Annotated in this window: 321 protein-coding genes, 2 tRNA genes, 1 other RNA gene, 17 pseudogenes and 1 other annotated feature; of the genes and pseudogenes, 171 read left to right on the forward strand and 170 right to left on the reverse strand. The window is 52.9% G+C overall.

The genetic code is table 11. The annotated features are described in order from the left end of the window. The first annotated feature begins 90 nt into the window (after positions 1-90). On the forward strand, positions 91-411 hold the full coding sequence (locus ACQE3Y_RS11085) for a helix-turn-helix domain-containing protein (RefSeq protein WP_426981675.1): 321 nt from the start codon (positions 91-93) through the stop codon (positions 409-411). A gap of 88 nt (positions 412-499) precedes the next feature. On the opposite strand, the gene ACQE3Y_RS11090 is transcribed toward ACQE3Y_RS11085, so the two are convergent. Together ACQE3Y_RS11090 and ACQE3Y_RS11095 are read right to left on the reverse strand one after the other, a co-directional pair. Further along, positions 500-1,138 (reverse strand): hypothetical protein, encoded by a 639-nt coding sequence (locus ACQE3Y_RS11090; protein ID WP_426981676.1) that lies wholly within the window; start codon positions 1,136-1,138, stop codon positions 500-502. A 165-nt stretch (positions 1,139-1,303) separates the two neighbouring features. Then, positions 1,304-1,499 (reverse strand): annotated as a pseudogene (locus ACQE3Y_RS11095) (hypothetical protein); the annotation flags it as partial. 284 nt (positions 1,500-1,783) lie between these two features. Here ACQE3Y_RS11095 and ACQE3Y_RS11100 point away from each other — a divergent pair. Beyond that, positions 1,784-2,560 (forward strand): HamA C-terminal domain-containing protein, encoded by a 777-nt coding sequence (locus ACQE3Y_RS11100; protein ID WP_426981677.1) that lies wholly within the window; start codon positions 1,784-1,786, stop codon positions 2,558-2,560. Beyond that, the gene (locus ACQE3Y_RS11105; RefSeq protein ID WP_426981678.1) at positions 2,547-6,047 is read left to right on the forward strand and encodes a DEAD/DEAH box helicase; all 3,501 of its coding nucleotides are present in this window, start codon (positions 2,547-2,549) and stop codon (positions 6,045-6,047) included. The genes ACQE3Y_RS11100 and ACQE3Y_RS11105 overlap by 14 nt, the downstream gene beginning before the upstream one ends. 329 nt (positions 6,048-6,376) lie before the next feature. Here the strand turns inward: ACQE3Y_RS11105 and ACQE3Y_RS11110 are convergent, their stop codons facing one another. The 8 genes and pseudogenes from ACQE3Y_RS11110 to ACQE3Y_RS11145 form a co-directional block, all read right to left on the reverse strand. Continuing rightward, positions 6,377-7,141, reverse strand: coding sequence for a hypothetical protein (locus ACQE3Y_RS11110; RefSeq protein WP_426981679.1), 765 nt, complete (start codon positions 7,139-7,141; stop codon positions 6,377-6,379). Positions 7,142-7,174: 33 nt separating this feature from the next. Beyond that, a complete protein-coding gene (locus ACQE3Y_RS11115; RefSeq protein WP_426981680.1) occupies positions 7,175-7,351 on the reverse strand; it encodes a hypothetical protein in 177 nt (58 codons plus the stop codon). A gap of 11 nt (positions 7,352-7,362) precedes the next feature. Then, positions 7,363-7,573 (reverse strand): annotated as a pseudogene (locus ACQE3Y_RS11120) (helix-turn-helix transcriptional regulator). A 378-nt stretch (positions 7,574-7,951) separates the two neighbouring features. Continuing rightward, positions 7,952-8,929 (reverse strand): hypothetical protein, encoded by a 978-nt coding sequence (locus ACQE3Y_RS11125; RefSeq protein ID WP_426981681.1) that lies wholly within the window; start codon positions 8,927-8,929, stop codon positions 7,952-7,954. Positions 8,930-8,932: 3 nt separating this feature from the next. After that, positions 8,933-10,864, reverse strand: coding sequence for a hypothetical protein (locus ACQE3Y_RS11130; RefSeq protein ID WP_426981682.1), 1,932 nt, complete (start codon positions 10,862-10,864; stop codon positions 8,933-8,935). Position 10,865: 1 nt separating this feature from the next. Continuing rightward, the gene (locus ACQE3Y_RS11135) at positions 10,866-13,064 is read right to left on the reverse strand and encodes a hypothetical protein (protein WP_426981683.1); all 2,199 of its coding nucleotides are present in this window, start codon (positions 13,062-13,064) and stop codon (positions 10,866-10,868) included. Positions 13,065-13,489: 425 nt separating this feature from the next. Next, positions 13,490-13,879, reverse strand: coding sequence for a hypothetical protein (locus ACQE3Y_RS11140; protein WP_426981684.1), 390 nt, complete (start codon positions 13,877-13,879; stop codon positions 13,490-13,492). Positions 13,880-14,024: 145 nt separating this feature from the next. Next, positions 14,025-14,450, reverse strand: coding sequence for a hypothetical protein (locus tag ACQE3Y_RS11145; protein ID WP_426981685.1), 426 nt, complete (start codon positions 14,448-14,450; stop codon positions 14,025-14,027). Between the two features lie 713 nt (positions 14,451-15,163). On the opposite strand from ACQE3Y_RS11145, the gene ACQE3Y_RS11150 reads away from it, so the two are divergent. The 5 genes from ACQE3Y_RS11150 to ACQE3Y_RS11170 all read left to right on the forward strand — a co-directional run bounded on the left by ACQE3Y_RS11150 (position 15,164) and on the right by ACQE3Y_RS11170 (position 19,787). After that, positions 15,164-16,270 (forward strand): hypothetical protein, encoded by a 1,107-nt coding sequence (locus ACQE3Y_RS11150; protein WP_426981686.1) that lies wholly within the window; start codon positions 15,164-15,166, stop codon positions 16,268-16,270. Positions 16,271-16,308: 38 nt separating this feature from the next. Then, positions 16,309-16,857: a winged helix-turn-helix domain-containing protein gene (locus ACQE3Y_RS11155; RefSeq protein ID WP_426981687.1), complete on the forward strand. Its 549-nt coding sequence runs from the start codon at positions 16,309-16,311 to the stop codon at positions 16,855-16,857. A 133-nt stretch (positions 16,858-16,990) separates the two neighbouring features. Further along, positions 16,991-18,079 (forward strand): multiubiquitin domain-containing protein, encoded by a 1,089-nt coding sequence (locus tag ACQE3Y_RS11160; RefSeq protein WP_426981688.1) that lies wholly within the window; start codon positions 16,991-16,993, stop codon positions 18,077-18,079. Next, complete coding sequence (locus tag ACQE3Y_RS11165) at positions 18,076-19,446, forward strand: ThiF family adenylyltransferase (protein ID WP_426981689.1); 1,371 nt, start codon at positions 18,076-18,078, stop codon at positions 19,444-19,446. Before ACQE3Y_RS11160 ends, ACQE3Y_RS11165 begins: the two co-directional genes overlap by 4 nt. Then, complete coding sequence (locus tag ACQE3Y_RS11170) at positions 19,446-19,787, forward strand: DUF6527 family protein (RefSeq protein WP_426981690.1); 342 nt, start codon at positions 19,446-19,448, stop codon at positions 19,785-19,787. Before ACQE3Y_RS11165 ends, ACQE3Y_RS11170 begins: the two co-directional genes overlap by 1 nt. A 510-nt stretch (positions 19,788-20,297) precedes the next feature. Here the strand turns inward: ACQE3Y_RS11170 and ACQE3Y_RS11175 are convergent. The 8 genes and pseudogenes from ACQE3Y_RS11175 to ACQE3Y_RS11210 all read right to left on the reverse strand — a co-directional run bounded on the left by ACQE3Y_RS11175 (position 20,298) and on the right by ACQE3Y_RS11210 (position 29,227). Further along, complete coding sequence (locus tag ACQE3Y_RS11175) at positions 20,298-22,787, reverse strand: hypothetical protein (protein WP_426981691.1); 2,490 nt, start codon at positions 22,785-22,787, stop codon at positions 20,298-20,300. Between the two features lie 553 nt (positions 22,788-23,340). Continuing rightward, positions 23,341-24,582, reverse strand: a pseudogene (locus tag ACQE3Y_RS11180) (VWA domain-containing protein); the annotation flags it as partial. Between the two features lie 71 nt (positions 24,583-24,653). Continuing rightward, entirely contained in the window at positions 24,654-25,229 is a 576-nt protein-coding gene (locus ACQE3Y_RS11185) for a TerD family protein (protein ID WP_426972614.1), read from the reverse strand. Between the two features lie 75 nt (positions 25,230-25,304). Beyond that, positions 25,305-25,883, reverse strand: a complete 579-nt coding sequence (locus ACQE3Y_RS11190; RefSeq protein ID WP_426972612.1) for a TerD family protein — start codon at positions 25,881-25,883, stop codon at positions 25,305-25,307. Between the two features lie 58 nt (positions 25,884-25,941). After that, positions 25,942-26,985 carry a TerC/Alx family metal homeostasis membrane protein gene (locus ACQE3Y_RS11195; RefSeq protein WP_426972610.1) on the reverse strand — a complete coding sequence of 348 codons (1,044 nt, stop codon included), beginning with the start codon at positions 26,983-26,985 and terminating at the stop codon, positions 25,942-25,944. A gap of 34 nt (positions 26,986-27,019) precedes the next feature. Next, on the reverse strand, positions 27,020-27,475 hold the full coding sequence (locus tag ACQE3Y_RS11200; RefSeq protein ID WP_426973069.1) for a tellurite resistance TerB family protein: 456 nt from the start codon (positions 27,473-27,475) through the stop codon (positions 27,020-27,022). A 13-nt stretch (positions 27,476-27,488) separates the two neighbouring features. Continuing rightward, complete coding sequence (locus ACQE3Y_RS11205; protein WP_426981692.1) at positions 27,489-28,649, reverse strand: TerD family protein; 1,161 nt, start codon at positions 28,647-28,649, stop codon at positions 27,489-27,491. Beyond that, positions 28,649-29,227 carry a TerD family protein gene (locus ACQE3Y_RS11210; protein ID WP_426973067.1) on the reverse strand — a complete coding sequence of 193 codons (579 nt, stop codon included), beginning with the start codon at positions 29,225-29,227 and terminating at the stop codon, positions 28,649-28,651. Before ACQE3Y_RS11210 ends, ACQE3Y_RS11205 begins: the two co-directional genes overlap by 1 nt. A gap of 308 nt (positions 29,228-29,535) precedes the next feature. Between ACQE3Y_RS11210 and ACQE3Y_RS11215 the strand changes: the two genes are divergently transcribed. The 6 genes from ACQE3Y_RS11215 to ACQE3Y_RS11240 all read left to right on the forward strand — a co-directional run bounded on the left by ACQE3Y_RS11215 (position 29,536) and on the right by ACQE3Y_RS11240 (position 35,047). Next, positions 29,536-30,627: an ATP-grasp domain-containing protein gene (locus ACQE3Y_RS11215; RefSeq protein WP_426981693.1), complete on the forward strand. Its 1,092-nt coding sequence runs from the start codon at positions 29,536-29,538 to the stop codon at positions 30,625-30,627. Between the two features lie 9 nt (positions 30,628-30,636). Next, positions 30,637-31,770, forward strand: a complete 1,134-nt coding sequence (locus ACQE3Y_RS11220) for a phosphoribosyltransferase domain-containing protein (protein ID WP_426981694.1) — start codon at positions 30,637-30,639, stop codon at positions 31,768-31,770. Continuing rightward, complete coding sequence (locus ACQE3Y_RS11225; protein ID WP_426972604.1) at positions 31,763-32,545, forward strand: hypothetical protein; 783 nt, start codon at positions 31,763-31,765, stop codon at positions 32,543-32,545. The genes ACQE3Y_RS11220 and ACQE3Y_RS11225 overlap by 8 nt, the downstream gene beginning before the upstream one ends. Continuing rightward, on the forward strand, positions 32,542-33,627 hold the full coding sequence (locus ACQE3Y_RS11230; protein WP_426981695.1) for a cysteine protease StiP family protein: 1,086 nt from the start codon (positions 32,542-32,544) through the stop codon (positions 33,625-33,627). Before ACQE3Y_RS11225 ends, ACQE3Y_RS11230 begins: the two co-directional genes overlap by 4 nt. 2 nt (positions 33,628-33,629) lie before the next feature. Then, positions 33,630-34,571, forward strand: a complete 942-nt coding sequence (locus ACQE3Y_RS11235) for an HpcH/HpaI aldolase/citrate lyase family protein (RefSeq protein ID WP_426972601.1) — start codon at positions 33,630-33,632, stop codon at positions 34,569-34,571. 95 nt (positions 34,572-34,666) lie between these two features. Beyond that, entirely contained in the window at positions 34,667-35,047 is a 381-nt protein-coding gene (locus ACQE3Y_RS11240; RefSeq protein WP_426972599.1) for a tellurium resistance protein TerW, read from the forward strand. A 125-nt stretch (positions 35,048-35,172) separates the two neighbouring features. Here ACQE3Y_RS11240 and mqo read toward each other — a convergent pair whose 3' ends face one another. After that, positions 35,173-36,822 (reverse strand): malate dehydrogenase (quinone), encoded by a 1,650-nt coding sequence (gene mqo / locus ACQE3Y_RS11245; protein WP_426972597.1) that lies wholly within the window; start codon positions 36,820-36,822, stop codon positions 35,173-35,175. A 161-nt stretch (positions 36,823-36,983) separates the two neighbouring features. Here mqo and ACQE3Y_RS11250 point away from each other — a divergent pair, with 161 nt between their 5' ends. Both ACQE3Y_RS11250 and dcuR read left to right on the forward strand, forming a co-directional pair. Further along, positions 36,984-38,615 (forward strand): sensor histidine kinase, encoded by a 1,632-nt coding sequence (locus ACQE3Y_RS11250; protein WP_426972595.1) that lies wholly within the window; start codon positions 36,984-36,986, stop codon positions 38,613-38,615. Beyond that, the gene (gene dcuR, locus ACQE3Y_RS11255; RefSeq protein WP_426972593.1) at positions 38,612-39,328 is read left to right on the forward strand and encodes a two-component system response regulator DcuR; all 717 of its coding nucleotides are present in this window, start codon (positions 38,612-38,614) and stop codon (positions 39,326-39,328) included. The genes ACQE3Y_RS11250 and dcuR overlap by 4 nt, the downstream gene beginning before the upstream one ends. 38 nt (positions 39,329-39,366) lie before the next feature. Here the strand turns inward: dcuR and ACQE3Y_RS11260 are convergent, their stop codons facing one another. After that, complete coding sequence (locus ACQE3Y_RS11260; RefSeq protein ID WP_426981696.1) at positions 39,367-40,389, reverse strand: LLM class flavin-dependent oxidoreductase; 1,023 nt, start codon at positions 40,387-40,389, stop codon at positions 39,367-39,369. 244 nt (positions 40,390-40,633) lie between these two features. Between ACQE3Y_RS11260 and tyrP the strand changes: the two genes are divergently transcribed. Both tyrP and ACQE3Y_RS11270 read left to right on the forward strand, forming a co-directional pair. Then, positions 40,634-41,845, forward strand: a complete 1,212-nt coding sequence (gene tyrP, locus ACQE3Y_RS11265) for a tyrosine transporter TyrP (RefSeq protein ID WP_426981697.1) — start codon at positions 40,634-40,636, stop codon at positions 41,843-41,845. Positions 41,846-41,940: 95 nt separating this feature from the next. Next, a complete protein-coding gene (locus ACQE3Y_RS11270) occupies positions 41,941-42,543 on the forward strand; it encodes a hypothetical protein (RefSeq protein ID WP_426981698.1) in 603 nt (200 codons plus the stop codon). A 60-nt stretch (positions 42,544-42,603) separates the two neighbouring features. Here the strand turns inward: ACQE3Y_RS11270 and ACQE3Y_RS11275 are convergent, their stop codons facing one another. From ACQE3Y_RS11275 to araJ, 8 genes are all read right to left on the reverse strand, one after another. Continuing rightward, positions 42,604-43,344, reverse strand: a complete 741-nt coding sequence (locus tag ACQE3Y_RS11275) for a nitroreductase family protein (RefSeq protein WP_426972586.1) — start codon at positions 43,342-43,344, stop codon at positions 42,604-42,606. A gap of 149 nt (positions 43,345-43,493) precedes the next feature. Next, on the reverse strand, positions 43,494-45,194 hold the full coding sequence (locus ACQE3Y_RS11280; RefSeq protein WP_426981811.1) for a tannase/feruloyl esterase family alpha/beta hydrolase: 1,701 nt from the start codon (positions 45,192-45,194) through the stop codon (positions 43,494-43,496). Positions 45,195-45,693: 499 nt separating this feature from the next. Beyond that, positions 45,694-46,371 (reverse strand): respiratory nitrate reductase subunit gamma, encoded by a 678-nt coding sequence (narI, locus tag ACQE3Y_RS11285; RefSeq protein ID WP_426972584.1) that lies wholly within the window; start codon positions 46,369-46,371, stop codon positions 45,694-45,696. Beyond that, positions 46,371-47,066: a nitrate reductase molybdenum cofactor assembly chaperone gene (gene narJ, locus ACQE3Y_RS11290; protein WP_426981699.1), complete on the reverse strand. Its 696-nt coding sequence runs from the start codon at positions 47,064-47,066 to the stop codon at positions 46,371-46,373. Before narJ ends, narI begins: the two co-directional genes overlap by 1 nt. Then, positions 47,066-48,598, reverse strand: a complete 1,533-nt coding sequence (gene narH, locus ACQE3Y_RS11295) for a nitrate reductase subunit beta (RefSeq protein ID WP_426972580.1) — start codon at positions 48,596-48,598, stop codon at positions 47,066-47,068. Before narH ends, narJ begins: the two co-directional genes overlap by 1 nt. Continuing rightward, positions 48,595-52,335, reverse strand: coding sequence for a nitrate reductase subunit alpha (locus ACQE3Y_RS11300; protein ID WP_426981700.1), 3,741 nt, complete (start codon positions 52,333-52,335; stop codon positions 48,595-48,597). The genes narH and ACQE3Y_RS11300 overlap by 4 nt, the downstream gene beginning before the upstream one ends. A gap of 84 nt (positions 52,336-52,419) precedes the next feature. Then, a complete protein-coding gene (gene narU, locus ACQE3Y_RS11305) occupies positions 52,420-53,802 on the reverse strand; it encodes a nitrate/nitrite transporter NarU (RefSeq protein WP_426981701.1) in 1,383 nt (460 codons plus the stop codon). Between the two features lie 411 nt (positions 53,803-54,213). Next, positions 54,214-55,392 (reverse strand): MFS transporter AraJ, encoded by a 1,179-nt coding sequence (araJ, locus tag ACQE3Y_RS11310; RefSeq protein ID WP_426981702.1) that lies wholly within the window; start codon positions 55,390-55,392, stop codon positions 54,214-54,216. Positions 55,393-55,504: 112 nt separating this feature from the next. Here araJ and ACQE3Y_RS11315 point away from each other — a divergent pair, with 112 nt between their 5' ends. Further along, positions 55,505-56,074 (forward strand): flavin reductase family protein, encoded by a 570-nt coding sequence (locus ACQE3Y_RS11315; protein ID WP_426981703.1) that lies wholly within the window; start codon positions 55,505-55,507, stop codon positions 56,072-56,074. Positions 56,075-56,132: 58 nt separating this feature from the next. Here ACQE3Y_RS11315 and ACQE3Y_RS11320 read toward each other — a convergent pair whose 3' ends face one another. Next, positions 56,133-58,478, reverse strand: coding sequence for a membrane-bound PQQ-dependent dehydrogenase, glucose/quinate/shikimate family (locus tag ACQE3Y_RS11320; protein WP_426981704.1), 2,346 nt, complete (start codon positions 58,476-58,478; stop codon positions 56,133-56,135). Between the two features lie 639 nt (positions 58,479-59,117). On the opposite strand from ACQE3Y_RS11320, the pseudogene ACQE3Y_RS11325 reads away from it, so the two are divergent. Further along, a pseudogene (locus ACQE3Y_RS11325) lies at positions 59,118-59,432 on the forward strand (MFS transporter); the annotation flags it as partial. Between the two features lie 151 nt (positions 59,433-59,583). Here the strand turns inward: ACQE3Y_RS11325 and ACQE3Y_RS11330 are convergent. Both ACQE3Y_RS11330 and ACQE3Y_RS11335 read right to left on the reverse strand, forming a co-directional pair. After that, positions 59,584-60,048 (reverse strand): hypothetical protein, encoded by a 465-nt coding sequence (locus tag ACQE3Y_RS11330; protein WP_426972571.1) that lies wholly within the window; start codon positions 60,046-60,048, stop codon positions 59,584-59,586. Positions 60,049-60,256: 208 nt separating this feature from the next. Beyond that, positions 60,257-61,927: a methyl-accepting chemotaxis protein gene (locus ACQE3Y_RS11335; protein WP_426981705.1), complete on the reverse strand. Its 1,671-nt coding sequence runs from the start codon at positions 61,925-61,927 to the stop codon at positions 60,257-60,259. A 527-nt stretch (positions 61,928-62,454) separates the two neighbouring features. On the opposite strand from ACQE3Y_RS11335, the gene ahpC reads away from it, so the two are divergent. Together ahpC and ahpF are read left to right on the forward strand one after the other, a co-directional pair. Further along, positions 62,455-63,018: an alkyl hydroperoxide reductase subunit C gene (gene ahpC / locus ACQE3Y_RS11340; protein ID WP_085071716.1), complete on the forward strand. Its 564-nt coding sequence runs from the start codon at positions 62,455-62,457 to the stop codon at positions 63,016-63,018. A gap of 65 nt (positions 63,019-63,083) precedes the next feature. Further along, on the forward strand, positions 63,084-64,652 hold the full coding sequence (ahpF, locus tag ACQE3Y_RS11345) for an alkyl hydroperoxide reductase subunit F (protein ID WP_426981706.1): 1,569 nt from the start codon (positions 63,084-63,086) through the stop codon (positions 64,650-64,652). A 58-nt stretch (positions 64,653-64,710) separates the two neighbouring features. Here the strand turns inward: ahpF and ACQE3Y_RS11350 are convergent, their stop codons facing one another. From ACQE3Y_RS11350 to ACQE3Y_RS11360, 3 genes are read right to left on the reverse strand one after another with little or no spacing between them, the layout of a single operon-like run. Beyond that, positions 64,711-65,145 carry a thiol-disulfide oxidoreductase DCC family protein gene (locus ACQE3Y_RS11350; protein ID WP_426972567.1) on the reverse strand — a complete coding sequence of 145 codons (435 nt, stop codon included), beginning with the start codon at positions 65,143-65,145 and terminating at the stop codon, positions 64,711-64,713. Then, complete coding sequence (locus ACQE3Y_RS11355) at positions 65,138-65,527, reverse strand: hypothetical protein (RefSeq protein ID WP_250649968.1); 390 nt, start codon at positions 65,525-65,527, stop codon at positions 65,138-65,140. Before ACQE3Y_RS11355 ends, ACQE3Y_RS11350 begins: the two co-directional genes overlap by 8 nt. Before the next feature lie 56 nt (positions 65,528-65,583). Next, complete coding sequence (locus ACQE3Y_RS11360) at positions 65,584-66,411, reverse strand: arylamine N-acetyltransferase family protein (RefSeq protein WP_426972566.1); 828 nt, start codon at positions 66,409-66,411, stop codon at positions 65,584-65,586. A 666-nt stretch (positions 66,412-67,077) separates the two neighbouring features. Here ACQE3Y_RS11360 and ACQE3Y_RS11365 point away from each other — a divergent pair. Beyond that, positions 67,078-67,425 carry a hypothetical protein gene (locus tag ACQE3Y_RS11365; RefSeq protein ID WP_426981707.1) on the forward strand — a complete coding sequence of 116 codons (348 nt, stop codon included), beginning with the start codon at positions 67,078-67,080 and terminating at the stop codon, positions 67,423-67,425. A gap of 45 nt (positions 67,426-67,470) precedes the next feature. Here the strand turns inward: ACQE3Y_RS11365 and ACQE3Y_RS11370 are convergent, their stop codons facing one another. Continuing rightward, a complete protein-coding gene (locus ACQE3Y_RS11370; protein WP_426981708.1) occupies positions 67,471-68,340 on the reverse strand; it encodes an NAD(P)-dependent oxidoreductase in 870 nt (289 codons plus the stop codon). A 238-nt stretch (positions 68,341-68,578) separates the two neighbouring features. Here ACQE3Y_RS11370 and pqqU point away from each other — a divergent pair, with 238 nt between their 5' ends. Continuing rightward, positions 68,579-70,705: a TonB-dependent receptor PqqU gene (pqqU, locus tag ACQE3Y_RS11375; protein WP_426981709.1), complete on the forward strand. Its 2,127-nt coding sequence runs from the start codon at positions 68,579-68,581 to the stop codon at positions 70,703-70,705. Positions 70,706-70,713: 8 nt separating this feature from the next. On the opposite strand, the gene ACQE3Y_RS11380 is transcribed toward pqqU, so the two are convergent. Then, positions 70,714-71,280, reverse strand: a complete 567-nt coding sequence (locus tag ACQE3Y_RS11380) for a helix-turn-helix domain-containing protein (RefSeq protein ID WP_426981710.1) — start codon at positions 71,278-71,280, stop codon at positions 70,714-70,716. Between the two features lie 80 nt (positions 71,281-71,360). Here ACQE3Y_RS11380 and ACQE3Y_RS11385 point away from each other — a divergent pair, with 80 nt between their 5' ends. After that, positions 71,361-72,539, forward strand: a complete 1,179-nt coding sequence (locus ACQE3Y_RS11385) for a benzoate/H(+) symporter BenE family transporter (protein WP_426981711.1) — start codon at positions 71,361-71,363, stop codon at positions 72,537-72,539. Between the two features lie 309 nt (positions 72,540-72,848). On the opposite strand, the gene ACQE3Y_RS11390 is transcribed toward ACQE3Y_RS11385, so the two are convergent. Beyond that, positions 72,849-73,031 (reverse strand): general stress protein, encoded by a 183-nt coding sequence (locus tag ACQE3Y_RS11390; protein ID WP_038626107.1) that lies wholly within the window; start codon positions 73,029-73,031, stop codon positions 72,849-72,851. Between the two features lie 294 nt (positions 73,032-73,325). Beyond that, positions 73,326-73,643 carry a hypothetical protein gene (locus ACQE3Y_RS11395; protein WP_426981712.1) on the reverse strand — a complete coding sequence of 106 codons (318 nt, stop codon included), beginning with the start codon at positions 73,641-73,643 and terminating at the stop codon, positions 73,326-73,328. A 43-nt stretch (positions 73,644-73,686) separates the two neighbouring features. On the opposite strand from ACQE3Y_RS11395, the gene ACQE3Y_RS11400 reads away from it, so the two are divergent. Genes ACQE3Y_RS11400 through ACQE3Y_RS11410 form a run of 3 tightly spaced genes read left to right on the forward strand, consistent with a single transcriptional unit; the run spans position 73,687 to position 80,434 of the window. Continuing rightward, positions 73,687-75,051, forward strand: coding sequence for an SrfA family protein (locus ACQE3Y_RS11400; protein ID WP_426981713.1), 1,365 nt, complete (start codon positions 73,687-73,689; stop codon positions 75,049-75,051). 2 nt (positions 75,052-75,053) lie between these two features. Next, positions 75,054-78,029, forward strand: a complete 2,976-nt coding sequence (locus ACQE3Y_RS11405; RefSeq protein WP_426972551.1) for a virulence factor SrfB — start codon at positions 75,054-75,056, stop codon at positions 78,027-78,029. Beyond that, entirely contained in the window at positions 78,026-80,434 is a 2,409-nt protein-coding gene (locus ACQE3Y_RS11410) for a virulence factor SrfC family protein (protein WP_426972550.1), read from the forward strand. The genes ACQE3Y_RS11405 and ACQE3Y_RS11410 overlap by 4 nt, the downstream gene beginning before the upstream one ends. A gap of 35 nt (positions 80,435-80,469) precedes the next feature. On the opposite strand, the gene ACQE3Y_RS11415 is transcribed toward ACQE3Y_RS11410, so the two are convergent. From ACQE3Y_RS11415 to ACQE3Y_RS11425, 3 genes are all read right to left on the reverse strand, one after another. Further along, the gene (locus tag ACQE3Y_RS11415) at positions 80,470-80,742 is read right to left on the reverse strand and encodes a barstar family protein (RefSeq protein ID WP_157130247.1); all 273 of its coding nucleotides are present in this window, start codon (positions 80,740-80,742) and stop codon (positions 80,470-80,472) included. 118 nt (positions 80,743-80,860) lie between these two features. Continuing rightward, positions 80,861-82,189 (reverse strand): glycoside hydrolase family 28 protein, encoded by a 1,329-nt coding sequence (locus ACQE3Y_RS11420; RefSeq protein WP_426981714.1) that lies wholly within the window; start codon positions 82,187-82,189, stop codon positions 80,861-80,863. Positions 82,190-82,326: 137 nt separating this feature from the next. After that, the gene (locus tag ACQE3Y_RS11425; RefSeq protein WP_085071702.1) at positions 82,327-82,680 is read right to left on the reverse strand and encodes a helix-turn-helix domain-containing protein; all 354 of its coding nucleotides are present in this window, start codon (positions 82,678-82,680) and stop codon (positions 82,327-82,329) included. A gap of 467 nt (positions 82,681-83,147) precedes the next feature. Between ACQE3Y_RS11425 and ACQE3Y_RS11430 the strand changes: the two genes are divergently transcribed. The 3 genes and pseudogenes from ACQE3Y_RS11430 to ACQE3Y_RS11440 all read left to right on the forward strand — a co-directional run bounded on the left by ACQE3Y_RS11430 (position 83,148) and on the right by ACQE3Y_RS11440 (position 84,354). Beyond that, the gene (locus ACQE3Y_RS11430; RefSeq protein WP_426981715.1) at positions 83,148-83,393 is read left to right on the forward strand and encodes an AAA family ATPase; all 246 of its coding nucleotides are present in this window, start codon (positions 83,148-83,150) and stop codon (positions 83,391-83,393) included. Positions 83,394-83,460: 67 nt separating this feature from the next. Then, positions 83,461-83,881 (forward strand): annotated as a pseudogene (locus tag ACQE3Y_RS11435) (bleomycin resistance protein). A gap of 179 nt (positions 83,882-84,060) precedes the next feature. Beyond that, positions 84,061-84,354 (forward strand): metallophosphoesterase family protein, encoded by a 294-nt coding sequence (locus ACQE3Y_RS11440; protein WP_426972545.1) that lies wholly within the window; start codon positions 84,061-84,063, stop codon positions 84,352-84,354. A 470-nt stretch (positions 84,355-84,824) separates the two neighbouring features. On the opposite strand, the gene ACQE3Y_RS11445 is transcribed toward ACQE3Y_RS11440, so the two are convergent. The 3 genes from ACQE3Y_RS11445 to ACQE3Y_RS11455 all read right to left on the reverse strand — a co-directional run bounded on the left by ACQE3Y_RS11445 (position 84,825) and on the right by ACQE3Y_RS11455 (position 87,570). Further along, entirely contained in the window at positions 84,825-85,310 is a 486-nt protein-coding gene (locus ACQE3Y_RS11445; protein ID WP_426972544.1) for an RrF2 family transcriptional regulator, read from the reverse strand. 191 nt (positions 85,311-85,501) lie between these two features. Beyond that, entirely contained in the window at positions 85,502-86,656 is a 1,155-nt protein-coding gene (locus ACQE3Y_RS11450) for an MFS transporter (RefSeq protein WP_426973064.1), read from the reverse strand. A gap of 53 nt (positions 86,657-86,709) precedes the next feature. Further along, positions 86,710-87,570: a helix-turn-helix transcriptional regulator gene (locus ACQE3Y_RS11455; RefSeq protein ID WP_426981716.1), complete on the reverse strand. Its 861-nt coding sequence runs from the start codon at positions 87,568-87,570 to the stop codon at positions 86,710-86,712. Positions 87,571-87,686: 116 nt separating this feature from the next. On the opposite strand from ACQE3Y_RS11455, the gene ACQE3Y_RS11460 reads away from it, so the two are divergent. The 3 genes from ACQE3Y_RS11460 to ACQE3Y_RS11470 all read left to right on the forward strand — a co-directional run bounded on the left by ACQE3Y_RS11460 (position 87,687) and on the right by ACQE3Y_RS11470 (position 91,146). Further along, a complete protein-coding gene (locus ACQE3Y_RS11460; protein ID WP_426981717.1) occupies positions 87,687-89,108 on the forward strand; it encodes an MFS transporter in 1,422 nt (473 codons plus the stop codon). 276 nt (positions 89,109-89,384) lie between these two features. After that, positions 89,385-89,723 carry a hypothetical protein gene (locus ACQE3Y_RS11465; RefSeq protein ID WP_426972541.1) on the forward strand — a complete coding sequence of 113 codons (339 nt, stop codon included), beginning with the start codon at positions 89,385-89,387 and terminating at the stop codon, positions 89,721-89,723. A gap of 241 nt (positions 89,724-89,964) precedes the next feature. Further along, the gene (locus ACQE3Y_RS11470; RefSeq protein WP_426972540.1) at positions 89,965-91,146 is read left to right on the forward strand and encodes a sugar transporter; all 1,182 of its coding nucleotides are present in this window, start codon (positions 89,965-89,967) and stop codon (positions 91,144-91,146) included. A 72-nt stretch (positions 91,147-91,218) separates the two neighbouring features. Here ACQE3Y_RS11470 and rhaM read toward each other — a convergent pair whose 3' ends face one another. From rhaM to rhaB, 4 genes are read right to left on the reverse strand one after another with little or no spacing between them, the layout of a single operon-like run. Beyond that, the gene (gene rhaM, locus ACQE3Y_RS11475; protein ID WP_426972539.1) at positions 91,219-91,533 is read right to left on the reverse strand and encodes an L-rhamnose mutarotase; all 315 of its coding nucleotides are present in this window, start codon (positions 91,531-91,533) and stop codon (positions 91,219-91,221) included. Beyond that, a complete protein-coding gene (gene rhaD / locus ACQE3Y_RS11480) occupies positions 91,523-92,365 on the reverse strand; it encodes a rhamnulose-1-phosphate aldolase (protein ID WP_085071694.1) in 843 nt (280 codons plus the stop codon). The genes rhaM and rhaD overlap by 11 nt, the downstream gene beginning before the upstream one ends. 11 nt (positions 92,366-92,376) lie before the next feature. Further along, positions 92,377-93,633: an L-rhamnose isomerase gene (locus ACQE3Y_RS11485; RefSeq protein WP_426981718.1), complete on the reverse strand. Its 1,257-nt coding sequence runs from the start codon at positions 93,631-93,633 to the stop codon at positions 92,377-92,379. Beyond that, positions 93,630-95,102 (reverse strand): rhamnulokinase, encoded by a 1,473-nt coding sequence (gene rhaB, locus ACQE3Y_RS11490; RefSeq protein WP_426981719.1) that lies wholly within the window; start codon positions 95,100-95,102, stop codon positions 93,630-93,632. The genes ACQE3Y_RS11485 and rhaB overlap by 4 nt, the downstream gene beginning before the upstream one ends. A 298-nt stretch (positions 95,103-95,400) precedes the next feature. On the opposite strand from rhaB, the gene rhaS reads away from it, so the two are divergent. Both rhaS and rhaR read left to right on the forward strand, forming a co-directional pair. Then, on the forward strand, positions 95,401-96,225 hold the full coding sequence (gene rhaS / locus ACQE3Y_RS11495) for an HTH-type transcriptional activator RhaS (RefSeq protein ID WP_085071691.1): 825 nt from the start codon (positions 95,401-95,403) through the stop codon (positions 96,223-96,225). Positions 96,226-96,237: 12 nt separating this feature from the next. Further along, complete coding sequence (gene rhaR / locus ACQE3Y_RS11500; protein ID WP_426972533.1) at positions 96,238-97,107, forward strand: HTH-type transcriptional activator RhaR; 870 nt, start codon at positions 96,238-96,240, stop codon at positions 97,105-97,107. Positions 97,108-97,221: 114 nt separating this feature from the next. On the opposite strand, the gene rhaT is transcribed toward rhaR, so the two are convergent. Continuing rightward, the gene (gene rhaT, locus ACQE3Y_RS11505) at positions 97,222-98,256 is read right to left on the reverse strand and encodes an L-rhamnose/proton symporter RhaT (RefSeq protein ID WP_250649991.1); all 1,035 of its coding nucleotides are present in this window, start codon (positions 98,254-98,256) and stop codon (positions 97,222-97,224) included. A gap of 397 nt (positions 98,257-98,653) precedes the next feature. On the opposite strand from rhaT, the gene aldA reads away from it, so the two are divergent. Further along, the gene (gene aldA / locus ACQE3Y_RS11510) at positions 98,654-100,090 is read left to right on the forward strand and encodes an aldehyde dehydrogenase (protein WP_426981720.1); all 1,437 of its coding nucleotides are present in this window, start codon (positions 98,654-98,656) and stop codon (positions 100,088-100,090) included. Positions 100,091-100,230: 140 nt separating this feature from the next. Here the strand turns inward: aldA and ACQE3Y_RS11515 are convergent, their stop codons facing one another. From ACQE3Y_RS11515 to ACQE3Y_RS11535, 5 genes are all read right to left on the reverse strand, one after another. Then, positions 100,231-101,154 (reverse strand): LacI family DNA-binding transcriptional regulator, encoded by a 924-nt coding sequence (locus ACQE3Y_RS11515; RefSeq protein ID WP_426981721.1) that lies wholly within the window; start codon positions 101,152-101,154, stop codon positions 100,231-100,233. A gap of 20 nt (positions 101,155-101,174) precedes the next feature. Further along, a complete protein-coding gene (locus ACQE3Y_RS11520; RefSeq protein ID WP_426981722.1) occupies positions 101,175-102,569 on the reverse strand; it encodes a glycoside hydrolase family 1 protein in 1,395 nt (464 codons plus the stop codon). Positions 102,570-102,580: 11 nt separating this feature from the next. Continuing rightward, complete coding sequence (locus ACQE3Y_RS11525; RefSeq protein ID WP_426972527.1) at positions 102,581-103,909, reverse strand: PTS sugar transporter subunit IIC; 1,329 nt, start codon at positions 103,907-103,909, stop codon at positions 102,581-102,583. Then, positions 103,909-104,229, reverse strand: coding sequence for a PTS sugar transporter subunit IIB (locus ACQE3Y_RS11530; protein WP_426972526.1), 321 nt, complete (start codon positions 104,227-104,229; stop codon positions 103,909-103,911). The genes ACQE3Y_RS11525 and ACQE3Y_RS11530 overlap by 1 nt, the downstream gene beginning before the upstream one ends. Positions 104,230-104,479: 250 nt before the next feature. Then, the gene (locus ACQE3Y_RS11535) at positions 104,480-106,066 is read right to left on the reverse strand and encodes an ABC transporter substrate-binding protein (protein ID WP_426981723.1); all 1,587 of its coding nucleotides are present in this window, start codon (positions 106,064-106,066) and stop codon (positions 104,480-104,482) included. Between the two features lie 124 nt (positions 106,067-106,190). Between ACQE3Y_RS11535 and pepT the strand changes: the two genes are divergently transcribed. Further along, entirely contained in the window at positions 106,191-107,417 is a 1,227-nt protein-coding gene (gene pepT / locus ACQE3Y_RS11540) for a peptidase T (protein ID WP_426981724.1), read from the forward strand. Between the two features lie 64 nt (positions 107,418-107,481). Here pepT and ACQE3Y_RS11545 read toward each other — a convergent pair whose 3' ends face one another. After that, a complete protein-coding gene (locus tag ACQE3Y_RS11545) occupies positions 107,482-108,264 on the reverse strand; it encodes a transporter substrate-binding domain-containing protein (protein ID WP_426981725.1) in 783 nt (260 codons plus the stop codon). An 18-nt stretch (positions 108,265-108,282) separates the two neighbouring features. Further along, positions 108,283-109,452 carry a methionine aminotransferase gene (locus tag ACQE3Y_RS11550; RefSeq protein WP_426981726.1) on the reverse strand — a complete coding sequence of 390 codons (1,170 nt, stop codon included), beginning with the start codon at positions 109,450-109,452 and terminating at the stop codon, positions 108,283-108,285. A 128-nt stretch (positions 109,453-109,580) separates the two neighbouring features. Here ACQE3Y_RS11550 and ACQE3Y_RS11555 point away from each other — a divergent pair, with 128 nt between their 5' ends. Further along, on the forward strand, positions 109,581-110,450 hold the full coding sequence (locus ACQE3Y_RS11555; protein ID WP_426972521.1) for a LysR substrate-binding domain-containing protein: 870 nt from the start codon (positions 109,581-109,583) through the stop codon (positions 110,448-110,450). Between the two features lie 18 nt (positions 110,451-110,468). On the opposite strand, the gene ACQE3Y_RS11560 is transcribed toward ACQE3Y_RS11555, so the two are convergent. The 4 genes from ACQE3Y_RS11560 to ACQE3Y_RS11575 form a co-directional block, all read right to left on the reverse strand. Further along, the gene (locus ACQE3Y_RS11560) at positions 110,469-112,136 is read right to left on the reverse strand and encodes a methyl-accepting chemotaxis protein (protein ID WP_426981727.1); all 1,668 of its coding nucleotides are present in this window, start codon (positions 112,134-112,136) and stop codon (positions 110,469-110,471) included. Between the two features lie 237 nt (positions 112,137-112,373). Then, positions 112,374-113,891: a carboxylesterase/lipase family protein gene (locus tag ACQE3Y_RS11565; RefSeq protein ID WP_426981728.1), complete on the reverse strand. Its 1,518-nt coding sequence runs from the start codon at positions 113,889-113,891 to the stop codon at positions 112,374-112,376. A 286-nt stretch (positions 113,892-114,177) separates the two neighbouring features. Next, the gene (hglS, locus tag ACQE3Y_RS11570) at positions 114,178-115,515 is read right to left on the reverse strand and encodes a 2-oxoadipate dioxygenase/decarboxylase HglS (RefSeq protein ID WP_426972516.1); all 1,338 of its coding nucleotides are present in this window, start codon (positions 115,513-115,515) and stop codon (positions 114,178-114,180) included. Positions 115,516-115,656: 141 nt separating this feature from the next. Then, on the reverse strand, positions 115,657-116,967 hold the full coding sequence (locus tag ACQE3Y_RS11575) for an MFS transporter (protein ID WP_426981812.1): 1,311 nt from the start codon (positions 116,965-116,967) through the stop codon (positions 115,657-115,659). Positions 116,968-117,285: 318 nt separating this feature from the next. Between ACQE3Y_RS11575 and ACQE3Y_RS11580 the strand changes: the two genes are divergently transcribed. Then, the gene (locus tag ACQE3Y_RS11580) at positions 117,286-118,209 is read left to right on the forward strand and encodes a LysR substrate-binding domain-containing protein (protein ID WP_426972514.1); all 924 of its coding nucleotides are present in this window, start codon (positions 117,286-117,288) and stop codon (positions 118,207-118,209) included. A gap of 63 nt (positions 118,210-118,272) precedes the next feature. On the opposite strand, the gene smrA is transcribed toward ACQE3Y_RS11580, so the two are convergent. Then, on the reverse strand, positions 118,273-118,836 hold the full coding sequence (smrA, locus tag ACQE3Y_RS11585; protein ID WP_426972513.1) for a DNA endonuclease SmrA: 564 nt from the start codon (positions 118,834-118,836) through the stop codon (positions 118,273-118,275). Between the two features lie 395 nt (positions 118,837-119,231). On the opposite strand from smrA, the gene ACQE3Y_RS11590 reads away from it, so the two are divergent. From ACQE3Y_RS11590 to ACQE3Y_RS11605, 4 genes are all read left to right on the forward strand, one after another. Then, on the forward strand, positions 119,232-119,984 hold the full coding sequence (locus ACQE3Y_RS11590; RefSeq protein ID WP_085071672.1) for an FNR family transcription factor: 753 nt from the start codon (positions 119,232-119,234) through the stop codon (positions 119,982-119,984). Positions 119,985-120,102: 118 nt separating this feature from the next. Further along, a complete protein-coding gene (gene uspE, locus ACQE3Y_RS11595) occupies positions 120,103-121,053 on the forward strand; it encodes a universal stress protein UspE (protein WP_426981729.1) in 951 nt (316 codons plus the stop codon). A gap of 281 nt (positions 121,054-121,334) precedes the next feature. Next, complete coding sequence (locus ACQE3Y_RS11600) at positions 121,335-121,679, forward strand: hypothetical protein (protein ID WP_426972511.1); 345 nt, start codon at positions 121,335-121,337, stop codon at positions 121,677-121,679. Beyond that, on the forward strand, positions 121,679-122,269 hold the full coding sequence (locus ACQE3Y_RS11605) for a hypothetical protein (protein ID WP_426972509.1): 591 nt from the start codon (positions 121,679-121,681) through the stop codon (positions 122,267-122,269). The genes ACQE3Y_RS11600 and ACQE3Y_RS11605 overlap by 1 nt, the downstream gene beginning before the upstream one ends. 127 nt (positions 122,270-122,396) lie before the next feature. On the opposite strand, the gene pntB is transcribed toward ACQE3Y_RS11605, so the two are convergent. Together pntB and pntA are read right to left on the reverse strand one after the other, a co-directional pair. Beyond that, on the reverse strand, positions 122,397-123,788 hold the full coding sequence (pntB, locus tag ACQE3Y_RS11610) for a Re/Si-specific NAD(P)(+) transhydrogenase subunit beta (RefSeq protein ID WP_426981730.1): 1,392 nt from the start codon (positions 123,786-123,788) through the stop codon (positions 122,397-122,399). 11 nt (positions 123,789-123,799) lie between these two features. Further along, complete coding sequence (gene pntA, locus ACQE3Y_RS11615; protein ID WP_426981731.1) at positions 123,800-125,329, reverse strand: Re/Si-specific NAD(P)(+) transhydrogenase subunit alpha; 1,530 nt, start codon at positions 125,327-125,329, stop codon at positions 123,800-123,802. 513 nt (positions 125,330-125,842) lie between these two features. Between pntA and ydgH the strand changes: the two genes are divergently transcribed. Then, complete coding sequence (gene ydgH, locus ACQE3Y_RS11620; protein ID WP_426972504.1) at positions 125,843-126,796, forward strand: DUF1471 family protein YdgH; 954 nt, start codon at positions 125,843-125,845, stop codon at positions 126,794-126,796. A 211-nt stretch (positions 126,797-127,007) separates the two neighbouring features. Then, positions 127,008-128,399, forward strand: a complete 1,392-nt coding sequence (locus tag ACQE3Y_RS11625) for a basic amino acid/polyamine antiporter (protein ID WP_426972502.1) — start codon at positions 127,008-127,010, stop codon at positions 128,397-128,399. On the opposite strand, the gene ACQE3Y_RS11630 is transcribed toward ACQE3Y_RS11625, so the two are convergent. Then, on the reverse strand, positions 128,400-128,813 hold the full coding sequence (locus ACQE3Y_RS11630; protein WP_426972500.1) for a hypothetical protein: 414 nt from the start codon (positions 128,811-128,813) through the stop codon (positions 128,400-128,402). A gap of 177 nt (positions 128,814-128,990) precedes the next feature. On the opposite strand from ACQE3Y_RS11630, the gene rstA reads away from it, so the two are divergent. From rstA to ACQE3Y_RS11655, 5 genes and pseudogenes are all read left to right on the forward strand, one after another. Next, positions 128,991-129,713, forward strand: coding sequence for a two-component system response regulator RstA (gene rstA, locus ACQE3Y_RS11635; RefSeq protein WP_426981732.1), 723 nt, complete (start codon positions 128,991-128,993; stop codon positions 129,711-129,713). After that, on the forward strand, positions 129,713-131,020 hold the full coding sequence (gene rstB / locus ACQE3Y_RS11640) for a two-component system sensor histidine kinase RstB (protein ID WP_426972498.1): 1,308 nt from the start codon (positions 129,713-129,715) through the stop codon (positions 131,018-131,020). Before rstA ends, rstB begins: the two co-directional genes overlap by 1 nt. 14 nt (positions 131,021-131,034) lie before the next feature. Beyond that, positions 131,035-132,525: a carboxypeptidase M32 gene (locus tag ACQE3Y_RS11645; protein WP_426981733.1), complete on the forward strand. Its 1,491-nt coding sequence runs from the start codon at positions 131,035-131,037 to the stop codon at positions 132,523-132,525. Positions 132,526-132,692: 167 nt separating this feature from the next. Beyond that, positions 132,693-132,971: pseudogene (gene asr, locus ACQE3Y_RS11650) on the forward strand (acid resistance repetitive basic protein Asr); the annotation flags it as partial. A 353-nt stretch (positions 132,972-133,324) separates the two neighbouring features. Further along, positions 133,325-134,140, forward strand: a complete 816-nt coding sequence (locus tag ACQE3Y_RS11655) for a trypsin-like serine peptidase (protein ID WP_426972495.1) — start codon at positions 133,325-133,327, stop codon at positions 134,138-134,140. Between the two features lie 18 nt (positions 134,141-134,158). Here ACQE3Y_RS11655 and hrpA read toward each other — a convergent pair whose 3' ends face one another. Beyond that, a complete protein-coding gene (hrpA, locus tag ACQE3Y_RS11660; protein ID WP_426981734.1) occupies positions 134,159-138,061 on the reverse strand; it encodes an ATP-dependent RNA helicase HrpA in 3,903 nt (1,300 codons plus the stop codon). A 254-nt stretch (positions 138,062-138,315) separates the two neighbouring features. Between hrpA and ACQE3Y_RS11665 the strand changes: the two genes are divergently transcribed. Beyond that, positions 138,316-138,915, forward strand: coding sequence for an FMN-dependent NADH-azoreductase (locus tag ACQE3Y_RS11665; protein WP_426972492.1), 600 nt, complete (start codon positions 138,316-138,318; stop codon positions 138,913-138,915). Between the two features lie 76 nt (positions 138,916-138,991). On the opposite strand, the gene ACQE3Y_RS11670 is transcribed toward ACQE3Y_RS11665, so the two are convergent. Genes ACQE3Y_RS11670 through ACQE3Y_RS11680 form a run of 3 tightly spaced genes read right to left on the reverse strand, consistent with a single transcriptional unit; the run spans position 138,992 to position 142,129 of the window. Then, positions 138,992-139,315, reverse strand: a complete 324-nt coding sequence (locus ACQE3Y_RS11670; RefSeq protein ID WP_426973061.1) for a YdbL family protein — start codon at positions 139,313-139,315, stop codon at positions 138,992-138,994. Positions 139,316-139,326: 11 nt separating this feature from the next. After that, entirely contained in the window at positions 139,327-139,512 is a 186-nt protein-coding gene (locus tag ACQE3Y_RS11675) for a YnbE family lipoprotein (protein WP_085071656.1), read from the reverse strand. After that, positions 139,502-142,129 (reverse strand): YdbH family protein, encoded by a 2,628-nt coding sequence (locus ACQE3Y_RS11680; protein WP_426981813.1) that lies wholly within the window; start codon positions 142,127-142,129, stop codon positions 139,502-139,504. Before ACQE3Y_RS11680 ends, ACQE3Y_RS11675 begins: the two co-directional genes overlap by 11 nt. Before the next feature lie 184 nt (positions 142,130-142,313). Here ACQE3Y_RS11680 and ACQE3Y_RS11685 point away from each other — a divergent pair, with 184 nt between their 5' ends. After that, positions 142,314-143,306: a 2-hydroxyacid dehydrogenase gene (locus ACQE3Y_RS11685; protein WP_085071654.1), complete on the forward strand. Its 993-nt coding sequence runs from the start codon at positions 142,314-142,316 to the stop codon at positions 143,304-143,306. Positions 143,307-143,342: 36 nt separating this feature from the next. Here the strand turns inward: ACQE3Y_RS11685 and ACQE3Y_RS11690 are convergent, their stop codons facing one another. Next, positions 143,343-143,615, reverse strand: a complete 273-nt coding sequence (locus ACQE3Y_RS11690; protein WP_426981735.1) for a putative hemolysin — start codon at positions 143,613-143,615, stop codon at positions 143,343-143,345. A 331-nt stretch (positions 143,616-143,946) separates the two neighbouring features. Between ACQE3Y_RS11690 and ACQE3Y_RS11695 the strand changes: the two genes are divergently transcribed. The 3 genes and pseudogenes from ACQE3Y_RS11695 (at position 143,947) to ttcA (ending at position 147,295) form a co-directional block, all read left to right on the forward strand. Next, the gene (locus tag ACQE3Y_RS11695; protein WP_426972490.1) at positions 143,947-145,938 is read left to right on the forward strand and encodes a BCCT family transporter; all 1,992 of its coding nucleotides are present in this window, start codon (positions 143,947-143,949) and stop codon (positions 145,936-145,938) included. A 164-nt stretch (positions 145,939-146,102) separates the two neighbouring features. After that, positions 146,103-146,315 (forward strand): annotated as a pseudogene (locus ACQE3Y_RS11700) (site-specific integrase); the annotation flags it as partial. 44 nt (positions 146,316-146,359) lie between these two features. Then, entirely contained in the window at positions 146,360-147,295 is a 936-nt protein-coding gene (ttcA, locus tag ACQE3Y_RS11705; protein WP_426972488.1) for a tRNA 2-thiocytidine(32) synthetase TtcA, read from the forward strand. Positions 147,296-147,348: 53 nt separating this feature from the next. On the opposite strand, the gene ACQE3Y_RS11710 is transcribed toward ttcA, so the two are convergent. The 3 genes from ACQE3Y_RS11710 to ACQE3Y_RS11720 all read right to left on the reverse strand — a co-directional run bounded on the left by ACQE3Y_RS11710 (position 147,349) and on the right by ACQE3Y_RS11720 (position 150,555). After that, complete coding sequence (locus ACQE3Y_RS11710; protein ID WP_426981736.1) at positions 147,349-147,504, reverse strand: hypothetical protein; 156 nt, start codon at positions 147,502-147,504, stop codon at positions 147,349-147,351. Positions 147,505-147,776: 272 nt separating this feature from the next. Next, positions 147,777-148,760 carry a zinc transporter ZntB gene (gene zntB / locus ACQE3Y_RS11715; RefSeq protein WP_085072352.1) on the reverse strand — a complete coding sequence of 328 codons (984 nt, stop codon included), beginning with the start codon at positions 148,758-148,760 and terminating at the stop codon, positions 147,777-147,779. 178 nt (positions 148,761-148,938) lie between these two features. Then, on the reverse strand, positions 148,939-150,555 hold the full coding sequence (locus ACQE3Y_RS11720; protein WP_426981737.1) for a peptide ABC transporter substrate-binding protein: 1,617 nt from the start codon (positions 150,553-150,555) through the stop codon (positions 148,939-148,941). Positions 150,556-150,709: 154 nt separating this feature from the next. Between ACQE3Y_RS11720 and mpaA the strand changes: the two genes are divergently transcribed. Then, positions 150,710-151,435, forward strand: coding sequence for a murein tripeptide amidase MpaA (mpaA, locus tag ACQE3Y_RS11725; protein ID WP_426981814.1), 726 nt, complete (start codon positions 150,710-150,712; stop codon positions 151,433-151,435). On the opposite strand, the gene ycjG is transcribed toward mpaA, so the two are convergent. Beyond that, positions 151,432-152,409, reverse strand: a complete 978-nt coding sequence (gene ycjG / locus ACQE3Y_RS11730; protein ID WP_426981738.1) for an L-Ala-D/L-Glu epimerase — start codon at positions 152,407-152,409, stop codon at positions 151,432-151,434. The genes mpaA and ycjG overlap by 4 nt on opposite strands. A gap of 175 nt (positions 152,410-152,584) precedes the next feature. On the opposite strand from ycjG, the gene tpx reads away from it, so the two are divergent. The 4 genes and pseudogenes from tpx (at position 152,585) to ACQE3Y_RS11750 (ending at position 155,144) form a co-directional block, all read left to right on the forward strand. Next, on the forward strand, positions 152,585-153,088 hold the full coding sequence (gene tpx / locus ACQE3Y_RS11735) for a thiol peroxidase (RefSeq protein ID WP_426972484.1): 504 nt from the start codon (positions 152,585-152,587) through the stop codon (positions 153,086-153,088). A 240-nt stretch (positions 153,089-153,328) separates the two neighbouring features. Then, a pseudogene (locus ACQE3Y_RS11740) lies at positions 153,329-154,177 on the forward strand (DUF3289 family protein). Continuing rightward, the gene (locus ACQE3Y_RS11745; protein WP_426981739.1) at positions 154,164-154,640 is read left to right on the forward strand and encodes a DUF943 family protein; all 477 of its coding nucleotides are present in this window, start codon (positions 154,164-154,166) and stop codon (positions 154,638-154,640) included. The pseudogene ACQE3Y_RS11740 and the gene ACQE3Y_RS11745 overlap by 14 nt, the downstream one beginning before the upstream one ends. A 42-nt stretch (positions 154,641-154,682) precedes the next feature. Then, positions 154,683-155,144 (forward strand): DUF943 family protein, encoded by a 462-nt coding sequence (locus ACQE3Y_RS11750; RefSeq protein ID WP_426981740.1) that lies wholly within the window; start codon positions 154,683-154,685, stop codon positions 155,142-155,144. Between the two features lie 93 nt (positions 155,145-155,237). On the opposite strand, the gene tyrR is transcribed toward ACQE3Y_RS11750, so the two are convergent. The 7 genes from tyrR to pspA all read right to left on the reverse strand — a co-directional run bounded on the left by tyrR (position 155,238) and on the right by pspA (position 161,256). Continuing rightward, positions 155,238-156,803 (reverse strand): transcriptional regulator TyrR, encoded by a 1,566-nt coding sequence (gene tyrR, locus ACQE3Y_RS11755; protein ID WP_426972481.1) that lies wholly within the window; start codon positions 156,801-156,803, stop codon positions 155,238-155,240. A 286-nt stretch (positions 156,804-157,089) separates the two neighbouring features. Continuing rightward, entirely contained in the window at positions 157,090-158,121 is a 1,032-nt protein-coding gene (locus tag ACQE3Y_RS11760) for a TIGR01620 family protein (protein ID WP_426972480.1), read from the reverse strand. Next, a complete protein-coding gene (locus ACQE3Y_RS11765; protein ID WP_426981741.1) occupies positions 158,118-159,515 on the reverse strand; it encodes a YcjX family protein in 1,398 nt (465 codons plus the stop codon). Before ACQE3Y_RS11765 ends, ACQE3Y_RS11760 begins: the two co-directional genes overlap by 4 nt. Positions 159,516-159,647: 132 nt before the next feature. Further along, complete coding sequence (gene pspD / locus ACQE3Y_RS11770) at positions 159,648-159,863, reverse strand: phage shock protein PspD (protein ID WP_250650026.1); 216 nt, start codon at positions 159,861-159,863, stop codon at positions 159,648-159,650. A 55-nt stretch (positions 159,864-159,918) separates the two neighbouring features. After that, positions 159,919-160,281, reverse strand: coding sequence for an envelope stress response membrane protein PspC (pspC, locus tag ACQE3Y_RS11775; RefSeq protein WP_250650027.1), 363 nt, complete (start codon positions 160,279-160,281; stop codon positions 159,919-159,921). After that, positions 160,278-160,502 carry an envelope stress response membrane protein PspB gene (gene pspB, locus ACQE3Y_RS11780; protein ID WP_250650028.1) on the reverse strand — a complete coding sequence of 75 codons (225 nt, stop codon included), beginning with the start codon at positions 160,500-160,502 and terminating at the stop codon, positions 160,278-160,280. Before pspB ends, pspC begins: the two co-directional genes overlap by 4 nt. Before the next feature lie 88 nt (positions 160,503-160,590). Further along, positions 160,591-161,256 (reverse strand): phage shock protein PspA, encoded by a 666-nt coding sequence (gene pspA / locus ACQE3Y_RS11785; protein ID WP_085071637.1) that lies wholly within the window; start codon positions 161,254-161,256, stop codon positions 160,591-160,593. A 163-nt stretch (positions 161,257-161,419) separates the two neighbouring features. Here pspA and pspF point away from each other — a divergent pair, with 163 nt between their 5' ends. Next, on the forward strand, positions 161,420-162,475 hold the full coding sequence (gene pspF, locus ACQE3Y_RS11790) for a phage shock protein operon transcriptional activator (protein ID WP_426981742.1): 1,056 nt from the start codon (positions 161,420-161,422) through the stop codon (positions 162,473-162,475). 12 nt (positions 162,476-162,487) lie between these two features. On the opposite strand, the gene ACQE3Y_RS11795 is transcribed toward pspF, so the two are convergent. Together ACQE3Y_RS11795 and uraH are read right to left on the reverse strand one after the other, a co-directional pair. Next, on the reverse strand, positions 162,488-163,519 hold the full coding sequence (locus tag ACQE3Y_RS11795) for an acyltransferase family protein (RefSeq protein WP_426972475.1): 1,032 nt from the start codon (positions 163,517-163,519) through the stop codon (positions 162,488-162,490). Between the two features lie 301 nt (positions 163,520-163,820). After that, entirely contained in the window at positions 163,821-164,231 is a 411-nt protein-coding gene (uraH, locus tag ACQE3Y_RS11800) for a hydroxyisourate hydrolase (protein WP_250650032.1), read from the reverse strand. Between the two features lie 384 nt (positions 164,232-164,615). Between uraH and sapA the strand changes: the two genes are divergently transcribed. The 7 genes from sapA to ACQE3Y_RS11835 all read left to right on the forward strand — a co-directional run bounded on the left by sapA (position 164,616) and on the right by ACQE3Y_RS11835 (position 172,170). Then, positions 164,616-166,244: an ABC transporter substrate-binding protein SapA gene (gene sapA, locus ACQE3Y_RS11805; protein ID WP_426972472.1), complete on the forward strand. Its 1,629-nt coding sequence runs from the start codon at positions 164,616-164,618 to the stop codon at positions 166,242-166,244. Beyond that, positions 166,241-167,203 carry a putrescine export ABC transporter permease SapB gene (gene sapB / locus ACQE3Y_RS11810; RefSeq protein ID WP_426981743.1) on the forward strand — a complete coding sequence of 321 codons (963 nt, stop codon included), beginning with the start codon at positions 166,241-166,243 and terminating at the stop codon, positions 167,201-167,203. The genes sapA and sapB overlap by 4 nt, the downstream gene beginning before the upstream one ends. After that, complete coding sequence (gene sapC, locus ACQE3Y_RS11815) at positions 167,193-168,083, forward strand: putrescine export ABC transporter permease SapC (protein ID WP_426972469.1); 891 nt, start codon at positions 167,193-167,195, stop codon at positions 168,081-168,083. The genes sapB and sapC overlap by 11 nt, the downstream gene beginning before the upstream one ends. Further along, positions 168,083-169,075, forward strand: a complete 993-nt coding sequence (gene sapD, locus ACQE3Y_RS11820; protein ID WP_426972468.1) for a putrescine export ABC transporter ATP-binding protein SapD — start codon at positions 168,083-168,085, stop codon at positions 169,073-169,075. Before sapC ends, sapD begins: the two co-directional genes overlap by 1 nt. Continuing rightward, on the forward strand, positions 169,075-169,887 hold the full coding sequence (sapF, locus tag ACQE3Y_RS11825) for a putrescine export ABC transporter ATP-binding protein SapF (protein WP_426972467.1): 813 nt from the start codon (positions 169,075-169,077) through the stop codon (positions 169,885-169,887). The genes sapD and sapF overlap by 1 nt, the downstream gene beginning before the upstream one ends. Before the next feature lie 158 nt (positions 169,888-170,045). Then, entirely contained in the window at positions 170,046-170,834 is a 789-nt protein-coding gene (gene fabI / locus ACQE3Y_RS11830; RefSeq protein WP_085071628.1) for an enoyl-ACP reductase FabI, read from the forward strand. A 199-nt stretch (positions 170,835-171,033) separates the two neighbouring features. Then, positions 171,034-172,170, forward strand: a complete 1,137-nt coding sequence (locus ACQE3Y_RS11835) for a CMD domain-containing protein (RefSeq protein ID WP_426981744.1) — start codon at positions 171,034-171,036, stop codon at positions 172,168-172,170. Here ACQE3Y_RS11835 and ACQE3Y_RS11840 read toward each other — a convergent pair. Further along, positions 172,167-173,066, reverse strand: a complete 900-nt coding sequence (locus tag ACQE3Y_RS11840) for a LysR family transcriptional regulator (RefSeq protein ID WP_085071626.1) — start codon at positions 173,064-173,066, stop codon at positions 172,167-172,169. The genes ACQE3Y_RS11835 and ACQE3Y_RS11840 overlap by 4 nt on opposite strands. A gap of 247 nt (positions 173,067-173,313) precedes the next feature. On the opposite strand from ACQE3Y_RS11840, the pseudogene ACQE3Y_RS11845 reads away from it, so the two are divergent. Continuing rightward, positions 173,314-173,691 (forward strand): annotated as a pseudogene (locus ACQE3Y_RS11845) (IS3 family transposase); the annotation flags it as partial. 86 nt (positions 173,692-173,777) lie between these two features. On the opposite strand, the gene ACQE3Y_RS11850 reads toward ACQE3Y_RS11845, so the two are convergent. The 3 genes from ACQE3Y_RS11850 to ACQE3Y_RS11860 form a co-directional block, all read right to left on the reverse strand. Further along, the gene (locus tag ACQE3Y_RS11850; protein WP_426981745.1) at positions 173,778-174,743 is read right to left on the reverse strand and encodes a chemotaxis protein; all 966 of its coding nucleotides are present in this window, start codon (positions 174,741-174,743) and stop codon (positions 173,778-173,780) included. Positions 174,744-175,026: 283 nt separating this feature from the next. Continuing rightward, positions 175,027-175,236: a hypothetical protein gene (locus ACQE3Y_RS11855; protein ID WP_426972461.1), complete on the reverse strand. Its 210-nt coding sequence runs from the start codon at positions 175,234-175,236 to the stop codon at positions 175,027-175,029. A 396-nt stretch (positions 175,237-175,632) separates the two neighbouring features. Beyond that, positions 175,633-177,225 (reverse strand): PTS transporter subunit EIIC, encoded by a 1,593-nt coding sequence (locus ACQE3Y_RS11860; RefSeq protein WP_426981746.1) that lies wholly within the window; start codon positions 177,223-177,225, stop codon positions 175,633-175,635. Positions 177,226-177,470: 245 nt separating this feature from the next. Between ACQE3Y_RS11860 and ACQE3Y_RS11865 the strand changes: the two genes are divergently transcribed. From ACQE3Y_RS11865 to pdeR, 5 genes are all read left to right on the forward strand, one after another. Continuing rightward, on the forward strand, positions 177,471-179,777 hold the full coding sequence (locus ACQE3Y_RS11865) for an FdhF/YdeP family oxidoreductase (RefSeq protein ID WP_426981747.1): 2,307 nt from the start codon (positions 177,471-177,473) through the stop codon (positions 179,775-179,777). A 124-nt stretch (positions 179,778-179,901) separates the two neighbouring features. Then, positions 179,902-181,833 carry an exoribonuclease II gene (locus ACQE3Y_RS11870; RefSeq protein ID WP_426981748.1) on the forward strand — a complete coding sequence of 644 codons (1,932 nt, stop codon included), beginning with the start codon at positions 179,902-179,904 and terminating at the stop codon, positions 181,831-181,833. Between the two features lie 202 nt (positions 181,834-182,035). Next, the gene (locus ACQE3Y_RS11875) at positions 182,036-184,102 is read left to right on the forward strand and encodes a carbon starvation CstA family protein (protein ID WP_426981749.1); all 2,067 of its coding nucleotides are present in this window, start codon (positions 182,036-182,038) and stop codon (positions 184,100-184,102) included. Continuing rightward, complete coding sequence (locus ACQE3Y_RS11880; protein WP_426972453.1) at positions 184,095-184,388, forward strand: YbdD/YjiX family protein; 294 nt, start codon at positions 184,095-184,097, stop codon at positions 184,386-184,388. The genes ACQE3Y_RS11875 and ACQE3Y_RS11880 overlap by 8 nt, the downstream gene beginning before the upstream one ends. 221 nt (positions 184,389-184,609) lie before the next feature. Further along, positions 184,610-186,595, forward strand: a complete 1,986-nt coding sequence (gene pdeR / locus ACQE3Y_RS11885; protein ID WP_250650040.1) for a cyclic di-GMP phosphodiesterase — start codon at positions 184,610-184,612, stop codon at positions 186,593-186,595. A gap of 6 nt (positions 186,596-186,601) precedes the next feature. Here pdeR and ACQE3Y_RS11890 read toward each other — a convergent pair whose 3' ends face one another. The 3 genes from ACQE3Y_RS11890 to araD all read right to left on the reverse strand — a co-directional run bounded on the left by ACQE3Y_RS11890 (position 186,602) and on the right by araD (position 189,462). Continuing rightward, positions 186,602-187,468, reverse strand: a complete 867-nt coding sequence (locus ACQE3Y_RS11890; RefSeq protein WP_426981750.1) for a crotonase/enoyl-CoA hydratase family protein — start codon at positions 187,466-187,468, stop codon at positions 186,602-186,604. 140 nt (positions 187,469-187,608) lie between these two features. After that, entirely contained in the window at positions 187,609-188,592 is a 984-nt protein-coding gene (gene kdgT / locus ACQE3Y_RS11895) for a 2-keto-3-deoxygluconate transporter (protein WP_426981751.1), read from the reverse strand. Between the two features lie 168 nt (positions 188,593-188,760). Beyond that, positions 188,761-189,462, reverse strand: coding sequence for an L-ribulose-5-phosphate 4-epimerase (gene araD, locus ACQE3Y_RS11900; protein WP_426972448.1), 702 nt, complete (start codon positions 189,460-189,462; stop codon positions 188,761-188,763). Between the two features lie 396 nt (positions 189,463-189,858). Here araD and osmB point away from each other — a divergent pair, with 396 nt between their 5' ends. Continuing rightward, positions 189,859-190,074, forward strand: coding sequence for an osmotically-inducible lipoprotein OsmB (osmB, locus tag ACQE3Y_RS11905; protein WP_103058444.1), 216 nt, complete (start codon positions 189,859-189,861; stop codon positions 190,072-190,074). Between the two features lie 81 nt (positions 190,075-190,155). Here the strand turns inward: osmB and yciH are convergent, their stop codons facing one another. The 5 genes from yciH to pgpB all read right to left on the reverse strand — a co-directional run bounded on the left by yciH (position 190,156) and on the right by pgpB (position 193,828). Next, positions 190,156-190,479 (reverse strand): stress response translation initiation inhibitor YciH, encoded by a 324-nt coding sequence (gene yciH, locus ACQE3Y_RS11910; RefSeq protein WP_426981752.1) that lies wholly within the window; start codon positions 190,477-190,479, stop codon positions 190,156-190,158. Then, the gene (gene pyrF / locus ACQE3Y_RS11915) at positions 190,476-191,198 is read right to left on the reverse strand and encodes an orotidine-5'-phosphate decarboxylase (protein WP_426972446.1); all 723 of its coding nucleotides are present in this window, start codon (positions 191,196-191,198) and stop codon (positions 190,476-190,478) included. The genes yciH and pyrF overlap by 4 nt, the downstream gene beginning before the upstream one ends. Before the next feature lie 234 nt (positions 191,199-191,432). Continuing rightward, positions 191,433-192,602 carry a lipopolysaccharide assembly protein LapB gene (lapB, locus tag ACQE3Y_RS11920; protein ID WP_426972444.1) on the reverse strand — a complete coding sequence of 390 codons (1,170 nt, stop codon included), beginning with the start codon at positions 192,600-192,602 and terminating at the stop codon, positions 191,433-191,435. A gap of 6 nt (positions 192,603-192,608) precedes the next feature. Next, positions 192,609-192,914: a LapA family protein gene (locus tag ACQE3Y_RS11925; RefSeq protein WP_085071610.1), complete on the reverse strand. Its 306-nt coding sequence runs from the start codon at positions 192,912-192,914 to the stop codon at positions 192,609-192,611. Positions 192,915-193,057: 143 nt separating this feature from the next. Further along, the gene (pgpB, locus tag ACQE3Y_RS11930) at positions 193,058-193,828 is read right to left on the reverse strand and encodes a phosphatidylglycerophosphatase B (RefSeq protein ID WP_426972442.1); all 771 of its coding nucleotides are present in this window, start codon (positions 193,826-193,828) and stop codon (positions 193,058-193,060) included. A gap of 232 nt (positions 193,829-194,060) precedes the next feature. Here pgpB and ribA point away from each other — a divergent pair, with 232 nt between their 5' ends. Then, entirely contained in the window at positions 194,061-194,654 is a 594-nt protein-coding gene (gene ribA / locus ACQE3Y_RS11935) for a GTP cyclohydrolase II (RefSeq protein WP_426972441.1), read from the forward strand. Between the two features lie 58 nt (positions 194,655-194,712). Here ribA and acnA read toward each other — a convergent pair whose 3' ends face one another. From acnA to topA, 5 genes are all read right to left on the reverse strand, one after another. After that, on the reverse strand, positions 194,713-197,388 hold the full coding sequence (acnA, locus tag ACQE3Y_RS11940; RefSeq protein ID WP_426972440.1) for an aconitate hydratase AcnA: 2,676 nt from the start codon (positions 197,386-197,388) through the stop codon (positions 194,713-194,715). 518 nt (positions 197,389-197,906) lie between these two features. Next, on the reverse strand, positions 197,907-198,071 hold the full coding sequence (locus ACQE3Y_RS11945; RefSeq protein ID WP_250650048.1) for a hypothetical protein: 165 nt from the start codon (positions 198,069-198,071) through the stop codon (positions 197,907-197,909). Positions 198,072-198,073: 2 nt separating this feature from the next. Further along, a complete protein-coding gene (locus ACQE3Y_RS11950) occupies positions 198,074-198,235 on the reverse strand; it encodes a YmiA family putative membrane protein (RefSeq protein ID WP_085071606.1) in 162 nt (53 codons plus the stop codon). A gap of 497 nt (positions 198,236-198,732) precedes the next feature. Further along, on the reverse strand, positions 198,733-199,707 hold the full coding sequence (gene cysB, locus ACQE3Y_RS11955; RefSeq protein ID WP_085071605.1) for an HTH-type transcriptional regulator CysB: 975 nt from the start codon (positions 199,705-199,707) through the stop codon (positions 198,733-198,735). A 277-nt stretch (positions 199,708-199,984) separates the two neighbouring features. Beyond that, complete coding sequence (gene topA / locus ACQE3Y_RS11960) at positions 199,985-202,573, reverse strand: type I DNA topoisomerase (protein ID WP_426981753.1); 2,589 nt, start codon at positions 202,571-202,573, stop codon at positions 199,985-199,987. Between the two features lie 404 nt (positions 202,574-202,977). On the opposite strand from topA, the gene ACQE3Y_RS11965 reads away from it, so the two are divergent. After that, complete coding sequence (locus ACQE3Y_RS11965; protein ID WP_426981754.1) at positions 202,978-203,229, forward strand: DUF2498 family protein; 252 nt, start codon at positions 202,978-202,980, stop codon at positions 203,227-203,229. 27 nt (positions 203,230-203,256) lie between these two features. Here ACQE3Y_RS11965 and sohB read toward each other — a convergent pair whose 3' ends face one another. Next, positions 203,257-204,306, reverse strand: a complete 1,050-nt coding sequence (sohB, locus tag ACQE3Y_RS11970; RefSeq protein ID WP_426972437.1) for a protease SohB — start codon at positions 204,304-204,306, stop codon at positions 203,257-203,259. A 194-nt stretch (positions 204,307-204,500) separates the two neighbouring features. On the opposite strand from sohB, the gene ACQE3Y_RS11975 reads away from it, so the two are divergent. Then, positions 204,501-205,262 carry a YciK family oxidoreductase gene (locus ACQE3Y_RS11975; RefSeq protein ID WP_426972436.1) on the forward strand — a complete coding sequence of 254 codons (762 nt, stop codon included), beginning with the start codon at positions 204,501-204,503 and terminating at the stop codon, positions 205,260-205,262. Beyond that, on the forward strand, positions 205,262-205,855 hold the full coding sequence (gene cobO / locus ACQE3Y_RS11980) for a cob(I)yrinic acid a,c-diamide adenosyltransferase (RefSeq protein WP_250650053.1): 594 nt from the start codon (positions 205,262-205,264) through the stop codon (positions 205,853-205,855). Before ACQE3Y_RS11975 ends, cobO begins: the two co-directional genes overlap by 1 nt. A gap of 54 nt (positions 205,856-205,909) precedes the next feature. On the opposite strand, the gene rluB is transcribed toward cobO, so the two are convergent. From rluB to rnm, 3 genes are all read right to left on the reverse strand, one after another. Next, on the reverse strand, positions 205,910-206,794 hold the full coding sequence (rluB, locus tag ACQE3Y_RS11985; protein ID WP_426972435.1) for a 23S rRNA pseudouridine(2605) synthase RluB: 885 nt from the start codon (positions 206,792-206,794) through the stop codon (positions 205,910-205,912). Positions 206,795-207,062: 268 nt separating this feature from the next. Next, a complete protein-coding gene (locus ACQE3Y_RS11990; protein WP_250650054.1) occupies positions 207,063-207,683 on the reverse strand; it encodes an L-threonylcarbamoyladenylate synthase in 621 nt (206 codons plus the stop codon). Between the two features lie 13 nt (positions 207,684-207,696). After that, the gene (gene rnm / locus ACQE3Y_RS11995; RefSeq protein ID WP_250650055.1) at positions 207,697-208,581 is read right to left on the reverse strand and encodes an RNase RNM; all 885 of its coding nucleotides are present in this window, start codon (positions 208,579-208,581) and stop codon (positions 207,697-207,699) included. 148 nt (positions 208,582-208,729) lie between these two features. Continuing rightward, positions 208,730-208,826: a sequence feature (Trp leader region), on the forward strand. Positions 208,827-208,848: 22 nt separating this feature from the next. On the opposite strand from rnm, the gene ACQE3Y_RS12000 reads away from it, so the two are divergent. The 7 genes from ACQE3Y_RS12000 to ACQE3Y_RS12030 all read left to right on the forward strand — a co-directional run bounded on the left by ACQE3Y_RS12000 (position 208,849) and on the right by ACQE3Y_RS12030 (position 215,860). After that, positions 208,849-210,411, forward strand: a complete 1,563-nt coding sequence (locus ACQE3Y_RS12000; protein ID WP_426972434.1) for an anthranilate synthase component 1 — start codon at positions 208,849-208,851, stop codon at positions 210,409-210,411. Continuing rightward, on the forward strand, positions 210,411-210,989 hold the full coding sequence (locus ACQE3Y_RS12005) for a glutamine amidotransferase-related protein (protein ID WP_250650057.1): 579 nt from the start codon (positions 210,411-210,413) through the stop codon (positions 210,987-210,989). Before ACQE3Y_RS12000 ends, ACQE3Y_RS12005 begins: the two co-directional genes overlap by 1 nt. A gap of 15 nt (positions 210,990-211,004) precedes the next feature. Next, complete coding sequence (gene trpD, locus ACQE3Y_RS12010) at positions 211,005-212,003, forward strand: anthranilate phosphoribosyltransferase (RefSeq protein ID WP_426981755.1); 999 nt, start codon at positions 211,005-211,007, stop codon at positions 212,001-212,003. A 2-nt stretch (positions 212,004-212,005) separates the two neighbouring features. Beyond that, a complete protein-coding gene (gene trpCF, locus ACQE3Y_RS12015; protein WP_426981756.1) occupies positions 212,006-213,364 on the forward strand; it encodes a bifunctional indole-3-glycerol-phosphate synthase TrpC/phosphoribosylanthranilate isomerase TrpF in 1,359 nt (452 codons plus the stop codon). A gap of 45 nt (positions 213,365-213,409) precedes the next feature. Continuing rightward, positions 213,410-214,600, forward strand: coding sequence for a tryptophan synthase subunit beta (trpB, locus tag ACQE3Y_RS12020; RefSeq protein WP_426981757.1), 1,191 nt, complete (start codon positions 213,410-213,412; stop codon positions 214,598-214,600). Continuing rightward, positions 214,600-215,403 carry a tryptophan synthase subunit alpha gene (gene trpA, locus ACQE3Y_RS12025; RefSeq protein ID WP_426972430.1) on the forward strand — a complete coding sequence of 268 codons (804 nt, stop codon included), beginning with the start codon at positions 214,600-214,602 and terminating at the stop codon, positions 215,401-215,403. The genes trpB and trpA overlap by 1 nt, the downstream gene beginning before the upstream one ends. A gap of 142 nt (positions 215,404-215,545) precedes the next feature. After that, positions 215,546-215,860: a BON domain-containing protein gene (locus tag ACQE3Y_RS12030; RefSeq protein WP_250650062.1), complete on the forward strand. Its 315-nt coding sequence runs from the start codon at positions 215,546-215,548 to the stop codon at positions 215,858-215,860. Between the two features lie 50 nt (positions 215,861-215,910). Here ACQE3Y_RS12030 and ompW read toward each other — a convergent pair whose 3' ends face one another. Then, entirely contained in the window at positions 215,911-216,543 is a 633-nt protein-coding gene (gene ompW / locus ACQE3Y_RS12035; protein ID WP_426981758.1) for an outer membrane protein OmpW, read from the reverse strand. Between the two features lie 267 nt (positions 216,544-216,810). Here ompW and ACQE3Y_RS12040 point away from each other — a divergent pair, with 267 nt between their 5' ends. From ACQE3Y_RS12040 to yciA, 4 genes are all read left to right on the forward strand, one after another. Continuing rightward, a complete protein-coding gene (locus tag ACQE3Y_RS12040; RefSeq protein ID WP_426981759.1) occupies positions 216,811-217,230 on the forward strand; it encodes a YkgJ family cysteine cluster protein in 420 nt (139 codons plus the stop codon). Between the two features lie 25 nt (positions 217,231-217,255). Then, the gene (locus ACQE3Y_RS12045) at positions 217,256-217,993 is read left to right on the forward strand and encodes a YciC family protein (RefSeq protein WP_426981760.1); all 738 of its coding nucleotides are present in this window, start codon (positions 217,256-217,258) and stop codon (positions 217,991-217,993) included. Positions 217,994-218,055: 62 nt separating this feature from the next. Next, the gene (locus tag ACQE3Y_RS12050; RefSeq protein WP_085072349.1) at positions 218,056-218,592 is read left to right on the forward strand and encodes a septation protein A; all 537 of its coding nucleotides are present in this window, start codon (positions 218,056-218,058) and stop codon (positions 218,590-218,592) included. Between the two features lie 60 nt (positions 218,593-218,652). Beyond that, the gene (yciA, locus tag ACQE3Y_RS12055; protein WP_426981761.1) at positions 218,653-219,081 is read left to right on the forward strand and encodes an acyl-CoA thioester hydrolase YciA; all 429 of its coding nucleotides are present in this window, start codon (positions 218,653-218,655) and stop codon (positions 219,079-219,081) included. A 69-nt stretch (positions 219,082-219,150) separates the two neighbouring features. On the opposite strand, the gene tonB is transcribed toward yciA, so the two are convergent. After that, positions 219,151-219,897: a TonB system transport protein TonB gene (gene tonB, locus ACQE3Y_RS12060; RefSeq protein WP_426981762.1), complete on the reverse strand. Its 747-nt coding sequence runs from the start codon at positions 219,895-219,897 to the stop codon at positions 219,151-219,153. A gap of 207 nt (positions 219,898-220,104) precedes the next feature. On the opposite strand from tonB, the gene ACQE3Y_RS12065 reads away from it, so the two are divergent. Beyond that, complete coding sequence (locus ACQE3Y_RS12065) at positions 220,105-220,401, forward strand: YciI family protein (RefSeq protein ID WP_426972418.1); 297 nt, start codon at positions 220,105-220,107, stop codon at positions 220,399-220,401. Positions 220,402-220,485: 84 nt separating this feature from the next. On the opposite strand, the gene ACQE3Y_RS12070 is transcribed toward ACQE3Y_RS12065, so the two are convergent. Then, positions 220,486-220,659 carry a YciY family protein gene (locus tag ACQE3Y_RS12070; protein ID WP_250650067.1) on the reverse strand — a complete coding sequence of 58 codons (174 nt, stop codon included), beginning with the start codon at positions 220,657-220,659 and terminating at the stop codon, positions 220,486-220,488. Between the two features lie 155 nt (positions 220,660-220,814). On the opposite strand from ACQE3Y_RS12070, the gene cls reads away from it, so the two are divergent. Both cls and ACQE3Y_RS12080 read left to right on the forward strand, forming a co-directional pair. Further along, positions 220,815-222,275 carry a cardiolipin synthase gene (gene cls / locus ACQE3Y_RS12075; RefSeq protein ID WP_426972417.1) on the forward strand — a complete coding sequence of 487 codons (1,461 nt, stop codon included), beginning with the start codon at positions 220,815-220,817 and terminating at the stop codon, positions 222,273-222,275. Between the two features lie 46 nt (positions 222,276-222,321). Then, a complete protein-coding gene (locus tag ACQE3Y_RS12080) occupies positions 222,322-222,645 on the forward strand; it encodes an HI1450 family dsDNA-mimic protein (RefSeq protein WP_085071582.1) in 324 nt (107 codons plus the stop codon). Between the two features lie 56 nt (positions 222,646-222,701). On the opposite strand, the gene oppF is transcribed toward ACQE3Y_RS12080, so the two are convergent. The 7 genes from oppF to ACQE3Y_RS12115 all read right to left on the reverse strand — a co-directional run bounded on the left by oppF (position 222,702) and on the right by ACQE3Y_RS12115 (position 231,357). Continuing rightward, positions 222,702-223,703: a murein tripeptide/oligopeptide ABC transporter ATP binding protein OppF gene (gene oppF / locus ACQE3Y_RS12085; RefSeq protein WP_426981763.1), complete on the reverse strand. Its 1,002-nt coding sequence runs from the start codon at positions 223,701-223,703 to the stop codon at positions 222,702-222,704. Next, on the reverse strand, positions 223,700-224,713 hold the full coding sequence (locus tag ACQE3Y_RS12090) for an ABC transporter ATP-binding protein (protein WP_426981764.1): 1,014 nt from the start codon (positions 224,711-224,713) through the stop codon (positions 223,700-223,702). Before ACQE3Y_RS12090 ends, oppF begins: the two co-directional genes overlap by 4 nt. An 11-nt stretch (positions 224,714-224,724) precedes the next feature. After that, positions 224,725-225,633: an oligopeptide ABC transporter permease OppC gene (gene oppC / locus ACQE3Y_RS12095; protein WP_250650071.1), complete on the reverse strand. Its 909-nt coding sequence runs from the start codon at positions 225,631-225,633 to the stop codon at positions 224,725-224,727. Positions 225,634-225,647: 14 nt separating this feature from the next. After that, positions 225,648-226,568, reverse strand: coding sequence for an oligopeptide ABC transporter permease OppB (oppB, locus tag ACQE3Y_RS12100; RefSeq protein WP_085071578.1), 921 nt, complete (start codon positions 226,566-226,568; stop codon positions 225,648-225,650). Between the two features lie 88 nt (positions 226,569-226,656). Then, positions 226,657-228,297, reverse strand: a complete 1,641-nt coding sequence (gene oppA / locus ACQE3Y_RS12105; RefSeq protein WP_426981765.1) for an oligopeptide ABC transporter substrate-binding protein OppA — start codon at positions 228,295-228,297, stop codon at positions 226,657-226,659. Positions 228,298-228,464: 167 nt separating this feature from the next. Further along, a complete protein-coding gene (locus tag ACQE3Y_RS12110) occupies positions 228,465-230,090 on the reverse strand; it encodes an ABC transporter substrate-binding protein (protein ID WP_426981766.1) in 1,626 nt (541 codons plus the stop codon). Between the two features lie 619 nt (positions 230,091-230,709). Beyond that, complete coding sequence (locus ACQE3Y_RS12115; RefSeq protein ID WP_426972413.1) at positions 230,710-231,357, reverse strand: YchE family NAAT transporter; 648 nt, start codon at positions 231,355-231,357, stop codon at positions 230,710-230,712. A gap of 470 nt (positions 231,358-231,827) precedes the next feature. Here ACQE3Y_RS12115 and adhE point away from each other — a divergent pair, with 470 nt between their 5' ends. Continuing rightward, positions 231,828-234,515, forward strand: coding sequence for a bifunctional acetaldehyde-CoA/alcohol dehydrogenase (gene adhE, locus ACQE3Y_RS12120; RefSeq protein ID WP_426972412.1), 2,688 nt, complete (start codon positions 231,828-231,830; stop codon positions 234,513-234,515). A gap of 159 nt (positions 234,516-234,674) precedes the next feature. Here adhE and tdk read toward each other — a convergent pair whose 3' ends face one another. After that, complete coding sequence (gene tdk / locus ACQE3Y_RS12125) at positions 234,675-235,280, reverse strand: thymidine kinase (RefSeq protein ID WP_426981767.1); 606 nt, start codon at positions 235,278-235,280, stop codon at positions 234,675-234,677. A gap of 509 nt (positions 235,281-235,789) precedes the next feature. Between tdk and hns the strand changes: the two genes are divergently transcribed. Then, on the forward strand, positions 235,790-236,197 hold the full coding sequence (hns, locus tag ACQE3Y_RS12130; RefSeq protein WP_085071573.1) for a histone-like nucleoid-structuring protein H-NS: 408 nt from the start codon (positions 235,790-235,792) through the stop codon (positions 236,195-236,197). Between the two features lie 131 nt (positions 236,198-236,328). Here the strand turns inward: hns and ACQE3Y_RS12135 are convergent, their stop codons facing one another. From ACQE3Y_RS12135 to rssA, 5 genes are all read right to left on the reverse strand, one after another. Beyond that, positions 236,329-237,333: an NAD-dependent epimerase gene (locus tag ACQE3Y_RS12135; RefSeq protein ID WP_426981768.1), complete on the reverse strand. Its 1,005-nt coding sequence runs from the start codon at positions 237,331-237,333 to the stop codon at positions 236,329-236,331. A 14-nt stretch (positions 237,334-237,347) separates the two neighbouring features. Continuing rightward, positions 237,348-238,688 (reverse strand): UDP-glucose dehydrogenase family protein, encoded by a 1,341-nt coding sequence (locus tag ACQE3Y_RS12140; protein WP_426972410.1) that lies wholly within the window; start codon positions 238,686-238,688, stop codon positions 237,348-237,350. A gap of 24 nt (positions 238,689-238,712) precedes the next feature. After that, the gene (galU, locus tag ACQE3Y_RS12145; RefSeq protein WP_250650074.1) at positions 238,713-239,621 is read right to left on the reverse strand and encodes a UTP--glucose-1-phosphate uridylyltransferase GalU; all 909 of its coding nucleotides are present in this window, start codon (positions 239,619-239,621) and stop codon (positions 238,713-238,715) included. 194 nt (positions 239,622-239,815) lie between these two features. Beyond that, positions 239,816-240,829 carry a two-component system response regulator RssB gene (gene rssB / locus ACQE3Y_RS12150; RefSeq protein WP_426981769.1) on the reverse strand — a complete coding sequence of 338 codons (1,014 nt, stop codon included), beginning with the start codon at positions 240,827-240,829 and terminating at the stop codon, positions 239,816-239,818. A 100-nt stretch (positions 240,830-240,929) separates the two neighbouring features. Beyond that, a complete protein-coding gene (gene rssA, locus ACQE3Y_RS12155; protein ID WP_426972408.1) occupies positions 240,930-241,829 on the reverse strand; it encodes a patatin-like phospholipase RssA in 900 nt (299 codons plus the stop codon). Between the two features lie 109 nt (positions 241,830-241,938). Between rssA and ACQE3Y_RS12160 the strand changes: the two genes are divergently transcribed. The 6 genes from ACQE3Y_RS12160 to xthA all read left to right on the forward strand — a co-directional run bounded on the left by ACQE3Y_RS12160 (position 241,939) and on the right by xthA (position 244,914). Beyond that, positions 241,939-242,397 carry a YchJ family protein gene (locus tag ACQE3Y_RS12160; RefSeq protein ID WP_085071567.1) on the forward strand — a complete coding sequence of 153 codons (459 nt, stop codon included), beginning with the start codon at positions 241,939-241,941 and terminating at the stop codon, positions 242,395-242,397. Between the two features lie 53 nt (positions 242,398-242,450). Next, entirely contained in the window at positions 242,451-243,299 is an 849-nt protein-coding gene (purU, locus tag ACQE3Y_RS12165) for a formyltetrahydrofolate deformylase (protein ID WP_085071566.1), read from the forward strand. Positions 243,300-243,448: 149 nt separating this feature from the next. Next, positions 243,449-243,533 (forward strand) — tRNA-Tyr (locus tag ACQE3Y_RS12170). Positions 243,534-243,663: 130 nt separating this feature from the next. Beyond that, positions 243,664-243,748 (forward strand) — tRNA-Tyr (locus tag ACQE3Y_RS12175). 43 nt (positions 243,749-243,791) lie between these two features. After that, a non-coding RNA gene (locus ACQE3Y_RS12180) (RtT sRNA) lies at positions 243,792-243,916 on the forward strand. Between the two features lie 191 nt (positions 243,917-244,107). Beyond that, complete coding sequence (gene xthA / locus ACQE3Y_RS12185; RefSeq protein ID WP_085071565.1) at positions 244,108-244,914, forward strand: exodeoxyribonuclease III; 807 nt, start codon at positions 244,108-244,110, stop codon at positions 244,912-244,914. 37 nt (positions 244,915-244,951) lie between these two features. On the opposite strand, the gene ACQE3Y_RS12190 is transcribed toward xthA, so the two are convergent. The 3 genes from ACQE3Y_RS12190 to ACQE3Y_RS12200 form a co-directional block, all read right to left on the reverse strand. Next, positions 244,952-245,263: a YnjH family protein gene (locus ACQE3Y_RS12190; RefSeq protein ID WP_085071564.1), complete on the reverse strand. Its 312-nt coding sequence runs from the start codon at positions 245,261-245,263 to the stop codon at positions 244,952-244,954. Beyond that, a complete protein-coding gene (locus ACQE3Y_RS12195; RefSeq protein ID WP_426972407.1) occupies positions 245,263-247,179 on the reverse strand; it encodes a DNA topoisomerase III in 1,917 nt (638 codons plus the stop codon). The genes ACQE3Y_RS12190 and ACQE3Y_RS12195 overlap by 1 nt, the downstream gene beginning before the upstream one ends. Positions 247,180-247,368: 189 nt before the next feature. Continuing rightward, positions 247,369-247,920: an NAD(P)H nitroreductase gene (locus tag ACQE3Y_RS12200; protein WP_085071562.1), complete on the reverse strand. Its 552-nt coding sequence runs from the start codon at positions 247,918-247,920 to the stop codon at positions 247,369-247,371. A gap of 172 nt (positions 247,921-248,092) precedes the next feature. On the opposite strand from ACQE3Y_RS12200, the gene sppA reads away from it, so the two are divergent. The 3 genes from sppA (at position 248,093) to pncA (ending at position 251,685) form a co-directional block, all read left to right on the forward strand. After that, positions 248,093-249,949, forward strand: coding sequence for a signal peptide peptidase SppA (gene sppA / locus ACQE3Y_RS12205; protein ID WP_426972406.1), 1,857 nt, complete (start codon positions 248,093-248,095; stop codon positions 249,947-249,949). A gap of 93 nt (positions 249,950-250,042) precedes the next feature. Beyond that, positions 250,043-251,059 (forward strand): asparaginase, encoded by a 1,017-nt coding sequence (ansA, locus tag ACQE3Y_RS12210; RefSeq protein WP_250650079.1) that lies wholly within the window; start codon positions 250,043-250,045, stop codon positions 251,057-251,059. Positions 251,060-251,073: 14 nt separating this feature from the next. Continuing rightward, positions 251,074-251,685, forward strand: coding sequence for a bifunctional nicotinamidase/pyrazinamidase (pncA, locus tag ACQE3Y_RS12215; protein WP_426972405.1), 612 nt, complete (start codon positions 251,074-251,076; stop codon positions 251,683-251,685). A 30-nt stretch (positions 251,686-251,715) separates the two neighbouring features. Here pncA and ACQE3Y_RS12220 read toward each other — a convergent pair whose 3' ends face one another. After that, entirely contained in the window at positions 251,716-251,997 is a 282-nt protein-coding gene (locus ACQE3Y_RS12220) for a YeaC family protein (protein WP_426972403.1), read from the reverse strand. Positions 251,998-252,001: 4 nt separating this feature from the next. Further along, positions 252,002-252,412 carry a peptide-methionine (R)-S-oxide reductase MsrB gene (gene msrB, locus ACQE3Y_RS12225; protein WP_085072347.1) on the reverse strand — a complete coding sequence of 137 codons (411 nt, stop codon included), beginning with the start codon at positions 252,410-252,412 and terminating at the stop codon, positions 252,002-252,004. A 342-nt stretch (positions 252,413-252,754) separates the two neighbouring features. Here msrB and gapA point away from each other — a divergent pair, with 342 nt between their 5' ends. Then, positions 252,755-253,753 (forward strand): glyceraldehyde-3-phosphate dehydrogenase, encoded by a 999-nt coding sequence (gene gapA, locus ACQE3Y_RS12230; RefSeq protein ID WP_250650083.1) that lies wholly within the window; start codon positions 252,755-252,757, stop codon positions 253,751-253,753. A gap of 77 nt (positions 253,754-253,830) precedes the next feature. Further along, positions 253,831-254,709 carry a D-hexose-6-phosphate mutarotase gene (locus ACQE3Y_RS12235; protein WP_426972402.1) on the forward strand — a complete coding sequence of 293 codons (879 nt, stop codon included), beginning with the start codon at positions 253,831-253,833 and terminating at the stop codon, positions 254,707-254,709. Between the two features lie 72 nt (positions 254,710-254,781). Here the strand turns inward: ACQE3Y_RS12235 and ACQE3Y_RS12240 are convergent, their stop codons facing one another. Beyond that, on the reverse strand, positions 254,782-255,633 hold the full coding sequence (locus ACQE3Y_RS12240; RefSeq protein WP_426972401.1) for an aldo/keto reductase: 852 nt from the start codon (positions 255,631-255,633) through the stop codon (positions 254,782-254,784). 76 nt (positions 255,634-255,709) lie between these two features. Further along, complete coding sequence (locus ACQE3Y_RS12245; RefSeq protein ID WP_426981770.1) at positions 255,710-256,459, reverse strand: MipA/OmpV family protein; 750 nt, start codon at positions 256,457-256,459, stop codon at positions 255,710-255,712. A 423-nt stretch (positions 256,460-256,882) separates the two neighbouring features. Here ACQE3Y_RS12245 and yeaG point away from each other — a divergent pair, with 423 nt between their 5' ends. Further along, positions 256,883-258,817, forward strand: coding sequence for a protein kinase YeaG (gene yeaG / locus ACQE3Y_RS12250; RefSeq protein ID WP_085071542.1), 1,935 nt, complete (start codon positions 256,883-256,885; stop codon positions 258,815-258,817). A gap of 93 nt (positions 258,818-258,910) precedes the next feature. Then, positions 258,911-260,191 carry a YeaH/YhbH family protein gene (locus ACQE3Y_RS12255; protein ID WP_085071541.1) on the forward strand — a complete coding sequence of 427 codons (1,281 nt, stop codon included), beginning with the start codon at positions 258,911-258,913 and terminating at the stop codon, positions 260,189-260,191. Positions 260,192-260,269: 78 nt separating this feature from the next. Here the strand turns inward: ACQE3Y_RS12255 and ACQE3Y_RS12260 are convergent, their stop codons facing one another. Further along, a complete protein-coding gene (locus ACQE3Y_RS12260; protein ID WP_426981771.1) occupies positions 260,270-260,791 on the reverse strand; it encodes a hypothetical protein in 522 nt (173 codons plus the stop codon). 495 nt (positions 260,792-261,286) lie between these two features. After that, positions 261,287-261,997 (reverse strand): phage antirepressor KilAC domain-containing protein, encoded by a 711-nt coding sequence (locus ACQE3Y_RS12265; RefSeq protein WP_250650089.1) that lies wholly within the window; start codon positions 261,995-261,997, stop codon positions 261,287-261,289. Between the two features lie 244 nt (positions 261,998-262,241). Here ACQE3Y_RS12265 and ACQE3Y_RS12270 point away from each other — a divergent pair, with 244 nt between their 5' ends. From ACQE3Y_RS12270 to ACQE3Y_RS12280, 3 genes are all read left to right on the forward strand, one after another. Further along, positions 262,242-263,969 (forward strand): potassium/proton antiporter, encoded by a 1,728-nt coding sequence (locus ACQE3Y_RS12270; RefSeq protein WP_426972395.1) that lies wholly within the window; start codon positions 262,242-262,244, stop codon positions 263,967-263,969. 78 nt (positions 263,970-264,047) lie between these two features. Further along, positions 264,048-264,281, forward strand: a complete 234-nt coding sequence (locus ACQE3Y_RS12275) for a DUF1480 family protein (RefSeq protein WP_085071537.1) — start codon at positions 264,048-264,050, stop codon at positions 264,279-264,281. A 114-nt stretch (positions 264,282-264,395) separates the two neighbouring features. Continuing rightward, positions 264,396-265,586 carry a multidrug effflux MFS transporter gene (locus tag ACQE3Y_RS12280; RefSeq protein ID WP_426972394.1) on the forward strand — a complete coding sequence of 397 codons (1,191 nt, stop codon included), beginning with the start codon at positions 264,396-264,398 and terminating at the stop codon, positions 265,584-265,586. Position 265,587: 1 nt separating this feature from the next. Here ACQE3Y_RS12280 and dadX read toward each other — a convergent pair whose 3' ends face one another. Next, on the reverse strand, positions 265,588-266,658 hold the full coding sequence (dadX, locus tag ACQE3Y_RS12285; protein ID WP_426972393.1) for a catabolic alanine racemase DadX: 1,071 nt from the start codon (positions 266,656-266,658) through the stop codon (positions 265,588-265,590). Between the two features lie 19 nt (positions 266,659-266,677). Beyond that, entirely contained in the window at positions 266,678-267,982 is a 1,305-nt protein-coding gene (locus tag ACQE3Y_RS12290) for a D-amino acid dehydrogenase (protein WP_426972392.1), read from the reverse strand. Between the two features lie 505 nt (positions 267,983-268,487). Between ACQE3Y_RS12290 and ACQE3Y_RS12295 the strand changes: the two genes are divergently transcribed. Next, entirely contained in the window at positions 268,488-270,023 is a 1,536-nt protein-coding gene (locus ACQE3Y_RS12295; RefSeq protein WP_426972390.1) for a SpoVR family protein, read from the forward strand. A gap of 58 nt (positions 270,024-270,081) precedes the next feature. On the opposite strand, the gene fadR is transcribed toward ACQE3Y_RS12295, so the two are convergent. Further along, on the reverse strand, positions 270,082-270,798 hold the full coding sequence (fadR, locus tag ACQE3Y_RS12300; protein ID WP_085071531.1) for a fatty acid metabolism transcriptional regulator FadR: 717 nt from the start codon (positions 270,796-270,798) through the stop codon (positions 270,082-270,084). 214 nt (positions 270,799-271,012) lie between these two features. Here fadR and nhaB point away from each other — a divergent pair, with 214 nt between their 5' ends. Continuing rightward, on the forward strand, positions 271,013-272,557 hold the full coding sequence (gene nhaB, locus ACQE3Y_RS12305; protein WP_426981772.1) for a sodium/proton antiporter NhaB: 1,545 nt from the start codon (positions 271,013-271,015) through the stop codon (positions 272,555-272,557). 128 nt (positions 272,558-272,685) lie between these two features. Continuing rightward, positions 272,686-273,216: a disulfide bond formation protein DsbB gene (gene dsbB, locus ACQE3Y_RS12310; RefSeq protein ID WP_085071529.1), complete on the forward strand. Its 531-nt coding sequence runs from the start codon at positions 272,686-272,688 to the stop codon at positions 273,214-273,216. A 16-nt stretch (positions 273,217-273,232) separates the two neighbouring features. On the opposite strand, the gene ACQE3Y_RS12315 is transcribed toward dsbB, so the two are convergent. From ACQE3Y_RS12315 to ACQE3Y_RS12330, 4 genes are all read right to left on the reverse strand, one after another. Further along, a complete protein-coding gene (locus ACQE3Y_RS12315; protein ID WP_085071528.1) occupies positions 273,233-273,679 on the reverse strand; it encodes a YcgN family cysteine cluster protein in 447 nt (148 codons plus the stop codon). A 60-nt stretch (positions 273,680-273,739) separates the two neighbouring features. Beyond that, on the reverse strand, positions 273,740-274,399 hold the full coding sequence (locus ACQE3Y_RS12320) for a fumarylacetoacetate hydrolase family protein (RefSeq protein ID WP_426981773.1): 660 nt from the start codon (positions 274,397-274,399) through the stop codon (positions 273,740-273,742). A gap of 47 nt (positions 274,400-274,446) precedes the next feature. After that, positions 274,447-275,541 carry a lytic murein transglycosylase gene (locus ACQE3Y_RS12325; protein WP_426981774.1) on the reverse strand — a complete coding sequence of 365 codons (1,095 nt, stop codon included), beginning with the start codon at positions 275,539-275,541 and terminating at the stop codon, positions 274,447-274,449. Between the two features lie 85 nt (positions 275,542-275,626). Next, on the reverse strand, positions 275,627-275,902 hold the full coding sequence (locus ACQE3Y_RS12330) for a YcgL domain-containing protein (RefSeq protein ID WP_426981775.1): 276 nt from the start codon (positions 275,900-275,902) through the stop codon (positions 275,627-275,629). A gap of 160 nt (positions 275,903-276,062) precedes the next feature. On the opposite strand from ACQE3Y_RS12330, the gene minC reads away from it, so the two are divergent. The 3 genes from minC to minE are packed head-to-tail and all read left to right on the forward strand — an operon-like array spanning position 276,063 to position 277,878. After that, a complete protein-coding gene (gene minC, locus ACQE3Y_RS12335) occupies positions 276,063-276,761 on the forward strand; it encodes a septum site-determining protein MinC (RefSeq protein WP_250650098.1) in 699 nt (232 codons plus the stop codon). Between the two features lie 31 nt (positions 276,762-276,792). Continuing rightward, the gene (gene minD, locus ACQE3Y_RS12340) at positions 276,793-277,605 is read left to right on the forward strand and encodes a septum site-determining protein MinD (RefSeq protein WP_085071523.1); all 813 of its coding nucleotides are present in this window, start codon (positions 276,793-276,795) and stop codon (positions 277,603-277,605) included. Positions 277,606-277,608: 3 nt separating this feature from the next. Beyond that, entirely contained in the window at positions 277,609-277,878 is a 270-nt protein-coding gene (gene minE, locus ACQE3Y_RS12345) for a cell division topological specificity factor MinE (RefSeq protein WP_085071522.1), read from the forward strand. 54 nt (positions 277,879-277,932) lie between these two features. Here minE and rnd read toward each other — a convergent pair whose 3' ends face one another. The 5 genes from rnd to ACQE3Y_RS12370 all read right to left on the reverse strand — a co-directional run bounded on the left by rnd (position 277,933) and on the right by ACQE3Y_RS12370 (position 284,371). Next, complete coding sequence (gene rnd, locus ACQE3Y_RS12350) at positions 277,933-279,060, reverse strand: ribonuclease D (protein ID WP_426972385.1); 1,128 nt, start codon at positions 279,058-279,060, stop codon at positions 277,933-277,935. Between the two features lie 108 nt (positions 279,061-279,168). Continuing rightward, entirely contained in the window at positions 279,169-280,848 is a 1,680-nt protein-coding gene (gene fadD, locus ACQE3Y_RS12355; RefSeq protein ID WP_426981776.1) for a long-chain-fatty-acid--CoA ligase FadD, read from the reverse strand. Between the two features lie 203 nt (positions 280,849-281,051). Beyond that, a complete protein-coding gene (locus tag ACQE3Y_RS12360) occupies positions 281,052-281,642 on the reverse strand; it encodes a Slp family lipoprotein (RefSeq protein ID WP_426981777.1) in 591 nt (196 codons plus the stop codon). A 59-nt stretch (positions 281,643-281,701) separates the two neighbouring features. Continuing rightward, positions 281,702-282,403 (reverse strand): tRNA (adenosine(37)-N6)-threonylcarbamoyltransferase complex dimerization subunit type 1 TsaB, encoded by a 702-nt coding sequence (gene tsaB / locus ACQE3Y_RS12365; protein WP_426972380.1) that lies wholly within the window; start codon positions 282,401-282,403, stop codon positions 281,702-281,704. A gap of 57 nt (positions 282,404-282,460) precedes the next feature. After that, positions 282,461-284,371, reverse strand: a complete 1,911-nt coding sequence (locus ACQE3Y_RS12370) for an ATP-dependent DNA helicase (protein WP_426981778.1) — start codon at positions 284,369-284,371, stop codon at positions 282,461-282,463. Positions 284,372-284,523: 152 nt separating this feature from the next. Between ACQE3Y_RS12370 and ACQE3Y_RS12375 the strand changes: the two genes are divergently transcribed. Next, complete coding sequence (locus ACQE3Y_RS12375) at positions 284,524-284,877, forward strand: RidA family protein (protein WP_085071517.1); 354 nt, start codon at positions 284,524-284,526, stop codon at positions 284,875-284,877. Here ACQE3Y_RS12375 and ACQE3Y_RS12380 read toward each other — a convergent pair whose 3' ends face one another. Further along, the gene (locus ACQE3Y_RS12380) at positions 284,878-285,066 is read right to left on the reverse strand and encodes a YoaH family protein (protein WP_085071516.1); all 189 of its coding nucleotides are present in this window, start codon (positions 285,064-285,066) and stop codon (positions 284,878-284,880) included. It abuts the gene before it with no gap. 159 nt (positions 285,067-285,225) lie between these two features. On the opposite strand from ACQE3Y_RS12380, the gene pabB reads away from it, so the two are divergent. The 4 genes from pabB (at position 285,226) to ACQE3Y_RS12400 (ending at position 290,663) form a co-directional block, all read left to right on the forward strand. Next, complete coding sequence (gene pabB, locus ACQE3Y_RS12385; protein WP_426981815.1) at positions 285,226-286,608, forward strand: aminodeoxychorismate synthase component 1; 1,383 nt, start codon at positions 285,226-285,228, stop codon at positions 286,606-286,608. Beyond that, positions 286,583-287,170: a CoA pyrophosphatase gene (locus ACQE3Y_RS12390; RefSeq protein ID WP_426981816.1), complete on the forward strand. Its 588-nt coding sequence runs from the start codon at positions 286,583-286,585 to the stop codon at positions 287,168-287,170. Before pabB ends, ACQE3Y_RS12390 begins: the two co-directional genes overlap by 26 nt. 267 nt (positions 287,171-287,437) lie before the next feature. Continuing rightward, a complete protein-coding gene (locus ACQE3Y_RS12395) occupies positions 287,438-288,802 on the forward strand; it encodes an L-serine ammonia-lyase (RefSeq protein WP_085071514.1) in 1,365 nt (454 codons plus the stop codon). Positions 288,803-289,100: 298 nt separating this feature from the next. Continuing rightward, the gene (locus tag ACQE3Y_RS12400; protein ID WP_426972377.1) at positions 289,101-290,663 is read left to right on the forward strand and encodes an EAL domain-containing protein; all 1,563 of its coding nucleotides are present in this window, start codon (positions 289,101-289,103) and stop codon (positions 290,661-290,663) included. A 30-nt stretch (positions 290,664-290,693) separates the two neighbouring features. Here ACQE3Y_RS12400 and ACQE3Y_RS12405 read toward each other — a convergent pair whose 3' ends face one another. Further along, positions 290,694-292,259 (reverse strand): TerC family protein, encoded by a 1,566-nt coding sequence (locus tag ACQE3Y_RS12405; protein ID WP_426972375.1) that lies wholly within the window; start codon positions 292,257-292,259, stop codon positions 290,694-290,696. Positions 292,260-292,779: 520 nt separating this feature from the next. On the opposite strand from ACQE3Y_RS12405, the gene manX reads away from it, so the two are divergent. From manX to mntP, 5 genes are all read left to right on the forward strand, one after another. Then, complete coding sequence (manX, locus tag ACQE3Y_RS12410) at positions 292,780-293,742, forward strand: PTS mannose transporter subunit IIAB (RefSeq protein WP_426972373.1); 963 nt, start codon at positions 292,780-292,782, stop codon at positions 293,740-293,742. A gap of 65 nt (positions 293,743-293,807) precedes the next feature. After that, complete coding sequence (locus tag ACQE3Y_RS12415; protein ID WP_085071510.1) at positions 293,808-294,614, forward strand: PTS mannose/fructose/sorbose transporter subunit IIC; 807 nt, start codon at positions 293,808-293,810, stop codon at positions 294,612-294,614. Positions 294,615-294,625: 11 nt separating this feature from the next. Then, positions 294,626-295,474, forward strand: a complete 849-nt coding sequence (locus ACQE3Y_RS12420; RefSeq protein ID WP_426972372.1) for a PTS mannose transporter subunit IID — start codon at positions 294,626-294,628, stop codon at positions 295,472-295,474. An 85-nt stretch (positions 295,475-295,559) separates the two neighbouring features. Continuing rightward, the gene (locus ACQE3Y_RS12425; protein WP_426972370.1) at positions 295,560-296,018 is read left to right on the forward strand and encodes a DUF986 family protein; all 459 of its coding nucleotides are present in this window, start codon (positions 295,560-295,562) and stop codon (positions 296,016-296,018) included. Positions 296,019-296,399: 381 nt separating this feature from the next. Next, positions 296,400-296,969: a manganese efflux pump MntP gene (gene mntP, locus ACQE3Y_RS12430; RefSeq protein WP_085072344.1), complete on the forward strand. Its 570-nt coding sequence runs from the start codon at positions 296,400-296,402 to the stop codon at positions 296,967-296,969. A gap of 9 nt (positions 296,970-296,978) precedes the next feature. On the opposite strand, the gene rlmA is transcribed toward mntP, so the two are convergent. From rlmA to ACQE3Y_RS12455, 5 genes are all read right to left on the reverse strand, one after another. After that, positions 296,979-297,785, reverse strand: a complete 807-nt coding sequence (gene rlmA / locus ACQE3Y_RS12435; RefSeq protein ID WP_426972369.1) for a 23S rRNA (guanine(745)-N(1))-methyltransferase — start codon at positions 297,783-297,785, stop codon at positions 296,979-296,981. A gap of 162 nt (positions 297,786-297,947) precedes the next feature. Then, the gene (cspE, locus tag ACQE3Y_RS12440) at positions 297,948-298,157 is read right to left on the reverse strand and encodes a transcription antiterminator/RNA stability regulator CspE (RefSeq protein ID WP_004386688.1); all 210 of its coding nucleotides are present in this window, start codon (positions 298,155-298,157) and stop codon (positions 297,948-297,950) included. Continuing rightward, positions 298,144-298,311, reverse strand: a complete 168-nt coding sequence (locus tag ACQE3Y_RS12445) for a DUF2627 domain-containing protein (protein ID WP_103058347.1) — start codon at positions 298,309-298,311, stop codon at positions 298,144-298,146. Before ACQE3Y_RS12445 ends, cspE begins: the two co-directional genes overlap by 14 nt. 536 nt (positions 298,312-298,847) lie before the next feature. Beyond that, the gene (locus tag ACQE3Y_RS12450) at positions 298,848-299,852 is read right to left on the reverse strand and encodes an MBL fold metallo-hydrolase (RefSeq protein ID WP_426981779.1); all 1,005 of its coding nucleotides are present in this window, start codon (positions 299,850-299,852) and stop codon (positions 298,848-298,850) included. Positions 299,853-299,880: 28 nt separating this feature from the next. Next, positions 299,881-300,147, reverse strand: a complete 267-nt coding sequence (locus tag ACQE3Y_RS12455; protein WP_426972367.1) for a YebO family protein — start codon at positions 300,145-300,147, stop codon at positions 299,881-299,883. A gap of 180 nt (positions 300,148-300,327) precedes the next feature. On the opposite strand from ACQE3Y_RS12455, the gene ACQE3Y_RS12460 reads away from it, so the two are divergent. After that, a complete protein-coding gene (locus ACQE3Y_RS12460; RefSeq protein ID WP_085071504.1) occupies positions 300,328-300,570 on the forward strand; it encodes a YobH family protein in 243 nt (80 codons plus the stop codon). A 48-nt stretch (positions 300,571-300,618) separates the two neighbouring features. Here the strand turns inward: ACQE3Y_RS12460 and kdgR are convergent, their stop codons facing one another. Then, positions 300,619-301,410 (reverse strand): DNA-binding transcriptional regulator KdgR, encoded by a 792-nt coding sequence (gene kdgR, locus ACQE3Y_RS12465; RefSeq protein WP_085071503.1) that lies wholly within the window; start codon positions 301,408-301,410, stop codon positions 300,619-300,621. A gap of 188 nt (positions 301,411-301,598) precedes the next feature. On the opposite strand from kdgR, the gene ACQE3Y_RS12470 reads away from it, so the two are divergent. Beyond that, positions 301,599-302,981 (forward strand): MFS transporter, encoded by a 1,383-nt coding sequence (locus tag ACQE3Y_RS12470; protein WP_426981780.1) that lies wholly within the window; start codon positions 301,599-301,601, stop codon positions 302,979-302,981. A 96-nt stretch (positions 302,982-303,077) separates the two neighbouring features. Here ACQE3Y_RS12470 and htpX read toward each other — a convergent pair whose 3' ends face one another. The 4 genes from htpX to ACQE3Y_RS12490 all read right to left on the reverse strand — a co-directional run bounded on the left by htpX (position 303,078) and on the right by ACQE3Y_RS12490 (position 307,549). Further along, positions 303,078-303,959, reverse strand: a complete 882-nt coding sequence (gene htpX / locus ACQE3Y_RS12475; RefSeq protein ID WP_085071501.1) for a protease HtpX — start codon at positions 303,957-303,959, stop codon at positions 303,078-303,080. Between the two features lie 238 nt (positions 303,960-304,197). After that, complete coding sequence (prc, locus tag ACQE3Y_RS12480; protein WP_426972364.1) at positions 304,198-306,243, reverse strand: carboxy terminal-processing peptidase; 2,046 nt, start codon at positions 306,241-306,243, stop codon at positions 304,198-304,200. A gap of 19 nt (positions 306,244-306,262) precedes the next feature. Beyond that, positions 306,263-306,952 carry an RNA chaperone ProQ gene (gene proQ, locus ACQE3Y_RS12485; RefSeq protein WP_250650115.1) on the reverse strand — a complete coding sequence of 230 codons (690 nt, stop codon included), beginning with the start codon at positions 306,950-306,952 and terminating at the stop codon, positions 306,263-306,265. Positions 306,953-307,048: 96 nt separating this feature from the next. After that, positions 307,049-307,549, reverse strand: coding sequence for a GAF domain-containing protein (locus ACQE3Y_RS12490; protein WP_085071498.1), 501 nt, complete (start codon positions 307,547-307,549; stop codon positions 307,049-307,051). 218 nt (positions 307,550-307,767) lie between these two features. On the opposite strand from ACQE3Y_RS12490, the gene yebS reads away from it, so the two are divergent. The 3 genes from yebS to rsmF all read left to right on the forward strand — a co-directional run bounded on the left by yebS (position 307,768) and on the right by rsmF (position 313,155). Then, positions 307,768-309,009, forward strand: coding sequence for a membrane integrity lipid transport subunit YebS (gene yebS, locus ACQE3Y_RS12495; RefSeq protein ID WP_426972360.1), 1,242 nt, complete (start codon positions 307,768-307,770; stop codon positions 309,007-309,009). Beyond that, positions 308,975-311,611, forward strand: coding sequence for an MlaD family protein (locus tag ACQE3Y_RS12500; protein WP_426981781.1), 2,637 nt, complete (start codon positions 308,975-308,977; stop codon positions 311,609-311,611). The genes yebS and ACQE3Y_RS12500 overlap by 35 nt, the downstream gene beginning before the upstream one ends. Positions 311,612-311,715: 104 nt before the next feature. Beyond that, positions 311,716-313,155 carry a 16S rRNA (cytosine(1407)-C(5))-methyltransferase RsmF gene (gene rsmF / locus ACQE3Y_RS12505; RefSeq protein WP_426981782.1) on the forward strand — a complete coding sequence of 480 codons (1,440 nt, stop codon included), beginning with the start codon at positions 311,716-311,718 and terminating at the stop codon, positions 313,153-313,155. A gap of 18 nt (positions 313,156-313,173) precedes the next feature. Here rsmF and ACQE3Y_RS12510 read toward each other — a convergent pair whose 3' ends face one another. Next, a complete protein-coding gene (locus ACQE3Y_RS12510) occupies positions 313,174-313,821 on the reverse strand; it encodes a metallophosphoesterase (protein WP_426972354.1) in 648 nt (215 codons plus the stop codon). A gap of 234 nt (positions 313,822-314,055) precedes the next feature. Next, complete coding sequence (locus tag ACQE3Y_RS12515) at positions 314,056-314,937, reverse strand: alpha/beta fold hydrolase (protein ID WP_426972353.1); 882 nt, start codon at positions 314,935-314,937, stop codon at positions 314,056-314,058. Between the two features lie 204 nt (positions 314,938-315,141). On the opposite strand from ACQE3Y_RS12515, the gene ACQE3Y_RS12520 reads away from it, so the two are divergent. From ACQE3Y_RS12520 to ACQE3Y_RS12540, 5 genes are all read left to right on the forward strand, one after another. After that, positions 315,142-315,840 carry a CTP synthase C-terminal region-related (seleno)protein gene (locus ACQE3Y_RS12520; RefSeq protein ID WP_426972352.1) on the forward strand — a complete coding sequence of 233 codons (699 nt, stop codon included), beginning with the start codon at positions 315,142-315,144 and terminating at the stop codon, positions 315,838-315,840. 570 nt (positions 315,841-316,410) lie between these two features. Then, on the forward strand, positions 316,411-316,659 hold the full coding sequence (locus ACQE3Y_RS12525) for a CsbD family protein (RefSeq protein ID WP_250650120.1): 249 nt from the start codon (positions 316,411-316,413) through the stop codon (positions 316,657-316,659). 313 nt (positions 316,660-316,972) lie between these two features. After that, entirely contained in the window at positions 316,973-318,184 is a 1,212-nt protein-coding gene (locus ACQE3Y_RS12530; protein WP_426981783.1) for a diguanylate phosphodiesterase, read from the forward strand. 516 nt (positions 318,185-318,700) lie between these two features. Then, positions 318,701-318,889, forward strand: coding sequence for a hypothetical protein (locus ACQE3Y_RS12535; protein WP_426972350.1), 189 nt, complete (start codon positions 318,701-318,703; stop codon positions 318,887-318,889). A 228-nt stretch (positions 318,890-319,117) separates the two neighbouring features. After that, entirely contained in the window at positions 319,118-320,533 is a 1,416-nt protein-coding gene (locus ACQE3Y_RS12540) for a hypothetical protein (protein ID WP_426981784.1), read from the forward strand. Between the two features lie 194 nt (positions 320,534-320,727). Here the strand turns inward: ACQE3Y_RS12540 and ACQE3Y_RS12545 are convergent. Further along, a pseudogene (locus tag ACQE3Y_RS12545) lies at positions 320,728-320,826 on the reverse strand (general stress protein); the annotation flags it as partial. 250 nt (positions 320,827-321,076) lie between these two features. On the opposite strand from ACQE3Y_RS12545, the gene ACQE3Y_RS12550 reads away from it, so the two are divergent. After that, complete coding sequence (locus tag ACQE3Y_RS12550; protein WP_085071486.1) at positions 321,077-321,337, forward strand: hypothetical protein; 261 nt, start codon at positions 321,077-321,079, stop codon at positions 321,335-321,337. 356 nt (positions 321,338-321,693) lie between these two features. On the opposite strand, the gene ACQE3Y_RS12555 is transcribed toward ACQE3Y_RS12550, so the two are convergent. Then, positions 321,694-322,227, reverse strand: a complete 534-nt coding sequence (locus ACQE3Y_RS12555; RefSeq protein WP_426972348.1) for a hypothetical protein — start codon at positions 322,225-322,227, stop codon at positions 321,694-321,696. A 520-nt stretch (positions 322,228-322,747) separates the two neighbouring features. After that, on the reverse strand, positions 322,748-322,921 hold the full coding sequence (locus tag ACQE3Y_RS12560) for a hypothetical protein (protein ID WP_250650125.1): 174 nt from the start codon (positions 322,919-322,921) through the stop codon (positions 322,748-322,750). A 283-nt stretch (positions 322,922-323,204) separates the two neighbouring features. On the opposite strand from ACQE3Y_RS12560, the pseudogene ACQE3Y_RS12565 reads away from it, so the two are divergent. Next, positions 323,205-323,306: pseudogene (locus ACQE3Y_RS12565) on the forward strand (transposase); the annotation flags it as partial. On the opposite strand, the gene ACQE3Y_RS12570 reads toward ACQE3Y_RS12565, so the two are convergent. The 3 genes from ACQE3Y_RS12570 to ACQE3Y_RS12580 are packed head-to-tail and all read right to left on the reverse strand — an operon-like array spanning position 323,306 to position 324,672. Further along, entirely contained in the window at positions 323,306-323,731 is a 426-nt protein-coding gene (locus ACQE3Y_RS12570) for a cupin domain-containing protein (RefSeq protein WP_426972346.1), read from the reverse strand. The pseudogene ACQE3Y_RS12565 and the gene ACQE3Y_RS12570 overlap by 1 nt on opposite strands. A gap of 12 nt (positions 323,732-323,743) precedes the next feature. Beyond that, positions 323,744-324,376 (reverse strand): glutaredoxin 2, encoded by a 633-nt coding sequence (gene grxB, locus ACQE3Y_RS12575; protein WP_426972344.1) that lies wholly within the window; start codon positions 324,374-324,376, stop codon positions 323,744-323,746. Beyond that, on the reverse strand, positions 324,373-324,672 hold the full coding sequence (locus tag ACQE3Y_RS12580; RefSeq protein WP_426972342.1) for a putative quinol monooxygenase: 300 nt from the start codon (positions 324,670-324,672) through the stop codon (positions 324,373-324,375). The genes grxB and ACQE3Y_RS12580 overlap by 4 nt, the downstream gene beginning before the upstream one ends. A gap of 99 nt (positions 324,673-324,771) precedes the next feature. Between ACQE3Y_RS12580 and ACQE3Y_RS12585 the strand changes: the two genes are divergently transcribed. Then, positions 324,772-325,362, forward strand: a complete 591-nt coding sequence (locus ACQE3Y_RS12585; protein ID WP_426972341.1) for a TetR/AcrR family transcriptional regulator — start codon at positions 324,772-324,774, stop codon at positions 325,360-325,362. Here ACQE3Y_RS12585 and ACQE3Y_RS12590 read toward each other — a convergent pair. From ACQE3Y_RS12590 to ACQE3Y_RS12605, 4 genes and pseudogenes are all read right to left on the reverse strand, one after another. Beyond that, positions 325,359-326,890, reverse strand: a pseudogene (locus tag ACQE3Y_RS12590) (Tn3 family transposase); the annotation flags it as partial. The gene ACQE3Y_RS12585 and the pseudogene ACQE3Y_RS12590 sit on opposite strands and share 4 nt — an antisense overlap. 33 nt (positions 326,891-326,923) lie before the next feature. Then, positions 326,924-327,172, reverse strand: a pseudogene (locus ACQE3Y_RS12595) (transposase); the annotation flags it as partial. Positions 327,173-327,215: 43 nt separating this feature from the next. Next, the gene (locus tag ACQE3Y_RS12600) at positions 327,216-327,536 is read right to left on the reverse strand and encodes a DUF1493 family protein (RefSeq protein ID WP_426981785.1); all 321 of its coding nucleotides are present in this window, start codon (positions 327,534-327,536) and stop codon (positions 327,216-327,218) included. An 11-nt stretch (positions 327,537-327,547) separates the two neighbouring features. Beyond that, complete coding sequence (locus tag ACQE3Y_RS12605; RefSeq protein ID WP_426972337.1) at positions 327,548-327,988, reverse strand: STM2901 family protein; 441 nt, start codon at positions 327,986-327,988, stop codon at positions 327,548-327,550. Between the two features lie 96 nt (positions 327,989-328,084). Between ACQE3Y_RS12605 and ACQE3Y_RS12610 the strand changes: the two are divergent. Continuing rightward, a pseudogene (locus ACQE3Y_RS12610) lies at positions 328,085-328,273 on the forward strand (phage tail protein); the annotation flags it as partial. A 41-nt stretch (positions 328,274-328,314) separates the two neighbouring features. Next, positions 328,315-329,066: pseudogene (locus tag ACQE3Y_RS12615) on the forward strand (contractile injection system protein, VgrG/Pvc8 family); the annotation flags it as partial. Between the two features lie 121 nt (positions 329,067-329,187). Here ACQE3Y_RS12615 and ACQE3Y_RS12620 read toward each other — a convergent pair. After that, positions 329,188-329,475: a hypothetical protein gene (locus ACQE3Y_RS12620; protein WP_426972335.1), complete on the reverse strand. Its 288-nt coding sequence runs from the start codon at positions 329,473-329,475 to the stop codon at positions 329,188-329,190. 59 nt (positions 329,476-329,534) lie between these two features. Between ACQE3Y_RS12620 and ACQE3Y_RS12625 the strand changes: the two are divergent. Further along, positions 329,535-329,729: pseudogene (locus ACQE3Y_RS12625) on the forward strand (tyrosine-type recombinase/integrase); the annotation flags it as partial. 216 nt (positions 329,730-329,945) lie between these two features. On the opposite strand, the gene ACQE3Y_RS12630 reads toward ACQE3Y_RS12625, so the two are convergent. Then, a complete protein-coding gene (locus ACQE3Y_RS12630; RefSeq protein ID WP_426981786.1) occupies positions 329,946-331,154 on the reverse strand; it encodes an HNH endonuclease in 1,209 nt (402 codons plus the stop codon). A gap of 115 nt (positions 331,155-331,269) precedes the next feature. Then, complete coding sequence (locus tag ACQE3Y_RS12635; protein ID WP_426981817.1) at positions 331,270-332,112, reverse strand: phage repressor protein CI; 843 nt, start codon at positions 332,110-332,112, stop codon at positions 331,270-331,272. A gap of 114 nt (positions 332,113-332,226) precedes the next feature. On the opposite strand from ACQE3Y_RS12635, the gene ACQE3Y_RS12640 reads away from it, so the two are divergent. The 11 genes from ACQE3Y_RS12640 to ACQE3Y_RS12690 all read left to right on the forward strand — a co-directional run bounded on the left by ACQE3Y_RS12640 (position 332,227) and on the right by ACQE3Y_RS12690 (position 343,293). After that, positions 332,227-332,628 carry a hypothetical protein gene (locus ACQE3Y_RS12640; RefSeq protein ID WP_426981787.1) on the forward strand — a complete coding sequence of 134 codons (402 nt, stop codon included), beginning with the start codon at positions 332,227-332,229 and terminating at the stop codon, positions 332,626-332,628. 31 nt (positions 332,629-332,659) lie between these two features. Further along, positions 332,660-333,169: a phage regulatory CII family protein gene (locus tag ACQE3Y_RS12645; protein ID WP_426981788.1), complete on the forward strand. Its 510-nt coding sequence runs from the start codon at positions 332,660-332,662 to the stop codon at positions 333,167-333,169. 7 nt (positions 333,170-333,176) lie between these two features. Continuing rightward, a complete protein-coding gene (locus tag ACQE3Y_RS12650; RefSeq protein WP_426981789.1) occupies positions 333,177-333,371 on the forward strand; it encodes a phage filamentation protein Fil family protein in 195 nt (64 codons plus the stop codon). Between the two features lie 49 nt (positions 333,372-333,420). Then, positions 333,421-333,747, forward strand: a complete 327-nt coding sequence (locus tag ACQE3Y_RS12655; RefSeq protein ID WP_084970546.1) for a hypothetical protein — start codon at positions 333,421-333,423, stop codon at positions 333,745-333,747. 69 nt (positions 333,748-333,816) lie between these two features. Then, a complete protein-coding gene (locus tag ACQE3Y_RS12660) occupies positions 333,817-334,044 on the forward strand; it encodes a DUF2732 family protein (RefSeq protein WP_426981790.1) in 228 nt (75 codons plus the stop codon). Then, complete coding sequence (locus tag ACQE3Y_RS12665) at positions 334,044-334,268, forward strand: TraR/DksA family transcriptional regulator (RefSeq protein ID WP_426972325.1); 225 nt, start codon at positions 334,044-334,046, stop codon at positions 334,266-334,268. Before ACQE3Y_RS12660 ends, ACQE3Y_RS12665 begins: the two co-directional genes overlap by 1 nt. Next, complete coding sequence (locus tag ACQE3Y_RS12670; RefSeq protein ID WP_426981791.1) at positions 334,268-336,502, forward strand: replication endonuclease; 2,235 nt, start codon at positions 334,268-334,270, stop codon at positions 336,500-336,502. Before ACQE3Y_RS12665 ends, ACQE3Y_RS12670 begins: the two co-directional genes overlap by 1 nt. A gap of 109 nt (positions 336,503-336,611) precedes the next feature. Then, entirely contained in the window at positions 336,612-336,791 is a 180-nt protein-coding gene (locus ACQE3Y_RS12675) for a hypothetical protein (protein WP_084970531.1), read from the forward strand. A gap of 535 nt (positions 336,792-337,326) precedes the next feature. Next, a complete protein-coding gene (locus tag ACQE3Y_RS12680) occupies positions 337,327-338,538 on the forward strand; it encodes a DNA cytosine methyltransferase (RefSeq protein WP_426981792.1) in 1,212 nt (403 codons plus the stop codon). After that, positions 338,535-341,504 carry an ATP-binding protein gene (locus ACQE3Y_RS12685; RefSeq protein ID WP_426981793.1) on the forward strand — a complete coding sequence of 990 codons (2,970 nt, stop codon included), beginning with the start codon at positions 338,535-338,537 and terminating at the stop codon, positions 341,502-341,504. The genes ACQE3Y_RS12680 and ACQE3Y_RS12685 overlap by 4 nt, the downstream gene beginning before the upstream one ends. Beyond that, positions 341,497-343,293, forward strand: a complete 1,797-nt coding sequence (locus ACQE3Y_RS12690) for a response regulator receiver domain (RefSeq protein WP_426981794.1) — start codon at positions 341,497-341,499, stop codon at positions 343,291-343,293. Before ACQE3Y_RS12685 ends, ACQE3Y_RS12690 begins: the two co-directional genes overlap by 8 nt. 339 nt (positions 343,294-343,632) lie before the next feature. Here the strand turns inward: ACQE3Y_RS12690 and ACQE3Y_RS12695 are convergent, their stop codons facing one another. Together ACQE3Y_RS12695 and ACQE3Y_RS12700 are read right to left on the reverse strand one after the other, a co-directional pair. Beyond that, the gene (locus tag ACQE3Y_RS12695; RefSeq protein WP_426981795.1) at positions 343,633-344,679 is read right to left on the reverse strand and encodes a phage portal protein; all 1,047 of its coding nucleotides are present in this window, start codon (positions 344,677-344,679) and stop codon (positions 343,633-343,635) included. Further along, complete coding sequence (locus ACQE3Y_RS12700) at positions 344,679-346,442, reverse strand: terminase ATPase subunit family protein (protein ID WP_426981796.1); 1,764 nt, start codon at positions 346,440-346,442, stop codon at positions 344,679-344,681. Before ACQE3Y_RS12700 ends, ACQE3Y_RS12695 begins: the two co-directional genes overlap by 1 nt. A 145-nt stretch (positions 346,443-346,587) precedes the next feature. Here ACQE3Y_RS12700 and ACQE3Y_RS12705 point away from each other — a divergent pair, with 145 nt between their 5' ends. From ACQE3Y_RS12705 to ACQE3Y_RS12755, 11 genes and pseudogenes are all read left to right on the forward strand, one after another. Continuing rightward, positions 346,588-347,436 carry a GPO family capsid scaffolding protein gene (locus tag ACQE3Y_RS12705; RefSeq protein WP_426981797.1) on the forward strand — a complete coding sequence of 283 codons (849 nt, stop codon included), beginning with the start codon at positions 346,588-346,590 and terminating at the stop codon, positions 347,434-347,436. 50 nt (positions 347,437-347,486) lie between these two features. After that, positions 347,487-348,587, forward strand: a complete 1,101-nt coding sequence (locus ACQE3Y_RS12710) for a phage major capsid protein, P2 family (RefSeq protein ID WP_426981798.1) — start codon at positions 347,487-347,489, stop codon at positions 348,585-348,587. Positions 348,588-348,590: 3 nt separating this feature from the next. Then, positions 348,591-349,259: a phage terminase small subunit gene (gpM, locus tag ACQE3Y_RS12715; RefSeq protein WP_426981799.1), complete on the forward strand. Its 669-nt coding sequence runs from the start codon at positions 348,591-348,593 to the stop codon at positions 349,257-349,259. A 92-nt stretch (positions 349,260-349,351) separates the two neighbouring features. After that, complete coding sequence (locus tag ACQE3Y_RS12720) at positions 349,352-349,816, forward strand: head completion/stabilization protein (RefSeq protein WP_426981800.1); 465 nt, start codon at positions 349,352-349,354, stop codon at positions 349,814-349,816. Next, positions 349,816-350,019 (forward strand): tail protein X, encoded by a 204-nt coding sequence (locus ACQE3Y_RS12725; protein ID WP_426981818.1) that lies wholly within the window; start codon positions 349,816-349,818, stop codon positions 350,017-350,019. Before ACQE3Y_RS12720 ends, ACQE3Y_RS12725 begins: the two co-directional genes overlap by 1 nt. 5 nt (positions 350,020-350,024) lie before the next feature. Further along, complete coding sequence (locus tag ACQE3Y_RS12730; RefSeq protein WP_426981801.1) at positions 350,025-350,249, forward strand: HP1 family phage holin; 225 nt, start codon at positions 350,025-350,027, stop codon at positions 350,247-350,249. Then, on the forward strand, positions 350,233-350,742 hold the full coding sequence (locus ACQE3Y_RS12735) for a lysozyme (protein WP_426981819.1): 510 nt from the start codon (positions 350,233-350,235) through the stop codon (positions 350,740-350,742). The genes ACQE3Y_RS12730 and ACQE3Y_RS12735 overlap by 17 nt, the downstream gene beginning before the upstream one ends. After that, a pseudogene (locus tag ACQE3Y_RS12740) lies at positions 350,742-351,074 on the forward strand (Rz-like lysis system protein LysB); the annotation flags it as partial. The gene ACQE3Y_RS12735 and the pseudogene ACQE3Y_RS12740, both read left to right, overlap by 1 nt. Next, a complete protein-coding gene (gene lysC, locus ACQE3Y_RS12745) occupies positions 350,998-351,318 on the forward strand; it encodes an Rz1-like lysis system protein LysC (RefSeq protein WP_426981802.1) in 321 nt (106 codons plus the stop codon). The pseudogene ACQE3Y_RS12740 and the gene lysC, both read left to right, overlap by 77 nt. Continuing rightward, the gene (locus tag ACQE3Y_RS12750; RefSeq protein ID WP_426981803.1) at positions 351,251-351,718 is read left to right on the forward strand and encodes a phage tail protein; all 468 of its coding nucleotides are present in this window, start codon (positions 351,251-351,253) and stop codon (positions 351,716-351,718) included. The genes lysC and ACQE3Y_RS12750 overlap by 68 nt, the downstream gene beginning before the upstream one ends. Next, complete coding sequence (locus ACQE3Y_RS12755; protein WP_426981804.1) at positions 351,715-352,167, forward strand: phage virion morphogenesis protein; 453 nt, start codon at positions 351,715-351,717, stop codon at positions 352,165-352,167. The genes ACQE3Y_RS12750 and ACQE3Y_RS12755 overlap by 4 nt, the downstream gene beginning before the upstream one ends. Here ACQE3Y_RS12755 and ACQE3Y_RS12760 read toward each other — a convergent pair. Beyond that, complete coding sequence (locus tag ACQE3Y_RS12760) at positions 352,153-353,061, reverse strand: FRG domain-containing protein (RefSeq protein WP_426981805.1); 909 nt, start codon at positions 353,059-353,061, stop codon at positions 352,153-352,155. The two genes, ACQE3Y_RS12755 and ACQE3Y_RS12760, sit on opposite strands and share 15 nt — an antisense overlap. A gap of 87 nt (positions 353,062-353,148) precedes the next feature. On the opposite strand from ACQE3Y_RS12760, the gene ACQE3Y_RS12765 reads away from it, so the two are divergent. The 5 genes from ACQE3Y_RS12765 to ACQE3Y_RS12785 form a co-directional block, all read left to right on the forward strand. Further along, positions 353,149-353,733 carry a phage baseplate assembly protein V gene (locus ACQE3Y_RS12765; protein WP_426981806.1) on the forward strand — a complete coding sequence of 195 codons (585 nt, stop codon included), beginning with the start codon at positions 353,149-353,151 and terminating at the stop codon, positions 353,731-353,733. Next, a complete protein-coding gene (locus tag ACQE3Y_RS12770) occupies positions 353,730-354,080 on the forward strand; it encodes a GPW/gp25 family protein (protein WP_426981807.1) in 351 nt (116 codons plus the stop codon). Before ACQE3Y_RS12765 ends, ACQE3Y_RS12770 begins: the two co-directional genes overlap by 4 nt. Positions 354,081-354,084: 4 nt before the next feature. Then, positions 354,085-354,993 (forward strand): baseplate assembly protein, encoded by a 909-nt coding sequence (locus tag ACQE3Y_RS12775; protein ID WP_426981808.1) that lies wholly within the window; start codon positions 354,085-354,087, stop codon positions 354,991-354,993. Beyond that, on the forward strand, positions 354,986-355,594 hold the full coding sequence (locus ACQE3Y_RS12780; protein ID WP_426981809.1) for a phage tail protein I: 609 nt from the start codon (positions 354,986-354,988) through the stop codon (positions 355,592-355,594). Before ACQE3Y_RS12775 ends, ACQE3Y_RS12780 begins: the two co-directional genes overlap by 8 nt. Continuing rightward, positions 355,591-356,537: phage tail protein (locus ACQE3Y_RS12785; protein WP_426981810.1), on the forward strand; the 947-nt coding region annotated here is incomplete at its 3' end. The genes ACQE3Y_RS12780 and ACQE3Y_RS12785, both read left to right, overlap by 4 nt.

Raw genomic sequence — 356,537 nt, forward strand, 5'->3', positions numbered from 1 at the left:
CACGATCAACAACCTGTTTGACTGCTTCAATTTTAAACTCTTCGGGATAACGCTTACCGCTCATGGGCACCTCTCTTCAAGTCATTTTAAATGACTCTGAAGTGTCTGTTAAACCTGTGGCGATTCATCCCGGTCAGACTTCTTAGCCAGTTACGGCCACTTTTAATTGGTTTTCGTAAATCAAAAGGATTAACTCAAAGAGAATTATCCGCTAGGTTGGGTGTCACTCAGCAGACTTATGCTCGCCTTGAGGCAAACCCTTCAAAAGCAAGTTTTCAGCGCCTGTACAACGTGTTAAATATTTTGGGAGTGGAGATTTCGCTTAGTTCTGAACCTATTTCAACTTATACAAAGGCTTCAAATTTGGTTGAAAAGGAGTTTGATTCACCGGCAAGGCGTGAAGAATGGTGATAGTAGCCAGGCTATTTGATAGGGCTGTACGTCAGGCACTGCCCCTAAGGAAGGTGCGATTTGTGAGCAAGGGCGCTTTGCATCGGGGTTAGCGGACCGTCAATATGGGAGTTAGCGAGCACACAACCAGCCGCGAAGATCCCCGCGTCATAGCGACATAGAGGTGTCGTGCATCCATCTCTTCCGGGGATGTGATGACTGCCACCTCTCCTTCCAGCCCCCTTAGCAACAATGTGCTGCCGATTACACGCCGGGCCAGCGGTCGACTCTCGTGGCGATTGCGTTCTCGCTCATTTACCGTGGAGTCTGCAAAAGTGTAGCCTCCGGCAGCAGCCGACTGCAGGGCACGCAAACAACAGCGCAATACCTCTGGCCGATAGACCCGCGCATTGTCCTGACGAGTCAGAAGGCGCAACGCCTCTGCGGCCAGCATAAAACCTGGTCTCTCTGCAAATGCCACTAACGCTGCTTCGGCAACCGTCGGCGGGTTGCGGGCTCGCCCTCTTCGTAGCGTTTCTAGGCGGGGCAGCAATGCTGCGGGGCCAACCTGGGTCATGACGCCTGCGGCAAACTGCACCAGGCGCGTCAACGCATCCGCAGCTTCCAGGTTAAACGCTTCACCAAAGTCGGTAAGGTCGACCAAATCGACGGCTTCGACGGTCGTTGCCCCCGGGATCTGGCTGGCCATCTGCTGACGCCCGCGGGTGTCGTAGCTGTTTCCAATCACCAGTACCTGCCCGTTCGCGGTGACCGCGCGCGTCAGGGCGGCAGTAAGACGCTGCTAAACAGCGGTTTCTGCCTGTAACAGGGGCTTGCTTTAGGGCTAATGAAGTTGCTGATTTTGATGCCTTGTCGGCAGGAGAGTGCATTGATGGATTATCAATCTCACATACCTTTACCGTCTTACCCTTTTTCAGATCGGGCAGAGCGGGAATTGCAGGCGCAGTACCTTTCGCAAGTGCCTTCCAGTAACCGGCAAGCGGCCTGGGTATCCGCATTTCGCTGCATCGTTTTGCCAGTAACTCAGTACTGATGTCATACAACACAGCTATACATTCCGCGGGCTCGCACCAGACCAAGTGGTACAGCGTTTCCCGATCCTAGGGCAAAGTCTGCGCGGCATCGTGTGGATTCATCTCTGACATTGCGTCTCCCCTCCTATGGGTACATTATCAGGAATCTTTGCCTGTTGGTGATTGAAAGAAATATGAGCTGCTTCCCATTGATTGGCGCGACTGAAACTGAGCGGGAAGAGATTGACGCCATTTTGCAAGATACGTGGGAAAGCGCTGAGGATGGATTCTTTCAATAAGCCGATTTCGAATCGGGAAAATCTTGACGTGATCAGAACTGATTGATAGGGAGAAACGCCGTGGGGCTATATGAGAAGTGGTGTGAATCCATTAAAGAAAATGATGAACGCAAGTATTACTGGACGTATGTCGAGAAGGACGGCGGCCGCGATGATATCCGCGAGGACCTTGCTGAGACCATTCGCTCGCACTACGAACGACTTGAACGCATCGCCGATGACGTAGGGCGACTAGGATACAAGGTTGCTGCCAAGATCCTCCGCGAGGCAATGCCTAATACCCCGAAGGGCCGCTCTGGCGACCTCGGCGAAATCCTTGCGACTGAACTAGTTGAGGAAGAAATCGGTCTGCGGGTACCCGTGCGCCGGCTCCGTTACAAGGACGGCCGTAACATGGCCATGCGCGGCGATGACTTCATCGGCGCGGGCTACCAAGGCAATAAGCTCTGGCTGCTAAAAGGTGAAGCTAAAAGTAACCAGAAGCTTGGCAAAACCACGGTCACCGCCGCCCGCAAGGTCCTCGACCGCGACAATGGCCGCTGCACGCCTGACTCGCTGCTGTTCGTCGCCAATCGCCTGCTGGAGAGCAACGACGCTGGCGATAACGCACTGGGTCGCGACCTTCGTGACGAAGTGGGTCTTAAGTCTATGCCAGCCGATCGCATCGACCACATGCTCTTCACCGTGTCGGGTAACGGCCCTCACGCTTCCCTGAAAGAGAACCTTGAAGCCGCTGGAGTCAACAGGGACCATTACGTCGTGAACATTCACGTCGAAGACCATCAGGATTTCATTGCGGCAATGTACCTAGAGGCGGAAGATCTTGGAGACGACTGAAGAATTAAGCACCTTCCTGACGGCCGCTACAGTTGACGGTATTCTCGGGCGCCTCCTCTATCGCGGTGCAGCTTGGTCGTTGATGCGCAAGAATGGCGTATTGCCGCAAAACGCTCCGCCGCTTGGCGCAACCATCGAAACAGATCTTGCCGAGCACGGTTTTGCCCTGCTTCGAGGCGCAATGGCACTGCGGGCTCAGGCTGGTGCTTCGGAACTCACTGGCAAGGCCTTTGAGCGCGCAGCCAACGCCTTCGAAGCCCTCGTGCGTAATGGTGATCCAGAGTCGCCTGATCGCGGATTCCGCCGCACCATTGCTGCTGCATCCTACCATCTAGCCGGCTTCTCGGCCGTCGCCTTTTCAATCTTCAACGAGATAGAGGAAGACCTTAACGTCTCACCCGGGGAAATAGCGATCCGACACCTGATACTGCGCGATCTCGATCAACTTCGCGGCTTCGTTCGCGACTGGTTGAATGATGGGGCTCACGGCGATGAGCAGATCGCGGCGGCCCTGCAGGGCGGAGACGCTGACGTCGACGAAGCACTGTCGACAATTCTCAATACGACGATCTGCCGTGCCCTGGCATTTTTCGACTTCGCGCTTGAGACGGGCGAGGTTGAGTCGTTCGAAGCCGCGCGAGGGTTCCTTACCACCGCTGTCGGGCTTGCCGACAACGCTGAGAACGTCCCGCTGTGGTGGATCTCGAACCTCTGCCGTCACCTGATCGACGACTTGTGGCAACACTCACTACACCAGAATTTGCCGACTGAGCCACCCGAGGGTGCGGAGGAAAAATATCCCGACCTGCGGCGGTTGTTTATATCTTCCCTTTACGCCCGCAAGACCTCAGAAGTGGAGCTATGGCCATCGCAGCGCGAAGCCGCCCAGCGCTCCACAGACGTCACGGACGATCTGGTCGTCGCCCTGCCGACCAGCGCGGGCAAAACACGGGTGGCAGAGATTGCCGCGTTAATGACCCTATCCTCCGCACGCCGGGTGCTAATCGTCACACCGCTGCGCGCTCTTTCGGCCCAGACCGAACGAACTTTCAGGAAGACCTTCGCGCCCCTAGGGTTTGGTGTCTCTTCTCTCTACGGCGCCAGCGGCCTTTCGGCCGGTGATGAAGACGCCCTCCGCACACGGGAGATCATCATTGCGACGCCCGAAAAACTCGACTTCGCGCTGAGAAGCGACCAGACGTTGATTGACGATGTCGGCCTGATCGTCCTCGACGAAGGCCACATGATCGGTCCTAGTGAGCGCGAAATCCGCTATGAGACGCTCGTGCAGCGTCTACTTCGGCGCACGGATGCGGCAGAGCGCCGAATAGTTTGCCTTTCCGCGATCCTGCCAAGCGGCGACGAACTCGACGACCTTACCGCATGGATTCGTTCCGACGAACCCGGGGAGCCTGTGCGTTCCGACTGGCGCCCAACGCGCCAGAGATTCGGCGCGCTTACCTGGCGAGGTAAGGACGCGTTGCTACGGCTCGATCTAGACGACGATGGCCCCTTCCTTGACAAATTCGTCGCGGAAAAACCAGCGCTCGGGAAGGAGAAGAAGCCCTATCCACGCAAGAACTCGCACCTCGCTCTGTTCGCGGCATGGGAGTTCGCGAGCCAGGGCAAGCGCACCTTGATCTTCTCTACCCAAGCAAACTGGGTCGAGAGCTACGGCAAACAAGTCGTGGAGCTCTGCAAGCGCGGCTATCTGGACTCGTTGCTGGAAGACGAGGCTCCAATCGCCCGCGCCCTAGAAGTCGGCAAGGAATGGTTGGGCGAGGATCACCCAGCCGTGGCCAGCCTGAAGGTGGGCGTTGCCATTCATCACGGCCGACTGCCGAGCCCGTTCCTACGCGAACTGGAACTGCTTCTATCCGAAGGAGCGCTAAAGGTCATTGTCGCTTCGCCGACGCTCTCGCAGGGCCTCAATCTCAACGCTGCCGTGCTGCTTGTGCCCGCGCTATATCGCGCCTCAGAGAAGATCAAAGGCGAGGAGTTCGCGAACGTGGCCGGCCGCGCCGGACGTGCATTCGTCGATGTCGAGGGGCTGATCGTCCATGTCATGTTCGACAAAATCAAATGGCGAAAGAAGGAATGGAGGGAACTGGTCGCCTCTGCCAAGGCCAGGACGCTTAAAAGCGGCCTTATTCAGATCGTTGCCGAAATCCTTGAGCGTCTATCACGCGAGGGCGTCTTGGATATAGATGACGCCTGGGAATATCTCGCCAACGCCCGCGAGGCTTGGAGGTCACCTGAAGAAGAAGCAGTGGTAGCAGAACGACTGGCAGCCGCAGTGGAATACGACGCTTCCACCGACGATGAAGACGAGACGGATGACGAGGAGGAAACCATCGACGAGGAGCCCCTGTCTCAGCTCGTCGAACGCCTCGACGCCACCGTATTCGGTCTGATCGAAGCCCTAGACGCTGATCGCGCCGATCTACCTAAACTTCTAGACGAGGCGCTCAGGGGGTCACTCTGGGCTCGCCAAATTGCTCGGGAGAACGAGGATGTCGCTTCCCTGCACCGGAAGGTATTCGAAGCACGCGCTGCTCTCATCTGGAAAGCTACCACCCCCCCTACGCGACGCGGGCATTTCGCGATGGGAGTAGGGCTCGAAGCTGGCCTCCTCATCGACGCTATGGCGGACGAGTTGGCCGAACTCATCGACAGGGCAGACAGTGCAGCGTTGAGCGGCGACATCAACGAACTCGCCGATGCTCTCGGCGGACTCGGCGAACGCCTGCTGTTCATGCGGCCTTTCATCCCTGACAAGGCGAACGCGCTGCCGCCGAACTGGAAAGCTATCCTACGTAGTTGGGTGTCCGGGGAAGAAGTCTCCAAGATCGGTCCGCAGAACATGCGGGCGGTCGAAGATGCCTTCACCTATCGGCTAGTCTGGGCGCTAGAAGCCGTCCGCACCCGGCGCATGTCCTTCGGCTGGTCGCCGGATACGGTGGCGGGCGCCGCTGCGGCTGCGGTCGAAACCGGTGTCCCCCAGTTCATGATGGCGATGCTGATCCGCGCAGGCCTGCCGTCACGGCGCGCGGCAATGGCGGCCATCGAAGATGCTGAACCAGTCTTCGTCACGCCCGCAGAAATGCGGGCTTGGCTTGAATCCGACGAGATTACGGCCAAAACCGACGCAGGCGACTGGCCAACACCCGACACCTCCGCGTTATGGGCCCGCTTCCGAACCGAAGCTCTCAGCGGAGGCATCCAGAAATGGTCCGTCGAACGCTATAAGCGCCTACTCGATACCGAGTCCTCCCCGCCCGCTGGCCTCTATCGAATCCTCACCGACGAAGGGGACGCGCGGACTTGGCTGACAACCCCCGACTACCAGCGGATCGCCGTCTTCAAGAAGCCAGCGGTTGATCCCAAGCCCAGTCTATTCTCGGGACAGTTGCCGGGCAAAACCCGGCTCGTGGATGCTCTACGCGTCGGCCGCGGAAAGTTGCGTTGGCCGACTGCCGACGTCTAAAAGGGAACGGTCAAGATGCTGTATGCCTGGATCGACGAACAGAAGCGCGCACCTGTCGCGAAGGGAGAGTGAATAAACTGCCATGACTGTGGCGACATGCTAACCGCCGTTTTCGAACGTTCAGGAAGCACTAAGAAAACATTCGTTTCGAACATGAATTGATTGAGGAAATTAACAAAGCTGCTGGTCCTGGGCAGTTCAGCTCATGGGTAAAAGAAGCTAGCTGGGAAAACTAGCTAAAATAGAGATGGAGTCGACAGGGAGTAAAAAGTAAAGAATGTTCTTTCCCTGTAATAAAAGAAGCTAAGTAGTGTTTTCTAAAACACCTCTTATCTCTTCTTTTTAGGCTTAATGTGAAGTTTAATATCATTTAGCTTCTGAAATCCATTTTCAATCGCTAAAATCACAGCCGAAACGTAAATATACATTTCTTTTGCTGAGTCAACGTCTATATTATCAATTATCTCATCATCATCTCTACCATGCGCAATGGTGTTTCTAACAAGTGTATAATCGCTTAACAGTGAATTTAACTTAGAGAAAGTTTCATGGGTTGTTAATCCAGGCACTGTATCATATGCTTTTTTAAACTTATCTGAAAACCGCTCATCGGTATCTTGACCGTATATTTTTTGATTTATATAACTCTCTAATGCCGCATATGACATAAAACAGGACATTTTGAAATTATTCTCATTGAGTAATGCGTATGCTTCTATGAGTAGCTCAAAGTAAAAAGGCTGGTGGTTTTTAGCCCCTACAATGTTTAACTCGCAAACAACTTCATCTGAGTTTCCATGATCCATACCCGTAGAGCAATATGAACCGCTATAAATAATCTTGCTTAAATTATTATCTATAGCATCAATTTCCATCGCCGATATATATGGCGGATTATTACCATCCATGTGAAATATGCAATCATCAAATTCAGATAGATTTTCTTTGTGAGGGTTGCTCGCGAAGTATGAATTAATAAAGTCATCAGAATTCAATGAGTTTATATTAGAAAAAGCCGCTTTGGTTGCAGGGCAAACAGAATTTATCTTTTGTTTTATTTCATCCAAAACAAAAATCTTGTTCACAATCTCCACTTCAAAAACCTTAAAGAAATCGTAATCAAATCCTCAATTTCCTTTGAAGTAATAGTTCTTTTCTGCATAGCCATCATAACCATTGGAGTATGAATAATCGGGATCGACAGATGTAGTATAAAACAACCTATATTTCTTTATAATACCCAAAGATGAATTCACCAAGTCAATATCATCACGTAAAGCATCATACATTTCATTAATTTTCATTTCACACCTTATTAAATTAACCACTCACCTCTAATCCAAGCTTGCATTTCAGATAGACGATAATCAGTAGCACCAATTTTAATACGTTTGGGGAACTTACCTTCCTTCCCAAGCTTACAGCGTGAGCTGCTCGCAAGAGTAGTCAGCCCGACAATCTTTCTCACGAATCATACGGTCATTGTTAGAAATGTTCTCAAGACCCTTTTTATCAACAACAGCCATTTTTTCATATTAGCCAGCCTTTTGTTTGAGGATTGTCACTTTTGACTCAACGCATGAGATGTTATTGAGGTATGTCGTCCAGAGCTCTAGCGCTTCCAGTTTCTTCACCATAAATTTACTTCGGTTGTAAATACCCGCCACATCGGGTAATGCAAGGCCTAACTGATCTGTTCCCTATTTATTCATACAGGCAGAGGCTAGCAACGTCGGCTTCAGACACAAAGCGTACAGTCTAAAACACCGTAAGGTCTGTTCAGAGCGATCTGCGGACATAGCTAACAGCATTCAACGGGGAGCAAGTCACAAGGCTGTCTAACCTTATACACAACTCAAAAAATAATGGCTCTGTCGCGTTAGACGCCACGCAATTTCGCCCTGTCAGGGAGTTAAATTTTTCCAGATGTCATAGCCGATATAAGCTAGCGTTGAGGTAGCAAACAGGGCAAAAATGATGACAACGTAGCGGAATCTACCCTGACTTGCGGCAATTTGCGCCTCCAGATAGCTCTTTTGCTGGCTCACTGCCTCGGTCAACGCCTGCTGGCTGGTTTGCAGAGACTCAATTGCCTGGGTTAGTGGGGTCAAATGCTGCACCAATGCTGCCGGGACGTCGGAAGACAACGTTTCAAGGCTGCTTAACACTTGCCTCCGATCGCTTTCCTGCCGTTCCGCGAGCATGGTTCGCGTCGTTTGCACTCCTTGGCACACGCCCTTGAGCTGCTGGTCAAGTTCGCTTATCGACTGCTTTATTTGCTGCTGGGCCTGCATGATACTTTCCAGCCGTTCAGCCAACCGCTGGTCACGCTCTCGCGTCGACTGTTGCTCGCTGGCATTCGCAGCGCAGGTTTCCTCCAGGAAGCGGTTAGCATTCAGCAGTTGCTGCAATAAGGCCTCAGCACTGTCGATACCCGTTTGCTGATACTGCTGTATTGCTGCCTTGACACTCTCATTTTGCTGGCCAAGAACATACGACAGTTTTTCAAAGACCTCACCGGTCGCGGCTTTCAGCTGGCTATCATAGTGTGCCGATTGTTGGCTAAGCGCGGCACTAATATTCTGTTTTTTTTCTTCAACCTGCGTCGAAATAAAATCTCTCAGCTTACTTATCGCCCCAGGGACATCGTCGTCTTGCAGCTCACGTAACGATTTTTTCAGTGGATTAATGATTTCTTCGGTGTTTGCACCTACCGCATTAATGGCATCATTGATTTCTTCAACCTTATCTTTGGTGTCCAGAACCTCTGTGTTGAGTTTTTTTAACGAACTCTCAAGGGGATTGAGCGGCTCCTTGAGTATTTTTACCATTAACTCGGCGAGCGATTTTTCTTTATTTTTTATTTCACTGGTCACGTTCATGTCTTATCCAGAATACTTTTCAGTTAAATTCATTAAATCTTCCCGCTGATTTTTCAACGCAACGCAGGAGAAAACTTGTAATAACGCATCACAATCATCACGTTCCTGAAAGACTGAATCCAGACGCGTACTTAATGTTTTGAGATACTCTTCATCAAGAAAGTGAACAAACTGCTCGCAGCGGACAAGATCCTCTTGTGATTCAACAGCAATTCTCTTTAACTCGTCTTCGCACGATACGGCCTGTTGCTTAAGTGAGATCTGTTTCTGAAGGGATTTATTCTGCTCTACCCGCAACTCATCGAGAATTACCCCATCTTTGGTGAGTTCGCTTTTGTATTGATTATGGACGTTCTCTGCGGCAGCCATCCATTGTGAGGTCCACAACCGAATGACTTCCACTTTGGCATTATCAGCGGCATGGATGACACTGTTTTTATCCGATAAATAATTCGCAGAACTAAGATAGGTGTCGATCCAGTAGTCATTGAGCCTATAGCGAATAGCATTGAAGTTTTCATCAAGAATATCCTGAACCGCCTGTCTCGTAGGTTCAACTTTGTTGCGGGCCACTTTTTGCCAGTAGACCGTCTTATTTTTCACATCCAGCTGGATATTCTTAATTTTAGAGCAATAGTCGGCGATCATGCTATGTAATGTGGTACATTTTTCACTGCTGTAACTTCCCTTCAATTTAAAGCTTGCGGCCTCTTCCGCAGCTTTATCGATAAGCCGTCGGCTGACAGGTAAAGCGTTATCTTTTAATAACCTCTCCGTTTTTTTTAATTTCTGCTGCGTCTGAGTAATAGCGTTTTTCCAAAACGTCAGTTTATCTTTTGTCTCTTGTTGCTGTTTTTTTAGCCCCAGCAGTTCTCTTTCGATTGCCGCCGTTTTTTCCTCCTGGATATATTTAACGCTGAGGTGGGTATCCAGGGTACTTCGCAGCCGTCCGAGTGGGCTTGTCGATGTTGCAATTTGTTCCAACAGTTCGCTACGCAAGTGGCTGACCATGGGGGCAACCCGGGCGTAAAGGGCGGTATCGTTTTCGGCCATACTCAGCCAACTGCTGCCAAACTCGAGCGGAAAGTAGAGGTTCCGATCTTTCGCCGCGTCGCTCAGGTTGCTAAAGCGTTCAATCTGTTCAATAAGGCGCTGACGTAACTGCGCGATATCGATAGCCGGATCGTTGCGAATCAGCGTCTTCACCGACTGCGCTGAGTAAGAATAGGTCGTCACGATACGAAACCGATGCGGCATCGCCTGCCAGTCCTCAATACCCGGCAGGGTGATAACCTGTGGCTGCAGGAAGCTCAAATCGTCGCCACGACCAATCAGCAGGACCAAATCAGCGAAGGGAAGATAGGTCTTCGCCATGTGATTTACATGCTTTTGCTCTTCCATATTGGCGGGATTATCACCAGGCAGATCCAGAATACGCACGCCGGGCGCTCCCGAAGTTTTTATCCTGAAAAAACGCCTCGGAATATGCACAATACAGGGAGAATCAACAACCAGTTCACCCCGTTCCATCTGCTTTCTGAGCTGCGCTAAGGTCTCTGTCATATCGTCGTCAGAGGCAAACCAGTGCGTTTTCGATTGCACAAACAATCCCCAGCGCTGGTCCGTTGAACGACGATATTCCATGGCGGTGGCGGTGGATGATTTTCCGGCTTCCCGCCCGCCGCGTAGCACGTGCGATAGCGTTGCCATCTGCTGCAGATCGATATCCATCAGGTCGAGCAGTAAGGTGGTTTTGCCGACCTGCGTCTTACCAAATATGACCACGTACGGTTCGGCATCGCTTTCCTTAAGTTGTATCCTTTCCTGAACGTCATGACTTAATGTCTTAATCAGCCGATCGTAGGCGCGAAAAGCCCACTCCGACTGCCGTGACTCTAACCGCTGCCAATAATCAATAACTTTCCCGGACGTCATCTCACTCACCACGGCTGGTGATTAATACTTGCAGGCCCGTAGCCGATGAACCCAGCTCATTGCGCAGGTCGTCGATAAGGGCATTCACATCGGCGATGGCTTTCGCGAGCCGATCCTTGCGCATCAGCATTTCGTCCATGTGATAACGCGCACGTAACGTTTCGCTAATCCGCTTACGCGCCGCGCTCATCGTGTCATCGAATTGATTGCGTAAATGCTCAATATGGTGGTCATGAACACTGGCAAGCATGACGTGTGCCTGGCTGCTCGCTTTTTTCTCAAAAGTACGCATTCGCGTTATTGCAGACGCGGTCACGTAGGCCGCCGCCACAACGGCTGTTACCGCAACGGCAGCAGGATGCATCATCACCGGTGCGGGGGGAAGAGGTGAACCCGTCGGGTCAGCAGAAGGCTTATCCTGGCCAAAGAGCGTGCCGAGGATATCGGAATCGCCATCGCTGACAACGTCAATCGCCAGCACCGCGGCCAGTGATTTTATTGCGGTCTTGCCAAGATCAACCCCTGCGTTGAGAGTTTGAACCCCTTTTGCCGCGACGTTACCCGCGGATGTCTCGCCATCGTCCTGCTCAAGCGTGACGTAGGGCCGCAGCTCTTTGCAAATCTCAGGCATGGCGTACACAAGGCGGGTGTACTCTAGCGAGAGCACCGGGATCAATTCCACGCTCTTCCTCAGCTGTTTATTCACCACTGGAATGTTTTCCGCATTCGACGTGGCACCATGATTTAGCAACATTTTGATATTACTTATTTTTTCTGCATCCAGCTGTTCGTGTTGCACGGGCTGCCCGGCGCTATTCATATAGCCAAGTGCTACCAGCTTCTCCAGCTTCGGTGATGCAGGCAAGTTTGGGCGATCGTTGCCGTTTGGAATGGGCTTGAGTTTCGCCGCCGTCAATTGTTGCAGACTGTTCACATAGTCGTCGAAGAAATCAGCTGATGCGTCCTGCCATGAATCCTGAACCAGTTGCTGCAATTTGCCTTTTGTCTCACTGGTGGTATCAAATGCATTCGATATCCAGTTGGCAAATCCCTCATGCTCCTTGACCAGCCTACGGTCCATATTAGCCTTCGCCGCCTCAAAAGTTTTAGCGATGCACATTTTTACCTTTTTGGTATGCTCCTCCCGCAATTCCTGCACGGCAGTGTCAAACACTTCCAGAGCTTCGGCCAGCACCTGGCTGCCATCGTCCTGGCCGCCTTTATCACTGTGGTAATACAGACGTGACTGGGTGCGGATCATATTCATGACGCGCGGCAGATCCTTACTAACAATCCCAGTAAGGTGGGTTAACTGGAGATAACGGTTGGTTTGTCCGGAAAAGTTAAGGTCGTCAATGGCCCGACGAAGGTGCGGCATCCATTCTGTTACGTATTCCGGATCGTCGGTGCCGGTTAAAATAATGTTGTTATCGGCATATTCGGCAGCGACATTGAAGGTTTCGGCCGCGCTTTTTCTTAATTCAGCTTGACGTTGCGGATTGTGGCGAAACGCTTCTGTCTTGGAGATAACAATATAAGGTTTACAATTCTTAAGCTCTTTTTCCAGCATATCTTTGACGATTTCGAGCTGCTGCTGGTTTGCCAGTCGCGTCTCATCGGTCACGATAATACAACCGCCTGCCGCTATCATCGCCTGACGCATCAGTTCTTGCCACTCACGATTTTCACGCTCTTGTTTTTCATAACCAGGAAGCAGTAACCAGGCCTGGTTATTGCGGGTAAAATAACGCTGCGGTACCTTCAGTATCGGCAGTAAATCCCCGGCATCAGGATCGCAGACCGCGCGCTGAAACTCGTTGACGTCGACGCCGATATCATCCAGCGTCAAACCATTTCCAGTTTCGACCAGGCGGCGGACATAACCCTGCGCTACTTTAGTCTCACGACTCTCGAGGATCAGTACCGGCATTTTCTCGCCGCGTCCTTCATTACTGCGTAACCAGCCGCTATTGTCATGATGCAGGTTATACAGGCTCGCCATCAGCGTCGTTTTACCCGCCCCTTGCGAGCCGCCTATCGCCACGATCCAGGTATCGGCGAGCACCTCAGCAAGCAGCAGTCGTCGCATGACCTCAAGTAATTTTTCATCAAGCTCCTCACCGTCAAGTGCGGAACAGGCCCCACGTAAACGACGCAAAGCATTATTCAGAGCCTTGAGCTGAATTTCAGGTGATTCCATTGGCATTTCTTATCCTCAGCAGGTCTTAATTATCCATCCTTATCGGTCGGCCCGTAGCCTGGTACGATAAGAACGACGGCGGTTGGTTTTGAAGTTGGAGTGAGTAACGTCCCTTTCAAAGAACCTTTTGTCCCAGCAGCATCCACGACAGTTTCGGAAAAGGTCACCGGCACAGCCACCAGTCGTACAAATGTACACGCGCTTAAAAAAGCAATGTAAGCGGTAATATGTATCGGTGATGTTCCTGTAATAATTAGCGCACCAGTCAATTTATATTAAAAATATGACCTGCTCTTCATGGATTAATACATCAGCGGCGTTAGTAAAGTCCGCTCCTGGCACACGTCAAAGGTCTCATCCGCATAGTCAAATGCGCCCTGAAGGGACCAGTCGCTCACAGGCTATAATTAGAAGCTTGTGTGTAGTCACTTTAGTTGCTTCAACGGATAAGAATTGGAGCTGCTGGAACCGTCGCTGTAGGCCTCAGTAATAATGATTTTTTTACCCTCAACAGCATATCTGACCGTGCTGTCTGCAGGATCATCCCGCCAGCGACCGGTGCTGTCAGGATTGTCAGATGCCCACATCACTTGATTGCCGATAAGTTTGCACTTGATGGCCCAGCGGGTTCCATCGTTCTGTCGGATATAATGTACGTAAGCAATACCTGACTCGACTTTATCCAGCCGCATGATTTTGAGGTCACGATCGAACATTGCCGCAGAAACAGCCTTGCAAACCTGACCCACCGTCACTTCAGAAGCCAGTACCGGAGCAGCAAACACGAGCGGAACAAGAAGCAGCAGTTTCTTCATATGGATCCATCCTTTTAGTTATGTTCTTGAATAACGCTTATCGTATATTTCGGCAACCTGAAGCATTTCTTGACGAATATTTAGCATTAGGATGACAGGACTGACTAATAAAATCCCTGGTGTAATCTCACGCACTCCCTGACGGTTAGCCCTGCTCCTGCTGTACATCCTTAGCGTGGTACGCGAACAAAACATCGGGCATGAGGCCCGTTTTCTCTATGGTTGCCAGCACGGACTGCGTTGAAGCCTCAGCGATAACCTTCATCGCTTCATCACGAATTTCGACATACGCTGGGTCTTCATGGGGCACGAAGGGCTCAAGGAGGTGGGCGATGGCTTTACCGTTAACAGAAAGGCTGAACGTGCCAGCGGCACGATCCACATTCCAGATGTAGATGAGTGGCCATAAACCCAGTTCGTCGCATTCGGCCTCACTGCGGATCCCCGGCAGATACACAGGCATTGACAGCTTTTCATCACTCAGCGTCAGCGCGATAAACTGCTGCGCCGTCAGTCGGGAACCCTGCCCGGGCGCAGCGTCAGGTTTTTTCTTTTTAAAGAATCCGAACATGGTCTTTCCTTGTTTATGATGAATCGGAGGGATAGTCACTGTCTTACAGAGCGGATGAATCAGAGCGTCACGGACCACAGCGCAGACTCGCGGTAACTCTCATTCGGCAAAAGTGATTTTTACACATTTCATGTCACCAGAAACGAGAATTACTTATCGCTTTTCCTGGCAAGATAGCCATGATGATGGCCAACACATTGCTAGCGTGGATGCTGGCACTATCACGAAGAAACGAGGGAGATTCCTTCGATTACATATGCAGCATTATTGGTTGCCGTTTTATTGGGAAGTGGAGTCGTCACTTTTCTTAACGTCCTTCTGCCCTCTTCCGCCAGATCGAACCTCATAAAGTTGTTTAGAAATCAGCAGGTATTCAATGGCAGGCCATGCTGTGGTTCACGCTGCATTTCAAAGGCGTCACCAACATCAGCAAATGCTCCGGACAAAGACGCGCTGTTCATGTGGGCCAGATGCCCAAACGTCCTCTTCCTGCTACTAACCAATCCTGTCATGCATCCATTTGATATGGCCGCTTTGAGCGAGAAGCGGAAGTTGAATTAACAGTATGTCGTTTACGAAAACGTAATCAGTTCTACAGGGGGAAAGAATTCTTAGAAGTTAATGTATTTTTTATGAAAAACGGCTTAAATGGTGATAGTTTAACATGAAAATCATCAGGTTTTACTAACACCTTTCTTTAAGGAATTTGTCGAGTGCTGTTCGATATACAGAAAATCAAAGAGCTGCTTCGTGAATATCCCGGCCTGACAGGTAAGCAGATATCTAAAAAACTAGGGTACAGCGATAAATCTGCCCTAAATTCATTTTTATACAGCCATGTAGAGGGTTTAAAACAGGTCGAATGGAAATGGTATGTTGAAGATGAATACGTTTTGGTTCTGGATGCAGACACCTGGATCGATGAAAACATTTTTGAAGCTAATTTATCGGCTGCGGGATGTTTGTTGGGGGCTTCAGCAAAAAGGTGCAGAATAAGCTTCCCGGAGAGGTGCTGGATTTTATTGACGGCGGGAGCGAGAATTATTGCTCTGTCAAATCAGGCTGCCATTTCTGGAAAATCTATTGAGCTCGATTTCAGTAAATGTCCTTCAACGGAAAGCTATCTGAACCGGTTAGGTTTTTTTGATCATTTGCATCCTGATGTGGCAGTTAAGCCTGAGAGGCCAATGGAATCAAGGGCGAAACGCTACCGGGGAAACAGTGATAATCTGGTTGAGATTGCTTCTATTAACCTAGATGATTTTGATAATTCTATCCCAGAAAAGTTGACTAAGCAGTTTGCACACCATGCAGGCCAGAAATATTACATGGCTGTGTTTACCATTTTTTCTGAGCTTATTGGTAATGTTCGAGATCACAGTGAGACCCCGATTCCTGGGTTTGCGGCGTTGCAGTTATATCGGGGAAAGCGACGCCATATCCAGACTGTAATTTCAGATAGCGGTTTAGGTATCGCAGCAACGTTGAAACGCAATCTTAAGAAACATTACCCTGAAATTTTCGAAAAACTGAGATCATTAAACGAAGATGCTGATTTATTTCTGGTTACCCTCGCACTGAAAAAAGGTGGGCTAAGCCAGTTTGGATCTGCACCTGATGAGGCCGCACGTGGACTGGGTCTGAAACGTTCTCAGGATCTGGCCGCAAAATATGATGCTATTGTCCTGGTTCGTCAACCTGACTTCGAACTAAGAATCACTTATAAAGATGGTGTACTCACAGAAATTACCACGAAAAAAGGGCTGGCATTGATTAAGGGCACCCAAGTTTGTTTTGATTTTTTCCTGGGCTATGATTAATATCTTCTCCTTAAATTAACCATAAGAAGCAGGGTTGTATGAAAGTCAAACTGCTGGAACTCACTGATAATAATAACCATCCATTTGGAAATGTTTTGGGACGGGAAGTGTTTAAGCGACTTCAAAATGTTGTTGACTCGCACCCTGGCTGCAAGTCTTTTGAAATTTCGCTTGAAGGTATTGTTGCCACCGATTCCTCTTTTCCACGGGAAAGTGTAATTGCACTTGCAAAACAGCTTTGTGGAGAAAAATACTTCTTTATCACCGATGTAAGTTCTGCAGATCTCATTGATAACTGGGACTATGCTGCAATTGCAAAGCAGCAGTCTTTGATTGTGGTGTTGGCTGACGGAGTGCGGATCATAGGCCCAGAAGCGAAAAATTCGACAAAGGCATTGCTCGATGTCGTACTAAGTCGTGATGGCGCCAGTACCGCAAATGTTGCTAAGTCCCTCAACATATCTGTTCAGAATGCGAGTACAAGGCTTAAAAAGCTTGTCAGTGAAGGGGTTATCATGCGGTCGGAAGTGTCCTCACCAACAGGTGGCATTGAGTTTATCTACACAGGTCCAAATATTTCCGATTAAACAGGTTGATTTAACCAGAGTGAGCGATGTATAGTCATCACAGTGGACAGTTTATTTTATTGCCACCTGGTTAAACAGCTTTATTTAATGAGATTTCACGGCATTGCCACTGTAGAAAACTCCGGAGGTATTTATGCAAGACATTCAATCACAACATGCCCACCGCCGCTTCATTGAGGTGGCAGACGAAACTCTCGTTTACCGTCAGGTAGCTGTGGAGAACAGTACGCCCAACGGTTCACAGATTTCAGCTGCATCAGGGTTTAAACCTGATCAGATGCCTGTTGTGCTGATGTTGCTTCCAAATGGTTCTCTGGAAGACATCCGACCTGACGAAGTTGTAGATCTTGGTTCTGAGGTTCGCCGCTTTATTGTTGTTGAATCAGACCGCACCTACTTTTTTACAATTGATGGTGCACGTTTGGAGTGGCCATGTCGCTTAATTAGCGGGTATAGCATCCGTAAGCTTGGCGGCATCGGTGACAATAAAAAACTGCTACTGGAGCGTGAGGACGAAGCTGATCTCGAAGTCCAGAATGAACAGATTGTCGATCTCAATGGGGAGGGTATTGAGCGCTTCATCAGCAGGAAGGCAACGTGGAAGCTTAATGTTCAGGGTAAGGAATTTACATTTGATACTCCGACTGTTGTCATCCGCGATGCTGTTATACGTGCAGGGCTGAATCCCAATCAGGCATGGCATATTTTTCTCAAAGTTGAAGGGCAGCCGAAGGTTGAGAAGCATATTGATGATGTCATCGATTTGCGTACGCCAGGAATTGAGAAGCTGCGCCTCACACCGAAAGATGTAAACAATGGCGAAGAGGCCCGTGTCACTCGTCGTGAGTTTACTCTGCTCCCCGCCGATGAACACTATCTTGATGAAATGAGGTATTCGTGGGAAACCAGCCTGGACGGCAATGCTCGCTGGCTGATTATTTACGGTTTTGAACTACCGGACGGATATAACCATCATCAGGTAAATTTAGCACTTTCGATTACTTCTGGTTATCCCGTAAATATGCTGGATATGTTTTACGTCTATCCCCCACTCGCACGGGCCAATGGCGTTAGCATCCCGGCTACAGAAGCTACGGTGGTTATTGATCGTTTTGCGTACCAGCGATGGTCCCGCCATCGCTCATGGGATCCTGAAACCGATTCTGTTATCTCTCAGTTGGCCATGGCAGATGGTTGTCTGCAAAAAGAGGTGGAGCAATGAGCGGAGGAAGCCGTCTAATACTGACGCAGGAACTCCATACCACCCTCCAGAAACATCTGTTTCCCGGAGACGGAAAAGAGGCTGCTGCAATCCTGGTTTGTAACCGTTATGAAGGTACTCGTCTGAAGCTGCTGGCTAAGGAACTCATTCTTGTTCCATATGAAGAGTGCAAATCTAGGACGCGAGATTTCATTTCCTGGCCAGGCAGCTACCTGGAGAAGGCCATTGATGCTGCTGAAGAAACATCAATGTCTATCATCCTTGTACATTCGCATCCCGGCGGTTTTCTTGCTTTCTCTAATATGGATGATGCAAGTGATGTGCAGACAATGTTGTCGCTTTCTCAGGGCGTTGACGCAATTCACGGTTCGGCAATTATGATTCCTGCGGGGAATATGCGTGCACGGCTCTACCGGGAGGGGAAGTACTCTGAGAATGTAGAGCTGGTAACCGTCGCGGGTGATGATATTCACTACTGGTGGGATGGTATAACTGAGCCACGGCATCAACCGATAGCTTTTACATCGGGTATGACGGACACTTTTAAGAAACTAACCGCAGCAATCATTGGTGTATCTGGTACAGGGTCGATTGTGGCGGAACAGGTCGCAAGACTAGGGTTTGGCGAAATTCTTCTTATTGATCATGACCATATAGAAAAGAAAAATCTGAATCGCATCCTCAACTCAAGCCTTGAGGATGCGTTAAACGGCCGCCCAAAGGTTGATATGTTCGCGCAAGCTATCCGGAGTTTTCGGGGAAAAGATATTGCCCGTCCCATTCAAAATACCATTTTCTCCCGGCAAGCCGTTCTTGCTGTGGCAAACGTAGACGTGATTTTTTGCTGCGTTGATACCTACCAGGCGCGAATGATCGCAGATCGTATTGCTTCGTCTTTTTTAATCCCACTGCTTGATGTCGGCGTAAAAATACCAACGCATGTCGATCCTGAAGATGGCCGAAAAATTACGGATGTAACGGGACGGATTGACTATGTTAAACCCGGTGGCTCTACGTTATCTGATCGCCATGTATACACGTCTGAGCTTATTTATCGGGAAAACCTGAGTGCGGAGGAGTATGAAGATCAGGTTGAAAGAGGTTACATCACGGGGTTTCAGGAAGAGGCTCCCGCAGTAATAACCCTGAACATGCGGGCGGCGTCAGCCTGTGTATCGGAATTTATCGCCAGGTGTTTCCCTTTTCGTGAATACCCTAACATGGGATATGCCCGAACATTATTCAGCCTTGCTGGTGTTGAAGAGGACTATACCGATGAAAGTGCAATAACTAGGGCACTTAATCCCCGGTTAGCAGTTGGAGGGAAAGAACCTCTTTTGAGTATTCCTGAATTGGGGGATAAGTAATGTCTGTTTTCAATAAAGTTATCTATTATTTTTTACGCAAGTTTGAGTACTTACTTCCGGCGCGGCGGCTGATGATCGTTAATGAAGATTCTTTGCCGAATAAGATGCCTCTACGGTCCATCATCCTTGCTAGAGATGGTGATGAAGATTGGTGTATTGGGTTTAAATGCCCCTGTGGATGTGGCCGCACTATTGAGTTGCTGGTTATAGATGAAGCCAGCCCTCGATGGGATTACTGTCTGGACAATAAAAAGTTACCTTCACTACATCCCTCTGTATGGTTAAAAGATGGCTGTCAGTCTCATTTCTGGATAAAAAAAGGGAGAGTTATCTGGGTATGATTATGCCCCTGATGCGGGGCTCAACTTTTCGATTCGGACCTAATGGTTCTGAAAATCTCTGCATAATGTCCGCTTCTGGCACAAAGCGGACTAACTAACGGATCTGAAGGTCCGCTGTGAGCGATAAGCGGGCCTAAATAAAAATGTGATATTAATCACGAAATCAGAAAGGCAGGCTCATGAACAAACAATCGCAATTTTGTATAAATTATGGCCCAATTTTCACACAGTTATGAACTCAAACTGAGTTCATAACTGTGTGATTTTGATTGTTTCATGAATAAAGTTATTTTAATACAGGATATTGCAAAATTTTTTGATTATAGATTTAGTTATGTAGCACCCGTAAACCCAGAATAGTTAAATTGAATGTTGTAATGCTTATGCAACCTCTACATCCAGCGTTATTGTGCCCTTGCTCTTCACTCACCCATCCAGATGGATATGCTTTTCACTATTTGATAAAGCAAATGGTCAGGAGCAGAAAAATTCCCACTCCTGACCGATCAATCACACAATGCGGGTATCCAGATTATGCTGAACCAAAAATTCTGCCAACGTATTCTCTATAACCGGCAGATTTGACGATCCACTCGCCCTGTCCTGCGTAACGGGATCCCAGATTTCGCTGACCGCTTCCGCCAGCGAAATCTGCGCTTCCATTGGCATCGTTATGCTTGCCTGCGATAACTCTGCTTCTTGATTTTCATTGGCCAGCAATTGCATGATGTCCTGCTCGTAGCTCGCCTGCATCCCTAAAGTATCCAGCGTCAGCGCATCGGCCGTATCGGCCTTATCTACCAGCAGTGACTGCACTGCCGTCACTTCGCGTCCAAAGGCATCATTGGTTCGCACATAGACCGTATTTGATCCCTCCTCCAGCCGCGCCAGGTCCGCAGGTGTAAGCGTAAAGCTCCACGCTGACCCTTCCGGGATCGTGTAATACATACTCTCACCAATAATCATTTCAATCTCACTGCCGGGAGAAAACGTGCCTTGAAGTGTCCCACTAATCGTAAGCGGACTAAGCGCCTCTTCCGGCGTCAGGATTTGGTCTTCGCTAATGGGCGACATGGTGATACTGGACCTCGGAGGAGCCTGAATCTGCACAAGTTCAGAGGCGCTGACGTCCTGCTCCCACTCTGTGGTCACCCGTACTTCAATCAGTTCGCTGTTATTCGTCAGCGCCTGTAAATCCGCAGCGGGGAAAACTATCGACCAGTCATCATCGCTGGAGGTCACCGTAGAGTATTCCTTTTCGCCGAGCTTAACCGTAATGGTCTGCCCTCGCTGGATATGCTGAGAGGTTCCGGTTATCAACTGATAAACCTGGCTTTCCGCATAGGAAAGCACGTTATCACCGGTAAAGGGATCGATAGTAATTTGAGGCTGGGGTTTGTCGACGTTAATGATCTGGACGCTGGTCGCTGTCTCACCGAGATCGGCCAGGCTGGCCAGCAGCGTCGCGCTTCCTAACTTCAGATCATGAAGGTCGATCCGGGAAATATTAAGATTCCAGTAACCGCCATCCTGTACCTGGGTAGTGTAATGTTCGCCATTGAGGGTGACCGTCACTATTTTACCGCTTGCCGCATTGTAAGCCCTGCCGCTAATCAGGAGATCCTGATAGTTCTCCAGCGCATTAAGCACGCTATCATCAGCGAGTGGATCAAGCGTGACCCGCGCCGAGTAGTTGTTCCCCAGGCCTGCAGTAACATCAATAACTTTATTATTGGTGTAAATATCGCCGCTTTCACTCAAGGCCTGAGCGCGTAACAGTACATTACCCTCCGGCAGCGCCAACATATCCGCGCTGGGGATCACAGCACTCCAGGCCCCTTCACTGGTTATCGTGGCATTATAGCTTTTACCGTTTAACATTACGGTTAACTGGAGCCAGTCATTATCGATTTCATCCAGCATGCCGGATATAACCTGATCGACACGCTTCTCTCTGCCATTAAAATTGCTGTCTCCACTGACGTCATCAATGGTAATAGGCTGGTAAGGGGGAAAACGATCAACAATGAAATCGGCAATATCAGAGCTATAACGATAAAATTCATCATAGGTGTTTACATAAGCGTAATTATCGCCTTCATTCAGGCTTTGTACTTCACTTTGCGTTAGCGTGACTTCCCAGGTACCATCTTCCTGAATGAGTGCGTAGTGGTAAATGTCGTTTATGACGACCTCAACGGTGTTTCCAGTGGTAATCCCCTCGCTGGTACCGTTCACCTTTAACCACCCTAGCGCTTCATTGGCGTCAACAATATTATCTCCTGTGATGGGGTTAAGCGTTAAGCTTCCTCCCTCCGTTACGCTGTGCGCCACTATAAGCTGCTGTGAGGTTACTGCGGTTTCCGTCAGATCGGCCACAGAAGCCAGTAGCGATACTCTGCCATCTGGTAGCGCCTGAAGATCCTCATTGGGTAGCGTGATACGCCAGAATCCCCCCGGCTGCACCTGCGCGGTGTAGTCCTGATCATTAATCGTTACCGTGACCGTTTTTCCGCTGGCAACGTTATAGGTGCGGCCAGTAAATGAAAGGTCTTCTCCCGCGACGATGGCATCACGGATGGCATAGTCACCAACGGTATTGATCTCAATGCGGGCAGAATATTCATTGCCGGGTCCAGCCTGGACAGTAATTTCTTTCGCTGCGAACCGCTGGTTACCCTCTAAATCGCTAACCACTGCGGAGATCACGCCATCACCGGCAGGAAATAACGAGACATCACGGGAAGGGAGATTTACGCTCCAGACGCGGTCATTACCAACGGTGGTATGCCAGCGTTGGCCAAACGCCTCAATATCAACTCTTTCACCCACGGCGATATCCGCAGAGACGCGGCCAGAGATAAGCTGCTCAACCTGCTTTTCCCGGCCGTTAAGCAGGCCGTCACCGGAAAAGCTATCTATAGTAATCGGCGGTGCCGCCTGAATGGCGCTGGTAACCAGGCCACTCTCGCTGCGAAGATTAGAACTGTCTGAAGACATAATAAACTCCTTATACACCAGAGGGTTATATAACGCGCACGAAACAGTGCCGTAGCAGCACTACAGCGTTCGTTTGCGACATTAGCGTTAAGGTTTCCACAAGGGCGGAAACTTTCACTGGTGTATACCAGGATCAATCACGTCCCGGAACAGGATAAAAGTGTGATAGCGCTCGTAACGCCATACTTTTTTCTTCTACAGCTATAAGTAATAACGATGCCATTGTCGTTGATTAAATTTTATGCACTCGATTAGAGAAATTAATTACTCGCCGAAAACAATGGGCTTTAGATCCGATTATAATCGGCAAAATCTTTAAATAAGCTGGAGAGACATTGTTTTTATTTATATCGAACTAAGACTGGAAAAGGAAAATTCTTACTGGTTTATTATTGGCTGGACTTGAAAAAAAGGCATTGCCCCGCCCGGCCAGAATATGATTTTGTGATAACGACTGCACTTCCTCTTACTCACTGGAGATAATAAGAACGCCGCGATAAAGCAGACTGCTCGCGCGGAGCTAACGAGCCCGGCCTGAAGGCCGGTGCTCATATTAACGCAGAATACGTTTTGCTTTTGCTGTATCGATCCACTCTCTGAATTCAATCAACAGTTGATCGTAGAGCGTCTCATCGCTGACCTGTTCATAATCATCAACGGGGAAAAAATGAGTATTATCAACAAGTCTGTCGGAAAATTTATCCAGTGATTCAAGGATGCCATAATTTGAGCCACCCAGACCGAGGAATTTGTAAAACACCGGCAAGTTTGCCGATTCACGCAATTTGTCCTTGATCAGGCGCGTCTTACTGATTCCACCGTCAGTAATGAACACGACATACACAGGCAGCGTTGAGTCCTTAAATTCTTTATTAACAGCGTCCAGCACAGGCGGTTCATTGTTCGTACCGCCCAGCCCCGGCAGCACTTCCCACATGCTGCGCTTGCCCTCATTACGGATGCGATCGATATAGCCCTCAATATTATCCAGCGTCACATCGTCATAGCGCTTGAACTTTTCCCCAAAAGCCCAGACGGGCATCACGCCGTCATCATCAAACTGCACGGCCAGCGCCGTAACGCGTTCAAGAACCGCCTGCACATTACCCCGCCTGAATTGCCCCGACATTGAACCAGAAGCATCAAGAACAAAGGCCACCTGCGCCTTCACTTCTTTTAACCGGTGTTTTTCCAGACTAACGGTTATGGGTTTCGCCAGACTGACTAGCTTCGGTGCTTTAGAAAGCTTTTTCTCAAGGCTGACTGTGGGTACCGGGGCCGGTTCGGGATTTGATACATCCACGCCAAAATGCAACGCCAGCGGATGTAATCCGCCATTAAAGCCCTGACCAACAGCACGAAGTTTCCACATACCGTTATGTCTGTAAATATGTGCGACAATCAACGCCTTCTCTGTTCGTCCTGCAATTGGGATCGGAAACGTATGTCCGTCACACATAAGTTTCAGTTCCTGAAGGCCATCCAGCGTATCTTTCCCGTCAATAACAACCGTCACGGCAATTTTATTAACCGTAACAGGGACGCCTGCCAAATTAATTCTAAAGATGGCTTCACCTGGTCTGCTCTCCATCACCACGCTTTGATTTGCGTTTTGTGGCTGATTGAAGAAAATCATATCCAGATCGCCTGAAACCTTTTCATCGGCATCCAGCAAAAAGGCGGAAGCATCTATATCACTACAAAAATCATTTCGCTGGAGGTAGGTGAGTTTTACTTCGATATCGTTCACATGAATAGCTGTATTCTGACCGGGAGCCAGTTCCATATCCTTCCCCTTTGTTAACCCTGCTCACGCAGGCAAAAAAAAGCCCCTTCACAGGGAAGAGGCTTGAAATTTGCTCTCGCTTAAACAGAGACGCCATGCTGTGCAGCCAGCGCTGCCAGGCCACCCGCAAAACCCTGCCCAACGGCCTTGAATTTCCACTCACCGTTGTGACGATACAACTCACCGAAGATCATCGCCGTTTCAGTGCTGGCATCTTCAGACAGATCGTAGCGAGCGATTTCGGTATTATTGTCTTCGTTAACGATACGGATGTAGGCGTTAGATACCATACCGAAGTTTTGCTTACGGGTTTCCGCATCGTAAATGGTTACTGCGAAGACCGCTTTTTGCACGTCAGCCGGTACGGTAGAGAGCGAGATTTTAACCTGCTCATCATCGCCCGCACCTTCACCGGTACGGTTGTCGCCCTGATGGACAACTGAACCATCCGGGCTGGTGCTGTTATTAAAGAAAACAAAGTGCTGGTCGGAAAGCACTTTACCTTCCGCGCCTACCAGGAACACCGACGCATCCAGATCGAATGACTGTCCGTCAGTGACGCGCGCATCCCAGCCAAGACCTACAATCGCTTTGGTCATGGTAGGTGCTTCTTTGGACAGGTTTACGTTACCGCCTTTAGTCAGATTAACTGCCATTATGAAATCCTCTTTGCTTTGGTCTGTTGCCCCGATAATGTGGGCGTAAGTTACTGCGTAAATGCGAAACGCGTTTTATGACGCGTTGATACCATACTGGGCGCACACGGATGCCAGTCCACCAGCATAGCCCTGGCCTACGGCACGGAACTTCCACTCACCGGCATGACGATACAGCTCACCGAACAGCATCGCGGTTTCGGTGCTGGCATCTTCGGAGAGATCATAACGTGCGGCTTCAACGTTTGTATCGTTGTTTACCAGGCGAATAAAGGCGTTGGCGACCTGGCCGAACGACTGACGACGAGCTGCAGCATCGTGAATGGTGACCACAAAAACAATTTTGGTCACCTCCTGCGGAACACGATTCAGTTCGATCACCAGGGATTCATCATCACCTTCACCCTCGCCCGTACGGTTGTCCCCGGTATGGGTAACGGAACCGTCTGAAGATTTCAGATTGTTATAGAAAATGAAGTCGTTATCACCGCGAACCTTGCCTGCGTCGGTCAACAGAAAAGCGGATGCGTCCAGGTCGAAATCCTGACCGTCAGTAGAACGCGTATCCCAGCCCAGACCGATCTTCACGTTTTTCAGTGACGGATCCACTTTAGCCAGGGATACGTTACCGCCTTTAGAGAGAGTCACTGCCATGTTGTTTTCCTCAAATCGTCGTGATGCATACTCGGTATGCTTTGATTAACGACGCGGCTTAGCCGCGTTCTTCGTCATTCTGCTCTTCTTTACCCGGGAAAAGCAGGCTTGCAATAATGCCCAGTACCAGAACCCCCATTACCACATAAAGGCTGGCGGTCGCACTGATTGAATAACCGTGATGGAAGAAGTGATCTGTTGCGTTCAGGCCCAGTTTCACCGCGATGAAAAAGAGCAGGACAATAACCGCTTTTTCCAGATGAACGAGATATTGCTTAAGCCCTTCCAGTACGAAATACAGGGTACGCAGACCAAGAATAGCGAACATCATTGCGCTGTATACAATCAGTGGCTCACGGCTGACCGCGATAACGGCTGGCACAGAGTCGAACGCAAACATCACATCTGAAAGCTCAACGACAGCTAAACAAAGCAGCATTGGGGTGGCGTAACGTCCCGCTTTGGTCAGGCGGCCAACCTGAACGTCGGCGTTTTCGGGTTTAGCCAGCTCCGCATCAACCTCTTTCTGGCTCAGCACAAATGCGCTGCCTTTGAGTTTTGGCCAAATTGGATAGAAGCGTTTCACCATTCGGTAAGCAAAGTGCTGAGAGTAATCCTCGATCTCGTCACCGTCATCGCCGCTTTTCAGCATCATTACTGCTGTCCAGCCAACAATAAGGGCAAACACAACCTCAACCCAAGGGCCAAGCGCAAGCAGACTGGTGCCGATGGCGACAAAAATACCACGGAACACAATCGCCCCGATGATGCCCCAATACAGCACGCGGTGGCGGTAATTGTTCGGAATAGCAAACCACGAGAAAATAGCCATCATGACAAACAGGTTGTCTACTGAAAGCACTTTTTCAAGCGCGTAACCGGTAACGAACAGACTCGCGACTTCCGCACCATGATGAACGTACAGGAAGCCCGCAAAAGCAAGCGCCATCAGGATCCAGAAAACCGACCATGCAGCGGCGCTTTTCAGGGAGATAGGCTTGTCATGACGGTGCATAAACAAATCGATGAAAATGGCACCAACTGAAAGCAGTAAAAACACCGCGACCGTTTCTATCGGGAACCCAATGTGGGTGGATTGCATGTGATCAACTCCAGAGACTTAAAATTATTACCCGTTAAAGGCCAAATTCGCTTGTCTGGAAGCCCAGGGCTTCGATAATTTCGCGCGCATTCGCTTTTTCGGTTTCATCAAAATTGCCGTCGCTTTTGGCAACGGCGATACCTACGCGTACAGCCAGTTGTGCCTGTTCCGGCTTGTTTTTTAATGCCAGAATGTATTTCATGGTTTCGCCCTTCCCAACTTCCAGATCGAAAGAAAAGGATGTCACCAGTTTTTCGAAAAATGTAATCACTTCTGTTGTATCGAAAATGCTGAGTTCAGGCGAAGCACGAAGAAAGCCCATCATTTTTTGCTTTTCTTCTGTGCTCACGCCATCGCTCGAAACTGCAATGCGTGCGCAGACGGCAACCGTACCTTCCAGAAAGGCGCGATTTTTATATCGGCCTACCTGTTTAGTTAGCTCATCGCGACCCGCGTTAAATTTCTCTTTAAGCGTATTAAAAAAACTCATGTTTACCCCCAGGTTACTTTGAACCCGCTTTCCAGTTAAATCCCCAGCCAAAAGCCTGATCAAGCTCCTGGTGACCGCTGAAATAGCGATTGATACGTTCTACACGGATTGCGCCACCTTCGTTTATCAGACGTGCAATGGCGCACATATTTTGACGGTTGTTCCCTTCCGTCATAAAAGTTTCCACAGGGGGCTGATCCGGAACGTGGATAGTAACGGAACCGTCCGTGCTCTCCCAGCTCGGCACGCCCTCATAGATGAAAGCGAAGATCAGCACTTCACGAATGTGCTTCCATTCAGTACCGTTGATATATATCCATTCGCCGTTACTGACTGCACCGGTACGATCGTCCCCCTGAAGCTCTACATAGGGTTCATCACGCACGCTGCCAAATTTGTTGCCAAGCGCCTGAACAATAGTGCGATAGCCGTTTGACAGTTCAACATACGCGGCAAGGTCAAGATCGATGCCTTTATTGTTATTGAACATGCTTTTGAAAAAGCCACCGTTGTTATTGCCCACGCGCTGATTCCAGTTAAGGTTCACGCGGATCTGGCCGTAATCATCCTTCTTTTTAAGGCTAATAGACGGCTTTTCTTTGGTAAGGCTCACCTTGCTGAGATTCACCGTAGGGGAAGACGTTGGCGTTGGCGTTGGCGTCGAACGAGCTGATGGCGCATCGGCAACATCCACACCAAAATGCTCGGCCAGCGGTTTCAACCCGCCATTGAAGCCCTGTGACACAAAGCGGAACTTCCATTCCCCGTTACGACGATACAGCTCACCCAGAATAAGCGCGGCTTCAGTGCGACCAGCCAAGTCAACATCACAGAGAAGGATGGCATTGCCGTTCGCTTCTACCTGTATGGCAAGATGCTCGACCTGAGAGACGTTTTTGCCGGCGTCACACGTAGCCGTAAAAGCAATTTTCTGAACGTCAGATCGCAGCTGCGGCAGGCTGACGGTAAACATGGTTTCGTTACCGGATGAAGAGTAACGAACGGTGCTATCGTCATTTTCACGTTGACCGTAGAAAACCATATCCAGATCGCCGCGTACCTTACCGGTGTCGTACAAACGGAAAGAGGAAACATCAATGGGGGTGCCAGCGGAAATCCGCACCACCAGCGACTGGTTGGGAACGGGGGCATTGCCCCCCGGCATCAGGTTCATTAGCGTGCTACCGCTTTAATGTCGGACGCCATGTCCTGAATGGTACGACCACGCGATGCATTACCGTGGGCGGTAAAATTCCACTCACCGCCGTTGCGGTGCAGGGACGCAATGATGACCGCCGTGTGAGAGCCTTGTTCAGTCAGCGTGTACCTGGCAAGCTCTTTACCCTGCTGATCAACCACACGACAGAAAGCATTTTCTACATCATTGAAAGACTGGCCGGTAAAGCTGTTCACCGTCAGAACCAGATGCTCAACGTTAGCAGGCAGGCGGGACAGATCAGCTATAATGGTTTCATCATCGCCATCGCCCTCACCCGTGCGGTTATCACCGCTGTGCTTCACGGAGCCATCATTAGACTGCATCTGGCGGAACCAGACGGTATCCAGCACGTTACCGGCATTATCGAGCAGCACGCAGCTGGCATCGAGGTCAATGCTGTCACCACCGCCGAGAAGTTTGCCAAACAGTCCCTTTTTTTTAGCAGGATCCCAGCCAAGGCCGAAACGAATTTGTGAAATCGCGCTGCTGGATTTAGCCAGCGAAATCGTCTGATTCTTACTGAGAGATACCATCATGTCCCCTTACTGATAGGTGTTTTGCCGTAGTAAAAATTGCCGATTAATTTCAAAGCTATGAAATCATAACATGACGTTTTTATAGTGCAAGAAAACAATCATCATATGACAACTTTCTATTTATATATGTATGAATAAAAGGGTAAAATAAGTTAAATTTGCGTTATGGAAGTTATTGCAATTCAAGGAAATCACACATTTGTTACAACGCTCAGTTAATAATCATATTATGATTGATAAAAGTTGTGCTTATGCCTACACTTGACCCTCTTGTGTTTTTAACGTGACGTAAGGACTTCGACAGAATGGTTAGACCTGCTGCTGTTTGGTTTATGGAAGGTGTTTCATCACAGAAAGATATACTTAAGCAGGTCAAACAGGCCCGCACTGAGGGAGACTATGTCTTCACCCTGATTGCTTCTCATCGTAATGAGCGGCCTGAAATCCTTTCTGAAGCTGACTTTTCATATATCGAACCCGCCGACAATGATGATCTGTTGTCTTTCATTACCAGCGTATGTGAGAAACACAATGTGGTTGCCATTCATGCAGGCAAGCGTGGCTGGCTGATGGAAAAAATGCGGGCGGATATTGAAACACTTGGCGTTAAGTTAACGACCGGCGCTTGTCACGTAGATACTTTTGAGCTGGCTGATAACAAAACGCTGTTCAGCGAACAGATGTTTTGCGCAGGGCTTGCTTCCGTTAAGTCAATTCAGGTTCAGACGCCTGAAGAAGTGTCCGATGCCATTTCCAGCCTGGAGTCCAAAGGGCTGCTTCCCTGTATTAAGCCCGTTCGTGGCATATATGGTATGGGTTTCTGGGTGCTGAAACGTAGCGTTAAGCAACTTGCGTTTTTTAATAATCCTGAGCATCGCCATATGCATCCCGACATCCTTCTTACTGCTTTGCGCAGCGCTGTAGCTGCGCAAGAAGAATTGCCGTTACAGATTGTGATGCCTTATCTGCCTGGCCCGGAGCGCTCAACAGATATGCTGGTTGAAAAAGGCCGTGTCATTGCCGCAGTGGCAAGACGCAAAGTCGGGTCAGTGCAGGCATTTGAAAATGAGGGTGCTGCATTTCAACTGGCACAGGCATGTGCACACAGACTGGGGGCTGACGGCCTGATCAATATACAGACGCGGGACAATGACCAGGGCGAACCGGTGCTGCTCGAAGCGAATCTTCGGCCTTCTGGTGGCATTGGATACACTGCCTTTAGCGGTATAAATCTGCCCGGCCTGTTTGCCTTGCGCCAGCTGGGCTTGTTAAACGACAGCGAAACGTCTGAGAAGCTGGGGTTATTCAAATCTCTACAGGTCATTTCCACTCACAATGTCAAACCGCTGCCGGTCGTTGAGATCAGCACGCCAGACAATGTTTCATCTGAGGTTTAAGGCAGAGATATGTCACAGTCAAAACAGCAGATTTATCAACGAGAACTGGCAAGCGGTACGTTAACGGTTAAAACCACCAGCGACGTATGTCTGGACACCTTATTTGACATTGCTGAGCGCAGAAATCCCAGGCGGGCTTTTTTATTTGTCAGCAAGGTATTGGGACGTCATATCCCTGTTTCTCCCACCGTGATGAACAAAAGCTACGTTAATCTTGCCGCGGGTATGCCAGCCGATCTGCCTGAACCCGTACTGTTTATCGGCATGGCCGAAACGGCCGTTGGCCTCGCAGCCGGTGTCTTCCGCGAGGCCAGTAAGTGCATTGCACAATCGGTTTTCCTTACCAGCACCCGACATCCTGTAGACGGTGATTTGCTGTGCGAATTTAAAGAAGATCACAGCCATGCCACCGATCATCTTATCTACCATCCTGAAGATGCAACGCTGCGTGAGCGTGCGAAAAATGCCCGAACGCTGGTGTTGATTGATGATGAAGCCACAACGGGTAAAACGTTCCTTAACCTTCTCCAGGCATTACGTGATGCCGGCCTGGACACCCTGACTCGCGTTGTCACCGTGACGCTTACCGACTGGAGTGGAGACGCTATCTCACAGAATTGCCCTCTGCCTGTTGATGTCGTGTCGCTGGTTAAAGGTAGCTGGAGCTGGACACCTTGCCCGGACGCGCCGGTACCGGTGATGCCCTCTGTAAACGTCACGGCACGCGGGTCTGCTTCGCTCGCTAAACGTCAGGACTGGGGACGACTTGGAATGCATGAAACATCGTGCAATCTGGGGGATGCATTACGCACCGAGAAAGGAGAAAGAATTCTGGTTATTGGTTCCGGAGAGTTCGTCTGGCAGCCTTTCCTGCTCGCTGAGCGTCTGGAGAACGACGGCGCTGAGGTTCGATTTGGTTCGCTTACCCGATCGCCTATAGCCATCGGTATGGCGATAAAATCTGTCATCGCGTTTACAGACAACTATGGGTTAGGCATCCCTAACTTCATTTATAACATTGCTCACCACACTTACGACCGAGTGATTGTGTGTGTGGAAACGCCGGTTGATACAGTTTGTCCGGAGCTGCTCGCCCAACTCAGAAAAATCTCCCCCCGCGTAGAGGTTATCAGTTATGAATAAGCCCGTTGCCCTGTGTGACCTTGACGACACCCTTTTTCAGACCAGACGCAAAATGCTCAATGAAATGCACCTGGAGCCTGTTCGTATTGGTGCATACGATCGTGAACGCCAGCCCAGAAGCTTTATGTCAACTGAGCAGGCGATGCTGGTTGACTGGCTTCTCTCTACCGCTGAGCTTATTCCTGTCACGGCGCGTGGGACGGAAGAAACCGCCCGCGTCGCCGTGCCCTTCACATCATGGAAAGTGATGACGCATGGTGCGGTAATCGCTAATCCGGACGGCACGGTTAACCGGGAATGGCAGGATATTATCATGTCCGGACTTGCCACCATGCATGACCGGCTGGTGAGCTACCGGCAGATGCTGAGCGACAAGCTGGCTGAAGCGGGTATTGATGCATGGTGCAGGATGAATGTTGAATATAACGGCACGCCGGTTTATTTCGTCATGAAACACAGGGACAGCACGAAAATTCAGACGCTTTATGATTTCAATAAGGTGATGATGCAACAGCTTGATACCGAAGGCTTTTACATTCATTCGAACGGGAATAACATCGCCTGGATCCCGGCTGGCGTGCAGAAGGGACTGGCCGTGGAATGGTTACTGAAAAAACTGCGGGATGAGCGAGGGGCGTTTCCGGTTTTGGGGCTGGGAGACAGTTTAAGCGATCACACGTTCATGAAGCACTGCCACTGGTTTGGGATGCCTTCCCGCAGTCAGTTTGCAGAGGCCATTAACGAAAGATTGTTTCGTGAGGATAAGACAATATGACGGGCAAGACACTTAAACCGTTTCATGGCACTTACCTTCCTTCTGATATTCAGTTTCTGCTGGAACCGGTAGAGATCGAAATGACTTCAGTGGAAGAAAAAGAGCGACTGATCCAGTCCGGACAGAAGCATTATTCCGATATGTTGAGCCAGGAGCCGGCCCCGACCCCGGCCCATCTTGAGTTGTTTGGTAAGGCTCTGGACGTTGGCGCGGGCAGAATGGCGCGCGAAGTTATCGCATTGGCCAAAGGACTGACAGAACAGGTTCAGGCTCGCCCTGTTATTCTGGTGAGTCTGGTGCGCGCAGGCGTGCCGCTAGGCGTGATGCTTCAACGCGCCATCACGGATATGGGGTATCTCTCTTTTCATTACGGCATCAGTATTATCCGTGACCGCGGTATCGATACTGAGGCGCTCGCTGTGATCGAAGCCCGTCACGGTACTGATGGGATTGTCTTTGTGGACGGCTGGACGGGAAAAGGCACCATCACCGGTCAGTTGACGGAAAGTCTTAAAAACCGTCCCGGTTATCCTGAAATGCCGCGCCTGGCTGTCCTTGCCGATCCTGCTGGCTGCGCATGGATAGCGGCCTCAGATAATGACTGGCTCATCCCTTTTGGCATTATGGGCGCTCCCGTTTCCGGCATGGTATCCCGATCCATATGGACTGAAACCGGCTTCCACGGCTGCGTTTTTTGTGAGCACCTGCGTGAATATGAGTGCAGCACCCTGTTGGTGGACACCGTTGATCAGTTCCGAAAGCAGATTAATGTCGGTACCGTGCCCGCTGCCCTTCCCTTCTCAACCCAATGCCATAACCAGTCCGGCATCAGCCAGAAGGTCATACAAAAGCTGGCAGAGAAATTCCACATAGCGAACATCAACCGGATTAAGCCAGGTATTGCGGAAGCGACTCGGGCGGTTTTGCGCCGCGTTCCGGATCATGTCCTGGTGAGTAATAAAGCCGATCATGATGTCTCTCTGCTGCTTTATCTGGCTGAACAGAAAGGGATCACGGTTGAAGAAGTTGGCGATACTATTGGGTTTTACCGCGCCGTAACCATCATCAAAAAGGTGGCCTGATCATGAAAAAATGCATTTCCCCTTTCATGCTGGGTGCAACCCTCTATATGCCTGCCACGCGTAGCGACCTTGCTGAAATCATTCTGCACGGAAAAATACCCGAACTCCGCTCGCTGGTTGTCTGCCTGGAGGATGCGGTAAGCGAATCCGATCTTGAACCGGCCTTAATGAATCTCGACGCGCTGCTTCAGGAGCTGAGTGAAAACGTCGGCCCCGATGAGGCCGCTCAACGTCCTCTTGTTTTTATCCGTCCGCGTCAAGAAGAGATGGCAGCGATGCTCGTCAGCAAATATAAACTGACCGGTATTGATGGTTTTGTTTTGCCAAAGTTTACCCACGCTAACTTATCCTGCTGGTGGCAAATTCTCGGGTCAACCCATCTCGCGATGATGCCAACGCTTGAAACGCGAGAGGTCTTTGACGTGAATGCGATGAACGCGCTTGCCATTGCGCTGGAGCAGCATCCCGCGCGGGAGAGAATCGTTGCTCTTCGTATCGGTGGGAACGATTTGATGAGTGTGATTTCAATGCGACGCCCGAAAAATCTGACGCTTTACGACGGGCCTATGGGATATGTAGTGAAAATGCTGGTTGCGGTTTTTGCGCCTCGCGGTTTTTCACTGACTGCGCCAGTTTGTGAACAGATCGACAATATCGAACTGCTGGAGCGGGAGCTGGCGCTGGATATCGCCCACGGCTTAGTGGGTAAGACAGCGATTCACCCTTCGCATCTTGAACTGATTCATCGTGGTCTGATGGTTGAAAAAGAGGAATATGAAGATGCGCTGCGCATTCTTAACTCAACCCAGGCTGTGTTTAAATCTCAGGGAGCAATGTGTGAACCGGCGACGCACTGGCGCTGGGCGACATCGGTCCTTGAGCGCTCGAAGCATTGTGGAATTGTGAAACAGTTTGACAATGTGTTTTTTGCCACGCGCCAGTAGGTGCGTGCTTATTATCACTATGGTGTGTTATGTCCCTGAGCGCTAAACAGTACAGACAATACAAACTGATCGTTTTATTAAGCACGGGAAAACCCGTGAGTAAGGATGCGCTGTTTCAGGAAATAGACTGTTCCGAACCTACATTTATTCGCGATTTAAGGGACATCAGAGAAGAATTTCATGCCGAAATAAAGTTTCACAAAGCCAGCGCTAAATACCAGATGATCGGGGCAGGTGCGATTACGCCCAAGCTTGTAAAATACATGCGCGAGGCGATGACCATGCGTGAGCAGTCCAGGTCATCAACAACCGGTCAGAGTGTTGTGCTGGACAAGGAAGGAAAAAAACCGGTCTCTCTGTCGCTGCGTTTTTCCGTGCTCCGCAAAATAGAGACGTATGGCTATCGCAACGGAATGAACCGCAGCCAGGTCGTTGAATGGCTCGTGGAAAACCACTTTGGCAGTAAGAAAAAATAGCTGAAGATCGGTAGTGGGTCGTATAAAGCGGGCAATAAAAAGGCGGGGTTTTAAACCCGCCTTTTTATTGCCATACCAGGGAATGCAAAGCTTACTTATTGATGCACTCGCCTGTTAAGCTCGCCTTACAGAGCCATATTATACTGCGGCTCTGACGCTTTTGACGTCTCTGCTGCCGGTGCTTCAGCGGATTTACCTGCCATATTAATCACCGGCGGTTTAGTCAGTTGCAGAGTAGCTGCCGTGTCGTTCCACACCTGCTGTGCCAGCGCAGGATCGTCGTTCAGTTTCTTGCCGTAGCTCGGCACAACCTTACGAATTTTTTCCTGCCATTCCGCAGATTTGAACTGCTCCGGGAAGAGTTGCTTAACCACATCCAGCGCAATCGGAGCTGCAGTTGATGCGCCCGGGGAAGCACCTAACAATGCCGCTACCGTTTTCTGCTGATCGGTCACAATTTCGGTTCCCAGTTTCAGCACGCCGCCCTTCTCTTCATCTTTCTTGATGATCTGTACACGTTGACCTGCCTGGATCAGTTTCCAGTCTTCTTTCTTCGCGTTGGGATAATACTCTTTCAGCGCGGCGAAACGGTCTTCTTCACTCAGCATAACCTGACCGACCAGGTATTTAACCAGATCAAAGTTATCCATGCCCACGTTTGTCATCGGAATAACATTCTTGGTAGTGGTGGTGCTCAGCAGATCAAACAGTGAACCATTTTTCAGGAACTTGGTTGAGAACGTTGCGAACGGTCCAAACAGGACAACCTTTTTGCCATCCAGATAACGGGAATCCAGATGCGGCACAGACATTGGCGGTGCACCAACGGAAGCCTGGCCATACACTTTCTGGTTATGACGTTGCGCAATTTCCGGGTTTTCCGTTACCAGGAATGAGCCGCCGACCGGGAAGCCTGCATACTTATCTGCTTCAGGAATGCCGGTTTCTTGCAGCAGCTTCAGAGCCCCGCCACCAGCGCCGATAAAGACATATTTGGCGTCAACGCTACGCGTTTCACCATTTTTGGCGTCTTTGATGGTGACATGCCATGAATTATCGCTGTTACGTTTGAAATCGGTAACTTCAGAAGAAGTTTCCAGCTTGAAGTTATCATTCTTCTTCAGGCTGCCAATCAACTGACGGGTAATTTCACCATAGTTAACATCGGTACCGACCGGCGTCCAGGTTGCGGCTATTTTCTGCTTCGGATCGCGGCCTTCCATAATCAGCGGAGACCATTGCGCAATCTGCTTAGGATCGGTAGAGAATTTCATGCCCTGGAACAAAACGGTTTTTTGCAGAGCCTGATAACGACGGCTCAGGTAATCAACGTTTTTATCGCCCCAGACAAAACTCATATGGTCAGTGGAGTTAATAAATGAGTGCGGATTATTCAGCACGCCCTTTTTAACTTGTGCAGTCCAGAACTGACGGGAAATCATAAAAGCTTCGTTGATTTCTAAAGCTTTCTTAACTTCGATTGAACCATCCGGACGCTCTGGCGTATAGTTCAGCTCCATATTTGCTGAATGGCCGGTACCCGCATTGTTCCAGCCATTGGATGATTCCAGCGCGACACCGTCAAGTTTTTCAACCATGATCTGTTTCCAGTCAGGCTGAAGTTCTTCAAGGAAAGTGCCTAATGAGGCGCTCATGATGCCGCCGCCGATCAGTAAAACATCGGTTTTCTCTGGTGCAGTTTCAGCATGCGCTGCAGAAGTTACTAGCAGAGCCAAAAGGGAAAGCGAAGGCAGTACTTTTGTTGATTTAATCATGCTTAGTCTTCAATATGTCGCAGTTATGGTTAAAAAAAGCTGATTAACTTTAAATTATTGTTACTTAATAGTTGATTTATTTTTAGTTATTTAATTAAAAAAACAGCACCGCCTGTTACTTTAGTTACTAAATGCGCTACGCTAAGAACCTTATTACCTTAATGAACCTGTCACCACAGCCAAAGCCCGCGCCTAAGCGTCCAATGAAACTCAGTACCCTGGCCATGTTAATGATGGGCGGGGTCATATTTACGGTGCTGTTAAGCGTTCATCTGCTCTACTTTATTCAAATTGACAACTTCACGCATGATCATGTGAAAGACAAGGCGCTTGCCGTAGCGCGAACGCTGGCCGAAGATCCACAAATTCAACACAGCCTTACCCTGCCCGCTAACGATGGCGTCATTCAGTCCATTGCTCAGGCGGCAAAAAAGCGCAATGACTTACTGTTTGTCACCGTTACCGATATGAACGGTATACGTTACTCACATCCCAACCGCGCCTTAATTAATAAACGTTTTATTGGCGAAGACCTGCAACCGGCGCTGGCCGGGCATGAAAACGTTGCGTTCAATCAGGGGACGCTGGTAAAAGCATTGCGCGTATTCACCCCGGTATTTAACACCCGGCATCAGCAAATCGGTGTCGTGGCGATTGGGATTTCACTCAGCGATGTTACGGCGCAAGTCAGTAAAAGCCGCTGGAACATTTTCTGGACCACTTTGTTAGGCGGCACAGTGGGATTATTGGGCGTCTTGATGCTGGTCAGGCGCCTGAAAACAATTCTGCTTGGTCTGGAGCCGCATGAAATCTCCAGCCTGTTTGAACAGCGGCAGGCCATTCTTGACTCGGTAAAAGAGGGCGTGATTGCGGTTGATGCCCATGCGCGCGTGACGCTGATCAACCAGGCAGCGCAGCAGTTATTGCGCAAAACAGCCATCGAAGCACCGCTCAGTGGCGATCGGATCCCGGAAAACTCGCTGATGTTAAGCCACCTGCGGGAAGCCCTGCATGACGGTAAGGCGCGACATGATGAAGAACTTAACGTGCGCGGGCGCATTATGATTAGCAATACCGTGCCGGTTCGCAGCCGAAAGCGTATTATCGGCGCGGTGTGTACCTTCCGTGATAAAACGGAAATCAGTCAGCTGATGTTGCGCCTGGACGGCATGGTAAACTATGTCGATGCGTTACGTGAACGCTCCCATGAGTTCATGAATAAGCTGCACGTCATTCTCGGCCTGCTGCATATGAAAAATTATGCGCAGATGGAAGCCTATATTTTAAAAACGGCAAATAATTACCAGACGGAAATTGGGTCGCTGCAGCAACGCATTAAATCACCGGTAATGACGGGATTTCTGTTAAGTAAAATCAACCGCGCCTCAGATAAAGGACATCGCTTGATTCTCAACGATGCCAGTTATTTGCCGGATAGCGGCAGTGAGGAACAGGTTGCGGCGCTGATTATTATTCTGGGAAATTTGATTGAAAATGCGCTGGAAGCGTTAGATCAGCAGCAGGAAGGTGAAATTCATCTGTTGCTGCATTACCAGAATGGGTGGCTATCCTGCGAAGTCAGTGATGACGGTCCTGGCATTCCTGCCGCCCTGGAAAAATCTATTTTCGAAAAAGGCTTTTCTTCAAAAGGCGACGATCGGGGAATGGGTTTGTTCCTGGTTAAACAACAAACAGAAACGCTTGGCGGAAATATCAGCGTCGAATCTGAACCGGGTATCTATACCCAATTTTTTGTACAGCTCCCCTGGGGCAAAGGAAATCAGGCTTTATGATGAATGTGTTAGTGGTCGACGATGATGCTATGGTCGCTGAACTTAACCGTTGCTATATAGAACAGATCCCAGGGCTAACCTGTTGTGGTATCGCGTCAACCTTACAACAGGCAAAAGAGCGATTACTCCAGACCGAGCCGCCGGTTGATCTGATCCTGCTCGATATCTATATGCAGCAGGAAAACGGGCTCGATTTACTGTCAGAATTGCGCAATTCTCACTATCCCGTTGATGTCATCATTATCTCTTCCGCGGCAGATGCGGCAACGATTAAAACCTCGCTTAACTATGGCGTGGTTGATTACCTGATCAAGCCCTTCCAGTTCTCGCGTTTTGAAGAAGCGCTAACCCACTGGCGACAAAAAAGATCGCAGATGGATAATCAACAATATTATCAGCAGGCGGAACTCGACCGCATCATTCATGGCCGCTCACCAACCACCAGTGAGCAGCAACGCCTGCCTAAAGGGTTAACGCCGCAAACCTTACGCACTCTGTGTCAGTGGATTGATGCCCATCCGGACACGGAGTTCTCTACCGATGAATTAGCCGCAGAAGTCAATATCTCGCGTGTATCCTGCCGTAAATATCTGATCTGGCTGGCGGAAATTAAAATTCTTTTCACCACCATTCATTACGGCGCCACCGGCAGGCCGGTTTATCGTTATCGTTTGCAGGCGGAATATCACTCCCTGCTGAAACATTACTGTTAACAGACGTGGCCGGTAAGGGTTCCTCCTTACCGGCCTGCTTAGCGCCAGCCCAGTTCAGGCGCGACCTGAGTTAACACTGCTTCCAGCACGTGCGCGCAATAATCCACGCCCAGCTGATTGGGAATGGTTAGCAGCAGCGTATCCGCTTCGGCAATTGCTTCATCCTGCTTCAGCTGCGCGATTAGCGTCTCTGGCTCTGCGGCGTAACTGCGGCCAAAAATTGCCCGCGTTTTCTCATCCAGATAACCGACCTGATCGCCTTCCTGACGGCTGGCACCAAAATAAGCGCGATCCTTTTCATTCACTAGAGGAAAGATACTGCGGCTTACCGAAACCCGTGGCTTGCGCGCATGCCCCGCTTCCAGCCAGGCGGCGCGATAGGCGCGGATCTGCTTCGCCTGTTGAATATGAAACGCCTCACCGGTTTCATCATCTTTCAGCGTGGAGCTTTGCAAATGCATTCCCAGCCTGGCCGCCCAGATTGCCGTGGCGTTGGATCCCGATCCCCACCAGATACGCTCACGCAGGCCTTCAGAAAAAGGTTCTGGTCGTAACAGGCCTGGCGGATTGGCAAACATTGGCTGCGGATTGGGTTTAGCGAACCCTTCACCGCGCAGCACATCAAGCAGCACTTCGGTATGGCGTCTGCCCATGTCCGCGTCGCTTTCACCCTCCTGCGGCTGATAGCCGAAATAGCGCCAGCCATCAATTACCTGCTCTGGCGACCCCCTGCTGATGCCCAGCTGTAAACGTCCGCCGCTGATTAAATCGGTGACGCCCGCCTCTTCCGCCATATAGAACGGATTCTCATAGCGCATATCGATCACGCCGGTACCGATCTCAATACGCCGGGTACGGGCACCAACCGCTGCCAGCAAGGGAAACGGCGCGCTAAGCTGGCGGGCAAAATGATGTACGCGGAAATAAGCGCCGTCTGCGCCTAAATCTTCAGCCGCTTCGGCCAGCGCGATCGATTGCTGCAGGGCATTAGCGGCGGTACGCGTTGCCGACTGGAACGACGGCCCCCAATGACCAAATGAGAGAAACCCGATTTTTTTCATGCTGTTGCCTTTTATAAAAATGCAGGATACCCGGCACGATTAATACCGGCTTTTTATCTGTTAACTGTAGCGGCCCGGTAGCCGGAAAGCATCTCCCTGCACCAGCAATCAGCCATTTTTATCGGGTAAAAAATGCTGTACAGCGGCAAGAAGAATATCTGTAAGCAAGATTTGACGCTCTGTAAAGATTACCTTACTCTGCGCGCATCGTGATGTAAGCGGAACCGTACATTCAGGGGAAAGCGTGAAGAACCGTAATTTGGGCAGTATTTTTATCGTGGCCGGTACCACCATTGGTGCCGGTATGTTGGCCATGCCGCTGGCCGCTGCGGGTATCGGCCCCGGCGTGACTCTGCTGCTGTTGATAGGGCTTTGGGCTCTGATGTGTTATACCGCGCTGCTGCTGGTTGAAGTCTATCAACACGCATCGGCGGATACCGGACTGGGCACGCTAACGCGCCGTTATCTGGGTCGTCCCGGTCAGTGGCTGACCGGTTTTAGCATGCTGTTTTTGCTCTATGCGCTGACCGCCGCCTATATCAGCGGCGCGGGCGAACTGCTGGCAGCCAGCCTGAGTCAGTGGTTCTCTACGGAAATTTCCGCCAGCAGCGGCGTGCTGCTGTTTACGTTGATTGCCGGCGGCATCGTTTGTGTTGGCACGCAGATGGTGGATATGTTTAACCGTGTGCTGTTCAGCGCCAAGATAATTTTGCTGGTGGTCATGCTGGGCCTGATGATGCCGCATATTCATCAAACCAATCTGCTGACGCTTCCGCTGGAGAAAGGCCTGGTGCTGGCCGCTATCCCGGTTATCTTTACCTCTTTTGGTTTTCACGGCAGCGTGCCCAGCATTATCAGCTACCTGAACGGCGATCTGCGTAAGCTGCGCTGGGTGTTTATCATCGGCAGCGCCATTCCGCTGGTGGCCTATATCTTCTGGCAGCTGGCGACGCTGGGCGCCATCGACCAAAGCGCTTTCAGCGCCCTGCTCGCCAGCCATGCCGGGCTGAACGGTCTGCTGCAGGCGATTCGTCAAATTGTGGCTTCGCCGCACGTTGAGCTGGCGGTACATCTGTTTGCCGATCTGGCGCTGGCAACATCCTTTTTAGGCGTGTCGCTGGGCCTGTTTGATTATCTGGCGGATATCTGTAAGCGTAACGCCAGCGTTACAGGGCGTATGCAAAGCGGGCTAATGACCTTTCTGCCGCCGCTGCTGTTCGCCCTTTTCTATCCGCAGGGTTTTGTGCTGGCGCTTGGCTATGCAGGCGTGGCGTTGGCGGTGCTGGCGCTGATTATTCCCGCTCTGCTGGTATGGCGTAGCCGTCAGCAGCACAGCGCGGCGAGTTATCAGGTCGTGGGCGGCAGGCCATTGCTGCTACTGGTGTTTCTCTGCGGTATCGGCGTTATCGTTATTCAGCTATTGATTGCCCTGGGCTGGCTGCCGGAAGTGGGATGACATCAATCGGACATTAACGTTATTCCGCTGTTCTGATCTATTGCAAGATTAACCCGGATATAACCTGCCTCAGAGGCAACCGTTAAAGGAATAACATGCTGACTAAAAAATTTAAACACCATTTTGCCTGGTGCCACACTGTAGAACAGTCGATCCGGCATGCCGATGTAAAAGCTCTGGATGCCACCCGGGAGCAGCTGATGGATAAGATGGGACAGCCGTTTGGCATGCATACGCGCGGCGTGCCCTTGATCATTGCCACATTATCGCTGTTGCTGGGGTTTGCTATGGTGCAGATCCGTTTATGGGAGCTATTGTTCAGCGGATTTTCCGCCGGCCCACACAATCTGTTTTTTGGCATTTTACCCACGGCGCTGATCTTTGCTGTTGTGCTGAGCGTGACGGTTTACTTCATTGCCCAGGGATATATGGCGGCCGTCAGCCTGTTTTTAAGCATGGCGAAAACGATCCTGATTCTGGATCTGCTCTATTTTGTTTTGTCGCTGTATGACTTTATGCTAAACAAGCCTTATGCGGGAGCGCAACTTATCAGCGCACTACTCGGCATCCTATTTATTATTCTGGCTTTTCTCACTGTCAATGCCCCCTCTTTCAGGGTCATGCTGACCTTGATGTTACATAACCGTATCTGGCGCAGACAGCTACAGTTAAAACGTCAGGCGCTAACCCGGCGCTGAAACAAAACGGGCCAGACGGCCCGTTTTGTTTTCAAAAGGAATAACCTCAGCCCGGCGGGCTTATTTATCTTTGCCGAAGCCCTGCTTTAACAGTGCCGGCAGTACGTTCGGGAAGTAGATGTTTTTATAGTAGTTGGCTACGGTCTGGCTCCAGTTTTCGCCGCCGTCGCGCTTGATATCACGCCAGTGCTGCTCCAGTTCGTGGTTAAACTGACCAATCTTCTCCACCAGGCCTTCCGTCTGATATTTCTCTTCATGACGGAAAGTGGACATCGGCAGGCGCGGCTTGAGATCGGCAGGACGATCAACATAGCCCAGCGCCAGGCCCACCAGCGGGAAGGTCAGCGGCGGCAGCTCAAACAGTTCAATAAACTCTGCCGGGCTTCTTCTCATCCCACCAATCGGCACCACGCCCAGCCCCTGCGCACGCGCGGCGGCCATTGCCGATGCCAGGGCAATCCCGACGTCGGTGCTGCCGGAAACAATGCTTTCAATACTTTCATGCGCGATCTGCTGCTCATCGATCAGGCTCATCGCCTCGCGCGTCTTATGCATATCCAGAACAAAAGTGATAAACACCGGTGCCTGCGCGATCCACGGCTGACCGCCTGCCAGCTCGGCGATTTTAGCTTTGGTGGCTTTGTCACGCGTAACGATCACAGAGACCTGCTGTGAATGAACAGAGGTCGGCGCCCGATAAGCAGACAAAATAATATTATCCAGAACGGCATCCGAAACGGGTTTATCAAGATAGCTGCGATCGCTGCGGTGATTAATAAATGTGTCAATAACCGGATTCATTATATTTCCCTTGTTATAAATATCTGGCGCAGTGTAGAGGAGCGCAACATTAGCGGCTTCGCACTCTGTGCCGCCTGATATTTTCAATTTGCCTTCCCTGTCGCAGGATTTGCCGCCCTGATGCTCAGACATCGCGGCGGTTTTGTGGCCTATTTTTCTGCTAACTTCCCGTCACGCACCTGATACATTTTTTGATTATCGGGTCCGATAAAATCACTGGCCGGCTTGCCGATAATCAGCCGATCATAGGCGCTGGATTTTACGGGCTTATAGTTTTCCGCCTTATTCACCGCCCCTTTACCGGTATAGCGGGCAATATAAGGATAGGGCCAGACGGGGCGCGTCGATGTTACGGCAGCGGCCGGTGTTGCATAAGGCTGACTGGGTCTCTGTAAACCATGAAATTGTTTCTCTGCCGAAGCGCCTGGCTCAGGCGGCATTCCCTGGGGTTCTACCGATGCAGCCAGTTTGCCGGTAATGATTTTTTCCGGTGCCTGCCCTTGCTCAGTCCAGCTTATCAGCGGCGTCAGAAGATCGATCTGATCGTATCCTTCGCCATTGCCACAGTGCGCAACGCCCGGCAACAGGAAGAGACGCAGGAACTGATTAACCGCAGCTGCGCCAAGGGTTTTCTCAACGCCGCGATAATAGGCGATGGAAAATGCCGGACTAATGGAATCATCGGCCAGACCGTGCCAGATAATCAGTTTTCCGCCCCGCTGCTGGTAACGATGTAAATTGGTATTCGCTGCGTTGTACAGCGGTGCCAGCTCAGCGACTGCCGCAAAATTATGGCTGTTAAGCGGGAAATCCTTTATTGAGGTAAGAGTGCGTTTTCCGCCAGTCAGCAGCACCGACTGCAGCGCAGGCAGTACCATCATTTCGGACATAGAATGGCCCGATGCCGAGTCAGGAACGGGCCAGCGCAGCTCCGATCCCAACGGCAGACCGGCTGGAACAAACTGATTGCCAGCGCTGTCGTGCGCGCCACGATAGAGATTTTCTGCCACGGTAATCTCTTCGCGGGTCAGGCAGTCTGATTTATCCTGCTGTTTTTCATCACACTGTTTTACCCAGTTTGCTGAGAAGGTGCAGGCATAAGGATTTTGCAAGATACCATCGTCCACCCCTGACAGCGTAGGGCAATGTTGCAGAACCGCCCGATGCAGAACAGGCAAACGATCCTTTAACAGAATAGCGCTGCCGTCCGGACGTAAGTTCGCCGCCACATTCCAGCCATGATAAAAGGAGTTCTGGAACTGGAAAAATGCCGCAGGCGCGCCGGCAGAAATACCGTCGAAATCCTCCGGATACCGCTGGGCCTCCATTAGCGCTTCACGACCACCATCGGAACAGCCCATAAAATAGGCATACTTGGGCTGTTGACCATAATAGGCAGCAACGAGTGCTTTGCTCAGCCTGGCGGTCAGGTGATTGGCACGCCAGGCAAAATCGATACGTTTTTGCGGATCTTCGGCCCAGCTGGCGTCCATCATGCTGCCGCTGTGCCCCATATTGGTGGCGGCAACCGTAAACGCGCCGTTGGTGGCAGGCGTACAGCCGCTGGCATTAGAGAGCGTAAGATTAATATTGCCGCACAGCCCGCCGCAGCCCACCTGCAGAAAGCGCTGCGTCCACTTCTCCGTCGGCAGCGCCACTTCTATGCCGATCGCTGGCGCAATGGTTGCGGCTACCTTACAGAAGCTTCCCTTTTCTGTTTGTATTACTGAGGCAGAAGTTATGGTCACCGGCGCGCCCACCTTCTCGCTCAGTGAAAGCGTGCTTAACTGCGCACAAGCCATTACTGGCTTAATAACCGGAAGATTTTCCGCCGCGCCTGCAGGCATCATTGCCAGCCATAGCCAACCACAAGCCAGCACCAGTGCCGCCTGATAGCCTTTCTTTACCCACTGTGCCATTTTCATATCCAGTTTATCTGTTTGTCTCGATTTCGCGATCTGACGGTTCTCTCTTTGCCCTGTCTGGCAAAAGCGATGGAGGAGATAAATAGCATTTTTTTCACGGCTACGTCGGACGGAAATGTGAAGAAAACGTCAGGATTGAGCCAGCAAAGCGGAAAAGCATAGTCAGGCAGAAAGAGACAACGAGGGGAAAAGTAAGCATCAGGCCACTTTTTCTTGATAAATTTTTGTTATCAACCACTTAATTACCACCCCGTATTCAGTACCAGTGATAACTGGACAAAAAATAACCATACAGGCGGTGTGGACATTGATTTTCCGGTAATCTTGACTAACTTTATTTACGAGTTCCTGTGTAACCCTTTGCTGTAGACGCCTTTCGTCGTCCGGCACCGCTCATTGCCACGGTGCCGGATTTTTTTATGCCCTAGCGACGAGCCCGTACCAGTTGATAGCGGCGAGTGAAGTATTCAAACGGCGCACTCCAGACATGTACCAGGCGGGTAAAGGGAAAGATCAGGAAAATCGTCATCCCCAGCACCAGATGGACGCGATAGATCCACTCGACGCCATCCAGCCAGGTTGAAGCGTTACCCTGGAATGTCACCACTGACTGTGCCCAGCCTACCAGTTTCATCATCCCTACACCGTCCAGATGGCGTAACGAGAACAGAATCGACGTCAGTCCAAGGATCAGCTGGATCATTAAAATACCCAAAATCACAATATCGGCCCGGCTTGAGGTCGCCCGTACGCGAGGATTAAACATGCGTCGCTTCAGCAGCATCAGGCCGCCAACCAACGCCATCAGACCAAATACCCCGCCCGCCGCCATCGCCAGTTTCTGCTTGGTGGCAATGGCCAAAAAAGGCTCATACACCCAGTGTGGCGTCAGCAACCCGAACAGATGACCAAAGAAAATGCCGATAATGCCGATGTGGAACAGGTTAGAGGCCAGGCGGAAATTCTTTTTATCCAGGATCTGGCTGGAACCTGCGCGCCAGGTGTACTGCCCATAGTCATAGCGTAACCAGCTGCCGATCAGAAACACCGTCCCGCACAGATAGGGATAAATCTCGAAAAAGAAGATGTTCAGATAGTGCATTATTTCGATCCTCCGGCTGACAAATCCAGATATTGCGGGATGGGCTGCTGTTGAAAACGCTGCTGATGCGCTTTCTCCAGCGAGGCGTCGCACGCCTGCGCCCGATCGTCGATAAACTTGATCTGCGCTTCTTCCCAGACGGCATCCAGAGCCTGACGGGTATCATCGCGAGGCTCTTTGCTCACCTGTCCGGCCACGCTGCTGCTGCGCAACGGGCTGCCTGCCCAGATTAATAAGGAATCAAACAGCTGGCTAAAGGCGCTGGCACGCTGTTGCAGCCGCCCACCAATCAGCGCCAGGATTGGAGCCACATCCTGCACGCCCTGACGCGCCGCCGCCTCTGGCTGCTGGCTGAGATATTCAAGATAGAGCGGCAGATAGTCCGGCAGCTCACGACAGTCGAGTAGCAGCCCCGCCTGCTCATACTGCGCCAGCAGATCCACCATCGCCTGACCGCGATCGCGTGATTCGCCATGTACATGTTCAAACAGCAACAGCGAGGTGGCGCAGCCGCGATCGAAAGTTTCACACCACTCCGACTGCCGATCCAGCAGCTCGCCGCTAAGCCAGCGGGTTACAAATGGCTGCAGCATTGGCGTCTGCTGCGCCACCAGCGCGTTCAGTTCATCCTTCTCCTGCCACAGCGCCTTATCCGGATATTCCAGCAGCAGCGCCACTACTTTTAGCATCAGCATTATTCCCCCTCCGCCCGGTGCGTAATGTTAATGGCGTCGATACGACGGCTGTTGAACAGGTTGAATTTGCTGTCGCTGCCGTGGCAGCCGTCGCCAAAGGTAAAGCCGCAGCCGTTGCGCTCCGGGAAGGCATCAGCCGCCAATTCGCGGTGGCTGGTGGGGATCACAAACCGGTCTTCATAGTTGGCAATCGCCAGATAGCGGTACATCTCTTCCACCTGCGCCACGCTGAGTCCGACCTGTTCGATGGCGCGGGTATCGGTCTCACCCTCCACCGTTTGCGCGCGTTTATAGTGGCGCATCGCCATCATTCTTTTTAGCGCCCGCAGCACCGGTGCGGTATCGCCCGCGCTCAACAGGTTTGCCAGGTACTGCACCGGAATACGCAGGGTTTCTACCGCCGGCAGCGCGCCATCCATTGGCAGCGCGCCCGCATCAGCCACCGACTGAATCGGCGACAGCGGTGGTACATACCAGACCATCGGCAGCGTGCGATATTCAGGATGCAGCGGCAGCGCCAGCTTCCAGTCCATCGCCAGCTTCCAGACCGGCGATTTCTGCGCCGCATCCAGTACGTTCTCCGGAATGCCCTGCGCCAGCGCTTCGGCAATGACTTCCGGGTCATTGGGATCGAGAAACACATCAAGCTGACGCTCATAGAGATCGGTTTCATTTTCTGCGCTGGCGGCCTCAGCGATGCGGTCGGCATCATACAGCACCACGCCGAGATAGCGAATGCGTCCGACGCAGGTTTCTGAGCAGACGGTTGGCATGCCCGACTCGATACGTGGATAACAGAAGATGCACTTTTCTGATTTCCCGCTCTTCCAGTTAAAGTAGATTTTTTTATAGGGGCAGCCGCTGATGCATAAGCGCCAGCCACGACAGCGGTCCTGGTCAATCAGTACGATGCCATCTTCTTCGCGTTTATAGATTGCGCCGCTGGGACAGGTCGCCACACAGCTGGGGTTCAGACAGTGTTCGCACAGGCGCGGCAGGTACATCATAAAGGTGTTTTCAAACTGGCCGTACATCTCCTTTTGCATCGCCACAAAGTTGCTGTCCTGAGATCGCAGGCTGAACTCGCCGCCCAGGATCTCTTCCCAGTTTGGCCCCCACTCTATTTTCTTCATGCGTTTGCCGCTGATCAGCGAACGCGGGCGGGCAATCGGCTGATGTTTGCCTTCTTTGGCGTTATGCAGATGCTGATAATCAAAACTGAACGGCTCATAGTAGTCATCAATGCCCGGCACCTCCGGGTTAGCGAAAATCTTGGCCATTACGCCCGCTTTGCCGCCAAGCCGCGGCTCCAGCTTGCCGTTGATTTTACGGATCCAGCCGCCCTTCCATTTATCCTGATCTTCCCAGGCTTTTGGGTAGCCGATGCCCGGTTTGGTTTCAACGTTATTGAACCAGGCGTACTCCATGCCTTCACGTCCGGTCCAGACGTTTTTACAGGTAATGGAGCAGGTATGACAGCCGATGCATTTGTCGAGATTCATCACCATCCCGACCTGTGAACGTATTTTCATTGCGCTTCCCCCTGCACCTGGTCCTGGCCTTCGCCATCCAGCCAGTTAATGTTTTTCATTTTACGGATCATGATGAACTCGTCGCGATTAGAGCCGACGGTGCCGTAGTAGTTAAAGCTGTAGGCCAGATGCGCATAGCCGCCGATCATATGGGTCGGTTTCGGACAGATGCGGGTAACGGAGTTATGAAAACCGCCACGGATGCCGGTAACCTCCGAGCCGGGAATATTGGTGATGCGCTCCTGCGCGTGGTACATCATGGTAGATCCAGGCTTCACGCGCTGGCTGACCACCGCACGGCAGGTCAACGCGCCGTTGGCGTTAAACACCTCTACCCAGTCGTTGTCTTTGATCTGCAGCTCACGCGCATCCTCTTCGCTCATCCAGATAATCGGCCCGCCGCGCGACATGGTCAGCATCAGCAGGTTTTCGCTGTAGGTAGAGTGAATGCCCCATTTCTGGTGCGGCGTCAGGAAGTTCAGCGCTTTTTCCGGATAGCCGTTTGAAGGGATATGCTGTAGCTGAGTGACGCTGCGCGTATCAATGGGCGGACGGTAGGAAACCAGGCTTTCGCCAAAGGCGCGCATCCAGGGATGATCCTGATACAGCTGCTGTCGCCCGGAAAGCGTGCGCCACGGGATCAGCTCATGCACGTTGGTATAGCTGGAATTATAAGAAACATGCTCATCCTCCAGACCGGACCAGGTGGGACTGGAGATGATCTTACGCGGCTGTGCCTGAATATCGCGGAAGCGGATTTTTTCCTCTTCTTTGCGTCGCGCCAGATGGGTATGCTCGCGCCCAGTGATTTCGCCCAGCGCTTCCCAGGCTTTTACCGCCACCTGACCGTTGGTTTCCGGTGCCAGCGTCAGGATCATTTCCGCCGCATCGATGGCGCTGTTGATCATCGGCTGCCCTTTCGCCGGCCCCTCCGCCTTGACGTAATTCAGCTTGCGCAGCAGCTCAACCTCATTTGCCGTATGCCAGTTAATGCCTTTGCCACCGTTACCGATGGTTTCCAGCAGCGGACCCACGGAGGTAAAGCGCTCCCAGGTGGCCGGATAGTCGCGCTCAACCGTAATAATATTGGGTGCGGTTTTGCCGGGGATCAGATCGCACTCGCCTTTATGCCACTCCTGGATTTCATAGGGCTGTGCCAGCTCAGCGGGCGAGTCGTGCTGAATTGGCTGTAGCACCACATCGGTCTCCTGACCGAGATGGCCAACACAGAGGTCAGAAAACGTTTTGGCGATATCTTTGTAGATTTCCCAGTCGGAGCGCGACTCCCAGACCGGATCCACAGCGGCGGAGAGCGGATGAATAAACGGATGCATATCCGTGGTGTTCATATCATCCTTCTCATACCAGGACGCGGTCGGCAACACCACATCCGAATAGAGACAGGTGGTGGACATGCGAAAATCGAGCGTCACCAGCAGATCCAGCTTGCCTTCCAGCGCTTTGGTTTGCCACTCCACCTCTTCCGGGATCGCATCGCCTTTGCCGATGCACTCTTCGCCCTGAATGCCGCTGTCGGTGCCGAGCAGGTATTTCAGCAGATATTCATGCCCCTTACCGGAGGAGCCGAGCAGATTAGAGCGCCAGATAAACAGGTTGCGCGGGTGGTTATTACCGTCGTCGGGTTGTTCACAGGCGAAGCGCAGCTTGCCGCTTTTCAGCGCGTCAACGGTATAGTCAACCGGTGACTGGCCCGCCTCTTTTGCCAGTGCAGCGATGCGCAACGGGTTAGTATTTAGCTGCGGCGCTGAAGGTAGCCAGCCCATGCGTTCGGCGCGTACGTTGAAATCGATCAGCTGGCCGGTGAATTTTTGCTTTTGGGCAATAGGTGATAACAGCTCGCTGATGCTCAGTTTCTCAAAGCGCCACTGGCTGGCGTGCGCGTAAAACCAGGAGGTGCTGTTCATCTGACGCGGCGGCCGCGTCCAGTCCAGCGCAAACGCCAGCGGCATCCAGCCGGTTTGCGGCCGCAGCTTTTCCTGACCAACATAGTGTGCCCAGCCGCCGCCGGTTTGTCCCACGCAGCCGCAAAACACCAGCATATTGATCAGGCCACGGTAGTTCATATCCATGTGATACCAGTGGTTGAGACCGGCTCCCACAATGATCATCGACCGTCCGCGCGTTTTATGGGCGGTCCCGGCAAATTCGCGGGCGATATGCTCCAGGTTTTTGCGCGGCACGCCGCTGATCTGCTCAGCCCAGGCAGGCGTGTAGGCTTTGATCTCATCATAGCTTTGCGCGCAGTTGGCATCATCCAGACCGCGATCCAGCCCATAATTCGCCAGCATCAGATCGTATACCGTGACCACGCGTCCGATGGTGCCATCCGCCAGCGTAATTTGCTTAACCGGCAGCTGGTGCAGCAGGATGGGATCTTGCTTAACGTGGCGGAAGTTGGGGCTTTCATTACCGCCATAGTAGGGAAACGCCACCGGAACCACTTCATCACGATCGTCAATCAACGACAGGCGCAGCGCGACTTCGCTGCCTGCTGCCTGTGGCTCAAGGTTCCACTTCCCTTTTTCGCCCCAGCGGAAACCGATTGATCCGTTAGGCACCACCATCTCACCGCTCTCACTCAGGGCGACGGTTTTCCAGTCGGGGTTGTTGGCCTCGCCCAGCGCATCGGTGATATCGGCGGCGCGCAGCAGGCGGCCAGAGGTGTAATAGCCGCTCTCTTCCGGCTCCAGCAGCACCAGCATCGGCATATCGGTATAGCGCCGCGCATAGTTGAGGAAATAGTCGCTGGGGTTTTCCAGATGGAACTCTTTCAGGATCACATGCCCCATCGCCATCGCCAGCGCGCTATCGGTCCCCTGTTTTGGTGACAGCCACTGGTCACACAGCTTGGCGACCTCTGAATAGTCAGGGCTGATGGCGATGGTTTTGGTGCCTTTATAGCGCACCTCGGTAAAGAAGTGGGCATCTGGCGTGCGGGTCTGCGGTACGTTCGAACCCCAGGCGATGATATAGCTGGAGTTGTACCAGTCGGCGGATTCCGGCACGTCGGTCTGCTCGCCCCAGGTCATCGGCGACGCGGGCGGCAGATCGCAGTACCAGTCATAAAAACTCAGGCTGGTGCCGCCGATCAGCGAAAGATAGCGCGTTCCGGCTGCGTAAGAGATCATCGACATGGCCGGGATCGGCGAAAAACCGGCCACGCGATCGGGGCCGCAGTGTTTGATGGTCCAGATATTGGCGGCGGCGATCAGCGTATTCAGCTCTTTCCAGTCGGAGCGGATAAAGCCGCCGTGTCCGCGCGCCTGTTTATAGCTGCGGCTTTTTTCGGGATCGGTGACGATAGCGTTCCAGGCCAGTACCGGATCGCCGTGCTGCGCCAGCGCCTCGCGCCACAACTCCACCAGCCGTCGGCGCACCAGCGGATACTTTAGCCGGTTGGCGCTGTAGATATACCAGGAGTAGCTGGCGCCGCGTGGGCAGCCGCGCGGTTCATGATTGGGCAAATCGGGGCGGGTGCGTGGATAGTCGGTCTGCTGCGTTTCCCAGGTGACCAGACCATTTTTGACATAAATCTTCCAGCTACAGGAGCCGGTACAGTTTACGCCGTGGGTGGAACGTACAATTTTGTCGTACTGCCAGCGCTGGCGATAGCTGTCCTCCCAGTCGCGGTTGCTGTTCATCAACTGCCCGTGTCCATCCGAGAAGGTGTCGCTTTTCTGGCGAAAATAGCGAAACTTGTCCACTAGCTTACTCATTACCCACTCCTGGCAGAGAGTTTCCCTGCGGTTACATGGCTCAAATTACATAACCTGAAAAACAGATCGAAGAAGATGCCGTGCTTAGTCTTTAGTAAAGCGGCGCCCGTAAACCAGCCAGGTCACCAATGTGCAGACAACGTAGAAGACCAGGAAAACTTTCATCGCTCCGACCGGCGAGCCGGTCATCGCCAGCGATGTGCCGAAGGCTTTTGGAATAAAGAAACCGCCGATAGCGCCGATGGCGGAGATAAAACCCAGCGCAGCGGCGGTCTCGGTCACCGCCACATGTTGCGCCTGCGCTTCAGTGCCGCCAGCCGCCAGCACGCGTTTGCGCGTCAGGGTGCGGAAAATCACGGCGATCATCTGAAAGGTTGAGCCGCTGCCCAGGCCAGCGGTGAGAAACAGACCCATAAACACGGCGTAAAAGGCAGTAAAACTGCCGGTGCCGTGTCCTGGCAGCGTCGAAAACAGCAGCAGCGTAAACAGAGCCATCAGCATAAAGTTCACCAGCGTGACGCGAATGCCGCCGAGCTTATCGGAGATAATGCCCCCAGCCGAACGCGCCAGCGCGCCTAAAAATGGCCCAAAAAAGGCCAGTTTCAGGATATCGACATCGGGAAACTGCGTTTTTGCCAGCATGCCAAAACCCGCTGAAAAGCCGATAAAAGAGCCAAAGGTTGCCAGATAGAGCAGGCTCAGCAGCCACATATGGCCGCGCTTCAGTACCGTAAGCTGCTCGCGTAGCGACGCCTGCGTGCCTGCCAGCGTATCCATACAGAACCAGGCGGCCAGTACCGCGATCATCAGCAGCGGCACCCACAGCCACGCGGCATTAGCCAGCCACAAACGGCTGCCGTCCGGCTGCTCTACGCCATGAACGCCCAGAAAGGTAAAAATCGGTAGCGAGATCACCACAGGCGTCAGCAGCTGCATCACGCTGACGCCCAAATTGCCCAGCCCGCCGTTAATGCCCAGCGCGCTGCCCTGACGTGCCCGGGGAAAGAAAAAACTGATATTGCCCATGCTGGAGGCGAAATTCGCCCCGGCAAAGCCGCACAGCAGCGAGATTACAATAAATACGCCGTAAGAGGTGTCAGGATTTTGTATGGCGAAACCCAGCCAGGCGCAGGGAATAATCAGAATGGCGGTGCTGATCACCGTCCACTGCCGACCACCAAACAGCGGCACTGCAAAGGAGTAAGGTACGCGCAGAATCGCTCCGGAAAGTGAAGGCAGCGCGGTAAGCAGAAACAGCTGATCGGTCGTGAAATGAAAGCCAACTTTATTAAGGTTTACCGCTACGGCGCTGAACAGCATCCAGACGCAGAAGGCTAACAGCAAAGCAAAAACAGATGTCCATAAATTACGTTGCGCGATTTTTTTGCCGGTTTTCTCCCAGTAGCGCGGATTTTCGGCATCCCAGCCGCACAGCGCGGCATGCGTCGATTTCTCATGTGTGGCCATATTCACGTTCCATGGTAAGAATCAATGAAGGCGGACTGAAGCAAAGCGACAAATCCCCGTAAGCGTAGTCGGGTTATTTAGAGTGATCAATAATCAATCAGTAATTATGATTAGGGTAATAATCAGGCATGAAGGTAAAATTTACGTAGTTAAAACAAGAAACTAAAAATGAGACTCTTGTCTACCTCTAAAGAATTAATCGCCCCGCTTTGGGCATAAGGAAAAAGGAATGGTACGCAGCGGGCCGGTTTACCGCGCTGACCATTTCCTTGAAAAATGAAGGGATTTTATAGGGGGTAGCAATGGCTTATTTCCCACGAACGCACTGCATATAATTGTGGATTGACAGGGAACTGACTAACAACTTAGCGTGGCCCTGCCGCTGTTGTTTACTTGAACAATGTCACATTTTTAGCCTGTAACTTTCGCTCCAGAACAAAATACCGGACGGGATTTTAAACGCCGGTAGAGAAGCAGCGACAGCATGGCCGATAACGACAGCAGCGCGGCGGGCAGAGCCACATAGTTATAGGGAAAATGGGTGGTAAGCATGGCTCCGCCGCAGAAGGCGCCTAGGGCGCTACCAAGGTTAAACGCGATTTGCCCGCCCGCCGCGCCCAGCATCTCACCGCCTTTGGCATTTTGTAGCAGAAGAATTTGCAACGGCGCAGAGAGCGCAAACAGTCCGGCGCAGATAATAAACGCCAGGCTGAGCGAGGCGATATTCTGATAAGCGAAAAACAGAGTTAACGTTAACGCGACGGCAATCGTGAAGTTCGTTATCGCTGCAATGCGCAGCGGCGAAAATCGGCTGGATAACCTCCCGCTTACTATATTGCCCAGTACCATGCCCAGCCCTGCCAGCATCATAATCAGCGGCATCACCTGGTCGGAAAAGCCAGAGACGTAGATCATCACCGGCTTGATGTAGCTGAACCAGGCAAATACCCCGGCGTTGCTGCACAGGGTAGCCAGAAAAATCAGCCACGGCGCGGCTGATTTCAGGAAGTGGAACTGTTCGCTGAGTTTGGTTGGCGCGTTATCAGAAATATCAGGTATCCAAAAAACAATAGAAGTGATTACCGCGATATTAAAAACAGAGATCAGCAGGAAAGTTGATCGCCAGCTAAATTCATGGCTCAGCAATGTGCCCAGCGGAATGCCAATCAGGTTCGCCAGCGTCATTCCGGATACCATGCCTGCTACCGCTGCGGTCACTTTACCCGGCCTTATTACCCGGGTCAGGATAATCGCGCCGACGCCAAAGAATGCGCCGTGCGGAAAGCCGGAAATCAGGCGAGCAATAATCAGCATGGTATAGGAAGAGGAAAAGGTGAAGATAGCGTTGCCAGTAATGCACAGCGCCGCCAAAAATAGCAGAATCGTTTTCAACGAGAACTTATGGGAGATAACGGCAATCACCGGCGCGCCGATAACCACGCCGAGCGCATAAAATGAGATCATATGACCTGCGGAAGATACCGGGATGTCTATATCACGAGCCAGTTCGGTCAGTATGCCCATAATTCCGAATTCGGCCATGCCGAGTCCGAATGTTCCCAGCGCCAGGGAAATAATCACTTTGTTCATACTGCTAACCCTCGAGCTTTTTTTTATGGTGTCACGAATGGAGTTAACAGAGCATTCACTATTCTCGTGATGTTATTAATAAACCTGCTAATAAAAAATCTTAAGGTAAAGGATGTCATATTTTCAGCCCGTAGCGCTTAACCATGCCAGCCGTCTGCTTAATCACGGGATCACCAGCTTCGATGCTGCCTCCGGCAGACGTAATGTTATGGCCGCGGCCTGGTCAACGCCGGTTGAGTTTGTCCCGGCGCGTATTGCTATTGTGGTGGATAAAGGCACCTGGTCGCGAGAAATCATTGAGCAGAACCAGGCATTTGCTATCTGCGTACCTACCGCTGCCATTGCTGATTTAACCTGGGCGGTTGGCAGCGTTTCCGGACGCGATAAGAATAAGTTTGAACACTACAATATTGAGGCTAAGCGTGGACCCGAGCTCGGCCTGCCGGTGATCGAACAGGGCTGTGCCGCCTGGCTGGAATGCCGACTGCTGCCGGAAACCCAGGCGCAGCAGCAGTACGATACCTTATTTGGAGAAGTGGTCGCTGCCGCCGCCGATACGCGTATTTTTAACCAGGGCCGCTGGCAGTTCTCAGCCGAACATCCTGAGCATCATACGCTGCATCATTTAGGCGCCGGAAGCTTTGTTACCAGCGGGCCGCTGATACAGGCAAAGCCGCTCTGATCTTTCAGCCATAAAAAAAGCGCCCTTGCAGGCGCTTTTTACTTTTGCTTCGCGTTAGTTATTTCAGGCGGAACGCCACTACGCTGTCTCCGGCTTTGGTACCCAGCGAACCGTGGCCGCCTGCGGCGATCACCACATACTGTTTGCCATCGCTGCCCTGCCAGGTCGACGGCGTAGCCTGCGCGCCAGCGCTCAGCTCGGTCTGCCACAGCAGTTCGCCAGTATTGATATCATAGGCGCGGAAGAAGTTATCCGCCGTCGCGCCGTGGAATACCACATCGCCTGCCGTCACCAGCGGACCGCCATGCGCCACCATTCCCATCGGGAAACCGATCGGGAAACGCCCCGGCAGGAAGCTGGTGTTGAGGTTTTTCGTGGTGCCCACGCGGCGCAGCCATTCGGTTTTACCGGTTTTCAGATCCACGCCAACCATACGTCCCCACGGCGGGGCGATACAAGGAATGCCCAGATCGGAAGCCAGCTGCTGAATATGAATGGCATAGTCGCCGTGGAAGTTCTCATTCCAGTAAGGCTGTCCATCCTGAGTGAACATACGTTTCGTAGCCGTTTCCGGCGTACGCTTGATCAGCGTATATTTATAAGCCAGGCGCACCGGCGAAGCGATCAGGATCTGTCGCTCTGGATCAACCGCCACGGAACCCCAGTTAAACACGCCGATATTACCCGGGAATATGATAGAACCCTGCTCGGTAGAAGGCGTCCAGGGATTACCGTCATAGCGCAGCGATTTAAAATCGATACGGCAGGCCATCTGATCGAACGGCGTAATGCCCCACATCGATTTTTCAGTCAGCGGCTCCGGCAGGAAGTTCAGGCTGGAAACCGGCTGGGTCGCGGCAAATTTCTCACCGTCAACGCCATCGGTCGAAACCGGTACCTGCCTGACGGGATAAACCGGCTCGCCGGTCAGACGATTAAGAACAAAAAGGTTGCCGGTTTTGGTCGGCAGGATCACCACCGGCTGTTTGCTACCCTGATAATCGATATCAAGCAGTGACGGCTGCGACGGGTTATCGCGATCCCACAGGTCGTGGTTAGAGCTCTGGAAACGCCATTTAAAGGTGCCGGTCTGCAGATCCAGCGCCACCAGCGCATCGCGGAACTTCTCGGTATTGCTGTTGGCATCGCGCTCGATACCCAGCTCATCCGGCGAGGCATTGCCAAACGGCACATAAACCAGGCCGTTATGCAGATCGGCGCTCAGAGTACCCCAGGCGATCGGCGTATCGTAAGGATAGTTTTGGTTAGCGGCAATCGGCTGGGTTTGCGTTGGGTTGGCAGGATCGAAATTCCATACCAGGCGACCACTCTGCACATCATAGGCACGAATCACGCCAGATGGGTTGCCCTTATCAAAACCGTTATCCATGACCGAGCCGCCAACAATCACCAGATTGCCCGCTACCAGCGGTGCGGCGGTCTGCATCAGCGCATGCGGACGGATTTCGCCCATATTGGCGCGCAGATCCACAATGCCGTCCTGGCCGAAATCGGCGCATCGCTTGCCGGTATCCGCATCCAGCGCCACCAGTTTGGCATCGGTGGTAGCATTAAAGATACGCTTGCGGCAGATTGCCGGCGCATTACCCTGCGGCTGAGCGGCGCTGGCTTCATAGTAGCTAACGCCACGGCAGGTCTGGTGCTGCTGCAGATAAGAGCGATTCTTTTGCGGCACATATTTCCATTTCAGCTTGCCGGTTTCCGGCACCAGCGCATGGATTTCATTATGCGGCGTACAGAAATAGAGCGTGTTATTTGCCTTGAGCGGCGTCGCTTCAAAGGTATATTCGCTGGCATCATCGCTTTGACGCAGATCGCCGGTGTGATAAGTCCAGGCAACCTCCAGATTATTCACGTTTTGCTTATTAATCTGGTTCAGAGCTGAAAAGCGCAGGCCGTTGTTAGTGCCACCGTAAGCGACCCAGTCATCGTGTGCGACGGCGGCACTGCTGGGCTGGCGGGCATTGGTAATTTTACCTTCCTGCGGCAGCGGATCGTAGAACATCAGGCCAATTACCACCGCGATAATAATAATCAGCGTAGACCCCAGGAACGGATGAAACTTACGTCCGGTCAGCGGACGTACCACCCACGGCATCGCCAGCCAGACACCGATCAGGCCGAGGACATCGCCACGCGGGATCCACTGCCATTTATCGAAGCCCACCTCATAAATAATCCAGAACAACGTAATCCACAATAAAACGGCACAGGCGGTTAAGGCGATTTTCTTATTCATCGCCAGGGTAATGGCGATAATCAATAGCCCGATGGCCATGACTGCGTAAAATGGGCTTCCCCCAAGCAGTAACAGCCTGCCGCCCATATAAAGCATAGCTATGCCGATCAGGGCGATAACTATCCCGGTAATTTTGTTAATCATGTTTCCCTCATAACAATTTACAAAAATTGAAAGTAAAACTAAAAAACATTACATCAAATCAACACAATTTTAACTTTGAAGCACAGGCATTAAAATCCCACAAAATCTTATCTGTTAAGAGCATTTAATGATTTTCCCGGTGAAAGATCGATCTCGCTTGCGCCTGCCGCTTCCAGCCATACATTGAAATTAATAAATTAGCGAAAATAATAAGACAGGCTGTAAAGCATAGAAAAGAATTGCCACGTAATGCTAAAAAAGTTGGCTTTCAGCGGGCGGGCTCTCTGATAAGGAAGGTTTTTTTGCCTGATAAAACGGCTGCGGGAAAGCGAGAGATGCAGGCAATTAATCAATTGCCGCAATAGTGTGCGCATCCCTGCGAATGGCACCATCCCTCTTCTTACAATGAACAACCTCTATGATTTTACACATCCTCCCTGGTACGCCCCGGCTGTTTGGCGCTGGCGAGTAATCTGCGCCCTGACTGCGCCCCTTTTTGGCTGACCGCTTCTGCACTAAAAAGATCTGGATCGTGGCGGGGGGCCTCTGGTCGATACTGGAAATTACCATCGCCAGGGCAGGCGAGATGGGAATGGCGCTGGTGGGCGAATTAGTTATTTGCTGCTGCTGATTGGCAGCTGTTTTCTGGCGATCCCGTGGATGCCCTCCGCCAGTACAGTTATTTTGATGATGACGCTGGGCAATACGCTGAATGCGTTGGTCAATAATGTCTACTGGTCAGTGGTGATTGACGTTACGCCGCACGCCAGCGTGGGCGCTTATAGCGGCATTACGCTGGCAATAGCAAACCTGGCATCGATCATTTCGCCCATGCTAAGCGGTGGGCTGGCGCAATATCAGGGTTATAACGCGATCTTTACCGCTACCGCGCTGATTGTTTTCGCCAGTATGCTGGAAATGTCGCTGCTGCAACCAGAAAAAAGCTGGTTATGACTGGGCGGGAGCCAGTGCCCGTTAGCCGGGTAACCACCTCTTAATTAACCGCGCCGCACAGACCCGCGCGTCAGCACAGAAAAAGCAGGCACTCGTTCCACCATGAATGGGAAGAATACCTGCTCTGTTTCTGTTTTATCGCACCGGGATATTATTTTTTCTGGTTAAGGTAATCGGTCAGGAAATGCTGTGCATTGCCATAGGATGAAAGTGATTCGCTGTAGTTAATGCGGTAAGGCTGCTTCTCATCGGGCAAATAAAGTTCGCCTGAATCCCTGCCAAAGACATTTAACACCACAAAACGATTACCATTAACCGTAAGTGAATAGCTGATCTTTTTATCACTCTTTTGCACATCCATTATCTGAATGCGTTGACTCCAGGGATGATCGATATTTGTGATCTGTACCAGTGCTTTATTATCCTGGCGCGGACCGTAGCGCAATATCCAGACCTGAACGCCCTCTTCGCCCTGCCAGGCCATCACTTTTTCAGCAACTTCTGGACGGGAAAATGATGCATTCTGAGAGGCTATTTTATCCTGCGCAATCACCTGGCTGGACAAGGGTATAAATGCCAGCACAGCCAGCATAAAAGCAATATTTATTTTTTTCACCGACAAACTCCTTTTTTGTTTCGGGGCGGGGAAAATAATAATCAATAAATATCTGTCGTCAATGGGGTTTATATAAATTAGCGACACTGGCCGTTAAAGCGGCGCGCGGATTTATTTCGAATGTATATAATTGGCATGTTTTTATTAGTGGATTAATTAAATAAAACCGGCCATGAAAGGCCGGCTTAAATTAATTATTCTTTTAATGTCAGAACGCTTCCCATCCCTCTGTCGTGGAATTCTGTTTCGGACGCGCAGGCACAGAATATGCAACCTTTACAACCGATTTTTTTACGGCTTCTTGTGACAACGTCACGCCTGTGGCAAGACGAAAGGTCGCTACCATCTGGTTCAGATGTCGGGCCTGATCTTCCAGCTGGCTGGCCGCCGAAGATGACTCTTCAACCAGCGAGGCGTTTTGCTGCGTGACCTGATCCAGTTCGACCACCGCAATGCCTACCTGGCTGATGCCACGGCTTTGCTCTTCAGAAGCAGAGGAAATTTCATCCATAATATCGCGCACCTGCTTAACCCCAACCACGATGGCTTCCATCGACTCTTCAGCGGCAACCGCCAGCTTTGTGCCTTTTTCCACACGTGAAGAGGACTCATCAATCAGCCCTTTAATATCTTTGGCCGCTGCCGCGCTGCGCTGGGCCAGATTGCGCACCTCTCCCGCTACCACTGCAAAGCCGCGCCCGTTTTCTCCGGCGCGTGCCGCCTCTACTGCAGCATTCAATGCCAGGATATTGGTCTGGAAGGCGATGCTTTCGATCACGCCGGTGATCTCAGCGATTTTCTTTGCGCTTTCTTCCAGGTCGTAAATGGTCTTGATTACCCCATCAACAATATCTCCGCCTTTCTCAGCGGTCTCTGACGCCGATAACGCCAGTTTGGATGCCTGCAGCGCATTATCCGCATTCTGTTTTACGGTAGCGGTGATCTGTTCCATGCTGGCTGCCGTCTGTTCCAGTGAAGCGGCCTGCTGTTCCGTACGCGATGAGAGATCGGCATTGCCTGCGGCAATCTCGCTAACGCCGGTAAGAATGGTTTCAGAGCCGCTGCGCACGTTGCTGACGGTATTGACCAGCGCCTGTTGCATACGCGCCAGGCCATTATGCAGTCGCCCCATTTCAGTACGCGCCAGCGGATCTATTTTTACCGGCTGCGTGAGATCGCCATGTTCAATCGCATTAATATGGTTAAGCGCGGCGGTGAGCGGCTGCAACAGCACGCGCTGCAGCACACGCCAGCTAAGCGCAACGCAGGCTAATACCAGTAGCATCACGCCTGTCAGCAACACTTTCATTCGCTGGAAATGTTGGCTGCTGTCCTCAGCGGCCTGGCTGGTCAGATAATTGACCGCGCTGCGCCAGCGCTCGTAATCTTCCAGCATCGCCTGCTGTTTCGGCGCGGCATTAATGGCAAACATTGCGGCCAGGCTGTGCGTATCCGCCGTGTCCATGAGTTGCTGCAACAGCGTCGAGTAAGCTTTATAGCTGGCGTTAAGTTCAGCAGTCAGATGCGGGTCAAGCTGTTTCAACGGCGCGCCAGACTGATATTCCTGATACCAGCGCTCCGCCTCCTGCAGCTGTTGGCGTCCATGCTGGATCATCCCCGGCACTTTTGCGCTGGCTGGGCCTTCCTGCTGGATCCAAATAACGATACGGTTAGCATCGGAGCGCACCGCATTCAGCGCATACCAGGCGTTGGTCAGCGCAGTGACCTTGTCATTGGCCGTGGTGGCAGTAAGGAAATTTTCCTTGTCATTGCTGAGTGAATTAAGAAACAGTCCGCCGGAAGCGAATTGCAGCAGGCCAAACAGAGCGATACAGCAAATCAGAAAGGTGGATGTTTTAATACGGCTAAAAAAGGACATAGCTCCCTCAAATAAAGTGATAAACATCACATTTATCGGCAACTTTACCGGTAACATTAGCATCATTGCTTAATCATCAGGCAGTTGAAAAGGCGGATTATGCTGTAACCTGTTGCTGTAAGAGATGGTGGTTACGAGAGAGTACAAAACCCGGTTAGATTATCCGTTAATCTGACGATCACCACGGGCTATTGATCCCTGGTTTATTTATGCATTTTGATCGGGCTGGATTGTCTGGTCATGAACAACGTATGATGACGCCGGTCATGCAGTGTTGTTACCCTGCTGGCCCAAACAGGGAAACCCTGTATAAATCAAACGCAGCGTAATGGCTATCTGTCAGAGCCGCTAACCTGTTGCAGCGCCTGAGCTACCGAAGCACATAGGATTGAGGGCAGAATTTGTCCATAATAAGTAATGCCTTAGCTGTTGTTAGGTTTTACTTATTGATTCAATAATGGATACGCATTAGATCTCAATCACATTTTTCGGTAACTTTCACGCTAACCAATATGAAGGAGTAACTGATGTCTATCATTAACACCAAAATCAAACCGTTCAAAAACAGCGCGTTCAAAAACGGTGAGTTCATCGAAGTGACTGAGAAAGACGTTGAAGGTAAATGGAGCGTATTCTTCTTTTACCCGGCTGACTTCACCTTCGTTTGCCCGACTGAACTGGGTGACGTGGCTGACCACTACGCAGAATTCCAGAAAATGGGCGTAGACATTTACTCTGTTTCTACTGATACCCACTTCACGCACAAAGCCTGGCACGGCAGCTCTGAAACCATCGCGAAAATCCAGTACGCGATGATCGGCGACCCGACCGGCGCGCTGACCCGTAACTTCGACATCATGCGCGAAGATCAGGGTCTGGCTGACCGTGGTACCTTCATCGTTGACCCGGAAGGTATCATCCAGGCAGTAGAGATCACTGCTGAAGGCATCGGCCGTGACGCCTCTGACCTGCTGCGTAAAGTGAAGGCAGCTCAGTACGTTGCCAGCCACCCGGGCGAAGTGTGCCCTGCAAAATGGAAAGAAGGCGAAGCAACACTGGCTCCGTCTCTGGACCTGGTTGGCAAAATCTAAGTTAGCCTCGCTCTTTATATTTTCATCGGGTGCTGCGGCACCCGATTTTTTGCCTGGAGACCCTCATGCTCGACACCACGATGAAAAACCAACTCAAGGCCTATCTTGAGAAATTAACCAAGCCTGTTGAGTTAATCGCGACGCTGGATGACAGCGCCAAGTCCGCTGAAATCAAAGCGTTGCTGACTGAGATTGCTGAGCTGTCTGAAAAAGTCACGTTCCGTGAAGACAACACCCTGCCGGAGCGTAAACCCTCATTCCTGATTACTAACCCAGGCAACACTACCGGCCCGCGTTTTGCCGGTTCGCCGCTGGGTCACGAATTTACTTCGCTGGTGCTGGCACTGCTGCAGACCGGCGGACATCCGTCAAAAGAGACACAGGCGCTGCTGGATCAGATCCGCCAGCTGGATGACGACCTGCATTTTGAAACCTATTACTCGCTTTCCTGCCATAACTGCCCTGACGTGGTACAGGCGCTGAACCTGATGGCGATTCTGAATCCGCGCATCAGCCATACGGCGATCGACGGCGGCGTATTCCAGAGCGAAATCCAGGATCGCAATGTGATGGGCGTTCCTGCAGTGTTCCTGAACGGTAAAGAGTTTGGTCAGGGTCGCATGAGTCTGGCGGAGATCGTCAGCAAAGTGGACGTTAACGCAGATAAACGCGCGGCGGAAGAGCTGAATAAGCGTGACGCTTACGACGTGCTGATTGTCGGCAGCGGCCCGGCGGGCGCAGCGGCAGCGATTTACTCAGCGCGTAAAGGCATTCGTACTGCTCTGCTGGGCGAACGTTTTGGTGGACAGGTGCTGGATACGGTGGATATCGAAAACTATATCTCCGTACCGAAAACCGAAGGTTCTAAACTGGCCGGCGCGCTGAAAGCGCACGTAAGCGAATATGCTATCGATGTTATCGACAGCCAGAGCGCCAGCAAGCTGATCCCGGCCAGCGTTGAAGGCGGCTTGCATACCATTAAAACCGCCTCCGGCGCTGAGCTGAAATCACGCAGCATTATCGTGGCGACTGGCGCACGCTGGCGTAACATGAACGTGCCGGGCGAAGAGCAGTACCGCACCCGTGGCGTTACCTACTGCCCACACTGCGACGGCCCGCTGTACAAAGGCAAACGCGTTGCGGTTATTGGCGGCGGTAACTCCGGCGTTGAAGCGGCGATCGATCTGGCAGGCATCGTTGAACACGTTACCCTGCTGGAATTTGCCCCAGCGATGAAAGCGGATGCCGTGCTGCAGGAAAAAGTACGCAGCCTGCAGAACGTGGACATTATTCTTAATGCGCAAACGCTGGAAGTGAAAGGCGACGGCAGCAAGCTGACCAGCCTGGAATACAAAGACCGCGTAAACGACACGGTTCATCAGCTGGACGTTGCCGGTATTTTCGTGCAGATTGGTTTGCTGCCGAACACCACCTGGCTGGATGGCACCATTGAGCGCAACCAGATGGGCGAAATTATGATCGACGCAAAATGCGAAACCAGCGTAAAAGGCATCTTTGCTGCCGGTGACTGCACCACTGTACCGTACAAGCAGATCATCATCGCCAGCGGCGAAGGCGCAAAAGCCTCACTGAGCGCGTTTGATTACCTGATCCGTACTCAGCCGGTCGGCTAAGGCCCACCCGCAAAAAAAAGCAGCGGCATCTTCGGATGCCGTTTTTTTTGCCCGGAGTTCAGCGGTCGAGAAAGCGTTGCGGATGATCCGCGATGAGAGACTGGACATTGTCGTAGCGCCCAAAGAGACGGTAGCGATTGCTGGCGATCAAATCATAGCAGCGGTTGCTGAGGGTCGCAGGCAGCAGACGCAACAGCGCCAGGATACGCCACGGCCAGGGCAGCCCGGCCATGACACGAAATATTGCTTCCGCGCGCAGATAAACTTTCCCCTGCCTAATCAGCACAATCGTACTGATGTTTTCTGTAGAGAGCCCTGCCCAGCGCAGTAGCGCTTTGCCCTGCTCGCTCTGCACCGCCGCCAGCCTCACCGTACGATATTTATCGTAGCGTAGCAGGAAATTCACCCACCCGTTACAGAGCCGGCAGGTGCCGTCATACAGTACTACCTGCTCGTCAGGTGAAATCAATGGCGGTGCGGCGCGATCACTCATTGCGGATGCCAGGATCCTCATCGCTAATCGACACAGGATCTTCATCTTCGGTGCCGCTATCCAGCTCATGCAGGCTAATCAGCTGTACCGGCGCATCTTCCAGCCTGTCCAGCCAGCGTTCGCTCACGTCCGGCAGGCTGGTAAACTGCCCGTCAAGAAACAAGAAATCGAGCTGCTCACCCAAATCTTCCAGTAATTCTTCTGGCGCGCTGTAGTTTTCGCCATGCAGATCGCTGCCATCAATTTGATACCCGATCAGCCCATCATGTACGTTCGCCTGGCCCAGTTCGATAACGTGGCCATCGATATTCTGCGCCAGTATGGTACCGTCGCAGTAGAAAAGGTTATAGGGCATTAAGTCCTGGTTACGATTATCGGGCATAACTCCTCCTGTATGGCATTCAGGTTGATAAGTATAGCCAGGCTCTGCAAGGACGCTTATTGTGTGTTGTCCAGCCGCGTCATCGCCTCGATAAACGCCTCTTCGCTCACGCCATACAGCGAATGCTTAACCCCAAGGCGGAACGCATCCTGCAACAGCTGATAAAGCGCGCGCAGATCATCCAGCGTGCGCCGCTCCGGCTGCGCGCCATAGCGGCTAAAACGTCGGTTCTCCAGCGACAGCTGACCGCCGTCCGGCAGATAACGTGCCGCCAGCAGATGATGCCGAAAGTGCGAGTGCGGCCAGGTCGAGACGAAATGATTGGCCATCAGGTAATCGGAAGGATACTGCGTCACCAGATCGAAGCGATAGAGCGGCAGCCACTCCTGGTTACGCCGCTGGCACAGCAGCCACTCTTCACCCAGCGACTGCAATTGATATTCGCCGTGCGGCGTGGTCTGCACCCGATCTGCCTGCAGGCGAATCGGCGCGCTCAGCGTCGGGCCGCCAAAGCCTACATCGGCAATCCAGAAGTCCTCTTCCAGTTGCACCAGCAGCAACATATGGGTACGCGGCGGCACAGACGGCGGCTGGGCAATCACGACTCTGGCCGCCAGCCCGCGTGCATCGAACCCCATCTGCTGCAGCGCCAGCAGAAACAGCGCGTTCTGCTCATAGCAGTAACCACCACGCCGCGCTACGACCAGCTTCTCCTGAATTGCTTCGGTTTCAAGGTGAATCGGGCGATCAAGAAGCACATCCAGGTTTTCAAAGGGTATAGCGCATACGTGCGCCTGATGCAGCTGTGCCAGCGTCGTTAATGAAGGGCGCGTCGCGCCGGTAAAACCGATACGCGCCAGATAAGCGTGAAGATCAAACGGCATAATTTCTTCCTGGTGAAAACGATGCTTATCTTATAGCTGATTTCTGGCGCGGGGTTTGATGCCAGGTGCGCGAGGCATCCATTCATTTTATTTGACTAATCTCACGCTGTTTTTTAACAGCTGACGCGCTCGCCAACAACTTATAATCATTTCGTCGTCGTCCGCGTTGTCGGCCAGGCCGCCCAAACGCGAACAGAGCGCATCGTAACTCAATGCCCGCCTTTCCTGTGCTAACGCTACGACAGCCCGACCCACTAACGCCAAAAACTCGGAGTCATGCTCTACATCTTCAGATAACCAGGACAATTTTTTTTCCCTCCTTCGGTGAAAAAAGACCCCTTAACTATGAACGCTCAAAAAATTTGGGGATCCCTGTAATCGATTTCTGAGACTTATCTCACGTTGAAGATTGTCAAGGCGCAGCGGCGGCTGGGCAAAGCGCTTAGATAAATCTATAACATTTTAATAACCTACCTGCGGTTAATAAAAAAGAGGCAAAAATGAAATGGCGTTCTGGCGTCCAGCATGGATTGAATTTGTACAGAAGCTGTTCCGCCAGGCTTTCGCGGCAGCAGCCTGTCAGCGTCGCGAGCAGCGCCTCCGCTCCGTAAAAACATATCTCAGCTATGCTTAAGTAACGATTTAACAAGGCAAAAAGGAGCAAGAATGAAAAAGCGACTGGCGATACTGCTGTTGATGGCAAGCTGCGGCGTGGCACAGGCAGCAGACGAAGCAAGCAGCGAAGCGCAATCCTATATTGCGGGACTCTGCACCATCACCGGTGAACAGCAAGCGGCGGACGCATCACAGGAAGAGTATGTGCAGAAGCTTAAAGATATGGTGATGCGCGGTTCGGCTCCTTATGGCATGGACACGCCTGAATTTAATCAGGACGAAGCGGAAAAGGTAGCGGATGCTTATAGCAAACTGCCTGACGAGGTGAAAAAAAGTAATCTTAAAGATGTCGCCGCCTGTAAAAAAGCAACGCTGGCGCAGTATCAAAAAGCAGAGTAAATGGGTTAACAGAGCGGGCTACGGCCCGCTTCTGCCGGACAGGCTTTACTCTTTGCCAGTCAAAAAACGATAAATCACCGCAAGATCCTGCTCGCCATAGCCCGCTTCCACGGCCTGCTGCCAGAGCTGAGCAATATGCTGAAGTCCCGGCATCGACTGATCTTCCGCCGCGCTCAGCGCCAGCTGCGCATCTTTAAGCGCCCAGACCAGCTGCATTTGGGGCGTATAGTCGCCGCCCCTGATGGTCTCCAGCTTTACCTTTGCATAGGGCGCTGCTAACGGCCCGCCTTCCAGCACCGACCAGAGTTCGTCAGGAGTAAAACCAAACTGTTGCGCCAGACTGGTGCTTTCCGCCAGCCCCTGCATCATGCTAATCAGCCAGGCGTTTACCACCAGTTTCATTCGCGAACCGGCGCCCGCTTCACCCAACCAACGCGCGCCCTTGCTGATAGCAGCAAACACAGGCTCCAGGCGCGCCGCACGCTGCCGATCGCCGCTGGCCAGCACCAGAATCTGCGCATTTTCGGCAGGCGCTTTGGTGCCGGAAACCGGCGCATCGATATAGACCACATCCGGGCGCGCCGCGACCAGCTGAGAAATAAGTTTGTCGGTGGCTTCCACACCGATGGTGCCCATCTGGCAGAAGATAGCGTTGGGCTTTAACGCTGGCATTATTTGTTGCAGAACGCGTTCGGTGGTTGCGCCGTCTGACAGCATCGCCAACACAACTTCAGCCTGTTCTGCCGCCTGCTGCGGCTCATCACACAGCTGCATGCCCGCTGCCGCCAGATCCTCACCGCGTGCCCGGGTGCGGTTCCAGCCTGCTACCTGAAATTCTTTCTTTACCAGGTTAGCAGCGAAAGCATGCCCCATGGCGCCTAATCCCAATACCGCTACCGCGGGACGTTGATTCATGGTGTAAATCCTTCTGGTTAAATGTCGGTTAATACTGACCTGGGTCTTGATAATAGTCTCGTTTTATATCAGCCAGATTATTAGCTGTTTTCTGCGGCATTCCGGCGGTTTATGCGTGATTTGTCACCGCTGGCCTGAAATATTTTATTAGCGCTTTTTGCAAAATATGACCGGGCTGCCAGGCTTAAACGCAGATGTTACGGAACGTTATCAATTATTTCTGCCGCAGGACGCCTTTATGAAAATCATCCTTCCTCCCTCTTCTGCCCGCTTTATAGCAGCACCCACCCTGCTGGTTTTTAGCTGCATCTGCGCAGCGGCCAGCGATAAATCGACCCTGGTGGTGAGCGCCTCCCCTGGCGGCCTTTCCGAACTGGACACGCCAGCTGCCGTGAGCGTGATCAACGGCGACGATCTGCGTCTGGCCGCGCCGCGCGTTAATCTGTCGGAGAATCTCTCCGGCCTTCCTGGCGTACAAATCCAGAACAGACAGAACTATGCGCAGGATTTGCAGATTTCGATTCGCGGGTTTGGCTCGCGCTCTACCTATGGCGTGCGCGGTATGCGTATTTATGTGGATGGCATCCCGGCAACGATGCCGGACGGTCAGGGCCAAACGTCTAATATCGATCTCAATTCGGTGGATCGCGTGGAAGTGCTGCGTGGTCCCTTTTCCGCGCTCTACGGCAACGCCTCGGGCGGCGTAATCAACATTGAGACCCTAAAAGGCAGTCAGCCCGCCAGCATTGAGGCCAGTAGCTATTATGGCAGCTTCGGTAGCTGGCGCTACGGCCTGAAGGCACAGGGCGCAACCGGCGATGGCAGTCAGGTGGGTGATGTTGATTATGCGGTTTCCACAACCCGTTTTAGCACTCACGGTTACCGCGATCACAGCAGCGCGCAAAAGAATCTCGGCAACGCGCGGCTGGGGGTGCGTATTGATGATGTCAGTACCTTAACGCTGCTGTTTAACAGCGTGGATATCAAAGCCCAGGACGCTGGCGGCCTGACCAACACAGAATGGCACGATAACCCGCGCCAGTCTCCGCGCGCGGAAGAGTACAATACGCGCAAAACAACAAAGCAAACGCAGGCCGGGCTGCGCTATGAACGTCAGATAAGCGAAAAAGATGACTTCCGCCTGATGGCGTGGGCGGGCGAACGTGAAACGGTGCAGTATCAGTCGATCCCGCGCGCGCCGCAGCTAAAACCGACCCATGCCGGCGGCGTAATTGATTTAACCCGTCACTATCAGGGTATCGATGTGCGCTGGACGCATCGTGACGCCATCGGCGCGATCCCCGTAACGCTCACCGGCGGGATTGATTACGAAACCATGAGCGAACGTCGCAAAGGCTATGAAAACTTCATTATGCAAAACGGCACGCCAGCTTTTGGTCATAAGGGCGACCTGCGCCGCAACGAGCGCAACCTGATGTGGAACCTCGATCCCTATTTGCAGACCTCCTGGCAACTTACGCCTGAGCTGACGCTGGATGCGGGGGTGCGTTTCAGCACGGTGAATTTTGATGATAATGATCACTACATCACCGCTGACAACGGCGACGATAGCGGCGAAGCGCGCTATCACCGCTGGCTGCCTGCCGCCGCGCTGAAATATGCGCTGACGGATGCCTGGAATATCTACACCTCTGCCGGACGCGGTTTCGAGTCGCCGACCATTACCGAACTTTCCTATCGCAACGATGACCAGGGCGGTCTGAATAACCTCCTGCAACCCTCAACCAGCGATACGCTGGAGATTGGTAGCAAAACCCGTATTGGCAACGGTCTGTTCAGCGCCGCACTCTTCCAGACCGATACCAAAAATGAAATTGTTGTCGCCAACAGCGAAGGCGGACGCAGCAGCTATAAAAATGCCGGGCAGACGCGGCGACGCGGTCTGGAGCTGGCGCTCGATCAGCAGTTTGCCCTTGACTGGCGACTGCGGCTCTCCTGGACACTGCTGGATGCCACCTATCGCGACAACAGCAGCAGCGCCAAAAATCCGGTGACGCGCGGCAATCGTCTGCCCGGCATTGCCCGCAATATGGCCTGGGCGGCGCTGGAATATGCGCCAGAAACCGGCTGGTACGGCGGTGCCGAGCTGCGTTACATGGGGGAGATTCAGGCCAACGACAGCAACAGTGAACAGGCTCCGGCCTATGCGGTGACCGCGCTGAACGGCGGCTATAAGTACCGCGCCGGGAACTGGGTACTGGATCTGTTTGGCCGCGTTGATAATCTGTTTGACCGCCGCTATGTGGGTTCGGTGATTGTTAATGAAGGCAATGGCCGCTACTTCGAACCAGCGCCAGGACGTAATTACGGCGTGGGCGCTTCGCTGAGCTGGGAATTTAATTAATTCTGCGTTTAGCCCGCACGCGGATAATGTATCAGGTCGTGGATTAACGCTGGCCGGTCGCTGCTATTGCGGTAGGCGTGCGGCACGTCGGCGTTAAAACGCAGCACTTCGCCCTGCTTCAACAGATGCCATTGCTGTGCAACCCGCACCTCCAGCGTACCGGCAATCACCACCACATGTTCTGTTACCCCTGGCGCGTGGGGAGCCGACTCGCTAAACGCACCGGCGGAAAAAGTAATCCCCAGCAGATCGAACCCCAGCAACGGATCGAAATCAGCCAGCGGCCTGACCTGCATCTGTGCATTGCGTTGCTGAAACGGCGGCCGTTCACCGTCGCGATAGTGCGTTACCTCCGCTGGCGCTTCAGGCGGCGTGATAAACAGCGAAAACGGCACGGCAAAGCCGGTGGCGATTTTCCACAGCGTGGCAACCGTAGGGCTTGATTCGCCGCGTTCAATTTGCCCCAGCATCGCCTTACTGACGCCGCTGTGTTCTGCTGCCTGCGTCAGGCTCCACTGGCGCTGCACACGTAAGGCTTTTAGCGTTTGAGCGAGGTGTTGCGTGAGTGCCTGCATCCTTTTCCTCCCGAATGTTATCTTGTGCGCTATAACGCACAATGCTACTGTGTGCGTTATAGCGCACAGGAGAGAATACTATGTTATCGGTGCCGCATGCACGTCAAATTGCTTTCCCGGCTGCGATCGCCGGGTTTATCGCAACGCTTATTGGCTACGCCAGCTCAGCGGCGATTATTTATCAGGCTGCCGCCGCTGCCGGTGTCAGTGCGGATGAGATCGGTGGTTGGTTTACCGCGCTGGGCCTGGCGATGGGCATCAGCTCCCTTGGCTTTTCTCTCTGGTATCGCCAGCCGATCCTTACTGCCTGGTCAACCCCTGGCGCCGCCATGCTGGCAACCAGTCTTGACGGCGTTACGTTGTCACAAACTATTGGCGTTTTTATCTTTACCAATTTGTTAATTGTGCTGTGCGGCATTACCGGGCTGTTTGCCCGCTTAATGAAAGTGATCCCTCAGGCGATTACCGCCGCCATGCTGGCCGGGATTTTATTGCGCTTTGGTCTGCAGGCCTTCGGCGCGCTGCCCACCGATCTGCTGTTATGCGGAATAATGTGTGTTAGCTGGCTGCTGGCGCGTCGGCTGCTGCCGCGTTATGCGATTATTATCACTCTGCTGGCAGGCCTGTTGGTGACGCTGGCGCGCGGCGATCTGCATTTGGCCCAGCCATTGCTGACGCTGCGCTGGCCATCGTTTACTATGCCGTCATTCTCCCTGTCAACGCTACTGGGCGTTGGGTTGCCTTTTTTCCTGGTGACCATGGCCTCGCAAAATGCGCCGGGCATCGCTACGCTGCAGGCGCATGGCTATAACGCGCCGGTTTCACCATTAATTGGCTGGAGCGGCATGATTGCCCTGCTGCTGTCGCCTTTCGGCGGCTTTTCCGTTTGTCTTGCCGCCATTACCGCCGCTATCTGTATGAGTGAGGAAGTGCATCCCGATCGCACTAAGCGCTGGCTGGCTGCAGCCTGCGCCGGCATTTTTTATCTGCTGGCGGGCCTGTTTGGCGGTGCCGTGGGCCTGCTGTTGACCGCCCTGCCGATGGCGCTGATTCATATCCTTGCCGGGCTAGCGCTATTGAACACGCTGACCAGCAGTATTCAGCGAGCGCTGCATCAGGAAGAGACACGCGATGCGGCTATGGTTACCTTTTTAGTGACCGCTTCCGGCATTTCGCTGGCAGGCACAGGCGCGCCATTCTGGGGTTTATTAACAGGAATGCTGGTATGGCTGATATTATCAGCTCATCGGCTTCGCTAATAAGAACAAGCGTTTGTTTAACGTGCGCGTTCAGAGGTAATGGAAATAGCTGTACAGGTTTTTTATTTCTTGTACAGGTATGGGCGTTTGCCGCTTGGTCATCACTTGCTTGCCGGATGAACAAACAATTAAATTACCTGTGGGTTATTACCCTGCGAAATATTCATCAGGGAAACAATAATTGAATAAGCTGATTAACCAGAAAGAGTGAGTTAATAGCAAAACAGCCGGGATAAAAAAACACTCCGACATAATTACAAAAATTATGTCGGAGTGAAGAGGCGTAAAAAATTGGAATTGCCGTGGGCGTTACTCTGCTGGTTTACGCCCTCCGCCATGGCTGTTCTGGCCGCCTTTGCGCCCAGCTTCTGAAGCTTTCTGCGGGTTATTCTTGAAGTTGCCCCCGCTACGCTGACCGCCTTTTTTGCCAGCCTCGGAGGCACGCTGCCGATCGTTTGCGAAATTACCTGCACCACCACGATACTGAGTCATAACAATTCCTCTTTTCTTAACATTAAAGGGGGCAACTCACTCTCCCAGTGGGAGATAAGTAAGCGTAACAACGTTATTAAATGTAGAAGCTCAGTAACGAAGTGCAACTATTTCACCTTCCCTTAAAAGCGCCTCCGTCTGATAAAACTGCTCAGCCTGCAATTGTTTTAATTAATAATTAATCCATAAATACATAATAAGAATTGCTGTTTAAGATTTTTCCTAAAATGAGCACAATTAAGCTTGCGTCTGATTTTTTTAGATAATTTCCACTTTGTTAACATTCATCTATAGTTACTCAGGGACAGGGAGAGAGCATGTTGATAAAAAGGTTGCGCTGCGAAAAGGCGTACCGCGAGAGAGAATTGTTTCTGGTGAGGATGGCGAATACGATCTCTTGCTCTTGTTGATCAACGCGCCCCGGCTGTTATGGTGATCAACTGGGCGTTTTTCAGGCAATGACAGTGCCTCCTGATGCCTTATTTTACAGCCACCTGTCGAATTTTCTGTGCTGCTTGCCTTTGCAAGGGGAATATCAATCAAATACGCGCTCTTTTCCGGCGTTTGATTTATCTCATGTAAAGATAAGATCATTCGAATAGCAGATACCATACGATTTTCTGCCTCTGGCAGCGTCAAATAAGGGCCCTTACAGGTGGCAAAAACATTTTTACGCAGTGGGAATTTGGATGCCGTACTTGCTTTAGGTGAGAATGGTCAGCCGGTTTACCTTTCTGCGCTTCAGTTGCGCGAAACTCTGCGCCTGCGCAAGCAGCAAAAACTTGCCGATTGTCTGGCGATCCCGCAGACCAACGAACGCGGCGACCGGCTGGACTGGTACGCCCCTTTTAATGGCCGGGTAAAATCCTGGCTTAACGCCAGCGAAAGCGAGCGTCGTCAGGCGCTGGCCGAGCTGGAAAGCTATCAACAAACGCTGACTGCCATGAGCCAACGCGCGCTCAGCGCGGACAAGCCAGCACTTAAACTCTTCGGCGCTCTGCTTAGCAAAGCCTTCCAGTTTCCCGATCGTCAATATGTTTATCTGGTAAATGGTCGCCCGGTGCTGACTTTCTGGGGCTTTGTCGATCTGGATAAGCGTTCACGCAGCGATGCGCTTGATTGCCTGCGCAGTTCGCTTCAGCCTGAGCCGATCTCCGATGCTCCTTTGATTAGCACACCTGTGGCTGAGATTTTACCGCTGCCGCCAAAAGCTGAACCCGAACCCGAACCCGAACCTGAACCGGCAGCGCAACCGGTAGCCCCCGCCGCCTCCATTAGCGCTTATCAGGCAATTAATGAACTGCATGAGGAAGAAGAACCCTCGGTCGAGCCGCAGCCGGTACCTACACCGAAGCGTTCGCGTCGTCTGCTGTGGGTCGCTGCGCCGCTGGGGCTGGCTATCGCCGCTGCGCTGGCGTTTACCTTCTGGCCTGCTCAACCGGAGCCTGTCACTGCCGAATCAGCCAAAACAGCAGAGACACTGCCAGCGATCAAACCGCGCGTGGTGATCCCGGCGGCCACCCAGGCACAAACTCTTGCGCTGCATAAAACCCTGCCGCTCAGCAACGCGGCGGTGGTGCCCGCGCAGCCGGAAACGCCTGTGTTACCGGATCCCGCGCCGGTTACCGCGCCGGCGGCCAAAGATGATCTGGTGATGCCGACCAACGCAGTACGAAACGGTTCGGTTGCATTCCTTGACGGTAACTGGCGCGTTTCGTTACAGCTTCGCAATATGCCTGGTTTCAAAGCGCCTACCGTGCGTTATCAGTTCCGCGACGGTAAAGGCTCCGCAACCCTTGTTCAGGGCAATGGCACCCGCTGTAAGGCAGAAGCCACCGCTGGCCTGATGAGCTCAGGCAATCTGATTATCAACAGCCGCTATACCGCCCGGTGCGCGAACGGTACGCGTTATAAAATGCCGCAGCTGGTGTGTAAACAAGGGGATGGCGCCGCCGTGTGTGAAGCGCAGTTTGGCAGCGATGCCGCATTTCCAATGACGATCAAGCGTGAGAGTAAATAAGAATGCTGGCGCCCATCACCGATTTTAAACAAAAAATTACCCTGATTGCCGAAAGCGGTATTCAGTTTCTTGATTTTGCTATTGCCGTTCAGGAGAGCCAGTCGCGTAAATTTGTACGCCAGACGGCGAACGGCCCGCTGCTGCGCATTACGCATGATGCCGCCAGCGGCCGTTTTTTGCTGCCGCTGGAAGATGGCGCTGCGCCAGAGGTGGTGAAGCCAGAATGCAGCACCACTCAGGAGCAATCGCTGAACCTGCTTAACGGGATTTGGCTGCCTGTACCGGTTCTGCGCTGCGCTCCGCCGCGCCAGTTTATCGGCGGCCCGGAAAACTGGGCGCGCATGCAGATTGCCGCGCTGGATAAACCGGATGTGGAAGGCCATACCCATCGCGTGATCCTGGCATTTGATACCCAAACTGCGGCTGACGACAGCGATCAGGCGCAGCTGGCCCTGACCCCTTCTGACGCCAATAACGGCGTGGGCTTTGCCCTTGCCTGGCAAAACTATGAACTCGGCGACTTCCTCGACCTGACCTGGGTTGACGGCTGGCTACGTGAAGTTTTTACCCAGCGTGCCACTGAGCTGGAGTCGCGTCACGACAGCGACATTAAAATGGCGCTACGCGAATTTGAATATCAGGCGCACTACCTGAACCTGCTTGAACTGCTGGGCACCCAGCTGGCGCTGACCGATATTCGTGTTCTTACCGCCACGCTGCAGGAGCCGGTCGTGAATGTCGATCTGATCCTCGACGTTGGCAACTCCCATACCTGCGGCATTTTGGTGGAAGATCATCCCGACGAAGTCAACGGCCTGAAGCAGACCTACGAACTGCAGCTGCGCGACCTTTCGCAACCGCACCGGGTGTATAACGAAATGTTCGACAGCCGGGTTGAATTCGCGGAAGCGCATTTCGGCAAAAAGAACTTTTCCGTGGAGAGCGGGCGTGAAGAGGCATTTGTCTGGCCTTCATTAACCCGCGTGGGCCGCGAAGCGAGCCGTATGGCGCTGCAGCGTGCCGGAACCGAAGGAACCACCGGTATTTCCAGTCCGCGTCGTTATTTGTGGGATGAAGCCCGTTACGCCGCAGGCTGGCGCTTTAATCACGCCGATCGCGCGGGCGCAGAGCCGCAGGCGATCGCAGAACCGCTGATGACCCTGATTAACGATGAAGGCGAGCCGCTGTGGCAGATCGAGGAAGATGAGCGGCTGCCGGTGTTTTCAGCGCACTACAGCCGCAGCTCCCTGATGACCTTTATGCTAAGCGAACTGCTGGCTCAGGCGATGATGCAGATGAACAGCGCCGCTCAGCGGCAGAAAATGCCGCACAGCTATGCGCCGCGTCAGCTGCGTCACATTATTCTTACCCTGCCCTCAGCGATGCCGAAGCCAGAGCGGGAGATTTTCCGCAGCCGTATGCAGGATGCGATTGGTCTGGTATGGAAAGCGATGGGCTGGCATCCCGCCGATGCGCCGTTTGACAGCCTGAGCGATAAAGCACTCAGCAGCCGTCCGGTGCCCGATGTGCAGATGGAGTGGGATGAAGCCACCTGTGGACAGATGGTTTACCTGTTCAATGAAACCCAGGTTAACTTTGCTGGTCGCGCGGAAGCCTTTTTCGCCAGCATGGCGCGCCCCGATCGTCTGCGCGACGCCAATGAGCCTGCCGGTAAAACGCTGCGTATCGCCTCCATTGATATCGGCGGCGGCACCACAGACCTGGCGATTACCCATTACGCGCTGGACGACGGTCAGGGCAACAACGTAAAAATCAACCCGCGCCTGCTGTTCCGTGAAGGCTTTAAGGTGGCTGGCGATGATATTTTGTTGGATGTGATCCAGCTTTATGTCCTGCCTGCGCTGCATTCCTCCCTGAAACAGGCCGGACTGGGTAACCCTGATATACTGCTGGATAAGCTGTTCGGCTATGACGGGCGCATGGATGGTTTTTCCACGCTGCGTCAACAGGCGACGCTGCAACTCTTTATCCCGCTGGCACAGGCGATTCTTGAACGCTATGAGAGCTATGATCCGCTGGATGTCAGCGCGGAGATCGAAGCGCTGTATGGCGAACTGCTGACGCAGCGTCCCGGCGCGGCGGTGCTTGATTATATTAATGGCGAGGTGCAGCGCGCGCTTGGCGGCCAGCTGGCGTTTGATATTTTGCAGGTGCCGCTGGTGGTAAGCCTCAGCAAGCTGCACGGCGAATTTTTGTCGCACCGGATGGCAATTGTGCCTGCGCTGCGCTCGATGGCAGAGGTGATTTCACTTTACAGCTGTGATGTACTGCTGTTGACCGGTCGCCCTTCCCGTTTCCCTGGCGTGCAGGCGCTGTTCCGTCATCTGCAGCCGCTACCGGGCAGCCGCATTCTGTCGCTGGAGGGCTATCACACCAGCGACTGGTATCCGTTTAACAAAATGGGCCGTATTGATAACCCGAAATCAACTGCGGCGGTGGGCGCAATGCTCTGCCTGCTGGCTCTGGATTTACGTTTGTCGAGCTTCTGGTTTAAGGCCGGTGATTTCCAGCCTTACTCCACTATTCGCTATCTCGGGATGCTGGATGATAACCATGCGTTGTCCAGTGAAAACGTCTGCTACAGCGAAATCGACCTGGATGACCCCAGCTGGACGCCCGATCGCAAAAGCAGTTTCCAGATCCGTGGCAATGTTTGCCTGGGCTTCCGTCAGCTGGATAATGACCGCTGGCTGGCGTCGCCGCTATACAGTCTGACTATTAATGATGCGCAGCTGGCGCGTAAGGTCGCTGGCGACAGCGTACTGCGTGTAAAGCTGGCGGTGGAGCCTGGCACCCAGTCAGGATCGCCGGAGCGCTTTGTGCTGGCTGATGCCCGGCTGGATGACGGTACGCGCGTACCGCTTTCCCAGCTCAGCCTGAAACTGAATACATTGTCCGCCAGTGGCAATGCCAATGCCCAATACTGGATCGACAGCGGGAGCGTATTTAAGAAATGACAGCCTTTACGCTGAAACAGCAGGTTTCTTCGTTCAGCCAGCAGTTAGTGGAAATGAACGAAGGCATCGACCTCGCCCTTTCATGGATCGATGCACAGCGCGTGCAGTCGCCGCGCCTGGATATAGAGGCAGATGGCCTGAAACTCGCTCTGCGCCGGGGTAAATATCGGCTGCGCCAGATGCAAAAGACGCAGCCTGACGAAAACACGCTCGGCTTTTATGGACTTTCACAGGCGGGAAAAGCCTCGCTGCTGCAGGCGCTGGTAGGCGATGTTCAGGGAAAGTTAACCGCCAGTTTTGGCGGTAAAGCCCTTAACTATCTCACGCATATCAATCCCGGCAATCAGGATTATGGCATGGCAACACGCTTCAGCCACTGCCGCGAGCCAGAAGATGCCAGCCGGCCCCTGTGCTTAACGCTGTTAAGCGAAGCGGAAATGACGCGCATGGTGCTGATGGCCGCCTTTCAGCAGCCGCAGGGCGAACCGGAAGCGAAACAGCTTGAGGCGCGGCTGGAACATTTGCAGCGTCTGCGTCAACCGCAGCCGGTTAAAGGCGCTGCCAGCGATGAGCTGGTTGCGCTGTGGGATTTTTGCCGACGTCATGATGCAGGTCGTGCCGCGCTACTCAACCGCCATTTCTGGCCGCAGGCCTGTGAACTGGCACCGCTGCTCAGCGTGGACGACCGCGCCCAACTGTTCGCGTTACTGTGGAATGATGATGAAACCCTGACCGCGCTGTGGCGACAGCTGGCGCATACTCTGCATGCGTTACAGCATGCGCCATACGTACTGGCGCCGCTTTCGCTGCTGGTTGATGACTCACTGCTACCGGCCGAGCTGCTGTTCAGTACCGCCGCCACGCCAAACCATGCCACGCGCCGTGCGGAAGTGGTGCCCTGGCTGGCTGGACGCGCCGCCAGCCCGGTCACGCTGTCACTGACGGAACTGCAGTTGCTGACGCTGGAAGTGCAGATCCCATTATCTACTCCGCCGCGTCAGGCCCTGTTCGATCAGGTGGATGTGGTAGATATTCCCGGCTACGGCGTTGCACTGGATGAAGATACGCGCCAGGAGCAGGCGCAGGCTGCTCAACGCGATCCGCTGCTGGCACGGCTGATGCAGGCCAGGCGCGCGCTGTTTCTTGAGTTTTATGGTGAACGTCATGGTCTGGATCTGTTGCTGGTATCTACTGCCGCCAGCCAGCGCCATGACGCCAGTTTCGTTGCACGCATGTTAACGCAGTGGCTGAAAACCATGCGTCTCGGTGAAGGCGAACAGCAAAGCGGTCATAAGCCAGTGCTGGTATGGTCGGTAACCCGTTTCGATGGCCGTTATGTGCAGTCAGCGAATATCGACGAAGCGGTACAGCGCCAAACGGGCACCGCTGGCAGCGACTGGGGATCGATGCTGGCGCAGGATGCGGGCGGCATTGAGCGTATGGCAAGCTGGCTGCAAAACGAGATCAAACCGGAAAAAAAACAACAGCGCATGCAGGAACAGACGCAGCGTCTGAGCCGCGAGCTTAGCGATCGCCTGTTGGCCAGTTGGGCGCAGCCGGTTGACGATGTACAGCAGAAACAGCAGATTGCCGATGATCTGTTAAAAGCGCTGCAAACCCGTACCGGCCTGCACGGCGAATTACTGGAGCGATTACAACCCTCGCGTGAGCAGCTGCGCACGCTCTATTTGTTGCCGCAGCAGCAGGCCGCCGCCGGAGCGCATGCCACGCCAGCCGCGCCCAATTTACCGGGCAGCCATTTTGGCATTGGCTTTGAATTCGACCTGTTCAGCAATCAGCCAGAACCGGCGCTGGATGGTGAAAGCGAAGAACCGGTATTGGATAACGACAGCCTGTTTGCTCATAACGTGCAGCGCTACTGGATCTACCATTTGCGCAGCCTGCCGGATAACGATGGTCTGCTCTCGTTGTTGGGCGTAAGCAAAACAACGTTGCAAATGTTAACAGAGGAGCTGATCACCGCCAGTTTCCGCCTGGATATCGCAGGCAGCCTGTTACGCACGTTAACCGAGCATGAAGCCACCAACGCGCCGCGCGAAGGCAAGGTGGATCGTCAGGTTTCACGAGCGTTGACGGTGCTGGGAGACTTTGTCGCCTGGCTCGGCTTCCTGAAGCGCGACGCGGCGGAACGGCCCGACAGCCGCGTGAATCGCGGCCAGAAGATTTTTGCCCAACCGCAAACGCCTGCTGTGACTTTTGGCAGCACGCAGCGTCTGACGCGCCTTTCCGCTGCGCCAGCCAATACTACCGCCTTTTATATTTATGACTGGCTGGTTGGCCTGAATACGCTGATTGTAGAGAACAACGGCTATGCGGGCGGCAGTGAGATTGCCGATAGCGCACGACTGCCGTTAAAGCAGGCGCTGAAGCTCATCCGCGCCTAAAGATCCTGCAGGGCAACGCTGCCCTGCAGTTTTTATTACCCGCAAACCTGAACCCGCTGCACAATAAACTCCCCCTGTAATTCGCGCGCCGCCTCTTCCAGCAGCTCGATAATCGCCGCCAGATCTGCACGCTGCTGTACAGAAGGTAAATGATAAAGCCACGCGCGCGCCGGTAGCCGTAATTCGCCCGTCAGCATATCCCATAGCGCATCGATGCTGGCGCCTGGTTTTCCGGCGATGCCGCTCTGCTCAGTAAAGCAGCGGTAAAACTCTTCGCCGCTGCGGATTGCTAAAAAATCGAAGTGCATTTCCAGCACAGATGACTCCACGCAGTGAAATTGCGGTTATGGTCGGTTGTCAGATAGATTAGCCCATCGCACAGATAAAGTGCCCGCCTTCCGGCTGAAAACTTCTTCTTTTTTTATTCTAATCAAGCTCAACGATAAGCTGCGGATTCCAGCCTGGCGGCAGCGGATCTGGCCGATGAATGGCTATCTGACTGAGCGACAGCGCCGTGACGCCCTGGGCAAACAACCCTGGCATCCCGCCAGGCCAGGCCTCCACGCCCCAGGGGCGGTCCGTTGCGGGATTAATGGCATAGGCATTATCCAGCCCCATGCCGGTCGGGTTCGCCGGATTGCAGGGTGGCCGAATATCATACCAGCCCTGCTCCGGATGCTCGCTGGGAAGCTGGTCGATTAACACGTGATCGAAGCTGATACGATGCAGCGCGCCGGGCGTTTCACAGTGCAGATTAATCGCCCCCTGCGTGGTACCGGTAAGATGGCTGAACTGTACCCAGGCAATTTCCCCGGGCGTAACCTCAGGATGACGCGGACGAACCGAGATAAATACCGGATCGGCTTTGCCCCAGTGAACCGGCGGCGCATAGACGCAATTAAAGGTGATATGGCTAAAAGAGAGACGGCGAAAGCGCCCGCCGTCGCGACTCAGCAACCCGATGCCGCGGTTTGAATCGATGATAGTGCAGCCGGTCACCACGACATCTTCAATATCATCCCAGGTTTCCGTGCCGATCTTTAGCGCGCAGCTGTTGGAGCGCAGAATGGTGCCGGTAATGGTAATGTGCGCCGCCGGACCGCGCAGCGGCGTCGGCTTGTGGGTGGTTTTGATGCAGATGCCATCGTCCGCCGCGCTAAAATAGCTGTCGCTGATGTGAACATAGCGGCAGCTATCGATATCCAGCGCATCGGTGTTCGCCATCGTCAGATCGTTATCAACGCAGAGGCGGCTAATCCTGACCTGCTCGCAGCTCACCAGATGGATTGTCCACACAGGTGCCTGCTCAATGGTAAAATCCTGTAGCGTGACCTGACGGCAGGCTTCCAGTACCAGTATGCGTGGCCGTTGCGCCAGCGGCAAACGGTAGCCCATCTCATCTGCATGCGCAGCAAACCAGGCGCTGGCATTGCCATCTATGCGCCCTTTTCCTTCAATGGTGATATTTTTCTGACCGTACGCATACAGCAACGCCCGCGAGGAGCATTCCGCCTGGCTCTGTGTCTGCGTGGTATAATCTTCTGCCCGACAGCTGGCGATTAACGTTGCCCCAGCGGCAAGATGCAGCGTGAAATTTGCGGGAAGCGTCAGAGAGCCAATCAGGTATGGTCCGGGAGGAACATACAGTGTGCCGCCGCCCTGGGCGGAAATGTCATTAATAGCGCGTTGAAAATGGGCGGTGTCGGCTGTTACGCCATCGGCTGCGGGATGATAATCATCCAGTGAAATAAGCATCGGTGCGTTTCCGGAAAAAACGATGCGTTAATCCCAACACAGATTATATTGAAATGCCATTTCAGCATTGGCTGAATAAAAAGGAAATGTGAGATGTTTCACAACGCGGGCCGGAACGATCCGGCCCTGGCGATCGCTCAGCTCTGTAGTGATTTACCGTGCTGCTGAACCACGCTGCGACGCCATGCGCCAGGTGCCTGGCCGAACTGACGTTTAAAGCTGCGGTTAAAAGATTGCTGAGAATCGAAACCCAAAGAGATCGCTACGTTAAGGATCGGTTCATTGCTGCGGGTAAGGCGATCGGCTGATTTTTTCAGCTTTTGCGAACGGATATACTCGCCCAGCGGATGGCCGGTATGCTCTTTGAACATCCGCTGCAGATGCCATTTTGAATAGCCTGCACGCTCGGAAACGGTATCCAGGTCCAGTCGGCCTTCGATATTGTTGTCAATCCAGTCAATCAGATCGTGAATAAACGCGTCACTTCTCATCTTATCTCTCCCGTCGCCAGGGCTAATAGTATCAGTATCAGTTGCAGTTACACTTTAACGGTGACTGATTTCACGGAAAATTGCAAACTATATTGATACATTAAATTGACGCCGACGTGCTGAGTGTTTAACGAACAGTAACAAACCCCATATAACGTATTGAAATTATTGATATATAAATGTGCCCCCCCTGTTTAGCATGCTTCTGCCAATAGCATTGATAGGCATACTCTGGCAGGCCTCGAACAGGTGTGACGATTTAAGCAAGAGGAGTGAGACGATGCTTCCAACTGGTATAGACGTCAGCAAAGGCGCACTGACGCCCTACATGGTTTACAACGGTATCAAAGGCTGCATCAAGACACTAAATATCCGGAATGGCTGGTGCGTTGTCCAAAACATATTTCATTGACTCAGGCTTCGCACTGCAGTCTGGAGGACGTACACGGAGTGACAGGTACATTCTTATGTTTATTAAAAACCAAAGAATTATTATTACAGGCGGCCCAGGTTCAGGTAAAAGCAAGTTACTGCGATCACTGAGTGCACAGGGTTTTCTCACTTCGGCTGAAGCAGAACGAGCAATAATTTGGGATCGGACAGCGACTGGAGGGAATGCTCTATCGTGGGTAGATTGTGAAACTTGTGCAGAAAATATGCTGAACTGGGAACTCTGCTCATGGCATGCGGCCGAAGGCAGCATCTCTCCATAACATTTCGGCGGCGAACGCTGCATAAGCCATCTGGTGTATGCTGCGTAAGTCAAAAAGGATAAGAAAAATGGCTGACACGAAAGAGCCCTACTGGAACCGCATGGTTCCCGAGTTGACCGTAAAGGATTTTCCAGCCTCCCTGCACTTCTATACCGACGTGCTTGGCTTTAGTGTCATGATCAGGCGCACAGAGCCGGATTTTGCCTATATCAGCCTTGGTGAGGCGCAACTGATGCTTGAGCAATATCATCAGGGCGGATGGAACACGGCAGAACTCGCCAGACCGCTGGGGCGTGGCGTTAATTTCCAGATAGAAGTGGACGACATTAAACAGATATTCAACCATATAAGAAGCGCATGGCGTAACGCTGTACCGGGATCTCCGCGATAACTACTACAACACCGGAGAAGCGACTGCCTGCCAGCGAGAGTTTCTCGTGCAGGATCCAGATGGATACCTTTTACGCTTCAGCCAGTACATTGAGTAGTGCTCCGATGGTTCTCCCGGGACTCTGCCGGTCACTCCTATTTAACATAAGAGATACGCAGACCAGTGTCCACTATGAGCGTAAGCGGACGTTTAGCGCATGGCGTTTCAGTATGTCCATTACATCGAACAGCCGGCTGGGAGGGGGCCTGAAAGTTAATACAATACAGAGAAAGCAGCATGAAACTGGCAGTAATATCAGATATTCATGGAAACCTTCCGGCGCTGGATGCTGTGCTGGCAGACATTCAGTCTCAGGGTGTCGATAAGATCGTGAATCTGGGAGACATCGTTTCGGGAGGGCTGTTCCCTGCGGAAACCGCTGACAGGCTGATACCTCTTAACATTCCGACTATAAGAGGTAATCACGAAAGGCAACTCCTTGAACAGGATGTTTCAGATATGAGCCTGTCCGACAGGCATGCGTTTGATCGTCTTCACGCTACACCGCTATGCAATTGTGGAACGACATAACGGGTTATGGAATGCAGAACTTAAAGCGATTGATTATGACTGGGAGTCAGCCGCTTCAGTTGCGAGCGCGAATAACCGTCCCGACTGGTTAAATGCACTCAGAACAGGACGGATGTAAGCTTTGTGCTGCTTTATTTCCTGTCATTTAATCGATCTAAGGTTTTTTAACGTCCCCTTCTGGCAAAAGCGGATGTTGTACGTTGAACTGCAATTCACAGCCTGATTTGGTGAGTGGGCTTTACAACGTAAAGGACGTGATTTCGGCTTACAGCTGAGGCTTAGGGGGTTAGCAACTACCTTCAGCAACATGTACAGAAATTAACGCAGTAGCTGCAAGGCAATGTAATCCTCGGTGCTAAGGTATCTTATTGGTATTTCTAATTAGTATGTTGTAACTAAAGACAGTGCAGGCTATGCGGCAGGCAGGTTGGTTACACAGTAAGGATCAACAAAGATAAAAAAAGCCGCATTTAGCGGCTCTTTTTGCATGGTGTTTCAGCTTCTGGTTCAGGAACGGCCTCGCAGCCGCTGGTATCTCTGATTTTTAGCTCTTCCAGCGCATCGGCGACTGTGCGCTTTGCCAGCACCTTCAGCGAGGCTTCTTCCGCCTCCTGAGCAATGGCTTTGAAATACCAGCAGGCATTTGCGCTTACCACACAACGCGCGGGAACTTCAGGTCGCGATGCCCAAATTTTCTTGTCTTCAATTACTGAGACATAAATATCACGCAGCGTTATTTGATCGGCGGGCCGTCCGAGGTGAATCGAACCGGTACGGCCTAACGTGGACACGATAATGCCATCGCGCGTCAGCGGCACCATCAGCTTACGAATAAAGCTTGGGTTAGCTTCCAGACCATACGCCAGAATGGCGCTGGTGGAGCGTTTGCCTGACTGCTCCGCCATCGCTACGCTCAAAACCATCTGCAAAGCTGTCGGGAAGCGGTAATCTAACATTTCATCATCCTGAGTTGCGGCGAATCTTATTCTTTTTGGCACCGCGGCTGTGAAGAATCATACGAAATAATATAACAAACACAGTTGCTTTTATGAAGCCAACTAAGGGCGCAAGGCACATAATCACAATTCTTCGCTGCTTTTTCGCTGCGAAAAGCGGGCAACGCGGGTTGCGCCCTGCTGCCCTGCCGTTACGATTTCTCAGGCATTGCCCGCTGCTGCGGCAGCCGCATTTTTAACAGTACGGTAAGCAACACATTGATCAGCGCCAGCGCGCACAGCAGCAGCAAGGTAGCCTGCGCACCAAAGTGTTGAAAAACCCAGCCACCGATTAATGGGGTTAGCGCCTGCCCAATTAGCGCTGGCCGCGCCATCCGCCCGGCGACAATGGCATACTCTTCCGGTTTTACCAGCGCCAGCGGCAGCGTGCCGCGCACAATCGCCCGAAGACCGTTACCCGCCCCGTAAAGCAGCATGCCGATTATCGCCAGATGGGGAAACAGCAACAGAATAAGCAGCCCCAGCGCGACCAGCCCCACTGAAAACAGCGTGGTCCAGAGCGGATGACCGCGCCGGAATGCCATATCCACCACGCGCGAAGCCACCTGGCACGGCCCCAGGATGGCGCTTAACGCCAGCGCGGCAGCCAGCGTATAGCCCTGACTCTGCAATAACGTAATCAGCTGTACCGAAATGGCGGTCATGATCACCGACGCCAGGGTAAAGATAGCGCACAGCAGCCAGAAGAGATCCTGCGCTATCGCCTCCTGTTTGCCTGATGCCGTGTTAGTGACCAGGCTGATTTTGCGACCGCCTCCGGCCGGTAAAGAAAACAAACAGGCCGGGAGGACGCTAACCACCAATAATGCAGCATAAGCAAAACAGGCATGCCGCCATCCCAGCCATTCAATAAGCAAAGCGCAAAACGGCCATACCAGCGTGGTACAAAAGCCGGAAATGAGCGTAATGCTGGTAATGGCGCGGCGTGCCATTCCACCATACAGCGTGCCTAGCGTGGCAAACAGCGCATCATACAGCCCCATTGCCATACCCACGCCGATAATGGTCCAGGCCAGCAGAAAAAGCCACAGCGAATGACTCAGTCCGACCAGTACCAGACCCGCAGCCAGTACGCCGCCGCTGGCAGCAAGCATAGTGCGTCCGCCGGTGCGGGCGATGATACGGCCGCATAAGGGTGCCAGCATGCCGGAGATCAGAATTGCCAGCGACAGCGCACCGTAAATCCATTGCTGCGACCAGCCTGTCTCCCGGCTTATTGGCGCGGCCAGCACCGCCATAATATAGAAAGATCCGCCCCATGCGATGATCTGTACCATGCCTAACATAACGATGCCGGCCAAACCGGGATAAGCGATCTTCTGTTGCAATCCGTTTTCTCTTAGTTAGCCGTGGTGATGATCTTCAGCGCAGCCGCGCTGGCCTCATCGTCAGGAATATAAACCAGCAGGCGATCGCCGTTACGCGGTGCCGACCACCAGTTATTCTGCCGCAGCGCCAGCCTGCCGGCCTGAGGATGAGAAAAATATTTCACCCGATTTTCAATGCTGCGTAGCTCATAGCGTTGCCAGGTATCGCGAAATTCGGCTGAGCTGGTGAGCAGCCGTTCCAGAAAATCTTCCCAGTGCGGATCGCCCAGGTGCTCGCCCATTTGCGCCCGAAACATTGCCACCATATGCGGCATCACCTCTTCCCAGTCGGCGACGGCGCTGCGCCAGCCAGCATGATTAAACGCCAGCCACATACAGTTGCGTTGCTCTTGTGGCAGGGTTTCCACATCAACATTCATCAGGCGCGCCCAGGCCTGATTGTGTCCCATAATATCAAAGCACTGGTTTTGCACCACGGCGGGCAGCGGATTCAGGCTGTCCAGCATAATGCGCGTATGGGCCGACAGTTTGGCGCAGGCTTTAGCAGCCTGAGACGCCGGATACGCTTGCCCGGCAAGGCGAAACAGATGCTGCGTCTCCGCTTCGTTACACTGTAACGCCGTAGCGATAGCAGCAAGGGTTTTAGCTGACGCTTTAATCTCTCTGCCCTGCTCCAGCCAGGTGTACCAGGTTACGCCGACATCAGCCAACTGCGCCACCTCTTCCCGACGCAGGCCCGGCGTCCGACGATGGCGCATACGCGGCAGGCCAAGCCGCACCGGATCGAGACTCTCACGCCGGCTCCGCAAAAAGTCGCCTAACAGGCGGCTGCCCGATTTTTCCGGCGTTTCCGCACGGCTTGCGTTTGGCATTTTCTCTTCTCCCTGGTCAGGCTGGTAGCACTAATACCATGATAAGCAAAAACTGGTACCCGTTTAATCAATGGTTGATGCTAAGCCCCACCTGTAACAAAAACAAGAGAAGCGTTATGAACACGACAACGTTAAGAAAAGCCGGACTGATGGTTTTGCTCGCCGGTCAACTGCTGCCAATGATTGATTTCTCCATTGTTAACGTTGCGCTGGATGCGATGGCCGCCAGCCTGCACGCAACCGCCATTGAGCTGGCGTTGATCGTCGCGATTTATGGCATCACCTTTGCCGTCTGTCTGGCGATGGGTAGCCGCCTGGGCGATAACTTTGGCCGTCGTCGCCTGTTTATCAGCGGCGTTTGGTTATTTGCTCTGGCCTCGCTGCTGTGTGGCCTGGCAAACAATGTTATTACGCTGCTGCTGGCGCGCGCGCTCCAGGGCATTGGCGCAGCGCTGGTGGTGCCGCAAATTCTGGCCACGCTGCACGTTACGCTGCAGGGACGCGAACATGCGCGGGCGATTGGTCTGTATGGAGGCATTGGCGGGCTGGCCTTTATTATCGGTCAAGTGCTGGGTGGCTTTTTGATCGGCGCAAATATTGCCGGTTACGGCTGGCGCAGCGTATTTTTGATCAACCTGCCGGTTTGCCTGGTGATCTTATTGACCGCAAGGCGTTTTATCCCTGAAACCCGCAATGCTCAGCCGTTGCCGATCGATAAAGCCGGAACGTTGCTGCTCGCGGGCGCAACCGGCAGTTTGATGGTGGCGCTGGCACTCGGGCCGGTGCTGCACTGGTCATGGCCGTGCCTGTTGCTGTTGATGCTGTTCCCGCTGCTGCTGATACAACTGTGGCGAACAGAAATCGCGCTGGAAAAGCGTGGCGGCGCGCCGTTGCTGCCTCCGGTACTGTTGCGCTTGCCCAGTATGCGTTTCGGCATCAGCCTGGCAGTGCTGTTTTTTAGCTGCTGGAGCGGTTTTATGTTTGCCGTCGCTCTCACGCTGCAGTCAGGCATTGGTATGAGCGCTTTTTCATCCGGCAACGCTTTTATTGCTTTAGGCGCGACCTACTTTATCGTTTCCGTCAGTTCGACGCGGATTGTGGAAAAGCTGGGTAAACGCCATACCCTGCTGCTGGGCTGCGTTATACAGATGAGCGGCTTATTGTTATTGATGGCAACCTTTTACTACGGCTGGTTAACGGTAAATATCTTCACCCTGATACCCGCAACAGCGATTATCGGCGGTGGTCAGGCGCTTATTGTCAGCACGTTTTATCGTATTGGCATGGCTGACGTCCCTAGCGATTATGCCGGGGCCGGTAGTGCTACCCTGTCTACGGTGCAACAGGCTGCATTTGGTATGGGCCCCATGGCGCTGGGCTCGCTGTTTACGCAAATGCTACAGCAGGGAGATTATCAACAGGCAGTGCTGGCTACGCTGGCAGCGGAATGGCTGCTGATGTTGGTTCTGGTGCTGCGTACCTTAGGCTCAAAACGCACCTTTGTCGCTTCCTGTCAGGCAGCCAGAACGTCCAGGTAGTACCAGGATGGATTATCCGGTCTTTTATTATTATTGACCGGATAGTCGCTGATGAAATATTAACAACAAGCAACCACTCATAAATATTGAAAAATATTAACAATTCTCATTCAATTAATTTGACGCTAATGTTCTTCACATAAAAATTACCGTCTCATTTTTCTTTTCACCACCCATTAAGTCATGATAAATAAAATTAACTATCTGTTTATTAAAGTATTTTATAAATAAAAAAACGTCTGTCATTATTTTTTTAGCGTTCTGAGAACGCTATTTTTGTTTTTACTGGGCTTTTTGAAAAAACGCACTATATTAAATAACCATGTTGCAAAATATTTCATCAACAGAGAACGCATCATGGGGAAATTTTATTACGTTAATATCAAGGCTGGCTCGTCAGGTGTTTATCGGGTTCATTCCGCCCACTGTGCTTCGCTCGCGCCTGAAAACGATCGCTTTTTCTTAGGCACTTTCTATGCGCCGCTTGATGCGATCAAGCAGGCAAAAAAGTATTACGCCCGTGCTGAAGGATGCAAAAACTGCTGCCCTCTGCCAAAAAAGAAAAAAGAATCCCATAAAAATCAGACATCTATTACTGCACTCTCTTCCTGCTAACGTTGCAGACTACACACACAGCTTCAGGCTCTGGCGCCGCTGAACCCCTTCAGACTGCCAGAGCCGGATATCCTACCGTCGCGCCCTTTCAGGTTAGACGGATGTTTGTAAGGATATTTTTTTATCGCACTGTTTCACTCTTGCTGTAAATCGACCACAATAGTCATTAAATGTGATGTAAATCACCTTTTGGTGATGAAATCATCAATTCTGTTAACACGTCTGGCATCCATTTATTCCTATGCAAACATCTGTTTCCCGTAAAACGGCCTGGCTACGCGTTGTTCTGCTGGCTGTCGCAGCTTTTATATTCAACACCACCGAATTTGTGCCGGTGGGTCTGCTTTCTGATATCGCCGCGTCATTTTCCATGGAAACGCCTGAAGTAGGCATTATGTTGACCATCTATGCCTGGGTAGTGGCATTAATGTCGCTCCCGCTCATGCTGGCAACACGCAATATAGAGCGCCGGCTGTTGCTGACGGTACTTTTCCTGCTGTTTACCCTGAGCCATATCCTGTCGCTGCTGGCCTGGAGTTTCCCGGTACTGGTGCTGTCACGCATTGGTATTGCGCTGGCACACGCTATCTTCTGGTCGATTACCGCCTCGCTGGCGATCCGCGTTGCCCCTGCCGGCAAGAAAACTCAGGCGCTCAGCATGCTGGCTACCGGCACCGCACTGGCGATGGTGTTGGGCGTGCCGATTGGACGCATTATCGGCCAGTATCTTGGCTGGCGTATGACCTTCGGTATGATCGGCGCGTCGGCGTTGGTACTGATGCTGATGTTGATTAAGCTGCTGCCGAAGCTGCCAAGTGAGCATACCGGCTCGCTCAGTAGCGTGCCGATGCTGTTCAGACGTCCGGCGCTGGTCGGCATGTATCTGCTGGTTACGCTGGTGGTCACCGCTCACTATACCGCCTACAGCTATATCGAACCCTTTATGCAGGTGATTGCCTCACAGGGGGAAAACTTTACTACTTTCCTGTTGTTGATTTTTGGCACAGCGGGCATTGTTGGCAGTATTATCTTTAGCCTGCTGGGCAACAGATTCCCTTCCGCGCTGCTGCTGAGCGCTATCGGACTGATTACATTGTGCATGGGGCTGTTGCTGTTCGCAGCGGTTCATCCGGTTGCGGTTTCCGTGCTCTGTGTGGTCTGGGGTATGGGCATGATGACCATTGGCCTGGCGATGCAGGTACGCGTGCTGTCGCTGGCCCCGGACGCTACCGATGTGGCGATGTCGCTTTTTTCCGGCATCTATAACATTGGCATAGGCGCAGGTGCGCTGTTAGGTAATCAGGTCAGCCTACATTTCAAAATGGCAGATGTCGGCAATGTCGGCGGTATCCTTGGCCTGCTGGCGCTGTTCTGGTGCATCTTTATTTTCCGGCGCTATCCTCAGCTACGCAGCAATGGTTAAATGAATGAAGGGGCCATTCGGCCCCTTCATTATTGCGCCCGTATAACGTCGTGCGGGAGTTTAACCTGCCCGCTACTCCAGATAAAATACGGGCTTCAGCGGCTGGCTTACCGGGCTATTATCTGCATTTGAGGGCATAAGCTCACGCATTGATGCCCACCAGCGCTGGCAGATCTCAGTCTGCGCTATCGCTTCCCAGCGTTCTTCCGATTCAATTTCCACGCAGGCAAACAACAGGCTGCGTTGCTCATCCAGAAAAATGCTGTAGTGATGTGCCCCATGCGCCTTTAGCGTCTGCTCCAGTTCAGGCCAGACAGGCGAGTGGCGCTGCTGATAGGTTTCATGGCAGTCTGGATAAACCTGCATCACAAAGGCTTTACGCAACATGGGCCGGTCCCGTATCCAGTGCGGCCTGCCAGGGATTAACGTTAAAGCGTTTACCCAGCGCCACCAGTTGTTCAGTGGTTATGCTCTGGCGCAGCCCCCCCATAGAGATGACCTTTACCAACACTTCCGACGATTTCTCAGCGGTATCGATCAGGCCGAAGGTTTCATCCAGCGTCGGCCCTGCGCCGAAAATACCGTGAAAAGGCCACATCACCAGGCTGTGCGACTGCATCTGTTTAGCGGTGGCATCGCCTATTTCATCGGTGCCCGGCACCATCCAGGGCACAATGCCAACGCCATCCGGGAAAACCACCAGACATTCAGTGCTGCCTTCCCACAGCAGGCGGGTAAAGCGTGCCGGATCCAGCTCCACAACATAGCTCAGCGCCATAAAGTTGGTGGCATGGCAGTGCATAATCACCCGATCGGCACCGTTGGTAAGCTGCTTGCGCACGCTGTGCGACTGGAAATGGGAGGCCAGCTCGGAAGTTGGCACCCCACCGTTCACCAGCCCCCAGTGAATTTTACAGGAGAGGCCTTTATCATCCACCTGCAGCAGCGCCAGAGAGTCAGCGGGATCGAGCTGCACGTTGCGAAAAAACTTGCCGGAACCGGTCACGATAAACCAGTCATTGGCCAGCCCCGGTGCCGCCCGGCTCAGTTCAATGCAGCGCGGTTCAGCCACGAAGTCGTGCTGGAATGCGGCTACCTCTTCCGGCAGCAGGCGCAGGGTTATATTACCGCCGTTGCGCTCATCCCAGCCTTTTAGCCACATGTCGCTGGTGGCCTTAACCATTCCCTGGACAAACCAGGAAGAAAGAATCGATTGCATAAGTGTCATCCTTACCGTTGACTGAGGATCTGCTCTTCATAATCGCGCACGTTGCGCAGCCAGCCTGCATCCGCCGGCACATCGTGGCGCAAACAGTAACTTTCCCATACCGCCTGCCACGGCAGTGATTTTTGCTCTTCCAGCAGCGCCAGGCGTGCCGTGTAATCACCGGCAGCTTCAATGGCGCGTAGCTTCCCGGTTGGCTCCAGCAGCGCACGCAACAGCGCTTTTTTGGCATTACGCGTCCCGATAACCCAGGCGGCGATGCGGTTGATCGAGGCATCAAAGAAATCGAGGCCGATATGCACCTTATCGAACAGCTTCTGACGCACAATTTCATGCGCTATTGCCTGGGTTTCATCATCCAGCAGCACCACATGATCACTGTCCCAGCGCACCGGACGGCTGACGTGCAGCAACAGACGCGGCACATAGAGCATCACGGCAGAGATTTTGTCGGAGATCATTTCGGTAGGATGGAAATGGCCAGCGTCCAGCGTCAGCGCGGTCTGGCGACTGGTGGCATAGCCCAGGTAAAACTCATTAGAGCCCACGGTATAGCTCTCTGCCCCGATGCCGAACAGCTTGCTCTCGACAGCATCGATATGATGGGCCGGATTCAGCTTTTCGCTCAGCACCTCATCCAGCGCCTGCATCAGCCGCTGACGCGGAGCCAGACGATCCACGGTTACATCTTTCATGCCATCCGGCACCCAGATATTCATGACCGAGGGCGTACCCAGCTGTTCGCCGAACCAGGCGGAAACTTTGCGGCTTGCTTTGCAGTGATCGATCCAGAACTGACGAATGCGCTCATCCGCATGCGATAGCGTAAAGCCGTCGGCGCTCAGCGGATGGGAAAAACAGGTTGGGTTGAAGTCCAGTCCCAACTGACGCTCTTTCGCCCAGCTCACCCAGTTAGCGAAGTGCTGCGGTTCGATCTCATTACGCTCCACCGGCCCGTCGCTTTCCAGATAAATCGCGTGCAGGTTAAAGCGTTTTGGGCCGGGGATCAGCCCCAGGGCCACATCAACATCCGCCCGTAGCTCAGAGGCGTTACGCGCGCGGCCCGGATAGTTACCGGTGGCCTGAATACCGCCGGTCAGCGCGCCCTGCGGATTTTCAAAACCGCGTACATCGTCCCCCTGCCAGCAATGCATAGATACCGGGATGGTATCCAGCTGCTCCATTGCGGCTTCGACATCGACGCCGTTATCAGCATAGCGCTGTTTCGCCAGTTCAAAAGCCTGTTCTGTAAGCCTGGTCATAAGCATAGTTCCTTACGCGGTTGTTTCAGCGCCTGAAAACGCAACCAGCCGTCGGTTAGCGCGCTGTCTGAGAGAGGTTGAATAAGATGAGAAGGAAAATTCCGGGCAACGCAGCGGCGGAAAGCGTTAACATCCGCCATTTCGCCGTGAGCAATCAGCTGGCTGCCGACATTGCCCAGCGTTGAGGCCTCAACAGGGCCAACGCTAATCGGCAACTGGCAGGCGTTGGCGCAGAGCTGATTCAGCAACGGATTCTGACTGCCGCCGCCCACAATATGCAGACGGGTAAAAGCGGTGCCGCGCAGCGCGGCCAGCTCCTCGCTGACCTGCCGATAGAGCAGCGCCAGACTATCGAAAATGCAGCGCGCCAGCGCTACCGGACTGTGGGGCACCGGCATCGCCTGCTCTACGCAGGCATCCTGAATTTCCCGCACCATACTGGCCGGATTGATAAAGCGCGCATCGTTGGCGTCGATAATCGACAAACAGGCGGGATAATGCGCAGCCTCATCAATCAGTGCGCAAAGATTGTCGATTTGCAGCTCATCGCAGATGCGCTGCAGCAGCCAGAGCCCCATAATGTTTTTCAGAACGCGATAGCGCCCCTCCGCTCCGCCCTCATTGGTGATATTGGCCTCCAGCGCGGCGTGGTCATTGAACGGCGTGCGGCTTTCAAAACCCAGCAGCGACCAGGTGCCTGAACAAAGATAGGCTTCATCGCTGTGGGCGAGCGGTGTCGCCAGCACGGCGCTGGCGGTATCGTGTGTGGCGACGGCGACCACCGGGATGCGTGCGCCGCTGCGGCTCTGCCATTCCCCTACCGGCATACCGGGCAGCTGCGGCTTGCCAAACCACCCGGCGTGCGCGCCAGCCCAGTTCAGCAGCGTGCTGTCCCACTCGCCGGTAGCCAGATTCAGCAGTTGCGTGGTGCTGGCGTTGGTATATTCCCAATTCAGCTGACCGGTCAAACGGTACTGCAGATAATCGGGGATCATCAGGGCGTGCGCGACGCGATCCCGCTGTTCAGGATGTGCCTGGCTGAAGGCGCGCAGCTGATAAAGCGTATTAAAGGGCAGGAACTGGATGCCGGTATGCTGCCAAATAACATCACGACCAAGTTCGCGCTGCGCCTGCGCCATTAGGCCGTGAGTGCGTTTATCGCGATAGGAAACCGGCAGGCCGACGCGTTCGCCGGCCTGGTCGAGCATGATCATATCCACGCCCCAGGTATCGATGCCGATGCTGTCCGGCACCACGCCGCTCGCCAGCAGCTGCTCCAGTCCTGCACGAATCGACTGCTCCAGCGCGTCGATATCCCAACAGTCATACCCGTCAATCTGACAACGTTGATTCGCAAAGCGGCTAACCTGCTCCAGCGTAAGCGCCTGCGTTTCCGGCTGGTAGCGCGCCAGCATAATACGGCCGCTGGAGGCGCCGAGGTCGATGGCAACAAAATTGCGGTGCGTCATAAGATTCGCTTCCTGATGAAACATGCTCACCAGTGTAAAAAGCGGTGAATTCTGCACCTTGCTGACAGTGCCAATGTTTTAATCCGCCTGGCAGGGGCGTAAAGAAGAGCGTGAAGCAGCTCACAGATCTGTTTTTCCCTGTTGCCGCAACACGATGTGACCCTTGCCGCAATTCTGAAGATTTCCAGCTGTTTCTTGAAAAATTAACCGGTTAACCCTGTTTTGCGGTGCAAAATTCAAGGTAAGTTAAGCACGCGCTGGCTAGTATCGGTCACACAGAGGTCAACGAGGACGCACCATGACCGTATTACATAGTGCCGATTTTTTTCCAGATGGCGATCTGCCGGTCGCGATTGAACCCCGCGCCCCGCAAAGCGTGTTCCCTGAACATCATCATGATTTTCATGAAATCGTGCTGGTGGAACAGGGTGCCGGCATTCATATCTTTAACGGCCAGCCCCAGTCGCTGTGTGGCGGCTGCGTCTGTTTTGTTCGCGATCACGATCGTCATCTTTATGAGCAAACGGAAAATTTATTTCTGACCAATGTACTGTGGCGCGGTCCGCAGGCGTTTCGCTTTCTGACCGGGCTGGAGGATTTACTGCCGCAGGAGTGCGATGGTCGTTACCCTTCCCACTGGCGCATCAGTAATCGGGTGATGGCACAGGCGAAAACGCTGGTAGCGCAGCTGCAGGAGCCTGACGGCAGCGATGCCATAGAGCAGCGTGTGCAACAGGAACTCACCTTTATGCAACTGCTGGTTTTGCTGCGTCAGGGCTGCCGGGAACAGGAGAGCGATGCGCAGGAGGCTCGTCTGTTGCGCCTGCTTGACTGGCTAAACGAACACTACAGTGAAGATATTGACTGGGATGCGTTGGCCGATCGCTTTTCACTTTCGCTGCGCACGCTCCATCGCCAGCTTAAACAGCAAACCGGCAGTACGCCGCAGCGCTACCTTAACCGGCTGCGCCTTTTGCAGGCGCGTCACCTGCTGCGCCACAGCGAAATGCGGATTACCGATATTGCATTTCAGTGCGGCTTTGGCGACAGCAATCATTTTTCGACCCTGTTTCGCCGTGAATTTGGCTGCGCCCCGCGCGCTGAGCGACAACAGATGTGGTAACAGGAGAACAGCATGGGGTTAATTCTGGCGAAGGCGGACTATTTTCCCTCTGAAGCGATGCCGGTGGCGGTAGCCGACCGGGCGCCGCAGCCCTCTTTTCCGCCTCATCGTCATGAATTCAGCGAAATTGTCATCGTCTGGCGCGGTAACGGTCTGCATGTGCTTAACGATCGTCCCTGGCTGGTGACCTGCGGCGATCTGTTCTATATCCAGCACAGCGACTGCCACAGCTATGAGTCGGTAAACGATCTGGTGCTGGATAATATTCTCTATTGCCCGGAACGCTTTCGGCTCGGGCTGGACTGGAGCCAGCTGCTGCCGCTGGATGACGCGGACTATCGCGCCCACTGGCGCTTAACCACGCGCGGCATGGCGCTGGCGCGCGGCGTGATTGTACAGCTGGAGCAGGAGAGCCGTAAAACCGATATGCTCTCGATGCAGCTGGCGGAGGCGCTGTTCCTGCAGCTGGCGCTTATTCTGCGGCGGCATCGCTACGTGGCCGAACGCGCCGGCGAACTGCCGGAAGGCGAGCAGCTCGATCTGCTGATGTCCGCCATTCAGGCCAGCACCGCCCGCCCCTTCGATCTTGCCGCTTTTTGTCAGCATAACCGGCTCAGCGAACGCGCTCTGAAGCAGCTGTTTCGCCAGCAAACCGGCATGACCATTGGTCATTATCTGCGTCAGCTGCAGCTCTGCCAGGCTAAATATCTGCTGCGCAATACCGATCTGCTGATTGGTGAGGTGGCGTTCCGCTGCGGCTTTGATGACAGCAACTACTTTTCCGCCGTTTTTACCCGCGAAACCGGGTTTACTCCCAGCGCCTGGCGTCAGCGTTTTGAGCGCACCAGCAAGCCACAGCCGCTGCCGGAACAGCAAAAATAGCCCGATTTTGCTTTTAACGCCGCTGTGTGAAAGCCTTCGCCGCTCTCCCTGATACCACCTCAAACCCTGCATTCGCTCAGAAGAGCCTGCCGTGCGGCCAGGCTCTTCTGCCCGTTAGCCTGCCATTCCCATCCCAACGACATTTGCCGCCAGAATAATGACCAGGCAACCTACAGAGAGTACACGAACCGGACGACGTCCTACCGCATGCCACTCTTTCATCAGCAACCCGACTATGCCGCCGCACAGCACATACAGGCTCATATGCAGCATCCAGCTGACAAAGTCATACTGCGCCGGAATGTTGGCGTGACCCCAGGCATAGAAAAAGAACTGCAAATACCACATCAGGCCGCCCAGCATAGCAAAGGCAATATTCGCCCCCAGCAGCGGCTTCGCCAGCGAGAAATCAGCTTTTAGCGACAGCGACGGCTTCACTGCCAGACGGACAAAGCACCAGGCCAGGTTTACCAGCGCTCCGCCCCCCATGATCACCACATAGCTTGGCAAAGCGACGTAGAGGGGATTGATGCCGGCAGCGGCGGCAGCCTCATGCATCGGTTTCGCCGCATCCATCGCGAATGACATACCGGCGGAAAAAATCCCGCACAGCACCGCCAGCACCAGCCCCTTTTTCAGATTGAACTCTTCCGCGTTGATACCCAGCGCACGCTCTTTCAGGAAACCGGCACGGGAAACAATAATCACGCCGATCAGCGCAATCAGGACGCCCAGCAGCGTCATCCGTCCGCCAGCGGAGCTGAACAGCACCATAAAACGCCCCTGCAAAAGCGGCGTCATCAACGTCCCGACCACCAGCGTAATGCCGATGGCAATACCAATCCCCATCGACATACCGAGATAGCGCATGGTTAGCCCGTAGTTAACGTTGCCTATTCCCCACATGGCGCCAAACAAAAATACCGGCAGCAGCTGCGCGGCGCTGAACTGTTGAAAATAGCCCCAGAAATCGGGCAACAGCACCGCGCTGACCGCCCAGGGCAGAATTAACCAGGACATCAGGCCGCCCACTGACCACATGGTTTCCCATGACCAGTGTCGGACGCGTTTAAAAGGGGCATAGAAGCAGGCGGCGCTGGCGGCACCGACCAGATGCCAGAGAATGCCGGCAAGGATTGCGTTGTTCATCGTTATTCCTTCGTAAGGTTGAGGCCAGCAGGAGAAGACTCTCCCGGTTACCGCGAGTCTAAAGAGTTCATTTCCTCACCAGCCTTTCGCTGGCTGCCCGCCTGTGTCCCCTTGTGGCAAAAATCAGCAGATGGCCGCGATAACGATCACAAATTCATTACAATCACCCTGTTGCGTCCATTGCAGCCGCCGCCGCGCTAACCCCTTGCTTCAAAAGATGAATTTCAGGTTATGCCAGCCTCGTCAGGTTAATCCCTGTATTTTTGCCAGTTCCTGAAGCGCAATGGCATTCAGCGGAAGGTCAAATCTCTGCGTCCAGGTCAAGGTGGCAAAATCAAACAATTCCATATCTTTTTATTAACCAGAAAAAGCAGAATTGATAACGGAGAGCGGATGAATGGCAACTATTCAAAAACAAATGTATATCGACGGCGAATTTCAGTCTCATCAGGGTGCCTGGATTGAGGTAATCAATCCGGCAACGGAAGCGGTGATTGCTCAGGTGCCGGAAGGTAGCCGCGAAGATGCGCAGCGCGCTATCGATGCGGCTGAGGCGGCACAGCCGCAGTGGGAAGCGTTGCCGGCGGTAGAGCGTGGCGTCTGGCTGCATAAAATCGCCGCCGCCATCCGTCAGCGTGAACCGGAGCTGACCGCAACGATTGTTGCCGAAGGGGGAAAAACCCGGGGCCTGGCGCAAACCGAAGTGCTGTTTACCGCTGACTATCTTGACTATATGGCGGAGTGGGCACGCCGTTACGAGGGCGAAATCGTGCAAAGCGATCGCCCTGATGAAAATATTTTCGTCTTTAAAAAGGCGATTGGCGTGACGACCGGCATTTTGCCGTGGAACTTTCCTTTCTTTCTGATTGCGCGTAAAGCAGCGCCAGCACTGATCACCGGCAATACCATTGTGCTCAAGCCCAGCGAAGTTACTCCCCTCAACGCGGTGATATTTGCTGAGATTGCGCAGCAGGTGGGGTTGCCTAAAGGGGTGCTTAATATTGTTTTCGGCTACGGTCCGGTGGTGGGCCAGGAGCTGGCCGCCAATCCAAAGGTAGGCATGGTCAGCCTTACCGGCAGCGTCAATGCCGGAATTCAGACCATGACGGCGGCGGCGCAAAATGTGACTAAAGTGTCGCTGGAGCTGGGCGGCAAAGCGCCAGCGATTGTGATGGACGATGCCGATCTCGATCTGGCAGTAAAAGCGATTGTGAGTTCACGCATCATCAACTCCGGCCAGGTCTGTAACTGCGCCGAGCGCGTTTACGTACAGGAAGGCATCTATGACGCCTTTATGTCGCGTCTGACCACGGCCTTCAGCAAGATAACCTGGGGTAATCCGGCGGAACAGCAAGATGTGGATATGGGGCCGTTGATCAGTGCCGCTGCCCTGCTGCGCGTGGAAGAAAAAGTGGCGCATGCGCTGCAACAGGGCGCTCAGCTGATTACCGGCGGGAAGCGCGCTGGCGAGACCGGCTATTTCTTCCAGCCCACGATCCTGAGCGGCGTTAAACAGGATATGGCGATTATGCAGGAGGAGATCTTCGGCCCGGTCCTGCCGGTTACCACTTTCCGCACGCTGGACGAGGCGATTGCGCTGGCTAACGACAGCGAATATGGCCTGACCTCCTCGCTCTATACGCAAAACCTTAATACCACGATGATCGCCCTGCGCCAGCTGAAATTTGGTGAAACCTATATCAACCGGGAAAATTTTGAGGCAATGCAGGGTTTTCATGCGGGCTGGCGTAAGTCAGGTATCGGCGGTGCCGATGGCCGTCATGGACTGGAAGAGTATCTGCAAACCCACGTAGCCTATTTGCAGTTTAAATAAGTGGATAAGCGAGCGGCGTGGCGCTATCCACGCTACTCGCCTTATTCTGCCGGGGTCACGCACTCTATCAAGCCGGGCTGCCAGTAAGTGACATTGTCACATACAGAAAGTGACAATGTCATAACCTCTGAGCTCATCTCTCAGGGCGCAATCAGGCTGCCACGCAACGGAGGAAAACAGGCCTGCTCTCCGCTGATCAACTGTAGCGCCCGCTGCGCCAGCATATCCAGCGGCCACGCCATTTGCGGCATATCTGGCGCGCCGACCACCGGCACCGCGCCGTCAAGGCTGAATACCATCACATCCTGCGGCACCTGACGCTGATAACGACGCAGCAGCGCAATCGCCTCACGGCTTTTGATATAGTCGGTCACCAGTAAGGCATCAAATGCAGTATGACGATTGATAAGGGCTTGCAGCGCAACGCTGACCGATTCTTCCTGGCCGCAGATAAGCTGACGGTTATAAGGCAGCGCGACGCTCTCCAGCGCATCGCAATAGCCTGCCAGCACCTGCTCCGCCGCCTCACCGTGGCTAAAGTTAAACAGCACGATTTTGCGTCGCTGCTGGCTGAAAAGGTAATGACAGGCGGTCAGGCTGGCGAACTGGTAGTCAATGGCCAGCTGTGGCCCTTCACCGCCGTCGAGACAATCAATCAGCACCGCCTGCTTTGCTTCATCCGGCAGCGCAAAGCGCGCCCCCACCACCATCACCGCATCGCAGCGCCCGGATCCCAGCTCTTCCATCGCCTGCGCAACCGCCGGCGCGCTGTTGGCAAAGCGCAGCAGCAGATGTTTACTCTCCTGTCTCAGCGCCTTTTCCAGTGCCTGCAGATAGCCGGTAGCCTGCTGCACATGTTCAGTTGCGCAGATCACGCCGATACAGTGGGTTTTCTGATAGCTTAAGGATTGCGCAATGACGTTTGGTTTATAATTCAGCTTCTCAACGGCGCGCAGCACGGCGTCGCGGCTCTCTTCCTTAACGCCGCGACTGCCGCTGAGCACCCGGGAAACGGTGGCTTTTGATACTTTTGCCAGGCGCGAAACATCATTAATACTCGCCATAAGGGTGCTTATCTCTCCGCTCAATCGCTGTTTTGCGTAAACCCATGCTCGCTGGCTACGCGCGCAAACCACTCACCGCTTTTTTTCACGCGGCGCTGCTGACTGTCAAGATCGAGCTGCACAAAACCATACCGGTTTTTATAGGCGTTGCTCCATGACCAGTTATCGATAAAGGTCCACATATGATAACCCAGACAGTGCGATCCCTCCTGCAATGCCCGATGCAGCCAGATTAAATGTTCGCGCACAAAGTCGATGCGATAGTCATCCTGGATCTGTCCCTGCTGCTCAAAACGCTGCTCATCCTCAACGCCCATGCCGTTTTCAGAAATAAAACAGCGCGGGTTGCCGTAATGCTCACGCAGATTGCTGAGAATGTCATAAATACCCTTTTCGTAGATTTCCCAACCGCGATACGGATTCATCTTGCGCCCCGGCATCGCATAATGTTCGAAAAACCACTCCGGCATAAACGGACTCTGTGGGTTGACCAGCGAATCACGGCATTTCACCCGACGCGGCTGATAGTAGTTGATGCCCAGTAAATCGACCCGCCCTTCCGCCAGCAGCGCCTGATCGCCGGGCTGGCTGGCAGGTAATTGCTGATGCTCTTCCAACAGCACAACCAGCTCTGCCGGATAGCGGCCCAGCAGCGCCGGATCGAGAAAGCTGCGGTTAAAAAAGAGATCGGCGATATGCGCCGCCTGCTGGTCAGCCGGATGCGCTGAGCGTGGATAAGAGGGCGTCAGGTTAAGGATAATGCCAATTTCACCCGGATATTGCCCTTGGCGGAACAATTGCACCGCGCGCGCGTGCGCCAGCATGGTGTGATAGGCCACCGTCGCCGCACGCCGAAAATCCACCACGTTAGGGTAATGGAAATCATACAGATAGCCGCCTTCCACCGGCACAATCGGCTCATTAAAGGTGAACCAGTGTTTCACCCGATCGCCAAACAGGCGGAAGCAGGTTTGTGCGTATTGCGCATAGGCCTCAACCACTTCGCGATTTTCCCAGCCGCCTAGCTGCTGCATCACCATCGGCATATCAAAATGGAACAGATTGATAAAGGGCGTGATGCCCTGGCTTAACATCTCGTCAATGATTTGATTATAAAAGCGCACCGCTTCGGGGTTAACCGCGCCGCGCCCGTCCGGGATCAGGCGCGACCAGGCAATCGAAGTACGAAAAGTGTTATGCCGCAACTGTTTCAACAAGGCGATATCTTCACGCCAGTGCTGATAAAAAGCTGAAGTCTGTGCTGGCCCCACCTGTTGATGAAAACGGGTCGGCGCTTCAGCAAACCAGCGATCCCAGATGGTTTCACTTTTGCCAAAGTTCAGGCTTTCGCCTTCAGATTGTGGCGCGCTGCTGGCGCTGCCCCACCAAAAGTCTGCGGGAAACTGATAGTGCATAATGGTGCTCCTTATGGGGTTTGCAATCCGGCGCCGGACGCCGCTGCGCTTTGACTGGCCTGTGCTTCCTGCTGTAACAGACTACGCTCCCACGCTTTAACAAACGGCAGATAGATCAGCGCGGAAAGTGCCATACAGAACAGACACATTATTACCGGACTAAATGCCCAGTTTGCCGCCCAGGAAGCGCCAATCGGCGCAGGCGTCGTCCAGGGCGCCATTGAAACCACCTGCGCCACCCAGCCCAGTTTGGTGGCGGTCCAGGCAAACACGGCATTGATCATCGGCACCAGAATAAACGGCAGGAAAAAGAGCGGGTTCATGATAATCGGCATGCCGAACAGAATCGGCTCATTGATATTAAAGAAGCTTGGCACGATGCCCATTTTGCCAATGGTACGCAGGTGCGCTGCCCGGCTTCGCAGCAGCAGGAATGCCAGCGGCAGCGTGGAGCCGACGCCGCCAATCAACAGATAGAAATCCCAGAAGCCCATCAGGTAGGTGTGCGGCAGAGCCTGCCCCGCTTCCAGCGCCGCCTGGTTGGCGGCCAGGTTGGTAAGCCAAAAGGGATTCATTATGCCGGTGACAATCAGCGCGCCGTGGATGCCGGCAAACCAGAGGATCTGGCAAATCAGTACCGAAAGCAGCACCGCCGGCAGGGAATCGGAGGCGGAAACCAGCGGCTGCAACAGATGCATAATCGCCTGTGGAATGATCATGCCGGTCCAGGAGGCTACCAGCAAATTAAGCGGATGCAGCGTGGCGACAATCACGATCACCGGAATCAAAATTTCAAACGAGCGCGCAACCCCGGTAGGCACCTCTTTCGGCAGGCGGATGGTGATATTTTTCCGCTTCAGCAGCGCATAAATTTCGCTGGTATAGATAGCGGTAAGAATGGCGGTAAAGATCCCCTGGCCAGAGAAATAGTCGGTGGCGATTTTACCATCCTGATAAGGCGCGGCCACCAGCAGAAAACCCATAAAGGCCAGCAGGCCGGTCATTACCGGATCGAGCTTGTAGTGTCGCCCCAGGCTGGCGCCAATGCCAACCGAGATAAAAAAAGTCATTACGCCCATGCTGAGATAGTACGGCAGCATCAACTGGTCGCGATAGCGCAGCGAGAGATCGAGCCAGCCGCGCGCAAAGCTCCACTGACTGTCGGCGGCAAAGGGCGGGAAAATAAATACCAGCATAAAGGAGCCGATTATCATAAACGGCAGCGCAGAGACAAAGCCGTCACGGATAGCCACAACATGGCGCTGCTGACCGACAGCACCGGCCAGCGGCGTAATCTTGCGCTCAATGATATTAATTAAGCCCTGATAAAGTGATGCCATTATGCCACCCCTTTCTGCTCAATCAGCTGGATCGCATAATCCAGTACTTTATCACCGCGCATCGTGCCGTAATCCATCATGTTAATGGTGGCAACCGGGATGCCTTCGCTAACGGTTTTCGCCGCCAGGCTTTCCTGCATATATTTTACCTGCGGCCCCAGCAGCACCACGTCATAGTGGGCAAAGCGTTCATCAAACTCGGTGGCGCTGAAGGCGGCGATTTCCGCTTCCAGCCCACGATTTGCGGCTTCATCCTGCATTTTCTTTACCAGCATGCTGGTAGACATTCCGGCAGAACAGCAAAGCATAATTTTATACATGATCCTGGCCTTCTCACGGTTTCGACCTGCCTATAGGAAACAAAATGGAAACCGGTTTCCATAGCGGCCATATTATTTTGCGAGAGAGTTCATGTATTGGGTTTGGAAAAAAGAATGGGCTGTGAGTTTGTTCACGATTATTAATGTAATAACGGCCATTCCCTGGGTAATAAAACTGTTTCAGAAGCGATACAGTACAGCGCGGATCAATCCCCGCGCTTTACCTGAGTGAGTGTGCAACGGCCAGCGTTTAGTTTTTAAGATCGACCTGATAAAAGATATGTTTGCCAAAAGGATCGATTTGATAGCCGATGACTTCCTTACGTACCGGTTCAAACAGGGTGGAATGGGCGATCATCACCGCTGGTGCCTGATCATGCATCACCTGCTGCGCCTGCTGATAAAGCTGAATGCGCTTGTTGTGGTCCTGCTCGGTACGCGCCTGGTTAATCAGCTTTTCAAACGGTTGATAGCACCATTTAGCCGAGTTGGAGCCGCCATTGGCGGCGGTGCAACTAAACAACGGACTGAAGAAATTATCCGGATCGCCGGTGGCGGTGGTCCACCCCATCAGCGCCGCCTGATGTTCGCCGTTTTTTACCCGCTTGAGATATTCGCCCCACTCATAGCTGACAATGCGCGCCTTGATGCCCACTTTGGCCCAGTCGGACTGGATCATCTCCGCCATGCGCCGTGCGTTGGGATTGTAAGGACGCTGCACCGGCATCGCCCAGAGATCGATAACGGTGCCCGGCTTAATGCCCGCCTGCGCCAGCAGCTGCTGCGCCTGCTGAGGATCCCAGGCATAATCCTTCAGCGCACTGTCTGCGCTCCAGACATCAGGCGGCAGCAGATTTTTGGCAACGCTGCCGGTCCCATGAAAAATCGCCTCGATAATCGCCGGTTTATTGATCGCCATGGTTAATGCCTGACGCACTTTGACATTATCCAGCGGCGGTTTTTGCGTGTTAAACGCGAGGAAACCGGTATTCAGCCCTGACTTTTTCATCAGCACCAGATCCGGGTTTTCCTGCATGCGCGGCAGATCGGCTGGATTAGGAAACGGCATCACCTGACATTCATTCTTTTCCAGCTTGGCATAGCGCACTGAAGCATCCGGCGTAATGGTAAACACCAGCCGATCCAGCTTCGCTTTGCCCTGCCAGTATTCCGGGAAAGCCTTATAGAGAATGCGCGAATCCTTTTGATACTGCAGCAACTGGAAGGGGCCGGTGCCAACTGGATCTCTGTCGACGCGCTCCGGCGTGCCCGCCTTCAACATTTTATCCGCGTATTCGGCGGAATGGATTGAGGCGAAATACCATGCCAGATCGGCCAGAAACGGCGCTTCAGCATGTGCCAGGGTAAAGCGCACCGTATGGTCGTCTACTTTTTCAATCTTCCTGATCAGGGTGCCAAATTCCAGGCTTTCGAAATTGGCATAGGTCCCGCCAGAAACGTTGTGGTAAGGATTTTTACTATCCATCTGGCGCATAAAGGAAAAAATCACGTCGTCAGCATTGAATGTGCGCGTCGGCTTAAAATATTTATTGCTGTGAAAGTGAACATCCTGCCGCAGATGGAAGGTATAAACCGTGCCGTCAGGGCTGATATCCCAGCGTTGCGCCAGGCTCGGCTCCAGTTCAGTGGTGCCGGTTTTAAACTCTACCAGTCGGTTAAAGATGGGAACCGCGCTGGCGTCAACGCTGGTGCCGGAGGTGTAAAGCTGGGGGTTGAAGTTTTCTGGCGATCCCTCTGCACAATAAACCAGCGTTTTCGCCGCTGCCGCCGTGCTGAACAGCATCATGAGCGCTACGCCCGTTACCGTTTTTTTCATCTCGGTCCTCGCTTTTAGTTGACTTAATCCGCTGGCAATGTGTAAAACAATTTAACATCTGGTTAATAAATAACATGTTTCTCCCTTTCACAGAACACTTAATAACCATGGATAAGGAAGCGCTATGAATCACAGGCTGGCTCGTCAGTTAACCGATCGCTTTTACCGCTATCTTGCTGTCAGCAGCCAGAGCAATAGCGCCGCACACACGTTGCCCAGCACGCCGGAACAGCATCAGATGGCGCGTCTGCTGGCGGCAGAGCTGGAGTCGCTTGGCCTGCAGCAGGTCATCATTGATGAGCATGCAACGGTAACCGCCGTAAAGCCCGGAAACCGGACCGGTGCGCCACGCATCGGCTTTATCACCCATATTGATACCGTTGATGTCGGTCTGTCGCCGCATATTCATCCGCAGACGCTGCGCTTTACCGGTGAGGATCTCTGTTTGAATGCGCAGCAGGATATCTGGCTACGCGTCAGCGAACATCCGGAAATCCTGCCCTACCGCGACCAGGAGATTATTTTCAGCGACGGCACCAGCGTACTGGGCGCAGACAATAAAGCGGCGGTGAGTGTGGTGATGACGCTGATGGAAAACCTTAACGGCGATCATGGCGACATCGTGGTGGCCTTTGTGCCGGATGAAGAGATAGGCCTGCGCGGCGCAAAAGCGCTGGATCTGGAAACGCGCTTTAACGTTGATTTCGCCTGGACTATTGACTGCTGTGAGCTGGGCGAAGTGGTTTATGAGAATTTTAACGGTGCGGCGGCGGAGATCCTGTTTACCGGCGTTCCGGCTCATCCGATGTCGGCAAAAGGGGTGCTGGTGAATCCGTTACTGATGGCACACGACTTTATCGCCCGTTTCGATCGCCAGCAGACGCCGGAGCATACCGCCGGTCGCGAAGGCTATATCTGGTTTAACGAAATCAACGCCAACGCCAGCGAGGCACGGCTAAAAGCCTCGATTCGTGATTTCGATTTAGCCGGCTTTAATCAGCGCAAACAACAGATCCACGACGTAGCGCAGCAGATTGCCGCACGTTATCCCACCGGCAAGGTTGCGGTGACGATCAACGACATTTACAGCAATATCAGCAATGCCATTGGCGACGATCGTCGTGCTATCGATCTGATTTTTACCGCACTGGCGGAGCTGGAGATTGAGCCGAAAGTGGTGCCGATGCGCGGCGGTACCGACGGCGCAGCCCTGTCGGCAAAAGGTTTGCTAACGCCTAACTTTTTTACCGGCGCGCATAACTTCCACTCGCGGTTTGAGTTCCTGCCGGTTCCCTCGTTTGTAAAATCTTATCTGGTAGCGGAAAAGCTCTGCTATCTGGCGGCCCGATAAACAAACGGTCACCCCCGGGTGACCGTTTCTGAGTTAGCCAAAGCGGGCGTTTTTCATCAGTTCGCTATGGTTTACTGACGCTGACGTTGATGCCGGGAAAATATTTCGCCGCCAGCTTTTGCAAGGTGCCATCCTGCTGCACTTTAACGATCGCCGCGTCCAGCTCGCTTTTCAGCTGACTGTCATCCTTACGCAGACCAAAACCGATGCCGGAGCCAAGGATTTTGTCATCCTCCACCGCCTTGCCGATAAAGGCGTATCCCTTGCCCTGCGGCTTATTCAGAAAGCCAGACTGGCCGGCCGCCGACATCACCAGCGTACCGTCCAGCCGTCCGGCCAGCATATCGTTGTACACCTGATTTTGATCCTGATAGGAGGTTACCGTGACACCGTGCGGCTCCCAGTGCTGCTTAGCGTAGGTTTCCTGAATTGATCCCTGTAGCACACCGATATTTTTGCCTTTCAGCCCGGCGGCGTTGGGCTGTAGCCCGGCATCCGCCTTGCCGACCAGCATGCTGGGAATGCGGTAAATGGGCTGGGTAAAGGCGATGCTTTTCATCCGCGCCTCGGTGATATTCATCGCTGAATTAATCGCGTCGAACTTTTTTGCCGTCAGCCCAGGAATCAGCGCATCGAAACTGCTCTCTACCCAGCTGCAGGCGAAATTTCCCGCCAGGCAAATCGCATTGCCCAGTTCAATATCAAACCCTTCCAGCTCGCCTTGCGCGTTGCGGCTCTCGAACGGCGGATACTGTGATTCCACCCCGTAGCGCAGCGTTTGCTGTGCCGTGGCCTGCGTCGCTGCAAACAGGCCGAGCGCCAGCCAGAGAAAAGAGCGTTTTTTCATGATTTTTCCTCGCAGTGATTAGCGCGCCTTTAACAAACAGAGCGCCTGCGCGCCCGCCTGCAATGTTGCCTCGTCTTTGGCAAACGAGAGCCGAATTAACCGGTTATCCGTTCCGTCGGTATAAAACGCAGAGAGCGGAATGGTAGCCACGCCGTGCTCGATAATCAGCCGTTTCACCATCTCGCTGTCGCTTTCGTCGCTAAAGTGCCGATAGCTTGCCAGCATGAAAAACGAACCGGCGGTGGGCAGCAGCTCGAAAGGCGACTCCTGCAGCATCAACGCCAGCAGATCGCGTTTCTGCTGCCAGAATCCTGCCAGCGATTGATAGTGAGCTGGCTCACGCAGCCAGTCGGCGAAAGCAACCTGCATGGGCGTGTCCGCGGCATACATCAGAAACTGATGCACCTTCACCACTTCATTCATCAACTCAGCAGGTGCCAGGCAGTAGCCGACGCGCCAGCCGGTTACGTGAAAAGTTTTGCCAAACGAGGAAACGATAACGCTGCGCTGCGCCAGTTCAGGATGGGTAGCCATACCATGATGACGGCGTCCGTCGAACAGAATATGCTCATACACCTCATCAGAAAGCACAATGATGTCACTGTTGCGCGTCAGCGCAGCGAGCTGTGCCAGATCTTCGGCGCTCAGCACCTGCCCTGAGGGATTATGCGGCGTATTGATAATGATCATGCGGGTACGCGGCGTAATGGTCGCGCGCACTTCATTCCAGTCAATGGCAAACTGCGGCACCTTCAGTTTTATCGCAATCGGCGTGGCCCCCTGCAACCGGACCACCGGCGCATAGCTGTCAAAGGCGGGTTCAAAAAAGATCACCTCATCGCCGGCATGAACCAGCCCGGAAATCGCCGCATAGAGCCCTTCGCTGGCGCTGGCGGTGATCAGCACCTCGCTGGCAACATCATAGTGCTGGTCGTACAGCGTGCTTACCTTTTCCGCCAGTGCCTCTTTTAATGGGAGATAGCCGGTCATCGGCGCATATTGATTATGCCCGGCGCGCATCGCCCGATCGACGCTGGCGATCAGCGCCTCATCACAGGGAAAATTAGGTGCGCCCTGCGCCAGATTGATGGCGCCATACTGCGAGGAAAGCTGTCCGATGACGCTGAAAATAGTGGTGCCGACATCCGGCAATTTTGAGCGATGCGTTACGGTTGAAGATAAAGCCATCCTGCTCCCCAGTGGGTGAATAAATATACATAATAATTATATAAGCATTCAAACCGAGCCTGGTTGTGACGGCAAGCGAATTGTTGTCATAATAGCTATGCACAAAATTCATAGCTCAGGATCGCCCTATGGTTCATCAACCGCTGCCGCTGAATGCCGTTCATGCTTTTCTGATCACCGCGCGCCACCTTAATTTGACCCGCGCCGCCGATGAGCTCTGTCTGACGCAAGGGGCCGTAAGCCGTAAAATCGCGGCGCTGGAGAAGTGGCTGGGCTTTGCCCTGTTCGATCGTCACGCACGGGGTCTGCGTTTGACAACGCGTGGCGCGGCGCTGCTGCCGCAGCTTCAGCAGGGTTATGAGCTGATGCAGAGCGCAACTGAACAGGCCCGGCAGCAGCCTGATAATGCCCTGCGCCTGCGTGCGCCCAGCTGCGTGATGCGCTGGCTGCTGCCAAGACTGGTACAGCTGGAGCAGCAGCATCCCGATCTGCATGTGAAGCTGACCACCACCCTGGCGCATAAAGATCAACTGGAAAATTTTGATGCGGCGATTGTCTACGGCACCGCGCCGACGGGCAGCCATCTGCTGTTTGAGGAGCGGCTGACGCCGGTTATGGCCGCAGCGCTGCTGGACAACCGACCACTGACCGTCGCCGATCTCGCTGGCTTTACTTTTTTACATCCCAACAATGACGAACGGGACTGGCAGCTGTGGCTGCAGGCGCAGGAAGTGAAGCTGCCGATGCGGCGCAATCAGCATTTCGCCACCATGGATTTGGCGATTGGGGCGGCAATGCAGGGATTTGGCGTTACCGTTGCGGATATTACGCTGGTGAAAAGCGATCTGGCGGCTCAGAGACTGATTGCCCCTTTTACCTCTGCGGTCAGAACCGGGGCGACCTACAGCTTAATCAGCCGGGAGGGAAAAGAAACGCCACCGCATCTTACAACGCTGGTGGCGTGGCTCTGTCAACCCACTGACCAAAGCGCGCCCTGAGTGCGGGCGCGCGCAGGATTAGAAGGAGACCCACTCATCCGCCGAGCTGGCGGCGGTTGGGGTTTTCTGGCGTGCGGAGGCCGTGGTCAAAACCGGCGTCTTTACCGACTCTGGCTGCTGCTGCCGATCGTCTGCTGACAAACGGAAGCGGGCTACCGAGCGCTGTAGATCTTCGGTTTGACGCTCCAGCGCGGTGGCGGCGGTGGAAACCTCTTCCACCAGCGAGGCGTTTTGCTGCGTTACGCTGTCCATCTCTGCAACGGCGGTGCCAACCTGTTCAATGCCTTTGCTCTGCTCTTCTGACGCGGCGGCAATTTGCTTCATGATTTCAGTGACATCGCTAACCGATTTCACAATGGCGCTCATGGTGCTGCCCGCTTCGTTAACCAGTTTCGAGCCGCTATCCACTCGCGCCACGGAGTCGCTAATCAGCGACTCAATCTCTTTCGCTGCGCCGGCGCTGCGCTGTGCCAGATTACGTACTTCACTGGCCACAACCGCAAAGCCGCGGCCCTGCTCGCCCGCACGTGCGGCTTCCACCGCCGCGTTCAGCGCCAGGATATTGGTCTGGAAAGCGATACTGTTGATCACGCTGGTGATCTCTGCAATTTTTTTCGAGCTGTCAGAAATACCGGACATGGTCTGCACTACATCATTAACCAGTTTGCCGCCCTGTCCTGCCGTCAACGAGGCACTGTCCGCCAAATCGCTGGCCTGGCGCGCGTTATCCGCGTTCAGCTTCACGGTAGCGGTAAGCTGCTCCATGCTGGCTGCGGTCTGCTCCAGCGCTGCTGCCTGCTGTTCGGTGCGCGAAGAGAGATCATTATTTCCCATGGAAATTTCTGCCGCGCCACGATAGATATTTTCCGTACCGCTACGAATGGCGCTGACTGCTTCACGCAGGCTATCCTGCATGGCGCGCAGCAGCGGTACCAGTTTCCCGACGCAGTTACGGCCTAAATCATGAATCGGCTGGCTTAAATCACCCTCAGCAATTTTACTGAAATGTCCACGCAGCAGTTCCAGCGGACGTACCAGCATTGTCACCAGATAGCGATCGGTAAACAGCAAAATCAGCAGACCGCAGATAACCGCCGCAATAATAGTGATCCGGGTAATAATGGTGATGCGGTCAACGGTAACGCGGGTTTGATCGAGCATCAGGCCCGCTGCGGCGTTATATTTTTCCGCAACTGCACCAAACTCGCGGCTGAAGGTCGGCGTTACGCTGTTCGCATGACGGCGATAATCTTCTACTGAGGCCTGCTGCGCCAGTTGCATCTGGGGTCTGACGCCCTGTTCCAGCAACTGCGTCCATTTTTCTTCTACCGCCGTTGAAATCGCGGCATCCATCGGTCCTGGGGCTGCGGCTTTAAACTGCGCCAGCTGCTCTTCCATACCGTCAAGCGCTTTCTGTACGTTGGCAAACGCTGCCGCATCCGGCGTACCGCCAGTGGCGCGCACTTCCATCACCCGCGATAAACGCGTAACAAAACGAAAATATTGATCGTTACCTTTGCTCAGGATAGTCATTTGCGACACCAGTTGCCGGTCGACGCTGTTGCCTTCGCTCAGGGCGTTTAACGAATGGACGCTGTACATGCCAACCGCAGACCAGAGCAAACAAAACAGGCCCAGGATTGAAAGCATAACGGCGCGTATGGTGAAGTTTTTTAATAGCTGCATAGCTGCCTCAGTTCGGTCATAACCGTAGAATATTCCGCCAACTCTGGCGGGCTTATCGAGGGTTATCGGCAGCAGCGGCGGAAATTATACTGTTTTATAACATCCGCCCTGCCTGATTTTTTGAGGCCGCACTAAAAATAAACCGTTTAACTTTTTGATATTTATAGAAAAAATCAGTTTTATGTTACCGGAAACGCACAAAATTTTGTCACTTAAAGTGACGATTTTGTTAAGTAATTAGCGCAGTTTGACCATCGCACGCATCAGCAAACGCAACAGGCGCAGGCGTACACGCATAAAACGGTGCTGCGGGATGACCGCCGCCTCGCCTTTAACGCCAAAACGCAAGGTAACGTCTTCGCCAGGGCGCCAGGCTGGCCAGCTGATTTCACCCGTAAGCTGATGCGAAAATTCCGTCGCGTCATGCGCAAAACGCAGCCAGTATTCGCTGATTCGCCGGGCAAACTGACGATCCCCTGCGGTAAAGGGACGATCCGCCATCTGTGGGTTCTCGGCACGCATTGTTTCCATCACGTAAGGGATTTCGTTTCCATGCCAGCTGCCATAGCGGCAGAGGTCGCGCGCGTTTTCCGAAACATAGTCAAAATAATAGCGCCAGCCCGGCACGCCGCGTCGATGCTGTGCCTGCACTGCCAGCCAGGTAATGGTGCCAAAAGCCATATCACGCGCAACTTTACGTCCAAGACGATGATCGTCATGTTCGTCATAAAGCGATTTAATCAGCTTCAGCAACAGCGGACGTCGCTGACGTAAACGGGTAATAGTGCTGGTGGGATCCATACCGAAATACTCCAGCACGCTGGCCTCATCACTGTTGTAACCGATCATCAGGGGATAACGGTGCTGGCGAGCAGCGGCAAACACCTCTACCATCGGTTTCGGCAGTACCCGGTCGCCAGCGATCGCTACCGGCCCGTTGCCCAGATGCGGCGGCAGCGAACAAAAACTGTCGGCAGGCAAGGCGCGCAACGCTTCCGCGCTGGCGTTTTTCAGGCCGAGATGATGCGCCACCGCCACGCCATTGGTCAGCGCCTCATCACGCTTTTTATCTGGCAGACTGTAGGCGCTCTGCACAATACCTTTGTGAAATAGCCCTGCCGCCAGCGGTGAAGCAAACAGCGACAGTACGCTGCGTCCGCCTGAGGATTCGCCAAAAATGGTAACGTTGCGTCGATCGCCGCCAAAGGAGGCAATATTACGCTGTACCCACTGCAGCGCTGCAATTTGATCGAGCAGTGCGAAGTTATTGATCGCTTCGCCAGGCGGGAACTCAGCATCCAGCGCCGGATGAGCAAAAAAGCCCAGATGCCCAAGACGATAATTGAGCGTTACCACTACCACGCCACGCGCCGCTAATGCTTTACCGTTATAAGGTGCCAGGCTGCCCGCGCCGATAGTAAAGCCGCCGCCGTGGATCCAGACCATAACCGGCAGTGGACGCGACGGCTGGATCTCCGGCGACCAGACGTTGAGATAAAGGCAATCTTCGCTGAGGTTGCCGGGATCGCCGCCGCCCGCCAGCACGCAATATTCACGCTGCTGCCAGCTGGCATTGCCCCACTGTGTGGCGTCACGCACCTCTTTCCACGGGGCGACTGGCCTGGGGGCACGCCAGCGCAGTGCGCCTGTCGGCGGAGCCGCATAGGGAATGCCCTTGAAAACAAAAATGCCTTCATCAATTGCGCCGCGTAATGCACCTTCTGCCGTGTGTATCCTTAAAGATTCATTCTTCATTATTTTTTCCAATGTGAAGCTCCGGCTTATTATTCGCAGACACGGTTTTAATGTCTATGCTGACGGCAATTTTGCAGATTATGCCGAGGCGAAATCAGCCTGATGAACAGCATTTCGGATAAACAGCGGGTTTAAGTAGCACAAAGGAACAGACAGAAGCGATAAAAACAGGAAATGCTGAGGGGCGTATCCAGCCTGAAACGCGGGCTGAATACGCCTGAATGATAAGGATCGTGATACTGTTCGCGCTGGCTATCAATGCCCGCCTGCACGAAATATTAGCGATTCAGCTTAATCCGCAGCGTTGCAGGCTTGCTGTCTGTCGCGCCTCATACAGCGTCATCTCATCGATAACGGCACCGCCTAACGCCTCTTCAAAACTGGCGCGGCTGGCGGCGGCTGAAAAAGATTCCTGCGCCTGTTCGCCCAGATTGGACTGGAAGATACCGGCGGCGCTGACGGGCAAGAAATCTTCGTAAATCTGCGGATCGGCCACCAGCAGCCCCTGGTCAATCAGCGCTTCTTTATCCGCATCGGGCGGAAATCCCTGCTGTCGGCCCTTTTCCGTTAGCCTGTACTCAAACCAGGCGAGTTGTTGCTGACGCAACAGCCGTTCGTTATCGGGAAAATCCTGAAAGATGTCGGCAAGATGCTGCTGATGCTGCTGGTTATCGCTGCCGCTGCCCGCCTGCGACAACAGGCTATCGTAACGCTGCCGTCCTGCGGGCGTCAGCGCCACGCCACGCTGTTCGATCTCACCAAAGCGCGCCGTGTGGCTGCCCTCGCCGCCATCACAAAACGTTACCGGCTCTTCCAGCGCTTTGAAACTGGTCTGGCGCAATAAAATGGGTACCTGGCGGCGCGGCGGCCCTTCAATGATCGCCTTGGGTACTATCCCCCGCTCTGGCATCAAGGCCTGAGCCCGATCGATATCCAGCGTGCGCGGCGTAAGGTGATTGATATGACATCCCGGAAAACTGACCACGTCGGCTATCAGACGGTGCTGCTGATGCAGCGCGTAATAAGTCGCACGGTCAACGGTGGTTTGTCGATGCCAGCGGAAGGTTTCAAGCGCCTCGCGCACAAACTCAGCGGCTGTCTGCTCATCGAAACCGCCCTGCTGCTGATGCTGCTCTATCAACGCCAGGCAGCGCGGCGTAAAAATCTCACGGGCCGCAAGTATCGACTGCGCCTTTTGCCGTAACGCCGCGTCCTCAATCAGCTCCAGCCGTAGCAAAGAGGTGAACAGCCGAAACGGGTTGCGACGCAGCGCGTCCGCGTCTACCGGACGAAAGGCCGTTGAGTGAACCGGCACGCCCGCCGGAGCCAGATCGTAATAACCCACCGGATGCATGCCCATAATGGCAAACAGCTGGCGCAGCGTATTCAACTCTTGCGCACTGCCGACCCGAATCGCGCCGTGACGCTCCACGCTCAAACGCGACAGCTCATCCGCCGCGGTAAGCCGCTCCGCCAGAGCGCTGTCCTGCGCCAGTACCTGCTGATTGACCTCCGCCACCAGCGTTAATAAGGTGCCATACTGCGGAACCTCCTGCTGATACATGGCGGACATCGCCTGAGAAAAACGTTCCCGCAGCGCATCCGCGCTAACAAACTTTTGCATAACTCCGCCTTATTTTGCGTTTCTCTGTTGCCACTGTAGAGCAAGCAAAAAAGGGGCGGAAAAAAGTTGTTAAATTTGTGATCGCGACGGTGAAAGCGGCGCAACGCTGGCTGTCACGCCCTCTTTACAAGCGTGGCCGCATTAGCCCCAGCGCTGTTTCGCCAGCAGCATCAGCGTAGTAAACACCGCAGGCAACGCCAGCAGCATGAAAATTTGGCTAAACGACCAGCCCAGCGCCAACATTTGTGCGCCGGCGAAGGCGCTCAGGATAGCGCCGATGCGCCCGATACCGTGCATCCAGCTGGAGCCGGTAGCGCGCGCCGCCGTGGGATAGTAGCTGGCGGCCAACGCATTCATCCCGGTATTAGCGCCGTTGAAACAGAAGCCGCAGCAAAAAGCGATCCCCGCCATTAACAGCGGCTGGGCGGGTACGCAACCCAGTAAAATCGTTGTCAGCGCGCCACCAAAATAGATAGCCGCCAGCGCCAGGTTGGCGTTAACCCGATCCATTAACCAGCCAGCGAACAGCGATCCCACGGTGCCTCCTGCCTGATACATTGCGGTAATCAGCGCGGCGGCGGTCACGCTTAAACCCAGATCGCCTATTAGCGCAGGCATCCAGCTACCAATCAGGTAAACCAGAAACAGGCCCATAAAGTAGCCGCCCCACAGCATCAGGCTACCGAAACGGTATTGCCCGGAAAGCACAGTACGGATACTGCCTGCGCCCGGAACCCGTGCGGGATACAGGAAAGTGCTGTATGGCGTGGTACTGCCCGGCCACATCTTTTCGACGATTGCGCGGATGCGCCAGTGCGGTGCCTGATGCGCCAGCAGGAAACGTACCGATTCAGGCAGGTAACGCAGCAGCAGCGGCAGCAGCAACAGGGGTAAAATCCCTCCCAGCAGCAGTACCGCTTGCCAGCCGAAAGCCGGGATAAGCCAGGAGGCGGCAAAACCGCCGCTGGCCGCGCCGAAAGTGAAACCGCAAAACACAACGGTAATTAAAAATGCCCGCTGTCGCTCAGGCGCATACTCAGATACCAGCGTGCCCACGTTGGGCATCGCAGCCCCCAGCCCTAATCCGGTCAGCAGACGGAATAACATCATCTGCTCGATGTTTTGCGCCAGCGCCGTCGCCAGCGTCCAGAGGCCAAAAAAGAAAACGCTGCAGATAATGATCCAGCGTCGTCCGTAACGATCGGCCAGCGGACCGGCAAACATCGCGCCCAGCGCCAGTCCAACCAGGGCGGCACCGATCGCCATACCGAGCTGGTGACTGGAAATGTGCCAGGCGCTGCGCAAAGCGGGCGCAATAAAGCCCATCAATGCAATGTCCATTCCATCCAGCGCAACGATAATAAAACAGAGGGCAATAATCCGTCGCTGAAATGCACTTAAGGCGTGCTGGTTAATTTGTTGACGAACATCAATGGCCTGTGTGCTGTCCAGAACTCTACTCCCTGTGGCTGGTTAACGGATAAAGCGCCCGCGCAAAATAAAACGCCTTATCATAGCGAAACGCTGCGCTCTGCGGCTATGACTTTGCGCCTGCCTGAAATTTTCTCAACCAGCTTGTTTTGCCCGTGGCCGCTGCGGTTAACCATGCAGAAAAGTTATGGTGGCGTGCGAAAAGATTACCTTCGGGGCATTAAAAGCAGACGTTTTTCTGAACAAAGCACGATAATGTTAAATATAATTTGCAATAAAGTTAACAGAATTACAGCTTATTGCTTGCGTTCATTCTGCAGGTCTCTCTACTCTTTCTCTATGGACAAAAACTATCTGTTTAATCAGCGCATTCGTCTGCGTCATTTACATACGTTCGTGGCGGTTGCACAGCAAGGTACGCTGGGCCGCGCGGCGGAAACGCTCAGCCTGAGCCAGCCCGCGCTTTCTAAAACCCTTAACGAACTGGAAGAGCTGACCGGAGTACGCCTGTTTGAACGCGGGCGGCTTGGCGCGCAGCTTACTACCATCGGCGAACAGTTTTTAACGCACGCCATCAAGGTCCTTGATGCGCTTAACCATGCCGGACAGTCCTTCGCTAATCCCGTCAGCGACAGACCGGTAGTGATCCGCCTTGGGGCGCTGACTACGGCAGCGATGGGCATGCTGCCGCAAATTCTTGACCGTTTTCATCAGCAGCAGCCGCAGGCCACGGTGCAGGTTGCTACGCTGCACAACAATGTGCTGCTGGCGGGATTGAAAGCGGGTGAGTTTGATATCGGCATTGGCCGCATGGCGGATGCCGATATGATGGCCGGGCTCTCTTATGAACTGCTGTTTCTGGAGTCCTTACGGCTGGTGGTCAGGCCCGAACACCCGCTTTTAAGTGACAACGTCACGCTTTCCCGGGCGCTACAGTGGCCGGTGGTGATTTCACCGGAAGGAACTGCGCCGCGTCGTATTGCTCAGGCCATGATGGATGAACAGGGCTGCCAGCTGCCCGCCAGCTGTGTGGAAACCTCTTCTACCTCGCTGGCGCGCCAGCTTGCGCTGCGTTATGACTATGTATGGTTTGTGCCGTCGGGCGCGATAAAAGAAGATTTATCACACAGTTCGCTGGTGGCATTGCCTGTCGCCTCGCACGGCCCCGGGGAGCCGGTAGGCATTATCACCCGTTCCGGCAACCCGCTCTCTCTTAGCGCCGAGATCCTGCTGGCGACCATTCGTAAATGTCATTCAGGATAACAGCGGCAGCATGAGTGCAGGCGGACAAAGGTATTAACATCTGGTCAACGCCAGCCGCAGAGGTTATCGGCTGCGTTTTGCGTGCCGTTCGCGGTTATCCAGCCGCGCCTGTTCTGTTTTACGCATCCCAACATATATTGCGCCGCTGCCGCCATGCTGTGGCTGGGCGATACAGTACGCCTGCACATCGTCAAACTGCCGCAGCCAGCGCGCCAGATAGCTGCGCACAATATTAGCGTGAGATTCATCCTGCCTGCCTTTCCCATGCACAATCAACAGATTGCGCAGGTTATCCTTTCGCGCTTCCATGATAAAGGCAAAGAGCGCCTGTCGGCAGGACTCTACGGGTTGACGCAACAGATTAAGGCTGGCGTCGGGCTTGTATTTACCCAAACGCAGCTTATCAAGCACGCCCTGCTGGATGCCTTCGGCTTTATATTCCAGTGGCTCGTTCAGCGGAACAATATCGAGGTAGCCTCGGGTAAGGAAGTTCTCTACTTCCTCATTAACCGGCTGACGCGGCGCTTTTGGCGTCGGCGCTTTTAGCCAGTGAATATTAGCGCAATCTTTCAGCGGAGTGACATCTTCCATGGCGTCACGAAACAGATCTCTATCGTCAAGGTTCATGGGGCTTACCTCACGCCTGATATGTCGTGGCAATGCACGAAGAAGGAAATGACCGTGCGTCCCGGCAAGTTTAACCGATTGGCGAGGCGTTGCCAAAAGCCAAAGCTGCGCTTGAGCAGCGCGTTAACCAGTGTTGATTTATTAACCTTCCTGCCGATTATTTTTTGACAGGTTAGTTAAGTGTTAACAACAGGTTTCTGTTCGGCAACATTAAAAAAGTTGTTTTCCCTCATCAATTAACAAAATAACGCCTGAAATTTACCCTTATATTACATTCAGGATATTAATCGATAACGTCCCTGCTTTTTATGCGGTTAAATGTGCGCTTATGCATTCCATTTCGCTCATGAAGAATGTTAAAATTGACCTCAGTCAATTATTGTCGAGGATGTATCATGATCCCGGAAAAACGAAGCATTCGTCGCATCCAGTCTGGTGGATGCGCAATTCATTGCCAGGACTGTAGCATCAGTCAACTGTGTATTCCCTTCACGCTGAATGAGCACGAACTGGACCAGCTGGACAATATTATCGAACGTAAAAAGCCGATTCAAAAAGGCCAGGCATTGTTCAAGGCCGGTGATGAACTGCGTTCGTTATATGCTATTCGCTCCGGAACCATTAAAAGCTACACCATTACCGAACAGGGCGATGAACAAATCACCGGTTTTCACCTGGCGGGCGACCTGGTGGGCTTCGATGCTATCGGCTCCGGGCATCACCCCAGCTTTGCTCAGGCGCTGGAAACCTCAATGGTCTGCGAAATTCCTTTTGAAACGCTGGATGACCTCTCCGGCAAAATGCCTGCCCTGCGCCAGCAGATGATGCGTCTGATGAGCGGCGAGATCAAAGGCGATCAGGATATGATCCTGCTGCTGTCCAAGAAAAATGCCGAAGAGCGTCTGGCTGCCTTTATCTGGAATCTGGCGCGCCGTTTTGGCCAGCGTGGCTTCTCACAGCGCGAGTTCCGTCTTACCATGACGCGTGGCGATATTGGTAACTATCTGGGCCTGACGGTAGAAACCATCAGTCGTCTGCTGGGTCGCTTCCAGAAAAGCGGTATGCTGGCGGTGAAAGGCAAATATATCACCATCGAAGACCATCCAATGCTGGCCGAGCTGGCTGGTCAAAGTCGCGGCGCTGCCTGATAAGTTAGCCGGATCACTAATTGTTATTTTATTGATCCGGCTACAACTTTTCCTCTTTTGCCTGACCCGCTAATGGGCTATCTTTAGCTGACACGCTCTGGTGTTTGGAGAAGCCGTTATGGTTAAGTATCAAAATATTCTGGTGGCGATAGATCCTGAACAGGACGATCAGCCTGCATTGCGGCGGGCTGTTTATCTCAACCAGCGTATCGGCGGAAAAATTAAGGCTTTTTTGCCCATCTATGATTTTTCCTACGAGATGACCACCCTTCTTTCACCCGATGAACGCGTCACCATGCGTCAGGGGGTGATTAGCCAGCGGACAGAATGGATTCGCGAGCAGGCACACGCTTATCTCGAAGCGGGCGTAAATATCGATATCAAAGTTGTGTGGCATAATCGTCCTTTTGAAGCGATTATTGAGGAAGTCCTCACCGGCCAGCATGATCTGGTGTTGAAAATGGCCCACCAGCACGATCGGCTGGAGTCAGTGATTTTTACCCCTACCGACTGGCATTTGTTACGCAAATGTCCCTGCCCGGTCTGGATGGTGAAAGATCAGCCCTGGCCAGAACAGGGTAAGGCAGTGGTTGCCGTTAACCTCGCCAGTGAAGAACCTCATCATGACGGTCTTAATCAAAAGCTGATTCGTGAAACCACCGAACTGGCCGCTATGGTTAACCATACTGAGGTGCATCTGGTAGGTGCCTACCCGGTTACGCCAATCAATATTGCCATCGAACTGCCTGATTTTGATCCCAGCGTCTATAACGATGCCATTCGCGGCCAGCATCTGGTGGCAATGAAAGCGCTACGGCAAAAGTTCTCTATTGATGAAAAGTTTACTCACGTAGCTAAAGGTTTGCCGGAGGAAGTGATTCCCGATTTGGCAGATCACCTTAACGCCGGCGTTGTGGTGTTAGGCACTATTGGGCGTACCGGGCTGTCGGCGGCATTTTTAGGTAACACCGCTGAACAGGTTATCGATCATTTACGTTGCGATTTGCTGGTGATTAAACCAGACAATTTTACCTCGCCGTTTGAGCTGGATGATGACGAGGATGATTAAAGCGCGCCGGTAATTACAGCGCAAACAAAAGCCGCTGTTGGCCCAATGCCAACAGCGGCTTTTACTTTTTAGGGGAAGCTGGCGAATCAGGCTCGCGAGTAATGATCAGGTCCAGACATTAGTCTCAGAAATGTTTACTGTCGCTGTACAGAGAGGGGAAAGTATTAATATAAATTAATAATTTTTATCAGCTCGCTTCAGCTACTGGCCTTTTCACATAGATAAAAGAGGCCAGGGTAAATGTTATTGCTGCTTATAAACGTTGCAAAAAGGAAAGCAAAATGGCGCTGCCAGGATTCGCAAAAAGTACCCTCCCTGACTATAGCTTTACCCGTTTAACCCACAAAGGCATCTCTGATTTCGATTTTGCTGCTTTGGGCGCCGCTATGGATTGCACCCGCGATTTCAGCCTGGCAGGCATTATTTATGCGGAAGGCGAGCAACGTTATCTGGTGCGTCCGGGTAAACGTCACCCTAATGGACAAAGTGGGATAATAACGCATGTTATTGTAACCAAAATGCCTGAAAAAAGTACCACTCATAGCGTTGGCAAATCCCTGACCGCGGCGGTTTCCTCATCATCATTCTATATTAATGGCACCATTCAGTCGCTGGCGGTGCTGTAATGCAGTTGACACACTTTCTCTCGGGCCGATATTTCAGCGATTTGCTGCAGCATGGTCGTGAAGTGGACATAACGATCTCGCGTAAAGATGATAGCCTGCTACGGCACTCTACCATTGATATGGAACGCTGGTTCGCTAAGTCGAGCCATGAGATGCCAAAACAAAATGGCTTTCCCTTAGCTTTGGCGCTGCTGCTGTTTTTATTGGTTTTTGCACTGGATATGTTAACTATGCTGGCAATGGTGCCATCGTTACCTTCTCCCCTGCACGCGCTGTTATTTTTCGCTCCCTCAATACTGTTTATATTGAGTAATCTCACCGCGACCTACCTTATCGCGCGTGGGAAAACAGCAGGCTTGCTCTGGTATAGCGGCGTTTATCATAGCCTTGCCCTGGTATCGTTACTGTTACTCTTCTGTGCTCTGGTTACTGGCGATATGCAGCATTGCCTGCTGATGGTAATTGCGCTGTGTTTATGGTTCGGATGCCGCTATTTGTTTAACAGCAGAGCATTTATTGCATTTGTTCTTTTTTGCCGGACTCAACGTATCGCTGCGCTGGCACGTGCTATGCGGCTGGCAAGAAATTGATGTTGAGTTAATTAGCCGAGCCTCCAGCGTCGATATACTGTGAGAGAAAATGTTCTCTGTGCAAGTTCGGGACTCGCAAACAAAAGCCGCTGTTGGCGTGACGTCAACAGCGGCTTTTTTGATTGCCTTACAGCGCTTTAAGGATCGATTCTACGCTGACTTTGGCATCGCCAAACAGCATCTGCGTATTCTCTTTAAAGAACAGCGGATTCTGTACGCCCGCGTAGCCGGTGTTCATTGAGCGCTTAAACACCACTACGTTTTGCGCTTTCCAGACTTCCAGCACTGGCATACCGGCAATCGGACTGCGGGGATCTTCCTGTGCAGCCGGGTTAACGGTATCGTTCGCGCCAATCACCAGCACCGTATCGGTATTTGCGAAGTCATCATTGATTTCATCCATCTCCAGTACCACGTCATACGGCACTTTTGCTTCTGCCAGCAGAACGTTCATATGCCCCGGCAGACGACCAGCAACAGGATGAATACCAAACCGCACATTGATACCGCGCGCACGCAGTTTCTCCGTGATCTCCGCTACCGGATACTGCGCCTGCGCTACCGCCATGCCATAGCCCGGTGTGATGAGCACCGTGGAAGAGTTTTTCAACAGCTCAGCCGTATCCTGCGCGCTGATCTCACGATACTCGCCGCTTTCTTCGCCCTCACCTGACGCCGCGCTACTGTCGGTGCCGAAGCCGCCGGCGATGACGCTGATAAACGAACGGTTCATCGCCTTACACATAATGTAGGAGAGGATAGCGCCCGAAGAGCCCACCAGCGCGCCGGTGACAATCAGCAAATCGTTGCTCAGCATAAAACCTGCCGCCGCTGCCGCCCAGCCGGAATAGGAGTTCAGCATCGAAACCACCACCGGCATATCTGCGCCGCCGATCGAGGCGACCAGGTGCCAGCCAAAGGCCAGCGCAATTACCGTCATGATTAACAGCGCAAAGATTTGCAGCCCAACGCTGTCGGTGCGAACAAATATCCACAGCAGCAGGAAAGAAACCACCAGCGCCAGCAGATTAAGCTTGTGACGATGCGGCAGCATCAGCGGGCGCGACGAAATCTTTCCGCGCAGCTTGCCAAACGCCACCAGCGAACCGGTAAAGGTCACCGCGCCGATAAAGATGCCGAGGAAAATCTCCGTCAGGTGAATATTTTCCATCACCGGCTCCAGGCCGGGACCGTGATCGATATAGCTGTTCAACCCTACCAGCACCGCCGCCAGACCAACGAAGCTGTGCAGGATCGCCACCAGCTCCGGCATTTCGGTCATTTCGACCTTTTTCGCCAGATGAATACCGATAGCGCCCCCGATAACCATCGCCAATAAAATCCAGGCGATATTGCCGGTATCCGGGCCAAAGATAGTGGCAAAGAGCGCGATGCCCATGCCCGCCATGCCAAAAATGTTCCCCTGTTTCGAGGTTTCATGCTTCGAAAGCCCCGCCAGGCTACAAATAAACAGGATTGCGGCAACAATATATGCTGCAGTAACTAATCCGCCAGACATGTTGTTACCCCTTAATTTTTACGAAACATTTTCAGCATGCGCTGAGTTACGGTAAAACCGCCAAAGATGTTGATGCTGGCAATCAAAACGGCAATAAAGGACAGGAAAGTGACCCAGCCGCCGTGCCCCATTTGCAACAGCGCACCCACAACAATAATCCCGGAAATGGCGTTGGTTACTGACATTAAAGGGGTATGCAGCGAGTGGCTGACATTCCACACCACGTAATATCCCACCACACACGAGAGCGCAAAAACGGTAAAGTGTGAAAGGAAAGCCGCCGGAGCCACGTTAGCAAGACAGGCGAACAGCACAATCGCCAGCGCCAGCAGCAGATATTTACGCCACGGCGAGGCGGGTGTTGTCGGCACCGCCTGCGGCTCGGCTGCGGGTTGTGCCGCTTTCGGGGCGGCAGAAACCTGAATTGGCGGCGCAGGCCAGGTCACTTCGCCAGCACGCACCGTGGTTACGCCACGGATCACCACGTCGTCGAAGTTAATGTCGATTTCGCCGTTTTTCTCTTTGCACAGAAGCTTTAATAGATTGACCAGGTTAGTGCTGTAGAGCTGGGAAGACTGGGTGGGCAGACGGCTGGGCAAATCGGTATAGCCAATGATTTTTACGCCGTTGGCGGTGGTGGTAATGCTGTCCGCAACGGTGAGTTCACAGTTACCGCCGGTTTGCGCCGCCAGATCCACCACCACGCTGCCGGGCTTCATGGCGGCAACCATATCGCGAGTAATCAGGCGCGGTGCGGGTTTACCAGGAATAAGCGCCGTGGTGATAATGATATCCACCTCTTTGGCCTGGGCGGCGAACAGCGCCATTTCCGCCTCAATAAAGGCCTCTGACATCACTTTGGCATAGCCGTCGCCGCTGCCCGCTTCCTCTTTGAAATCAAGCTCAAGGAATTCGGCCCCCATGCTTTTGACCTGCTCTTTGACTTCAGGACGGGTATCAAAAGCACGTACAATAGCGCCCAGGCTACGAGCGGCACCAATAGCGGCCAGTCCCGCTACGCCTGCGCCGATGACCATAACTTTGGCTGGAGGCACCTTTCCTGCGGCAGTGATCTGGCCGGTAAAGAAGCGCCCAAACTCATGCGCCGCTTCCACCACTGCACGGTAACCGGCGATATTCGCCATGGAACTCAGCGCATCCAAAGATTGCGCACGGGAAATTCGCGGCACCGCATCCATCGCCATCACGTTGATGTTGCGCGCGGCCAGCTTTTCCATCAGCTGCGGATTCTGCGCGGGCCAGATAAAGCTTATCAGGGTGCTGCCCTCACGCAGCAGAGCGATCTCTTCGTCATCAGGTGCGTTAACTTTCAGCACAATATCGGCCTGCAAAGCCTGCTGGCGATCCACCAGCGTGGCACCTGCCTGCTGATAAGCGCTATCGGCAAAGCTTGCCGCAATGCCTGCCTGCTGTTCAATTGCCACGCTAAAACCCAGCTTCAATAGCTGTTCCACCGTTTTCGGCGTTGCAGCCACGCGGGCTTCATTTGGCAACCGCTCTTTGGGTACTCCAATTAACATAGTTTTCCCTTTCATCGGTTAGTGATGATATGGAAACGCAACGACAGCGCCGTTTTGCGTCCCGGACTTTGTATCAAAGTGTTTATAACCTACTGAATATATGTCGCGTAATCTACCCGCTACAGGCTGCGTTAAAAGTTTTCATGCAAAAATCCCTTGCCGCTGCGCTCATCCACTATATTTGCCATGTTACCTGCGCGTCATAAGCCATAATCTGCTGCAGAAGAGGCAATAAAAAAGCACATCGACCGCCACATTATTCTTATTTAACAACTAATTAACTAAATAAGTTGTATGATTAACCGCTTAAATCGATAACGGCGCCCTAATCCCGGGCAAATTGCGTTCATTGCAGGCGCACTTTTTAGTGATGAAATCTCAAAGCCTGAATGGCATAAATTGCCTGAGACAGCGACCATTATTACATGCAATAATCTCCAGCTAATCTGTTACACATCAAGAGTCCAGCACGTTTTCGTACTCAATTTTTGCGTAAGGCGAAGGATTATTTTTATGAAGCTGAAGAACACTCTTCTGTTGACTGCTCTGCTGTCATCAATGGCGCTGACCGCCCAGGCGGCGCAGGAGCTTTCACCAGAAAAAGCGGCCGCGTTGAAACCATTCGAACGTATTAATATTAGCGGTCGTTTTAATTCTATTGGTGATGCCAGCGAGGCGGTCTCCCGACGTGCGGATAGCAAGGGCGCAGCAGCCTTTTATATTCAGGGAATTAACGACGCAACGGGCAACGGCGGCAACTGGCGCGTTACGGCCGATCTCTATCACGCCGATGCCCCTGCCGCAGACAAAACACCAGACTATCGTTACTTTAGCGGCGTAAAAGAGCTGCCTAAAACGGAAGCTAATACGCTGGAGCCTTTCGATACCGTTTCCGTCAGCGGCTTCTATCATAGCCAGCCGGAAGTGAATGAAGCGATTGGCAAAGCAGCTAAAGAAAAAGGCGCCGCCTCTTTCTTTATTGTACGTCAGATTGACGCCAACAGCGGCGGCAACCAGTATGTCACCGCGTATGTCTATAAAGCCGATGCGCCAAAACGTCAGGTGCAAAGCCCGAATGCTATTCCACGTAACTCGGAAGCGGGTAAAGCGGCGCTGGCCGCTGGTGGCGCTGCGGCGAAACAGGTAGAGCTGCCCGGCGTAGCCTCGTCAGAAACGCCAAGCAACAAAGTTGGTCGTTTCTTCGAAACCCAGAGCTCTTCTGGTGAGCGTTATACTGTGCGCCTGCCGAACGGCACAGAGATTCAGGAAGTGAATGCGATTACTGCTGCGCAGATGCAGCCGTTTGATACTGTTACCTTTACTGGCCACTTCGGTACGCCAACGGAGATCTCTGAAGCGGTCGCCAAGCGTGCTGCAGAGAAAGGCGCCAGGTTCTATCACGTGACGCGTCAGTGGCAGAACCAGAGCGGCGGCAACCTGACCGTTACTGCCGATCTGTTTAAATAACCTTCTTCCCGGAGCGGCGCTTCTGCCGCTCCGTCATATTCTGAATAATCTGTAGCGCTTTTTGCATAGACACGCATTGCGTGACGCCTTCGCACTCCGTAAAATCCCCGCCTTATTTCAGCGGAAAAGAGGGATTTCATCTCTTTCTGCCTGATTAAAAGTCAACCGCTACGCGGTTCCCTGGTTATTTATTCTGTTTCAGGACGGTTTCTTGGACAAAAAATTAGGCCTTAGCGCGCTGACCGCGCTGGTACTCAGCTCCATGCTGGGCGCAGGGGTTTTTAGCCTGCCGCAAAATATGGCTGCGGTAGCCAGCCCCGCCGCGCTTCTTATCGGTTGGGCCATTACCGGCGCGGGTATTCTGTTTCTTTCGCTGGCGCTGTTGCTGTTGACGCGCCTGAAGCCGGAGCTGGACGGCGGAATCTTTACCTATGCCCGCGATGGATTCGGCGAACTGGTCGGCTTTAGCTCCGCCTGGGGTTACTGGCTGTGCGCCGTGATCGCCAATGTTTCCTACCTGGTTATCGTTTTCTCTGCGCTGAGCTTTTTTACCGACTCCCCGGGGCATGTGATTTTTGGCGATGGCAATACCTGGCAGGCGATGCTCGGCGCTTCGCTGCTGCTGTGGCTGGTACACTGGCTGGTTTTACGCGGCGTGCAGACGGCGGCCAGTATTAATATGCTCGCCACGTTGGGCAAACTGGTGCCGCTCGGCCTGTTCGTGGTGCTGGCGATAATCGCTTTTAACCTTGATCGGTTCCGCTTCGATTTTACCGGCGTTGAGCTGGGGCAGCCGGTTTGGGAGCAGGTCAAGCAAACCATGCTGATTACGTTGTGGGTATTTATCGGCGTAGAGGGTGCGGTGGTGGTTTCAGCCCGGGCGCGCAATAAGCGCGACGTCGGCAAAGCCACGCTGCTGGCGGTACTGGCGGCCCTTACCGTTTATCTGCTGGTTACCCTGCTCTCGCTGGGTATTGTGCCACGCGCTGAGCTGGCGGAGATGCGCAATCCTTCTATGGCCGGATTGATGACCAAACTGATTGGCTCATGGGGTAATGCAGTTATCGCGCTGGGGCTGGTGGTTTCCGTATGCGGCGCCTATCTGAGCTGGACGATTATGGCTGCCGAAGTGCCTTTAATCGCGGCGCAGCAGGGTGCGTTTCCGCGTAGTCTGAGCAGACAAAACCGTCATAACGCCCCTTCTGCCTCGCTGTGGTTAACCAACGGCAGCGTGCAGGTTTGCCTGATCTTAATCTGGTTAACCAATTCTGATTACAACACGCTGCTGACCATCGCGTCGGAAATGGTGCTGGTGCCCTATTTTCTGGTAGGCGCGTATTTGCTGAAGCTGGTGTGGAACAAAGGCGAGGCATGGATGACGGCGGTGGCGCTGGGCGCCTGCATATATGGCCTGTGGCTGCTTTATGCCTCCGGCCCGCTGCATCTGCTGCTGTCGGTGGTTCTCTACGCACCGGGTATGCTGCTGTTTCTGTTTGCCCGCCGTGGCGGTCGGGCATTCAGTGCGCTGAGCGTGGTTGAACGTGTCGCGATCGCTCTGCTGGTGGTGGGCGCCTTTCCGGCGACATGGATGTTAATAAAGTAACTAATGTGGAGCGGCTGGAAACTGAATGGTCAGCCGCTCCTCCTGCTGCGACAGCGACAATGGCTTGCGATATTCCTGATGAATAGCGTCAAGCTGTTCGCTGGAAAGCGGATAAGGCAATAATATATCAAACTGCGCGATATGCTGCTGTTCGGCTAAGGTGATCAGCCGGGCGATGTTGATTTCATCGCTTACCTGGGTCGAAATGATTTGCAGCGCTAATTCTTTTAAGCGCTCGGAAGGCGGCCGTTGCGAATCCGCCGGATTACGCGTCACCATGCCGAAAATAGGCATTACGCCATAAATTGCATCAACAAAGCTCCAGCGCTTTTTACAGGATGCAGCAAGAAAATCGGTATAATTGAAGCAGATGCGGTCGCTTAGCCCCGCAGACGCCAGCAGTTTATCTGACACCCTCACTCTCCTCCTGGCCAGAAAAAAGGGTTACAACCTACATTAACAACCCTGCAGATATAATGGCATAGTTTCCCCGGCTTGTAATAGACATCTTACGTCATTTAAGTGACGTTGATAGTTGTTATTAACTGAAAAGGTTATGCTGCTGTGATCTGCAGCCTGAATTCCCGTATCATGAATAAAATAGTTTTCGTAGAAGATGATCCCGAGGTAGGTGAGCTGATCGCCGCCTGGCTAATCCGTCACGGCCTTGAGGTGATTATTGAAAGCCGTGGCGATCGCGCTGAAGAGGTTATCGCCCGCGAACAGCCTGATCTGGTGATGCTGGACATTATGTTACCCGGCAAAGACGGCATGACATTGTGCCGTGATTTGCGTGCCAGCTGGCCTGGTCCGATTGTGCTATTGACCTCGCTGGACAGCGATATGAATCATATTCTGTCGCTGGAGATGGGCGCGAATGACTATATCCTGAAAACCACGCCGCCAGCGGTGCTGCTGGCGCGTCTGCGGCTGCATTTACGGCAGGCGAGCGTGGCACAGCATGATGAGTTTGCCCCGGTGGTTAACAGCCAAAAAGCGCTGCGCTTTGGCTCGCTCACCATCGATCCTCTTAATCGCCAGGTCACGCTGGGCGATGAGGTTATCGCGCTTTCCACTGCCGATTACGATCTGCTCTGGGAGCTGGCTATCCATGCCGGACAAATCCTGAACCGCGACGCCCTGCTGAAAACGCTGCGTGGCGTTAGCTATGACGGCATGGATCGCAGTATCGATGTGGCTATTTCGCGCCTGCGGAAAAAGCTTCAGGACAGCGCAACTGAACCTTATCGCATTAAAACCATTCGTAACAAAGGTTATCTGTTCGCGCCCCATGCCTGGGATATCCACGCGTAATGAGAAAACTTTTTATTCAGTTTTATCTGCTGCTGTTTGTCTGTTTTCTGGTGATGACCATGCTGGTGGGGCTGGTCTATAAGTTTACCGCTGAACGCGCCGGGCGGCAGTCGATGGATGACCTTATGAAAAGCTCGCTCTATTTGATGCGCAGCGAGCTACGGGAAATTCCGCCGCGCGACTGGAACAAAACCATCAACAATCTCGACCTTAACCTCTCCTTTAAGCTGCATATCGAGCCGATCACCAAATATCAGCTTGATGCTGGCAACATGCGCCGCCTGCGCGCCGGAGAGATTGTCGCGCTGGATGACGAGTATACTTTTTTACAGCATATTCCCCGCAGCCATTATGTGCTGGCGGTCGGGCCCATCCCCTATCTGTTCTTTCTGCATGAGATGCGGCTGCTGGATATTGCGCTCCTGGCCTTTATCGGTATGTCGCTGGCGCTACCGGTGTTTATCTGGATGCGTCCCTACTGGAAGGATATGCTGAAGCTGGAGTCGGCGGCGCAGCGCTTCGGTAAGGGCCATCTTGATGAGCGTATCCATTTTGATAACGCCTCGAGTCTGCTACGCCTGGGAGTGGCTTTTAACCAGATGGCGGACAATATCAATACGCTGGTGGCCAGTAAAAAACAGCTGATTGATAACATTGCCCACGAGCTGCGTACGCCGTTGGTGCGGCTGCGCTACCGACTGGAGATGAGTGATAACCTTAGCGCGACAGAATCCACCGCGCTTAAGCGCGACATTGGACAGCTGGAGTCCCTGATCGAAGAGCTATTAACCTACGCGCGCCTCGATCGCCCGCAGGTAGATCTGTTTCTTCAGCCGGTCGATCTTGCCAGCTGGCTCAACGAGCGTATTGCTGACATTCGCTCTGTTCACCCTGACTATGACATCGCCCTGGATCTGCCGCAGCGCGACAATTTTGGCGTCTCCGATACGCGACTCATGGAGCGCGTGCTGGATAACCTGGTCAATAATGCGCTGCGCTATACACAGCAGCGATTGCGGGTTGGTCTGTGGTTCGACGGCAATCTGGCCTGTTTACAGGTGGAAGACGATGGTCCGGGGATCCCGGCAGAGGAGCGGCAGCGCGTTCTTGAGCCGTTTGTCCGGCTCGATCCCAGCCGTGACCGGGCCACTGGCGGTTGCGGTCTGGGTTTGGCGATTGTGCAGTCCGTGGCGCTGGCGCTTGACGGTCACGTTACCATCGACAGCAGCCCGCTGGGCGGTGCCAGCGTTCGCTTTTGCTGGCCGGTTGATTTACCCTTGCGAGATACGGCGAGCCGCCTTAACTGAGCAAGGAGATTTGCGTGACATCTGCTTATCAACAACTTACCCAAACCTTTCAGCGCCTGTCGCGCTTTGGACATCTTTCCGCCATTGCCGGCTGGGATATGCAAACCATGATGCCGCCCGCGGGTAGCCTGGCGCGCGGTGAAGCGCTGGCCGAGCTAAGCGTGTTGCAGCACCAGTTGCTCACCGACAGCCGGGTTAAAACCCTGCTGGAGGCGGCGCAACAAGAATCGTTGAATGATGTGGAGCAGGCCAACCTGCTGGAGATGCAACGTGCCTGGCAGCAGGCGGCGCTGCTTCCCGCTGCGCTGGTGGAAGCAAAATCGCTGGCGGGTTCACGCTGTGAACATGCCTGGCGGCAACAGCGGCCCGCGAATGACTGGCAGGGTTTCGCCGCCAATCTGAAAGAGGTGGTGCTCCTGAGTCGCGAAGAGGCAGAAATTCGCGCTCAGGCGGCGGGCTGTTCACGCTATGACGCACTGCTGGACCTTTATGAGCCGGGTATGACCAGCGCTCAGCTTGACGTAACCTTTGGCGATCTTATCCAGTGGCTGCCGGACCTGCTCGCGCGCGTAGTGGAAAAACAGGCTGCCGAGCCGGTTGATACGCCCGTCGGCCCTTTTCCAATTGAGGCGCAGCGTCAGTTGGGTTTGCAGTTGATGAAACTGCTTGGATTCGATTTTAATGCCGGTCGCCTGGACGTCAGCGCGCATCCTTTCTGCGGTGGCGTACCGGATGATGTGCGCATCACTACGCGCTATAACGAAAACGAATTCGTCAGCGCCATGATGGGCGTGATCCATGAAACCGGACACGCGCGCTATGAGCAAAATCTGCCGAAAACCTGGCGTGGTCAGCCGGTAGCGCTGGCACGATCCACTGCGGTTCATGAGTCGCAAAGTCTGTTCTTTGAAATGCAACTGGCGCGCAGCGCACCGTTTCTGCAGCACATACTGCCGCAGGTTATAGCGCAGATGGGCGAACAGCCCGCTTTGACGCCCGCTAATTTTGTGCGACTTAACCAGCGCGTGAAGCGCGGTTTTATTCGCGTTGATGCCGATGAAGTCAGCTATCCGCTGCATGTTATCCTGCGTTATGAAATCGAACGCGCCCTGATCGCCGGTGATATTGAGGTGGACGACATTCCGGCGCTGTGGGATGAGAAGATGCAGCGCTATCTGGGTCTGGATACCAAAGGCAACTACCGTGATGGCTGTATGCAGGATATTCACTGGACCGACGGCGCATTCGGCTATTTCCCAACCTATACGCTGGGCGCAATGTATGCGGCACAGCTGTTCCAGGCGCTGAAGCGCGCGCTGCCGCAGCTGGAAGCGCAGATCGCTGCCGGTGAACTGCAGCCGATTTTTAACTGGCTTTCGCAGAATATCTGGCAGCACGGCAGCCGCTTCCCTACCGCCCAGTTGATCACTCAGGCGAGCGGTGAAGATCTCAACCCGCTGCATTTCCGTCGCCATCTGGAACAGCGCTATCTGGCTTCTGCATAGCCTTCTGCCGTTAGCTGGCCTGCTGACAGGCAGGCCAGACTTCTTCCGCGCTGTACATTCGGTTACACGCCGATACCAATCACTCACGGAAAGCCCAACCGCGTTTCTCTATAGTCTCTTCACCGGCCCCGCAGTGGGCTAATGATAAAGAAATAGAGGGTCTTGCAATGAAAAAATTATTTGCTCTGGTTGTAGCCGCTGCTATGGGTATCTCTTCCGTGGCTTTCGCAGCGGATACTGCCGCCGCTCCGGCTGCCACCGCGACTACGACCACTGCTGCTCCGGCGAAAGCCTCACACAAAGTGGTCCATCACAAACATAAGAAAGCCGCCGCGCAAAAAGCGCAGGCCGCGAAAAAGCATCACAAACATGCCGCTAAGCCGGTAGCGCAGAAAGCGCAGGCGGCGAAAAAGCATCATAAAAAAGTTGTTAAGCCTGCCGCAAAATAAACATCAAAGCTCCTCGCGATGACCGCCTGACGACGCCCGGGTTACCGGGCATGATAAGCGGCGGCGCTTAAAATCGCCTGAGGCGCAGCTGCCTGGTTATCCATCTCAGACACCCGGTTTGCCGGGTGTTTTATCCTGGAGTAGCAGAAGTGGTACGTCGCTATCGTTTCGAAATTATTCTCTTCGTCATGATCCTCTGCGGTGTCATTGCGGCCTGCTTCTACGTTTGATGCACGTAGCGTACTGATATTCCGAATTAAACTCCCTTTTTTGCTTCTCACCGTCTATAGTTACGCATGACGCGTGTTAACCCTTTTCTTCTTATAATTCTCCCCTTGTTTGAGTGAGATATGCGCATAACGGCTGTGTTAGTAGTGGGTTTACTCTGTTTTTCCTGCTTTTCTCATGCGGATGATGAGAGCGATGATGCCCCAGGTCCTGAAGAGCTCAAGACCCTGTTCTTTGGTCATGACGATCGTCAGCCCATTGCGCATCCCGCCAGCGTGCCCTGGGAAGCAATTGGGCAACTGGAAACCGCCAGCGGTAACCTCTGCAGCGCAACGCTTATTTCAACACATCTGGCACTGACCGCCGGGCACTGCCTGGTTACGCCACCGGGCAAGCTTGATAAGCCAGTTGCGCTGCGCTTTATTGCCAGCGATAACGGCTGGCGCTATGAGATCCATGATATCGAAGGACGCGTAGATCCAGGTCTGGGGGAAAAACTCAAGGCGGATGGCGATGGCTGGATTGTGCCTGCGGCAGCAGCTCCGTATGACTATGGTCTGATTGTGCTGCGCAACCCGCCTTCCGGTATTACGCCAGTGCCACTGTTTAGCGGCTCGCGCAGCGATCTGACCGCCGCGTTAAAAACCACTGGCCGGAAAGTCACTCAGGCGGGTTACCCGGAAGATCATCTTGATGCGCTCTGGTCACACAGCGACTGTTTGATTACTGGCTGGGCGCAGCGTTCGGTACTGTCACATCAGTGCGATACCCTGCCTGGCGACAGCGGATCGCCTTTACTGCTGCAAACGGCCGAAGGCTGGCGGCTTATTGCAGTACAAAGCTCGGCACCGGCGGCAGCAGATCGCTACCGCGCCGATAACCGGGCGATAGCCGTGACCGCGTTTCATGACGAGCTGGAAGCGCTGGCCGCTGAATAACCCAGCGGCCAGGCTGCATCAGGCGGCAATCTGCTCCATTGCCTGCAGGATGCGTTTATCAGAGACAGGATAAGGCGTGCCAAGCTGCTGAGCGAAATAGCTGACACGTAGCTCTTCGATCATCCAGCGGATTTCCTGCACATCCTCATCATCGCGACGGGCAGGCGGCAGCTTATTCAGCCAACTCTGCCAGGCCTGCTGCACCTGCTCCACTTTCAACATACGCGCCCGATCGCTGTGCGGATCAACCGGCAGTTTCTCCAGCCGCCGCTCAATCGCCCGCAGGTAACGCAGCGTATCGGGCAGACGTTTCCAGCCGTTCTGGGTCACAAAACCACGGTAAACCAGGCCGCTCATCTGCGCTTTAATATCTGACAGCCCCAGCGCCATGGTCATATCCACGCGCCCTTTCAGCCGTTTGTTGATATTAAATACCGCGGTCAGGATCTGCTCGACCAGTTTGGCGATCTCCACCACCGTGTCGTTCAGCCCGGCACGTACCTTCTCATGCAGCTGTTGATACTCTTCATGTTTCCAGACCGGCCCGCCATTTTCCGCCATTAGTTTATCAATGCCGCAGGTAATGCAGTCATCAATCAGCTCCAGCACCTTGCCGTAGGGATTAAAGTAAAGCCCCAGCTTGGCTTTGTTTGGCAGCTTTTCATGCAGATATTTGATTGGCGAAGGAATATTCAACAGCAGCAGACGGCGCTGACCACGCCACATCATTTTTTGCTGCTCATGCTGACTGTCAAACAGACGAATCGCCACGCTATCTTTTTCATCCACCAGCGCCGGCCAGGCCTTCACGCTGTAGCTGCCGCGCTTCTGCTCAAACTGGCTGGGCAGATCGCCAAAGCTCCAGATATGCAGGTTGCTCTGCTCCAGCCCATCGTCGGCCACTTTCGACAGCGTCTCCTGCACCTTGCTTTTCAGCGCCGTCTTCAGCGCTGTCAGATCTTTGCCCTCTTTCAGCTTGCGGTTATGCTCATCCAGCACGCGGAAGGTGATTTTCAGGTGATCGGGTACCTGATCCCATTGCCAGGCGTCGCGGTCAATAGTCACGCCGGTCATGCGGCGGAACTCCCGCTCCAGCGCATCCATTAACGGCATTTCAGTACTGGTCACGCGCCCCAGGAATGCCTCGGCGTAGTTGGGCGCAGGCACGAAATTACGTCGAACCGGCTTCGGCAGCGATTTAATCAGCGCCACAATCAGCTCGCGGCGCAGACCGGGAATTTGCCATTCAAAGCCGCTCTCTTCGACCTGATTTAACAGCGGCAGCGGAATATGTACGGTTACGCCATCGGCATCAGCGCCGGGCTCAAACTGATAGCTCAGGCGTAGCTTGAGATTCCCCTGTTGCCAGAAATTGGGATAATCCAGTTTGCTGACCTTATCCGCGCCCTGCTTAATCAACATCTCTTTATCGAAGCTGAGCAGATCGGGCGTTTGCTGACTGGCCTTTTTCCACCAGCTGTCAAAGTGACGAGCGGAAACCACTTCATGCGCCACGCGGCTGTCATAAAAGGCAAACAGCGTTTCATCGTCCACCAGAATGTCGCGGCGGCGCGATTTATGCTCCAGATCTTCTACTTCGCTGCGCAGCTTCTGGTTGGCCTTAAAGAAGGCGTGGCGCGTTTGCCAGTCGCCCTCTACCAGCGCATGACGAATAAACAATTCACGCGACAGCTGCGGATCGATTTTGCCATAGTTGACCTTGCGCGCGTTCACGATCGGCAGGCCGTACAGCGTCACTTTCTCCATCGCCATCACCGCGCCCTGCGCTTTCTCCCAGTGCGGTTCGCTGTAGCTGCGTTTCAGCAGATGCTGGGCAATCGGCTCGATCCATTCGGGATCGAGCCGCGCGGCAATACGTCCCCAGAGTCGGCTGGTTTCCACCAGCTCCGCGACCATGGTCCATTTTGGCGGCTTTTTAAACAGCGACGAGCCGGGGAAGATGGAGAAACGAGCGTTACGCGCGCCGCTGAACTCCTGTTTCTCAGCATCCTTCATGCCGATATGCGACAGCAAACCGGTCAGCAGCGCGGTATGAATTTCACGGTACGGTGCCGGTTCGCTGTTTACCGGCATGCCCAGTTCACGTACAACCTGGCGCAGCTGGGTATAAATATCTTGCCATTCGCGCACGCGCAGATAGTTGAGATAGTCTGTTTTACACTGGCGACGAAAAGCGTTGCCGGACAGCGCTTTCTGCTGCTCCTGGAGATAGTTCCACAGGTTAACGAAGGCGATAAAGTCAGATTCTTTATCGGCGAAGCGGCGATGTTTCTCATCAGCGGCCTGCTGCTTTTCTACCGGTCGCTCACGCGGATCCTGAATTGAGAGCGCCGCGACGATAATCATCACTTCGCGCACGCAGCCATATTTCTGCGCTTCCAGCACCATCCGCGCCAGACGCGGATCCACCGGCAACTGCGCCAGCTGGCGGCCCGACGGCGTCAGGCGATAGCGGCCATTCTCCTCTTCGGTAATCGCGCCCAGCTCTTCCAGCAGGCGCACGCCATCCTGAATATTGCGCTTATCGGGCGCTTCAACAAACGGGAAGGCGCTGATATCGCCCAGCCCCAGCGCGGTCATCTGCAAAATAACCGATGCCAGGTTGGTACGCAGGATTTCCGGGTCGGTAAATTCCGGGCGGCTTAAAAAGTCCTCCTCGGAATAGAGACGGATACAGATCCCTTCAGAGACGCGGCCACAGCGTCCTTTACGCTGATTAGCCGATGCCTGCGACACCGGCTCGATCGGCAGACGTTGCACTTTGGTACGGTAGCTGTAGCGGCTGATACGTGCGGTGCCGGGATCGATAACATATTTAATGCCGGGCACCGTAAGCGAGGTTTCCGCGACGTTGGTGGCCAGCACGATGCGACGTCCGCTGTGTGACTGAAACACCCGGTTCTGCTCGGCGTTGGACAGGCGGGCGTAAAGCGGCAGGATTTCCGTATGCGGCAGGTCGCGCTTGCTTAGCGCATCGGCGGTATCACGGATTTCACGCTCGCCGCTCATAAAGATCAGGATATCGCCGCTGCTCTCCTGTGCCAGCTCATCGACCGCATCAAAAATTGCCTGCAGCTGATCGCGATCGCTGTCATCCACATCGTTAACCACCGGACGATAGCGCACCTCGACCGGATAAGTGCGCCCGGAAACTTCCACCACCGGCGCATTATTGAAATGGCGTGAAAAGCGCTGCGGATCGATGGTCGCCGAGGTAATAATCACTTTTAGATCGGGACGGCGCGGCAACAGCTCACGCAGATAGCCCAGCAGAAAATCGATATTCAGGCTACGTTCATGCGCTTCATCGATAATGATGGTGTCGTACTGCATTAACAGCCGGTCCTGCTGAATTTCCGCCAGCAAAATACCGTCCGTCATGAGTTTGATCTGCGTATTGTCGCTGACCTGATCGTTAAAGCGCACTTTATAGCCGACGCAGCCGCCCAGTGAGGTTTCCAGCTCATCGGCAATACGGTTGGCTACCGTGCGCGCCGCCAGACGACGCGGCTGCGTATGGCCGATCAATCCTTTGACGCCGCGCCCCAGCGTCAGACAAATTTTCGGCAGCTGGGTGGTTTTACCTGAGCCGGTTTCACCCGCCACGATAATCACCTGATGATCGCGAATGGCGTCAGCAATCTCCTGCTGTTTCTGGCTAACCGGCAGATTTTCCGGAAAGCGAATAACGGGTGTCGCCGCCTGGCGCTGCTGCAAACGCTGTTCAGCCAGCGCAAACTCTTTCTCCAGCTCCTCGGCGATACTCTGCCAGGCCGTTGGGTTTTTTACCTTTTTAGCACCGTGCAGGCGACGTTGCAGGCGCTGGCGATCCCGCAGCGTCACCTTATCCAGCCGCGCCCAGAAAGGGGCCAGCGGCGATGTGTTTGATTCGACAGACATAGTTATTACCTTATTAACACAACGGCTTCTGATTGCTGTTATGGCCGCCGCGTGGTCGGCACGGGCCGACATTGCGTTCATTTATTGCGGCGTATGGTAACACAGGCCGCGTGTTGACAAAGATTGCCTCTGGACTTGTTCAGGAATTTTGAATATAGGACTCGAAATATTGCGCTTTCACTGCTGAGTCAAACTCCCTACAGTGTAAACCATTGAGCAAACAGACTTCCCTAATCAGCAGACAGGAAAACAGCATGAGCAAAGTATTAGTTTTAAAATCCAGTATTCTTGCCGGTTACTCTCAGTCAGGCCAGCTGGCCGATTTTTATGTCGCCGAGGCCAGTGCGAACGGCGATCAGGTAACGGTGCGCGATCTGGCTGCAAACCCGATCCCGGTACTGGATGGCGAGCTGGTCGGCGCACTGCGTCCTTCCGATGCCGAACTGACACCGCGTCAGCAGGAAGCGCTGGCGCTCTCTGATGAGCTGATTGCTGAGCTGAACGCGCACGATGTGATTGTTATTGCGGCGCCGATGTACAATTTCAATATCCCTACTCAGCTGAAAAACTATTTCGATTTGATCGCCCGTGCTGGCGTCACTTTCCGCTATACCGAAGCGGGCCCGGAAGGTCTGGTTAAAGGGAAACGTGCGGTAGTGATTTCCAGCCGTGGCGGCATTCATAAAGATACGCCTACCGATCTGCTGACCCCTTATGTGCAGTTATTCCTCGGCTTTATTGGCATTACCGACGTGAGCTTCGTTTTTGCTGAAGGTATCGCTTACGGCCCGGAAGTGGCCACCAAAGCCACCGCTGAAGCAAAAGACGTTTTGCAGCAGCTGGCAACCGCCTGATGCTGGTGCTGGCCGCTGCTGCAGCGGCCAGCATGTTATTCTCACGCCTGTGCTTTATCCTGGGCTCTCCGCCGCGTTACTGTTTTCTTACCCATCTGCCGTTAATCCCCTGCACATACTCCCCGGCGGCGGCGCGCTGCACCAGCTTTTCTCCGGCAATACGCGCAACTTCGGCGGTAGAAAGTTGGTTACGCTGCGCAACTTCCCGATAACGCTGCTCACGTTGCTGATTGATGTGCGTGATTAGCGCCTCTGTCTCTGCGTCATGCTGACGTGCCGCCAGATAGCCGCTCAGGGTTTCGCCGACGCGCCCCTGCTGACGCGCCTCATCCAGCGTCAGCGCCTGCGCCGGCGTTGCCGTCAACATGCAAAGCAGAAAGAGTGCGATCCAGCCTTTCATCATGCTGCTCCTTAAAAAAGATTCTGATCTTTCAGCAGCGCTTCCACATCTTTATCTACCCGGATATGGATTTCATGCTCGATTTTCACATTCATATTGATGGTAATCGGTTCCTTTGGCGCCGCGACCTCAATACGCGGTACGCAGCCCCCTAACCCAAAACAACAGGCCAGCAGCAGCATCCGATTAATTCTCATGCTTTGAGTCCTTCTGTGAAGGCAGAGCCGCGTTTTGCTCTACCCAGGATTGCAAATTATCGCCAAACCGCAGGCTACGCCACAGCTGAAACAGGTTCTCCTGATGGCGATAGTTCAGATTTACATGCTGATCGCGATTGCTGAAACGACTGGTGCCGTTAACTTCCGCCTGCAGGGTGAGATCGCCGATGGTATTGAGATTCAGCCTGGCCCAGCTACGGGAGATTTCCATATAACGCAGCCAGTCCAGTGCGGCACCGGCGGCAATATTATTCTGCGTTATGGTGTCAGCCATCTGTTTATCCAGCCGCAGCGTCAGGTTGCCGCTGTTAGCGATCCAGCCATCCTTAACCAGCCAGGCGGAATTATCCAGCCACAGCGGCAGCTCGCCGTTGATGCGCCCGGACATGGCGATCTGCTTTGGCTTAAGGGCGGTGATCAGCTCGCTCAGGCTAATCTCGCGCAGACGAATAACCGCGGGCTGATGCTGCGGCAGACGCAACTGCTGCAGGCTCAGCGTGCCGCCCAGCAGCGCCAGACTGACGTTGCTCAGCGTAAGCGGTTCGCTCTCCTGCCACGGCCAGCTGCCCTGGAGCTGGGCGGTAACATCATGGATCAGAAACTGGTTATTGATTTTTTTGATGCGCAGCGATACGGGACCATGCGTGCCCAGTGACCAGCGGCTCTGATGCAGACGAAACGGCAGTGAGAAATCAACCCCTTCAATGCTGTTATCCGGCATCCATAACGCACCCTTTTGCACCACCCAGTGGCCACCTGCGGTAAAGCCCTGCTGTTCAGCAGCGGAAAAGGCCACCTGCGCCCATAGCGTGCCGCCGGTAATTTTCATTTTCAAATCGGGGCTAAGCAGAGGCTGGAAAACCGTCAGGGATTGCGCCGGCCACCAGGCCTGTCCGCGCAAACGCTCGCTGTCCCAGCGACCATGCACGCGAATCGGGCCGATCGACTCCGCCTGTAGGCTGCCGTTAAACAAAAAATGCGCCGGATCGCTGCCTTTTAGCGTGAGTTCCAGCCGCGACGGCGGCAGATAACCACCGCTTTCAAAGCGGGTCGCTGCAGCATCAAGCGTGATTTTACCGTGAAACGTGGCCTGCCCGGTATCGCGCTGCCAGACCAGCGGCTGCGCCAGCCGCAGTCGGGGCTGATTCACCCTGGTCATGTTGTAGCTGAGCCGGTCAAATCCGGTAGAGAGCGTCGTTAACGCAATTGCGCTATCCTGCCAGTTGCCGGTGCCCTGCACATCCCATTTGGCATCCAGCGGCGCCAGATAGCCGTTGCCCCAGTAGCGCCATGCCCAACGCCCACGATCGGGCCAGAATTCGCTGGCGCGACCATCCAGATGCAGCGTAAAGCGCCCTTTCTGGGTATCGTGTGCGCGCAAAATCGCCTGCAAACGACCATTAATGCCGGAGGCGGAAAGGCTTACCCCAGCCAGCGGCCAGCGCGCCTCGTCAACTTCCAGCGTGGAAAGCAGGCGTCCGCGCATACGCAGCAGCGCGCCCGGCGCGACAGATAACTGCGGATCCAGCAGGGAACCTTGCAGCGTGCCGGGTAGCGAGGCATAAAACTGCAGCGCCGCCAGCTTGCTTTCTCCGGTAAGGCGCAGCGGTAGCTGGCTGTCGGTAAGGGATAAATGCCCTGGCCCCAGCGTCAACACAATGTTGCCTTTGCCGCCACGGCCCTGCGTCAGCATATTCAGCCGTCCGCTAATTTCAGTGGCTTCCAGTCCCTGCTGCCAGTGAGAGAAGGCCAGCGCGACGCCACCCGCCAGCGGCTGCGCTGCCCACGGCCAGCGCCAGCGTCCGCTTTCAATGCGGATCTGCTCCGGCGTCACCTGCCAGGGAAGATCCACCAGCGGCTCGGCATCCTGCGGCGTTTGCAGTACCAGGCGGCCCTGCTGCTGCTGCCATGTCAGCGTAAAACGCAACGGATGCGGTACTTGCGTCAGGGTAAAATTGCCGCCGAGCTCGCCGCTTTCCGGCACGCCGTTGGCAAATTCTGTGAGCATCAGCGAACCGTGCAGACTAACCGGTTCGCTAAGCGTGGGCGCCTGTAGCGTTAGCTGGCGCAGCGAGAGACGCTGCCCCTGCAAATCGGCCAGCAGACGCAGATTATCGCCCTGATAGTCGAGCCGTTGCGCATCCGCATCCAGCGTCAGCCGCAGCGCGCCAGACCAGCTCTGATAAGGATTAATGATGAGACGATCGATAGCAACATCGGCAGATGGCAGCATCGCCTGCCACTGCGCCAGCGAACGCGGCGCAATGGCAGCGTCACTGTCGGCGGGTAAACGGCTCAGGCAGGCGGTGTCCAGCACCAGGCGTTGCGCACGCGCCTGCCAGCGCGAGCCCAGATACCCCAGGGAGAGATGCTGTAGCTCCGCCAGCTGGCAATCAGCAACCAGATAGCGCACCGCCGGAAAATGCAGCGCCCCCTGTTGCCAGCGCGGTGAAGCATCCAGCGCAATACTTGTGCCCACAGGCAGCCAGATTCCCGCCAGGCGCGGCAGCCAGTGCGTCACGCTGCTCAATAGCGCCAGCACCAGCAGAACCAGCGCCAGCAGCGAGGCCAGAGCAAAAGATAAGCGCCATCGCATTGCCATAACGGTCCTGTTTGGTAAAAAATCCTGCGGCTATGATGGCATGTTCATTACCCAGGGTGAAGGTTTCGCTACGCTTTTCTGTATTGCGCAGCGCCGGATGCGCGGGCAGCAGATTAAAAGTTACGTCGCAGGCCTGCCAGTCTAGAATGGATCAAGAGACAATAATAAGGAGTCGACAATGAAGCTTGCGGTCTACAGCACCAAACAGTACGACAAAAAATATCTGGATAACGTTAACCAGCGCTTTGGTTTCGATATCGAATACTTTGATTTTTTGCTGACCGAACGTACTGCGATAAACGCCGTCAATTGTGAAGCCGTCTGTATTTTTGTTAATGATGACGCCAGCCGCCCGGTGCTGGAAATCCTTAGCGCCCAGGGTGTAAAAATCATCGCATTACGCTGCGCCGGTTTTAATAATGTTGATTTAGCGGCGGCCGCCGAGCTGGGCCTGAAAGTGGTACGCGTACCGGCCTATTCGCCGGAAGCGGTGGCGGAACATGCGGTAGGCATGATGATGACGCTTAACCGTCGTATTCATCGCGCCTATCAGCGCACCCGCGACGCCAACTTCTCTCTGGAGGGATTAATCGGTTTTAATATGCATGGACGTACCGCTGGCGTGGTGGGCACCGGTAAAATCGGTATCGCGACGCTGCGGATTTTAAAGGGTTTTGGCATGCGTCTGCTGGCGTTCGATCCTTACCCAAACCCACAGGCGTTGGATCTGGGCGCAGAATATGTCGATATCAAAAGCCTGTTTAAAGAATCCGATGTGATTACCCTGCACTGTCCGCTGACGGCGGATAACCATCATTTACTGGATGCCGCTGCATTCAGCCAGATGAAGGATGGAGTAATGATCATCAATACCAGCCGTGGCGGACTGGTGGATTCTCAGGCCGCGATCGAGGCATTGAAACAGCAGAAAATTGGTTCGCTTGGCATGGACGTCTATGAAAATGAACGCGATCTGTTCTTTGAAGACAAATCCAACGACGTGATTCAGGACGATGTGTTCCGTCGCCTTTCAGCCTGCCATAACGTTCTGTTTACCGGTCATCAGGCCTTCTTAACCGCTGAAGCGCTCACCGCCATTTCAGAAACCACGCTCTCTAACCTGCAACAGCTGGCAAAAGGCGAGGCCTGCCCGAATGAGGTCAGCGTTTAGTCACTCTTTCTGGTGCGCCCTGTGCGCACCAAAAGGTTAAAAGCGCGTGCAGCTTCCGCTTTCCAGCGCGCGCTCACTACAGCGACGCCCGTTGGCTAACTGACACATTCCCGTACTGCTGCCGTCCAGCTGACGAGAAAATGCCAGGGTTCCGCCCGCGAGGGCGCAGTTGCTTTCTGCCAGAGAGGACATACTGACTCTGGGCTGAACATGCGCGGCAGTAGCCTGCTGTGGCGGCTCATTGTCACTGCTGCTGCATGCGCTAAGCAGCAGCGCAGCGCCAGCAAGCAGAAAAGTGGCTGCTTTCATTGGTCGGGCTCCGGGAATGATGGGGGTCAAGGCTTTGCCAGCATAAGCGACGTTAATGCGGGCGTCGAGACAGGAAACATCTTTTTACGTTATTTTCCTGTTAGAAAGTCACCAGGAATATTCTCGTTTCGCTTATAGAATTCACTGAAAATATGATGCCATAGGCAGTCAGCCCCCATCGGGTAAACAAGATTTACCTGGAAAAATTGCATTTTTCTCTAAAAAATCCCTTTATCGGAGCAAAAAAACATAAATTTATTACATCCCGGGTTTAACTATTTCATACTGATTGTTACATTTAACGCAGTTTCAATCGCGTCAAAGGTAAACAATGAATCAAAATGAACCCGTACTTAAAGCTAAACGCAGCCAAATCAATCCGCCGGTTTTTTATACTTCCGCAGTTTTAATTTTCCTGCTGGTCGCCTTCTCGGCGATGTTTCCTGAACAGGCTGAACGCCAGTTAGGCGCGTTGCAAAGCGCCCTGTTTACCAATGCGAGCTGGTTTTACATTCTGGTTGTCGCCCTGATCTTACTGACCGTGACCTACCTGGGCATGTCGCGTTATGGCGATATCAAGCTGGGACCCGATCATGCCGAACCCGATTTTAGCTATATCTCCTGGTTCGCGATGCTCTTTTCTGCCGGAATGGGTATCGGGCTGATGTTCTTTGGGGTGGCTGAGCCTGTGATGCACTATATGGCGCCGCCCACCGGCACACCGGAAACCATTCAGGCCGCGAAAGAAGCGCTACGTATCACCTTTTTCCACTGGGGGCTTCATGCCTGGGCAATTTATGCGATTGTCGCCCTGATACTGGCCTTTTTCAGCTACCGTCATGGTTTGCCGCTGACGTTGCGCTCGGCGCTCTACCCGATTATTGGCGATCGTATTTATGGCTGGATGGGACACGCCGTCGATATTTTTGCCGTTATCGGTACGGTGTTAGGTGTCGCAACATCACTGGGGTATGGTGTTTTGCAGGTTAACGCCGGACTGAACCATCTTTTCGGCCTGCCGGTTAATGAAACCGTACAGGTTATTTTAATTGTGGTGATAACCGCGCTGGCAACGCTTTCAGTGGTATCGGGGCTCGATAAGGGGATCCGTATTCTGTCTGAAATCAACCTGAGCCTGGCCGTATTACTGCTGATTATGGTGGGTATTCTTGGTCCAACCGTCCTGCTACTGAAATCTTTTGTAGAAAATACCGGCGGCTACCTTTCTGAGATCGTAACCAAGACATTCAACCTTTATGCCTATGAGCCTAAGTCCAGCAAATGGCTGGGTGGCTGGACGCTGTTTTACTGGGGATGGTGGCTGGCATGGTCGCCGTTTGTCGGCATGTTTATCGCTCGTGTCTCACGTGGCCGAACCATTCGTGAGTTTGTTTCCGGCGTCCTTTTTGTTCCTGCGGGCTTCACCCTGCTGTGGATGACCTTTTTCGGCAACAGCGCTATCTGGCTAATTATGCAAAAAGGCGCGCGCGACCTGGCCGAAACCGTTCAGGCCGATCAAACGTTGGCGCTGTTTAATTTCCTGGAGCACTTCCCTTTTAGCTCGGTGCTCTCTTTTGTCGCGATGGCGATGGTCGTAGTCTTTTTCGTTACTTCGGCTGACTCGGGTGCGATGGTCGTAGATACGCTTGCTTCCGGTGGGACAGATAAAACACCGATCTGGCAGCGTATCTTTTGGGCTGGATTGATGGGTGTGGTTGCCATCACGCTACTGCTGGCCGGCGGCATGAAAGCTTTGCAAACCGTGACGATCGCCAGTGCACTGCCCTTCGCTATCATCCTGCTGATATCGATGTATGGGCTTTTAAAAGCGTTGCGTCTGGATGCATGGAAACGCGACAGTAAACAGATAGCGACTATCGCGCCTACTGCGGCACGCAATCCTATTTCCTGGCAACGCAGGCTGCGTAATATCGCCTATTTCCCGAAACGTTCGCAGGTCAGACGCTTTATGAATGAAGTGATTACCCCAGCGATGAAGATGGTTGAAGCGGAGCTGGCCAAGCAGAATACGCCTTCGCGTACTGAGGATGGTGACGATCGCATTCATTTCGAAGTTGATCTGGGCAACGAGCTGAACTTTGTTTATGAGGTCCGGCTACGCTCCTATTTGCAGCCAACTTTTGCTCTGGCGGCAATAGGCGATAGCGAAAAGGACGATGAACAAAAGTATTATCGGGCGGAAGTTTACCTGAAAGAAGGTGGCCAGGATTATGATGTGATGGGCTGGACGCAGGAGCAGATCCTTCACGATATTCTGGATCAATATGAAAAACATCTGCACTTTTTACATGTGGTTCGTTAATCACGCGTTCTGATAACAGAGCAACTGCCGACAGAGGGATCTGTCGGCACGTTACCCGCTTTTACTTACTTCGCTTTGCTACATCTTGTTCCCGCTTTTCAGCCATCCGTTAAACGATGAAAAATCGTTTTCATTCAGCTCAGAAATAAAGCGCATCGGCTAAGGCAATAAAACATACTGGAATTCGGCGGCGTAATCCGTACCATACGCGGCATACTTTCGCATGTTGGCTGTTATCTGCCGGCGCTAACCCGTTATTTATAGCTCACCAGATGGGGCTTAAGAACGTGCAGAGGATGCATGAAACCTATTCTACCTGGTTTGAAGAGATGAACGGGAAACAGGTAGAGAAGCTGAAAATCTGGCTGGTGCGGTAAGAAACTTTGCACTGTATGCCCCATGGTTATTGAGACACTATAAAATGCAACAAGATCAAACCGTTAATAAGAAAGAACAATACAATCTGAACAAACTGCAAAAGCGCCTGCGTCGTAACGTGGGCGAAGCGATTGCCGATTTTAATATGATCGAAGAAGGCGATCGTATTATGGTTTGCCTGTCCGGCGGTAAAGACAGTTACACCATGCTAGAGATCCTGCGTAACCTGCAGCAGAGCGCGCCGGTTAATTTCTCACTGATTGCGGTTAACCTCGATCAGAAACAGCCTGGCTTCCCGGAACATGTGCTGCCGCAATATCTGGAATCGATCGGCGTTGAATATAAAATCGTCGAAGAAAACACCTACGGCATCGTTAAAGATAAAATTCCGGAAGGCAAAACTACCTGCTCGCTCTGCTCTCGCCTGCGTCGCGGCATTCTTTACCGTACCGCTACGGAGCTGGGCTGCACCAAAATCGCCCTGGGACATCACCGTGACGATATTCTGCAAACGCTGTTTTTGAATATGTTCTACGGCGGGAAAATGAAAGGCATGCCGCCGAAGCTGATGAGCGATGACGGCAAGCATATTGTGATCCGCCCGCTGGCCTACTGCCGTGAAAAGGATATCGAACGCTTTGCCATTGCGCGTCAGTATCCGATTATTCCGTGCAACCTGTGCGGTTCGCAGCCGAACCTGCAACGTCAGGTGATTGCCGATATGCTGCGCGACTGGGATAAACGCTATCCGGGTCGCATTGAGACCATGTTCAGCGCCATGCAAAACGTGGTTCCGTCGCATCTGGCCGATACGACGCTGTTTGATTTTAAATCGATTAAACATGGCAGCGAAGTGGTGGATGGTGGCGATCTGGCTTTCGATCGTGAATCTTTACCGCTTCAGCCGGTTGGCTGGCAGCCGGATGAAGAAGAAGATGCGCCTGTGGGACAGCGCCTGGATATTCTGGAAATCAAATAAGCACGCTGGCGCCATACCGGTAACAGCCAGTATGGTGCCAGGATTGTGATAAATTATTTCATATGCGGCGGCGGATCGAGAATCGGCTCGGGATCCGGCATTGGGTCGGGAACGGGCTGCGGCTGCGGGATAGGCTCAGGAACAGGGACCGGATCGGTGGGTATCGGGTCGGAAGCGGAAATCGGGCTGGTCATCCACAAAATCGGCATAGGTTCTTCCTCAGGTTGCTCGGTTTCTTAAGCGTAGAAGAAATTGCGCAGGGATGGCGAAGCGGCAAAAAAAAGCCGGCTTTAAGGCCGGCGTCGTACGAATCAATTGTGCTATGCAGTAATTCAAAAAAAGGAAGTAAGACAATATGGAGCGCAACGCCCATCGCTTGACGTTGCATTCACCTGCGGAAGAGAGTTTGCCCCAGCCCTGCCTACAGTTTATTGACGTCGATCAGCTTTTCTCCCCTTTTCTGGTTACCCGTTTGCTTTTGCTATAGCCACTTACGTTTATGTAACCACAGGGCAACGCCAGCCACCAGCAACACTAACATCAGGCAGAAAATCGCAAAGCCATAGCGGCTTTCCGCTCCCGGGATACCGCCCAGGTTGACGCCAAACAGACCGGTCAGGAAGGTTGTCGGCAGAAAAAGCATCGCCAGCAGCGACATGGTGTAGGTTCGCCGGTTCATCGCCTCCTGCATTATCGATGCGATCTCATCTGCCAGCACCGCCGTGCGCGCCACGCTGGCGGCTAAGTCATCCAGCCCACGGCCAAGCCGGTCAGCAATTTCCTGCATGCGACGACGTTCATTGTCATCCATCCAGCCCAGCTTTTCGCTGGCCAGACGCGCATAGACATCACGCTGTGGCGTCATATAACGGCGCATCACTATCAGCTGCTTACGCAGCAGCGCCAGTTCGCCACGAGCCGGTACGCGCTGATCCATTAACGCATCTTCCAGCTCAATAATTTTATCCTGCAGATCTTCGATAAATTCACTGGTGTGATCGGTCAGCACATCGCAAAGCTCTACCAGCCAGCTTCCGCCATCCACCGGACCATTGCCGTTTTGCAGCTCGGAGAGCACTTCATCGATAGCGTTCACCTTGCGCCGCCGCGTGGAAACAATCAGCTTATCGTTAATAAAAACGCGAATAGCCACCAGCTGTTCAGGTCGTGAATCGCTGTTGCGGTTCACGCTGCGTAGCGTAATCATAAAACCATCGCCCAGACGGCTAACGCGTGGGCGCAGACTGTCTCCGGCCAGCGCATCGCGTACCGCATCCGGGATGAGCGGCGTAGAAGAGAGCCACTCGGCGCTTTCGCGGTGGGTATAATTGAGATGAAGCCAGCAGGGGCGCTCGCAATGAATCACATCTTTATCTTCAATCGGGATCAGGCCGCCCTGCCCGTCAAGCTGGCAGGCGATAATCGCACCTGAAACCTGTAGCGCTTTTCCTTCAATGACGTTCACGTCATGCCTCATAATCAGCTGAATTCAAACGCTACAGTCTAGCCTGACGCCAGGCAGAATCAATCTTTCGGCGTCGCGGGCATGTTCAATAAATAGCGTCGCGGTCTGTGCGAAAAAAGAAAAGCAGCGGCGAGACGGTCATAGCGCATAAACCACGCGCTATGACCGCCCTGTACGCTTAGTGTTTGAGGATATAGAGCTGGCGACTGTAGGCAACGTCTTCAGGGTTATTAATGGGATAGCCTTTCACCCAGGGCTTGATTAAGCGCCCGTTGGTATATTGATAAATCGGCGCGATCGGCGCCTGCTCATCAAGGATCTGCTCTGCGCGATTGTAATCCTCGTTACGCGCCTGCGCGTTGTTTTCCCGGCTCGCCTTCGCCAACACCGCATCGTAATCCACATTATGGAACTTAGCGATATTACCGCTGTGGCTGGAAGTCAGCAGGCTAAGAAAGGTGGAAGGCTCATTATAATCGCCAATCCAGGAGGCACGGATCACGTCGAAATTGCCGCTGTTGCGGCTGTCGATATAGGTTTTCCACTCCTGATTTTGCAGTTTCACCTCTACGCCGAGGTTTTTCTTCCACATTGAGGCCACCGCAATGGCAATCTTCTGATGGTTTTCTGATGTGTTATACAGCAGCGACAGCCGCAGCGGCCGGTTTGGCCCATAGCCAGCCGCAGCCAGCAGCGCCTTCGCCTGCATATTCAGTTCGGCCTGGGTGTGCTGCTGCAAAAAGGAGGGTTTGGGATTAAAACTGCTTACCACCTCCGGGGTGAGATGCCAGGCAGGTTTTTCGCCGGTGCCCAACACTTTTTCGGCGATAATGCGACGGTCAATGCTCCAGGAGAGCGCCCGACGCACGCGCGCATCGGCGGTCGGCCCGCGCTGCGTATTAAACGCATAGTAATAGGTTCCCAGCTGATCGGGCGTATAGACCTCATCCGGAATGTTTTTCTTTAGCATGCCGTAGAGGTTTTTCGGGAAGGATTCGGTAATATCGATATCCCCTGCGCGATAGCGTTTGGTGGCGCTGGACTCTTCGTTAATCGGCAAGAACGTAACCTGATTCAGTACCGAATGTGCGTTATCCCAATAATTCTGATTACGCACCAGCACAATTTTTTCATTTACTACCCGTTCCTTTAGCTGATACGCGCCGTTGCCGATCAGATTACCCGGTCTGGTCCAGGCATCGCCCCACGCCTCAATCGCCTTTTGCGGTACTGGATAGAGACTGACATGCGCGGTGAGACCGGGAAACCAGGCAACAGGTCGATCGAGCGTTACCTTAAGATGGGTTTTATCCAGCGCGGTGACGCCAAGGCTCTCGGGCGGCAGTTTACCCTGCGTTATCGCCCCGGCGTTATGAATAGCCGCCAGCCCGGCAAACCAGGCGAAAGGCGAGGCATTTTTACTGTCAACCAGACGCCGCCAGCTGTAGACAAAATCCTGGGCCGTTACCGGCTTGCCGTCTGACCAGCGAGCATCCTCTCGCAGCGTGAAGATCCAGCTCTGGTTATCATTGCTCTGCCAGCTTTGCGCCACGCCCGGCACAACGTTTCCCTGCGCATCCTGGTTGGTTAACCCTTCGAACAGATCGCGCATTACCTGGATTTCAGGGAGTCCCACAGCCTTTTGCGGATCGAGCGACGCCGGTTCATCTTTGATATGGCGCACGATATTCTGCCGTTCTGCCAGCTGGTCGCCAGGGGCCACCTGTGCAGCCTGCGCCGTGGTTAACAGCGAGGCGGTTAAAAAGGCACCCAGCGCAATGCGAAATGATTTCATCTTGTCCTACCCTTAAAGCTGCCGGTTTGGCAAAACATATTGGTGGCTTATGCTAACCGGCACTTTAGCGCAAATAATTGATCCTGAACCAGCTGTTTTGCTTATTGCAGTGGCCGCGCCGCCGGTTCTGCGACTTTTTTCACAGGAGCGAATGATGACAATGCAACAGCCGCGTTCACAACGCGGCGCGCTGACGGCGGAGATGACGCGTTACGGCACGTCGGTATTGGGAGCGCCGCTGCTCTGGTTCCCGGCGCCGCCGGCGGCACGCGATAGCGGGCTGATTCTGGCCGGCACGCACGGTGACGAAGGCGCTGCCGTGGTAACCCTTTCCTGTGCATTGCGCACGTTGCCTGCCCGTCTGCGGCGGCATCATCTGGTACTGGCGGTTAATCCCGATGGCTGCCAGCTAGGCTTGCGCGCCAATGCCAACGGCGTCGATCTTAACCGTAACTTTCCGGCAGCGAACTGGCAGGCTGGTGAAACGGTATATCGCTGGAACAGTAGCGCTGAACAACGTGACGTAAAGCTTTCTACCGGTGCGCGTGCCGCCTCAGAGCCGGAAACCGCAGCGCTCTGTCAGCTGATTCATACGCTGCGGCCTGCCTGGGTCGTCTCCCTGCATGAACCGCTGGCCTGCATTGAGGATCCGCAGCATAGCCAGCTCGGCGGCTGGTTAGCTGAACAGACAGGGCTGCCGCTGGTCTCCAGCGTTGGCTACAGCACCCCCGGTTCGTTCGGAAGCTGGTGCGCTGATATTGGCCTCCCCTGCATTACCGCCGAGCTGCCGCCGGTTTCTGCCGATGAGGCGACGGAACGTTATCTGCCAGCCTTAACCGGACTGCTTTACTGGCAGCCTGAGACACAAAAGAGGCGTTAATCCGTAGAGGTAAGGTCAATTTCTCCGCTGCTAAAGCGCAGGCCAGGATCCACATCCACCGCCAGCCATGTCGGGCCATCAAGATCGATAAGGCGCGCGCGCGGCACCAGCGGCAGCGCGGCGCTGACGGCGCGTGAAGTGCAAAGCATACAGCCCAGCATAAGCATAAAGCCCGCCTCTTCCGCTGCGCTGGCCAGCGCCAGCGCTTCGGTAAGGCCACCGGTTTTATCCAGCTTGATATTGATCATTTCATAGCGCTGGCGCAATGCCGGCAGACTGCTGCGCGTATGGCAGCTTTCGTCGGCGCAGACCGGTAACGGATGAATAAAATTTGCCAGCGCTTCATCCTCGCTTGCCGGTAACGGTTGCTCCAGCATTTCAACCCCCAAATCGGCCAACAACTGGCAGCGCGCCGCCAGCCCTTCGCTATGCCAGGATTCATTGGCATCCACAATCAGCCGCGCCTGCGGGACCGCGCTGCGAATCGCCATTAGCCGCTCAGTAATCAGATGGTCATCCAGCTTGATTTTTAACAGCATGGCCCCATTTTCCCAGAGCGCCAGCGCGCTGCTTGCCATTGATTCCGGCGTATCCAGCGTAACGGTTTGCGCCATACTCACCCGGCCGGGCAGCGTAACACCAAGCAACTGACACAGCGTCTGCTGCTGCTGGCGACAGGCGAGATCCCACAGCGCAGAGTCAATGGCGTTGCGCGCCGCACCCGCCGGCAGCGCCTCCTGCAGCGCTTCGCGTGTCATGCCCATTTCCAGCTGCGGCAGCAGCAAGCTAATTTGCGCCAGCACCGAAGCCTCGCTTTCGCCATAGCGCCGGTAAGGCGTGCATTCCCCTACGCCTTTGATGCCATTTTCTTCCAGCTCTACCACCACTACACCCGCCTGCTCACGGCTGCCGCGCGAAATAACAAACGGCTTATTAAGCGGCCAGTCCTCGGGATAAACTTTAACCGTCCTCATATTTTTTCTCTCGTTAGTCAGAAGAGGCGTTCAGCGCAGTTGCGCTATGTGCAGCAAACAGGAGATTGCCGACGCGTGCCATAACCGGCGTTGTCTGCTATATAATTTCACTGTCTCACCTTTGCTCGTTCCTTTACACTGTGAATCTTGTTAAGCAAAAGTAAAAGGATAGATTATGTCTCAGACCGTTCATTTTCAGGGTAATCCGGTTAGCGTAGCAGGCCAACTGCCGCAGGCTGGCGAAAAAGCGAAACCCTTTACGCTGGTTGCTAAAAACCTGGCTGACGTTTCCCTTTCTGAGTACGTCGGCAAACGTAAAGTGCTGAACATTTTCCCCAGTATCGATACCGGCGTTTGTGCCGCATCGGTGCGTAAGTTTAATCAGCTGGCGGGCGAAATGGATAATGCCGTTGTTCTCTGTATTTCTGCCGATCTGCCTTTTGCCCAGTCACGCTTCTGCGGCTCCGACGGCCTGTCAAACGTTGTCACGCTCTCTACTCTGCGCGGCGGCAGCTTTAAAGATGATTACGGCGTAGCGATCGCCGATGGTCCACTGCAGGGCCTGACGGCGCGTGCGGTTGTGGTGCTGGATGAAAACGATACGGTGATTTATAGCCAGCTGGTTAATGAAATCACCACCGAACCAGATTACGACGCGGCACTGGCTGCGTTGAAATAATTGATAAATAATTTTATCGCCTCCTTTTGGGGGCGATTTTTTAATAACGCCGATCGCCTTCCCTTTATCAGCCGGTCTTTATTCTTCGCGTCATTTAATTAACGCATCGCGTTACCATTGATTTTATTTAATAATAAATTATACGCCCGCTAGCGAAAACGGCAATTTACAACCCGCCGGCACCCGATTATTATTCCAGCGCAACACGCAACATGGATGATAAAACAGGATGGAATCGCAATGGATGCACTAACCTTTCCCTGCAGTCTGTTTAAAACCCAAAAAAGAATGGATGACTATGGTGCCAGCGATATGCGCTGCGGTGATTTAACAGAAACACAATTAAAAAGAGAATTCCAGCTGGTGGATGTTTCTACCCAGGCGGATCCTTATACGCTGACAACGCTTAGCCCTTTCAGTCAGCCGCAGTCCATGTTTCATGGTTCTCACCGTCCAGGAAAAAAAATCACGCCGCAGGCGTGCGCCCGCATTCTGTTTGCTGAGTTTCGACATCTGGCACAGGCCTTTGCGCTTTTTGGCCCCTACAGACAGGTAATTGATGAGATGATTACGCATATGGAGGATAACAGCGGTTTTCCATTCGAAAGCCTGTATCTTAACAGCGCGTTAAAACAGCATATTATGAATGATAATAATATTGAGAACAGTACGCTTCTAAAAATAAGCAATGCCCTGTCTAAAAATATTGACTGGGAAAACGGCTGTTTTCCATCGGGACTTAAATACAAACATGAAGAGAGCATTCAGGAAGGGCGCCTGCCTAAGTTTAACAGATTACAGGACAGCTTTAACGGGTTGGGCATCAGCGTTCACGATACCTGGGCAACTCATATTACGTTAAAATCCCTACATATTGAGAAAAATCATTACTGCGCGAGGGTGCATTATAAGGTGTAGGATCACTTCGGACTGGACTCTGAGGATATACATAATATCCTGTTTAGTAATTTCCGACTGTTCCGCATCTGGTTTGTGCTGCAGCGCTATCATCGCTTTGGCTTTAAGCCTTTTATGACCAGTATGAGTGCCGATATTAAAATTACCGGAGGGTCCAATGCAGATAAGTAAAAAACACGCTGTTCTGCTGCTGGCCGCTGCCGCGCTGCTGATTTACCTGCTCTGGTTCTTTTTGCGGCCAGTAGAAATTGTTGCTGTTCACAAGAGAGGCAGAAGTTCAACAGCTGTTCTGGTTAAAAACTTCCCTTTTACCGATAAGGGGAAAATCAGCTGGTGGCTGGAAAATCGTGCTATATTAAAAGAGAAGTATAACGCCCCCTATCTTGATGAGGATGGTACTTTTTGGGCCACCATTTTTCTGTTTGGTGATGGTTATCAAAAGGATATAATTGATGAGCGGCTCTGCTTTGATGAAATCAAAAGCGAGCTTCGCTGCATTAATAAGAATGCCATAATGACCGTTTACAGCAACCGGGATAAACAAGTTTTTTTCAGTTTAGGTAAGGGGAAATATATATTAAGAAATAACGGGAAACTTGATAGATCCGAGTCATTTAAGGTCACGGACCCTTGATAAAAATATGCATTTCCGATGTTTTAATTACCGGAGAGCGTAATGACAATAAATAATAAAAAGCGCGCAATTCTTTTGCTGGCTGGTACCGCGCTGCTGATTTACCTGCTCTGGCTCTTTTTGCGGCCAGTAGAAATTGTTGCTGTTCATCAAAGAAGCACTAATGACAGTGCTATCCTGGTAAGGAATTTCCCTCTAAGCGATAAAGGTAAAATAAACTGGTGGCTTAAAAACCGAGCCATGATAAAAGAAAAATACAACGTCCCTTATCCTGATGAAAATGGTTTTTTTTCTGTAACCCTATGGCTGTTTGGCGAGGGATATAAAGAGGATAAGCAGGACGATGATCAATACTGCTTTAATGATATGAAAGTTAAAAAAAGATGTATCGAAAAAGATGCTGTTTTTATCATCGGTAGTAGCCCAGGGAACCAGGCATATTTTGGCGTTGACAACGGGAAATATAGATTAAGAAATAACGGCGAGGTTGATAAGGTCGAATAACCCCACTGTCTTCCTGCTTAGCACACTTCCATCCTCTGGAAGCATTATCAACGGGCGCCTGAAGCGCCCGTGAACCACCAGAGGAGACCGCGCTTAGCTTTCAGGCTCGCCCTTTTTCTGACTCAGCCCATATTCGCGCAGCTTATTAGCGATAGCGGTATGGGAAACGCCCAACCGTTTCGCCAACTTGCGCGTGCTGGGATAGGAGAGATAAAGGCGCGTCAGCACTGAGCGTTCGAAGCGGCTGGTGATCTCATCCAGCGAGCCTTCCATTGCTTGTTCATCCAGCGCCAGCTGTTCAGTGAACTCCGGCAGCATGATGTCCTGCGGACGCAGTTCATAACCTTCCAGCTGCGCCAGCGCGCGGTAAAGCGCATTTTTCAGCTGACGCACGTTGCCCGGCCAGTTATAACGCGCCAGAAAGGCGTTTAGCTGCGGTGACAGACGGGGACGCGCGACACCCTGCTCATCGGCAAAGCGCGCCACGAACAGTTCGGTTAACGGCAAAATATCCTGCGGTCGGTCGCGCAGCGGCGGCAGATTTAGCGTCAGCACGTTCAGGCGATAGAACAGATCTTCACGAAACTCGCCGCGCTGCACCAGCTCGGTGAGGTTACGCTGTGTGGCGCAGATCACCCGTACGTCTACATGCACCTCATGCTCTTCCCCGACGCGACGGAAAGTGCCATCGTTCAGGAAACGCAGCAGTTTTGTCTGCATGCGCGGCGACATTTCCCCAATTTCATCCAGCAGCACCGAACCGCCATTGGCCTGCTCAAAGAAGCCTTTTTTCCCCTCCAGCGCGTTGGGGTAAGCGCCTGGCGCATGGCCAAACAGCTCACTCTCCGCCACGTCATCCGGCAGCGAAGCGCAGTTCAACGCCAGAAACGGCTTTTTACCGCGCGCGCTGCGCAAATGGCAGGCGCGTGCCAGCATATCTTTTCCGGTTCCGGTATCGCCGACAATCAGCAGCGGCGCATCCAGCATCGCCAGCTTACGCGCCTGCTCGATAACCTGACGCATTTTCGGGCTGACCGCCACAATATGCTGGAATTCAGTGTCATCGTTGACCGCAAGCGTTTGCAACTGGCGTCCCATACGCGCGGTGGATTTCAGCATCACCATCGCCCCAACCGGCAGCGTAGCGCCCTCTTCTTCGGCAGTATAGACCGGGCGAGCCTCCAGCAGAAAATCACGCCCCTGGATCACCACGCGCTGCGTCTGAGCCTCTACCCGTTCGCTTTCCAGCCAACGGGTAAAGTTAAAACCGGTGACCAGAGAGGTAATCGTGTGATTGCGTATTTTATGTTCATCTATATCAAACAGGCTTTGCGCTGCCGGGTTTGCCAGCTCAACTTTGCCTTTCATATCAATGGAAAATACCGGTTCCGGCATGGCGGTCAGCAGCGCGCTCAGCGCCCGATGCTCACGCTCAGACGGCATATAGGAGATGGTGCGTACGTCCGTCACCCCCGGGATGCGGCGAATTTCCGCCATCAGCTGGCTGAACTGCTCAAAGGCGATAGCGGAAAAACTAAGATAAATGCGGCCAATCGGCGCAATTTCGATACCCCGTAAATCAATGCTGCGTTCAACCAGCAGATCGAGCAGTTCACGGGCGAGACCAATTCGGTCCTGACAAAAGACTTCCAAACGCATTCGGTGGCCTTATTGGGTTTGGTAACAGCGAATTATGAAATAATACGCCAACTTGCGATGAGCCAGAAGCACTCTGTCAGGATAAGTTGACAGAGTGCGGCGATGGCGAAAAGGAGTGTAGCGGAAGTGTTAGCGATAATCATGCGCTTACACCATTTTTTAGAGGTTTATAACAAATCTGCTACATCCTGCAGAACAGTGCCATATAAAATGTACTTTTTATCTCTATTTATGCCGCTGAAGGCTCAGCGGCAAAGCGCTCTGCGTTTTGTCGTTCCGCCCGGGATCAGGGCTTTTTAAACTGATTAAGCAGCTCACGGCGAAAATCGCCAAGTTTAGGACGGTCGTCGATCCACGGCAGTGGACGGCACAGCTCCATTGCCTTAATCCCCAGACGGGCGGTCAGCAGCCCGGCACCAATCCCCTGCGCGGCGCGGGCAGATAGCCTGGCGGCCAGATCCTGCGACAGCCAGTCCATACCTACTTCGCGCACCAGCTCAGAAGCACCGGCAAAAGCGATATTCAGCAGCACCAGACGAAACAAACGAATACGACTGAAATAGCCAAGATGGATACCGTAAACCGCTGCAATGCGGTTGATCATACGTAGGTTACGCCAGGCGATAAACGCCATATCCACCAGCGCCAGCGGGCTCACGGCAATCATTAGCGTTGCTTCTGCGGCATTACGACCAATTTCAGCACGCGCCTGGCGATCGAGAACCGGCTGCACCAGCTGAGCATAGAGCGCCACCACTTCGCGATCGTTATGCGTTTCATGCAGCGACGCCTGCCAGCGCTGCAACGCAGGATGCCCCTGATCCAGCCCGGCCTGCAGCGCCAGCTTTTCGCAGAACGCGCGCCCGCGCCCCATTCCATGACTGTGTAACAGCTCGCGCCCCACTTCGCGCTCTTCAGCGCGCTGGCGTAGCTGATAAAGATGCCGCCATTCCGTCACCAGCGCGCCCACGCCCGCCAGGATAATCAGTAAACCGGCCGCGCCCGCGCCCAGCGCAAACCAGGCCTGACTCTGCCAGGCATCCAGCATCCACTGCACGCTCTGGGCCACCGTGCTGGCGACAAACAGCCCGACGCCAGCCATAGCGATGCGCCGCCAGATGCTACGCTTTGGCCGTAACGCGGCCTCGACCACCTGCTCGCCGCTCTGCTCCTCCAGCAACGGATCCGCCTCTTGCTGGAGGGTAAAGTGTAAATTCTCCGCAGCGTCAAAATGCTGTGCAGGTTTCAGAACGCTTTCTTTTTCGCTTTCCAGCGGTTGCGCAAAATCGATGCGCGATTTCAACGGTGGCTGACTCATCGCAGCTTATCTCCCAGTAAAAATTCCAGCGCAGCATCCATGCGGATATGCGGCAGCGGTTGATCAACATTGAGCGGCTGCGGCCGGAACTGTTCAAAATGAAAACCCTGCTCCTGCCAGAAGCTGTGTTCTGGCAGACGTGACGGCACCTCGCCAGGAAATACCGTCAGCGGTGCGCCGTCGCTGAGACGATCTCCGCGCAACGCGGGAATTTTTTCGCCCTGATGATCCACTATGCCGCTTTGCGTCGCCTGCACCGAAGCCAGACCTATACAGTCCATATTAATGCCTTCGAAAGCCGCATTTTGCCAGGCGTCCTGAACCAGTTGCTGTAGCAGTGAGACCAGCCCCGCATGCTGGTCGGCGGTTATATGGTCCGCTTTGGTGGCCGCAAACAGCAGCTTATCGATAACCGGCGAAAACAGGCGGCGAAACAGCGTGCGTTGCCCATAGTGAAAACTTTGCATCAGCTGCGTCAGCGCCAGCCGCATATCATTAAACGCCTGTGGCCCGCTGTTTAGCGGCTGCAGGCAATCCACCAGCACGATCTGGCGATCAAAGCGCAGAAAGTGATTCTTATAGAAGCCCTTTACCACATGCTGACAGTAATAATCATAACGGGCACGCAGCATGGCAAGGTTGCTGCCTTTACCCGCCTGCGCAAGCCGCGCCTCATCGATATCGTTCAGCTGCGGCCACGGGAAAAACTGCAGCGCAGGCGCGCCAGCCATCTCTCCCGGCAGGACAAAACGGCCCGGCTGAATAAAATGCAGTCCCTCTTGCTTGCAGCGCAGCAGATAAGCGGTCCAGGCAGCAGCAATAGCCGCCAGTTGATTTTCATCCGCCGGGGCCAGCGGATCGAGATTAGCGCACAGCCGTTTCCACTCTGCAGCCCACTCCGCCCGATCGCCCTGCAATAAACCGTTCATCTGACGTGACCAGCTTAAATAGTCCTGCGCCAGCATGGGCAGATCGAGCAGCCATTCGCCGGGATAGTCAACGATTTCCAGATAGAGGGTGGCGGTTTGTTTGAAGTGTCGCAGCAGAGAATCCTGCGATCGGAAGCGCAGCGCCAGCTGCATCTCACTGACGCCGCGCGTCGGCGTAGGCCAGGCAGGTGGGCTGCCGTAGAGCTGGGCCAGCCCTTCATCGTAGGTAAAACGCTGAATGCCCATATCGCGCTGCGGCACGCGTTTCACACCCAGCAGGCGATCTTCGCGCACCACGGAAAATAACGGCAGCCGTGCGCCGCCATGCGTATTCAGCAACTGATTAACCAGCGACGTAATAAAGGCCGTTTTCCCGCTGCGGCTCAAACCAGTTACCGCCAGTCGTAAATGCCGATCCACGCCGCGATTTACCCATGCCGCCAGTTCATTTTGAATTCGTTTCATCGGGCTCATCCCTGCTGCATCAAAAATAAGCCGGGACAGCGTCAGGCATCCCGGCGGGTTGACCATCAGTGTAATGCATTACTAAAAAGAACGGATAATGTGAGATGCGCTGGTCATCCAGCGCGCGCCGGATCAGCGCAGGCGAGAGGCAAGACGGTTAGCGACTTTTTTCAGCAGCGGCTCAAGCGCAAAGGCGATCAGCAAACGTAGCGGTCTGCGCGCTACGGCTTTTACCGCCCAGCCGCTGATGCCGACCGGAGCCAGCATCAGGCCATGAATCAGAAGCTGTTTGCCCGCACGTTTCAGCACAGGCGTGGCGCGTATTGCGCGCTGACGAAAATTCGACATACCTCTCCTTATATTGATAACAGGCTGGTCGGACAGTGGCCGACGCAGCCCGGAATTAAAGCTGACGAAAACGGCTGCGTACGCTAAACGTCTCTGATGTGACGTAACGTTCAAGCTGGCGCAGCTTATGTTCATTTTGCGCCATTTCATCGCTTAACGCGTCCAGCAGCTCATCGGCCCGCAGCGGCGCCGTCTGCTGTTCGGCATGCGCCGGCATCGGCTCCAGCACGTAGCTGAGAACCACATAAGCGATCAGCGTAAACATAAACAGCCCAAACACCATCGACAGCACCACAATTACCCTGACGAGGGTAACCGGGATATCCAGATAGTGGGCGATCCCGGCGCAAACGCCTTTGACCTTGCCCTGCTGCGGGATACGCCACAGTTTTTTTCCACTGAATCGGCTTTTATTCATGGCTGTCTCCACTCCGGATGTTCTGCGTCGAGGATCTCCTCCAGCGTTTGAATGCGTTCACGCATGCGACGCGCATCCTGCGTCAGCTGTTGCAGACGCTGCATATCGCCTGATGAGAGGCTGGCACCGTTCTGACGATTGCTGTAATGCAGCCACAGCCAGACCGGTGCAACAAACAGCACAAAAATAGTCAGTGGTATGGCAAGAAATAGTGAGCTCATTCTCTCTCCTTGATGGTGTCGCCCCGGAGGGCAAAACGGCTAAAACAGTCAACAACGCCCTGCACTTTACAGGGCGGACCGCCCACCCTTATTCGCTGCGGTTCATTTTTGCCTTCAGCGCCGCCAGCTGTTCTCCGATGGCGTCGTCCGCTTTCAGCTCGGCAAATTCCTGATCCAGGGTTTTGCTTTTGCCAAAGCGATGGCTTTCCGCTTCCGCTTCCATATGATCGATACGACGCTCAAAGGATTCAAAGCGCGCCATGGCATCATCCAGTTTGCCGCTGTCCAGCTGACGACGAACATCGCGTGAGGAAGAAGCCGCCTGATGACGCAGCGTCAGCGCCTGCTGGCGTGCGCGGGTTTCACTCAGCTTTTTCTCCAGCTCAGCAACTTCGCCTTTCATTCGCGCCAGCGTTTCATCAATCTGAGTCACTTCCTGCTGCAGCGAGGCCACTAAATCGGTAAGCTTCTGCTTTTCAATCAGCGCGGAACGTGCTAAATCGTCTTTGTCTCTGCGCAGCGCCAGCTCTGCTTTTTCCTGCCATTCGTTCTGCTGAATTTGCGCCTGTTCAATACGACGCAGCAGCTGTTTACGTTCAGCCAGGCCGCGTGCAGAAGTGGAACGAACCTCAACCAGCGTGTCTTCCATCTCCTGAATCATCAGGCGCACCATTTTTTGTGGATCTTCCGCTTTATCCAGCAGCGTGTTGATGTTGGCGTTTACGATGTCGGCGAAACGAGAAAAAATACCCATAATTTACTCCTCCAGTTTTTAGCGCTTAATGACGCTTACCTGTTCTCTTTATCAAGTTCCGTGCCAACTTTTAATGCTTTGATATGTAATAATTTTTAATTTTGACCCAGGCAGAGATAGTTTTTATAGTGGTGAATAAAACCAACTTTCGGTGAAATTAACCATGAGCGAAGCGAACGAAAACCTGCTGGGCGAAGCCAATAACTTTCTGGAGATGCTGGAACAGGTTTCGCGCCTGGCTCCGCTTAATAAACCGGTGCTGGTGATTGGCGAACGCGGCACCGGTAAAGAGCTGATTGCCAGCCGCCTGCATTATCTTTCCGAGCGCTGGCAGGGCCCGTTTATTTCGCTTAACTGCGCCGCGCTGAATGAGAACCTGCTCGATTCTGAACTGTTCGGCCATGAAGCGGGCGCCTTTACCGGCGCGCGGCAGCGCCATTTAGGGCGTTTTGAGCGCGCCGATGGCGGCACCCTGTTTCTGGATGAGCTGGCAACGGCGCCAATGCTGGTGCAGGAAAAGCTGCTGCGGGTGATTGAGTATGGCCAGCTGGAGCGCGTCGGCGGCAATCAGTCGCTGCAGGTGAATGTGCGGCTGGTGTGCGCAACGCACGCTAACCTGCCGGAGCTGGCGCAACAGGGCCAGTTTCGCGCCGATCTGCTGGATCGGCTGGCGTTTGATGTGGTACAGCTGCCGGCGCTGCGCCAGCGACGCAGCGATATCCTGCTGCTGGCCAGTCACTTTGCCATTCAGATGTGTCGTGAACTGGGGCTGCCGCTGTTTCCTGGATTTTCCCATCGCGCGCAGCAAACGCTGCTTGATTACCACTGGCCAGGCAACATTCGTGAGTTAAAAAACGTGGTTGAACGCTCTGTCTACCGTCACGCCTCCGTAGATGAAGAGCTGGATGAGATTATCATTAACCCCTTTGCGCCGCGCCAGCCTGTTCAGGCACAGGCTGATGAACCTGCCCCTGTTGCTTATCAGCCCACGGCGGAGCGCGCTTCGCAGCCGCTTTCTGCCTCACAGAGCGCAGAGGATCTCCCTGCGCTTCCGCTCAATCTCAGACAGTGGCAGCTACAGCAGGAGCTTGCGCTGATGGAGAAAAGTTTGCAGCAGGCCAAATTTAACCAGCGCCGGGCGGCAGAGCTGTTAGGCGTTACCTATCATCAGTGGCGCGCTATGGTGAAAAAACATGAAATGTCGCCGCGCCCGGCATGATCGCCACCTGCCTTAGCCAGTAAGTGGACTCGCCGCTGCGGTCATGTTTTTCTGTTTAAAAAAGGCGTTTACAGGCTGCTCGATAAAAAGCCACGCCGCAATGCCAGCCAGAACGGCGACGAAAAGCAGCAGCGACACAAACAGCGTCTGGTTTTGCACCAGCTGAAGTTTGTGCAGGATCAGCGCAGACGGAGAAAGCGTAAAAGGATGGATCAGATAGAGTGAATAGGATGCATTCCCCAACAATATCGCGCTTTTCTTGCCAGGAAAGGCGATTTTGCTTATTACGGGTTCAAGTCCCACGATGCCGGTAAAAAGTAGCAGCATCGGCACGCCACCGCTTAATACCCTGCCAGCCGCAGAGGCATAGATCCCGTAGTGATTTTGCAGAAGCAACAACGCCATGCCCGCGGCCAGCAACAAAAAAGAAGTTGCTGATGACAGTGGCACACGCTGTAAAAATATATATGCCAGCATGCCTAAAATAAATTCTGCGAAAAGTTTATCTGTAAGGAACTTCAGCGTTGGCTGCTGCGGCTGGAAATAGAGTCCCACCAGCACCATTGCCATCAGCACGATGGAAGAGAAAATAATCTGTTTTTTCAACGAGCCAACCACCAAAAAGCCTGCAAAAATCAGGTAAAACAGAAATTCATAGCTAAGCGTCCAGCCGTTCTGTACTAACAATTTTTTCCCTGTTGGTATCAGCGTCCAGGAAGAAAAAATGCTGGTTTCGCCGCCAGAGCTGTTAACCATTGAAGGTGCAACGAGATATACCATCAGCGCAGCGGCGGTAACGATCCAGTAAAGAGGAATGATTCTTTTAATACGATTGGCGATAAAGCGCCTGACGCTCAGCCTCTTCTGGCTTGTGGCGTGACACATGATGTAGCCGGAAATGATAAAAAAGAGATCAACACCAAAATAGCCAATATGGTAATCACTAAGCGCACCGCTATGATACTGTTCCGCCTTGTCAGCGATATGCTGCATGACCACCATCAGCGCCGCCAGCGCCCGTAATATTTGTACCGAAATAATCATAATTTATCCCACGTAATCCACTATCCCTGGGCAGCCTCGTCTCAGAGCGCTGACGCGACGATGTCTTGTCAGTTCGCCAATAGCGACGCTGCCCTTACGTGCCAACATAAATTAAAAGAATTTATCTATTTTGATGATTATCAACAGAAACAGTCTATTAGGAAAAGCCTTACTGTGCTGTTAGTAAAGCAGAACATGTTTTGATGTAAGGATTTTTAGGAATTTTTCTGACGGGAAATATCAGCGGATCGAGGGTTACGCGCATCAGCGCCACCGCGAGTGGCGCTAAGACAGTGGTGTGTCAGCTGCCGCGATAGGTGGAAAAACCGTACTGGCTCAGCAGCAGTGGAATGTGGTAATGCTCCTGCGTATTGGTGACCTGAAAATTCACCGGCACCTCCGGGAAAAAGGTCGCCTGATGCTGCTGCTGGAAATAGTCGCCGGTGTGAAAAGTTACGCGATACTCTCCGGCGCTAAAATTTTTACCTTCCGGATAAAAAGCGGCGATGCGGCCATCGGTATCGGTGGTTTTACTGGCCAGCGTGACCCATTTACCGCTCTGCTGCTGCTCCAGATCTACTTTTACTCCGGAGGAAGGTTTCCCGGTCTGGGTATTCAGCACATGAACGCTAATCGGGTTACGCGGCGCGTCAGCCAGCGCGTTGCCCATCATACCCAGCCCTGCCAGCAGTAAAACTGATTTAATTTTCATTTGTTGCTCCTTGGTAGTTTTCACCGCTGAGCCTACACGCTGTGGTCAGGAAGAGCGGAAAAAAGGGTTCAGATCAGAAATTTCCTGGAAGAGAGGCAAAAAAAAGCCCGCACTGGCGGGCAAGTAATACTGGAAGCAATGTGAGCAATGTCGTGCACTTCCCCGGTAGAGCCACCGCTGAAGCACAGATGAATAGTAATCATTCTCAATATCATTTGTAAAGCCATTTGTTGAGAATTTTTCTCATTACCACACAGATTCTGGGCTTACTTTGCGGCGTCTTGTGCAGAATGGCGGAAAAAACAGCGGCCGTCCCCGCAAACTTTGGGACAACTTGCAGAGTGCGATACACTCAGCATGTCACCCATTGAATGTTAACTTCCTATGTTGAAATTACTATCCAGGCTGTTGTCAGGGCTAATGCTGCTGAGCGCGGCCAGCCACGCCGCGACGCCGGAAGATATTCGTAACAGCGGTTTCGTCTACTGCGTTAATGGCATCATGAATACCTTTAATCCACAGCTGGCCAGCAGCGGGCTGGTGGTGGATACGCTTTCTGCGCAGCTTTATGACCGCCTGCTGGATGTCGATCCCTACACCTATCGTCTGATCCCTGAACTGGCAGAGCGCTGGGAAACCCTGGATAACGGTGCCACCTACCGCTTTCATTTACGTCGCCATGTCTCCTTTCAAAAAACCGCCTGGTTTACCCCTGGCCGCACCATGAATGCTGATGATGTGGTGTTCAGTTTTGCACGCATTTTCGATCGTCATCATCCCTGGCATAACATTAACGGCGGCGACTACCCCTACTTCGATAGTTTGCAATATGCTGATGCGGTGAAAAGCGTTAAAAAAATCGACAAGGATACGGTAGAGATCCGCCTGAAAAGCCCGGACGCCTCTTTTCTGTGGCATCTGGCTACCCACTACGCGCCGGTATTATCGGCAGAATATGCTCAGCAGTTGGCGGCGCGCGATCGCCAGGAAGAGATGGATCGCCAGCCGGTCGGCACCGGCCCCTTTATGCTGAATGAATACCGTGCCGGGCAGTATGTGCGCCTGGAGCGTAACCCGCATTACTGGAAAGGCCTGCCGCGTATGCCGCAGGTGGTGATTGATATGGGCGCGGGCGGCACCGGCAGGCTGTCGAAACTGCTTACCGGCGAATGCGACGTGCTGGCCTATCCTGCCGCCAGCCAGCTCACCATTTTGCGTGACGATCCGCGTCTGCGACTGACGTTGCGGCCAGGCATGAATATCGCCTATCTGGCGTTTAATACCCGTAAGCCGCCGCTGGATCGCGTTGAAGTACGTCATGCGTTGGCGCTGGCGATCAATAACGAACGTTTGATGGAATCGATCTATTACGGTACGGCGGAAACGGCGGCTTCCGTGCTGCCCCGAGCCTCGTGGGCCTATGATAGCGAAGCACGCATCACGGAATATAATCCTGATAAAGCGCGCGAGTTATTGAAAAAAATGGGGCTGGAAAACCTGGAATTGACGCTGTGGGTGCCTTCCGCTTCGCAGTCCTGGAATCCCAGCCCGCTGAAAACCGCTGAGCTGCTTCAGGCCGACCTGGCGCAGATTGGGGTAAGCGTAACCATTGTGGCGGTCGAGGGGCGTTTTCAGGAAGCGCGTCTGATGCAAATGAATCACGATTTAACCCTGACCGGCTGGGCGACCGACAGTAACGACCCGGACAGCTTTTTCCGTCCGCTGCTCAGCTGCGCGGCAATTAATTCTCAGACGAACTATGCCCACTGGTGCAATACTGAATTTGATGGCGAACTGCAGCAGGCGCTGCTCTCGCAACAGCTGGCGTCGCGCATTGAGCATTACGATCGGGCCCAGCAGGTGCTGGCGCGCGAGCTACCGGTGTTACCGCTTGCCTCTTCTTTACGCCTGCAAGCCTACCGACACAATATACAGGGACTGGTGCTAAGCCCGTTTGGCAATGCTTCTTTTGCGGGCGTCCACCGCGATAATGGCGAGGAGTCGAAACCGTGATTATCTATACGCTGCGCCGCCTGGTGCTGCTGGTGGTGACGCTGTTTATGCTGACGCTGGTGGCCTTCAGCCTGAGCTATTTTACGCCGCACGCGCCGCTACAGGGCGCTTCTCTGCTGGACGCCTGGTGGTTCTGGTTTACCGGCGTGTTGCAGCTCGATTTTGGCGTATCCAGCATTAACGGACAGGCGATCAATCTACAGCTGCGTGAGGTCTTTCCCGCTACGCTGGAGCTCTGTCTGCTCGCTTTTAGCGTGGCGCTGCTGCTGGGTATCCCGCTGGGCATTATTGCTGGCGTGATGCGCAATAAATGGCAGGATCGGGTGATAGGCGCGTTTTCCCTGCTCGGTTTTTCCATGCCGGTATTTTGGCTGGCGCTGCTGCTGACGCTGTTTTTCTCATTGAACCTCGGCTGGCTGCCGGTGAGCGGCCGTATCGATCTGCTGTATCAAATGAAAACGGTCACTGGCTTTGCCCTGGTTGATGCTTTTATCAGCGACTCGCCGTGGCGTCATGAAATGCTGACCAACGTGGCCCTGCATATGGTGCTGCCGGTTACCACGCTGGCAATTGCCCCTACTACAGAAGTCATCCGCCTGCTGCGCAACAGCACCAGCGAGGTTATTGACGCCAACTATATTAAAGCGGCGTCCACCCGTGGGCTGTCACGCTTTACGGTTATCCGACGTCATGTGCTGCATAATGCGCTGCCGCCGGTGATCCCACGTCTGGGCTTACAGTTTGCCACCATGCTGACGCTGGCCATGATCACCGAAATGGTTTTCAGCTGGCCTGGCCTGGGCCGCTGGCTGATTAATGCGATTCGTCAGCAGGATTATGCCGCTATTTCTGCTGGCGTAATGGTGGTTGGCAGCCTGGTGATTCTGGTGAATGTGTTATCTGATATCCTGGGCGCGATGACGACCCCGCTGAAGCATAAGGAATGGTATGCCCGTTGATAATATTTACGCCGAGAAACGCCCTCCCAGCCCGTTTCGCTATACGTGGCGGCTTTTCTACCACGATACCAGCGCGATGGTGGGGTTTTACGGCTTTATCGCCCTGCTGCTGCTTTGCCTGTTTGGCGGCTGGCTGGCGCCGTATGGCCTTGCTCAACAGTTTCTTGGCTATCAGCTGCTGCCGCCCTCCTGGTCACGCTATGGCGATGTCTCGTTTTTCCTCGGCACCGATGATTTAGGCCGCGATGTGCTGAGCCGTCTGCTGAGCGGTGCGGCGCCGACCGTTGGCTCAGCGCTGCTGGTAACGCTGGCGGCGGCGCTCTGTGCGGTGGTGCTGGGCGTGCTGGCAGGAATAACACACGGGTTGCGTTCGGCGGTGATGAATCACATTCTGGATACCCTGCTGTCGATCCCTTCCCTGCTGCTGGCGATTGTTGTGGTTGCCTTTATCGGGCCGGGGCTGGGACATGTGATGCTGGCGGTCTGGCTGGCGCTGTTGCCGCGACTGGTGCGGGCAATTTATACCGCCGTACATGATGAACTGGAAAAAGATTATATCGTGGCTGCGCGTCTGGACGGGGCCAGCAACAAGAATATTCTCTGGCATGCCATTCTGCCCAATATTCTGCCGTTGCTGGTGAGTGAGCTCACCCGCGCGCTCTCTATGGCTATTCTGGATATTGCGGCGCTCGGCTTTCTCGATCTCGGCGCGCAACTGCCTTCGCCGGAATGGGGCTCAATGCTGGGTGACGCGCTGGAGCTGATCTACGTTGCGCCCTGGACAGTCATGCTGCCTGGCGCCGCGATTATGCTGAGCGTATTGATCATCAATCTGTTGGGCGACGGGATTCGCCGCGCCATTGTGGCGGGAGTGGAATAATGCCGTTACTTGATATCCGTAACCTGACCATTGAGTTTATGACTGCCGACGGGCCGGTCAAAGCGGTCGATCGCGTTAATTTAACCCTGAACGAAGGGGAGATACGTGGACTGGTGGGGGAATCGGGCTCCGGAAAAAGCCTGATTGCAAAAGCCATTTGCGGCGTGACCAAAGATAACTGGCGCATCAGTGCCGACCGCATGCGCTTTGATGATATCGACCTGCTGCGCCTGTCGCCGCGCGAGCGTCGCCGCATTGTCGGTCATAACGTCTCGATGATTTTTCAGGAGCCTCAGTCCTGCCTTGATCCCTCTGCCCGCGTGGGCCGCCAGCTGATGCAGGCGATCCCCGGCTGGACCTGGAAAGGCCGCTGGTATCAGCGCTTTCGCTGGCGTCACGCGCGCGCGATTGAGCTGCTGCATCGCGTCGGCATCAAAGATCATAAAGATATCATGCGCAGCTATCCCTATGAGATAACCGAAGGGGAATGCCAGAAGGTGATGATCGCCATTGCGCTGGCAAACCAGCCGCGGTTGCTGATCGCCGACGAGCCGACCAACGCTATGGAGCCCACCACCCAGGCGCAAATTTTCCGTTTGCTCAGCCGCCTTAACCAGAACAACAACACCACCATTTTGCTGATCAGTCACGATTTGCGCACCATGAGCCAGTGGGCGAACCGGATTAATGTTCTTTACTGCGGTCAAACGGTAGAAACCGCCGCCAGCCAGGATCTGATCGCCACGCCGCATCATCCCTATACGCAGGCGCTGATCCGCGCGATGCCCGACTTTGGCAGCGCGCTGCCGCATAAAAGCCGACTGAATACCCTGCCGGGGGCGATTCCATCGCTGGAGCATTTGCCCATTGGCTGCCGACTTGGCCCGCGCTGCCCCTACGCACAGAAAAAATGTATCGAAACGCCGCGCCTGGCAGGAGCAAAAAACCATCTGTTCGCCTGCCACTTTCCGCTGAATATGGAGAAACCCTGATGGTTGAAACGCTGCTGGAAGTGCGAAACCTCAGCAAAACCTACCGCTATCGCACCGGCCTGTTTCGTCGTCAGCACGTTGAGGCAGTGAAAGATGTCAGCTTTACCCTGCGCGAACGGCAGACGCTGGCGATTATTGGTGAAAACGGCTCGGGAAAATCGACGCTGGCAAAAATGCTGAGCGGCATGGTCGAGCCCAGCGCCGGAGAGATGGTCATCAACGATCATCCACTGCGCTACGGCGATTATGGTTTTCGCAGTCGACTGATCCGCATGATATTTCAGGATCCCTCTACCGCCCTTAATCCCCGCCAGCGCATCGGTCATATTCTTGATTTTCCGCTGCGTCTGAACAGCGATCTTGATCTCTCCGCCCGGGAAAAGCGCATCAACCTTACGCTGCGTCAGGTAGGTCTGCTGCCCGATCACGCCGCCTACTACCCGCATATGCTGGCGCCGGGGCAAAAACAGCGCGTCGGCCTGGCGCGCGCGCTGATCCTGCAACCCAAAGTGATTATCGCTGATGAGGCGATGGCTTCGCTGGATATGTCGATGCGCTCACAGCTGGTTAACCTGCTGCTGGAGCTGCAGGAAAAACATGGGCTTTCTTATATTTTCGTTACCCAGCATATCGGCATGATGAAACATATCAGCGATCAGGTGCTGGTGATGCATCAGGGTGAAGTGGTCGAGCGCGGCGGCACCGCTGACGTGCTGGCCGCGCCGCTACATGATTTAACACGTCGTATGATCGCCAGCCACTTTGGCGAGGCGCTGACGGCAGATGCATGGCGGCGCGATCCGCCCGTTTAGGCACTGCTATCCCTGTCAGCTGCGGTGCTTTTCGCCAACTGACAGGTCGGATTAACGCTATCCACAGACTCGTGCTAGAATCGCCGGGTCGATCAACGCGGTTGCGCATTTTTTGAGCTAAGCAGCCGCCAACAACAATGACCATAAGGATTACAGCTATGGGTTTTCTTTCCGGTAAGCGCATTCTGATTACTGGCGTTGCCAGTAAACTCTCCATCGCCTACGGTATTGCACAGGCGATGCACAAACAGGGCGCAGAACTGGCTTTCACCTATCAGAACGATAAACTGAAAGGCCGTGTTGAAGAGTTCGCTAAAGATCTCGGCTCCGAAATCGTTCTGCCCTGTGACGTTGCTGAAGATGAGAGCATCACAGCGCTGTTTACTGAACTGGCAAAAACCTGGCCTAAATTTGACGGTTTCGTTCACTCTATCGGCTTCGCCCCGGGCGATCAGCTGGATGGCGACTATGTGAACGCCGTTACCCGTGAAGGTTTCAAAATTGCACACGACATCAGCGCTTACAGCTTTGTTGCGATGGCGAAAGAGTGCCGTGCGATGCTGAACCCAAACTCAGCTTTGCTGACGCTTTCTTACCTGGGCGCAGAGCGCGCTATCCCGAACTATAACGTTATGGGTCTGGCGAAAGCTTCTCTGGAAGCAAACGTACGCTACATGGCTAACGCTATGGGGCCGGAAGGCGTGCGCGTTAATGCCGTTTCTGCGGGTCCGATTCGTACGCTGGCCGCGTCCGGCATTAAAGATTTCCGTAAAATGCTGGCTCACTGCGAAGCGGTTACGCCGATTCGCCGTACCGTGACCATTGAAGATGTGGGTAATTCTGCAGCCTTCCTTTGCTCCGATCTGGCGGGCGGCATCACCGGTGAAATCGTTCACGTTGACGGCGGCTTCAGCATCGCTGCCATGAACGAGCTGGAACTGAAATAAGTATCTTCGGGCGAGGCGTCTGTCTCGCCCTTCTCTTTTCGTACTTCCTTTCTGATTAACCTTATAGCTTTCCGCTATTTGTTATCACCGAACATTCTTTGCCGCTGCGCAGCCCTTGTTGCAGGATAGCCATGCCGTTCCGACCCGGTTTTACAGTATTTTATGCCGCCGGGTTGGCTAACTTGTGAAAGGAATGATCATGGAACCACGCCGTTATTCCGGCAACAGCCACTGGTATCATGAAACGCAGGCCAGCGCGCGCGCTGAGCAGACGCCCCCGCTTTATCCTGAAGCCGCAGATATTGAGGATCGTTTCCTGCTGGGACTCCAGCAACATGCATCGATCCTGACGCCGCTCTTTCATACTTTTCGTCCGGTGCTGCAAGCGGGACAGGCGCTCAGCCACCAGCTGTTTCCGGACGACCTCACGCCGACGCTCACGCATACGCTCACACTGTACGACCGACTGGCGATTGCGTTGACCGCAGCCCAGGTTACCGGCATTCAGCGCTTGTGCAATCATTATGCGGCGCGACTCAATCCGCTGCCCGGTCCCGACTCTTCACGGGAAAGCAACAATCGTCTGACCCAGCTGACACAGTATGCGCGCCAGCTGGCCAGCCAGCCGGCAGTTATCGACACCGCTGCGCTACAACGGCTGGATGATGTTGGTTTAAGCACGCCGGATATTATCAGCCTGAGCCAGACTGTGGGGTTTGTCAGCTATCAGGCACGCGTAGTAGCAGGATTACAGGCGCTACTCGGCATGCCGGTGTGCTGGCTGCCCGGCCTGAATGAATGCATTGATGCCTCATGGCACGACTTTTCATCGCCAAAGGAATACCGTCTTCGCCTGCCGCCGCTGGAGCGGCGCTATGCCAGCGAGCAGCAGCTGGCGGCGATTGAGGCAGCCCAGGCATTGCCTGAACTAACCCACATGGTTTGGCTGGCGGCACATGATGCCGGTACTCTGCACGCCTGGAGCAGACTGCAAAGCTCACTGCCTTCGGCAACGCAGGAAGAAGCGCTGGCGCAGGCGGTTGCTGCACGTATTAACGGCAGTGCCTTATGCTTTGAAAGGTATCAGGGGCGCTTTTTGTCTAAACTGCAACGCGGGATTGATGATGCGCTGACCGCCAGCCGCCGCGAGCCGTTACCTCATGCCGTGATCCAGCTGGCCGCACAGCTGACGCGCGCGCCGGATCGCCTTAGCGCCGCGCATTTGCAGCCGCTGCTGGCCCAGGGAATCACGCATCAGCAACTGTTTTGTCTGATGCAGCGGGTTGCGCTGGCAAACTGGAATAACCGGCTACTGCAGGCGCTGGGCGAATATTAGCCTGCGCTCAGGATACGCCGCACTTCATCGAAAAAGTGCTGCGCCAGCGGTGTGGCGCGCCCGGGCTCTGCAACCACCACCGCAGCATGGCGCGCCATAGGCGCAATGGCCAGCGGACGGCTATGCAAATCCGGATTCATATCAGGCAGCAAATGTCCCACCGGTGAAATCAGGCAGCCTAACCCCACCTGCACACCTTGCAGCAGCTGAAAAATTGAGGTGCTTTCCAGGATCACGCGTTGGGTTAAGCCAGCCTCGCGAAAGCTGGCGTCCAGGTAGCGCCGGAAATAGCGCGTAGGCTCTGCCAGGCAGAGCGGCAGCGCGGCAATATCTTCCAGGCGCAGACTGTGATAATTGTCCAGCTGCGGAAAATGCGCCGGATGATACACCAGCTCTACGCCGTTATCCGTTAAGGATTCCGCCTGGAAGTGCAGTTCACGCAGCGTTGCCAGCTCAAAAAAACCGATACCCACATCCACGGTATGGCTGTTCAGCGCCTCAAGCAGCTGATCGGCGCTGAGCACCGCGACGCGATAATCAAGTTGCGGATAGCGATCGCTGACCATTTTCAACAGCAGCGGTAGCGATACGCTGCACTGAGGCACCACGCCGATGCGCAATGTGCCATTTACGCCATGCTTGAGCGACTCTACTTCGAGTTTAAGCCCCTGATAAACCGACACGATTTCCCGCGCCCAGGCCAGTACCCTTTCACCTTCTGCGGTAAACCCATCGAAGTTATTGCTGCGGTTGATCAACGACAAGCCTAGCTCACGCTCCAGGTTTTTTAGCCGCATCGACAGCGTTGGCTGGCTAACAAAGCTGGCCTCCGCCGCACGCCCAAAATGGCGCTCACGCTCCAGATTGCAAAGATAAATTAATTGTTTTATATCCATAATTATTATAATTCAATGAGTTAGGATTGGTAAAATCTTGGCGTTTGAAAGTTATGTACTAACAGGTGTACTAATTTAAATTTTACGATGCCTCACTGACGGGTTATCACTCGAGCAGAGGTGACGATGGTGCCTTTATGGAGGGATTATCTTAGCATACTAACCATTCGCTTCTGAGAGAGGTGTCGTAGCGCGAGGCGGAGAGCGCTCTTTGTGCTAAAAGAGGATGGGTAAGTCAGAAGCATGCATGGCTGTATGGCGGCGTAATTCCCAAAGACAGGTGCTGGTTCACTCGGACCAGGGCAGTCAGTATACAAGCCATGAGTGGCAGTCGTTTCTGAAATCACACGGTCTGAAGGGCAGTATGAGTCGTCGCGGTAACTGTCACGATAACGCGGTTGCAGAAAGCTTTTTCCAGCGACTGAAACGCGAACGGATAAAGAAAAAGATCTACGGAACGCGGGAAGAAGCTTGCAGCGATGTTTTTGATTACATCGAAATGTTTTATAACAGTAAGCGTCGGCATGGTTCGAGCGATAAGATGTCGCCGACAGAATATGAAAACGAATATTATCAACGGCTCGGAAGTGTCTGGATTATCCGTGGCGATTCAATTTTATCTTAACGGGCTGTTATATTGACCTTTAGTGCAAAACTCCGGGAGGGATAACGGCTGCCGGGTAGAGTGAACGACACGACAGCCAGGTTATCTTAGCCAGCTACTTTTTCCAGCGCCGCCTGAATCGCCTCGGAAAGCTCGTTGATTTCAAATTTAGCCACATAGCCATCGGCTCCGACTTTACGCACATGTTCTTCATTGGCGCTGCCAGAAAGTGAAGAGTGAATCACTACCGGAATTTTTTTCAGGGTCTCGTCGCGTTTGATATTACGCGTCAAAGTAAAACCATCCATCTCCGGCATCTCCAGATCGGTCAGCACCATCGCGATGCGCTCGCTGATATGCTGCCCTGCCGCCTGCGCTTCACGCGCAATCGCCTTGATTTTCTCCCAGGCTTCCAGACCGGTGTTGTGCATAATCGCCGGGATGCCCATGGTTTGCAGCCCGTGTTCCAGCATGGTACGCGCTACTTTTGAATCTTCCGCCACGATAACTACCGCGCCCGGCTTGAATTTGAAGGTACGCTGTGTGATTTCTTTCGGCGCGGCGTCGCGTACTGAAGGCACGATGTCATAAAGGATCTGTTCAACGTCCAGCACCATGGCGAGGCTGGTAGTCTGATCATCATTATCCAGACAGGCGATACTGGTGATATTGCGGCTGCTCACGCCAGATTCAGCGGTATGCACCTGGCTCCAGTCGAGACGCACGATATTATCAACCGACTCGACGGCAAAAGCCTGCGTACTGCGGGCATATTCCGTTACCAGCAGCAGATTAAGTCCGGTCGCCGGTTTACAGCCAGCAACGGCCGACAGATCGATGACGGGAATGATTTGCTCGCGGATGTTGGCCATGCCCAGCAGAGGAGATTGCATGCCTGCCGCTTTGGTAATGGTAGGCATCGGGACAATTTCACGCAGCTTAAATACGTTAATGCCAAACAGCTCAGCTTTTTCGCCTTCCAGAGAAGACCCCAGCCGAAATAATAACAGTTCAAACTTATTAGATAAGGCGAGATTCGCTCTCTCATCAATATCTTTCTGGAAGTTATCCATTTTTACCTCTGGTTATTATTGTGGCTGGCGTAAGCTCACAATGCGATATTTATCAGGCGTCACGAGGGCACGGCTACACCCGGCAACGTTAACGCTTATGCGTTTGCTCTAATGAGTTATCGGCAGATAAAAATAAAAATACAGAGTGAATCGCTTTTCTGTGGCGTGACTAACGGTTTAAGCTATTAAAAAACCTGTCAGCAGGGGAAAATGGCTGGGCGGGACAAAAAAGAAAACCCTGACACGCAGGGTGCCAGGGTTAGGATGCGTTACTCAGACAGCGTTAATGTTTGCCGTCGGTATCGTAAGGGTCTTCTTTATCATCGGTACTGTCATCGCGTTTACGCGGGAGCTCACCCTGCTCGTCCGGCGCGCCGTTAGCGCCAAGATCGTCTTCTTCATAGGGATTAGGCGCATGAGGAGCATCTTCAGGTAAGCCATGATGTTCGTGCTCGTCCGGGTAAGGCTTGTTATGATCGGGGCGTTCTGACATTGGTTCCTCCATTAACATTCACGCGGATACGTTAACTGAGTATAGGCGAGGATATGGCTCACTGCCTTGCTGTGCCGGACTTGCCTTCTGCTGACCGTGACGCGACAAAAATAAAAGGCCGCCCACAGGCAGCCTTTCGCTTACGATTAATTTTATTTATATAATTACTGAAGCGCTTAAGGCTTGCAGTGGGGTGTTTCCCTGGTGTGACAGTATTGCTATGGCTGCCTACCCGCTTACGGACGCATATTTAGAGCTGCAAGCAGTATTTGGTTGGTTTTAAAAAAACCGGGCGAACCGTTCTCGAGTAGACGCTGCCATTATTTATAAAATTACCTTATGATTCTACTCCCCTAAAGTACAGGTTATGCCTGACAGTGTCCTGAAATCGCTGTTTCAGGCTACGCCTAATGCGGTTTTCACTTCGTTAGCAATTTTTTCTACCTGCGGGCCGTAAATCACCTGTACGTCATGATCGCTGACCCGATTGACGCCGTTGGCACCGGTGGTCATCAGGGTTTGATCGACCACCTCTTTCATATCTTTCACCCGCACGCGCAGACGGGTAAAACAGCAGTCAACCTCTTCAATATTCCCTTCGCCGCCCAGCCCGCTGATGATCGTTTTGGTCCGCTCGTTGGCGCTAACGACCTGTGCCGGTGCTTCCTGCTCTTCTGATTCACGCCCAGGGGTTTCCACATTCATGCGTTTGATGACAAATTTGAAACCATAGTAATAAAGCGGCGCATAAATTGCTCCCAGTACCAGCGCCCACCACCAATGGGTTTTTCCACCACCGAGAATGCCAAATACCACCAGATCGATAGCCCCGCCCTGCACGTTGCCAATCATCAGATGCAACATCGACATCAACATAAACGAGAGGCCGGTTAACAGCGCATGCATGATATAGAGCACCGGCGAAACAAAGATAAAACAGAACTCCAGCGGTTCGGTAATGCCGGTGGTAAAGGAGGTCAATGCCCCGGCCAGAACCAGCGCTTTAACGCGCTGTTTATGCTCCGGGCGTGCAGTATGGTATATCGCCAGCGCCGCCGCCGGCAGGCCAAACATCATTACCGGGATCTTGCCCTGCGCCAGGAACTGCGTCGCCTCACGCACGGTCTCGTCAGGAATGGTGCCCGGATGAGTTAGCGAAGTGTTGAAAATGTTCAGTGCGCCAACAATGGTCTGATTATCTACGGTAGCGATACCGCCAATCGGCGTAAAGCGCACGGTTTCGTTGAGGATATGATGCAGGCCGGTTGGGATCAGCAGCCGTTCACAGGTGCCCAGCAGAAACGCGCCATACTGACCGCTCTTGCCAATAAATTCACCCACCCAGGCGATGCCTGCGCCAATGCCAGGCCAAATCATCGCCAGCAGCACGCCCACCAGCGGCAATACCACTACGGTTACAATCGGAACAAAGCGTCGTCCGCCAAAAAAGCTGATCGCCGTCGGCAGCTGCTGGGTATAAAAACGATTATGTAGCATAACCGTCAGCAGACCGGCAATTACGCCGCCCAGCACGCTCATGTTAAAGGTAAATATGCCCAGCATTTCGATATATTCCGCTGAGGTCATCATGGCTGTGGTTTGATCCATTCCGGCCTGCTGCAGTGCTTCCGGCGTGGTGGTTTGTGCCGTCAGCCCTCTGGCCGCCAGCGTGGCGCTGATCCCCACATGCATAGCGATGAATCCAATCACCGATGCGAAGGCCGCCGTGGGCTTTTCTGCTTTTGCCAGGCCAATGGCGCTGGCGACGGCGAAAAATATCGGCAGGTTGGCAAACAGCGCGCCCGCGACTTTGCGAATAAAACCGATAATAAGCTGAGGCGTGTGCATATTGGCGAAAGCATCGCCGGTGATCGCGGGGTTTTGCATTGCCGCCGCAACGCCAAGAAAAATACCGGCTGCGGCTATTACTGAAATAGGCATCATCAATGCTTTGCCGAACGCATGAACCTTACTGGTAAAATCTTTCATAAACCGCCTCTGTTGCAGGTCAGAAAGTTTCAGTATTAGTCAGTCAGGCGATAAGCACCGCACCGGCGGCGGCAGGTGGCGGATAAATTTTGAGCAAACTCACATTTCTGCCCGGCACGATAAATGAAAACTATCACACCATTAAGTCAATCAATTAGACAAAATATTTAACCCGCAGCAGACTTCCCGGCAAAAGAAGCAATAAATGCTTAACAATTCATAAACACAATAAGCCTGCATGAATCATGAAATTCAAATCACAAATTAAGCCATATCAGGCCGCGGCGGGCGGCTGGGGCTCACTTGAAGCCACCACCCGTTTCGTTATTGACAGCAAACAAGCACTGAAAAACATGCGCAACCTGATGCGCATGAACAAAGCCAAAGGTTTTGACTGCCCGGGCTGTGCCTGGGGCGACGATAACAAAAGCACCTTTAGTTTCTGTGAGAACGGCGCGAAAGCGGTGACGTGGGAAGCTACGCGCCGCTTTGTCGACGCTGAATTTTTTGCCACGCACAGCGTCAGCACGCTTTACCAGCAGAGCGACTATTTTCTGGAGTATCAGGGGCGTCTGACCGAGCCGCTGCGCTATAACCGCCTGACCGATCGCTATGAACCGATCAGTTGGGAAAATGCGTTCTCGCTGATTGCTCAGCATATTCACGCCATGGACAATCCCAATCAGATGGAGCTTTACACCTCAGGCCGCGCCAGCAATGAAGCCTCCTGGCTTTATCAGCTGTTTGGCCGCATGGTGGGCACCAATAACTTCCCTGATTGCTCCAATATGTGTCATGAAGCGAGCGGCAGCGGCCTGAAGCGCAGCATCGGCGTGGGTAAAGGCACAATTCGCCTGGATGATTTCGATCATGCGGACGCCATTTTTGTCTTTGGCCAGAACCCGGGCACCAACCATCCGCGTATGCTGCACAGCCTGCGCCATGCCGCCGATCGCGGTGCCAAAATCGTAACCTTTAATACCCTACGCGAGCGCGGTCTTGAGCGCTTTGCCGATCCGCAAAAGCCGCTGGAAGTGGTGACATCAAAAGCGGGCACCATCAGCTCCACCTATTATCAACCAAATCTTGGCGGTGATATGGCTGCGGTACGCGGTATGGTTAAAGCGCTGGCGGAAACTCACCGTGCCCGTATCGCCGCAGGTGAAAAAGGCCTGTTTGACGAAGCCTTTATCAATGCGGCTACGCAGGGCGTGGAAGATTACCTGGCAGCGGTAGATGCCACCAGTTGGGAAAAGATTGAACAGCAGTCTGGCCTGAGCGAGCAGCAGCTGCGTGAAGCAGCAGCGATTTACCAGAGCGCCGACCGCGTTATCTGTACCTGGGCGATGGGCATCACCCAACATAAGCACTCTGTGGATACGGTACGTGAAATCGTTAACCTGCAGCTGCTGTTTGGCCAGCTGGGCAAAAAAGGTGCTGGTCTCTGTCCGGTGCGCGGTCACAGCAATGTGCAGGGCAACCGCACCATGGGCATTGATGAGAAACCAACTCAGGCCTTCCTGGATGCAATGGCGCAGCATTTTGGCTTTGAGCCGCCGCGCGAGCCTGGTCATAACACAGTACAGGCGCTGGAAGCGATGCTGCGCGATGAGATCAAAGTGCTGATCGCGCTGGGCGGCAACCTTGCCGCTGCCGCACCGGATAGCCCGCGCACGGAAGAAGCGATGCAGCGCTGCGGTCTGACGGTACATATCAGTACCAAACTGAACCGTAGCCATCTGGTGCCGGGTCAGGAGAGCCTGATTCTGCCAACGCTGGGTCGTACTGAACAAGATATGCAGGCCACCGGCTCACAGTTTATTACCGTGGAAGATTCATTCAGTATGGTACACGCGTCTGAAGGCGTGGGCAAACCGCTGGCTGAGACGCAGCGTTCAGAAACCTCTATCGTCGCGGGCATTGCAAATGCAGTGCTTGGCAACGCCAGGGTTGACTGGCTGGCGCTGGCGGCAGATTACAATAAAATCCGCGATCATATTGCTGCCACTATTCCCGGTTTTGCCGACTTTAATCAGAAGTGCGAGCAGCCTGGCGGCTTCTATTTAGGCAACGCCGCAGCCGAGCTGCGCTTTAATACGCCTGGCGGTAAAGCGCACTTTAGCGCGGCAGCCCTGCCCACCTCGCTGTTCCCACAGCTGGGCGATGTGAAAGTGCCGTTTACGCTGCAGTCGCTGCGCTCACACGATCAGTACAACACCACCATTTATGGTCTTGATGACCGTTATCGTGGCGTTTATGGTCAGCGTGAAGTGCTGTTCATTAACCCGGAAGATATGCGCGAACTGGGTTATGAAGCCGGGCAAAACGTGGATATTGAAACCCTGTGGAACGACGGTATTACCCGTCGGGTCAACGGCTTTAAGCTGGTGCCTTACAATATTCCACGTGGAAACCTTGCCGCCTATTATCCGGAAACCAACCCGCTGGTGCCCCTCTCCAGTTTTGGTGACGGCAGCGGCACGCCGACGTCAAAATCGGTGCCGGTAAAAATTTCTTTGTCAGCCGACGTGGTCACGCAGCGTATTGCCTGATAGCCTGTAAGCCTGTGTAAAAAGCCGGATCCTTCCGGCTTTTTACGTTTATTACACCTTGCCGGGCGCCAGCGAATCGCGTAAAACTGTCTGCCGCTCTTAGGCCACGAAACTGAATTCAACTATGTTCCAGGATAATCCGCTGCTTGCGCAGCTTAAAGAGAAGCTCCACGCCCAGACACCGCGTGTGGAAGGGGTGGTAAAAGGCACCGAGAAAGGTTTCGGTTTCTTAGAAGTAGACGCGCAGAAAAGCTACTTTATTCCGCCGCCGCAGATGAAAAAAGTGATGGCCGGCGACCGCGTCATCGCTGCGGTACAAACCGATAAAGATCGTGAAATTGCCGAACCGGAAACGCTGGTTGAGCCGTTCCTGACGCGCTTTGTTGGCCGGGTGCAGAAAAAAGATGACCGCCTTTCTATTGTTCCCGATCATCCTCTGATTAAAGATGCCATTCCCTGCCGCCCGGTACGCAGCCTGCAACATGACTTTCAGGCCGGTGACTGGGCCGTGGCGGAAATGCGCCGCCATCCGCTGAAAGGCGACCGTGGCTTTTATGCTGAACTCACTGAATTTATTACCACCGGCGACGACCATCTGGCGCCGTGGTGGGTGACACTGTCACGCCATAATCTTGAGCGTGAAGCCCCGGCAGAAACGTTCAGCGACATGCTGGATGAAAAGCTGGAGCGTGAAGATTTAACTGCGCTGAATTTCGTGACGATTGACAGCGCCAGCACCGAAGATATGGATGATGCGTTGTATGTTGAAGAGCTGGCGGATAATGCGCTGCGCCTGACCATCGCCATCGCCGATCCCACTGCTTATGTGCCTGCTGGCAGCAAGCTGGATGCTATCGCCGCCGAGCGCGCTTTTACTAACTATCTGCCGGGCTTCAATATCCCGATGCTGCCGCGCGAGCTCTCTGATAATGTCTGCTCGCTGCGCCCGAATGAGCGTCGTCCGGCGCTGGCCTGCCGCGTTACCGTTGGTCAGGACGGCTCGCTCTCTGACATCGTATTCTTTGCCGCCTGGGTCGAATCTAAAGCCAAGCTGGTGTATGACGAGGTCTCTGACTGGCTGGAAAACAAAGGCGAATGGCAGCCAGGCAACGAAGCGATCGCTCAGCAGATTCGTTTACTGCATCGTGTTTGCCTCTCCCGTGTAGAATGGCGTCAGCAACATGCGCTGGTGTTTAAAGATCGGCCGGATTACCGCTTCCTGCTGGGCGAGAAAGGCGAAGTGCTGGACATTATTGCCGAGCCGCGCCGTATCGCTAACCGCATTGTTGAAGAGGCGATGATCGCCGCCAATATCTGTGCGGCCATGGTGCTGCGCGATAAGCTTGGCTTCGGCATCTATAACGTGCATCTGGGCTTTGATGTCACGAATGCCGAGCAGGCCGCTGCCGTACTGGCTAATCACGGCGTGACCGCTGATGCCGCTGCAATGGCGACGCTGGAAGGATTTATTCAGCTGCGGCGCGAGCTGGATGCGCAGCCGACTCAGTTCCTTGATAGTCGTATCCGTCGTTTCCAGTCCTTTGCTGAAATCAGCACCGAGCCAGGCCCACACTTTGGTCTTGGCCTGGAAGCGTATGCCACCTGGACCTCCCCGATTCGTAAGTATGGCGATATGGTTAACCATCGTCTGCTAAAAGCGATCGTGCGTGGTGAAAGCGCGTCACGCCCGAATGATGACGTGACGCTGAAAATGGGCGAGCGTCGTCGTTTGAATCGTATGGCGGAACGCGACGTGGGCGACTGGCTGTATGCCCGCTTCCTGAACAAAGCGGCCGGTACCGATACCCGCTTCAGCGCAGAAATCATTGATGTTTCTCGTGGCGGTATGCGCGTACGCCTGCTGGATAACGGTGCAGTGGCCTTTATCCCGGCACCTTTTATCCATGCGGTGCGTGATGAACTGGTGTGCAGCCAGGAAAACGGCACGGTACAGATCAAAGGCGAAGTGATCTATCGCGTTACCAATGTGATTGAAGTCACCATTGCTGAAGTTCGCATGGAAACACGTAATATCGTGGCGCGTCCTGCTGCCTGATAGTGCCATTAACGGGGCGGTATCACGCCGCCCCGTTTTATTAACTGCCTCTGATATTAATAATCTGTCCGCTTGTCTTTCACAACTAAAACGCCTGCCGCCTCACACTTCTCTTAAATTTTCCTTTCTCTAACAAAACTTTAAATTATTTTTACCTTGCTTACCCATTTTCCTTCCCTCTGGATTCAGCAAGGAGTTAGTCATGAGAAACGTCAAAACCGGTTTGATCTGGTTAGCCGTGGCGTTGATTGGCGCATTTGCCTTCGCCATGCTGGCGATTAACCGTGGCGAGCCGGTTAACGCCGTCTGGCTGGTGGTGGCAGCCGTCGCCTGCTACAGCATTGCCTATCGCTTTTACAGCCTGTTTATCGCCAGGAATATCTTTGAACTTAACGATAGCCGCATCACGCCCGCCGAACGCTACAACGACGGTCTCGACTATGTGCCCACCAATAAATGGGTGCTGTTCGGTCACCACTTTGCTGCTATCGCCGGCGCTGGCCCGTTGGTTGGCCCGATCCTGGCGGCGCAAATGGGTTTCCTGCCCGGCACCATCTGGATCCTGGTGGGCGTGATGCTGGCGGGCGCGGTGCAGGATTTCCTGGTGCTATTTATCTCTACGCGACGCGATGGTCGTTCGCTGGGTGAGATGGCACGTCAGGAACTGGGTGCGTTTGCCGGCGTGATTACCATGCTCGGCGCGCTGGGCGTGATGATTATTATCCTGTCGGCGCTGGCGCTGGTGGTGGTAAAAGCGCTGGCTGACAGCCCGTGGGGCCTGTTTACCATCGCCGCGACCATTCCTATCGCCCTGCTGATGGGGATCTGGATGCGCTTTCTGCGCCCTGGCAAAATCGCCGAAGTGTCGCTTATCGGTTTTGTACTGATGATGGCAGCGATTATTTACGGGGGCGATATTGCGCAACATCCTTACTGGGGCCCCTTCTTTACCCTGAAAGGCACCACGCTAACCTGGGTGCTGGTGGGCTATGGTTTTATCGCCTCGGTGCTGCCGGTGTGGCTGCTGCTGGCTCCGCGTGACTATCTCTCAACCTTCCTGAAAATTGGCGTTATTGTCGGCCTGGCCGTGGGAATTTTATTCGCCATGCCTGAAATGAAAATGCCGGCTATTTCGCGCTTTATTGACGGCAGCGGCCCGGTGTTCTCCGGCGCGTTGTTTCCTTTCCTGTTTATTACTATCGCCTGTGGCGCAATTTCCGGCTTCCATGCGCTGGTCTCCAGCGGTACTACGCCGAAGCTGGTCGAGCGTGAAAGTCATATCCGCTTTATCGGCTACGGCGCGATGCTGATGGAATCATTCGTGGCGATCATGGCGCTGATCTGCGCCTCGGTGATTGATCCGGGTGTCTATTTCGCGATGAACTCTCCGGCGGCGCTGATCGGTACCACGGTAGAGAGTGCCTCGCAGGTCATTAACGGTTGGGGGTTTGTGGTAACGCCAGAAATGCTGACCGCCATCGCCCGTGACGTAGGCGAGACTTCGGTGCTGTCGCGGGCTGGCGGCGCGCCAACCTTTGCTGTCGGCATGGCACATATTATTACCGAGGTCTTTAACAGTCGCGCAATGATGGCGTTCTGGTATCACTTCGCCATTCTGTTCGAAGCGCTGTTTATCCTTACTGCGGTAGATGCCGGGACGCGCGCCTGTCGCTTTATGGTACAGGACCTGGCGGGTACGCTGATCCCGGGCTTAGCCAATAACCGCTCCTGGCTGGGCAATATGGCGGGCACCACGGTCGCGGTCGCGGGCTGGGGCTTTTTTGTGTATCAGGGTGTGGTGGATCCGTTAGGCGGTATCAACACCCTGTGGCCGCTGTTTGGCATCGGCAACCAGATGCTGGCCTCAATGGCGCTGATCCTCGGCACCGTGGTGCTGTTTAAAATGAAAAAGCAGCGCTATGCCTGGGTAACAATTTTGCCGACCATCTGGTTATTTATCACCTCAATGACGGCGGGCTGGCAGAAAATTTTTCATGAAAAACCTGCTATCGGCTTTCTTGCACAGGCGAAAAAATTCAGTACGGCTATTGATAACGGCACCGTTATCGCCCCGGCAAAAAGCGTTGCGGATATGCAAACCATTGTGCTCAGCAATCAGATCAACGCCGCCCTGTGCGCTTTCTTTATGCTGGTCGCGGTAACCATGCTGATTTCCGCCTTTTTCGTGATCCGCCGCGCGTTGAAAAGCGAGCGTCCTACCACGCATGAAACTGAGCCGATGCTGCGTAAGGAGGTTCGTCATGTCTGAATTGCTTCGCGCTGCCCCCGCGCGACGTCAAATGGCGAAAATTCAACGCTGCCGTCCGCTGGCTTCCTCAGATACACCGCCGCCTCAGGGTTGGCGGCTGTTCTGGCTGCGGCTGTCGCAAAGTTTTCGTCTGATGGTTGGCGTGCAGGATTATCAGAATTATTTGCGCCATATGCGACAGCGGCATCCTGCCGCCGTGCCGATGACGGAAAAAGAGTTTCATCGGTATTGTCTGGAGGCGCGTTTCCCGGCAAAAGGTGGAAAAATGGGAAAATGTCCTTGTTAAACTGTCAGCAGCTATTACGGCTTCCCGTTGACTGATAGTATCAACATACAAAGCAAACGTTCAGGCGCCCATACCCGGGCGCCTGTTTAACGATCATTCGCGGAAGATGTTAATTTTTACGGAAAAAAGTCGCTTTTGGCATGCATAATGCTTATGTATTCAGTCATAAAGTATTACTAAACTTATGATAGTCACGCGATCTGCTTAACAGGATGGTTTGTATGCTTGAAGATCAGGGTCAAACATTACTCTATACGTTGTTTGGCACCCGCAGCCCTTACTGGCAGCTTACCTCCGACAGTGATGCCCTAAAACTTTCCCGGGAAGAACTGGCGGAAACGAGCCTGGCTGTTCCGCTTACGGCGTCTCAGGCGCAGCTGCTGCGCGCCATGACGGTAGTGACAACCAGCGTAAACATGGTAGTAAATTTGCGTGGCGAAGAATTGCCGATGCATTTTGTCGGACGCAAAGTCAATCAGGGAGAATGGGCTGGCACCGCATCGGCATGGGGCGATACCTCCTCCGTGGCGCGTGATTTGACCCAGGGGCTTTCTTTTGCCGAGCAGGTAGTCTCAGAAGCCAACTCGGTAATTGTCATCCTTGATCAAAACGGCAATATTCAGCGCTTTAACCGCCTCAGTGAAGAATACACCGGCCTGAAAGAGCAGGAAGTCATTGGCCGTAATGTCTTTCAGTTGTTTATGACTCGCCAGGAGGCGGTGGCCTCTCGCCGCAATATTACTGGCTTTTTCCGCGACGGCAGCTCTTATGAAGTAGAGCGCTGGGTGAAAACACGTAAGGGCCAGCGCCTGTTTCTGTTTCGCAATAAATTTGTTCACAGCGGCAGCGGTAAAAACGAAATATTCCTGATCTGTTCCGGCACCGATATCACCGAAGAACGTCGGGCGCAGGAGCGTTTGCGTATCCTGGCGAACACCGATACCGTTACCGGCCTGCCTAATCGTAACGCCATCCATCAACGCATCAGCGAAGTGCTGGAAAAACGCGAACAGCAGCAGATTGGCGTGGTTTATCTGGACCTGGATAATTTTAAAAAGGTTAATGACGCCTACGGCCATATGTTTGGCGATCAGCTGCTACAGGCGGTAGCGCTGGCGGTGCTCACCTGCCTGGAGCCACAGCAAACGCTGGGGCGTCTCGGCGGCGATGAGTTTATTGTGCTGGCAGAAAACAGCTCCCAGACCGCGCTGGAAGCGATGGCGTTACGCATTCTTACGCGCCTGCGTCAGCCTTTCCGCATCGGCCTGATCGAAGTGTATACCAGCTGTTCGCTGGGCATCGCGCTTTCGCCGCAGCATGGTGAAGATCGCGAAAGCCTGATACGCAATGCCGATACGGCGATGTATCACGCCAAAGAGAGCGGACGCGGGCAGGCATGCGTTTTTTCCGCTGAGATGAATCAGCGCGTCTTTGAATATGTCTGGCTGGATACCAATCTGCGTAAGGCGCTGGAGCAGCAGCAGCTGATTGTTCACTATCAGCCCAAAATCAGTGCAGGTAATGCGGTAACGAGCGCCGAAGCGCTGGTGCGCTGGCTTTCACCAGAGCGCGGCCTGATTCCGCCCAATGAGTTTATTTCTTATGCCGAGGAGTCTGGCCTGATTGTGCCACTTGGCCGTTGGGTGATGCTGACGGTGCTACAGCAAATTGTGACCTGGCGTCGTCAGGGGATTTATCTGCGCGTGGCGGTCAACGTCTCCGCGCGTCAGCTGATCGACCAGAGCATTTACAACGACCTGAAACAGGCTCTGCAGCTTAACGGCATGAACTCCAGCCCGATCGATATTGAGCTGACGGAAAGCTGTCTGATTGAAAATGAACAGCAGACGCTGGCCCTGATGCATAAGTTCCGCGAGCTGGGCGCAGAGGTGCATCTGGACGATTTCGGCACCGGTTATTCATCACTGTCTCAGCTGGCGCGCGTGCCAATCGATGCCATTAAACTGGATCAAAGCTTTGTTCGTGATGTTCATAAACAGCCCATTGCCCAATCACTGGTGCGGGCGATCGTTGCCGTGGCTAAGGCGCTGAATCTGCGCGTAATCGCAGAAGGCATTGAAAATCAGCAGGAAGAAGAGTTTCTGTTGAATAACGAAGTGGAAGAACGTCAGGGCTACTATTATGCGAAGCCAATGCCCGCAGATAAACTGGAGCATTGGCTTGCTCAGCGTCCTGCCAAGCCCTGAATCCTGTTAGCTTACTTTACGCAGCTGCGAACTGAGGCGGTTTTGCAGCTGAACCAGGCGCTCCATATAAGCCAGATCTTTTTCCTCAATGGTAAAGGCATAATCCACCCAATCCTCTGTGATATCCATCAGCTCGCCGCGTGAGAGCTGAAGCACGCGCTGACGCGCTTTGAGCATTGCTTTGACGCCGTTGAGTTTGGGCCGCAGCGTATCGATAAAGGTACGCGTAGCTCGATAGCCCTCCCCCTGCTGAAACAGGCGATCAACCAGACCGCGCGTTTCAAACCACTCGGCAGTATGACTCTCGCCTTCACAAATCAGCTCCTCAGCCAGTTTCATACCGGCGCGGCGCGCCACCAGTGAATAGCCGCCCATGCCGGGAAACAGGTTAAAAGCAATTTCCGGGAAGCCCATACGCGCATTATTTTGCGCCAGCAAAAAGTGATGGGCTAACGCCGCCTCGAAACCGCCGCCCAGAGCGCTGCCTTCAACCATGGCGATAGTCACCGCACCGACATCGAATCCCTGCGCTGCGGCATGAATGCAATCCACACAGGCGCGCGCATAAGCACGCAGCGCCTCGCGTCTGTTATTTTTTATGCACTCCACAAAAAACTGCAGGTCGCCGCCAGCGTTAAACATCGCCGGAACCAGCGACCCTGTTACCCAAAAATCAATGGGTAAACCAGAGCGCTGAGCGGCATAACGGAGATTCATGATCTCTTCAATAAGCGCATGATTAAAGGAAGGCCGCGGTTCCGCACGTAGCATCATCCACATCGTGCGCCGCTCTTCTTCATACCAGGCATCCAGCTGAGTGGTCTGTCCAGATTCAGTAAACAGTCGGCAGGTAGGTTGGTTTAGTAATGACATAGTCTCATCCTCGGTATAGTTGATGCGTTAAACGCAACACCAGCCTAATGCAGAGTGAGACAACACTGAATGAGCGACTGATTTTTAAGATAAAATACAAAAAAACCCCGCCGTGGCGGGGTTGATTTTTAGCCAATAAATTACTTAACTGCTGCGCGCTGGCCTGCGACTGCGCGATGCCGTTTTATCTGTTTTGAATAAATTGCAGTAATGATTGGCACTAACAGAGAGGTCACAATAACCGAGGTGGCGACCAGCGCCGTCGCTGCGGGCGCTACCGGTTTAAACTGCGGCACCATCTCAGCAATCAATACCGGCGTGGCTACTGCCGCGCCTGCCGAACTGGAGGCAGCCACCCCGGCCGTACCGTCTCCGCCGCCGATCAGACGATCGGCAATAATCAATGGGATGCCGGTAACGATAATAACCGCGACGCCCAGCATGATGCCCAGCAGGCCGGTCTGCGCGATAACCGCCAGATTGATGGTGTTGCCCAGTGCAAAGGCAAAGAAAGGAATCAGCGTCTGTACCGCCTTGCCGAAAAATTCACGCAGCTCAGGATCCAGGTTCCCTAAGGTAAAACCAACCAGGAATGGCAGCACCGCACCGACAAAAACATGTGGCTCAAACGAGGCGATCCCGGCGGTGCCTAAAATCACCATCGTCATTAACGGGCCCGATTCCAGTGACATCAGTACGAAGGCGCCCGCCTCTTCTTTAGTACCATACTGCTGCATTAAAGAAGCGTAGAGACCGCCGTTGGTCATATCCATTGCTGCTACCAGTGCCAGCGTTGACAATCCGGCCAGCATTCCCACTTCAAATCCATTTTCTGGTATCAGGCGGGAGGCGATAGCCGCCACAACCCAGGCCACAGCAATTTTTGTTACCACCAGCGTGCCCGACTTACGCAGTACGGTGCCGGTAGCGCTTAATTTTATTGATGCGCCCATACAGAAGAACCAGACGGCCAGAATCGGCACGGTTCCGCTCATCAATCCATTAGTAAACGATCCAAAGTACTTACCTGAATCAGGCGCAAATGTATGGCAAAGCGCCCCTAAGAACAGGGGCACCAGCATCATCCCGCCCGGTATTTTATCGATAGCTCTTTTGATATGCATGTTGCGTTCCACCCTTGTTGAGCAAGATGTCAGAACCATCCTGCAACGCCCATCGGGGCAATGGATAGCAACATACCGTGATTATTCAGCGGAAAAAGTGATCCTCTCGATATTTTTGAAACTACGTTTCAATTTTATAGAAAGCTTATTTTGCATTTGCGTGAGGCATCAACCTTTTTGCCCGTAATAGGCATTGGCGCCATGCTTGCGCAGCCAGTGTTTATCCAGCAAAGCCTGCTGCATTGCCGGTAAGTCTGGGGTAAGTTGTTGACTGAACAATGCCATGTAGGCCACTTCCTCCAGCACCACCGCACTGTGAACCGCATCTTTGGCACTTTTGCCCCAGGCGAAAGGCCCGTGGGAATGTACCAGCGCAGCAGGAACGGCCAGTGGGGCGATATCCCGCTCACGCAGCGTTTCGATAATCACCTGTCCAGTTTCCCATTCGTAGCGGTGCGCAATTTCTTCATCGGTCATCATACGCGTACAGGGAATCGGGCCATAAAAGTCGTCGGCGTGCGTGGTGCCCCAGGCAGGGATATCGCGTCCAGCCTGCGCCCAGATGGTGGCGTGACGCGAGTGCGTATGCACGATGCCGCCAACATCTGGCCAGGCCAGGTAGAGTGCCCGATGTGTATCGGTATCGGATGAGGGACGCTTATCGCCTTCGACAACTTCTCCGGTTTTCAGCGCCACAACCACCATATCGTCGCGCTTCATGGCGTCGTAACTCACGCCGGAGGGTTTGATAACCAGCAAACCGCGCTCGCGATCGATAGCACTGACGTTGCCCCAGGTAAAGGTCACCAGATTGTGTTCAGGCAGCGCCAGATTGGCTTCAAGTACCTGCTCTTTGAGTTCTTCCAGCATAATCTTTCCATCCACCCTTTTGTAAATGCACTATTGTTATTGGGCTGGCGTGGTAAAGGTATGGAAGCGCTGGCTGATTAGATAGCGCGATCTGGCTGATAAGCTGGTTTTGTGTCGTGAATTAGGAGTTTTTAACCTGTTGTAACTTTTGGTAGTGCCTATAATTAATTAAGGCAATTGAACCCTGGGTGATTATTAGCACCCTTATTTTTAATAAGTACAATTGCTGTTCCTGACGTAAACAGACGATCGGAAATCAACCAGATTCTGCCGCAACAACGGCAAAACAGGGAAGTGTTCCGATCTAAAATAAACGGTCAGCGAACCTGAGACGCGGAGCAACCCGACTATACTTAAAAGGGTTCCTCTGTGAGCAACAATTAAGGAGAAGTAATTATGACTAACAATGCAAAACGCATTTCCGCTACCGTGCTGGCTGTTGTCGTTGCCCTGTCTTTAACCGGCTGCAGCAACTGGTCTAAACGCGACCGTAACACAGCAATCGGTGCTGGCGCTGGCGCTATTGGCGGCTCGGTTCTGACTAACGGCAGTGGCCTGGGTACTATCGGCGGCGCAGCTGTCGGCGGGATTATTGGTCACCAGATCGACTAAACTTTAATATAATTATAATTCAAGGCTACGCAGCGCATCTACCCATACGACAAGGCCGTTCATTGAACGGCCTTGTTTTTTTCATCCGCCAGCCAGTTTCACCTTGAATCCTTTCGCTTCCAGCAGGCTTTTTAATTCATCGCGTTTGTCGCCCTGAATCTCAATAAAGCCCTCTTTCGCTGCTCCGCCGCAGCCGCACTTTTTCTTTAGCTCAGCCGCCAGCTTATTAAGCCCGGCATCATCCAGATCCAGTCCGGTGATAATGCACACCCCTTTGCCTTTACGTCCGCTGGTTTGGCGCTGAATACGGACAATACCGTCGCCTTTAGGGCGTGGGGCTTTGATTTCCGGCTGAGTAATGCGGCCGCTGTCAGTGGAATAAACCAGCGGATTATCTTTACTCATGCTCCCTCCTGCAGTGAAGTCAGAATAGCCTGTAGCGTGGCTGCCGGATCGGCTGACTGAGTGATCGGGCGTCCAATAACCATATAGTCAACGCCCGCCTGCTGTGCCTGAAGCGGCGTCATAATACGACGTTGATCGCCCGCCTCGCTGCCGGCAGGACGTATGCCTGGCGTAACCAGTTTAAACGCCTGGCCGAACTGCTGCTTAAAGACAGCGGCCTCATGTGCCGAACAGACCACGCCATCCAGCCCGCACTGTTGCGTCAGACGCGCCAGGCGTGCGGCATATTCTGCCGGCGTTGCCGTGATGCCCAGATCCTGCAGATCGGCGGCTTCCATACTGGTCAGCACCGTTACCGCAATCAGCAGAGGCGCATCCTTACCAAAAGCGGTCAATGCTTCACGGGCGGCCTTCATCATACGCGCCCCGCCGCTGGCGTGTACGTTAACCATCCACACCCCCAGATCGGCAGCGGCGGCCACCGCATGCGCAACGGTATTGGGAATATCATGGAATTTCAGATCGAGGAAAACCTCAAAACCACGCTGATGCAAATCACGGACAAACTGAGGTCCGAAAAGCGTGAACATCTCTTTGCCCACTTTTAAACGGCAGCTGGCAGGATCGATACCATCCACGAAGGCCAGCGCACGGTTACGGTCAGCGTAATCAAGCGCGACCAGAACAGGCGAGTCATTACGGTTTTGAGGTTGAGACATGTCTATTCCTTCAACAATGGGGCACCGCACGGCGCAGGAGAAAACGGCAAGCATTCTACCTGCCACTGGCGGCGGAAAACAGCTTTAAGCTGCAGCAAACAGGGCCAGAATCGACCTGCCAGGCAAATTATCCGCGCTGCAAAGGGAGTCTGCTGCTATTGAGTTTTAAGTATGTTGTAACTAATGACAGCGCGATAACCCGCTGTAAAAGAGGTTACCGCAATGGTAGTTTGATTATTGGCCATCCAGCCCGCGTATGGGTTTAACCGTTGACCAGGCACGACAAGAAGGACAATGCCAGTAGAGCGCGTGCGCCGTAAAGCCACATTTTTGACAGCGATAGCGTGGCTTGGTACGGATCTGCTCGCCTACCATATCACGCAGCACCATCAGGCTCTCTTTGGCTCGGCCATCTTCCGCCTCATGCAGATGGAAATCCATCAGGCGATGGAAAACGCGCATGGTAGGATGCCGCTGTAGCTGTCGGTTGATATAAACCTGCGCCACATCCGCGCCCTCTTCGCGCTCCAGAATATCTGCCAGATGAAGTTCGGCCAGCGCGCCGGTGTTTTCTTCCACACAGCGGCGCAGATAATCAGCCCAGACGTGCGGCTGCCCCAACTGTTGATAACAGCTCTCCAGCATATCAAGCGTTTCGCTGACCAGCTCTTTATCCTGCTCAATCACGCGTTGCAGATGACCCGCGGCTCGGGCGTAATCACCCTTCGCCATAAAAATACGTCCCATCATGATGGAAACGCGCGCGCTCTGACGGTCGGCCGCCTCTCCTTTTTTCAGCAGGCTAAGCGCCCGGTCAAGGTCGTCGCTGCCCATCGCCAGCAAAGCCAGCTCGCAGTAGAAGTGCGCAATTTCTATCTGATGATGACTTTTACCGAGCTTAACCAGCCTTTCAGCAACGTCTATCGCTTTTTGCCATTCGCTGGTGGCCTGATAGATAACCAGCAGCTGCTGGAGCGCGCTGAGACGAAAATCGGTTTCGTCAGTGAGCTGTTCGAACATCTCTTCAGCCCGGTCATACAGCCCTGCCGCCATATAGTCGCGGCCCAGCTGCTGTACCGCCAGCAGACGTTGTTCGTAGCTCAGGGAGGCACTCTCCATCAGGGATTGATGGATGCGTATCGCACGATCCACTTCACCGCGCGAGCGGAAAAGATTGCCCAGCGTCAGGTGCGCTTCCACCGTGCCGCTGTCCTCTTTCAGCATATCGAGGAAAAGATCGACCGCTTTATCCTGCTGGTTTGACAGCAGAAAGTTTACGCCGGTCACATAATCGCGTGACAGACGATTCGCCTCTTGCTGCTTATCCTGCTGCGCACTTCTGCGCCCCATGTACCAGCCATAGGCAGCGGCCACGGGCAGTAACAGAAACAGCAGTTCCAACATCGGGAGTTATTCCTTGACGACAGGCGGATGTGACGGAGTCACGTTGTCGGTCTGAACGGTTTGCTGCTGCAGACGCTTGAGTTTACGCTGTGCATTAGCCAGTGACACGCGCACTCGCAGCCAGAAAAGACCACAGATTGCCCAGCCCAGTACAAACCCTGCGCCGAACAGCGAGGCCAGTAAAGTAGAGATACGGTACTCGCCCTGCGCAATCAAAAAGTTAAATGAGACAACCTGGTCATTATGCGCGCCAAGCGTCACAGAGATGATGAATATCACCAGAACCAGTAAAAAGATCAGTAAATATTTCACATTTCGTCCTGTAATTCGGTGTAAGCCAAAGGATTATGCCAAAAATGTCATAAGGATGCTTGCTGAGATAGTGGCTTTACTCGTTATCTCAGCAAAAATCTGTTTTCTCACTTAGGTTATGGGGCCGAAAAGGCGCATTGCAATCATGATTCTTTATCCTGTTCGCGCTGGGCAATCTCCTGATGCTCATCAGGCGGAATGGTCAACGGGCCACACAGGCGCTGCGCCAGCCAGCAAGCCAGCGTCACCAGCAGCCAGCTAATCCAGGTAGCGACCAGCAGATCGCGCGGCCAGTGCATTCCCAACAGCACCCGACTTCCCATAACGGCAACGGCCCAAATCATCAGGATTGTCACGGTTTTTCGGTGGCGGCGCGGCCAAAGTAGCCCCACGCCCAGCAGTGCCCAGCTGGCAGCAAACATGGTATGCCCCGACGGAAAGGCAAAGCCTGTTTCAAATGCCCAGTGACGCTTCAGCCACTGTGGAATATGGTTATCATTCGCCACTAAACGCGTCACTATCTGGCCGCGCGCCTGCCGATCCAGCTGATAAAACTCATCGCCGGGAATGCCATGCGTTTTTTCCAGCCATACCACATAGGGACGTGGCTCCTGCACCCGCGCCTTGATAAAAGATTTGGTATATTGCCCGGCGAGAATCGCGGCGATCATAATCACCAGCAGAAACAGCGCGGGTTTTAAACGAAAGCGCAGACACCATAAAAACCAGGCGCACAGGATTGCGCTGGTGAGGATCCCCCATGGCCGCGTCACGGTTTCCGTCATCCAGAACAGCAAACGTAAACCCAATCCGCTGGCGCCTGGCTGCCACTGCCAGTGGGAAAGCCACATCAACAGCGGCATTATCGACAGTAACAGAGCGCCAAAGGCGGTGCGTTTTGCTATTTCCAGCATGCTGCTTCCTTGTCATTAATAAGTATTCAAGCGAATAGCTTTTAATAATAGCTTACAAATGAACAACATAACCATGAATACTTAGATAATCGTGCGTTATCACATTAATCGTCGTGACGTATTACCCGTACGCAGACGGGTTATGGCAAAATAGACGCCATGTTTTCGGTCAGCCTGACCAACAGGCGCTACCTTGATGATAGCGCAACCTAATATGGTTCTGGAGAGTCACATGCAGCTTAAACGGGTGGCAGAAGCTAAACTGCCCACGCCCTGGGGCGATTTCCTCATGGTGGGATTCGAAGAATTGGCTACCGGCCACGACCACGTCGCGCTGGTATTTGGTGATGTTAATAACAATGAAGCCGTACTGGCGCGTGTGCATTCTGAATGCCTGACCGGCGATGCGCTGTTCAGCCTGCGCTGCGACTGTGGTTTCCAGCTGGAAGCTGCCCTGAACGCCATTGCTGAAGAAGGCCGTGGCGTTCTGCTTTATCATCGTCAGGAAGGCCGTAATATTGGCCTGTTGAATAAGATCCGCGCTTATGCGCTGCAGGATAAAGGCTACGATACCGTTGAAGCGAATCACCAGCTGGGATTTGCCGCCGATGAGCGTGATTTTACCCTGTGTGCCGATATGTTTAAGCTACTGGGCGTTGATGAAGTGCGGTTATTAACCAACAATCCACGCAAAGTGGAGATTCTGAGCGAAGCCGGGATCAATATCGTTGAGCGGGTACCGCTGATTGTGGGGCGTAACCCCAAGAATGCGCACTATCTGGACACTAAAGCAGAGAAAATGGGCCATCTGCTGCCCAAATCCTGATAAGTCTGCCGGGCATTCCGTCGCATCATGCGCGTGTAGATGAATGCCCGGCGTCTGGTTAATTCAGCATATTACGAATCACATAATGCAATATGCCGTCGTTCTGGTAATAGGTGAGTTCATTGCCGGTATCGATACGGCAGCGCGTGTCCAGCTCTTCCCGGCTGCCGTCCGGGCGCGTAATAGTCACTTTCACCGTACCGCCGGGCTGCAAGTCACGCAGATTTTCAATATCAATCAGCTCTTCGCCACTCAGGTTTAACGTTTTTCGTGTTACGCCCTGCGGAAACTCCAGCGGTAAAATGCCCATACCGATCAGGTTGGAACGGTGAATACGTTCAAAGGATTCACAGATAACCACCCGAACGCCAAGCAGACGCGGCCCTTTCGCTGCCCAGTCGCGGCTGGAGCCAGAGCCATACTCTTTACCTGCAATCACCGCCAGCGGTACGCCCTGCTGCTGATAAACCATCGCAGCGTCATAAATCGACATCTGCTCGCCATTTGGCACTACACGCGTGATGCCGCCTTCCACTCCCGGCACCATTTCGTTGCGAATACGAATATTGGCGAATGTACCGCGCATCATAACCTCATGGTTACCACGCCTTGAGCCATACGAGTTAAAGTCACCGCGCTCCACGCCTCGCTCAAGCAAATAGCGACCCGCGGGGCTTTCCGCCTTGATGCTGCCTGCCGGAGAGATATGGTCGGTTGTCACCGAGTCGCCCAGCATTGCCAGAATGCGCGCGCCTTTGATGTCCTGCACCGGCTTGGGCGTTTTTTCCATATCATCAAAGAAAGGCGACAGGCGGATGTAGGTTGAGCCTTCATCCCAGTCGTAAGTGGCTGCCTCACTGACTTTGATCTGCTGCCATTCCGGCGTGCCATCAAAAACTTCTGAATACTCTTTCAGGAACATATCGCTGGAAACCTGCTGTACCGCCGCGGTGATTTCATCAGGCGTTGGCCAGATATCACGCAAATATACCGGCTTGCCGGTTTTATCCTCTCCCAGCGGCTCGCTCTGCAGGTTGATATTCATATTACCCGCCAGCGCGTAGGCAACAACCAGCGGCGGTGAAGCCAGCCAGTTGGTTTTGATCAGCGGATGAATACGGCCTTCAAAGTTACGATTGCCCGAAAGCACGGCACCGACCGTCAGATCGCCCTCTTTGATTGCGCTTTCAATATTTTCCGGCAGCGGTCCCGAGTTACCAATACAGGTAGCGCAGCCGTAGCCCACCAGATTAAAGCCGAGCTTATCGAGATAAGGGGTCAAACGCGCGGTAGCCAGATAATCGGATACCACTTTGGAACCGGGCGCCAGAGAAGCTTTCACCCAGGGCTTACGCTGCAAACCAAGCGAGACCGCTTTTTTCGCCAGCAGGCCGGCGGCCATCAGCACGCTTGGGTTGGAGGTATTGGTACAGGAGGTAATGGCAGCGATAGCCACTGCGCCGTCGGTTAATTCATGTTCCTGCTCACCGTCACGGTAAGTGACCCCATGATGGGCTTTTTGCGCACGATTCACTTCCAGCTCGTTACTTTGCTGGAAAGCCTGCGGCACGTCGCCCAGGGAAACGCGATCCTGCGGACGCTTTGGACCAGCAAGGCTGGCTTCCACTTCATTCATGTCCAGGGCCAGGGTGCTGGTAAAAATCGGCTCTTCACCCGGCTCGCGCCATAATCCCTGCGCCTTAGCATAGGCTTCTACCAAAGCAGCCTGTTCGCTGCTGCGGCCGGTCAGTTTCATATAGCCGATGGTGACATGATCGATAGGGAAAAAACCACAGGTAGCGCCATACTCGGGTGCCATATTAGCGATGGTGGCGCGATCCGCCAGCGGCAAATCATCCAGCCCGTCGCCATAAAACTCTACAAACTTGCCGACAACACCCTGTTTACGCAGCATTTGCGTTACGGTCAGCACCAGGTCAGTGGCGGTAATGCCTGCACGTAATTTTCCCGTGAGCTTAAATCCCACTACGTCCGGGATTAGCATCGATACCGGTTGACCCAACATCGCCGCTTCCGCCTCAATACCGCCAACGCCCCACCCTAATACGCCAAGGCCGTTGATCATGGTGGTATGGGAATCGGTGCCGACTAAGGTATCGGGATAAGCGACACGCTTGCCATCCTGCTCTTCATGCCACACAGCCTGGCCTAAATATTCCAGGTTAACCTGATGGCAAATGCCGGTGCCGGGCGGCACGACGCGGAATTTATCGAAAGCCTTTTGCCCCCAGCGCAGAAAAACGTAGCGCTCGTGGTTGCGCTCCATTTCCAGCCGGACATTTTCTTCAAAGGCATTATCATCCCCGAAGCGGTCAACGGTCACGGAGTGGTCGATAACCAGATCAACTGGTGAAAGCGGATTTACTTTCGCTACATCGCCACCCAGACGCTTAACCGCTTCGCGCATGGCCGCCAAATCAACCACAGCGGGGACGCCGGTAAAATCCTGCATCAGTACACGTGCAGGGCGATAAGCGATTTCACGATCGGCATGGGCGCTTTTTTGCCAGTCGGCAAGCGCCTGAATATCATCAGCGGTAACAGAACTCTCATCCTGCCAGCGTAGCAGGTTTTCCAGTAACACTTTCAGTGACTTGGGTAAACGGGAGAGATCGCCCAGCTGCTGAGCGGCACGTGGAAGACTATAAAAATGGTAGCGTTGCCCATCTACATCCAGCGTGTCCTGACTTTTATCGCGCAGGGATAACGACATAGCTCCTCCTTTTTATAATGCGCTTAATAACCCGATGCTTAACAAGGTCTGTGTTAAACATAGTACAAACTGTGGTTAACGTTTTTATAACAACACGAATCGACACATTCACAGGAAAAAACAGGAAACAGCAAGGCGGAAAATGGAAACGTACGAGGGAAAAAGAAAAGCAAAACGCCCCGCAGTAAACAGACGGGGCGTTTGGACGGAGAACCAGAGAGAGAAATAACTTATTGCATTAAAAGCCAGGCAGCGGCCATCCAGACTAATAAGGAATAGGCGGAAGCGCTAAACAACGGAAAAAAAGTAATATTCATTAGGCACCCTCTCAGGTCGATTTCCGACCAATAAGTCACTGAACATTGAATCTATTAAAAAACATTAATAGATTCTACCGAATGCTGTAATTGGTTAATTTTATCGGGCGAAGTACAGTGCCCCGATCGGTTTGCCGATCAACAGAAAGGTCGAAATGAATAATTATTTTATTATTTTAGATAAATACGAATAGTTATAGTTTATTTATTGTTGTTATCTAGCATCAATTCAATAAAACTGCGCTGCGCGTCATTAAGATTCCATGATTCCGGAATCGTCGCTTTATCCTGTACTTTGGGTTTACAGCTGGCCGTTTTTAATTTGCGAACCGGCTGCGTTTTAAGCGGCAATGCTTGTTCCCACATAATTAACTCCAGATTTGCCAAACCATTAAGGCAACAACAGTCCAGAACAGGCCACACGCTGCAAATACTGCCAACCAGGCTTTGCGACGGATGCTGCTGCCACTTTTTGCCACCTTAGTGGCATTACCCTGTACGCCAGGTTGTATTGAAATTCTCATAGCCATAGTTTTTGATAATCACTCTCATTAAAACGATTGGTAACTTCAATCAGCTTTTAGGAGAAATCCTAAACATTTTAAGACCAAAAATCCAGCTATTTTTGTTGAGTTAAACGATAAGTACAATTTATCGTTCGCTAAAGATCGTATTAGTGATGCTTAACTTCATTCCCCTTTTTTAATCTTCCTTTAACTCAAATTACAGTAAGAAAATAACTTATAGATCCAGTTAATACTTGAGAAAAATTTTCTGAATCCCTTACTGGCTGCTGTTACGGGTTCGATTTAACTTGAGTATGAGAATTGTCCTGGCAGTGCGCAAAATTCCCCGCATGAAAATGTGTACTGTTTCTCATTTAATTAATAACAATTGAAAAACATGTGATGAATGTTTCATTTACAGAAAAATGATCCTAAAGATTCCAAAATTTGTGCAATTAGCTGGTATTAAAGACAAAAGGCCGCAGCAGCGGCCTTAATTCCACTCAATAAATAAGGTTATTCTATTTAAAAGGCAGACGGATATCTTTAAACATGGCTTCAATATCTTCATTTGAGCGTAGCGCCACCGCTGTATCAACCACGTCTCGCGTTAAATGCGGCGCAAAACGTTGAATGAAATCATACATATAGCTACGCAGGAAGGTACTGCGACGAAACCCGATTTTGGTGGTGCTGTTTGTGAAAATATCTGCGGCTTCAATACGAACCAGATCGGGATCGGCTACCGGGTCAACCGCCATACTGGCGATAACACCCACGCCCAGCCCAAGCCGCACATAGGTTTTAATCACATCTGCATCGGTAGCCGTAAAGACAATACGCGGCGTCAGGCCGGCACGATTGAACGCTGTATCCAGTTCTGAGCGACCGGTAAAGCCAAAGGTGTAGGTTACCAGCGGATATTCCGCCAGTTCCTCAATAGTGACATCGCTTTTTCCTGCCAGCGGATGATCGGGCGTGACTACAATGGCGCGATTCCAGTGGTAGCAAGGCAGCATGATAAGGTCGTCGTAGAGATGCAGTGCTTCAGTGGCAATAGCGAAATCCGCGTTCCCTTTGGATACCGCTTCGGCAATCTGAGTTGGCGACCCCTGATGCATATGCAGCGAAACGCGCGGGTAACGCTCAATAAAGCCTTTGATTACGCCAGGAAGCGCATAACGCGCCTGGGTGTGCGTGGTGGCGACATACAGCGAGCCTTTATCGGGCCAGGTGTGTTCACCGGCCACTGATTTGATGGCATCGACCTTAGAGAGCACTTCACGCGCAATGCGGATAATCTCTTCGCCTGCAGGCGTCACCTGGGTCAGATGTTTACCGCTGCGCGCAAATATCTGAATGCCCAGCTCATCCTCCAGCATACGCACCTGCTTACTGATACCAGGCTGCGAGGTATAAAGCCCTTCCGCAGTCGATGAGACATTCAGATTATGATTAACTACTTCCACGATGTAACGCAGCTGTTGCAATTTCATAGTTGTTTATCCCGGATAAAGTACGCACTAAACCCGCGCGCGACCCGGGAAAACTCTCAGGAAAAGGCGCCTGGCGGGCGAGTTATAGCGACAGGAAATATCAGAATTACTGCTATAACAACTATAACATTTTTATGTTTGATGTATAGCTTTTAGCTATAAGCAAAACAAAAAGAAAAGGCCAGTCAAAGACTGGCCCTGAGGCGGTAGCACAAATTTAACTGTAGCTTCGCATTTCTTTTCTATTAGCGCTGAGTAACAGTAGAAAAAATGCGGCTTATTTTTCTGTCACACGCCATGCGCCATCAACGTAAAAAGCTGACCAGCCGGTGGCTTTGCCCTCTTTTTCGGAGCTGACATACTGCTGTTTGGTTTTACGACTAAAGCGTACCAGCGTTTTGTTGCCTTTATCATCCGTGGCGGGCGCATCGGCAAGATAACGCAGCTTTTCCGGTAACCGATCGCGGAAGCGTTGCAGTTCTTCCACCAGCGGCGCACGGGTTTCACGCGATTTAGGGAAAGTATTGGCTGCCAGGAACACGCCTGCCGCACCGTCACGCAGCACAAAATAGGCGTCCGATTTTTCACAGGGCAGTTCCGGTAGCGGCACCGGATCTTCTTTCGGCGGCGCAACTTCGCCATTACGCAGAATTTTACGGGTGTTCTTACACTCGTCATTGGTGCAGGCCATGTATTTGCCAAAGCGCCCCATTTTCAGGTGCATTTCGGAACCACACTTTTCGCATTCAACAATCGGCCCGTCATAGCCCTTGATACGGAACTCGCCCTGTTCAATCTCATAACCATCACAGCTGGGGTTATTACCACACACGTGCAGCTTGCGATGATTATCAATCAGGTAGCTATCCATCGCGGTGCCGCACTTCTGACAGCGACGACGCGCACGCAGCGCGTTGGTTTCCGCATCATCCCCTTCCAGAATATTCAGAACTTCATTTTCCGGAATCAGATTGATGGTTTGCTTACAGCGCTCTTTCGGCGGTAAGGCATAGCCGGAACAGCCAAGGAAGACGCCGGTGCTGGCGGTGCGAATGCCCATTTCACGACCACAGGTCGGACAGTCGATGGACGTCAACACCATCGGGTTGGGCTGCATGCCGCCCTCTTCCGGATCTTTTTCCGCCTGGTCCAGCTGTTTGCTGAAATCGGCGAAGAAATTATCCAGTACCGCTTTCCATTCAGCCTGATCGTTGGCAACCTGATCAAGGTTATCTTCCATATGCGCGGTAAAATCATAGCTCATCAGATCGCGGAAGTTCTCTTCCAGCCGATCGGTAACAATTTCACCCATTTTTTCCGCATAGAAACGGCGGCTTTCCACGCGTACGTAGCCACGATCCTGAATGGTCGAAATAATCGATGCATAGGTAGAAGGACGACCGATACCGCGTTTTTCCAGCTCCCGCACCAGCGAGGCTTCGCTGAAGCGCGCCGGCGGCTTGGTAAAGTGCTGGCTTGGATTCAGCTGCTGCAGGCTCAGCTCATCGCCAATCTCAATGGCTGGCAGAATACGATCTTCATCGCCTTTGCGCAGCGCAGGCATCACTTTTGTCCAGCCGTCAAAGCGCAGGATGCGCCCTTTGGCTTTCAATTTGAAATCGCCAGCCGCTACCGTCAGCGTGGTGGAATCATACTGCGCCGGCATCATCTGGCAGGCAACAAACTGACGCCAGATAAGCTGATAAAGCTTCTGGGCATCCGCTTCCATATCCTTCAGCTGTTCGGCCTGAATGGTTACGTCAGAGGGGCGTATCGCTTCGTGCGCTTCCTGAGAGTTCTCTTTGCTGGCGTAGGCGTTAGCTGTTTTCGGCAGATACTTATCGCCGAAATTTGATTCGATATAGCCGCGTGCCATCGCGACGGCATCCTGGCTCAGGTTAGTAGAGTCGGTACGCATATAGGTAATATGGCCCGCTTCGTACAAACGCTGCGCCAGCGCCATGGTTCTTTTAACGCCAAAGCCCAGGCGGGTACTGGCCGCCTGCTGCAGCGTAGAGGTAATAAAAGGCGCGCCCGGCTTGCTGCTGGTTGGCCGGTCCTCACGATCTTCTACGCGAAAACGCGCTTTTTCCAGCAGGCTAACCGCCGCCTGCGTCTGTTCTTTATTAACCGGTCGGAATGGTTTCTCACTCTGGTGAGTCACCTGCATCGGCAAGTCGCTGCCCTTCGGCGTGGTGAGATCAGCGCTTAACTCCCAATACTCTTCCGGTACGAAGGCTTTGATTTCACGCTCGCGCTCTACCACCAGCCGTACGGCAACGGACTGAACGCGTCCGGCGGATAACCCACGGGCGATCTTTTTCCACAGCAGCGGGGAAACCATGTAACCCACCACGCGATCCATAAAACGGCGGGCCTGTTGAGCATTCACGCGCTCAATATTGAGCTCGCCTGGCTTATCAAAAGCCTGACGAATTGCATTTTTGGTAATTTCGTTAAACACCACGCGGCTGAAGCGTTTGTCGTCGCCGCCGATCACTTCCCGCAGGTGCCAGGCGATGGCTTCCCCTTCGCGGTCAAGGTCGGTTGCGAGATAGATATGATCGGCTTCCTGCGCCAGCGCTTTCAGCTCAGCAACAACTTTTTCTTTACCGGGCAAAATTTGATAGTCAGCTTTCCAGCCGTGCCACGGATCGACGCCCATACGGTTAACCAGCGCCGTCTTTTCGTCTTTCTTCGCTTTTTTGGCAGGCCGAGCGTCAGCGCTCTTTTTCACCGTCGAGCCACTTGTCGGCAAATCACGTATATGACCCACGCTGGACTTAACCACGTAGTCTTTACCGAGATATTTATTAATCGTTTTGGCCTTTGCCGGGGACTCGACTATTACGAGAGCTTTACCCATATTTACCTTTACCTGATGAATACGTCCGAATGTAATGATGGCGTTTTCCAGCGTTGCCAGTCAGCGTGTCAACCTATATGAGCGAATCAAAAAGAATTCAACCTGGCCTGATTTGAAGCAAGCAACCTAATATACGACAGCTTATGGTACTGATTAGCAGACGATTTTAGCCGGAACCCGACGCTCATTGCTACTTGCGTAAAGTCATTTTTACGCCCGGACACTGAAACGCCCACACTGTACCTGATAAAATCGGATACGCAACTTAATTAGCATCTCGCCTGGTTTTACGCCACTTTTGGCGATTTTTCCCGCCGCCAGAATATCCATACTCTATTTGCGGTTAGCGACGTCAGGCCAGTAATATAGAAGAGAATTATAATCTGTCAAAATGGGGTTAAATAATGAACGCAAAAACGGTCGCGCTATCTCGCGGAGAAATACTCGAAAAAGCCAATGCGCTAATCCGTGAACATGACGATTATTTTGCCGGTATCGAAGCCAGCGAAGTGGAACAAAATGGTCAGCTGCTGATTTTTCGCGGCGACTATTTTTTGGATGAAAACGGGCTGCCTACCGTTAAAAGCACGGCGGTATTTAACATTTTTAAAGCGCTGACGGTGGGGCTTTCAGAGAAATATCATCTGGCCGATTAACGCCCGGACCAGCCGGGCGTGAGGGAGTTACAGCAGCGGCTTGTCGCCACGCTGCCACAGTTTCAGCAACTGACGAGCGGCACTGTCGGCGGCGCTTTGCGTAAAGCGATCCATCAGCTTTTTACGGCGCATATAACGCACGCTGACCACGCTGAAATGCTCCATGCGTTCGATAATAAGATCGTCGCTGGTTCCCAGCCCATCAATCAGCTGTTTTTCCAGCGCCTGGCTGCCATACCAATGTTCACCGGTCGCCACCCGATCGATATCTAATACCGGGCGCATTTGCTGAACAAACTGTTTAAACAGCAGATGCGTTTCATTGAGATCTTCGCGAAACTTATTACGACCCTGCTCGGTATTTTCGCCAAATAAGGTCAGCGTACGCTTATATTCTCCGGCGGTGTGCAGTTCCACATCAATATTGTTGCGCTTCAGCAAACGATTGAAGTTTGGCACCTGTGCCACCACGCCAATCGATCCAATAATGGCAAAAGGCGCGGCGATAATGCGATCGGCCACGCAGGCCATCATATAGCCGCCGCTGGCAGCGACTTTATCCACCGCGACCGTTAAGCGAATATTTTTTTCCCGCAGACGCTGCAGCTGCGAAGCCGCCAGCCCGTAGCCGTGCACCACACCACCCGGACTTTCCAGCCGCAGCAGCACTTCATCCTGCTCACGCGCCACCGCCAGTACTGCAGAAATTTCTTCCCGCAAAGAGGTGACCTCACCGGCATCCATGCTGCCTTTGAAATCCAGAACATACAGCACAGGTTTATGTTCTGCGCCGGGCAGGCCCTGCTTCGCCTGCTGCTTAGCCGTTTTCGCTTCCTGCTTCTGCTTTTTCTTTTCCGCTTTCTGACGCAGCTTTTGCTCCTGCGGCGGCAGTAACGCCAGCAGCATCGCTTTTTTCATTTCACGGTAGCGCTCGTTAAGCTGGGTGACCTGCAGCTGCCCGCTTTGCCCGCGCTTACGTTGCGTAGCGTTAACCAGTATCAGGGCTATCGCTGCCACAGCAACCACAACGGTAACGATTTTTGCTAAAAATAGTGCATAGGAGAACAGTAAATCCATTCGATCCGCCTTTGTTGATGTCCTTTTGAAACCAGAGCGTAGTGTAGCCGAGTCGGTCTGCTTCGTCGCCTGTAAAGCGGCTCGCCGCGGGGATATGGGCGCAGCGACATTGAACTGGCGATATTTTTCAGGCATAACTCCTGCTTAGATCTTCTCAGCCCCGCGCTGAACCCTTACTCGCCGAGGAAGACGTTTTGCATTATCAACCGAAAAGCGATCTGCTTGATCAACGAATTATCCTTGTTACCGGCGCCAGCGATGGTATTGGACGTGAAGCGGCGCTCACCTACGCGCGCTATGGCGCGCAGGTTATCCTGCTGGGGCGCAATGCAGAAAAATTGCAGCGCGTCTGTGATGAAATCAGCGCACTGGGCAAAGCGACGCCGCTGATGCGTGTTCTCGATCTGGCTACGGTGACGCCGGAGAGCTGCCATCAGTTCGCCAGTGAACTGGCGCAGCAGGTCCCGCGCCTGGATGGCGTGCTTCATAATGCCGGTCTGCTGGGCGAAATCGTGCCGCTTGCCGATCTTGCGCCAGAGATATGGCAACAGGTGATGCGCGTCAATGTCGATGCCACCTTTTTCCTGACCCAGGCGCTGCTGCCGCTGTTGCTGAACGCAGAGTCGGGGTCGCTGGTTTTCACCAGTTCCAGCGTTGGCCGTGTGGGTCGCTCTGGCTGGGGCGCTTACGCTGTATCAAAGTTTGCTACCGAAGGCATGATGCAGGTGCTGGCGGAAGAGTATAAGAATCGTAATCTGCGGGTTAACTGCATTAATCCTGGCGGTACCCGCACCAAAATGCGCGCCAGCGCCTTCCCGGAAGAAGATGCGGACAAGCTGAAAACACCAGCGGAAATCATGCCTATCTATCTTTATCTGATGGGCGACGACAGCCGCCGCAAAACCGGCATCAGCTTTGATGCACAGCCGGGACGCAAGCCAGGACCAGCAGAATAATGGCCGCGCAGGATCGTCACCAGCAGCGGCAGCAGCGCCTGAAAGAACAGGTTGACGCCCGCATCGCCGCCGCCAGCGAAACCCGTGGCATTCTGATGGTGTTTACCGGCAACGGCAAAGGGAAAACCACCGCCGCATTCGGTACCGCAACGCGGGCGGCAGGACATCAGAAAAAAGTTGGCGTGATTCAGTTTATCAAAGGCGAGTGGCCCAACGGCGAGCGTAACCTGCTGGAAGCACACGGCGTTGAGTTCCAGGTTATGGCAACCGGGTTTACCTGGGAAACGCAGGATCGCGCGGCGGATACCGAGGCCTGCCTTGCCGTCTGGCAGCATGCGCGGCGTATGCTGCAGGACCCCATGCTCGATTTGGTCATTCTGGATGAAATAACCTATATGCTCAGCTTCGATTACCTTCCGCTGGCAGAGGTTATCGCTGCGCTCCAGCAGCGCCCCGCTCATCAAAGCGTGATTATTACCGGGCGCGGCTGCCACCGCGATATTCTGGCGCTGGCGGATACGGTCAGCGAAATGCGGCCGGTTAAACATGCCTTTGACGCCGGTATCCAGGCGCAACAGGGCATCGACTGGTAGAAAAAGAAAAGGCATCCCGAAGGATGCCTTTTCATACGCTTTCCGCGTTAACGCTTAACCGCGTTTAGGGCTTTCGCCGCGCTTTGCCGGACGACGATTGCCGCTTACCTGCGTATGGCGCTTCACTGCGCGACGGATCTGGTTCGCCTTGGTACGACGACGATCTTTTTCTACCGGCACCTTGCTGATGGTTTCCGGCGGCAATTCTACCAGCTCACGCAGATAGTTAACCGGCTGCAGATCCAGCTCGGTCCAGCCGCCACGCGGTAATCCCTTGGGTAACATGATATCGCCGTAACGTACGCGAATCAGACGGCTTACCTGAACGCCAACGGCTTCCCACAGACGACGAACCTCACGGTTGCGCCCTTCGGTCAGGGTAACGTTGTACCACTGGTTGATCCCTTCACCGCCGGTGAACTTAATGGTGCGGAACGAGGCTGGACCATCTTCCAGCTGTACGCCCAGGCTCAGCTGACGAATTTTCGCATCATCAACCTGCCCGAATACGCGTACCGCATATTCACGCTCTACTTCACGGCTGGGGTGCATCAAACGGTTAGCCAGTTCGCCATCGGTGGTAAACAGCAACAGACCGCAGGTGTTGACATCCAGACGCCCTACAGCAATCCAGCGCGCACCGCGCAGGCGTGGCAGACGATCGAACACCGTCGGACGCCCTTCGGGATCGTTGCGGGTACAGAGCTCGCCTTCCGGCTTGTAGTAAGCCAGTACGCGGCAAACCTGCTGGTTGGATTCACTAACGGAGACGACATGACCATCAATACGAATTTTTACCGTGGCGTTGGGTTCAATACGATCGCCTAACGTCGCCAGTTTGCCGTCTACGCTAATGCGCCCGGCAGAAATCATGGTTTCTATTTCACGACGAGAGCCATGCCCGGCCCGCGCCAATACTTTTTGTAACTTTTCGCTCATTGAGCTGCCTCACTGTCGCCTTCACAGGCGTCGTTTATTGCTTCTGTCACGGCGTGGCGAGCCATAACCTGAAAGGAGGGATTGCGCTGAGTCCGCCTTTTTATGGCGACCCGGTGCAATGTGGCCGCACAGTATACATGAAGTTTACCGACTTGCCTGTGTTTCCTGCACGCGCGCTTTCAGAGCGGATTGATAGTGCTGCTGATGGCTTTCCATCCGCCGCCCTTTTCTCCAGCTGCATTGACCGGCGCTTAACGCCGGTCAGGGTTTAGCGGAAAGGACGGATGTCGCCGACGCCTTCCCGAATGACTTCTGGCGTATCGCTGGTTAAGTCAACCACCGTGGTCGGCTGCTGTCCCAGCGTGCCGCCGTCAATAATCAGGTCCACCAGCTTGCCGATACGATCTTCAATCTCTTCCGGGTCGGACTCGGTAAAGTCATTGCCGGGCAGCATCAATGAGGTTGACATCATGGGCTCATTGAGCGCCTCCAGCAGCGCCAGCGCCACCGGATTAGAGGGCACGCGCAGGCCAATGGTTTTACGCTTGTCATTCATCAAACGACGCGGTACCTCTTTGGTCCCTTTCAGAATAAAGGTGTAGTTACCCGGCGTGTTGTTTTTAATCAGCCGAAACGCGCTGTTATCCACATGCGCATAGGTTGACAGCTCAGAAAGATCGCGGCAAACCAGAGTAAAATTATGATTGCCATCCAGCTGACGAATACGGCAGATACGCTCCATGGCGTTTTTATCTTCCAGCCGACAGCCCAGCGCATAGCCTGAATCGGTAGGATAAACGATCACGCCGCCTTTATTCAGCGCATCAACGGCTTGGCCAATCAGGCGCGGCTGTGGATTGTCGGGATGAATATGAAACATCTGACTCATAGCTAACCTCTTATCACCTTTCCGTGGAGGGCATTAATGTGGGAAAGCGGGACCATACGGCTTCCACGCCGCCCGGCAGCCACAGCTTTTTACCCAGCTCTATCCACGGACAGGGTTGATGAAAATCAGAGCCCTGCGACGCCGCCAGCTGATATTCCTGTGCATAGCGTCCCAGTTGGCTGCGTTCGTTTGGCGGTTGCTGGCACTGCGCAACTTCCATAGCGTCGCCCCCAATTTCGGCGAAATGGGCGATCAGGCGTTTCAGCCATTTGGCTGATAAACCATAACGCCCCGGGTGCGCCAATACCGCATAACCACCGGAATGATGAATAGCATCAACGGCTTGTTTAATTGTACACCATTGTGGCGGCACGTAGCCGGTTTTGCCGCGCGCCAGATAATGTTTGAATACCTGGGCCATATTGTCGGCTTTACCCTGGGCGATTAGCCAGCGGGCAAAATGGCCGCGCGTGATCGCCCCGCCTGCGGCTAACGCCAGCGCGCCTTCAAGCGCGCCTGGGATCTGCGCCTTTTCCAGCCGCTCGGCCATAAGCCTGGCGCGCGCCATGCGACATTCATTCTGCCCGGCCAAAAATTCGGTGATGACCGGGTGCGCGGGATCGATGCCTAATCCCACAATATGAATTTCATGATTTTCCCACAGCGTGGAAGCCTCTACGCCATCAATCAAGTGCAGCGGCAGCGCCTGCTGTGTAATCGCTTCTCTGGCGGCGGCTAAGCCGGCCACGCTATCGTGATCGGTAATCGCCAGTACGCCAACGCGCATTTCAACGGCGCGCAGCACCAGTTCCTGAGGGGATAACAGACCATCCGATGCGCGGGTATGGCTGTGTAGATCGTAAATGGGAAAGGCGCTTATTGGCGTGGTTGCGGTCAAAATAACTCCTGAAAAACATAAAACGTCGACGCATCATAACGGATTAACCGCTATATAAAAAAGTATTGACAATCAACCCCTGAACCCGTTAACTAGTACACAAGTTCACGCGGGGGTATCCATGATGATGTTTAAGCATAAATTGATGATGGGATGGTGGCGCACTTCTGCTGAAGGGCGACGATGTCACGCATCTGTATTGATCACATGCTGATACCTGAGCCCGCCGATGCGGGCTTTTTTTTGAGCGATTTTAGAGAACCGATTATGTTGAATGCAAAACCTGGATTGAAAGTGATTACCGGCTCGGCCCCCTATCGTGAAGATCCCGCTGCGGTTTTCCATCAGCTGTGCGGCGCCCGCCCGGCTACGCTGCTGCTGGAATCGGCGGATATTGACAGTAAACGTAACCTGAAAAGCCTGCTGATTGTTGACAGCGCGCTGCGCATTACCGCCCTCGGCAACCGTGTTACCGTGCAGGCGCTCTCGGAAAATGGCCGTCAATTGCTGCCGCTGCTGGATGCTGCGTTGCCCGCTGAGGTGAGTAATCAGCACCGTCCCGATGGTCGCGAGCTGCTATTTCCTGAAACAGGCGGCACCCAGGACGAGGACTCACGGCTGAAATCCCTGTCGGTTTTTGATGCGCTGCGCCTGATTGTTCAGCTGGTGGACGCGCCGCAGGATGAGCGCGAGTCGATGCTGCTCGGCGGACTGTTCGCCTACGATTTAGTGGCCGGCTTCGAGCCGCTGCCCGCCTTACGAAATGAGCAGCGCTGCCCGGATTATTGCTTCTATCTGGCCGAGACGCTGCTGGTGCTGGATCATCAGCATCAGAGCGCACGCCTGCAGGCCAGCCTGTTTGCTCCCTCTACCGATGAATTCCAGCGCCTGCAGCGCCGCATTCATCAACTGCATGAACAGATGTTACAGCCTCCCCAGCCGCTGCCGGTACAGCGCGTTGAGCAGATGACGCTGAGCTGTAGCCAGAGCGATGAAGAGTATTGCGAGGTGGTACGCAATATGCAGCAGGCGATCCGTGTGGGCGAAATTTTTCAGGTGGTGCCGTCACGCCGTTTCTCTCTGCCCTGCCCGTCGCCGCTGGCGGCTTACGAAACGCTGAAAAACAATAATCCCAGCCCCTATATGTTTTTTATGCAGGATCGCGACTTCACGCTGTTCGGCGCTTCTCCGGAAAGCTCGCTGAAATATGACGCCGCCTCGCGCCAGATTGAAATCTATCCAATTGCCGGTTCGCGTCCGCGTGGTCGCCATGCCGATGGCTCGCTGGATCGCGATTTAGACAGCCGCATTGAGCTGGAGATGCGGACCGACCATAAAGAGCTGGCAGAACATCTGATGCTGGTTGATTTAGCGCGTAACGACCTGGCGCGCATCTGCGAGCCCGGCAGCCGCTACGTTGCCGATCTCACCAAGGTGGATCGCTATACCTTTATTATGCATTTGGTTTCACGCGTAGTGGGCACGCTGCGCCAGGATCTGGATGTGCTGCATGCCTATCGTGCCTGTATGAATATGGGCACCCTGAGCGGCGCGCCGAAAGTACGCGCCATGCAATTGATTGCCGGTGCGGAAGGCACGCGGCGCGGCGTATACGGTGGCGCGGTCGGCTATTTCACCGCCAGCGGCGACCTGGATACCTGCATTGTGATCCGTTCGGCTTATGTTGAAGATGGCATCGCTACCGTTCAGGCGGGGGCTGGCGTGGTGCTGGATTCACAGCCGCAGGCCGAAGCGGATGAAAGCCGCAACAAAGCGCGCGCCGTTTTGCGCGCCATCGCCACCGCTCATCATTGCCAGGAGACGTTCTAATGGCTGATATTCTGCTGCTCGATAATATCGACTCTTTCACCTACAACCTGGTCGATCAGCTCCGTACCTTTGGTCATCGCGTGGTGATTTACCGCAACACTGTGCCGGCCGATACCCTGATTGCGCGCCTGCAACAGATGGAAAACCCGGTGCTGATGCTATCGCCTGGCCCTGGCGCACCGGCTGAGGCGGGATGTATGCCTGAGCTGTTACAGCGTCTGCGCGGTCGCCTGCCGATTATCGGTATCTGCCTGGGTCATCAGGCGATTATTGAAGCTTACGGCGGTCACGTTGGTCAGGCCGGTGAAATTCTGCACGGTAAAGCCTCCGCTGTTACCCATGATAACCAGGCGATGTTTGCCGGGCTGAGTAATCCGCTGCCGGTCGCGCGTTATCACTCGCTGGTAGGCAGCAATACGCCTGACGAACTGACTATCAACGCCACATTTAACGAGATGGTGATGGCCGTGCGCCACGATGCTGACCGGGTATGCGGCTTTCAGTTTCATCCGGAATCAATTCTGACCACGCAGGGCGCGCGCCTGCTGGAACAAACTCTGGCCTGGGCGCTGGCATAAGCTAAGGAGAAAAGGATGCAACATATTCTGGAGAAACTTTATCAGGGGCTGATGCTAACCCGGGCAGAAAGCCACCAGCTGTTTAGCGCTATTATCACCGGCCAACTGGAACCAACGCAGCTGGCGGCAGCGCTGATAGCGATGAAAGTACGCGGCGAACGTCCGGAGGAGATCGCCGGTGCCGCATCGGCTCTGCTGGCGGACGCACGTCCCTTTCCGCGCCCCGACTACGCCTTTGCCGATATTGTCGGCACCGGCGGCGACGGCAGCAACAGCATTAATATCTCCACCGCCAGCGCTTTTGTCGCAGCAACCTGCGGTTTAAAGGTGGCCAAGCACGGTAACCGTAGCGTCTCCAGCAAGTCCGGCTCGTCCGATCTGCTGGCGGCGTTCGGTATCAGCCTGGATTTACCGGCTGAACAGGCGCGTCAGGCGCTGGATGATCTTAACGTCTGTTTTCTGTTCGCTCCGCAGTATCACACCGGTTTTCGCCATGCGATGCCGGTACGCCAGCAGTTAAAAAGTCGGACGTTGTTTAACGTGCTGGGACCGCTAATTAATCCGGCGCGCCCGCCGCTGGCGGTGATTGGCGTTTACAGTCCGGAACTGGTGTTGCCGATTGCGGAAACGCTGCGTGTGCTGGGCTATCAGCGTGCGGCGGTGGTTCACGGTGGGGGTATGGACGAGGTGGCTATTCACAGCGCCACGCAGGTTGCGGAACTGCGCGACGGCGATATCACCAGCTATCAGCTGACCCCAGATGATTTCGGCCTGCCGTATCATACTAAAGAGTCGCTGGCAGGCGGGTCGCCGGAAGAAAACCGTGACATTCTGACGCAATTGCTCCAGGGTAAAGGCGAGCAGGCGCACCAGCACGCCGTGGCGGTTAACGTTGCTATGTTATTGAAAATTTTCGGCAATGAGGATTTACGTGATAATGCTCAGCGCGCGCTGAAAGCGATTGCGAGCGGTCAGGCTTACGAGCGCGTTGTCGCGCTGGCAGCAAGAGGCTAGAGATGCAAACCGTACTGAATGAAATCATCCGGGATAAAAGGCTGTGGGTGGAAAATCGCAAGAAGCTCCAGCCGCTGACCTCTTTTCAGCAGCAACTGGTGCCCTCAACCCGCAGTTTTTATCATGCGCTACAGGGCGCCCGCACCGCTTTTATTCTTGAGTGTAAAAAAGCATCGCCCTCCAAAGGGGTGATCCGTGCCGATTTCGATCCGGTAGCCATAGCTGAAGTTTATAAAGATTATGCGTCAGCCATTTCCGTGCTCACCGACGAGGCGTGGTTTCAGGGCAGTTTTGACTACCTGCCGCTGGTGAGCGCAGCGGTTAGCCAGCCGGTGCTGTGCAAAGATTTTATTATCGATCCCTGGCAGATTTACCTGGCGCGCTTTTATCAGGCCGATGCGGTATTGCTGATGCTTTCCGTGCTGGATGATGAACAGTATCGTCAGCTGGCGGCGGTGGCGCACAGCCTGGAAATGGGAATTCTGACCGAAGTCAGTAACGAAGCTGAACTGGAGCGCGCGCTGGCGCTGAACGCCAGAGTTGTGGGTATCAATAACCGCGACCTGCGTGACCTGTCGGTTAATCTGGATCGTACCCGCCAGCTGGCGCCACGATGTGGTCACGGCGTCACGGTAATCAGTGAATCTGGCATCAAGAGCTATGCGCAGGTTCGTGAGCTGAGCCGTTTTGCCAGCGGTTTTTTAATCGGCTCCGCCCTGATGAGCGAAGCGGATCTTCATCTGGCGGTACGACGCGTGCTGCTGGGAGATAACAAAGTTTGCGGCCTGACCCGACCAGAAGATGCCTTTGCGGCCTGGCAGGCAGGCGCCATTTATGGCGGCTTGATTTTCGCTGAGGGATCGCCGCGTAAAGTTGATATTGCCCAGGCGCGACGGGTGATTGCAGCGGCCCCTTTGGGCTACGTGGGCGTGTTCCGCAATGCGGCAATCAGTGACGTTGTCACAACCAGCCGAGCACTCTCCCTGAGCGCCGTTCAGCTGCACGGCAGTGAAGATCAGGATTATATTGATACGCTGCGCGCTGAACTGCCGCCAGAAATCGCAATCTGGAAAGCGCTTAGCGTGAGCAATCGGCTTCCGACGCGCAATCTCGCCCATGTCGATCGCTATGTTTTTGATAATGGCGCTGGCGGCAGCGGCCAGCGTTTCGACTGGTCATTACTCACCGGTCAGCAGCTGGATAATGTGCTGCTGGCGGGCGGTCTCGGTGCAGATAATTGCGTATCGGCAGCGCAGCTGGGCTGCGCCGGACTCGATTTTAATTCCGGTGTTGAAAGCGCGCCGGGCATCAAGGATGCCGAAAAGATCGCCGCAGTTTTTCAAACGCTGCGCGCCTACTGACAGCAAACGTCCGCACCGCGGGCGGTGATAAGGAAAATAACGCACATGACATTACTGAACCCCTACTTTGGCGAATTTGGCGGCATGTATGTTCCACAAATTCTGATGCCTGCGCTGCGCCAGCTGGAAGAGGCCTTTGTTAGCGCCCAACGCGATGCCGATTTTCAGGCAGAGTTTAACGATCTGCTGAAAAATTACGCTGGGCGTCCCACTGCGCTGACGCGTTGCCAGAATCTGACCAAAGGCACTAAAACGCGTCTCTATCTGAAGCGTGAAGATTTGCTGCACGGCGGCGCGCATAAAACTAACCAGGTCCTGGGCCAGGCACTGCTGGCGAAACGGATGGGCAAAACAGAAATCATTGCCGAAACCGGCGCGGGTCAGCATGGCGTCGCCTCGGCCCTTGCCAGCGCCCTGCTGGGCCTGAAATGCCGTATCTATATGGGCGCAAAAGATGTTGAACGTCAGTCGCCCAATGTTTTCCGCATGCGTTTGATGGGCGCCGAAGTGATCCCGGTTCACAGTGGCTCCGCGACGCTGAAGGATGCCTGTAATGAAGCGCTGCGTGACTGGTCCGGCAGCTATGAGACCGCGCACTATATGCTCGGCACCGCCGCAGGGCCGCATCCTTATCCTACTATTGTGCGTGAGTTTCAGCGGATGATTGGCGAAGAGACCAAAGCGCAGATCATGCAGGCTGAAGGACGTCTGCCGGATGCGGTGATTGCCTGCGTGGGCGGCGGCTCAAACGCTATCGGTATGTTTGCCGACTTTATTGATGAGAAAGATGTCGGCCTGATTGGCGTTGAGCCTGCCGGGCACGGTATTGAAACCGGCGAGCATGGCGCACCGCTGAAGCATGGACGGGTTGGCATCTATTTCGGCATGAAGGCACCGATGATGCAGACTGAGGATGGTCAGATTGAAGAGTCCTATTCCATTTCCGCCGGGCTGGATTTCCCGTCGGTGGGACCGCAGCATGCACATCTGAACAGCATTGGCCGCGCGGAATATGTATCCATTACCGATAACGAAGCGCTGGCGGCTTTTAAACAGCTTTGCCGGGCGGAAGGTATTATCCCGGCTCTGGAATCAGCGCATGCGCTGGCCTGGGCCCTGAAAATGATTCAGCAAGATCCAGAAAAAGAGCAGCTGCTGGTGGTTAACCTTTCCGGCCGCGGCGACAAAGATATTTTTACCGTTCACGATATTCTGAAAGCGCAGGGAGAGATCTAATGGAACGTTATGAACAGCTGTTTAAACGTCTGCAGGCCAGCAAAGAAGGCGCTTTTGTTCCTTTCGTCACGCTGGGCGATCCCTCGCCGGAGCTCTCTTTGCAGATTATCGATACGCTGGTGGCTGCTGGTGCCGACGCCCTTGAGTTAGGTATTCCCTTCTCTGATCCGCTGGCGGATGGGCCGACGATTCAAAACGCCACGCTGCGCGCTTTTGCCGCCGGAACCACGCCGGCGCAATGTTTTGAGATGCTGACGACCATACGTCAGAAATATCCCGATTTACCGATTGGGCTGCTGATGTACGCAAACCTGGTGTTTACTAACGGCGTCGATGAATTTTATGCCCGCTGCGAGCAGGCTGGCGTCGATTCGGTGCTGGTTGCCGACGTGCCGGTTGAAGAGTCAGGCCCTTTCCGTCAGGCAGCGATGCGTCACAATATCGCGCCGATATTTATCTGCCCGCCTAACGCCGATGATGATTTGCTGCGCGCGGTCGCTTCTTACGGACGTGGTTATATCTATCTTTTGTCGCGTGCCGGCGTTACCGGAGCGGAGAAGCGCGCCAGCCTGCCGTTAAAGCATTTAATCGACAAGCTGCGAGAGTACCATGCCGCGCCGACGCTGCAAGGTTTCGGCATTTCAGAACCCTCGCAGGTAAAAGAGGCGATTGCGGCTGGCGCAGACGGCGCAATTTCCGGCTCGGCCATTGTAAAAATTATCGAGAAGCACCACGCCGAACCGGAAGTGATGCTTGCCGAGCTGAAACGTTTTGTCAGCGAGCTAAAAGCGGCTACCCGCTAAATCCTCTGTGCCTTGCCTCTGGTAAGGCACTCTTTATTTGGGCCTTTTCCCCTGCCCGTTTGTATTTCCCACTATTGTCTACCACACTTAATGTGCCGCTAATCGAAGCGGCAACGCCTTTTTTATGACAGGGAGTAGCGATATGAAAGCTGTTAAATTGTTTACCGGAACAGTGGCTGCGGCGGCGGTAGCCATGATGCTGAGCGCCTGCGCCCCGACTTCCACCCAGGAAGGAACCGGGGGATATATTGATGACACGGTGATCACCACCAAGGTGAAGTCTCAGTTCCTGGGCGATGAATCACTGAAAGCACGTGAAATAAATGTGGAGACCTTTAAAGGTCGGGTACAGCTCAGCGGCTTTGTTTCTTCGCCGCAGATGGCTAACCATGCGGTAGAAGTGACGCGCCGCGTGCCGGGCGTGAAATCGGTGGTCAATAATATGCAAATTAAATAATCTTCCGCTCAGGCCGCTATGCCAGCGGCCTTATGCGTTTAGCAGCGCAATCAGAAGCGGTAACCCACGCCAAAGAAGAACACCCAGGGATCAATACGCGTATCAATATTCTGCTGCTGACCGCCCGCTTTGAATTTGACCTCGGTATCAATATCCATATACCAGACAGACATATTCAGTATCCAGTCTTGATCGATTTCATAATCCAGTCCCACCTGACCGGCCATCCCCCATGAATTTTTTACACTGAGATCGCTCAGGCCCGCGTCGCGCCCGGTCTGGTTAAAATCGGTATCGTAAAAGGTGGTGTAGTTAATCCCGGCACCGACATAAGGACGCAGCTTACTGTTGCTGTCAAAAAAGTAATATTGCGCCATTAGCGTTGGCGGAAGCTGACGTACGGTTGCCAGCGTGCCCGTCGCGGCGAGGCCGACTTTATGGCGAAACGGTGTCGCCGCCAGCAGCTCTATGCCAATATTATCGGTGGCCATCCAGGTGAACGTCAGACCAAGCTGCGTATTGTTATCAACGTCAAAAGAGCCCATTCCCAGCACGTTATCCGATCCTTCAGAGGGACGAACCGTCGCGCTACCCGCACGTATAAAAAAGTCGCCCGCCTGATGGGCGCTGGCAATAACCGGAAATGCCGAGAGGAACGCCAACGCTAATGCAGCTCGTTTCATAACTACTCCTTGTGTAATTAAAAGGGATTAACCCCTACCCACTCATAAGTAAGAAAAAAGTGTCAGAAGCCCCTTTTACAACGAAACGGCTGAAAAATCATGTAGATCAAATTTTCCATAGCGCTTAAAAAAGGCAACATTGATTTAGATCAATAAACAAAGCGGTAACACCTGTGAAATTCCCGTTGCAGGACGTTACATGAAAGATTATTTTGCTGATCTTCCCGTGTGATTTTGGTTCGATGCCTCGGAGGGGCGGGCGATCAAATGAGCGATAATTTTAATCCTTGTGTTTCCTGTGGTGCCTGCTGCGCCCATTTCCGCGTTTCCTTCTACTGGGCTGAGGCAGATGATGCCGGTGGAGGCGTCCCCGCCGATCTCACCGAGCCGCTTAATTTGCTGATGCGCAACATGCGTGGCACAAATGCCCGTACGCCGCGCTGTGTTGCTTTGCAGGGCGAAGTGGGTCAGTGCGTCTCCTGTGGTATTTACGAACAGCGTCCGACGCCCTGCCGTGAATTTGCCATGTCCGGTGAAAATGGTGTCTGGAATGAAGCCTGTGATCTTGCCCGGGCAAAATATGGTCTGCCGCCGCTGTTTTTTTCATCAAACCCGCCACTTACTGAAAGTTATGTAAGTCTGGGTGCCAGTCCCGCGTCAGACCATGTACAATCGCCGGATCTGTAAACCGGTAATTACCAAAGGAGTGTACATGTCCATCACGGCGGGCTCGCTATACCGTGACACGGGGAATTTTTTGCGTCATCAGCTGGTCACGATTGTGCTGATAGCATTACTGACATCACTAATTACGGTGATGATTGGTCATGTGTTAACACCGGACGCAGAACAGCTCTCGATACTGAGCGAAGGCGATAACGGCGGCGCCACTTCGTTAATTGAGGTGATCCAAAACCTGTCGCCGGAACAGCAGCAGGTTCTGCTACGCGCTTCAGCAGCCGGTACGTTTGCCTCTCTGGTCGGTAATACGTTGCTGCTCGGTGCCATGCTTTGCCTGATCCCGCTGGTGTCGGCGGGTCAACGAACCAGCGCGCTGCGGGCGATTGGCGCTTCTGCTCCTTTGCTGCCGCGTCTGCTGCTGTTGACCTTTCTGATTACGCTGGTGGTGCAGCTGGGCTTTATGGTGCTGGTTATTCCGGGCGTGATTCTGGGTATCCTGCTTTCTCTGGCGCCGGTGATTCTGGCGATTGAGAAAACCGGTATTCTTGCCGCGCTGCGCACCAGTTCCCGTCTCGCCTGGGCACATATGCGTCTGATCGCACCGGCGGTCATCGTCTGGTTGCTGGCTAAAATGGCCTTGTTGCTGCTGGCCTCTTCCTTTACCGTCCTGCCGGCTAATATCGCCTCTGTGTTGCTTAATGCGTTAAGCAATCTGGTTTCGGCAATATTGGTTATTTATCTGTTCCGTCTTTATATGCTGCTGCGTTAAGTCCTGACGGCATACTTTGTATGCCGTTATTCTTTTCTGCCGGGCACGATCTGGAATTCATTATGAAGCAACTACTCGATTTTCTTCCGCTGGTGGTCTTTTTCGTCTTTTATAAGCTGTACGATATTTATGTCGCCTCCGGCGCGCTGATAGCCGCAACCGGCCTGGCACTGGTCGCCAGTTGGATCCTCTATCGTAAGCTGGAAAAGATGACCATCTTTACCTTTGTGTTGGTCGCGGTATTCGGCACGCTGACGCTGGTTTTCCATAACGATGAGTTTATTAAATGGAAGGTCACGGTTATTTATACGCTGTTCGCTCTGGCATTATTGTTCAGCCAGCTTTTCATGGAAAAGCCGTTGATTCAGAGCATGCTGGGCAAAGAGCTGCAGCTGCCGCAATATGCCTGGCGTAAACTGAATATTGCCTGGGCGCTGTTCTTTCTGGCGTGTGGGCTGGCGAATATTTACGTTGCCTTTTGGATGCCGCAGGCATTTTGGGTTAATTTTAAAGTCTTCGGCCTCACGGGTCTGACGCTACTGTTTACCTTGCTCAGCGGCGTTTATATTTACCGTCTGATGCCGCAGCAGGAAAAATAGTTCTGTTCTGCCCGGCTCCAATGCGCCGGGCTTTTATTTTGCAAACCAAAGAATTGAGTAATGGATAATAATCGTAAGCCGCAAGGCGAAATGGTGTTACGTACGCTGGCGATGCCGGCGGATACCAACGCTAACGGCGATATTTTCGGCGGCTGGCTGATGTCACAAATGGATATTGGCGGCGCTATTCTGGCCAAGGAGCTGGCCGAGGGACGCGTTGTGACGGTACGCGTTGATGGAATGACGTTCCTTAAGCCGGTGGCGGTAGGAGACGTTGTCAGCTGCTATGCCCGCTGTATTCGCACCGGCAGCAGTTCGATGACCATCAACGTGGAAGTCTGGATCAAGAAAGTCTCTTCTGAACCGCTGGGTCAGTTCTACTGTACTACCGAAGCGATTTTTATCTATGTCGCGGTAGATGAACAGGGAAAATCTCGTCCGCTACCAGCCGGGAAGAGTCATTATGTCGCACAGGAGAGTGCGGAATAAAGCGCCGCATCTGTAATTCATGAAAAAGGTGCCGCGCAGGCGCGGCACCTTTTTCAGCCGATTGCCGTGCTATTCAATGCTGGTGCCGCCGTTAATGCGAAACACGATGGTCATCGTCAGATTATTGCCTGGCTTGCCGCTTTCATAGCGCCACTTCCTCATAGCCTGCTTCACATCACGCTCAAACATATTACGCGGCTGCGCTGACAGAATACGGATGTTATCAACACGTCCGCTGCTGTCTACGTCATACTGCACGCGCACGCGCCCTTCAATACGCAGGGCAAAAGCGCGCGCGGGATAACCCGGCTTGCCGACGCTTAGCGCTCGCGGCCCGTCAGAAACGGTGCGCGATGGCGCTGGCGAAGTTTTCGGCGCGCTGGAGGGTTTCGCCGCCGTGGTTTTGGCGCTATTTTCCTGGAAAGGCGATGCCTGCCGCGGCGGCGTCTGTGGTTTGATCTCTTTAGGCGGCTTCACCACCTCTTTTTTAACCGGTTTCGGTTTCGGCTTCGGCCTGGGTTTTGGCTCAGGTTTGGGGATCGGTACCGGCTCCGCCTTCGGCGGCTCAGGCGTCGGCTCCGGCTGGGGTTCCGGTTCTGGTTCCGGCATGGGCGCAGGCTCCGGTGTAGGCTGTGCCTGCGGCTGAACCTCCGGAGCCACCAGCGAGACGCTAATGGGCTGCGACATCTTAGGCGCTTCAACGCTCCGATTAAACGAAGCATACAACAAAGCGGCAATCACGCTGCCGTGCAGCGCCACTGAAAGCAACATGGATACTGATAAGCGGCGAGGTAAAGGAGTCGTCAGCGTTGTCATAACTATTCGCATGGTCAAGTGAGGCCGCAATTTTAAATGCAAATAGCAATCAGTTTCAACAACTCACCCACTACAGCAGCCAGAAAAAAGCATAAAACCCGCCTTCATTGCTACAGGTCAACAAGGCGTTATCTTTTCATTTGCACAAAACTTTACGATAAATTAACGTAACTGCCAAACTGACCCGCCCCAACAGGAGTAATTATCGTGCTGTATGTTATTTATGCTGAAGACCATGCCGATTCGCTGGAAAAGCGCGGCGCCGTTCGCCCGGCCCACCTTGCTCGTCTACAGCTACTGCGGGACGAAGGTCGTTTAATTGTGGCCGGCCCGATGCCTGCCGTTGACAGTAACGAACCGGGAGCGGCGGGTTTTACCGGCTCAACGGTAATCGCTGAGTTCCCCTCGCTGGAAGCAGCGCAGTCCTGGGCTGAGGACGATCCCTATATCGCCGCTGGCGTCTATAAACAGGTCGCTGTGAAGCCGTTTAAGCGGGTATTTTGAGCGTAAACATCTTGCTGGCGGGTAAATAAGCGGGGCGAAAAGCCTCAGAGAAACATTAAGGGAGCCACAATGCTCCCTTTTTTCTTACCAGAAATAGTTGATAAACAGCACTGAACGGCGTTGCTGCTGCGCCAGCTGATGGCGAATGACATGGATACGTCGATAACGCCGCGACTGCCCTTCCAGCCAGCGCGCCTTTTTACGCTGAGCCTGACGCAACATACGCCAGCGAGCGACTTCATTCCTGCTTCGCTTCATAATATTTATCCGATTGCCAAACAACGCGGCGCATTATAGATCTTTTCCTCCGCTGGCAACATCCTTCTCTGTTGCTGATTAACGGCAAAGGGTTTCGCAGGTAGCTATCTCCACGTACACTCCCTGCATCAAAGCGCGAACCGGACTTCCACTTTATGACCACGTTCTACACTCTGATTAGTTGGCTCTTATTTTTCGGCTACTGGTTACTGATCGCTGGCGTGACGCTACGTATTCTGATGAAACGCCGGGCGGTAACGTCAGCGATGGCCTGGCTGTTGATTATCTATATTCTGCCGCTGGTGGGCATCATCGCTTATCTTTCCTTTGGCGAGCTCTATCTGGGCAAACGGCGTGCTGAGCGCGCGCGCACCATGTGGCCCTCTACTGCCCGCTGGCTGCATGACTTAAAAAGCTGTCACTCTATTTTCGCCACAGAACACAGCGATGTGGCACGCTCGCTGTTTCAGCTGTGTGAAAATCGTCAGGGCATTGCCGGTGTGAAAGGCAACCAGCTGCAGCTGCTGACCAGTACTGACGATACAATGAAAGCCCTGATCCGTGATATTCAGCTGGCGCGCCATAATATCGAGATGGTGTTTTATATCTGGCATCCCGGTGGCCTGGCAGACGACGTTGCCGAGTCGCTGATGGCGGCGGCGCGACGCGGCGTGCACTGTCGCCTGATGCTGGATTCAGCCGGCAGCGTTACCTTTTTCCGCAGCCAATGGCCCGCGATGATGCGCAATGCCGGGGTTGACGTTGTCGAGGCGCTGCACGTCAGCCTGCTGCGCGTTTTTCTGCGCCGTATGGATTTACGTCAGCACCGTAAAGTGGTGCTGATCGATAACTATATTGCCTATACCGGCAGCATGAATATGGTTGATCCGCGCTATTTCAAACAGGATGCGGGCGTAGGTCAGTGGATCGATTTAATGGCGCGTATGGTGGGCCCGGTAGCAACCACCATGGGCATTATTTACTCCTGTGACTGGGAGATTGAAACGGGCAAACGCATTTTGCCGCCGCCGCCGGATACTAACGTAATGCCCTTCGAACAGGAGAGTGGGCATACTATTCAGGTGATCGCCTCTGGTCCCGGTTTCCCGGAAGATATGATCCACCAGGCGCTGCTGACGGCGGTCTATTCGGCGCGCGAACAGCTGATTATGACCACGCCCTACTTTGTTCCCAGCGACGATTTATTACATGCTATCTGTACGGCGGCGCTGCGCGGCGTTGATGTCAGCATCATTGTGCCGCGTCATAATGACTCGCTGCTGGTTGGCTGGGCCAGTCGCGCTTTCTTTACTGAACTGCTGGAAGCCGGGGTAAAAATTTACCAGTTCGAAGGTGGCCTGCTGCATACCAAAAGCGTGCTGGTGGATGGGCAGCTTAGTCTGATTGGCACCGTTAACCTGGATATGCGCAGCCTGTGGCTAAATTTTGAAATTACGCTGGTGATTGACGACGACGGTTTTGGCAGCGATTTGGCGCACGTGCAGGATGATTATATTGCCCGCTCCCGTCTGGTGGATGCCAAACGCTGGGTGCGTCGTCCCTGGTGGCAGCGGATCGTTGAACGACTGTTTTACTTCTTTAGTCCGTTGCTGTAAAAGAGGCGGAAAATGCTATTACGCCTGCGGGCATACGGGATCAATCATGGACTTAAATAACCGTCTTACTGAAGATGAAACGCTGGAACAGGCTTACGATATTTTTCTTGAGCTGGCGGGCGATAACCTCGATCCGGCGGATATCATCCTGTTTAATTTGCAGTTTGAAGAGCGCGGCGGCGCGGAGCTGTTTGATCCCTCGGAAGACTGGCGCGAGCATGTCGATTACGATTTGAATCCCGACTTTTTCGCCGAAGTGGTGATTGGTCTTGGCGAAGCGGAAGGCGAACCGGTAACCGACGTTTTCGCCCGCGTTCTGCTGTGCCGTGAGAAAGATCATAAGCTGTGCCATATTTTGTGGCGTGAATAACGCGCGCCCCATGACGAAAAAAGGCTGCCTCCGGCAGCCTTTTTGGTATCAGCACGCTAGAGCGGATCCACCTTCAGGCAGGAAACCGCATGGCGGAAACTTCCCTCCAGCAGCGGGCGCGTTTTCGCGCATTCGGGTCCGGCAATCGGGCAACGGGTACGGAACACGCAGCCCGATGGCGGATTAATCGGCGATGGCAGCTCACCCTCCAGCAGCTGAATAGTTTTATTTCTCTCCCGATCGGGATCGGGGATCGGTACGGCAGACATCAGCGCCCGGGTATAAGGATGCTGCGGATTGTTATAAACCTCGCTGTAGGTTCCCAGCTCTACCGCATGTCCCAGATACATCACCAGCACGCGATCGGAAATGTGCTTCACTACCGCCAGGTCATGAGCGATAAAAATCAGTGAAAGCCCCATTTCACGCTGTAGCTGCTGCAGCAGATTCACTACCTGCGCCTGAATTGAAACATCCAGCGCCGATACCGGCTCATCGCAAATGATCAGCTTTGGCTCCAGAATCAGCGCGCGGGCAATACCGATACGCTGACACTGACCGCCGGAAAACTCATGCGGATAACGGTTAATCAGGTTCGGTAGCAGCCCAACTTTCATCATCATCGCCTTAACGCGATCTTTTATTTCCTGACGCGGCATATTGGGATGATAGGTTCGCAGCGGCTCGGCAATAATATCGCCGATATTCATGCGCGGGTTCAGCGAGGCCAGCGGATCCTGAAAAATCATCTGAATATCGCTGCGCGCCTTGCGCCACTCCTCGTCGCTTTGGCCAAGCAGGTCGCGACCCAGCCAGGCGACGCGGCCATCGGTGGCCTTGACCAGGCCGATAATAGCGCGCGCCAGCGTTGATTTGCCGCAGCCCGATTCGCCAACCACGCCCAGCGTCTCTCCCTCATACAGACGCAGGCTGACGCCATCTACCGCCTTCAATGTTTTTGACGGCTGCCAGAACCACTGTTTGCCATCTTTAATATCGAAATGCACCTTGAGATCGGCGATTTCGAGCAGTACTTTTTTCTCAGCTACGGCGTTCATACCAGCTCCTCCACCGGCTTAAAGCAGGCACGCAAACGCCCTTCGCCAAAGGCCTCCAGCGGCGGCGCGGCGGCGCAAATTTCCATCGCATAAGGGCAACGGGGCTGAAACGGACATCCTTTTGGCAGACGCAGCAGATTCGGCGGGTTGCCCGGTATGGTCAGCAGCGATTCCCCTTCCGTATCCAGACGCGGCACCGCGTTCAACAGCCCCAGCGCGTAAGGATGCGCCGGATGATAAAAGACGTCGCGCGCGTTGCCGTACTCCATGGTGCGTCCGGCATACATCACCAGGACCTTATTACAGATACCCGCCACGACTCCCAGGTCATGAGTAATCATGATAATGGCGGTATTAAACTCGCGTTTCAGCTCATTCAACAGCGTCATGATTTGCGCCTGCACCGTTACGTCAAGCGCGGTGGTCGGCTCATCGGCAATCAGCAGTTTGGGCCGGCAAAGCAGCGCCATTGCAATCATTACGCGCTGGCGCATGCCGCCAGAAAACTCATGCGGGTACATTTTCATGCGCTTGCGCGCTTCCGGCATTTTTACCGCATCCAACATCCGTACCGACTCTTCAAACGCCTGCGCTTTGCTCATTCCTTTATGCAGTTGTAATACTTCCATCAACTGATCGCCGACGCGCAGATAAGGATTCAGCGAAGTCATCGGATCCTGGAAAATCATCGCCACCTGCTCTGCCCGCAGCGCGTTAAGCTGCTTCTCCGGCAGGTTAAGGATTTCACGACCGTTAAATCGCGCGGAGCCTTCGATGCGTCCGTTACTGGCCAGCAGGCCCATCAGGGCAAAAGCGGTTTGTGATTTACCAGAGCCGGATTCGCCGACAATCCCTAACGTTTCACCGGCCCGCAGGCTGAAGTTAAGGTCATTAACCGCGGTGACATCGCCGTCCGGCGTAGAAAAGGTGACGCGTAAATCCTTTACGTCGAGCAGTAAGTCGCTTCCCGCGCTTTTTGCCATTACAGGCTGAACTTCAATCGTACTCATCGGGAAACTCCTTAACGATCTTTCGGGTCGAGGGCATCACGCAGGCCATCACCGATAAAGTTAAAACAAAACAGCGTGATAACCAGAAAACCTGCCGGATAAAGCAACAGCCAGGGCGACACTTCCATTGAGTTGGCACCGTCGCTCAGCAAGGCACCCCAGCTACTGAGCGGCTCCTGCGTTCCCAGGCCCAGAAAGCTAAGGAATGACTCAAACAGGATCATGCCCGGCACCAGTAAAGAGGCGTAGACCACGACCACGCCCAGCACGTTCGGCACGATATGGCGCAGTACAATCTTGATTGTCGAGACGCCGCCGACCTGGGCTGCTTCAATATATTCCTTTCGCTTCAGGCTTAACGTCTGGCCGCGCACAATACGCGCCATATCCAGCCAGGAGACCATGCCGATGGCGACAAAGATCAGCAGAATGTTCTGCCCGAAAAAGGTCACCAGCAGGATCACAAAGAACATAAAGGGAAAAGAGTTAAGGATTTCCAACAAACGCATCATAACGGAATCCGTTTTCCCGCCCAGATAGCCTGCCAGCGTGCCGTACAGGGTGCCAACCACTACCGCTACCAGCGCGGCTGCAATGCCAACCATCAGTGAGATACGCCCGCCGATCGCCACGCGCACTAACAGATCGCGCCCGGAGGAGTCGGTGCCAAAATAGTGGCCTGATTCCATATCCGGCGCGGCAGACATCATCGCCCAGTCGGTATCATCATAGGTAAAGGGCGAGACCCAGGGAGCAATAATCACAAAAAGCGCGATCAGCAGTAAAATAAACAGGCTGGCCAACGCCGCACGGTTATGTATAAAACGACGACGCGCGTCCTGCCACAAACTGCGCCCTTCCACTTCCAGCTTTTCACTGAACGTATCAAGAGCGTCGCTATTTTTCTTACTTAAAATCATGGCGAGCCCCGGTATTAATAACGAATTTTCGGATCGATGACGGCATACAGCACGTCAACGATAGCGTTAAACACAATGGTCAGCGTGCCGACTAAAATCGTCAGGCTCAGTACCAGTGAATAGTCACGGTTCAGCGCGCCATTAACAAACAGCTGCCCAATTCCCGGTAGCCCGTAAATCGTTTCAATAACCATCGAACCGGTAATAATCCCAACAAAAGCGGGGCCAAGATAAGAAAGCACCGGCAACAGCGCAGGCTTTAAAGCGTGACGTAACACAATACGCCGCGTCGGTAATCCTTTGGCGCGCGCGGTACGAATAAAGTTAGAGTGCATGACCTCAATCATCGAGCCACGGGTAATACGCGCAATGCTGGCGATATAGGCCAGTGACAGCGCCACCATCGGCAGGATCATAAATTTCAGCGCCCCGCCGTTCCAGCCACCGCCGGGCAACCATTTCAGAGTAATAGAAAAGATTAATACCAGCAGCGGCGCGACAACAAAACTGGGAATAACTATGCCGGTCATCGCCACCCCCATGACGACATAATCCCATTTACTGTTTTGATTTAACGCAGCGATAACGCCTGCCGTTACCCCCAGCAGCACGGCAAAAATAAAGGCCGCCGCGCCGAGCTTCGCGGAAACCGGGAACGAGCCGGCCACTAAATCGTTAACGGTATAATCCTTATATTTAAACGAAGGACCAAAATCGCCGTGCGCCAGTTGGTTAAGATAATCGACGTACTGCTTCCACATCGGATCGTTTAAATGATATTTCGCTTCGATATTCGCCATCACTTCCGGCGTTAAGGCGCGTTCGCCGGTAAATGGACTACCGGGCGCCAGGCGCATCATAAAGAAAGAGATCGTAACCAGAATAAATAGCGTCGGAATTGCTTCAAGGCAGCGACGCAGGATGAACTTTAACATTGCCCGTACCTGATAAACCTGGCTTCAGCCGGATAGCCGAAGCCATATTGCCCGAAATGGGCGGCCTGCGACCGCCCGGAAGCCTGCATTAATGTTTGATGATATAGAGATCTTTATCGTGCGAATTATCCAGCGGATCTTTGCCGGTATAGCCGCCGACGTAAGGTTTCACCAGACGCAGGTTTTTGTAGTAGTAGATCGGCACAATAACGGAATCTTTATCCAGCACCTTCTCCGCTTCGGCGTAAATCTGGCTCCGCGTTGCCTCATCTTTTGCGCTCAACGCCTGCGCCAGCAGTTTATCGAACTCAGCGCTTTTATAGTGCGAGGTATTATTGCTGCTGTCTGAAAGCATGGTATTCAGGAAGCTGGTGGGTTCATTGTAATCGGCACACCAGGCGGCGCGCGCGACATCAAAGTTGCCCTGATGACGCGTATCAAGGAAGGTCTTCCATTCCTGGTTCTGTAGCTTGACCTCCACACCCAGATTTTTCTTCCAGATCGAGGCGGCGGCAATGGCCAGCTTTTTATGCAGATCGGAAGTGTTATACAGCAGGCTGAACGACAGCGGCTTATCGGCGGTATAGCCCGCTTCGGCCAGCAGCTTTTTCGCTTCTTCATTGCGTTTCTGCTGGGTCCAGCTCATCCATTCCGGTTTGGTCAGAGTGATGCCGTCAGTAAATGGCGGCGTATAGCTCCAGGCGGGGTCTTCGCCTTGCGCTTTTACCTTATTCACAATGATGTCGCGATCGATACCCAGCTTCAGCGCGGTACGTACGCGTGGATCGTTAAACGGCGGTTTCTGGTTATTAATTTCGTAATAATAGGTGCAGAGATACGGGTCGGCATGGATCTCATGCGGGATCTCTTTTTTCAGCTTCTGATACAGCTCAATCGGCAGATAGTTATAGGTCATATCGCTGCCGCCGCTGCGATAGCGGTTTGTATCGGTCACTTCTGAAGAAATGGGCAGAAAGGTGACTTTATTCAGTACGGTATGGGCGTTATCCCAGTATTGCGGGTTACGCTCTACAACCAGGCGTTCGTTAATCACCCACTCTTTAACCTTAAACGCGCCGTTACCAACAAAGTTTTCCGGCTGCGTCCATTTATCGCCAAATTTTTCGATAACGGGTTTATACACCGGCGACATAGAGTGGTGAATAATCAGCTTATAAAAATAAGGCACCGCTTCGCTCAGCGTAACCTCCAGCGTATGGTCATCAACGGCTTTAATACCGAGGGTATCCGGCGCTTTTTTGCCAGCAATAATATCATCCACATTCAGCAGATGGCCGTACTGTAGATAACTGGCGTAGGGCGATGCCGTTTTCGGATCGGCCAGGCGACGCCAGCTATAGACAAAATCATTGGCGGTTAGCGGCTCGCCATTGGACCATTTCACATTTTTACGCAGATGGAAGATCCAGACCTTACCGCCCTCCTTGCTTTCCCAGCTTTCCGCCACGCCAGGCTGAATTTTTCCCTCGGCGTCGTTAATCGCCAACCCTTCATACAGATCGCGGCTCACATAGGCTTCCGGCACGCCTTCGACTTTGTGGGGATCGAGCGACTGCAGCTCGGCGCCGTTGCCTCTGATCAGCTCCTGTTTTTCCGCCAGCTGCACCCCTGCCGGCACATTGGCTGCCAGCGCGCTGTTCACGTTTAATGCGCCTAGCGCTGCCATAACGCCCAGTGCCGCCAGGCTTTTATTTGTGATGTTGGTCATGTTTACTCCAGTTTTTTTATAATTACCGCGGTATTTACCTACGGCTTTCCCCCGCTGTACGGGTTACCTGTCACGCGCTCCGGAACCTGAAGCCGGACAGGGTTTGCTTCCTGTTTTCTTACGGCTGCCATCATCTACCGCCCGTTATCGATTACCCGGGCAGCGAATTAATGTTTGGTAATGTAGTAATTCTTAATATTCTGTCGGTCCTGCGCATCTTTGCCGGTAAAGCCGCCTACCCAGGGCTTCACCAGCCGCACGCTGACCCGGTAATAGACCGGCACCAGCGCTGAATCTTTATCCAGCTGCGCTTCCGCCTGTTGATATAACACGGCGCGCTGCGCATCGTCGGCCACCAGCGATTTCGCCATTAATGCATCAAACGCCGGGCTACGATAAAAACCGGTATTGGTTGAGGAGTCGCTCAGCAGCATATTCAGGAAAGAGGAAGGTTCGTTATAGTCGGAACACCAGGTTGCGCGCGCCACATCATAATTTCCCTCATGACGGGTATTCAGCATGGTTTTCCATTCCTGATTTTGCAGCGTGACGTTAGCACCAAGATTTTTTTTCCACATTGAGGCGGCGGCAATTGCCTGCTTTTTATTTTGATCGGAGGTGTTATAGAGCAGCGTAAAGGTCAGCGGCTTTTGCACGCCGTAGCCCGCCGCGGCCAGCAGCTGTTTTGCTGTGGCGTTGCGTTCTGCCTGCGTCTGAGTAAACCAGGCCGGCGCGGTAAATTTAGCCCCGTTAATATAGGGCGGCGTAAAGCCAAAGGCGGGAATTTGCCCTTGCCCCATGATTTTTTCAGCGATGATTTGGCGATCCAGGGTTAATTTTACCGCCGTACGCACCCGCGCATCATTAAACGGCGGACGCTGGTTATTCAATTCATAATAAAAGGTGCAGAGATAAGGGCTGACATGCACCTGAGCGCCCAGTTCTTTCTTGAGCATAGGAAAGAGTTCGGGAGGGATCGCGCTGTTGGTAATATCGATACCGCCGCTACGATAGCGGTTGACGTCGCTGGTTTCCGAGCTGATCGGCAAGAAGGTCGCTGTTTCAATAATCGTATGCGCATTATCCCAATAATGTGGGTTGCGCTTCAGCGTAATTTTCTCATTAACCACCCAGCTGTTCAGCGTATAGGCGCCGTTGCCGACATAATGCTCCGGGCGCGTCCATTTGTCCCCCCACTGCTCGAGGGTCTGGCGATGAACCGGCTTTAGCGGGGTATGTTCCAGCATCGCCGTAAAGTAAGGCACCGGCTGACTTAGCGTAACCTGCAGGTGATGATCATCCAGCGCTTTTACGCCCAGCGCCGAGGGAGGTTGCCTGCCTGCGATAATTTCATCGACGTTCAGAATATGTGCGTACTGCAAAAAACTGGCGTAGGGAGAAGCCGTTTTTGGATCCACCAGCCGTTGCCAGCTATAGACAAAATCGGCGGCCGTTACCGGATCGCCATTGCTCCAGCGGGCATCCGGCCTCAGGGTGAAGGTCCAGACATTATTTTGCTGCTGCCATTGCTGCGCAACACCCGGTACCAGACGACCGGCGTTATCAGTTACAAGCAATCCTTCCAGCAAATTAGTTATGACATCGCTTTCCGGGACCCCTTCGGTTTTATGTGGGTCCAGCGAGGCGACTTCGGTACCGTTATTAATAACAATGGTTTGATCCTGAGCTAACTCTACAGTAGGCGGCACGCTGGCTGCCCGCGCATTAACAGACAAAGCCAGGAGAACAATGAGTGCCGCTTTGCCAAAATAATCAGGATTTGCTGGATTCATAAAACCTTTTGCTCTTAGAAGTCACCTGCAGGCTGTAAAGCAAAATCCGTTCTCACTTTGCCCAGATCAAAAAAACTTTAATCGGAAGTTAACAGATGAATTTTTTTGTGCCAAAAACAAATAGTAAAAATGTTATCTATTTCTCTTTTATCATGATCGCTCTAAACACGGAAGTGTTATTTTTACTGATGAATTATGATTTATTCGATTGATATCAAAAGAAAAAACAGCCAGAAGCCTGCTTCAGAGGGCCGCTCAATATGGCAATCGCCTGAAAAAGCGGTAAAAAATCATAACAAATGCTTCACATAGAATGATCATCTATCAGTAAAGCAAAACAGCTGATAAAAATCTGGAGGATGAAAAATATTACGCAGTAATTGATGTGAAAATAATCACATTTCTGGACAGGTAAACCAAAGTCACAGAAAAATCAGCAATTAAACTAATAATTAGCATCCGCTATTAAGGAATATGAATAGAGGCACCAAAATAGTGCAGAAAAGTGCGCAATTGCACTTTTTTAGGGCAAAAAATGATTTAAAGGGAAAATTAAGTTGCCTGGCGCGGAAGAATAAAGCTCATAACCAATGTAACGCATACATCGGTTATGAAAAGGTTAATTAAGCAGGCCAGGGAAGCTTGCTCTGAGGCCAGTAACAATAAATTCTATGCCCAACGCCATAAGTAATAACCCCATGATACGGGTAATAACGTTGATGCCGGTTTGCCCCAGCACGCGCACCATAACCGGCGCGGCGCGAAACAAAAGCCAACAGCAAAAGGCAAATAGCGCAATGGCGATGCTAAAGGCCAGCAGGTTTATCCAGCTGTGATAACGCGTGCTCCAGACAATAGTTGAACTAATGGCACCCGGGCCCGCCATTAATGGCAATGCCAGCGGCACAACGCCAATGCTTTCGCGTACTGCCGTTTCTGATTTCTCCTGTTTATTCTGCTTATCTTCGCCCAGCTTACCGCTAATCATCGACATGGCAATGGTCACCACCAGGATGCCGCCTGCGATACGGAAAGAGTCGATAGAGATACCAAAGATATGCAGAATGGCATCACCCAGAAACAGCGATGTCCAGAGAATAATCGCCACAGCAAGGTTCGCCGTCAGGTTGGTTCTGTTTCTTTCAGCCACCGGCTGGTAGCTGGTCATGCTAATAAAAACAGGAATAATCCCGATGGGGTTCACCAGCGCAAACAGGCCAACAAAAAATTTAATATAGCCGGACAGATCCAGTGCAAGGGTATTCACAAACTACTCCGCAAATGCGCCAATAATAACCGCCTTAATTTAAAGTAAATATCATCCGCTTGCCAGCGGACAACCCCAGTCTAAAAAGCTGTAATTACCTTTCAACGCAGGTAAAAAATCCATTGTTAAAAGATTGTTTAGCTAATGATGCGAAAAACAATTGCTGTTACAGCAGATTAGTCAAAACCTGATGCTGGTCAAAAAATAATCACGCTGAAAGGTGTCAGCTTCAAGGAATATTGATCTAAATCAACAGACATCTACCCCGATCCAGGTAAGCTGGCCTCATCAAAAGGAATTGATAACGAGGTGCGCTGTCATTTACCAACGCCTTCGCCATAGAAACTCTTTCAGTAAACAGTACGGAGTAAGTAAAGCGCAAAATGGGTTATTTGCCTGCTCCAAAGTGTAATGCCGCATTTAGCCTGGTCTGTTTACTAAAAGAGTTTAACTTCCATCAGGAGAGCATTATGGCCGTTACCAATGTCGCTGAACTTAACGCACTTGTTGAACGTGTAAAACAAGCGCAGCGCGAATACGCCAATTTCACTCAAGAGCAGGTTGATAAAATTTTCCGCGCCGCCGCGCTGGCTGCTGCCGACGCGCGTATTCCGCTGGCAAAGATGGCGGTAGCGGAATCTGGAATGGGTATTGTGGAAGATAAAGTGATTAAAAACCACTTCGCTTCAGAATATATTTACAATGCCTATAAAGATGAAAAAACCTGCGGCATTCTGGAAACTGACGAGACTTTCGGCACCATCACCATTGCTGAACCCACCGGCCTGATTTGCGGTATCGTCCCTACCACTAACCCAACCTCCACCGCTATCTTTAAGGCGCTGATCAGCCTTAAAACCCGTAACGGTATTATCTTCTCTCCACATCCGCGAGCGAAAGACGCTACCAATAAAGCAGCGGATATCGTGCTGCAGGCTGCCATCGCCGCTGGTGCGCCGAAAGATATTATCGGCTGGATTGACCAGCCTTCCGTCGAGCTTTCTAACCAGCTGATGCATCATCCGGATATTAACCTGATTCTGGCAACCGGTGGCCCGGGCATGGTGAAAGCAGCTTACAGCTCGGGTAAACCCGCTATCGGCGTCGGCGCGGGGAATACCCCGGTCGTTATTGACGAAACCGCAGATATCAAGCGTGCCGTGGCCTCTATTCTGATGTCCAAGACCTTCGACAACGGCGTCATTTGCGCTTCAGAGCAGTCCGTTATCGTGGTAGACGCCGTTTATGATGCGGTACGTGAACGTTTCGCCAGCCATGGCGGCTACCTGTTACAGGGCGCAGAGCTGAAAGCCGTGCAGGATATCATCCTGAAAAACGGCGGGCTGAATGCAGCCATCGTGGGTCAGCCAGCAGTGAAAATTGCCGAAATGGCAGGCATCCATGTACCGGCAAGCACCAAAATTCTGATTGGCGAAGTGCAGCTGGTGGACGAATCTGAACCTTTCGCCCATGAAAAACTTTCGCCTACGCTGGCAATGTACCGCGCAGAAAACTTTGAGCAGGCTGTGGCTAAAGCAGAGAAACTGGTGGCGATGGGCGGTATCGGGCATACCTCTTGTCTGTATACCGACCAGGACAACCAGCATGAACGCGTAAATTATTTTGGCGACAAAATGAAAACCGCGCGCATCCTGATCAATACGCCAGCTTCGCAGGGCGGTATCGGCGACCTGTATAACTTTAAACTGGCACCTTCTCTGACGCTGGGCTGTGGTTCATGGGGCGGCAACTCAATTTCTGAAAACGTCGGTCCTAAACATCTTATCAATAAGAAAACCGTGGCCAAGCGAGCTGAGAATATGTTGTGGCACAAACTTCCAAAATCTATCTATTTCCGTCGTGGCTCTCTGCCTATCGCCCTGGAAGAGGTGGCTTCTGACGGAGCAAAACGCGCCTTTATCGTGACCGACCGCTTCCTGTTTAATAACGGTTATGCCGATCAGATTACCTCTGTACTGAAATCTCACGGCGTCGAAACCGAAATTTTCTTTGAAGTGGAAGCCGATCCGACGCTAAGCATCGTGCGCAAAGGCGCAGAACAGATGAACTCCTTTAAACCGGATGTGATCATTGCGCTTGGCGGCGGCTCTCCGATGGACGCAGCCAAAATCATGTGGGTCATGTACGAGCATCCTGAAACCCATTTCGAAGAGCTGGCTCTGCGCTTTATGGATATCCGTAAACGTATCTATAAGTTCCCGAAAATGGGCGTGAAGGCGAAAATGATTGCGGTGACCACCACTTCAGGCACCGGCTCAGAAGTTACGCCGTTTGCGGTGGTGACCGATGATGCTACCGGCCAGAAATATCCGCTGGCTGATTACGCGCTGACGCCGGATATGGCTATCGTAGATGCCAACCTCGTGATGAATATGCCGAAATCGCTGGCCGCTTTTGGTGGTCTTGATGCGGTAACCCACGCGCTGGAAGCCTATGTTTCTGTGTTGGCCAATGAGTACTCTGATGGTCAGGCGCTGCAGGCCCTTAAACTGCTGAAAGACAATCTGGCAGACAGCTATCGCGATGGTGCGAAAAATCCAGTGGCGCGTGAACGCGTTCATAACGCCGCGACCATTGCCGGTATCGCTTTTGCGAATGCTTTCCTTGGGGTGTGTCACTCAATGGCGCATAAACTGGGGTCTGAATTCCATATCCCGCACGGCCTGGCTAATGCCCTGCTGATCTCGAATGTTATTCGCTACAACGCTAATGACAATCCGACCAAACAGACAGCGTTCAGCCAGTACGATCGTCCGCAGGCACGCCGTCGTTATGCCGAAATCGCCGACCACCTTGGTCTGAGCGCTGCCGGCGACCGCACGGCGCAGAAAATCGAGAAACTGCTGGCGTGGCTGGAAGATATGAAAGCCCAGTTGGGTATTCCGAAATCGATTCGTGAGGCAGGCGTACAGGAAGCTGATTTCCTGGCGAAAGTCGATAAGCTGGCTGATGACGCGTTTGATGACCAGTGTACCGGCGCTAACCCGCGTTACCCGCTGATTGCTGAGCTGAAACAGATCATGCTTGATACCTTCTACGGTCGCGAATATGCAGAACCCTTTGAATCTGTCTCTGAAGCGATCATTGCTCAGCCGGTCAAAGAAGCTAAAGTAGAGAAGAAAGCTAAAAAAGTTTGATTCTCAGACCATAAAAAACCCGCTTCGGCGGGTTTTTTTATCTCTGACGTCTGGACGCATTCCCGGTGTTCTGTGCTGTTTTCCCGCCGCTTCACTTCCTCTATAAACGCTCTGTAAGCCTCTGTAACGCATCTGGCGCTGTAGCTTACGCTTCCCCTTTCAGAAAGGCTCTACGGGCTGTAAAACGCCTTTAGACAGCGCATCCTTATAATGCTTGCGACACACAGAAACATAGCGCTCGTTACCGCCGATAACTACCTGCTCGCCTTCGGCATAGGGTTTACCCTCACTGTCAAGACGCAGCACCATCCCGGCTTTACGGCCACAATGGCAAATGGTTTTTAATTCGATAAGTTTATCAGCCCAGGCTAATAAATACTGGCTTCCGCTAAATAATTCACCACGGAAATCAGTGCGCAAGCCATAACACAATACCGGTATATCCAGATAATCGACGACATCAGAAAGTTCTCGAACTTGTTCGCGCGTCAAAAATTGGCATTCATCAACAAGTATGCAATGTATCGGCTTTTTTTCATGTTCTTCAGTAATTTCATGCATCAGTAAAGTCTGATTGTTAAACAATTTAGCCGGTGACGAAAGGCCAATGCGTGAGCTGACTTTACCGCTACCGAAGCGATCATCTATCTCCGCAGTCCAGACCAAAGTCCGCATGCCCCTTTCCTGATAATTATAAGAAGATTGCAACAATGCGGTGGATTTCCCGGCATTCATTGCCGAGTAATAGAAATAAAGCTGAGCCATAGGGCTGAACTCCGCCAAAAGGGTTAAACAAAAACGGCGACGATTGTATCATAGCCTCAGTAGCACCGGCTGGATAACCTGCAATATGATTATGTTGTTTAACCGCGGCGCTTGTTTAACATCATCCGCAGTAACGCATAATCCCTGTCCATGGCATTAAATGATAAAACCTCAACCCCTGTTCTTATTATGGCCTTTTTTTAGTCGCTCTGAACCTTTGCACTTTAAGCTTAATGAGGCTAACGCTTTAGGTTATACGACGATTTTAAGCGCCGGGCTGAACAGATAATCCCCTGTAAGCCTAAGGCCGTTTAATGATAGCTTTTAATGGGACTGGCTTATTTTCGCCTGAGACAACTATAACTTTCCCCCAATTGCGTTATGCAAATCTCACTTTAATAAGACTTTGTGAATTTCTTACAAAATTAACTATTGCAGTTCCTTTTTTCCACCTCTATTATTATCAAGCAGAACATTTCTCCCACCCAATATATTTTGAGATTAGGACAATGAGCGAAGCACTTAAAATTCTGAACAACATCCGTACACTGCGCGCCCAGGCCAGAGAATGTACTCTGGAAACTCTGGAAGAAATGCTGGAAAAACTGGAAGTGGTCGTTAATGAGCGCCGCGAAGAAGAAAGTCAGGCGCAGGCTGAAATTGAAGAGCGTACGCGTAAACTTCAGCAGTACCGCGAAATGCTGATTGCCGACGGCATTGATCCGAATGAACTGCTGCAAACTATGGCAGCAACTAAAACAAGTGGCAAAGCCAAGCGTGCTGCACGTCCGGCTAAATATAAATACGTTGATGAAAATGGCGAAAGCAAAACCTGGACAGGCCAGGGCCGTACTCCTGCGGTAATCAAGAAAGCCATTGAAGAGGAAGGCAAGCAGCTGGATGATTTTCTGCTGTAATTCCTGTTCAGGGTGCTTCTCTTAACCCCATTTTGTTATGGGGTTTTTTATTGGTCTTTTTGTCGTATTTGTCATGCCAGGCCACACCCAAAAAAAGGAAGCCCCAGGCTTCCTTTTTTTAATTACTTAACTCAGACCTTATAAAAAGCCCGGTACCATTCCACAAAGCGTTTGATGCCCTCTTCCACGCCCGTTTGCGGTTTAAATCCGATCACATCGTACAGTGCCTGCGTATCCGCGCTGGTTTCCAGCACATCGCCTGGCTGCATCGGCAGCATATTTTTCTGCGCCTCTGTACCCAGCGCTTTCTCCAGGGCTTCTATATAAGCCATTAACGTTATCGGCTGACTGTTACCAATATTATAGACACGGTAAGGCGCAGAGCTGGTGGCAGGCGAGCCTGTTTCAACTGTCCAGTCAGGATCTTTTTGTGGTATCACATCCTGCAGGCGGAAAATCGACTCGGTGATATCGTCAATATAAGTGAAATCCCGGCGCATTTGACCCTTGTTATAAACGTCAATACTTTCGCCCGCGATAATAGCTCGGGTGAATTTAAACAGGGCCATATCCGGGCGTCCCCACGGTCCGTAGACGGTAAAGAAGCGCAAACCGGTCATTGGGATACCGTAAAGATGTGAATAAGTATGCGACATCAGTTCATTGGCTTTTTTCGTGGCCGCATAAAGCGAAACCGGATGGTCTACGCTGTCGTCGGTGGAAAATGGCATTTTACGGTTCAGACCGTAAACAGAACTGGAAGAGGCGTACAGCAAATGCTCGATTTTATGATGACGACAGCCTTCAAGAATATTAAGGTGCCCCGTCAGATTAGCGTCTGCATATGCATGTGGATTATCAATAGAATAACGAACCCCTGCCTGCGCCCCCAGATGAATAACACGCTGGAAACGGTGCTGTGCAAACAGCGAGGCTATTGCGTCCCTGTCAGATAAATCGCCTTCGATAAAAGTAAAGTCTGAAGAAGTGATTTGATTAAGGCGGGCACGTTTGAGATTTACATCATAATAATCATTCAGGTTGTCGAGACCGACAACCTGGTGACCGGCCGACAGAAGGCGTTGGGTAACGTGAAAACCAATAAACCCTGCCGCGCCGGTAACCAGATAGTTCATCTTTACCTCATTAATTATGCAATTTGAATAGACGCTCCGCGGCCAATTGCATAATAAACAAAACCGCGTTTGCTAATTCTTTCTGGATCATACAGGTTACGACCATCAAAAATCACGGGTTGTTTTAAGGCATTTTTAATAACGTCGAAGTCTGGCGCACGGAAGTTCTGCCATTCGGTACAAATAACCAGCGCATCTGCACCCTGCAGAGCGGCTTCTTTTGTTCCCATCAGCTTCAGGTCCGTACGATGACCATAGATACGCTGAGCTTCATCCATCGCTTCTGGATCGAACGCCTGTACCGTTGCGCCTGCAGCCCACAGCGTTTCCATCAGCACGCGGCTGGACGCTTCACGCATATCGTCGGTATTGGGTTTAAATGAGAGTCCCCACAGCGCAAAGGTTTTACCCTTAAGATCGTCACCGAAATGGCGTTTGATAAAGGTCGGCAGCTTGAGTTTCTGATCATCATTGACAGCTTCCACCGCCTGCAGCAGACGAGGTTTATAGCCAATGGTTTCCGCCGTACGGATCAGCGCCTGTACATCTTTCGGGAAGCAGGAACCGCCGTAGCCGCAGCCCGGGTAAATGAAGTGATAGCCGATACGGGAATCTGAACCAATACCCTGACGCACTTTCTCAATATCCGCGCCCAGGCGTTCCGCCAGGTTGGAGATTTCATTCATGAAGCTGATTTTGGTCGCCAGCATGCAGTTTGCCGCATACTTGGTTAACTCAGCGCTACGGATATCCATCAGAATCAGACGATCGTGATTGCGGTTAAACGGCTCATACAGCTCACGCAGCAGCTCAACGACTTCATCGTTATCCGTTCCGACTACGATACGCTCAGGACGCATGCAGTCGCTTACTGCGGCACCTTCTTTCAGGAACTCTGGGTTAGAGACCACATCAAAGGTCAAATCCAGCCCACGCGCCTTAAGGGTTTCCTGCATGACGTTACGCACGCGGTCAGCGGTTCCGACCGGTACAGTAGACTTGTCCAGCACCACTTTATGCTCATCCATATATTGAGCAATGGTACGCGCTACCGCAGTAACATATTTCAGATCGGCAGAGCCATCTTCATCCGGCGGCGTACCCACGGCGATAAACTGCATAACGCCATGTTTAACGCCTTCTTCGGCATTGGTAGTAAAATTCAGTCGACCCGCTTCATAGTTTTGCTTAACCAGCGGCGTCAGACCCGGCTCATAAATGGGAATGATCCCTTTCTTCAGATTTTCGACTTTGTTTTCGTCGACATCAATACAAAGAACGTCATGTCCGACTTCGGCCAATACCGCAGCCTGAACCAGACCCACATAGCCGATACCAAATACGGTGACTTTCATTGCGTTATCCTGTTGCTGTGTGAATTACTTTTTATTTTCAACTGTATCGTTCAGCCACTGTTTGAAATCGCTGCCCAGTGACGGATGACGCAGACCATACTCAACGAAAGCCTGCATATAACCCAGCTTGTTGCCGCAGTCATGGCTAACGCCTTTCAGGTGATAAGCTTCTACGGTCTCTTTTTCCATCAACATGGCAATAGAGTCGGTCAGCTGAACTTCACCGCCTGCGCCCGGAGGCGTTTTAGCCAGCAGCGGCCAAATATCTGCAGAAAGGACATAACGACCAACAACGGCCAGATTAGACGGTGCTTCGTTGGCTTTGGGTTTTTCTACCACGCCAACCATCGGCGCGCTGTCGCCCGGCTGCAGTTCAGCACCCTGGCAATCAACAACGCCGTAAGCCGTAACGTCTGCTACCGGCTCTACCATGATCTGGCTACGGCCGCTTTCGTCGAAACGGTTCAGCATTTCAGCCAGGTTATCTTTGGTCGGGTTAGACTCATACTCATCGATAATGACGTCTGGCAGAATTACCGCAACTGGCTCATCGCCAACCAGCGGATGCGCGCACATTACTGCGTGACCCAGACCTTTTGCGATGCCCTGACGCACCTGCATGATGGTAACGTGTGGCGGACAAATAGACTGAATTTCATCCAGCAGCTGACGCTTAACGCGTTTTTCCAGCATCGCCTCCAGTTCAAAACTGGTATCAAAATGGTTCTCAATGGAGTTCTTTGACGAGTGCGTAACCAGCACAATCTCATTGATTCCGGCAGCAATGCATTCGTTAACGACATACTGAATTAACGGCTTATCAACCAGCGGCAACATTTCCTTTGGAATGGCTTTGGTTGCGGGCAGCATGCGCGTCCCTAAACCGGCAACGGGGATTACCGCTTTTTTTACTTTTGACTTATAGGCAGACATTAAGATACCTCTCTTATAGGCCGTTCAAGTTAATACTTGATATGTCGATTTAAAAAACGAAACGAGTATATCAGTTAAGGGGCGCCGGATTTATCCTGGATAACTTCTTCCCGGCTAAATTAAGATTATTACCCAAGTGTAAAAGTTATACTAAGGTCTGTCTGAGCGGCGCAAAAATAAAAAGCATTCGCTTGTTATTCAGGCGACAACATCAGACGCAGCCGCCCTCCATTTCCCCAAACCTGACATTGCCATGCATCGCCCTGCTGGTTAATTTGATTGAGATATGTACTGCCCATTGTGCCCAAAGGCACACCATTTCTGAGTTGTATTTCTTGCCCGCTAATGTTCAGCGTTGCGTTTAAGCCAGCAGAGACCAAAATCAGGTTTTTATAGGTTTGATGATAATACCCGACTAATAATGGAAACTGCCCCTTAAGATTTGCCTGGCGCAATAACAAATTAACCTGTTTAAGCACGCTGCTTAATTCAGGTAAACGCTGTTTCTGCCCGGAAAGCTGCTCCTGCAGTAGCCCGTTGAATAACGCGCGTAACAGCAGCGCAGCCAGCACGCCATTATCACCGGCACGCGTCACGTCCAGACAGTAAAAGGCCAGATCTTTATCCGATAAAGCCGCGATATCCAGGACCAGTCCAGGCTGTTCCGCCATCGTAAGCTGGCGATAGTTCATCCGGCAGTTAGCGATAACCTGCTGAACCGGCGGCTGCAGCTGTTTAAGTAGCTTGGCGGCCGCAGTGGGATCGCTGACTAATGCATCCCAGTCCTGAAACAGCTGCTCTTCTTCTTCAACCTGAGAAGTAAACATTGATGGATAGAGGCACTCGTAGACCGCCTCACGCAGGCGCTCCATATCTTTGATCGGTTTGAGCAGCACATCCTGTACGCCAAGGCGCAGAACGTGTGCTATATCGGACATCTGCTCGGTAGCAGAAATGACCAAAATGGGAACCTGGTTGCCGTTGGTGCGTAAGTGTTCCACTAACTTGATGCCATTCATACGAGGCATTTCTAAGTCGCAAATCAGCATATCGGGCTGATGGAAGCGCAACGTTTCGATAGCATCAAGACCATCGCTGGCTACCAATAGCGTAGCGCCAAGCGAGTACAAGAAATTTTCCAGCAGGGAGCGAAAAACAGCCTCATCTTCCACGATCAAGATCTGTTTTCCATTTAATGGTTTTTCCATTGTTTTCCCCCGTAAGCCAGATAACTCAATAGTGGTTCAAAAAACGCACTTGTGCCTGTCAGAATTGCCTGAAGTAACATGTGTGATTGACCCATTTTCATTACCGGCTCTGTACTAATGGTAATAATTCATCCATTTTTTTCTCAACTGCGGCTCTTCCGGCTGCAATCGCTTCCTCTGCACGATGAAAATCAAGCGTACTAATCTGGGGACAATAAGGCTGTATTAATACATCCGGCGGGTCCCCCGCCATGCGGTGACGCTTCAGGCGATTTTCAAGTACCTGAATTGAGGTTGTCATGATCTCCATCGCACCCGGCGAAAGAGATGTTCGTCGCTGTGTTAAATGTTGTGCCAAACGTTGGCGCAGCCTGCCGCGCCAGGATACAGATTCCTCCGGCATGTTTTGCATGGGTGTGGCAGAGAAAAGATCCTGCTGTATGAGATGCGCATCGTGCTGTAAATCAACAGCAATAACAATATCTGCCCCTAACGCTCTGGTCAGAGAGATCGGAACGGGATTCACCACCGCGCCATCCACCAGCCAATAGCCGTTATGTCTCACCGGCGGCAACAGTCCTGGCATACTGCAAGAGGCGCGTACCGCCTGATGCAAATCACCTTCGGTTAGCCATAGCTCTCGCCCGGTGCTCAGGTTGGTGGCTACCGCGCCAAAACGAATATGACACTGTTCGATAGACTCATCAGGCATTAAACGACGAATATGGTTAAATACGCGATTACCTCGCAGTAAACCGCCCCGCTGCCAAGAAAAATCCATCAACCGAATCACATCCCAGTAACCAAAGGATCTTACCCACTTTTCTAACAACGGCAATCTTTCGGTCGCGCAGGCTGCGCCAACCAATGCGCCAACAGAGCAGCCAGCAATAACATCAATACGGATCCCCGCACTCAACAACGCATCAATTACGCCGATATGCGCCCATCCTTTGGCAGCGCCTGAGCCCAGCGCCAGTCCTATTTTTACCTGTCTCATTGCATTCCTGTTTTCACCCCTTTTCATTGAATAGCGTTATATGTTCGGGTCAGATAACATAACGTAAAATAACGTCTTTCGCCCTGTTGTTGCAAAATCTGGAGTTCACGTGTCTGAAAATTGCCCATGCTGCAGCGGATTGCAGTATAGCCTATGTTGCGGTCCCTATCTAAGTGGCGAGCATATCCCTCCCAGCCCGGAAGCGCTAATGCGTTCCCGCTATACGGCCTATGCCCGACATGACGTTGATTATTTACTGGCGACCTGGCACAGCACGCATCGTACTTCACAACTGCGCCAGGCCTTATCTGAAAGTTTTCCACAAACCGTCTGGCAAGGGCTGACCATCGTCGCCCGCGAGGCGGGAAGTCATGATAATGAAGCTTATGTGACATTTTTTGCGCGTTATAGCGAAAATGGCCGCACAGGGGCGGTTTATGAACGCTCGCGCTTTGTCCGTGAGGATCAACGCTGGTACTATATTGATGGAACCGCACCCCAGGTGGGTCGTAATGACCGCTGTCCCTGTGGCTCCGAAAAAAAATACAAAAAGTGTTGCGGCCAGTAATGCTGGTGCCGTTCAGATCCACTGCTATCCCGCTTCGACAGGATTGATAACTCATGCAAGCGCAGAACTTACAACGTAAAGTACTTCGAACTATTTGCCCTGACGCCAAGGGCCTTATCGCCAAGATCACTAACATTTGCTACAAGCACGAGCTCAACATCGTGCAAAACAATGAGTTTGTCGATCATCGCACCGGGCGCTTTTTTATGCGCACTGAACTGGAAGGCATTTTTAACGATACGACGCTGTTGGCGGATCTGGACAGCGCGCTCCCGCAGGGTTCGGTTCGTGAGCTGCAATGTGCCGGACGTCGTCGCGTGGTAATTCTGGTTACCAAAGAGGCGCACTGCCTGGGCGACCTACTGATGAAAAGCGCTTTCGGCGGGCTGGATATGGAAATCGCCGCCGTTATCGGCAACCACGATACGCTGCGTTCGCTGGTAGAGCGCTTCGATATTCCTTTTGTTCTGGTGAGCCACGAAGGGCTGACGCGAGAAGAGCACGATAACCAGATGGCAGAGCAGATCGATCGCTATCAGCCTGATTACGTGGTACTGGCAAAATATATGCGCGTTCTGACGCCCGCTTTTGTGCAACGTTACCCGAACCAGATCATCAATATTCACCACTCGTTCCTGCCGGCGTTTATCGGCGCGCGCCCTTATCACCAGGCGTACGAACGCGGGGTAAAAATTATCGGCGCCACCGCGCACTACGTAAATGACAACCTGGATGAAGGCCCAATCATCATGCAGGACGTGATTAACGTTGACCACAGCTATACGGCAGAAGAGATGATGCGTGCGGGACGCGACGTAGAAAAAAATGTGTTAAGCCGTGCGCTATATAAGGTGCTGGGACAGCGTGTTTTTGTCTACGGCAACCGCACGATTATTCTTTAAGTTAAGCTTTACCGATGCCGGTTGTTCAACAAAGCGGCGTCGTGGGTAAAAAAACGGCGAACAGACCGCTTTTTTTCGTGGGGCGCTTTACAGCATCGTTTCATTTGTTATGATGCGCCCCGCTTTCAGGCAATATTGTCCTGACCCGTGGTGGGATTCCCGAGCGGCCAAAGGGAGCAGACTGTAAATCTGCCGTCACAGACTTCGAAGGTTCGAATCCTTCTCCCACCACCACTCTTCTGTTTCAGCGCAGAGGAATAAAACCCGCCGGGCATGTTGGCGAGTTTTACGGGCAAATCTGGCATCCATCATCTTGATGACGGATGAAGCTGAAAGCGACAATAAGAGCAAACCTGTTTTATCTGGTGGGATTCCCGAGCGGCCAAAGGGAGCAGACTGTAAATCTGCCGTCACAGACTTCGAAGGTTCGAATCCTTCTCCCACCACCATCTTTGTATACTCCCCCTGTTTTCAAACTCAGCGCTAATGCAGCACCTTCCCCCAGGGAGAAGGTGAGAAGCTTCGACAAGGTTCGCGTCGAGCAACGCGAGACAACGTGCGCAGCACGGCCCGCAGGGTGAGGAGCGCAGCGACGAGTCATCCTTCTCCCACCACCATCTTTGTATACTCCCCCTGTTTTCAAACTCAGCGCTAATGCGGCATCTTCCCCCAGGGAGAAGGTGAGAAGCTTCGACAAGGTTCGCGTCGAGCAACGCGAGACAACGTGCGCAATCCGGTTTACATACTGTCATCAGCAAAACATCTCTGTTAACATCCTGCCATCTTTTTACTGTGCAGTTATCGCAATATGAAATTCATCTCTTTCAATATCAACGGGCTACGCGCTCGCCCCCATCAGCTGGAAGCGCTGATTCAGCAGCATAATCCTGACGTTATCGGCCTGCAGGAAACCAAGGTTCATGATGATATGTTCCCGCTGGAGGATGTCAGCAAGCTGGGTTATCACGTCTTTTATCATGGTCAGAAAAGCCATTATGGCGTAGCCCTGTTGACCCGCGAAATGCCGCTTATGGTACAGCGCGGTTTTCCTGAGGATGATGAAGAGGCGCAGCGCCGTTTGATTATTGCGCAAATCCCCGCCCCATCCGGGAATATTACCGTGATTAACGGCTATTTTCCGCAGGGCGAAAGCCGTGACCATCCGACAAAATTTCCGGCAAAGGAAAAATTTTACCGCGATCTGCAAAACTATCTGGAAACCCACCTGACGGCGGACGATCGGGTTTTAGTGATGGGCGATATGAATATCAGCAGCAGCGATCTGGACATTGGTATCGGTGAAGATAGCCGTAAGCGCTGGCTGCGTACCGGTAAATGTTCTTTCCTGCCGGAAGAGCGGGAGTGGATGGATCGCTTGCTTAACTGGGGTCTGGTCGATACCTGGCGAGCCGCGAACCCCGCGTGCGCCGATCGCTTTTCCTGGTTTGATTATCGTTCAAGAGGTTTTGATGATAACCGTGGCCTGCGTATCGATCTGCTGCTGGCCACGCGTGCGCTGGCAGAGCGCTGTATCGATACCGGCATCGACTATCAGATCCGCGCTATGGAAAAACCGTCCGACCATGCGCCGATTTGGGCTGAGTTCCAGCTTTAAACAGCAGGCGTTGCGAGGCTTGTCGCAACGCCCTTGGTTATTTCACGATACGCCAGATCAGATTATTGGTGCCCAACGATTTCTCATCGCGTACGCACTGCAGTAGCACCCCTTCCGCTTTAACCACCGCGCCTTCGGTATAGCTACGATTTTCATAGATACAGCAACGCAAACAGGGCGGATTCTGCGAACGATTTTGCCCCTGCGTCCAGACTTCCGGCGGCATATCCACTATCACATCGCTGTTTATATCGCTCTGCTGATTACCGCCGCTATGATAATCATGGCGTTGCGCCTGCGCTGCCGTGCTTAACAGCAGTGCCAGCATAATTCCCCATGCCAGTTTCATTATTCCGTCTCCTTTGCTTTCGCCTTTTTACTACGACGTTTCTGGTTCCCGGCGGGTGCCGCTACGCCCCGAAAGGCGCGCGCCGAGCTTTGCTGACGCGCCAGCGCAATAAGGTCATGCAGCGTTGCGACCAAAGGCTGCATAAAATCCTGATAGCGACAGGCCTTTTCACTGATTTTCGTCAGCGTTGATTCCCACTGAGCCGTCATATCGGGACGCGCAGCCATTTCCGGCAGAGAGTGGATTAACGCTCTGCCCGCTTCGGTCGCATGGATATAACGGCCCTTTTTGGTCAGGAAGGCGCGCCGGAACAGCAGTTCGATAATGCCGGCCCGGGTTGCTTCCGTTCCTAAACCATCGGTCGCACGCAGGATTTTCTTTAGATCTTTATCCTGCACAAAGCGGGCAATGCCGGTCATGGCAGATAACAGCGTCGCATCGGTAAAGGGCCGTGGCGGCTGCGTTTGCTTTGCGGCGATCTCCCCTTTTTCACACAACAGCTCATCGCCCTTCGCTACCACCGGCAATGGCGTACCGTCATTCTCCTCATCCCGCTCTTTACTGCCCAGCAATGCTCGCCAGCCCGCCTCGGCAAGAAAACGCGCTTTGGCGATAAATTTACCACCAGCAATATCCAGCTCAATAATACATTTACGGTAAACCGCATCCGGGCAAAACTGCATCAGATACTGACGCGCAATCAACCCATAGATATTGGCTTCATTATCGCTCAGACGCACGGCGCTGCTGCGCGCGGTAGGAATAATGGCGTGGTGAGCGTCCACCTTTTTATCATCCCAGCAGCGGTTTTTACGGTTGGTATCGAAATCGGCCGGGGTTTTCATATCAGGCCGATGCGCACTAATGGCGTTTAATACCGCATGACGCCCGGCAAAATGCTCATCCGGCAAGTAACGACTGTCGGAGCGCGGGTAGGTAATCAGCTTATGGGTTTCATACAGCCGCTGGCAGGTATCCAGTACCGTCTGGGCACTCAGGCCAAAGCGTCTGGCCGCTTCAATCTGCAGACTGGAAAGTGAGAAAGGCAGCGGCGCAGTATCGTTTTCCCGCTTGTCCTGATAACCGGTGACATGCGCAGGCTGACCGCCAATGCGCGCCAGCACATGTTCCGCCAGCGGGCGATGCAATAACCTTCCCTCTTCATCCTGCCAGGGTTCACAGGCGTCGCTGGGCTGCCAGAGCGCCACAAATCGCTCCTCTTTAGGCGTGACGATATGCGCTTTTACTTCAAAATAATCTTTTGGTATAAAGTTTTCGATCTCTTCATCGCGCCGCACCACCAGCCCCAATACCGGCGTCTGCACGCGCCCCACCGACAGCACGCCGTCGTAACCAGCATTGCGCCCCAACAGGGTCCATGCGCGGGTCATATTTATGCCATACAGCCAGTCAGCACGGGCGCGAGCCAGCGCCGATACACATAGCGGAATAAACTCTTTGTTTTGTCGCAGACGGTTAATGGCGCGCTCCACAGCCTGCGGATTGAGATCGTTAATCAGGCAGCGTTGGACGTTATCACGTTTAGCAGCGGGCAGCGCCAGATAGTCCAGCACCTCATCCACCAGCAGTTGTCCTTCGCGATCGGGGTCGCCGGCGTGGATCACTTCATCCGCCTGCTCCAGCAGTTTTTTGATCACATTCAACTGTTTCGCTACGGAAGGACGCGGCTGTAAACGCCACTTTTCCGGCACGATAGGTAAATCCGCTAATGACCAGCGCGCATAGCGGCTGTCATAGCTGTCGGGCTGGGCCTGTTCTAACAGGTGCCCCACGCACCAGGTAACCATCTGATCGTTTCCACAGGCAATGTAACCATCGCCACGACGATGCGGTTTCGGCAGCACATCGGCAATGGCGCGGGCCAGGCTTGGCTTTTCAGCAATAAACAGGCGCATGAATGGGGCAAAGCTCTCTTAAGACAAGATAATAAGGAACACCGGCTTTAATCGGCATCAGACCGCTCGCAATAAGAGCGGTCATCTATGTTAACGCGTTCGCTCTGGCGTGATAAGCCATCCCTGCGGCGGAGTGGATAAAAAGCAGGATAATCAACTTATCCTGCCAAAACAGCGGCGCGCGATCTGTCAGAAATAACTGACAAAGGGGGCGGTATCAGGAGGTAAAACGGTGGTGGATGATTTTAACTGCGGCGTGCCCAGGTAAAGGAAGCCGACAATCGCATCCTGTTCGCGACAGTTAAATGCCGCTCTTACCGCGTCGTTATCAGTCCAGGCGCCGCTGCGCCAGATACCGTTAAAGCCCTGTGCGGCGGCAGCCATTTGCATTGCCATAACCGCACAGCCTGCTGATAACAGCTGCTCCCAACGCGGCACTTTATGATGCTCGACGCAGTGCGCAACCACGGTGATAATCATCGGCGCCCGGAACGGGGACTGCTTCGCCTTTTCAATGGCTTTATCATCCATGTTTCCGTCACGCGCAGCCTGCTCCAGCAGCGCGCTAAAGCGCTCTAATCCCTGCTTTTCAATAATATGAAAGCGCCATGGCTGTAGCGTGCCGTGATCCGGTGCGCGCATACCAGCGCGTATAATATTGTCCAGCGCTTCGCCCTGTGGCGCAGGCTCGGCTAAGCGCGATGCGGAACGACGGTTAACCAGTAAATCCAGTGCATCCATTTATGCCTCCTGATAATGATTAGCATTCACTGCAAACTAGCACAGGCTGACCTTTTGTTACAGCCGCGTGCGATTTCCTGCTGACATTTGCCCCACTGCTCTTTAGGATGTGGATGAAATTCTGGCAGAAAAGCTGCTTTTCTGTGCTCTGTCTGGTGATTATGGAGAAAACATGCGCACGTTGTGGCGAATCATAACCGGCTTATTTAAATGGACATGGCGGGTGCTGAACTTTGTTCGTGAATGCATCCTCAACTTATTTTTTATCTTTTTGCTGTTGATTGGCGTAGGGATCTGGCTACAGATTAAAAGCGTCAGCACACCGGCAGAGGTGCCGCGTGGCGCGCTAAAAGTCGATCTCTCCGGCGTGGTGGTCGATAAACCTTCGGTCAGCAACAAGCTCAGCAAAATTGGTCGTCAGCTGTTGGGTGCCAGCAGCGATCGTTTGAAAGAGAATTCGCTCTTTGATGTGGTGGCAGCGATCCGTCAGGCCAAAGAGGATGAGAAAATCACCGGAATCGTGCTGGACCTGCGTAACTTTGCCGGGGCCGACCAGCCTTCTCTGCAGTATATCGGCAAGGCGCTGCGTGAGTTCCGCGACAGCGGCAAGCCGGTTTACGCCAGCGGCGACAGCTATAGTCAGGCGCAATACTACCTCGCCAGCTATGCCAATAAAATTTACCTTTCGCCGCAGGGCACCGTCGATTTGCACGGCTTCGCCACCAACACGCTTTACTACAAAAGCCTGCTCGACAAGCTGAAAGTGACCTCACACGTTTTCCGCGTCGGCACCTATAAATCTGCGGTAGAGCCTTTCCTGCGTGATGATATGTCGCCGGCAGCGCGCGAGGCCGACAGCCGTTGGGTAGGCGAACTGTGGCAAAACTATCTGCATACCGTTGCCGCTAACCGTCAGATTAGCCCACAACAGCTTTTCCCTGGCGCGCAGGGGCTACTGAGCGGTTTGCAAAAAACCGGCGGCGATACGGCACTCTATGCGAAAGAAAACAAGCTGGTGGATCAGCTGGCGACCCGTGCCGAAACCGAGCAGCTGTTTACCAAACAGTTTGGCTGGGACAAACAGGATCAGGATTACAACGCTATCAGCATCTATGACTATCCGGTGAAGGATACCAGTTCGCAGAATGGCAATATCGCCGTGATCCTTGCGAATGGTGCCATTATGGATGGCGAAGAGACGCCGGGCTCCGTCGGCGGCGATACCACCGCAGCGCAGATCCGCGAAGCGCGGCTCGACCCGGCAATCAAGGCAATTGTACTGCGTGTAAACAGCCCTGGCGGCAGCGTAACCGCATCGGAAGTGGTGCGTCAGGAGCTGGCGGCAGCACGTACAGCAGGCAAGCCGGTGGTGGTTTCCATGGGCGGCATGGCAGCCTCTGGCGGCTACTGGATTTCAACGCCTGCTAACTACATTATTGCCAGCCCGGCGACACTAACCGGTTCCATTGGCATTTTCGGCGTAATTAATACGGTGGAAAATTCGCTGGATGCTATCGGCGTGCATACTGATGGCGTAGCGACCTCGCCGCTGGCGGACGTTGCCACCACCAAGGCGCTGCCGCCTGAAGTACAGCAAATGATGCAGCTCAGCATTGAAAACGGCTATCGCAACTTTATCGGCCTGGTGGCAAAAGCACGGCAGAAAACGCCTGAGCAGATCGATCAGATCGCCCAGGGTCATGTCTGGACCGGTGAAGATGCCAAAGCAAATGGCCTGGTCGATGCACTGGGTGATTTTGATGATGCCATTACTAAGGCGGCAGAACTGGCGAAGGTGAAGAATGTACAACTCAACTGGTTTGCCGATGAGCCTGCCTTTATTGACATGGTACTGGGCCAGATGGATGCTTCAGTACAGGCACTGCTGCCCGCTACGTTAAAAGCCTGGCTACCGGCCCCGATGGTGGATGTGGTAAGCGCCATGAAACAGCAGCCCGGGCTTCTGGGAACCCTGAACGATCCGCAAAACCGTTACGCTCTCTGCCTGACCTGCGGCGACGTGCGATAACTTTCAGCCCGGCCGGTATTGCCGCTGGTCGGGCTGCTCTTCCTGAGACTTTACCTTATACTGCGGTTTTACCGCCAAGCTGAGTCGCTTTTCATGCAAAAAAAATCCATTTACGTTGCCTATACCGGCGGAACCATCGGTATGCAGCGCTCAGAACAAGGTTATATTCCGGTTTCCGGCCACCTTCAGCAGCAATTGTCAGCCATGCCGGAGTTTCATCGTCCGGAGATGCCTGACTTTACCATTCATGAATATCAGCCGCTGATCGACTCCTCTGATATGACGCCACAAGACTGGCAGGCGATTGCAGACGATATTCAGCAAAATTATGCGTTGTACGATGGTTTTGTGATTTTGCACGGCACCGATACCATGGCGTTTACCGCCTCGGCGCTCTCTTTTATGCTGGAGAATCTGGCCAAGCCGGTAATAGTGACAGGGTCACAGATCCCGCTGGCGGAACTGCGATCTGACGGCCAGCAAAACTTACTGAACGCACTCTTCGTTGCGGCTAACTACCCGATCAAAGAAGTCTCGTTATTTTTTAACAACACCCTTTACCGGGGTAATCGCACCACCAAGGCCCATGCAGATGGCTTTAATGCCTTTGCCTCGCCCAATTTGCCGCCGCTGCTGGAAGCGGGTATTCATATCCGACGACTGAATACGCCCGCCTCCCCACAAGGCGAAGGCGAACTGATCGTTCATCCTATTACGCCTCAGCCAATCGGGGTGGTGACCATCTATCCGGGAATTTCTGCTGAAGTGGTACGCAACTTTCTGCGCCAGCCGGTAAAAGCACTGATTCTGCGCTCCTATGGCGTGGGTAACGCGCCGCAAAACGCCGAATTCCTGACTGAGCTGCGGGCAGCCTCCGAACGCGGTATTGTGGTGGTTAACCTTACGCAGTGTATGTCGGGCAAGGTGAATATGGGGGGCTACGCTACCGGCAACGCCCTCGCCCATGCAGGCGTGATCGGCGGCTTCGATATGACGGTAGAGGCTACTCTGACCAAACTGCACTATTTACTCAGTCAGCCGTTAAGCTGCGATGAAGTGCGGCAGCTAATGCAGGTCAATCTGCGTGGCGAGCTAACCTCTGATAACTAATAGCGGAGTCTGTTATGACCCAGGCGTTGATCCTTATCGATTTGCAGAATGATTTTTGTCCGGGCGGCGCACTGGCGGTGGCCGACGGCGACGCGACTATTGCCGTAGCTAATCAGCTGGCCGAAGCATTTCACCGGCGTGGCGAACCGGTGATTGCCACGCAGGACTGGCATCCGGCAAACCATGGCAGTTTTGCTTCGGTTTCCGGTAAGGCCGTGAATACGCTGGGCGAGCTGAATGGCCTGCCGCAGATTTGGTGGCCCGATCATGCTGTTCAACATACGCAGGGTGCAGAATTTCATCCGGCGCTCAGGCGCACGTTAATCGATAAAATATTTCATAAGGGTGAGCAGCCTGATATTGACAGCTACAGCGCCTTTTTTGATAACGGTCATCGCCGTCAGACCGGGCTTGATGCCTGGTTACGTCAGCAGGGCATCAGGCGTCTGGTCATGATGGGTCTGGCCACAGACTATTGCGTGAAATTTAGCGTGCTGGATGCGCTGCGGTTAGGATATGAGGTAGAAGTGATTGCTGAAGGTTGCCGCGGCGTTAACTTACAGCCGCAGGACAGCCAGCAGGCCTTAGCGGATATGGCGGCAAACGGCGCGCTAATCCGCCAGTAAGGCCATTATCCCGCCGTGCTGGCGGGATAATTATTGCAGCGTGATACGCGTGACGCTGTCACTGATACCGAACTCTTCTTTTAGTTCGCGTTTCGAACGGGTGACCAGCTCTCCGCCCGCGCCGATGCTCATATGCTGCGGCTGATGATTGTGCTGCGCCTGCCACAGCATAACCAGCTGCATACAGTGCTCTTTTTGCTCTTCCGTAAGCGCCACGCCATCTGGCCATTTTCCGATTTCTACCGCCGTTGCCAGACGCTGATAAATTTCGGGGGTCATTGCCTCGACTATCGCCTTGAGTTCAGATTTCATCGTATTAACCTTTAATCTGATTACCGTCATTATCGCTGAAGCTCAGCGAGGCCGAATTTACGCAGTAGCGTTCGCCGCTCGGCTGAGGGCCATCGGGAAAGACGTGGCCAAGGTGAGCGTCGCAGCTGCCACAACGAATCTCAATTCGCTGCATGCCATGTGAATTATCTTCCAGATAGTGAATCGCATCATCGCTGTAAGGCTGATAAAAGCTGGGCCAGCCGCAACCAGAATCGTATTTGGTTTCCGATAAAAACAACGGCGCGTTACATACCAGACAGTGATAAATACCTTCCGATTTGTTATGCAACAGCGCGCCGCTGAACGGCGGCTCAGTGCCCCGCTGCTGGGTAACATAACGTTGCATTTCACTAAGCTGGTTATCAGGCGTACGATCGTTCAATTCTTTAGCCATTTTCATCATCTCTGGCAGTGTTATTCTGGAAAAATCGGCTAGTATTCTAACAAACAGTTAACAAGAACAGCTTAATATTTTGTGCCTGGCGAATTTTCACCGCCGCTTAACTGTCAAACTGTGATGAAGATCACTTTCCAGTCAGAGCAGGCCTTTATATTCGGTAATCGAGGCGTAAAACTCCTGCGGGAGAATAGGCGCGGAAGCGGATTTTTACCTGCAAATTCACCATCACAGGTTTGATTTGTCGCAATAATTGACACGATTCCGCTTGACGCCTGGTAAGGATTTTGTAATTTTACAGGCAACCTTTTATTCACTAACAAATAGCTGGTGGAATATATGACTATCAAAGTAGGTATTAACGGTTTTGGTCGTATCGGTCGCATCGTTTTCCGTGCTGCGCAGCAACGTTCTGACGTTGAAATCGTTGCAATCAACGATCTGCTGGACGCGGAATACATGGCGTACATGCTGAAATATGACTCAACGCACGGCCGCTTCGAAGGCACCGTTGAAGTACAGGACGGCGCGCTGATCGTAAACGGCAAAAAAATCCGTGTTACCTCTGAAAAAGACCCGGCTAACCTGAAGTGGGACGAAGTCGGTGTTGACGTAGTAGCGGAAGCAACCGGTATCTTCCTGACCGACGAAACTGCACGCAAACACATCGCTGCTGGCGCTAAAAAAGTGGTTATGACCGGCCCGTCTAAAGATGACACCCCGATGTTTGTTCGTGGCGCTAACTTTGACAAATATGCTGGCCAGGACATCGTTTCTAACGCATCCTGCACCACCAACTGCCTGGCACCGCTGGCTAAAGTTATCAACGACAAATTCGGTATCGTTGAAGGCCTGATGACCACCGTTCATGCAACTACCGCAACGCAGAAAACCGTTGATGGCCCGTCTCACAAAGACTGGCGCGGCGGCCGTGGCGCAGCTCAAAACATCATCCCATCTTCTACCGGTGCGGCTAAAGCCGTAGGTAAAGTTCTGCCGGAACTGAACGGTAAACTGACGGGTATGGCGTTCCGCGTTCCGACTCCGAACGTTTCCGTTGTTGACCTGACCGTACGTCTGGCTAAGCCTGCTTCTTACAAAGAAATTTGTGAAGCCATCAAAGCCGCTTCTGAAGGCGACATGAAAGGCGTTCTGGGCTACACCGAAGATGCCGTGGTTTCTACCGATTTCAACGGCGAAACCCTGACTTCTGTGTTCGATGCCGCTGCCGGTATCGCACTGAACGACAACTTCGTGAAACTGGTTTCCTGGTATGACAACGAAACCGGCTACTCTCACAAAGTTCTGGATCTGGTCGCGCTGGTTGCTTCTAAATAAGTAACGGTGACAGACTAAGCTTAGAGGGCGACTACGGTCGCCCTTTTTTATCGTCTGAATTCCAGCAAGGTAACATCATGACCGAAAAAATCTTTTCGCTTCCCGTGGAAAACCAGATCTCCCCTTACCTGAGCCAACGACAGATTGGCGAATTGCCCGTTATTGTGGTTAATCATCCGAAAGTGCGTGCTGCGGTTACGCTGCAGGGCGCACAGCTGATTGCCTGGCAGCCAAACGGTGAGAAGCCGGTTATCTGGCTTAGTGACAAAACGGCGTTTACCCCAGGCAAGGCGATTCGCGGCGGCGTACCGATTTGCTGGCCGTGGTTTGGCCCGGCAGGCCAACCGGCACACGGCTTTGCCCGTAATCAACCCTGGACGCTCTCTGCTCACGATGAAAATAACGACAATGTTCTGCTGACGCTGGTGCTGGAAAGTAATGAGCAGACCAAAGCGCTCTGGCCGCATGATTTCACATTAATTGCGCGCTTTCGCCTGGGTGAACATTGTGAAATTGAGCTGGAAGCGCATGGTGAATACCAGGCAACCTGCGCCCTGCACAGCTATTTCAACGTGGCGGATATTGCGGAGGTGGAAGTCAGCGGTCTGGGCACGCACTTTATCGATAAGGTGAAAGGCGGCGAACAGGCAACCTCTGAGGATGGCAAACAGCGCTATGCCGGTCAGGTCGATCGTATTTATACCCGGCCAGAAGATTGCAGCCTGATCCACGATAAATCCGGGCAGCGGGTGATTGAGGTTTACCACCATCATCATAGCGATGTGGTTACCTGGAATCCGGGCGTGGAGTTATCCTGCAGCATGGCCGATATGGCGAACGATGGCTTTCAGACCATGGTTTGCGTAGAAACAGCACGTATCAATACGCCAATGAAGAGTGCGCCCGAGCAGCCGGCACGCCTGGCCACGACCTTCCGCCTGCGTAAAAAGCGCTAATTTATCTTGCTGTCTGAAAAGTATGCCAGCTGTTGCAGGTCGGGCAAATGCCCGGCCTGCATGACGTTATTTTCAGACCACATCCAGCGGCTGCTTGCTTTGCGGCGGCGGAAACAGCAGATCGATTTGCTTCACATGCGTTTCATCTAACGTCACGTTTAACGCGGCGGCGTTTTCCTGCACGTGGCTGATACTGCTGGCTTTGGGAATCGCCATGATGTTCGGGTGGCGGATCACCCACGCCAGCAGCAGTTGCGCTACGCTAATCCCCAACCGATCGGCCATGTCGTTTAGTTCGGGCGAGGTCATCAGGCCATGGCGCAAACGCCCAGCCTGAGCCAGCGGGCAATAGGCCATAACGGGCAGCTGGCGCTCAACACAGGCGGGCAGGAGATCGAACTCAATGCCGCGTGAGGCAAGATGATACAGCACCTGGTTAGCGGCACAGGCACTGCCGCCTGGCTCTTGCCAAAGCGACTGCATGTCCTCGTAGTCAAAATTAGACACGCCCCAGCGGCGGATTTTTCCCTGCAGCTGAAGTTTCTCCATTGCGCGGATCGTCTCCTCCAGCGGGATATTGCCGCGCCAGTGCAACAGATAGAGATCAAGATAGTCCGTCTTCAGGCGCTTCAGGCTGCGTTCACAGGCTTCCCTTGCATCATCAACGCCGGCATTCCACGGGTAAAACTTTGAAACCAGCCAGGCACGATCGCGCCTTCCCTGCAGTGCCTCACCAACAACCTGCTCCGCCCCGCCGTCTGCATACATTTCAGCGGTATCGATTACCGTTAAACCGCACTCCAGGCCAGCCTGTAAGGCGGCAATTTCCTGCTGACGTAGCTCAGCTTTTTCACCCATATACCAGGTACCCTGACCAATGGCTGGCAACGTCAAATCTGCAGCAAACGCTATATTTTTGCCCATCCTCCCTCCTTTGCACAGCGGGCATGCACCAAACAGGCGCAACGGAGCGCCCGCTGCCCTGTTTTAGCCTGCTTAATCAGAAGCTATAGCTAATTCCAGCCCAGGTGGTGAGTTGAGAATCTGTGTCGACCATCGGGCTATCTTTAATCTCATCAGCCAGACGCGTATAGCGTGCATAGACGCTGGTATTCCAGCGCTCGGTCAGGCGATAGTTAGCGCTTAGCTCAAGATAAGGACTCCAGCTGTCATCCGGCTGATAGCGACGAATGCCGGTGTGCGCTGACTCGTGGCTGGACACGCCATAATAATAACGATTCTGATTGGCGCTGGTCCAGGTTGCGCCGATGCCAGGCGCCACGCTGAAGTCACCGAACTCAAAGCGATAAAGGTAGGTCAGATCCCAGACAATACCGTCGCTTTTGCCCAGTACATCGCCAAGCAGATTGGTCCGCACAATCCCCCACTCAGCAATATGACGGTATTCCAGGCCGCCCATCAGCGTCATGTGACGTTCATCAAGCCCTTTCATCGCGCCCAGATCGTTATCATCCGGATCGTAGCGCTGCGCCGAGCCTGCCAGGGTAACAGAAAGCTGATCCTGTTGATCTTTCCACAGATAATAACCACCCTGCAGCGTGCGCAGCCAGAAGCTGTCGCTTTCATAGTTGATCACCGGAAGCGGTAAATAGCGATCCTGTCCCCCTTTATAGGGACTCTGCACATACGCCACTGACGCACCCAGCGTGAGCGGAGACGTCTGTTCCGCCTGGGTGACACCACAAAGAGGCAGCAGCAAAGCAAGCGCGCTAATTTTGAATCGGTTCACAATATGTTTCTTCCATAAATAGAACAATTAGAGAGGCAGTTTAACGTCATTACGTGACAGGCTTAAATCTTAATACATTTTGTCATATTCGAAGGAAAGAAGGGTTCAGTTTGCTGAGCCTTTTTCCGCTTATTTACAAAGCCGTCACAGGCCGCGCCCCGCAAGGGCAATGCTTATTACCGGTCACACTTTCCTGGTGCAATTCAATAGCATTAAAGAAAATTCCTGAAATGCCATCTACAGTTAAAAGTAACCTATGTGATTCGTTCGAGCAGAGTAACCATCAAATCTGTGTACCCCGATAAAAATACGTCAGGTTGGCATAAGGGTTGCTGTACTCCCAAGAGAATATCTTCCGGAAGCTGATACACCTTTTATAACGCTTCCATTACCTGTGCTAAAAACGAAAGGACGGGCATCGCTATGAATATATTCGATCACTATCGTCAGCGTTATGAAGCTGCCAAGGACGAAGAGTTCACACTGCAGGAATTTCTTGCTACCTGTAAGCAGGATCGCAGTGCATACGCCAACGCGGCAGAAAGACTCTTGATGGCTATTGGTGAGCCAGTCATGGTCGATACTGCCCAGGAGCCTCGCCTTTCCCGACTGTTCTCAAATCGTGTGATTGCACGTTATCCGGCTTTTGAAGAGTTCTATGGGATGGAAGAAGCGATTGAACAAATCGTCTCTTACCTGAAACATGCGGCTCAGGGCCTGGAAGAGAAAAAACAGATCCTCTATCTGTTGGGCCCGGTTGGTGGGGGTAAATCCTCACTCGCCGAACGCTTAAAATCGCTGATGCAGCGCGTACCTATTTATGTTTTGAGCGCCGACGGCGAACGCAGTCCGGTCAATGACCATCCGCTCTGCCTGTTTAATCCACAGGAAGATGCCAATATTCTTGAAAAAGAGTATGGCGTGCCGCGTCGTTATCTGGGCACCATTATGTCGCCGTGGGCGGCAAAACGGCTGCATGAGTTCGGCGGTGACATCACCCGTTTTAAAGTGGTTAAAGTCTGGCCGTCGATTCTGGAGCAGCTGGCTATCGCAAAAACCGAGCCGGGCGATGAGAACAACCAGGATATTTCCGCGCTGGTCGGTAAGGTGGATATCCGTAAGCTGGAAAACCATGCGCAAAACGACCCTGATGCCTACGGCTATTCAGGGGCGTTGTGCCGCGCCAACCAGGGCATCATGGAGTTTGTAGAGATGTTTAAAGCGCCGATTAAGGTGCTGCATCCGCTGCTGACCGCAACGCAGGAAGGTAACTACAACGGTACGGAAGGGATTTCCGCCCTGCCGTTTAACGGGATTATTCTGGCGCACTCCAACGAATCTGAGTGGGTGCAGTTCCGTAACAACAAAAACAATGAGGCGTTTCTTGACCGTGTTTACATCGTTAAGGTGCCTTATTGCCTGCGCGTCTCGGAAGAGATCAAGATTTATGAAAAACTGCTTAATCACAGTGAGTTGACCCATTCACCTTGCGCGCCCGGTACGCTAGAAACACTGGCCCGCTTCTCGATCCTTTCCCGCCTGAAGGAGCCGGAAAATTCCAGCATCTATTCAAAAATGCGGGTTTATGACGGGGAGAGCCTGAAGGATACCGATCCGAAAGCCAAATCGTACCAGGAGTATCGCGATTATGCTGGTGTGGATGAAGGCATGAACGGGCTCTCCACACGTTTCGCATTTAAAATTCTGTCGCGGGTATTTAACTTCGATCATACGGAAGTGGCGGCAAACCCGGTCCATCTGTTCTACGTTCTGGAGCAGCAGATTGAACGCGAGCAGTTCCCACAGGAACTTGCCGAGAAATATCTGGAGTTTCTGAAAGGTTATCTGATCCCTAAATATGCCGAATTCATTGGCAAAGAGATCCAGACCGCCTATCTGGAATCCTATTCAGAATATGGTCAGAATATTTTTGATCGCTACGTGACCTATGCGGATTTCTGGATTCAGGATCAGGAGTATCGCGATCCCGATACTGGTCAGCTTTTTGATCGCGAGGCGTTGAATGCTGAGCTGGAGAAAATTGAAAAACCAGCTGGCATCAGCAATCCCAAAGATTTCCGTAATGAAATCGTCAATTTTGTCCTGCGCGCCCGCGCACAGAACAGCGGACGTAATCCAAACTGGACCAGCTATGAGAAGCTTCGCACGGTTATTGAGAAAAAAATGTTCTCTAATACCGAGGAGCTGCTGCCGGTTATCTCCTTTAACGCAAAAACGTCAACCGATGAGCAGAAAAAGCATGATGATTTTGTCGACCGTATGATGGAAAAAGGCTACACCCGCAAGCAGGTTCGTCTGCTGTGCGAATGGTACCTGCGCGTACGCAAATCATCGTAAGTGAGGCGTACCAGCCTATAAACGTAACGGAAGCGACAGTAAAGAGGTCGGACATTATGTCCGACCTTGCTTGCAACGTGGTTTGGGGGAGCTATGGCCTATTTTATCGATCGGCGGCTGAACGGCAAAAATAAAAGCGCGGTAAATCGCCAGCGTTTTTTACGCCGCTACAAGTCGCAAATTAAACAGTCGATCTCCGAGGCCATCAATAAACGTTCGGTTACCGACGTTGAGAGTGGTGAATCTGTTTCTATACCGGTAGATGACATTCATGAACCTGTTTTCCATCAGGGACGCGGCGGCACCCGCCATCGCGTTCATCCCGGCAACGATCATTTTGTACAGAATGACCGTGTAGAACGTCCTCAGGGCGGCGGCGGCGGCGGCGGAAGCGGCCAGGGCAACGCCAGCCAGGATGGTGAAGGTCAGGATGAGTTTGTTTTCCAAATTTCCAAGGATGAATATCTCGATCTGCTGTTTGAAGATCTGGCTCTGCCCAACCTGCGTAAAACGCAGCAGCGGCAGATGAATGAATATAAGACGCATCGCGCCGGCTTTACCTCTAACGGCGTGCCCGCCAATATCAGCGTGGTACGCTCGCTGCAGAATTCACTGGCGCGGCGTACCGCGATGACGGCAGGTAAACGCCGTATGCTGCATGAGCTGGAGGATGCGCTGCAGACTGTGGAAAAAACCGAGCCGGTGCAGCTTCTGGAAGAAGAGCGGCTGCGTAAAGAGATTGCTGAACTGCGGGCACGCATCGAGCGCGTTCCCTTTATCGATACTTTTGACCTGCGTTACAAAAACTTTGAAAAACGACCGGAGCCGTCCAGTCAGGCAGTAATGTTTTGTTTGATGGACGTATCAGGCTCAATGGATCAGGCAACAAAAGATATGGCAAAACGCTTCTATATTTTGCTCTATCTGTTCCTGAGCCGTACCTATAAAAACGTGGAAGTGGTTTATATTCGCCATCATACTCAGGCTAAGGAAGTGGATGAACAGGAGTTTTTCTACTCGCAGGAAACCGGCGGCACTATTGTTTCCAGCGCCTTAAAGCTGATGGATGAGGTGGTGAAAGATCGCTACGATCCCACGCAATGGAATATCTACGCCGCGCAGGCTTCCGATGGCGATAACTGGGCTGACGATTCACCGCTGTGCCATGAGATACTGGCAAAGAACATTTTGCCGGTGGTGCGTTATTACAGTTATATCGAGATTACCCGCCGTGCTCATCAAACGCTGTGGCGTGAATATGAGCATCTTCAGGCCGCGTTTGATAACTTTGCGATTCAGCATATTCGTGAACCAGAGGATATCTATCCGGTATTCCGCGAGCTGTTTCATAAACAGGCCAGCGAGATGAGCTAGTCTGTATAAGCTGGTGCCTTGAAAGCAGCCGCTGAAGGCTGCTTTTTTATCGCCATCATGCGCTCGTTGTCCAGCCCGTCAGAATTTTAACTGCAGACTAAGAACCAAAATTCCCGGCAGCAGAACGCCCGATCTGAAATTAACATGAGGGTTCATTTCATACTTAACGCCATGATAAATATAAGGAGCGAAGCCAACGCCAGTCATCTTCTTTATATCCTGGTACATACCCTTATCGCCACAGTTTGAAAACGACTTAAACCAAAACTCACCGGCATAGAGGTAAATGCCCTCAATGGTCAGGTTGTTGTAGGTTCCCCAATCCTTCTCAAAACCCAGTAGCGCGCATCGATTCCCTTCACTGTTAATCATGGTACCCGCATACAGACTGTAATCTGAGTTCTCGTTAACCCGCCTTTCCACAGCAATCAAATTATTTTTGAAGTACTGGTTATAATCTTTGGTCGGAGAATAAAGATGGTATGCAAATGAAGCGGTATGAAGGGAATAGAGATCCAGCTCATCCGCCAGACAGAGGTTGGAAAAAGCTGCCACTCCAGTAAAAGCTATGCAAGCGACGCCTGTAAGTTTACCAGCCAAAGTGCTTCCTTTATGAGTTTGAATAGCAGAAGGCTTTCTGCGAACTAATATCATTTTCTGATTAAGACTACACACTCAATCTATAAAGTTAACGGATTTGTGTTGATAAAGTTCCCGTCCCTCTTCTCAAGGGAAAGTACCTTTAGTCAGCAATAAAAAATAAAGCAGAAAACCCGTAAAAACTAACAGAATGATTCAATATTTAAATTATTATTATTAAAACTGTGATCTACTTTTGATATAAATTTATTTCAGTAAAACACCCGTTGCGCATCGACGCTGATTAAATCTCAGCTTTAAGCGAAAAGGTAGTAACAGGCGATAGTAAAACAGCGCGAAGCCGCGCGAAGGATGAAAAACTCCGAACCGGTATAGCGCAGGCGATGTTACCCATGAGGCGAGCCAGGCGGATTTGAGAAACAAAAAAGCCGGTCCATGACCGGCTTTTAACTTGCATCGCATCCATTCATCGACGTTCTCCTTCCCGGCTTGTTATCAGGCCGCAGCGCCTTTCGGCTGCGATGCAATATGCCCTGCCCACAGGCTGGCAACCCACTTCACGCCCTTAGCCGTGAAGCGCGCCTGCGAAAACGCATGCTGGTTTTCGCCTACTCCGGAACGCAGAGTAAAGCGCCCTGCGTTGATATGCTGCTGATGCGGCGTAAGCGTGCCGTTCATGCGGTACATAATATGACGCTCCAGCAGGAACTGGCGAAAGTCAGGCTCTTTAACCTTCAGCATTTTGCACAGCTGACGGAAACCAAGCGACTCCTCTTCAACCGTGACATAACGATCGAAGAATTCAGCCTTGGGGGCGAAAAGCGCCAGCTGCTGCTCTGCTTTCTGACGCTGTTCAAACTGTTCGGCCCAGGCGCGCGCCGCTTCCGCTGGATTAGTAAAATCGGGCAGATGCGCCATTTTTTCCCGCTCCTGCCAGCGATCAAGCGCTTCAGCAGTAAAGGCTGGCGATAAACGCGCCACGGCCAGCACCGAGTCACGCTTGTTAAGACGATATTCCTGGCGTGTCGTGCCGTCAGCTTCGTAATCCCATGCGATTAACGGCTGTGACAGACGCTGGGCCGTTTCCAGACTTTTAATCAGACGTTTCACTTCACCATGGGTATTACCGGTCATCTCGGCGATTTCACGGCTACTCATTGTGACGGATTGATGAAGAGCGTTCAGGCTCTCAGTAGAAATCATCATAGCTTCACCATTGACTTGCAAGTAGCATCAGCCCGTTAGGGAGTACAAATAGTATACGTATTACTGGTTTAATATCCAGTATTTTTTTTAAGCAATTTTACTTTGTGCCATGCTGCGAAAAGTACCCATTTTTTATCCTGCGTGCTGTGACAAGCTATTGATAAAGCATTATCTTTTGAAAACGGTTATAGTGTAACCACGTTTAAAATCGCTTTTGCCATCTGTTTTACGAGGAGAAAATGCCTTGGATGCCAGCACAATTTACAGTCTTTTCATTATTGGTTCCGTGCTGGTAGCATCAAGCATCCTACTCAGCGCCTTCTCTTCCCGTTTAGGGATCCCTATCCTGGTGATCTTTCTGGCGCTGGGTATGCTGACCGGCGAGGACGGTATCGGGGGTTTCGCGTTTGATAATTATCCGCTCGCGTATATGGTTTCTAACCTGGCGCTGGCGGTGATCCTGTTGGATGGCGGCATGCGCACCCGCGCCACTTCGCTGCGCGTCGCATTAGGCCCGGCGCTGTCGCTGGCTACGGTAGGTGTGATGATCACCGCCGGCCTTACCGGGCTCGCTGCCGCCTGGCTGTTCCGGCTGGATATGATGCAGGGCTTTTTGATTGGCGCGATTATCGGCTCTACGGATGCCGCAGCGGTGTTCTCGCTGTTGGGGGATAAGGGGTTGAACGAGCGCGTCAGCTCTACGCTGGAAATTGAATCCGGCAGCAACGATCCCATGGCAGTGTTCCTTACCATTACCCTGATTGAGATGATTCAGCAGGGAGAAAGCGGTTTAAGCTGGATGTTTGTGGTTCAATTAATCCAGCAGTTTGGTTTAGGCATTGTGTTGGGGCTGGGCGGCGGCTGGGCGATACAACAGTTGATTAACCGTATCTCTTTAGCCAATGGGCTTTATCCGCTGCTGGCCGTCAGCGGTGGGATTTTGGTTTTCGCCCTGACTACGGTGCTGGAAGGCAGCGGCATTCTGGCGGTCTATCTCTGTGGCTTCCTGCTAGGGAATCGTCCCATCCGCAACCGGCACGGCATTTTACAAACCTTTGACGGGATGGCCTGGCTGAGCCAAATCGGCATGTTTTTGGTGCTGGGTCTGCTGGTGACGCCTTCCGATCTCTGGCATATCGCCGTACCGGCGATGATCCTTTCGCTCTGGCTGATTCTGTTTGCCCGCCCGGTTTCTGTTTTTATTGGCCTGCTGCCCTTCCGCAGTTTTACCCTGCGCGAACGCGTTTTTATCAGCTGGGTCGGTTTACGCGGCGCGGTACCCATTATTCTGGCGGTGTTCCCGATGATGGCTGGGCTGGAAAATGCCTCGCTATTCTTCAATATCGCTTTTTTCGTGGTGCTGGTATCGCTGATGCTACAGGGCACTTCACTGGGCTTTGCCGCGCGTAAAGCGAAAGTTATCGTGCCGCCTACCGCTTCGCCGATTAGTCGCGTTGGGCTTGATATCCATCCGGAAAACCCCTGGGAGCAGTTTGTTTATCAGTTAAGCGCTGATAAATGGTGCGTCGGCGCAGCGCTGCGCGATCTGCAAATGCCGCGTGAAACGCGTATCGCCGCCCTGTTCCGTCATAATGTGCTGATGCATCCCACCGGCAATACCCGCCTGCGGGAAGGCGATGTGCTCTGTGTGATTGGTCGTGAGCGCGACCTACCCGCACTCGGCAGGCTGTTCAGTCAGTCTCCTCCGGTAGCGCTTGACCAGCGCTTTTTCGGCGACTTTATTCTGGATGCGGATGCAAGACTGCGCGACGTGGCGCAAATCTATGGTCTGGATCTGAATGAAGAGACCAACGATCAGCAATCGCTGGGGCAGCTGATTCTGGGCATGCTCGGCGGCGCACCGGTGGTGGGCGATCAGGTGGAATGGAATCATCTGATCTGGACCGTGGCGGAAAAAGAGGATAACCAGGTGATCAAAATCGGCGTGCGGGTGCCGGAAGAGAAGGAATAATCCTGACCTGACGGCCTCGAATTTCCCGCCAGAGCGACTAAGCTTATAGTTCACGTCTTTCCTGGAGGGAAATAACCCATGGGTCATGTAGTCAAAATTGGTCGCTACGAGATTATTGATGCAGATATGGATGCTGAACTGGCTGATACCATCAGTATCCCCTGTCAAACCAATCCCGGTCTCAGCTACCAGCTTGACGGCTGGGATGAAGAAACCAGCGTTCCCGCGTGGATTGACGGACAGCCGGTGGATCTGGAGATCGGTCACTATGATAAACAGCAGGATCGCTGGGTTTTAAAAAAACCTGCCTGATAAGTTAGAGGAGCAGCAGCCCGGCTGCTCCTGATTTCGTTACTTTTCCCTTTTCTTTTTCGTCACATCTCTCTACGCTGTGCAGCTCAAAAATATCGGATAATAACTTCCCTGATGCAAAAATTTACCTTGTTGTTGCTTAGCCTGGTGCTGTTAGCGCCCCTTGGCATCGATCTCTATTTGCCTACGCTACCGGATATCGCTCTGGGTTTGTCAACACCGGTCTCAACGGTGCAAACCACTATCCCCATTTTTCTGCTGGTTATGGGGCTGGGGCAAATTATCGCCGGACCGCTGGTAGATAACTTTGGCCGTAAGCCTGTCGCCATGATAGGTCTGCTGCTCTATATCTGCGGCAGCGCGCTCGCGGCCTGCGCAGTAAACTGGCCTATGTTTCTGCTGGCGCGTCTGATTCAGGGCTGCGCCGTTTGTTGTACCGCCGTGGTTGCTTTTAGCGGCGTACGCGATCGGTTGTCGGGTGATGAAGCGGCACGCGCCTATGGCTTTCTTAACGGCGCGCTTAATATCGTGCCGGCGCTGGCCCCCATGCTGGGCGGTTTTCTGGCCGAAGCCTTTGGCTGGCGAGCGCCTTTCTGGTTCCTGGTCTGCTATGCGCTGGCAATCGGCGTGCTGATTGCGTTTCTGTTACCAGAAACGCGCCCTGCCGATACGCGTAAAGTGAAAGGTCTGCCGCTGCGTCAATATGGCGCTATTTTGCGCCAGCCGCGCTTTCTCGCTTTTGCCTTTGCCAACGCAGGCGCGCTGGGGATGGTGTTAACTTACGTTTCGCTGGCACCGCATGTGCTGATGACGGTAGGCGGCCTTAGCGCGCTTGAGTTCTCTATCGCCTTCGGCGCAAACGGCTTCTGGATTATGCTGGTGAGCATACTGGTCAATAAAATGATCCGCAAAGTTGGACGTCCGGTTTGTCTGGCGCTGGGAACGCTGGCGATGCTGCTGGGCGCGCTGATGTTGTTTGCAGGTGAGCAGCTGTTTCCAGCCGCGATGCAAACCCACTGGGCGCTCTATATGCTACCTGTCGCCATCTCTGTAGCGGGCCTGGCCTTTACCGTAGGTCCGGCCACCAGCTATGCGCTGGAGCCTTATCAGCAGCAGGCAGGTGTCGCTTCCGCGCTGGCAGGATTTATCCAGATGGCGGGCGGTTCTTCGGCTGGACTGCTGATGATGGCGTTACCGCTGACGGAGAAAGATGCGCTGGCGCTGATGATGCTGGTAGGCGCAGCGCTCACGTTTCTGGCATGGCGCTGCAGTAAAAAAATGCGCGGCTCGCTGACCGCGCTGTAAACTATAAGACTTCAACCGGTACCCGCGGTGCGACGGCGCACATTAGCTCATAGCCAACGGTACCGGCACTGCTTGCCACCTCGTCGATTTTCACCTGTTCGCCCCACAACTCTACTTTGGAGCCAATTCCAGCCTGCGGACAAGGCGTTAAGTCCACAGTGAGCATATCCATCGATATCGCGCCGATGGTGGTGGTGCGCACGCCGTCAATGACTACCGGCGTACCGTTTGGCGCATGACGAGGATAGCCATCCGCGTAGCCGCAGGCCACAACCCCAATGCGCTGCTCCGCAACTGCATGATAGCGATAGCCGTAACCTACGCCAGCGCCGGGGCGCAGATGCTGGATGCCGATAATTTCGCTTTTTAGTGACATTGCGGGCTTGAGGCCTGTTCCGGCAATATCCTGCCATTGACCGCTTGGTGAAGCGCCATAAAGAATAATCCCGGGCCGCACCCAGTCAAAATGTGCTTCCGGATGCCAGAGCGTCGCCGCTGAGTTTGCCAGCGAACGCGGGCAGTTCAGCCCCTCCGCCGCCAGCTCAACCTGCTTCATGGGTTCAAGGATACCCTCTTCTTTTTCCGCCTCGGCGAAATGGGTCATCAGGGTCATCTCTCCGACATTCTCCAGCGCCCGCAGTTTTTGCCATACCTTATGCACCTGTTCAGGCATAAAGCCCAGCCGGTTCATGCCGCTATTCACTTTGACATAAATGTCGATCGGCGCGCTAAGCTGCGCTTTCGCCAGCGCCTGGATCTGCCAGTTGCTGTGAACGCTGGTCGTCAAACGATAGCGGTCCAGCAATTCAAGCTCATCGCTATGGAAAAAGCCCTCCAGCAGCAGAATCGGTTTTTTCCAGCCCTGTTCGCGCAGCAGAATCGCCTCTTGCAGATTTAACAGCGCAAAGCCATCCGTATCGCTCAGGTGCTGCCAGATGCGGCTGATGCCATGACCATAGCCGTTCGCTTTGACCACAGACCAGACACGGGATCCCGGCGCAGCGCGGCGCACGATCTCCAGATTTTGTCGCAGCGCAGCGCTATGAATGGTTGCGACAATCGGACGTGACATAACCTCTCCTTGTAACTCGTTAACGTGCAACGTTTGCTTTATGCAGTTGCGGGGGCGTTACCGGTGAATAACCAGGCAGATAACGCATTACAGAAAGATCATCTGCAGCAATCGCCGGTTTTTTTCCGGAAATAATATCAGAAAGCAGCTGTCCTGAACCGCATGCCATAGTCCATCCGAGCGTGCCGTGTCCGGTATTAAGGTAAAGATTTTTCAACGGCGTAGGCCCAACAATCGGCGTGCCGTCCGGCGTCATTGGACGCAGACCGGTCCAGAAGCTGGCCTGTTCAATGTTGCCGCCGTTGGGATAAAGGTCACGTACCACCATTTCCAGCGTCTCACGCCGTGCGGGCAGCAGCTGCGTATTAAAGCCGACAATTTCCGCCATTCCGCCAACGCGAATGCGCTGGTCAAAACGGGTAATAGCCACTTTATAGGTTTCGTCCAGAACGGTGGAAACTGGCGCTCCGGCCTCATCGCGAATTGGAATGGTTAATGAATAGCCTTTTAAAGGATAAACCGGAATAGAAACGATATCCGCCAGCAGCGCGGTGGACCAGGATCCGAAGGCAACAACATAGCTGTCTGCGGTAATAATCTCTGCGCCGCATTTCACGCCGACAATGCGATTATCCTCACGCAGCAGGCCATCCACTGGCGTATTAAAGCGAAAGGTTACGCCCGCCTCTGCCGCCATCTGCGCCAGCCGCTGGGTAAAAAGCTGGCAGTCGCCGGTTTCATCATTGGGCAAGCGCAGCCCGCCGGTCAGTTTATGATGGGTGGAGGCAAGTGCCGGTTCCACACGCGCCAGCTGGTGCGCCTCCAGCAGTTCATAAGGCACGCCGGCCTCTTTCAGAACGGCAATATCTTTACTGGCGCTTTCATACTGTTGTGCGGTACGAAATAGCTGCAGCGTACCGCCCTGACGGCCTTCATAGTTGATCCCGGTATGTTCCCGCAGTGCTTTCATACAGTCACGGCTGTATTCCGCAATGCGCACCATCCGGCTTTTATTCTCCTGATAGTGGCGCATATCGCAGTTACGCAGCATCTGCCACATCCATTGCAGCTGGAAGCGGCTGCCATCAAGACGGATCGCCAGAGGAGCATGCCGCTGGAACATCCATTTTATCGCTTTTAACGGTACGCCCGGCGCAGCCCAGGGGGCCGCATAGCCAGGAGAAATCTGCCCGGCATTGGCGGCGCTGGTCTCCTGCGCCGGACCCGGCTGACGATCGATAACCGTAACGTCATGACCCGCCTGCGCCAGATACCAGGCACTGGCGACGCCGACAACTCCACTTCCCAGAATGACAACTCGCATAATTCCCCCAGCACCCCCGATAGAACAATCCACTAATTCTTAGCCAACCCTATGGATGATAATTTTGCCGCATTCCCATCAACATAGCGGTGACATATTTCACATCTTTTTTACCTTAGCGCTGAGTAAAAACAAGATGCTGACTAAATTTCAGTGGAAAATATTATTTTTAAAGTTATCGCAGCAGCAAGTGAGGATTAAGCCGGTAAATTAGCCTGACGCCAGCAGATTTAGCATGGGTCATACAAAAACAGAATAAACAGGATTTTATACTGATGAACAGGCGTTTATTCGCATTATTCGTTATTTAAAATTTCGTTTTTAATTGCCGCTTTATTTTGTATTGCAGTTTCAGGTTGCATTCCGGTTTCAGATGGAAAACAGTGAACTATCATTAGAGTGTTCGCTCAGTTCTTTGGGCCTTCTTATTCAGGATGAGCCTTAAACAACAGGAATCCTTGCGGCAACGCTTTGCCCAATGGGATTCACCAACGAGGGGTGCGCTATGGCGACATTATTTGACGATCCGGTTAAGGACAGCAAACGACTCAGTGACGGACCCGACTGGACCTTTGAGCTACTTGATACCTACCTGGCGGAAATCGATCGCGTCGCGAAACAGTACCGCCTGGATACCTATCCGCATCAAATTGAAGTCATTACCTCTGAACAGATGATGGATGCCTACTCCAGCGTCGGCATGCCCATCAACTATGCGCACTGGTCTTTTGGTAAAAAGTTTATTGAAACCGAGCAGCGCTATAAACATGGTCAGCAGGGACTGGCTTATGAAATTGTGATCAATTCTAACCCCTGCATCGCCTACCTGATGGAAGAGAACACCATCACCATGCAGGCGCTGGTTATCGCTCACGCCTGCTATGGTCATAACTCATTCTTTAAAAATAACTACCTGTTCCGCAGCTGGACCGATGCCGGCTCAATCATTGATTACCTGCTGTTTGCGAAAAATTACATCGCCGAGTGCGAAGAGCGGTATGGCGTAGAGGAAGTAGAACGTCTGCTCGACTCCTGCCATGCGCTGATGAATTACGGTGTCGATCGCTATAAGCGTCCGCAAAAAATCTCATTACAGGAAGAGAAAGCGCGGCAGAAAAGCCGCGAAGAGTACCTGCAAAGCCAGGTCAATACGCTGTGGCGTACCCTGCCGCGTCGCGAAAAAGAAGAAGTGCATGCTGAGAAAGTGCGTTTCCCTTCTGAACCGCAGGAAAACCTGCTCTATTTTATGGAAAAAAATGCACCGCTGCTGGAGCCCTGGCAGCGTGAAATTCTACGCATTGTACGTAAGGTAAGTCAGTATTTTTATCCGCAAAAACAGACGCAGGTCATGAACGAAGGCTGGGCGACCTTCTGGCACTATACCATCCTGAATCATCTGTACGATGAGGGTAAGGTAACAGAGCGCTTTATGCTGGAGTTCCTCCACAGCCATACTAATGTGGTATTCCAGCCCGCCTATAACAGCCCCTGGTATAACGGAATTAACCCTTATGCGCTGGGCTTTGCTATGTTCCAGGATATTAAACGCATCTGTCAGTCGCCTACTGAAGAGGATCGCTACTGGTTCCCGGATATGGCCGGTTCGGACTGGCTGGAAACGCTGCATTTCGCCATGCGGGAATTTAAAGATGAAAGCTTTATCAGTCAGTTCCTCTCGCCGAAAGTGATGCGTGATTTCCGTCTGTTCACCGTACTGGATGACGATCGGAACAATTATCTGGAAATTGCCGCAATTCATGATGAAGCGGGCTATCGCGCGATCCGTCAGCAGCTTTCCGCGCAGTATAACCTGAGCAACCTGGAACCTAATATTCAGGTTTATAACGTTGATTTACGCGGCGATCGCTCTCTGACGCTGCGCTATGTGCCACATCAGCGCTCTCCGCTGGATAAGAGCCGGCGCGAAGTGTTAAAGCATGTGCATCGTCTGTGGGGATTTGAGGTTCATCTGGAACAGCAGAATGAAGATGGCAGCGTTGAAATACTGGATCGCTGCCCGCCGCGTCCTAACACTTTATAAAACCATCAGGGCCGGAGGCGAATCCGGCCCTGTTATTACTCAAACGGGTCAATCATACTCAGCGGCGATGAAGCTCATCATCCGGCATCGATTTTTGCATGCTGTGCCAGATTTCCCCACTCCGACGACCATATTCACGTACTGCGGTAACGATGTTTTCCGGCTCGGTGCCGTCGCAAAAAGAGAGCAGCTGCTGATAAAAACGCTGCGCTAAGGTACGCGCTTCGGGATTGGAAAAGTAGTGACGCCCCACGCGGGTATAAAGCCCTTTCAGCCCGTTAAGAATCAAGCCGTAGATCGGGTTGCCGGAGGCAAAAGCCAGCCCGCGAAAAATGCGATAATCCAGCTCGGTATAGGCATCCGCCTGATCCTCGACGCCTTCAGCCGCTTTCAGCACCTCACGCGCCTGTTCGGGAAAGTGACGGATAGCGCGACGGATAAAGATGGAGGAGACGTTAGTGCGCACGGAGAGCACGTTATCCATCAGTTGCGGTACGCTGTCGTGATCGAGACGCGCCAGCGTTTCAAGAATATTCAGACCGGAAGTTTCCCAGAAATCATTGACCCGCGTCGGCTTGCCGTGCTGAATGGTCAGCCAGCCATCGCGTGCCAGACGCTGAAGCACTTCTCGCAGCGTGGTACGCGTTACGCCAATCAGCTCAGAAAGCTCGCGTTCGGCAGGGAGGATAGATCCAGGGGGAAAGCGACTGTTCCAGATACTTTCAATGATGTACTCTTCCGCGAACCCGGCCGGGCTCTGCGCCTTTATAACCATAGCATTTCTCGTTGCTTTTTCATTAGGCAATATGCCACTCATCATACCAGAGGGCCCAGGCATCACCTAGCCTCGCTTCGTTTAAAACCTGAATCCAGCGCAAAAAATGATGAATTGAGTGGCTTTAATCGAATGCGCATTGCCTCGCTCGCTGGCGACGTTTACCCTTTGAATCTGAAAATTTTCTTAATCCTGTATGAGGATAACGTTACATATGGATATTTCCACCGGACGCGCCTTTACGCGTAATTTTCTTGGGCAATCTCCCAACTGGTATAAGCTGACGCTGCTGGGATTTTTGGTTGTGAATCCCCTGCTGTTTTTCTTCGTTAGCCCGTTTCTTGCCGGCTGGTTGCTGGTGGCTGAGTTTATTTTTACCCTCGCGATGGCGTTAAAATGCTATCCCCTGCTGCCCGGCGGCCTGCTGGCGCTGGAAGCGATTATCATCGGCATGGCCAGCGCGGAACAGGTAAAAGAGGAGCTGGCGAATAACCTTGAGGTGCTGCTGCTGCTGATCTTTATGGTGGCCGGCATCCATTTTATGCGGCAGCTTTTGCTGTTTGTGTTTACCCGCCTGCTGCTGACCATCCGCTCGAAGATGGTACTCGGCCTGGCATTTTGCCTGGCCGCCGCGTTCCTTTCCGCGTTTCTTGATGCGCTAACGGTTGTCGCCGTGGTGCTGAGCGTAGCCGCCGGCTTTTATGATATCTATCACCGCGTATTATCGGAAGGTGATGAACATGCCGAGTCTGAGGATATCAATCACAATGCGCGTCGCGAAACGCTGGAGAAGTTCCGCTCGTTTCTGCGCAGCCTGATGATGCAGGCTGGCGTCGGTACCGCCTTAGGCGGCGTCATGACCATGGTAGGTGAGCCACAGAACCTGATTATTGCAAAAGCCGCCGACTGGGACTTTATTGAATTCTTTTTGCGCATGGCGCCGGTGACGGTACCAGTACTGATTTGTGGTCTGATCACCTGCATGCTGCTGGAGCGCTTCCGCCTGTTTGGCTATGGCGAACCGCTACCGGAAAAAGTGCGCGAGATCCTGATGAATTACGATCTTCAGTCCCGGAAAAAGCGTACCCGTCAGGATCGCCTTAATTTGTGGATCCAGGGTGCCATCGCCGTTTGGTTGATCGTTGCGCTAGCGCTGCACCTGGCAGAAGTGGGCCTGATTGGTTTGTCGGTGATCATTCTCGCCACCTCGCTGTGTGGGGTGACCGATGAGCACGTTATTGGTCGGGCGTTTTCAGAAGCGCTGCCCTTTACCGCGCTGCTGACGGTATTTTTCGCCATCGTGGCAGTTATTGTGCAACAGGATCTCTTTAGCCCGCTGATCCATTTTGTTTTGCAGGCAGAAGCCAATATGCAACTGACCTGGTTTTATGTCTTTAATGGGGTGCTGTCCTCTATATCAGATAATGTATTTGTCGGCACGGTGTACATTAACGAAGCGAAAAACGCCCTTACCCGTGGCGAGATTAGCCTGCAGCAGTTTGAACTGCTGGCGGTCGCAACCAATACCGGCACCAATCTGCCCTCTGTCGCCACGCCTAACGGTCAGGCTGCGTTTCTGTTTATGCTGACCTCCGCACTGGCGCCGCTGATTCGCCTCTCTTACGGACGCATGGTATGGATGGCGCTGCCCTATACCTTTGTGCTGTCGCTGGTGGGGCTGTTCTGCATTATGTATGCGCTGGAGCCGATGACATTGTGGATGATGGCGCATGGCTGGCTGCCGCCACATGCGCTATAGCGCCCGGTAAAAATCGGGAACAAAATGATCTTACGTCATTTTTAATTCTGTTTTTTCGCTGCCCTGGCTGGCAGCGATGTGTATTTGCTTTACACTGCCGGTTCAACGCTAATGACAGGGAATGATTTATGTTGCGATACCTGAACCAATGCTCAAAAGGACGTGGCGCCTGGCTGCTGCTGGCGCTGACTGCTTTTGCGCTGGAAATGGTCGCGCTGTGGTTTCAACACGTTATGATGCTGAAACCCTGCGTAATGTGTATTTATGAGCGCTGCGCGCTGTTTGGCGTGATGGGTGCCGGGCTGGTTGGCGCGATCGCGCCAAAAACGCCGCTGCGCTATGCGGCGCTGCTGATCTGGCTCTACAGCGCCTGGGAGGGATTGCGTCTCTCCTATCAGCATACGATGCTGCAACTGCATCCCAATCCATTTACAACCTGTGATTTCGCCGCCCGTTTTCCCGGCTGGCTACCGCTGGATAAATGGCTGCCGTCAGTGTTTGTTGCCACGGGCGACTGCTCAGAACGCGTCTGGTCTTTTCTTACGCTGAGTATGCCGCAGTGGCTAATGATTATTTTCGCTGCTTATCTGCTGGTAGCGCTGCTGGTATTGATCGCGCAGCCGTTCAAACCCCGGCGTCGCGATCTCTTTTCCCGTTAAGCATTAACCGGCTGGATCAGCCTTTCCATTCCGGCCGGTTAATAATGTGATCTTCCCAGTCCCTGACTTCGCTCTCACGCACCGCGATATGACGCACCGAAATCCGTGCGGCATGCATTGCGGCACTTGAGCCACTGCGTAAAGGGTGCCAGACCGGCAGCGTTTTCCCTTCCGCCAGCAGACGGTAGGCGCAGCTGGCTGGCAACCAGGAGAAGGTAGGCAGATTATCACGCGTCAGCTTGATACAGTCTTCTTCATATTCGAAGCGACGCTCATAGTTACGGCACTGACAGGTTTTGATATTAAGCTGGTTGCAGGCCACGTTGGTGAAATAGATTTCATCCGTATCGGCGTCCTGCAATTTATTAAGGCAGCACTGGCCACAACCATCGCACAAGGATTCCCATTCCTCATCAGTCATTTGTTCCAGGCTCTTTTCCTGCCAGAAAGGGGTCTCAGTCATTGTGATGTCCGGTTAAGCAAAAGCGCACCTTATAAACAGTTCAGCGGTCAGATGCAAGCATCACAGCACGCGCGTGCTCACGCCATGGCCTGCCAGCGAGACTTCCAGCTGGTCCCCTGCATGCAGTGGACCCACGCCTTCCGGGGTGCCGGTCAAAATCACATCGCCCGCGCGCAGGGTAAAATATTTGCACATATAGGCAATCAGCGGCAGGATGGGCGTGATCATATCGGCGGTGCTGCCCTGCTGGCGCACTTCACCATTAACCACCAGCTTAAGTTCGCACTGCTGCGGATCGCCGGTGAATTGATTAACAGGAATAAAGCCGGAAAGCGGACAGGAATTATCGAATCCCTTGGCCTTTTCCCACGGCTGCCCGGTTTTTTTCAGGCCAGCCTGAATATCGCGCAGCGTCAAATCAAGGGCGACGCCGTAGCCCGCGATAGCCTGACCGACATGCGCTTCGCTGGCCTGTTTCAGGGTGGAGCCGATCAGAATCGCCATTTCCACCTCATGATGCACCGCGCCCATGTCGCGTGGAATCGAGAGCGGCTGTCGCAGATCGCACAGCGCCGTCTCAGGCTTGATAAAAATCACCGGCTCCTGCGGCGTCGCGCTGCCCATCTCTTTAATGTGCTTAGCGTAATTGCTGCCGACACAAACCACTTTGCTGACTGGAAAATCTAACAGCGCGCCCTGCCAGTTACGATGTTGATACATGCTTTTCCCCTTGCTGAGAGTGACAGCGCCAGGCCGGCGCCGCTAGCCTACTGTGCTTGTGCTACCGCATCCGCCATTTTGCCGATGCTGATAGCGAAATAATATGAGCGATTCCAGCGCATTATGGTGCGGAAGTTGTCATACACCAGGAAGGCGCGTCCGCCCACGTCGTCCGGCAGTATAATCCAGCCGCGCTGCCCGGTATCCGGCAAGTTATCGCTGCTGCTCAGCCGCACGCCCAGTTTTTCCCATTCACCCACCGTTTTGGCCTGTGGTGTCTTCAGACCCGCCAGTTGGGGGGCAAAATCCACCGGCAGGATCACTTCGCGTCCCCAGCTTTCGCCAGAATTCCAGCCCTCTTTAGCCAGATAGTTAGCCGTGGAGGCAAACACATCGCGCTGGTTACGCCAGATATCAATTTTTCCATCGCCGTCGCCGTCCGCACCATAGTTCAGATAAGAGCTGGGCATAAACTGATTCTGCCCCATCGCACCCGCCCAGGAGCCTTTCATTTCCGGCGCGCTGATATGACCCTGCTGGATCATCTTCAGCGCAGCGATCAACTCCTTAGTGAAGAAGGCTTCGCGCCGCCCTTCAAAAGCCAGCGTGGCGAGCGCAGAGATAATATCTTCGCGGCCCTGAAGCCGCCCATAGTTACTCTCCATTCCCCACAGCGCCACAATATATTGCGGCGCTACGCCATATTGCTGGCTTACGCTTGTCAGCTCGTTCTGATATTGCTGATAAAGGCTGCGGCCCTGCTCAATCTTTTTAGGGGTAATGACCCGCGCCAGATAATCATCCAGCGTGATTTTCTGCTCGGGTTGATTACGGTCAGATTTAATCACCCGGTCAACAAAATGCACGTTAGCGAAAGCGCTATTTATGGTTTGCTCACTGATGCCCTGCTGACGCGCCTGCGCTTTCAGCTGCTCAACGTAAGCGGGGAACTCCGCAGGATCGCGCCCCTGCTGGGCCAGAGTGATTTTACCCGTCGGCGGCGTCAGAAAGCCGCCGCTTTTGGCGGCAGGTGTCGGCGCGACAGCCCCCGTGGTTTCAGGCGCTGAAGAGACGCTATTTTTACTGGCGCATCCCGCTAACATTATTGTCAGTAACGTTGCGCTCAGGGCATTTAGCTTCATATCAGTTCCTTATTAATCAATTGAAAATCGCCGGAAATAAATTGGGGAATTATTCGCCAATTTATTATTTACAGATGAATCTGAATTAAACCGGATCTTTTTTTCCTAAATGTATTTTCAGCAGATCTTCTACCGGTGGCGGCAGCTGCAAATAATAACCCTGCTCGCGCAGTGCCAGCTTTACTTTTTCAATATCCGCATTCGCCAGTTTCTTAGTGCGTTCAAGGGGTAACACCATTGCCAGCTGCGGTTTGCCAAAACCCCGCAGCAACTCCTCGGGCACGCGGGAAAAGTCGTCTTTTTTTTCAACGTAGAGATAAGTCTGATCGCGTTGGGGACTTCTGTAGATCACACAAAACATATTTTTTACTCGAATTAAGCGGGGTGGTGACTTGCCTGAATATAACAGTAACTATAACATGCTTGCAGTAGTTAGGAATAATGTCCCGCCTTGATTACGCGCTGGCTAAATCAGGCATAATTTAGTCGGGTTTAGACATAACAGGACTGAGCCAGGACAGATGTCGCAAACGCCAATCGAGTTTAAAGGCAGTAGTTTTACTCTGTCTGTTGTTCATTTACACCACACGCATCCCGATGTGGTTCGTCAGGCGCTTCAGGACAAAATTGACCAGGCACCTGCCTTTCTCAAAAATGCGCCCGTGGTTTTGAATGTAGCCTCTCTGGACGGTGACGTTAACTGGAAACAGATGCAGCAGGCTATCGCTTCGACGGGGTTACGCATTGTAGGCGTCAGCGGCTGTAAAGATGAGTCGCTTAAGCGCATGATCGCACGCGCCGGCCTGCCCATCCTGTCCGAAGGCAAAGAACAGAAAAAAAATCCTGAACCGGTAGAATCGGTTGCGGTAGCGGCGCCGGAAAGCACTCTGGTTAAAACGCGCGTGGTCACCACGCCGGTTCGCTCCGGGCAACAAATTTATGCGCGTAATACCGATCTGATCGTGACGAATAGCGTAAGCGCCGGTGCTGAACTGGTTGCCGACGGCAATATTCATATTTATGGCATGATGCGCGGACGCGCGTTGGCGGGCGCCGGTGGCGATCGTGAATGCCAGATATTTTGTACCAGTTTATCTGCGGAGCTGGTTTCCATAGCGGGCGAGTACTGGATTATGGATCAAATCCCGGCGGAATATTTTGCAAAAGCAGCGCGCCTTAGCCTAAAAGATGGCGCGCTGACAATACAGACATTGAATTAGGCCCCTTTTTATTTATAAGGAATTCTTATATATGGCACGCATTATTGTAGTTACATCCGGCAAAGGGGGCGTTGGCAAGACCACGTCAAGCGCGGCCATTGCTACCGGTCTGGCACAGAAAGGGAAGAAAACCGTGGTGATCGATTTTGATATCGGTCTGCGTAATCTCGATCTGATTATGGGCTGTGAAAGGCGCGTGGTTTATGATTTCGTCAATGTTATCCAGGGCGATGCCACGCTGAATCAGGCACTGATTAAAGACAAACGTACAGAAAACCTCTATATCCTGCCTGCTTCCCAAACGCGAGATAAAGATGCACTGACGCGCGAAGGCGTTGAAAAAGTGCTGAACGAACTGGATAAGATGGAGTTTGACTTTGTGCTGTGTGATTCGCCGGCAGGTATTGAGACCGGCGCGCTGATGGCGCTCTATTTTGCCGATGAAGCTATTATCACCACCAACCCGGAAGTCTCTTCGGTGCGTGACTCCGATCGTATTCTGGGCATTATCGCCTCCAAATCACGCCGCGCTGAAAACGGCCAGGAGCCGGTAAAAGAGCACCTGCTGCTGACGCGTTATAATCCAGGCCGTGTTAGCCGCGGCGATATGTTGAGTATGGAAGATGTGCTGGAGATTCTGCGTATTCCGCTGGTTGGCGTAATCCCGGAAGATCAGTCGGTACTGCGCGCTTCCAACCAGGGCGAACCCGTGATTCTGGATACTGAATCCGATGCGGGCAAAGCCTATGCCGATACCGTTGAGCGGTTACTCGGTGAAGAACGCCCCTTCCGCTTCATTGAAGAAGAGAAGAAGGGATTCCTGAAACGCCTGTTCGGGGGATAAACCATGGCCTTACTTGACTTCTTTTTATCCCGTAAAAAGAACACTGCTAACATAGCCAAGGAAAGGCTGCAGATTATCGTAGCTGAACGCAGGAGGGGCGATAGTGAGCCCCATTATCTTCCCCAGCTGAAGCGCGACATTCTGGAAGTGATTTGCAAGTATGTGAAGATTGATCCGGAGATGGTAACTGTACAGCTGGATCAGCGCGGTGATGATATTTCGATACTGGAATTGAACGTGACGCTGCCAGAAATGGAAGAAACCGCGAAATGATTCGTCTTCATTCCTGACCTTCCCCTGCCTTACGCAGGGGAACGTTTATGCAGGCTACTGCGGATAGTCCGCCAGTACCTGTTTGATTTCCTGTTCCATCAATTCGCCGCGCCATCCGCTTACCAGCTCGGGCAGCGTTTCTCGCGGTTTGATTTGCCAGTGCCAGCTCAGCAGCTGGTTGATTTGACGGCGTGACGCCAGCAGTTCGGTACTCAGCCCGCTGCGCTCGCTGACTTCCTGCACCACTGCTTTCAGCGCTTTAAACGCTTTTTTATAGTGCGGATGATCGTTAATATTGAGCAGCATCTCCGGCAGGCTCTCTTCCGGCAGCGCGTTGGCCTCATTAACCATATCCAGCAACGTTTTGCCGTGGAAACGGATTTCGTGACCGCTCAGTCCTAAGTGATCCAGCTCGCCGAGCGAACCCGGCAGATAGCGCGCTACCTTCCAGAGATTTTCCTCGCGTACGACAAAATTAACCGCCATATCCTTTTCGCGCGCCAGTTTCAGACGCCAGGCCGCCAGGTGCTGTAATGCCGCCAGCTGACGCGGACGCAGCAGCGAAGCGTTACTGATTTCCCGATACGCCTCTTCCGGCTGCAGCGTTTCAGTACGGCGCTGGCAAAGCAGCAGACATTCGCTGCGCGCCGCATCCAGCTGCCCTGCCGCTGCGGTTTCATCCATCAGCGTGTGGGCAATCGGCAACAGCCAGAACACATCGGCGGCCGCATATTCACACTGACGGGCAGAAAGCGGACGCGCCAGCCAGTCAGTGCGTGATTCACTTTTATCCAGCACTTCACCGGTAAAGTTTTCGACCATCGCGGCAAAGCCCATTGATAGCGGACGCCCGCTAAAAGCAGCGAGGATTTGCGTGTCAATCAGCGGCGTTGGCATGACCCCAAAGCTGTGCTGAAACACTTCAAGATCTTCACTACCGGCATGCAGGAATTTCGTGATGCTGGCGTCGCTTAGCAGATCGATCAGCGGCTGCCACTGGGTAATGGTCAGAGGATCAACCAGCGTGATCTGTTCGCCATCATAAATTTGCAGCAGGCCAGGTTGCGGATAATAGGTGCGGGTGCGGACAAACTCGGTATCGAGCGCAATAGCACGGTGTTGACGCGCAGCGTCACAGCAGGCCTGGAGCGCCTCATTGGTGGTGATATAGGTGTAATTCAAATGCTTGCTCTCTTGCCAGCGGTACGTTTGCGTTGCTAATGCTGATGAATACAATGAAAACGCCGGATTAACCGGCGCTTACATCCATAGCTTAACATACTCGCGGCATCAGGCGGCAGGCGCTTTATTTATCTCGTCACGCAACGCGCGTCGCAGAATTTTACCCACATTGGTTTTAGGTAGCTCTTCGCGAAACTCAACGATTTTCGGCACCTTATAACCGGTGAGATGACGTCGACAGTGGGCAATCAGCTCATCTTTGGTCAAAGAGGGATCCTTTTTCACGATACAGATTTTCACCGCTTCGCCAGAAAGGTCACTTGGTACGCCAATGGCCGCCGCTTCGCGCACTTTCGGATGTTGCATGACCACATCTTCAATCTCGTTCGGATAGACATTGAAGCCGGAAACCAGAATCATATCTTTTTTACGATCCACGATACGCAAAAAGCCCTCTTCATCGACGGTAACGATATCGCCGCTATAGAGCCAGCCCTCTTTTAGCACTTCATCGGTGGCATCCGGACGCTGCCAGTAGCCGGTCATAACCTGCGGCCCTTTGATACAGAGCTCGCCCGGCTCTCCTGTTCCCACTTCCACGCCGTTGTCATTCACCAGCTTGATCTCGGTAGAGGGCACCGGCAGACCGATGCTGCCGTTATGACAGGTAATATCATAGGGGTTAACCGAAACCAGCGGCGAGCATTCGGTCAGCCCATACCCTTCCAGCAGGTAGTGCCCGGTCAGCTTCTCCCAGCGCTCCGCCACCGCTTTCTGTACCGACATCCCCCCGCCCGCCGACAGACGCAGCGTGGAAAAATCGAGCTGCTGGAAATTTTTATCATTCAGCAAGGCGTTAAATAACGTATTTACCCCGGTGATGGCGGTAAAAGGATATTTGCTCAGCTCTTTTATAAAGCCGGGAATATCGCGCGGGTTGGTAATCAGCAAATTTTGCCCGCCGAGCTCGATAAATAACAGGCAATTTACGGTCAGCGCAAAGATGTGGTAGAGCGGCAGCGCCGTGACCACCAGCTCTTTGCCGTCGCGCAGCAGTGAGCCATAGGTGGCTTTGGTTTGCTCAAGATTAGCCTGCATATTGCGGTGGGTAAGCATGGCACCTTTGGCAACACCAGTAGTGCCGCCGGTATATTGCAAAAAAGCCAGATCGTCATTCTGTAATTCCGGTCGCAAATAATCCAGCTGTGCGCCCTGCTGCAGCACGCTGTGAAATGAGACCGCATCCGGCAGGTTATATTTCGGTACCAGCCGCTTGATATATTTCACAACAAAATTGACCAGCGTGGCTTTCGCAGGCGAAAGCTGATCGCCCAGACGGGTCAGAATAACGTGCCTGACCGAGGTTTTCGCTACAACTTTTTCCAGCGTATGGGCAAAGTTAGAAACAATAACGATCGCTTTCGCGCCGCTGTCATTCAGCTGATGCTCCAGCTCGCGTGGGGTATAGAGCGGGTTTACATTCACCACTACCATACCGGCCCGCAGTATGCCAAACAGCGCAATCGGATATTGCAGCAGATTAGGCATCATAATGGCCACCCGATCGCCTTTACTTAGCCCCAGCGTTTGCTGCAAATAGGCGGCAAACGCCCGGCTACGTTGCTCCAGCTTACGGAAGCTCATCGCCTGACCCATATTAATAAAAGCAGGACGATCGGCGTAACGCTGGGAAGCCTGCTCAAAAAGATCGATAAGCGACGTATAACGATCGGCATTGATCTCCGCCGGTACATCGGCGGGGTAACGGTTCAGCCAGACCTTATTCAAGGATTCACCTCGGAAATCATATTTATTCGCCATCGCAGCCTCGGCCCGCTTTTGTTAACAATATTTTAACTCATTGTACCAGTATGACTAACACCTGCCGTTCAGGCTGCGAAGCCCATCACTAAATTTTTTTGTTTTTTAACAATAAAATGGCCCGGTCACATAATAGGCGACCGGGCCGCTAATCATTACTACCGGGATGTTTATTCCGTCAGGATAGTTTGCACTTGTACCGGACCGGAATTGTAATAGTTGCCCCAGGGGCCTGGCCCCCAGAAACCAGCATGATGACGTCCCGGACCATACCAGATCCAGGGATCGATCGGCTGCATTGGCATAACAACCTGCTGCTGCAAACGCCAGCGTTGATAGCCAGCGACATCGACCACCACAAAGTTGTAGCTGGCCTTACCGATCTCGCCTTTTTCACTGCCCCTGATGGTGCCGACCACCGTTACCATTTGGTTATTTACATCAACTGGATCGACAAAGCCGTTGATATCGGCCCAGATACGGCCAACCGAGGCGGCATTCAACCGGGGCCGCGCGGTGTCATCCAGCGGCTGAGTGGCGATTTCCAGTCGCGTGCGGCCGTTAAGGTTAGTGACTTTTACCACCTTACCGCCGAAGCGCGCCTCCTGTCCGACATAAAGCTGAGGGGCGTTCATAACCCGCAGCAAATCCTGCTGCGGCACAGGTGAACGACCTTTAATGGTATCCGGGACGGTCACGCAGCCGGCCAACAGCAGCGTAGCTACCAGCAGAGCTGTTTTGTTATTAAGATATTTACGCATAGCTTTCTCCAGAAACCTGCCTGATTAGACTATTGCGTAATAAATAAGTTGCCGCCAGTCTATTCGCGTCCCGGTAGTTTTTTCCATGCCACTTCATTGCGTAAATAGGCGGGTTCCACCTGCTCCGGCGGTAAGGCAGCGCCCTGCTGCCAGAGCTGCTGTGCCAACGGCAACATCGCCTCCGCCGCAGGCAGGGTAATATCGCTGGCGTGCAGCGTCAGTGGGCTTTCCGTCACCAGATGTGGCCAGGCAGCCCAGCCGGTGCCAACCGTCATCCATTCGCCAGAAAGCTGCTGCATCCGCGCCAGCGCCGCTTCCGGCTTCAGCACCGCCTCACTCGCTGCGCCCTGCCACTGACCATCATCAGCACGCTGATATTCCGCCCAGTAGACTTCTCCCATGCGCGCATCAATCGCCGCCAGCACGCGGCGAGCGCCATGACGCTGCCAGGCAGCTTCCGCCATGGTCATCAGCGTGGAAACACCCAGCAGCGGCAGGCCTGCGCCAAACGCCAGTCCCTGCGCAATGCCGATGCCGATGCGTACGCCGGTAAAACTGCCCGGCCCACGACCGAATGCCAGCGCGTCCAGCTGCGACAGCGTCATCTGATGGCGCGTCAGCATCTCTTCTACCATTGGCAGAATACGCTGCGTATGCTCGCGTGCGCAAAGTTCAAAATGGGCGTCAACGACACCGTCCAGCAACAGCGCTACCGAACAGGCTTCAGTAGCAGTATCAAGAGCTAAAATTCGCGCGGACATAACAACCTCAGGCGAGAAATTTTTTTCGGCGCGCATCTTAGCACAGCCACCAGGGAATTACTTCTCATCGGGACGATGCAGGAAGCTGACCGCCTGCTGCAGATCGCGGGTACGCGGCGTTGGCGGCAGGCTATTAAGAAATACCGCGCCATAAGGCCGCATTACCAGGCGGTTATCGCAAATAACCAGCACGCCACGATCTTCCACATCGCGGATCAGGCGTCCAACGCCCTGCTTCAGGGTGATCACCGCATCGGGCAACTGCACCTCATCAAAAGGATCGCCTCCGCGCAGACGACAATCCTCCATACGCGCCTTCAGCAGGGGATCGTCTGGCGAGGTAAAGGGCAGTTTATCGATAATCACCAGCGACAGCGCATCGCCGGGAACATCCACCCCTTCCCAGAAGCTGCTGGTTGCCACCAGCAGCGCGTTGCCCGCCTCAATAAACTGTTTCAGCAGCTGCGCTTTGCCCGTTTCGCCCTGCAGCAGCACCGGCAGCGTCAGACTGGCGCGGAACTCCTCCGCCAGCGCACGCATCATCTGATGCGAAGTACAGAGGAAAAAGCAGCGGCCATTATTCGCTTCGATCAGTGGCAGCAGGCGGCGCGCCAACTGTTTAGCTCCGCCCGGTTGGTTAGGCGACGGCAGATCGCGCGGTACACAGAGCAAAGCCTGACGCGCATAGTCAAACGGACTGTTCAGGATCATGCTTTGCGCCTGATGCACGCCAAGCCGATCCATAAAGTGGGTCATTTTTTCGTTTACCGCCAGCGTGGCAGAGGTAAAGATCCAGGCAGCCGGGCGTTCGCTGATCACTTCACGAAAGCGCTCGGCAACCGAAAGCGGCGTCAGCGCCAGCACAAAATGTCGTGAGCTACATTCATACCAGTAGCTGAAGCCAGGCTCGCTAATATTTTTTAACCGCTTCAGGCGATTACGATACTGTGAAGCACGCTCGAAGGCGGCGTCCAGCAGCGCCGAGCGTCCCAGCGACATTTTCGCCACGTCATAACACAGCTCCAGCGCATCATCCAGCAATGTCAGGGCGCGCTGTACATCACGGTCATTGAGGATCTCGCGCAGATTGCCGCGAAAACCGGGATCGCCTAACGACAGACGGAAATCCTGAGCGCTTTGCGCCAGCCGGTCGGCCGCTTTTTGCAGCTGCTGGACGTCGCGCACTTCGGTGCGATAGGCGATAGTAATATCTTTCGCCAGATCCAGCAGCTGCCGGCTGGTGAGCTGTTGACCAAAATATTGGCTGGCGATATCGGGCACCTGATGCGCTTCGTCGAAGATCATCACATCCGCTTCGGGGATCAGCTCAGCAAATCCGCTCTCTTTAACCACCATATCTGCCAGGAATAGATGGTGGTTGACCACTACTACGTCGGCATCCATCGCCCGACGACGCGCCTTGACCACAAAGCAATCTTTATAGAGCGGACAATCATTACCGAGGCAGTTATCGTTGGTGCTGGTCACCAGCGGCCAGATTGCACTGTCTTCCGCCACGCCGCTACAGCCGCTGATGTCGCCATCCGACGTTTCGCTGGCCCAGCGGCGCAGATAAACCAGATCGCTGAGGGTCTGGACGGTCAGCTCGCCGCCGGTCATGCTCTGCTGTTCCAGCCGTTCCAGGCAGAGATAGTTAGAGCGCCCTTTCAGCAGTGCTGTTTTACCTTTATACGCCAGCGCCTTCGCCACTTTTGGCAGATCGCGGCTGTAAAGCTGATCCTGTAACGCTTTTGATCCGGTGGAGATAATCGCTTTCTTGCCGGCACGTAATACCGGCACCAGGTAGGCGTAGGTTTTTCCCGTGCCGGTTCCCGCTTCTACTACCAGCTCGCCGCGTTGATCAATCGCCTGCGTGACCGCTACGGCCATCTGCTGCTGCGCCTCGCGCGGCCGGAAACCGGGTATTGCCTGCGCTAAAGCGCCATCAGCTGCAAAATCGTCTGCCACATATCCTCTCTGGTTGCGTTAAAACGGCCTGATTATACCTGAAATCATTCGAACGGCTGGCGGCAAAAGCATCACCCCGCCCTCATTTTGATGACAGCGCGGGCTTAACTGTGCCAGGCTAACGGCGAAAAAACGGAATAAGGAAATAAGCTATGTCAGTTACCCGTATTGATCCTGAACATCGTATGTCGGAAGCGGTGATCCACAACGATACCGTCTATTACACCAGCGTGCCGGAGAATCTGGATGAAGATGCTGAAGCGCAAACGGCGAATGCGCTGGCGGTTATCGACCGGTTGCTGACTCGCGTGGGTTCAGATAAAAGCCGCATTCTGGACGCCACTATTTTTCTGGTTGATAAGGCGGATTTTGCCGCGATGAACCGGGCCTGGGATGCCTGGGTTTCACCAGACAACGCCCCGGTGCGCTGCACCGTTCAGGCCGGTTTAATGAACCCAAAATATAAAGTAGAAATTAAAATTATTGCCGCGCTCAATCCCGCCTGATCAGGCCTCATCATCCTCATCTTCTTCAAAGAGTGCTGCGACATGCCCGCCAGTATGCGTCTGGCGGATCTCCTGAGCCACACGGGTAATGGCCTCTCCGCTACTCATTCCTTCGGCCATCAGTTTGTGGATACGCTCCACCGCCTGTTGCTGCTGTTCATGGCTTAACGCCGGTAAACCTGTAGACATAATGGCTCCTGTTATTAATTGAAACGGACAACAACGTGCCTGAATTTCGCGCGCGTTGTTGGTCAGCCGCATGAATATTTTACGGTAAACAAACAGATGCCAGCAGCGAAAAAATATGCCAGGCTTGCCGTTTGACCACCACTAACGCTGCTAAAAGTGATGCCTGTAGTCTACCACGCTTTACCCTATACGCCTGATGCGCTTTCTGAACTCTTTGGTCGCGTTGCCCATTTGCCCTGGGCGATGCTGCTTAGCTCCGGTTCTGCCGATCATCCTGACAGCCGTTTCGATATTATGGTGGCTGATCCTGTTGCGACGCTGGAGACGCGCGGAGAGGTAACCCGCATCCGTAAAGGTGACGTTGTCACGGAATCAGCAGCAGATCCGCTGAGCTTGCTGCAGGCAGAACAGGCCAGCCTGCTCTCTGCGGTTGCGCCGCGTGACGATTTGCCGTTTCAGGGCGGCGCGCTTGGCCTGTTTGGTTATGATTTAGGCCGCCGGTTTGAGCGCCTGCCGCAGCAGGCCATTGCGGATATCGCCACGCCAGATATGGCGACAGGCATCTATAACTGGGCATTGATTGCTGACCATCAGCAACAAACGCTTACGCTGGTCGATCATCAGCCCGCAGATGCGCGGCTACGCTGGCTGAATAGCCTGCCGCCACCGATCGCTGCGCCGTTTCGTCTGACCTGCCGCTGGCAGTCAAACATGACGCCGGAAGGCTACCGTGAGCGTTTCGAGCGTATTCAGGCCTGGCTGCAGGCTGGCGACTGCTATCAGGTCAATCTGGCGCAACGCTTTCAGGCAAGCTATGAAGGCAATGAATGGCAGGCGTTCCAGCGGCTTAATGAGAGTAACCGTGCGCCCTTTAGCGCCTTTTTACGTTTGCCGGATAGCGCTATTCTTAGCCTGTCGCCGGAGCGTTTCCTTTCGTTAAAGCACGATGTTATCGAAACCCGGCCCATTAAGGGGACGCTACCGCGTCTGGCGGATGAGCAGGCCGATCGGCTGCAGGCGCGCAAACTGGCGGAATCGGAAAAGGATCGCGCCGAGAACCTGATGATTGTCGACCTGCTGCGTAATGATATTGGCCGCGTCGCGGTGCCCGGCAGCGTGCGGGTACCGGAGCTGTTTGTGGTTGAGCCTTTTCCTGCCGTTCATCATCTGGTCAGCACTATCCGCGCCCGCCTGAAGCCGGAGCTGAGCGCCTGCGATCTGCTGCGCGCCTGCTTTCCGGGCGGATCGATTACCGGTGCCCCCAAGGTACGAGCCATGGAGATTATTGAAGCGTTAGAGCCGCAGCGCCGTAACGCCTGGTGTGGCAGCATCGGTTATCTGAGCTGCTGCGGCAGAATGGACAGCAGCATTACCATTCGCACGCTGATTGCGGAACGCGGTCAGCTTTACTGTGCGGCAGGCGGCGGTATCGTTGCCGACAGCGAGGCGGAACTGGAATATCAGGAGACGCTGCATAAGCTGGGCCGCATTTTACCGTTGCTGGAGGATGGCGCGCCTGATGACCCTGCCGCTGACGCTTGATAGTTTTCTGACCCGCTTCCAGCTCCAGCCCCCGCCGCCGTCGCCCGGTTTTTTACTCGCCCGTCGCCAGGCGGCGGTACTGGTGCCGATTGTTGCCCGTCCCGAACCGGGGCTGCTGCTTACGCGCCGCGCGCCCTGGCTGCGCAAGCATGCAGGTCAGGTGGCTTTTCCCGGCGGCATGCGTGATGCCAGCGATCCCTCCCTGTGCTTTACCGCATTGCGTGAGGCACAGGAAGAGATCGCGCTGCAGGCGCAGGATGTGCGTCTTATTGGCACCTTACCCGTGGTAGGCAGCAGCAGCGGCTTTCAGGTAACGCCGGTAGTGGGGATTATTCCGCCCGATCTGCCGCTCCAGCCCAGCGCTGATGAAGTGGATGCCATTTTTGAAATGCCATTGCAGGAGGCGCTGCGTCTTTCGCGCTATACGTCGCTGGAGATTCACCGTGAAGGCATGACGCATCAGGTCTGGCTATCCTGGTATCAGGACTATTTTGTCTGGGGCATGACGGCCGGCATTATCCGCCAGCTTAGCTTACAGATAATGCCGGAACTGGCGACGTGATAACCAAATAAATGTTGGGCAAAAAGCACCCTTTCCGTGATTTTTCACTAAATTTTCCTGGGTTAGCGATCCAAATCACTTCCCTATTCCCACAAAATAGTTATATTTGGCGCGCTGACTCATCAGGAAGTTTCTGAGGTGTTTCGCATTAATCAGGTTCAGGCAGCCAGCAAGCACAACGGGTTTTCGTTCGGCTTTAACGTGAAGCATGACAGGTATACAGGCAGTGCATTGTGCTGCGAGATTAATAGTTAAGGAGCGTATAGCGTGATTAGCGTTTTCGACATGTTTAAGATCGGCATTGGCCCGTCGAGTTCCCATACCCTGGGCCCAATGAAAGCCGGCAAACAGTTTGTCGATGATTTGAGCCGGGATAACCGGCTATTGGACGTTACGCGCATCGCCGTGGAGGTTTACGGCTCGCTTTCGCTCACCGGTAAAGGACACCATACCGATATCGCCATTATTATGGGGCTTTCCGGCGCCTCGCCTGAAAGCGTGGATATTGATGCGATCCCTGCCTTTATTCGTGATGTTGAACAGCGCGAGCGTCTGCTGCTGGCAAACGGTCAGCATGAGGTCGATTTTCCGCGCGAAGGCGGCATGAATTTCCGCAGTGAAAACCTTTCTCGCCATGAAAACGCTATGCGCATCCATGCGTTCGCTGGCGAAACCTGCATCTACAGTAAAACCTATTACTCCATTGGCGGCGGTTTTATCGTGGATGACGAGCATTTTGGCGAACCGGTGCTGGATGAAGTTTCGGTGCCTTATGCGTTTAACTCAGCGAAAGAGCTGCTGGCGCACTGCCGCGAGACCGGGCTTTCTGTATCCGGCCTGGTGATGAAGAATGAGCTGGCGTTGCATAGCCGCCAGGAGATCGAGAGCTATTTTGCTGCCGTCTGGCAGACGATGCGCGACTGTATCGATCGTGGACTGAATACCGAAGGCGTACTGCCTGGCCCGCTACGGGTTCCGCGCCGTGCGGCTGCGCTGCGCCGGATGCTGGTCTCTTCCGGCAAGCACTCTAACGATCCGATGATCGTTATCGACTGGGTGAATATGTTTGCACTGGCGGTGAATGAAGAGAACGCTGCCGGTGGACGCGTTGTGACTGCGCCGACTAACGGTGCCTGCGGCATCGTGCCTGCGGTACTGGCCTATTACGATCATTTTATCGAATCGGTAAGCCCCGATATTTTCATTCGCTATTTTCTGGCATCGGGTGCTGTCGGCACGCTGTATAAAATGAATGCTTCCATCTCCGGCGCGGAAGTCGGCTGTCAGGGCGAAGTGGGCGTGGCCTGCTCCATGGCGGCGGCAGGCCTGGCAGAGCTGTTGGGTGCCAGCCCGGAACAGGTATGTGTTGCTGCAGAGATCGGTATGGAGCATAACCTTGGTCTGACCTGCGATCCGGTTGCCGGTCAGGTGCAGGTTCCCTGCATTGAGCGTAACGCTATCGCTTCGGTAAAAGCGATCAACTCGGCGCGCATGGCGCTGCGCCGTACCAGCGAGCCGCGTGTGTCGCTGGATAAAGTGATCGAGACGATGTACGAGACCGGCAAAGATATGAACGCCAAATACCGCGAAACCTCACGCGGCGGACTGGCAATCAAGGTGCAGTGCGATTAAATATCGCTCGTCTGAGCCGCGTTTGGAGCGCGGCTCAGGCTTATGATAAGGTGCCTGGCTGTCCGCGCATGGATATCAGGTGCCGCCCTGCCTGCACAGCCTCCTTGTATTAATTCCCCTTTCAGGTCGCTTCATCACACCCGCAACATGATTCAGCCGGGACGGCTTGCTGTTGCTCTCTGAGGCTCAACGCTTACTCCCACAGACGCGTCTTTTTCTCCAACGTCGCTAAACTTAATGCCGCTGATGCCGATATGGAAATGTCGGAATTTTATTTGGGTGTAAAGGGTGGCTACGGATGCAAATATCCCAGCAGATTATTGGACAACTTCGCCGTAAAAGGCTGTTTATCGCGTCGATAGTCGCTGCACTGGTGCTTATCCTTACACTAACCTTTCGCTACTTAGAAGAAAAAAAGCGGATAGAGCAGCAGTCGCAACAGTTTGCCAGTAACGCTATTCAGCGTTTCGATCGCCTTTTCTCACCGCTGGACGTAGCAGCAAATAACACCGTCGGCCTGGTTGGACTTAAATGCAACGATATTCGCTTTTTGCTGCATGAAAAAATCTCCGCCATGCAAACCGTACGCGCCATCCTGTTAGTGGATAAGAATCGTGTTTACTGCTCCAGCGTGTTTGGCGAACAATCGCTCATCTTCAATGAAGCTTACCCCGAGCTGGCAGTAGATAATCAGCGCATGACGCTGGGCGTGGACAACGTTCTGATCAAAGGATCGCCGATTTTACTGCTCTGGACCGCCAGTTCGCTGGATAATCGCAGCGGCATTTTGCAGGTCATCAATATCGAATTGATGAGCCGTTATCTGCTGGAGCCAACGCAGCCCTGGGTAGAGCGCGCGGTGTTTAATATCGGTGGCAAAAGCCTGGAGTACGGTAATCCGCTAATTGAAAATACCCGCCCGGCAGAAGGTGAAGTCGGCTATCAACAGAGTTCGTTGCGCTACCCTTTTACCATTATCCTGTACGGGCCAGCACCCACCCAGTTGGCTCTGCTGTCACTGCCTTCACAGCTGCCGCTCGCCCTGCTGCTTAGCCTGCTAACCGGCTATATTGTCTGGCTGGCGACAGCTAACCGCATGAGCTTCTCCTGGCAAATCGGCTATGGTCTCTCTGCGCATGAATTTATGGTTTACTGCCAGCCGCTTATCGATAGCCGCACCGGTAACTGCGACGGCATTGAGCTTTTGTTACGCTGGCATAACTCGCGTCAGGGCTGGATACCGCCGGATCTGTTTATTCCGCTGGCCGAGCGTCACAATCTTATTGCCCCACTGACCCGCTTTGTCCTTAACGAAACCGTGCGCCATTTGCCGCAGCTGCCGCAGACCGCTGATTTTCATATTGCTATTAACGTTGCCGCCAGCCATTTCCATAACCAGGCCATCATTGATGACTTGCAAAAAATCTGGTGGCCAGCTAATCCGCTACCACGATTAGTGGTGGAGTTAACGGAGCGTGATGCGTTGCCGTTGATGGATCAGAGTGTGGTGGCGCAGCTGCAACAGTCAGGCATCAGGGTCGCGATTGACGATTTTGGCACCGGCCACAGCTCGCTTTCCTATCTGAGAACCTTAAGCCCGGATGTGTTGAAGCTGGATAAGATTTTTACCGCTGCCATTGGCACCGATGCGATTAACGCAACGGTAACTGATATGGTGATTTCTCTGGCGCAGCGCCTGCATATCAGGCTGGTGGCGGAAGGCGTGGAAACCGCCGAGCAGGCCAGCTATTTGCGCCAGCGCGGTGTGGATACCTTACAGGGCTACTACTATGCTCGTCCGATGCCGCTGGAGGCGTTTCCGGCATGGCTGGCCCAGCATCAGGCCAGCCTGCCAGAGTAACTGCCGGGACCCGCTGTCCCGGCTATCGCATTAACTTTCTTCTTCGTCCTGCGGCCGATCCTTGATGATACGCACCAGATCGATACGATAATCGGTCGCTTCGACAATCATGAAATGCAACGGCGGCATATCGATCGTCTCTCCCGGCAGCGGCAGTTGACCTTTCTGTGCAATCAGCAGGCCGGCCAGCGAAGCGTAATCATCGCCCGGCTTAACCAGATCGAAGTAGTCCAGCCGCTGCTGTAGCGAATGCAAATCGGTGCCGCCTTTTGCCAGCCAGCTATCGCCATCAACAACAATATCTGGCGTTTCATCTTCATCCGGGAACTCACCGGCGATCGCTTCCAGCACATCCAGCGGCGTCACCAGCCCCTGTACCACACCAAATTCATTGGTCACCAGCACAAAGCTGCCTTTTGCCCGTCGCAGCACGCCCAGTAAGTTAATGGGGTCCAGCGTTTCCGGCACGATCAGCGGCGGCGATGAGGCAGCGAAAGTATGAATATTCATGCCCTGCTCCAGCGCCACCAGCAGATCTTTGGCACGCACGATGCCGATAACCTCATCCAGCTCGCCACGGCAAACCGGGAACAGGCTGTGCGGCGTATCCAGCAACTGCATGCGGATCTCATCCAGCGGCTTAGTGGCATCCACCCAGGAAATTTCTCCGCGTGGCGTCATGATGCTGCGAATCGAGCGTGAGGCCAGCGTTAATACGCCGTTGATCATATAACGTTCTTCATCCTTGAAGGTTTCCTGCGGCAGCTTCGGGTTTTCTACGGTACTCTGCCCCGCTTCCACGTTTGCTGCCCCGCCACGACGTCCGCCCATCAGACGTAAGATCGCCTCTGCGGTACGTTCACGCATGGGGCGATGCGACTGATGACGGATAAAATTACGCCGGGCGATCTGGTTGAACAACTCAATCAGAATCGAGAAGCCAATCGCCGCATAGAGATACCCTTTAGGAATATGGAAACCAAACCCTTCTGCGACCAGGCTCAGACCAATCATCAGCAGGAAGCTCAGACAGAGCACCACCACGGTTGGATGCGCATTCACGAAATTTGTTAGCGGTTTGGAGGCCAGCAGCATAACGCCCATCGCGATCACCACGGCGGTCATCATCACCGGCAGATGATTCACCATACCCACGGCGGTAATGACCGCATCCAGCGAGAAAACAGCGTCCAGCACCACAATCTGAGCCACCACCGCCCAGAAGCTGGCGTAGCTTTTATTACCGTTGCTGTTGTGCGGATGGTTTTCCAGCCGCTCATGCAGCTCCATCGTGGCCTTGAACAGCAAAAAGAAACCGCCCGCCAGCAGAATAAGATCGCGTCCGGCAAAGCTAAACTGCCCAATGCTAAACAGTGGTCGCGTCAGGGTTACCATCCAGGAGATTAACGACAGCAGGCCCAGACGCATCAGCAGCGCCAGCGACAGGCCAATCAGACGCGCTTTGTCACGCTCCTTTGGCGGCAGCTTATCGGCGAGGATAGCGATAAAAACCAGGTTATCAATCCCCAGCACGATCTCCAGAACAATAAGCGTCAGCAGACCGGCCCAAATCGAAGGGTCTAAAAGAAATTCCATTACAGACTCCGAAAAATGCAGCAGGAAAACCGAACGCCGGGTTCAATAACCGTAGCGCGGCAGAACAGGAAAGCAGAACCAAGAGTGACGCCAGAAGGCGTTAACAAAGAAGCCGGATGACCCGGTGGCGTGAATAAAAGACGTCGGTGACAGTCCATAGGGAGGGCTGAGGCCCGTTACTCCTGTATTGAAAAAGAGGCAATGATATTAGCAGTTGCCCCAGGGTCGTCAAAATAATTTCTCATGGTTAATAAAAATTTACGCATCTTGATTACTTCTACTAATTATTCGTATCGAAATGATAAGCCTGTAAATAACTGAGGCGGGTCACAAAATTTATTTTTTCACTCACTAAAATAAATCCCGAAGTTATCTTTAGGTTGTCAGTTATATAAAAAGAAGCGCTCCGCTGACGGTAAGGCCTGCATGTTCATTACCGTTGAAACAGCAACGCCCGGATAACAACGTTGGCGAATCGGTTTTGGACTGAATCGCTCAATAATGAAAACGGAGGTAGCAAGTGACTATTGCTATTGTAATCGGCACACACGGTTGGGCGGCGGAGCAGCTGCTCAAAACCGCCGAAATGCTATTAGGTGAGCAGCAAAACATTGGCTGGATCGATTTCGTGCCCGGTGAAAATGCTGAAACCCTGATTGAAAAATACCACGCGCGTCTCGCTGAGCTCGATACCAGCAAAGGCGTGCTTTTTCTGGTCGACACCTGGGGAGGGAGTCCGTTCAACGCGGCGAGCCGTATCGTCGTGGATAAAGAGCAACATGAGGTTATCGCGGGCGTCAATATTCCTATGCTGGTGGAAACCCTGATGGCTCGGGATGACGATCCTGCGTTTGACGAGCTGGTCGCCATTGCGGTGGAAACCGGCCGTGAAGGCGTGAAAGCGCTGAAAGCCAAAGCGCCTGAACCGGTTGCGGCGCCAGCGGCCCCTGCGCGTTCAGCCGCGCCGCAGCCGGTGCTGGGCCCGGAAGATCATATGAAAATCGGCCTGGTGCGTATTGATGACCGTCTGATCCATGGTCAGGTGGCGACGCGCTGGACCAAGGAGACCAACGTCAACCGCATCATCGTCGTTAGTGATGAAGTGGCAGCCGATAAGGTGCGTAAAACACTGCTCACCCAGGTGGCGCCGCCAGGCGTCAGCGCACACGTGGTGGATGTCGATAAAATGGTACGCGTCTGGAATAACCCGAAGTATGCCCACGATCGCGTCATGCTGCTGTTCACCAATCCGACCGATGTAGTGCGGGTCGTTGAGCAAGGCGTTGAGGTGAAATCAGTCAACATTGGCGGCATGGCCTTCCGCCAGGGGAAAACGCAGGTCAACAACGCTGTTTCTGTGGATGACAACGATATCGAAGCGTTTAAAAAACTCAACGCTCGCAGTATCGAACTGGAAGTCAGAAAAGTCTCCAACGATCCACGACTGAAAATGATGGACCTGATCGCCAAAATGAACCACTGATCGCCATCCCACGCGCCTGATATTTCAGGTTTCATGCAGTTTTACTCTGTCACAGGAGAAGTGCAATGGAAGTCACCACTCTACAAATTGCGCTGGTGTTTATTGTCGCCTGTATTGCCGGTGTGGAATCCATTCTGGATGAGTTCCAGTTTCACCGGCCGCTGGTCGCCTGTACCTTAATCGGCGCCGTGCTGGGCGATATGAAAACCGGCATCATTATCGGCGGTACGCTGGAGATGATCGCGCTGGGCTGGATGAATATCGGCGCAGCCGTCGCACCAGACGCCGCGCTGGCCTCGATCATTTCCACCATCCTGGTGATTGCCGGCGGTCAGAGCATCGGTGCCGGTATCGCCCTGGCGATCCCTCTGGCCGCTGCAGGTCAGGTGTTAACCATTATCGTGCGTACCATCACCGTTGCTTTCCAGCACGCGGCAGATAAAGCGGCCGATAAAGGTAACCTCACCGCCATTTCATGGATCCACGTCACCGCGCTGATTCTGCAGGCAATGCGTATCGCTATCCCCGCAGTGATTGTGGCGGTATCGGTAGGTACCGACGCGGTCCAGAATATGCTGAACGCCATCCCGGAAGTGGTTACCAACGGTCTGAATATTGCGGGCGGCATGATTGTGGTCGTGGGCTACGCGATGGTAATTAATATGATGCGCGCTGGCTATCTGATGCCGTTTTTCTACCTGGGCTTTGTTACCGCCGCCTTTACCGATTTCAACCTGGTTGCGCTGGGCGTGATTGGCGCGGTAATGGCTGCGCTCTATATTCAGCTCAGTCCCAAATATAACCGTGCCGCTGGTGGCGCTGCGCCTGCCTCAGGCCCGGCCCGGAACGACCTGGATAACGAATTAGATTAAGGGGTATGCAAATGGTAGATACAACTACAGCAACGGCAAAAAAACTGACGCGCGGCGATGTGCGTAGCGTCTTTCTGCGCTCCAATCTTTTTCAGGGCTCATGGAATTTCGAACGTATGCAGGCGCTGGGCTTCTGCTTCTCGATGGTCCCCGCTATCCGTCGGCTCTACCCGGAAAATAACGAAGAGCGTCGTCAGGCCATCAGGCGTCACCTGGAGTTTTTTAATACTCATCCCTATCCGGCCGCGCCTATTCTGGGCGTCACGCTGGCGATGGAAGAGCAGCGGGCCAATGGCGCGCCCATTGACGATGCCGCGATCAACGGCATCAAAGTGGGCCTGATGGGACCGTTGGCGGGTGTCGGCGATCCCATATTCTGGGGCACCATGCGTCCGGTCTTCGCTGCGCTGGGTGCCGGTATCGCCATGACCGGCAGTTTGCTTGGCCCGCTACTGTTCTTTGTGCTGTTTAACGCGGTACGTCTGCTGTTTCGTTACTACGGCGTGGCGTATGGCTACAAAAAAGGGGTAGATATCGTTAATGATATGGGTGGCGGCTTCCTGCAAAAGCTTACGGAGGGGGCGTCAATTCTCGGCCTGTTTGTTATGGGGGCGCTGGTTAACAAGTGGACTCATGTTAACATCCCGCTGGTGGTTTCACGTATTACCGACCAAACCGGTCAAACCACCGTTACCACGGTACAAACAATTCTGGATCAGCTGATGCCGGGGCTGGTACCGCTGCTGCTCACTTTTGGCTGTATGTGGCTGTTACGTCGCAAAGTGAATGCGCTGTGGATCATCATTGGCTTCTTTGCTATCGGGATTTTCGGTTACTGGATTGGCCTGCTGGGCCTGTAACCCGCGCTTCAGAAGGTCAGTCGCTTGCCACGGCTGGCCGTTTTTTTATTCAGCTCCCTCTGCCGGCGTTATCTGAGGAGTCTTTATGTCATTAACTGACATTGTTCTGGTGCTGTTTATCGCTCTGCTGCTGCTGTACGCCGTTTACGATCAGTGGATGATGCCACGTCGTCACGGCCCAACGCTGCTGCAGGTTCCCCTACAGCGCCGCAGCAAAGTCGATAATATTATTTTTATCGCCCTGATAATGATTCTTATTTATAATAACGTAGCCCAACAGGGACCGGTAATAACCACGACATTATTGATGGCACTCATTGTCGTTTCGGTTTATCTCTCATGGATCCGCACCCCGCAGTTATTACTAAAAAAGCAGGGGCTTTTCTTCGAGAATGCCTGGGTTAATTATGACCGTATAAAAGGTATGAATTTATCAGAGGATGGCATTCTGGTTATTCAACTGGAACAACGAAACCTGTTAATCAGGGTCAGGGAACTGGACGATCTGGAAAAAATCCACCATGTAATGATTGAAAATCAATAAGATAAAATATAGCAAAAGGCATATTCAACAGGCTATAACATTGCACATAAAGTGTGTGCCTTTTTTATTTCATCATCATTCCCTTAACATTATCAGGATTATTTTTACCTGCTGTTATCAGCGCAACATATAATATCCATACAAGCTGTCGTGACACTATTTTTATTTTGAAGACAAAAGATAATGTGGTAAGGTGAGCGCCGTTCTTGGGGAGTAGCCGATTTCTGTTATTAATACAGAAATGCACCTGTCAACATACTCGTTGTTACAGCAACGTGGCGCGTGCGACCTTTTACGGTAGGCGAGACCATTGACCGATGTGCCTGTCTGGTTGGGAAGGCGCGTCAGGTTATGGTATTCCCAGCCGAGGTTACGACTTCGATGACTTTTTCCGCTCTGCTTATTCTTGCCTTTGGCATGTCAATGGATGCGTTTGCCGTCGCCATCGGTAAAGGCGCCGCCCTGCAACGTCCACAATTACGCGAAGCGCTGCGCACCGGGCTCATTTTTGGGGTTATTGAAACCCTGACGCCGCTGGTGGGCTGGTCGCTTGGCCAGTTCGCTACCCACTTCGTTGCCCGCTGGGATCACTGGATCGCTTTTACCCTGCTCTGCTTTTTAGGCGGACGTATGCTGATTGAAGGCTGCCGCCAGCAGCCCGTCACGGCAGCGCCTTGTGAACCGGTAAAACAGCATGGACTGGGCCTGTTGGTCACCACCGCTATCGCCACCAGCCTGGATGCGATGGCCATTGGCGTGAGTCTGGCGTTTATGCAGGTCAATATTGTTCTGACCGCGCTGCTGATTGGCCTCTCTACCTTTACCATGACCACTATTGGTATGCTAATCGGGCGCCTGATCGGCCCGCTGCTGGGCAAGCGTGCTGAACTGCTCGGCGGCGCAGTGCTGATTGCCATTGGCGCGCAGATCCTCTGGACGCATTTTGCCTGACATTTTCAATTAACTACGGCGCCAAAGACGCACAATAAAATCCGCCTCGCTGCTGAATTGCGCACTGTCGCGTAGCGCTTGCCATACGTCCGCGCTGGCGCGCCAGGCAAACGGCGTCATTTGCAGCAGCGTTACCGCATCCGCACCGCTTAACGTTAACGGATACGCCAGCTGCTGTTCCAGTTCCAGCGTAAATCCTGGCAGCACTTCCTGCTGCGTATCATGCAATCTCACCTGCGAATAGATCAGCGCTTTGAACTGCAGCAGATGGCGTGGACCAGGCGTTACGGTTAACAAACAGCCCCCGCTGCGGATCACGCGCGCCAGCTCTTCCGCCTTACAGGGCGCGTAAATGCGTAAAACACCGTCCAGGGAAGCATCGGCAAAAGGCAGACGATGACTGGACGCAACGCAAAAATCGATATGCCGATAGCGTTTTGCCGCAGCCCGAATTGCTACCTTAGCCACATCCAGCCCGCAAACGCTGGCCTGCTCTCCCGACGCATCGGCCACCGCTGCAGTGTAATAACCTTCGCCACAGCCAATATCCAGTATGCTGGCTTGCGCAGATAGCTGTTGCGTTAATAAAGAAGCTACTCTCTGCTGTAGCGGCTGATAGTAACCGGCATCCAGAAATTGCCGACGCGCCTGCATCATTTCTGCGCTGTCGCCGGGCTCTTTGGAGCGCTTATGCTGCACCGGCAACAGATTAACGTAGCCCTCTTTTGCCCGATCAAACTGATGTTGTTGCGCGCAGCGCCAGCTGTGATGAACCAGCGTTAATGGCTGCTGACAGAGGGGACAAAGATAATCCATGGTCTCTTTCTCTGGCTGAATCAGGCGCGCAGTTTACACGCTGCAGGCAACAGCGTCATCCGCCAAAAGCTGCCAAAAAAGAAAGGCCCCGGTCATTGACCAGGGCCTTTGCCTTATCTTTACGCAGTAAATAAAGCACCGCGTGAAAAGAAAAACAGGCTATCAGATAGCGACAACGTTAACCGCAGCCGGACCTTTCTGACCATCCTGAATTTCGAACTCGACGTTCTGGCCTTCGGCCAGGGTTTTGAAGCCATTACCCTGGATAGCAGAAAAGTGAACGAACACATCTTTACTGCCGTCTGCCGGAGTAATGAAGCCAAAACCTTTGGATTCGTTGAACCACTTAACCTGACCTTTAATTTTTGCCATCTTTGTAATTCCTTAGAATGTTTATTTGCCCGAAGGCGACTGACAGAAAACCAGAGACATTACTGAATGAGGCACTAATATAAGGTTCGGCAAGGAAGCGGTATTCAACGTCAACGTCTTTACTCATTACTTCTTTACTGAATATGCCATACATAAACAGAGCTGTACCTCGTTTTGCTTAATAGCGTTATCACATATCCGATAATTTATGGCAAGTAATTTTTAAACGGTGATCGACCTGCCGCACACTTATTGTGAATTCATTACAAGGTTTGCAGTTTTATGCATTAAGAAACGTTAAACGCCGCCCCTTCGCCCGGGCATGCTACGTTGCTGTCCGGCAGTGAAATCCAGCAGCCTGTGGGCCTGAAGAGATGTGCGTCTCAGTTTTTACCTTCGCCGCTTCTCACTGTAACGGAAGAATATTGCATAATTATGGCAACTTTACTTCACCTTTTTTCAACGTCTTCGCCTGCTTTCAGGGCCATGCAATATCAGAAATAGCATCACTGTAATCTGCCTGGCGGGAGCAAATTTGCCAGGCTGCACCAAAAAAAGGAATATATAAATTCACCTGCCCCAAATAAACGCAGCATTATTATTTAAAAGTCATTCCGATCTTTTGAATAAGGCGAGGGCGTTTTAAAGCGTAACCGTTACACTATTAAATCATCCCTCGCTGTTATCAGATTATTCCTGGTTTATATTATTTAAATTGGCCCTTTCCCCTATTTTCCAGGGGCGGAAACGCATTTTATTCTGCTTAGCCGCCTCAAGCGCCCGTGCCAGCTCCTGTGGCGGCTCATCCAGTGCCTCATCAGCCAGCTCAAATACTCCCCAGTGGATAGGAATGGTTACCGGAGCGCCGATAGCCTGATGTAATGATACTGACTGTTGTGGGTCCATGTGCTGTGCCTGCATGAACCATCTTGGTGCATAGGCGCCTATGGGCAATGCCGCGAGATTGAAGGGTCCCAGACGACGCGCTATGTCCAGCAGACTGGGTGAATAGCCGCTGTCGCCAGAAAACCAGAAATTAAGATGTTCCGTTTTAATGGTCCAGCCACACCAAAGCGAACGATTACGATCGTACAGGGTGCGCATACTCCAGTGGCGCGCCGGTACGGCATGAAACGTTATCCCGTGACGCTGCGTCTGCTGCCACCAGTCAAGCTGCACCACATGGCGCGCGCCTGCCCGGCGGAACCAGGGCTCAAGCCCCAGCGGCACAATAAACTGGACCTGTGGGAAGCGTCGCAGAATAGCGTTAAGGGTCGGCCTGTCGAGATGGTCGTAATGATTATGCGAGATCAATACCCAGTCGAGAGAAGGTAGATCTTTAATAGCCAACGGTGCAGGCGTTTTACGCTGCGGCCCATAAAAGCGCAGCGGCGAAGCTCTTTGCGATAATACCGGATCGATTAAACCGTAGCGCCCATCCAGCCGCAGCATTATCGCTGCGTGGCCCAGCCACCATATGCAGTCCTGTTCACCGCTCAGATCGGCCTGCTGCTGCCACTGCTGCGTAAAAGCGTCATAACCCTGGTGTGGAGGAAACGGGACTCCCTGCGCTTTACGCTCTTTACGCCAGCGCTGAAGATCGCCCGACTGGCGCAGGTCAGGCTCTGGATTGCAAAATCCTTCCGGCGTGTGGTGTGATTTTTCCGCGTCGTACCAGGGATTTTTCCATTTCATCCTTCTGCTCCTTAGCCGTAATGACTGTTTATCGCTCCGGGATCAGGCGGGTGAAATCTGGGTCCTGCTCATCATCCCTCTGCTGTTGCTCGCCGTCGGCAGCCTGCTGCGTCAGCTGATACAGGATAGCATTCTGTTTTTTCTGCTCTTCCAGCAGCGCTTCCAGTAGACGAATCTGTTCACTGGCACGCACGCTGGCACGATTCACAAAAAACCAGGCAATCAGCCCCACCACTGCAAAAGCAATACTGCTGATAAGCGGCATCAGAGTGCCACCGCCATTTAATTCGTTCATAACAACCTCTGCTTGTCTTACGTTACGCCGACGATTTTACCTGGATTCACTGTAATGAATAGCCGCTGCGTCAGAACATCGCTTTAAGCTTCCTCCGATCGCTTTCATCCTGCAATCAGGCTATGCTGCTCCCCTTTCGGCAACGAAGCGGGAAGCTTGCCATTTTTACAGGGAGATAAAATGAAAATATTGCTTCGAATTGTGAGTTTACTGGCGCTCATCTGGCTGGGACTGTTGCTAACCGGCTATGGCATCCTGACCGGCAGCCACAAAAATGTCGCCGGTATCGGTTTACAGTGTCAGTATCTGACGGCTCGCGGGATGATCAAAGCGCAATATCTGCACAGCGACAGCGGCATTATTGGCGTGGCGGATTGTCCTGTGCTCAGAAAAAGCTCTGAGGTTGTGGACAATAACGGCTAGATTGCCCTTCAGCAACAGCGGCACCCTGAAGGTGCCGCTTTGTGTTCTTTAAAAAGGATAGTCGTGATAGCCCAGCTGCGATGAGAGCGTGCGTCCTGCGCGATGCAGCATCGCGACATATTCATGCTTGCGCTCTTCTGAAAAGCGAATAGTCGGGAAAGAGATACTCATACCGGCAATCACCACGCCGAAACGGTCAAAAACCGGTACGGCAATACAGCGCAGCCCCTCTTCCTGTTCTTCATTATCTTCGCCAAAGCCCTGAACTTTTACCACATCCAGCACTTTCAGCAGCTCTTCTTCACTGCCCAGCGTGTGCGGCGTGCTGCGGCGGAACTCCACCTCACGCAGAATATCATGCACTTCGGCACGATCGCGCCAGGCCAGCAACACCTTGCCAATCGCAGTGCTGTGCAAAGGATTGCGGCGTCCGATACGCGAATACATGCGCAGGTTATAGAGCGAATCGATTTTGTGAATATAGACAATGCTATCGTCTTCCAGCGCCCCAAGATGAATGGTCTCTTTGGTCAGCCGCGACAGCTCGCGCATTTGAATATCTGCGCTGCGAATCAGATCGACATTCTGCAACGCTCTGGCACCCAGCTCAAACAGCTTCAGCGTTAGCGCATACTTTTCTGATTCGCCTTCCTGAGAAACATAGCCCAGCGACTTCATGGTTTGCAGAAAACGATAAACGGTACTTTTGGACATCATCACGCGCTGCGATAGCTCGGTAATGCCGTTTTCACGCTCTTCGCCCAGAGCCTGTAAAATGCCAAACACCTTCAGTACAGAAGAGACCGAATCGGGCTGTTTATCGCCATCTACATTCGCCATAATCAAAGCCTTTTTAAAATTGTTTTATTAAAAATGGAACGCCATTTCCAGTATACGTGGCTCTTCCTGCCGCAGGCAATATTTGTGCGTGACAAGTGATGCATCTGTAAGACTTTTCGATGCAATTAAGATGCATCACGTTAAAAAAATCATTAGCATGGTGATATTCACCCTCTTTAATTTTAAGCATGCCTGTGACTACATCCTCTGACGGTTTACCGCTGCCGCGTCGTTATGGCGCGATAGCCGCTATTGCTTTAGGAATAACCGTTGCCGTGCTTGATGGCACCATTGCCAACGTCGCCCTCCCGACTATTGCTCGCGAGCTTCAGGCCAGCCCGGCGGAATCGATCTGGATCATTAATGCCTATCAGCTGGCGATTATCATTTCCCTGCTGTCGTTTTCTTTTCTTGGCGATCTGCTGGGTTACCGGCGTATCTATCAGGGCGGGCTGCTGCTGTTTAGCGCTACTTCGCTGCTGTGCGCCTTTTCTGACTCGCTCGGCATGTTAACTTTCGCCCGTGTTCTGCAGGGCTTTGGCGGCGCGGCGCTAATGAGCGTGAATACGGCTCTGATACGGATTATTTATCCGCAGCGCTATCTGGGACGCGGCATGGCGATTAACACGCTGATTGTCGCCGTCTCCAGCGCGGCGGGGCCAACGGTTGCTGCTGCGATCCTGGCAGTGGCGTCCTGGAAATGGCTGTTTCTGATTAACGTGCCTGCGGGCATGCTGGCGCTGGCGCTGGCCTGGCGCTTTTTACCGGACAACACCCAGAAGTCATCGCCAACGCAGCGTTTCGATATTACCAGCGCGGTAATGAATGCGCTGACTTTCGGCCTGCTGCTGTCAGCGCTAAGCGGCGCGGCGCAGGGCCAGGACTACCGGCTTATTCTGGCCGAACTGCTGGCGTTGCTGCTGGTCGGCACGCTGTTTATCCGGCGTCAACTGAGAATGCCCTTTCCGCTGCTGCCGGTGGATTTGCTGCGTATCCCCATCTTTTCGCTTTCAATCTGCACCTCGATCTGTTCCTTTCTGGCGCAGATGCTGGCGATGGTTTCCCTGCCCTTCTTTTTGCAGAGCGTGCTGGGCAGAAGCGAGGTGGAAACCGGTCTGCTGTTGACGCCCTGGCCGCTGGCCACGATGGTGATGTCGCCGATTGCCGGACGCCTGCTGGAACGCTTTCATGCCGGGTTGTTGGGTGGGATCGGGCTGGCCGTTTTTGCCTTTGGTCTGTTTGCGCTGGCCTGGTTGCCCGTTGCGCCGACGGATAGCGATATTATCTGGCGCATGATTTTATGCGGCGCGGGCTTTGGCCTGTTTCAGTCGCCAAATAATCACACCATCATTTCTGCCGCACCACGCCATCGCAGCGGCGGTGCCAGCGGTATGCTGGGCACGGCTCGCCTGCTGGGACAAACCAGCGGCGCGGCGCTGGTAGCGCTTATGTTTAATCTGTTTGATACGCAGGGTACGCACGCCTCACTGCTGCTGGCGGGGCTGTTTTCTACCCTCGCCGCGCTGTTCAGCCTGTCGCGCCTGCGCCAGCCGCTAGAAAAGCACAGTTAACGCCGGGGTTGGCCGTTATCCCTGAACCGCAGGCAATAAAAAACCACCTCCTGAGAGGTGGTTTTTTCATTATTCCAGCCAGGCTGGCAGAGACTTTTATTTCAGATACTGGCCGCTGCGCAGCGCTTCAATACGTTTATCCAACGGCGGATGCGACATAAAGAATTCGCTTAATGATTTGCCTTTACCGTTGATACAAAACGCCATCATGCTGCCCGGCTCCTGCGGTTCGTAGCTGGTTTTTAACCGCTGCAGCGCCGCAATCATTTTTTCACGGCCTACCAGACGCGCTGAGCCTGCGTCAGCATGAAACTCACGATGACGTGAGAACCACATGGTGATCATGCTGGCAAGAATACCAAACACCAACTCCAGTACCATGGACACGGCGAAATAGACCATTGGGTTGCCGTTGCTGCTCTCTTCATCTTCCCGGTTCCCGGACAAAAAGCCTGCGGCGATTTGTGCGAGGATACGGGAAATAAAGATCACAAAGGTGTTCACAATGCCCTGGATCAGCGTCATGGTGACCATGTCGCCGTTAGCAATGTGGCTTATCTCATGCGCCAGCACGGCTTCCGCTTCGTCACGGCTCATGTTTTGCAACAGGCCGGTAGAGACGGCGACCAGCGAAGCATCGCGACGTGCGCCGGTAGCAAACGCGTTGATATCAGGCGCATGGTAAATCGCTACCTGCGGCATAGCGATCCCCGCCTGCTGCGCCTGACGCCCTACCGTTTCCATCAGCCAGCGTTCCGTCTCATTACGCGGCTGTTCAATAACTTCACCGCCAACGGAACGCAATGCCATCCATTTCGACATCAGCAGTGAAACAAACGCACCGCCAAAGCCAAACAGACCCGCCATTATCATCAGGCCCTGCACACTGCTTGACTGAATTCCTGTCAGGCTCAGAATTAGCCCGAATACCAACATCACGGCAAGGTTGGTCAGCAGGAAAAGAGCAATACGCATCATAAACTTTAATCTTCCTCAGTTAACTAAGCGCCCATGCGCGGATATACATCGTAGGGGCATCGCGTAGCTTTTCAAGCATACTTAACGTTTAAGTGCTTAAAAAGACATAACTTTACATTTTGTCGCAATCTTTTTTTAACCTCACTTTATGCGATTAAACAGCCGGGCTAAACAATGGCGCGCAATAAAAAAGGCACCGCCAACGCGGTGCCTTTTAAAGGGAGGTTATATCGACGATTTATTTTGCCGTTGCCGCTTTTTTACCCGGCTGTTCCGGCGACTGATGCGCCAGATCGTTAGCAATATTTACCGTTTCGTCCAGATAAGGATCGGGCTCTTTATAATCCTTCGGCAGGTCGTCAAGCTTAGCCAGCGGCTTTTTCCCTTCCGCTTTATAGCGTGCGTTAATCCGCTCCAGACGCAGCGCATCATCTTCACGGTTCTCTTTCTCACGCTGGGCAAGATTGAGCGACACAATATTGCGCTTGTCCTTCATGGCGTTATAGCGCTGAATATCTTTGATGATGTACTGGAACTCGGCATCTTTAGCGATACGCTGCTGATGCGCTTTGGTCAACAGAGGCACCAGATCGCTTAAATCGCCCGATTTGGTATAGCTTGCCGCATTGATGCTGTCCCACGGCAGAGCGTTATCCTCGAACTTCTCGCCGGTTTCTGCCGCCTCGACACCGGTAGGCATCAGCAGATCGGGCGTAACACCTTTACGCTGCGTACTGCCGCCGTTGATGCGGTAGAATTTTTGAATCGTGTACTGTACCGACCCCAGCGCAGGCCACTCAGGGCGCAGCATCTGATCGTAAATACGGTTCAGAGAACGATACTGCTGCACGGTGCCTTTACCGAAGGTTGGCTCGCCGACAATCAGCGCACGGCCATAATCCTGCATAGCCGCAGCAAAAATTTCTGACGCCGAGGCGCTAAAGCGATCGACCAATACTACCAGCGGGCCTTTGTAATAAACCACGCCGTCATTATCGCTGTCTTCACGGACTTTGCCGTTATTATCGCGCACCTGCACTACCGGGCCGCTGGGAATAAACAGACCGGAAAGCGACACCGCTTCGGTAAGCGCTCCGCCGCCGTTAGTGCGCAGATCGATAACCACGCTATCAACGTGTTGTTTTTCCAGTTTCTGCAGCTGTACTTTCACATCATCGGTCAGGCCGACATAGAAACCCGGAATATCCAGCACGCCAACTTTATCTTTACCGACGTTATGCACGCTCATTTTGACCGCGCGATCTTCAAGGCGTATTTTCTCGCGCGTCAGCGTAACGGTACGGGTTTTGGTGCCTTTACCGGCAGGCAGGATCTCCAGGCGCACTTTACTGCCTTTCGGCCCCTTGATTTTTGCCACTACATCATCCAGCCGCAGCCCGATGACATCTTCAATCGGTTTGCCCGGTTGACCCACGCCCACAATCCGATCGCCAACGCTCAGCGCTTTGCTTTTTGCCGCCGGGCCGCCCGCTACCATTGAATTGATGACCGTGTAGTCCTCATCCATTTGCAGCACCGCGCCGATACCTTCCAGAGAAAGGCTCATCTCAGTATTAAACTGCTCGGTATTGCGTGGCGAGAGATAGTTGGTATGAGGATCGATTTCATGCGCAAACGCATTCATCGCCAGCTGGAAAACATCTTCGCTGTTGCTCTGTGCCAGACGACGAATAGCGGAATTGTAGCGCTTGGTGAGAATATCTTTGATTTCAGTGTCTTGCTTGCCGGTCAGCTTCAGGCTGAGCCAGTCATACTTAACTTTCGCGTCCCACAGGGCATTCAGCTCAGAGGCATTTTTCGGCCACGGCGCCTTGCTGCGATCGGTATCAATGGTATCGTTGCCGGTAAAGCTCATCGGCCTGTTCAGCACTGTCAACGCATACTGATAACGCTCAAAACGACGCTTTTGCGCCAGATTGAATAAGTCGTAAAACACCGTGAGTTTACCGCTGCGCAGCTCATCGCCCAGCGTGTTTTTTTTATCAGCGAACTGCGCCACATCGGTTGCCAGCAGCACATTGTGGCTGTAATCCAGCATGTTCAAATAGCGGTCGAAGATTTTCGCTGAGAAGGCGTTATCGAGATCAAACTGACGGTAGTGAGAGCGGGTAAAACGGGAGGTAACGCGTTCGCTAACGGTAGCGTGCTGCGGCTCTTCCTGCAGCTGCGGGATTTGATCCGCGCGAGTAATGCTATCAGCGCCAATGGCGTGACCTGCCAGTAGCAGGCCCGCCATCACGCTCATCTTAAAAAACTTGTTCATGCCCAGGGTGGCCTCCGTTTCAGAACTGTAAATGTTCTGCGCGTACGATCATTGCCAGGCCGGATGCCAGCTGTACCCGGACGCCATCCTTGGAGATCTCAAGAACAGTGGCGTCCATTGCGCTTTTGCCAGCTTTAACTTTAATATTTTGACCAGGCTGCAGCGCTGAAGTGTCGGTAACGGGTTGCGGACGCGGCTGACGCGGTGCGGCAGGCGCACGATCCTGAGCCGGGCGCGCCTCACTGGTGCGGGCTTTGCGCGCAGGCTGACCACCTTCGGCAGGTTTACGGCTGGCGGCTTTACGCGGACGACGCGCAGGCGCATCTTCACCGGCACCCGCTTCACGCTTTTTCGCCTGCTGCTGCTGACGCTGCTGTTGAATACGGGCTTTAGCCTCTTCAAGCTGCTTACGCGCATGTTCAACATGCTGCTCTTCCAGCTCACCGCAGGCATTGCCATCCAGATCAACACGGGTTGCGCCCGCTTTAACGCCGTACAGATAGCGCCAGCTGGAGGTATAAAGACGCAGAGCGGAACGTAGCTGCGTTTTGCTCAGGTTCATTTCACCCTGAACACGTTCGACGAGGTCTTGAAAGATACCGATTTTAAGCGGACGCGCTTCACCTTCGGCACTAAAGCAGTGCGGGAAACGCTCCGCAAGCCAGGCGATGACTTCTTTACTGCTATTCAACTTAGGTTGATTTTCCATGAAATTTCCTGATTACAACGGGTTTGCCAACCAGCGCGGGCATGAACAGGCGACATTATAATGACCCCATCAGCAATTGCCACGAAATCCAGCGCTTTAGCCACGATTCAGATGAATATATTTTTTAACATCGCTTTGGGCTAACACGTTGCAAAGCTCACTGGTAAAGGTTTGCAGGCCAGTTTCATCTTCACTGTCGAAGCGATTAAAGCGCGTACTGTCGATATCCAGTACCCCGATCACCTCGCCATCGACGATCAGCGGCAGCACGATTTCAGCGTTACTGGCGGCATCACAGGCGATATGACCCGGGAATGCATGCACGTCATCCACACGCTGCACGTTTTTCTCTGCAACTGCCGTGCCACACACGCCACGGCCAACCGGAATGCGTACGCAGGCGATTTTGCCCTGGAACGGCCCCAGCACCAGCGTCTTCTCTTCGGTTAACAGGTAGAAACCTGCCCAGTTAACCTCTTCCAGACGCTCAAACAGTAGCGCGCTGCTGTTGCTTAACGCGGCGAGAAAACTGGTTTCACCAGCGATAAGCGCACGCAGATCGCGGTTAAGATCGTGATAAAATTCTTGTTTGTTCATTTTCTGACCATCTTAAAAGCAAGCGGACGGCTACAATTGAGCCGTCCGGTAAAATAAGCATTAAATATCCATTGCCACAAGGTGAAGGATTCCGGCAGTTAATATAACCTTAGTATCTTGCGGATCGGATTATCAAAACGGGCTATGCCCCTCAGCGTCCGTTTTGCATCATTCAAGGACCGTGCTTATCTGCACGATGAGGGTCACTGCTTCACTATATGAAAATACATACTATCAGTCACGTTCTGCCCCATGAACGTTATCAGCGTTGCCCGCAATGCGATACCCTTTTTTCCTTACCGGATGTTAAATCGTGCCAGTCTGCTCATTGTCCGCGCTGCAACGCTAAAATCATGACCGGCCGGGACTGGTCGATGACCCGTTTGATGGCCATGGCGGTGACCATGCTGCTGTTAATGCCTTTTGCATTTATCGAGCCGCTTATCCAGATCCGCCTGTTGGGCACGCCCATTCGCGCCAACGTTCTGACGGGCATTATGCAGATGACCATGCAGGGTGACGTGCTGACCGCTGCGATGGTGACTTTCTGCACCATTGGCGCGCCGGTTACGCTGGTCGGCGCTATCGGCTTTCTGTTTTTCGGCAACCGACTGGGCATGAATTTGCGCCCGGTACTGCTGATGCTGGAGCGCCTGAAAGAGTGGGTCATGCTGGATATCTACCTGATGGGCGTTGCGGTCGCCTCTATTAAGGTAAAAGATTATGCCGATATCGACATTGGCTATGGGCTGGTGGCGTTTATCGCACTGATGATCCTTAGCCTGTTAACCATGATCCATTTGAATATGGAGCAGCTGTGGCATCGCTTCTATCCGCAGCCGCAGGCGGAAGTTGCGCAGGAGAAGCTACAGGTTTGCCTGAACTGTCATCATACCGGCTTGCCGGACGATCGTGGACGCTGTCCGCGCTGCCATACACGTCTTGCTTATCGTCGCCCCCTGAGCCTGCAAAAATCGTGGGCGGCGCTCATTGCAGCCATCGTGTTTCTGATACCGGCCAACCTGCTGCCAATTTCTATCATTTATCTCAACGGCGCGCGTCAGGAAGATACCATCTTCTCCGGCATTCTGTCGCTGGCCTCCGGCAATATCCCGGTGGCGGCGGTTGTGTTTATCGCCAGTATTCTGGTGCCTTTTACCAAGGTGCTGGTGCTGCTGGTGCTGTTGCTCAGTATTCATTTTCGCTGTCAGCAAGGGCTAAAAACCCGTATCCGGCTGCTGCGCCTGGTGACCTGGGTGGGGCGTTGGTCAATGCTGGATCTGTTTGTGATTTCGTTAACCATGTCGCTGGTGAATCGTGACCAGCTGCTGGCTTTTACTATGGGACCGGCCGCCTTCTATTTTGGCGCCGCGGTAATTTTAACTATCCTTGCCGTACAGTGGCTGGATAGCCGTCTTATTTGGGATGCTCATGCAACAAACGCCGACTACACCGACTAGAGCGCGGATAACCAACAAGCGTAAAATTTCGCCGTTCTGGCTGCTGCCTTTTATCGCTCTGATGATTGCCGGTTGGCTGCTGTGGACCAACTATCAGGAGCGCGGCACCACGGTAACCATCGACTTTGCCCAGGCGGACGGCATCGTGCCGGGTCGCACGCCGGTACGCTATCAGGGCGTTGAGGTTGGCACCGTGCAGGGCATCAGCCTCAGCGACGATCTGCGTAAAATCAAGGTACGCGTCAGTATTAAAAGCGACATGCGCGACGCGTTGCGTGAAGATGCGCAATTCTGGCTGGTGACGCCCAAAGCTTCGCTGGCGGGCGTTTCCGGGCTGGATGCCTTAGTCGGCGGTAACTACATCGGTATGATGCCCGGCAAGAGCGGGCCGCGCCGCGAAAACTTCGTCGCGCTGGATACGCAGCCCAGATACCGTGTTAATACCGGTGAGATGATGGTGCATTTAAACGCGCCGGATTTGGGTTCGCTAAATACCGGCTCGCCCGTCTACTACCGCAAAATCCCGGTCGGCCGCGTCTATGATTACACGATTAATCCCGATAATAACGGCGTAACTATTGATGCGCTGATCGAGCGCCGCTTCACTAATCTGGTGAAAAAGGATAGTCGCTTCTGGAACGTTTCCGGTGTTAAGGCGGATGTGAACCTTAGCGGGGCGAAAGTAGAGCTGGAAAGCCTTGCGGCGCTGGTGAACGGCGCTATCGCCTTTGACTCTCCGCCCGCGTCACAGCAGGCCGCCAGCGAAAGCAGCTATCAGCTTTATCCCGATCTGGCACATAGCCAGCGTGGCGTCATCGTTACGCTCGATCTGCCCAATGGCAAGGGTTTGCAGGAAGGCAGCACGCCGCTGATTTATCAGGGACTGGAAGTGGGTACCCTGACCAAAATGACGCTACAGCCCGGCGGCACCGTGATTGGCGAGCTGACGCTGGATCCTTCCGTGGTGGGTCTGATGCGCAGCGGTACGCGTATTGAGATGCGTAGTCCGAAAGTTACCCTGAATAATCCTAACCTGAGTTCGCTGCTCACCGGCACCACGCTGGAACTGATTCCTGGCGAGGGCGACCCGCAAAATCGTTTTCAGGTCCGCCAAAGCAACGAGGCGCTGCTACAGCAGCCTGATGTGCTGACCGTGCGCCTGAGCGCGCCGGAAAGCTACGGCATTGATGCGGGCCAGCCGGTTGTGCTGCGCGGCATTCAGATTGGTCAGGTGATCCGTCGCCACCTCACCGAAAAAGGGGTGGAGTTCGAAGCGGCAATTGCCCCGGAACATCGCCAGCTGGTACATGCCGACAGCAAATTTATTATCAATAGCCGACTGGACGTTAAATTTGGTCTTGATGGCATGAAAGTATTGGGTGCCAGCGCCAGTGAATGGGTAGATGGCGGTATTCGCCTGGAGCCCGGTAGCAAAGGCGCGCCGCGCGATCGGTATCCGCTCTACGCCAATGCGGAGAAGGCGGAGGAAGGCATTACCGGCGAACGTCCGCCGACCACCCTGACGCTGACGGCTAACAGCCTGCCAGATATTCAGCCCGGTTCAGTGGTGCTCTATCGCAAGTTCCAGGTAGGTGAAATCGTTGATGTGACGCCGAAGGCCAACGAGTTTGTGGTGGCGGTGCATATTAAGCCGGAATATCGCAAGCTGCTGACCCCTGATAGTGTGTTCTGGGCGGAAGGCGGGGCCAAAGTGCAGCTCAACGGCAGCGGGCTGACGGTTCAGGCCTCACCGCTGAACCGGGCGCTGCGCGGTGCCATCAGTTTTGATAACCTTGAAGGAGCCAGCAGCAGCAAAAATGAAACGCGTGTGCTCTACAGCTCTGAAACTGCCGCTCGCGCCGTCGGCAGCCAGATTCTGCTGCACACCTATGATGGCAGCAAGCTCTCTGCCAACATGCCGATTCGCTACCTGGGTATTGATATTGGTCAGGTGGAGTCGCTGGCGCTCAGCCAGGATCATAATCAGGTTATCGCCAAAGCGGTGCTGTATCCGGAATATGTGCAAAGCTTCGCCCGCAACGGTAGCCGTTTCTCGGTAGTGTCGCCGGAAATATCCGCTACCGGGGTCAATCACCTGGAAACGCTGTTGCAGCCTTATATCAACGTTGATCCGGGTAAAGGCAGCCTGACGCGCCGTTTTGAGCTGCAGGAAACCACCATTACTGACTCACGCTATCTGGACGGGTTGAATATTGTGGTTGATGCGCCGGAAGCGGGATCGCTGGGCATCGGCACGCCGGTACTGTTCCGGGGCGTTGAGGTTGGTACGGTAACCGGCACCTCGCTCGGCAGCATGGCGGATCGCGTGCAGGTTCAGCTGCGCATCAGCAAAAAGTATCAGCATCTGGTGCGCAACAACTCGGTGTTCTGGCTGGCCTCTGGCTATAACCTGGAGTTTGGCCTGATTGGCGGCGTTGTGAAAACCGGCACCTTCCAGCAGTTTATTCGCGGGGGCATTCAGTTTGCCACGCCGCCAACGGTGCCGCTGGCGCCACGGGCCTCTTCCGGCAAACATTTCCTGCTGCAGGATGGCGAGCCGAAAGAGTGGCGTAAATGGGGGACGGCAATCCCCTCCTCCTGATCGCCTGAGGGGAGTCTGGCTGTCAGGCTCCCCTCTTCATCAGCTTTTGCCCTGGCTGTGGTACACTTCCCGCCTGATTTTTTTGCAACTACCGGAACTCTGTCGTGCCCCAACAATCCCGAGCCCCTTTCCCTGAGGCCTTTCTTGACCTGATGCGGCAAACGCTGCCCGATGAAGCCAGTCTGCAGGACTTTCTGGCTATCAGCCAGCAGCCGCTGCGCCGCAGCCTGCGTGTGAATACGCTGAAAATCAGCGTGGCGGATTTTTTAAGCCAGACGGCTGACTATGGCTGGCAGCTCACGCCGATCCCCTGGTGTGCTGAAGGTTTCTGGATAACGCGCAGCGAAGAAGATGAGGCCTTGCCGCTGGGCAGCGTCGCTGAACATCTCAGCGGACTCTTTTATATCCAGGAGGCCAGCTCGATGTTGCCGGTTAGCGCGCTGTTTGCTGTACAGCCGCAACCTGAGCGCGTGATGGATGTGGCGGCTGCGCCCGGCTCGAAAACGACCCAGATGGCGGCGCTGATGAATAACCAGGGTGTGATTGTCGCTAATGAGTATGCGGCCAGCCGGGTAAAAGTGTTGCACGCAAATATCAGCCGCTGCGGTATCAGCAATACGGCAATCACCCATTTTGACGGGCGCGTCTTTGGCCCGGCGCTGCCGGAAACGTTTGATGCCATTCTGCTTGATGCTCCCTGCTCTGGCGAAGGTGTGATTCGTAAAGACCCCGACGCCCTGCGCAACTGGACGCTGGAAAGTACTCACGCTATCGCCGCCACCCAGCGCGATCTGATCGACAGCGCTTTTCATGCGCTCAGGCCCGGCGGCACGCTGATTTATTCCACCTGTACTCTGAACAGGCTGGAAAATCAGCAGGTCGTGACGTGGCTTTGCCAGCGTTATCCTGATGCCGTAGAGATCGATACACTAAAGGATCTTTTTCCCGGCGCGGATAAAGCCGTTACGCAGGAAGGCTTTTTACACGTTTTCCCGCAGCTTTTCGATAGTGAAGGCTTTTTTGTGGCGCGGCTGCGCAAAACGAACAGCGTGGAACCACTGCCTGCGCCAGGTTATAAGGTTGGCAAGTTTCCTTTTAGCCCGCTGTCACGTAAAGATGCGCAGACGGTGATTCAGGCTGCTGCAAAATCTGGCCTGCACTGCCCCTCTTCGCACTCGCTATGGCAGCGTGATAAAGAGATCTGGCTGTTTCCCGGCACAGCAGAGCCGCTTTTTGGGCGGGTGCGTTTTTCGCGCATTGGGCTGAAGCTGGCGGAAACTTTCAACAAAGGCTATCGCTGGCAGCATGAAGCGGTGATCGCCCTCGCCTGTCCCGATGCCACCAATAGCGTTGAGCTAAGCGAAGATGAAGCGGAAGAGTGGTATCGCGGGCGTGATATCTGGCCACAGGCACCGCTGCCACGCGATGAAGTGCTGGTGACCTGGCAACAACAGCCGCTTGGCCTGGCGAAAAAGGTAGGTCAGCGTTTGAAAAACAGCTATCCACGTGAGCTGGTGCGCGACGGTAAACTGTTTCGGCGCTAACCGGACGCTGGCATCCGCTTACTGAATTTTAATGAGCGTGAGTTGATTGCCGAACACCGCGCCGGTATCAATAAAGTGTTGGTTCCAGCCGCTTAGCGGCTGGTCCAGCGGTGTATGACCAAAATAGAAATCATCCGCTCCGGTAATAATTTCTCCCTGACCGCGCTGTAAACGATGGATGCGTTCGCGTCCCCAGGCCACGTCATATTCATTAACAGGCTGTTCATAAGCGTAATGCGCTGCCGGATAGTCAGCATGCGCCACAACCACAGTACGCTCTTCCAGACTAATATGCAGGATCAAAGGCAGCGTCTGACACTGTATTAGCGCGCGCTGCGCCTCATCGCGCTGCTCAGTATTCAGCCGCCAGAACCAATCTCCACCGTTCATTTTCCACAGCAGAGTTTCGTTCTGCTGCAGCGCGTTCAGCGCCATCTCTTCATGATTGCCGCGCACGCTGCGAAACCAGGGCTCTGCCAGCAGACGCAAGCAACCCAGACTATCCGGCCCGCGATCGATCAGATCGCCCACTGAGATCAGCAAATCTTCCTGCGGATCAAAGCGCGCTGCCAGCAGTTGGCGATCCAGTAAGGCACGGCAGCCATGCAAATCACCGACGATATAAATATGCCGCCAGTTAGCACCATCAAGGTATTGATACAACATGTTGGTTTTCCTTACAGCTGTAAGGGAGATGTTGATATGCGGTTAAGGCTGTTGCCTTTAAAGTGTAGCAGCGGAATCAATTCACAGTTGCGGAACAGAATGAATAGCCAAAAGAAATTTATTTTTATACTAATCTGCCTTTTTAGCGGCAACTTGCTGCTACTGGAGATTATGGCCCGCCTGGCACATAAACTCATTGTTGGCTAAGCGAGATGGTCGCCGCACCTTTATACATCAAGTGCGGGATGTTTTATCATCAAGAAAGTGCAGCACCGCATCGGTGAACTCTTTCGGCGCCTGCAGAAAGGCAAAATGGCTGACGGTAGGCAGGATCAGCAGGCCGGCATCAGGAATGGTTGCGGCAATATGCTCCAGATGATGGCGATCGCTCGCCTCATCATGATCGCCATCAGCAATCATTACCGGTGCTGTAATCTTGCCTAAATCTTCGTCGCGCCACCCAGGCTGTGACTGCCACATCTGGCTAATCTGCCGCCTGAAATGCACATAATCATTGGGCGTGGCCGACAGCTTTTTATACTCCTCTTCTGCACGGGAAATATAAGCCGCAAACAGCGGATTCTTTTCGGTGCCTGTTTTTACGCCCTGCGTCGTAGTGTTTGGCGCAAAAGCAAACACTTTACTTACCCGCTGCGGATAACGCATCGCCATATCCAGCCCGATAATTGCTCCGTCGCTCCAGCCAACAATGGCGGCTGTCGGCAGATGCAGGCGATCCATCAAAGCAATAACATCGTCGGTCATCAAATCATAACCGTAAGGCTGCGCATTGCGCGTACTGCGACCATGTCCACGGCTATCGACCAGGATCACCTGATGGTGCTTCGCCAGCTCCGTAACCTGTAGCCCCCAGTAATCACTGTTAGCCAGCCCGCCATGCAGCAGGATAAGCGGCGCGCCTTTGCCTGTTGTGGCGTAATAAAGCTGGATACCGTTTACATCGGCATAGCCTGTTTGCATGCCAGCCACCGGAACGGGCGTAGCTGGCAGTCGCTGCCAACGTGTTCCCCAATGGCTGTGCTGCGTTTCCGCCTGCGCTAATGCAGGAGCGAGCGCCAGAACGCCTGCCAGTAAAATTGCTGGTTTGGTATGCATTAAACGGATTCCCGTGACGGTTATAAAGAAGATGAGTTGGCCGGACGGCGGGCTATCGCACAGGGACTGGTCCACCGGACCGTTGCGATAACTTCTTTTACTACGCTTAAATCTGTGCTCTTTATCGCATAAATTAACCAAAACCGCTATAAAAGGAGCAGAATTTGACGCATCTCCTTTTTTTCACTGCACAGGAAACTAAAGATGACCGCTGCTGTTCGTCTTGCCTTAGTCGGCGATTATCGCCCGTCCGCCGTTGCACATCAGGCTATTCCACTGGCCATTCCTCTGGCGCTAAGTGAGTTAAATATTACTGCCAGCTGGGACTGGCTGCCGACCACCTCGATTCATAACGCAGATGATCTGACAAGCTATGATGGCATCTGGCTGGTGCCCGGCAGCCCTTATCAACACGATCGCGGTGCCTTTACCGCTATTCGCTGGGCGCGTGAGCAGCAGGTTCCGTTTCTGGGCTCTTGCGGCGGGTTTCAATATGCGCTGGTAGAATATGCGCGCAACGTGATGGGCTGGCACGATGCCGGACATGCGGAAACAGACCAGACGGGACGCTTAGTGATTACACCGCTGGCATGCTCACTGGTTGAGAAAACCGGTGATGTGCAGCTGGTGCCAGGCAGCCTCATTGCTGACGCTTACGGCAGTCTGCAGACGCATGAAGGCTATCGCTGTAATTTCGGTGTTAACCCCGACTTTATTCGTGAACTGGAGGCGTTTCCATTACGCATGAGCGCCCATGATATGGCTGGCGATGTACGCGCTATCGAGTTGCCCGACCACCGCTTTTTTGTCGCCACGCTGTTTCAGTCTGAACGCGCAGCGCTACGCCAGGAAATTTCGCCGCTGGTGCTGGCATGGATTAAAGCAGCCGCAGCGCGTAACTGATCTAAAACAGGGGAAATGCTTTCCCTTTTTTCACTTCTCTGCAATGCATCAGCATCAGCATCGGCAAAAATTTTTATCCGTTAATAGGATTCACCTGGCAAGAAGTTCGCGCTGGCTTATTAACCACACTAAAAAAACAACTCATCGGTTAAATTATTTCCTTTCTATTGAGGCTTTATTTAACTACGCTGTGCTTCACAACAATACAGGCTTATTTACACAGATCGTAATTATTTTTCATCTGTTTAAATATTTCCTGACGCTACTGCCTGCACAGATTAATCTTAATTTATCTTTTTTTTATTAGACTTATCTTCCTGATGATTAACAAATCACAACAGACAAAAAAACCATATTATTCAGTTAATAAGCTGCATGCCTGACCGCATGTCCTCACTGGATAATGCCTGCGTTATTTATTTACCATGCCGTTGTGGGTAAAACTTCTGCCAATAAATTGCGGTAAACAGGCCAAGCCGATGTGAATCCGCTCTGTTTTTTCCCATTGCGCGGCAGCTAATTTTATTTCTGCTAGACTTCATTTACTCAACGCTTTCAAAGGAGAAAAATATGTTAGGTAAAGTTGAAGATAAAGTACGTGAAGGCGCAGGTAAGGCTCAGGAAGCTTACGGTCGCGCAACGGATAGCTATACTGATGAAGCTCAGGGCAGCGCACGTAAATATGCCAGCCAGGCGAGCTACGCAGTACGGGATGCCGCTGATACCGTGCGCAGCCAGGTCTCTTCCAATCCGATGGGTGGCTTAGCTATTGCTGCCGCTGTCGGGGTAGTATTTGGTTATTTGCTGGGTCGTAAATAACGTCTCGCAGACTGGCAGGCTTCCTGCCAGTCTGATCCTCTCTAACCTATTAATAAGCTGTGACCTCTCTGCTAATAAGCTGTGACCTCTCTGCGCCCTGCCGCAACCAACCCGCCTTGCTTCCTGTCAAACAAGCCACTCAGCTTTTCTTTTCAACAGATAACATTAAAACCTCCGGAACGCCGCTTTAAGCCACTTTTCTAAACACGCATTGATCAGGAAAGATGTTGATGCTTTTTTAATAGATCTGGACAACAACGTAAAGGCTTCTGTTAAGGTGTGCAACATAAACACAAACACCACGGAATACGCTATGTTATCTACCCTTATCTATCGCAGCCACCTTGTCGATGACGTCCCGGTTAAAGAGCTGGAGCAAATGGTCATTAAGGCCAATAGTCACAATGAATTATATGGCGTTACCGGTATTTTACTGTTTAATGGCACCCACTTTTTCCAGCTGCTGGAAGGCCCTGAAGAAGCGGTGCTTTCCATCTATGCGGCGATTTGCCGCGATCCACGACATCATAACCTGGTGGAACTGTTACGGGATTACGCACCTGCGCGTCGCTTTGGTAATACAGGAATGGAACTGTTCGATCTCCGGAAATATGACAAGGAGAGCGTTCTTCAGGCCGTACTGGACAGAGGCACCTCAAAATACCAGCTGACTTATAGTGACAGAGCGCTACAGTTCCTGCGCACCTTTGTTGAAGCCCGGGAAAAAGAGAACTATTTTGAAATCCCGCCGGCAGATTACTGGGATTTCATTAGCGATGACGCCTCCCTTTCTCAGCCGGAAGCGCCGACCACCGAAGCCGAAACCTTTAGCGTGGCCATGCAGCCCATTATCGATCCCTTTTCCTGTCAAACAGACTCGCTTGAAGCTCTGATAAAGCCTGTGTGTGAAGGCTCGCCTTTGGACGATTTATCAGCGCTTTCGCGCGATAAAATCTACCGGAACGATCTGCAATCCAAGAAGGCTGCCTTTGCGCTGGCTAAAAAGTTAGGGATTAAAGGACAAACGCTTTCTGTAAACCTGCTGCCGATGTCGCTGGTTATGGTCCCGAATGCCGTTAATTTTTTGTTGAGTGAGATTGAAGCAAATGGGCTGGTACCTGAGCAGATCGTCGTTGAAGTCACTGAGAACGAAGTTATTTCACGGATCGAGGAAGTTGAAACGGCCATTAAGCAGCTCAAGGCTGCAGGCATCAGCCTTGCTATAGATAATTTTGGCGCAGGATATGCCGGACTTTCACTACTGGTGCAATTTCAACCAGATCGGGTAAAAATCGACCACACCATTATTCGTGATGTCCATAAAAGCGGTCCGAAACAGGCGATTGTTCAGGCAATTATCAAATGCTGTTCTTCCCTGGAGATTTGCGTTATCGCCACGGGCGTAGAAAAACCGGAAGAATGGATGTGGCTGGAAGCCGCAGGTATCTGTAATTTCCAGGGCGATCTCTTTGCCAGGCCTAAACTGAACGGCATTCCTGCTATAGCGTGGCCTGAAAAAAATTAATTAAAATCAATCGCTTTTTACTTGTTCCCTCTTTTCATCCCTGCCGGGGTTCTTTTCGAGATACGGGCGCGCTGACCAATGCGCGCGCCCGTACCCACCGCACGCTTTTCTCTTCTGTGTGCTAAGCACCCTTTTTCGCACTGGCTAACCACAGATTAAATCGCGGTTTAAAACCGCCGGTTAGTTATCCACAGAAAATGGGGGTAGCCTGTGCATAAATGCGTATAAACTGCGTTAAGCCCCACAAAATGTTGCCTTCAGTCAGCAAAAGTGCACATCCAATCATGTCAACACTGCTGTGCGTATGAATTTTGATCGACATCAGCTCAAGGTCAGTCACAACTTAGGCACAATATGCCTCCGGTTGCGTTGTTATCCAGCGCGCAGAAAGATGATAAAAGCAGTAGCTGTCATCATTAACGATCACTTGCCATGAAAATGGTTAAAGTTTTAGCAAAATTCGCCGATTAAATAATCACGGGGAGATACCCGACTTATCACCAGGGGAGGCAAAGAATGAGTTCAGTTAAGAAAAGTTGGTTCGTAAAGTTCATCATTAAAAAAGGCGAAAAAGCCGTTGAAATGTCTTTGCCAATTCATGGCGAAAACGCTGCTCGTGCTTTAAACGACTTCTTTGATGAGCAATCTGCCAGACATGGCATTCTACGATCTGACATCAACGTAACAGCTATGAATGCTGTTTGATATCATAAAGACAGATGATGGGGTCGCTATGGCGACCCTTTTTATTGCTGGCAAAAAAGCATGCTGAAGTATGAAAATCACGGGTCTGCCATCGCAATATCTTTTACCCGGATCATTACCCAAACATAAGTAATGCTGATAAAAGCGCATTAATTACCCCCGTTATTTTCCCATAGATAATCGTCAGGCTCGTTACACTGAGCAAAACGATTAAAGGGGGATTGAACGTTGGCACAGGAACTGGTTTTTCTTAAAGAAATTAAGAGCTTATCTAAAAACATTGAAAGTAATGCAGAGCAAGCGGTTAATCAACTGGTGAAATGCCTGTCTGACCATCCCGCCTTTATCATGGATAATGAACCTACCATCAATCTGCTGAATAGCGTGGCAGCCGTGCTGGAAAGCGGGCTGGCGCAGACTGAAATAGGTTGCCTGAAAGAAGCGCTTTGGCATTACTGGTTAAATATTTTTCATCACCAAAAATTAGACATATTTTTCTTTGGTAATGAAGAACATGCCGGATATTTTTATCAATATCTGGATAAAAGCGCGCTGGGGAATTTTTACTTTATCAAATGCACCTTAACCGAACCGGTTTCTGCGGCAGCATTTCACCAGCAGCTTACTGAAAGCCAGCGGCCAATCATCATCTACGATCATGATGCGGCTAATATCCTCACGCTCCCTGAAGTTAATGCGGCCCTGCTCATTGCGGACTTTCAGGAAGTGATGTTCAACAAGGCGGCTCCCTTTTCATATAATGAAGATACTTTCATTGCTTATCTGCAGGAAAAGCATCTTCGTTTAATCAATAAAGATCCGGCGACCTTAATTGTTGGCAACTCTTATTGCTATCATGCATTCCCTCAAAAAAACCTTCGTTCCGCTGTTAATCTGGCAATGCACAGTATGGATATGAAACAGGCTCAGGCGATGATTGCGCATTACACTGAGAGAGGGAATGTTAAAGAGATCGTTATCATGTTTGGTATGTTTGATCTCTTTTATGAACTGGCCAAAACCAGAGCGGAAGAGAATATCCGTGTTGTAAATATTCTTAGTCATTACAATCAGTTAAACAATATTATCCCTCACCATAAAACCAGACAGTCGTTTGTTGATCGCACGGCTTGCGAATGGGCTGCGGAAATCATTCCTTTCCATATGAATGTTCCCGCTCTCAACAATATTCATCAAAAACTGGACTGTGCTGAAACCCTGGCAAAATGCCATGATTTTTGGGAGCAGAGAAAAGAAGATGCCGCTTTTCTGGATGAAAGCGAGGCTCCAGTCAGCAGCGCAGCACGAGCAAAATTACACAGTAAAAATTATAAATATAAGCTTAGCCAGCAAGCGAACATGCGCTTACTGCTGGAGATAGCGGAACAAACTAAAAAAAGTGGCATAACCGTTCACTACGTCATCCCGCCTTTTCCTGCTGCCTACCGTGAACATATGCATCAGGGAATGTTGCAGGAAAACCGGACGTTTTTGGACAGCCTGTGTGGTGATGGTTTTGTTCTGCACGATCTTTCCGCGCATCAGGATTTTGATCGCATTGATTTCCTTGATGGCGATCATATTAATTATACCGGTGCCCTTAAAATTATTAAGGTGCTGGAGAATGCAGGCGTTGCACTATAGGTTAACGCATTGATAACTATTACATATTTCTATAGCGTAAATCAGGCTGCCATCTATACGCAATCTCTGTTTCAGGGAATTCTCCCCTACGGCTTCAGCGTGTAAACGGATTTTTCGCTCAGGACGCACCGGCCTGAAAAGTTATAGCCCCAACCTGTACCGTTGGGGCTGGCAGTTAAAAGAACACGGGTATCCTTTCGTCCACCGCCGTGGCTATGTTCCCCACCTTTTTTACCTGCCTCTGAAGCTTTTTCGGGGTTATTTGCAAAGTGACCGCAACCTCCACAATGTTTCCTCCTGAACATTTTGTCATTGGATTTATAGCCGCAGGCAGGTAATAAGCAGACAGTCAGTCGGTACGCGACGAAAAATAAGGATGTAATTCACCACGTCGCATCGATAGCAAGAGGCGTCTGATACGTCTGTTGCTACGCTAAATGCTTGCCCCAAACAACCCTTTAATCAGGCTATTCCGGCATTTGATAAGCGTTGCGCTACAATTTCTTCAAGACTCGTACAAATCTATCAGCAAGAGGAAGGGATATGCGTATTCAACATCTGTTGCTTTCCAGTGACGGTTATAACCGAATTATTGAAGCGGAAAAACTTGAAGACGAACTGGTTGTTCCGACCACATTGTCCTCTCCATCAGCGGGTCAGGGGGACAACGCTGCTGGCCACCGGGTTGTGGTAAAAAAGCATTACTGTAAAGGAAAGTACTATGCCGTTGCCCTTGACAGACATGCCGCCAGTAATGAGATCGATGATGTTATCGACCTGCTACAACCTGCCCCAATCGATTAACGAATTTAAAATTCGCAGCGTTCAGAGCATTGCTTTGAGCGCTGCTAAAAACCAGAAACCACTTGCCTCTTTCCTGCCGCTCTCGCTGTTTACTTCCGTGATTATCGCCACGCTAACAAGGATTATTAAAAGCGGTTTGTAAAGAAACAGCTAGCTATCTGGCTTATTGATTTGTTCTGTCAGGTTTATGACAAAATTGCTTTAGATCAAAATATAAGATTCCAATTATTTAATAATGCTTCTGTAACGACAGGTGCCTTGCATCCCCTCCAGAGATAATGGATTTCCCTTAATGGAGGGTTATTTTTTCGTCTGATATTTTATAATTTCACTGACTTAACTCTCTTGCTCCCTGCTTAACAATCCCATCCCAGCTGCTCACGGACAAGCTTACGATAAGGCGTATTGATGCTAGCTGGAACTTTTTTCAGATAGTTTTGAGCATGCTGAAGCTTTTCTCCCTCAAGTAAGCCGAGATATTCCAGGATATCTTCAGCGCAAGGGATACGGCCTTCAAGACCAGAAAATCTTGGCGGCAGAGCCGTCCATATTACCGCATCCAGCTTTTGCGCTACGGCCCAGTTAGCCAGAACCCCGGTTGGCATGCTTTTCAGTAAAAATTTTCCTACGCCATCCTCACGAGAGTCAGGGATTTTTTCTCGTTCGCGCAGGGAGGAGACAGCATGCTGGAGGGTATTGGTATCCAGCAAAGCCCAGTAAACCTGTATAGGTGGAGCATTCATGCAGATGGCAGTAGCCAGTTCGCCCTGATCCCCTACACGGGAAAACTCAATTGGCATAACAGGACCGTCCGGGTTCCAGTCAAAAGCTAAAGGTAAATTTTCCGGCTTCCAAATAAGCGAACCCCAGGCAAGGCAGGCAATTTTCATTTTTTATTCCCCGTTTTTATTGTAATTAATATTTTGCCCGGTCAGGCTGAAAGGATGTTAAAAGGCTGGCACAACCACCGCGTCCCGGGTAAAAAACATTTTGTTTTTCTTTGATTTTATAAATATTTTTATACTTCAGATGAGTTTACTGGCGGCTCCTTTTTTGTTCATATTTTAAGCATAGGGTATGCTTAACAAAAAGCCAGCGCTAAAAATTTATATTGTAGAAATGAAATAATCACGTGAGCGATATTAGCTTAATGCATGATGTTGTAGCTGTTTTCACAGGCGTTAAGCTTGAGACCTTTTTCATATCATTGAAAAGAAAAACTATAAGATAATAAATGCTATGCATCAGACGCACCCACCGCAAGCGCCATACATTGCACCTCATGCCAGTTTGCTCATTTGGCTACGCGTAACCACAGTTGAAACAGACGTGGCGTGGATGCAGAAAAGGCCCGTCAAAGCGAGCCTTACAGGATTTTGCCGTTATCTGTTCTCGTTACCAAGGCGCTTTTTAATTACCTGATGCAGTAGAATCATCATCGCGCGGAAACTTTTCGCATAAAGCAGTACTCATTTCTATAACCGCATCTACGAAGTTACCTGGTAACTCAATTTCCGGATGTTGACGCAGTACCTCAACCAGTACCGCTCCTACAAGTAAATCCTTTTTCAATGCCAAAGCCATAACCGTTTCCCGGTTTTCTGTAAAGGAGATGTGATCTATAGCACAGGATTTATAACCATGAATGAACGTCTCTGTATCTATTGTATACAGATGTAAAATCCCCAGCGAAGCAAGGAGCCTGTAACACAGAGTGCACGGGATGAATGAGAATCTGCCCTCTTCATTGCCAGAACACTTTATGATGTCGTGGGAGGCCTACAAAGCGAGGCCAGGCCATTCTGTAATCGCCACAGGTTTAACAGACACCTCAGAGTCATTTAAAATGACTTGAAGAGAGGTGCCCATGAGCGGTAAGCGTTCTCCCGAAGAGTTTAAAATTGAAGCAGTCAAACAGGTTGTTGATCGCGGTCATTCTGTTTCCAGCATTGCAACACGTCTCGATATCTAAGCTGGCTTATTATTTCTGGCCATGAACGTTCCTGCATTGCCATCACCAGGATCAACGAACGTAATATCTTCAGGGCTACGACGCGGGCTATCTAACGACAGGAAAATAACTGGTTCTTCCAGTAGAGTTGGCAGCGCGTGTACAACGTTACGCTCGAAAAACAGTAGGTGACCGGGAGCAAATTCAGCCTCATCACTGGGATCTTCCATCCAGAATGTGCCCCGTCCGGAAAGCACATAAAGGTACTCATCGCATTGCTGGTGAAAGTGCGGCTTTACGCCATGATAGGCACGAAAAACACGGCAGCTCGCTTCAGGTCTGTCAGTGAGATACTCGTCAGCCAGCATGCTGTCTGAATATTCCGGCAGCCGCCTGGCGATTTCAGCCAGTATGAAACGTGCGGAACGCGTCTGTTCTGGCATTTCATTTTCCTTCTATAACGCCTGGTTAAACAGCAAAGGAATCCCCGTCCGGGATTCCAGCCTGACAGCGTAGTCCCGAACAGCGGGGGGAAAAGAAAGTGCTTTTACGATGGACAAGCAGCGCAGCAGTGGCCACAGAACGATATCGTTGATATCAGGTTGCTGACGAAGCTGTAACAGCGGTACCAGAGCATGCAGTTTAGGCAGCATTTCATCAATGAGAGCAGACGTGCGGACTGTTAAAGCGGCCAGGTCACCAAAGGCTTTTTCCTCGCGCTGACGATAAGCCTCACGGGATTCCGGCGTGGACAGCTCGGGAAAATCACCCTGTGTGAAACGCGGAATGAACAGCTTAAGGGCAACAGGCCAAGCATCATTTATCCATGCCTCTGTTTCGGGCGTGACCTGACCCGAAAACGCCGTTGTGCCGGTTCCGTCAATATAACGCACAATATCCAGACTTTCTGTCATATGCGACCCGTCCTCTTTTTCCAGAATAGGTACCACCTTTTTGCCTACCAGACGAACAGGCGTATCCGCATCTTCCTCCATAATGATGGAAAGCGTCACAGGCTCATTATTCAGGGCGAACGCCATACGTGCCCGCGTGCAGAAGGGGCAATGATCGTAAACATAGAGCTTCATGCTGCGCCCCCGGCCAGCGGTTTCAGCGCGATAATTTCTGACGACTCAATATATTGTGGAAGCTCAGAAAACAGAGCCTGAATATGCGGCGCATTCAGATGGCGATCGAGCAATGCCTGACTTTGCCACTCTTCCGTCCAGATAAAACGACCCGCATCCTTCGTATCAAGATTGAGCTGGTAACTGATGCAACCTTCTTCAGCAAGCGTGGTATCAATAACCGAACGAAACAGTTTTTCAACCGTGGTTTCGGTGCCGGGCTTTACGCGAAAAATAGCAATTACGGGAACAGTCATGATCTACCTTCTTAGGTTACTGGCTAATAACTTACTTAAAAGTAACCATTAAGCTGACAGGACGCAACAATTTTGTTATCTTCCAGCAGCAGAGGAAAAATGATGGTTAATATGTCGAAAAGGGCTGAGCGCGCCGCTCATACACAGGCGAAACTCCGCAAAGCGGCTATAAAGGTCTTTGCGCGGAAAGGTTTTCACGAAACAAAAATCAGCGACATCGTGGCTGAAGCAGGCGTAAGCCAGCCGGCTTTTTATCTGTACCATGACAGTAAGGAAGCGCTTTTTGAAACGCTGGTCAGCGAGTTTCGCAGTGAACTGCGCGAAGCAACCCGTCAGTGCCTGATTTCTCCCGGACTTAACCCGGATCTTCTGTATGAAGATTTACGTCAGAGCTTTATGCGCTTTCTGACCGTACTGTGCAGAGACCGTGATTTAACAGAGATGAGTTTTTTTCAGACTTTCAGTGGTGAGGCTACAAAGGTACAGATGCTCGAATGGATTGCTCTGAACATGGAGCGGGAGCAGCAGGCAGGTATTCTGCGTGGCGATATCTCCGTCCGTTATCAGGCAAGACTGGTTCTGGGAATACTCGACCAGATGTCCCGCATTGCCGAGCGTGACCAGGACGTTGAGGAACTGGCGGGAGTTTGTGCCAGGCTTTTTTGTGACGCTCTTGCATCGAAACACTAATAGGGGTCCGCCTGGAAAAGGGAAATCATCCCATGCCAAGACTGTTTTTTGTACAATGCGGTATCGACTGTGCGTAATGCGCGGTATTTTCCGGACCCTAACTTAATATTATTACGCCAGACGTAATCGCCACTCAGATTGATATGTTCCCAGCCCAGGTGAGAAAGATGAGATACCAGTTGATCATTAATCGGAATACCTTTTCGTTTCAGTGACTCAATGGCTCTTTCTATATATACCGTGTTCCATAATGTGATTGCCGCAGTCAGTAACGTCAGTCCACTGGCGCGGTAGCTCTGATTCTCCAGCCCACGATCCCTGATTTCACCCAGCCGGTGCATAAACACCGCTCGCGCAAGGGCATTACGGGCCTCCCCCTTATTCAGCCCTGCCTGTACGCGTCGGCGCAGACCGGAATCACGAAACCAGTCCAGCATAAACAGTGTCCGCTCGATGCGGCCAATCTCTCTCAGCGCTTTGGCAAGTCCATTCTGTTTTGGGTAACTGGCTAACTTTTTAATCATCAGCGATGTGGTGACAGTCCCTTGTTTAATCGAGGTTGCCAGGCGTAATACCTCATCCCAGTGCGCCTCAATGTCTTTGATATTCAGGCTGGTTGTTGATATGACGGACTGAAGCCCCGGATAGCGCTCGGCCTTTCCATGAATAAACAGCCGCTTGTCATGAAGATCCCGGATCCTCGGCGCAAAAGCGAATCCCAGCAGATGCATCAAAGCGAAAACATGTTCAGTGAAACCTGCGGTATCGGTGTAATGCTCGGTAATTTCCAGATCGCTTTCATCATACAGCAGACCATCAAGCACATGGGTTGAGTCGCGCACCCGGCTGATCACTTTGGCGTAGAACGGGCTATATTGGTCTGTGATATGCTTATAAATATGCACGCCCGGCTCGTGACCATACCCAAGGTTGACCTGACCCGCATAACGCCCGTGACTGCCTACCCGAAAGTTTTGCCCATCTGACGACGATGTTGTACCGTCGCCCCAGAATGCAGCCAGAGGTCGCGCTTTCTGAGCGTTGACCAGCTCGGCCAGTGCCGCTGAATAGGTTTCATCCCAGATGTACCATGCCTGAATACCTTCGAGTGACGATTTTGTTGCCCCCGGGCAGGGCTCCGCCATTTTTGTCAGCCCCAGATTGATGCCGTCGGCCAGAATAGTGGTCAGCAACAGTCTTCCGTCTTTTGGTCTGACGTTATTATTTTTGAGGTGTGAGAAGTGACGCGTAAACCCCGTCCAGTTGTCCACTTCTTCCAGTCTCTCCGTAATTTTCGGATGAGGAAGCATGCCATAAACCAAATCGGCAAAGGGGGAAGCACCCGAAGGAACCTGTTCTCCAGCGGAGTGATTTTTACGCCTTTATCTGAGATATCAACATCGGGCAAATCACCGGCAAGAGCCATCGCGTTAACTTCTTCCAGACGCGATGCAAGAAGCGTCATACGGGCCTGAAGGTATGCCCGGCAATCGGTCTGAACGGTCAGTTGTAACTGGTCATTATGTCGGGATGTGTAGTGGTCAACTAAAACTGGCGTAGCCTTTTTTAGTATGTCGTTTTCCATTTCAACACGTTGTAGCTTTTTCTTCAGCTCGCGTATTTCGATTTGTTCCGGGGTTATGGGGGAGGCTTTTGGCGTTTTACCCTGACGTTCATCACACAACTGCTTTACCCATCGAGTCATGGTTGAAAGACCCACATCCATAGCACTGGCTGCATCTGCCACCGTGTAGTTCTGGTCAAGAACCAGTTGAGCGGATTCGCGTTTAAATTCTGCGCTGAAGCAACGTCAGAAACAAACCATACCCACCTGGCCTGAGAAATTGAGCAGCTTATTTGCCAGCATACAGCCAATATCCTGCTTCAGCAGAAGCTATCAACATACTGACCGTTAGCAGCTCCGGCTGATGATGGTCATTTTTTAAATAGGCCGGTAATATTGCATTAGGAAGAAAACGGATCCCGGCATTAGGAAAATAGCAGCGGAAATTAAAGCCCGTCATATCAACCTGACACTGTTCTACGTAATCCTCAAAAAAATCAAGCGCGTCCTCCGGTAACACCGTTTTTTTACCAGTGCTTAAAGATGCCTCATCAGGCATATCCCAGAAATGCTTTTTTAGAAGCGCCCGCACGCGTTCTGCTTTATCCATTTTGAATTTTCCTATCCTACGATCAGCCTGTAACGGTGTATGACATTCCGGGTTATCATTGCCAAATCATACGCGGTCAGAACCGCCCCTATCCAGGGCAACCAGCGGCCAATACAAGTTCCAACACTTGTGGGGTAGGCCCATTCTCCCCTGAGCATTTTTGCCCAGGTGATAGTCCTTCTTCCCTTCTTGAATCTCTGCCGGATCAACGTTCTGCTTGCCAGCGAAAGTGGACTTGTCCCTCTTGTCGCCATGCCAGCACCCAGTTTACTGCTTACAGGAATAACAAGGAGGCTGACCAGCATAGAGGCAATAGTCAGTATATCGATCGCATCACTGAACTGTTTTCTAAAATCATTCCTGTTTTTGCAAAGAAATTCATCCTGCCGCTGCTGTATTCCGCTGTCCAGATTTAGCCTGGCGATAAAATTTACCGGATTGATTGCATCCATCTCATCTGCCTGGTCAGCGACCAGCGAACCGTAACAGGATGCGCCCCCTGCCCTGAGCTGCCACTCTGAACGCACCCATAACATGGAGTGCATCAGATGTCTGATTATCATCATGGTGTCCGCGTCGTCGAGATCAACGACGGCACGCGCACCATTTCCACCGTCTCCAGGGCCATTGTCGGCATGGTCTGCACTGCAGAAGATGCCGATGCCACCGCCTTCCCGCTCAATGAACCGGAGCTGCTGACTAACGTCCTGTCGGCCATCGGCAAGGCGGGTAAAAAAGCACGCTGGCCGCCGAGCTGCAGGCCAGGCCAAACCCGTCTGCGGAATGTAACAAGCTGACGCCTGCCGTTGCGGCTGAATTCACGGGTATTGCGGTGCGCCATATCGACCAGACGCAGGAGACGGGCGCTAAATTTCTGACACGGCTTGCTTCGCTGCATGGCACGGTGGCGGCCATCAAGGCGGGGCGCCTGCTGTTTATCCGCCCCGGCGCGGGCGTGACCGTCAGCGGTAAACCGATCCCGCAGCTGCCCCTGACGCGCCAGGACGGCGACCGGCACAGCTTCAGCATTGCCGATCGCGGTACCTATACCGGCGTGACGTCCAGCAGGCTGCACACCAGAGACCCGAAGCTGAAAAGTTCAAGCTGCAGCGCAAGCCCAAAGAGCAGCACCTGCGTGCGCTGGAGCATCCCGCTGCAAAGAAAAAGAAAACTACGGCCACAAAGGAGCCGGAGGCCCGTGAGGGGGAATACCTGGCGGGCAGTGAAGATAATGTCTTTGCGCTGACCACAGTTTACCTCACGAAGGCGGCTGCCATGCGCGCGGCAAAAGCGAAGTGGGAAAAACTGCAGCGCGGCGTCGCGGAGTTTTCGCTGACGCTGGCGATGGGCCGGGCTGACCTTTTCCCGGAGACGCCGGTCAGGGTGAGCGGCTTTAAATCCGTGATCGATGCGCAGCCCTGGCACATCAGTAAGGTAACGCACAGCCTGAGCGGCAACGTGTACACCACCACGCTGGATTTTGAGGTGCTGTTGTCCGATATAGGATATGAAGTAACAACAGGCAAGTAGAAAAATGAAGAGGATTAAGTAGTTCAGATAAGATTTAAATGGGATTTAGTAAGCGGCATCATACTTTATCTGATGCCGTCATACATGTGCGGCGCTTTTACATGCTGCCAAGTAAAATTACTCAGAGATCATACTCAGCAAGGAGTTCTTCTACTTGCTTGTTACCTGGATATTTTTTCTTAAGCTGTTCTTGCTGCCGGCGAGCCACCGTGCAATATTTATCTGCGCCTGCTTCAATTTCCTTTTGTCGGCTTTTGGGCAAAGAACTATCCCATTCACCTGCAAAATGCTGACACTCTTCAGCATTATCCTGAAAAGCTTTCACATCAGCCTGAAGTGACTCAGCCTGCACAGCGGAACAACTAACTGTCAGCAATAAGGTCGTTACCGCCATAATAATTTTTTTCATCTTATCTCCCATCCGATGACCAGCGGGGCTTGTCTCGGGCACCACCGTGGTATTTGATGATGAGCCACGTATTATCCTATACTTTCGCCAGCCACTTTATGATGGGCGGCGGTAATATTCGGGTGCTTCAGCGTATTCCCGGCCACTCAGATATCAGAGTCACTATGCGTTATGCGCATTTCACGCCAGGCCATCTGGAAGACGCCATTTATTTAAACCCGCTGCAAAGAATAAAAACCGCGTCCACAAACTGACTATAACGGGTCAACAGAGGGGGGATATAGAGTAGAACAGGATGCTGAGTGAGTCATTGATTTTTACATAAGTTAATGTTTTTGAATATTGGATAAAAAAAGACCGAATACTAATCGAATCCAATATAATCAATCAGTTATGGTGTGTTGTGGCGACATTTTGACTACATCGCCACAATTATTGAAAATTTTTTGAAAGAAAAAATCAAATAAGTCTCATGAAAAATATTTTTTTCTATGCCATCTAAGGTAGGAGCAATTTTTAGGGCTAATGGGGAAGTTTCTTTTAATATCAACACCTAACTTTTCTAAAACATCGCTGCCTTGTAATTGCTCCGAAATAATAATGCGGCCATTATCTTCAAAGCTTATTAAACCTCTATCAAAAAGGACGTCAATACTAGAAGATAATAGTAGACCATTTGCAGGATCTAATCTTTCCTGATTAGTAGAGTATTTCCAAGGTTTAATATGGCTTGCTCTTAATAAAACCTTGAGATCGATTCCAGTAACAATACATTTTTTATGTAGTGAAATGACATCTTTTCGAAACTTTCCTTGACCAATTCTCGCATCAACCAATTGCTGACGTTCAGTTATAGTAAGGCCTTGATCTTGCTCAATAGCGGAAACATCCTCATCGATTTCATTTATTTCTTTTTCTATGACATTTGAACCATAAGAACTTTTTTCAACAATTTCAAAACCCAACCCCTTCAAAATTTCAAAACAAGGCGTCTCATTACCGCCAGAAAACTCATCAGAAAATAAAGGCCTACCTAATACTTTAGCTGCAGAAAAACCAAAAATCACTTTGGGCGCAAAAAAATTAAGACTATATTTTAGGTCGTAAGTTGATGATTGTTGGTAATTATAAAGTGATTTCTTCAATACTTTATAGTTATTTATAACATCTATCACATCATTTCTTTTCAGTTTACCAAGTAAATCATGGATGTTTTTTATTCTGTTATTAGAACCTTTTTCCAACTCAATTACTTTCCCATGAGATAGATAGACACCAGCTCTAGACAACAGAAAATTGGCTACGTAATCTGGAATCTCAGAACAGTAACCCTGTTGAGACTTGCCTTCATTAGTTATCGGAGAGTATTTAATCTTTTTATTATCGAGTAAGTATTTTTTGTGTTCTAAAATTTCTATATGTCTTCCCAAAGTAAAATGATTAAACTTCACCCTCCATATGTCGCCTTTTTCATCAGATTCATATATGACTGAACTATCTGCAAAACCGATATGACTAATAATGCCTCTGGAACAGAAAAATAGCACGTCCCCTTTTCTGATATTTTTAACTGACTCTCTAAAATAATTATATTTATCTAATGGCCGAGACTTGATATAACCATCTGCTAACTCTTCTTGCTGAGATTTTGGTTTTTGTGTAATCCAGAAATAGTTCATATACGTACCAGTTTGAAATGTAATTGAAATGACATCGGTTAATTGAATTGCATCGCCTTGAAATTATCATCAATTAATATGAGCGAGATTAAGATTTTTCCATATCATTTTTCTTTTAGAAATTATATTCCATAGTTAGCACAACATTACCAGCTGCACTGACCTCTTCAATACCACAAATAAAGTTAGAAAATTTATTAGAAACGCTAATTTTCCGCCCCGGCAACATCGCAACATCATAAATGTCATACTTATCATCCACGCCAAGCAACCAGCGTCCATTACTAATGCTGGAAACACTCGCATCAATAATCCATGCTCCGGAGTTGCTTGAAATAAAGATTGGTTCAACAAGATCATGCGGGACGAAGCCTAAATCGCCTGCCCAACTACCTGCTTCTTGCAATACACCTGACATCAGATTTTTACGCGGAATAGCCGTTGCAGTACTTTCTTTTGCACTTTCGCCCGGCTGTACGCCCTTTCCTGTCGCCAGCCACTGCAAAGACACGCCGGTATCAAGCGCACAAGTCACCACCACATCGCCAGGGAAATAATTTCTGCGTACCCAGGTGCTGACCGTACCAGATGAGATACCTAGCAGCTCGCAGAGCTGTTTTTGCAGAGTGAAGCCGTAAGCATCCATGATGCGGCGCAAAACTGGCTTGCCGCCGTTTGAAGTGATCTCGGCATAGAGAGCTTTTCCTTTAGGGTTATTAGATCCGCTATCGAAATTTGCTTTTGCAAGCTCTCCAGTAACTAGCCACTGTAGGTCAGCACCGGTATCCAATGCACATTTAATGATGGCATTACCCGGTACGCTATCTCGTTGCGTCCAGCCGCTTATGTTATTAGCAGGAATATCAAGCGACGCCGCAAGGTCTTTCTGGGTGTTTACGCCATAAGAAGACATGAGTCTTTCTAAAATTTCGACGCTACCGCCCTTCCCTGAATTCATAGGAACACCATAAAATGACAAATAATCATTTACCAAATCGTCTTTACGATCTAAAGTGTTCTCACACCACATGAAACACCGTAGAACAAAACGAACCAAAGGAGATATTGCGTTATGCATACTGAAAATGCAAACAGTGGAAACGCTTTTGAATTACCTCAGTCACCAGAGTTAATTGCTAACCTTGCTGCTGCATTAATGCCTGCACTTAGTGCGGCGGTTAACACTGCTGTTGAAAAAGCACTGGCGCTCAACACCTCCGCCACCATGTCCAAAGAAGATTTCGCCGCCGCGAACGGCATTAGCAAGTCCGTATTAGAGAAATGGATTGCTAATGGCGTCGTACTTCTCGCCCCTACTCCAACCAGTACCGTTAAACGCACGGTGGAATGCAAAAAGACCGGCCAGACGCGCACTGACGTGATGGAAAAACACGGTAATGCTCTGATTAACGTTGCTGCATGGCGTGAAAAAAACCTGCAGCACGCCATGAACTGTCGTTACATCAAACGCTAACTTGATTTTGCAAGTTTCAAGGATTCGAATCATGTTTGATTATCAGGTCTCTAAACACCCTTACCTCGATAATGCCTGCCGGCAATTTGCACAGAACCACAACCTGAGTCAGTTGGCTGGCAAAGTAGAGATGAAGCCACAGGTATTGCGTAACAAGCTGAATCCCGATCAGCCGCACCAGTTAACGCTAACTGAGGTCTTGCAGCTTACCGATATCACTGAAGACTCGACGCTGGTCGATGGCCTGCTGGCACAGCTTCATTGTTTGCCTTCAGTACCAGTGAACGAACTGGCAGCGGAAAAGCTGGCGTCTTATGTGATGAATGCAACAGCTGCTGTTGGTCAGGTTGCTGCCGGCGCGGTATCAACCGAGCGTATGACGCAGTCACGCAAAAATGCTTTCGTCGATAGTGTGAATTCAGGTATTCGCTGCCTGACACTGGCGGCAATGGCCGTTCATGCTCGTATCCATACTAACCCGACGATGGCTTCTACGCTCGATGCTGTAAGCGGTCTCGGCGCTTCTATCGGTCTGAGCTGAGGTAACTATGCCCTTTTCAGTCGCACCACTTTTGAAGCGTCAGAGCCAATTGCCAGCGCACGGGCATGGCTGGATTACAGGTAAGAACGGTAAACGCTGGCATCCATGTCACGGTCAACAGCAACTATTGAATGAACTGACAACCCGGCCTCAAAGCGTTATCGAACGCATGAAAGTTGTTATCGGAGGTTTCTGTGAGTAATGCAGCCCTCGCTGTACCACAAAAACACGCAACGGCACCTTTTACCGAAATTCGTCTGGTGCATGCGCGCGTGGATAAAGTCGAAAGAATGACATTTGACGAGTTTCGGAAAACGTGGCGGCAGCTACTAAAGAACAACAGCAATCCGGCACTGAACTATTTCAACCGACAAAACGAAGAGTTCAAGTTTTGCGTAATGACCCTGGCGAACCGTGATGCGCCCGGCTCATTCAAGGTAGATGAAGTCGGTAAACCGTTTGAATATTTTGACGAAAGCCGCCGCGAGCTGATCATCGTGGCAATGAACAAAATGGCGCGCTGGGGCCGTATCCTGCCGCGTCAGTTCTCTATAGCAGATAGCTTTTTAGCTGAATAAATAACCCAATCGAAATTAATGGCGTAAACCCGCCGGGCATTCTTTTGCCTGAAATCTGGAGATAGATAAATGCGAAATATTGAAACCCATAAATATAACGAACATGTGGAAACCATAACGGCGTTATTAAACAACGCACGTATGGATGAGCGTAAAGGCCGCGCGCAGGTTATTTCTGAACGCCTGACTGAACTAGCTGCACATATCAACCAACAGGGTCTGAATGGTGTTGAAGCCGCTGAGCTGATCCGCCGCGAAGCCGAGCGTTACGACAACGAATCACGGGAGCTGCACTAATGGCTGATACTATGGATTTGGTACAGCAGCGCACTGAAGAAATGCTGGCGCGCAATATCGCAGCTGTTATCCGTCGACCGATACAGGTCAGTGCGTTTTTTTGTGATGACTGTGACACAGAAATCCCGGTAGCACGACGCCAGGCCATAACGGGTGTTACCCGTTGTGTTGCATGTCAGGAAGTGGCTGAACTTAAAAGCCGCCATTATCACGGCGGCCTCTGATGTATCAGGAATACGCCTACCCGTGGAACGCGCCACGGGAGGCCATCGCCAGTCCATACCCCACATATGAAGAAACCCGCCGCCGCGATCAGCTGATTGCGGCGCTGCTGCATGCGCAGGAGCTACTGGAAAAACAACCCGTGCTGGTACAGCTTGATGTTAAACGTCGCGTCAGTGAACTGGAGAAAACTTACGGTACAGCTCGTGCCAATGCGTACTTAGCAAAAACCTTTGTTGAGCGCACATTGCCACGCGTTGAAAAAGTTAACGCGCAATATCGTCTCGGCGATATGAACACAGGAACCTTTGCCCTGCTGACCGGCAATGCCGAAGAGCATAAAGGCGCGGCGAGTGCTGCCGGCACGCTATGGGAGCTGATGCGCCGTTTTAACCGGCTGCCTGATATGGCCCGTGCCGATGTTGACCTGTTGGCCGGCGATATCGCCAATTTTATCCTGGCGGAAATGGCGCAGGCGCACGGTCAGGCCGGCGGCGAATCAGATTACAAATATACTCACCGTATTTATATGACCGCGGCGGCTATCACCCGTGAGCTGAGCCAAACGCCACCGTTGTGGGATAAGGTTACCTCCCGCCTGTTTTGCCCGGAAGACGTTGCCCCGGCCATCATACGTATGCAAAACGAAAAATGGTGGAAAGGACGTCTGCGCCGTGTTGCTGCCTCATGGCGTGAACATCTGCAAATCGCCCTGGCAAACGTCAGCAAAAAGCACACCCCTTATGCCAGTTCAATGACCGTTATCGAATGGCGAGAACAGAAGCGTCGTACCCGCGAGTTTCTCAAGGGCATGGAGCTGGAAGACGAAGAAGGCAATCGCATCAGCCTAATTGAAAAATATGATGGCAGCGTCGCGAATCCGGCGATCCGCCGCTGCGAGTTGATGACCCGTATTCGCGGCTTTGAAAATATCTGCAACGAAATGGGCTTTGTCGGGGAGTTTTATACGCTGACCGCGCCGGCCCGCTATCACGCAACTATTAAAACCGGGCATCGCAACCGCAAATGGAACGGCGCCAGTCCGGCCGATACACAGCGTTATCTCTGCAGCGTGTGGCAAAAGATCCGCGCCAAACTTCATCGTGAAGATATTCGTATTTTTGGCATCCGTGTGGCTGAGCCGCATCATGATGCTACGCCGCACTGGCACATGCTGATGTTTATGCGCCCGGAAGATGTGGATCAGGTGCGTCAGGTAATTCGCGATTACGCATACCAGCAGGACGCCGACGAGCTGACCACGGAAAAGGCCCGTAAAGCTCGCTACCATGCAGAAGCAATAGATCCGAAGAAAGGCAGCGCGACAGGATACGTGGCGAAATACATCTCTAAAAACATCGACGGGTACGCGCTGGACGGCGAGCTGGATGATGAAAGCGGAAAAGAGCTGAAGGAAACTGCTGCTGCCGTTTCTGCCTGGGCGGCCCGTTGGCACATTCGTCAATTCCAGTTTGTGGGCGGCGCGCCGGTAACAGTTTACCGCGAGCTGCGCCGCATGGCCGACAGCGAAACCGCCCACGGCCTGAGCGTGGAATTTGCTGCCGCGCATGATGCCGCCGACGCCGGCGACTGGGCTGCCTATGTCAACGCTCAGGGCGGCCCGTTTGTACGTCGTGACGAGCTGGCCGTGCGTACCTGGTATCAGGCAGGTAATGAATGTAATGAATACGGTGAGGAGACAGTACGTATCAAAGGCGTTTACGCCGCATCTGTGGGTGACGATACGCCAATCCTGACGCGTCTGGCTCAGTGGGAGATCGTGCCGAAGCGCGCCGTTAATTTGGGTTTTGAACTTAGGGACGCGCCCGCGTCCCCTCGGAGTTCTGTCAATAACTGTACGGAGCCTAAACCTCATTTTGCTAACGGCGAAGCAGTTATTGATTTCTCAACCCCACCCAGCCAGGCAGAACGCCGCCGGTTATTAAACCGATTACGTGAAAATGCCCCATCTTCTGATCGCAGAACGGCGCCGCCGCCAGGTAATCACGTCAAAGCACGAGAAGAACTTAAAGAAAAAGTATTCGACGTTAATCGTGTATGGCTGACGGAGGGAGAAGTTACGCGAATGATGGCCGGTCATGCGATCAGAATCGGTAGCCGCGCTTACTGGAGCGATGCGACAGGCCGTCTGCGCTACGAGCGTAGCGCTAAATCTTCACCGCTTGAGCGCTTTAATTTGCTGGCTCAGAAGCATCGCAACACTCTGAACGTATAAGAAATCACCAGTCGGAATACTCTGAGCCATACGATTCTTTACGACCCGCGCTCATCATGATACTGTTTATACATACAGTACTCATTACAGATAAGGAGCTAACAGGCTGATGGACATAGATAAAATTAGCGAGACAGTCGCACGTATTCAATTTATAGCCGATGTGTCATTGGTAGCGCACTGTGAAGAAAACGAACTGAAAATGGCTCTATCAATGGTCAGTGACATGGCAAGAACGATTGATACATCCAGCCTGGAAGACCTGATTTTCTATCCTGCAAAACAATAATAAGTATTACTTCCCTCCTTTTTAGCCACCTTTCGCCGGTGGCTTTTTTTCGTTGCAATAAAACGCATGCCGCTGCGTGAATTCGCATGATCTCCAGAAGATCACAAACTCCTTTCCATGCCAGTACTGACGCGCTTCGGCCGACTGCATGCAGTTGCATGAAAAGCGATGCATAAAGCGGGCAGGCGTGGCGGGGATAGCATTGCGCGCGCTGCAGTAAACATGTATGAGCAGGCTACACAGGCAGGGTCGAGTTGGGTTAGATGCTGCAAGCCTGGGATTACAAACTGAGCGGACAAGAAGCCAAAAAGCGTAACTGAGCGCTTATGCAAGCGTCTGTTAAGAACGAGAGGTAGACGTTCTTCAAGGTATTCAAGTGATACTTGCCCAAAGAGTCTGGATAGCTTGCGGCGAGCCAAGTTAGTATATTATGAAAAATGACTGTACAGCCTTGCTTTTAGCATTAACGTGAAGAAGATTTAAGGTGAATGTTCGGTATAATAGCCATATCAAATTAAAATAATGAGTCCTAATTTTGAAAGCGATTGATTTGTTTGCAGGTGCGGGGGGATTCTCGCTTGCAGCCTTTAACGCAGGCATAGAAGTTCAGGCTGCAATAGAGCTGGATACGCACGCTGCAGAAACTTATTACACTAATCTTGTTAAGAAATATCATGCTCAGACACAAGTTTTTTCACAAGATATCAATGACTTTGATATTGATGCATTGATGAAATTCCTGGGGATCGGGCATGGAGAACTAGATATTTTATTAGGCGGCCCACCTTGCCAAGGATTTTCTGTGCACCGTATCAATAATGCAGGGAAGGACGACCCACGTAATGGCCTACTGTTAAGATATTTCGACTTTGTCGAAAAGCTGCGGCCTAAAGCCTTTTTGGTAGAAAATGTTCCCGGTCTTTTGTGGCCACGACACGCAGAATATCTTGAGACCTTCATGTCTCTGATAGCGGAGCATGACTATACTCTTCCAGGCGGCCGTCCTGTCATTCTTAACGCACGAGACTATGGCGTACCTCAGAATCGCAAGCGCGCCTTTATCCTTGCTATACGTAATGATATTTGCACCGAGAACTTGGTTTGGCCACCTGCAGCCACCTGTCATAAAAGTGGCCCGAATCCATGGGTAACAGCATCCACAGTATTTGAGCGTCCGCCAGAAAATGTACTAGATCTCTTTAAAAAGCGTTTGATTGAAAAGTGCCTTTTTAACCCACAGACAGCAGAGCACTGTATTTTAAATCTGCGCTGGGGCAATCCCATAGTAAAAGAAGATCCCTGTAATATAAGGATGAAGCACTCGCCTGAAATGAGCGCGCTTTTTGCTAATACCCCCCTTCTTGGTGACAGACAGGAGTCAGGCCGGCAGCTGGCATGCCATACAGTTCATGATGGCCATAAAGATGTATATGGAAGAATATATCCGCATATCCCATCGAATACCATAACGACCGGCTGCTATAACCCGTCTAAAGGCCGTTTTGTACACCCTTGGCTACCGCACGGCATATCTTTAAGGCATGCAGCACGTCTTCAGACTTTTCCAGATGATTTCATCTTTAAAGGCGGCTCGATTGCGATAGCCCGCCAAATTGGAAACGCCGTGCCTGTCAGATTAGGCGAGATACTCTTGCAAACCATTAAAGCGCTGCTGGAAGAGCCGTCAGCCCCTACTACAAGGCGGCAAAATTTAGATACTATCCCTCGAGAGGAATGTCAATTATGACAAGGCATGTCACTTTTCAGACCCGGGCTAGAACCATTGATCACCTAGGCCGCGAACAGATCGCTGATTGTCCGACAGCTATATCAGAGCTTTGGAAGAATGCTTACGACGCATATGCGACTGATGTAAGCCTACATATTTTTGATGGTGAGATCCCGGTAGCTGCTCTGCTCGATGATGGTCATGGTATGAACCGTAATGAATTTGAGTCGAAGTGGCTTACTGTCGGTACGGAATCCAAAACAAATGGCTTTACCATCCCCGAGAGAGATCGCAATGGTTTATCTGAGCGCCCTAAGCAAGGACAGAAAGGTATTGGTCGACTATCATCGGCTGCCCTAGGTCCACTCTTATTGCTGCTCTCAAAACGTGAAAATCAAGACTATGTTGCTGCACTGATTGACTGGCGATTATTTGAGAACCCGTTTCTTTATCTCAACGATATCCGTATCCCTGTGCGCGAGTTCAGCAATAGAAATGATCTTTCTGAAGCACTTCCTTTGCTTTTCGATCAGATGATGGGAAACATCTGGGGAGATCCGGATGACGAAGCGCGTAATACTCGCCTTACCAATGCCTGGCATGCTTTTAGCGAACAGGAAAAGATAGAAGGTCTAGAACGATCTACCCAGCAGCAAATAGAGCAAACATTGATAAGTGACGTTTTTCGCGAAAATCATTTTAGTAAGTGGTCTGTTTGGACGGGAGCATCTACTCACGGCACAGCTATGTTTATCGCTGATATTCAGTATGACTTAGCCATAAATCTTTCATCAGTTCCGTTAACCCAAGCGGATGACACAGAAAAAAGCACTCGTGAACGTTTTTTTCAGACGCTGTCAAACTTTACAGATCCTTTTGTAGGTGAAAACGAAAGAGCAATTAAGAACTTTACTTACAGTGTTACCAGTTGGTCAGGTAACACCCCGCGGGAAATTATTGGCCCAACGCGGGAATTTGATTTGCGAGATTTGGAAGATCTGGAGCACATCATTGAAGGAGAGGTAGATGATGAAGGCTATTTTCGCGGGCGGGTGAAGGTCTTTGGAAAATGGATCGAAAACTGCGTCATTAAACCACGTCAAGCTTATAAAACAAGAAAAGACAGCGCATTTGGTCAATTTCATCTGCGCATCGGGACCTATGAATTGAATTACCAATCTTCTTCATTGAATGCTGTTCAGCATGCGCATTTCATTGAGCAGTCCGAAAAATATGGAGGTTTTCGTATCTATCGTGACGGATTACGTGTAATGCCTTACGGACGCGTTGATAGCGATTATTTTTCTATTGAAGAGCGTCGTTCAAAAAATGCGGGGCGTCATTTCTGGTCCAACCGTAAGATGTTTGGACGTATTGCTATTACCCGTGAAAACAACCCTAATCTTAAAGATAAAGCTGGTCGCGAGGGTTTTATTGAAAATCGTGCGTCAAAGCTTTTTCGGGAAATTGTTGAAAAAATCCTCATTGATTCGGCCGAATCTTGGTTCGGTAGCTCAGCTAAAACCCGTATTACAGCTCTTGAAGATATCAGGGATAAAAAAGCTCAAATGAAAGCAGAAGAAGACCGGAGCAAACTGCTGAGCAAAGAGCGTAAACGCATTCGAACAGCCATAAATAAAAACATCAGTGAATTGAAGGAGATGGTATCCACTTTGTCTGAATTCCAGATAAATCTTGCTGGTCGCCTAAGTCTTAATGCATTGGAGGAACTACAGTCACTCAAACAAATAACCGATAATTATGCTGAAACGGTACAGGGATATTCGCTGAGTCCTGTACCGGCAAGCTTGGGGAGACTAGAGGATGATTATCGCTCTTACCGTAAAGAAGAGCTACGATGCAAGGAAATCATCCGTGAAATGACAATTGCCATTAATCAGGCGATCACCGCGTCTACACAGAAAACAGATTACGAGAAAGCTCACGAAATATATCGCAGCAAGCTAGCGGCGATTAATAACTCTATCACTCGGTACGCTGCACGAGGTAAAGAAATGCTTGCCCGCCAGCAAGGCGAGTTTGATGAGCTGGTGCGATATTGTCGCGAGCAATACAAACTGAGCATGGATGGGTATCTGGAAGATCTAAGGCTCAATAAGATAATGCTCGCACCTGTGCTAAGTCTTTTAGATTCAGAGCAGCAACGGATAGACATTGAGAATGCTCAGAAGCTTTCCCCTTACATTACAGCACTTGAAAGAATCAACGAACAGATTGACTTGGAAAGTTTGGCTATACATAGCATGAATGAAACCACCCGCCATCGCGATGAGGTGGCGAGATTACATTCTCTAGCTCAGTTGGGCATCACCGTCGAAATTATTGGCCATGAACTTGACGGGCTTGATCAAGAACTGACCTATTCGCTACAGGCCCTACAACAGGCCTCTCTGCAGCCCGCTCTGCATAAACATGTTGCACATGCTCTGCAGAGCCAAAGCACACTGATGGAAAAACTTCGGTTCCTTTCACCTTTAAAGCTTTCGGGTAAGAAAGAAATTACGGCTATCCGCGGAAGCAATATTGAAAACTATGTGACCAGTTATTTTTCTACACAGCTTGCTTCCACTAATATTCAGCTAAACTTTACTCCTGCATTCAAACAAATTACGTTGATGGAATTTCCTGCTCGGATTTATCCAGTATTTATTAATCTTGTTAACAATGCTCTATTCTGGGTACAAAAAACCGATGCTCCTCAGCCCACTATTACTTTAGACTGCATAGGTAATGAGGTCTGGATTAGTGATAACGGACCCGGTGTAGATGAGGATGATCTGACCAATCTTTTTACTCTGTTTTTTACCCGACGTCAAAAAGGGGGGCGCGGCGTGGGTCTCTATCTCTGTAAACAAAATCTGATGGCAGGCGGACACAGTATACGTTACGAAAGTCAATCAATGGCCGGGATAGCTAAAGGAGCTCATTTTGTCATGACATTCAAAGGACTAAAAAATGACTAACGTGAATACCCTTTATGCAGATCTTATAAAAGAAGCCTTTATTACGCCTATTCGCAACGTTACCGTAATTGATGATGAATATCCTACTCTTTTGTCACTGATTGAAGAGGACAGTGGTAGCGCAGGTGTTCGAACTGAGAGGCTTGCAAATGGTGCAAATATTGCGCGGCTAAAGAGTATTATTGCAATGTGTCACTCCCGTTATCGCTGGAGCGTTGATGTGTTTGATGGCAAGACGCCAGCTTTTGGCGGTGAAGATAGTATCCCACCGCACATTCATCACAGCGATCTTATCGTATTGGACTACCATCTTGACGGTAATGGTCCCTCTGATGACGGTCGTCGAGCACGCAACATTATTCAGTCATTGGATCAGAATAACCATTACAATCTAACCCTCGTACACACTAAAGGATTTTCAGATAATATCGAGAAAGTTTTTACCGATATCCTCAGCGATTTTGTTAACATCGATCCGGCGCATCCTTTATGGCCTGAGGCCTCAGTAAATAACCGAATGAATGACTGGCTAGACGATAATGAAGATGGAAAAGGCCAGCGCTGGGTCACGGATGACATCCCATTGCTTATAATCCTTAAGGTTTGCATGTCACCCTCTCCCGCAAAATGTATGGCACCACGTAACCCTTCATGTCCGCTACATGCTTTTGCATCTGATATTCAAAAGGTTGCACTTGAAACAGGCCTTAACGAAACAGATTTAGTACGATGGCGACTGGCAGAACTGCTTAAAGGTTATAACATTCGCCAAGATGCCGGCACGCGTTCTGACCTAAAATGGCACTGGGATGAAGCCACAAATTACATCAGCACGGGTAAGACATTTATTTGCGTTATAAGAAAGAGCGCTGATGAACCCGATGAAGAGCTAATAGGTTCACTTAGTGACGCCCTTATACATCACAATGCCTCCCCCATGCAGCTTCTCATGGCAAAAATGCGTTATGAACTCGATGAACGCGGTATCGGACAGGCTTCGGAAATTATCAGTAACCGCTATGCACAGGCAGGATGGCTATTTCATCTATTACAAAACGGGCAGAGTGATTTTGCACATGATAAAGCTGTCAACCTGCACTGGGAACAACTGGCTAATGCATCACGAGAAGAATTGCGTAGATTTTCAAAGCGCATACTGGAGGCCGCTCAGGCTATGTTCCCTTCTGCAGAAAAACAGTTTGTCGAACATTTCTTCAAAGAATGTATCAGTAAGAAAGAATTGGCGCTGGGACACTTGAATGCTTACTCCTGTTCAATGCCTGTTCGCAATAGTCATCTTGTCACCGGAACTGTTATTGATATTGAAGGAGAATTGTGGGTCTGTCTGACTCCTGCCTGTGATTTGGTACCAGGTCAAAAAAACTCTCAATGGAAGTCACGAATTGGCGATAACTACTTAGTGTTCAGAGCTGTTCGCTTCATTCCGGTCAAGTTGAATAAAGCAAATTCAAATGCGAACCTGAATGACTATATCTATCTGAATATGAATGGCATGCCTATGGCTTACTGGATTGGCAGCGATAATCCGCACTGGGATACGTTTTATGCAGCTGATCTTGGGCGTTTTACTGAAAACTTCGCACTCAATCTGTTTTCACCACGGATTACTGAGCAGGAAACAGAGCCAGCACTTAAAATGACATCCTTAAATGCTCACGCTGTGTCAGAATTACGCTATGAGTATGCGCTTAACCTTTTACACAAATTTGGCGTATCGCAGACGCGTGTCGGTCTGGACTTTATGAATCAGAATAGTATGTGGGAATAAGTATCTCAGGGGCTTAATACTTGCAGGATATCGAGTTATTTCCGCGATGTCCTGCAAATGGTATCCCGTATCTTTTTTGTTATTCTTTCCAGTCACAGCCTAGACAGCGTGATATTAGCTAATAACACGGCGAGCTCTCACTGCCAATTGGTTTTCCTGATTTAAAAGCTGCTTTAACCCTGTCTTGCTTTTAAAAAAGATTATTCTCAGTTAGTAAACATAACCTTATAAGCCAGTCAGGCCTCTGTATGGAAATTTGCATCTGTTACAAAGCGGATTCACATACACAAATAACTTTTAGGCCAGAAAAAATAGCTCCCCAAGAATAAGCAATGCCACTCAGGCTGGGTTAGCTGTTTCCAGTGAGTAGTACCGAAACTCAATTACCTCCTCCCCCATCCAGCTGTTTATTTCCTTCATTCTCTCCTGCAGCGGCGTCAGCTCATTGCGCACGAATACCTGTGACGCCTTCACAGCATCCCCGAACCCGCCGGAGTTATCCGGGATAATACCCATCATCTGCGGCGGTACGCGGTGCGCGCTCAGCAGGTCGTCGCGGCTCGCCTTTTTTATGTTAAAGAAATCGTCCTTTGTCGCTACCTCGCTGAGCGGCAGGATCTTAATCCCGTCCGGTTTGCCGTTCGGCGCGTACATAAACAGATTGCGGAAGTTACCCAGGCCTTTTGTGTCGCGCATTGCCTGGCGCATCCGGTCAATATCGCTGCTGCTCTGCGCCGCGTCGGTCATATACAGGATGTAGCCCGCATGCGCGCCGTTCTGGTAATACTTGCGACGAAACAGCGTGGCCGCTTCATTGAGCCAGGCGGAGTTAAGCGCGCTGAGATATTCCGGCAGGCCGTACAGCTCCTGATTAATGTCCGGCTCGATGAGGTGGAAGACGCTGCCGGCGGCGAACGGATGCGGCTCCTTCCAGTCATTCACAAACCAGTAAACGCCCTCCTCCACGCCCCGGCGGGTAAACTTGGCCGGAGTGGTTTCCAGCCGCCACGGTTCACCGAGTCCGTTACGGCGCAGCTCGGCAAAGGCATTCCCGAACACCAGATAATCCAGCGCGAACTTGCTGAACTCCTGCTGACTCATCATCGGGTGCGGCACGAACGTAGACGCCAGAATGTTGCGCTTCACGTAAATCGGTGAGCTGTGATGCACCGCCGAGCGCAGGCTTTTCGCCAGCCCGTGAAAGCTGACCGGCGGCTCATACCAGCGCCCGTTACCGATGCACTCGGCATAATCCAGAATATCGCGCTTGTCCATAACCGGCGTCGGATCGCCAAAGGTAAACGCCTCAGCCTGTTGCTGCGGCGTGGCGGCCTGGACGGGCTGCGTTTTTGCGGTAAAAGCCTTGCGGCCCCTGCGTTTGCTCATCAGTAAAATTCCAGAATTGAGGGGTTGGCGCCGCCGCTGGCAGCGGTCAGCGGTTCGTTAAGCAGGGCGTGCATAATTGCCCAGGCGACGTCGGCGTGGCTGGCGTCCTCGCTGCGGCTCGCCTCATAGGTGGAGCGGTTGCCGCTGGCGGTCATGGTTTTGCGGATCGCCATAAACGACTGCGTAATGTCGGTGTGGCCGGCGTCGTATTCCAGGCGTCCGCTGCTAATGGTGTCCTTTGCCTTCAGCACCATCGCGGTTTTGACTTCCGGCGAGTAGCGAATTTCACGCGCGGCCGGGTAGAACTGGCGAACCAGCTGGAAAACGCCCTGGCCGATGCCGGTCGCATCCACGCCGATATACTCGACGGTGTATTTTCTCGTTAACTCCTCGATGGACTTTGCCTGCGCGGCGAAGTCCATGCCCCGCCACTGGTGGCGCTCCAGCACGCGAAACTTGCCGCCGGCAACCAGCGGCGGCGCGATAACAGCGCAGCCGGCGCTGTCGCCGGTGTGCGACGGGTCGTAGCCAATCCACACCGGGCGATAATCAAACGGGCGCGGCAGGTACGGGTTAAAGTCGCTCCACTCCTCCAGACTGTCGATCATGCAGCTCTGTAGCTCGGCGAACGGGAACACGCTCGCCTCATCGTCCACAAATTCACACATCAGCAGGTTCTGGTATTCCGACGGGCTGTATTCCAGCTGCAGCTGGTCGAGGTCGAACAGGTTACAGCCGCCGGTCAGCGCATCCTCGACCGTGACAATCTGCCGCCACTGGCCGTCGCCGCAGAGCGCGCCTTTTGCCAGGTGCGTATGTGACAGGTCGATCTCGATGCGGTCGCCTTTGCTGCGTCGTCCCTTGTTGAACAGCTCGCCCGACCAGAACGGATAGGCGGAGTGCGACAGGCTCGACGGCGTGGAAAAGTAGGTGGTGCGCCATTTCTTATGTAGCGACATGCCGCTGGCGACCTTTCGCAGCTCCTGGAATTTCGGTATCCAGAAATACTCGTCGAGATACAGGTTGCCGGTGTAGCTCTGCGCGGTGCGCACGTTGGTGCCGAGAAAAATCAGACGGGCGCCGTTCGGCAGCACAATCGGATCGCCTTTCAGGTCAACGTCCACCTGGCGGGCAAAGTCGATGATGTAGTTTTTAAAGACGTGCGCCTGCGCCTTGCTGGCCGACAGAAATATCTGGTTGCGTCCGGTGGTCAGCGCGTCAATCAGCGCCTCGCGGGCAAAGTAGAACGTGGCACCTATCTGGCGCGACTTCAGGATGTTGCGGATACGGTGAGCCAGTCCGGCCCTGTGCCAGTTGAGCTGATATTCAAAGCAGTTATCCATAAACAGGCCGGTCAGCTTTTCCGCCTGCTCGTCGCTGAAGACGTTCTTCACGACCGGCTGGCGCTCGCCTTTGTTGCGGTTGCGCACGTTTGGATTCAGATCGGCCTCGTTGCCGCTGCTGCGGTAGCGCTCCACGCGGGCGAGGCGCTCAATCTGGCGGCCGAGCGCGTCTATTTCCTTGTAGTCACCATTCCCTTTTACCTCCTTCAGAATGAGCTGGATTAACCGCGCCTCCATGCTGGCTTCCACGCGACTGATGGGCGCAACGTCGTCCCACGCGTCGCGCAGCTTCCAGCTCTGCACGGTCGGCGTTTTGATGCTGAGCGTTTCCGCTATCTGGCGCACAGAATAGCCCTGCCAGTAAAGCAGGGCCGCCTGGCGGCGCGGATCGCTGATGGTGGTTGTCGGTGTCATGTTCATGGCATCAAGGCTACCGGCGCCGGAACGCCCGCGCCCGCTGTCCCTGTTTGCTCATCGGTGAGCGGGCTGGCTTTCGTTGAGGGAAATCCGTGCGGCGGGGAAACTGCCCCCGAACTGAATCACACCCCTGACCGGAGCCTGATACATGGCAATCAAAGCAAAGCGTTTTCGCATCGCAGTCGAAGGCGCCACCACCGACGGGCGCAAAATTTCCCGTGAATGGATCTCGCAGATGGCGGCGAGCTATAACCCGTCCGTTTACGGCGCGCGCATCAACATGGAACACATCAAGGGCTATGCGCCTGACAGCACCTTCCGCCGCTTTGGCGACGTCACCGCCGTGGAGGCAGAGGAAATCACCGACGGCCCGCTGAAGGGCAAGCTGGCGCTGTATGGCTGGATTGACCCGACGCCCGAGCTGATCGAGCTGACCAAGGCGCGCCAGAAAATTTACACCTCAATCGAGGTTAACCCGGCGTTTGCTGACACTGGCGAGGCGTATCTGGTCGGTCTGGCCGTGACCGATGACCCGGCGAGCCTCGGCACCGAGATTCTGACCTTCAGCGCCACCGCTGCGGCGAATCCGCTGGCCTCCCGCAAGCTGCACGCGGACAACCTCTTTACCGCTGCGGAGGAAACGCCGATCGAGTTCGAGGAGGTCGCCGACCCGGCGCCGTCCGTCCTGAGCTACGTCACCGGCCTGTTTTCCCGCAAAAAGAAAACCGACAACGAGCTGTTTGCCGACATGGGCGCGGCCGTCACCGCCGTGGCGGAAAAGGTGCAGCAGAACGAAGACGAACTGACGCAGAAGCTGTCGGCGCTGGAATCAGGCTTAACCGCACGCCTTGAGGCGCTGGAGCAGCAGCTTGCCGACGACCGCAGCGCCTTCGGCGCGCTGAAAACGCAGCTCTCGCAGAACGACGGCGCCAGCTTTACCCGCCGCCCGGCCGCGACCGGCAGCGATCCGAAGTCCGGCGTGCAGACCGACTGCTGACAGGCGCTGCCTGAACCACAACCCGATAACTGAACTGAACAGGAGCGCAGATGCGCCAGAACACCCGCTTTAAATTTAATGCCTTTATGTCCCGCCTGGCCGAGCTGAACGGCGTGGACACCGGCGACATGAACAAAAAATTCACCGTGGAGCCGTCGGTCACGCAGACCCTGATGAACCGCGTGCAGGAGTCCTCGGACTTTCTGACCCGTATCAACATCGTGCCGGTCGCCGAAATGAAGGGCGAAAAAATCGGCATCGGCGTGACCGGCTCGATTGCCAGCACCACCGACACCGCGGGCGGCGACGAGCGTGAAACTGCCGACTTTGCCGCGCTGGACAGCGACGTTTATGAATGTGCGCAGGTGAACTATGACTTCCATATTCGCTATAACACGCTGGATTTATGGGCGCGCTATGAAGACTTTCAGGCCCGCCTGCGGGACGCCATCGTAAAGCGCCAGTCGCTTGACCGCATCATGATCGGCTTTAACGGCACTCATCGCGCCAAAACCTCTAACCGCGCCGCTAACCCGATGCTGCAGGACGTGGCCGTGGGCTGGCTGCAGAAGTACCGCGAAAAAGCCCCCGACCGCGTGATGAGCAAAACCACCAATGACGACGGCAGCGTGACCGAAAAGGTGCTGGTCGGTAAGGGCCGCACCTATGCCAACCTTGACGCGCTGGTAATGGACGCCACCAACAACCTGATCGCGCCGTGGTATCAGGAAGACCCGGAGCTGGTTGTGATCTGCGGCCGTCAGCTGCTGGCCGACAAGTATTTCCCCATCGTGAACCAGAGCCAGGCCAACACCGAGCAGCTGGCCGCCGACCTGATTGTCAGCCAGAAACGCATCGGCAACCTGCCCGCCGTACGCGTGCCGTACTTCCCGGCCAATGCCCTGATGATCACGCGCCTCGATAACCTGTCAATTTACTGGCAGGAAGGCACGCACCGCCGCCTGATCGACGAGGTGCCGAAGCGCGACCGCATCGAAAACTACGAGTCCATCAACGAAGACTACGTGGTGGAAGACTACGCGGCGGGCTGCCTGTTGGAAAACATCGAGCTGTCCGACGTGCCGGAAGAGAAGGCGGCAGCCACGGCGACCACCGGAACGGAAACCCCGGCGGAAACCCCGGAGGCGTAACCCATGTTAAGCCCTGCCCGACGTCACATGATGCGCCAGCAGGCCATTGAGGCCGCACAGCAGCAGAGCAACCCGCTGCGTCACGCAACCGGCTATGAGCAGATGCTGGTAAAGCTCAACGACGACAAGCGTCGCCTGAAAAAAGTGCGCTCCAACGAGCGCAAGGCGGAGCTGAAACGCCAGATGCTGCCGGACTATCAGCCGTGGGTGGCGGGCGTGCTGAGCCAGGGGAAAGCCGTGCAGGATGCCGTCCTGATGACCGTCATGATCTGGCGGCTCGATACGGGCGACATTCCCGGCGCGCTGGAAATCGCACGCCATGCCCTGCTGCACGGGCTTGTCCCGCCTGACGGCTTTAAGCGTGACAGCACCGCCTACCTGCTGGCCGAGGAAGTGGCCAGCGCGGCGACACGCGCCTGGACGTTAAAGACGCCGGTGGGTGTCAGTCCGCTGCTGGCGACCGTCAGGCTGACGGAATCCGAAGACATGCCCGACCAGGTGCGCGCCAAGCTGCACAAAATCACCGGGTATGTGCTGCGCGATGCGGGCAGGGCTTCAGAGGCTTTAGCCCATCTCACACGGGCGCTGCAGCTGCACGAAGGCTGCGGCGTCAAAAAAGACATCGAGCGGCTGGCTACGGCCATGAAAAAGCAGGCAGCAGCCCGCCGCTGACAGAACGCGCCCCGCGCCGGGCGGCAGGACGGCAATGCGCTTTTTAAGCGTCTGCGCCGGCCTCCACCGCCCACCTATTCAGAGGCCATGAAATGACTTCAGTAGTAATAAACGGACAGCGACCGGCGCCCGACGCCGAGCCGCCGGTGAAAAACACCTTTTTCTGGCCTGACATTGACCTGCAGCAGCTGCGCAACGCGCTGCGCCTTGAAGGCACCGTGACCGCCGACCGTCTGCGTCTGGCGGTGAAAACCGCGATTTCCGAAGTGAACGCCGAGCTGTACGACTGGCGGGCGGACAGGATGGCGGCGGGCTTTTCCCTGCTGACGACGGTGCCGGCCGAGACCTTCGACGGTGAAAGCGAAAAGGTCACGCACTACTTCGCCGCCGTGGCCGCGCTGACGGCCGCCACCATCGCCGAACGCTATCGCGGCTACGACGCCGCCGGTAAAAAGGCCGACGTGGTGGAAGGCACCGCCGACGAGTACTGGCGTGACGCCCGCTTCAGTATCAGCCGCATCGCTGAAAAGCCCGGCTGCATTGTGAGCCTGCTGTGATGAGAATTTATGCGCAGCAGGGCGATACCGTTGATGAAATCTGCTTTCGCTATTACGGGCGCACGCAGCAGGTGGTCGAGCTGGTTTATGCCGCCAACCCCGGTCTTGCGGAAAGCGGGCCGGTGCTGCCGCACGGCTGTGAGGTGACGCTGCCGCCGCTGCCGGCATCCTCAGCGGATGAAACCGTTAACCTGTGGGACTAACAAGCATGGAGAAAATTAGCTCGCTGATTAACTACCTGATCGGCCTCATCCTGATGTGGTTTGGCCGCCACACGCCGCAGGATATTGCCTTTATGGTTGGCTCAGGCGTTGCCGTGGTGACGCTGGTGATTAACGTGGCGACGTTTTTTATTAACTGGCACTACCGCCGTAAAACCTATGAGCTGCAGCGCCACCAGGCGCAGGGGGTGAATGTTGAGCCAGACCGTTAAGCGCTGCGCCGTGGCGGCCGTGCTGGCAATGGCTGCCCTGCTGCCGCAGTTTAAAACCCTGAAAACATCAGAGGCCGGGCTGCAGCTGATTGCCGATGCAGAAGGCTGCCGCACCTCGCCCTATCAGTGCAGCGCCGATGTCTGGACGAACGGCATCGGGCATACCGCAGGCGTGACGCCGCAAAGCGTGGTCAGCGAGCGCCAGGCGGCGGTGAATCTGGTGTATGACGTGATGCGCGTCGAGCGCGCCATTGATGCCTGTATGCGCCATGACATGCCGCAGCCGGTCTATGACGCGGTGGTGTCGTGGGCATTTAACGTCGGCACCTATGCCGCCTGCCATTCCACGCTCGGCGCCTATATCAACCGGGGCGAGTGGCGCAGCGCCTGCCTGCAGCTGCCGCGCTGGGTATTTGTGAAGGGCGTATTCAGCCAGGGATTACAGAACCGCCGCGACCGGGAACTGGCCTGGTGTCTTAAGGGGGCCGCATGATGCGTCTGATTGCCGTGGCGCTGGCGGCGCTGGCCTTTGCCTGCTGGCGCCTGTCCTCAACCGAAAGCGAGCTGGCACAGGCGCAGCGCGTGATCGGCACGCTGTCGGCCGGGATTGAAAGCCGGGACAAGGCGATTAACCGCCTGAACGATGAGGCCCGCGAGGGGGCAAAACGCGAGGCCGCGCTGCGACTGCTGCAGGGTCGCGCCTCGGCCGGTGCCCTTAACCGTGAACTGCAGATACAGAGGGAAACCGATGCTAACCCGACACTACGCGGCTGGTCTGCTGCTGCTTTGCCTGATGATGTTATCCGGCTGCACAGCCGTCCCGCCTTCAGCAACGCCCGCGATTATCTGGACTGGCTGTCCGCGCGTGACCAGCTGTCCGGTGCCGGGCAACCGGCTGCAGACGCAGGGCGATCTGGCCGCCGATAACCGCCAGCTGGAAGCCGCGCTCGCTTCCTGCGGGCTGCAGGTTGAAATTATCAAAGAATGCCAGGAGCAACACGATGCTGAAACCGAAACAGCTGCGCGAGGCGCTGACCAACAGCGTCCCGTTGCTGGCGCGAAACCCTGACAGCCTGAATATGTTTATTGATTCGGGACGGATTGTCTCGACGCTCGCCAGCTCGCTGTCGTTTGAATACCAGTACCAGCTGAACCTGGTGATCACCGACTACGCCGACGATATCGATCTGGTGATGGTGCCGGTGCTGGCCTGGCTGCGCGAGAACCAGCCCGACATTATGGCCACCGAGGAAAAGCGCCGCACCGGCTTCACCTTTAAGGCGGATGTGTTGAGCGACACGCTCTGCGATATCAGCATTAACCTGCAGCTCACCGAGCGCGTGATCGTGAAGCAGGACGGCGACGCGCTGCACGTTAACCATATCGGCGAGCCGCCGCTGCCGGAAAACGTTAACAGGCCGCTGCAGCTTTATGTTAACGGCGAACTCATCAGCGAGCTGGCACCATGAACGGGCTGGACACTTTCGACGACAGGCTGGCCGCGCTGATTGCAAACCTTTCGCCGGCGGCACGTAAGGAGATGGCCCGCACCATTGCGAAGCGACTGCGCGCCGGTCAGCAGCAGAATATTAAACGCCAGCAGGCGCCGGACGGTACGCCGTTTACGCCGCGCAAGACGCAGCCGGCACGCAGCAAAAAAGGCCGGGTAAAGCGTGAGATGTTCAAAAAGCTGCGCACCGCAAAATACATGAAGGCAAAAGCCGGCGCCGTCAACGCCGTGGTGGAGTTTACCGGCAACGTGCAGCGCATGGCCCGCGTGCATCATTACGGGCTGCGCGACAGGCCAGCCCGTGGAAGTAAAGAAGTTCAGTATGAGGCACGACCACTGCTGGGTTTGAATAAACATGATGTAGAATATGTGCAGTCCGAAATAATTAAAAAATTAATTGATTTTTAAATCTGCATTATCTTCCATTTGTTGAACTATCCCATCGTAGCCAGGGTACATTTTAGCCGAACCATATCCATGCTCTGCTAAAAGCATATAGGCTTGCTTAGCCATGTTGCAAGGTAATGTGACTTTAATAAAAATTTTTTCTGATGTACGTGGCCCTGAAATTAAAATCTCATCTTCAATTATCTTATCTAGCGGGCGCCGATCAACCTTAGTCCCTTCAATATCACTTTGTGGCGCAACAGCCTTGATAGGAATGTGAGTAAATAGCCCTTGCTGTGCATTTAAATTAGGATTATCAAAATACGGTGGCGTAATGAACTTTATATCGCAATTAGGTAAAATGAAAAATGGATTTACTATTACTGATTTATTCATACACCAAATGCATAGCTTTCCTTGCCTATTAAGCGCTCCCTTTAAAGCAAAGTACAACGCGACAAATGGGTCATATGTCCAGTCAAGCAGGCGAGTGGGAACTCCGTAGTGTTGTGCAAGGCCAGCAACATCATAAAAATCTTCTGGTATCCAATAATTATTTCCATTAAAAAAATTCAATACGGTTACATCAACATCTGAAGCTAATGTTCTTCTTAAGAAAGGTGAGTGAGGAACCCTAAGCCCTTGCCTGTCAGCAAGTCGGTAAAAATCCCTTAAAAGACAATGCTCCATTTTAATTTGATCAAATTCCAAATTATTTCCGCTTAAAGTTGAAGGTGGCGAGCCAGTGAGCTTAATTAAATCCTCTCGTTTTTCCAAACGCAAAGATAAAGGGATAAGCTTCCATTTTTCATCTGCAACACCTCTAAAAATAAAACCGTTAAGACTATTATTCCACCGAAGAAAGTAGTTTAAAAAGTCAGTAGGGTCAGTAAAGTTCACTTGCTCACAAATCATATCTTACCTCTGCGCAAAGTTGTTTGTTTATGGACAGACAAACCGCATTCGATTGTTTCAGTTACGTACTCATTAAACAATAGCGCCATGAACGAACAACTTGCAGAAATTCTGCGCCTGCTGCGCAACCTGATCCGCATCGGCACCGTGGCCGCCGTCAATCTGGACGACGGGGTATGCCGCGTGGATACGGGAAACAACACCACCGACTGGCTGCACTGGCTTACTGCCCGTGCCGGGCGCTCACGCTCATGGAGTGCGCCGTCAGTGGGCGAGCAGGTGCTTGTCCTTTGCCTCGGCGGCGAGCTGGATACCGGCTTTGTGGTGCCAGGCGTGTTTTCTGACAATAACCCTGCCCCGTCGGCATCCGCTGACGCCCTGCACTGGTCATTCCCGGACGGTGCCGTGATTGAGTACGAGCCGGATACCGGCGCGCTGACCGCAACCGGCATCCAGACCGCGCTGATTAAGGCGGCGGTAAGCATCACCCTGGACAGTCCGCTGGTTGAATGCACCCACACGCTGAAAACCGCCACTTTCGAGCTGACCGGCGGCGGCACCATGAAAGGCGATGTGCAGCACAGTGGCGGCGCGCTCAGCTCTAACGGCAAGGTACTGCACACGCATCAGCATAAAGGCGACAGCGACGGAACAACGGGAGCGCCACTATGACTACTGCGCAATACAGCGGCATGAGCCGCGACACCGGCGAGGTGCTGGCAGACCTTGAGCATATCCGCCAGTCGGTGCGCGACATCCTTACCACGCCGATCGGCTCCCGGATTATGCGCCGCAGTTATGGCTCGCTGTTGTCGGCGCTGATTGATCAGCCGCAGAACGCGGCGCTTCGCCTGCAGATTATGTCTGCCTGCTACATGGCCATTTTGCAGTGGGAGCCGCGCATAAAACTGACGTCCATCAGTTACGAGCCTGCGTTTGACGGCGGCATGGCGGTGGAAATCACCGGCAGCCGCACCGACACCACGCAGGATTTTTCACTAACCGTCCCTGTGAGCTGACCTTATGGCAACCATTGACCTGAGCCAGCTGCCTGCGCCCGATGTGGTTGAGGTGCTGGATTATGAAACGCTGCTGGCTGAGCGCAAGGCCACGCTGATTTCGCTGTACCCCGCAGAGCAGCAGGCGGCGATTGCCCGCACGCTGGCGCTGGAGTCCGAGCCGATCGTGAAGCTGTTACAGGAAAACGCCTACCGCGAGGTGATTCTGCGCCAGCGCGTAAATGAGGCGGCGCAGGCAAACATGGTGGCCTATGCCAACGACGGCGACCTTGACCAGCTCGGCGCGAACAATGGCGTTACCCGCCTGACGCGTACCCCGGCCGACAACACTACCATCCCGCCGACGCCTGCCGTGATGGAAAGTAACGACGATTTCCGGCTGCGCGTGGCGTCTGCCTTTGAGGGGCTGAGCGTGGCCGGGCCGACCGGTGCCTATGAATACCACGCGAAAAGCGCCGACGGCCGCGTGGCGGATGCCTCAGCCATCAGCCCGTCACCCGCCTGCGTCACCGTCACGGTGCTGTCGCGTGAGGGCAACGGAGAAGCCCCGCCCGACCTGCTGGCCGTGGTGGATGCCGCGCTGAACGATGAGAACGTACGCCCGGTTGCCGATCGCGTCACGGTGCAGTCGGCCGCTATCGTAGATTATGCCGTTGAGGCGGCGCTGTACCTCTATCCGGGGCCGGAGGCTGAACCGGTGCGCGCCGCTGCCGAGAAAAAGCTCGCTGCCTTTGTCAGTGCGCAGGCCCGCCTCGGCCGCGACATTCGCAAGTCAGCGCTGTATCCCGCGCTGCATGTTGAGGGCGTGCAGCGTGTTGAACTGGCGCAGCCCGCCGCTGATGTGGTGTTGGACAAGACGCAGGCCGCCTACTGCACCGGCTACCGCATAACGGTCGGGGGTTCAGATGAGTGATCGCCTGCTACCGTCCGGCTCGTCGGTGCTGGAAGTGGCCGCCGCTGAAGCCTGCGCGAAGATAGAAACCATTCCGGTGCCGCTGCGCAAACTGTGGAACGCGCAGACCTGCCCGGTTGAGCTGCTGCCGTATCTCGCCTGGGCCTGGTCGGTTGACCGCTGGGATGCCAGCTGGCCGGAAGCCACAAAGCGCAGCGTGGTCGCCGCGTCGGAATACGTTCACCGGCATAAAGGCACCATCGGCTCGCTGCGTCGCGTGGTGGAGCCGCTCGGCTATCTGATCCGCATCATTGAGTGGTGGAAAACCGGTGAGGCACCCGGCACGTTCCGCCTGGACGTGGGCGTGCTGGATACCGGCATTACGCAGGAAATGTATAACGAGCTGGAGCGCCTGATTGCGGATGCCAAGCCGTGCAGCCGCCACCTCATCGGGCTGTCGATTAACCTGGACTCAACCGGCGCGCTGCCGGTAGCGGCGGCGGCGTACAGTGGCGATGAGCTGACTGTTTATCCCTACACACCCGAAACCATTACCGTGAGCGGGCCGGGTTATACCGGCGCGGCGGTGCATATTACTGACCTGACGGACGTACACGCATGACAACAAAATTCTATGCCCTGCTGACGAATCAGGGCGCAGCCAAGCTTGCCAACGCGGCCGCGCTTGGTACCAAAATCCAGATTACCGAAATGGCCGTGGGCGACGGCAACGGCTCACTGCCAACGCCTGACGCTTCACAGACCAGGCTCGTTAATGAAAAGCGCCGTGCTGCGCTGAACTCGCTGAGCATAGATGCGGTGAACAGCAGCCAGATAATTGCCGAGCAGGTCATTCCTGAAAATGAAGGCGGCTTCTGGATACGTGAAATCGGGCTGTTTGATGCCGACGGCGATATGGTGGCCGTGGCGAACTGTGCCGAAACCTACAAGCCGCAGCTACAGGAAGGCAGTGGACGGACGCAGACCATCCGCATGATTTTAATCGTGAACAGCACGGCGGCCGTGACGCTGAAAATCGATCCGTCCGTGGTGCTGGCGACGCGTAAGTATGTGGACGATAAAGTGATTGAGGTTAAGGCGTATGCCGACAGCCTGATGGCAAAACATCTGGCCGCCGCCGATCCGCATTCGCAGTACGCACCGAAAGCCAGCCCGACGTTTACCGGTACGCCAAAAGCCCCGACGCCTGCAGCGGGCAACAATTCCACGCAGCTGGCAACCACGGCATTTGTGACCGCTGCGCTTTCGGCGCTGGCCGGAGCGGCACCTGCCACGCTTGATACGCTGAAAGAGCTGGCCGACGCGCTGGGCAATGACCCGAATTTCTCGACCACGGTGCTGAACAAGCTGGCCGGGAAAATGGATATTGCGAAGAATGGCAGCGATATTGCCGACGTGGCGGCGTTTCTTAAAAACCTTGGTTTGGGAGAAGCAAAGTATGTGGTAAGTCGGGGCGCTAACGCGAATGGCTCATGGGCCATCTGGTCAGATGGGGCGATAGAACTTTTCGGCGTCAGTCCTACGATTGTTGATGGACTGTCAAC

This window comes from Pantoea sp. FN0305 (assembly GCF_050113845.1).
GTDB lineage: Bacteria > Pseudomonadota > Gammaproteobacteria > Enterobacterales > Enterobacteriaceae > Mixta > Mixta alhagi.

Bases quoted from the DNA above. Each gene is read 5' to 3' on its own strand.
- lapB (WP_426972444.1), bottom strand. From the start codon at position 192,602: ATGTTGGAACTGCTGTTTCTGTTACTGCCCGTGGCCGCTGCCTATGGC.
- ACQE3Y_RS12755 (WP_426981804.1), top strand. From the start codon at position 351,715: ATGAACGGGCTGGACACTTTCGACGACAGGCTGGCCGCGCTGATTGCA.
- ACQE3Y_RS11165 (WP_426981689.1), top strand. From the start codon at position 18,076: ATGAGCGGAGGAAGCCGTCTAATACTGACGCAGGAACTCCATACCACC.
- ACQE3Y_RS11440 (WP_426972545.1), top strand. From the start codon at position 84,061: ATGAAACTGGCAGTAATATCAGATATTCATGGAAACCTTCCGGCGCTG.
- ACQE3Y_RS12400 (WP_426972377.1), top strand. From the start codon at position 289,101: ATGCAAATATCCCAGCAGATTATTGGACAACTTCGCCGTAAAAGGCTG.
- ACQE3Y_RS12620 (WP_426972335.1), bottom strand. From the start codon at position 329,475: ATGAAAAAAATTATTATGGCGGTAACGACCTTATTGCTGACAGTTAGT.
- ompW (WP_426981758.1), bottom strand. From the start codon at position 216,543: ATGAAACGAGCTGCATTAGCGTTGGCGTTCCTCTCGGCATTTCCGGTT.
- ACQE3Y_RS12280 (WP_426972394.1), top strand. From the start codon at position 264,396: ATGCAAAAATTTACCTTGTTGTTGCTTAGCCTGGTGCTGTTAGCGCCC.
- ACQE3Y_RS12320 (WP_426981773.1), bottom strand. From the start codon at position 274,399: ATGTATCAACATCGTAACTGGCAGGGCGCGCTGTTAGATTTTCCAGTC.
- gpM (WP_426981799.1), top strand. From the start codon at position 348,591: ATGTTAAGCCCTGCCCGACGTCACATGATGCGCCAGCAGGCCATTGAG.
- ACQE3Y_RS11140 (WP_426981684.1), bottom strand. From the start codon at position 13,879: ATGAAGAAACTGCTGCTTCTTGTTCCGCTCGTGTTTGCTGCTCCGGTA.
- ACQE3Y_RS12530 (WP_426981783.1), top strand. From the start codon at position 316,973: ATGTTATCTACCCTTATCTATCGCAGCCACCTTGTCGATGACGTCCCG.
- ACQE3Y_RS12560 (WP_250650125.1), bottom strand. From the start codon at position 322,921: ATGGCTTTGGCATTGAAAAAGGATTTACTTGTAGGAGCGGTACTGGTT.
- ACQE3Y_RS11155 (WP_426981687.1), top strand. From the start codon at position 16,309: ATGAAAGTCAAACTGCTGGAACTCACTGATAATAATAACCATCCATTT.
- minE (WP_085071522.1), top strand. From the start codon at position 277,609: ATGGCCTTACTTGACTTCTTTTTATCCCGTAAAAAGAACACTGCTAAC.
- ACQE3Y_RS12555 (WP_426972348.1), bottom strand. From the start codon at position 322,227: ATGAAAATTGCCTGCCTTGCCTGGGGTTCGCTTATTTGGAAGCCGGAA.
- osmB (WP_103058444.1), top strand. From the start codon at position 189,859: ATGACTAACAATGCAAAACGCATTTCCGCTACCGTGCTGGCTGTTGTC.
- ribA (WP_426972441.1), top strand. From the start codon at position 194,061: ATGCAGCTTAAACGGGTGGCAGAAGCTAAACTGCCCACGCCCTGGGGC.
- ACQE3Y_RS12030 (WP_250650062.1), top strand. From the start codon at position 215,546: ATGAAAGCTGTTAAATTGTTTACCGGAACAGTGGCTGCGGCGGCGGTA.
- ACQE3Y_RS11215 (WP_426981693.1), top strand. From the start codon at position 29,536: ATGGTTAGACCTGCTGCTGTTTGGTTTATGGAAGGTGTTTCATCACAG.
- ACQE3Y_RS12110 (WP_426981766.1), bottom strand. From the start codon at position 230,090: ATGAATCCAGCAAATCCTGATTATTTTGGCAAAGCGGCACTCATTGTT.
- trpA (WP_426972430.1), top strand. From the start codon at position 214,600: ATGGAACGTTATGAACAGCTGTTTAAACGTCTGCAGGCCAGCAAAGAA.
- uspE (WP_426981729.1), top strand. From the start codon at position 120,103: ATGGTTAAGTATCAAAATATTCTGGTGGCGATAGATCCTGAACAGGAC.
- ACQE3Y_RS12200 (WP_085071562.1), bottom strand. From the start codon at position 247,920: ATGGATGCACTGGATTTACTGGTTAACCGTCGTTCCGCATCGCGCTTA.
- ACQE3Y_RS11545 (WP_426981725.1), bottom strand. From the start codon at position 108,264: ATGAAAAAACGCTCTTTTCTCTGGCTGGCGCTCGGCCTGTTTGCAGCG.
- ACQE3Y_RS12375 (WP_085071517.1), top strand. From the start codon at position 284,524: ATGTCAGTTACCCGTATTGATCCTGAACATCGTATGTCGGAAGCGGTG.
- pspF (WP_426981742.1), top strand. From the start codon at position 161,420: ATGAGCGAAGCGAACGAAAACCTGCTGGGCGAAGCCAATAACTTTCTG.
- htpX (WP_085071501.1), bottom strand. From the start codon at position 303,959: ATGATGCGTATTGCTCTTTTCCTGCTGACCAACCTTGCCGTGATGTTG.
- ACQE3Y_RS12265 (WP_250650089.1), bottom strand. From the start codon at position 261,997: ATGATGATTTCTACTGAGAGCCTGAACGCTCTTCATCAATCCGTCACA.
- cspE (WP_004386688.1), bottom strand. From the start codon at position 298,157: ATGGCAAAAATTAAAGGTCAGGTTAAGTGGTTCAACGAATCCAAAGGT.
- ACQE3Y_RS11590 (WP_085071672.1), top strand. From the start codon at position 119,232: ATGATCCCGGAAAAACGAAGCATTCGTCGCATCCAGTCTGGTGGATGC.
- ACQE3Y_RS11275 (WP_426972586.1), bottom strand. From the start codon at position 43,344: ATGAATCCGGTTATTGACACATTTATTAATCACCGCAGCGATCGCAGC.
- ACQE3Y_RS11515 (WP_426981721.1), bottom strand. From the start codon at position 101,154: ATGGCGAGTATTAATGATGTTTCGCGCCTGGCAAAAGTATCAAAAGCC.
- ahpF (WP_426981706.1), top strand. From the start codon at position 63,084: ATGCTCGACACCACGATGAAAAACCAACTCAAGGCCTATCTTGAGAAA.
- ACQE3Y_RS11720 (WP_426981737.1), bottom strand. From the start codon at position 150,555: ATGAAATCATTTCGCATTGCGCTGGGTGCCTTTTTAACCGCCTCGCTG.
- ACQE3Y_RS11560 (WP_426981727.1), bottom strand. From the start codon at position 112,136: ATGCAGCTATTAAAAAACTTCACCATACGCGCCGTTATGCTTTCAATC.
- ACQE3Y_RS11605 (WP_426972509.1), top strand. From the start codon at position 121,679: ATGCAGTTGACACACTTTCTCTCGGGCCGATATTTCAGCGATTTGCTG.
- ACQE3Y_RS12775 (WP_426981808.1), top strand. From the start codon at position 354,085: ATGGCAACCATTGACCTGAGCCAGCTGCCTGCGCCCGATGTGGTTGAG.
- ansA (WP_250650079.1), top strand. From the start codon at position 250,043: ATGCAAAAAAAATCCATTTACGTTGCCTATACCGGCGGAACCATCGGT.
- ACQE3Y_RS11270 (WP_426981698.1), top strand. From the start codon at position 41,941: ATGCTGACTAAAAAATTTAAACACCATTTTGCCTGGTGCCACACTGTA.
- ACQE3Y_RS11205 (WP_426981692.1), bottom strand. From the start codon at position 28,649: ATGAACCTGATGCCGGGGGGCAATGCCCCCGTTCCCAACCAGTCGCTG.
- rhaS (WP_085071691.1), top strand. From the start codon at position 95,401: ATGACCGTATTACATAGTGCCGATTTTTTTCCAGATGGCGATCTGCCG.
- ACQE3Y_RS11225 (WP_426972604.1), top strand. From the start codon at position 31,763: ATGAATAAGCCCGTTGCCCTGTGTGACCTTGACGACACCCTTTTTCAG.
- tpx (WP_426972484.1), top strand. From the start codon at position 152,585: ATGTCTCAGACCGTTCATTTTCAGGGTAATCCGGTTAGCGTAGCAGGC.
- ACQE3Y_RS11350 (WP_426972567.1), bottom strand. From the start codon at position 65,145: ATGAGTGATCGCGCCGCACCGCCATTGATTTCACCTGACGAGCAGGTA.
- pntB (WP_426981730.1), bottom strand. From the start codon at position 123,788: ATGTCTGGCGGATTAGTTACTGCAGCATATATTGTTGCCGCAATCCTG.
- oppC (WP_250650071.1), bottom strand. From the start codon at position 225,633: ATGATTTTAAGTAAGAAAAATAGCGACGCTCTTGATACGTTCAGTGAA.
- ACQE3Y_RS11855 (WP_426972461.1), bottom strand. From the start codon at position 175,236: ATGTCAGAACGCCCCGATCATAACAAGCCTTACCCGGACGAGCACGAA.
- ACQE3Y_RS11670 (WP_426973061.1), bottom strand. From the start codon at position 139,315: ATGAAAGGCTGGATCGCACTCTTTCTGCTTTGCATGTTGACGGCAACG.
- ACQE3Y_RS11170 (WP_426981690.1), top strand. From the start codon at position 19,446: ATGTCTGTTTTCAATAAAGTTATCTATTATTTTTTACGCAAGTTTGAG.
- oppF (WP_426981763.1), bottom strand. From the start codon at position 223,703: ATGAACGCCGTAGCTGAGAAAAAAGTACTGCTCGAAATCGCCGATCTC.
- ACQE3Y_RS12460 (WP_085071504.1), top strand. From the start codon at position 300,328: ATGAAAATATTGCTTCGAATTGTGAGTTTACTGGCGCTCATCTGGCTG.
- mntP (WP_085072344.1), top strand. From the start codon at position 296,400: ATGACTTTTTCCGCTCTGCTTATTCTTGCCTTTGGCATGTCAATGGAT.
- ACQE3Y_RS12700 (WP_426981796.1), bottom strand. From the start codon at position 346,442: ATGAACATGACACCGACAACCACCATCAGCGATCCGCGCCGCCAGGCG.
- ACQE3Y_RS11115 (WP_426981680.1), bottom strand. From the start codon at position 7,351: ATGAAAATTAATGAAATGTATGATGCTTTACGTGATGATATTGACTTG.
- ACQE3Y_RS11430 (WP_426981715.1), top strand. From the start codon at position 83,148: ATGTTTATTAAAAACCAAAGAATTATTATTACAGGCGGCCCAGGTTCA.
- acnA (WP_426972440.1), bottom strand. From the start codon at position 197,388: ATGTCGTTATCCCTGCGCGATAAAAGTCAGGACACGCTGGATGTAGAT.
- araJ (WP_426981702.1), bottom strand. From the start codon at position 55,392: ATGAACAAAGTGATTATTTCCCTGGCGCTGGGAACATTCGGACTCGGC.
- ACQE3Y_RS11555 (WP_426972521.1), top strand. From the start codon at position 109,581: ATGGTTCATCAACCGCTGCCGCTGAATGCCGTTCATGCTTTTCTGATC.
- ACQE3Y_RS11370 (WP_426981708.1), bottom strand. From the start codon at position 68,340: ATGAATCAACGTCCCGCGGTAGCGGTATTGGGATTAGGCGCCATGGGG.
- ACQE3Y_RS12050 (WP_085072349.1), top strand. From the start codon at position 218,056: ATGAAGCAACTACTCGATTTTCTTCCGCTGGTGGTCTTTTTCGTCTTT.
- trpB (WP_426981757.1), top strand. From the start codon at position 213,410: ATGACATTACTGAACCCCTACTTTGGCGAATTTGGCGGCATGTATGTT.
- smrA (WP_426972513.1), bottom strand. From the start codon at position 118,836: ATGAACCTTGACGATAGAGATCTGTTTCGTGACGCCATGGAAGATGTC.
- narU (WP_426981701.1), bottom strand. From the start codon at position 53,802: ATGGCCACACATGAGAAATCGACGCATGCCGCGCTGTGCGGCTGGGAT.
- ACQE3Y_RS12665 (WP_426972325.1), top strand. From the start codon at position 334,044: ATGGCTGATACTATGGATTTGGTACAGCAGCGCACTGAAGAAATGCTG.
- ACQE3Y_RS11355 (WP_250649968.1), bottom strand. From the start codon at position 65,527: ATGCCCGATAATCGTAACCAGGACTTAATGCCCTATAACCTTTTCTAC.
- ACQE3Y_RS12765 (WP_426981806.1), top strand. From the start codon at position 353,149: ATGAACGAACAACTTGCAGAAATTCTGCGCCTGCTGCGCAACCTGATC.
- ACQE3Y_RS12490 (WP_085071498.1), bottom strand. From the start codon at position 307,549: ATGAACAAACAAGAATTTTATCACGATCTTAACCGCGATCTGCGTGCG.
- ACQE3Y_RS12190 (WP_085071564.1), bottom strand. From the start codon at position 245,263: ATGAAACTGGCATGGGGAATTATGCTGGCACTGCTGTTAAGCACGGCA.
- ACQE3Y_RS11125 (WP_426981681.1), bottom strand. From the start codon at position 8,929: ATGAACGTGACCAGTGAAATAAAAAATAAAGAAAAATCGCTCGCCGAG.
- ACQE3Y_RS11525 (WP_426972527.1), bottom strand. From the start codon at position 103,909: ATGGCATCACTTTATCAGGGCTTAATTAATATCATTGAGCGCAAGATT.
- ACQE3Y_RS12770 (WP_426981807.1), top strand. From the start codon at position 353,730: ATGACTACTGCGCAATACAGCGGCATGAGCCGCGACACCGGCGAGGTG.
- ACQE3Y_RS12730 (WP_426981801.1), top strand. From the start codon at position 350,025: ATGGAGAAAATTAGCTCGCTGATTAACTACCTGATCGGCCTCATCCTG.
- ACQE3Y_RS12235 (WP_426972402.1), top strand. From the start codon at position 253,831: ATGACCGAAAAAATCTTTTCGCTTCCCGTGGAAAACCAGATCTCCCCT.
- ACQE3Y_RS12725 (WP_426981818.1), top strand. From the start codon at position 349,816: ATGAGAATTTATGCGCAGCAGGGCGATACCGTTGATGAAATCTGCTTT.
- ACQE3Y_RS11450 (WP_426973064.1), bottom strand. From the start codon at position 86,656: ATGTTAGGCATGGTACAGATCATCGCATGGGGCGGATCTTTCTATATT.
- ACQE3Y_RS11875 (WP_426981749.1), top strand. From the start codon at position 182,036: ATGAGAAACGTCAAAACCGGTTTGATCTGGTTAGCCGTGGCGTTGATT.
- ACQE3Y_RS11835 (WP_426981744.1), top strand. From the start codon at position 171,034: ATGGAACCACGCCGTTATTCCGGCAACAGCCACTGGTATCATGAAACG.
- ACQE3Y_RS12070 (WP_250650067.1), bottom strand. From the start codon at position 220,659: ATGAAGCGAAGCAGGAATGAAGTCGCTCGCTGGCGTATGTTGCGTCAG.
- ACQE3Y_RS11320 (WP_426981704.1), bottom strand. From the start codon at position 58,478: ATGATTAACAAAATTACCGGGATAGTTATCGCCCTGATCGGCATAGCT.
- cysB (WP_085071605.1), bottom strand. From the start codon at position 199,707: ATGAAATTGCAACAGCTGCGTTACATCGTGGAAGTAGTTAATCATAAT.
- ACQE3Y_RS11690 (WP_426981735.1), bottom strand. From the start codon at position 143,615: ATGAAAGCAGCCACTTTTCTGCTTGCTGGCGCTGCGCTGCTGCTTAGC.
- ACQE3Y_RS11580 (WP_426972514.1), top strand. From the start codon at position 117,286: ATGGACAAAAACTATCTGTTTAATCAGCGCATTCGTCTGCGTCATTTA.
- grxB (WP_426972344.1), bottom strand. From the start codon at position 324,376: ATGAAGCTCTATGTTTACGATCATTGCCCCTTCTGCACGCGGGCACGT.
- ACQE3Y_RS12550 (WP_085071486.1), top strand. From the start codon at position 321,077: ATGCGTATTCAACATCTGTTGCTTTCCAGTGACGGTTATAACCGAATT.
- ACQE3Y_RS11220 (WP_426981694.1), top strand. From the start codon at position 30,637: ATGTCACAGTCAAAACAGCAGATTTATCAACGAGAACTGGCAAGCGGT.
- ACQE3Y_RS12090 (WP_426981764.1), bottom strand. From the start codon at position 224,713: ATGAGTACGATTGAAGTTCAGCCTGTAATGGCAAAAAGCGCGGGAAGC.
- topA (WP_426981753.1), bottom strand. From the start codon at position 202,573: ATGGGTAAAGCTCTCGTAATAGTCGAGTCCCCGGCAAAGGCCAAAACG.
- minD (WP_085071523.1), top strand. From the start codon at position 276,793: ATGGCACGCATTATTGTAGTTACATCCGGCAAAGGGGGCGTTGGCAAG.
- ACQE3Y_RS11390 (WP_038626107.1), bottom strand. From the start codon at position 73,031: ATGACTCAGTATCGTGGTGGTGCAGGTAATTTCGCAAACGATCGGCAG.
- ACQE3Y_RS12710 (WP_426981798.1), top strand. From the start codon at position 347,487: ATGCGCCAGAACACCCGCTTTAAATTTAATGCCTTTATGTCCCGCCTG.
- yciH (WP_426981752.1), bottom strand. From the start codon at position 190,479: ATGAGTAAAGATAATCCGCTGGTTTATTCCACTGACAGCGGCCGCATT.
- ACQE3Y_RS12705 (WP_426981797.1), top strand. From the start codon at position 346,588: ATGGCAATCAAAGCAAAGCGTTTTCGCATCGCAGTCGAAGGCGCCACC.
- lysC (WP_426981802.1), top strand. From the start codon at position 350,998: ATGCTAACCCGACACTACGCGGCTGGTCTGCTGCTGCTTTGCCTGATG.
- ACQE3Y_RS11360 (WP_426972566.1), bottom strand. From the start codon at position 66,411: ATGCCGTTTGATCTTCACGCTTATCTGGCGCGTATCGGTTTTACCGGC.
- mpaA (WP_426981814.1), top strand. From the start codon at position 150,710: ATGACAATGCAACAGCCGCGTTCACAACGCGGCGCGCTGACGGCGGAG.
- ACQE3Y_RS11945 (WP_250650048.1), bottom strand. From the start codon at position 198,071: ATGTGGGAACAAGCATTGCCGCTTAAAACGCAGCCGGTTCGCAAATTA.
- rhaB (WP_426981719.1), bottom strand. From the start codon at position 95,102: ATGACGCACCGCAATTTTGTTGCCATCGACCTCGGCGCCTCCAGCGGC.
- ACQE3Y_RS11710 (WP_426981736.1), bottom strand. From the start codon at position 147,504: ATGCCGATTTTGTGGATGACCAGCCCGATTTCCGCTTCCGACCCGATA.
- ACQE3Y_RS12330 (WP_426981775.1), bottom strand. From the start codon at position 275,902: ATGTTTTGTGTGATCTACAGAAGTCCCCAACGCGATCAGACTTATCTC.
- fadR (WP_085071531.1), bottom strand. From the start codon at position 270,798: ATGGTTATAAAGGCGCAGAGCCCGGCCGGGTTCGCGGAAGAGTACATC.
- ACQE3Y_RS12220 (WP_426972403.1), bottom strand. From the start codon at position 251,997: ATGAAATCTGAACTCAAGGCGATAGTCGAGGCAATGACCCCCGAAATT.
- ACQE3Y_RS11990 (WP_250650054.1), bottom strand. From the start codon at position 207,683: ATGAGTCAGATGTTTCATATTCATCCCGACAATCCACAGCCGCGCCTG.
- pyrF (WP_426972446.1), bottom strand. From the start codon at position 191,198: ATGTCTCAACCTCAAAACCGTAATGACTCGCCTGTTCTGGTCGCGCTT.
- ACQE3Y_RS11160 (WP_426981688.1), top strand. From the start codon at position 16,991: ATGCAAGACATTCAATCACAACATGCCCACCGCCGCTTCATTGAGGTG.
- ACQE3Y_RS11865 (WP_426981747.1), top strand. From the start codon at position 177,471: ATGAAATTCAAATCACAAATTAAGCCATATCAGGCCGCGGCGGGCGGC.
- purU (WP_085071566.1), top strand. From the start codon at position 242,451: ATGCAAGCGCAGAACTTACAACGTAAAGTACTTCGAACTATTTGCCCT.
- ACQE3Y_RS11675 (WP_085071656.1), bottom strand. From the start codon at position 139,512: ATGAGAATTAATCGGATGCTGCTGCTGGCCTGTTGTTTTGGGTTAGGG.
- ACQE3Y_RS12290 (WP_426972392.1), bottom strand. From the start codon at position 267,982: ATGCGAGTTGTCATTCTGGGAAGTGGAGTTGTCGGCGTCGCCAGTGCC.
- ACQE3Y_RS12510 (WP_426972354.1), bottom strand. From the start codon at position 313,821: ATGTTGTATCAATACCTTGATGGTGCTAACTGGCGGCATATTTATATC.
- ACQE3Y_RS11665 (WP_426972492.1), top strand. From the start codon at position 138,316: ATGAGCAAAGTATTAGTTTTAAAATCCAGTATTCTTGCCGGTTACTCT.
- sohB (WP_426972437.1), bottom strand. From the start codon at position 204,306: ATGGATTTACTGTTCTCCTATGCACTATTTTTAGCAAAAATCGTTACC.
- kdgT (WP_426981751.1), bottom strand. From the start codon at position 188,592: ATGCATATCAAAAGAGCTATCGATAAAATACCGGGCGGGATGATGCTG.
- trpD (WP_426981755.1), top strand. From the start codon at position 211,005: ATGCAACATATTCTGGAGAAACTTTATCAGGGGCTGATGCTAACCCGG.
- ACQE3Y_RS12635 (WP_426981817.1), bottom strand. From the start codon at position 332,112: ATGAATTCAGGGAAGGGCGGTAGCGTCGAAATTTTAGAAAGACTCATG.
- ACQE3Y_RS11395 (WP_426981712.1), bottom strand. From the start codon at position 73,643: ATGGTATCTGCTATTCGAATGATCTTATCTTTACATGAGATAAATCAA.
- ACQE3Y_RS12570 (WP_426972346.1), bottom strand. From the start codon at position 323,731: ATGCCAGAACAGACGCGTTCCGCACGTTTCATACTGGCTGAAATCGCC.
- ACQE3Y_RS12420 (WP_426972372.1), top strand. From the start codon at position 294,626: ATGGTAGATACAACTACAGCAACGGCAAAAAAACTGACGCGCGGCGAT.
- ACQE3Y_RS11420 (WP_426981714.1), bottom strand. From the start codon at position 82,189: ATGCTTATTTCACTGGATGATTATCATCCCGCAGCCGATGGCGTAACA.
- ACQE3Y_RS12325 (WP_426981774.1), bottom strand. From the start codon at position 275,541: ATGAAGCTAAATGCCCTGAGCGCAACGTTACTGACAATAATGTTAGCG.
- hns (WP_085071573.1), top strand. From the start codon at position 235,790: ATGAGCGAAGCACTTAAAATTCTGAACAACATCCGTACACTGCGCGCC.
- hglS (WP_426972516.1), bottom strand. From the start codon at position 115,515: ATGCAAAAGTTTGTTAGCGCGGATGCGCTGCGGGAACGTTTTTCTCAG.
- ACQE3Y_RS12045 (WP_426981760.1), top strand. From the start codon at position 217,256: ATGTCCATCACGGCGGGCTCGCTATACCGTGACACGGGGAATTTTTTG.
- ttcA (WP_426972488.1), top strand. From the start codon at position 146,360: ATGCAACAAGATCAAACCGTTAATAAGAAAGAACAATACAATCTGAAC.
- ACQE3Y_RS11250 (WP_426972595.1), top strand. From the start codon at position 36,984: ATGAACCTGTCACCACAGCCAAAGCCCGCGCCTAAGCGTCCAATGAAA.
- ACQE3Y_RS11965 (WP_426981754.1), top strand. From the start codon at position 202,978: ATGAACGCAAAAACGGTCGCGCTATCTCGCGGAGAAATACTCGAAAAA.
- xthA (WP_085071565.1), top strand. From the start codon at position 244,108: ATGAAATTCATCTCTTTCAATATCAACGGGCTACGCGCTCGCCCCCAT.
- ACQE3Y_RS12515 (WP_426972353.1), bottom strand. From the start codon at position 314,937: ATGCATACCAAACCAGCAATTTTACTGGCAGGCGTTCTGGCGCTCGCT.
- ACQE3Y_RS11565 (WP_426981728.1), bottom strand. From the start codon at position 113,891: ATGAAGAATGAATCTTTAAGGATACACACGGCAGAAGGTGCATTACGC.
- ACQE3Y_RS11190 (WP_426972612.1), bottom strand. From the start codon at position 25,883: ATGGCAGTGACTCTCTCTAAAGGCGGTAACGTATCCCTGGCTAAAGTG.
- ACQE3Y_RS11365 (WP_426981707.1), top strand. From the start codon at position 67,078: ATGAAAAAGCGACTGGCGATACTGCTGTTGATGGCAAGCTGCGGCGTG.
- tdk (WP_426981767.1), bottom strand. From the start codon at position 235,280: ATGGCTCAGCTTTATTTCTATTACTCGGCAATGAATGCCGGGAAATCC.
- ACQE3Y_RS11535 (WP_426981723.1), bottom strand. From the start codon at position 106,066: ATGAAAAAAACGGTAACGGGCGTAGCGCTCATGATGCTGTTCAGCACG.
- tsaB (WP_426972380.1), bottom strand. From the start codon at position 282,403: ATGTCCGCGCGAATTTTAGCTCTTGATACTGCTACTGAAGCCTGTTCG.
- trpCF (WP_426981756.1), top strand. From the start codon at position 212,006: ATGCAAACCGTACTGAATGAAATCATCCGGGATAAAAGGCTGTGGGTG.
- pabB (WP_426981815.1), top strand. From the start codon at position 285,226: ATGCCTGTAGTCTACCACGCTTTACCCTATACGCCTGATGCGCTTTCT.
- ACQE3Y_RS11385 (WP_426981711.1), top strand. From the start codon at position 71,361: ATGTTATCGGTGCCGCATGCACGTCAAATTGCTTTCCCGGCTGCGATC.
- pspC (WP_250650027.1), bottom strand. From the start codon at position 160,281: ATGAATAAAAGCCGATTCAGTGGAAAAAAACTGTGGCGTATCCCGCAG.
- ACQE3Y_RS11195 (WP_426972610.1), bottom strand. From the start codon at position 26,985: ATGCAATCCACCCACATTGGGTTCCCGATAGAAACGGTCGCGGTGTTT.
- ACQE3Y_RS11135 (WP_426981683.1), bottom strand. From the start codon at position 13,064: ATGGAATCACCTGAAATTCAGCTCAAGGCTCTGAATAATGCTTTGCGT.
- oppA (WP_426981765.1), bottom strand. From the start codon at position 228,297: ATGACCAACATCACAAATAAAAGCCTGGCGGCACTGGGCGTTATGGCA.
- ACQE3Y_RS12600 (WP_426981785.1), bottom strand. From the start codon at position 327,536: ATGGATAAAGCAGAACGCGTGCGGGCGCTTCTAAAAAAGCATTTCTGG.
- dadX (WP_426972393.1), bottom strand. From the start codon at position 266,658: ATGTCACGTCCGATTGTCGCAACCATTCATAGCGCTGCGCTGCGACAA.
- fabI (WP_085071628.1), top strand. From the start codon at position 170,046: ATGGGTTTTCTTTCCGGTAAGCGCATTCTGATTACTGGCGTTGCCAGT.
- narH (WP_426972580.1), bottom strand. From the start codon at position 48,598: ATGAAAATACGTTCACAGGTCGGGATGGTGATGAATCTCGACAAATGC.
- ACQE3Y_RS11840 (WP_085071626.1), bottom strand. From the start codon at position 173,066: ATGGATATAAAACAATTAATTTATCTTTGCAATCTGGAGCGTGAGCGC.
- ACQE3Y_RS12470 (WP_426981780.1), top strand. From the start codon at position 301,599: ATGCCTGTGACTACATCCTCTGACGGTTTACCGCTGCCGCGTCGTTAT.
- aldA (WP_426981720.1), top strand. From the start codon at position 98,654: ATGGCAACTATTCAAAAACAAATGTATATCGACGGCGAATTTCAGTCT.
- ACQE3Y_RS12445 (WP_103058347.1), bottom strand. From the start codon at position 298,311: ATGTATGGCATATTCAGTAAAGAAGTAATGAGTAAAGACGTTGACGTT.
- narJ (WP_426981699.1), bottom strand. From the start codon at position 47,066: ATGCTGATGCTAAAAGTAGTGGCGCTGCTGCTGGAATATCCGGATAAG.
- ACQE3Y_RS11550 (WP_426981726.1), bottom strand. From the start codon at position 109,452: ATGGCTTTATCTTCAACCGTAACGCATCGCTCAAAATTGCCGGATGTC.
- ACQE3Y_RS11860 (WP_426981746.1), bottom strand. From the start codon at position 177,225: ATGAAAGATTTTACCAGTAAGGTTCATGCGTTCGGCAAAGCATTGATG.
- ACQE3Y_RS11530 (WP_426972526.1), bottom strand. From the start codon at position 104,229: ATGTATAAAATTATGCTTTGCTGTTCTGCCGGAATGTCTACCAGCATG.
- ACQE3Y_RS12630 (WP_426981786.1), bottom strand. From the start codon at position 331,154: ATGAACTATTTCTGGATTACACAAAAACCAAAATCTCAGCAAGAAGAG.
- tonB (WP_426981762.1), bottom strand. From the start codon at position 219,897: ATGACAACGCTGACGACTCCTTTACCTCGCCGCTTATCAGTATCCATG.
- ACQE3Y_RS12650 (WP_426981789.1), top strand. From the start codon at position 333,177: ATGCCCTTTTCAGTCGCACCACTTTTGAAGCGTCAGAGCCAATTGCCA.
- ahpC (WP_085071716.1), top strand. From the start codon at position 62,455: ATGTCTATCATTAACACCAAAATCAAACCGTTCAAAAACAGCGCGTTC.
- ACQE3Y_RS12140 (WP_426972410.1), bottom strand. From the start codon at position 238,688: ATGAAAGTCACCGTATTTGGTATCGGCTATGTGGGTCTGGTTCAGGCT.
- ACQE3Y_RS11460 (WP_426981717.1), top strand. From the start codon at position 87,687: ATGAACACGACAACGTTAAGAAAAGCCGGACTGATGGTTTTGCTCGCC.
- rhaT (WP_250649991.1), bottom strand. From the start codon at position 98,256: ATGAACAACGCAATCCTTGCCGGCATTCTCTGGCATCTGGTCGGTGCC.
- ACQE3Y_RS12580 (WP_426972342.1), bottom strand. From the start codon at position 324,672: ATGACTGTTCCCGTAATTGCTATTTTTCGCGTAAAGCCCGGCACCGAA.
- ACQE3Y_RS11405 (WP_426972551.1), top strand. From the start codon at position 75,054: ATGCTGGCGCCCATCACCGATTTTAAACAAAAAATTACCCTGATTGCC.
- ACQE3Y_RS11765 (WP_426981741.1), bottom strand. From the start codon at position 159,515: ATGAAACGAATTCAAAATGAACTGGCGGCATGGGTAAATCGCGGCGTG.
- adhE (WP_426972412.1), top strand. From the start codon at position 231,828: ATGGCCGTTACCAATGTCGCTGAACTTAACGCACTTGTTGAACGTGTA.
- pspB (WP_250650028.1), bottom strand. From the start codon at position 160,502: ATGAGCTCACTATTTCTTGCCATACCACTGACTATTTTTGTGCTGTTT.
- ACQE3Y_RS11600 (WP_426972511.1), top strand. From the start codon at position 121,335: ATGGCGCTGCCAGGATTCGCAAAAAGTACCCTCCCTGACTATAGCTTT.
- ACQE3Y_RS12425 (WP_426972370.1), top strand. From the start codon at position 295,560: ATGTCATTAACTGACATTGTTCTGGTGCTGTTTATCGCTCTGCTGCTG.
- ACQE3Y_RS11880 (WP_426972453.1), top strand. From the start codon at position 184,095: ATGTCTGAATTGCTTCGCGCTGCCCCCGCGCGACGTCAAATGGCGAAA.
- ACQE3Y_RS12255 (WP_085071541.1), top strand. From the start codon at position 258,911: ATGGCCTATTTTATCGATCGGCGGCTGAACGGCAAAAATAAAAGCGCG.
- gapA (WP_250650083.1), top strand. From the start codon at position 252,755: ATGACTATCAAAGTAGGTATTAACGGTTTTGGTCGTATCGGTCGCATC.
- ACQE3Y_RS11175 (WP_426981691.1), bottom strand. From the start codon at position 22,787: ATGTCTTCAGACAGTTCTAATCTTCGCAGCGAGAGTGGCCTGGTTACC.
- ACQE3Y_RS12690 (WP_426981794.1), top strand. From the start codon at position 341,497: ATGACTAACGTGAATACCCTTTATGCAGATCTTATAAAAGAAGCCTTT.
- ACQE3Y_RS11750 (WP_426981740.1), top strand. From the start codon at position 154,683: ATGACAATAAATAATAAAAAGCGCGCAATTCTTTTGCTGGCTGGTACC.
- ACQE3Y_RS11085 (WP_426981675.1), top strand. From the start codon at position 91: ATGACTCTGAAGTGTCTGTTAAACCTGTGGCGATTCATCCCGGTCAGA.
- ACQE3Y_RS12240 (WP_426972401.1), bottom strand. From the start codon at position 255,633: ATGGGCAAAAATATAGCGTTTGCTGCAGATTTGACGTTGCCAGCCATT.
- rhaD (WP_085071694.1), bottom strand. From the start codon at position 92,365: ATGCAATCGATTCTTTCTTCCTGGTTTGTCCAGGGAATGGTTAAGGCC.
- ACQE3Y_RS11655 (WP_426972495.1), top strand. From the start codon at position 133,325: ATGCGCATAACGGCTGTGTTAGTAGTGGGTTTACTCTGTTTTTCCTGC.
- ACQE3Y_RS12585 (WP_426972341.1), top strand. From the start codon at position 324,772: ATGATGGTTAATATGTCGAAAAGGGCTGAGCGCGCCGCTCATACACAG.
- ACQE3Y_RS11890 (WP_426981750.1), bottom strand. From the start codon at position 187,468: ATGTCATTACTAAACCAACCTACCTGCCGACTGTTTACTGAATCTGGA.
- ACQE3Y_RS11415 (WP_157130247.1), bottom strand. From the start codon at position 80,742: ATGCACTTCGATTTTTTAGCAATCCGCAGCGGCGAAGAGTTTTACCGC.
- ACQE3Y_RS11950 (WP_085071606.1), bottom strand. From the start codon at position 198,235: ATGGCTATGAGAATTTCAATACAACCTGGCGTACAGGGTAATGCCACT.
- rssA (WP_426972408.1), bottom strand. From the start codon at position 241,829: ATGAGACAGGTAAAAATAGGACTGGCGCTGGGCTCAGGCGCTGCCAAA.
- ACQE3Y_RS11695 (WP_426972490.1), top strand. From the start codon at position 143,947: ATGAATCAAAATGAACCCGTACTTAAAGCTAAACGCAGCCAAATCAAT.
- narI (WP_426972584.1), bottom strand. From the start codon at position 46,371: ATGCACTATCTGAACATCTTCTTTTTCGAGATTTATCCCTATCTGTGC.
- mqo (WP_426972597.1), bottom strand. From the start codon at position 36,822: ATGATTAAATCAACAAAAGTACTGCCTTCGCTTTCCCTTTTGGCTCTG.
- araD (WP_426972448.1), bottom strand. From the start codon at position 189,462: ATGCTGGAAGAACTCAAAGAGCAGGTACTTGAAGCCAATCTGGCGCTG.
- ACQE3Y_RS11235 (WP_426972601.1), top strand. From the start codon at position 33,630: ATGAAAAAATGCATTTCCCCTTTCATGCTGGGTGCAACCCTCTATATG.
- pncA (WP_426972405.1), top strand. From the start codon at position 251,074: ATGACCCAGGCGTTGATCCTTATCGATTTGCAGAATGATTTTTGTCCG.
- ACQE3Y_RS12675 (WP_084970531.1), top strand. From the start codon at position 336,612: ATGGACATAGATAAAATTAGCGAGACAGTCGCACGTATTCAATTTATA.
- rhaM (WP_426972539.1), bottom strand. From the start codon at position 91,533: ATGTTGCGTAAAGCCTTTGTGATGCAGGTTTATCCAGACTGCCATGAA.
- ACQE3Y_RS11795 (WP_426972475.1), bottom strand. From the start codon at position 163,519: ATGATTATTTCGGTACAAATATTACGGGCGCTGGCGGCGCTGATGGTG.
- ACQE3Y_RS12685 (WP_426981793.1), top strand. From the start codon at position 338,535: ATGACAAGGCATGTCACTTTTCAGACCCGGGCTAGAACCATTGATCAC.
- ACQE3Y_RS11185 (WP_426972614.1), bottom strand. From the start codon at position 25,229: ATGGCAGTTAATCTGACTAAAGGCGGTAACGTAAACCTGTCCAAAGAA.
- ACQE3Y_RS11760 (WP_426972480.1), bottom strand. From the start codon at position 158,121: ATGAGTCAGCCACCGTTGAAATCGCGCATCGATTTTGCGCAACCGCTG.
- ACQE3Y_RS12780 (WP_426981809.1), top strand. From the start codon at position 354,986: ATGAGTGATCGCCTGCTACCGTCCGGCTCGTCGGTGCTGGAAGTGGCC.
- ACQE3Y_RS12500 (WP_426981781.1), top strand. From the start codon at position 308,975: ATGCTCATGCAACAAACGCCGACTACACCGACTAGAGCGCGGATAACC.
- dcuR (WP_426972593.1), top strand. From the start codon at position 38,612: ATGATGAATGTGTTAGTGGTCGACGATGATGCTATGGTCGCTGAACTT.
- ACQE3Y_RS12275 (WP_085071537.1), top strand. From the start codon at position 264,048: ATGGGTCATGTAGTCAAAATTGGTCGCTACGAGATTATTGATGCAGAT.
- kdgR (WP_085071503.1), bottom strand. From the start codon at position 301,410: ATGGCGAATGTAGATGGCGATAAACAGCCCGATTCGGTCTCTTCTGTA.
- ACQE3Y_RS11455 (WP_426981716.1), bottom strand. From the start codon at position 87,570: ATGCCAAACGCAAGCCGTGCGGAAACGCCGGAAAAATCGGGCAGCCGC.
- ACQE3Y_RS12760 (WP_426981805.1), bottom strand. From the start codon at position 353,061: ATGATTTGTGAGCAAGTGAACTTTACTGACCCTACTGACTTTTTAAAC.
- ACQE3Y_RS11230 (WP_426981695.1), top strand. From the start codon at position 32,542: ATGACGGGCAAGACACTTAAACCGTTTCATGGCACTTACCTTCCTTCT.
- ycjG (WP_426981738.1), bottom strand. From the start codon at position 152,409: ATGAGGACGGTTAAAGTTTATCCCGAGGACTGGCCGCTTAATAAGCCG.
- ACQE3Y_RS12640 (WP_426981787.1), top strand. From the start codon at position 332,227: ATGCATACTGAAAATGCAAACAGTGGAAACGCTTTTGAATTACCTCAG.
- ACQE3Y_RS11380 (WP_426981710.1), bottom strand. From the start codon at position 71,280: ATGCAGGCACTCACGCAACACCTCGCTCAAACGCTAAAAGCCTTACGT.
- rstA (WP_426981732.1), top strand. From the start codon at position 128,991: ATGAATAAAATAGTTTTCGTAGAAGATGATCCCGAGGTAGGTGAGCTG.
- ACQE3Y_RS11200 (WP_426973069.1), bottom strand. From the start codon at position 27,475: ATGAGTTTTTTTAATACGCTTAAAGAGAAATTTAACGCGGGTCGCGAT.
- ACQE3Y_RS12750 (WP_426981803.1), top strand. From the start codon at position 351,251: ATGCTGAAACCGAAACAGCTGCGCGAGGCGCTGACCAACAGCGTCCCG.
- cobO (WP_250650053.1), top strand. From the start codon at position 205,262: ATGGCCGCGCAGGATCGTCACCAGCAGCGGCAGCAGCGCCTGAAAGAA.
- ACQE3Y_RS12645 (WP_426981788.1), top strand. From the start codon at position 332,660: ATGTTTGATTATCAGGTCTCTAAACACCCTTACCTCGATAATGCCTGC.
- pepT (WP_426981724.1), top strand. From the start codon at position 106,191: ATGAATCACAGGCTGGCTCGTCAGTTAACCGATCGCTTTTACCGCTAT.
- nhaB (WP_426981772.1), top strand. From the start codon at position 271,013: ATGGATATTTCCACCGGACGCGCCTTTACGCGTAATTTTCTTGGGCAA.
- dsbB (WP_085071529.1), top strand. From the start codon at position 272,686: ATGTTGCGATACCTGAACCAATGCTCAAAAGGACGTGGCGCCTGGCTG.
- ACQE3Y_RS12695 (WP_426981795.1), bottom strand. From the start codon at position 344,679: ATGAGCAAACGCAGGGGCCGCAAGGCTTTTACCGCAAAAACGCAGCCC.
- sapC (WP_426972469.1), top strand. From the start codon at position 167,193: ATGCCCGTTGATAATATTTACGCCGAGAAACGCCCTCCCAGCCCGTTT.
- ACQE3Y_RS12005 (WP_250650057.1), top strand. From the start codon at position 210,411: ATGGCTGATATTCTGCTGCTCGATAATATCGACTCTTTCACCTACAAC.
- ACQE3Y_RS11210 (WP_426973067.1), bottom strand. From the start codon at position 29,227: ATGGTATCTCTCAGTAAGAATCAGACGATTTCGCTGGCTAAATCCAGC.
- prc (WP_426972364.1), bottom strand. From the start codon at position 306,243: ATGAACAAGTTTTTTAAGATGAGCGTGATGGCGGGCCTGCTACTGGCA.
- tyrR (WP_426972481.1), bottom strand. From the start codon at position 156,803: ATGCGTTTGGAAGTCTTTTGTCAGGACCGAATTGGTCTCGCCCGTGAA.
- pgpB (WP_426972442.1), bottom strand. From the start codon at position 193,828: ATGCTGGAAATAGCAAAACGCACCGCCTTTGGCGCTCTGTTACTGTCG.
- ACQE3Y_RS11410 (WP_426972550.1), top strand. From the start codon at position 78,026: ATGACAGCCTTTACGCTGAAACAGCAGGTTTCTTCGTTCAGCCAGCAG.
- ACQE3Y_RS11145 (WP_426981685.1), bottom strand. From the start codon at position 14,450: ATGTTCGGATTCTTTAAAAAGAAAAAACCTGACGCTGCGCCCGGGCAG.
- ACQE3Y_RS11260 (WP_426981696.1), bottom strand. From the start codon at position 40,389: ATGAAAAAAATCGGGTTTCTCTCATTTGGTCATTGGGGGCCGTCGTTC.
- rssB (WP_426981769.1), bottom strand. From the start codon at position 240,829: ATGGAAAAACCATTAAATGGAAAACAGATCTTGATCGTGGAAGATGAG.
- galU (WP_250650074.1), bottom strand. From the start codon at position 239,621: ATGTCTGCCTATAAGTCAAAAGTAAAAAAAGCGGTAATCCCCGTTGCC.
- ACQE3Y_RS11745 (WP_426981739.1), top strand. From the start codon at position 154,164: ATGCAGATAAGTAAAAAACACGCTGTTCTGCTGCTGGCCGCTGCCGCG.
- ACQE3Y_RS12295 (WP_426972390.1), top strand. From the start codon at position 268,488: ATGGCGACATTATTTGACGATCCGGTTAAGGACAGCAAACGACTCAGT.
- ACQE3Y_RS12080 (WP_085071582.1), top strand. From the start codon at position 222,322: ATGGACTTAAATAACCGTCTTACTGAAGATGAAACGCTGGAACAGGCT.
- ACQE3Y_RS12135 (WP_426981768.1), bottom strand. From the start codon at position 237,333: ATGAACTATCTGGTTACCGGCGCGGCAGGGTTTATTGGTTTTCACGTT.
- hrpA (WP_426981734.1), bottom strand. From the start codon at position 138,061: ATGTCTGTCGAATCAAACACATCGCCGCTGGCCCCTTTCTGGGCGCGG.
- ACQE3Y_RS12380 (WP_085071516.1), bottom strand. From the start codon at position 285,066: ATGTCTACAGGTTTACCGGCGTTAAGCCATGAACAGCAGCAACAGGCG.
- uraH (WP_250650032.1), bottom strand. From the start codon at position 164,231: ATGAAAATTAAATCAGTTTTACTGCTGGCAGGGCTGGGTATGATGGGC.
- yeaG (WP_085071542.1), top strand. From the start codon at position 256,883: ATGAATATATTCGATCACTATCGTCAGCGTTATGAAGCTGCCAAGGAC.
- ACQE3Y_RS12360 (WP_426981777.1), bottom strand. From the start codon at position 281,642: ATGCGTAAATATCTTAATAACAAAACAGCTCTGCTGGTAGCTACGCTG.
- rhaR (WP_426972533.1), top strand. From the start codon at position 96,238: ATGGGGTTAATTCTGGCGAAGGCGGACTATTTTCCCTCTGAAGCGATG.
- ACQE3Y_RS12520 (WP_426972352.1), top strand. From the start codon at position 315,142: ATGACCGCTGCTGTTCGTCTTGCCTTAGTCGGCGATTATCGCCCGTCC.
- yciA (WP_426981761.1), top strand. From the start codon at position 218,653: ATGGATAATAATCGTAAGCCGCAAGGCGAAATGGTGTTACGTACGCTG.
- pntA (WP_426981731.1), bottom strand. From the start codon at position 125,329: ATGTTAATTGGAGTACCCAAAGAGCGGTTGCCAAATGAAGCCCGCGTG.
- sapF (WP_426972467.1), top strand. From the start codon at position 169,075: ATGGTTGAAACGCTGCTGGAAGTGCGAAACCTCAGCAAAACCTACCGC.
- ACQE3Y_RS11685 (WP_085071654.1), top strand. From the start codon at position 142,314: ATGAAGCTTGCGGTCTACAGCACCAAACAGTACGACAAAAAATATCTG.
- ACQE3Y_RS11520 (WP_426981722.1), bottom strand. From the start codon at position 102,569: ATGCACTATCAGTTTCCCGCAGACTTTTGGTGGGGCAGCGCCAGCAGC.
- msrB (WP_085072347.1), bottom strand. From the start codon at position 252,412: ATGGCTAAAGAATTGAACGATCGTACGCCTGATAACCAGCTTAGTGAA.
- ACQE3Y_RS12525 (WP_250650120.1), top strand. From the start codon at position 316,411: ATGTTAGGTAAAGTTGAAGATAAAGTACGTGAAGGCGCAGGTAAGGCT.
- ACQE3Y_RS12535 (WP_426972350.1), top strand. From the start codon at position 318,701: ATGAGTTCAGTTAAGAAAAGTTGGTTCGTAAAGTTCATCATTAAAAAA.
- ydgH (WP_426972504.1), top strand. From the start codon at position 125,843: ATGAAGCTGAAGAACACTCTTCTGTTGACTGCTCTGCTGTCATCAATG.
- pspA (WP_085071637.1), bottom strand. From the start codon at position 161,256: ATGGGTATTTTTTCTCGTTTCGCCGACATCGTAAACGCCAACATCAAC.
- pqqU (WP_426981709.1), top strand. From the start codon at position 68,579: ATGAAAATCATCCTTCCTCCCTCTTCTGCCCGCTTTATAGCAGCACCC.
- ACQE3Y_RS11680 (WP_426981813.1), bottom strand. From the start codon at position 142,129: ATGCGATGGCGCTTATCTTTTGCTCTGGCCTCGCTGCTGGCGCTGGTT.
- ACQE3Y_RS11850 (WP_426981745.1), bottom strand. From the start codon at position 174,743: ATGGATAACTTCCAGAAAGATATTGATGAGAGAGCGAATCTCGCCTTA.
- pspD (WP_250650026.1), bottom strand. From the start codon at position 159,863: ATGTCGAATTTTCGTCAGCGCGCAATACGCGCCACGCCTGTGCTGAAA.
- cls (WP_426972417.1), top strand. From the start codon at position 220,815: ATGACCACGTTCTACACTCTGATTAGTTGGCTCTTATTTTTCGGCTAC.
- minC (WP_250650098.1), top strand. From the start codon at position 276,063: ATGTCGCAAACGCCAATCGAGTTTAAAGGCAGTAGTTTTACTCTGTCT.
- ACQE3Y_RS12660 (WP_426981790.1), top strand. From the start codon at position 333,817: ATGCGAAATATTGAAACCCATAAATATAACGAACATGTGGAAACCATA.
- ACQE3Y_RS11130 (WP_426981682.1), bottom strand. From the start codon at position 10,864: ATGACGTCCGGGAAAGTTATTGATTATTGGCAGCGGTTAGAGTCACGG.
- ACQE3Y_RS11445 (WP_426972544.1), bottom strand. From the start codon at position 85,310: ATGTTAGATTACCGCTTCCCGACAGCTTTGCAGATGGTTTTGAGCGTA.
- rlmA (WP_426972369.1), bottom strand. From the start codon at position 297,785: ATGGATTATCTTTGTCCCCTCTGTCAGCAGCCATTAACGCTGGTTCAT.
- ACQE3Y_RS12605 (WP_426972337.1), bottom strand. From the start codon at position 327,988: ATGGATGCAATCAATCCGGTAAATTTTATCGCCAGGCTAAATCTGGAC.
- ACQE3Y_RS12195 (WP_426972407.1), bottom strand. From the start codon at position 247,179: ATGCGCCTGTTTATTGCTGAAAAGCCAAGCCTGGCCCGCGCCATTGCC.
- ACQE3Y_RS11485 (WP_426981718.1), bottom strand. From the start codon at position 93,633: ATGACCAGGCTTACAGAACAGGCTTTTGAACTGGCGAAACAGCGCTAT.
- sppA (WP_426972406.1), top strand. From the start codon at position 248,093: ATGCGCACGTTGTGGCGAATCATAACCGGCTTATTTAAATGGACATGG.
- sapA (WP_426972472.1), top strand. From the start codon at position 164,616: ATGTTGAAATTACTATCCAGGCTGTTGTCAGGGCTAATGCTGCTGAGC.
- ACQE3Y_RS12040 (WP_426981759.1), top strand. From the start codon at position 216,811: ATGAGCGATAATTTTAATCCTTGTGTTTCCTGTGGTGCCTGCTGCGCC.
- ACQE3Y_RS11315 (WP_426981703.1), top strand. From the start codon at position 55,505: ATGTCATATTTTCAGCCCGTAGCGCTTAACCATGCCAGCCGTCTGCTT.
- ACQE3Y_RS11470 (WP_426972540.1), top strand. From the start codon at position 89,965: ATGCAAACATCTGTTTCCCGTAAAACGGCCTGGCTACGCGTTGTTCTG.
- ACQE3Y_RS11335 (WP_426981705.1), bottom strand. From the start codon at position 61,927: ATGTCCTTTTTTAGCCGTATTAAAACATCCACCTTTCTGATTTGCTGT.
- ACQE3Y_RS11870 (WP_426981748.1), top strand. From the start codon at position 179,902: ATGTTCCAGGATAATCCGCTGCTTGCGCAGCTTAAAGAGAAGCTCCAC.
- ACQE3Y_RS11280 (WP_426981811.1), bottom strand. From the start codon at position 45,194: ATGATGCCTGCAGGCGCGGCGGAAAATCTTCCGGTTATTAAGCCAGTA.
- yebS (WP_426972360.1), top strand. From the start codon at position 307,768: ATGAAAATACATACTATCAGTCACGTTCTGCCCCATGAACGTTATCAG.
- pdeR (WP_250650040.1), top strand. From the start codon at position 184,610: ATGCTTGAAGATCAGGGTCAAACATTACTCTATACGTTGTTTGGCACC.
- rstB (WP_426972498.1), top strand. From the start codon at position 129,713: ATGAGAAAACTTTTTATTCAGTTTTATCTGCTGCTGTTTGTCTGTTTT.
- ACQE3Y_RS12450 (WP_426981779.1), bottom strand. From the start codon at position 299,852: ATGAAATGGAAAAATCCCTGGTACGACGCGGAAAAATCACACCACACG.
- sapD (WP_426972468.1), top strand. From the start codon at position 168,083: ATGCCGTTACTTGATATCCGTAACCTGACCATTGAGTTTATGACTGCC.
- ACQE3Y_RS12455 (WP_426972367.1), bottom strand. From the start codon at position 300,147: ATGAACGAATTAAATGGCGGTGGCACTCTGATGCCGCTTATCAGCAGT.
- ACQE3Y_RS12405 (WP_426972375.1), bottom strand. From the start codon at position 292,259: ATGGAATTTCTTTTAGACCCTTCGATTTGGGCCGGTCTGCTGACGCTT.
- ACQE3Y_RS11300 (WP_426981700.1), bottom strand. From the start codon at position 52,335: ATGAGTAAGCTAGTGGACAAGTTTCGCTATTTTCGCCAGAAAAGCGAC.
- ACQE3Y_RS12720 (WP_426981800.1), top strand. From the start codon at position 349,352: ATGACTTCAGTAGTAATAAACGGACAGCGACCGGCGCCCGACGCCGAG.
- proQ (WP_250650115.1), bottom strand. From the start codon at position 306,952: ATGGAAAATCAACCTAAGTTGAATAGCAGTAAAGAAGTCATCGCCTGG.
- ACQE3Y_RS11425 (WP_085071702.1), bottom strand. From the start codon at position 82,680: ATGAGAAGTGACGCGTTTATTCACGATCTGATTGACTGGATTGACAAC.
- ACQE3Y_RS12415 (WP_085071510.1), top strand. From the start codon at position 293,808: ATGGAAGTCACCACTCTACAAATTGCGCTGGTGTTTATTGTCGCCTGT.
- ACQE3Y_RS12000 (WP_426972434.1), top strand. From the start codon at position 208,849: ATGTTGAATGCAAAACCTGGATTGAAAGTGATTACCGGCTCGGCCCCC.
- oppB (WP_085071578.1), bottom strand. From the start codon at position 226,568: ATGTTAAAGTTCATCCTGCGTCGCTGCCTTGAAGCAATTCCGACGCTA.
- rluB (WP_426972435.1), bottom strand. From the start codon at position 206,794: ATGAGCGAAAAGTTACAAAAAGTATTGGCGCGGGCCGGGCATGGCTCT.
- ACQE3Y_RS12670 (WP_426981791.1), top strand. From the start codon at position 334,268: ATGTATCAGGAATACGCCTACCCGTGGAACGCGCCACGGGAGGCCATC.
- ACQE3Y_RS12315 (WP_085071528.1), bottom strand. From the start codon at position 273,679: ATGACTGAGACCCCTTTCTGGCAGGAAAAGAGCCTGGAACAAATGACT.